This window comes from Clostridiaceae bacterium HFYG-1003, from assembly GCA_024579835.1.
Taxonomy (GTDB): Bacteria; Bacillota; Clostridia; order Clostridiales; family Clostridiaceae; genus JG1575.
The window spans coordinates 2,768,233-3,229,605 of the sequence record CP102060.1 but is presented as its reverse complement, the minus strand read 5'-3'; the positions used below and the strand labels follow the sequence as shown (position 1 = coordinate 3,229,605).

Genomic DNA, 461,373 nt, shown 5'->3' with positions numbered 1-461,373 from the left:
GTCGCCGTCCATCAGGTCCAGGCCGCCGCTGAACGCCTCCAGCGGTCCCCGACCGGAATAGGTCACGGCACTGTCATACCCAAAGATATGAAGATGCCCGACATCGGTGCCAACCGGCTTGCCTGGCGCGATGGGGTAGACATTGCCCGTCATGCCCATCGCGGCCAGCTGGTCCAGATTCGGTGTCAGAGCCGCTTCCAGCGGAGTTTTATGATTCAATCGCGCAATGGGACGGTCACCCAGCCCATCCGCAATGATCAGCAGTCCTTGTTTCTTTCTCATAGTTGATTCCTTTCTATGGTTAAGCCGCTTGCTTCTGAAGCAGATCGCGGTTCTTCCACATGAACGCAGCAGACAGCACCAGTCCCAGGACGACGATGACCGTTCCGTGGATCGGATTGCGACGGAAGAGGTTCATGGCAAACTTGACTTCTTTTCCGGATTTGACTTCGGCAAAGTCAAATCCGCCGAACACCTGACCATCCGTCGTTTCGATGGAGAAGGGTTTCTTATCGCTGAAATCAACGATATTCAGGAGTTCCCGTTCAGCAGGCACGCCCATCTTGAGCTGGTAGGCGGCAATGTCCACCGGAGTGGTATTGCGGAATTTATAGCCGACTTCAATCACATCGTTTGGCAGAGTTTCCCCTAAATCCGCCTCTTCGCCAACGTACTGGCCCTCCAGCCGGAAGGATGCAACAACTGAAACCTCGGTCTCTTTCTCCTGGAAGCTCATGGTATAGTAGCTTAAGTCACCCAGCTCCGTTTTTTCAGGCATGCTGAGGATGGTTCCGGTCGTCGCGGTCACCTGGATCAGCTCCGCTTTCTTGTTGAACGGGAAGACGATCTGTCCCAGTTCATTGGTCGTTGCCGTGACGCTCTGATTCAATACGGCGTGATCTCCCTGCGGTACAACCTGATCTTCAATCCGGGTAATCCCGGATAAGCCTTCGGCCAGCACCGGAGTCCAAAGCATGCTGAAGGTCAGCAGCAGGACGGCAAAAATTCTGAGTTTTTTCATGTTCCGTTTCCTCCTATGCGATCCCAAGAATCTTGAACCAGGTCAGCGCGGCAACCACCATGAGACCCCACTTCACCAGCAGCACCAGAACTCCGTAGGTGAGCTGCTCCAGCACTGTAAAGAATCCGGTTCCGTAGTAGATCAGGTTGACCTTGGAATGCGGCGGCAGAGTAATGGTATCGGCGATGCAGAAGGCAGCCGGCAGAGCCAGCGCAACCGGATCATAGCCAGTGGCCTTGGCGATTCCGATGATGGTCGGGATCAGGATAATGGTTCGTACCGTCTTGGAGGTAAACAGGAAGTGGCTGAAGCTGGCGATAAAGGTTACGACGGCAAACAGCACGATAAAGCTCATGTTTTCAATCCCGATGCGGGAGAAGATCTTATTCAGGCCCCAGGCCGCCAGACCGGTTTCATCCAGCGCGACGCCGCCGGCATAAGCGCCGCAGGCAAAGATCAGAAGATTCCAGGAAATCTTGGCTTCCTTCCACTTCAGGATGCCAATATAGGGCATGAAGAACATGGCGGCCGACAGGAGCGCGACCATGACCAGGCTGAGCCGGAAGCCAAAGAACTTCAGCTGCAGGCTGTCCAGCGCCCAGAGGGAAAGCGTTCCCAGGAAAATGACCAGGGCCTTTTTCTCGTCCAGCGACATCTTGCCCAGCTTGTCTTTTTCCTCACGCAGCCGGGAGATGTCAATCTTTTTGTTTTTTTCGGTCTTGGGCAAAGGAAACAGAACTTTTCCGATGAAGAACATGGCAACCAGGGTGGCAATGGTAACCGGTGCGGATGCCATGAACCACTCCAGCCACGAAACTTCATGACCGGTCAGATCCTTGATGAAGCTGATGGCCAGAATCTGAGATGAGGTTGCGGTCACGATCGCCGCCGTGGACAGATTGTTCGCCTGAATGCCATGCAGAGCCAGCGACTTGCCAAAATTATTCTTCGGGTCCTGGATACTCAGCTCAAAGGCTTCCACCACCAGCAATACGATGGGGAACATCATGGCCGCCCGCGCTGTGGTGGAGGGCACGATAAAAGCGATCAGGAAGTTCGTGGCAATCAGCAGCGCCATAATGCTGTTGGCTGTCTTGCCGAACTTAACCAGCAGCGAGAGTGCCATGCGCTTGGCCAGGCCGCTTTTTTCCATGCCGGACGCGATAATGAAGGCGGCAAAGGTCAGCCAGATCACTTCATATCCCAGAACGCTCATGGCCTGTTCTTCACTCCAGGCTCCTGACAGAGGCAGAGCAACGATCACGAGCAGCGATACTGCATAATTCGGCAGACTCTCTGTGATCCAGAGTGTCAGTGCGGAAAGAAAAATTCCCATCGCCATTTTACCGGCGTAGGACAATCCTTCGGGTGTCGGCATCAAATAAATCAGTGCAAAGATGATAAAGGCCAGCGGCAGACCGAAGAACTTCATTTTTTGCTCAAACGGACTTTTCTGCTTGGTCACTTTTACTGGTGATTCCATTTCCATATCCCCTTCCATTCCATTCCAACGATGTCCAGCTTTAATGCCCGGGTTGTCAAAGCTGGCTGTTCAGTCCTGTGATCCCAGGACAATCCTAATGATAATAAAAAAGCAGAACAATGAACAATCACGACATTTTATCATAATCATCAGCAAAAGTGATAGCAGACTGAAGAAGAACCGATTTCATAAATAAATCTTATTAAGTTAGCTCCTCGATTTTTTTTCTAATTGATGCCTTGGTTTTTATATGCATATGTTTTATACTACAATAAAAAATGTTTATGATAATCCGCCAGGTCAGCGCCGAATGAGGAGGTTTCCGATCGGACTGATTCCTTTCCACCACTGCCTTTCCCCACCGATGCAAGGAGCTGCTATGAATCTGGATTCCATTCAAACCTTTCTTCTTCTGGCACAGACCCAAAGTTTTACCCGAACCGCCGAACAGCTGTTCTGCACGCAGGCTGCCGTATCCATGCGGATCCAGCGCCTCGAGGAGTATTTCGAGTGCGCGCTGTTCACCCGCAACAAGAAACGGGCCGAGCTGACCAAAGAAGGCCAGCTCCTGCTGCCCTACGCTCAGCAGATTCAGAACAGCTTTGCCAACGCCCGAACGCATCTGCTTCAGTCGAAACTGATGGAGGAGTCGCATTTTGCCATCACCTCTTCCAGTACGCCCGGAACTTACATTCTGCCCAGCCTTCTGCTGAAGTTTCAGCAGAAATATCCCTTCATCACCATTGTGAACAACGTCCAGTACACTAAAAATGTGATTGACCAGGTGCTGGACGGAACCTACCCCATGGGCTTTATTTCAAAACCGGAATTCGAGGCTCCGCCGGAGCTGGTCTGTGAGTCCATCCTGGAGGATCCTCTCCTGATCGTTGTTCCGCCGGATCATCGCTTCACGCACCGGCCTTCCATCAACCTGAACGAGCTGGCGGAAGAAACATTTCTGATCTCCAATCCCCATACCTCCCTGATTCCGTATCTGGAACAAGCCGGAAAGTTCAGATTCGATTCCAAGCGCCTGTTCTCCGTCGGCTCCATTGAAGCCATCAAGCAAAGTCTGTACAATCGCATGGGGATATCCATCCTGTCCGAAAGCGCCGTCCGGCAGGAACTGGATCTTGGTCTACTGTGCAGGGTGAATCTGACTCAGTCGATTCCGCTGTGCCGCAACATTTACTATATTCACCGCCGGGACCGCAGACTTACTCTGGCTTCCGACTTGTTCCTGAAGTTCATCCGAGAGTCTCTGACCGAGAATTCGGCCACAGCGTTCCCCGATCCGAAATGATTCCTCGAACCTGCTTCGACCTCATGCAATAAACCAGCCCTGGCTTAACGCCAGGGCTGGTTCGCTGGATGGGGTCTTATTTATGATCCGGAGTAATTCTACACCCGGTTGGTTTAAATTTCTACAGCAGCGACTGGGCAACCGCCTTCGCCTGAGCGAGAACTTCCTCGGTGGGATTCCAGTTGCACTTGATTTCAACATCGGTTACGGGGAAACCGGCTTTTTCAAGCATTTCCCGGAGCACCTTATTGCCTTCACCGCTCCAGCCATAACAGCCAAACACCGCGGCTTTCTTGCCGGTCATCTTCAGTTCCTTCAGGAAGTGCAGCCAGCCGCCGACAGAGGAGAGGATATCCTGTCCCACGGTGGGAGATCCCACCGCGATGGCTTTGGATTTGAAGACTTCCGTCATGATGTCATTCTTGTCGGTGGTCGAGATGCTGTAGACCTTGATCTTGGTGGTCGGCGCCATCTCGCTCAGCTCCTGCGCGATGCGGTGAGCAATCTTCTTGGTGCCGTCCCACATCGTATCATAGATCACCGTGATCTGATCCTCCTGATAGTCATCACTCCACTTGGCATAAGCCTCAATGATCTGCAGCGGATTTTCCCGCCAGATTACGCCGTGGCTCGGAGCGATGATGTCGATGGGCAGGTTGAGTCCGACCACTTCTGTGATCTTTTTCTTGACCAGGGGCGAGAAGGGCGACAGGATGTTGGCATAGTACTTGATAGCCTCTTCCCAGAGCAAACACTGGTCCGCCTTGTCATTGAAGAGCTCGTCGCAGGCAAAGTGCTGGCCGAAGGCATCATTGGAGAACAGGATATTGTCGCCGGTCATATAGGTTGCCATGGAATCAGGCCAGTGCAGCATGCGCATTTCTACGAATACCAGCTGCTTGCCGTTGCCGATGTCCAGGCTGTCCCCGGTTTTCACCACATTGAAGTTCCACTCCGGATGGTGGTACTGTCCCACCAGAGATTTTACGGCATTGGCGGTGCAGTAAATGGGAGTATTGGGAATTTCTTTCATGAGCTGGGGCAGAACACCGGAGTGATCGACTTCCCCGTGATTGACGATGATGTAGTCAATCTTGGCCAGATCCACCTCTTTCTTGAGGTTGTCGAGGAATTCCGTCGAATGCGGGGTCCAGACCGTGTCGATCAAAACTGTTTTTTCTTCCTCAATCAGGTAGGCATTCTGGCTGGAACCATGGTTGACGCTATAGTCATCCCCGTGGAAGGTATCCAGTTCCCAGTCGATTTTTCCGATCCATGAGACGTTGTTCTTGACCGTTCTTTTCATTAATTCATACTCCTTTCCTTTGTGGCGATAAGTACTGTTTTTTTCTTCGCGGTGTGAGTGAAGACAAGTTCGAGGGTCACAATGGCCCTTGAAACGAGGAAATCAGTGCTGGCATGCAGGATCCGGTGAGATTGTTCACCCCTGTCTTGATTCAGTGGATAGCCCGCCTGGTCTGATCAATGGTTTGTTTCCTCCGTCTTATGCTTTCAGTATAGCGAGGCAATGACCTCAAGAATATGATTCAAATCAACTTTGAAGGAGTTCTTCCAGCCCTTCGATATTTTTCAGCTGAATCCAGCCATGGCCCTTCGTGATGAGGCCTGATTCAGCCAGTTCGCTCAATTTCCGATTCACCGTTTCCTTGGTCAGATGGATGGAGTTTCCGATATCGGACTGGGTCAGTTCCAGCTGATCCGAACCCGTGCGCTGCCGGCGCTCCAGCAGGAACATTACCAGCTTTTTCATGGTGTCCCGGGTCGAAATAATTTCCAGGAGCGCATGGCTCTGATCCAGTTTCAGCGACAGGTACTCCATGATCTTGATTCCGATCCGGGGCTGTTCCATTATGAGCTCCTTGATGCGCTCATAGGAGATTAAACAGATTCCAACCGGACTCATGGTCACTGCCGTTTCCTTCTGCCGCTGGGTGGAGAACAGCTCATCGCCGCCATGGATATCTCCCGGAGTCATTATATCCAGAACAATTTCCTCACCCTCCTGACCGTAGCGGATCAGTTTGACCTTGCCCCGGTGCAGGATAATAAGACGGTCCGTCGGATCGCCTTCTCGAAATATGATTTCCTGATTCGGATAGTCGCGATGCTCAACCAGACGGGCGATGGCATCGATCTCCGCCCGGGACAACTTCATAAATGCGGGCACATGGCTCACACAGACATCCTCGTGGTGGCAGGTCTGGCACTCCTGTGCTTCTGCCTGGGGTTTCATTTCGCTTCTCATGGCCTAATTATAGCATCAAACCAAATGGATGGGCCTACAGGCCCTGCCACCATCCGGTTAACAAATCATGAACCCTGATTCGAAAGCAGCGAGTCCGGTCCGAAGATCCGCTTCCATTTCCGGAGGATTAAGATCAGACCGAATGTGACTTAACCCGGCTGAACCTGTTCCTGGTACCGGCAGTATTCAATCCGCATAAAAAAAGAGACCGGAATGTCTAACCCACACTCCGGCGAAAAGGGAATCAACTAGCAATATACATCCCGTCTGGATTTCAATTGATTCTCCAGAGGAACGATATCCAAATAGAGGGCCTGATGCTCCCGGATGGTCTTTCGAACCGACTCAAGAGCTTCAGGAAAGACCAGGATGGACATGCCGCAGGGTTTGCTGCCCTTGACCTGCCGAGGCGTTGAAGCGATCCGATGATCGATCCCGCTCTGATCCAGCAGATCATGCAATGCCATGCCTTGATCATAGTTTTCAAATAATATATAGTACACCAGGTCTTTAGCCATGGAGCATTTCAACAAAGGCTCCGATCCGTGTGCGCAGCTGTTCCGCATCGGTGTCGGTATAGTCCGTTTCCAGATTGAGTATAGGAATTCCGGCTTCTTTCAGGGCTTTCGTCACATTGAATTTTTCAATGTCGTACAGTCCGCAGAATTTCAGATTGCAGTCAATGACGCCATCCGCTTTGTATTCCCGGGCCAGGCGCAGAATGTCTTCGATCCGGCCCTGATTGGGGGTAAAGCAGGCACAGTTGTTTTTCATGTAGCGCCGGGCCAGTGCGTCATACTGTCCGTCCAGGCTGTTCGGTTTTTCATCCACCAGGTGTTCAAAGTAGCGGGTTCCGGTGCACATTTCTTCACACACCACCACCGCTCCGCTGGTTTCGATAATGTTATGCAGTTTCCAGTTCGGGACTGCCAAAGGCGTTCCGGTGACCAGGATCCGCTTGGTCCCCTGAGGGACTACGGAAACACCATCCCGGATCCGCTCTTCCAGTTCGTCGGCCAGCCGGTTGCACATCTTGGCGCAGCGCTCCGGATCATCAAAGAACGAGATCTGGGTCATCAACAGGGCATCCCGGCCGGAGATCGGCACCACTTCGGATTTTCTGGCATCATAAACTCTGGCCAGAGCCCGTCTTTTCTGATTGAGCAGACGGATTGCCTCACTGAGCTTTTCGGGTGTAACTGGATTCCCTGTGACTTCTTCCACCGTGCCGGCAAAATGAGCAATCTCCTGCTTCCACTTCAGAATATCTTCTTCCCGCTTCATCTGAGGAACATCCATGACATGCATAGGAACTTCCTTCCCGAGAATTTCGTAGGCTTTTTTCTTGCCGTCACAGGTCGTTTCTCCAACGTACATATCGGCAATTTGGAAGAAGGGGCAGGTTTTTCCGAGACGCGCGCCGACGGAAGCTTTTATTAAGGAGCAGGTACTCTTGGGCAGAACCGCCTCCCCGTCCGGAACCCAGAACTGGGAACCGCCGCAAAGACCGGTGACAATGCCATTGGCTGCCACAATCACTTCATCCGGGACAAAGACACAGAAGGTGCCGAAGACTTTCTGACCGTTTTTCTGAGCTTCTACCAGTTCGGCTGGACGGATGCCATGGACCTGTGAGATCACCAAATCCCAGAAATCCATTGCTTTCGGCCGATTTTCCTGAGTCAGGAAAACATCTCCGACTGCCATCGGCAGCACCTGGCACAAAGTATCATGATTCTCCAGGTCCATTCCCAGTTCCCGCCACATCTGTACGTAATCTGACATACTGTTCCTCCATCGATCGAAGATCATCGATCCGCTTTTATTATTTTTTACCTGCCGCTGGCCCTGAATTCCCCTTCATTGCTCCAACCGGTATGCTTTGATCAAATTCTTGTTGATGAAATTCTCTTGTGTGGAATTTCTCTATTGTCGAAAATATCATTGCTGAAATTTTCCTGGTCCAGTTCACTTTTTTCAAGGCTTTCCTTATCACTGACCGGTCAATTGCGCATCGATTCCGAAATTTCTTTCAAGGCTTCCAGGGCCCTCCGGACCTCGGTTTCGGTATTGTACCAGGAAAAACTGAATCGAACCGCGCCGGTGCGATCGGTTCCCAGCGCGCGGTGCAGCCGGGGTGCGCAGTGAGCGCCTGGCCTGGTGGCGATCTCATAGCGCTGGGCCAGTTCATCGGACACTTCCCCAGAATCGAGATCTGCCAGATTTAAAGCGACTATGGCGGCCCGTTCCCGGTCTGAAAAATCGCCATAGATTCGAACGCCTGGAATATCCTTTAGTCCGGCGACAAACTGACGCATCAGCCTCTGTTCGTGTTCGCGAATCACACTCTGACCGGTGGTTTCTATAAAGTCCACCCCTGCGGCCAGTCCAGCAATTCCGTGAGTGTTCAGGGTACCGGCTTCAAGCCGGGCCGGCATGGAATCGGGCTGGCTTTCCTCATAGGAATTCACCCCGGTTCCTCCGACCAGGAGCGGTCGAAGCTTCAGTCCTTCCCTGAAACAGAGTCCGCCGGTGCCCTGTGGTCCCATCAGTCCCTTATGACCGGTAAAGCAAAGCGCGTCGATCCCCATCTCCTGCATATGGACAGGAAAAATTCCGGCGGTCTGTGAGGCATCGACAACAAATGGAATTCCGGCCTCTTGGGCAATCGCTCCGATCGTCACGAGATCCACGAGGTTCCCGGTCAAATTCGAAGCATGCGTTGATATAATGGCACTGGTCGAAGGACGAATCAGCCGACGGAAGTCATCCATGTACAGCCGGCCTTTGGTATCAGACCGCACAAAGCTTAATTTGACCGCCGCTTCGCGCTTCAGGCGATAGAGCGGACGGAGCACTGAATTATGCTCAAGGTCCGTGGTAATGACATGGTCACCGGGGCGTATCAGACCCGTGATTACAGTGTTGAGCGCCTGAGTAGAATTCGCAGTAAAGACCACATGATCGGCCCGGGCACAGCCAAACAACCGGGCCAGGCGAACCCTGGCCTGATAGACGATCCGACTGGCTTCCAGAGAGGATGCGTGAGTCCCCCGGGAAGCATTTCCCATAGAGGTCATTGCCTGAATCACGGCATCGATCACACCGGGCGGTTTCTGAAGGGTCGTCGCTGCATTATCCAGATAGATCACCGGGACACCTCCCGGGAACCCTCGGTGCAGGCGTAAAGGGCTGCTCCGATGGCACCGGCGTATCGACCCAGCGGCACAGACTGTACGGGCACCTTCAGCAGCGCTGAGAGTGACTGGCGGACATATTCCGCGTCACATAGACCGCCGGTGAGGCAGACAATCCCCGGTTGACTCATATACCGGGCTGCCTGCGACGCCACTTTTCGAACAATGGAATCGACAATTCCAAAGGCAATATTTTCCTTGGCCTCGCCCCGTCCGATCAGGCTGATCACTTCAGACTCGGCGAATACAGTGCACATGGAACTGATGGAGGTGCCTCCGCCGGACTGAGCCAATTGAAACAGCTCATCCAGGGTGACTCCGAGGGTATTGGCCATGACTTCCAGAAACCGGCCGGTGCCGGCCGAGCACTTGTCATTCATGTTGAAATCGCTGACCACTCCCTCGTCGACCCGGATAATCTTCGTATCCTGGCCGCCGATATCAATGACCGTAAGGTTCTGCGTGTCATGTATATGGCAGGCTCCCCTCCCGTGACAGCTGATTTCAGTGATGCGCCGGTCGGCATAGGGAACTGAAATCCGACCGTAGCCGGTTGCTACACAAAGATCTTCCCAGGGATCCACTCCCTGGGATTTCAAACTGTCCCCGATGGACCGGGCTGTATCAGCACTGCTCCAGCCGGTTGGCTGAAGCAGATGGTGTACTACCTTGCGATCCTGATCCATTACAATGGTCTTGGCACTGGTAGATCCGATGTCAATTCCGATAAAATAACTCATATGAATCCTCTTTTTACAGAAGCAATCTTCTGATTATCGTTTGTTTCCTACCATGATTATAGATTGCTGTTAAATTTGCTACAAATAGTTAGATTAAATCATAAGCGGTTTGTTATCGATATAACCGATAACAAACCGCTTATGGTTCCTATTATTATCTTATGAGTAGGATTGAAACGGCTCCGCTCGGACCAGCTCCAGAAACGACTGGCCAAGTTCACTCAATCCGCCTTTTTTACGATGGATCATATAGAACCGTCGCACCACCGGTATCTCTTCCAGTTCGAACTGGATCACCTGCCCAGTCTTGACGGCATCCTGAACCGTCCGGGCGGACATCAGGGCCACCCCGGTCCCCAGACGAACCAGTTCCTTAATACAGCCCGGGTCTGAGGTTCGCACCACCGGCGCCAGCGGTTTCTTTCGACCTTCCAGCCGGTTGAGGTAAAAATCAACCATCGCTTGAGTACCCGAACCGGTTTCCCGGAGAATCAGCGGCTGATCCAGCAGTTCCCTGCCATACACGCCTCTTTCCTTCATCTGGAAGAATTCCGGCAGATTGGGGGTCACAAGCACCAGATGATCCTCCCCCACGGCCTCATAGGTCAGAGACTGACGGTTGTAATGGGTTCCGACAAATCCAAGCTGGATTTCATGGTTCATCAGGAGATTCAAAATTTCCTCGCTGTCGCCGGTGTGAATTGAAACAGATGTACCAGGATGCTTCTTCAGAAATTCAGAGACATACCGGGGAACAAAACTTTGGGCCGGTACGGTGGAAGCCCCGATCACCAGCTCTTTTTCCACATAACCTGACAGGCTGTGCTCCAGAGCATCGCAGCGGCTGATAATCTCCCTGGCATAGGGAATCAGTCGATTGCCTTCTTTGGTCAGGCGGATCTGTTTCTTGGCTTCCCGCAGAAACAGGACCACGCAAAGGTCTTCTTCCAAGGCCTGGATATGACTGCTGACGGTAGACTGAGACAGAAACAGCTTCATGGCTGCGCCTGTGAAACTGCCCATTTCGGCTACCGTCAGAAAGACTCGGAGTTGTTTTAAATTAAGATTTTTCATGCAGCATCACCCAGTTCAGCATATCACACTCTCCCTGCCCAAGGAAAAGATTTCATCTGTCATTCTTACGCGCAAATCTTGGCATCCGGGACAGGCGGCTGTTTCCAGACTCAACTAAAGCAGTGCTTGAGAGGATGGATCCATCCGCCTGACTCAATTTTCAACTCATCAAGGAGCACTTGATAGACGAAGTGAACCCGCCTCGATAGAATAGAACCAGGAGCTCTGAATCAATCCAAACGAGGAAACCATATTATGAAACCATTCAACTGGTTCCGGGACAAACCGTCTCAGGATCTGAATAAGGAGAACGAATTAATGTTTGAAATGGAACAAATCGGAAAAAGAATCTCCAGTCATCGAAAACAACGGAATATGACCCAGCAGGATCTGGCGGATCAGATGGGTGTAACCTACCAGGCCGTATCCAACTGGGAGCGGGGCCTTTCCATTCCTGATGTGCTTCGCTTAAAGGACCTGTCTGCCCTGTTTGACATCTCTCTGGACGAACTGATGGGGAACGATAAGGATGCCCGGATTGTCAAAGTAGCCTCCGGAACGGAGACACCGCACAGCATCGCCGAACTGGTCGAATCGGCTCCCTATATGAAACCGAAGGATCTTGAAGAACGGCTGCTGGACCAAATAGGAAATCCTCCCGCTGAGCCCTGCCAGAGGCAGTCTGCTCCGATGGCACCACAACCGCCGGTGATTGAACCACCACAGGCGGTCGAGCCTCCTCAGGCGATCGAACCGATCCAAAAAATCGAACCGATCCAAAAAATCGAACCGATCATGTCAATCAAGCCGATCCAGTCAATCGAACCAGTCCAGGCAGTCGAAGCAGTGGCGGCATCGGATCGGTTGCCTGAAACGCTTCATTCCGCAATAGAAACTAAGGCCGCTGATCCGGAAGCCATCCTTCCTCTGGTCTCCAAAGCCCAGTTCGAAAATGACTCTGATCAAGAAGAACCGACTCATGAAGAGCAAAACCAGGATCAGTCCTTCCGGTTTGAGGATATCGCCGCCATGGCACCTTTCCTCAGTTCGGATGCCCTGGAGCGGGTGCTGCGTCAGATCATCAGCCAGGATCAGACCTTTGAGCCGCAGCTGCTCAGTACGATCGCGCCCTTCCTGGACGGCGAACATTTGGGTGGACTGATCCGCCTGGCCGTTGAGAAGGAACTCCCGGTAACGGGAGACCTGCTGCTCTCCACCTCCCCCTTTATCGAGTCAGACGCGTTGGAACTGCTGGCCATCGAACTGGTCCGAACCGGGAAAATCTCACCGGATCACCTGATCGCGCTGGCACCTTTCCTGGACGGGGATGGTCTGCATCGAATCATCAAGCAGTCTGATCAGGCCGGCCAGTCCCTCCCGGAGGATGTCATTCTTGGACTCGCTCCCTTCCTTGATTCTGAGACGATTCATCTGCTGCTGAAATCGCGCCCCGCAGCCAGCAGCTTCCTGATTCAGGGACTGCTCCCGTTTGCGGATGAAGGCGTACTGGAAGATCTTCTTCTGCGAACGTTCAATCGCCGATAATCCGCTCAGGGGAAACTCCGGGGACGTGAATCCCGGTCATTTGCCAATGCTTAGGTTTGGCTCACCCTTCGACTGGATATCGGAACCATTTGCCTGTAGGGCAATCACTGACATCAGCTCCCTTAAAAACGTTCACCCCTGGCATGGGATTTCCTCCTATGCCAGGGGTGCTGTTTTTCTATTCAGTTCGTCATATTCGTAATAATTCTACTGTCGGGTATGTTTTCTCTGACCGCAGCCTCTTCTAGCTGTTTGGTCCCTTGAACTGTTTGGTCCCTTGAACTGTTTGGTCCCTCAACTGGTTTGTCCCTCTAACTGGCTTGTACTTATGTTCCGGACATGATTCATTACGGAGTGCTCATTCGGTTTCCGGCCTCTTCCAGTGCCCGCGCCATCTGCAGATCCAACGGCTGAATCAGGTTGTTGGTATGAAGCGGACTGCCTGGAATATTCAGATCGGGGCGTATCCCGCGATCCTGAATCTCCTGTCCATCGGGCAGGATGTAGTAGCCGGTGACCAGTTTGATGCCCTCGCCTTGAGGCAGGTTGATGTATGAGTAAACTCGACCTTCGCCGGGAGTGGCTTCTCCGACGAGGAGAGCATTCGCCTGTTTTTGCAGAGCTCCCGCCACAAATTCGGCAGTACCTTCGCTTCGGCTGTTGATCAGGACGACCACCGGTTTTCCGGCCAGGAGCCCGCTGTCCGAGGTAAACTGGCGTGTGTTGCCTCTGGTATCCCTGATTGTCACAATGGCCTGTCCCTGCGGAATAAACTTTCCGGCCAGCCGCACAGCCTCCGTAATCTTGCCCGCCGGCAGGTCGCGCAGATCCAGAACAAACGCCTGAGCACCTGCCCGGGTCATCTCCTCAAACCGTTTATCCAGCTCCTGTTCCACTCGTTCATTGAATTCAGGAATTCGCAGGATCCCGATGCCATCCTTTACCAGGGATCGTACTTTCTGGGGAGTCAGAAGTCGAAGTCCGACCAGGACGTTGTACTGATGATCCTCCCGGAGCAGCTGCAGGGAAACCGTTCGACGATCATTATGAAGCATTAAATTGCGAGCAGCCTCAATTTCATTCCCGGTATAAACCCGCTCATTGATCTTGAGGAGAATATCACCGGGATAAATTCCCGCCTTCTCCGCCTGACTGTCTTCATCCACTCGGAGGACAATCAGCCGTCCGTCCTCCACCCCGAGGTGGATCCCGGTTCCCCGGATCAGGGAAGGCCTGGCCTGGATTTCCGCGAATTCCCGGGCATTGAAGTACTGGCCGCCGCCCTGAAGGGAATTGACCATGCCTTTCAAGGCTCCTTCCAGCAGGGTGTTCTCAACAATGGGGCCATTGTACATATTTATCACGTGGCTTTTGATATCCTCCAGTTTCGTCCAGTCCATGGCTGGTGTGGCTGGTTTCGGAGTCATAGTGACCGGCGGGGTGCCCTGGCCAAACCATCCGGGCAGCCTGGTTCTTGTTCCATATCCCAGCACCGCAGATATCACCAGCAGGATGGCCAGCAGCAAGACGGTCTGTCTGGACTGACTGTTATTCTTTTGATCCATCGTTTACCGCCTCCTGGTGATTGATTCCTGTTCAGATAATTTTTATTCAGTAAGATCTGCGCCCAGTGAATTCTTAAAATGATCCAGGGCAGCCTGATGTCCGGCCGGATTGAATGAGGCCACACAGGAAAGCGGGATCTCGATGCGGTAACTAAGGTTATAGGCATCAAATGCTGTGTGCAGGACACAAATGTCCGTGCAGACGCCGGTGATGACGACGGTATCGACGCCATGACTTCGCAAAAGGGCATCCAGCGGCGTTCCGTAGAAAGAGGAATACCGTACTTTGTCAAACCAGTGCACGCTTGGCTTTCCCTGGTATTGCTCATATACATCCTTTACCCGTCCATACAGCTCCCGGCCTTTCGTTCCCCGAATATTGTGGGGCGGAAACAACCGGCTCTCCGGATGGCAGGGGTCATCGGCTTCATGAACATCCATGGTGAAGATGACCAGGTCTCCCTGTTCCACAAACTGACGAATCCGCTCGACAAGAGCTGACTCAATCGCCTGTCCGGGCTCCCCGCAGGTCAGTTTTCCGTCCGTGGCGATAAAATCATAGGAATAGTCGACAACGATCAGTGCTTTCTTCATGTGCTGACCTCCATTCAAGTTCTGTCATTCCATGATATCCTATTTTCCGGCCTTTTGTACTACAAATCGGAGAAGAAATCCAGCCAGAAGAATTCCCAGTCCGGAAGCAATCACGGTCCAGTCCGTGGTCAGGGCCATAACCAGACAGGCAATCAACCCGGCCCAGGAAATCCAGTCGGGGAACAGTCCCTTGCCTTCCTTCATGCGCAGGGCTGCCAGGTTCGCCAGGGTATAGTACAGCAGGATTGCAAAAGTGGCCGTCCGGGCGATCACGGGAATGGAACCGATCATAACCAGGATCGCGATAATGGCCGCGGTGATACCGATGCTCAGGGCTGGCACTCCGGTGGGACTGACCCGGCTGAAGAACCGGGGCAGGTCACTGCGCTCAGACATGGCGTACATCATCCGGGAAATGCCCAGAATCTGGGAGAGCAGAACTCCCAGCATAGCGGTACAGGCCGCCAGTCCGATGATGGTCGTGATTCCGGGGGTGCCCAGCTGTCTGGCTGCGGCCTCCAGCGGGGCCGAAGAGCCCGCAAGTGCCGCGCTGCCAACGGATCCGACTGCAGCCAGACCTACCAGACTGTACAGAATAACGGAAGCAATCAAAGTGATTATCACGGCCCTTGGTATGGTTTTTTTGGGTTCCTGCACTTCACCGCCCAGTGTTGTAATCCGGGCATAGCCGGTAAAGGCAAAGAACAGAAGACCGGCCGACTGCAGGACACTGCGCCAGCCGCTTGGTGCAAAGGGAATCAGGTTTTCCGGCTTGAAAGCGCCCAATCCCGAGATGATAAAGTAGAGTAAACCCAGAATCGTCACACTGACGATGATCTGGTTCATTCGCCCCACCTTCTTGATACCTGCCAGATTGGCCAGCGTCAGGATCGCTATGGCAGTGAGTGCGGCCGCCTGAGGATTCACCCCGGGAATCAGCTGACTCAGATAACTGCCAAATCCGAGAGCGACAACACCTCCGGCCGACAGCTTGGATAACAGAAATGTCCAGCCGGCTGCAAAACCGGTTGCCGGATTCAAAACCTGATATCCATACTCATAGGTTCCGCCGGATGCCGGATAAACACTGGCCAGTTTTGCCGAGGACAGGCCATTGCATGTCGCCGCGAACCCCGCGATCAGCATGCCCAGTAAAAAAGCCGGTCCGGCCAGTCCGGCAGCCAGCCCGGTTACCACAAATATGCCGGCTCCGATCACAGCGCCCAGCCCCACAGCTACTGCGCCGGTCAGATCCAGATCACGTTTCAGTTTATTGGTTGAATTCTGCATAATCTATACCCATCCTTGTTGATATCTCATATTTTTTCTAATCATATCAAAAAGGTTTTTACGCTCTGTTAACTGGATGAAAACAATATAATATGATTTCATCTCCAATAATGCAAAACTCAAACCACAGGCTAAAAGTCATTCCCAAAGAAAAGACAGCAGATCGTCATCTGCTGCCTTTATCCTTAGAAAACAATATTTAGTTGTTCCCTTAACTCAAATGGATGCCTGATTTGTTATAACCTCTTCCAGGTTTGTACAGGTAATGTTCTAATCCCTTCCGGATTTGTACATACTATGCTTGTGCCTATCGCACTGTAGCATGAACCGTTGATCCCTTTCGGATCTGCGGCTGGCTCCATTTTCGTTGTAACTTCAGGAACTCCATCCACACCAGCATATTGTAGTTATACAAGATCATGAATCATTGGATTCGATGACTGCTGGTTATATAAGAGATGATCTTGCGATCATATTCTTATCCAGATATACAAGTCAAATTTTGATCTTTTATGCTGATGTTTTTGGTGGAGATGCCTTCAGTTCTTCCTGCATCGGCTACCACCTCGATTGCTTGATTTGCTACCTCAGGATTTAATTTGCGTGAATATCATAGAAGATATTATTGAAATCAATCACTGGTGCAACATCATCCGTTGGATCGGCTTCTTTTGGATTCAGATACTTTTCGATGGTTGTGAGAATGTTTCCGGATCATCATCTGAAACGATAGTTTTGGATCGGATCATTAACTTGGTCTTAATGTTGGATCTTACTTGGGTTTGGGTTTTCATCCCTAACTTTAGCTGGATCTTGGATCTTGACTTGGTTTTTGATTTGGTCCTTGACTTGGTTTACTGATTTGGTTCCGAGTATTGATTGTTTTGGTTTACCAGTTACACTTGTTTTGGATTGGATCGTGAACTTGTTCTTGATTTGGCCCTTTCATTGGTAAGGTTTGATCCGAACTAATGTTGAAGGATTGGGATCATTGACTAGTTTTTGATTTGTTCCTAACGAGTTTGGTTGGCTTCCGAAACTTTCGATCGGATCTTGATCTGGTGGATTCTCGTTTCCTTGACAATAAATATCAAGGAATAACTGAATTCGTTAAGTATTGATCTGTTATCCATCAGAGGCTTTTCTTTTGGATTAAGTACATCATAACGTATCCCAGCTACTAAATCAACTGTTTTTTTAACTTTTTTTCGTAAATAGTTTTTTAACGGTTTTTTCAGTTTTGAAATTATAAGCATCACATTGCTATTTCTTGTCAAACTCAGGCACAATGCACCTTATGCAATTCAATTGTGCTAAATCATTTTCGGGTTTATTCCCTGTGTTCATCATTTGGTCATATCCAGTTCCTAAGGAAGCGCAAAGCTCCATCCCTTGGCCCGGATCGTATCGATGTATTTCCCCAGGACTTCCAGGTCTGAACTGGAAACGACATGAAGCAGTACAATGGAACCCTGCTTCGTCTGATTCAGCAGCGACTCCAGCGTAACTTCCGGGGAAAGCTGATTCTCCGGATCCCAGTCCCGCAGAGCAACCTGGTAGAGTTCCGTGGTATAACCCATCCAGTGAACCAGTCCCAGTGTCCGTTCCGAAAAAATCCCGGAAGGCGGACGATAGTACCAGCGGGCCGGTGACTGTCCAATCGCTGCTTTATATTGGTTCTCCCACCGCATCAGATCATTGTAGACCAATGCTATGGAATCAGCCATCAGATCCACTGTATCCGGGTGGCTCCAGGAGTGATTTCCCACCTGATGCCCCTCGTTGAGCATTCGTTTCACCAGGGTTGGATGATCTCTCAGGTAGGTTCCGGTCAGATAAAACCTGGCTTTGACATTTTTGGCTTTCAGTACATCAAGAAAGCCTGCCGTTAATCCATTTTCAAATCCGGCATCAAAGGTCAGATGAACCTTCCCGTCACTGTAACGGTAGTGGGAATCCAGTTCCGGGTAGCCGTAATGATAATCCTGAGGGTACGTATGGGACCACTCCATCTTCGCATTGAAATAGTAAATGATCCAGTCTGGCGGCACGTCAGGCCGCAGGATTGGGAACTTGACGGAAGTCAGATACCTTTGACTCATCCAGCCCGTCATTCCGAAGATCCAGGTTTTTACCCAGCCATTGCTGGTTGTCAGCAACGGGATAGAGGTCCCTGAAGGAACCGTCTTCAGAATCGGGTAACTGGTAGACGGACCGCTTCTCAGACGCAGATTCGTAGTGGTTTTCATTCTGGGCAGGCCGTCAATGGGCTTGGTGTAATTCAGGCTGACCCATCCGATTGTTCCGGACCAGACCGTCTTCACCCACGTTCCGCTTTTTTCATAAAGCGGGATCGGTGTATAGCTCGGAATGGTCCTTAAAATGGTGGCTGTCAACGACGGGGCGGACCTTAAATTCAGAGTGGTTTTCACAACACCCATTCTGGACTGAGCCGTAGGTGCCAGGTATTTTAGACCCGCGTATCCGGAATTGCTGTTATAGCTGGTTTTCGCCCAGTTGCCGGTGGTGCTGAAAATATCAAGCGATGTCCCCTTCGGGATAATGTCCAGTGTCTCAGACGCTGTGGTGGGAGCTTCCCTCAGCCTTAAATCAATCGTCGTCTTCATGACCTGTCCCGCCAGGGCCTGCACCGGCATCAGGCTCAGACTGACCAGCAGCAGGCAGGCGCTGGCTGTTTTAAAGCGTTTCATCAATTCTACCTCCCCGAAGATCAATCTCCGGACGGCAATCGCCGTATCCTGCCAATCAGACTTTCGATTGAAAGACTATTATTTTTGCGGAGTGCAAGAAAGGAGTGAAATGCAGTCGTTATAAAGTATAATCTTTTCCGGTCGGCGCTGCGCAGAGACAGAAGTTCAGAATGCTCGTAATGAGCTCCAGATATGATCCCTGGTCTTATTCATCTTGTAGAATCGCCATCATATGGTTCTGTAATGTAAGCCTGTCAGGCACTGTTTGTCTAAAAAATTATTGTTTGTCCCAAACTGTTGGAATCACCGGTCAAGAGCCGGGATGTTGTTATCTGTTCATATTGAGTGTTATCAACGATGTGATTGTCAGAGTACAAAATGAGTCTCTTCTTAGCTTAATTATAATCTTTCTCTCTGATGATTTCATTTTAGTACTTTTCAGAGAGTATTAATTACAATCCTGTATCACACCTGACGATGCGCATAGACAGACACTCCTGACATTTCAAACACCCAAATCTGGGGTAGGATCTCCGTGACAGATGATGAATTCATGAATATTTCAGATTTTACTACTACAACTTTGACCCCATATTATTTCATTCAATGAAGTGTTTCGACTCGTCGTCAATCAATCAAACGTAGTGGCTTCCCACAAAAAAAGCTGAAGCAGAGATCGATCTCTGCTTCAGTATTTTTTAATAGGGTCAGGGAGTTGCGATGCTCCAGCCCTGAGCGTGGATCCAGTCGATGTAATCCTGCAGAATTTTGATGTTGGTAGATGAGACGCAATGCAGGAGAACGATGGAACCGGGTTTGGTATCGCGCCTTAGTACCTGCATTGTGGCTTCCGGTGTCATCTGTTTTTGCGGATTCCAGTCATCCATCGCTACTTCCCAGAATTCAGACTTATATCCCATCCACTGAGCCAGTGCAAGGGTACGTTCGGAATAAATCCCGGAGGGAGCCCGGTAAAACCAGGTGGAAGGATAAGAACCTGTTGCGTCATAATACAGCTCTTCCCAGCCGACCATGTCATCATAAACGAGCTGAGGTGATTGCTCCATCAGGTCGACGCTGTCCGGATGAATGTCGGAGTGGTTTCCCACTTCATGGCCTTCGGCCAGCATGCGGCGAACCAGTTCAGGTTCCGTCTTGATAAAGAAGCCCGTGAGGTAGAAGCGTGCCCGCAGGCCATTGGCTTTCAGAGCATAATCTCCGAAGGTTATCCAATAACACTCCAGATAGACAGAAAGCGCATTATAGAAGACATCTTATAGTAACCTCCCTACCATGAGACAATGGACTCATCAATTGTAGGGGTGCTTTTCCATCTATCCCCATGTAAAATGATCCAGGCAATTCATCATGAACCACCTGGATCATTTTTTAAACACCATTTTGCGCCGGCAGGTTGGGTTCATTAACAAAACATGCAAAGGGTACTTTTACCTCCTGGCAATGACCCAATCCAAAGAATCGGTTGCCAGCTCGGCTGTGGGTAATGCCCCGCCACCTGCTGCCGGAGGACTGTAGGTCACCGGGATCAGGCAGGCCGCGATCTCACTGGCCTCTCGGTCCGAACCGCCGGTGGCATCATCGCAAACCCAGGTACCATCACAAGTGATATCGGTTTTCGGATACGCCCAATACCGTTTGGTCCACCAATCGCGCCGATTTTGATATAGACTGCTGCTTGATAATCAGCGGGCAGGACATTGAGCGCCTGCCCTATCTGGTTATCGAAACTTCCCAGGGGCGTAACATGAGAAAACTTAGTGGTGACTGTTCAATTTTGTAGGACATCAAGAATTTGATTTCTTACTGCGCTGCTGACCGCAAGTTCTCCGCCGACAATTGAAATATTATTAATGATTGAACCGCCAAGGTAGCTGCTAATTTCAGTTGGCAGGGAGTTTTTCTCAACCAGCAGAATCGGTGCATCCTGTTTAACTGCCAGCACTACTGCTGCCAGTGCATCGGCAAACCCTCTTCCGGTTGATATGATCGCGTTCTTAGAATCAGCGAAATACTTTCCGGCTACGGCAGCTGATGTAGCAAATCTATTTGATCCGCTGATTCGACTAACGCTGATTCCCATACCAGCCAATTCATCTTCGACTGCCTTGCTGACTGCCTGTTCTCCGCCAATTATCTCGATTTCTTTGATACCAAACTCAACCATTGCCTGTTTTGTCTCGGGTGATAATGACTTAGGCGATGTCAATAATATCGGTATCCCTGCTTTGGCTGCGTCACTGCCTATGGATAGAGCATCCGCAAAATCATAACCATTTACCAGGATTGCTTTCTTCAATTGACCTGAGCTGGCCCTTACTTTTTTTGCAGTTTCAATTGCAGTAAGGAATCTGTTGTCTCCACTGATTCTTTCCACACTGATGCCCTTATTTTGGAGAGTGGTTTCAACTGATGAAGCAATAACCTTCAGCCCTCCGAGGATGATCACTTTACTGGCCCCTAATCTGTTTATTTCGGTCATGGTTTCTGTCGGTATTTTATTGACCTCACATAGTAGAATCGGAGCATTTACCTGCACAGCTAAAGGACCTGCTGAAAGTGCATCAGGAAAGTCTTTTCCCGTTGTAAGTATTACAGTATCCGCCGAATCATTCAGCTGCTTACTGATCAAGGCTGCGGTATCATATCGATTTGCACCGGCTATCACCTCATAGGTGATTGTCTGCTGGACTGCGTCCCACTGCGCATACAGCGTCAGTCCGCCGGTCGGCATCGTGATGGACGCCTTGTCGGCATAGCCTGTCCCGCTGCCGTCTGCCGCGGTGTTCCAGCCGGTGAAGGTGTAGCCCGCTTTGGTGAACGTGTTTTCTCTCAGCGTAACCGATGCACCGGTATCGCCTGTTGTATCGGCCATCGTCCCTGAACCGGTGTTGCTGTCATAGATGATTGTCTGCTGGTCTGCGTCCCACTGCGCATACAGCGTCAGTCCGCCGGTCGGCATCGTGATGGACGCCTTGTCGGCATAGCCTGTACCGCTGCCGTCAGCCGCGGTGTTCCAGCCGGTAAAGGTGTAACCCGCTTTGGTGAACGTGTTTTCTCTCAGCGTAACAGATGCACCGGTATCGCCTGTTGTATCGGCCATCGTCCCTGAACCGGTGTTGCTGTCATAGGTGATTGTCTGCTGGGCTGCGGTCCACTGCGCATACAGCGTCAGTCCGCCGGTCGGCATCGTGATGGACGCCTTGTCGGCATAGCCTGTCCCGCTGCCGTCTGCCGCGGTGTTCCAGCCGGTGAAGGTGTAGCCCGCTTTGGTGAACGTGTTTTCTCTCAGCGTAACCGATGCACCGGTATCGCCTGTTGTATCGGCCATCGTGCCTGAACCGGTGTTGCTGTCATAGATGATTGTCTGCTGGTCTGCGTCCCACTGCGCATACAGCGTCAGTCCGCCGGCCGGCATCGTGATGGACGCCTTGTCGGCATAGGCTGTCCCGCTGCCGTCTGCCGCGGTGTTCCAGCCGGTGAAGGTGTAGCCCGCCTTGGTGAACGTGTTCTCACTCAGCGTAACAGACGCACCGGTATCGCCTGTTGTATCGGCCATCGTCCCTGAACCGGTGTTGCTGTCATAGATGATTGTCTGCTGGTCTGCGTCCCACTGTGCATACAGTGTCAGTCCGCCGGCCGGCATCGTGATGGACGCCTTGTCGGCATAGGCTGTCCCGCTGCCGTCTGCCGCGGTGTTCCAGCCGGTGAAGGTGTAGCCCGCTTTGGTGAACGTGTTTTCTCTCAGCGTAACCGATGCACCGGTATCGCCTGTTGTATCGGCCATCGTCCCTGAACCGGCGTTGCTGTCATAGATGATTGTCTGCTGGTCGGCGTCCCACTGCGCATACAGCGTCAGTCCGCCGGCCGGCATCGTGATGGACGCCTTGTCGGCATAGCCTGTCCCGCTGCCGTCTGCCGCGGTGTTCCAGCCGGTGAAGGTGTAGTCCGCCTTGGTGAACGTGTTCTCACTCAGCGTAACAGACGCATCGGTATCGCCTGTTGTATCGGCCATCGTCCCTGAACCGGTGTTGCTGTCATAGATGATTGTCTGCTGGTCTGCGTCCCACTGTGCATACAGTGTCAGTCCGCCGGCCGGCATCGTGATGGACGCCTTGTCGGCATAGGCTGTCCCGCTGCCGTCTGCCGCGGTGTTCCAGCCGGTGAAGGTGTAGCCTGCCTTGGTGAACGTGTTCTCACTCAGCGTAACAGACGCACCGGTATCGCCTGGTGTGGCGGCCATCGTCCCTGAACCGGTGTTGCTGTCATAGATGATTGTCTGCTGGTCTGCGTCCCACTGTGCATACAGTGTCAGTCCGCCGGCCGGCATCGTGATGGACGCCTTGTCGGCATAGGCTGTCCCGCTGCCGTCTGCCGCGGTGTTCCAGCCGGTGAAGGTGTAGCCTGCCTTGGTGAACGTGTTCTCACTCAGCGTAACAGACGCACCGGTATCGCCTGTTGTATCGGCCATCGTCCCTGAACCGGTGTTGCTGTCATAGATGATTGTCTGCTGGGCTGATGTCTCTCCAGACACAGCGCCGCAACGATTGCAGATATACTGGCTTTGGGCATCATTCCATGCATAATCGTGGCCCAGGGCGGTGCCCTCATCCACCACTCGGGTTCCAGGAATGCTGACTCCGGTAATCGATCCGCGCCTCTCAGTGAATCCATCGGTGAGACAGAAGGGCGCAACGGTCACCTCCACGGCACTATCAGCGCCGGCTGCAAGATCCGCTTCGATATTGCTCATCAGCAGGTCTTCCACGAGATTGGCACACCACATAAACTCTACATTGCTGTTTTCGTCCTCATCGCTATAGCCTGTGATGTAATTCGGATTGTAGTTCACCGCTTCCACGCGATAGCTTTTTTCGTTGCTGTCTTTTGTGGACTCAGACAGGTTTGTGCCAATGCTGACCGTCAGGGTCGGATGGTGAATAATACCCTCCCCTGTAACCTCCCACCGATCTTCCAGAGAGATGGCTGCAATGGGCTTGCCGGTCATCGTGCCGATGGCCTTAGCCTGGTCTGAGGTCAGATGGAAAGTCTTTCCGGTAAATCTGCTGCCGTTTTCATTTCCAAAGTCCAACCCATCGGAGAAGTAGGAAACCGTGTTGTACTCCTTGAGCAGAGCGATGGTATAATCCCAATCAGCAATATCCGCTATACTAAGCGAATAAATCTGATTTGCAACATTAAAGTACAACTTCCCGTCGTACACACCGGAGGTGTGGGCAAGATCGGGGTAGATCTCCATAAATTCTGCATCATATGCGACAATGTCTGCATATTCCGCCAGCAACGGCACTTCGGTTTTGTCGTTGATATAGTTGCCATCCTCCCCAAGGATCGGGGTCGTCTTATCACTGTCCAGCCGAGGTTGTCCCAGAGTGCCAAACCCATAGTGGAAAATGGTCTCCGTATAAGGATCCACAAATACATCCCGCTCTGCCGTCATCGGTTCGCCGCCATTCATGGAGAACTCAATCTCCACTTGACGCGCCCAGTTGCTTTCGTTTGCGCTGTCCTGTGTGGCATTGACCGGAGCAGTCATTTTGCGCCGAACCAATCGGTCCGCAAATGAAGGGTCATCGTTGTTAAATATCTCTCCCAAATTAACATCAATGTCATAGTCGCCGCCCTGCCCGTTGTCGAAATCGTTGCCCGACATCGCAGCGTAGGAATTCAGCTCGCCTGCCACATAGTAATAATACGTGCCGTCGCAGTGAATCTCCCCCATTGCGGCAGTGAACCACGATTTCTCGTACTGCGTGTCATCATAAGCTGTTTCGCTACATTCAATTGATGAATCCAAATAGGCGTTAGTTGCATCGTCCGCATCCTGCGCCGCTTCGGGATAGTCCGAGTGATACCAGATCACATGCTCATTACCTGCCTCATCCGTATCAGTCTCGTAGACCGGGGACATGTTCTTGTACTGTACCTGGCCTTGATCGTCGAGATCGAGACGACGCTGGAAAGTCACGCCGTCATAGGCGGAGTCAACATAGTCGACGTTGCCGTCAAACATGTTCAGTGCGCTGGTGGGGGCAAACAGGAAATAGTTATGGGAGATGTTTCCGTCTGTCTCCACCCGGTACTGCGTCATTACTTCGCAGTAGATATCGTCATAACAGGCATCGATATAATACCACTCTTCCCCCAACTTGACCGCATTGAAGTAGTGGGTCTCGTTGAACCTTCCCTGGCCAAAGCCGGAGTCGGGGCCGGCAACGCTGGTTTCGGCAATATCGGCCCACCAGCGCACCATTACGATGTCGTTTACGTCTGTTTTAAGCCCCATTACCTGTTGCAGCAGCAGATAATAGGTGGCGGCATAACCAAGGCAAATGGCGCCCTCTATGCCAAGTGGTTCGTACAAAAGCGTGCCGAAAGCGGTCATCTGAGAAGGGTCGGAGCCCCCGGAGGTGCCGTCCTTCATGGCAGTGATGATGCCTATGTCAAACTCCGCATTGTTGGCCAGCCAGTCATGAATCGCCAGCATTTTCTGTTCCGTTGTCATGTTTTCATTGATCTGTTGTGCGCAGTCGTAAATTTTCGCGTCCAAAAGAGGCCCGAGCTGCTGCTCATAGGCCATGAATGCCTGCGTCAGCATCGAGATCAGAAAATCAAGGCCGATCTCGGTCTGCATGTCCAATTCGCCGTTTTGATCGGCGTCATAGGCACCGAAGGGAACAAAGGTGTCCGGCTGCATATTGCATAGAGTTTTGAGCGCACCCAGAATTGGTGTGCCGCCGGAGCTGGTATCCTTGGATGTCCAGAAATTGGCGGCCGATCCGAAATGCTGCGGAAACGCACCGTTAAAATCGCACAGCTCGGCATAGTACTGATAAACGGCCAGCTCCGTTGCATTGATGGTCTCCTTATAGACATCGGCAAGCGTTTCGTCATAAGAAGGATAGTTCGCCGGATCCGTAAAAGAAGCCGTCAGAACATGGCTGAAAATGCACGGTCCCAACGCATTAAGCTGATCTATCAATTGCAGGGCTTTTTCGTTGGGGACGCCTCCGTTGTTCTCGAGCTCCGTATTTAGTTCTGCCTGAAGGCCTCCTAAATAGGCGTTATCCACAAAAAGATCTTCCACCTTCAGGCCGTTTGGATAGGTAATGGTGGTTTTATTTCCCACTGTAGATACTGTCCCCTCAGAGGCAGGGAGTATGACCGGCTCCGTATCTGGAACCGGATTGCCGTCGGGCTGCAGGGGGGTGAGCGTAATGCTCTCTAAGTAGAACTCAATCTTGGTCAGGAAGTACCCGTTCTCGTCCGTACTCGCAGCCTGAATTTCGCCACCACGAAACACAAGGCCAACCTGATTCGTCGGATCACCCACATAGCGGTAACTCCAGTTGAATTCTGCCGTCCACCCAGACGCGGCATTTACCTCGGTTTCCGTCACGGTCACTGCGGCCGTTTCGGTTCCGCCCTTGCCGTCGCGGACGGTGTTGTCCACGGTCGGTGCGGTGTCGTCCACGGCTCCAGGCTCTCCCTTGCTGACTGAGGAAAACTCATCCAAACCAGACTTGAAAGAGCTGCGCATTTCGAATTCGATGCCGATGGCAATACCATTATCATCGGTTTTAATCTCCACTATGTCGACCGCGCTGTCCAGCGCAAATTCCTTTAGGGTCATGTTCAGAACTTTTTCGATCGTTACTGCATCCAACCCAAACCTGGCTGTGTCAATCCGCCCGTCCTCATAGTTTGAAAACAAATCAAACAGGATAGAGGTTTTGACCGCTCCAAGCGAAAGACCACTAATCTGCTTCACTTTTAGCCCCAAAGCCTTGTCTGTCTTTGGCTTATAAACCTTGCCTTTGGCAGACAGCTCCGAAATGGTCTTTTCAATCAACTCTTTGGTTGCGCTGTTATACTGGATGTATTGTGTACTTTTTTCTGGCGCCAGACCTGTCGCAAAGGCAGGAACCGTGAGACCAAAAATCAGGGAAAATAACAGCATTACCGATACAAAGCAACGAAACACTGATTTCTTAAAATTCATGTCAATTAACCTCCCTGTTTTTTTGTCCAAAATATTGCTGTGACTGTGTATCCGTTTTCCTACATCTATCTACTCTCCTTTTAACCAGGTATTGCTCTTTAAAATGTAGTTACACATTTGAGAAATCCGTCACGCCCTCGCTGATCATCTTTGATAAGGCAAGGCGGTTTGTCTTAAAGTGAAAGAATGGACGCTCCTTTATTTCAAAGATTTCCACAGGGCACGTCGTGTGGTCTAATTTGCTTTTAATCTCCTGCGCCACATGTTCCAGCGTATACCCCTTCTCAAGTTGGATAAAAAGATACGGTAAAAAACAACCCGGATGCTCGCCATCGGGAACAATAACATAAAACTCGTCCTTGATTCCATCAATTTCTAAATCCGCCACGGCATTTTCCATTGGCAACAATGCCAGATCGCCGCCGTCATAGCGTGGTGACTTTCCTCGGGTCATCACAAAGATAACACCGTCTTCATTCATATAACCAATGTCGCCGGTGTGCAGCCATGTAAGGCCGTCATCGTGCTTTTGAAGTGCCAACTCTGTTGCCTTTGGGTTGTCATAACCAAGCATGTTGGCTGGGCTGGAGAGGCAAATTTCGCCGGGCTGGTTATAGCCAAGTTCGTTTGTCGTGCCGGGCTCAAAAATACCCATCACAGACAGCGGCATAGGGATTCCCACGTTTCCGTTACCCATGGGGTGGGGCGTCATTGGCAGCGTCATATTTGATCCGGACTCGCTGGAACCGTATCCGCTGGTAAATCTGATGCCGCAGTTGTGCTTTTTTAAAAAAGCTTGCACAGTTTTAAACTGTTTGTTGTTAAGTGCCTCACAACCGGCCCCTGCGGAAAGCAGATGCGACAGGTCGTAGTCTTCCGGTACACGGCTGCTGCGCATGATAGTCTCAACGAACATCGGGATCAAAGGCCAACAATTTGGGCGATACCTCATCATCTCCAAGTCGACGTCACCATCGCTGCAAAATGGATCTAAAATCAACAATTTGTTGGATGCCAAAGGCATCAGCATCATTGCAACCACCACCGCAACCAATGCGGTCGGAAAATGTGTCACGAGCCATGAGGGGCGGAAGTTGTCGTTGGAACCGTAAAAATTCATTTGATGTATGTTTCCAATAATGCTGTGAGCAGAGTGAATCACCTGCTTTGAAGGGCCGGTAGCTCCACTGGTATAAGCCTTAAACAAGGGACGATTGATGTTTCTTGAAGCCTCCACCGTACCCTCAAACTGTTTACCTTGTTCCAAAAAGCAATCCCATGTGAGCGTCTGTGGGCCGTAGGCTGGATACTCTTGATACTGCAAGCCCACATATCTGCGTATATGCTCCGGTACACCTCGTTCACTTATATTTTTGATCGGTGGCAGCAGGATTGCCAAATCGACTCCCGCCACACTGCGAAATTGATTGAACTCCTGTTGGGAAAGAAAGTCATGGGCAAAAATCACAGTGGCTTTGGCCTTGCACACGGCGTCAACATTTTCTTCCACTGTGTTGTCTCTGCACAGTAACGACGCGCCGATTCTTTCGGCCGCCAGAAGCAGATATACGAACTCTGGAACGGCCTTCAAGAATACCGGAATGGTATCTCCTTCCCCAAATCCGATCGCACGAAGGGCGCGGGCTACTGACTCGGCTTGAAAAAACAGCTCTTTCCATGAAATATCGTTCCCGTAATAATGGATTGCTGTAACATCCTCTCCCGGACAATTTTGTCTGAGGTATTCATTTAGTGTACACTCCGGATCAGATAGCCCGTCGATTAAAGCGCTTGGATAGTATTTCATCCAAGGTCGTTCTTTGCTTGGTTTGATTGACATGACTTTTCACTCCCTTTCATAAGTATCCATCGATCTTGCTCCGTATCAATTCAATTATCGGCCCCACTTGTCCCAAGCCTCCTTTACCAGGATCTTTTAATTTTGTTCTAGGCCGTTTATTCAGGTTTTATTTAGAACTATGACTTCTTCTAATTGACTTGTTCCGTAATATATGGAAGCAGTTCTTCCGGCAAAGATGGATGTCCATTAGGGCTAATTGCTTTCCATTTCACGGGCACGCCCAGTCAGTTCTTTATTAGATTAATAATTACCACTTTTGTATATTTTTTGACGATCATACCAATAATCGTTAATCTCATTATGCACTTTATATTACTGTTTACAATAGAGTTCATAAAAAAATGCCACTTTATTAAGAGGCATTTGCATAGAGACTGCTGAATAAGGCTAACCCTGAGTATTCAAGCCTCTTTCGGTCGAAATATAGAACAATAAATTTGTAGATGTCGAGTAATCCCAATCATTTTTCGCTCATTTTCGGGGGTTTTTTTTGGATTTTAAGGTAAGCGGTTAATTGATACCAAATAGAAACATCTCTATACTCCTGAGACAATGGGATCATTAAGTGTGGAAGTGTTTTCTTGGTCCAACTACTGTGGATATAAACCCGATGCCAAAATCCACCTGATTCCTGAGTCGGTAGACTTTCGCAGATCGGTAACCGGGCTTACGATTATAATTCAGGAGGTTCTAGAAATGAATCTGATGGAGAGGGCCTGTTTCGTCTTTTTCTAACAAGCAGCACAATAAGATTACGATCATCGAGTGGGATTTCAAGGGGTTCCGCCTTTCTTATAATCGCTTGGAGTCAGGAAAATTCAAGTGGCCCAAGCCGACGATGTCAGTTGTGACCATCTCAAAACAAGCATCAAACAATTTGACTGGATTTCAGTCAAGCGGTTTGGTGCTTGTTCGTTAATTAATCCGACTATAATCACTGCTTTCAACATCAGATTTCTTGCGGTTCTATACGGTAGGAACTGTTCTCAGAATCGGGTAGCTGGTAGACGGACCGCTTCTCAGACGCAGATTCGTAGTGGTTTTCATTCTGGGCAAGCCGTCAATGGGCTTGGTGTAATTCAGGCTGACCCATCCGATTGTTCCGGACCAGACCGTCTTCACCCACGTTCCGCTTTTTTCATAAAGCGGGATCGGTGTATAGCTCGGAATGGTCCTTAAAATGGTGGCTGTCAACGACGGGGCGGACCTTAAATTCAGAGTGGTTTTCACAACACCCATTTTGGACTGAGCTGTTGGTGCCAGGTACTTTAGGCCCGCGTATCCCGAAGTGCTGTCATAGATGGTTTTCGCCCAGGTGCCGGTGGTACTGAAAATATTAAGCGATGTCCCCTTCGGGATAATGTCCAGTGTCTCAGACGCTGTGGTGGGAGCTTCCCTCAGCCTTAAATCAATCGTCGTCTTCATGACCTGACCCGCCAGTGCCTGCATCGGCATCAGGCTCAGGCTGACCAGCAGCAGGCAGGCGCTGGCTGTTTTAAAGCGTTTCATCAATTCTACCTCCCCGAAGATCAATCTTCGGACGGCAATCGCCGTATCCTGCCAGTCTTTCAATCGAAAGACTGATATTGTTGCGGAGTCCAAGAAAAGTGTGAAATGCAGTGATACTGAAATTGATCCCTTTTCGATCGCGCTGCGCAAATATTTTCAAGTTCAGGGTGCTTGTCGTGATATCCGGCTGTATTTTCAAATCTGATGTATCTGATATGAATCGTACCGATTGAGTTCAGTGATGCCAGTCTGTCTGCTTCTGTATATCTACATAATGGGTTGTTCAAAATTTGAAATGACGAAAAGGAACATGGGGCGTTGATTGACAGTTCGAATGATCATACTCCGTGATCCTGGTGTCCGGATAGCTGGATTCTCTTCTTAGCTTAATTATAAGCTTTCTTCCGGGTGATTTCATTTTAGCCTTTTTCCGAAAGATTGTATTACAATCCCGTATCACTCCTGATCAAGCGCACAGGAAGGCATTCCTGATAATTCAGACCCCGATTTTCCACGCCTGATTTCTACAGCTGACCTCCCTCCGGATTAAATTCATGAATATTTCAAATTCCTTCTGGTCACCTTATGGATCGACAGTGTGCTAAGTTGGAGGTTTTGTGGCTGTGACTTGTGGCTGTGACTTGTGACTTGTGCTGTGACTTATGACTTTGACTTGTGACTTTGACTTGTTGGCAATCAATCGACTGGGCACTATAAAAAAAGCTGAAGCAGAGATCGACCTCTGCTTCAGCTTTTTTTAGATGGTTCAGGGAGTTGCGATGGTCCAGCTCTGAGCGTGGATCCAGTCGATGTATTCCTGCAGAATTTTGATATTGGTGGATGAGACGCAATGCAAAAGAACAATGGAACCGGGTTTGGTATCGCGTTTCAATACATGCATGGTGGCTTCCGGTGTCATCTGCTTTTGCGGGTTCCAGTCATCCAGCGCTACCTCCCAGAATTCAGATTGATATCCCATCCACTGCACCAGTGCGAGGGTCCGTTCGGAATAAATCCCGGAGGGAGCCCGGTAGAACCAGGTGGAAGGATAAGAACCTGTCGCGTCATGATACAGCTCTTCCCACCCGACCATATCATCATAGACAAGCTGAGGTGACTGCTCCATCAAAGCGACACTGTCCGGATGGATGTCAGTATGGTTTCCCACTTCATGGCCTTCGGCCAGCATCCGGCGAACCAGTTCAGGTTCCGTCTTGATAAAGAAGCCCGTAACATAGAAACGAGCCCGCAGGCCATTGGCCTTCAGTACATCCAGATATTGGGCAGTATATCCATTTTCATAGCCGCAGTCAAAGGTCAGATGGACAGCACTGTCCTCGTAGCGGTACGCGCCGCCAAGTTCCGGGAAAGCAGACAGAGTAGCAGCTTTCGTGTAATCCCAGTTTAATTCCTGATTGGAAAAACCGGAAAGGTCCGGCAGGGCTTCTGTCCGGAAGCCTGATGTCATGGGCTGGGCCAGATATGACCGGCTGATCCAGCCGATTCGCCCGAAGTACCACGATTTTACCCAGTTGCCCGATGTGCCCAGAACCGGAATGATGGCGGAACGCGGCACATAACCGATTCGACTGTAGGACGATCCCGGGCCGGTTCGGAAACTGGTCTGAAGCGTTGTCTGCAGTTGTGGCATTTCAATCATGGTTTTCGTGTATTTGCCCCCCACCCAGCCGATCTTACCTGACCAGACCGTCTTGATCCAGTTGCCCTGCCGTTCAAATACCGGAATGGGCGTATGCTTTGGAATCTTCAGCAAAGATGCATAGGAAGTACCCGGGCCGGTGCGCAGCCTTAAATCTGTCGTAACTGCGCGCATCTCCGTATTGGCCGTCGGTGCAAGGTACTTGAGTCCGCTATATCCGGCTTTGCCGGCATAGGCAGTCAGCACCCAGTTGCCTGTGGTTCGGTCAATTCTGATTTCGGTCCCCTTGGGGATCACCCCCAGTTTCGTGGATGTGCTCGATGCTCTGGCTCTTAATGGCAGATCAATCGTGGTTTTCATAACCTGAGCCATGGACTGGACAGGCAGCAGGAGGACCAGGACAAAGACCAGGATCTTAACAGCTGATTTCAGTTTCTGATTCATAAAATTCTCCTTGTCGGGGTTTTCTGTGGATCCGTGGTCACTGTCAGATCCAGCTGTTTCAATTGTAACGGACAAAACCAAATAAATCATTATTTATCCGAACAATATGTACTTTCAAAAGACGAATTTCTGAAATTTTCCATGCGTACAGCCCAGAACGAATCCATTTCAAACGTTCCGGTTAACAAATGATGAATTGAGTTAATAAACACCTTACTTTTCTGGTTATTAGTGGTAGAATTTCATTGTGACAATAACCATTATCATGTGATTATCATTTTAAATCCAACTTATGTACTTCATTGAAAGGGGGAATAAGGTCAACTCAAAACTTTTGGTTGTATTTTTCTTTGAATCAGCCAGTCTCTTTCCCGCCATTCCTCCTCGATTTAGATTCTTTATACTTGCTCCTTCGATCCTCTATTATCTTACAGCAGCACGTGTGGCTGCAGGATCTGAAAACGAAACGGAAACAGAATCCGAATGGTAGTCGGATCCCCTCTGTTTCTTTTCGATCCCATCGTCCCCTATAGTGGATGCTTTTCGCCGATAAAGAAATTAAGCAGCGTGCCAGTGAGCATCCGATCCTTGAAAGATAAACAATATAAAATCAGTCGAAAATTCGAATCTCACGGGGTATTTCAATGAAGATTGTGAAAAAAATATTAAAGGAAGAGGATGGCCAGGCCTTAGTTCTGGTTGCTCTCATGATGGTAGTGCTCATAGGTTTTGCGGCGATTGCGGTGGACATCGGGATGGTAACCTGGCAAAAGTCCAATCTTCAGAATGCTGCCGATGCAGCTGCCCTGGCCGGAGCCATGGATCTGCCAAATAAAACTTCAGCAGAAGACAGCGCTCTTGATCTGGCAGGAAAAAATGGGATCAAGGCGACCAAGATCGGCATAAAAAAAGAGGGAGATACGATTCAGATTACGACGCCTTATAAAGGCAATTCAGAAGTCATAGAAGTGATCTGCACCAGAAATGTCCAATACTCCTTCGCCCGCATTCTGGGTCTTACAGACACCGATGTCACAGCCCGGGCCGTAGCGAAAAAGAATCCGGTATGGGCAGGCGAGGCCTTGCCCTTCATTAACCTGGACGATGATTATCTGAGCAATCCGAAGATTGAAGCCTGGGAAAAAACCGGTCCCGGCGACTTTGAAAGTTTATGGTCGGGTAACAATCCCCCCTCCGAATTTCATATGTTCAACCTGGGAAAAAATGATGATCACTCCCAAGGCTATTTTACCGTAGACTACGAAGATGGTATCACTATCAAGAAAGGAACCGTCGCTGATATTAAGCAGGAAGTTGGCTATGTATATGAGCAAAACAAGCCTGTCTATATTTTCAGCCTGTCCAGTGATGTCATCAAAAGCGGAAAATACGGGAAAAAAACTTTGGACAATAAAGATGTTATTCCACTGAGCGACCTTGTTCTTCTCCAGGTAACGTTCGACAGTTATGACTATTCGGGCAAGACCCTCTTCTTAACCAAAACGAAAGTCTTTGATATTAACAACGGTGAGTTTCCCACGGACTATCTGAACTCAGGCACCAAAGGCAAATCCAGCCTGATTGACTAGCCTGGATCCCGGCGTAAAACAAGGTTCCCTGATAACCTCCTTCCTCAAACGCAAGGAGAGTCATCAGGGAACATTTTTCTTATTCTTTATCTTTATCTTTTTCTTTTTCTTTACAAGTACTGATCATTTTTATACCAGAACTCAAAATGAATACAAAACGAAAAACAGAGGTCAGCTAGCGCTGACCTCTGAGTGTTTTATGTCTTATTCCTTGATCGTGGTTACGACGCCTGAACCTACGGTTCTGCCGCCTTCACGAATCGCGAAACGGAGTCCTTCGTCCATAGCTACCGGTGTGATCAGCTCAACGTTCATGTCGATATGATCCCCAGGCATAACCATTTCCATGCCGTCCGGCAATTTGATGGATCCTGTTACGTCCGTTGTACGGAAGTAGAACTGCGGCCGGTATCCGTCAAAGAACGGGGTGTGGCGTCCGCCTTCTTCCTTCTTCAGTACGTATACCTGTCCAACAAATTTTCTGTGCGGCTTCACGCTGTTCGGCTTCGCCAGAACCTGACCTCTTTCGATGTCAGCTCTCTGTACGCCTCTGAGCAGGGCTCCGATGTTGTCTCCGGCCTGAGCCTGATCCAGCAGCTTACGGAACATTTCTACGCCGGTGCAGACGGTCTTTGTCTTCTCTTCCTTAAGTCCAACGATTTCAAGTTCATCGCCAACTTTCAGGATTCCGCTTTCCACTCTTCCGGTGGCTACGGTTCCACGACCTGTGATCGTGAACACGTCTTCTACCGGCATCAGGAACGGCTTGTCGGTTGCTCTTTCCGGGGTCGGGATGTAGCTGTCAACAGCGTCCATCAGATCCAGGATCGGCTTGATCTTTTCCGGATCTTCCGGATTGTTCAGAGCTTCCAGAGCGGAGCCGGCGATGATCGGTGTGTCATCTCCCGGGAAATCGTAGTCGTTGAGGATATCGCGAACTTCCATTTCTACCAGTTCCAGCAGTTCCGGGTCATCTACCATGTCTGCCTTGTTCAGGAAAACAACGATGTAGTTAACGCCTACACGGGAAGCGAGCAGGATGTGCTCTCTGGTCTGGGGCATAACTCCGTCAGCGGCGGAAACAACCAGGATCGCTCCGTCCATCTGAGCCGCTCCGGTGATCATGTTCTTGACATAGTCAGCATGTCCGGGGCAGTCAACGTGTGCGTAGTGACGGTTGTCCGTCTCATACTCAACGTGGGCGGTGTTGATCGTGATTCCTCTTTCTTTTTCTTCCGGTGCCTTATCTATTTCGTCATACTTGGTAGCATTGGCGTATCCCTTCTTGGACAGAACGGTCGTGATGGCCGCGGTCAAAGTGGTCTTGCCATGGTCAACGTGACCAATGGTTCCAATGTTAACATGGGGTTTGGTTCTTTCAAATTTCGCTTTTCCCATTATTGATTCCTCCTGTAAGGTTTTCGCTAGTTTTATTGTAGCTGAATCTCAAAAAAATTCAATTAAGAGTCTTTTTTGGCCCGCTTGCCGATGATCTGCTCCTGAACATTCTTCGGAGCATCCTCATAATGGTCAAATTCCATGGTGTAGACACCACGGCCCTGGGTCCGTGAACGCAGCGCAGTAGCATATCCGAACATTTCTGACAGCGGTACAAAGCCCTTAACGACCTTAGCACCGGCACGGTCATCCATGCCTTCAATTCTTCCGCGGCGTGAGTTCATGTCGCCGATGACATCGCCCATATATTCTTCCGGAACGATGACTTCAACCTTCATCATGGGTTCCATGATGACAGGGTTGGCTTTGGCCATTGCGTTCTTGAACGCCATAGAACCGGCAATCTTAAACGCCATTTCAGAGGAGTCAACATCGTGGTAGGAACCGTCGACCAGACGAACACCGAAGTTGATCGTCGGGTAGCCAGCCAGGATACCAGTCGCTGAAGCTTCCTTGATACCTGCATCGATGGGGGAAACGAATTCCTTGGGAACGGATCCGCCCACGGTTGCATTTTCAAAGCTGTAGTCGCCTTCCTTGGGGAACAGTTCAATAACGGCATGACCGTACTGACCCTTACCACCGGACTGACGAACATACTTACCTTCTGCCGTGACGGCGTTGCGGATGGTTTCCTTGTAGGCAACCTGCGGCGCGCCGATATTGCATTCGACTTTGAATTCCCGCATCAGACGGTCGACCATGATGTCGAGGTGAAGTTCACCCATACCGGCGATGATTGTCTGACCGGTCTCATGATCGGTGTAGGTCCGGAAAGTCGGATCTTCTTCAGACAGCTTGGACAGGGCAATACCCATTTTTTCCTGGGATGCCTTGGTCTTGGGTTCAATGGCGATATTGATAACGGGTTCCGGGAAGTTCATGGATTCCAGGACAACCGGGTTGGATTCATCGCACAGCGTGTCTCCAGTGGTGGTGTCCTTGAGTCCTACGATCGCCCCGATATCACCGGCTCTGAGTTCTTCAACTTCCTGACGGTGGTTGGCGTGCATCTTAACCAGACGGCCGATGCGCTCCCGCTTGTTCTTGGTAGAGTTCTTGACATAGGATCCGCTGACCATAACGCCGGAGTAAATCCGGGTGAAGGCGAGGCGGCCTACGAAGGGGTCGGTTGCGATTTTGAACGCCAGAGCGGACATCGGAGCTTCGTCCGACGTATCACGTGTGGTCGGCTCACCGTCTTCATCGGTTCCGGAAACAGCCGGAATGTCGATGGGGGACGGCAGGTAGTCGACAACGGCGTCAACCATTTCCTGAACACCCTTGTTTTTGTAGGATGATCCGCAGATAACCGGGATCAGTCCATTGGCAACAACACCCTTACGGATGGCGCGCTTGATTTCCTCAATGGAAACTTCTTCGCCTTCCAGGTATTTTTCCATGATGGCTTCATCGAAATCAGCACAGGCTTCCAGCAGTTTGCCTCTGTATTCCTGAGCTTTTTCCATGTATTCAGCCGGCACGGGACCGACTTCGATCTCTTTGCCCAGGTCATCGAGATGGATCTTAGCTTCCATTTCAATGAGGTCGATGATCCCTCTGAACTTGTCTTCTGCTCCCACCGGCAGCTGGATCGCTACGGCATTGGCTTTCAGACGGTCGTAGATGGTATCGATGGACTTGTAGAAGTCAGCTCCGGTCGCATCCATCTTGTTGATGTATACGATCCGGGGAACGCCGTAGCGGTCAGCCTGGCGCCAGACAGTTTCTGTCTGGGGCTCAACGCCTGACTTGGCGTCCAGAACGGTTACGGTACCGTCCAGAACACGCAGGGAACGCTCAACTTCAATGGTGAAGTCCACGTGTCCCGGGGTGTCGATGATATTGATCTGATGGCCCTTCCAGTAGCAAGTGGTGGCAGCGGAGGTGATAGTGATCCCTCTTTCTTTTTCCTGTGCCATCCAGTCCATCTGGGACTCACCTGAATGTGTTTCACCTAATTTATGAGTTTTTCCTGTATAGAACAGGATTCGTTCCGTCGTAGTGGTCTTTCCGGCGTCAATATGAGCCATGATTCCGATATTACGGAACTTATCTAATGGGTATTCTCTAGCCACGCTGAACCCTCCTCCCGCATGTATTCCTCAAATGGTTTGCAGCAATCATCAAATTAGTATCTGAAGTGCGCAAAAGCCTTGTTGGCTTCAGCCATCTTGTGTGTGTCTTCTCTTTTCTTGACTGCTGCTCCGGTTCCGTTGGCGGCATCGAGGAGTTCGTTGGCAAGCCGTTCTCTGGCATACTTTTCGTTTCTCTTATCCACAGCTACGAGCAACCACCGAATTCCCAGCGTCTGACGTCTTTCCGGACGTACTTCAATGGGGACCTGGTAGTTGGAACCGCCAACTCGTCTGGCTTTGACTTCCAGCTGCGGCATGATGTTGCTCATGGCAGTCTCGAATACTTCCACAGGGTCCTTGCCGGACTTCTGCTGGATGAGCTCAAAGGCTCCGTAAACGATCTTCTGGGCTACGCCCTTCTTGCCTTTTTCCATCACGTTGTTGATCAGCTTGGAAACGACCACTGAGTTGTAAAGGGGATCCGGCAGGACCTCTCTTTTTGCTATAAATCCTTTTCTTGGCATCTTTCTTCCCTCCTTAAAAAATATTTTAGATCATCGGTACTCTACCGGCAGCGAAGGCCGGTCGTAAAATGCTGTGCTTTATTTCCTGAAGTGCCAAAATACACAATCATTACCTAAAACAGAGCAATTTCACATAAGTTGCAAGAACCTATTTTTTCTTAGGTCTCTTTGCTCCGTATTTTGATCTGGACTGTAATCTGTTGTTTACTCCTGCGCAGTCTAAGGTACCTCTGATGATGTGGTATCTTACACCCGGCAAGTCCCTAACTCTTCCGCCTCTGATAAGAACAACTGAGTGTTCCTGCAGATTGTGTCCTTCTCCACCGATATAAGCTGTGACTTCATATCCGTTCGTCAGACGTACTCTGGCTACTTTTCTCAAAGCGGAGTTCGGCTTCTTTGGTGTCTGTGTCTTAACGACGGTGCAAACACCTCTTCTCTGGGGATTTGACTGAAGAGCAGGTGACTTGGATTTGTAATTAACAGTCTCTCTTCCCTTCCTGACCAATTGGTTAATGGTTGGCATTTTTTCACCTCCTGTGATTAATTTGATGCCAGTGCGGCAGTAACGGCAGTGAGTGAACCGGCGAACCGGTACTGATTTTATGAAAAAAATCAACCTCACTTCGCGGACAAAAGCCGAAAGGAAATACTTCCCCTTCGGTTTTGTCGCACAAAGTTGATTTTATCACTGATGTATTGGCAGTGTCAATGCTTCTCGTGGGCTAAACTTTCATTTGCCCGCCGTGACATTTGAAACTTTGGATTACTCCTGGTCGTCCTCATTGAAGTCGAGCAGATCTTCCTCCGACAGTTCACGCGGTTTGGCATGGACATGTTCTTCCACCGGTACCACGTCATCGGTGTTCAGCTTGATGGCGCGGTAGCGGGTCATGCCCGTTCCGGCCGGAATCAGCTTACCAATGATGACATTTTCCTTCAGACCCAGCAGCGGATCGATCTTGCCCTTGATGGCGGCGTCGGTGAGGACGCGGGTCGTTTCCTGGAAGGAAGCGGCCGACAGGAAGGAATCCGTGGCCAGGGAGGCCTTGGTGATTCCGAGCAGGACCTGTTCGCCCTGAGCCGGAACCAGACCGTTTTCTTCGGCAACCCGGTTGGCTTCATCAAAATCGAAGAAGTCTACCAGAGTTCCGGGAAGCAGTTCGGTACCGCCGGCATCGGCGATCTTGATCTTGCGCGTCATCTGACGGACAACGACTTCCAGATGCTTGTCATTGATATCAACACCCTGTCCGCGGTAAACTTTCTGAACTTCGGAGAGGATGTAGCGGCGAACCCCGTCGACTCCCTTGATCCGCATGATGTCATGAGGATTGATGGAACCTTCGGTGAGTTCGTCACCGGCGTTGACCACATCGCCGTCAGCGACCGCAATGCGGGAGCCGAACGGAATGTCGTAGCTGGTTTCCACGCCGTCCTCGGAGGTGACATAGATGATCCGTTTCTTCTTGGTCTCTTCAATGCGCACCGTACCGCCATTCTCGGAAACCAGCGCCAGACCTTTCGGCTTGCGGGCTTCGAAGAGTTCTTCGATACGGGGGAGACCCTGAGTAATATCGGATCCGGCGACACCGCCGGTATGGAACGTACGCATCGTCAGCTGGGTACCCGGTTCACCGATGGACTGGGCGGCAATGATGCCGACCGCTTCTCCGATGTTGATCTCACGGGCAGTAGCCATGTTCATGCCGTAGCACTTGGCGCAGACACCGGTCCGGGTCTGGCAGGTAAAGACGGAGCGGATCTTGGCTTCGGTCACGCCGCTCTTGACGATTTCTTCGGCCAGATGGGGATTGATGTATTCATTCTTGGCAACCAGGACTTCGCCGGTCTTGGGATGCAGGATGTCCTGGGCCGGGAACCGGCCGGTGAGACGTTCCTGCAGTCCTTCGATGACTTCGTTGCCGTTCTTGACATCATGAATGATGATGCCTTCGTCGGTGCCGCAGTCATCCTCGCGGACGATAACATCCTGGGATACGTCAACCAGACGACGGGTCAGGTAACCGGAATCCGCCGTTTTCAGAGCGGTATCGGCATTACCCTTTCTGGCGCCGTGGGTTGAGATGAAGAACTCCAGCACGTCCAACCCTTCACGGAAGGAGGCCCGGATCGGAATTTCAACGGTCTTACCGGACGGGTTGGCCATCAGGCCGCGCATACCGGCGAGCTGCTTGATCTGGGATTCGCCGCCTCGGGCTCCGGAGTCCGCCATCATGAAGATGGGATTGAACTTATCCAGAGACTTCATCAGGGCTTTGGCCACGCCATCGGTGGTTTTGGTCCACTTGTCGATGACGGACTGATAGCGTTCCTCATCGGTGATGAGCCCGCGGTTGTACATGGACTCAATCTTCTTGATGGTCTGATCAGCTTCTTCCAGCAGGATGTGTTTGGCTTCGGGAACCACCATGTCGGAGATGGCAACGGTGACCGCGCCCTGCGTGGAGTAATGGAATCCCTTACTCTTGATCTCATCGAGGATCTTGGAGGTCTCGATGGGACCGTATTTGAGGTAGCATTTATCGATGATCTTGCCCAGGTTCTTCTTGGTGACCAGAAAGTCAATTTCCAGGTTGAACATGGTGGCGGGATCTTCCCGGTCCACAAAGCCCAGATCCTGGGGAATGGATTCATTGAAGATGATCTTGCCCACAGTGGTGTGGATCATGGCAGCCTTCTGCTCCCCATCCACTTCCCGGTACATCCGGACATTGATCGGCGCCTGCAGATGAATCTGCTGGGTGCCGTAAGCCATCAGGGCTTCTTCCTTATCCTTGAAGAAGCGACCGTCGCCGAGAGATCCCTCACGGACCATGGTCAGCCAGTAGGAACCGAGGATCATATCCTGGGTCGGTACGGAGACCGGTTTTCCATCGGAGGGCTTCAGGATGTTTCCGGCTGCCAGCATCAGGAAGCGGGCTTCCGCCTGAGCTTCCATGGTCAGCGGCACGTGAACGGCCATCTGATCCCCGTCAAAGTCGGCGTTGTATGCCGTACAGACCAGTGGATGCAGCTTGATGGCGCGTCCATCCACCAGAATCGGCTGGAAGGCCTGGATACCAAGGCGGTGCAGTGTCGGGGCGCGGTTCAGCAGGACCGGATGATCGGAGATGACATCCTCAAGGATGTCCCAGACCTGGGGGTGAACCCGCTCCACCATGCGCTTGGCACTCTTAATGTTATGGGAGGTGCCGTTTTCCACCAGTTTCTTCATGACGAAGGGCTTAAACAGCTCCAGTGCCATTTCCTTGGGGAGACCGCACTGGTACATTTTCAGTTCCGGTCCGACGACAATAACCGAACGGCCCGAGTAGTCAACCCGTTTTCCCAGCAGATTCTGCCGGAAACGGCCCTGTTTTCCCTTGAGCATATCGGACAGGGACTTGAGAGGACGGTTGCCGGGGCCGGTCACCGGACGGCCGCGGCGGCCGTTGTCGATGAGAGCGTCCACCGCTTCCTGGAGCATGCGCTTTTCATTGCGGACAATGATGTCCGGAGCACGCAGATCCATCAGCTTCTTCAGCCGGTTGTTGCGGTTGATGACGCGGCGGTAGAGATCATTCAGGTCGGAGGTGGCGAAACGGCCGCCGTCGATCTGAACCATGGGCCGGATATCCGGCGGGATCACGGGAATTACGGAAATGACCATCCACTCCGGCCGGTTGCCGGACTTGCGGAAGGATTCAATGACTTCCAGGCGGCGGATGATCCGGATCTTCTTCTGTCCGGTCGCCGTCTTGAGGTCATTGCTCAGTTCTTCCGACTGAGCTTCCAGGTCGATGGCTTCCAGGAGCTTGAGCACAGCCTCAGCGCCCATCTGGGCAACGAAGGAGTTGTAGCCGTACTTGTCTTCCGCTTCGCGGTATTCCTTCTCGGACAGGAGCTGCTTCTTGGCCAGGCCGGTGCCCTTGGGATCCAGTACGACGTAGTTGGCGAAGTACAGGATCTTTTCCAGAGAGCGTGGGCTCATGTCCAGGATCAGTCCCATCCGGGACGGGATTCCCTTGAAGTACCAGATATGGGATACGGGTGATGCCAGTTCGATGTGGCCCATCCGTTCCCGGCGAACCTTGGCTTTGGTGACTTCCACGCCGCAGCGGTCGCAGACGATGCCTTTGTAGCGGACTCGCTTGTACTTGCCGCAGTGGCATTCCCAGTCTTTCATGGGTCCGAAGATCCTCTCGCAGAACAGGCCATCCCGTTCCGGTTTGAGGGTTCTGTAGTTGATCGTTTCAGGTTTTTTTACTTCTCCGCGGGACCAGTCTCTGATCTTGTCAGGAGAAGCCAAACCGATTTGCAATGCATCAAAATTATTTAATTCTATCAAGGTCGGACCTCCTGCTAATCCATATCTTCTTCAATCGTCAGTTCAGCATCCTCGTCCGGGTCATCACCGAATAATACCTCGGTTTCTTCCGAATCCTCATCTTCGATGAGTTTGTCTTTCTGGGTGAATTCCAAATTTTCTTTGTGGAATTCCGGGGCGAAGTCAAACATAGGTTCATCTTCCACGGATTCTTTCAGTTCGATCTCTTCATGGTTCTCGTTGAGCACCTTGACATCCAGACACAAAGCCTGGAGTTCCTTGATCAGAACCTTAAAGGATTCCGGGATGCCCGGTTCCGGGATGTTCTCGCCCTTGACGATGGACTCATAGGTCTTGACCCGTCCCACCACATCATCGGATTTCACGGTCAGGATTTCCTGGAGGGTATGGGCTGAGCCGTAGGCTTCAAGAGCCCAGACTTCCATTTCTCCGAAGCGCTGTCCGCCGAACTGAGCTTTTCCGCCCAGGGGCTGCTGAGTAACCAGTGAGTAGGGGCCGGTGCTCCGGGCGTGGATCTTGTCATCGACCAGATGCGCCAGTTTCAGGATATACATGTAACCGACGGTAACAGGATTGTCGAAGGGTTCGCCGGTGCGGCCGTCAAACAGAACGGTTTTTCCGGAGCGGTCAAAGCCGCCCTCTTCCAGGAGCTCTTCAATGTTTTCATAGGTCGCGCCGTCGAAGACCGGAGTGGCAACATGCCAGCCGAGTTTCTTCGCAGCCCAGCCCAGATGAACTTCCAGAACCTGTCCGATGTTCATACGGGAAGGAACGCCCAGCGGGTTCAGACAAATCTGAAGCGGGCTTCCGTCCGGCAGGAACGGCATGTCTGCCTCAGGCAGAATCCGGGAGATAACACCCTTGTTGCCGTGGCGTCCGGCCATTTTATCACCGACAGAGATTTTCCGTTTCTGCGCGATGTAGCAGCGGACCAGCATATTGACACCGGCCGGCAGCTCTGCCGCGTTCTCACGGGTGAAGACCTTGACGTCAACGATGATGCCCTGTTCGCCGTGGGGTACCCGCAGCGAGGTATCGCGGACTTCCCGCGCCTTTTCGCCGAAGATGGCACGCAGGAGGCGTTCTTCCGCCGTCAGTTCCGTCTCTCCCTTGGGGGTGACTTTACCGACCAGGATGTCTCCGGTGCGGACTTCCGCTCCGATGCGGATGATGCCGCGTTCGTCGATGTCCTTGAGGGCGTCCTCGCCGACATTGGGGATGTCGCGGGTGATCTCTTCCGGTCCGAGCTTGGTGTCACGGGCCATGGCCTCGTATTCTTCGATATGGATGGAGGTAAAGATGTCATCGCGGACCAGCTCTTCGGAGATCAGCATGGCATCCTCATAGTTGTAGCCTTCCCAGGTCAGGAAGCCAATGCGGATATTCTTGCCCAGAGCGATTTCGCCCAGATCCGTTGATGGTCCGTCAGCCAGAATGTCTCCGACTTTAACAGCGTCACCCTTGGCAACCAGCGGTTTCTGGTTGATGCAGGTTCCCTGGTTGGACCGCTTGAATTTCTGCAGCCGGATGATGTCGAGGCCGCCGTCGTTGGAACGGCGCAGGCGAATCTCAGATGCGGATACATACTCGATGGTTCCGTCGTGTCTGGCCTTGGGCAGAACGCCGGAATCATAAGCTGCCCGGTACTCGATGCCGGTTCCGACAATCGGAGCCTGGGTCTTGAGCAGCGGAACCGCCTGACGCTGCATGTTGGCACCCATCAGGGCACGGGATGCATCATCATTTTCCAGGAAGGGGATCATGGCCGTAGCCACGGAAACCAGCTGTTTCGGGGACACATCGACCAGGTCAACTTCTTCCCGGGGTACCAGGATGACTTCATCGGTGCGGCGCACGGTAACACGGTCATCCAGGAAGTGACCTTCCTGGTCGAGGGGCTCGGTGGCAGGGGCGCACAGGTACAGATCTTCCTCATCGGCCGTGTAGTAGCGGATCTCATCCGTTACGACGCCTCTGGCCTTGTCGACAACGCGGTATGGTGTCTCGACGAAGCCGTATTCGTTGACCCGGGCATAGGAGGCCAGGGATACGATCAGACCGATGTTCGGACCTTCCGGGGTTTCAATCGGGCACATGCGTCCGTAATGGGAATGGTGAACGTCACGCACTTCCATGCCGGCGCGGTCACGGGAGAGACCGCCGGGTCCCAGGGCAGACAGTCTGCGCTTGTTGGTCAGCTCGGACAGCGGATTGGTCTGATCCATGAACTGAGACAGCTGGGAGGATCCGAAGAATTCCTTGATGGCGGCAGCCACCGGCCGGATGTTGATCAGTGCCGATGGGGTGATGTTGTCCTGATCCTGGATGGTCATCCGCTCACGGACCACACGTTCCATCCGGGACAGACCGATGCGGAACTGATTCTGCAGCAGCTCGCCGACGGAACGGATGCGGCGGTGACCGAGATGGTCGATGTCATCCACGACACCGATGTTCATGGGCAGCCCCAGCTCGTAGCTGATGGTCGCGAACATGTCGTCCCGGATGATGTGCTTGGGAGAGAGCTCATGGATATGCTCGCGGATGAGGCGGTGCATTTCCTTGGCTTCCACCTGGCCGACTTCGTCCAGGAATTTCATCAGAGTCGGGTAATGAACGGTTTCTTTATAAAATGAATCGGATTCTTCCAATTCGACGAAACGGTTCAGTGGGACAAAGTGATTGCCGATGACGCGGACGATGCGGTCTTCCACCAGGATATCCACGGAATTGATTCCGTTCTCCATGATGGCGAAGGCCAGATCGCGGTTGATCTTCTGGCCTTTTTCAGCCAGGATCTCTCCCGTCACGGGCGATACGACGTCAACGGCGGCCACCTGGTTGATGATGCGGTTGACGATGTTGAGCTTCTTGTTGAATTTATAGCGGCCAACCTTGGACAGGTCATACCGTTTGGGATCAAAGAACAGACCGTTCAGGAGAGCTTCCGCGGAATCTACCGTCGGGGGTTCGCCCGGACGGAGCCGTTTGTAGATCTCAATAAGTCCTTCTTCGCGGGTCTTGGTTGCATCCTTCTCCACCGTCGCCTTGAGGCGTTCATCGTCACCGAAGTAGTTAAAGATCTCCTGATCGGATCCAAAGCCCATGGCCCGGGCCATCACAGTGATGGGGAGCTTGCGGGTCTTGTCGATGCGGATGTAGATGATGTCGTTGGAATCCGTCTCGTATTCGAGCCAGGCACCGCGGTTGGGGATGACCGTGGCAGAGAACAGGCTCTTGCCGGATTTATCATAGCTCTGGTTGTAGTAGACACCGGGTGAGCGAACCAGCTGGGAGACGATAACACGTTCCGCACCATTGATGATAAAGGTGCCCTGCTCGGTCATCAGCGGGAATTCACCCATGTAGACTTCCTGTTCCTTGATTTCACCGGTTTCGGTGTTCTCAAGGCGTACGGTAACTTTCAGCGGAGCCGCATAGGTTGCGTCTCGTTCTTTGCATTCTTCGATGGAGTACTTGATGTTGTCCCGGTCCAGATGGAAACCGACGAACCGCAGGATCAGATTGCCGCCGTGATTTGTGATGGCAGAAATGTCCTCGAATACCTCGTCCAGGCCTTCCTTCAGGAACCAGTTGTAAGAATCAAGCTGAATCTCGATGAGATTCGGCATGTTGGCAACTTCTTTGATTCTTGCAAAACTCATTCTTGTTCTTTTTCCCGTTGGGTTAGGAACAGGATGTACCATAAATTCACCCCTTACTTTTTAACTTGTAAATGATTCAATTATCCATTACAATAAAGACAAATAAACCATTATACTACCTTATCGTACCTTGTCAATTCGATACGGGTACAATTTAATATTGTACTATACCAAATCCAGCCGGTCAACTTTTCGGCTTTATTTTTTTGCCATTTTTTGACCTTCAAAAAATCGGAACATTTACCCTCTTTTCGCCTCAACCCGCTCCCATCAAGCTTCTTCCAGAATAAACAGCACTGATCTCAATTTAATCTCCCAACATCTACTCATTCATTTACAAATAATTTACCAATTCTCCACCAAAATATTGACTTCCCAGATAAAATCCAGCCAGCTCGGATCTCCAGACTCCATTTCAACTCTCATCTTCCACTTCCAACTAAAAACTGACTATAAACAGACCAAAGAAGGGATTCAGCTGGTTCATTTCCACCACACATCCAAAAATGACCCAATCAGTCAAAAATCCTGCATCATCTCTTTCCCAAAGGAATCTTAATCCATACCAATCCGAACCATCCATAACAAGAAGAAGCAATCATGCTAATTTTCGTTTCTTTAGTTACGTTTTGTAATTATTAATACTTCCTTCATGCTTTGTTCTCAAACAATATTGATATCCATGGTATTATACTTACTAAAGGTTACTAAAGTTAACCACGAAATTAAACCAACAAACCAGAATAATAACTGCAGGAATATCAGAACATAAAAATCAAAAAACAGATGAAAAGGAGATCAGTCATGGAGAACAAAGTTAAATTAGCAATCGTGTACTATTCCTCTACGGGTACCAACCATCAGATGGCGCAATGGGCCAAAGAAGAGGCTGAAAAGAATGGTGCTGAGGTTCGCCTCGTTAAGGTTCAGGAACTCGTACCGGAAGCAGCCTACTCAAAAAATCCCGCATGGAAAGCCCATGCTGACGCAACGGTTGATGTACCGGTGGCAACCAGTGATGATCTGGTCTGGGCTGATGCCATACTCTTCTCCGCACCCTCCCGGTATGGAACGCTGCCGGCGCAGATGAAGTTCTTCATCGATGGTCAGGGAGCCATCTGGGCACAGGGCCTGCTGGTCAACAAAGTTGTTTCCGCCATGTCCTCGGCTCAGAATGTGCACGGCGGCCAGGAAGCCACCATCCTCTCCCTCTATACCAACATGTACCACTGGGGAGCCATCGTCGTATCCCCGGGCTACACCGATCCGGTCCTCTACACCACCGGCGGAAATCCTTACGGGGCTTCCACTCAGGTTGACATGAACGCCAACATCCTAGACAACGTCAAGCCGGCTGTTGAAGTTCAGGTCAGAAGAATGCTGGATATTGCGGGTAAGCTGAAATAGTTATTCGGTCTACATAATAGTGAAAGCCAGTCCCGGATCCAATGGATCCGGGACTGGCTTTTGCATTTTTTAGTTGTTTTTCACTAGTCGATGAGGCGAATCCGATACTTCAGCATGTTAAAGACTTCTTCGCTGATTGCGCCGCTGATCGAGGCGTTACCGCCGGCGAACTTAACCTCTTCTTTGGCAATGGCTCGTCCATACAGGGTGGCTCCCTCACCGGACAACAGGATTCCGCCGTTGGGGGCATAAAGATAACCAGTATATGTCTGCCCTGATCCAGTGAAATGGATCGCCTGATCCGAAGTATCGCCGCTGTAGAAAATGATAGAATCACTGGCTGAGGTTTGTCCGCCGCCATCCAAGTCCAGTGGACCGGCACTGTATATGATCCCTACTCCGGTGAATTTAACGCCCTGAAGATCCAGAACTTTATAAGTGTTCTTATTCTGTAGCTCTTCATAACGGACAATTTCATTGTTTAGTTTTGCCGTCTTTGAAATGGGGTCATAATCCACTGCCAGGTTGAAAGCAGCTCTGGTTGTGACAGGTGCTATTGGTTCAACCGAAGACCAGAGATCCGGAATCGTTTCTTTCACGGGTCCGATTTTTTCCGTTGCCTTCGCTACATCCAGGGTCTTATTGGTGATTTCAGTGTTAATAACCGCACTACCATTAATCTCTGCGCCGGAAGCATCAATTCCATCGTTGCCATAAACGTCTCCGTAAACGATCGTCAACTTGTTGCTGGTTACTGTTACCTCATCCTCTCCTGAGAAAAGAGTGTACTTCAAAGCTTTGACGTCAGCTTTAATCCGTTCGGCAACAGCTCGAGCTTTTACGGTGCTTTGATTAATTCCCAGAACTCGAGCAAAAGTGGATGGCACTAAGTCAGAAGTTATAACTTCGACTTTGTTGCTGTCTCCCAAATAGGGTGTTGTCACTAAGATGTTAGCCTGCGGGGCTCCGTTATCTGATCCCAGCAGCAATGCGGCAGCTTCAGCGTCTGCTTTGACCGGCAATGCCCTGGCTCCGGCGAGCGCAGCAGCATCTGCGGCTTTCTGCAAATCTGCACGTTTGGCATAAAGCATTCCGCCGTCAACCACCAGAGCGCCAAACCCCAGAAGTACCACCAGGAATAACGCGAAGAATGGTAATGCCTGTCCTGACTCTTCTCTAAATAACTTTTTGAACATATACTTCACCCCCTTGGGTGTTCAATTATATTTGCTTGATTCTCTAGGAGTTTGATCAAGAGAATATGGTACATTCCAGAAGTCCAGAAATGTATAACATTTCGAATCATTATGAACTCCACTTCTATACTGATTACATTTTAATACAAATTTTGAGTGTCAACTACCTCGTTTCCATAAAGTTATCAGAAACTTCCCATGAATTATCGCTCGTCTCAAATCGTTAATAAGTTATGAAGCAGAAGCTTTTTTAAAGGTGCACAAAGGCTGCGTCGAATTACCTTACGCAGCCTGTCCATGATGCAAGATATTTGATTGTGCGGGAATGGATCAGATTTCAGGAGCCAAAGACGCAACTTGAACCTTGTCTCCCACATTCAGCTCTTGAAATGTTCCGGCAGATGCTTCAATGACTGAGTTTGCACCTTTTACGATCGGACTGATGGTCCATGGTTTCATGGCATCGATTCGATGAATGATCTCCATATTTTTATTCAGGAACAAAACATCAATTGGAATTTTCATGAAAAAACAATGGATGCTGTTGCATGGGGTGATCCATAGTCCCTCACCGGGACTCAGCGTTTTTCCCATGAGTCCGCGAAAGCGTTCAAGAAAAGAGTCGGCTGTTTTCAGGTTCCGGAGTACTACGGAGCCGCTGGCAGGATTCATTAGTTGTCTCGTTTGCTTCATAGTCTTCCTTCCAATACATTCTGTCCGGTGGATTTTCCGTCAACAATTTCAAAATGGATCTGATAGCCTTCAATCTCGAAACTGTCGCCAGGTGAGAAAATTCCCGTTGTAGCCAGTTTCCCTTCCGCTTTCATCATTCCCGGGGGTGCGCATCGAACTTCAATGACCGCAGAGTCAGCATCTGTTCGAATCGGGTAAACCGTAAATGTAAAGGAAGTTCCCTTTGCCGGTATGTGTATTTCACTCAACGGATCCTGACCGATCGAGATGTCCATCTGATTTCCTGAAAGATGAATGGAGTTTTCGGTTCCATCCTTCTCGTAAACCAGAGTTCCTTTCAGCAGATCCGGCCTGACCTTCTTTGGTCTTTTCTTCCAGAATATCAATAAACCAACGAGTGCCAGCACACTCGCTCCGATCAAAATATAAAGCAGAGTGTTATCCTTCGGAGTTTCAGCCGTCTTGATGTCCAGTGTAAGGAAACGTTCCAGTTTTGTAACTTCATGGGCAGTAACCAGCTTGATGTCGGCTCTGGGATCCGAGGTTTTGGCTGCCCATTTCATGACCTGCCGCACAGTAGCTCCCGGTTCCACGGTAACCGCCGGGGTTGCTTCCTGATCCAAAATAAGGGCGGTAACAGTCTCCGGATAATCAGATTGGTTGATGATCTCGATTTCTGCACTCACGGTACCATCTTGAACAACCGCACCATTTGGGAAATTGACTTTCAAGGATCCCGGCTGCAAGACGTTGGTCTGTATGGGTTCACCTCCCGTGAAGAAGGTGTCGCCCAGATAGACTCCACGAGCACTGAGAGAATATGTAAGCGGTCCGGTCAGATTAGCCGACGCCCAACCAGAGTAGATTTTATCACCCTTTATGATGTCCCCGGAAGAGGATGACCCATCATCCTTCAGGAGAAGGATTTGCTGACTATTTTCCTGATTGAGCTGAATGGCAATTTCGACCTCATCCAGGTTGTTTCTGACCAGGTTCCCATTACGCAGCAGCGAAGCAGTTACTTTGACGTATTCTCCCTTGATCCAGACCGGCGGCTGTTCTGTCAAACTGGATCTTAATACCGGTATATTCTTAATTTCAAAAGAAACGGTTGATTTGGCAACCAGTTGATTTTGGCTGACTAAAGACACCTGAAGATCGTAAATTCCGGTTTGCGGGAACTTCCCGATGAGGAGTTCGTATTCCAATCCGTTCTTTTTGATCTCAATGGGAAGATTTAACGCTTTGCCATTCTGGATGATCTTTGCTTCCAGCTGACCTGTTTCACCTACTGCTCCCGTTTGAGTAATCTTAGCAGTTAACTGCTGCTCATAGGGTACCTGAGCATTGGATAGAGGCTCGGTGATCCAGAGCTTGGTTTTCGTATCACGGACTGCCTGGACCTTCCCTTTCCAGTTGCCTGTCAGGCGATAGGTCTTTGATTTGTTCTGAAGGTTTTCATTCAGGTTGAATAATTGAATATCATCCGTCCGCAAATCCGGTTCGACAATTTTATTATCTTCTCCAATAATGGAGAACTGACCAGCCTTGGTATTATCTTGAACAAGAATTGCTACCCTGCTGGTGTATTCATCAACGACGAAGGAATATTCTTTTTCTCCGTTTACCTCTTCATCAACAAGAACAAACCGGTTCTTGAAATTACGAAGAATCTCAAAGAAACTGGGAGCCAGGGAACTGCTGTTTCCTACTAAAGTGGCCCCTCGGCTGTTGGCAGAGATTTGCTTCAGGATCTGTTGATCCGATTCCCCAAAGCCAACGGTGTAGATTGGATAATTCTTATTCCCGATTTCCTGAACCTTACTAGTCAGCTGGTTAAAATACAGATTCATATCTGCTTTTTTATCCCGCAGCTCCGGCTTTCCGTCCGTCAAGAACAAAATGAACCGACGAACCGACGGATCAGTTATCTGATCCAGATTCTCTTCTGCCAGCTTTAAGGCCTTTTGATAATCCGTATAACCAGTCGGAGCTGGAATAAAGTTGAATGCTGCCTCCACCAGGTGATCCTGGTTTCCCTTTAATTCTGTCATTGGAATCAGATTAACGGCGTCATCACTAAACGTCGAGACGCTCAGAAAATCAGACTCAGTTAATAAATCCACGACCATTTTAGCCGCAGCAAACCGATTATTCAGCGGATCTGAATTTTTCATGCTCCCTGAATTATCAAGGACCAGCGCAACAGCGACTCGATCCGAGACCACCGTTTCAGCCGCAAATCCCTGATGTGGGATCAGGCAGCTTATAAATACCAGGATTGTGAGATAAAGTATCTTTTTCATAGGCATCACTCGTTTGTCTTCCGTTTTTTTATTTCTCTGGAAAGATTATGCCATACCTTACATGCCAAGGAAAGTATTAAAAATACTGATCAGGGCGGGGCCCAGAATAACGATAAATAAGGCTGGAAAGAGAAGAAAAATCATTGGAAACAACATTTTCAACGGCATTTTCGCCGCTGCTTCTTCAGCTCTTTGTCTCCGTTTTTCTCGCATTACTCGGGACTGAATTCGAAGCATATTCGCAATATTCGCTCCCAGCAGTTCCGACTGAATTACCGCAGTTATAAAACTCGACACATCTTCCACCTGAGTTCGGATTCCAATGGAACGAAGTGCTTCTTCACGCTCCCGCCCCTTTGTGATGTCATCCATCGCTCTGGTGATTTCCTGGCTCAAAGGCCCCTTCATTTTGCTGGCTGTTTTCTTCATGGCCGCATCAAAGCTTAGGCCAGCTTCCACACTGATATAAAGCATGTCGAGAATATCCGGTAAGGAGTTCTTGATCAACTTTTGTCTTGTTTGAGCCTTCCCTCTGAAATAGGAAAGGGGGAGAATAAGGGCAATGGCGGTCACTAATATGAGAATTAGCCAATTGATTGGCATTCCAGAAAACTGGAAAACCAAAACCATCAATAGTAATACTGTCAAACCAAACAAAATTTGATTTATCAGGATCCGAACTGGGGTGAACCGTTCTGCCAGTCCTGCCTGTAGCAGTACTTCCTGGTAATTCTCGGCGATATTCTTTGGTGTAAAGCGATCAAGAAAATTAGCAATTGAATTATAGATGGGAAGAAGGGCACGCTCTGAAAACGGCTTCTTCATCTCATCCTCTTCCTGGACTTCCATTGATCTGACATCATAGAGTCGTTGTCGGACCGCTCGGGAGGAAGATGTAACTGCTACTAAGATGAGAAAGGTCAGAACGAAAATCGTGAGTACAACAAGAAGGTATACAAAATAATTCACCTCTTACACCTCCAATGTTGTAATTTTTTTCAAGAAGATTACTCCCATGATCATCATAAAGCCTGCTCCAATTATCAAAACTTGACCTAATGGTTCCGTAAAGAGAGGTGTAATATATCCAGGATTCAAGATGGATAGGATTCCTCCTATAGCAATTGGAAGTACTCCAATAATGATGGCTGACATTTTATTCTGGGCAGACATGGTTCGAATTTCACCTTTCAATTTCACTCGTTCCCGAATGGTATTGGCAATCATATCCAGGACTTCCGACATATTGCCACCGACCTGCCGTTGAATAATGATCGCTGATACAAGCATATCGATATCTTCATCACCCGTTCGAACCGAAAGCTCTTGAAGTGCCTCTTCCATGGGACGGCCAAGACTGTTATCTCTCATCACCTTCTGGAACTCCCACCGGATCGGATCTGCCATCTCATCTCCTGCGGTAGCAATCGCCTGGTTAAAGCTTAATCCAGCACGAAGTGCGTTCGACAGTATGTTCAAAAATTCTGGCAGTTGATTATTCAGCTGTTTTTTTCGTTTCTCCTGGCTGCTTGAGATGTAAAGTTTTGGCAAATAGAACCCCAGCACGGCGGGCAGAATAGATACTGCCAGATTACCAGTTAATGCAAACGTAACAAGCAAGAAGACGAATGCAACCAGCAAGGAAATGAGCAAAAACTCTGATGCTTTTAGGAATAAGTGGGCCTGTGTCATTTGCTCATAGGACTTTTTCAAATAGGATCCGAGCAATGGGAAATAAAAAAGTGGAGACTCCTCTTTTGTTCTTCCTGTTAATTGAATTGACTCAGTCAGATTTTCCGAATCAGCTTCAATCACCTGAATATCTGTCAGTCTTTGATGAATGTGATATCGACGACGCATAATCAGGAATAAAACGCCAAAAAACAATAGGAACAGCGTGAGGCCCAATAGAGCATATGTCAGGTACTTCATTTGATGCCTCCTTAAAAACCTTCCCGTTGACTCACCGGTTTGAACAGAGAAGGAAGCAGATTCTCACCATAGGTTTTCAAACGCTCCAAATAAGTTGGAACCACTCCAGTCGGCACATGCCGCCCGACAACTCTCCCCTTTAGATCATAACCGTCTTGCTGATAAATGAATATATCCTGCATTGTGATCGTCTCGCCTTCCATACCCGTTATCTCAGATACTTTCGAGATCTTTCTGGAACCATCCGGAAAACGTGAAACCTGGATAATCAGATTGATAGCAGAGGCGATTTGCTCCCGTATAGCGCGTGATGGCAATTCCACTCCACTCATATGAATCATCGTTTCCATACGAGCCAGACTGTCTCTCGGTGTATTAGCGTGGATCGTAGTGATCGATCCATCATGGCCGGTGTTCATTGCCTGAAGCATATCTAATGTTTCAACACTACGAACCTCACCAACGATAATTCGATCAGGTCTCATACGAAGGGTATTGACCACCAGATCCCGAATTGTGATTTTACCCTTTCCCTCAATGTTAGCAGGTCTGGATTCCAAAGAGATGACATGGTCCTGTTGAAGCTGAAGCTCGGCTGCATCTTCTATCGTAACAATGCGCTCATCATGAGGAATAAAACTGGATAGGACGTTAAGCAATGTGGTTTTACCACTGCCGGTTCCTCCCGAAACGATAATATTCATCCGACCTCTGACACTGGAGCGGAAAAATGATGCCATCTCCAGGCTGACTGTACCAAACGTGATTAAGTCATCCAAAGTATACGGACTGGCCGCGAATTTTCGGATCGTGATCGTCGGACCCGTAATTGCCAAGGGAGGAATAATTACATTTACACGAGACCCATCCGGAAGACGACCATCGACCATGGGTGAGCTTTCATCGACTCTTCTTCCTAAAGGCGCAATGATTTTGTCAATCGTATGAAATACATGACGGTCATCCCGGAATTTAACGTCCACTGGATGAATCTTTCCGCTTTTTTCAACATAGACCTGATACGGTCCATTGACCATGACCTCGGTAATGGTTGGATCATCCAATAGCTTTGTGATTGGACCATACCCAAAGATTTCATCCATAATCTGATCATGAACCGCCTGCTTATCAGAAGAGGATAGGTTCTTCTTATTCTTCAAAAGACTGTTCTTAATCTCTTCATGGATCATTTTTGAGATCTGCTTCCGAGCTTCTTCGTCATCTTTTTCAGGCATAACTTGTAAATTATCGATCAGGGTATTTAACACTTCCACTGCGATGGAATCAAAGTCCTGACTTTTTTCAGGGCTAACTGCTGAATCTTCATTGGTCGAGCTTTTTGACATTCCAAAGTTGAATGGCTGAATGGCCATGAATTACCACCACCTATTTTTTGCTTTTTCCTGCGAATTCGTCAGGGCAGAAATTAGCTTAGTAAATCCCGCCGTTGTGGAACTTCTAGGAAATGCTGTCACGTATGGCACGCCCTGGTTCTGGGAATTACGTGCCCCCTTGATGTCTTCTGGTATTTCGCTGAAAATCTCACTTCCTAATGTGGCTTCAACATCTTTCCGGTTGATTCCCAAGTTTGAAGCTTTATTGAGTATGATCCGCAATTTACTGACTGGGTAATTCAACTCCTTGAATACCAGGAGTGAAGCTTTGATGTTTTTCAATGTCAATACTTCTGGAGTTGTAATCAGAAGAACTGCATCCGCCATAGAAAATGCTGGATTTACTGTTTCCATGAAGCGACCTGGCATATCCACAACAACGTAATCAAATGATGATTGGAGTGTCCGCAGGATTAATTCAATATGATCTGAGTTAACATATTCATTAAAGCTAGGTTCAGGGTTTGCAGCCAGGATTCTTACACCACTTTCATGAGTTAAAAGGAATCCGTCCATTAAATCTTCATCAATGTTTCGAATCTCATTGATCACGTTCGCCATTGAATATTTAACTGGAGTATTCAATGCGATGGAATCTCCACCGTAGTCCAAGTCAAGGTCAAACAGAACGACCTTCTTGCCAGTCTGTTTTGCCAATGCCACCGCTAAATTTGTAGATACAAAGGTTTTTCCTGTGCCACCCTTGGTAGAGAAAACCGTATAGATTTTACCTTCCAGGTTTGATTTTTGCTTCTTGCTAACTAATAGCATATCCTGTTTTTTCAGGTGCTGCATGTGAGCCTGATAGATAACCTCTGTCAGCTCTTCCGTTGTACTGTTGGGAGAAATGATATCGGAAGCGCCTGATGTAACTGCTTTTCGGACATTACTAGTGGATAGCTCGTCTTCCAGCAAAATAACCGTCTTATAAGGGAACTCCGTTGTGATAATCTCACTGGCGCGATATCCATCTCCAAGGTAGTGTTCTGAAATAAGCACTACATCAGAGGTATCTGTACTAAAGGATTCTTTTAAATCTCCCTGAAAGTGAACTGGCTTTTCAACTTTTAAATACTCTATTACTTTCAGTTTTTCAACCAGTTCTGCCCTTAAATCCGGCTGATCGGTAAGTATTTGTAGTTTAATGATATCCATTACCGATTCCTCCAGTCATCAAAATTATCTGTTCCAAAATGATCCAACGGAACTTTCAATCCATCAACTGGATTCCGTAACGTCATTTGGAATGATCCACTGTTAAGCATATATGACATAACCTCCGCCTGCTGTGGAGTCACAAGCAAGGTGACGGAAGTGGGTACACCTGTATTCTCAACCAGTTTCCCGTTTTCATCCAATGTTGGCTTGATCCCTATTGCCAGGACTTCAATATTCTGGAATTGGGTAATCGTTTCTACATAGCCCTCGATGGGCGCTGATGTAGCTGCAGGTCTTGTTGCAGGAGCTGTTGTAGTCACTGGAGTTGTGACAGCAGTTGTTGTTCCAGGCGTTGTGATCGGTGTCTGTGTCGCCGGAGCCGTCGTTAAAGCAGGTGGTGTTCCAGGCCCGGGCCGATCTGTATAGTTAACCAGTATATCAACCCGGTCTCCGGCTACCAGATATCCAGCCAGTCCACTCACTTCGCTGGTTGGAACAACAATTGCTCTCATATTCTCTGGGATTTGATAAGAAAGCCCTGTCTTTTCCTCCTTGGAAGCAACCTTCGACTTGAACACCTGCTCCCCAGAAAGAATATCCATTTTGGTAGTTAATCCAACAATATCAGCCACAGCCTTGACAGCATCCTTATGGATGGCTTCTTCTGGCACACTTTTTAATTCCAGCATTGCTTCGGTAATTTTGGTATGCTGAGGTATATCGGTCAACGCGACAACCACATTTCCATATTTCACTTGAACTTCAGGTTGTTTTCTCAATCCTTCTATATATTGGTATAAAAAGAAGGTTGAAATAATGGCTAATAATAACGCTAATAAAACTAAAACTCTTGATTTTTTCATACTGCTACCCCGCATAACCTGTTAATCGTATTCTACTCGCATGTAAGCTTCAGAGCTAATAGTAACATCGGTTGAAAAGAATAGTTTGGTCAAAGGCGCCACACTCGCTGTAACATTCACACTGACTTTTTGACCAGCCGGAAATGAAGCATCAACCGATAAATCAGCATTGTCAACAAAATCCAGACTATCTTTAGCTATGGTTTTTAGTTTGGTTTCAACCGCTGATTCAGTGCTTCCTGTATCTTTATGAACGGCATAATATCGCACAGCTTCCCGGGCAGCGTTCGTCACTCGAATTTTCGCCATGAAAAGCCACCCGAAATCTATTACTGCTACTATTAATAGCAGTAAAATCGGTAAAATCAGCGCAAATTCAACGAGTGCCTGGCCTGATTCTTTTTTTTTCAAAGTTATTAGACTTTTCATGGAGAACCTCCTATATCGACAATCCTTGGATCAATCCCAATCTTGAAAATACAATTGTAACAACACAGCCGCCTGCTATCGCAATTGCATATGGGATATAATCGACTTTTGAATCCGTCATTTTCAAGCGGTATTTTTCTTTACGATAATTCATTGTTGGTAGTGACGTAATTTTTTCCATAAAAGAAAAAAAATAGAATAAGATTAGTCTTCCAGTTCTTTTTAATGTTAAGCCTACTTGTCCAGCTCTAGCTCTACTGATCAGTGAAATAAATCCTCCCAGTACAGCTGTAAATAAGGCAACATATATAACTGAACGCCAATCAGTGATTGCACCAATTGCCGCCATCAGTTTAACATCCCCAGCTCCCATCCCCTTCATTATATATGGTAGCAGAAAGATTAAAAATCCAACAAAAAATCCGAAAACACCGGTTAATATCCCATTAGGAAAATCTATAAGTGCATTAAATCCCAAACCGATCAGCGCAAAAGGAACTGTTAATCGATTCGGGATTTTCCTGAATTTATAGTCACTTATAGCAGCAACGAAAATTAATGACAATACAACTATAACTTTTATTACATTGATCATGGTAACTTCCCATTAATTTGGTCTTGATAAAGAGTAACTAAGGAATCGCCAAACTGAGTGACAAAGAAGATTAATCCTATAATAACTAAAGATAGTATCAAAGCATACTCAGTCAATCCTTGTCCTGAGTCAGAATAAATGATTTCTCTCATAATAATTCCTCATTTGAAAAATAGCCCCCTTACTGGGGGCTAGCAACTTCTTAGGGAACTGTAACACTATTGAGCTTAGTGCTAACTCCGCCAAATACCTTCTGAAGACCTCCGCTCATAAATCCAAGTACAGCAATTAATGCTACTGCAATTAATGCAATGATTAGACCATACTCTACCAATCCTTGGCCTTCTTCCTCTGTCCAAATGTTTTTAATAAAATCCATTCTGTTCCCCTCCAATGTGATTACCTCAATTTGTTGACTTCATACTATCATCTTGGTTTTTGTAACCTGGATTCCCGGTTCACCTAACGAGGAATCCTTTGTATTTTCTCAAAAACTATTGATATTACTTACTTTACAGCTATAAAGCCTTGCGAATATCCTAGTTATGTGTTACACTATACATAACTAGGAGGGCGTATTATGGCCATTGTTAATCAGTTCGATAAGCGCAGCGGAATTACCTATGTTTATGAATCAGTTTCCCATTGGGATAAGGAAAAACAACAGCCTCGGTCCAAACGGTCGCTCATCGGCAAACGAGATCCGGTCACCGGCGAAATCATCCCAACGGATGGACGGGGTAAAAAACGTCGGAACCCAGAGGCGGGTACAACTGAAGTCAAGCCTGGCCCTGTGCCCTTTACCGTAGCTGATCGTAAGTTCTACGGTGCCACGTATCTGTTGGATCAAATCGGAGACTCTCTCGGGCTTACAGAGGACCTCAAGGCTTGCTTTCCCTCTCTCTACAAGCAGATTCAATCCATCGCCTATTATCTGATCCTGGAGAGCGATTCCCCCTTGTTTCGATTTGAAAAATGGAGTACGCTCCACCGGCATCCCTATGGAGCCAATATCCCATCTCAGCGCAGCAGCGAGCTGTTTGCGGGCATCTCGGAAGAGTCCAAACAACGTTTTTTCAGCTGTCTTGCCAAGCGCCATCAGCCCGATGAGTATTGGGCCTATGACACCACCTCGGTGTCGAGTTATTCCCAAACCCTTCGTCAGGTCCAGTACGGGAAAAACAAAGAAAATGACCCCCTGGCGCAGCTGAACCTGGCCTTGGTCTTTGGACAAGACTCAGGGTTGCCGTTTTATTACAGAAAGCTCTCTGGCAACATTCCAGATGTCAGCACGATCAAAAATTTGCTGGCTGATTTCAAAGTGCTGGGCTTCGATAAAGTCAAGTTGGTCATGGACCGGGGATTTTACAGTGAAGCCAATATCAATGCGCTTCTTGGGGAGCGACTGAAGTTCATCATTGCCGCTGGCACGCATCTGGCCTATATCCGAAGACATATCGACGGGATCTATGACAGCATCCGATCCTTTGAAAACCTGGATGAGCAATATGGCTTATACTCCTCAACCATTCTGACTGACTGGGAGTTTCAAAAAGAACGCCCCAACAAGAAAGATGTCATCCGAGAAAAACGCCGGGTCTACCTGCACGCTTACTTCAACATTGAAAAATACGCGGATGAAGAAGCTCATTTTGATCGACGACTGCTGTCGATGAAGGGGGAAATCCTAAGCGGAAAACGTAATCCCGATCATGAGACGTTCTACAAGAAATACTTTGAAGTGACAGATACCCCGGTAAGGGGCATTAAAGTTACCGTGAAAGAAGATGTGGTCAAACAGACGAAGCGCTATTTTGGATTCTTTGCGCTGATGACCAATGAAAAGATGGATGCCATCACGGCTTTGACGCTGTATCGGAATAAAGATCTGGTGGAAAAGGCCTTCGGCAATATCAAGGAACGGCTCAATCTGAGGCGACTCTTGGTTTCCTCAGAAAAAAGCCTGGATGGAAAACTCTTTGTGGCCTTCGTCGCGCTCATCTATTTGTCCTACCTCAAAAAGCAGATGCAGGATAAAGGAATGTTCAAAGATTACACAATGCAGTCTCTGCTGGACAAGCTGGACGTCATAGAGTGCTTTGAAAACCCAGGCCATGACTTGAGGGTTGGTGAGATTCTCAACAAACAGAAGTTGATCTATGAATTCATGGGTGTTGAGACCCCATCATAGTTATGTGTTCCGGGAATCCAGGTTGTAAGTCAATAGAAAAGAATAATTGCAAACTATTAACACATCGGAAACATTGTAAGGTTTTCATAATAGAGAATTATAATACTGGAAATAATCTAAGTTACAAATGATTGTTTTTTAGAACTTTATAGAATAATAGCTATAGTTTTTAATATTATTATAATTTCAGCAACTAGTTTGTCTGTTGTACCATGAGAAAATTGTGAATTGTTAGTTGGGCTAATTGATATGTTAAGAAAAATTAACGATTATAATTTTGGGGATAAACCTTGGATGTGCAAAAAAAGCAATGGCGAAGATCGTGAGATCTTCGCCATGTGTTGCTTGGAAATTACTTAACTTCGACAGTTGCGCCAACTTCAGCAAGCTTGGTCTTGATTTCTTCTGCTTCTTCTTTGGTGACAGCTTCCTTCAGGGGCTTGGGAGCTCCGTCAACGAGGTCCTTAGCTTCCTTCAGTCCGAGTCCGGTGAGTTCTCTGACAACCTTGATAACCTTGATCTTCTGGTCGCCGACAACTGCGAGGATTGCGTCGAATTCAGTCTTTTCTTCTTCAACAGCTGCTGCTGCTGCAGGTGCTGCTGCAACGGCTACGGGAGCTGCTGCGGAAACTCCGAATTCTTCTTCACAAGCCTTAACGAGGTCGTTCAGTTCGAGAACGCTCATACCTTTGATTGCTTCAATGATCTGTTCTTTAGTCATTTTTGATATCCTCCAAAATTTGAATATAGTTTTTTTGATTGGTGTTTGATGATGAAATCATCAGGCGATGTTATTCAGCTTTTTTGTCTGCGAGAGCCTTAACCATGTAAGTAAACCTGGTGGTTGGGGACAATGCATGCAGAACGTAGACAAGATTGGATACTGGGCTCTTGAGGGAACCGAGCAGCTTGGCGATAAGTTCTTCCTTTGACGGCATATCGGCAAGTTCGGTAACCTGAGCTGCATTGTAGACTTTTCCATCCACAAAGCCGCCTTTGATCTCCAGCTTCTTCTTATCAGCGATGAACTTCTTAAGGATTTTAGCTGCTGATGTTTCATCTGCGCCAAAAGCAAAAGCGTTCGGTCCATCCAGATATTGTACGAAGTCCGCGGCATCCTTGTCTTTCATAGCAAGTTCAACCATGGTGTTCTTCAATACTTTATACTGAACGTTATTCTCTCTCATGATCTTTCTCAGTTCAGTATCCGTTTCAACGTTGATACCCTGATAGTTGACCACGATGACAGACTTGGAACTATCAATGAGTTCTCTGATCTCACTGACTACCTGTTCTTTCTTCTCTCTGATCGTGTTTGACAACCTGTACACCTCCTCTTTAAAGTGCGTAACTAAAAAAGGTCTTTTCTGCAAAGACAGCAGAAAAAGACCTTTTCTAACTCGTATGAGTTATATGAAATGATCTCCTCGGCTGGATTTACCTGTTACCGGCTGTCTTTGGAAAATCGATTTAGTTTTGTTTTGAGTGCTTTACAAGGATACCATGAAAGATATTATTCGTCAAATACTTTCTATGGTATTCAGAAAAAGCGATTTAGAACTTGTTCTGGTTAACCTTGATGCCAGGTCCCATGGTGGAAGATACGGAGATGGACTTCACGTACTGTCCCTTTGCTGCTGCAGGCTTAGCCTTAACAATCGCATCCATGACAGCCTTGAAGTTCACGCCCAGCTTTTCCGGTCCGAAAGACTTCTTCCCGATCGGAACGTGGATGATAGCGGTTTTGTCGAGTCTGTACTCAACTTTACCAGCCTTGATTTCTTCCAGAGCCTTGGTTACATCAAAGGTAACGGTTCCGGACTTCGGGTTAGGCATGAGGCCCTTGGGTCCCAGTACACGTCCGAGGCGTCCGATGGCACCCATCATGTCAGGAGTAGCGACAACTACGTCGAAATCGAACCAGTTTTCTTTCTGGATCTTGTCAACGAGGTCCATTTCTCCAACATAATCAGCGCCGGCAGCCTGAGCTTCCGCAGCCTTTTCGCCTTTGGCGAATACCAGGACACGGACAGTCTTACCAGTTCCGTTCGGCAGAACGACAGCTCCTCTGACCTGCTGGTCAGCATGTCTTGGGTCAACACCCAGGCGTACATGGAGCTCGATGGTTTCATCGAACTTGGCCTTGGCAGTCTTAACCGCCAGATCAAGTGCTTCTTCCGGTGTATAGAGTGCAGCGCGGTCTACGAGCTTCGCGCTTTCAAGATAATTCTTTCCCATTTATTCATTTCCTCCTTGTGGTTATAACGGTTTTTTAGCCTCCCACTATATGTGAGTTACTTATTCTATTCCTCGACTGTGACGCCCATGCTTCTGGCAGTTCCGGCGATCATCGCCATAGCTGCTTCTACAGAAGCTGCATTCAAGTCAGGCATCTTAGTCTCTGCGATCTGTCTCAGCTGTTCCTGGGTCAGCTTGGCTACCTTGGTTTTGTTCGGTACGCCTGATCCGGACTCGATTCCTACAGCCTTCTTAATCAGAACGGCAGCAGGGGGAGTCTTCATGATGAAGCTGAAGGATCTGTCCTGGTAGACAGTGATTACTACCGGAATGATGTAACCCATCTGGTTCTTTGTCTTTTCATTGAATTCCTTACAGAATCCCATGATGTTGACGCCGTGCTGTGAAAGTGACGGTCCGACTGGCGGAGCCGGTGTGGCCTTTCCTGCAGGAAGCTGAAGCTTGATCATTCCTGTGACTTTCTTTGCCATACGTATTTCCTCCTATATTGTGGTAATTTCGGCCATCCATTTAGTTTTGATGACCTCCCACTATAAAAGCTGTAAAAAGCTTTATAGACTACCTGATGATTTCTACCTGGTCAAAGTCCATTTCGGCCATGGTTTCCCGGCCAAACATCATGACTTCAACCTTGATCTTACGTTTCTCCTCGTGGATTTCTTTGACGATTCCAGAGAAGTTTTTCATGGGACCGGAAACAATGGTGACCGCTTCCCCCACATTGATGTTCATTTTCGGGCGTACTTCGCGGATGCCCATTGCGCGTACTTCTTCTTCTGAAAGAGGTACGGGACTATTTGACTTAGCGCCAACGAAACCGGTGCAGCCTCTGATGTTACGAACGACGTACCAGGTCTCTTCCGTCATGACCATCTTGACCAGTACGTATCCCGGAAATTTCTTGCGGAGAACTTTCTTTTCGGTACCATCATCTTTGCGTTCTGTGACTTCTTCCAGTGGAACTTCAACCTCTTGGATCAGCGCTTCAAGTCCTCGATTTTCAATTGCTTTTTCAAGGTTAACTTTTACTTTATTCTCATAACCGGAATAAGTATGAACAACATACCATCCTGCTTTACCCATTTCCATTGGATATTCCGTCTCCTATACCTGCAGTACGTACTGCATGACTAAACCGATCAGGAAATCAAATACTCCAGTAAGTAATGCATAGATCAGGACAATGACAGCTACTGCTGCGATCGCCTTCTGAACTTTATCGGAAGTTGGCCATGTTGTCTTTTCGATCTCGCGCTTTACCGCTTTGAGAAAGTTAATGATTCCGCCTTCTTTAGAAGCCATCTCTTCACATCCTTACTTAATTACTTGGTTTCCTTATGCAATGTGTGCTTTTGACAGAACTTGCAGTACTTTTCCATCTCAAGTCTTTCCGGATCGTTCTTCTTGTTCTTCATTGTGTTGTAGTTTCTCTGCTTACATTCTGTGCAAGCCATTGTGATCTTAACTCTCACTCTTCTGCACCTCCAAATCCCATGACTATTTTTAAGGATAAAAATAATATGTCACTTGGACATATCACCAAGTAACTTTATCACACAGTACCTGGTGTGTCAATATTTTTTCCCCAATTTACGCATTTTCCATTATAACACGGATCCTACCCATTTCCTATTATTTTCGCCCAAATGTTTGGGCTAACATTTGGCTGGGGCTCTGCCCCAAGGAATTCCTGACACGAAAAAAATCAATCAGCCAATGCATGCGCAGGCTGCATTGGCTGATTGAACCAAACATAATGTTCAGGCTAATGCAGAAAATCGTCGTTGTCCTGATCATCGCCCGGACGAAGCAACCGGAACGGCAATTCATCAGACAAAAGATCATCATCGGCCAGATCGCCCTCATCAAATGACGAGAAGTCCTCCTCCTCATAGCCAAGTTCCAGGATGGTATGACCTTTCAAACCGTACAGCGGAGTGTTAACAAACAGTTCCTTGTAATACTGATCCCTCAGCTGAGGATTCTCCTCCTTGTACTCCAGTCCGTACTCCTCCTGGAGATAGGATTCGATTTCAAATCCTTTGTCTCCACGCAGAGCGACAATTAATTCATGCATAAGCTCTGTTTTTTTTAATATCTCCTCAAACTCGGGGGTCACCTGGAAGCAGTTCTCGATGTATTGAGCCAGCATCATGATATCCTTGTCACTTATGCCGTAATCCATTTCGATCAGATCCTTCAGCTCGGGAATTGCGTAGTCTTCCTCGAACCCTTCACGATCCTCCAGAATTTCATCCGCATCAATATTCATATATTCGGAACCGATATAGTCAACTCCCCCAAACTCTTCTCTGAAAATATCATGAGACAAATTCAAGGTAATGTAGCTGTACGCCGTTTGGAGCATGTCCTCATCTAGGGGAGACTGTTCGTCCCGCAGGGCAGCATGAATCCGCAGGAGTTCCTTGGGCTCAATCAAGCCGTAGAAATTGATGAGGTTCCAGATTTCACGGGCAATCATCTGCATCGAAAGCGTATTAATGACGTCATCATCCCACTTCAAAAGAACCTCCGGCAAAATCTCCTCTTCGATCAGCAGTTCCGCAAAGGCAAGGGAGGACATCACCGAATCATTCGGCACAGCAACCCGGTATCCATCTTCCTTCAGGTCAGAAATAATCTCACGAATTTCAGCGTTCAGCGCTTCTTTTTTCGACTTGCTTACTTTCTTACCCAGGTGGGGACCCAGGACATGAAGAAGCACCCCCTGGATGGCAGGATGCAGGATAAATAGCAGCAGCTCTGGGGTTGAATCCCTCAGTGAGAGAAGAAACTCGACTTTTTTCCCCTTCGCTCTGACCGATTCATCGACTCCCAGCAAATAGGAAGCCTGGTCCGCCCATCCTTTGTCGATTTGTCTGATCAATTGCTTTCTTTTCAGTTCGTCCATGGTTATATTATTCTCCCCGTCTCATATATACTCTATCTCCATTATCCTACACCATAGAGGGAAATACAAAATAATAAAACAGAGGTCAGCGCAGGCTGACCTCTGGGTGTTGTATGTCTTATTCCTTGATCGTGGTTACGACGCCTGAACCTACGGTTCTGCCGCCTTCACGAATTGCGAAACGGAGTCCTTCGTCCATAGCTACCGGTGTGATCAGCTCAACGTTCATGTCGATATGATCCCCAGGCATAACCATTTCCATGCCATCCGGCAGTTTGATGGATCCTGTTACGTCCGTTGTACGGAAGTAGAACTGCGGCCGGTATCCGTCAAAGAACGGGGTGTGGCGTCCGCCTTCTTCCTTCTTCAGTACGTATACCTGTCCAACAAATTTTCTGTGCGGCTTCACGCTGTTCGGCTTCGCCAGAACCTGACCTCTTTCGATGTCAGCTCTCTGTACGCCTCTGAGCAGGGCTCCGATGTTGTCTCCGGCCTGAGCCTGATCCAGCAGCTTACGGAACATTTCTACGCCGGTGCAGACGGTCTTTGTCTTCTCTTCCTTGAGTCCAACGATTTCAAGTTCATCGCCAACTTTCAGGATTCCGCTTTCCACTCTTCCGGTGGCTACGGTTCCTCGACCTGTGATCGTGAACACGTCTTCTACCGGCATCAGGAACGGCTTGTCGGTTGCTCTTTCCGGGGTCGGGATGTAGCTGTCAACAGCGTCCATCAGATCCAGGATCGGCTTGATCTTTTCCGGATCTTCCGGATTGTTCAGAGCTTCCAGAGCGGAGCCGGCGATGATCGGTGTGTCATCTCCCGGGAAATCGTAGTCGTTGAGGATGTCGCGGACTTCCATTTCTACCAGTTCCAGCAGTTCCGGGTCATCTACCATGTCTGCCTTGTTCAGGAAAACAACGATGTAGTTAACGCCTACACGGGAAGCGAGCAGGATGTGCTCTCTGGTCTGGGGCATAACTCCGTCAGCGGCGGAAACAACCAGGATCGCTCCGTCCATCTGAGCCGCTCCGGTGATCATGTTCTTGACATAGTCAGCATGTCCGGGGCAGTCTACGTGTGCGTAGTGACGGTTGTCCGTCTCGTACTCAACGTGGGCGGTGTTGATCGTGATTCCTCTTTCTTTTTCTTCCGGTGCCTTATCTATTTCGTCATACTTGGTAGCATTGGCGTATCCCTTCTTGGACAGAACGGTCGTGATGGCCGCGGTCAAAGTGGTCTTGCCATGGTCAACGTGACCAATGGTTCCAATGTTAACATGGGGTTTGGTTCTTTCAAATTTCGCTTTTCCCATTATTGTTCCTCCAGTGAATAAATAAAAATGGAGCCCACAAGCGGACTTGAACCGCCGACCTCTGCCTTACCAAGGCAGCACTCTACCGACTGAGCTATGTGGGCATTAAACTGATAGAATAAACTATACCAAAAGCAACCCATCCATGTCAATGAAAACCGGACAATTTCCTTGTTGGCATCTCCTGGTTTCCCAAGCGATCCTATCAATGATATTCAGTTATAAAGGACCCGAAGACTATTATAAGTGAAAGAACTCCGGGACACAATGGATATTTCGCCATTTTCCCGGAATTCTTCTTTTTTAATAAATTTCATCAAAATCCGTAGATTGTCGAATCAACTCAGCATCAATCCATAGGTTTACTTATCGCTTTTCAGGATTCGTCCCTTCATCACTTCATACATTAGAATTCCACCAGCCACTGAAGCGTTCAGTGAATTCAGTTTTCCGACCATAGGAATGGAGACTACCTGGTCACATTTCTCCCGCATGATCCTGGAAATTCCCTTTCCTTCATTACCGATGACCAGTGCGCAGGGACCAGAGAAGTCCGCTTCATGAGCCAGAACACTTCCTTCCATGTCCGCTCCATAGATAAATACACCCTTCTTTTTCAGTTCTTCGGTCTCCTGAGCCAGATTCGTTACGCGAGCGACAGCCATATTCTCCACTGCACCGGCACTCGTCTTGTATACCGTGGCAGTCACACCCACGCTGCGGCGCTTGGGAATGACAATGCCATGGGCACCGCACAGCTCCGCAGTACGGATAATGGAACCCAGATTATGCGGATCTTCGATTTCATCCAACAGGATAATAAACGGATCTTCCTTCCGTTCTTTGGCAATGCGCAGAATATCGGAAACCTCGGAATAAACGAAGTCCGTCACCCGCACAGCGATCCCCTGATGATTCGCCCGATCCGTGAGCTGATCCAGCTTTTTCCGGTCCACAAATTTCACCAGAGCGTTGCGATCCTTGGCCATGCCCAGAATTTTAAGGATGGAACCTTCTTTGTCACCATCGGCGGCGTAGATCACTTCAATGCTGCGATCACTCTTCAGGATCTCGATGACAGCGTTTCTTCCGTATACCAGGTTCTCATCGACCTTGCGCTCCGGTTCCTTGACAATGATCTGCTTTACAATTCTGACGTTCGGGTCCTTCTCTGCCTTCGGCTTGGAATATCTGGAACCTGACTGTTTCTTGGCATCAGTTCTTTTTCCTGTTCTCATTACTGTTTCCTCATTTCGATTATTTCTCGCTTGGTTTGCCGCTTCAATAGAACGACATTTCATTTATTTTTTCTGTGTACTTATCGGTCCTGATCACAAGTACCCCGGTCTGCCACCAAGGATATGCGGCTTGCTAATTCATTTTTCATCACTCAGTCGGACCGATCATCGCGTGGAAAGCCAAATCCATTACTTCCTGCAGCCGGTCAGATTGAGCTGTAAGGTAGAGATATCCCAAAAGAGCTTCAAACCCGGTGGCCCGTCGATAATCCGCCAAAACGGCATTTCTGGGGACATGGGCACTCTTCTGGTTGCGGCCCCGCTTGAACATGGTAACCTCTTCTTCTGTCAGCGAATCCAGAATTGCTTCCAGCGCATCACTCTGCGCGTCTGCCCGGACATAGCGAACGCAGGTCTGATGAAGCACCGATGCCGGATGATTTTTTAATTTCGGGAAGATCCGATCCCGGATGAATCCTTCCCAGACCGTATCGCCAATAAAGGCCAGGTTCAGTGGATTCAACTGTCTTGCTTCATCAGGGGTCATTTGTTCAATCATGATGTTCTCCATTCTTCAGGGTCTTTTTCAGAGGGATCGATGCCACCGGACGAACCGGAAATGACTTGTCTCCCTTAATAACGTATTCGTAGATAAGAAGCTCTGACATTCTACCATAAAACGGCTGAAAGTGGTTAGACATGACTTCCACCGCAAGAGGCAGCTGCTCATAGGTAAAAATGATCGAAACATGGGGCGTAAACAGGCCATGGCGGCGGGATGTCTCCTCATAATCGCCATGCAGATCATCATACTTTTCATGGAGTCGTTCATACAAATTTCTCAAAGGCCAGGAGAATGCCGGCTCCACGAACAATACCCTGGGAAATAATCCCAAATGATTGAACCGCAGGGTGATCGGCTCATACTCCGATGCCACCTGCCCCACCCAGGCTTTGAGTTCCTCCGGCTCCAGATCGAAATAAACCCCCAACGAGAAATGCCAGGGATCATCCTGAAAGAAGCCCAGGGTTCTCAGCTGAGCATCCTGGAGCCTTCCATCCAACTGGTTGAACAGCTCGTTGGTTTCCTCGTCAAACATCCCAAGTACGCACAAGTAATGTCCTTCTTTCAATGAGTTCACCCCCAGTCAGCAAGGCCTCATAACAGCAGTGTCAGATATTCCGAGATCGATGTGTTTTTCTAAATAGCTTCTCTGAAGAAATATATTAAGTGGACCATCCCTGGATGAGAATTCCTTGATGTTTGAATTCCTCGAGGTTGAATTCCTCGGTGTTGAATTCCTTGATGTTTGAATTCCTCGATGTTTGAATTCCTCGATGTTTGAATTCAGCAAGATTGAAGTAAGCAATGTAGAATTCAGCAGTTTACATTTATGGACCCGTCCTTCCTTAATACCGCAACGATCAGAGAATCATCTCCTGATGTATTTTTCTTATAAGGACACCTTACAGAATAAACAATACCGCGATCCCCAGCACGCTGAGGAGAGCTCCGGCGACTTCACGCCAGTCCATCTTCTGCTTCAGGAAAAGAAAGGAGATGGGCAGAACCATAACCGGCGTCACGGCCATCAGAGTGGAGGCGACGGCAGCCAGGGTATTGGCGATGGCAACCATGGACAGCGTAACGCCGACCACCGTGCCTAAGAATGAGTTGAACAGGGTGACGGCAGCCAGTTTTTGATCACGGAACACGTTCCAGTCAGGCTGACTGCGAGCCTTCAGATACATCACGAGCATAGCCGCCACGCCGCCGATGAGTCGAATCTGGGTGGTTGTCATGGCATCGATGGCTCCCATGCCCTGTTTTGACAGGATCACGCCCAGGGCCTGACCGACTGCAGCCGCGATGGCAACCAGAATGCCTTTTCCGGAGAAGCGCAGCCGGATTTTACCGCCGCCGCCTTCCATCACAACCAGGAAGAGTCCGAATAATACCAGAGCCATGCCTAAAAAGACATAGAGTGTAAGGGCTTCCCCGAAAATGATCCAGCCGAAAAATGCCGTAATAATGGGCGCGAGCGAAAAGATCATTAAAGTAACCTTCGCCCCAATCAGCTGATAAGCCTGGAACAGGAAACTGTCCCCCACAGCGAATCCAATGACTCCGGACAGGATCAGCCAGAACCAGGCCGCCGGGGTCACCCCAAGGGGAATCAGACTGCCCCCAGTAAATGGAATAATCAGGCTGATTAAGAGTAATCCGGCCAGTTTCACAAACAGATTCAAGTCATTGGCTTTGATCTGCTGGGTCGTACGCTCTGTGATCACCGCACAGATCGCCCAGGCCATCGCTGCGGCAAGAGCCGATAATTCTCCGATATATTGCATGATAAGTCCGCCTTTAGGTCAATTATTAAAACTGAAAAATACTGTAAATTAATTATTGCGATCCAGGATTCCTTCTTACCGCTCTTAACTCCGCCTGTTATCCCGGAATGTTGTCCAACCTCTTGGTTGATTCCATTATACTTGATAGAGCCTGGCTTGGACTATGTCAGTTTCACTGACAAGAAAAAAGGACACCCCGCATGATACGAGGTATCCTGATTCATTGGATCCTATCTTCTGGAGTAGAATTCAACGATAAGCTGTTCGTTAATTTCGATGGGGAGTTCTTCCCGCTGTGGCAGTCTGGTTACAGTAGCCTTGAAATTAGCAAGATCCTTCTCGATGTAAGGAATCGGTGTTCCCTGGATGCCGTTGAAGTTTTCAGTGAACATTTCGGTTTTGCGGGATTTCTCTCTCAATTCCACAACGTCACCGACCTTCAGGCCGTAGCTCGGGATGTCGATCTTGTTTCCATTGACCAGGAAGTGACCATGGTTGACCATCTGTCTGGCCTGTCTGATGGAATTAGCAAATCCCATACGGTATACCATGTTGTCAAGTCTCAGTTCAAGCATATTCAGAAGCTCAGGACCAGTCTGTCCTTTGGTTCTCATCGCTCTGTCCACATATTTTACGAACTGTTTTTCGAGGACATTGTAGTAAGCTCTCAGTCTCTGCTTTTCAAGAAGCTGAGTTCCGTACTCCGTCAGTTTTTTGTCCGCGCGGGATGAACCCCTGGATTTTTCTGCCCTCTTCATTGCTTTTGGATGACCTGATACGTTCAGACCGAGTCTTCTGGACTGCTTGAACTTAGGTCCCATCATTTTTGCCATTTTTTTCCCTCCGGTATTATAATACTTGCCGCGGTATTAAATAAGGGTAATGCCATCAACAAATATAGCAATTCCTTTTGATGTTGTAAATACCTTTGCCTGATTTCGCGGCCTTTCAATTTGTGAACTTTTTCCAGTTATTTAATCATACCAATTCGATACTGCCTGCAAAGGCAGCGGATGTCTCATCCTTATTCGAAGTTTCCTATTTGAGCATGCCCTTGGCTTTGTCATTCATCTTCATCGTCCCATCCTTAAAGATCCAGGTAACTGCGACATCCAGCTCTTCTGCCAGGGTCACGCCCTGCTCATAGGGCAGGAGGAAGAAGGTGGTGGACAGGAAGTCGGCCTTGCCGGAATCATCGGTGATAACGGTCACCTGGGAGAAGTATTCCCCGGGCTGCCAGGTTTTCGGATCAATCAGATGGTGGTAGCGTTTCCCCTGGTAGGTGAAGAACCGTTCGTAATCACCGGAACTTACTACCGACTGATCGGCATCCAGCCGGAAGACAATGTCCAGGTAGGAATTCGGATTGATCGGATCGGTAACGGCAACGCCCCAGTCCGGCTTCTCCTTCAGCTTGGGCGCTCCGATGGATTTTATGTTGCCTCCGGCAGACATCAATCCGTTTTCCATGCCCATGGCTTTCAGTTCATCCGCTACCAGTTCCGTGGCATATCCTTTGGCCAGGGCACCGACATCGAGCTTCATCTTAGGATCTTCCAGATAGACCGTAGAGGCGGCTTCATCAATGATCACCTTGTCAAAATCGGTATGCAGTCCGGCTTCATCCAGCTCCGCCTGGGTCGGAATAATCATCTCGGATTCAGGAACTTCTTCCCCTGCCGAGGGCATGTTGTGTTCGCGGACATTATGCCAGATCATCGTCACCGCGCCCATGGCGATGTTGGTTTCCCGACCGGTGACATCATAGAGTGAGCGAGCCTGTTTGATCATATCGATGATTGACGGGTCGACTTTGACTGGCTCAACCCCCGCTTTGTTATTGATGGTTTTAATGTTGTTGATGCCTTCGTATTCATTGTAGTAGTCAAACAGCTTGTGGTATTTCAGTACCAGCTCCTGAATTTTGGCATAATGCTTCTTCCAGTCAGCCTCAGATTTTTCCCAGGCCATCACGGTAAATACGGTGTTGAATACTTCGACACCCTCCACCGTGATGAAAGTATCCCGGTATTCTTTATATTGCGGCGAGCAGCCGGACAAGGTTCCCACAAAGAGTCCCACAGCCAGGCCCAGCGGAATGATCTTATTCAACCATTTTTTCAAATCAGTGCCTCCTTTGGCTTGAGTTTCCTCCCGAATATAGCAAAAAAAAAGAAAAAAAGAAAGGGGGCGGCTGCCCCCTGTTCATTCTATTATCTTGCGGTTGCGATGGCTTCGTCGAATACTGTGAGGTAATCAGCGACTCCTACGGAAACAGAAGTAGCCAGGTCGCCTTTAACGAGCTTCTTGCCGTCTTTTTCTTCGGATTCGATTCCCTTGATTTCAGCAGCTGTCTTGTTGACAGTCCAGTTCGTCAGAGCCTTCGCCTGCTCGAACCATTCCTTGCCGATCTTGGAAGCTTTCTTCATGCCGTAAGCTTCTCCCAGTTCAACCTTGGAAGGAACTTCAGCAACCTTGTCGGAAGTGATCTTGCCTGCTGCATCGTAAGCGACCTTGGCCTGAACCACGTCGAGAACGGAAGCGGCAACCTTGTCGCCCTTCAGAGCAACAGCGGTCATGGTGGTGTCAATCTGAGCAGCAGCACCCTTGTCTGCAGTCTTACCAGCGGACTTGGCAATGGAGATCTGGACTCCCAGACCAACCTTGTCAGCGCCTTCAGCAACTTCAACAGCGTTCTGCCATGCTTCTTCGACAACTGCGATGTAATCCTGAACCGTGATGGATACGGAAGTAGCCAGATCAGCTTCGTCCGGAACTGCCGGATGAGCGTCGTCTGCACCCTTCTTGGTCTTCATGGCTTTGATTTCTTCAACGGTTTTTCCCTGCATCCAGGCGCCAAGGGCTTCTGCCTGCTGGAACCATTCCTTGCCGATCTTGGAAGCCTTGATCATGCCGTATTCTTCTTTCTTTTCCTGCTTGGTCTTGAGAGCAGCAGCCGGATCGGTCTTCAGGGAACCGTCAGCATTGTATTCTACTTTGGTCTGTGCGTTGTCAATCTTGATGGAAGCAACTTTGCCGTCCTTGTCAAAACCAACTGCAGCGATTACAACGTCAGCCTGAGCTGCACCAGCTTTGTCAGCGGTGAAGTCAGAGGACTTGGCGACGGAAGTCTTTGATCCGAGACCTAACTTAACGATGGATCCGGCGGCAGCAGCCTTCGGTCCTTCAACAGCTCCGGTTGTGGAGGTTGCCTGGGTTCCTGCTGCGGTTGTACCTGCGGCAGTTGTAGTCGTGGTTCCACCGGCACAGGATGCCAGTAAGCTTAAGCTCAGTACAGAAGCTGCTAAAACAGAGATTTTCTTGTTCATTTTACCCTTCCTTTGTGGTTTTTTATGGTTACCTTATTGTTACGGATGTAATTCTACCACAAAGGTTTGTTAAATCAATAGCGCGCAATTAAATCTTACGATATCGTATTTTTTACGACCAATTATTAATCATCTCCAAATATTTGCTTTTCCCGATATAGAAATCGTCATCATTTTCGTATTCATTCGATGATAACCTTATCATCCGCAGAACTCTAAAACACGAATAGTCATTGAATCATAAGCATTTTCGTCGATAAATCACAGACTAATCTACGTCCATCATCAGGATCCGACCCAGCTCCAAATCTTCCGCTGTAGTAATTTTCAGGTTGTGATAATCCCCCGGGAATATTTTGACCGATTCCCCCGCCTCCACAAACAGAGCGGTATCATCAGTATAGAGCATTCCCTTGGAGAAGGCACGTTCCATCAGTTCCCGGAGCTTGGCCGTACGAAAAACCTGCGGTGTCTGCAAGGCTCTCAGCTGATCTCTGGGAAGCTCCGCATAAATCAGCCCCTCCTCATCCACTCGCTTGATGGTATCTTTGGGCACAACACCGGGACAGGCCGCTCCCCAGCGTCTGGCCTGCTCAATCCCCTCTGTGATCAGTTCGCTTCGCACAAAGGGCCGGGCGCCGTCATGAATCAGGACCAGCTCCGAATCCTCACCCAGGCAATTAAGCCCATTACGGACGGAATTCATCCGCTCAGCTCCCCCTGCTGCCAGCTGTCGTACCTTCTGAAAGCCGAAACCGGTGAAATACTGCTGATAGTAAGCCATTTCCTCTTCCTTTAATACCAGTATGATTTCATCTACCTCTGGGTGTTCTTCAAAGGCCCGGATGGTATGAAAAAGGACGGGATAACCGTTCAGGTCCAGAAAGACCTTATTGATCGATTTTCCCATCCTTTTACCAGATCCGGCCGCCACAATGATTGTGCTGACCATATCGTTTTCTCCTGTTTCACTGAAAAACTTTGTTCATGATTGATTTGACGCAGCTGCTACTTAGTTTTTACATGCTACTTACTACATAGTACATACCACTAAATGCTAACTGCTAAATGCTAACTGCTTGCTAAGTTCTTTATGCTCTGCTGAAACACTTCCGTGAATCAAGCGATCCGCCTGAACCAGAAGATCAATCTTTCGGCCGGGCGAATATCATGCGGCCGGCAGCGGTCTGCAGAACCGAGGTCACAATGACATCAATGGTTTCGTTGACATAGCGGCGTCCGTTCTCAATGACGATCATCGTGCCGTCATCCAGATAGCCGATGCCCTGATTCTGTTCCTTGCCGATCTTGGCAACCAGGATGGACAGCTCTTCGCCCGGCAGCAGCACTGGTTTGACTGCATTGGCCAGTTCATTGATGTTGAGCACCGGTACACCCTGGAATTCCGCGACTTTGTTCAAATTATAGTCGTTGGTTACTACTTTGCCGCCGATCTCTTTCGCCAGCTTCAGCAGTTTTACGTCGACCTCCCGGGCTTCCTTGACCTCCCGATCCCAGATCCGGACTTCAATGTCGAGTTCCTTCTGAATCTTGTTCAGGATATCCAGTCCCCGGCGGCCGCGATTGCGCTTCAGGGAATCCGATGAATCGGCGATGTGCCGGAGCTCTTCCAGAACAAAGTTCGGAATAACGAGGGTTCCTTCGACAAAACCAGTCTGGCAGATATCAAAGATCCGGCCATCGATGATGACTGAGGTATCGAGCACTTTGGGCTCCCCGTCAAAATCCGAGCGCTTGGTCGAAGCCCCTTTCCCCTGAGCCAGCTTTCCCGTGCGCAGATTGGAAAACATCTGCGTCAGTTCGTCTCTTTTCTTAATGGCGATGTTAGCGCCGATGAAGAACGCCAGCACATTGACCAACAGAGCCAGGGCTGATCCCACATACCGAATTTCATACAACGCTTTAGTTGCCAGAAGATAGGAAATCGAAAGAGCCAGCAGCCCTCCCACAGCTCCCAGGAAAACTTCCGCCAGTGCCATTTTCTGGAAATTCTTATCCACCGCTTCAACCATTCTTATGATGTATCTGATGAAGATCGGAGAAAGTATAAAAAAGATAAAAGCAAGTAAAAGTGCGAGAATTCCATTGACGGAATATTTAGCGATGACATTCTGCGTTATGCCGATTGGCTTGATAAACTCAAGGCTGAGCAAAAACACTCCCAGAAGCCATCCCGATGCTGCGCCGATCAGGACAAAAATTGCCTTCAGAATATTTTTTAACATAAAGCACCTCCTTTTATTATTTTTTCCAGCCCAATCCGCTTCCCCAAAACTTAATTCGGTAACGATTGAACAACATATACATTAATCATACCTTTTTCCAATGAAATTTAAATTAAAGCCATCGAAATATTTTTGTTTATTCATCAAATGTCAGCTCATCGGAGTCTGCTGCATTTGTCAGCAGACTTCCGATTTTTCATATTTTTCTTATTTCAGGTCTCAGCGCAATCTCTTTAGACCGATTCCGGATCCTCTGAATTCCGTTTGCCTCGTTTGGCTGCGCCAAACAGCTCTTCATAAGCTTCGCGAACCGTCGCAACCCGGATCAGGCGAATGCCTTCCGGGGCTTTGCGAATCTGCTGTCTGGAAGAAATGATGGCATGTTCGAATCCCAGTTTGGCGGCTTCGGCGATGACGCGTTCCGCCTTGGATACGGGCCGCACCTCCCCCGTCAGACCAATTTCACCGACTGCCACGGCCCGTGAAACCTTGATTTCCCTGGTTTTGGCAGAGGAAATAAGCGACAGGGCAAGGCCAAGGTCGGCACCGGTTCCTTCAATATGGAGTCCTCCCACCACATTGACATAGACATCGCTGGCGTAGAACGGCACCCGGACTTTTTTCTCCAGGACGGCCAGCAGCATGTTGAGTCGGGTGGTATCCAGCCCGACCGCAGTGCGCCGCGGCATCACAATTTTGGTTTCCGCCACCAGGGACTGAACCTGCACTAAGATCGGCCGGGTTCCTTCCATGATTCCAATCACCATGGTCCCCTCGCCCGGAGTTTCTTCCAGGAAGAGGCGGGAGGGATCATAAACTTCCATCAATCCTTCTTCCCGCATTTCAAATACCCCGATTTCAGAGGTGGTGCCAAAGCGGTTCTTGACGGTGCGCAGGATGCGCAGATCACCGGTCCGTTCGCCTTCAAAGGACAGAACGGTATCCACCATGTGTTCAAGCACACGCGGGCCAGCCAGATCTCCTGCTTTGGTGACATGGGCTACAATAAACAGGGGGAGCTGGTTGGTCTTGCCCAGGCGCATCAGCTCCGAAGAGCATTCCCGGACCTGCGACACGCTGCCCGGCGCTGAAGTCAGCTGATCCGAGAACAGGGTCTGGATGGAGTCAATGATACAGAACACTGGATTCAGGGTACGGATATGCTCCTCCACCACTGAAATCTGGGTTTCTGAGACGACGTACAGCTGATCCGTCCGGATATTCAGACGATCCGCGCGCATTTTAATCTGTTCCTCCGACTCCTCGCCTGAAACATACAGAACTTTGCCATACTGATTTGCGATGGAACCGGCACACTGCAGAAGCAGCGTGGATTTTCCGATGCCGGGGTCTCCTGAGATCAGGGTCAGGGATCCTTTGATCAGGCCACCGCCCAGTACCCGGTTCAGCTCCGGCAATCCCGTGTCCAGCCGGGCTTTTTCCGAGGACTCAATCTCCCCCACCAGCCGGGGCATATTCTGAGCGCTAATTCCTTTGGATTTCACCATTTTGGCAGCTTCTTTCGCAACCTTCACTTCTTCGGTGAAAGAATTCCAGCTGTTGCAGTCGGGACAGCGACCCAGCCACTTGGCGGACTCATAACCGCACTGGGCACAGACATAGACTGATTTCTGCTTTGCCATTATTCTGCCTGCCTGACTGTGCGTTCGTCCAGCAGTGCCGCCGCTGCCCGGTCGCACAGTACGATGACGTCCGGATGAACTTTCAGTATGGTGGATGGATTGGAGGGCAGAATGCGGCCGTCCTCCAGTGCCTTCACCGCCTGCTGCTTGCCCTCACCCGTCGCGATCAGCAGGATCCGCTGTGCCCGCAGTATGCCTCCGACGCCCATGGTAATGGCTTGTCTCGGGACATCCATGGGTGAATCAAAGAACCGGGCGTTGGATTCAATCGTATCCCGGGTCAGTGTCACAACATGAGTCGGCACCGTGAAATCTTCAGCCGGCTCGTTAAACCCGATATGGCCGTTGACCCCGATCCCCAGAACCTGAATCCTGGCCGGCTCCAGCCGGCGGATCAGTTCCTCGTAATGGCGGGCTTCCTCTTCCGGATTGAGGGCATCCCCTCGGGGTACATAGGTATTCTTCTTGTTGATATTGAGATGATCAAACAGGTTGTGGTTCATAAAATGGCGGTAGCTCTGCTCATGGAATTCATCCAGGCCAACATACTCATCCAGATTGATCGTGGTTATCCTGGAAAAATCGAGTCCTTCCTTGCGATGACGCCGGATCAGTTCCTTATACGTCCCCACGGGGCTGGATCCGGTGGCCAGACCCAGGATCCCGGTGGGATGCTGCCGAACGGCTTCTTCCACGAGGTCGGCTGCGGTGTAGGCAATCTGCTCTTTGTTATCTTGAATGATAAATTTCAAATTAATCTCCTTTTCCGACAGATTTTTGTTTTTTTATCATATAAGTGGTGGTTTTTCGTCGAATTCTCTCTCTTTATTATACTATAGTAATTGTCTTGAACTTCTCTTTTCAGGTTTTTTCTGCTCACCGGAATGAGCTTCTTTTTGCGCCGGCCCGCCAGCTCATCTGATATACTGAAGAAAAGACGGATCGGAGGATGCCCATGGACCGAAACAGCCAAAAACTCATTTGCTTTGATCTGGACGGCACGCTGCTGGACCGATCCAAACAGATTTCTTCGGAGAACCTTGAAATTCTGAGAAGAGTGACCCAGGCCGGGCATATTGTCTCCATCGCCACGGGTCGGCTCTACAAATCAGCCTGTAAAATCCGCCACCTGATCCCTACCCCCGTCGAGCTGATCTGTTCCAACGGGGCAGTGATTGAACGGGACGGGCGAATCATCCGGATGGACCAGATCCCCCCTGATCAGCTGGAAGATCTATATGACCTGACCCATTTCCATAATCTGACACTGTCCTTTGATTCCCTCTACAAGGTCTACCATACCTCACTGGGCTGGGCACTGCGCATGGCCTATTTCAGCAATATCGTCAACAAGGGCAGTCTGACCATCCAGAGTATCCACGTCCGAAGCCGCAATGAATACATGAAATACGCAGGCTTCTACATCAACGGCATCGTCATTTCCAATAATCACCCGGATCGGCTGCAGGCTCTGCGCCGGGATCTGGAAGCCATGGGCCGGTTCAATATCGAATCATCCGCCGCCAGCAATGTCGAAATCATACCGAAATTCTCCAACAAAGGATCCGCCGCTCAAATCCTGGCTCTGTCCCATGGCATTGCCCCAGAGAATATCATCGCCTTCGGCGATGGTGAAAATGATCTGAAACTGATCCAGACCGCCGGCATTGGCTTTGCCATGGGCAACGCCTGCGACCTGCTCAAAGACTCCGCCAACTATGTCATCGGCGACCACACCACCGATGCAATCGCCAAAACCCTGCGGGAACTGCTGGATTTGTAATATCCGTGTCCCTGCACTCCCTGTAACCAATAGATAATTCCAGGAGGGAATCCGATGAAACTGGACAAGTATACTGTGACCTCAGGCGAGAAATTTAAACTGAAAGAGCATGATCCGGGAGACACCGGGGATTACCGCAGCAAAGCGGAGGCAGTACGGGCGATGGCCGACAACATCGAACGAATGAAGGTGCTCCAGGATAAGCTGTATGCTCAGAACGAATATGCTCTGCTGATTATCATTCAGGCCATGGACGCTGCCGGCAAGGACGGTCTGATCGAGCATGTCATGTCCGGAGTCAACCCACAGGGCTGCCAGGTCGTCTCGTTCAAGCAGCCGACCAGTGAAGATCTGGATCATGACTATCTGTGGCGTATTGCCAAAAACCTGCCGGAACGCGGCCGGATCGGGATTTTCAATCGCTCGCATTACGAGGATGTGCTGGTTGTCCGGGTTCATAACCTGATCGAAGGATCCCAGATGCCGGATCGACTGCTCGATCCCTCCATCTGGAAGCAGCGCTTCCGTCAGATCCGAAATTTCGAGACCTACCTGTTTGAGAACGGAATTATCCCCATCAAACTGTTCCTGAATGTATCGAAGGAAGAGCAGCGCAAGCGCTTCCTGGCACGCATCGAAGACCCGGCCAAGAACTGGAAATTCTCCGCCGGTGATGTCGCGGAACGCGGTCACTGGAATGACTACATGGATGCCTTTGAAGATGCTATCCAGCACACCGCCACGAAGGAAGCGCCCTGGCATGTCATCCCGGCCGACAAGAAGTGGTACGCCCGTCTCCTGGCTTCGGAGATCATCGTTGATACGCTGGAGAATCTCCATCTGGAATATCCCCGCCTGAACGAAGCGGAACTGGCCAGTCTGGAAGAATGCCGAACCATGCTGCTCAATGAGAAAAGCTGACACCTGAGCATATTGTCTCAGCGTGGATATTGTACTCAGACCCTTTCGAATCCTAGGTTCGGTTAAAAACACACCGGATCAGAAACTATCCAACCATTCAGCTGCCGCGGCCAGATTGGCCGCGGCAGCTTTGACGTAATTGAGTTAATTATTTTTACCGATTCCCCGGAGCAGTGCTCCCAGGCTCTTTCTCTCTGAGAATGAACTGTTGAAGAACAGCCGATGTAAGAACAGCTTTTCTGTAGATCAATCCTCCTGAGGTACAGGCATCCTGGGTAAAGGCATCCTTGGGATCCCCCTCTGGGATCAGGCATCCTGATCGGAGCTGGCTTCCTCTACTTCAAAAGCAGGGATCCGCTCTTCCGGCTGGCGCAGGGAGCGTTCGCCGGTTTTATTGAACTTCAGCTTGCCGTCTTCGATGGCCACGTTGATCTCATCGCCTTTTTTGATCTGACCCATCAGAATCTCTTCAGACAGGGCATCTTCGACGCTCTTGGTGATTTCCCGGCGCAGCGGGCGGGCACCAAAGGCCATGTCGGTGCCTTTCTCCGACAGATGCAAAATGGCCTCATCGGAGAAGGTCAGATAGATTTCCGAGTCTTCGATGCGTTTGGCCACCTGTTGGGTCATCAGGCGGACAATGTGCTTGAGGTCTTCGGTCCGCAGTGAATGGAACACGATGATGTCGTCGATGCGGTTGAGGAATTCCGGTCTGAAATTGCGTTTGAGTTCACTCATGATGTTGTCTTTCATCCGATCATACTCATCCCGGGCGGAATCGCCGATGCCGAAGCCAATGGTCCGTTCCTTCTTCAACAGGTTGGCGCCGACATTGGATGTCATGATCAGTATGGTATTCTTGAAATCAACGGTCTTTCCTTTCCCGTCCGTGAGTCGGCCGTCTTCCAGGATCTGGAGGAGGATGTTGAACACATCGGGGTGAGCCTTCTCGATCTCGTCAAACAGCACGACGCTGTAGGGATTGCGGCGCACCGCTTCCGTAAGCTGACCGCCTTCGTCGTATCCGACGTACCCTGGGGGAGATCCGACCAGGCGCGACACGGTATGCTTCTCCATGTATTCGGACATGTCGATGCGGACCATGTTCTTCTCATCCCCGAACATGACTTCGGCCAGGGCTTTGGATACTTCGGTCTTGCCGACGCCGGTGGGTCCCAGGAAAATGAAGGACCCGATGGGCCGCTTGGGATCCTTGAGGCCGACCCTGGCGCGGCGTACCGCCCGGGCGATGGAGTTGATGGCTTCATTCTGTCCGACGACACGTTCGTGGAGCATGTCTTCCAGTTTCAGGAGTTTCTGGCTCTCCGATTCGGTCAGGCGCTTGACCGGAATCTTGGTCCAGCGGGCTACGACATGGGCAATGTCCTCGGCCGTTACCGTAAGCAGCGAAGAGGTGCCGCGGCCGGATTTCCAGCTGCCTTTCATTTCCTTCAGCTTCTGTTTCAGGTCCTTTTCCTTGTCCCGGAGCTCTATGGCTTTTTCAAACGCCTGAATGTTGACGGCTTCGTCCTTTTCCCGTGTGACCGCTTTGAGTTCTTCCTCCAGTTCCTTGATATCCGGCGGCGCGGTGAGATTCTGAATCCGGACCCGGGCTGCCGCCTCATCCATCAGATCCACTGCCTTGTCCGGCAAAAACCGGTCCTGAATGTAGCGGCTGGAGAGATTCACTGCCGCTTCCAGGGCTTCATCCAGGATCTTGACGCGGTGATGGGCTTCATATTTATCCCGAAGGCCGTGCAGGATCTGGAGTGCTTCCTCATTGGTCGGTTCGCCGACCGTTACCGGCTGAAAGCGCCGTTCCAGGGCGGCATCCTTTTCAAAATGCTTACGATATTCATCTATGGTCGTGGCGCCGATGGCCTGGATCTCTCCCCGGGCCAGCGCCGGCTTAAGGATGTTGGACGCATCAATGGCCCCTTCAGAGGCGCCGGCACCGATGATGGTATGAATCTCATCGATGAAGAGTATGACGTTGCCGGCATTCTTGACCTCTTCCATCACATTCTTGAGGCGTTCCTCAAACTCTCCGCGGTATTTGGCTCCGGCCAGCATGGAACTCATATCCAGAGTCACGACACGCTTGTTCTGGAGCAGCTCCGGGATGTTCCCCTGGATAATCCGCTGCGCCAGCCCTTCCACCACAGCCGTCTTGCCGACGCCGGGCTCGCCGATGAGAACCGGATTGTTCTTGATCCGGCGGGACAGGATTTCCAGAATCCGTTCCATTTCCTCGCTGCGGCCGATGACCGGATCCAGCTGGGAATCCCTGGCCATCTTCGTCAGATCTCTGCCGTACTGATCCAGAAGCCGGGTCGATCCGGAAACAGACGCGCTGCCCATGGAAGTATCCTCTTCGGGACTGCCGGACAGACCATTATAGAGGTCATTCTTCAGCTGCTCGATGTTGGCTCCGGCAGCGATCATAATCTGATAGGCAATTCCTTCCTGTTCCATCAGGAGCGAAATCAGAATATGCTCAGGACCCACGTAGCTGTGCTCCAGGCTGTTGGCGATTTCCAGCGAGCCATCAAGCAGCCGCTTGGTTCGCGGGGTCATGGCAATGGCGTTGGTGGGAAGATTCGAGACCGTAGTCCGCTTCCCCACCTGGGACAGGATAAACTGATATACCATATCCGCAGTAATTCCGTATCCTGCCAGGAGATCCCGGGTCAGCCCTTCCACGGCAGCCACACCGTAGAGCACATGCTCTGAGCCGATGTATCCGTGACCGAGCTTCCTGGACATCTCCTGGGCTTTCATCAGTGCACTTTTGGCACGTTCTGTCAGTCTGTCTAACATATCAGGACAGCCTCCTTTTCATTTCATTTCGCAATATCGTCGCTCGCAGCAGATCCCGGTCCTTTTCCGGCATCAGCTCCGTCAGCCCCAGCTGGCGGTGCAGGTTTCCGGTCTGGACCCGGATGATCATCTCATCCACTGCGGCAGTAGTCAGTTCGTGAATAATTCCAGCTTCAATCCCCAGGCGAACGGTGGATAACCGCTCCAGGGCTTCCTTCGAACTCATCAGTCGAGCCTGGGACAGCACTCCGATGGAGCGGTAGATGCCATCTCTGGTCTCATCTCCCCTGCTTTCGATCAGCTTGGTCTGCTCCGCGGCTTCCATCACGAGGATACTGTCAATGGTTTCCTCGATGTTCTTCAGGATGAATTCTTCCGATATGCCGAGTGTCACCTCATTGGAAATCTGATAGATGTTCCCCTCGGCCTGGGAGCCTTCGCCATAGATGCCCCGGATGGTCATGCCCATCTGGGCCAGTTTCTGAGCGATCAGCCCGATTCGGTCCTGCATGGTCAGAGCCGGCAGATGAACCATCACCGAGGCCCGCAGCGCTGTCCCCAGATTGGTGGGACAGGCCGTCAGGTAACCCAGCTGGTTGTCAAAGGCCCAGTTCAGCTTTTCTTCAAGTACCGTATCCAGCTGTTCGGCTTCTTCATAGAGTTCTTTGAGCCCTTTGCGGGAAGACATGGTCTGCAGCCGGATATGATCTTCTTCATTGATCATCAGCGATACATCCTCCGTCTGGTTGCAGATGAACGCGCCGATGTCGGCATGGTCAATGAGCTTGGATGAGACCAGATGCTTTTCAAACCAGAACAGAAGATCCAGTCCCCTCTCCTCCCACAGAAGCCTCGTCCGGAACCCTTCAGCCAGTGGCTTGGAGACATAGAATGCCTCCTCCACCAGGTGAACCAGCTCTCTGGCGTTTTTCTGATCCAGGCGGTGAGGAAACTGATACTGGCTCAGATTTCTGGCCAGCCGAATCCGGGAGGACAGTTTCAGCTTTAATTTATCCGTCATGGGACACCTCCTGATTCAGCAGTTCCGTCAGGGCGTTGATCTCATCGCGCAGCGTCGCTGCCCGTTCGAAATTCTCTGTCAGAACCGCCTCGGACAGATCCTGCCGCAGCAGGGTAATCCGGCGCCGGGACCTGGATTCCGGAGTGGTAGAAGCCGGAAACTTCCCCTCATGCTGGAGCGTAAACTGAACTTTGCGAATGGACGGAATCAGCTGATCCCGAAAAAAGCGATAGCAGACCGGACAGCCCAGCAGACCGGTTCGCCGATATTCTTCAAAGGTTGTGCCGCATCGCGGACACACCTTGCCGAGGGATTCCTGATCCCTTGAATGAAACAGATTATTTTCCAGTCTGACCCCCTCCTTCGCAGTTGGCACCACATACCCACATTATAGTCCCTGGCCTTACAGCCAACTCAGGACCGCCAGTTTATTCACACATTTGTCCCCAAAGATTAATAAACCACTTCAATCAGAACCAGCATGAAAACTGCACGTATGTTCTGAAGTTACTTTTAGTATACAATGACCAGTTTAAAATTTCAATTCTGTCTTAATCAGTGAATCCTTTCCGTAGAGATCGGTCAGGTGGAACTCGTTCACGTGGAGATCGTTCACGTGGAGCTGAGTCTGATGAGATTATGAGCGTCTTATTGGGACAGATCGAGTCTTGGGACATACAAAAAGCACTCCGGTCATCGACTGGAGTGCCTGTTTGTGCAAAGTGATTGCTATTCAGCTTGTGGTTCCGGTGACGGTTCCCCGGCTTTCGGGTCTTTCTTGCGGGAAGCAGCTGTTTCCTCCGCGTCCGGTTTTGGTTCCTTCTTACCGGTGGAATTGTCTTCATAGCTTCCCTTAATCATCTCACATTCAGAAATCGGGAAAAACTCAATGACATCTTCGCCTTCGCCAAAGATCTTGACCTTGACCTGTTCCTTGATGGTTTTGTTCATCAGGACTTCGCCCCGACCCATTGGCGTGTTCACGATGCTGCCCTGACGGGGCAGGCGCTTGCGGATTTCTTCGTAAGTGTCCTGTTCGTACTTGAGACAGCACATCAGGCGGCCGCAGATGCCGGAAATCTTCGTAGGATTGAGCGACAGATTCTGCTCCTTGGCCATCTTGATCGATACCGAGGTAAAGTCAGCCAGGAACGAAGAGCAGCACAGCGTGCGGCCGCAGGGTCCGATGCCGGATTTCATCTTGGCTTCATCCCGAACCCCGATCTGACGAAGTTCAATCCGGGTCCGGAATACAGACGCCAGATCTTTGACCAGGTCACGGAAGTCCACCCGGCCATCCGCCGTGAAATAGAAGATCACTTTATTCATATCGAAGGTGAATTCGACATCCACCAGTTTCATGTCCAACCCGTGGGCTTCGATTTTTGCCTTGCACACGATCATGGCTTCTTTTTCGCGAGCCTCGTTCCGGCGCGAACGCTCCAGATCCTCCGGGGTGGCCTTGCGCAGGATCGGTTTCAGTTCTCCCCGGACATCCTCCTGGGGAACCAGTTTTTTGGTCAGAGAGACAATGCCCAGTTCCACGCCCCGGGTTGTCTCCACGATTACGGCTTCATCCAGCTCCAGTTCCAGGTCCTTGGGATCAAAATAATAGATCTTCCCGGCCTTTTTGAAGCGGACACCGACTATATTTATCATTAAGTTTCCTCCACTAGTTGAAAAAGCGTATGATCCACCACGGTTTCCCGATTAATGTTGCGTCCAGGCTCCAACAGTCGTCCGGCACTTTCACACACTTCCACGATTCGGTTCAACCTGGCCATTGTATATCGTCCAGCCAGTGTTTTCATCCTCTCCATATTATACAGGAAGATCAGATTTTTGTAATCTTCACCTGTTTTCAGGCAGGCGAGATCCCGGACGGCAAGCAGCATTCCCTCCAGGAAACTTTCCGGTCCCTGTTCCAGGACTGCTTTATTCTGGCGGAGGATCGTCAGGGCGCTGCGGTCCTGCAGCGAGCGGACGGCAGCCAGGTTGGTCAGAAATTCCAGCACCTGGTCAAAGGCTGCCCGCCGGGCCGGATTTTTAATGAACTCATCGGCCTGCCCGGGAATTCCCCGGGCAATGGCGACCGCCTCATCCAGCGAAGGGCCGGACAGGCCGTACTGCTGAATGATGTAGCGTCTCATCTCTTCCCGGGACATTGGAAACAGCCGGTGGATGGCGCAGCGGGATCGAATCGTCGGCAGCAGATTATCCAGCGTTTTGGTCAGAAGAATAAAGAAAACACCGAAAGCCGGCTCTTCGATGGTCTTGAGCAGGGCGTTCTGAGCCTGAGTCGTCATCAGCTCGGCGTTATAGATCACGATGACCTTGCGGCTGCCTTCAAAGGGCATGACATTGGCTTCTCCGATGATGCGGCGCACTTCGTCCACGCCGATGGATTTCCCTTCCGGCCGCACCGGGATCATATCGACATAGTCCCGCACCGCGTCACTGTCCGGCCGCAGGATCAGTCCGGCCAGGCTTTTCGCCATCGGTGATTTGCCGATGCCGTCAGGTCCGACCAGAATATGGGAATGAGCGAGGGTGCCGCTTTTCGAGGCACCCCGCAAACTTTCTCTGATTTGTTCAAAACCAATCACTGGACTCCTCCTACACGCGGACGAAATTCTCCACGTCCACAACGAAGACGGTGGCACCACCTACCTCGATATCGACGGGATAGGGCACATAGACACCGGTGGTGGTAGATAAGGGTGAGGGATTGGAAACGATCTGATGTCTGGTTTTGCAGGTTTCTTCAATGATGGTCAGAACTTCCTGGACTTTTTCGTTCTCAACACCAATCATCATGGTGGTATTGCCGCTTCTCAGGAATCCGCCGGTGGAAGCCAGCTTGGTCACCCGAAATTCTTTGTCGGTCAGTTCATCCAGTAAATCCAATGCATCTTCGTCATTGACGATGGCGATGACAAGTTTCATGTGTTGCCCTCCTTATATGATGAAATCAATCGTTATGCTGTTAATTTGTTCTTTCATTCATTATAACGCATATTGCGCCCTTTTGGCACGGAGCGCTATAATCAAAAGGAACGAACCCATGGAAGGAGAGATGTTTTATGAGAGAACTTAATTTTGCAGCGAGGTACAGCCAGAACTGACCCTTCCGTCGCTTCACGGAAGGCTCGTGCGGGACTTTTAGTGAAGGAGATTCATGACGAACCATTTAAATGATCTGGGGTTTACGCCCCAATTACTGGAACAGTGGCACGGACAAGGGCAGCCCGGACGGATTTCCGGCGAGACCCACGGCCTGTTCCGAATTTTGACCGCCGACGGCGAAATCACAGGCCGGCTGCCGGGCCGCACCGCCCGGGCACTGGTCGGAACCCTGGACCATCCGGTCACCGGTGACTTTGTTTTGGTGGATGAGGATAACATGATCCGGGACATCGCACCGCGAACCAGTCTCATGACCCGGGGAGACAGCTTTTCAGCCAGTCTGACCGAAGGTCTGGTGGCCAACTGCGACTATGTATTTGTCGTGATCAGCCTGAACAAGGATTTCCATGAACGGAAAATCCGCCGGTTCCTGATTATGGCAGCCAGCTCGGATTCGACCCCTGTCCTGATCCTGACCAAAGCTGACTTGAACAGCTCCGCAGAGAATGAAGCCTATCTATCGACTGCCAGAGAGCTCTGGCCAGGGACTATTCTGGTCACCCGGCAGGACGAAACCGGCAGCTACCAACCGATCCTTGATCTGCTCCGGGGCGGCAAAACCGGCGCTCTGCTGGGCGCCTCCGGCGTCGGGAAATCCACGCTGATCAACCACCTCCTCGGAAACGAACGAATGAAGGTATCCGGCATCCGCAATTCAGATGATCAGGGCCGACATACTACGACCCATCGGGAGATTATCCTCATCCCAGGCTATGGCTGTCTGATTGACACCCCCGGCCTGAGACGGATTGATCTGATTGACGACGGACAAGCCGTCGAAGCGGTTTATGGCGACATTGCCGCCTGGATGAAGCAATGCCGCTTCACCGACTGCAGTCACACCACCGAACCCGGCTGCGCCGTCCAGGCGGCCATCCAGCGCGGTGACCTCACCGAGGCCGAGCTGGAAGACTTTCGGACCATGCAGAAGGAAGCCATGCTGTATGAACGGAAAATGCGCCAGCGGGAAAAAGAGCGGATTAAACGAACAACCCATCAGAAAACCGCAAAGCCCCGGCAGCGTTCCTGGAACGAGCAGGAATGGTAGACTAACGCAAAAAGCCATCGGTCCTTACAGACCTGATGATGTCCTGACATGCAAAAACGCCGAGATCCGTCAGCCCCTGGGCAGTCGACGGGTTCCGGCGTTTTTTTTATGTCAGGCGGCGACACCCATTCCTCCCTGTATCTTCCGGTATGGGAATTCGACTGTTTCCTTTGGACAATATCCGTTATTCTCTGGTTATTATCCAGATGATTTGGCTTAGTTCTTAGACTTGACCTTCGTCTTTGAACTTTATGTTTGAGCTTCTTCTTCGTCTTTGGTCTCTGAGCTTCATCCCTGATCTTGGTCTGTGAGCTTCATCTCTGAGCATTGTCTTTGAGCATGGTCTTATTGCTTGGTCTTATTGCTTGGTCTTATTGCTTGGTCTTTGCGATATCCCTTTGATTTCTCGTCTTGCTTCTGGTACCGGCAGCAGCGGATGACTGATCTGTTATCAAAGGATTCACAGAAAAATCATTGTCATACCGAACTGATTGAGTTAAGGTAGAAAAGATGTTTTATTTGTTATTTTTATCCCGTACAAACCCTGCCATGAAAGGATAGCTTCCCATGAAGATCATGACCAATTACCCTGTATATCCCAACTGTCTGGACTCCTTCGGTTCCATGGAAGGGCTTCGTGAGGCCTGCACCCGGATGGGACTGGACGGACTGGAAATCATCTGGGGAGATCCGACGATTCCACCACCGCCGTTTGACCAGCAGCTGACCGTGGGTTATCATCTTCCCTTCTGGCATGACTGGGTTGATTTCTGGCGGGGTGATCAGAAAAGGCTCCTGTCCAAATTTGGGACGAGGGAGGCCATCCGGTCATTTTACGGCAGCGAGGATCCGCAGGTTCTCATCCGGCACTATGAGCGCGAAATGGAACGAGCCGCCTCTCTCGGCGCAGAGTATGTGGTGTTCCACGTATCGGATGTATCCCTTGAGGAAGGCTATACCTACCAGTGGCAGCATAGCGACCGGGAAGTCATTGATGCTTCCCTGGAAGTGATCAACGCCCTGGCCGGCAGGCGGCCGTGGCCTTTTGCCATACTGGTGGAAAACCAATGGTGGCCGGGCTTTACTTTTACCAATCCGGATCTGACCGCCTATTTACTGGAAGGAATTCAACACCGGAACAAAGGCATCCTGCTTGACACCGGTCATCTATTGAATACCAACCCGGCACTGCGCGATGAACCGCAGGCGATCCGCTACCTCCATGACATGCTGAACCGCCACGAGCAGATTGTTCCGATGATCCGCGGCATCCACCTGCACCAGTCATTGTCCGGCGAATATGTCCGAACCAATACCGGCTTTCTCCCGCCTGACCTGGCGCAGGACTATTTCCAGCGCTTTGCACAGACCTATCCCCATGTCCTCCAAATCGACCGGCATGAACCCTGGACTCATCAGGGCATCGGCGAAGTCATCCGTCGGATTGACCCGGAGTGGCTCACGCATGAACTTTCGGCGTCCTTTCCCCAGGATCGCGAGGCTGCCGTCCTGATCCAGAATCGTGCCCTGGGACGGTATTTCCGGACGCTGGACTCTTAGTGCCTCAGAAAGCCCGTCAACGACTGCTCCGCCAATATGAGTCCGGGCATGTAACACCGAACTGTTTAGAAATTTCAGGATGACATGAAAAACCTCCTGTTGCCTGTTTGTGCAGACCACAAACCAGCGTCAGGAGGTTTTTATCCTATCATTCATTTCGGATGCTGCGACTGCTTCCGGCATTCCCTGTCATCGGATCCTGTCCGGATCCCCCCAGGAAGCCAGATGCATGCAGGATCCATTGAGCTTGCTACTGCCCCTCATCGGACGGATCTGTCCGGTCCTGAACCGCTGAACGTTGCAGCCGCTGAATTCGATTCAGTGCCTTTTCAAGAATTTCAGCGCCGATTTCTTCGATGGATCTCATGGTGCCCTCGTGAACGCAGTCGATTTTTTCCCAGTGATATTTCTTTGCCACATAATTGGCGGCATCATAGGATTCCAGGAGGTGTTCCCGGCTGGCTTCATGGATGTCCTGCACTTCGCCGCCGGTGATTTTGTTCTTGCGGGACTGGACGATCTGCTGCTGAAATTCAGGAGGAACATCGAGAAAGAACACCAGATCAGGCACCGGAATGCCATAGAGGCGGAACTCAAAATCATACAGCCATTCCAGGAAACGGTCCCGTTCCGTCAGATCCTGTATCTTCCCGGCCTGATGAACCATATTGGCTGTTGTGTATCGGTCAGCCAGCACAATGCCGCCTTTTTGGTAATGAGCCCGCCAGGCACCGGTCATCCAGGAGGCATAGCGGTCAGCCGCGAAAAAAGTGGACGCCTGATAGGCTGTGATGTCTTTCGGATCCTGGCTGAATTCACCCATCAAATACATCTTCACTAAAACCGATGATCTGGACTCATAATCCGGAAACCGGATCTCCATGACATCATAGCCGGCCTGTTTCAGATTTTTATTCAGAAGATCGGACTGTGTCTGTTTCCCAGAACCGTCAACCCCTTCTATGGCAATCAGTATTCCCATGAACTACTCCTCCACACATTTCAATTGATTCTCAATCAGTCCCAGGATTTCGATGTCGTTTGCCTTTAGCTGCTTCAGGTACCGGATCATGGCTTCGTCAATCACTTCCCCCGGAAGCAGAACCGGAACCCCCGGCGGGTAAGGAATCACCTGTTCCTGCGCGATTCGTCCGCAGGCTTCATCCAGCAGGACGTCCTGTCCCCTGTCCCCCGCCTGCCAGGGCAGGCAATGCTGCCTGGGCCGGGGAATGTGGTCGATGGCTGCTTTTGACCAGACCTGGGACTCCCGTTCTGGCTGGGCGCTGATTTTGCTCAGCAGTTCATCCAGCTTAATCAGACATTCCCTGATCCACTGAATTTCCTCCGGACTGTTGGATGGACTGAGCATCAGCAGAACGGAATGCTGATCGTGCATCTCCGGAAAAATCCCCTGCCCTTCCAAAAACTGTTCCATGAAGTTCCCCTGCTCCGCATGCACCAAAAGCAGCTTCCATGGATCCATTCGATAACCGGTCAGTTCCGGATTGACAGTCAGGGTTTGATAGTCCCGGGCCGAAAATACGGGGGGATCGAGATATCGTCCGGCCTCCACCTCCTCCACTGAACTTTCAACAGATTCCATGATGAGGTAGGAGGGGCTGGTTGTCTGAAACATATTGCTGTATTTTTGAATCGCCGGCCGCAAGTCAGGGCGGTTGGAAAGGATCAGCGCCCCCTGATTCAGGCAGGCCAAAGATTTGTGGGTACTGATCACCATGGCGTCACAGGACCGGTAAAAATCGTGAAACTGATCCATTCCGGCCAGGGCGGCTCCGTGAGCCGCATCGAGGATCAGAACCGCGTCGGCCTCATGGACGACCCGGTAAATCGCTTCGATGTCACTGACCAGTCCCTTATAGGAAGGCATGGTTAAAAGGACGCCTTTCGCCTGGGGGTGCTCTTCCAGAGCTTCCCTAATCGCTTTTGAATCCTGCGGCAGGCTGCTGCCCCGGGCGTCCTGTTTGGGCCACAGGTACACCGGCCGTAGTTTTCGGAGGACCAGGGCATTGTACACACTCTTATGGCAGTTGCGCTCCACCAGGATTTCATCCCCCTCTTCAAAAAAACTGAAGACCAGGGTCAGATTGCCTGAAGTCGATCCGTTGACCAGATACCTGGCGTCAGCTACTCCGTAAATCCGGGCGGCTTCCCGTTCAGCTTCCCGCAGGATTCCCTTGGGCTGCTGCAGATTATCCGCGCCTGGCAGCTCCGTCACATCATGTGCTCCGTCAACCGCCAGCCTGCCTTTATGGCCGGGCATGGTGCCTCGAACCTTGACCCTTGCGTTGAGCTCGTTCAGAGCCTGTTTTATACTTCCCATATCATCACCATGTCCATTATACCGTGAAATGACAAAGCACAGTTCGCCAACCGGGAACTTGTGCTTTGTCATTTTTGATTCTATTTCATTGATGCTTCGAATTTCGCCTCGCTGCATAGAGGCTGTTTCCCTGTGTTACGACTGCATCGGATCAGACTTAACCTGAAATTTGAACTGCTTGTGCCGGCTTTTTAATGCTGCGAAAGGCTAAGCTGCTTCAATTCTTTCTGAATGGCCTTGGCCAGTCGATCACTGGGCCGGATAATTACGGAGCGGTTCTTTTCATTCGCTTTGTAGTTGAGTTCATAGGAATGATGGATCAGGCAAGTTGTATCCTTGCCGATGCAGTTCAGTTTCCGAACGAAGGATACGGGTTGGAACGAGATGATCTGATTCAGATGAATCCGATCCTGCACTTTCTTTCGTCCGGCCCTCACTTCCTGAATGATCAGTTCGTCCTGAACCAGGGAGTATTTCATCTGTTTTTTCGAACTGTGGATGATTCGAACCGTCAATGCCAGAAACAGCACAAAAAGCATTCCATCTACCAGCGTTACCAGCCGGCCTACGGCATTCTGCCGGGTCCAGGAGGATACCATGATCAGCATAAGCGCCAGGGCCAACAGACCCGCGATAAACGGCAGCTTGCGCCGTTGAATTTTTTCCTGATAATAAAGTGACATGTCATTGCTCCTTCTGTCTACCCAATAAGTCGTGTATTGATGTTCAGACAACCAATTATACTTCTTATCCAACAAGTTTCCAACGAGATCTGACGGCAAAATCCGGTCGATTCCCTGTAAATAGCTTGCTGTTAGGCTTATAATAGGGAATAGAGACTCAAGGCTTCTATCTCCGCCCGTTTTGATTGATTATCAGCGTTGACTGATTCTTCGAAACGGTCGGATCGGAAAATGAATGAGAAACGAGGTGAAGATCATTGATCAGAATTTATAAAAGCACATCCATTGAAGACAATAAACTGATCGAGTTGACTGCCATTGAACCAGGCTGCTGGATTAATATTACCGCCCCAAAAGAACAGGAACTGATGCTGGTATCCAAGCGCACCGGAGTTCCCCTGGAATTTATGCGGGCCGCCATGGATGACAATGAGACATCCCGCATCGACTCCGAGGATCAGACCCTGATGTTCCTGGTGGATATTCCATTCACTGAAACGGAGGAAAACTCTCTGACCTATGATACCTACCCTCTGGCGATTATTCATACGGCGGATTATCTAATCACCGTATGCCTGAAAGATTCCAAGATTCTGCAGGATTTCTCCAATGAGAAGATCCGCACTTTCTATACCTTTAAGAAATCCCGCTTCATCCTGCAGATTCTGCAGCGGATTTCAGCCTACTATCTGATCTTTTTGCGCCAGATCGACAAAAAGAGCGTCATGGTGGAAAAACGGCTCTACAAGTCCCTGAAGAACCGGGAACTCATCCATATGCTGTCCCTGCAAAAATCCCTGGTCTATTTCACCACCTCCCTCAAGTCCAACGAGGTGACGCTTGACAAGATGCTGAAACTGGAGCTGATGAAGCGATACGAAGAAGACCACGAACTGCTGGAAGACGTCATCATCGAGAATCGCCAGGCTATCGAAATGGCTACCATCTACGGCGACGTTCTGGCCGGCACCATGGATGCCTTCGCTTCAGTCATCTCCAACAACCTGAATATCGTCATGAAGTTCCTGGCGGCCATCACCATCATGATGACCGTGCCTCAGATCATCTCCGGCTACTTCGGCATGAACACCGGAGGTCTGCCCTTCTCAGAAAGTCCCAACGGGACTCTGATCATCACCGTGATCATGCTGGCAGCCACCGTCTTTACCGGATTGTTCCTGAGCAAGCGGGATATGTTCTAGTACACCACTCCCCTACTTCAGACAATTTCATATGAAAATCAAAAAATCCTTTGAGTGAACCTCTCCTGGTATGCTCTCTACGAGATCTACATTTTAGAGAAAATCACTGTTGATCGCAAAGAGAGCTTTTGTTCTAATCAAATGGAGTTCTGAGGAGAAAGATCAAATCATTCTTAATTACTTATCTGGTCCTTTTCTCATGACTAATATAACCAATATCTCAAGAACAAATGAGAGTACATTTCAGGACTGGTAAGAAATAACCATCAGGAAGATTCCCTATAAGAACTGCATTTATTCTAAGTTTTGCAAACAATTATACTAGTAACGATCTGCAAACTCCTGAAACCATTGTAATGTCTGAGAAAATCAGTCCTTTCCATCTTGTTATCCCCTCCTATTTTTAGTATAATTATACTAAAAATAGGAGGGGATAACAATGGCTCGTCCCACGGATTCTAACAGCCCTTACCGGGTATCGATTCATCACAATAATGGATACCACTATGCCAGTACACAGCCGGCCAGAGTGAACCCAAAGACCGGAAAACGGGAATACCGTCACGTTTATTGGGGGACGGTAACAGATGATCTTAAGTTTATTCCGGGAAAGAATTATCTTCTGGAGTCTATTGAGGAACGAGGTAAACTCATCTTCCCGGAAGGATGGGATCTAAGTGAAATTGACAAACTGTCAGGACGACGGAAGGCGGGAAGGCCGGTTATTGAAAGTCAGGATGAGAACCGGCTCTATGGCGACATATGGCTGTTGGAGAAGATTGCGGAACAGACCGGCCTGAGATTCGACCTAATGAGCACATTTGATGGGGACAAGGAAAAAGTTGATACCCTCATGACATTGGCCCTCTATCTTCTTTGTGGACGAGAGACCTATAACCAGCTGGCTTCCTGGCAGCGCATAGCCAAGACCCCCTGGGCAAAGCCACTCTCTTCTCCGTATATTACCAGGTTTACCCAGTCCATTACAGAGCAGGATCGCATGGCGTTCTTGCGTCTGCGGGCACGCCGACTCCACGACAATGAGCTGTGTGCCGTCGATTCCACAAGCTGTTCCAGCTACGGACACTCGCTGGCGGATATCCATTACGGGCGGAACAAAGAACAACTGCCCCTTCCACAGACCCTGGAAGTAGTAGTCTACACCCTGGATGGCCACATGCCAGTCTATTATCGAAGCTTTGCCGGAAACACCCCTGACTCCCGAAGCCTGGCCGTGATCCTGAAGGATTTGAAACAGGCTGGCATGAAACGAATTATCCTGATCACTGACCGGGGGTATGAATCGATCCGCAATCTGGAACTATACATCGACCAGCAGCAACGCATGATCATGGGAACCAAAACCGGCCAGAAACACGTTCGTCAGTTGATCGATGAATTCGGAAACTTCGGCCACCACCCGGAGGGTATGCAAGTGGATCCGGAGGAACGGATCTACTATCTGCAGAAAGATATGGATTACCAGATCGAAGGGCAGCGTGACAACCTTAAGAAAGCAGATAATCTGAAACTGAACCTGTACTTTGATCCCATCCGCCGAGGCAATGAACTGACGGATCTGGACATTGCTCTGGCAGCTCAAAAAGAAGCCTTGGAAGCGTCCCTTGTTAACCAAATCCCCTTGGATGATGATGAAACGCTGAAACAGGTCTACCGGTTTTATCGGTTGAAGTATAATGCGAAAACTCGAATCCTGGAGGACTTCAGCCTGGATGAGACCAAGGTCATCCGGTGTCGGCGAGAAGCAGGTTTCTTTGCCAACACGACCCATGGTTTGGACATGGATGCGTTGAGTGCTAACCGGCATTACAGGCTGCGGGATGAACAGGAGAAGTATTTTGCCCTGATGAAAGGGGTCCTGGGAGCCGACCGCCAGCGTACATCAACGGAAACTGGAAAAATTGGTCGTTCCTTTATTCTCTTTGTTGCCCAGATCATGGGCTGTTACCTAAGCCATGTCCGCAAAACAAAGCTGGGCGAACAGTTTCATTCGGTAGCGGATGTGTTAAACGAGATGAGGCCGATTCGCTATATCGAGCACCCCAACACGAAGGCGTACATTACCCCATTTGTGGGGAAGCAGGTGGACATATGCGAGGCTCTTGGCTTTGAGATCCCTGAGGGATGCGCCCCGGACTACGTGGTGAAAAAGACGAACAAGGGTAAGCGCGGACGTCCACGTAAAAATCAATTGGTCGTTAAGGAATAGTTTCTAGTATAAAACTCTGTAAAACTCAGAATTTATGGTTTGTTCGAAACTAAAGTGCTGACTTGAATCTGAATGACGTCAAAGCCTATCATTTAGGCAAAGCAAATTCATGAAACAATTTAATTGCGCACAAAATAAATAATCGGTTTCTGAAGTATTCTCAATTATCTTATACATTGAACAATTAACGGGAAATAACATAAACGTAAGCATTTCATCTTTTTTTATTTCTGATGAGCGATGTTGTACTAATAGAAGGGGTGATTATTGTTGGAAGAGATTATTTGCAAATTTGTCCATTTAGGCAATATTAAAAAAAAATTACAAAAAAATTTCGAAATTACATTCATAACTGGAGCAATATTTAGCTGGATCATTGGAATCAAGATTTGGCAACTCCCGATAATACTACCTGATAAACAAAGCATAGGTTTATTATTTTATCATTATCTATTACCGCTCATATATGCATTAATGATACAAATCCTTATTATAGTATTAAGACATCTCCTGAAAAAACCAACTAAATATAAAAGGGGGGATCTCTTAATTATTTTAGGTTACATCCCTCTAATATTCGTTACAGTAATACTTCATTTTAATTTCAAGGCTTGGATGCCACTAGTAAATCCAGTCTTGTTTGACAATTTGTATGCAAAGATAGATAGTTTAGTACCTATAGCTAGCACTCTTGAATCATTAAGTGTACTGCTTCACCTAAATACAACTGGTCCAGCCTTATATCACGGATTATTTGTGTTAATGTTTTTCTTATCTTTTATAATCCATTTATCTTTCGATTCATTTATAAACTTCAGAAAGGTTGTAGTAGGTACTTGTCTTATTTTACTATTAGGCTCATTCTCATATTGGATTGCACCTGCTATTGGACCCTTTATCCTTAAGAAGCCTACATTATCTTCATTCTCAGTATACCAAGGACACATGTATTCGCTTTATCTTTCGCTAAAATCAACAGGTATACCTCCAGTAGGTTACTTTTCGAATGCACCGGCAGCAATGCCAAGTCTACATATAGCTAATAGTTTCTTTTTTCTATCAATGGCCAAGAAAAATTTCCCCATCCTGAATAAGATTTATTTTCTTTTTTTGGGATACATTGTAATTGTAGCAGTAGGATCTGGTTGGCATTATTTCATCGATTTAATTGGTGGTTTATTGCTTAGTCTAATTGTGATCAACATTATTGATAAAGTGATTGTTGAATAATCAAATATCATTCACCTTCACATTTAAGTCCAATCGGTTAACTAGGGTTATCCGAACCACACTATCCTTAATATCATGAACATTCTGAGCTGGAAGTTTCATAGAAATAGCCTGGGAAGATAAATCGCTTCGATTTGTCTTCCCAGGCTATTTTAACTGGTCGGTATCAGGGTTTATGGAGGCGCCATCCGGAATTGCACACGGAGTATGGAAGCCTTGCGGGCTTCTGCCTTACTACTTGGCTATGGCGCCATAATTTGCCTCACCAAGAAAGTATACCATGTTACTCTGATTTGTCAAGCGGATCGAAAATCACTATCTGTTGCTGTGAAGCTTCCGAAACGGTTCAAAAATTGACCAGTTAGTTCAGTTGCTCCCCTTCATGAAAAAGGCCCGGAAGCGATGCTTCCGGGTCCTTTAAGATGTTTAGTTAGTTCAGTAGCAGTTCGATTTCTGCTCTGACTGCTTCTGTGATGGCCAGATTGCCGCCCAGAACATACGCTTTGTTCGGATTGACCGATTCAATGTATGCCTTGGTTTCAGCGTTCAGTTCATCTGCAGGAGTGATCAGGAGCGGAGCGTTGTACTTGTTGCTGAGGCCGGCTGCTGACAGGGCATCGTAGGGCTTGAGGCCATTGGTCACGATGACGCTGGTCGGGTCAGCATAGAACTTATTGGCAATGGCAACAGCCGTTGCGTAGCGGGTAGCTCCTGCTACACGTTCAACCGTGATGCCCTTTGCCTTCAGATCATCTTCAGCCGCAGTTGTCTCGACTTTCGTTCCTCCCAGAAGGATGGCGGATTTGACGCCTTCCAGGGAAGCTTCGATCATGGCATTGGATTTTCCGTCATTCAGAAGGATACCAACGCCCATCTTGCCGGCGGCTGCACCCATGGTGAGTGCGTCGAAAACGGTGGATCCATTGGCGATGACGGCCTTGTCTGTCACTCTGGAGATATCGCGGACTTTCCGGTCAACCTTCACAGAAGTTTCATAACGGGTGGCTCCGCCGAGGCGTTCCACATCCAGACCGAGAGCCTTAACTGCTTCTTCCGTTGCCTGAGAAACCACGAGGTCTCCGCCGATGATCATGGCATTGGTTGCACCAAGGCGCTTGATTTCAGCTGTCAGGGCATTGGTCAGACCAGCTTTTCCAGTCAGCAGAACCGGAGCCTGCAGGCGAATGGACAGAGGTCCGGCCAGCAGAGAGTCGGTTGCGGATTCACCGCTGACCAGGATAACCCAGTCTGCGCGGTCAAAAGCTTTCTTGCTGACTTCGATGGAGGTCAGATAACGGGTATCGCCTTCGATGCGAACCGCGTTTTCAACTTTTTCCTCACGGACGACCTCGACCGTTTTCTCGGTCTTGTGTCCGAGAGCATCTTCCACTACGAAATTGAACGTATTGACGCCCACTTTCAGAGCAACTTCATGGGACATGGTCTTGGTAACTTTTTCAATCTTCTGGTTAAATCCGTCATAGGTGAAGATTTCTTCATTGTTGAGCTTCAAACGCAGGAAGGGGAGTTCGTCACTCATGGTGACATCAAGAACTGCCTTGTCGGAAGCAGCGTCGCGATCCTGTACCTGGACATCCAGTTCAGGCGCTCCGTTATCAACATAGATCCAGCGGATTAAGGAGTCTTCGGTGCCATCCTTAGCTCTGACAAGGAGCTTCAGGGAGCGGAAACCGGGATCCATCTGGATGGTGGTATCAATTTTCCAGTGCGGTCCAACGTAAATTGGAGGTGCTTCCGGATCATTGGGATTCGGAACCGGACCGTTTTCTACGAATTCACCGACCTGATCGTAAGTCTTGGACTCAGTGATCAGCTGGATCGTATCCATGTACTGAACATCCAGTACGTATGCGGTAACATGGACATCTGTTGTTTCAGAAATTTCAGCAGGTTCAAGCCAGAGCATGAACGGAGAATATTCTTCCTGGGGATAATCCTGAGTCTTAACGGTTGTGACTCCTTCATTCAGCAGATTGTCATAGGCATAAATGTAGAGTTCGAACACTTCATCGCCACGCAGTGCGGCAACATCTACGGAATATTTGTTGTCATCGGTTTTTTCGACTTCAATATCCTTGCTGTTGTCAGTCTGGGAATTGGAAACGATGAACTGAGCTACTCCGACACCGCGATCTTCTGGACCATCGGTGGCTTCAAAGGTCAGTGTGTCGCCTTCCAGTTTGACATTCTTGACAACCGGTGCGCTGTAATCAACCAGAATCGGAACCAGCTTCACCTGGTCAACAGCCTTTTCGTAGTTGATGGTACCTCTCATCTCGTAGAAGTATTTTCCTTCCGGGATGTAGCCATCCTGGAGTTTGCCGTTCCACTCGCCTTCAGCCAGGTTTGTGTAGGGGACAAATCCTGGACGATACAGCAGGGCAACCTTGTTGACGAAGGTGGTTGAACCGATCTTGAAGATCGGAGCCTTGTTCTCATCAAGGATCGAGAAGCTGAATTTCTCTGCGTTGCGCAGGAAGCTCAGCTGCGGGCTGACATCGCCGGTTCCCAGCAAAGTGGAGGCGAAAGTGCCGGGATTGAGTTCGATGCGGTTATTCTTATGCAGGAAGTAGTCATCCTGAACTTCGGAATATCCAAACAGTGCGGAGGATTCGAAGAAGGATGGTCCATCCGGATCTTCGGCCGGATAGGGATAGAAGTTATCCAGGATCTGCGGCTTGTTCCAGTCTCCGTAGAAGCCCATGAAGGGAACGGTGGTGGTTCTGCCGTTGTTGTCGGTCATGACAACAAACCCTTCGATAAACTGCTCGGTTTCGATGGCATCCTCGGAGAAATCAACATGCAGATTGACTGCTTTCTTCGCGCCGCCGGCCAGGGAGAATTCCTTGGTTCCAGTCACGGTTGCTTTGACTTCTCTGGACAGTTCGGTGTAGGAACCATCCTCGATATCATCGGTGATGACATATACTTTCGATGTGTAGGACAGTTCGTCCTGGCCAAAGTTCTCAACCGTCAGGTTCAGGTCAAACGCTTTGTTCGGAACTTCCTTGAGTTCGATTTTTGCTTCTTTGGTGGTCGGGTGGTATGCCAGTGTTCTGGTTTCCACCGCATTTTCCAGGTCCATCAGACCGGCTCCCTGTACTCTCGGGCTGCGGGCAGCACCGCCAAAGAACAGAACTTTTGCGGAGTTCATCATCAGGTTCTTGGTGAGTGAGGATTTATCCAGCTTGGAAAGATCCTTGAACGCTTCGCTGCTGTTGATGTAGCCTTTGACCACGGCAGATCCGCCGGCAACGTGCGGCGTAGCCATGGAGGTACCGGACATCAGACCATAGGTGCCATCATTCTGTGTGGAATTAATGGACTGACCCGGGGCGGAAATTTCCGGCTTCAGGCGCAGATCATTGGTGGGACCCCAGGTGGAGAAGGAAGCCATCTGAATGGTGGGCGTCTCTACCGGAGTAGCGGAGAACTTGATCTTTTTCGCTGCCAGAGCGACTAAGTCGGCACCCGTTGCCTTATCGGCAAACAGGTAGGGGATGGTGGCATTTTCGCCGCCGGCCATGCTGATCAAGTCTCCATCGGAATGGTTATAGATGATCAGAGCGACCGCACCGGCCGCCTGAGCGTTCGCCAGCTTGTCAATGAAGTTCGGTGTACCGCCGCCTCTGGAGACTACGGCAACCTTGCCTGCCACATTAGCTGATGCGTACTCTGCGGGCGAACCGTAGCCGGCAATGGCAAAGTCCATTTCCGTATCACCGAACACATCCACTGGATGTGGGCTAAGTTCAGCGGGCAGTATCGTCTTCTTCTGAGCACCGGCAGTGCTGGTGTACTCAGCAAAGGTTTCTTCCCACTTCTGGGGTGTTTTGTCGGTTGCGGCTACTACAAAGCTTTCCCGGGTAACAGCAGGAGTTGACATCAGACCCTGGTCAGGAATCCAGGAAGCCGCGGTGCGGCCGGTGCCCTCCGTCATGTTGCGGTCATTTCCCGCAGCGATGGCTACTACAACGCCTGAATTTCTGGCATTGACTACAGCCTTGTCCAGAGCGCTTTCAGTCCAGGTGGTGAAGCCGTTGGCTGCTCCCAGGGACAGGTTGAAGGCATCTGCTCCAAGCATGACGCCGTCTTCCATAGCCTTGATGTAGATATCATCAAAGGTGGTGGAGAGGAGCGGGTCATTGGAGAAAACTCTCAGGGCTAGCAGCTGAGCTTCAGGGGCAACGCCCTTGATCTCGCCGTTGGCACCGATGGTTCCTGCTACATGCTGACCGTGGCTTTCGCCATACTCGTAGATTGTATTGTTCTGGTCATAGTAGTTGTAGGCATAAGGGAACTTATCACTAACGTATCTGCCTTTCAGATTCATTAATACGGCGCTGTTCTCCTTGATTTTAGCCTTGTCAGGATTCGAGAGAACAAAATCCGGATGGGAGGTGTCAAATCCGGAGTCGATGACTCCGACAACAAGACCCTCACCTGTATAATCCAGGTCCCAGGCATACGGTGCGTTCACCGCGCCGACAGACTTGGTCATGAATGGCTCCGGTCTGGAGTATTCATGGGATACATAGACATCCACAACGCCCGGAAGGGACTTGAGGGTTTCCATGTCTTTACGCAATACTTTGGCACTGGCTCCGTTGAACACCTGACGGAACGTATCTAATTTCTTGAACTCAATTCCCTTGCTGGAAACTGCCTTGAAGAAGGTGGACTGTTCCGCAGCGATTTTGCTCAGTGAACTGGTGCCTGATTTGAATAATGAGACCTTGTTCGGCTGAGTAGCGAATTCTACGATGACACGCAGTTCTTCATTGGGATCAACTTTTTCTGGCTTCTCCCGATCAAGCTCATCCCTGCGATACTTCTCAGCCAGTTTGCTGATACGATCCGCTGCCTGAACTTTTTCAGGGCTTTTCGGAGTTGGATTGGTGGATTCTGCACGTGCAGTGATGGCACCCCCCGGTACCACGATACTGAGTGCAAGGACGGTCGACAAGATTCGTTTGAATAGATTTTTCTTCATCATGACTCCTTGTTTTCTGTAGTGAGTTGTATGAAACGACGGCAGAAAGCAAGCAACAATCGTATTCCGCACAGGCCTACGAAAAACTACCCCTATTCGTTTTGTTGCAGCTTGCCATAAGTTAAGGCGACGGTCTGGGCGGCCAAAGCTATGACCGCATCCGGAATGCGACGGCGGCTCCCACGAACTTGCGCTGTGATACGCGGTGCGACGGGAAAAGAAACAAACAGCTATACCAAAAGGACGTTCCATTTGATTATTGCCGCAACCTGAGCCATTGTCAGATTTCCGCAATAAACCGATTAAAGTCCCTCAGGAAACACAGGATGTTGCTGAAGTTCTGCCGAGACCAATTTATGGTTTTAAGGCATTAGAAACGTCATCAACAAATTCATATTTTTCATCGAAATTAAAATCCAATGCCTAAACCAACAACCAGATTCATTTCGCTGTGTAAAATGTTCGATCATTGTCACACCAACAAATCCCGAACTATTAAGTCGATATGAAATAATAATTGGTATGCCCATGAAGTTAGGTTGAGTCCAATGAAATTGTTTACTGGATAGTTTGATGCCCATCAATTGAATCATTCAATCTTGTTCATACTTCATCAGTATACCATGAAGAGCCGCCTTGGAGGTGATTGTTTACTGCAGAGCCAGTTCAGATTTTGTTTTTTTCATAATAGAGTCCTCCCGTTTCCGAGAGGGTCTGGTCGTATATGGTTCAGTAACGAAACTCCGATTTCAATCTTCAGATCGACAAGATCGTACTTGGATTGTTTTTAATAATCGTTTTAGAGGCCGATTGTTCAAACCATTCTATGCCCCGTCACTTTGATCCTCTGGTTCAAATAGGCCATATTAAAAAGAAATTCAAGTATTGTAATGTATTGATCTGATCACACCATCATTGGCAAAGGAAGGTAATAAAAACCGGATGAAATCATCCGGCTAAAGGGTCATTGAATCTTCTCTAAATAAAAAACCATTTTCACTGCGCTTCGAACAGTGGCCTGAATGAACTGCTCTTGCCCTGGAGAATGGGGGGGCTGAACTTTGACCGGGGGGCTCGAGGCCGTTAATGGTCGTCTCATCATTGAAAAGAAAGTCCACTATCATTATGCCAGCGCTGGCTTATGCAAAATGTCTCATTGCAAGGACCGCTTATTGGGCTGATCCGACCTTTACTTGAGGATTTCCTTCACCGGACCGGCAGTTGATCCGGATAGCTCTGACTCCTACCTAATACCCCCAGGCTCATCCGATGGCATTAAAATAAGCATGACTGCCAGTTCGGCAGTCATGCTTAAACAGTCATCTGACTGAAAAATATTTAAATGGAGGCGCCAACCAGATTTGAACTGGTGCGTAGAAGTTTTGCAGACTTCTGCCTTACCACTTGGCTATGGCGCCATCAGAAGATGGTGGCTTCACTCGGAATCGAACCAAGGACACGAGGATTTTCAATCCTCTGCTCTACCAACTGAGCTATGAAGCCATCTTCTGGATATTGTGGAAACTTTCTACCTTTGCAATGAAAAATAAAATTGTTCCCTCAAGACTGCATATAGTTCTTCAAACGTAATTCATCATTTTTAACTTGTTTAAGATCAAGCCCTCGATCGATTAGTATGAGTCAGCTGCATGCATTGCTGCACTTACACCCCTCACCTATCTACCTTGTGTTCTTCAAGGGATCTTACTGGATTACTCCATGGGAAATCTTGTCTCAGGGTGGGCTTCACGCTTAGATGCTTTCAGCGTTTATCCCGTCCCAATATAGCTACCCAGCCATGCCGCTGGCGCGACAACTGGTACACCAGTGATTGGTCCAACCCGGTCCTCTCGTACTAAGGTCAGCTCCCTTCAAATTTCCTACGCCCGCGACGGATAGGGACCGAACTGTCTCACGACGTTCTGAACCCAGCTCGCGTGCCACTTTAATGGGCGAACAGCCCAACCCTTGGGACCTACTTCAGCCCCAGGATGTGACGAGCCGACATCGAGGTGCCAAACCTCCCCGTCGATGTGAACTCTTGGGGGAGATCAGCCTGTTATCCCCGAGGTAGCTTTTATCCGTTGAGCGATGGCCCTCCCACGAGGTACCACCGGATCACTAAGCCCGACTTTCGTCCCTGCTCCACTTGTAGGTGTCGCAGTCAGGCTCCCTTCTGCCTTTACACTCTATGGACGATTTCCGACCGTCCTGAGGGAACCTTTGGGCGCCTCCGTTACTTTTTAGGAGGCGACCGCCCCAGTCAAACTGCCCACCTAGCAATGTCCCGTGACCCGTTTCCTGGTCTCCGGTTAGAATCCCAATATCTACAGGGTGGTATCCCAACGGTGACTCCCCATGACCTGACGACCATGGTTCTTCGTCTCCCACCTATCCTGTACAGTAAATATCGAAACTCAATGCTAAGCTACAGTAAAGCTCTACGGGGTCTTTCCGTCCAATCGCGGGTAGCCAGCATCTTCACTGGCACTACAATTTCGCCGGATTTGTTGTTGAGACAGTGCCCAAGTCATTACGCCATTCGTGCGGGTCAGAACTTACCTGACAAGGAATTTCGCTACCTTAGGACCGTTATAGTTACGGCCGCCGTTTACTGGGGCTTAAGTTCATACCTTCGCTTGCGCTAAGCATTCCCCTTAACCTTCCAGCACCGGGCAGGCGTCAGCCCCTATACTTCAGCTTGCGCTTTTGCAGAGACCTGTGTTTTTGTTAAACAGTTGCTTGGGCCATTTCACTGCGGCCATGTCGCCATGGCACCCCTTCTCGCGAACTTACGGGGTTAATTTGCCGAGTTCCTTAACAACAATTCTTCCGATGGTCTTAGGATTCTCTCCTCATCTACCTGTGTCGGTTTGCGGTACGGGCAGCATGTCGCTCCTTAGAGGCTTTTCTTGGCAGCGTGAACTCGGGTATTTTCGTATCTCAGAATATGCCAGAAGGGATTTGCCTCCTCTGACTCCCTCGAATACTTCGACAGGCTCTTCCAACCGCCTGTTACCCTATCCTCCTGCGTCACCCCATCGTGTTAACGCTTCATGCCGGTATCTGAATATCAACAGATTGTCCATCACCTACGCTTCTCAGCCTCGGCTTAGGCCCCGACTAACCCTGAGCGGACGAACCTTCCTCAGGAAACCTTAGATTTTCGACCTGCGGGATTCTCACCCGCATCTCGCTACTTATGCCAACATTCTCACTTCTTAACAGTCCACAGCTCCTTTCGGTACTGCTTCGCCCCGTTAAGAACGCTCCTCTACCGCGTATATTAAAATATACACCCGTAGCTTCGGTGATAGGTTTTAGCCCCGGACATCTTCGGCGCAGGATCTCTCGACTAGTGAGCTATTACGCACTCTTTTAATGAGTGGCTGCTTCTAAGCCAACATCCTAGTTGTCTTAGAAATCCCACATCCTTTTCCACTTAACCTATACTTGGGGACCTTAGCTGACGATCTGGGCTTTTTCCCTTTTGACAATGGCACTTATCTGTCACTGTCTGACTGCCGGATTAAAGTCTTTGGCATTCGGAGTTTGATAAGGTTCGGTAAGCGATATGCCCCCTAGCCCATTCAGTGCTCTACCTCCATGACTCATCATCCAACGCTAGCCCTAAAGCTATTTCGAGGAGAACCAGCTATCTCCGAGTTCGATTGGAATTTCTCCGCTATCCACAGCTCATCCCATGGTTTTTCAACACCAATGTGGTTCGGTCCTCCACGAGATTTTACTCTCGCTTCAACCTGTCCATGGATAGGTCACCCGGTTTCGGGTCTGCAACATGCAACTAGACGCCCTGTTAAGACTCGGTTTCCCTTCGGCTGCGCACCTGAAGTGCTTAACCTTGCTGCATATCACAACTCGTTGGCTCGTTCTACAAAAAGCACGTCATCACACGCTTATGGTGCTCTGACCGGTTGTAGGCACACGGTTTCAGATTCTATTTCACTCCCCTTCCGGGGTTCTTTTCACCTTTCCCTCACGGTACTGCTTCACTATCGGTCATCAGGTAGTATTTAGCCTTGGGAGGTGGTCCTCCCTGCTTCCCACCGGGTTTCACGTGTCCGGTGGTACTCTGGATCACTCTCGGTCCGTCTTCCCTTTTCGCCTACAGGTCTGTCACCTTCTATGGCGCTGTTTCCCAACAGCTTCGGCTAAGGGGCCTCTTCCCTTTCTTGAGTGTCCGCAACCCCAGAGAGCAAGCTCCCTGGTTTGGGCTCTTTCCTTTTCGCTCGCCGCTACTAAGAAAATCGATGTTTCTTTCTCTTCCTCCGGGTACTTAGATGTTTCAGTTCTCCGGGTGTGTCTTCCTATAGAGTATGGATTCCTCTATGGATGCCTTTCGGCGGGTTGCCCCATTCGGTGATCTCAGGATCACTGGCTATGTGCGCCTACCCTGAGCTTATCGCAGCTTATCGCGACCTTCTTCGACTCCTGATGCCAAGGCATTCACCATGCGCCCTTTATAGCTTGATCTTTTTTCAAGTTAATTTTTGGCTCAAGGTTGGAGCTTTCGCTCCCCTTGACGTTTTTGAATTGTTGTCAATAACTTTTCAGTTAATGACTAACTTCTCAACGAAATTGTTTTTTCTACAATTTTGCTTTACGTTTTAAGAATATATGCAGTTTTCAAAGAACAATTGAGAAGAAAAAAATGCCCCACCTTCAAGAAGTCATTCTCATTAGCTGGTGTTGCAGCTGTTCTCTCAAGATTAAACAGAATACTTGGATGTACAAATCAGTAATCCTTTTATGGGAGATATCCGTGAAATGGATATCCTTTTATCTCATCCATGTTGCCATGGCTGTGACTCCCTAGAAAGGAGGTGATCCAGCCGCAGGTTCTCCTACGGCTACCTTGTTACGACTTCACCCCAATCGCTGACCCTACCTTCGGCCGCTGGCTCTATAAATAGTTACCTCACGGACTTCGGGTATTGCCAACTCTCATGGTGTGACGGGCGGTGTGTACAAGGCCCGGGAACGTATTCACCGCGACATGCTGATTCGCGATTACTAGCAACTCCGACTTCATGCAGGCGAGTTGCAGCCTGCAATCTGAACTGGGGCAGGTTTTATGAGATTTGCTCCTCCTCGCGGGATCGCGTCTCTTTGTACCTGCCATTGTAGCACGTGTGTAGCCCTAGACGTAAGGGGCATGATGATTTGACATCATCCCCACCTTCCTCCCGGTTAACCCGGGCAGTCTTGCCAGAGTGCTCAACTGAATGGTAGCAACTGACAATAGGGGTTGCGCTCGTTGCGGGACTTAACCCAACATCTCACGACACGAGCTGACGACAACCATGCACCACCTGTCTTCCTGCCCCGAAGGGCTTCCCCGATTAAGGGTAATTCAGGAGATGTCAAGTCTAGGTAAGGTTCTTCGCGTTGCCTCGAATTAAACCACATGCTCCGCTGCTTGTGCGGGCCCCCGTCAATTCCTTTGAGTTTTAATCTTGCGACCGTACTCCCCAGGCGGGGTACTTACTGTGTTTACGACGGCACAGGGGGAGTTGATACCCCCTACACCTAGTACCCATCGTTTACGGCGTGGACTACCAGGGTATCTAATCCTGTTTGCTCCCCACGCTTTCATGCCTCAGTGTCAGTTACAGTCCAGAAAGCCGCCTTCGCCACTGGTGTTCTTCCTAATATCTACGCATTTCACCGCTACACTAGGAATTCCGCTTTCCTCTCCTGCACTCAAGTAACCCAGTTTGGAATGCAGTTCCCGGGTTGAGCCCGGGGATTTCACATCCCACTTAAGTTTCCACCTACGCATCCTTTACGCCCAGTAAATCCGGACAACGCTCGCCACCTACGTATTACCGCGGCTGCTGGCACGTAGTTAGCCGTGGCTTGTTTTTTGGGTACCGTCATTATCGTCCCCAATCAAAGAACTTTACGACCCGAAGGCCTTCATCATTCACGCGGCGTTGCTGCATCAGGGTTTCCCCCATTGTGCAATATTCCCCACTGCTGCCTCCCGTAGGAGTCTGGACCGTGTCTCAGTTCCAATGTGGCCGATCACCCTCTCAGGTCGGCTACGCATCGTCGCCTTGGTGAGCCGTTACCTCTCCAACTAGCTAATGCGCCGCGGGCCCATCTCAAAGCGGATTTCTCCTTTGATACGCTCATAATGCTAAATGCGTATATTATGCGGTATTAATCTTCCTTTCGGAAGGCTATTCCCCTCTCTGAGGCAGGTTACCCACGTGTTACTCACCCGTCCGCCGCTAGGTGTATACACCTCGCTCGACTTGCATGTGTTAGGCACGCCGCCAGCGTTCGTCCTGAGCCAGGATCAAACTCTCATGTTAAAAGTTTGAACTAGCTTTTAGTCGATTTTTTAGTCTTGTCTGACTACTCAAAATGAATTGCTGGTTTGTTTTACCTTGTATTCTGTTTAATTTTCAAAGAACAGTTCGTTTCGTTGCCGCTTTAGGCGACTTCTATATATTACCAACTGCACATCGCCTTGTCAACGACTTTTTTCAAAAGATTTCTCGGAGCTTGGCGCATCATCATTCGATATGATATTGAGCTGTTTTCTTGCCCAGCGGGTACTACCAAGTTTACCCTGTTTTTCTTTGGTTTTCAACAGCAAAGTTGGGCTAATATTAAGCTCTCCTCAGATGCTGCTGTTTCAATCAATCAGTTTCAACGTTTAAAGAATAAAGTGGTGAGATGCGGCATAAGACCTCCATATATAAGATGCACAACTTCCAAGAACCAAGTTCAGTCTACCTGTCAGAAGTCGTACGAAAGATGAAATAACATTCATTTTACCGTTCGATGTTATCTCCCTCCCTCTTATACTGCCAGCTACACAAAAAATCCAATCTGGCAGCGAGCAATCAACAAAGATATTTTCCGGTCAGCTTCATCATTCAATGCCTCGTTCCTGCTGAGATGGCACTTATTGAAGCAGAATCCATCCAGGATAACTTTTCTATTCAATTTTCTAAAATCCTATTGACAGATTATAACCAATATGGGAAACTAGGATATGTCGCGGGGGCGTAGCTCAATTGGGAGAGCGCTTGAATGGCATTCAAGAGGTAGTGAGTTCGAATCTCATCGTCTCCACCACAAAACTCTGTTCATCTGTTTATGCAGATCAACAGAGTTTTTATTTTTCTATAAATTCAGTTACCAGTCATTCCTCTGGCGCAATGACATCCGACAATTTTATGAGCAATAAAAAAAATGCAGTGTGAACTGCATTTTTTGAATGTCAATGATGAAGGTGTCTATTGATGGTTAGTCCCAATAGGGTCTAAGGTAACCCTTAATCCGTCCTACACTCTGGTACCAGTCCAAAGATTTAATTTCCACTGTTTTTCCCGGTCTGGGCGAGTGAATCATCTTGTTGTCTCCGATATAGATTCCAACATGTGAAATGCTGTAACCATCGGTCATCACGATGATGTCTCCAGGGCGCCGGTTGGAAGATGAAATCTTGGTGTCGATTCCGTACCATTGCTGGGTTGCAGTTCTCGGGATTCTATATCCCACCCGGCCATATACATACTGAGTCAGGCCGGAACAGTCAAATCCGCCTTCTGACCAGGATTCCCCTGCATAGACATAGGGTGCTCCGATCAGTTTCCTGGCCTCAGCAACCACGCGATCCCCAATCGTGTTGGATGTGGTGCTGGTCTGAATAACGCTGGATGTGGAGCTGGCGGTGGAACTAACGTAGGGCAGACTGTTGAACAGCGTGCTGGAAATGAACCAGTAGGACTTATACGAAAAGCCTTTCTTGCCATTATGCTCGATATAGACATAGTTTCCGTTCCGTCCCAGGACTTTGACATCAGTACCCTTGTACACATAGCCAATTTTGGTGGATGAGCTGCTGGCACTGGATCTGACATTTACATTCCCTGTAGCCGTAATGGTAGACCCTTTCCAGTATGAGTTATAGGTGTATCCAATTTTTCCATTATAAGAAATCTTGTAATATCCGTTCTGAATGCCGAGGTACTGAACATTGGTTCCTGCAGCAATATATCCCAGCTTTGAGGAATAATTGTTACTGGATGCTCTTAGATTAACCCCAGACTTTGCGGTGATTGTAGTAGCTTCAGCAATAACTCCGGTAAGCGGAGCCAGAAAAGTGGAAACCGCAAGTGCTGCAGAAACCATAATCTTTACTTTTAAATTTCTTGTCTTCATATGTTCTCCTGTCTCTTACCTAATAGTATTTTTTATCTACCCTTCAATGACAGTCACTATATTACAAAAGGATGACAAATATTGCAAGGAAATGAATCTTTACATCAGCTTTATAATCGATATTTGTTAATTTGAGACGGTTTATAATAACATTCTTGTACCATTATAGCCATTTCTATTAACGGTTAGATAGTAACAACTTGCAATTATTATAAGAATTGCTATTATCTAATCATGAATCAAATGCCGTACTTTCTTTATTTCATCTTCACAAATGGGTTCCATTTTGCATTTTTGTTATTGAAAGTTGTAAACGTCCTGTTGATTCCCTCCTTAGATTTAGGAGTTTGTCCTCATAAAAAGTAAATTCCGACTGCATTGGAGGACATTGCGCTCAAAATGGCCTGGGCGCACATTTTTCGGCTGTTTTCTTAAAAAATGAACGAAAAACTATAGCATTTCAAACCCGCATAGTGTATACTCTTTTTATGGAAACTTTGGGACGTTAACTCAGCTGGGAGAGTGTCACCTTGACGTGGTGAAAGTCATAGGTTCGAGTCCTATACGTCCCACCATCCAGAAAAGGAATTTTTAGAAATTCCTTTTTTTATACCCTTTTTTATCCAGGAGGTCTGTGATGTATAAATTCCTGTTATTCGATTTGGACGATACAATTCTCGATTTTAAGTCAGCCGAAACTCATGCCTTTTCTTCGCTGCTGGAACATCACGGAATTCAAGCAACGCCGCAAAGAATTGATCGTTATTCAGCCATCAACCAGGCATTGTGGCTGCAGCTGGAACGAAAAGAAGTCAAACTGACTGATGTGCTGCACGGACGTTTTGAGCACTTTTTCCGTGAGATCGGGATACAGGTAGACGGCGAAGAAGAAGAAACCCTTTTCCGTTTCCATCTGAATCAACATGCCCAGTTAATTCCTGATTCCAGGCAGCTTCTGGCCGGATGGCATTCCACCTACAAAGTATATGCCGTATCAAACGGCGTACTTCAAACCCAGATGCTTCGACTCAAACTCGCTCAAATTGACCATCTGTTTCATGGCCTGTTCATCTCAGAGACAGTAGGTGTCAATAAACCGGATCCAGCGTTCTTCCGGCATGTGGCGGACTCCATCCCAGACTTCCGTGCCGATCAGGCGATTATTATCGGAGACAGTCTAAGCTCTGACATCCGGGGCGGCAACCGTGCAGGAATTACCACCTGCTGGTTTAATCGATTTGACCTCCCCAATCCAACAGAACCGGATTTAGTTCCTGATCACGTAATCCATAATCTGTCCGAGCTGGATCACATTCTCAAGTCATAAATTCAAAACGGTGAAGTCAGCCTTTGACTTCACCGTCATTTCTTTTGTCGGAACTCTGCTTAATTGAAGGAAGATTGATTCCATCACCCTGTAGCTGAACTCATCTGAAACTCGGGACCGCTTCTTTACAATCTTTTCGCTTTTGCTGTGGGGTTTCTGAATTGTTTCCAATGATATAATGATTTCATCAAGCGATGTGGAGGAACGAAATTGAAAATATTCTCCTATTTAAACTTTTTGTTTTATGCGATCACTTTTGTGATTATGTTCTCCCTGGTTTTCTATAAACGGGAACGCCCGGAGAAAGTTCTGGGCTGGCTCCTTGTGCTGGTTTTCCTCCCACCTGTGGGGCTCCTGCTCTACTTATATATGGGCATAAATTGGCGGGATACTGTACTGAATGAGCGGTATTCGCCTGCTGTCACTGAACTCATCAACAAGTCACTCCGTGATTTTGAGGGTCCCAATGAGGGAGTGGCGCGAATGGTCTCCAACCTGACGGGAACGCCCATGTTCCATTACAACAAAATTAAGCTCTATAAGGATGGAATTGAGAAGTTTGAGGATCTGATCCACGACATCAGCCAGGCGAAGCATCATATTCACATGGAATACTATATTGTAAAATCCGATGAGATCGGACGCCGTGTTTTCCTGGCATTAAAAGAACGAGCGCTGGCTGGAGTAAAAGTCCGGGTCATCATGGATAAAATCGGCGGCCGGCCCTTTGATAAGCATCTGAAAAAAGAACTGATGGACGCTGGCGTTGAAATCGTCACTTACACTGCTGCCTTTGCCTTTGTCTCCCGGTTCATTGATATGTCCATCAACTATCGGAATCACCGCAAAATGGCGATCATTGACGGCAGCATCGGCTATATCGGTGGCAACAACATCGGGGATGAGTATGTCTCAAACAGTGACATGGGATACTGGCGAGACACACATATGAGAGTAGAAGGAGATTTTGTTCTGGGAATGCAGGGTTTATTCTTTGATGATTTCTCCGCAGTCCTTCACCGGAATCAGGTCAGTAAGAAATGGGAATACATGAAGCGCAGTGAGATCTACGCCGAAGAGTCCGATCTTTCCAGTTATTTCCAGCCCTCTTCCGTATCGGACGAAACGCCCATGCAAATTATCTATTCCGGTCCGGAATCCGCCCTTTATTCCATTGAACTCCTATTCCTGAAGATGATAACAACTGCCCGTGAAAGAATCTATATTTCCACACCCTACTTCATCCCCAGTGAAGGAACGATGTCAGCCCTGAAGGCAGCCATCCAATCCGGCGTGGATGTTCGAATCATGTTCCCGGCGCAGTTTGATCACCCCATAGTCGGGCACGCCTCCATGACGTATCTGGGAGATTTGATCGAAAATGGAGCTCGGGTATTTATGTATGACAAGAAGGCATTCAGCCATAACAAAGCCGTTGTCTGCGATGGCCGAAGCTTCACTTTGGGCACCGCCAATTTTGATGTCAGATCCTTCTTTTTCAACTACGAGGTGAATGCCGTCGTTTATGATGAGTACTTCGCCGCCAAAATGGAAGGGATGTTTCATGAAGACATGGACCATGCCGAAGAACTGACCCTGGAAAAATATTTAAACCGTCCCAAGCTGACCTTGATGAAAGAAAGCTTCTTCCGGGTCTTCTCACTCCTGTTTTAGTTTCCCGAACAGGGAATCAGGCTGCATCCCCCTCATCCATCAGCCAGATTTGACTGCCCGATAAATCAGCCGGATATTCCAGGCTGATCCAGCTGCCACTTAAACACACATGGATATGAAACTGCCACGGACAAATCCACCGCTACGAAAAAAGACAGGGTCATGAAGTATTTCTCTTCATGACCCTGTCTTTTATAACCTTCACGTTTTCTATTGATCAGAACCATTCATGATTTCACGGCCTAATCGATCTACCGTCAGGAAACGGTCCGAACCCAGCTTCTTCCGGATCACAGAAGCGGCCTCTCCCAAATTTGGCACTCGTGTTCTTACGTTGTGCGAGTCGGATCCCAACAGAAAATGATCTCCCCGTTTCAACTGATCCAGCGCCTGTCGGCGGGATTTTCCGGAAAGGATATACTCACCGTTGATTTGAAACAAAGCGCCCATATCAATCAGATCATTGAGTTTATCAATTGCCACCGGGAAATCCGGATAGCGCTCCACATGAGCCAGGATTGGAGTCAGTCCGTGATTATTGATAATGGAATTAACCTCACTGATGATCCCTGCAGTCCAGATTGAAAACGGCATTTCAATCAATATCGCTTCCGTTCCCTGGATCTTCAGACGATCAAAGTCGGATAGGCGGCTCATCCCGGAAAAGAATGAAACTTCAGCACCCAGCCGGATGTCAGGTACATCCATTCCTTCCACCGCTTCCCGCAGCAGGTCATAGGCTCGCTGACGTCGTGTCAGGAAGTCAGAAATGGATTCCTTTGTATGGTAATAATGTGAAGTAGCGACGACCGTCCCGACCCCCTGGTCTTTCAGCATTTTCATCAGCTGAATGGACTCGCCGACATCGCTGCTGCCATCATCCATATGTGGCAGGATATGAGTATGAAAATCTATCATGCGCCTTCCCCCAGGAGTTTGCCTGTTATTCTATCGAGCTGCAGTTTCCTTATATGAGCGGTAACTTGAATATCTGCGATTTCCCTTGGCATTGACTCCGTTCAGCACAAAGCCCAGGACATTCGCTCCGGCGAACTTCAACTGAGACAGCGCAGAATGAACTGCATCTTGCTGGGTTCTGCTTGCCCGGATGACGAAAATAATGCCCGTAAACAAGCTTGAAACAATGACCGCATCGGTCACGACACCAACCGGCGGAGTATCCACCAGGATGTAGTCATAGCGATTGGACAAGGATTCAATGAGTTCCTTCATTTTTCTCGAACCCAGCAGTTCCGAGGGATTGGGAGGAATGTCTCCCGACAGCAGCACATCGATGCTGGTGGTCTCCAGCTGGACAGTCTGGATCGCTTCCTGTACTGAATTCATGTTGACCAGCACATTGCTTAAGCCCGGCACTGCCTTTACTTTAAGCAGCCGGGAAACCTTAGGCTTGCGCAGATCACAGTCAATCAGAAGAACCCTGGATTGCGTTTCGGCAAAGGTGATTGCCAGGTTCAACGCTGTAATGCTTTTCCCTTCCCCAGCATCGGAACTTGTGACTCCGATGATTTTGCATCCTTCTGATGTGGTGGAGAACTGGATATTCGTACGAAGCGTCTTCAGCTCTTCCACAATAGAAAATGGTGTTTTCTTTCCCAGGATATGCTGACGCTCTGTCTTAATATTTTGAACGGCGTGGTCTGCTTTGCCACCGAATAATCTGAAAGACATCTTAGATCACCTCGCTGCTCATGGCATAGCCATAGTTGTTGCTGCTTGCATTCTCAAAATCAGAGATCGCCCCCAGAATCGGCAGATCCGTGATCCGCTGCAGGTCCTGTTCCGTTTTGATCCGAGTGTCCATCAGAGAGACCAGTAAAATCAGACCGGATGCCAGCATGAAACCGGCCACAAGTCCAATCATTGTGTTGGAGAGGATGTTAGGTGATGTAGGAACATCGGAAAACTTGGCCCGGTCAATGATCTTTACTGATGTACCGGTGACGATATCCGACAGATATTCAGGAGCCGTATCAGCAATTGAATTGGCCAATGCCTGAGCCTCATTCGGATCCTCCGAAGTGACGTTTACCTGAAAAACTTCTGTATTATTCAGGGATCTGGCCGAAATCATTTTATTTAGCTGTCCAGTAGTATAAAGCGAGTTGCTTCGTCCGATTACGTCGGTCAGCACCGTGTCGCTCTGGATAATCGTGATGTATGTATCAACAAGAGACTGAGCTGCCGCGATATCACTGGATGACATATTCGCTTTACTGGTGGTGGAATTGTTGACGTACATCTTTATGGATGATGTATACTTGGGCTTAACGAGAAAACGAGTGAATCCAAATACTACAGCGCCTGAAAGGATGGTAACCAGGATAATAATCCAGATACGATGCCACAGGATCAGAAATAGTTCCTTTAAATCAATTTCTTCCAAATTGGGTGCCTCCAAATGATGATTCGTGAGAAAAAAGAGAATACAGCTTCTGTCTTCTATCTATGAGAGTATGGAATGGATCAGGATCTATTGACCAATACCATCTGGGCACTGACAGACTGCCCTATCTTAAATGGATAAAGAAAAAGGGCAATTTTGAAAAATAAGCAAAATGCCCTTTGTAATTATACTTTGAACATTATTAAGAGTCAAGTCAGCTTAAGATTGGATCTAATATTAGGGATTAAATATAGGTATCGCCCTGAAAAAATCCCTGGTTAGTAAATGTACATTAACTATTGTTATCAGACCAATAATACAAAATGCACTTTAATAATAAGTATTTGCTACACTTCAGCGATAACTTCTCAATTCAACTCAGCGATAACTTCTCAATTCAACCAAAATAGAAAACTTCATTCATTCTCTGAGCGTTCGCTGAAGATTCAACTGCAGCGATCCGATTCAGGTTCTGATTCTGCCAATAAACAAAGAAGTCATGCAAGAGTGAATGCTCTCACATGACTTTTAGTGGTGGAGATAAAGAGACTCGAACTCTTGACCCCCTGCGTGCAAAACAGGTGCTCTCCCAACTGAGCTATACCCCCATATAATGGTGGACCATCAGGGACTCGAACCCCGGACCGACCGGTTATGAGCCGGCTGCTCTAACCAACTGAGCTAATGATCCATGCAAAATATCCTGATGAAACATCAGGATACTTTTAAACCGGCGTCAACCTACTTTTCCACACAGCTTCCCGTGCAGTATCATCAGCACCATAAGGCTTAACCATCGTGTTCGGGATGGGAACGGGTGTAGCCCTTACAGTCATAAACACCGGATTGGTTTGAGGTTTTATTGTTCCCTCAAGACTGCATATAGTTCTTCAAACGTAATTCATCATTTTTAACTTGTTTAAGATCAAGCCCTCGATCTATTAGTATGAGTCAGCTGCATGCATTGCTGCACTTACACCCCTCACCTATCTACCTTGTGTTCTTCAAGGGATCTTACTGGATTACTCCATGGGAAATCTTGTCTCAGGGTGGGCTTCACGCTTAGATGCTTTCAGCGTTTATCCCGTCCCAATATAGCTACCCAGCCATGCCGCTGGCGCGACAACTGGTACACCAGTGATTGGTCCAACCCGGTCCTCTCGTACTAAGGTCAGCTCCCTTCAAATTTCCTACGCCCGCGACGGATAGGGACCGAACTGTCTCACGACGTTCTGAACCCAGCTCGCGTGCCACTTTAATGGGCGAACAGCCCAACCCTTGGGACCTACTTCAGCCCCAGGATGTGACGAGCCGACATCGAGGTGCCAAACCTCCCCGTCGATGTGAACTCTTGGGGGAGATCAGCCTGTTATCCCCGAGGTAGCTTTTATCCGTTGAGCGATGGCCCTCCCACGAGGTACCACCGGATCACTAAGCCCGACTTTCGTCCCTGCTCCACTTGTAGGTGTCGCAGTCAGGCTCCCTTCTGCCTTTACACTCTATGGACGATTTCCGACCGTCCTGAGGGAACCTTTGGGCGCCTCCGTTACTTTTTAGGAGGCGACCGCCCCAGTCAAACTGCCCACCTAGCAATGTCCCGTGACCCGTTTCCTGGTCTCCGGTTAGAATCCCAATATCTACAGGGTGGTATCCCAACGGTGACTCCCCATGACCTGACGACCATGGTTCTTCGTCTCCCACCTATCCTGTACAGTAAATATCGAAACTCAATGCTAAGCTACAGTAAAGCTCTACGGGGTCTTTCCGTCCAATCGCGGGTAGCCAGCATCTTCACTGGCACTACAATTTCGCCGGATTTGTTGTTGAGACAGTGCCCAAGTCATTACGCCATTCGTGCGGGTCAGAACTTACCTGACAAGGAATTTCGCTACCTTAGGACCGTTATAGTTACGGCCGCCGTTTACTGGGGCTTAAGTTCATACCTTCGCTTGCGCTAAGCATTCCCCTTAACCTTCCAGCACCGGGCAGGCGTCAGCCCCTATACTTCAGCTTGCGCTTTTGCAGAGACCTGTGTTTTTGTTAAACAGTTGCTTGGGCCATTTCACTGCGGCCATGTCGCCATGGCACCCCTTCTCGCGAACTTACGGGGTTAATTTGCCGAGTTCCTTAACAACAATTCTTCCGATGGTCTTAGGATTCTCTCCTCATCTACCTGTGTCGGTTTGCGGTACGGGCAGCATGTCGCTCCTTAGAGGCTTTTCTTGGCAGCGTGAACTCGGGTATTTTCGTATCTCAGAATATGCCAGAAGGGATTTGCCTCCTCTGACTCCCTCGAATACTTCGACAGGCTCTTCCAACCGCCTGTTACCCTATCCTCCTGCGTCACCCCATCGTGTTAACGCTTCATGCCGGTATCTGAATATCAACAGATTGTCCATCACCTACGCTTCTCAGCCTCGGCTTAGGCCCCGACTAACCCTGAGCGGACGAACCTTCCTCAGGAAACCTTAGATTTTCGACCTGCGGGATTCTCACCCGCATCTCGCTACTTATGCCAACATTCTCACTTCTTAACAGTCCACAGCTCCTTTCGGTACTGCTTCGCCCCGTTAAGAACGCTCCTCTACCGCGTATATTAAAATATACACCCGTAGCTTCGGTGATAGGTTTTAGCCCCGGACATCTTCGGCGCAGGATCTCTCGACTAGTGAGCTATTACGCACTCTTTTAATGAGTGGCTGCTTCTAAGCCAACATCCTAGTTGTCTTAGAAATCCCACATCCTTTTCCACTTAACCTATACTTGGGGACCTTAGCTGACGATCTGGGCTTTTTCCCTTTTGACAATGGCACTTATCTGTCACTGTCTGACTGCCGGATTAAAGTCTTTGGCATTCGGAGTTTGATAAGGTTCGGTAAGCGATATGCCCCCTAGCCCATTCAGTGCTCTACCTCCATGACTCATCATCCAACGCTAGCCCTAAAGCTATTTCGAGGAGAACCAGCTATCTCCGAGTTCGATTGGAATTTCTCCGCTATCCACAGCTCATCCCATGGTTTTTCAACACCAATGTGGTTCGGTCCTCCACGAGATTTTACTCTCGCTTCAACCTGTCCATGGATAGGTCACCCGGTTTCGGGTCTGCAACATGCAACTAGACGCCCTGTTAAGACTCGGTTTCCCTTCGGCTGCGCACCTGAAGTGCTTAACCTTGCTGCATATCACAACTCGTTGGCTCGTTCTACAAAAAGCACGTCATCACACGCTTATGGTGCTCTGACCGGTTGTAGGCACACGGTTTCAGATTCTATTTCACTCCCCTTCCGGGGTTCTTTTCACCTTTCCCTCACGGTACTGCTTCACTATCGGTCATCAGGTAGTATTTAGCCTTGGGAGGTGGTCCTCCCTGCTTCCCACCGGGTTTCACGTGTCCGGTGGTACTCTGGATCACTCTCGGTCCGTCTTCCCTTTTCGCCTACAGGTCTGTCACCTTCTATGGCGCTGTTTCCCAACAGCTTCGGCTAAGGGGCCTCTTCCCTTTCTTGAGTGTCCGCAACCCCAGAGAGCAAGCTCCCTGGTTTGGGCTCTTTCCTTTTCGCTCGCCGCTACTAAGAAAATCGATGTTTCTTTCTCTTCCTCCGGGTACTTAGATGTTTCAGTTCTCCGGGTGTGTCTTCCTATAGAGTATGGATTCCTCTATGGATGCCTTTCGGCGGGTTGCCCCATTCGGTGATCTCAGGATCACTGGCTATGTGCGCCTACCCTGAGCTTATCGCAGCTTATCGCGACCTTCTTCGACTCCTGATGCCAAGGCATTCACCATGCGCCCTTTATAGCTTGATCTTTTTTCAAGTTAATTTTTGGCTCAAGGTTGGAGCTTTCGCCCCCCTTGACGTTTTTGAATTGTTGTCAATAACTTTTCAGTTAATGACTAACTTCTCAACGAAATTGTTTTTTCTACAATTTTGCTTTACGTTTTAAGAATATATGCAGTTTTCAAAGAACAATTGAGAAAAATAAATGGTGGGTCTAAGTGGACTCGAACCACCGACCTCGTGCTTATCAGGCACGCGCTCTAACCACCTGAGCTATAGACCCTTTTCTGTGGTGGAGATAAAGAGACTCGAACTCTTGACCCCCTGCGTGCAAAACAGGTGCTCTCCCAACTGAGCTATACCCCCACAAACGAGAAAATATTGTTATTCTCTCAAGATTAAACAGAATACTTGGATGTACAAATCAGTAATCCTTTTATGGGAGATATCCGTGAATGGATATCCTTTTATCTCATCCATGTTGCCATGGCTGTGACTCCCTAGAAAGGAGGTGATCCAGCCGCAGGTTCTCCTACGGCTACCTTGTTACGACTTCACCCCAATCGCTGACCCTACCTTCGGCCGCTGGCTCTATAAATAGTTACCTCACGGACTTCGGGTATTGCCAACTCTCATGGTGTGACGGGCGGTGTGTACAAGGCCCGGGAACGTATTCACCGCGACATGCTGATTCGCGATTACTAGCAACTCCGACTTCATGCAGGCGAGTTGCAGCCTGCAATCTGAACTGGGGCAGGTTTTATGAGATTTGCTCCTCCTCGCGGGATCGCGTCTCTTTGTACCTGCCATTGTAGCACGTGTGTAGCCCTAGACGTAAGGGGCATGATGATTTGACATCATCCCCACCTTCCTCCCGGTTAACCCGGGCAGTCTTGCCAGAGTGCTCAACTGAATGGTAGCAACTGACAATAGGGGTTGCGCTCGTTGCGGGACTTAACCCAACATCTCACGACACGAGCTGACGACAACCATGCACCACCTGTCTTCCTGCCCCGAAGGGCTTCCCCGATTAAGGGTAATTCAGGAGATGTCAAGTCTAGGTAAGGTTCTTCGCGTTGCCTCGAATTAAACCACATGCTCCGCTGCTTGTGCGGGCCCCCGTCAATTCCTTTGAGTTTTAATCTTGCGACCGTACTCCCCAGGCGGGGTACTTACTGTGTTTACGACGGCACAGGGGGAGTTGATACCCCCTACACCTAGTACCCATCGTTTACGGCGTGGACTACCAGGGTATCTAATCCTGTTTGCTCCCCACGCTTTCATGCCTCAGTGTCAGTTACAGTCCAGAAAGCCGCCTTCGCCACTGGTGTTCTTCCTAATATCTACGCATTTCACCGCTACACTAGGAATTCCGCTTTCCTCTCCTGCACTCAAGTAACCCAGTTTGGAATGCAGTTCCCGGGTTGAGCCCGGGGATTTCACATCCCACTTAAGTTTCCACCTACGCATCCTTTACGCCCAGTAAATCCGGACAACGCTCGCCACCTACGTATTACCGCGGCTGCTGGCACGTAGTTAGCCGTGGCTTGTTTTTTGGGTACCGTCATTATCGTCCCCAATCAAAGAACTTTACGACCCGAAGGCCTTCATCATTCACGCGGCGTTGCTGCATCAGGGTTTCCCCCATTGTGCAATATTCCCCACTGCTGCCTCCCGTAGGAGTCTGGACCGTGTCTCAGTTCCAATGTGGCCGATCACCCTCTCAGGTCGGCTACGCATCGTCGCCTTGGTGAGCCGTTACCTCTCCAACTAGCTAATGCGCCGCGGGCCCATCTCAAAGCGGATTTCTCCTTTGATACGCTCATAATGCTAAATGCGTATATTATGCGGTATTAATCTTCCTTTCGGAAGGCTATTCCCCTCTCTGAGGCAGGTTACCCACGTGTTACTCACCCGTCCGCCGCTAGGTGTATACACCTCGCTCGACTTGCATGTGTTAGGCACGCCGCCAGCGTTCGTCCTGAGCCAGGATCAAACTCTCATGTTAAAAAGTTTGAACTAGCTTTTAGTCGATTTTTTAGTCTTGTCTGACTACTCAAAATGAATTGCTGGTTTGTTTTACCTTGTATTCTGTTTAATTTTCAAAGAACAGTTTGTTTTGTTTCGTTTCGTTGCCGCTTTAGGCGACTTCTATATCTTACCAACTGCGCATCGCCTTGTCAACGACTTTTTTTAAAGTTTTTTAAAGTTTTTGTTGACCGTTTATTTCATTCACTACGGCATCGCAGCGGGTAAGAACTATATTACTACACCGTGGACCAAATTCCAATATTAAATTCGACAAAATCCTCGTTTTTTTTCGAAAATTGCGGCCAGTAAGAACCAGGCAGGCGGCAGCTCCAGTGCAGTCCCTTCCGGAGGATTCGAACTCTCATAGAATCGAGTCTGCGGGATGACCCTGGAACACCGCGAGTGATCACCTCGCACCGGCTTGTCAGGATTGACCAATTGTTCATGATTGTTCATGATTCGTTCTTTGAGTCCTACTGCTGAGTGACTTAGAATAGATTATATGATATTGATTATCAATGGAGGAAACATACATGGAAAGTATTGTAACAAAAACCGGTGATCAGGGCACTACAGGAACTCTGGATGGAGAACGGGTGTCCAAAGGATCTTCTCTTATAGAACTGAATGGCACATTGGATGAACTCAACGCTTATCTCGGAGTCTGCACCTCTTCGCTGAAAATGACCGATGACTTTGAGCAGAGGAACGACATTATCGAAACCATTGAATGGATCCAGAACGGACTCTATAATCTCGGCACTGAGGTATCCTCTAACTTTACAATTATACGATTCGAAGCCAAGCACCCCGATTCTCTGGAACGCAAACTGGATGAACTTACGGTTAAGATGCCGCCCCAGACAAAGTTCATCCTTTACTCCGGCACTCTGGAGGCGACCGAAATACATGTCGCCCGTTCTCTCGCAAGGCGGGCCGAACGAAGCTTCGTCCGATACCTTGATGAAATCGGCGAAAAGCAGTATCCCCATTCCTACCAGTTCATCAATCGCCTGTCCGATTATCTTTTCACGGTAGCCCGATATCTCAATCAGGAGCTTGGCGGAACAGAAGTCGTCACGATTATCTGGGAATAGCCTCTCTCCCTACCTTTCACAGCGCCGTCCATCCTTCAAAAATAAGGGACCGGAAACTCAAAGTTTCCGGTCCCTTATTTTTTTGATCTTCCCCGCTCAGACACAATGCCTTATTCCAACCGTTCCAGCCGGCAGGCGCAGATTGGTGACACGAATACCTCATCCTTGCGCAGGACCACCGAGATGATGTCCTTGGCTATTGCGTCGGAACGGTGATGGCCCGGAGAGCCCGATTCACGATCCAGACACCGGCGATGATGATCAGTGAGCCGATCAGACGGATCGGCGTCATGGTTTCTTTCAGCAGAAAGATGGAGGCGAAAATCGCCACGATCGGCTGCAGATTGATGTAGGAGTTCAGTCGAACGCCACCCAGACGCTTCAGTGCCCACATATACAGCACATAAGCCAGAATCGAACAGAACAATACAAGATAGATCAAGTGAAGAAGCGCATCACCTTTGGGAATTCGGATCCCGGTAAACCCCAAAGTCGGCAGCATGAAGACAGCTCCTGAAAAATTCGTGTACAGCGTAATCTCCATCGAATCATAGTCGCCTTTCAGATCGGCCACGAGAGAAGTATACACTGCCCAGGCCACACTCGAGAGCAGGACCATGGCATCCCCATACAGCGAAAAGGTAAACTGGCTGCTTTTGTCACCCAGCGTAATCAAAACAATGCCTGTCATACTGACAAGGATTCCGGCCATTTCCTTCCAGCCGGTTTTCCGCGCCAGCCGATAATTCTCAAACAGAAGGGTCATCGCCGGAATCGTCGCAACCAGAAGAGCGACATTGGCGGTGGATGTATATTTGACTCCGATATTTTCCAAGGTAAAGTTCAACGCGACTCCCGTCAGTCCCGCCAGAAGAATCTTGACAATGTCTTCCTTGAGTATCCTGATCTTTTTTCGGCGAAGGAGCAGCAGCAGCCACAGGAGGACCGACGCCAGTGTGAACCGATAAAACACCGCCAAGGTCGGCGGGATCTCCTGAATCAGGATTCTGGTTGATAAATAAGATAACCCCCAGAAAAACATGGTTACCAGTGCCGCCAGATGCGGCAGAAATTTTCTTATGGTCCTATTCATTCCCGAACATGCTTCCCGGCAGGTGACCAGCGCCATGTTTTTTCAGCCATTTTCAGGACCGTTTCCTCTCCGGAGTAATTCTGAAGCTGTTCCAGCGGGATCCAGGCGGCTCCATCTGTTTCATTGTTGGCATAGAGATCTGCTTTGACTGGAGCCTGCAATAAATACCTCAGATCATAATGAAAATGAGCCGGACCGTCTTTCCCTTCCGGAAACCAGTGCACACTGACATCAAACAACCGCTCATCCAGAATCACAAAATCCGTGATTCCTGTTTCTTCCGCCGCCTCACGAACCGCGCCTGACAAAGGGGATTCAAAAGGTTCGATATGGCCGCCGGGCTGTACCCATTTATTCAGACGACGATGTCTTACCAGTATCGCCGCAGAACGCTGCGGATCGACAACCCAGGCACTGCAGGTAATATGTCCTTCCCGTGAATCCCGTCCGAACAGGTTAAGTTGATTTCCGATAAATTCCAGAACCTGATCCGGCTCACGTTCCTCAGGAAAGCGTTCCTTGTAATTTAGAAGCTCATCTTGCAGCGTATTTTTCAATCGTTCATTATACTGAAGGATCCTCGGATCCACATTATCCTGATTCAAAGCTTAATTTCCTCCTTGAAGATGATACGTGACATACTTCTATTCTACTGTAATGGATGAAGAAATGAAAAAAAGACATTCAATTGCTTGAATGTCTTTTTTTCATCTGGTGGTCGACCAGGGGTTCGAACCCTGGACCCCACGATTAAGAGTCGCGTGCTCTGCCAGCTGAGCTAGTCGACCAGATTAACCGGCGTCAACCTACTTTTCCACACAGCTTCCCGTGCAGTATCATCAGCACCATAAGGCTTAACCATCGTGTTCGGGATGGAAACGGGTGTAGCCCTTACAGTCATAAACACCGGATATCAGTTTTACTGACAAAGACTATTATATGGCCGGGCCTGTCACATGTCAACAACATTTTGAAAAAACCTTTCAGTTTTTTTCAAACTCCATGCAAGCCCGCTAAATCAGTCTCTTCTTTGGACTCTGATCGGTTTCGCTACAGCGGATCTACCCAGAATACATCCGAAAAATACTGGCAAGATTCTGAAGTGAAGGTCCGCTACCGATGAGCGTCCTTGATGATTATGACAGTTTCCCGCTGAAAAATCAAACCCAATCGGACCATTCAGTAAAAAAATTTCCCTGCCTCCCTATTCCTGTTCTTCTTTATACCGCCATAAGGGCGAAGTTGTAAACCTTTAAATAATTCCATGATTCCGTTCGTCTTCTCCGAACTGCAAGACTTCTTATGTTAAAATTGATGTATATCAATAAGATGAGGAGGGCATCTGCTTGGAAAATGATTTTCAGTTCTATTTGCCAACCCGATTGATCCAGGGACCCAACTGCCTGATCAAGCACAGTCACTACTTAAAACGGCTTGGTAAAAAGGCTCTCATTGTCACTGGTGTCAATTCCAGCAAACTGAACGGGTCGTTGGATGATGTCATCACTGCACTGGAAAAAGAAAACATCCGCTATAAAATTTTCGACGGAATTGATGATAACCCCACGATTGAGCTGATTCAGCAGGCATTCAACGAAAATGAACGGGAAGGAATTTCCTTTATTGTCGGCCTGGGAAAAGGTTCACCCATTGATGCAGCCAAGGCAATCGGCGTACTGTTTCGTCATCGCGGGATCTCTGCCCGCGAAGCCTTCAACATGAAGAATCTCCGGTCCATTCCGATTGTTGCCGTTCCAACCACAGCCGGAACCGGCAGTGAAGTGACACCCTATTCCATTGTGACAGACCATCAGCTGAGAACTAAGAAGGACTTTGGTCAGGAAAGTTTCCCGAAACTGGCTTATCTGGATCCCCGCTACATCTATACCGCTGACTTCAACAGCATCCTGCATAATGCCTTTGACGCATTCAGCCACCTGGTGGAAGGATACCTGAATGTCAATGCCAATCTCATGACCGACATCATCGCAGAAAAGGGATTGGCTTTGTTCGGAGAATTGAAGGAAGCTTTCATCCGCAAGAGCCTGAGCCCGGATCAGATCGATCAGCTGCTGATGGCTTCGACCATGGGCGGCATGGTGATATCCCAGACCGGCACCAGTCTCCCGCATGCGCTGGGTTACGTGCTTACCTATGAGAAAAAGATCCCGCATGGATTTGCGACTGCAGCAATTTTCAAGGGCTATCTGGGGCTTTACAGTGATGAGGCGAAACTTTCGCGCATGCTCAGCATTCTGGGCTTTGCGTCAACTGCAGAACTAATGGCATATATTGACCGTATTGTGGACTACCGGCTCGACCTGACCGAAGATGAAATCAGAGTCTACACTCGCAATATGCTGAACAATCAGGGAAAGCTGACCAATCACCCGGATCGAGTGTCCAGAAACCAGATTGCCGATATGTACCAGAAGGCTGTAAAAAAATAACAAAGGAGACATTGCCATGTGTGGCCGATTCCGAATCGAAATCTCCCCCAAGGACATCATCGGATTCTACCGGCTGATTGAGGAAATCGACAAGCGCTACAAACGGTATGAACTGGATCTGAGTTCGCCCGGCCGTGACTATTACCCCGGCAGTGAAGCTCCGGTTCTGACGCCGGAAGGCATCCAGCTCCAGACCTGGGGATTCCCCCTGGAGAAGAAACTGGTCTTCAACGGCCGCGTCGAATCAATTGATGAAAAACCGATGTTTCGATCCCTGGTCCACGACCACCGCTGCGCGGTACCGGCCAGCGCTTTCTACGAGTGGAACAATAAGCGGAAATTTTCCATTTCTACTGAAGCCCCCTTCTTTTTCATGGCCGGTCTGTACCGGACCTGGCAGGAAGAAGGCCAGCCCAAAAGCCGCTTCGTGATCCTCACAACGGATGCCGATCAGCAAATGCAGTCGATTCATCCCCGGATGCCGGTCCTTCTGGAAGAATCCTCCCTCAAGGATTATCTGAATCCGGAACGTCCCTTCAAGGCCATCCAGTCACAGCTTCGCCCCTGGGGTCGAGGTCTCAGAATTGAGCTGGCTCCGGGTGAACAAACATCATTCTTCTAAGAAAACCACAAGAGCAGCCATCGGCTGCTCTTGCGGTTTTTTAGATGAACATTTTATAACACCGGCCATTCGGGTGATTGCCGCCGGGTGACGGCAGCCTGGTGATGGTAGCCGGCAGCTGAGTGATTCAAAGTTAATTATAAATTTCCTTGGATTCCAGGTACTCATCGTAGGTGCCATGGAAGTCCACGATGCCGGAAGGCGTCAGTTCAATGATTCGGTTCGCGATGGTGTGCACAAACTGATGGTCATAAGACGTGAACAGGATGACTCCCTTGAAGTTGATCAGTCCATCGTTGACTGCCGTAATGGATTCAAGGTCCAGATGATTGGTCGGCTGATCCAGCATCAGCAGGTTTGCCGAGGATAGCATCATCCGGGAAAGCATGCAGCGGACTTTTTCACCGCCGGAGAGAACCTTGGCCTCTTTCAACGCCTCATCGCCCGAGAACAGCATGCGGCCCAGGAAGCCCCGGATATAGGTTTCGGTCTGATCCTGGGAATACTGGCGCATCCAGTCAACCAGTGAAAGATCGCAATCCTTGAAATAATCCGTATTGTCCTTGGGGAAATAGGCTTGGGTGATGGTAACGCCGAAACGGAAATCCCCTTCATCCGGCTCCATTTCGCCAGCCAGGATCCGGAACAGCGTAGTGATCGAGACATCGGATCCGGTAAAAGCAACTTTCTCGCCCGGAAGTATGGTCAGATTCAGTTTATCCAGAACCTTTTCCCCTTCAATGGTCTTGGAAAGGTCGGTAACAAACAGGATATCATTGCCCGGTTCCCGTTCAGGCTTGAAACCAACGAAAGGATACCGGCGGGAGGTCGTGGGAATATCATTCAGGCTGATTTTATCCAGCAGTTTTTTACGGGATGTTGCCTGTCTTGACTTACTGGCATTGGCACTAAATCGGGCAATAAAGTTCTGCAGGTCACGGATTTTTTCTTCCTTCTTTTTATTCTGGTCCCGCAGCAGCTGCTGAATCAGCTGGCTGGATTCATACCAGAAATCATAGTTGCCCATGTAAATTTTGATTTTACCGAAATCTACATCACAGATATGGGTACAGACCATATTGAGGAAATGCCGGTCATGGGAAACGACAATCACCGTTCCTTCGAACTCAGCCAAAAAGTTTTCCAGCCAGGTAATCGCCCGGACATCCAGGTTATTGGTTGGCTCATCGAGGATCAGAATGCCGGGTTTCCCGAACAAAGCCTGGGCCAGAAGGACTTTGACCTTTTGATCATCCTCCAGCTCGCTGAGCAGCTTGTCATGCAGGCCTGTATCAACACCAAGTCCCTGGAGCAGCAGTGAAGCTTCTGCCTCCGCTTCCCAGCCGTTCATATCAGCGAACTCCCCCTCCAGGACAGCCGCTCTCATGCCGTCTTCATCGGTGAAATCAGGTTTTGCGTAAATTTCATCCTTCTCCACCATGATGGCATATAATTTTTCATTGCCGCGGATTACGGTTTCCAGCACCCGGTTCTGGTCGAACTCATGATGATCCTGCTTCAGCACGGACATCCGCATGCCGCTTCCCAGACTGACTTCACCGGTATTCGGCTCCAGCTCCCCGGACAGAATCTTCAGAAACGTCGATTTCCCCGCACCGTTGGCTCCAATGACACCATAGCAGTTTCCAGGGGTGAATTTTAAATTGACATCATCAAAGAGCTTTCGCCCTCCATAACGTAAAGAGACATTATTTACAGTAATCATTTCAATCTTCCTTTTCTCTTAGTCACACAATCCGAAATTATAACACAGATTTGCAAAAAAATGTTTAACCCGAGGTTTTTTCATTCAATTCTGTTTGTACTGATAACTCGACTTACCTCCGGAATCCGAATTCCTTCCCCCTATAATCCCCATACAATATAGAAATATTAGAATTATGGGCATAAAAACCCGGGAGTCTTTCGACTCCCGGGTCAAGCTTTTAAAAACTGTACCGATCGGTTTCAGGCATTCAGATCCTATCACCGCAAACGCCTTTTTTGCCCTATATGCCATATAGGGCATATAGGACTGTAATGCCTGAATGACTTACATGCCTGTAATGTCCTTAATGCTATATATGTCTTATGTGCTGGTAATGTCCTGTTAGCTGTGTATGCCTTATAGCACTTAATCGATTATGAGGTTCTTAGAACATACCATGATGCGGTCATGCGGTTAACTTGTTGTGAAGTTAACTGCTTTGTAACATCCGATTGCTCTGTTATTGCCGGTCGCTGGATTTCGCGGCCATGGTCATCAGGCTTTAAAAAAATACTGGGTGACGCGTTTCACTTCCCGGTCCAGATCTTCCAATGAACCATTATTGTCGACTTTCAATTCGCAGCGTTCAATAATTTCCCGGACATCCTTTTCTGTATTATGTGTGCTGTCCGATTTCTCCGCTACTTCCTGGCCATCACGCAGCACCAGACGCTCCATCCGCTTGTGAGCATCCACTTCGATGCCCACTGCCAGGAACCCGCGGCCAGTCCAGTAATCATAATCTTTCCAGGTTCTGCCGCCGACAATCATGGGGATTACATTATGGTCACGCAATATTTTTTCAAATAGTCGGTTGAGATCCTCCCGGTAGGCTTCTTTGGTCAACGTGAAGTCCCCAAGATTTTCTTCCAGCATTTTTGCCAAAGCAAAATGATTCAGGATATCCATGTCAATTTCTCTCAGCTTATCGGCAGCCAGCTGCATGAAGGTTCTCTCGTTGCCAAACCAGGCAGGATCCACGGTACTGACCTTTTTAATGAGTCGAATAATATCGCCCAGTCCGTATTTCTTAAAACGTCCGTCCGCCTCAATAATCCGGTCCGCCAGCGTATCTTTGCCTGATCCCATTTCACCGAATATAATCATGCCGTTGTAGGTCATTTGGTTCCTCCATCTTTCGATTGTATGTTTTCGTATTTTCGTATCGATTGGATCGTTTGGATTCTGATCCTGTTTCTCGATTCATTATATCACAGGAGCCCCTTCACCTTTTCAGAGTTCGCTGTCCTCCTGCAGCACCGGACAGGCACTGCACAAAACCATGGCTTAATCTCATCTGGTTCGGATTACCTCCTATCTCATCCTTTCCTATATGAGTTCTCTTTTGATGAGCTTCAGCGCTTTGGAATCCCGAGCAGGTCCGCCGGATCAGCGCTGCCTTGCGTTGAGTTCAGCATTCGCCGGGCAGAGCTTCTCCCAGTTTTCCCTGAGCAGATAGTATGTATAATGATCCTGCCACTTCCCGTTGATCTGAAGGTATTTCGGATTCAATCCCAACAGCTCAAAGCCATTATTAAGCAGAACATGCTGCGACCTGACATTATCCAGAAGCGTCGATGCTTCCAGCCGGTGCAGCCCCATTTCCGTAAAGGCATACTGGCAGATCAGGCCAACCGCTTCGCTCATGAACCCCTGGTTCTGCCGGTCATGGGACAGCGCATAGCCAATCGTCGCGCATTTGAAGGACCCCGGTATGATGTTGGACAGTCGGATTTTGCCGATGAGTTCCATTCGCTGAAAGATTCCGAAATTTATGGTGCTGCCATTCAGATACTGGAGATACCGTTCCGTGAGTTCCTGCTTCTGCCCTTCCAGAGTGAAAAAACTATCCTCCTTATAGGGTTCAAAATCCGCCAGAAACTCCTTGTTTTTGCGATAATAATCGAGGTAGAGCTGAGCATCCTCCGGTCCGACCAGTTTCAGGCAGATCCGTTCGCCCGGCACCTCCAGCAGCTTGGGCTGTCTGACCAGCCGAAACCTTAGGGCTGTCACGCCGAACACGTACTCATCCCGGATTTCCGCGTCGCGGTAAACGTGATCCTGCAGGACGCCTTCCAGCATGAATCCGAGCCGGGAAAAGGGGCGGACATTGATATCATCCGATGTGATGATGGAGATCTTGAAATAATCCCCCCGCTTGGTGAATGCCGAATAGATCTTGGTCAGCAGCTCCGTCATTTCCTCATCATCGGCCATGCGCTGAAAACGCAGCCGAAGCAGGACGTGCTTGCGTTTTTTATCTGCTTCCAAAATAAAGAAACGGGCAAACTGTATTCTGTTTTTGTCTGAAATCACATATTCCCGTCCCTGTGAATGCTGTTGTTCCTCAATATGTACCAGTGTCATGACTTCGCCTTCCTCAGAATCCATTGATTTCACGGTCTGATCCTGTTCTTAAAATGTTATCACGAACTTCACCCAATCTCCAATAGGTCTGACCGACTGATTCAGATATAATGGAAGTACCGAAGGATCCCTGACTCCTGCCCGCAATAGCCGGAGGCTCACTCTTGATCCCGCGGCCCCCGCCCTCCATTGGGCTGAAAGCCTGTTCCACGGACACTTATCCAGGGGCTCTTTTCAGGATCGCTGCATAATCAGAAAATCCTGCCTCTGCCGATCCGTTCTGAATCTATAAAAAAATAAGGAGAGATGAAAATGATCAGCCAGGCTGTTACTCCTGATCAGTACATTGCCGAATTGCCGCCGGAGCGCCAGATCGTCATGATGAAGCTGCGTCAGGTGATTGCGGAACATATTCCGGATGATTTTGAGGAAATGATGCAATATGGCATGATGGGCTGGGTTGTCCCGCTGTCGGTCTACCCGGGAGGATATCACTGCACTCCGGGAGTACCGCTTCCTTTTATGGGCATCGCCGCTCAAAAAAACTTTTACGCCGTTTACCATATGGGGATTTATGGTGAAGAGGACGAACTGATGGAATGGTTTCGGTCAGAGTATGAAACTCGTTACGGCCGAAAACTGGATGCAGGCAAAAGCTGCCTGCGCTTTAAAAAACCAGAGCACATCCCCTATGACCTGATAGCCGAACTGGCAGGAAAAATCACTGCCAGCGACTTCGCGGCCGGCTATGCTAAATTTGATCCGCGCAATCAGCCGGGAAAGAATAAAAAATGAATCAAAAAACCATCCAGAAACTGAACCTGTTTTTTTCCGGGCTCGTCACCCGCTATGCGGAAAACGAAGCCCTCTTTAAAGAGATCCGGTTTTCCTTTAAATCCGGACTGAAATCCTTCCCCGGCAGAGTCGAAGCCCGGGATGGTCTGCGCTACCATTTCAAGGGAGCCGCCGAAACCCTGGGGATGAAAGCCATCCTGGATCGCGTTCTGGCCGAGGCTCCGGCTTATGATTCCCTGAAGCTGATCTACGAGGAACGCGGATCGGTCATGGAGATAGAAGCCGACGACCGGGATGTACGGGTCAAGAACCGTGAAATCACTGCTGAGCCGGCGAAACTTCCGGAAACCTCCCCGTTGCTGAACCGAACCTATCTGATCAACCATCAGAAAGCCCGGGCTCTGCTGACAGAACTCGACATCCTGACCCAGGACGGGAAACTGCGCAATGACAAAATTCGCAAATACAGTCAGATCGACCACTATGTGGAGATTCTGCAGAAGGATCTGGAGAAATTCCGCAATGCCAAGCACACGGTCCATGTCGTCGACTGCGGCTGCGGCAAATCCTACCTGTCCTTTGTCCTGAATTACTACATGACCGAGGTCATGAAAATCAAAACCACCTTCACCGGCATCGACATTTCAGAAAAAGTGATTGAAACATCGCGCCAAATGGCTGATCGCCTTGGTTATCGCAACATGACCTTTATCCAGGGGGATATCCGAACGCTGACAACCAGACAGCGGCCCGACATCGTGATGAGCCTCCATGCCTGCGATACCGCCACGGATCTGGCACTGAACTTCGGAATCCGCAACAAGGCGGATCTGATCATCGCCGTTCCCTGCTGCCATGCTGAAATGAATCGCAAGTTCAGCTATGAGCCGTTTGAATCCATGCTGAAGCACGGAATCCTCAAGCGCCGCCTGGCCGATGTCCTCACCGACGGTGTTCGCTGTCTGCTTCTCGAACAGGAAGGCTACGACACCACCATTATGGAGTATATCTCACCTCTGGAAACTCCGAAGAACCTGATGATCCGGGCCAGTCGGACCGGCCGACGGAGTGATCGGGCGGAGGCTGAAATTCTGAATCTGATCCTTAAGCTGAACTATGCTCCGGCCCTGTACCGATATCTCAATGATCTGGATGATCCGTCGGATGAGACATTCGCAGAGCACGAATCCGAATAAAGCAAAAACCACCGCCCCAGACCGGTCGCCGCCAGATTCAGGCTCTGTACAAGCCCCTGACGACAACCCGGCCGATGGACGGTGGTTTATTCTTTCATATCAGACGGTTCGGCCTCAATCGAAGCGAACCTGAATTGACTGCTAAAAATCATCCCCCAGATCCTGAAGCAGAACCCTCCGGAATGGTCCCATGGAATGGACGGAGTGAAGAAATTCTGCGCAATCCGCTATGTGACGGGCATCGATATGGTACTCAACCAGATACTCGGCAGTTTCCTCTTCCAGCTTAATCTTGGTGTCGGTTCCCAGGATTCTTACATTGCTCTGCCGGAGCAGGTTCTCCACCTGTTTCATCAGCTCATCGGAGCCATCAAAGGCAATGGTGAGCTTTTTCATGTGGGGGAATGAAAAAATCCGTTTGACCACAACCAGGGTGAGCAGTATGACCAGAGCGCCGGCCCCAGCGATGACGTAGTACCCCATGCCGGAGGCAATGCCCAGGGCCGCGCAGACCCAGATGGAGGCAGCCGTGGTGAGGCCCTTGATGCTTCGCTTGGTCAGCATGATCGTCCCGGCCCCCAGAAAACCGATGCCGCTGACCACCTGGGCAGTCAGCCGGTGCACACTGAAGTTCAGGACCTGGGAGGCCCCCTCCTGCGTGCCGACGATTTTCAACACCGCAATAGCCGTTTCCAGTTCAATCAGAGCGAACAGACAAGCACCTACAGCCACAAGGATATGGGTGCGAAACCCAGCATCCCGTCCCTTCTTTTCCCGCTCGTATCCCACCATGCCGCCGGTCAGGATGGCCACACCCAGACGAATGGCAATATCCGCATATGTCAGACTGATCATTGGATGCTCCTTTCGCTTTTATTCCCTGTTTCGGGGTAAGGCATCTCATGGACGGGGTTCGTTGACCCCCGCTGGTCTTTCTCAAAATTCCCGATCATAGCCAGCCCAAGTCCATCGGCCTATTTTCGCTTGCGCAGGAAGGGAAATCCCCGCTGGATGGCATACGGGATCTCCACTTCGCCTTCTGCTTTATTCAAAAGGAAATAAGGATGCCGCAGCAGAACTCGTCCCAGGGAAACCAGATCGGCCCGGCCGCTGTTCAAAATCTCCTCAATCTGCTCCATTTTCGTGATCAGCCCCACCGCGATGGTGGGAACTCCGCACCGGGACCGGATGGCTTCGGAAAGCGGCACCTGGTAGCCGGGGTAGGAGCTGACCTTCGCCTGGGCAACCAGGGCTCCGGAAGACACATGAACCATATCGATCAATGGCTTGAACAGATTTACCAGCTCCACCATTTCTTCCAGATAAATGCCGCCTTCATAATAATCCGTGGCGGAGATCCGGACAATCAGAGGCATCTCCCGCGGAATGACTTCCCGGATATCCCCGATCACTTCCATCAGGAGCCTTGCCCGATTCTCCCGGGATCCGCCGTATTCATCGGTTCGATGATTGGACAATGGGGAGAGGAATTCATGAAGCAGGTAGCCGTGAGCCGCATGGATTTCGATGAGATCATAGCCTGCTTCCACCGCCCGAAGGGCTCCGTCGGTGAACGCTGCCCGGATTCGGCTGATCCCGGCCTGATCCAGGGCGGTCGGAAGCTCATACGTCTCATCAAAGGCGATGGCGGAAGGAGCCAGAATTTTCATGCCGGGAATGGCACATTTGCGGCCGGCATGCGCAAGTTGAATTCCGATCTTCGCACCAAATTCATGCGCAACTTCCACGATTTTCTGATGACCCGGCAGATGTGAATCATTCCAGATCCCCAGATCATGTCCCAGTATGCGGCCTTCCGGCGTTACCGCAGTCGCTTCCACCAGAATCAGCCCCAGTCCCCCAATGGCTGCGTTGCCATAATGGATGACATGGAAATTCCTGACATGACCCTCTTCATCGGCACTGTTCATACACATGGGGGCCATCACAATGCGGTTTCTCAGTTCCAGGGCACCGATGCGGGTTTTTTGAAAACTTAACATGAATTTTCCTCCATACTTTTGCTATCAATGAATATTATAATATACTGAAATTAAAAAACGGGATCGGAAGGTGAATAAATATGGATCTGAAAAACTTTCAAACCATGGATCCGAACATTCTGTACAGCATCGTCAATGCGCGGCTGCGGGTCACCAATTCCTCACTGACTGATTTCTGTGAGGATCAGGCCCTTGATCTGGATCAGTTTTCCAGGTATATGGAACAGCAAGGCTTCTTCTATCACCCGGAGACGAATCAGTTTCGCTGATCCAGCCGGTTTCTGAATCAGAAGGCATCTCCAGACCACAACATCCTTCTCTCCAGGCCAACGCCTGTTCGTCCTGTTCGTCCTGTTCCCCATGACACTCCCGCCGGGATATCCCGGCTTCTTCCGATCGCACATATGAAGACTGCGATGAATCGAAAATTGACCGGTCCTTAACGGCCGGTCAATTTTCTTATAACATAGCCGGCCAGCATCATTCCAGCGACCGGCGGCACAAATGCCACGGATCCCGGGGTTTTCCGCTTGGGCTTTAATTCACTCTGAATGGCATCCTGAACGGAGGAAATCATCTCATCCTCCGGCTCCAGCGCTGCTTCTTCCGAATACAGCACATCCAGGGTCGGTACTCCGCGTTTTTTCAGTTCCCGTCTCATGACTTTCGCCAGGGGACAGACGTTCGTTTTATAGATGTCGGTAAAAACTAGCTGGGTTGGATCCAGTTTGTTTCCTGCCCCCATGCTGGAGATCAGAGGAATTCCCTTCTCATGGCACCATTGCGCAACATCCAGCTTCGCAGTGACCGTGTCGATGCAGTCGATCACATAATCCGCATCCGGCGGAATGATGCCGGGCAGTGTATCCATCAGGATGAACTCATCTTTTTCGATGACCTGACACTCCGGGTGTATTGATAAAAGCCGGGCTTTGGCAGCCTGTGTCTTTCTCATCCCGATGGTTTCCATGGTAGCAATGATCTGCCGATTCAAGTTCGAAAGAGTCACCACATCATGATCCGCAATGATCAGCGTGCCAATCCCGCTGCGGACCAATGTCTCCGCGCAGGCTCCACCGACGCCGCCCAGACCAAGCACAACAACCTTGGCGGCTTTGAGCCGATCCATGCCCTGGCTCCCTACCAACATGCGCGTTCTTGAAAAAATTTCATTCATCGGCTTACTCCATCCGCTTGAAATAAAGCTCCAGCTGAGAATTCAGATCCGTTTCGGAAAGCAGCTCCGGTGCTTCCGTAAAATCAAGGACTGACTCCGTCTCACGGCAATATTTCACTTTGATGCACTGGCCCAGATTTCTGGGGCAGCGCAGGCACAGACAGTCCGTGGCATGGCCTTCGCAGGACTTGCCGTACAGCGGGCAGTGCCGGCAGTTTTTCAGAGCGCTGTCCAGCGCTTCGTTTCGTTCATTCATTTTATTCTCCTTCTATTCGAACCGGGATCGCCTGATCCAGGGTCAGTGACTCAGTGGTAGTCCGACAGGTATATGCCGCAACTTCTACCTGATGTTCCATTGCATAACGCAGCGATTCCGCAAAATATGGGTCCATGGCGGCATTCGGGGTAAAGTAACTGGCATTTTCCAGCTGGACCAGAAAGATCAATCCCGCCCCAAACCCGGCATTCCGGGCTTCCACCAGTTCTCTCAGATGACGCGCCCCCCGTTCCGTCACCGCATCGGGAAATGAGACAACGCCATCCCCTTCCAGCGTGACCCCTTTGACTTCCAGATAGTAATCCGGAGCATCCGGCCGGCTCAGCTTAAAGTCAAACCGGGACTTGCCGAAGGTCTTTTCCCGGGTGACCTGGGTATACTCCGCCAGGTGCGGGATTCTTCGCTCCAGCAGGGCTTCTTCCACCACCCGGTTAGGGATCTGCGAATCAAAATTAATCAGCTGGTTCCCTTTCCAGGCACCAATGAGAGAATGAGCGGTCTTTCGCTTTGCTCCGGATTCATACCGGATCAGAGCCCGGCAGCCCGGGATCAGGATCTCGCGCAGGCGACCGGTATTCGGCACATGAACCAGTACCTCTTCTCCTTCCAGCTCGATGTAAGCCTGAAAGCGATTGGGCCGGCGCAGGAACACCACTTCTTTGGTTGGCTTGTCAAAAATCATTTTATCCTCTTCTTTCCGTTGGATATTATATCATTTTTCGATTCATACCGGATATCTCATTCCCTTGTGATCGGAAGAAGGTCATGTCCGCCGACCATAAAGAAAAGACCGGCTGAATCCTGATGCCATATTCTCTTCATGAAAAATTCACCTCTGACAAGTTGACATTGATCCAATCGAATATTAAGATGTAAATGCAAATCATTCGCATTTGTCAGGAGGATCTTATGAAAAAAATATTACCAGGGCTGCTCGCCCTTTTACTCATCACGGGGTGCACCCCCGCTCAGAACCAAACCACGGCCGGGGCCGCCACATCCGGCTCCGCTGATAAGATTCAGGTCATGACCTCAATCCACCCCATTGATCAGCTGGTCAAAGCCATTGGCGGAGATCTGGTGGAGACTACGATGTTTGTTAAGCCGGGAGTGGATGCTCACGACTTTGAACCCACGGCGAAGGACATGGCAAAGTTAAAGGAAGCCAAGGTGCTCTTCATTAACGGCCTGGGCATGGAACCATGGGCCACGGACGGTGCCATTACGGGCGCTACCAAGCTCATGGTTTTGGGAGACGGGCTGGATTACATTCCCCTGGCCGAAGGCCATGAACATGAAGAGGGTGAAGATCACACCCATGAGGGGGAAGTGGATCCCCATGTCTGGCTGGGTCTGCCCGAGTTAAAACTGATGGCTGCCAATACAGCGACGGCACTGACTCTGATTGCTCCCGAGCATAAGTCCGATTTCGAGGAGAATCTGAAGAAGTTCAATACGGAAGCCGATGCCCTCGCCAATGAATTCCATCCCAAATTCGTCGCCTATCAGGGGAAAGCCTTTGTCACCGGTCATGAGGCCTTCGGTTACCTGACCCGCTCCATCGGTCTGGAGCAAATGGCGGTGGAAGGCCCCTTCGGCGAAGGAGAACCTACCCCTCAGAAAATCAAAGAGCTGGTGGATTTTGTCAAAGAACACCGGATTACCACCATCTTTGTGGAAGAAACCGCCTCTCCCAAAGTCTCCGAAACGCTGGCCCGGGAAACCGGCGCAGAGCTGGTTTCCATCCCCACCCTGGAAACCAGCGGCGAGATCTTTCCCAGCATCCGGGACATCTACCAGAAAGTCCTGACCGCTATGGAGAAGGACAGCAAGTAGCAGCCGGAATCAATTCCTGTGCCCTCACGGGGTAATGACCTAGCTCCTAAAAAAATGAAAGCAATGAAATAATGGAAGCAATCAATTGATTGCTTCCATTTCTTTATTATGGTGACCCCAAGGAGAATCGAACTCCTGATTCCAGCGTGAGAGGCTAGCGTCTTGACCGCTTGACCATGGGGCCGTGGTAACGGAATTTATCATACCACTGTTTGAGCGCATTCGTCAATAGGAAATCTGCAGGGCATGGAACTCCGTGCCCGAACCTTAATTGAAAAAGTAAATTCCATGGCTCACGATCGGCTGTGCAAGTTCCTTTTCTGGATAACTGCCGGAACATCAACATCAACATCAACTGAAAACTGAGACAGCTCAGGCCTTCGGCTGAGTGCAAAGAAATCCTTGGAGGAGTGCATAAAGCCAGCCAAGAACAGATTAAATCATATCCTGAATGAGTAAACCGGCCTGGGAAGTCTTCCCGGGCCGGCTGCTCCTTTATTCATTCAGAACGGTTGTCTCCGGCTTTGACTTTCCGGTGCGTTCTGAAGTGCTAGAGTGTTTCCTCGCGCAGAGCCTTGAACAGAGAGGCAATGGCGAAGAACATGATAAAGATAAAGGGGAAAGCTGCGATAACCGAAGCGGTCTGAAGCGGAACCAGGCCGCCTGCCAGAAGCAGTGAGGTCGCCAGCGCGGACTGAATCAGTCCCCAGGTAATCTTCTTGCTGTTGGAAGGATTGAGGTCTCCGCCCTGGGTGAACATTCCCAGCACAAAGGTGGCTGAGTTGGCCGAGGTAACAAAGAAGGTGATGAGCAGGAAGATGGCGATGAAGGACAGGACCTGTCCCAGCGGATACTGGGAGAAGACTTCGAACAGTGCCGTTTCCGGAACTTTGGCGATTTCCGCCATTTTCTCGAGCCCGATCTTGTTCTTCATATCGATGCCCATGGCACCAAAAATGGCAAACCAGACCATGGAGGTCACGGCGGGGGCCACCGTAACGCCCAGGATGAATTCCTTGAAGGTCCGGCCGCGGGAGATCCGGGCAATAAATGATCCGACAAACGGTGCCCAGGCAATCCACCAGGCCCAGTAGAAGACCGTCCAGCCATTGATCCAGCCATTGTCTCCCAACAGGTTCAGATGGAGTGAATCAGAAATGAAGTTCTGGATATAGGCACCCATCCCTTCCGTGAAGGTGTTCAGTGTAAGGAGCTTGGGTCCGACCAGGAAGCTGGCCACCAGCAGGGCGCCTGCCAGGTACAGGTTGATATCGCCCAGCAGCGCGATTCCCTTTTCAATGCCAGCCACCGCCGTCCAGATGAAAATGACGGTGATGACGGCGATGATGATGAGCTGTACCGTCGAATTGTTGGGAATGCCAAAGACCTTGTTCAGGCCTGAGTTGATCTGCATCGTACCCAGTCCCAGGGAGGTGGCAACACCGGCTACAGTGGCAAAGACCGCCAGGATATCGATGAGCTTGCCGATGGGGCCGCGCACGCCTTTTTCTCCGATCAGGGGGACAAAGATGGAGCTGATCAGCCCGGGATAGCCTTTGCGGAACTGGAAGTATCCCAGTGCCAGACCGATGATGGTGTAGTTCGCCCAAGGGTGGAAGCCCCAGTGCTTGAACGAGGCCTGAATGGCAAAGGTTGCCGCTTCATTGGAGCCTGGTTCCAGGCCCATGGGAGCTACCAGATGGGACAGAGGTTCCGCAATGCCCCAGAATACCAGCCCAATTCCCATTCCGGCGCCAAAGAGCATGGCAAACCAGGATTTGGTGGAATAGTCCGGCACTGAGTCATCCGGTCCGAGTTTCAGCTTGCCATACTTGGAGAAGGCGATGCCCAGCGCCACAACGACGAAGGCCAGCATGGCAAAGAGATAGAGCCAGCCGAAATGAACCTGCAGGAACTGGAGTATCGTATCCATGGACTTGCCGAAGGGACCGCTGAACAGCAGCCCTGCGGCAGAAATCGCCAGGACGATAACCAGGGAAACGAAGTATACCGTATTGTCTTGTTTGGGGGCCAGTGAGCCCTGGCGATCCTTTTCCATTTTACTTCACCGCATAGATCTTCTGTTCGGAAATGTCATCCGTCAGAGCTTCAAGGGCAGTCCGGACTCTGGAAAGGCGCAGCTTCCACTGAGCTTCCGCGGAGGTCGCAGGATCTCCGAGCGGATAGGGAATCGAAATGGTAGGAACAATCTTATTAGCGCCCACTGTGGAAGCAACCGGAATCAGGTTGCACATCTGAACAATGGGGAATCCGGCTTTTTCAAGTTCTTTGACCATCGTTGCACCGCAACGTGTGCAGGTGCCTCACGTGCTGGTCATGATGATGGCCGTGACGCCGTCTTCTTTCAGGAATGGAATCATTTCCTTCGCCATGCGGGCAGCTTCATTTTCGGTGGTGCCGGTTCCGACGGTGGAATAGAACCAGGGGTGAAGCCTGCCGATAAAGCCTTCTTTCTCAAAATGCTTCATGGCATCCACGGGCATGATGACATTGGGATCCGCATCAGCGGCAGCCGGGTCAAATCCGGCATGGATGGTTTTAAATTCTCCTCCCTTGAGACGATCCATCTGTGAGATGTCGTATCGTCCCCAGCGGGTTGCGGAAGCGGACTGAATCCGGTCCGGATTGTCCACCGGAACAATTCCGCCGGTGGTAATGAGGGCAACGTTTGCCTTGGTCAGATCCTGAACGGCCGGCGCCACGGGAACGCGTTCCTTCAGGCGGATGGGCAGTTCGGTCTCAAACGCTTCGCCATTGACTTTTTTCAGCAGCATGTCAATGACGCGATCCACAGCGGGACGTCCCTCCGGCAGCCATACCTGGTGACGGATGCCGCGAAGGAAGAAACCGCCTTCCTCCTGAAGAATCTGAGTTTCACCGGCCAGCAGGCGCTTGGCCAGACCGACAATGGCGGAAACGTCATCTTTCATGGAGGCTGCGCTTCTGCCGCCGGGCATGATGTAGAGATCCTGCTTGAACATCTCGACACCCGGATTTTCTTCATGCATGGAAGAAACAGCCATAACGCCATATTTATTCTGGATATGTCTGGCTACGGTTCCGCAGGCCACGCCATAGCGTCCTGCCTGGAATGCCGGCCCAGCCAGCAGGATATCGAAGGATTTGCCCTCCAGCAGAGCGTCGATCTCTGCCAGTGCCGCTTCGGTATTGGATCCCATGTAGTTGTCGCCGCAGATGATGGCGCCGATGATTTGTGCGTCGCTGCCCAGCATGGCTTTATAGGCCAGTGCAGGACCTTTGATGTCTTCACGGAACTGCGGAGCGACATCCGCCATATCTTCCCCGCCAATGCCGGCGAAAAACTGATTCAGGTATAACAGAACTTTTTTCATTTCCCGATCCTCCTAAAATTCTTTCATGGTCTTGGGAGACCATCCGATGATCCGGTCACCGCAGAAGGTACTGTTGTTTTCAATAATGATGCTGCCGTCTTCGCGGACTGTCGGTCCCAGAAGCTCATCGTAGGCCCATCCGCCGGATAATCCGTCGCGGCCGGCTGCTTCCAGCTCACCGATGACATGGTCCATGGCCGGGAGCTCAATCAGCTCCGAGACATTGCCGGTGGAGACAATGGCATCTGCCAGGACATCCAGGGCAACCAGCGGCTGGCTCTTGCCGTCCCGGCCGGTACATTCGTTGGTAAGTCCAACCGTTTTGACGCCGGCTTTTTCCAGCTCAACGAAGCAGGCAATGAAGTCCGCGTCCGGATTGCCGTAGCCTTCTTCCGTAAGGATCGCTCCATCTGCGCCGATAATATTCGCCAGCTTGGCTACTGCCTGTGCGGAACGCTGTTTCTGCTCCAGCGATACGTTCAGGTTGGACATGATCACGCCGAGGAAATTCAGCGTCTTGCCATGTTCTTCGTACAACCGCGTGATCACCGGATTATTCTGGTAATCGAAGGTAGACCACTTGGAGGAACAAGGCATGAAGGAACCGTCAATCATGGCTCCGTCCAGCACTTCGTTGGGGTGTACCAGGCTGGGAATGAAGTGGTTTAAATCCCATCCGTAGAGCAGTGCATTGTAGCCCATTTCTTCCATCTGGGACTGGGGCTGCATGACATAGACAATAGCCGGCAGGTTTTCCACTGCTGCTTCCCTCTGACGAACAGAACCCAGTTCATAGGTTACCAGCTCATCTTCCGTTTCCTGGCCCACAGAGAAAGCCAGATACTCGGCAAACCGGTGGGTCGCCCAGCGCAGAGCGTGGTTCTTTTTCTGCTGTTCTCTCTGTTCAAAGAGCTCATCGGTATCACACACCAGGCAGATGTTGATGAGCTGGGAGAAATGAGTCAGCTTGGCGCCTTCTCCGCTCATATCGATAATACCATCTCCGAAGGATCCCCAGTGCATGCCTACGCCTAGAACGGAAACCCCTTTCAGACAGTTCGTCCGGCCAGTGCCGACCTGAACCACATCTCCGGTTACTCCCGGGAAGGCGGGACGTCCGTCGGTCTTAGCGCGTGGCTCGACGGCTTCCTTGACCGGAACGATTCGAGTGGAATCCCCGGGTCTTGCGATTTCGATGTCACACTCGGTGATGTGCTCATCTTCTTTGACGTACTGGATGGCTTCCTCTTTGTTAATTGTGAGAATGCCCTTGCTGAAGAATGTCCGGTCGCCGAATACGACGTCCTGGACCTGGTAGTTGGCCAGCTGTAATTTCATACAATTTCCCTCCTGGAATACAGACGATGTTCGTTGCTAAGGACAGTATACTAAACGTTTTCCCGAAAGTAAACATGTTTATTTTATAAAATTGTTTATTTTTCATTCTCGTTTGCTTCCTGCCAAAAAACAAAAAAACAGCTGCGCCAGCAGCTGAAATTTGTATAACTAGGATGATTTGAATGATACCGATCGATCCAGGAGCCAGCCAAGAAAGGCCACCAGTTTCTTCCCTTCCCGGATCCGCTTATCCTTATCCCAGTTTGAGACAATGCATTCGGAAAGCTTGCCCCGGAACAGTGCGATCATCATTTCATTGAGCAGCAGCAGTTCCGACTGGGGCAAACGGATCTGATGGGCTTCGATGACCGGTGCCAGTACCGACATGTTCCGGGTTGGCAGGCTGCAGCCCTTCATCATTTCCTGAATATCCACCGTGTGCTCATTGAGCTCCTCCGGAAACATCTTGAAATAAAACTCAAAGAACTCGCACAGGGAATACCGCGGAGTCTTAAAGAACAACGCTTCGTAGATCTTCGGGCGCTCGAAGGAATAAAAGCAGAAGCACTCCCAGATGGCCAGGAATCGCACCCTTGGTTCCTTGATGGGCTCCACATCATGCTTCAGGCTTTGATGGTAATCCTGGAGATACTTGATCGAGGCAAACCCCACCAGGTAATCCAGATTCTCAAAATAATTGTACAGAGTCGCCGGATTATAGCCGGCCAGCTTGCTGACCTTCCGTACCGTGACAGCTTCAATGCCTTCAGATTCAATGATCTGATGCACGGCCTCCACAAAGTATGACATGGTGCGGATCCGCTGGATGTCCTTATTGCTCAGTTCCAAGGTACTTCTCCCCTTCCGGTCCGGGCAATGCATCACCCGGAGCTCAAATCATCGAGACAGACCCTCCCAACCGTTCGGTCCGCTCCCAGTGATCTGCTTCAATTCTCAACTATTTTAACATAAATCAGACCCTTTGGAATCCCGGACCATCCGACATCCCTCGAATCTCATGAACAGAGCATGATCGACTTCCACTGACCCGGGCTGGTCGCCTTTCTCTGGTTCTGCTCATGCCAAAGGGACTGGATCGCTCCAATCCCTTCGGTTCTTATTTACTTGGATCTTTTGTCCTCGAATCATTTGTACTTGGATTTGAACTTGGATCAGAAAGTATTCCCTGGGAGTAATCCTGACTTAGTCAATGAACTCTTTCTTCTGGGCACCGGTTGGTTCTTCGGATTTCCGGGTTGACTTCAGATACTTGGCAAGGAATGTCCTGGTTCTCTCGTTGTCCGGATTGGTGAAAATCTTCTCCGGAACGGCATCCTCGACGATCGCTCCTTTGTCCATGAAGATCACTCGGTCGGAAACGTCCCGCGCAAAGCTCATTTCATGGGTAACCACCACCATGGTCAGTCCGGAATAGGCCAGGTCCTTCATTACCTGAAGAACTTCGCCAACCAGCTCCGGGTCCAGGGCAGAGGTCGGTTCATCAAAGAGCATGATTTCAGGCTCCATGGCCAGGGCCCGCGCAATCGCGACCCGCTGCTTCTGCCCGCCGGAGAGTTTGGACGGATACTGATCCCGCTTCTCCCACAAACCGACTTTCTTGAGCAGGACTTCCGCCTTCTTCATGGCTTCTTCCTTCGGCGTCCCCTTGACGGTCATCGGGGCTTCAATGACATTCCCCATGACGGTCAGATTGGGAAAGAGATTGAACTGCTGGAACACCATGCCGACTTTTGAGATCGCCCGCTTGACTGATTCCTTGTCATAGGGGTCCATCTGTTCCCCGGCAATAAAAATCTGACCGGAGGTCGGGGTCTCCAGGTTATTGAGACAGCGCAGGAAGGTACTCTTTCCGGAACCGGAGGCGCCTATGACGCAAACTGCCTCATTCTTATGGATTTTCACATTGAGGTTCTCAAACACCGTCAGGTCGTCAAACCGTTTGGTCAGGTTGACCGTTTCAATCATGACTGGGTTGTTTCTGTATTCAGACATTGCTTCCTCCTAGTACACAGCCAGCTTCTTTTCCAACCGGCCAAACAGGAAAGTCAGAATCGAGGTGAAGAACAGGTAAAATGTGGCCGCGACGGCATAGGCCGGGATCGGATTGAAATCCCGGGAAGTAATCTCATGCGTCAGCTTCAGAACTTCGGTCAGAGCAATCGCCGCAACCAGCGAGGTATCCTTGAGAAGCGTGATGAATTCGTTGCCCAATGTCGGGAGAATGATCCGGACGGTCTGGGGAATCACAATGCGCTTCATGGTCTGCCAGTGGCTCATACCCAGTGCTTTGGCGGCCTCAAACTGTCCCTTGTCAATGGCCTGGATGCCGCCGCGAATGATCTCTGCCATATAGGCGCCGATATTCAGGGACAACCCGATGACCGCCGCCATGTACGAACTGAGAAAGATATTCATTTTGGGAAGTCCGTAATACAGGAAGTAGAGCTGCACCATCATGGGGGTGCCTCTTAAAAACCAGGTATAGAATGAACCGAGTTTTTTTAGAATCCAGACTTTGGACATTTTCATCTGAGAGACTACCATTCCAATGATGGTACCGAACAGAATGCCGAGGATCGTGAGAGTCAGCGCAACCGGAGCTCCCTTCCACACCTGGGGAAAGTAGTTCAGATAATCCTGAAAGAATTTCAGGATCTGATCTGGCAGAGATGCTGCCGCCGTGTGTAGTATGATCACTGTTTCCTCCTATTTTCTACTTGAAGATATCCATGCCGAACCATTTTTCTGAAAGCTGAGCCATGGTTCCATCCGTCACCATCTCAGCCAGAATTTTATCGATCTCGGCTTTCAGCTTGGGAGAGTCCAATGGGATGGCAATCCCGACCGGACCGGCTTCCATAAGCTCATCCAGCATGACATAGTTTGTAGCATCTGTTTTCATATAGTATGCGCCGACTACGTTATCGGTGACAACGGCATCCACTCGGCCTGCGGAAAGATCCAGGAGCGCTTCGGCCACCAGTTTGTATTTCTGTACGCCGCCCAGATCGGTCCGGGTTGTGGTCCAGTCCTCAGTGGTTGAACCCTGCTGAATTCCCAGCTTCTTGCCGGCCAGATCCGCAAAGCCCTTAATGTCCTGGTTGTCCGGCGAAACGATGATGGACAGTCCGACAGCAGGGATATATGGTTCACTGAACAGAACGCTCTTTTTCCGGGCTTCTGTAATATTCATGGTAGCAGCGATGGTATCAAACCGGTTAGCGGCCAGACCTTCGGTGATTCCGGCAAATTCTGTGGTCACAATTTCCAGCGTGACGCCCATTTTTTCGGCGATGTGCCGCATCATGTCCATGTCAAACCCGACGATTTCCTGTTTATCATTGGTAAATTCCATCGGGGGGTAGGTCGTCTCTGTACCAACCCGGAGTTTACCGGCCTTCTTTACCGCATCGAGCCGGTCTCCGGCTGCAGCGGGTGAGCAGGCAGAAAGACTTGCCAGGACCATAGTGGACGCGATGATCAGGGATGCTGTTTTTAATACTTTTTTCAATTCACTCACCTCTTGTATAATTATGCTAGTCTATAACCTATTATAAGGTTCAATGTCAGATTATAAAGTTAAAATTCCATAAATTCAACAAATTCCTGTATAATTATACATTCGATTTTAAAAATCCTTTACCGTCTGATAATCTTGCATTCCACAGGCTCTGCAGGAATAATATGATAAAATTTAACTACCAATTTCCCAGCTCCGCCAAGCAGAAATTGGCCTGTTTTAATTCGGCGGAATCATTGATCGCCTGCCATTTCCCACCGGTTTCCATGCCAACCCGATTTCTGATGCATACGAACTGCTCCACCAGGCAAAAATTCACACACACAGTTCTCCGGTACTTATGACCTTCGACCCCAGGATTCGGTGATGAAGTCTGTTCGACTTCTCCTTATGAAGGGTTAATAAAGGCACCTGACATTAGTCAGGTGCCATTTTCCGTTCATAAAGAACCATTCGGACCGAGAATTACTGGCCGATCAGCTTGGCCAAGACTCCGGTCTGCTGCAGGAAGACCATCGCCATCATCAGAGGAACACCGACCATCATGGACATTTTCCAGAATCCGCCGATGGCGAAATTATTCTTGGAACCAATTTTGATTTCCTTGAAGGCATTGTCATAGCCCCAGACAAAGGTGATGAACAGGGACATGAACACTCCACCCAGAGGGAGCAGGATGTTGCTGGTCAGGTAGTCCAGGACATCAAAGAAGTTCTGTCCGTCTTTGCTGAAGAAATAAAATTTCTGTTCCCAGGGTCCGTTGGACAGGGAAGCACCGATCCCGATCACGAAGCACAGTCCTGCAAAAATCCATACCGCTTTGGTTCTGGACCACTTCAGGGAATCCATTGCCCAGGATACCGGAACCTCCAGGAGTGAAATTGCCGAGGTTAAAGCGGCGAAGAATACCAGTACAAAGAACATCAGGCCAAAGAGATTGCCCAGAGGCATGCTGGCAAAAATATTGGGCAAAGTGCCAAACATCAGACCAGGGCCTGCGCCCGGCTCCTGATTGAAGGCGAAAACTGCGGGCATAATCGCGATACCGGCCAGCAGAGCTGCCATGGTATCAAGGGCTGGAATGGTCAGCGCATTGCTGGGCAGGTCTTCATGGCCTTCCAGGTAGGAGCCGTAGGTAACCAGTGTACCCATGCCAAGCGACAGGGAGAAGAAAACCTGGCCCATCGCCTTCACCAGAACATCCAGATTGAATTTGCTCCAGTTGGGGATCAGGAAGTATTTTAACCCTTCCATAGCGCCGGGCAACGTTAAGGACCGAATCGCGATGATGATAAGGAACAGGAATAACAGGGGCATCATGATTTTGGATGCTTTCTCAATACCGCCGGATACGCCGCCCAAAACGATGAACAGAGTAGCTGCCATGAACAGTCCGTGCCAGATCAGTGGTTCATAGGGGTTCGTGATGAATGATACGAAGTATCCCATCTTATCCGCCTGCTGAACTCCTCCCATGATGTACTGGAAGATGTACTTGATGACCCAGCCGCCTACGACGGAGTAGAAAGACAGAATAAGGAATCCAGTCAGTATGCCAATTCCTCCGATAAACCCAAATTTCGGATTGATCTTCTTATAAGCGCCATACTGATTGAGTTTGGTTGCCCGGCCGATGGAAAGTTCGCCCAGCATCATAGTAAAACCTAATAAGATTACGATTCCAAGATACACCAGAACAAATGCGCCGCCGCCGTTGGCTCCGGCCAGATAAGGGAATTTCCACAGATTGCCTAATCCAATGGCTGATCCTGCCGACGCCATAATGAAGCCGAATCTCGACCCCCACGCGCCTCTTGAATTGTTTTCCATACTGCACCTCACTTTTGAAAATAATTCCGTTGGTTACATTCATTATATTCACACTGATTCTTGTTTTAACATTTTTCGAGTAAATGCAAATGGAAATTGATGAAATTAAGTTATTCCGTCCACTTAGTGTTATTCCGTTCATTATTTATCCCATTTTAATGTCATTTATGTCAAATGAGAACATTGATAATCAACATCCAAAATCCAGGACTTTTCATCCTAAACTGATGCTTATCCTTCAAGAGGCTGAACGTAACTTATCACGAAACTTACGTAAACTATCCCTTCCGATTCGTTTCATTTTGCCTAATTCAAAATCAAAGTCCTCGTGCTCTGTCAAACCAACTAAAAAAGAACCGTGCGAAAATCGCACGGTTCTTTGTGAAATATTAGTTAAATATGGGCAATCGCTTCAATTTCGATGCGGGCGTCCTTCGGCAGACCGGCCACAGCGAAACAGGAGCGGGCTGGCTGATTCTCGGTAAAGAATTCCGCATAGACTTCGTTCATCGCAGCAAAATCGTTCATATCTCTTAAGAAGACGGTGACTTTGACACACTGTTCCATGGAGGAACCGGCCCCTTCCAGAATGTTCTTCACATTGGTCAGGCAGGCTCTGGTTCCGTCAGGAATGTTTTCCTGCATAACGCCGTCCTTCATGGGCAGCTGTCCGGAGACAAACACCAGGTCACCAATTACATTGGCATGGGAATACGGTCCTACGGCTGCCGGGGCATTGTCTACTAAAATTGCTTTCTTTTTCATTTCAGTACTCCTTTAAATCTCTTTTCGGCCTTCCATGGCCTTTGATAGCGTTACTTCATCGGCATAGTCCAGGTCTCCGCCAACCGGCATACCGGATGCGATGCGGGTTACCTTGATCTCCAGCGGGTGCAGCACCCGGGAAATATACATCGCGGTTGCCTCTCCCTCAATGGTGGGATTGGTGGCTACAATGACTTCCTCAACGGCTCGGTCCATCCGGGCAACCAGTTCCTTGATCCGGATGTCCTGAGGACCTCTGCCCTGCATCGGGGAAATGTTGCCATGCAATACATGGTACACGCCGTTGTAATCCCTGATCTTTTCGATGCTCATGATGTCTTTGGGCTGTTCCACGACGCAGATTGTGTGATGATCCCGGCTCGGGTTGGAACAGACGGCACAGGGATCCTTCTCCGTGAAATTACCGCAGACGGAACAGAATTTCAGGGTGCCTCGGGCTTTAATCAGCGCTTCGGCAAACTGAGTGACTTCCTCCTGCGGCAGATTCAGTACATGCAGAGTCAGGCGCTGCGCGGTTTTATAGCCGATTCCGGGGAGCTTGGCAAACTCATCGATGAGTTTCTCAATCGCTGCTGGGTAAAAATCCATGATTAAAACATTCCGGGAATGTTCATGCCTCCGGTCAATTCACTCATCAGATTGGCCGCTTCCTCTTCCGCCTGCTTGATCGCTCCGTTTACTGCCAGAACAATCAGATCCTGCAGCATCTCAATATCATCCGGATCAACCACTGACTGATTCAGGGTCACCGAAACCAGTTCTTTTTTTCCGGTCACAACCGCTTTCACCGCGTTGCCGCCGGCAGATCCTTCATAATTCTTGCTTTCCAGTTCTTTCTGCTTTTCTTCCATCTGCTTCTGTGCTTTTTGCACCTGCTTCAGCAGATTATTCATGTTTCCGCCACCCGGGAAACCACCGCCAAATTTGGCCATTTTTCCATTCCTCCGTTGAACTAATCTTTCTAAATTATAGCATAAGGCTACGGGATAATATCAATGTCCGTCAATTCCTGCTCCCGAATGATCTCCTCCAGGGGCCTTTGGCTGGCGAGGCCGCCTTCGGATTTCACTTTCAAATCCAGCTGGATCTTTTCGCCCAGAATCATGGAAATCGTATCTTCCAGTACAAGCCGAAACTCGTTCTTTTCCAGCCGTTTCTTGTTATGACTGTATTTCTCCGGGAATACCAACGTGATCACTCCATTTTTGACCGAAGCGATCTCCCCTTCGAACAGGGAAGCCCGGATCACCATCTGGCGTTTGGCTCGAAGAGCTTCATCGACTTCATTCCAGGCACTGCGCACAGTCTGCAGAGTCAGCTTGGATTCGGGATTTTCCATAATGGCGGTCCGTTCCGGTTCGCTCTTGGCCGGCTCCGGACGGGGAGTTCTCTGACGCTCGACGGCCGCTTCAGGCTTGGCCCGCGCTGCCGGCGAAGCCAGTCCGGCTTCCAGTCCCTCCTTGAGCTTTTCCTCCAGATGATTCAGGCGGGACAGCAGTGAATCCATGCCGTAGTCCATTTCGCCGTTGCAGATCTTAATCAGGGCGAGCTCCAGGTAGATTCGTCCCTGGGAGCTCCGCTTGCTCTGTTCTTCCGCGGTCTGCAGGATGCGGATGACCTTGATGATTTCCTGATCCCGTATCATCAGCGCCTGCTCCTTGTATCGCTCCAGGTCTTCCTGCGCGGCCTCCACCAGTTCGTCCGGATTATTCCGGATGACTTTGGTGATGAGCATATTGCGGAAGTGTTCCAGTAAGTCTCGGGTTATAAAATACGGGTCTTTGCCACTGTCGGTCATGGTATCCAAAACCATCAGAGCCTTCTCGATGTCTTTTTTCAGGATGACATCGGTCAGTTCAAAGATCCTGGCTTTCCCCATGAGTCCCAGCATACCGATGACGATTCCGTAATCCACTTTCCCATGCCCCATGGAAATGCTCTGATCCAAAATCGACAACGCGTCTCGCATTGCCCCTTCCGATACCCGGGCAATCAGCGCCAGACTTTTATTGTCTGCCAGGATCCCTTTTTCATCGACGATCTGGCGCAGACGCTCTTCGATGTCCGATGCTTTGATGCGCCGAAATTCAAACCGCTGACAGCGGGACAAAATCGTGATCGGAAGCTTCTGCGGATCCGTCGTGGCCAGAATAAATACCGTATTGTCCGGCGGTTCCTCCAGCGTCTTCAGGAACGCGTTGACGGCACCCATCGTCAGCATATGGGCCTCATCCAGGATATAGACTTTGTACTTCCCTTCCTGCGGCGGATACTGCACCTCATCGATGAGATCGCGGATATCATCCACCTTATTATTGGTTGCTGCATCCTGTTCCACAACGTCCAATGACAGGCCGGAATCAATCCGGAGACAGTTCTCACAATGGTTGCAGGGCTCTCCGCCTTCAAGGTTCAGACAGTTTAATGCTTTTGAAAGGATTTTTGCGCAGGTGGTTTTGCCCGTTCCCCGGGTTCCGGAAAACAAATAGGCATGGGCGACCCGCCCGGCGATGATTTCATTTTTCAGAGTCGTAGTGATATGTTCCTGACCGATGACATCTGAAAATACTTTCGGTCTCAGTTCACGATACAGTGCGGTATAGGCCAAATCCAATCCCTCCTTGCTCTTCTTCTATTATACAGGAACTGTTCCCGGCTTATGCTCTTCCTTCCGGAAAATAAAAAAAGCCACTGAAACAGTGACTTTTTTTATATAGGGAACACCGTGCACCCGGCTTCGACCAATACGATTCATTGTCGCCCAGGGTTAGCTCAACCCAGGTTTGCCACGGCACACATAACATTCCGATTTATCGCTGCTACCTTCCGGTCCTGACGAGGTTCACCGGCATATGTTGCGTGGGACCAAGATCTCAACACCACTTCCTGAGTGCAGCATAAATCATACGGCCTCTGCCGGGAATTCGACCCTGCTGTAGCGATCGCAGGTTACAGGGCATCGCTGGTTCCCCATCTAGCACGGTTATGGCGGAGAGGATGGGATTTGAACCCATGATAGAGTTTCCCCTATACACACTTTCCAGGCGTGCTCCTTCGGCCACTCGGACACCTCTCCGTATTTACGTTATCCCAAATGGACAACAAAGAAATTATACTTGAAATCCCGACCCGGTGTCAATGCTTTCTCAAAATTTCTTCCCAGATCCCTGGCATGGTATATCCTCTCCCCCGCCAGAAGTTATCAAGTCCCTACCAATCTCCCATCCTGTCTCTGATCCCCTCAATCCCCGAGAAGTTCATTCTCAGATGTGAGTCCGCTTGCCTGAATCAAAAACCTGTTCCCTGTTCCAGTCCCTATTCGTGTTCCTGTTCTCTGTTCCTGTTCTCTGTTCCTGTTCCCGTTCCCGTTCCCGTTCCCGTTCCCTGTGAGTCCATCATTTCTTTTACTTGAAGTCCTGTGAGATAAGAAAGGAACTTCAGACTGCAGACATCTCTTCTGTCGTCTGAAGTTCTATTGGCATTTCAACCCTGGAGGAAATGGAATCAATCCCCCAGATCGGAATGATCCGTCTCGTCCAGCGTTTCAAATTCCACGTTGATGTAAGATTGAGGAACCTCATATCCCGGCGCGGACAGTGGCTGGTCTGACTTTAAGAGTCGCCAGTTTCGATAATCTTCCAGATCCTGAGTCAGCTGCTTCCACACAAAATTAACGATGAACACATCGTCGATCATTCCAAACCAGGGAATAAAATCCGGAATGGCATCCAGCGGTGAGATCAGATACAGGAAAACACCAACAATGGACAATACGGTTCGAATCGGAAGCCTGCGGTATTCCCCCTTCCGATAGTCATTAAGCATCATCCAGAGAAGCTTCAGGCGATTGGCGATATCCTGCAAGGGACCGCTGCCTTTTCCTTCCATGACTTCTCTGGCATCTTTCAGCATGGACTTGAAACGATCCGGGTTCTTGATGATCTCCTCTGCTTTACCGATCATGTCATTGAATATCTTTATTGACCGGGCTTTACTCACTCGCATATGTTCACCTCACTCGACTGTGATTGCTTCAGTGCCTCAGGCTGATTGGAAATAACGGGCTTCGATCGGGATCTTTGATTTTGAATCCTTGGAGTCAGTTCCACCCTCAGGCGTTCTTATTTCTTATCGTAACGTTCTTTCAGCGCCTTGTACAGAAGTTCTCCTTCCTCATCGGTCAGCGTCACACCTTTTCCCATCTTGCCTTCACCATGGTTCCATTCCCGCAAATCGAGCTTAGGCTGTCTGCCATTCCACGCCACCAGATTTACTTCCTTGGTCCATCCTTTGGCATTTTTTGACAGTACCTGGATGGTTTCGCTGATCTCATAACTGAATTCTTTATCGTCTTTCATGTTTATCACCTCCAGGATAGTATCGTCTCATTCCTAAAAATTAAACAGTATGACCTGGCTTTGCAATCCTTGCAGGATCATAAGTCCGTGGTTTACGGCTAATCCGAAACAGATGTTCAACATCTAAATCAGGGAAGTCAAAGCTGCAACTGACCCAACTGCCGGCAAAAAATCCGTCAACTTCGGGAAGCTACTATCATCGTACTGAACAAAGGTGTCGAAAAGATGAAAGAAATTTGCAGTTTCTTTGAAATTTCCCTTTTTCTTCATTTCTGGCTAATCAAATTTAGCTAAAATGTAGTTACTTATCCAGGAAAGGAGGCGGCTCATGATTCAGTTTATCCGAGAAACCCTAAACTATTTATCCAGTCTTCCGTATCATCTGGATCAACTGTTTTCCCAGGCAGGAATCATCCCCTATCTGATTCTGTGGATTAATCTTTTTTTGGAAACCGGCGGTCTGATCTTCAATTTCCTGCCGGGCAATTCCATTGTACTGGCCAGCTCCGCATTTTCCGCCACCTCCAGGAACGTCCAGATTGAAGTTCTGATCCCGTTGTTTTTATCCGCTACTCTCCTGGGAGATATCACAAGCTTCTATCTGGGCCGGTTTTTCGGCAGGAAATATCAAAAACAGCACCGCTTCCATTTCATCAATCAGGATCACTTTGAGGCGGCCCATGATTACTTTGAGGAAAATGGCCGAAAAACTTTTATTTTCTCCCGTTTCATTCCCATCTTCCGTGGAATCATGCCGTTCGCTGCCGGGTTTACTCAAACCGAGCCATCCCACATCATGCCCTTTCTGACCGCAGGAGTCATATTCTGGAATACAGTATATATATCCGTCGGATACTTCTTTGGAAACCTGCCTGGAATGAAGGATAATTTCAGCCTGCTCATCGGCATGATCATGCTTGTGACCATGATCCCCACCGTGATTCTGGTATCACACGGGTATAAGAAACTAAAAGCTTCCGTTCAAGAAAAACGGCAGAAGCGCGAACCCATCCATGAAACTCCGCCGAATTCCACCGATACGGAAGAATAACAGCCGGAACAGCTGACTTCGAACCGACCGGTTCGCCCACTGCTATGTGCTATAATCAGAAATATGAAAATCACAGGAGGAACATTACTTTGGATCCAGTAGCCTTTCGCTTCTTCGGTATTGACATCATGTGGTATGCCGTACTGATCATGGCCGGTGTCCTTCTAGGACTCCTGGTCGCAAAATTCAATACCACTCGGGCCGACTTGCAGCTCAGCTTCGATGACTTTCTCGATGCGTTCCTGTATGCGTTCCCTTTGGCCATCATCGGCGCCCGACTGTATTACGTCGCCTTCGAATGGTCGAACTATAAAGATCATCTGATTGAAATTCTCAACATCCGCGGAGGCGGCCTGGCCATTCATGGCGGACTGATCGGAGCGGTGGCAGGGGTTATTCTCTACAAAGTGATCAAGAAAAAGCCCACTGCCTATATGCTGTCGCTGGCGGATGCTGCCGCTCCCGGATTGATCCTGGCACAGGCCGTTGGCCGCTGGGGCAACTTCATGAACCAGGAAGCTCACGGCGGACCGGTAACGAAGGAATTCATCCAGCAATTCCCAGCCTTCATTCAAGAGGGCATGTACATTAACGGACAATACTTCCACCCCACCTTCCTGTACGAGTCGACCTGGAACATTCTGATGGGCATTCTGCTGATTGTTTTATTCTGGAAACGGAAGAAACACCATGAAGGAACCATTCTGGCCTGGTACATGATCCTGTACTCCCTGGGACGCTTCTTCATTGAAAGCCTGAGGACAGATTCTCTCTGGGTCGGCGGACTTCGAACCGCTCAGCTCATTTCAGTCATCATGGGCTCCCTCGGAATTTTGTACCTGATCTATCAATACACCCGAAAGCCGAAGGAAATGCCCGCTCCGACAGAGGTCGAAACAGATCCACAGGATGTCAAATAATTTGACGCTCTGCTGGATTTAGTTTAAAATTACTGATGTGTCCGCTCTCATAGTTCAATGGATAGAACAGGCCCCTCCTAAGGGTCAGATACAGGTTCGATCCCTGTTGGGAGTACCAGATCAATCAAAATAAGCTGAAACCGGGTGATTACATCACTATCGCGGTTTCAGCTTATTTTTATCTTTATCTCGTCTGTGATATCAATCGACCATTTTGCTGTTCATCAACCTAAGGTATGAATCGGCAGGCGGAGGCGGTCCAAAGCTTTTCCCACAACTGCTGCCAGAATGGTATTGCTGATCATTGCCGGAACAACCACGCCAATCAAAAGAACCGAAAAAGGTGCTGGCAGTTGAAAAAAGACCTGCGCACTGAAAAGAAATATTGAACCACTGATCAACGTCCCGATGGGGGTAATCAGAACCAGCCGGCTGACCGGCCGAAGGTGCCTGACTTGTTGCAGCAGCAGATAGACCATGGGGGCCGTGATCATTTTATCCACCAGGTTTGGGATCTGTCCAAAGGGAAACGTTGTGGTCAGAGCGGTCAGAAGACCTGCGGCAAGGCCGATCAGGCAGGCGCTCTTCAAATCTTCCATTTGCATCAGCGCCAGAAACATCATTGCCAGAAAGGGATCAGGCTTCATATTGCCCAAGGGAAGCCCTGGCATCATCATATGCAGGAGATACCCCATAGCCAGGAGGAGAGCGGCGGTTACCAGTTTTTTTGTGTTCATCAGAAAATACTCCTTTGTTCGATTATTGGTCCAGTCTGATTCATCATCTTGAGTTTCTGCTGACTTTCAGGTCATCTCCGTTTCCCTCCCTTCGTAGAAAATGAGCATATAAAAAAGAGCTTCATCCCTGAATAGGACGAAGCTCTCTGCTCGCGGTGCCACCTAAATTGGACCCTATGGATCCCACTTTGTCAGATACGGTAAAATATCTTATCCCTTGTATCGGTGGGCATCCGTCAGTTACTACTCTCCTGCGATTTCGGACTGCTTCTATCTGGTCCATTCCTCCGGTCGTCCACTGTCCGTATCCCACCGCCACGGACTCTCTGAAAATAACCTTACTGAAGTACTCTTCCAGTTCAATGAATTGCTTGATTCAATTACCCCTATTATAGCCTCGTGAAATCAAATATTCAAGCAAAAATCCTTCGTAAAAAATAACTTATTTTCAGTCAAGGTGCGGAATCTGGTCATTCGTTCCTTCACCTGTCCCCTTCCCGAGTCCTCCAGAATCCGTTGAGTTGAGGCAAAATAGCGGAGTGAAGCACGTCAGATAAAATGACCTGCCAAATTTTCACGCCGACAACAGATGTTTTGATTATCAAACTAAATTGCTATATAATAGGCACTGAACCATGAAATTAAACATATCAGGAGAATGATCATCATCAAAAAATTAAATGAACTACGAATAGGCGATTTGGTTGCGAAAGTTCCGATTCTTCAGGGAGCCATGGGCATCGGGGTATCCCTGTCCGGTCTGGCTGCCGCGGTGGCCAACGCCGGAGGAATCGGCGTCATTTCCGGAGTCCAGACGGGCTTTCGGGAGCCAGATTTCGTTACCAATAATTTTGAGGCGAACCGACGGTCCATCATTGCCCAGATCCGTAAGGCCAGAGAACTGACGGATGGAATCATCGGCATTAATGTCCTGGCTGCCATGAATAACTACAAGGAACTCGTCATGACGGCAATCAACGAAGGGATCGACCTGGTGGTTACCGGTGCCGGACTCCCCCTGGATCTGCCGGAACTGGTCGCTGGCACCAAGACCAAAATCGCTCCCATTGTCTCATCCGGCAAAGCTGCCGGCCTGATTTCAAAAGTCTATGACAAGAAATTCCAGCGGACAGCCGACCTGTTCATTGTGGAGGGGCCGGAAGCCGGCGGTCATTTAGGCTTTAAGAAAGAAGAAATGGAAAGCGGCAGCTACAAGACGCTGGAGCAGTTAATTCCGGAAGTCATCGAAGCGATCCGCCCCTACGAAGAAAAATACGGCATAAAAATACCTGTCATTGCCGCTGGAGGCATCTTCACCGGTCATGACATCGCCAAATTCCTCAAGCTGGGGGCCAGCGGAGTTCAGATGGCAACCCGCTTTGTCGGCACGGAAGAATGCGACGCCCATCTCAACTTCAAAATGGCATACGTCAATGCCAAAAAAGAGGACATCCGACTGATCAGCAGCCCGGTGGGAATGCCCGGACGTGCCATTCAGAACGACTTTACCCGAACCCTTGACCAAGGCCGGATCCGAGTTCGGCGCTGCTATAAATGCCTGGCTCCCTGCGATCCAAAGACCACACCTTATTGCATTTCCGATGCCCTGATGAGTTCAGTTCAGGGAGAGAACGGCCTGGTGTTTGCCGGCAGCAATGCCTACCGTGTCAATGAAATCGTCAAGGTCCAGGATCTTATCAATGAACTTGTCAGTGAAGCGGAACAGGATCTGGCATCAGACCAGCCGTAATAATCCATCCTGACTCCCCCAATCCTTCCCAATCACCCCTATGATTCGGGAACGGAATGAAAGAGAAGTAATCACCTGATCTGCCCAGTTGGCAGGTCAGGTGATTTTTTATTTATCAATTTTCATGGATGACAGCCCGGTTTCATCCCAAATTCCCATCTGCCCCCTTGCTATGCCCATCATTATTGTAATATGATTTCTATAGGCAATGCTCATGGCTCCCACTGCGCAAGGTTGTGGACCGGTCAACAGGAGGTGATTTGACACTGAACATGCCATTGCCGAATTCCCATCAAAAATCTGGTATATCAAAAGGAGTGAGCAGGATGAATAACACTAAAAAAAGTTACAGTTCAACCGACGTTTTGCTATTCTTACTTTACTCAGCCATTGGTATTTTCATGTTCTTTGTTCCCGTGTTTTTTAACAACACCAGCAGCATTCCCCTGGACCACATAGTCACCGCCATCAAGAAGATTCCCAACTACAATCTGATCTTTGGTCTGATCATGGTCATCGCCGGCGTCGTTTATTCGACCATGAAAAAAAGCTGGGCCAAATCAACCTCCGCCATGATTTTTTATATTCTGAAACTGGTTGCCCTGGTTTTCGCCTTCCTGTTTGTCACAAAAATGGGACCGGCTGCCATTCATGAAAAAAGCATGCTGCCCCTCATCTGGAACAGCATACTGGTATCCGTCGCCACCATCGTTCCCATCGGATCAATTTTCCTGGGATTCATTACTGAGTTCGGTCTGATGGAATTTATCGGCGTCTATATGGAAAAAATCATGCGTCCGATCTGGCGCACTCCGGGCCGCTCGGCCGTTGACGCCGTCGCTTCCTTCGTGGGCAGCTACTCCCTGGCTCTGTTGATCACCAACCGGGTTTATCAGGAAAAACGCTACACAACGAAAGAAGCCGCTATCATCGCCACTGGTTTTTCCACCGTTTCCGCCACTTTTATGATCATCGTGGCCAAGACGCTGGGCATTATGGATCGATGGGTCTTTTACTTCATTTTGACCGCCGTCGTAACCTTTGTGGTCACAGCGATCACTACGCACATTTATCCCCTGTCAAAAAAGCCTGATACTTACATCGATGGCTCACCGGCAGTAAAAGAAGAACAGAAACCCATCACCTTCAGCCGCGCGATGGGCGAAGCTATGGATGTTTTCCATCAATCGCCCAGCGTCGGCAAAGTCATGCTGAACAACTTCATTGACGGCTTTAAAATGGCTCTGAATATTGCCCCGTCACTGCTTGGTGTTGGCATGCTCGGTCTTCTGATCGCCAGATATACTCCGATCTTCGACATCATCGGCTACATTTTCGTTCCCTTTACCTATCTGACCATGACGCCGGAACCCTTCCTGACCGCACAGGCTCTGGCAACCAGCATCGCTGAAATGCTTCTGCCTGCTGCCTTTGTGGTGGAAGCTCCGCTCATGACCCGGATGCTGGTCGCTGTTGTCAGCGTATCCGAAATCCTGTTCTTCTCAGCCTCCATCCCCTGCATGATGGCAACAGACATTCCCCTGACGATGAAGGATTACATCATTCTCTGGGTGGAACGAGTCATTCTCTCCATTCTGGTCACTGCCCCCATCCTGTTGATTCTCCTCTAAAAGGAAGAATGAGAACAGGTTACATGTCAGCAATGACAGACTGCCGCCCCCGGGCTGCAGTCTGTTTTTTTCTGGTCTCAATGAACCCTAAATAACGTTCCAGTCAATGACCGGTTTCCAGTTGCCCTGATGATTTATTCGACCTGATGACCTGACAACCCGTTGAGGAGCCCTCTGGTGCGATTTCAGACTCTGCGGCCTGGTTTATGGGCGAATCCCGACAAGATACCCCACTGCCCGCCAGAAGGCCTGGTATGTGATGACAAAGAGACACATCGCCATTATGATTCCTAATGTAAATTGAAGTTTGATTTTCATATTCATCGCAGGGGACATTGAATCTCGCCCTGCTGTCCCTCCTTTTCCTTTGTTTGTTGGTTTGATTCAAGTATAGGAACTTGTCGGGACAAAAATCGAACATATTTTCTCGTAAACACACGTTCGGAAAAATATTTAAAAAAATATTCTGAGGCTCTGCAAACTACAGAACCTCAGAATATGAGTCGAATCTGTTGGTGATGAATTTCTGCCTCTGACCCGTTTAGGGGACCAGGGAGAAATCATAGCCCCTCCCCCGCATGTCATCGATGAACTCCGGCAGAAGCTCTGAATTCGTCTTGAATGGGTGAAGCAGAACGACGTCGCCAGAGCTGATGAATTTATAGAGCTTTTCCTTTGCGGTCTCGATACTGGGCTGGTTGTTTTCATCGTAATCGGCATAGGCCGCTCCCCAGAAGATAATGTCATAGCCCATATCTTCCAGAATGGCCATTCCGCGCTTGCTGAATACGCCCTCCGGCGCGCGGTAGAGATGACTGGTGCGACCGGTGGCTTCCTGATAGGCAGCCTCCCACTTTTCCGTATTCTCGACCAGTGGGTCCTCACTGGTTTCCGCTAACTTCACCATGTTGATGTGCTTGGTGGAATGATTGCCGACTTTATGGCCTTCATCAAGCATCCGCCGGACTTTTCCGGGATTTTCTTTGATATACTCCGTCGTGACGAAGAAGGTTACTTTGACACCCTTATCCCGCAGGGTATCCAGTATGACATTGGTATAGCCCATCTCGTATCCCAGATCCATGGTCAGATAGAGTTTGCCGGAACTGTAATTCCAGTGTCCGGAAAAGTCTGTCACCCAGCTGGTGGGATAGCCGTAGCTCCACTCATATCGTTTATTGGAAATATCGGCATACGCTCCGGTGGATCCGGAAGTCGTGGTTTTCGTTGATGTCGTGGTGGCGGGTTTGGTCGCAGGCTTGGTGACCGGCTTGGTCGCCGGTTTGGTGGCCGGCTTGGTGACCGGCTTGGTGGCAGGCTTGGTCGCCGGGATTGTCGCAGGTATTGTGACAGGTACTGTCGTCGGCTGTGTTTCGATAGCCGTGGTCACCGGCGAAGTTTCCGGGAGGGTCTGGCTGGACTTTGTACCAGGCTTGGTGGCAGCTGTGGTGGAAGCGGATCCTCCGGTAGTAACTCCGGGCTGTGTTTCTGCCGGCCGGCTGGTTGGCAGATTTATATTGCATCCGGCCAGAATCATAGCACTCAGGCCAAGGGAAATCAGACCAGTCATTTGATAAGCTCGTTTTCTCATATAGTCACCCTACCTTTCGATGATTACTACTATATCAAAAAAAGGGCGATTTGTAGTTACAAAAAAAGAAAGTCAGCGAAGCGATGGTATGAACATCACATTCGCTGACTGCTTGTCTAAAAAGAATGCAGACCGCAGTCTGCATTCTTTTGGGATATTAACAGATGGAAGACTCGGCTGCCAGGAATCCGGCTTTCGCCAGAAGTCCGGTGGATTCAGCCACTTTATCTTCAGGAACCAGCAGAACAGGTCCGGTGCAGCCCATTCCGGATTCGGCATAGATGCCGCCGGCCCAGACAACCTTCACTGCGTCTTCAAGTTCCATAATGTCGATGCCGGAGATGCTTCCGGTTACCGGCACTTTATTGGGCGCCTTGATTTCAGCAGCTTCCTTCTTCTCCGCTTTCTTGTCATCCTTCTTAACCAGGCTCAGCCAGTTCATGGCGTTGAGCTTCTTGAATTCTGCCTCAGCGAGCTTGTTGATGCCGCCGTGAACCACATCATAGCCATACTTGATGGCATTGGCGATTACCGGGGTACCGGATGCTCTGGACAGAATCAGGACATTGCGGTCGTAGCCTTCGCCGATTCCCGGGCCATAGGCTGAACCGGTTGTCTCGTATTTTCCACCGGAGGTGAAGGAAGAGAACAACTTGATCAGCAGATTGCCGGTCAGGGTATCGGTTACGACAACATCAACCGCGCCCATCAGCAGGTCATTGCCCCGCAGAACGGCTCCGCCGTCGGCGCGCTCGGATTCACCGAACTCAATGTCATAGCCCTTGGCTTTGAGGTTTTTCAGAACGATTTCCACCGCTCTGGCACCATCCACGTTGAGAATACCAACTTTTGGCTTCTCTACGCCGGCAGCCTTGGCTGCGATGATGCCATAGATGGCGTTCTTGACCATGCCTTCTACCCGGTGGGCAGAGGAGGTTCCGGTCGTGGTTGCGATATAGACTTCACGTCCGTTGGCAGGTGCTACGACTTTTCCAACGGTGGAAACACCGATGGGGAAGTTGTAGTGCATGGTGACGCAGGCTTCGATGTTCTTGGAGTCCAGCGCCTCTTCCATGACTTTGTACTGCTCATCTTCGTTGTTGGCTTCCAGTGTTTCCAGCCCGGTATCATTCTTGGGTCCGATCAGAACCACATCGATCTGCGGGAACTGCTTCTTCGCCAGGAGAGCGCCCTGAAGCAGAGCCTTCTCGCCGTGCTCAGAACCTAAGGTGGTCAGACCGATCCGGTGACCTCCCAGACTCTTGCCTTTTTCCAGGGCGTCCGCTATTTCAAGGAACGTCTTGGAGATTAATTTTCTCTCATCCATATGTTTTAAACCTCTTCGGACAGGCTTTCTGCCAGCTTTCTCATGGCGTCTGCAATGAGGCTCTTGACCTTGGATTCATCCATGGAGGATCCGGTTTCGGCAGGAGCTGCCCCTTCATTCTTTTCCATGATGAAGGAAACACCATCAAACAGGTTGGTCATGCGGCCGAGGAACAGAGATCCCTTACCAATAACCATTACCTTGTTCAGGTTGCCTTCTTTCAGTTCGTCGATGGCGTATCCAATGATCGGCACACCGGACGGAATGTGTCCCTGAGTCGGTGCAAAACCGGGAACACCATGCTTCACGATAAAGTCATTGAGGAAGGATTTCTCCATCTCGCCGCGCTTTACGCCAAGGGCTCCGATCATTTTGTAGTTGGCGGTCGGAACATCTCCAGCGCCGGCCGGCTTGGTGATATCCGGATTCTGCATTTCTGCGGAATACTTGTCGATGTCGGTGATCTTCAGACCAGCCTTATCCAGAGCGTTGGTTACCAGGGAGGTAATAACAGCCTGGGGGGAGGATCCGGTGCCTACGGTGTGGCGTCCGGTAGCGGTCAGGTTGACAACGGGGGAAACTCCGTCATCCTGGCTGACCAGAACGGCGAATCCGCCGAGAACGTCTTCCAGAACCGGGAGACCCTTCTTGACATGATCCTTGGCATTCATTCCAAGCTTTGCGGTAGCTCCGCCGGCAACAACGAGAACGTTGGTGTAGGTTCCGGAAGCAACCAGGGCGGCAGCGTGGATCAGGGAATGAGTCGGAGCTGCACAGAATCCTCTGGTGTCGGATCCGGTGGCGTTGACCATTCCGGCTTTTTCAGCGATGGCTTTGGCGAAGTTGCCGCCGCCTCTCTGGTTCATGTCGCCGCAGGCTTCTTCGGAGCACTCGATGACATATTCTACGTCTTCAGGATTCAGGCCGCTCTTGAGGAACAGCTCGCGGGCAGCGATGATTCCGGAAGCCTTCACGACGAGGTTCTCAAAAATGATATGTGCAGTCAGGTTGCTGTCAATGTCGTGTGCACGCTTGATGACACCAATGACTTTGCCTTCATGGATCAGCGGTTCGCCGTGGTCGGCAACCATCTTGTCGATGTCGGCCTGATCTGCGCCGTCCTTCAGGTCAGCCAGGTCAGTTGCATTATATAATGGGCTTTGTTCCATTTTTTTCTTCACATCAGCCGTGAATTCCCTGTTGAGGAATACCAGGTCAAATGCATCGGATACTTTCATCATGGCGATGAATTCATCCTGAGGAACAATCGAACCGTATTTTCCTTCTCTTGTACCTTCCACCGGAGTGTTGCACCAGGGTTCTGCCAGGTCGCGCAGTGCCTCCGGCTTCATGTTCCCGATGTATACCTGGTTGGGGGCATAGTTGATTACATCTTCATAGGATCTGATTCTGGATTCCACGGTTTTGAGGAATTCGGAATCAGGGCTTGTAACTTTTTCGGTCAGAACCGTCGTGCCGTTGTGCACGATCATATCAGGTGTATGGACAAGGATATAGCTTGCGCTTTTCAATACAGGTCTCATTAAGTTACCTCCAAGTTAGTCGGTTGACTAAAAATTATAATATTTGATTATTTATACAATTCTTTTTGAAATCGTGGCTGCACGAAGAGATCGTGCAGCCATGGTTTCAATCACCAGCTGCTTAATGAGGCCGCCAGTATATGTGGAATTAGTCTTCGAATACAGTCTGCTCGGTAACTTCAGTCTCGAGAGCCTTGAGAGCCTTCTCGACCAGCTTGCGCCGCAGCGCCTTTTCAGCTTCCGGAGTCAGGGCCGGGTTTCCAAGCGGATGCGGGATCGCAACCGTCGGGATAATCCGGTTAGCACCAACCGTCAGGGAGATCGGAACGACCGTACACATGTGAACGACCGGGATGCCAGCTCTTTCAATTTCTTTAACCATTGTTGCACCGCAACGTGTACAGGTGCCTCACGTACTGGTCAGGATAACTGCGTCCACTCCGTCTGCTTTCAGTTTCTGGCTGAATTCAGCGGCAAAAGCCTTGGAGGAAGCAACGGCTGTTCCGTTTCCAACGGTGGTGTAGAAGTATTTGTAGAGCTCGCCGATCTTGCCTTCCTTTTCCAGGTCGCGCAGAACGTCAACCGGCAGTACGCGGTCTGGAACGTCATTGGCGTAGGTCGGGTCGTATCCGCCGTGAGCGGTTTCCCATTCACCCTTCTTCAGGCTGTCAAATCCGGTGATGTCATACTCGCCGTACTTGGAAGCGGAGGATGATTCGATGTGATCCGGGTTGCCAAAAGGAACGGTTCCGCCGGAGGTAACCAGAGCGATCTTCGCCTTGGTGATGTCCTTAACGGCCGGATTGGGATCAACGCGGTCGAATTCAGGCATCGGATATTCGGTAACGAACTCTTCGCCCTTCATCTTCTTAATCAGCATGTCAACGGCCCGCTTGGAACCTCTTTCAGAAACAAACTGATTGACACGGACTCCCTTGGAGAAGAATCCATCGGCTTCCGGGTGCAGTTCTGCGCCGGAAACATACTTCTTTGCGAACTCTACAACTGCGGGAAGAGCTTTTCTCATACCGGCAGCGGAGTCAGAAGTCTTAACGATGTATACCTTCTTGCGGAATACGTCAACACCCGGGTTTTCTTCGTACATGGCGGCAAAGGCTTTCACCTTGAGCTTCGCTTCGACATCGGATGCAACGGTGGCAGAAGCCATACCATAACGTCCGGCATTGAAGGAAGGTCCGCAGATCACGAGATCCGGATTGAATGAGTTGATCATGTTCAGCACTTCTTCTCTGGCTGTATCAAGATTTTCATTGAAGTAGGAGTCTCCGCAGACAACTGCGCCGGCTACTTCATAATCTTCGCCTAACAGCTTGGACAGCTGCTGGGTTACAGGGGGGAGATTTTCCAGAATCTGAGGTGCAACGTCTGCTTTATCTTCTCCACCGATGCCGGCAAAGAACTGGTTCAGATAGTGTACTACTTTGAGTTTACTCATGTTCGTACAATTCCTCCTTATTCGTATTTCGATTTAAATTAGTCTTGGAACTTGGTGTACTGTTCGCGGATGCCCTTCATTTCAGCAATGATCTCGTCTACTTCGAGAACCATTTCCATCATGCCGATCTGTTCTTCATAAACATCAGCATTGACTTCATCCTTGAATTCAGGTTCAACACAATGGTAAACTCTCAGCCCAAGGCTAACTCCAGCCAGGGGGCCTGCAAATGTGGGGTCACCAGCTGTAACTGTTTCCGCTGCCAGACCGGCAGCTTCGGCTTCTGATGCACCAATGAGAACCACGACATTCTCGGGACCGAATTTTTCGGTTGCTTCGAGAACTCTCTTCTGGTTTTCAAGGTCCATAGCGCCTGCAGCTGTTCAGACGAAACACTCAGTTGACGCAAAGACAACTTCGCAGTCAATATCTTTTAAACACTCGGTGATAGCTGGTGCCGGAACACCGTCTCTATCTCCGATTACGATGATTTTCTTACCATCATAACGGCTCATAAATATTTCTCCTTCGATTTGATTTATTTTGGTCGATGATTGGGACAAGTCCCGTTTGGTTTGAATAAGGGGAATTACTTGGTTCTTGCGGTCAGTTTGTTGTATCCGACTTCAGAAGTAGCACCGGTGATGAACTGAATCTCACCTTCAATGGTTCCGTCTCCTCTGAGGGATTCATTGTGTCCGCCGGCGATGGTATTGACGAAGTTGATGTGTCCGATGACACGGTCAAGTTTCGGCAGAACGATCGGCTGGTTGGCGTTTCCGCCGGTGACGCAGGCATTCGCGATCGGATCAGCATCGGCCAGAGACTGGGAAGCTCCGTCCTGCCCGGCATATTCGTCGGTGACGATGACGGTCTTGATGCCCTTCTTCTCGATTTTCTTGCAGTTCATGATGAGGTCAGCGTCCGGGTTGCCGAAGCCTTCTTCAGAAATGATGACTGCATCAACGCCGAGCCATTCAACGAGCTTGGCGACCATGTTGGAATGTCTTTCCTTGTCAGCCAGATAAACGTTCTCGTTGGTGATGACAACTCCCATGAAGTTGTAGTCTTTTCCATGTCTTTCATAAAGATCGTGGATGATGGGGTTGTTCATGTGAACATAGGTGGGGTTCTTGTCGCAGGCTGATACGCAGTTTCCGGACACGATGGCTCCATCCATGACTTCGGTCGGATAAATGAAGGTCGGGATGATCTTCTTGGCATCTACGCCGTAGACGTAGGTGTCATGCAGCAGGCCCTGGGTCTGAAGCATGTAGACATAAGCAACCTTCGGGAGTTCCGGATACTGAGCGGCCTGTTCGAAGATCGGCTTGGTCTCGTATACGTTGACTTCATCGGGCTCGATGTTGCGGCCGGCTTCAGCAAGATATCTTGCGGCACGGTAGCCGAGCAGACGAACTGCCTCTTCATGGTCATGCTGAAGGAGTCCTTCGATGGGTTCTGCGACAACAACCAGGTTCAGGGTCTTGGAGAACGGGGTGTAGTCCGCTCCGATTCCGGTCATATCGATGATTCCTTCCTGGAATCCGACGATCTTACCGGTGGTAACAACAGCTGCCCCTTTCAGGACATGAGTGCGGCCTTCTCCGACCTGATCAACCTTGGAAAGGAATCCCGGGAAAATGCCACCGTTTCCGGCAACTTTTACTCTGGGCTCGATCACGTCCTTGACAGGAGTGATGCGGATGCTTTCGCCTGGTTTGGCGATGTCGAGGTCAACGGAGGCAATTTTGTCGTCGGTGTTGATTTCCTTGATCATCTCATCCTTGTTGATGTAGAGAACGGAATTTTCCACCTTAGTCGTGTCTGCGAACTGGATATCCTTAATCAGGATGTTTCCGATTTCTAGACGCATAGTTTATCCCCTTTCTTTTCTTTATTTGCAGCTTTTATTAAGCTTGGGCTGCATACTTTTTGATCATATTTTCGATGTTTTCGATGGTTGCGTCATCTTTGGTCAGTTCTTCAATCTTCTCACCGTCGCGGTAGATCGCTAAAGTGGGCAGACCGAGTACTTTCTGACCGATGGCAACGCGTCTGGCTTTGGTGGTATCCATGTTGGTGAACTTCATGGTTCCTGCATACTTTTCAGCCAGTTTTTCAACATCCGGCATAAGAGCTTTGCAGGGTTCACAGGATTGGCTCCAAAAATCGACGAAAACTAATCCCTTTGCTTCGAGTACTTCCGGCTGGAAGGTATCTTTGTCCAGTGCTAGCATTTCTCATCCTCCTTTAATAATAGGTGTGTTAATGGTAACAAAGTGTTGTGAATAACACGCAAACTTCGGGGGAACCTTACGGTTCCGATGATGGGTGAAGCATTCGGCACAGTGCCGCTGCTCCTACTCCATGTGTTCGATGTATTTTTCGGCCTGTACGGCAGCGATGGCTCCGTCAGCGGTAGCCGTGACAACCTGACGAAGACTCTTCACTCTGGCATCACCGGCGGCGTAAACGCCAGGCACGTTGGTTTCCATGTTGTCGTTGGTCTTGAGGTATCCACCCTCCATGTCCAGCGTTCCTGCGAACATTTCAGCCTGGGGCAGGTATCCGGTGAATACAAAGCAGCCGAAGGTTCCGTCTTCTTCATCCGCTTCGACTTCAGAGATTTCTCCGGTCTTGACGTTCTTGAAGACGATCTTTTCAAGGATTCCGTCGCCCTTCAGCTCTTCCACCACGGTGTTCCAGAGGAAACCGATTTTGTCGTTGCTGAATGCCTTTTCCTGAATGGATTTAGCAGCTCTGAGCTCTTCCCTGCGATGAACGATGGTCACCTTGCGGGCAAACTTGGTCAGGTACATGGCTTCTTCTACCGCTGTATCGCCTCCGCCGATGACATAGACTTCCAAATCCTGGAAGAAGTCAGCGTCGCAGGTTGCGCAGTAGGAAACGCCCTTGCCGGTCAGTTCCTTTTCGCCCGGGCAGCCGATTTTTCTCGGGTTCGCTCCGGTGGCCACGATGACGGCCTTGCCTTCGTATGTATTATGTTTTCCTTTAAGGATCTTGGTGGTTCCGGAAAAATCAAAACCGGTGATATCGTCGAACACTTTTTCTGCTCCGAACTCATCGCACTGTTCCAGCATTCTGGCGATCAGGCTTGGTCCGGTGGCTTCGTGCACGGATCCGGGATAGTTGGCCACTTCGTCGGTGATGACGATCTGTCCGCCCATCTTCTGTTTTTCAATGATCAGGGTCTTCATTCTGGCTCTGGCGCCGTACAATCCAGCGGCCAGACCTGCAGGTCCCCCACCGATAATGATGAGGTCATAAACAACTGACATACTCTACCTACCTTCTTAATGCATTTTTTATCAGATCAAAGTCAACCACCATGAAATCTTCTCTTACCTGTTCCGTCCACTGTGGCATGGCTTTGTTCTTCTCAAATTTAATATAGGTCGCTATGGCCTGTTCAATGAGCCAGAGGGAGTCGATGTCGTGCAGCGAATCCTTTCCAATGGCGACCGACTTATACGGAGTCTCGTTGGGCTTGACGCTTCCGGAGAGCGGGTGCGTCAGCAATACCTGCCCCAGATGAATTTCATCTCTGGCCCGTTTCAGAACATCCATGTAGCCAAGGACATCCAGATACTCCAGTTCAATGTCATCCTGGCCCACAAAGAAATCACGGACCATCGGATTATTTGTAATAAGTTTCATTGGGTACTCCTGTCTTCTCCGGAAATAAGCCCGGATTCATTCAAAATGTGCGCAAAAATAGAATAAGGGGAAACACTGCCGTGTTTCCCCAGTTAAATCAAGGTTCTGTCCAGCAGGAATATTGGTACCTGAGAATTTCATCCATTGATCTTGGCAGATCACGACTTGTCCCTTCGGTGTCCCTGATCTTTCAAGGGATACTCTCTTCCAGCTTTCTTCCAGAAATATTTGGTTTTTTACCGCATGCCGGTGAAGCCACCGTACGGGGTTCATTTATGGGATGGAACGTCTAAAATCTCGCCCCCATAAATTACCATGCTTATAATACCACACTTTGACTTTTTTTTGATAATCTTTTTCGAAGAATTCCAACTCAAATTTGAAGTTTCACAAAGTATTGATTTTATCATCGCGAATCTGTTCTTTTGGCAAAAAATACTTGGATTGCTAAAAATCTATAAGATTGCGGCTGGAATTTTTACAAGAACCAAAAGATTCCTGTGTTTCAGGTAGATAATTTGTTCTGACCTGCAAAAAAATTCATCAAATCAAAGTCTGGCAATGCGCCTGCATGCAATTCATCTTCCGGAACTGGAGTCATTCGTTTGTTTGTTTCAAAGTATTGACTAACAGGAAATTCTGGTTTACAATCACAAAGCATGGGGGTGGATGAGTTCTGGTGTGCTCTCTGGTCTTCAAAACCTGTATGAGGGGTTAGGAGCCTCTCGGGTGGGTTCGATTCCCACACACTCCCGCCAGTTTAAATGAACAGCTGCAGCTGATCGGTCAAAAACCGTCAGACTGCGGCTTTTTTATTTGATTCTGACCGGATCTGTTTCAATTCCATCGCAAATAAATAGTACAAACTAATTATAGCACGTTTACACCGTTTTATCCTGATCATGTTGTGAATTTAGCAAGGATTTAGGCCATTGTTCCACACTCAAAATCCCGTTTTATTATCAAATCATATATTTCAAACAACCACCATCAGATGGCCAAATCACTTGCATGCAATTAAATTGCGACAGCCAGAATCAAGGAATGGCATAATTCAAGCTCTTCCACCGATTCAGTGTTTGGAATCAGCCAATACAGCCATTTCCTGAAGCCAGCACCCATTTTGTGAACCTGCCCTTGATCAATTCAGGTTCCATGATCAGTTTTACCTCGAAATCGATCCATCGGAACGTCAGGGAAAAAGCCCTCATGGATTCAACCCGATTCCAGCTGGGCAGGAGGAGCTGATTCGCTTTGCCCGGGATCCTAATATCAGAGTTAATTGGGACAGCACAGCTGCACGGCAGATGACACACTTGTCCCCTGCTGGGAGAGGAATATTGACAGAATAATATCGTGATTTTTGATAACGTTTAGATAATCGATCCGAGAAATATCCAAATAATTCGCCCGTTTTTTTGATGAAAGAAGACCTCCATTCAGCCTTAAGGCAAGCGCACGCTGGATGTTTTATCATATGACTAATCCGCAATCCTTTCATTGCACTGGACACTGGACTTCGGACACTGGACTTCGAACAATGGAGGCCTAAATCCAGACATTGGAAGCTGGACACTGGCTCCGGACACCGGACACTGATTTACTTTGAAAGAAATGCCGAATGGATGATCTGAACGGAATACTGAAGTACCCCTTTCACCTCAAGTTCGAATAAGATACGGTCTGACTGAGACATGGAAACACTCCTTTGCAATGTGGTATAGCAACTGATTGCACAGCGAGTCGTTTGTCTTATGCACACTACAGTGGAAATTAGAAGAAGATGACAGCTTATGAAAGTACCTTCCGACCTAGTAATTTCAATGCTTTTAGGACTTGAATTCTGAAAGACCTTGAAAAATCAGTAGTTCGAATCAATGCAGATTTTGACTGTTTTTTTGGAAAAAGGAGAGAATTAGGAGAGAACAAGAGAGATTTAGGAGAGAACAAAGGGCAAGCCCCTGGAAGGGGACAATCAATCTAACGCGCATGATTTTGCTATTCTTTCGAGCCAATTGGTCAAAGAATTCCCCCGGGTGTTAAATCATTCTTCCAAACTGACCACGGTTGTCCGACCGGGCACAGCTCTGGAAGACTCCTTCACCACGTTTAATTACTCCCTGCAAGGGGCTGCCTACGGTCTGGAGGGCCTGGATGGTCTGAAAACCCCAATTCCCGGAAATAGTATAGTCTACACCCTTGGTTTGATCTCCCAATTGGGTGACATAGATGTTGGATTTCCCTCGAATTAAGTCACAGAGCCGATTTCATACGAGATGACTCTGTGACTTAATTTATTTTTATCTTGCTTATTACCCCTCTGTAGACTACAATATAAGTAGTCTACAGAGGAGGGATATTATGGCAATGCTCAATATTTCAATCCCAATTCCCACCGAGCGCATCACCTACAAAAAAGATGGCCCGGATAAGCCCAGACGCGTCTATCATGTCGAAAAACGCTACAGAAACGCATTGGGTACCCCTACAGCCAAGGAAGTTGCCATTGGCAAAGAGGATCCTACTCGTCCCGGTTGGATGATCCCCAATGAACGATTCACTGAGTTCTATCCGCTGCCAGTCGATGCCATTTCCCTGACCCCGCCTCAAGAGGTTCTGGCGGCTGGTCATATCGCTCTGTTGTGGCAGCGAGCTGAGGCTATTGGATTGACCAAGGCTTTACAACAGGTATTTCCCTTGCAGGCACAAGAGCTTTTGGCGATGGCCATCTATATGGTCTGCGAAGGCAATGTCATGATGAATCTGGATCTGTTCATCCGGGAGAGCCTACTTTCTACAAGGCTCAGTCTGAATTCCCAGCGCAGCAGCGAACTGTTTGCACAGATCAGCGAAGAGCAGCGCTTTCGGTTTTTTAAGCTCTGGAGTGCTCTCCACAAAGACGAGGAACAGACCCTGGCTTATGATGTGACGAGCATATCGACCTATGCGGAGATCCAAATGGCAGAGTACGGCTATAATCGGGATCAGGAAACCCTACCGCAACTCAACATCGGCATGCTCTATGGCACCAAGACAGCCCTCCCGCTTTGCTATGAGATCTACAGCGGAAGTATCGTGGACAAGGCCTTTTTCCCCTATATGATGGAATTGGGCGAATTGGTCGGTCTCAATGATTTGTTCTACATCATGGATCGAGGCTTTCTCACCCTGGACAATCTGAGCTTCATGGCCCAGAACCAACTCAATTTCCTGATGGCTGCTCCCAAATCCCAGAAAATCTATCGTCAGGCATTAATCGAGGCAACCGCGGTGATCCGTCACTCTCGTTATCACATCCCCCAGACCAGCTGCTATGGACTGTCCAAAGTGATCCAGATCAATGAGTTGCCCTATACCCTCCACATCTACCTGAACACATCCAGTGCGGCGGATGAAGAAGCCCGGATCTACCAGCATGTTGATCGTCTCGAGGAAGAGCTGCAAAATCAGATGAAGCCCATCAGTATTACTCGGTATAACAAGTATTATGATGTGACACGCAATGCATCACCGATTGAGGAGTACGAACGCAATCACGAGAAGATCACCGAGATGATTGAGCTGGCCGGCATGTTCTGCCTGCTGAGCAATACCCAGGATAAGAGCGCAGAGGAGGCACTACGACTTTATGGGCGACGGGACATGGTGGAGAAGGCCTTCCAGAATTTAAAAAACAGCATCGACTATGACCGCTTTCTGACGCACACAGAAAAGACGACAGAAGGGAAAGCCTTTGTCGCCTTTTTGAGTCTTATTCTGTGGTCGGATTTGACCAATCATGGGAAAAACAGCGGGGAGAAATCCATCAACCGGTTGGTCAAACAGATGGGAACGATCAAGCGGACCGATTATGGATCAGGCTGCAGTTTGCTCCAGCCACTGACCAGGAAACAAAAGGACATTCTTAGCGCGTTCGCCATCGAACCGGAGGAATTTCTTCAAACCATTCTCCACTTTGAAGTGTAGACTATAGAATTCCCAGGAATTTGGGTGAAAACAGGTTCCAGCGGACCGGCAGCTTACAACTTCACCACAACAGCTCAACGAGGCGATACCCGCCTGGTCGAAGTGGTGTTAGGTGTGGGCGATTGGTTTATCAAAGAGAGTGAGACCGTTCGTAGCTTGATTGGCAACTCTCTATTGGAAAAAGCTTTCCGGGAATACGAATACCGCCTGGTTTTACCCAAAGGTAAACATACCATCAACGGGCAGACTATTGTTACCGAAGATGATTTTTATGATACCGTGCCCAAGAATCAAGATATTCCCTTTGATCTGCAGCCGTCGAACCCCGTGCCCGACACCGGTCGATTGATCGTCGACCTCGAGCGTGAATATCTGGCCGGCTATCAGGCGCCAAACGTCGCTTATCAGGTAGTTACTGAGCCCGAACCGGAACCGATCATCCCGGAACCGGAAATGCCTGAAACAAGCGAACAATCGATCGCTGATCCGTCTGATCCACCTGAGGACGCCGGTAATACCGGAGTGAAACGAAGCATTTTCACTCTCAGCCTCTATCTGGCTGCTTTACTGATCCCACTATTCCTGCTACGAACGCTGGTCCTGAGATTTCTGCGGCAACGTCTCAAGTCGGACAAACGAAAGAAGCGTCGCTGATGGAGTTGTGGGACGCACGATACGCCGATGGCAGCCTGGCCGGATTCGACCTGATCCGAGATCGCGAGATACCTGAGGGTTATTACCATTTGGTTGTGGAAGTGATCGTCCGTCATGTTGACGGTACCTTTTTACTGGTCCAACGGGATCATACCAAACAGATATTTCCCGGATGGTATGAAGTGTCTGCCTCAGGCAGTGCGTTAAAAGGAGAAACCGCTCGTGAAGCCGCCTGCAGGGAGTTAGCCGAAGAAACCGGCATCACCTCAGGTGAGTTGTCTGAGTTGGGCCGTCAGTTGACCGATGTCGGAGCAATTTTTGTCAGTTTTTTTTGTCTGACAGACTGGCCGAAAGATCAGATCGTCCTGCAGGCCGGCGAGACGATCGACTATTGTTGGATCGATCCGGCAGCTTTCGCTGATTTCTTTCACAGGCAGATGATCCCCTATCAACGTGAAAGGCTGAAGCCACACTATCAACGATTATTCGAATGATCCGGGGTTGCCCGGATTTTTCTGTTAAGGAAAAAACAGCCCTTCGGCTGCTTTTGTCGCTCAATCCAATTCGATCCGGTAGGTAATCGCGTCGTATCTTTCTCCCCTGACATAACGGGCCCGTCTTTTTCGTTCTACTTCTCGAAAACCCACCTTTTGAGCTAGTCGAACCATCGGCAGATTGCCTGACCAGGTCTGACAATAGACTTCCTTATATCCGATTTTTCGGAAATAAGTCAAAAAAGCTTGCAGTGCTTCCTGCCCTAAGCCGTGCCCCCGGTCGGATCGTGATGGAATGACTACGCCAATGGCTATTCCATGGACATTGATGCCCGGTGTCCACTCGAATTGATGATCGATTTCATAACTGTTGACCCAGCCGATATGACGATCGTTTTGTTTGTGAATGATCTCAAAGCCGGATCGAAATCCTTTCTCATCTGAATTGAGCCGCTGCATTCGCCGGATAAGCGACTGTATATACCCCTGACTTTCAAGTTCCAGTTCTGTCTGATCCAGATCAACATATTCCCAGGGGGCATCCCACTCTTTCCACTCGGTATCGACCAGCTCCCAGTGGCGCCGCATACTGATATCGTCCGGCACCATGTCGCGTAAATATACTTGTAAAGCTTCCATTCTCATTTTTCATTTTCCTATAGCTAACAAATCCATCACTGAAACGTCTGATACTCTCAGGCTTATTTTATCACTGGTTTGAGCAATATCCTCACGAAAAAACGGCCCTCAGGCCGTATTTCTATTGCTGTCGCTCGATCTGCTGGCGCAGCCAATCAAGCCAGGGTTCCATGCCTTCTCCCGTGCGGGCTGATATAGGAAGTATGATCGCCTCCGGATTTCTAAATCGAACATTGTCTTTAAATCGCTCCAAATCAAAGTCAAAATGCTCAGCTACATCCATCTTGTTGACTAAGACCACATCGGCAACAGCAAACATCAGAGGATACTTCAAGGGCTTGTCGTCTCCTTCCGGGACACTTAAAATCATGGCATTCTTGGTCGAACCGGTATCAAACTCCGCCGGACATACCAGGTTGCCGACATTTTCCAGCACGATCAGGTCGAGGTCTTCGCGGCCCAGAGCATCGATTCCCTGACGGGTCATTTCGGCATCCAGATGGCACATCCCTCCGGTGTGGAGTTGTACCACTCGAGCACCGGTTTGTTGAATGGTCCGGGCATCAACATCGGAATCGATATCCGCCTCCATGATCCCAATTTTCATTTCATCCTGCAGCCCTTTGATCGTTTGTACCAAGGTGGTGGTTTTACCCGACCCGGGTGCACTCATCAGGTTCAACAGAAATACTTTTTCCTGCTTCAGACTATCACGCAATTCCTGTGCCTTTTGATTGTTCTGTTCGAATACCCCTTCTTTTATTTCAATAATTCGGACTTGATCCATTTTTTCCTCCTTCAGCCACAACTATTTCTTTAATTGAGAATTCCCGACCACTCAGTTCATCAAAGTTCATCTGATGACAGTTGGGACAACGGCCCTCATCCTTCATCAGGTGATATACGATATCGCACTGACGACAGCAACCATTAGCCGGTATCATTTCGATCACCAATTCCGTATCAACAAAGTCGGTCCGGTCGACAGCCACTGGATAACACTCGCGTAAAAAATGAGGAATAACGGTGGCGATTTCGCCCACCTGAAGCACAATTTTTTCGACTCGATCGACTTGATGCTGTTTTGCTACCGCCTCGACCCGTTTAATCACCTCGAACATGATTCCCAGTTCATGCATTCCGCTCACCCATCAGTCGCTTCTTGGTCTGATGTATGAACCGCTTGCTTTTGGTTTTTAAGACATTTCGAATTACATACGACTTTAGCTTTGTCACATGGGTGCCTTCGACATCAGTCATTTTTTCCAAATGAATCGCATCGAATTTACATTTGGTAGTGCCTTGACCGCATCCAACACAAACATACGGGTCGACATACACCCGGCCACAACTTAAACAGCGATCACTTTCCTGCAGGATCTGCTCCGGTGTAAAGCTTTTGGAGAAATCACGGAAGCTTTTTCGGGTCGAATCATCATGGACTGCATAAGCTTGCTGACGTGGCTTCATATCAAATCCGCTCAGATCGACATTGGCTTGATCAAACGCCCGATAGTCGCGCTTGGTTCGTCCCAACAGCAAATCTTGCCCCGGATGGACAAAACGATGAATCGAGATCGCGCCTTCTTTTCCCTGAGCAACTGCATCAATAGCAAACTTGGGGCCGGTATAAGCATCACCACCCACAAATAGATCACTTTGAGCTGTTTGAAGGGTCGTGGCATCCGCCTGGATCGTCTGATTGGGATTACACTTGGCGTTTGAGCCGTCTAACAGATTTCCCCATTCGATCGATTGACCGACTGAAATGAGCACATTATCAGCTTCGATAAAATAGCTCGACTCCTCATCAAACATCGGACGGAAGCGATGGTCTTCATCAAAGACCCGGAGACATTTTTTGAATTCAACACCAACCACGTGCCCATCACGGGTCACGATCCGTTTTGGCCCCCAGCCGTTTTCGATCACGATGCCTTCTTGACTCGCTTCCCGGATCTCTTCAGGCAAGGCCGGCATCTCTTCCGGCTGCTCGAGACAAAGCATACGTACATCTTCGGAACCAGCCCGGATAGCCGTTCTTGCGACATCGATCGCGACATTTCCGCCACCGATGACAATGGTGTGACCCGTAAGCATTTGTTCCTCGCTCTGGTTGACTCGGCGTAAAAAATCGATCCCGGTCATGACTCCTTGAGCGTCCTCACCTTCAATGTTCAGTCGTCTTCCTCCCTGGGCACCGATCGCCAAATAAAAGGCTTTGAATCCTTGAGAACGCAGTTCATTCAGGGTTATGTCGTTACCGATTTCGACTCCGGTTTGAAACTTGACGCCAAGCTCACGTAATACATCGATCTCCGACTCAATGACTGACCGCTCCAAACGGAAGTTGGGAATACCCCAGGTCAACATACCGCCGAGTGCCTCTTCTTTTTCAAAGACTGTGACATCATAGTTATCGATCGCCAGATAGTAGGCACAAGACAGTCCCGCCGGACCGGCCCCGACGATTGCCACTTTTATATCACTATAGTCATGTTTCTTTTGCGGTACGAAGCGATGTTCTTCCTTCATGTCCTGTTCGGCAATAAAGCGCTTTATTTCATCGACTGCGACCGATTCATCGACCGAGTTTCTGGTACAGGCTTTTTCACAATAGCGTGGACAAATATGACCACAAACTGCCGGGAAGGGATTTTCCTGTTTGATCAATTCCAAGGCGTCACGATAGCGACCCTCTGAAGCCAGCTTGATATAACCCTGAATCCCGATATGAGCCGGACACTCCGATTTACACGGACTGGTGCCTGAACTCATAACGACCTGTCGATTGATCCGGTAATCCGGATCCCATTTCTCGACCCCCCAAGCCGTATTATCCGGCCGATCCTGGTGCGGGTCGACCTTTGGCAGTGGGGTCCTGGATTTAACCTTTTGTCCGAGTTTCAGGGCGTTGACGGGACAGTTTTCAACACATTCACCGCAGGCAACACACTTGTCCTCATCGATTACAGCCACATAATTCGAGCGGCTAAAGTCAGGATTTCCAAACATAGTTGCGTTGCGAAGCGCCAGACAACTGCATCCGCAGCAGTTACAGATGGCATGTGTCTCTCCTGAACCATCCATGTTGGGAATCTGATGCATCAATCCATTGGCTTCGGCTTTCAAAAGAATTTCTTTAGCTTCTTCCCGATCGATCGAACGACCGCGTCCGGTCCTTATGTAATACTCAGCCGCATAACCTAATTGGATGCACATTTCCTCTTTGAGATGTCCGCAACCTTCATGCATGACTTCACGTACGGTTCGACATGAACAGTCTGATACCGAAAAAACAGAATGAGCATCGAGGTAATGTGAGATTTCTTCAAAGCTGGCCCGTCTGGAATTGCTATCGATGGCTGATTCGATCGGAATAACTCGCATTGGAGTCATTCCCATCGGCATAACCCCGGGAGCGATCAAGCCTTTTTTCTTGCCATAAGCATCAAACGCATAGGCGATCTCTGGATACTTTGACGTGTTCTTTCGGTTATTGGCAATCATTTCCATGTGACCTGGCACCCAGACTTCCAGCCAGTATTCATCCACGCCATCCACGTTTTCCCAGAACATCGCTCCTGCATCCATTAAAGCTTCAAGATGATGCTTGGTTTCTTCCAGCGGAATGCCGGTCGCATCAGCTATTTCCTGTGCGTTCCGATGAGTTTTAAACATCGCACCCATGCCTACTTTGGCCATGTCATCATTGACGATGTTTTCCATGACATAGTATTCCGGGTCCTCAAAAGTCAGCGCACCTTTCGAGCCGGGCTTGGTTCGATTGATATGATTGGCAAAGTCCAACAGGATTTGCGAACGTCGGGTCGGAGAGTAATCCGTTGCAAAGGGGATCGTTCTTGACAATTGGTCCTCCTAGTCTGCCAGGCTCTTCTCGCCTGGAAAGCGTAAGTATACCTTGCTTTGAGCAGTATTGAGATAGTTTCGTCAGTTTGATCTTCCACTGAGTTTTTTTCAAAAAGAAAACATGGTAGTAACTTTCGTTATTACCATGTTAAATGATTCTCAACAGAATATCCTTAGACAATCACCATCAAATGTCTAACGTTTGCTAAAGCGACTCAACGCCGTACACATTGTCCCGTCAACCACTTTTTCGAGTTGAGCTAATAATTCCTCCGGTGAGTTGGACATACCTTCGGTCACCCACTCCGACATCACCCCGTTAAAGGCCAGTCGATAAAAACGAATGATAAAGTCTTTGTCTTGTTCACTCACCCGATAGGCATTTGTTTTCAGGCACTCTTCGATCACGCCGGTTAACAACTGATGAGATAGTTGACTAAAATGGCGGTTGATTTCCTCCCAGTAATTCGAATAATAAATATTCATGAATTCAGCGTGATGATCGCGAAAAAAAGTAGTTGCCGTCAAAAAGCCATGTTTCCATGTGTCATAGGCTCGACCCTTGGCAATTTCATCACTGATTTCCTCGAACAGGATCGCCTTGACCAAGTGAAGAATGTCCTGATAGTGATAATAAAAAGTCTGACGATTGACATTCGCTTCATCACAGATCTGGGTGATAGTGATCCGACTGAGTGGCAGTTGTTTGAGAAGTGCACGAAAAGCACGATGGATCGATTGTTTGGCTGTCATGACCTTTCTCCCAATATAATCTCGATCATCCTTGCACATTGTCTGCATGATGAGCTGTGAGTCGGTTGTAGTATCTTGTGAATGGTGACTGTGATATCGCATATGATCTCCTGATATTACTATAACACTGAATCTGTCAAAAAAAGACAAGACCCTTAGAAAGGGCCTTGCTCTTTGTCTAATATTCGATGTTTCAGCCAAGCGTACATACCGATAAACAGCTGAACCACGCCGAAGACTGAAATGATGACACAAACCATCAATATGGTCTCGGTAACACTTCCGCTGTAGCGATGCTGGCGGTAAAAATAATCTGTCAGCATCAGAATGGGAATAAAAACAGTCCCCTCAGCATCCATTTGATAGAGTTTTCTTTGGCGATCAGCGGTCGCTTCATTTCGAGTCCCATGTCTCATTTCATTATTGCTCTTCAAATTGAAACCGGTGATTTCACCATCGCCGTACTTTGTGATGTTCAGGAAATTCTGCGCCTCTTTTTTTCCACAAGCAATCCAACTGGACGGGGCGAAAAAAAAGAGGGCACGAATCGACTGTGATCGACTCGTGCCCTTTCGAAGGGGGATTAGCGATCAGCACCGGGGGGGGGTGGGCTGATCCGTGTTTTAGTTATTCAGTTTTGCCAGAACGTTTCTGAGGTATTCCCAGGTGCGTTCCACGGATGAAATGCTCATGCACTCCTGAGGGGTGTGAACATCGTAGAGATTGGGTCCGAAGGAGATGAGGTCGATGTTTCCATCATACTTCTCACTGAGCAGACCGCACTCCAGTCCGGCATGGATCGCAGTGATTTCGGGTTCAGCCTGGTACATGTCACGATAGACTGCCACAAAGGCATCGCGCAGTTCTGAAGACGGATCATACTGCCACTCCGGATAGACCGAGGCGTATTCAATGCTGGCTCCGGTGAGTTCTGCGATGATTTCCAGCTCTTCGGCCACTGCCATCTTATGGGAGCGAACGGAGCTGCGGACTGCGCTTTCAAAGGTAATCCGGTCTGCTTCCGTAATAACCACGCCCAGGTTGTTGGAGGTCTGAACCAGGCCGGCAATTGCCATGCTCATGTTGATCACGCCGGCTGGAATCAGCCGCAGGATCGCGATGGCGCGATGTGTGGTGCTCTTGGTGAACACACCGCTGACACCTTCCGCCGCGGTTTCCAGGGTGATTTTCAGGCCTTCGTCCACCCCCTGAAGCTCATTGGCCAGAACGGCCGTCCAGGTCTGGATCCGTTCCTTAACTGCTTCCACTTCAGCGGGGAGAAGCATCAGGATCGCGGAGGCACTGCGGGGGATCGCATTATGCTTGGATCCGCCGTTCAGGGCCGCCAGGCGGAGTTCGCCGTTTTTCTCAAGGTCGAACAGAATCCGGCCCATGAGCTTATTGGCGCTGCCGCGCTGCTTGTTAATTTCCATGCCGGAATGACCGCCCAGCAGGCCGTCGATCTTCAGCTCCATGGCGACAGCCTCAGCTGCTGGAGTTTCCCGTTCAACGGGCAGGCTGATCGTAGCTCCGATTCCGCCGGCACAGCTGACAAGAAGCTTGCCTTCTTCCTCGGCATCAATGTTGATCAGGCGTCGGCCCGCCAGATGTGAGGGATCCAGGGCAAAGGCTCCGTCCATTCCGGTTTCCTCGGAGGTGGTGACCAGAAGCTCGATGGGAGGATGCGCCATATCATTGGAATCCAGCAGCGCCAGGCCGTAGCTGACGGCGATTCCATTGTCCGCGCCAAGGGTCGTGCGATCTGCATGAATCTTGTCTCCCTCCACGATGAGAGTAATGGGATCCTTCAGGAAATCGTGCTCCTTGTCTGCTTCTTTTTCACAGACCATGTCCATGTGTCCCTGCAGGATGACCGGTCTGGCATTCTCATAGCCGGCCGTGCCGGGCTTTTTGATGATGACGTTCAGTGCTTTATCCTGGATGACTTCCAGTCCCCGCTCCTTGGCAAATTGGACGAGCCAGTCGCTGATGGCCTGCTCATTGCCTGATCCACGGGGGATCTGGTTCATTTCCTCAAAAAAACGAAACACAGCGGGACATTTGGTGTTGTTGAAATCCATAAGATTACCCCTTTCGATTGTTTGATGCATGAGTCGAGTCCGTTACGGGTTCGATCATGCCCAGATTTTTCTCAAGATGTGACAGATAGGCAGCAAGACGTTCCTGCAGCGGCTCAGCCGCTTCGCCGTAGCGCTCTTTCAGAGACAGGGCGATCTGCTCCAAGGTTGCGGCTCCATCGAGCCGGCTGATGATGAAACTTCCGTACTCGTCCAGCTCCAGATGCTTCTCCCTGGGTATTTTAAACCCCACGGCACGCGCCCAGCGCTGAATCATATGATCCTGAGGCGTGCTCAGGGTGACAATGCCTTCCTCATTTTGGGTGACCCGGATGGGGTCTACAATTTTGTAAACCACATCCGGGCCCATTGACTTATTTGACACGTTATTACTTACCAGACTTGCGGGCTCCGGCATTCATCAGAGTCACCACCGTCAGACCAATCAGCACCGCCAGAAGGATCCAGGCCATGTTGTTGGAAGCGGCGAAACCGGTGATATCGGGGAGTTTCAGCACTCCGGTAACCTGAAGGATGATACCGATCAGACCGATAATGGAGCTTCCTGCGACCAGACCGGCAGACAAGCTGATTCCGTTGGAAATCTTAGCTTCCTTGTCAGCAGTCGTCTTTGCTGTCATTTCGATGAACTGACGGATCAGTGCTCCAATCAGGATGATGGAGGTGGTGGCGATGGGGAGGTAGAATCCGATGGCGACGGTCATAACCGGAAGTTTCAGCAGGTAGAAGAAAATTCCCATGACGATACCGGTGATGATCATGCCCCAGGGCAGACGTCCGGAGATGATGCCTTCGGTCAGGGTTGCCATCAGGTTGGCCTGTGGCAGCGCAAACTGCATCTGATCTCCGGTAAGAACCAGCTGATCAGCCAGCAGCATGATGGTTCCAACTACGGTTACAACACCGACAATGGAAGCAATCGCGAGGTACTTGGACATTTCGTTGCGGCTTCCACCGAGAACCATGCTGACTTTCTGAGACTGGGTGTAGCCTCCGGCCATGGCGATGGCGGTAACGATGAAGGAACCGAACAGGAGCAGGGATTTGTTGTTTTCAGGTGAAGTCCAGCCAAAACCGAGGAACAGGAGGGTGACCAGAACCAGGGAGGCGATGGTCATTCCGGATACCGGCAGGTTGGAAGTTCCAACGGTTCCGGTCAGACGTCCGGAAACGATGGCGAACAGCATAGCCAGGACAACCGAGAGCACAGAAGCGAGCAGAGCCATCATGACGTTGCCGCCTGAAATCAGGAATCCGGCAATGAAGGAAATGATGAAACCAGCCAGCAGGATGATCCGGCCGACACCGGCGCCTTCTTCGCTGCCTGCGGCAGAAGTCTTGGCTCCCAGTGTCTTCTTGATGGAGGTAATGATGGTGGGGATGAGCTTGATCGCGCCGATCAGACCACCGGACAGCATCATACCGGCACCGATGTAACGGAGGTAGCTGCCTGCGATGTTTCCAACCTTCATGGCATTGATGGCAACGCCCGGGTTGTTCCAGACGGTGACTCCGTCAGCGGCAAAGGAGGAGAAGTAACCGATCAGCGGCAGTACAGCGAAGTTAGCCAGGATGGATCCGGCGAACATCATCAGGGATACTTCCATTCCAACGATGTATCCGATACCCAGGAGCATCGGGCTGACTTCAACTTCCATCCGCCATTTGTAGAATGTCTCATTGACGTAGGAAATGACATTATTTACCTTGTTGAGGAAGGAGCTGGTTACCAGAGTAATCAGACCGCCGATTCCAAAACCGATTCCCATATACTTGAGGGATTCGCCCATTCCTTCGGAAGCGACCAGCGTCTCGGAAATCGCCATGGATTCCGGATACATCAGCTTGCCGTGTTCTTCCACGAGCAGGTAGTCATGAACCAGAGTGGATACCCCGATTCCGAACAGGACACCGGCAGCGCCAACGGCAATGCCTTCAATGAAGCTGATCTTTCCGCCGATCAGAAGAACGGCCGGCAGAACGAAGATCAATCCGGAAGCGACTGATTCACCACCGGCAGACATACCCTGAAGAAGGTTCTTACCAAGAATTCCCTTCTGCTTGGCAAAAGCAGCGATGATGGCAGATCCAAGGATGGATCCCGGGATTCCGGCTGCGACGGTCAGACCCGACTTCATTCCGGAGTAAGCGGTGGATGCGGCAAACAGAACGGCAAGGATGATTCCGGCAATCATGACAATGAGATTGCCACCTTTTTTATCGCCTGATGTGATATACGGAACATAGTCTTTTCCGTTAATACCGCCATAGGCTTCTTTTGATAATTTGTTGTCCATACAAACCTCCTGTAAAAATAATGTCGATGAACAACTGGAGTATATCACCACTCCTTAATCAAGTTAATTGCATACAATCATGAAACTGGCAATTGTAATATACAGATCGAACATTTCGTACTCGAGTCGAAAACACTTTGATAATGAAATAACGATTTGAAGTTCCGTCATTTGTCGAACAATCGTCATATCCACTGCTGCAGGAAGCGAAATATCCTTGTGATGAGCCATATCCCCCAATCAGAAACGTGAAACCGGGTTACCTCAACCAGTTGGGCACGATTACATTGCTTCATTGTTTTTTATCAGATAAATAAATGAATTTCAAAAAATGCAGAAACTTTTTTACGTAACTTCACCTCTTCTATTTTTATATTCATTTTTAACCCTCGATTTTCTCAGGATTTAATTTAAATTTAATAAACCAAAGCAAATAATTTTAACGAACTTATAATTCAGTCAGGTTTTTTACCGGTTGTTAACGGTCTCACCGCGATCCGGTCAATTGCTGAACGATTCACTCGATTGGCCTGCAAAATGGCCGTTTCCTTCCGAACAATTCCCCGAAAATGCCGAAGAAGACCGGATTCTGTGACGAATCCGGTCTTCTTCGGCCGATATTGCCTTATTCGGCAGATGCTCTGCCATTGTCCTTCAGAGCCAGCTTGACGGCATCCACGATTTTCTCCATGTCGCCTTCCAGGAAGGTGCGGACATCCAGCTCATACCGCTCCTTGTGAATCTTGCCGATGACATGGTACTTTCCCAGCCGCATCCGACGTTCAAAGTCATTGAGACTCATGTTCATGGGCACGATGGTGACGGCCCGCGAGGGCAGCCGCTCCTGCGGCAGCGAGCCGCCGCCGACCTGGGACTGACAGTCCACAACATCCAGGTGACAGGTTTTCACCTTGCGCAGCAGGTTCCGGTAGAGTACTTCGGCCCGGTGAGCCAGTTCCTCCAGCGTCAGGGTCAGCATCCGCATGGTGGGAATGGCAGCCATGGCGCGGTCTTCATCCAGGTACAGCCGAAGCGTTGCCTCCAGAGCCGAAATAGTCATCTTATCCACCCGCAGGGCCCGGGTCAGCTGATTTTTCTTCATGGCCTGAATGTACTTCTTCCTGCCCACAATGATGCCAGCCTGAGGCCCGCCCAGCAGCTTGTCCCCGGAGAAGGTCACCACATCGACACCTTTGGCCAGGGTATCGCGCACCGTCGGTTCATACTCCAGGCCATACTTTGACAGATCCACAAACAGACCGGAGCCCAGATCCTCCACCACCGGAATGTCGTGCTTGCGCCCCAGCTCCGCCAGGTCGCGGCCGTCAACGGTTTCGGTAAAACCGATGATGTGGTAGTTCGATGTGTGGACTTTCAGCAGGATGCCCGTTTCTTCGCAGATGGCTTCCTCATAGTCATACAGGTGGGTTTTGTTGGTGGTACCGACTTCCCGCAGGAAACCGCCCGACATTTTCAGAACTTCCGGAACACGGAAGGAGCCTCCGATTTCCACCAGCTCCCCGCGGGAGATAATCGCTTCCCGTCCCTGAACCATGGTGTTGAGAGCCAGCATGACGGCAGCGGCATTGTTATTGACCACCAGGACATCCTCCGCGCCGGTCAGTTCCTTGATGGTGGACTCGAGATGGGTATAGCGCGAGCCGCGCTGTCCGCTCTTGAGGTCATACTCCAGATTGTTGTAGGAGAAAGCGGCGTCCAGCAGCGCATCCCGGACGACTTCGGGCAGCAGGGAGCGCCCAAGGTTGGTGTGAATGACGATTCCGGTTCCGTTGATGACTTTCTTCAGCGAGGTTTCATGGTCGGCGAGGATGCGAGACAACACCTTTTCGACAATCTCGTCTTCATCATAGGGAATGAAGTCCGGATCATCCTTGCGTGCGAGGTACTCCTCGCGCAGTGCAGTGAGGGCATCCCGAACGGAATTCTTGATTCGCACCGCCGGGATCGATTCATTAAGTGCCGCCAGTTTCTCGTGTTTGAACAGTTCATCAACGGACGGAAGCAGTCTCATGATATTTACTTTTGCCATTATGTAGTTCCTCCCGTCATGGTTGACAAGTCTTTGAGGGCCGCTACGGCCTCATGGATTTCTTCGATGGTATTGAATGGGGAAAAGGAAAAGCGCACGATCCCCTGTTCCCTGGTTCCCAGGGCTTCATGAAGGCGGGGGGCGCAGTGGGCGCCGGGGCGCACGGCAATGCCGTAGTCTTCATTGAGCAGCGCCGCCACTTCCGATGAGGGCAGATCGCCCAGATTCAGCCCGATGACCGGCGCCCGTCCGGGCATGTCCGGATCGCCGTAGAGGCGCAGATTCGGAATGTCCCGAACCCCCTCCAGGAATGCTCCGGTCAGGCGGTTCAGCCTGGCCCGAATGTCTGCCAGACCCGTTGTCCGCAGATATTCGATGCCGGCGGTCAGACCGGCCGCCCCCGGGGTATTGAGTGTGCCGGACTCCAGGACATCCGGCAGAGTGACCGGGTGTTCCCGGTCAAAGGAATGAGCCCCCGATCCGCCGGAAAATACCGGCCGGAAAGCCAGGTCCCGGCCCACCGCCACCAGGCCGGTACCCTGCGGTCCGTACAGTGATTTATGACCGGTGGCGACCAGGACGTCGATCCCCAGCTGTTTCATGTTCAGATCAAAAACCCCGGCTGCCTGCGAGGCATCCACGATGAAGAGCAGGCCGTGAGTCCGGCAGAATCGGGCCAGCCGGGGAAGATCCGTCGGGTTCCCGGTGACATTGGAGGCCGCCGTGGCCACGACTGCCTTGGTGTTCTTGCGCAGATACCGCTCGAAATCGTCATAGACAAGGTGTGCCCGCGCGTCAATGCCAACCAGATCCAGCTCCATCCCCTGGGCTTCCAGCTGATAGAGGGGACGCAGCACCGAATTATGTTCCGTCACCGTTGATATGACGTGGTCGCCGCTGCCCAGCAGTCCCTTCAGAACGCGGTTCAGACCGTCCGTGGCGTTCGCGGTCAGCGCGATTCGCAGCGGGTCATCCACCCCCAGCAGTTCAGCGGCGGCTTCCCGGCAGCGGTAAATGACCCGGAACGCCGCCAGAGCATAATCATGGGCACCGCGGGCCGGATTGCCCAGATGGCCGCTGGCAATGGCTTCATAAACCGCCCGGGCCACTTCTTCCGGCTTATGCGCCGTCGTCGCTGCGTTATCCAGATAGATCATGGGATCAGACTTCCTTTCCGGTGAGAATTCGGACTTCGCCCTGGCGCTGGGTCAGACCGATCTTATCAAAATAATCCAGCAGAGCCACGGCATATTTGCGGGAAGTGCCCAGCAGGTCGCGGAAGTCAGCCAGGGCGATGGAGCCATGGGCCTTGGCGTGTTCCTGCAGCAGGGCGAGAGCTGCCTCGTAGTGCCGGCGGTGAATGACGATGTCCTGATCCAGGCGCACCAGGCAATCCTCCATGGAGTCGATGACGGCCAGACATTTCTTGTCCGGGCACAGCTCCTTCAGGGACGGCGGGGTATAGGCACCGTCGAGCAGTGCCGTTTCCAGCTCATCCCGCAGTTTTTTCTGTTCCTTCGTATATACCACCTCAAAGTTCGGAGCCTTGGCCAGACTGCCGAATACCCGGATGGTCCCCTCTTCAACCAGGCGCTCCAGGATCAGATCGTAGGGCTTGCCCTTAGCAACGAATTTAATCCGGGACTTGAGTTCCTCCCGCGGCATGCCGGCCTTGAGGGGGGATTTCTGATGGTAGTCGTTCAGAATCCGCAGGAATTCCTTGCGCATTTCTTCGAGCCGGTCCGAACCGATATAGAGTCCGCCCAGCTGCAGCACGCTGCCGGTGGTTTTCATGGCGGACAGCTTGTCCTGAAGATCTGACTTGTCGGCCTGGATGTTGTCCAGAATCTCCTTTTCAGAAACCAGGGGCTGGTCCGAGTTCATCAGAAAATCCTGGATCACGGCATCCACATCATTGGTGCCGCGCAGCTCCAGTCCGCGCAGAATGGTTTCGTCAAACCGGCCATGCTTGACGGTGGCCGGATCCAGGATCTGGCCGCCACCCAGGGTCACCATGGGGGAATAGGCCCGCAGAATGATCCGGTCTCCTGGCTTGGCGGCGATTTCTTCTTCCAGACGCAGCTGGATGAAGCCCTCCCCGCCGGCCGGAATTTCCTCGGTTCCCAGGGGAACGGCCCGGGCCATGATTTCATCGGTTCCGATATAGACCCGAACCCGGTCCCAGAGCTTGAGCGGCCGCTTGTAATCGGGCAGCACCCGGATTCTGGCATCCACGATATAGGATTTGGATAAATTGCCTTCGGTGGTCAGGATGTCGCCGCGCTGCAGATCCGTCACTTTCACCCCGGACAGGTTCAGCGCCGTGCGCTGACCGGCCTGGGCCAGATCCACATTCTTTTCGTGAACCTGAATGTTGCGGATTTTCACCGGGATTCCGGCCGGGTACACCATCAGATCCTGATCGGTTCGAATAGTTCCCTCCAGCAGGGTACCGGTCACCACTGTGCCAAACCCCTTGACGGAGAAAATGCGGTCGATGTTGAGCCGCGGTTCCGCCGTCAGATTCATGGGCCGGATCCGGTCCGCCAGCCGGTCAATGTTGTTGACCAGTTCCGGCAGTCCCCGGCCTGACAGTGAATCCACCCGGACGATGGAGGCGGTTTCGATGGGGGTTCCCTCAAACTGCTCCCGGATATCATCCTCCATCAGGTCGAGCATTTCATCCTCCACCAGATCGGCTTTGGACAGGACGACGATGTAGTCTTCAATTCCCAGCAGGTTCAGGATATTGACATGTTCGCGGGTCTGCGGCATGACGCCCTCATTGGCGTCGATGACCAGGAGGATCATGTTGATGCCCTGGGCTCCCGCCAGCATGTTCTTGATAAAGCGCTCATGTCCCGGAACATCAATGATGCCTACCCGCCGGCCGGAAGGCAGGTCGAAATAGGCAAAGCCGAGGTTGATGGACATGCCGCGCTGGATTTCCTCTTCGGTGGTATCCGTGGCGATGCCGGTCAGCGCCTTGATCAGGGTAGATTTGCCGTGATCAATGTGTCCGGCGGTGCCAATGATGATATTTGCCATTATGGTTCCAACCTTTCGACGGTTCGCTTGCTGCCGTCACGCAGTAACTGATAAAAATCCACGGTTACCCCGGCTTCTGCCAGAACAGCCGCCACCTTTGCCTGGTCTTCGATCAGGGCGCGCAGCGCCAGGCCGCAGCCGGCTGAGACCTCCGGCGGCACAGGAATCAGGCGGGCCGGGATTTCGTGCCGGGTCATCAGGGTTTCCGCCTTCATCGCGTCATGGGTCGAGGCAAAGGCCGCAATCAGATAAACCTGAGCCATCAGGGGGTTACCGTATGGTGGGTGCGCATGATCTCAACAATGCGGTACATGTTGGTCACACTGCCCACCGCCAGAGTTTCTTTCAGCCCGTAAAAATCAAGGCAAAGACCGCAGCTGAGAATCTCCACGCCGGCACTCTGCAGCGCCCGGAGGTCTTCCAGACTGGCGGAGCCCTCTACCGTCAGGCGAACGCCGGCGTTATAGAACAGAATCATGCGGGGCATTTCATCCTGCTCCGCCAGGGCATAAAGGAAACTGCCGATCAGTTTCTTCCCGAGCACGGAGTCCCCAATGCCCATCTCATCGGATCCCACCGCTACCACATACCCGTTTCCGGGGGCAGTCTGAGATACGGTTTTGACCGGTTCCTCCCCGACTCCCCCGATCTGGACGCGGTATTCGGATGCCGAGATCTGCTCCACCGAGTGGCTCAGTTTCATCTGGTCGGCCATTTTCGACAGATTCTGGGTCGCGATCAGATTGTCCACCAGGACGCTGACACCGTCTTTTCCTTCTTCGCTTTTCAGCGCTTTCTTCGTTTCAATCACCGGCAGGGGACAAACCTTGCCCATTGCATTAATTTCTTTCATACGGTCTCCTTATTGCTGAAATTTTCTTTATAGGTAGTTACCGCTGCCCCTCCGCGTAAGAGGGGTCCTCGCAGTAAAGAGCTTCTCCCACCCGGGCCGGACACTATCGGACCACGATCTCCCGCTGGGGATCCTGCGACCGGGGGATGACCCGTCCGATCACTGCCGGTTCAAAGGGGAGTCCTGCCGTCTTTGTACGGATCGACTCCCAGGCTGCTTCGGTCATGGAGTAGAGCAGTCCGCCGGAGGTCTGAGGATCAAACAGGAGCTCCTCGGTTGCAAAGTCCGCCGGTTCAAAGGTCATGAATTCTGTCATGAAGTTCCGGTTTTTCTGGGCTCCGGCTGTGGTCAGAAACTCTGAGGCGCAGCGGGCCGCGTCCGGCAGAACCGGGAGGGCGGACCGATCCAGAAGCGCACTGAAGCGGCCTCCGAGCATCTCGTGGAGATGACCGGCCAGGCCAAAACCCGTCACATCGGTGCAGGCATGGGGACGAGCCGGGACGAAGACCTCGGACGCATAGCGGTTTAACGTCGTCATGGAACGAACTGCTTCCCGGAAGGCCTCCTCGCTGGTCTCACCGACGGAGGCGGCGGTTGAAATCAGACCGGTGCCCAGGGGTTTGGTCAGGACCAGTACATCCCCTTCCTGAACGCCATTGTTCGCCAGAACGGAATCGGGGTGGACGATGCCGGTTACGGACAGCCCGTATTTGGCCGGGGTATCATGAATCGAATGCCCGCCGCACAGGATGCCGCCGGCCTCCTGAACTTTTTCCGCACCGCCGCGGAGGATTTCCCCCAGGACTGCCAGATCCATCCGCTCGGGAAAGGCAACGATATTCATGGCGGTCAGAACCCGGCCGCCCATGGCCCAGACATCCGACAGCGCATTCGTCGCGGCAATCTTGCCAAACAGATAAGGATCGCTGACCATGGACGGAAAAAAATCCAGCGTCTGGATCAGCGCGGTTTCATCATTTAATTTATAGACTGCTGCATCATCACTGGAATCATACCCCACCAGAAGATTGGGATCATAATTCACCGGCAGTTGAGAAACCAGCTGTGACAGAGCACCTGCTCCGATCTTGGAATCTCAGCCGCCACAGAATGTCAGCTGGCCGATGCCTGTATCATTCATTGAATCAACTCATTTCAGAATTTTCTAACACTTGGAACAGTGTTTATCTCCATTCATTATAGCATCGAAGGAAACTCTTTAACACTTTGTCCCTGAATCAAGGGAAATCCTTGCCACTTATTCAGAACCATCCGTTTCAGTCTCAATACTGGCTGATCGAACAATCAGAAGGGCTTCAACGGCTCCCCAGTCTTCCAGGCAGGCTGCCATGAATCGGGGCAATCTTTAAAGAAGCACTCGTGCAAAACAGACAAGCTCCATTAGACAGCCGGACTCCCGATCACCGGACCGGCTCCAGATCACTGGACGAGCTCCGTTGCAATTACTTCCTTCTTATGGTAATTTATTCTTATAAGGTTATTTAAGGTAATTCTTGAAGCATCCGCCGAACATCACATCCCAAAGAAAGGTGATCCCAATGAACGAATTTCATATGTGTCCAAAATACGAAAAGCTGGCGACATTCCTTGGAAAACGCTGGACCGGACTGATCCTTCGGGTTCTCCTGGAGGGAGAATGCCGCTTCAGTGAGGTCCTCGAGAATGTCAATGGACTCTCATCCCGCCTCCTGACCGAACGTCTCAAGGAAATGGAACAATTAGGTCTGGTCATCCGGGAAGTCCGGAACGAATACCCCATAAAAGTCGAATACCGGCTCACGGAGAAAGGCAAGGCCCTGGAACCCGTGATCCACGAAATGCAAACCTATGCTGAAAAATGGATCTAGGAGAAACCATGGAACTGACATACCGGGAAGAGAGACACAAATTTCTTGAACAACATCTGAGCCTGCTGGACGAGCGAAACAAAACCTGTATTCTGATGAATCACGGAACCATCATTTATGAATCCGATGCCCTGGGCGTTAAGCCGCTGCGCGAACTGCGCCGGATGAGCTTCACCCGCAAGGAAGGCGATCAGCTTACCCTCATTGATCGGGTCATTGGCAAAGGTGCGCTGATGCTGGCCCAGCTGTTGGGCATCGACGCCATCTATACGCCCCTGACCAGCGAAAATGCCATCGCCTATAATCGCCTTAGCCGCATCCCCCTGTTCTATATGGAGCGGGTGCCCATGATTGAAAACCGAACCCGAACGGAAATGTGCCCCATTGAACGTTCTGTCCTTCATACCACCGACCCGGTGGAAGGCGAGCGCTGCATCGAGGATGCCATCGCGATCCTCATGAAGAATGCATAACCCGTGAAGGTCCATCCGTCGGAACAGCGAAACGAATTCCAGGGACTGGCGCTGCCTGCTCCCGATGAATAAAACAGCTCCGGGACATTCCCGGAGCTGTTTTATTCACAGAAAAATTTCAGGCCGGTATCTGCCCAGAGCGTAAACAGATCCAGTCGAATCATTATGATCCGACGGAATGGGATGGCTCGATCGATAAGCATTCGATGACTGATCCATACGGAAAAGATGACTGATCCATACGGAAAAGATGACTGATCCATACGGATGAGTTCACCGGATCCTGCGACCGGGACCCGGGAAGGAACCTTTACTCCGAGTAACTTTAACATCATCTGAGGGAGAAAAGTATGAGAATAGAACAAGGTGAGGTTGTAATCCGCAGTGCAACTGTCGATGATGCCGCTCAGTTAAATAGCTGGTGGAATGATGGAATAGTAATGGCACATGCAGGTTTTCCCAATGGATTGGGAGAATCCCTGGATGATACCATCTGCAATATTCGGCAATGGGAAGGCAAATTGAGCCAGCTCTGCCTGATTGAGATTCAGGGAAAACCGGCAGGGGAGCTGAGCTACCGCGTGAAGGATGACGGAACCGTCTGGCCCGGGTGGAAAATCTGTGTCTCTGACTATCAAAATCAAGGTTATGGAACAAAAATTATTTTAATGCTTTTCGATTTTCTATTCAGCGATAAAACGATCAATTCCAGGTTCCCGATCGAAAAAATAATATGGGATACGGATTTTGAGAATAAACGGGCTCAAACTGTCTATGAGAATAAAATTAAAGCCAGAAAGATTGGGATCCGGGAGAATGCATGGAAAGATCAGTCAGGAACCTGGCGAAGTGCGGTTGACTATGAAATTTCGAGGGACGATTTCATCGCCTTGCATCGGGAGAGAGTCTGATCCGGATCAGTTCGAAACAGACAGGTCGGGCTTGCACCATCGAACTTCCGGATATCTCCCATTGCTGCTGCGGTCAAAGACCGCCATCTAACGACCTGACAAGCTGTCACATATCCAACAAAGAGAGGACCTGATGCAGGTTCCTCTCTTTGTTTTCAGCATATTTCATTGGACGTCTGATCCATTGGTCTGAGTGCAGCTTGCTTCCGCAGCTACTTGCTCCGGTTATAACTTGCTCCGGTCATAACTTACTCCGGCTGCAACTTGCTATTGCGGGGTTCCCTCAAACAGAGCTGCCACTTTCTTCATGTCTTCAATAATCTCAATCCCCTGGGGACACTGTGGTTCACAGGCTCCGCAGGCCTGGCAGTGGGAGGCCCGCTCCTCTTCCGACAGTTCGAAATACCTGGCTTTGGCTCCTTCAAAATCTTCGTAGACCGCGCCGGTATTCCAGATGCGGAAATTGGCCGGGATCTTGAGCCCGAAAGGACACGGCATGCAGTAGCCGCAGGCAGTGCACTGGTTGTTGAGCCGGGCCTTGTATTCACGAGTCACATTCACGATCGCTGCTTTTTCGGCTTCATCCAGGGGCTGGAACGTCCGGAAGGTATTGAGGTTGTCCTCCAGCTGTTCCATGGTGGTCATGCCCGACAGGATGATCTTGACATTGGGATGGGAGCCGACAAAGCGGAACGCCCAGGATGCCACGGAATCTTTGGGCCGCAGCGTCCGGAAAAAAGCTTCCATGGCCGCTGGCAGCTTCGCCAGGGATCCGCCTTTGACGGGTTCCATGACGATCACAGGAATTCCTAAGGACTCCGCCAGCTCCAGACCGCGCAGTCCGGCCTGAATTTCAGTATCGACATAATTGAACTGGATCTGGCAGAAATCCCAGGCGTGGTGACGGATAATCTCTTCAAAGACATCGAATTCATCATGGAAGGAAAAGCCCAGAAACCGGATCTTGCCCTCCGCCTTCAGCGCTTCCAGCTCCTCAATCATCTGATGCTGCAGAACACTTTGCCAGCGTTCCTTACTCAGAGCGTGAAGCAGGTAGAAATCAATGTGATCGGTCCGAAGACGGCGCAGCTGTTCTTCCAGATAATAGCGCACGTCCTCTCTCTTTTCGACCTTCCAGACCGGCAGTTTGGTCGCCAGATAATAGGAATCCCGATCATGCTTTTGCAGGGCACGACCGACAAATTCTTCGCTGCGCTCCTCATGGTAGGGCCAGGCCGTATCAATATAGGTTACGCCACCGGCGATCGCGGTGTCGAGGAGCTTCTGTGCCTCTTCTTCATTGATGGAACGGTCCTCCAGGGTCGGAAACCGCATGCAGCCATACCCCAGCTTGGAAGGCTCCACGCCGAGTGATTCAATCTTGCTTGTGATCATTATTAATCCCCTTTCCACGATCTGCTCTGACGATGCAGGTTCTATTCTGACTATAATTGTAGCATTATTTCTGCATCCCAAAGAAAAACTGTCCCCTGAAACTGGTCGTTTCTGCGAATTTCTGTAATACATTGCCTCTTGTCTCAACAGTTTTTCTGAACCACACCAGCTCGATTCAGACTTCCTGGTTCTCCGGATTGATGCAGTCCTGCCGGTCGCAGCCGCACCTGGGCAGTATATCTTCCGGCATTATGCTTTGACCGATATGATAAAATGTAATTATCAGTCCATCAAACCAACGAAGAGGAGCCGACTATGAAATACATCAAGACAGACTATCGGATACCGGCCTACAACATGGCCATGGAAGACCTGATCATGAACTATCTGCCCATGGACGATTATCTGACTTTCTATATCCACGATCCTTCCATCATCATCGGACAGCATCAGAATACACTGGAGGAGATCAATGAGGAGTATGTGCGGGAAAAAGGCATTCATGTCCAGCGCCGTCTGTCCGGCGGCGGAGCCGTTTACCATGACCACGGCAATCTGAACTTTTCCTTCATCGTCCGGGGATCCCGGGAGAATGTCAATGACTTCAACGTCCTGACCCAGCCGGTTATCAAGACCCTGGCCAAACTCGGCATTCAGGCAGAACTGTCCGGCCGCAATGACATCCTCATCGATGGCCGCAAGTTCTCCGGCAACGCGCAGTACTTCCACAACGGCAAGCTGCTCCAGCACGGAACGATCCTGTTCAACTCCGAAATGCAGGAACTGGGCAAAGCGCTGAAAGTCAAGCCTTTGAAAATTCAGAGCAAGGGCGTCAAGTCCGTCCAGTCCAGAGTCACGAACATCATCGAATATCTGGAAGATAAATCCCTGACCATCGAGCAGTTCCAGGATCTCCTGCTCAAAACCATCGGAGAGATCTATCCCTTGGAAGAATACGAACTGACCGCTGAAGAGAAAGCCATCCATGAGCGGCTGGTCCGGGAAAAGTTCCTGACCTGGGAATGGAACTACGGCAAATCCCCTGCCTTCAACGTTTCCAAAACTGAAAAATTCCCCTTCGGCATCGTGGATGCCAGAATTGACGTTAAGGACGGCGTGATCTCCAACATCAAGCTGTATGGGGATTACTTTGTCCGGGAAGATATCGCTACCCTGGAAAACCACCTCAAGAATGTCAAATATACCAAGGAAGATCTCCTGGCAGCCCTGCAGATCGTCAACATCCAGGACTATTTCAACCAGATGACTCCCGAGGAATTTTCGGATTTCCTGACAAACTAATAAGCCATTCAATCACGATTCATCCCTGGCTCGATGTGAATCCCAGGCAGAATCAAATACAGAAACTATTGCAGATACTTTTCATGTAATCCCTCAAGGAGGCAAGCTATGCTGAATGAACTTCATGTCAATCAGATCTATCGAAACTTGCTGCATGGCCAGTGGATTGAATCGACTTCGGGCAAGACCATCGCGGTCCGATCCCCGGTAGATGACTCCGTTGTAGGACATATCCAGGCAATGACTCAGAGTGAAGTAGATCAGGCCATTGCTGATACGAAAGTCGCGCTGAAAACCTGGGCGCTGCGGCCCATGTCCGAACGGGCCGATATCCTGTACCGGGCAGCGGATCTGCTGGAAGAGAATGCCGATGAAATCGCCCGGATTATGGCGATGGAAATCGGAAAGACCCTGCCCTCCTCTCAGAATGAGGTGATCCGGTCAGCGGAATTTATCCGCTTTACCGCCGACGCCGGTCAGAACATTGAGGGTGAAACCATCTCCGGCGACAAATTCCCCGGCGGATCCATGAACAAACTGTCCATTGTCACGGCTTCGCCCATCGGTACGGTACTGGCCATCTCCCCGTTCAATTACCCGGTCAACCTGACGGTATCCAAGGTTGCTCCCGCTCTGATCGGAGGCAATGCCTGCATCATGAAGCCGCCGACGCAAGGGGCCATCAGCGCCCTGTGTCTGGCTGAAATGTTCCGTCAGGCCGGTCTGCCGGATGGAGTCCTGAATACCGTTACCGGCAAAAGCTCGGAGATCGGCGACTATCTGACGACTCACCCGGGGATCAATTTCATCAATTTCACCGGTTCCACCAAGACCGGTCGCCATATATCCGGCCTGGCCGGTATGGTCCCGCAGATTCTCGAACTGGGCGGCAAGGACCCCGCCATCGTGCTGGAGGACGCGGACCTGAAAAAAACCGCCCAGCTGATCACCGTCGGTGCCTACTCCTATTCTGGTCAGCGCTGTACCGCCGTCAAGCGGGTTCTGGCCGTGGGCTCCATCGGCGATGAACTGGCCCGATATCTGACCCTTGAAGTGGAGGCCTTGAAAAGCGGCCATCCCATGGAGGAAGGCGTCACCATCACGCCGCTGATCAGCAGCGAAGCCGCGGATTATGTCCAGGGCCTTATCGACGATGCCCTGGCCAAGGGAGCAGTCCTCTTAAGTGGAAACCGCCGGGAAGGCAACCTGCTCTACCCCACCCTCCTGGATCAGGTCACGCCAGACATGCGCATCGCCTGGGAAGAGCCCTTCGGTCCGGTTCTGCCCATCCTGCGGGTCTCCTCCGCCGAGGAGGCCATCCGTCTGGCCAATGAGAGCCAGTACGGCCTTCAGGCTTCCGTCTTCACCAATCATATCGACAAGGCCTTTACCATTGCCAACCGCCTGGAAGTCGGCACCGTTCAGATCAACAACAAACCGGAACGCGGACCGGACCACTTCCCCTTCCTGGGAGTCAAAGACTCCGGCATGGGAACTCAAGGCATCCGATATGCGATTGAAGCCATGACCCGACCCAAGGCCATCGTCGTGACGATCCGCCCCGAGCTGGTCAACCCCGTAGAAGATACGCCGGTTACCGAAGGACAGGGGGAATCCGAAATATCCTGACCCCGCCCCTCAGCAAGAAAACTGCAAACTGCCCCGGCCAGCTGGCCGGGGCAGTTTGCTCAGATTATCCAGAAAGTCGAACCCTTCTGACGGGGCTTTTGTCCGTCGTTTCTCAGTCAGTGCGGAGCCCTTCCCATCTAAGCGAAGAACTGATTGAATTCGTCTTGCATACGTATTGAATACGCATTGATTCCGCAAATTTATTGAAGATCCCGCAGGTATTTCCCATCCTTTGTAGTTATGTTGTAATCCATTTGGCGGACAGTAGCATATAATACAGCTATAATCATCGAATAATGATGCCGGGAGGTTATATCATGAAGCCAAAAACCACACGGGCCATTGCGGCCGTCCTCCTCTTTTTCAGCCTTTTGACCGGCTGCAGCGCCATCAATGACCGCCTGAACGTCTCCAGTGACACCAGCGGCGAAGGCGGTGTGACGGCACCGACCGATCAGGGCCTGAAACCGGATTTTGTTCCGCCAGACTACAATAATAACGACAAGACCGTCGAGCTGGGCAATGAACAGAAGCTCGTGAAAACAGCAACCATCGCCATGACCGCAAAGAACATCCAGACTGCCCAGACCGAGATCGACCTGATCGCCAAACGCTACAGCGGCTATGTCTACTACATGCAGCAGTCCCAGACCAGTGAAAAGCGTTACCTGACCATCACCATCAAAGTCGCCACCGCCAACTTTGACACCGCCATCGAAGAAATCAAGAAACTGGGAACCACCAGTAATGTAACCCTGGATGTGGCCGATGTTACCACTCAGTTTATCGATACGGAAGCCCGGATTAAAACACTGAAGATCAAGGAAGAAACCCTCATCGGGATTCTGGCCAAGGCTACCGAAATCCAGGATATCCTGGCCATTGAGAGTTCTCTGCAGCAGACTCGACAGGAAATTGAATCCTACGAAGGTCAGCTCAATGCTCTGAAAAACTCCACCCAGTTCTCCCGCATCACGGTCCAGGTCTCCGATGAAACCGGACTGGCCACCACCGAAGAGCCCGAGTCCGCCTGGGATCGATTCAGAAATAACTTCAGCAAGGGGCTGCGTTACTGGGCAGATACCGCCGTCGATGTTATCTCCGGCATCATCTTCCTTCTGCCGGTCCTGCTCCCTCTGGCCGTGATCCTCTTCATTGCCCGAAAAGTGGTTCGCCGCAATCCTAACCATTGGAGCAACCGCATCGGACCCGACGGAACCCCGCTCTATCACCGGACACCAAACCGGACAGCCGAACAATCCCCACCCGCCGACCCGGACCAGTCCCCGAAATCCAAATCCTGATGAGTCACCGGATCAGACAATCTCTGCCCCCTCGCGTTCGGCAGCGCTTGCTTTCAATAATAATGCTCTTCCTTAATAAGACGAATCTTCCTTTCCATCAATCAAGCTTCGAATCACGGAGCTCAGAACACACAGACCAGACAAGAACAGCCAGACAAGAACAGCCAGACAAGAACAGCCAGACCGCTCAGACACTGAACCCAGGTTCGGTGTCTTTTTTTATCTTCAATTGCTCAACTGCCATTTTCGCTTCTGGGATCCTGATCAAAGCTTTGGGGGGTTTGGACCCCCGGGCTGGTATGGTCTGTTGATTTCCTGATATGGAAAACCGGCCCTGATTGGTTCAGAGCCGGTTGGGGGAATAGGCTTGTTGTCATTTTTAAAGTCGGAACCGATTTCTGCGGACTACTGAATGGGGGTCCGTTCCTGGACCTCCATGGTCAGGGTCCCGTCTTTCACCGTGAAGAGAATATCCTTGTTCTGATCCACTTCTCCCGAGATAATGGCCCGGGCGAGGAGGGTTTCTACGCTTCCCTGCAGGTAGCGGCGCAGAGGCCGGGCTCCGTATACCGGATTATACCCCTCCTTCACGATGAGGTCTCTGGCCTGGGGCGAGAGCTTCAGCGTGATGTTCTTGTCCTCCAGGCGCCGGCCGATCTCGGCGAGCATCAGGTCCATGATCCGGCTGATCTCCGGCATGGTCAGCGGCTTGTACATGACGATTTCATCCAGCCGGTTGAGGAATTCCGGCCGGAAGGAAGCGCGCAGTTCTGCCATGACCTGCTGGGTAGCCTCCGGTCTCAGATTGCCGATGGCGTCCATTCCCTCAATAAGGTATTGGGACCCGATGTTGGAGGTCAGAATGATGATCGTGTTCTTGAAATCAACGGTTCGACCCTGGGAGTCGGTAATGCGCCCATCGTCCAGCACCTGCAGCAGAATATTGAAGACATCGCGGTGCGCTTTCTCGATTTCGTCAAACAGGATCACGGAATAGGGTTTGCGCCGGACGGCTTCCGTGAGCTGACCGCCTTCTTCGTAGCCGATGTATCCGGGAGGGGCCCCGATGAGCCGGGCCACGGTGTGCTTCTCCATATACTCGGACATGTCGATCCGAACCATATTGGTCTCGGAATCAAACAGCACTTCGGCCAGTGTTTTGGCCAGCTCCGTCTTTCCGACGCCCGTCGGACCCAGGAACAGGAATGAACCAATCGGTCGTTTGGGATCTTTGATCCCGGCCCGGGACCGCAGGATTGCTTCGGTAACCTTGGCCACCGCTTCATCCTGGCCGATGACCCGCTGATGCAGGATTTCCTCCAGCTGCAGAAGTTTTTGCCGTTCGCCTTCCAGCATCCGGGAAACCGGGATGCCGGTCCAGCGGGATACAATTTTCGCGATTTCCTCCGGGGTCACTTTCTCCCGAAGCAGCGTGGCGGCTTCCTTGGAACTAGTCTCCTGCTGAGCCTGCTCCAGCTTCTGTATGGCCTGGGGCAGCCGGCCGTACTTGAGCTCCGCTGCTTTGTTCAGATCGTAGGCGCGTTCCGCCTCTGCGATCTGGAAGTTTATCTGCTCAATCTCTTCCTTCAGGTCATTGACCCGGTCGATGGAGGACTTTTCTTCTTCCCACTTCGCCTTCAGCCGTTTGAACTCCTCCTTCTGGTCAGAGATCTCCTTCTGCAGTTCCTTCAGCCGGCGCTGGGAACCTTCATCGGTTTCCTTGCGCACGGAGGCTTCCTCAATTTCCAGGACCATGATATCGCGCCGGATGGCATCCAGTTCCGTCGGCATCGAGTTCAGCTCAGTCTTGATCAGCGCGCAGGCCTCGTCCACCAGATCGATGGCTTTGTCGGGCAGAAACCGGTCGCTGATGTAGCGGCTGGACAGGACCGCGGCCTCAATCAGAGCCGTGTCCATGATGGTCACTCCATGAAAGATCTCATACCGTTCCTTCAGTCCGCGCAGAATGGCAATCGTCTCCTCCACGGTGGGCTCATCGATCATGACCGGCTGGAAGCGCCGCTCCAGCGCGGAATCCTTCTCAATGTATTCCCGGTATTCATCCAGGGTCGTAGCGCCAATGCAGCGCAGCTCGCCCCGAGCCAGCATGGGCTTGAGCATATTGCCCGCATCCATGGAGCCCTCGGTCTTGCCGGCACCTACGATGTTGTGGATTTCATCGATAAACAGGATAATGGAGCCCTGAGCCTGCCGAATTTCATCCAGAATCGCCTTGAGCCGTTCTTCAAATTCACCCCGGTATTTGGAACCGGCGAGCAGACTGCCGATGTTCAGCGAAAAAATGCGGACTTCTTTCAGATTTTCCGGAACATCGCCTTTGATGATTCGTTGAGCCATGCCTTCCACCACTGCGGTTTTGCCGACGCCAGGCTCACCGATGAGGACCGGGTTATTCTTAGTCTTGCGGGATAGAATCCGGATGGCGTGCCGGATTTCCTCATCGCGGCCAATGACCGGATCCAGTTTGTTCTGCCGGGCCAGCTCCGTCAGATCGGTGGAAAAGCGCTGAAGCGCTTCATAGGTTGATTCCGGGTCGTCCGTCGTCACCCGCTGGCTGCCCCGGACTTCCTTGAGCTGCATCATGAACTTGTCCAGCGCCAGGTCATACTTGGCAAACACCGACTTGACGTCCTGTGCATACGTGGAGAACAGCGCCATCAGGATATGCTCCACGCTGACGTACTGATCCCCCATTTTTTTGGCGTGGTTTTCCGCTTCCAGCATGATCTTGTTCGATCCCTGGGAGATCCCTGGCTGACTTTGGCCTGACACTTTGGGCTTGCGGTCAATCATGGCTTTGACGTCCCGCTGGAAATTGGGCGTCGAAATTCCCATTTTCCGGAAAATGTTATTGATCAGGCTGTCCTCATCCTTGACCAGCCCCCAGAGCAGATGAATATCTTCAATCTGCGAATTGCCGTTTTCAACGCAGCTGTTCAGCGCGTTATTCAAAACACCGATGGTATTCTTGGTATATTTTTCGTAATCCATTGTTTCACCTCACGAAAAGTTCACATGAATTTCTCCATGTGTCAGACTGTATCATGTCTACCTTAATTTTGTCGCTAAATATATTATATCACTTCTTCGGAACGTGCGTTCTATTTAATCGATTTTTAATCCTTTTTGGGGCAACCAGTCACAACACATCCGCAACCGAACCACCACCCCTGCATCACACGATTTTTCAGCTCTGCGGTGGACCCTCCCCTTTCTCCATTCCACCGTGTTTTAATCCTGCTTTCAATCTTTGTTCATCATTGTGTGCTAAAATTTATTTCATAATATGCCGCAGCCCGGAGCTCTCCCTGAGAGACCATCCGAAGCAGCCGGCTGTCTCTTCTCAGTCAGATTCCCTATTGCATCAGCTGACCGCACAAATCATCGAAAAGGAAGGAACCCATGAACCGTCAAATGAAAACCCTGTTCGGGGTGCTCGTGCCCCCGCTGCTCGTTTTTGTCCTCACCTTGTTCATCCTGCGGATTGATCTCGCCAGTACGCTGCTTTTGACCTCTGTCACGCTCCTGGTTACTCTGATCTCAGCCCGCGCCCGCCGGAACCAGTACCCCACTCTGGACGCGATCGACGGAAAAATGGAAGCTGAGCTGAACGCCTTAATGAAACAGGGTCAGACCGATATGGACCAGGTCCTGTTTGTTGCAAAGCACGTCAAGTCCAAACCGGTGGCCGACAACGCCATGGAACTGTACCGACTTGGCGAGAAGATCATGGAATACCTGAAGCGAAACCCCCATAAGATCACAAAGGCACGCCGCTTCTTCGGATATTACCTTGATACGGCCAGAGACATTCTGTCCAAGTATCATGAATTTGAGATCACCGGAATCCAGTCCCAGGAAGTGGACAACATCGAGGTCAAGACCTCCGGTGCGCTCCTCACCCTGCAGGATGCCTTTAAAAAGCAGTATATTCAGTTAGCCAGCAATGAACTGATCGATATCGAAGCGGACATTGATCTGCTGCAAAAAACCAATCCGCCGGATCAGCCGTAAGCCTGATCCAGTCGAGATCCTGATCCACTCTGAATCCAGACTCAGCCTGACGCCTTACCGTCCCCGGACCGAGATATCAATTCATGCCATAAATCCACAATTCAGGAGGAAGAAACCATGCCAGACGAAATCACCTTGCAAAGCTTAGCCAAAAGCAGTGCCAAGGCCCAAACTGCCCAAGTCGAAAAAGAACAGGAAATTGCCAAGCTGACCCAGCAGGTCGAGCGCATTACCCCGGCTGAACGGGAAAAGATCGAAGAGATCAAGAACAACATTGACCTGATGGATTCTCAGATGACCGAGCAGTATGGTGTCAGCGCTCAGAAAAACATTGCTCAGTTCTCTGAAACCATCCTCGCTCAGATCAAGAGCAAGGATGCCGGCTATGTCGGCGATATCATGGTGGACCTGATGACGAAAGTCCGGGATGCCGATGTCGACGGCGAAGATGACAGCTTCCTGAAAAAAATCCCGTTCCTGAACAAACTGACCAATAATACCGAGAAGTACATGGCTCGCTTCCAGACACTGGAAACTCAGATCGACAAAATCGAATCCGAACTGGACAAAGCCCGCATGGGACTGCTCAAGGATATCGGCGTCCTGGACAACCTCTATCAGAAGAACGTCGAATATTTCAATGATCTCCAGCTGTACATTTTTGCCGGCGAGGAAAAATTGAAGGATCTGCGGGATGTCACGCTCCCCCGCCTGCGTCAGGAAGCGCTGGAATCCAACGATTCCATGGCCAGCCAGCTGATCAACGACTTTGAGAACACGGTCAACCGGTTTGAAAAGAAAGTCCACGACCTGAAACTGTCCAAAACTTTGGCAATTCAGACCGCCCCCCAGATCAAGCTGATCCAGAACAACGACAAGGCCCTGGTCGACAAGATCCAGACCGCCATCCTCAACACCATCCCCCTGTGGAAATCCCAGGTTGTCATCGCACTGTCCCTGTCCAAGCAAAAAGCCGGACTCGAAATGCAGCGCAGCGTCACAACAACGACCAATGAGCTGCTGCGGAAGAATTCAGAGATGCTGAAAACCAATACGATTGAAGTGGCCAAGGAATCCGAACGCGGCATCGTGGAACTGGAAACCTTGAAGAAAGTGAACGACGACCTCATTACCACCATTGATGAAACCCTGAAGATTCAGAAAGAAGGACAGGCCCGCCGTCTGGCTGCCGAACAGGAACTCCTCAAGATCGAAGATACCTTGAAGCAGAGCCTGCTGAAATCCGTCACGGGCGGCCCCACCACCCAGGCTGAACCCGCTGTGGAAAAACAGGGATCCTATCCAGGCTCCAAAACGGACAGCTACGATACCTCCCGGGTTGAGTCCCTGCTCAATAAGAAGGTAGTCGACGCCGAGATTACTGAAGAAGATAAGTAAGCCGAATAGTCCATATTCCGCCAGATCCTGACCAGGTTCCTGTCTGCTCCCGCCGGACAGACAAAGGATCCCTGAATCAGGTAGGGACGGCAAGATCTGTGGATCAATCAAACACAGGTCTTCGAAATAAAACGGATGATCTTCAAATAAAACGGATGACAGGCTGAAAGCGAAAGCTTTCAGCCTGTCTTATTGCTGCGTCCCTTGATCTGACAGCACCTGCTTCAGGGTTCGGGCTGAATTTTCCGGATGGACTGTTTCAGGGCATATTCCAGTTCTTCCCCATTTTCACGCGCTACATCAATGGTTGTTCCGCGATCATGGTTGGGGGAACCGTCTTTGTTGAATCCGTAAGCCATCTGAATCTGGAAGACGATCCCGGAATAAGGGAGAGGCATCCTGCAGAAACCGAACGTCTGGGCGATGCCATCCCCCCGATTCTGCTTCCCGACCAGCTCGGCCAGATCTAGCTGCTTCAAGTAGAAGCTGAACAAATCTGCGCTGCCATAGACCTGACTGTCTGTGAGCAGGTAAATCTTTCCCTTAAAATTGACCGGATCCCGGGGTGTGACAACATCCCGGATTCTGACATAGTCGCCCAGCTGCTGACGATCGTCATAAATCACCTGATTCATTGAAACGGGACTTTGCGGTGTTCCATCCAGTGCAAGATTCGCCGCCGAAGTTCGACTGCCCCGGCTGGCATCATAAAGCAGACGACCCGCTTCGAAAGAGAACTGGGTCAGCAGCTCCTGCCGCATGGCTTCACCCGGCGCTGTCCGACGAAAGGCGATATAGGTCTGGATTCTTGCCGGAACTTTCACCAGGCGGGCTACAATCTCATCCCGCCAGGGGGATATGTCCAGACTATGGTTTCCGCGAACATCGATGATCAGGGTATCGAACTTGTAGAGACTGGACAGAAAATCTTTTACTCCTAGAACCGTCCCATCCGGAGCCGTACCACGAATCTGGAAGGAGGCTATTTTCAGGTAGGCGGTTTTCCCGTCTTCCGCCACGCCCGTGGAAACGACTTCCTCGCGTTCAAACAGGTCGCTGTGGTATTCCAGCCCGGATTTATTTTCAAACCGCTGGAGCAGCTGCTGGTTGTTCAGCAGAACTTGCGGCTTATTCCGATACCCGTTGTAAGTTTCCCAGATGACTTCCTGAGGAAGAACTGACTTTGCCTGCTCCAGGCTTTCCAAAGCGGGCAGGCCCTCCAGGACTTTTCCGGGATGCAGCACCCTGGTGTAAAGGGGCTGATAGGCTTCACTTACTTTCTTTAAAAAGCGGAAATACTGATCCATGGACTGGATCTGATCCAGCTCGATCATCCACTGATCCAGGTCCTTCATCGGACTGGCATCATTCAGACGGGCATTGGAGATCTGGTCGGTTCCGGCCAGCTCCAGATGACGCAGGAGATAATACAGTTCAAATCTCATCTGATCATGGGTCAGGTCTGCCAGATTCGATACATAATGTTCCACCGGCTTTCCCGCTTCGAAGGCTTCATCCAGCTCTCGAATCCTGGCGGCGATGACCGGATCCAGAGACCAGCGTTCAAATTTCGTCATGACGTCCAATCCGCAGCCGGTCGTCAGAACGATGACGCATGCCAGCAGGATCACTATTCTCTTCCACTGATTCCATTGATTCATGCTTCTCTTCTCACTTCCCCTGATGGTGAACTGCGGCATCAGCACCGGGATTCGACCATTACGGCTGGCTGGTTCCGGCGCCGGGTTTGGTCTGGCCCGGAGTCTTTGGAACGGAAACGTCGACCGGCAGGTTCTGGTCACTGGTTGAAATCGACCCATTATCGGTGTAGCCGGCGATCCGGTGCTTGAAAGTGTAATTCAGAGTGTCCAGATAGCCTGTCCGCTCGTTGATCATGGCTTCCAGATACAGATTGCCCTCATAGGCATCTTCCTCGGTCTTGCGATACCCGAGATCTTCCATAATATTTCGGATCAGACCGGAATCCTGGGTTGCCAGCTTGACATAGTAAGTGCCGTCCTCCAGGCTGGCCGAATATGTCTCCAGCAGCCGGGTGAGCAAGGCGTCCAGATCGAAGATCGGTGATTCCTTAACCTGGGCCAGGGAGTATGTGGTCACGGTACCCTTGTGGTCGACCGTATACTCACTCTCTGTGCGATACCAGGTCGTTATTGAGGTATCCACCCCTTCTGATTCTTCCCGGCTGCCCATGGCGGTCTGTACTTTACCATTCAGATCATAATTTGCCGCAAAGGTGATCTTTCCGGTTTTCATCGGATAATTGCTCTCCACCGACCATAATTGGGTGATCCGTTCGCTGCGCAGTCCCTGTCGGGCTGCCTGGTATTTGGACAGTGCCTGAGCGGCAAGAGAAGGCGGAGCCGGAACCGAGGTGTTAGAAGATTGGGAACTTCCCTGCGAAGTATTGGAAGGACCCGCCTGGGAAGCGTTTGACGGCTGGGATCCGGCCGTCGTGGCCTGACCGGTACCGGGAACGATGCTTAATGGTCCGCCCTGACATCCGGTCAGGCTGACCATTGCCGTGATCAGGACAATGGTCCCAGTCATTCTGATTTGATTCTTAAAGAAGCCCGATTGGCGCATGTTCTTTCTCTCACTTTCGATGCAGTCTACCTTCAGTTTACCTGCCGTCACCCTCGAAATCAATCCAACATTGCATTCTGCCGGAAAAAGCCTGGCGGACAGATCGCTGTCTGCCGGTTTGAACCGCTGCCAAAAATCAGTCTTACGTGGCCCAAAAATGAATATTCAGACTTCTCGCCTTTTGGCGTCAATCCGCCGTTTCACGTGGTATAACATATATTATTTTAATACTGTTCACGAAACTTCTTTTGTTTTTCTCTTTTGAATTGAGTATGATATATATAACAAAACAATGATATGAATACTCATGAATCAAGAGGCTGCATCGGATGGTTCCAAACAGTCTCTTAACCGAGGAGTGTGAAAAATATGAGCAAGAACTATCCCCAAGTTACCTCCTACCTGTATGATCTGATGATCATCCTGCACAAGAAGATTTTCAATCCCTTGGTGATTTCCAAGGCGATCCACCTGACCCCTGCACAATTTTCGGTCCTGTTCTATCTGAGACGGCGAGACAATTCCTCAGTAACTGACGTTGCCAAATATCTGAAGATTTCCAAACCGAATATGACTCCGATCCTGGATGCCCTGATCAAGAAAGGCTATCTGAAACGGACCCGGGATGAGAAGGATCGGCGTGTGATTCGACTCCACCTGACCGCCTCCGGCAAACACTTCTATGAGAATTTGAAGGCGGCCAATACCCACATCGTCGAAGATCTGTTCAGCGAATACAGCGAAGAGGATCTGGAACAGATCATGTTCCATTCCTCCCACCTGCTTAATCTGATCAAGAACGTCTCCGAGCTGATGAGAGATGAGGACTTTAACTATGAGCCAGGCAAAGAGTTTGAATTGCCCGAGGAAACATTTGAAGATCTCCCCCTCACGGAGGAAGAAAATTCTGAATCAGACCCCAATGAAGAGGATGATTCAGAGCCGAATCCTTAATTCGAACCATGCTGATCTCCGCACCGACTGCAGCAAATGAACGAGAGCATCCCGCTCTCGTTCATTTCTTTGCCAGGAATTACCATGATTAATATGATCTTCCGTGATTGACCCTGACTAGGATTGATTGACCCTGGCTAGGATTGATTGACCCTGGCTAGGATTGATTGACCCTGGCTAATGTGATTCCTCTGACTGATTTGGGTTTCGCCTTAACTAACCAGGTTTGTGGTTTTTTTGCATAACACACCGTCGCATGAACTGCCTGACGGAAATCAAAACAAGTCCGATCCGTAACAGCGGATTGGACTTGTTTTGATGGTTCATTATAGTTTGAACCTTCTGTCGTGATATTGGACTATTGGTATTTCTGGGTTGATGCTTTTGGGTTGATGCTTCCGGGTTGATGATTCCGGGTTGATCTCTCTGTATCGCCGCTTCTGGGTTGATGCTTCAGGCTGCTGTTTATATAAGCCTATTTGAGGTAATGATCGGAATAGTTTGCCATGGCGTCACGCATAAACCTGGCTGTCCCTTCTCCCCAAAGATCCAGGTTTCGGGTAAAGCGTTCATCGTCAATATACATCTGACCAAGACCCTTGAATACTTCTTTATTATAGAAGCTGCCAATTTCCTTGTTAAGGAAGTGATAGAATCGCTCCGTCAATCGAACTGCCTCCTCTCCGGTCGGATCGCTGTGCCGAAGCTGCGCGAAGCCGGCGAACATTTCATTCATCTGATCCTGCATTGTTCCCAACTGGGCGTCCGTCTTTGCTCCGATTCTGGCATTGGCCTCATCTACTTTCTCATTGCCCCATTTCTCCCGGGCCTCTTCCTCATAGGGATTGTTTCTGAAATTCATTCCTTTGAATTTGTCTTCCTTTTTCATGGTTATTCCCTCCTCCAGTTCCTCAATGGATGAATCAATGGTCTTCAGCAGCTGAACCAGCTCATCCATTCGCCGGCTGGTCAGCTGTCGCTGCAATTTCAGGGCATCCAGACGCTGATAAGCCGATGCCCCGATCATGGTTCCGATTTCCTTCAGCTCGAAACCGAGGGAGCGGAACAGGAGGATTTCCTGCAGACGGTCGATGGTTTGCGCCGTATAGATCCGATACCCGTTACCTGGATGCTTTGCCGCAGGCAATAGTCCGATCCGGTCATAGTATTGGAGCGTCCGTACGCTGACACCTGCCAGACGAGACAGTTCGTTGATTTTCAATTCCAAGCCGCTCTTCCTTTCCCTTTGTTTCGGTTGACTTCATTTATCACATTAAACTATTACCTAACGTCATAGTCAATCCTTTCAACTCAGTTTTTTCATTTTTTTGAAGCCTGAGCCGGAAATCGTAATTTACAAAATCTAAAAAAGCAGACTCCGGTCATCACAACGGAGTCTGCTCTGGGTTTATTAATTTACCGGTCTAGTCCAGTTCGTGCAGGAACAGTCCGGAACGGAGCTTTGGTTCAAACCAGGTGGATTTTGGCGGCATGACCCGTCCGGAATCGGCGATCTTCATCAGGTCTTCGATATCGGTTGGATACAGCGCGATGGCAGCGGCGAAGCCGTCTTCGTTCACGCGTTTTTCCAGCTCGCCCAGTCCGCGGATTCCTCCGACGAAGTCGATGCGCTCTGAAGTCCGCTGATCCTTGATGTCAAAAATCGGAGCGAGTACATTCTCAGACAGAACGGAAACATCGAGGGATTTCAGAACATCAGTGTCCTGCAGAATCTCGGGTTTCGCGGTGAGCTTGTACCATTTGCCGGGAAGATACAGTCCGTAGGTGTGTTTCTTTTCGGGGCGGTACTGGCCTTCTCCCTTATATTCTTCCACTTCAAACTTTTCAGACAGCTTGGCCAGAAGTTCTTCTTCGGTCATTCCGTTCAGGTCCTTGAGAATCCGGTTGTAATCCATGATTTTCAGCTGGTTGGACGGGAATATGACGGAAAGGAAGTAGTTGAACTCTTCTTCGCCAGTGTAGCTTGGATTGGCATCCCGTCTCATCTTGCCGACTTTAACGGCAGAAGCTGCCCGGTGATGGCCGTCAGCAATATAGAGGGCAGGAATTTCATCAAAGGCCTTCTGGATGGTTTCGATGGCGCTGTCTTCGTCGACAACCCAAACGGTGTGCCGAACGCCGTCTTCCGCTGTGAAGTCATATTCCGGAGTTTTCGCGGTCCATTCATTCACCAGAGCGGAAATTTCTGCTTTCTCCGGGTAAGTCAGGAAGATGGGTCCGGTGTTGGCGTTGGTGGTATCCACGTGGCGGATCCGGTCTCTTTCCTTGGCTTCCCGGGTGAATTCATGCTTCTTGATCCGGTCTTCCATGTAGTCATCCACGGAAGCAGCTCCGACAATTCCCGTTTCCTCAATATCACCCATGATCAGGCGATAGATATAGAAATTCGGCTTGCCATCCCGGATGAAGGTTCCTTCTTCCAGGAACTTGTCGATGTTGGCTTTTGCCTTGGCGTAGACCTGATCATCATACTGATCCATCTCACGCGGCAGGTCAATTTCAGCTTTGTCCACATGCAGGAATGAGTAAGGATTGTCCTTTACCATCTCACGGGCTTCATCGGAATCCATGACATCATAAGGAAGTGCAGCCACTTTGTCAGCTCGCTCCTTGGAAGGACGAACCGCTTTAAAAGGTCTAACTTTCATTAATTACTCCTCCCTTATTCTTTTGAAAAGAAATCTTCTATAATCTGAACAATTTCTCCGCCGATTCTGGTCTGAGCTTCCTTGGTGGCCGCTCCGATGTGGGGAGTCATGGAGATTTTGGCATGCTTGGTAATTTTTTCGTTCTTGGTCGGTTCTTCCTTGAAAACATCCAAAGCGGCGGCAGATACTTTTCCGGAATCCAGCGCTTCAACCAAGGCATCCTCGTCAATGAGTCCGCCTCTGGCGGTGTTGATCAGGAATACGCCATCCTTCATCATTTCGATTTCTTCCTTGCCGATGAGATAATCCTTGTCTTTCTGCTTGGGGATATGCAGGGAAATGAAATCGGAATTCTTGATCAATGTCTCCAGATCAACAAAGCGAGCGGTTTCTTCTTCTGCCTCTGCTCCGGAACGCTTGTTGTAGACAACATTCATGCCCAGAACTTCAGCGCGCTTTGCGACTTCCTTGGCGATCCGGCCAAAACCGATCAGACCTAAAGTCTTGCCAGCCAGCTCGATGCCTTCGTATTTCTTCTTGTTCCACTCGCCGTTGCGCATGGTAGCGTTGGCAATTCCAATGAACCGGGCCATGGAGAACATATGGCCGATGGTCAGCTCCGCGACAGAAGCGGAGGAGGCAGCCGGAGTGTTGGTGACTTTGATCCCCTTTTCTTCTGCGTAGGGCTTGTCGATGTTGTCAATTCCAACACCGCCGCGGATTACCAGCTTGAGCCGTCCGGTTTCAGCCGCGGCGTCAATGATGTCCTTTTTCACTTTTGTGGCAGAACGAACGACCATGACATCGACATCTTTCACGGCAGTCTTTAACTCTTCCGGTTCGTAGAATTTTTCGATGACTTCGTAGCCAAGAGATTTCAGTTTATCAACGGCAGATGCTTCCATTCCGTCCGTTGCCAGGATTCTGATCATTTATAATTTCCTCCAGTTTTTACTGTATTATTTGGGGCAAGTCTTAGACAGGATTGTTTTCCTTGAATTTCTTCATGAAATCAACCAGGTATTCCACACCTTCCACCGGCATGGCATTGTAGATGGATGCGCGGATTCCGCCGGCAGACCGGTGACCCTTGAGGTTGCTCATACCGGCAGCAGCCGATTCCTTGACGAACTTGGCCTCCAGCTCTTCATTGGGAAGACGGAATACGACATTCATCTTGGATCTGGATGCCTCGTCATTGGGGTTCTTATAATAACCTTCAGACTGTTCGATGTAGTCGTAAATCATCTGGCTGCGCTTGACAGCGAGTTCATTCATGCCTGCGGTTCCGCCATTGGCTTCCACCCAGTCAAGAACCAGTCCCAGTACATAGATCGCCCAGGTGTTGGGGGTGTTGTACATGGAATCATTCTCTGCCATGGTCTTGTATTCAAGCATGACGGGAGTTCCTGGCTGAGGTTCGCCGATCAGATCTTCGCGGATAATGACAACAGCCAATCCGGCAGGTCCCATGTTTTTCTGAGCGCCCGCATAAATCAGGCCGAATTTGGATACATCGACCGGCTCGGACAGGATGCAGGATGACATGTCGCAAACCAGCGGTACATTGCCGGTTTCCGGAATATAATCCCACTTGGTTCCATAAATGGTGTTGTTGTCGCAGTAGTGAACATAATCCGCATCCGGGGACAGCTTGAGTTCTTCCTGGCGCGGAATCCGTGTGAAGCCCTCGGCTTTGCCGGAGAAGGCTACATTGATTTCCCCGTACTTTTCAGCTTCCTGCTTCGCTTTGCCTGAGAAAGAGCCGGTGACAATGTAGTCAGCCTTCTTGTTCTTGGTCAAAAGATTCATCGGAATCTGGGCAAACTGCATCGTAGCGCCGCCCTGCAGGAACAATACCTTATAATTGTCCGGAACAGCAAATACTTTTCTGAATTTGGCTTCGGTTTCCTTGAAAATCTGGTCGTAAACCTTGGAGCGGTGTGACATTTCCATGACACCCATTCCGGATGCGTTATAGTTGGTCATTTCCTTGGCAGCAGTTTCAAGTACCTCTAAAGGCAATTCAGAGGGGCCGGCTGAGAAATTAAAAATTCTCTTGTTTTCCATATTCATTCTCCTTCCATGTTCGGGTTTTGTTATATGAATAAAAAGTACTTTTACGTGAAAAGTACTGATACCGTTTTAATTATAGCCTAATTTCGCCGTTTTTTTTAGTCACTTTCCCGAAATGAAGGAACCTGTTTGTAATTATTTCATTTTATCGGGTCATCGGTCAGGAAATGCGGAATCCCTGCCTGAAAACGTTCTATTATTGTTATTAATTAAAAACTAATTGTTCTGCCAACTTGGAGCGAAACCCGAATTTTGCTAGTTGGAGTTTGCATTGAGATATCGTCGAAGCATAAAAATAAGCCTGCCGATCCGCGATCGCAGGCTTATTTTTATCTCTGACGAGACTGGTACCGCTGACGCAGCAGCACGATGGATGGGAAAAGCACCGCTCCGATGACAACGCCGGACGCCCCCTGCAGCAGATTCGCAGGCAGTTGGGGGATTGCTCCGTTGAACCCGTACATGAATGCTTCGGTCACAAAATAACCGGCAACCATGAGAAGTTCCACCAGGATAAAGATCCCGATCGCACCCTTGACCTGATGAACTTTCTGCAGAAACAAACCGGCCAGAAAACCCACCAGTCCCTTGATCAGAAACGTCGGCAGCGCATAGCTGGTATAAGCCAGCATGACATCCGCCATGGCAGAGCCGATGGCAGCCGGAAGCCAGGCGGCCGGACCCAGCAGGGTTGCACCCGCCAGGATCATACCATCCCCCAGATGGATGTAGCCAATGGGCATGGTAATCTTCAGCAGATAGGTCGCTACAAAAATCAGGGCAGCAAACAGCCCTAAATGAGTCAACTTTGAAACTGATTGGACTTTCATGTGAAAAAACCTCCTGTACAACAAATCTACAGTGATTGTATCAGTGCAAAGCCCGTTTTAAAATGGCTCCCGCAAGAAACTGTACTGGTCGGTCCCGGCAGCCCACCACCCGGAGACTGTCCTGTCTCCAGGCTTTGTCAATGTGTCCTCTGCCCGATCCCCTGGTTGAACTTCTGACACAAGGAAAGCCCGAACGGGAGGGGATCCGTTCGGGCATTGAGTCAATTTAAGAATTTTCGGATTTTCCAGGCTTGGGGGCCCAGGCATCAGTCTACGGTTGTACGCAGAGTATCGCTTCTGTTGCTAACTTAGTTGCCGTTGGAGTTGGAATTTCCATTTGAATTGGTATTTCCGTTATTGCTTCCGGGATTCACGGTTCCGTTCTGAAAACCGCGGCCCCGATTATTCATCCGTCCGCCCAATCCAGGCATTCTGCCACGGCCATTGCCCTGCGGTTTGTTATACATCATGCCGCCGCGACCCTGGCCGGTCTTCAGCTGATCGAGGATCACCTTGGCTGCCTCATCCGTCTGCGCATTCTTCAGGTCTTCCATCTGTTCCGCCATCCAGCTGTCTTCCCAGCGTCCTTCGAACAGGTTCCAGTCATCGGCTTCCGTTCCCAGAATGGCCTTGATCTTCTCCTGTGTCGGAGCCAGCTTGGTCTGGATCTCTTCATGCACGCCGGTGATGGAATCCCATGCAGCCAGAACATCAGTCTTGCTGCCGGCATCAATCGCGGTTCTGAGCGCTTCATGCAAAGTGTTCAGCTGAGCCTGATAGTCAACCTTAATGTTCTGCGCTTCTGCCCGGAGCAGATTCAATTCTTTTTGCTGTTCTGCCGTCAGATCGGAATTGAAGCCGAATCCTCCGCCGAAACAGCCTCCGCCCATGCGGCCAAAGCCTTTCATCATACCGAAGAAGCCTCTGCCGAATCGGGAGGACGGTGTCTGCTCGGTCTGAGTCGATGGCTGAGTGGATGGTTGGGTATTGGTGTCATCCGCCATGGCCCGGAGGCCAAAGCCAGCACCTGCAACCAATCCCGCGGCCAGTACGAAGCTAACAATTTGTCTTTTGTTCATTTGTCATTTCTCCTTGTTTATGTGTTGGATCAGAATGAGATCTGATTCCGTCGTTATTGGGGTAATGTTCCTTTGTTCTATGGTTTCATTATGAGGCATCCGAATCCTGAATACTATCGCCAAACCTGGGCTAAATTGTGGCAAAATAGTGGGATCCAGCAGAATGACCGCCGAGGAGGTCATTCTGCTGGATCCCATTGTGTCCGGTTCAGCCGCCGAACGAAGGATTCATTTTTTACTCTATTCAGCCTTTGATGAGACATCCTCGGTTTTATCCAGCATAATGTTCAGCACTTCAATATCCGTCTGCTTCATACCTTTGGCCGCAAAACGGCCAATGCTCCGGATGGTCTCTTCTATATCCTCTTTCAGGAGTCCCTCGCCGGCTTTGAAGCTGCGATTGGTTTTGGCCATCTCAAATCCGGTAATGCCGGCATCCACGGCCGAGGCGATCTTGGCGGCACAGGAAGGTTTGGCACCATCACAGACCATGCCGGAATCGATCATCAGGGCGTTGGCCACCGTCTGATAAATCAGATCCCGGTTGGACGAGTCGTGGAGATAAGCAATGCCGGCTCCTGCTGCGGCCCCCGCGCTGGTCACGCCGCAGAAGGCAGACAGTCGGCCGATGTAGCGCTTGATATGGAGGGCCGTTAAATTCGACACGAGCAGAGCCCGCATTGTTTTTTCCTGATCCGCTCCCATTTCCCGGGCATATTCCATGACGGGCAGCGAGCAAGTGATGCCCTGGTTGCCGGAACCGGCATTGATGACCACCGGCAGGGCACAGCCGCTCATTCTGGCATCGGATCCGGCAGCGGCTTTCGCCCGGGCCCGGGTGCGGATGTCATTGTTTCCGGACAGAAGAATCTTTCCGATGGATGATCCAAAATCCTGGGTCAGGCCAGCCTGGGCAATGGCTGCGTTAAGCTTCATCTGATTTTCCAGCTCGGTCCGGATTTCTTCCAGGTCCACGGTGTCGGCATAATCCAGGATCGCCTTCATGCTCAGGTCATCGTAAAGATTCTTCTCCGATTCCCGGCCCAACACCTGGGCTTCCATGAATTCCTCACCGTTTAAGGAGATCCGGACAATGTTGTTGTGCTGGTTCATAATCTCCACAATCACCTTATTGCCTCTGGCATCTTCCATATGGATCTCAATATTCAGGTTGGGAACGCCTTCCTTCAGATGCACCCGGATGACGTTGTCCGCGATGAGCTGTCTAGCCGTCTCCAGATCCGTCTCGGTTACACCTGAGAGAACCTCGAGCCCCAGATCCGCTTTGCCGCCGACGATTCCCAAAGCAACCGCGGAATCAATCCCCTTCATTCCCTGGGAATTCGGTACTGTGACGCCCATAACATTTTTAATAATATTTCCACTGCAATAGGCATCTACCGATGCCGGTATGGATCCAAGCACCGCCCTTGCCCTGGCACTGGCCAATGCCACAGCAATGGGCTCGGTACACCCCAGAGCGCAAATAAGTTCATCCTTGAGGATCTGAGAAAATTTATGCATGTACTGCCTCCGTTTTTCGTTTCATTCCGCACCATGTTGACATTCTTTTCACTCATATTATCCACGAACTACCCTGAAAAGACAACCATTCCACAAGAACCAATAAACTATAAAAACCGGGCCGTTACGAAACATCGCAACGGCTCGGCGGGCTTTCTGAGAAATCGCATATTGGATTGGAATGGGGCTTTGATTTGCTGTCATCCATATTTTCTTGGTTCGTGGCATCCATGCGCCAACGGTTTTCGCGAAATATTCCACGCGTGCCCATCGATGAGTCCCTGTATTCCCTAATTTTCCTGTCTTTTTTTGCGATCCTTGCGTTTGACAAAGGAATACAACAGTAATATGACCCCAATCGTCAGCACGGCGGATATAAAATAAATGACAATTTCCGGTTTCCGGAGCTTGTCCTCAATCTCAATCAACAGAATCGAAAGAAAGATCAGGAATAATCCAATTGTTATTCCGTATTGCTTTTCCATCAAATGGATCACTCCTTTTCTCAATTATTTAGCTTTAACTAAATTATACGGAGAAAAAGTGTGAATGTGGTGGATGGCCTGTGAAGGAACTATGGCTATTCATTGAAATTCCCACTGCCTAGTGACGAAACCTTTTTTGAAAACGTCTAAAGGATGCCTTCGCGCTTGAGCACTTCCAATCCCTGGTTTTTCAGATTCTTCAAACTGCCGTGGTTGTAGATAATATAGTCGGCAAACCGGTGGTTTAAATCCTCCCTGGTCTGCCGGTGGTGAGCCAGCCGCCGCCGGATGTTTTCCACCGAATCGCCCCGCCGGGCCATCCGCTTCTTGATCAGAGTACGCGATACCTTCAGATAAAGAACAATGGTGTCTTCCGGATACAGCTCCTTGAAACGCTTGACTCCGTTGATATCCAGCGAGGCATAGGCACTCTGCCCGTCGCCGACCTTCGCCTCTACCTCTGCCCGGGTTACGCCGTAATAATGACCGGAATATAAGGATTCCTCAATGCGGTCCGCAGCCAGAAATTCCTCTTCCGTCACAAAATAATAGCTGATCCCATCGATCTCGCCTTCCCGCGGGGGGCGAGTCGTGGTGGAGACAATTTCCTTCAGCCCCAGTTCGCCAAAGTAGTTGCCCAAGGTGGTTTTCCCTGAACCGGAAGGTCCATTGATGATGATGATCATGTTGTTCACTCCCGCTAAAATTATTATTCCATTGCAGCCCGCCCTGTCTGTTCTCTATGCAATGCAATGATCAAACTGAATGGACCATTCAGTCTTTGCTTCATTATATCATTGCGCCTGCCCAACCGGGTGGCTTGATTCATTATCGCCAGGCATTCCTTCATTCCCCTCGAAGATCAACAAAGAGCCTTCCTTGAATTATTTAAAGGCTGCATTATTTTAAAAAAATGATAATTACTTTGAAAGATCCCAAAGCTCTTCTGTCATTGTGCCTTCCAAACAAAGCAATATCGAAACGCTTCAGTGAAATTAACACTGATCGCACGCTGCGGTAACGTGAACGAACTGTTCCTATACATTGCCAACCCCCACATCGCCTTGTAAAGTGGACTTGATAGACTTAGTAAGCAATGATAGGAGAATACCAAGATGAGTCCCATGGAAGACCTGCGCGGTTTACTCGACGAATTGAACTACCTGGAGGATCCGGCCATTGGGAGCTCCCGCTGTTCAGCTATGGCTTTATATGCTCACGTTAAAAATTATGTGCAACATGTATGATGTCGAAATCAGACAGGAAGCCTTCAAGTGATTATTGAAGGGGCAAAAATACAGCTGTAGCACTACAGCATCAATAGCTTAATAAAAGCACAGACGCCTTGCAAACACTAAGTTTGCTGCTCTCTGTGCTTTTTAAACTGTAAAAGTCGGGTCGCGATGGCTCTGCCCTTCGATCGGATCGCCCTAATTTTCGATGGTTATGGCGGGAGTTATACCCACCATCGGGGAACAAGGCTCTGGCCATTGCAAATCCGTTGGATTTCATCAGCTGCTGTCAAAATATGGTATAATAATAACGTATTTATTTTATTTTTCACACGATTGAACAGGAGTTGATGATTTTTGGGTGATCCCAGCAGTTCGGGGCAAGCGATTCTGCTTGCTGTTGTACTTGCACTGATTCTTATTTCCGCCTTTATTTCACTGGCTGAAACCGCCTTTCTGAACATGTCCAAGGGAAAACTGCGTTATCTGGTGGACGAAGAAGTCCGCGGAGCAGATAAGCTCAGCATTCTGCTGGAGGACCAGGAAAGTGTTTACCGGACCATGATTGTAGGGAATTCCATCTTCAATGTTGCTGCCTCCGCACTGGGCACCGCATGGTTTATCCGTCAGAAACCGACTGGCCACACGACCTACGATCTGCTGATCGGCATTGCGGTCATGACAGTGGTGGTTCTCATCATCGGTGAAATCCTGCCTGAATCCATCGGCCGGCGGCATCCCGAGAAAGTCTCGTTATTCTCCATGGGGCTGACGAAGGTTTTCCTGTTTATACTGCGCCCCTTTGTGGTGATCTTCTATGGGATCTCAGGCTTAATCCTGCGTCTGTTTGGAATTAAGCGCCGGCCCGAGGAAACGGGAATGACAAAGGAAGAGTTCAGGAACATCGTGGATGGCTCGGTGGAAGAGGGTCTGCTGGATCTGGAAGAAAAAGAGATCATCGAAAATGTCACGGAATTTGGGATCCTTCGTGTCAGCGACATCATGACTCAGCGCTACGACATGGTGGCACTGGATCTGGATACGCCTTACGACGAAGTGGTGGATATCATCCGACGGGAGAAATATTCCCGCATCCCGGTGTATCGGGACAACACCGACGACATCGTAGGCATTCTCAACGTGAAAGACCTGATGTTCACTCAGAACAGTCCGGGGTTTTCCCTGCTGGACTATGTCCGCCCGGCATTCTTCACCTATGAATTCAAGCTGGTGCAGGAACTGTTCCGCGAAATGCGGCGGGAGCGCACCCACATCGCGGTGGTTCTGGATGAATACGGCGGAACCGTCGGCATCGTCACCATCGAGGACTTCCTGGAAGCCATTGTCGGGGAGATCGACGACGAGTATGACGATGAGCCGGAAAGCGCCATTGATAAAGTCAGTGATTCCGCCTATGAAATGGACGGCATGATGAAACTGACCGATATTAATGATGAACTGGGCTTTGAGATCGAATCGGAAGATGTCGATACGATTGGCGGCTTTATCATTGAACTGCTGGGGAACTTCCCCGAAGAAGGCCAGATCATCCCTTGGGAGAATCTGGAGTTCACCGTCACCGAAACGGAAAAGAATCGGGTCAACCGCGTACGGATCAAAGTCCTGTCGGAAATGACCCCGGAAAATAAAGCAAAGGATTAAGGGGACCGGCCGGTCCCTTTTTCAATCAGAGGATGAAGACTACACCAAACCAAACACCAGGATCAACTAAAGATCAAACACCAGGATCAACTAAAGATCAAACACTGACCGATGCTGACCACCAGCCATTCATGACTGAGGCTTTGGCCCATGCGCAACTGGCGCTGGAGCAGGGTGAAATCCCGGTGGGCTGTGTCATTGTCCGCGATGGGGCAGTTATCGGACGGGGTCATAACGAAAAGGAAGGGCGCAAGGACCCCAGCGCCCATGCTGAGGTGCTGGCCATCCAGGATGCTGCCCGCCGCATCGGCGACTGGCGCCTGAACGGCTGCGTGCTCTATGTAACCCTGGAACCCTGTCCCATGTGCGCCTCACTGATTACCCAGTCGCGCATCCGGGAAGTTCATGTGGCACTGCATGAAGTCCAGTCCGGGGCACTGGGTACTGTGCTGGATCTGACCCATGACCCCTTAAACCATATCCAGCTGCGGGTAAAGTGGGATTACCGCTCCGAAGCCGAAGCTCTGCTCGATGAATTCTTCCAGAGCAAAAAACGAAAACCGGGAGGAACTGGCGATGAGTCTGAGCGTCTTTGATCCGGACCGCGGAACCTGCTTTAGGGAAGCGGTCTCCGGGGAAGGGTTTCTCAAATACCTCTACACAACCGGCTCCGGCCGCCTCACCCTGGAAGCCCTGGTCAAGCGAAAACTGTTCCAAACCATCGCCGGAGCTTACTGCAGCAGCCGCTGGTCCAGATCTTCCATTGAAGGTTTTGCTGCTCAGTATGGCATCAACCTCCATGAAGCAGTGATCCCCCAGGACGGGTTTCGCCATTTCAACGATTTTTTTGCCCGGCGTCTCAAGCCGGGAACCCGGCCCTTTGATCCGGCGCCCCATGTCCTGATTTGTCCGGCTGATGGACGGGTCCGGGTGGAAACCGCCCTTGATCCGTCGTTGCTGCTGCAGATCAAGGGAATGACCTATCCCATGGATGAACTGATCGGTGAGGATGCCTCTCCCTGGCGAGGCGGCACCCTGTTTACGATCCGGCTCAATCCGACGGATTATCACCGGTATCATTACCCGACCACCGGGGTCGATCTGGGATCCCGAACCTTCCCGGGAGCGTACTATTCGGTCAATCCGATGGCGCTGGCGAGGATTCCCCATCTCTACCTGAAGAATCATCGTCAGGTGACCAAACTGGCAACAGACCGCTTCGGAACCGTCCTGTTCATTGAAGTGGGTGCCACCTCGGTCGGCTCCATCCACAACAGCCACGGTGAGGGTCCTTTTGCCAAAGGGGATGAAAAGGGCTGGTTTGAATTCGGCGGATCCACCATCCTGCTGATTATCCCGCCTCTGCCCCAGGGATCTCTGAAGATTCGCGAGGATCTGCTCCGGCAGTCTGAACTGGGCATTGAAACCCTGCTTCGAATGGGCTCTTCTCTGGCACAGATCGAATGACAAAACCTCCGGTCCACACATGGATCGGAGGTTTCACTTTGTTCGATCAATGAAAATAATGAAGAGAAGTACAAGTCCTGAAATCAACGAGTCCGATTATTTGCGATCCCCTTGAAAGCGGTTGCGGATCCGGTCAAACCATCTGGTTTTTTCCTGTGTTGCCGACGTTGAGTCAACCATATGTACCAGTTCATTGTAGATTTTCAGAGTCAGGCCGGCTTCCGGAATAATATAGTAGAGATTGTCGGCCTCTATGATACCGATGATTCCGTTAAGCCGCTTGATGTTTTCTTCCCGCACCAGAGATGCGTTCTTCAGTGTGAACCGAAGCTTGGTGCTGCAGCGCTTCAGACCGGTTACATTCTGTTTCCCGCCAATGCTGTCGAGCAAGGCCTGTGCGATCTCCCTGGCTGATAACGACATGTTACATCCGCTCCTTTGTAGAAATCTTTAAAAATTCCAGCAGATCCACCATCGTTTCCTGCCGGGTGATCTCCCAGAACAGGTCATGGCGGGCGCCTTCGTAAAAGCGCAGATAGATTAAAGGCAGACCGGCACCGCTCAGGGACCTGGCCAGTTTGGCCGCTCCCTTGCCAAAGTTACCGATCCGGTCCTGTGTACCTGAAATAATAAGGATCGGCAGATTCTTTGACAGTCTGGCCAGCTCATCCTTGCGATACCAGACCGAAAGTCCTTTGGCGAGGCTTTTCATGAACTCGTGATCCACCGGAAAACCGCACCGCGGATCTTCCTCATACCGGGCCGCCTCGATGGGATCACTGGTCCGCCAGTCGGTTCGGGCCAGATGAATGCCCGAAGCAAACCCTTTGAGAATCATCTGGTACAGAGCCCGTTCGGCTCCTTTTCGTTTCTTCAGGTGGCTCAGCAGCGTATTGGAAGCCAGGTGCGCCCGCTCCAGAAGAATGGGATTGCGGTCGTTGGTTCCGGACAGAATCAGTCCGTCCCAGCGCGTCTTATCCAGTTCTGCCGCCCGCAGCGCAAGAAAAGATCCCATGGAATGTCCCAGTAAAATCACCGGAACATCCGGCAGTTCCTTCGCAATTGCCTCCCGGACTGCATGAATTCCGCCCAGCAGCAAACTCATGGCATCGCCGGACACGCTTCCCAAACTGGGTCCGGTGCTGCCGTGACCAGGATGGTCATGACCCCAGACTTCATAGCCGTAATCATTTAAAAATGAGGCCAGTTCCTCGTATCGTCCCATATGTTCTGAAATGCTGTGGATAATCTGGACCACTGCCTTGGGCTGACCCGCTTCGTATTGCCAACGGTATGTTGCAAGGGGCAATTCCCCTAAATTTACTTCCACTTTCATCATTTGATCACTCCTGTCCTCTATTATACTGGACAGTTATGAATTAGTTTTATGTTATTTATCGTCATCAAAACTTAATGTTTTGCGAAAAACATTTCTATATTGCTTCGGAGCCCTCAGTGCGCCATTTCCCGAGAAATTCTCCTTAAGACCGCAACAGATCCTGTAATTGTATCGTTCAATTCAATTGCATTCAATCTCATTTATTGTTAAAATCATGCTATCCTTAACAAATGTTCGGAGGTTAATAATGAAGAAAATCATAAGTGCAGTTTTACTCGGCGCAATGCTCACCGCTTGCAGCCCGGCCGCTCCTGCCGGACCCCAGACCAAAGAAGTTACCGTAAAGGGAATGTACGACGGACTGAAAGTCAAAGTCACCGCTACGGCAGATAAGATCGAAAAGGTTGAGGTTGTTGCCAACAACGAGACTCCAGAAGTTGCTGGCGAGGCTCTGAAGAGCATTCCCGCCAAGATCATGGAAACCAATAAGATAACTGTTGACGCAGTTTCAGGTGCAACCATGACTTCCACCGGAATCAAGACTGCGGTCGAGCAGGCTCTGACCGAAATGAAGCTGGATGTTACCAAGTTCAAATAAGTCAAAAAAAATCAGCCGCAGGGCTGATTTTTTTTCTTCTCCGCTCTCTTTCCTGTTTTCTTCCCTGTAATCTTCGTTTCCTTCCTCCCTGCTTCCTTTCTTGTTATCTTCTTTTCCTTCTTCCTTGTAATCTTCCTTGCTTTCTTCCCTGAGCCGTGGAGTCATGCACTGGTATACCGCGGGGTTCAAATCAGTGCGAGGGTAAGGAATTTGGACTTTGTTTTTGTGCAGAGTTGAATTAAATCCGATTCACAGGATTGAGGAACCAGAATCCGTACGGCGATCAAAAAATTTTTCTGGAACAGACTCGATCTGCAGTCCAGTGGTTTCTGCCGTTGGCCCAACATTAGTTTGCTTTGGGGCAGAGTGATTCGACAAGGAATTATACGAAAGTTGGGTTATAATGCCGGGTTGAATTTTCGTTATTGAACCGGTTTCGCTTTACAAATCAAAAAAAGTGCGATTTAATGGTAAGTGTGAGTGAGTAACACTCTGGAGGTAATAACATGATTTCAATGATGGAGACCAGAATTAATCTGTAAACGACAAAACCCGGGCACGATATGCCTTTTTTGTCATGCAGAAAATTCGGGAGACATCGCTGTGATCCTTGTTATGCACCTCGCTTTATTTTTTGTGCAATAAAGCTATCGTTTGCATCTGACATGGTCATGGGAACTCCCATGGCCTTTTTTGCATGCCTGGAGATCCGTGCCAGCCCTTTTTATCCAAAATTTGACAGTCAAGGAGGACAGTATTCGTGAAAATTAACCTGAAAGACTACATCGCACTATTAAAAAAATACCTGGTTAAGGAAAAGAAAGGCTTGCTCGCGCTCTTTCTGATCCTGATCCTCAATGTTCTGGTTGAAACCGCCAAGCCGCGTTTGCTGGGCGAATTCATCGACCAGGTCGTAACGGATGTTCCGCTGGCCAGTATCTATGGCCTGGCCGTCCTGTTCCTGGTTCTGACGGCTACCAAGCAGGGGATCGGCATTGCCATCGCCTGGCTGACCCAGAACATCGGGTGGCGGGCCACCAACGGCCTGCGCATTGATCTGACAAGCCACACCATGGACCTGGATATGGCCTTCCACAAGCGCTTTACTCCCGGTCAGCTGGTGGAACGGGTGGACGGGGACATCAACTCCCTGTTCGGCTTCTTCACCACCTTCATCACCGGAATCGTCATGAACCTGTTCATGATGGCCGGCGTCTTTGTCTACTTCTTCTTCATCGACTGGCGCTTTGCCCTGCTGTACATGGGTGCGACCATCCTGGTCTATCTGTACATGATCGTCATGGGCAAGAAGATCGATGAGACCTCCGAACACCTGAGAGAGGAAGAATCGAACCTCTACGGCATCATCGGAGAAGCAATCACCTCCGTTGAAGACATCCGCACCCTGGATGCCCGACCTCATCTGATGAACCGGATGAACGCAGTGCTCCGACGCCTGTTCAAATGGTTCAAGCGTGATTTCATGTTCGGCTTCGGTGCCTGGGGCTATGACGAGGCCGTCCTGTGGGGCGTTGAATTCATCGTCGTCCTCTTGATGGCAAAGATGGTATTTGCCGGGGAACTCTCCATCGGTACCGCCTACCTGATCAACCGGCTGGGCGAACTGATCATCATGCCGATCCTGAACCTTCGGGAAGAACTGATGTACATGCAAAAAACCGATGCCTCCATCCGCCGGATCCGGGAAATCCTGTCCGAAAAGCGGGATTTATCCTCCGGCACCGAAACGGTGACGGCCAATACAGGCGGCATCGAACTGGACCATGTTCATTTCTCCTATGAGGACAATGAAAAGGTCATCGACGATGTGACACTGCGCCTGGAGAAAAACAAAATTCTTGGGCTCCTGGGACGGACCGGCTCCGGCAAAACGACCCTGGCCCGCCTGATCGTGAAGCTGTACGATCCCAGCGAAGGTACCGTTTATCTGGACGGCACCGACGCCCGCCGCCTGTCGGACGAGACGCTGCGTCGCAAGATCTCCTACGTTACCCAGGAAGTTCAGCTGTTTAATACTTCGGTGCGCGACAACCTGACCCTGTACGATCCTTCGGTCACGGATGAAAAGATCATGGCCACCATTGACCGCATCGGCATTCGCGACTGGTTCAACAAGCTCCCCGAGGGACTTGATACCAAAATTTCGACGGAAGCCCCCTTCCTGTCCACCGGCGAACTCCAGCTCCTGACCTTCATCCGCGTCTTTTTAAAGGAACCGGAAATCGTCATTCTGGATGAGGCCACCTCACGGCTGGATCCCATCACTGAAAAATATCTGGAGAAGGCCTTGAACACCCTGCTGGAAAACCGGACCGCCATCATCATCGCCCACCGTCTGAAAACTGTTCTGCGGGCCGATGAAATCATGATCCTGGAAGATGGCCGCATCCTGGAGCAGGGCGCTACAGCTCAGCTGACCCAGGATCCTGACTCTCACTTTGCCAGACTGCTTCAGCGCGGCCTGGAGGAGGTACTTATATGATAAAATCAAACACCCGATCCAATACCGGAAATATGATCCGGGGAATCCGCATCTTCATCAAGCAACTGCCCCAGGTCAAGGGCATTTATCTGATCAACCTGTTTGGCTGGACGCTGCTCTATGTCACGATGCTGGTTCCCGGCCTCATGTACCGCAATTTCTTTACCTATCTGGAAACCGGCGAAGCCTATGACCGCGGCCGGGTCCTTGGCATCATGCTGCCCCAGATGCTCAACGCCCTGCTTCGCATCAGTCTGATCATCGGAGTCGGCTATTTTCTGGCGCTGCTTCTGTTCAAGGCCAATTACGGCATGAAGCAGAACCTGCTGGACATGATCCTGACGGAACGCCCGGAAAAGAACAAATTCTCCATGGGTGAGGCCATCAACTCCATCAAGGAGGATCCGATGCATGTCACCTTCGCCCTGGACAATTCACTGGATTTCTTCGGCAAGCTCATGTACAACATCGTGGTCTTCTTCATTCTGCTGGCGGTGGACGCCCAGCTGACCATCCTGCTCTTCCTGCCCCTCATCGGCATTGCCTGGGTGGCCAACGTCATGAGCAACCGCATCATCAACAACCGGAAAAAGTCCCGCAAAGGCTCCGCTCTGGTTTCATCCCTGCTGGGTGACCTGTTCAACAATATCCAGGCCATCAAAGTGAACGGCGCGGAGCGAAGCGTCATCGCCCGCCTGCTGGAATATGGCGAGATCCGCCGGAAAGCCATGGTGAAGGACAGCCTGATTCAGGAACTGCTGTGGAACATCTCCAACAATATTTCCGGAGTAGGCACGGCCCTGATCCTCATCGCCGCAGCCGGAAAAATCCGGGCCGGCACCTTTTCCACCGCCGACTTTGTCATCTTCAACTACTACATCTGGAATGTAATCTCCTTCTTTGAATGGGTCGGACGCCAGGCCGCCCGCTTCCAGCAGAGCACGGTCTCCCTGGACCGCATGCTGGAAATGACCGGACAAAGCGATGACCGCTTCCTGTTCGATGTCAACCGGTTCAACCTGAAAAATCCTCCCTCTGCCATTACCGAACAGCCCCTGGCAGAACCTTTGAAGGTCCTGAGTGTGAAAAACCTGACTTCCACCTATGGGGGGGAGAATGGCGTAAGTGATATTTCCTTCGACCTCCCGGCCGGAGAGTTTCTGGTCATTACCGGGCGCATCGGTTCCGGCAAATCCACTCTCCTGAAAACTCTGCTCGGAGTCAAATCAAAAGATTCCGGCGAGGTGCTGTGGAACGGACAAGCTCTGCCCATCGAACAGGGCGTCATTCCCCCGCAGTTCAGCTACACCTCCCAGACCCCGTCGCTCTTCTCGGAATCCATTAAGGACAATATTCTGCTTGGCCATGAGCGTCGGCCGGAGGTTCTGGAACGAGCGTTCTCAGATTCCGTTCTCAATGAGGACCTGCAGCAGTTTGAGCAGAATGCTGACACCCTCATCGGCACCAAGGGCGTCAAACTGTCCGGCGGACAGAAACAGCGCGTCGCCATTGCCCGCATGCTGGCCCATGAAGCGGAAGTCTTCGTCCTGGATGATGTTTCCTCGGCACTGGATGTCGACACGGAGCTGAAACTCTGGGAGCGCATCGGTCAGCGCCATAAAACCCGCATCGCCGTATCCAATCGGCATGTCTGCCTGAAGAACGCGGATAAAGTACTGGTTCTCAAGGACGGTAAAATGGAAGCCTACGGCCCGCCTGGACAACTCTTATCCACATCACCTGAACTGAAAGCGATCTGGGGCGAGGAGGTGGTACCCCATGATGGAACTCCGACACCTGAACGTCCATAAACCGGACGGCACAGAGCTGATCAGCGACATCAGCTTCACCATCAATCCCGGAGACCGCATCGCCATCATCGGCGAGGAGGGCAACGGAAAATCAACCCTGCTCCGAATTCTGCTGGATCCCACCGGCGGCAGTGATTATTTTACCGTCACCGGGGAGATCCTGCATGATGATGTGATTACGGGCTATTTGCCGCAGCATCTTCCGGCCGAATGGTTCGATGCCATTCCCGCTGACTTTCTGCTGAAAAGCACACCGGACCAGATCCTGCAGCCGGAAGACTACAACCGGCTGACCCTGTTCCATGAACTGGCAGATTCCCTGCATCTACCCACCGCCTTCCTGACCCAGGACCTGCCCATGGCAAAACTGTCCGGCGGGGAGCGGGTCAAGCTGCAGCTGCTGAAACTCATGGGCACCCCGGCCGGGCTCCTGCTGCTGGATGAGCCCACCAACGACCTGGACCTGGCAACCCTCATATTTCTGGAGGAGTTCATTCTGCGCCAGAAAATGCCGGTGGTCTTTGTCAGTCATGACGAAACTCTGCTGGAACGCTGTGCCAACCGGATTCTCCATCTGGAGCAGGTCAACCTGAAAACCAAACGCCGATTCACCGATTACCGCGGCACTTACCGGACCTATGTGGAAGAGCGCCTGCAGGGATACGAAAAAACCCTGCAGCTGGCCCGGAAGGAAAAAGCCGAGTACCTGGAAAAGAAACGACGGCTCAATGACATCATGAATGCTGTTCACCACGCTCAAAACGCCATTTCCCGGCAGGATCCCGCCGGCGGCCGGCTCCTCAAAAAGAAAATGCATGCGGTGAAGTCCATGGAACGACGATTTGAAAAAGAAAGCTACACCAAAGTGGATCACCCGGAGGAAGCCATCGATGTCTTCTTCCCGCCAACCGACCTGCCCCCGGCCAAGCGAATCCTGGAATGGAATCAGGCCACCCTGGAACTGCCCCAGCGGACGCTCCTGGTGCCCTTTGACCTGACCATCCTGGCCCGCGATAAAGTAGTCTTCACCGGAAACAACGGGACCGGCAAGTCCCTGCTCCTGGCAAAAATCTATGAAGACCTGACCCGGCGCGGCGATCTCAACATCGGCTACATGCCCCAGGATTATATGAAAGGCCTGGAAGGCTTCCCCACCGGCCTTGATTTTCTGGCACCTTCCGGCCACAAGCTGGACAAGGAACGCGCCCGCGAACTCATGGGTGCCATGAAATTTACCCGGGAGGAAATGCTCCGGCCGCCGGCCGAACTGTCCGACGGACAAAAAGCCAAACTGTTCATCCTCCATTTCATCAAAGAAGGCAAACAACTCCTCATCCTGGATGAACCAACCCGCAACTTCTCCCCTCTGTCAGCCCCCGTGATCCGGGAGATCCTCTCCGACTTTACCGGCTGCATCATCAGCGTCTCCCATGACCGACTCTATATTGCCAACGTCTGCGACCGCCAGCTGAACCTCGCGGACCAGTTTCTCACTGAGCTTCCCTGAACAGCAACCAGCCAGAAAGTCTCCCGTGGAATGATTATCCATCTCAAGATGAACCTGTGGATCATCGTTTCATTAGTCGATTGGAAATTAATCTGCTTATCGTAAACCAGCCATGTGCTGCTGTATAAATAGCACTATTTACTAATGGTCTATCCAAAATCCCAACGTAGTTTTTAGAGCACTGCATTTTTTTTGTTGGTGAGTAATTGGACTGCCCCCCCAAACTTGGATTGAGTAATCTATGTTGGGGGGGTTATTCTTTCAGCTTAATAATATCTTGAATCTAAGTGAAGGGTTATTGAATACCTGTCTGGTACTGCAAGCTCAATTTCATTGGCAAAAACCATGGTTTACCTGGATGTAAGGAGTCGGGCAAAATCACATGAATCGTTTGAGATCGACGGACTGAAGCTGTCTCGTTGAAATCACTCCTGCGTAGAGAATCAAAAAGTATATGCTTTAAAAATGAATGAGGCAAGCGAAAACTATTACCCAGAAATCGCTGAAGAACTTAGAAAAAACAGGGTCAATCACAAAACCTGTGGGATTGATCGAATAGATCAATACCTCACGCCGACATAACATTTGATAATAGGACGAGCCCCGCGCTATGATGGAATTGCATCTTGGCGGATGTACAAATCCAAACACAGCGGAGGCTCTGAATGAATTATACACAGGATGAACAAGCTAATACAATCACTGATTACCAAAATTATCTGCACATCCCTTCGTCTCTTATTGGGTTTACTAATACGCATAGTTCACAGCATACTGCCGTTTCCGGTAAAAGTGTGATCCAGTTTCATGGAGTCCTCAAGCTAGATGACACCGATCGCGCCTGCCCCAACTGCGGGGGCTTCATGCACATTAACAATACGTCCTCATGTAGTCTTTGGCACCTGAACTTCGGGCACACTTATACTTCCCTGGAATTCGACAAGAATCAATTACTGTGCCCAACCTGCGGGATCACCAGAGTCCAACAGGTGCCCTTTCAGGCACAAGGTCATCGGATCTCGCAACCACTTTTGCAATACACTAGGGATCTTCTCGCCATCGGAACCTACAACCTCAAGCAAGTCGCTGAGATTACTGGTCTTGGCAAGAACACAGTCAAAGCGATCGACTTGAAACGCCTGGAGGAAATGTACACCCTGGACGGAAAGCTCACCAAGCCCCAGAGGCAGGCAAAGTACCTCAGTATCGACGAATTCAAGCTTCACCGAGGCCACCAGTACGCCACCCACATCATCGACATAGAGACGGGCCATATTCTCTGGATTGCCCACGGCAAGCGCAAGCAGGTCGTCTATGACTTCATTGAGCACGTCGGTCTTGAGTGGATGGACGGGGTTGAGGCAGTCGCCTCTGACATGAACTCAGATTTCCAAGAAGCCTTTGAGGAAAAGTGCCCTCATATCCAGCCGGTCTTCGACCACTTCCACATCGTCAAAAACTTCAATGACAAAGTAGTCGCTGAAGTGCGCAAAGACGAGCAGAGACGTCTCCAGGCCGAGGGCGACTACAAAGCCGCTGAGTCCCTCAAGCGGACCCGGTATATCCTGATGTCATCCCGGGAGACGCTGCAGCGCAAAGACCTGGAGGCTGTGCAGGGCAAGCCCTTGTCCAAAGGCGGCACTCTCTTCCCAAAGGCGATGATTACGCGCTGTCCAGGCAGTGAGGAGAAGTACGACCAGCTTATCCAGGACAATCAGCTTCTGCTCACGTTGGATCTCATCAAAGTGATGCTATCGGAGGCTTACAAGGCCGCCAGTGAGCCGGAGATGGCCGTTCTGATAACTGAGATCATGGAAGTATGCTATGCTTCGAGAAATGACCACCTACGCTGGTTTGGGCGCCTGATGGACCGACACTTTGAAGGGATCATTGCATTTGCGACCTACCGGATCTCTAACGGTCAGATCGAGGGGATCAATAACAAGATCAAGACACTACGACGCCAAGGTTATGGCTATCCAGACGATGAATACTTCTTCCTCAAGTTATTCGATATGAGTCGTAAAACTTACGTAAGGAATCCACCATCCCACAGAATTTATGATTGAGCCAAAAAACAGCTAAAGTCTGATCCCCCGCAGGCGTAATAAGTACAGTGAAGATAACTATTCCTGGTCTTTGTGGTTCCTTAAGGCGGCCAGCAAAAAACCAGTGATCTCCAAAGAGAGAAAATCCATTCAGCAAATAAGCTCAAACATCAAACGAAACCGAGCTGAATGCGATCAGAGGAGTTGAGGCAAAAATATACCAAGTATCAACATGAAAATATCATGTTGATCATCCAGACTGAATGCCTGAAACAGTTGAGAGTTATAAGGACCTAAGAGTAAAGAAGTCCAAGCAGGAGTCACCACAAACTCCGAGAATAATTCTCACTTAAAATTGATCCTCGCTGCAGTTAAGTTGGAAATCGACATATATACTGGCAGACCCAATGGAACATGCCGGCTCCAGAAAAAAGTGACCTGGAAAAGATCCTGGTGATCCGCAAAACACATCCAAACTAGGGCTTGTCTCCGCAGCTATGCCGCACTGAGGCATCAGTTGATCGACATTCTGATGGATTATTCAGCGACCGGAATAATCCATCAGAGTCCCTGATCGTCTCATTTTCAATGCAGCCGATTATTATAAGTTTATTTAATTCTCTATTAATTTACGTTAGTGTAAAGTTACTGTAGGTCGAAAATGAAAGAGAATAAGCCCAAGTGCTAGAAAGTTAGTAACAACCAAAAACAAACTACACGAAAGGACTTATTCTCATGCCTATCTTAACAGATTTCAACTCAATGTTCACCACTCTCAGACAAGGTTTTGATTCAAGAATGGCAAGCGGTACTCTCACCATGGATCAAGTGGTACAGGAGACTCACGAGCTGACGGATCGGATTGCCCGTGAGCAGATCCAGGATTATGTTCAGGTACTCGATGAGCGCCTGAGGAACTCACAGTTACGGAAAAAAGACTACACCATCGAACGGCGCTATCAAACAAAAACCATCGCTACTACAGCCGGACCTGTGGTCTTTGGCCGGACGTACTTTCGGGATAAAAAGACCAATCACCATGTGTGTCTGGTGGATCGTCTTCTGGGCCTTGAGCCCCATCAGAGAATCAGCCGGGAACTAGCCTCGTGTCTTCTCTCCAGTGCTAAAGATATTTCTTACCAGGGGACGGTGGAGCGCTATGCAAGCAGCGGAATTACCAGCCGCACTACGGTAATGAATCTGGTCCATCGACTGGGGAACATTGAGTCTTCTGAGGGACCCCTGCCTCAGAAAAAAGTGGTATCTCGGATCTATATTGAGGCCGATGAGGATCATGTAGCTATGCAGGACGGTTCCAATCAGCAGATGCGGCTGATCTACGTCCATGAGGGGCAGCAGAGTGTCGGGAAGAGACGCAAGGCCTTAATGGGTGTACGTCGATTTGCAGGCTTCTACAAGGGCAACTCGGATGAACTGTGGTACGAAGTGTTCGATTACCTGAACTCGGCTTATGAAGTGGATAAGATCGAGGAAATCTCCTTATCAGGGGATGGGGCGTCCTGGATCAAGATGGGTGCCCAGATTCTGCCTCGATGCAAGCTCTATCTGGATAAGTTCCACCTGGAAAAGGCCCTGCGCCAGGCGGCAACGCCGATTGATTCCTACAAAGGGACAAAGGATGAATATTACTGGTACCTCAAAGACGCCATCAGCATGGACTCCCTTGAGGACATCAACACATTCTTCGAATCAGCAGCGGGATTGCCGCTTAAAAAGACCCAGGAAAAGAAGTTAGGCGAGATGAAAACCTATCTTTTGTCCAACTGGGAATCGATCCAGAACGCGGCCAAGTCGGGCTATCAGGGCTGCAGTGCGGAAGGGCATGTCAGTCATGTGCTTTCCTCACGGTTATCTTCACGCCCGATGGGGTGGAGCACAGTAGGTGCTGAGAATATAGCGCGCATGCGAGTTTTCGTCCTCAATGGCGGGGATCTCATGGGCTACTTCGCTGCCAAAGAGAAAGAAAAGAAGAAGGAAGCCCGACTTTTGAGGCTGGAAAAACGGATCGTGAAGAAGAGCCGGGTCTACCCGGTAAAACAAGGTTCAATCAGCTATGCAACGCCTCATTTTGGGTGGTATAAATCGTAAAACCCGGGCTACTTGGAATCCGCACGGCAGGCTTATTCAGTTTTTGAACCGAAAGTAAGTTGACACTATCTTAATTTACAGTGTTTCTTGAAATACAAAGGTGATTCAGTTATTATTATAAAGGAGTAAATGATTTCACACTGTCAGGTAACAAAATGGTAATGAAACACAAACTGGATGAAACCATCTATATCATCGGAGAATCGAGAACACATATGGATAATGCCATAACGGTGATTTATAATTCTTTCTACGTTGGCTTCATCGTTGATGTCAGAACAGATATGATTGTCGATGCAGGATGCACTCATACGATTCAAATCACTGAGGAATTCTTGAAAGAAATATTCATTGGAAGAAATATCCTTGATTTTGAATCCCTGGAACGTGAAATCAAGCGGCGTTACCATGGGACTTCACAAAAGGCTGTCATTGTTTCGTTCAAAGATGCCATCAAGAAGTATCAGGATGTAAAAATTAAATTCTATCAGTAATCAGGTTCATTGAACAACTTCGCTGCTTTATTTATAGGATGCAGTCCAACCACTGTATTAGAGTAAATAAAACCCGGCATTAAAAACAATGTTTTGTTTTTTTGCCGGGTTTTTTGTCGTTTTAACCTGCCTGCCGGTTTTTTCTACCGCTTGTGATACTCGATCATTTACATCAATTAATAGGAGGAAATCATGAAAATCACAGCCATTCGAATCGGGGAAATTTCTGTACCCTTGAAAACCCCGTTTAAGACCGCATTAAGGACCGTCCACAGTGTGGAGGATATGATCGTCGAGATTCATACAGATACCGGCCACATTGGCTACGGAGAAGCCCCGCCCACCGGTGTGATCACCGGAGACACGAAAGGGGCCATTGTAGGTGCATTGAAAGATCACATCATCAAGAGCATTATCGGAATGGATCTGGAGAATTTTGAGGATATCATGAAAAAACTCGATAAATCAGTGATCCACAATAATAGTGCGAAAGCGGCTGTGGATATCGCCCTGTACGATCTTTACGGACAGCTCCACCATGCACCTGTCTACAAGTTACTGGGCGGGCACCGCAAGGAGATCATCACTGACATTACCATCAGTGTTAACGAGCCTGAAGAAATGGCCCAGGACAGCCGGGATGCAGTCAAACGGGGGTTTGATACTCTCAAGATAAAAGTCGGCAAAGATCCTGCCAAGGATATTCTTCGGATGAAAGCGATCCGGGAGGCAGTGGGTTATGATGTCAAGCTGCGAATCGATGCCAATCAGGGCTGGAAAGCCAAGGAAGCGGTCAAAGTCCTCCGCAAAATGGAAGACGAGGGTCTGGACATTGAATTTGTCGAACAGCCCGTCATTGCTCATGACATCGACGGCCTGAAGTATGTCACAGACAACATCTCCATTCCCGTCCTGGCCGATGAATCAGTATTCTCACCCCGGGATGTACTGACCATTCTTCAGAATCGGGCGGCTGATTTTGTCAACATCAAACTGATGAAGACAGGTGGCATCCACAATGCTCTGAGGATCTGCTCCATTGCGGAGGCATATGATGTCGAATGCATGATTGGCTGTATGTTGGAAGCGAAAGTCAGCGTCAATGCTGCGGTGCATTTGGCAGCCGCCAAATCCATCATCACAAAGATCGATCTGGATGGTCCGGTGCTCTGTAGTGAAGACCCCATTGACGGCGGATCCATTTTCAATGAATCCAGGATTACGGTCAGTGAAGAACCAGGTTTTGGAATCCGGAGAATCAATGGTTTGAAATATCTCGATTGAACCAAAACGCGGGCAATAGAACTCCCGACGTATGGAAAGCGGATCTGTACAAGTCAGTGCGGAAATAAAAATGAATGAGATGTCGGCATTTATTGCTATATGGCAGGGTGCCGGATGTTTAACACCATTTCAATAAGAGGTGATGAACAAAAGTCCTCAACAAGCTTAGAGTACGAACATAAAAGCAAATGATACTGTGCAATACATCAACAAGAGGAGAACGTATATGGAATTAACACTGGGTAGTTGGTCAATCATCAAGGAAACATCACTGTTGGCTCTGATCCCGCTTCTGGCTTATCTTATCATGGTATTCAGAAACAAATCGAACTTGTCGGGATTGGTGGTGGGGGTCATCGTGGCCGCGGTACTCACCGGGCAAAATCTTCAGAATCTGGCAGGGATCTTCAATGCAGCTCTGGGCTCTTTCCTGGGGACCATCGGAATTATCATAATGTTCGGAAGCGGTCTGGGATATCTGATGAACAAGGCCAAAGTAAGTCACACCCTTGTTTACTGGATCGTCAAGCAGATCGGTGTCGACTCAGAGAAGAAGGGAATGTTGGCGATCATCGTATCCTCCATTGTCATCTGCGGCCTGCTGGGCACCCTTGCCGGCGGCAATGCCGTCATTGCGCCGGTGATCATCCCCTTAGTCGCAGCCGTCGGACTGACTCCCACTGCAGTTTCAGCGCTCCTTCGCGTGGCTGGTGAAGTTGGTCTCATCATGGGACCTCTGACCGGGGTTACCATTGCCACCATGGGCGTCACCGGATTATCCTATGGGAAACTCATGCTCTGGGCTGTGATCCCGTTCAGTCTGGTCTGGCTTGCAGCCACCTGGTTTGCTGTTTTGAGGATACAGAAGAAGTACAGAGGCATCGAAGTGTATGAAATCACCGAAGATATGGTGGATTTGAGTAACATGGAGATCACAGCAAAACAACAACGCACTTCCGTATTATTCATTGTTTCCTTTATCCTGTTAGTGGCATATGGCATTTTAGCGAAACTTGGAACGAGCTATGCGATCATCGTCATGTTGGTATTGTCAGTGGTCATCGCAATCAGCAGCCAAATGGCTATGGATGAAGCGGTGGAAGAATTTGTCAGTGGTGCAGCCAAGATGACAGGAATGTTTCTGGTCTTCATCTTTTTTGAAGCGATGTTCAGCATGATCAATCTGGGCGGAGGCTTTGAGGCGCTGGGCAGTTTGCTGACCAATCTGGTATCCGGAGGCGGCAAAGCAGTAGTTATTATCATTGCCTCACTTGTTGGTGGATTCGGCATCGAAGCAGCAGCAGTCGCAGAGATCAACATCGTCCATGAGATGTTCATCAACTTGGTCACCAGTGTGAATCTCCCAATGGAAATCTGGGCCACCGCGATCCTCGCAGCCACCAGAATCACGGGATCCCTGTATCCCACAGCCAATCTGGCCGGACAACTGGGGATCGCCCGGGCTACAAATATGAAAGAAGTCCTGAAAGCCAGCTGGATCGGTGCTGCTGCTTTATGGGCATGGGTTATCATCTGGGCGTTTGTCGGTCCAATGCTGATCGGTTAGCTATTGATTGGATCTTGTCGAAAATCGCAGTTTATTGAGCTGCGATTTTTTACCTCCATTTCAAATACCACCGACAGACTGGAAATTGATCCTGCCACTTGGATTCTCCGAAATGGCATACAGATAATTTCAGGATTTTTAATTGTGATGGCTTAAAGCATTAGAATAGTAAGGAAGGTTTTTTTAGTAATTCTAATATTCAATCCATGTATTTTAATATTAAAATCAGTCTAATTCAGAGTTATATCCAATTTCAAGCCCACCCCCCTTTTGAGGGACGGAAAATTGAGAAATAACTCGAAGGATAAAATGAAGATAAAAAAATTTAAATCTCTTAATGATAGGAAACCTACCACTTCATAACCTCTCATCAATAATTCACCGTTTCTGCCCGATGAAATTAGATCAGAGATCAGACAGCCTGTTCTCACTGTTTTCTTATGAGCTAATAAGAAAATGGCTACTGTACTGACGGAAATTACAGGCCAGTTAATGGCGCAGATTTTCCCTCCTTAACGGAACCGTATTTCAATAATGGCATTTACGAAGTATGGCCGGGAGAAATTCACAGCAGGCAAATAGCAAGTAACTGGATCTCCCATACTATTACTTACCCAAAGAAGCTAATTTTTCTTCTCAACCTATTCTAAATTTCCATCCCCCAAAAAACACTCCCCATAAAGTAGTCAGTTTATATCTGTAAACTGTACTTTATGGGGAGCATACCATTTTGCATTAACCGCTATTCGGCTCAGTCGAGCTGATGCCAACTGTTCGCCGAAAGGATTCGCTTCGAATTCTTAGTAAACTTTCTTTCGTTTGAAGGGATGGGGTTTGTCGGACTGGGGACGGCTGGATCTGGATTTCCGTTTTCCGCTGCCTTCCGCAATGTCCATGGCTGCCTTGCGGCCCAGAAGCTTCTTGCCGGAGCAGGCTTCGATGACCGGAGCGGCCAGATCTTCCTTGATTTCAAAGAAGCTGAACTTCTCCAGGATCTCGATGTCGCCGATGTCCCGTGAATCGACCTTCGTGTTACTCTGCAGGAACTTCAGGAGCTTGAGCGGATTCAGACCGTCCATTTTGCCAACGGTGATGAACACTCTGGCGTTGCGCTGAGCCTGTTCCAGCTTATTCTGGGTGTAGTCGAAGGATACTTCATCGCGGTAGCGCATCATCATGAGTGCGGCGGCCACTTCTGCCAGGTTGTAATCCTCGTCCAGTGCGGTGACATGGGGAAGGAAGCGCTTATAGTCTTCTTTCTCCAGCTCTTCCCGAACATCGGTCAGGATATCAGCATACTTGGTTTCGAAAATATCTTCGACGGTCGGGATTTCCTTGCGGCGAATCTTGGAATGGGTCATCTTCTCGATCTGCTTGATGTCCATGTACTCCCGGGGAGTTACCAGGGAGAACGCGGTACCGGTACGTCCGGCCCGGCCAGTCCGGCCGATGCGGTGAACATAGGCTTCCAGATCCTGGGGCAGGTCGTAGTTGATGACATGGGAGATATTCTCCACATCGATGCCGCGGGCTGCTACATCAGTGGCTACCAGGAATTCGATGGTGCCTTCCTTGAACTTGGCCAGGGTACGCATCCGCTGAGCCTGGTTGATGTCGCCGTGCATGCCTTCCACATCGTAGCCCCGGCTCTTCAGGTGATCCGTCAGAGTATCGACGTTGCGCTTGGTGTTGCAGAAGATCAGAACCGTGGAATGGCTCGTGGCATCCAGAATCCGGCAAAGTGACTCAAACCGATCCTTGTGCTTGATTTCAAAGTAGTACTGTTCCACCGTATCAACGGTCAGACTTACTTTCTTGATGGTGATGTGCTCCGCGTCCGGCTTCAGGAACCGCTTGGTCAGATTCTTGATGGCGGGCGGCATGGTGGCGGAGAACAACATGGTCTGACGATTGTCGGAGGCATGGCTGAGAATCTCCTCAACATCTTCGATAAAGCCCATATTCAGCATTTCATCCGCTTCATCCAGTACGAAGAACTCAATGTCTTCGACCATCAGTTTTTTGCGGTTGATCAGATCGATGACCCGTCCCGGAGTTCCGACTACGATATCGACCCCTTCCTTGAGGGCTCTCATCTGACGGTCAATGGGCGCGCCGCCGAAGACAGGCAGGATGCGCAGGTTTGTCTTGCTGGACAGGCGCGTCAGCTCATCACTGACCTGAACCGCCAGTTCACGGGTCGGAGCCAGCACCAGTCCGGATACCTTGCGCTTGGATTTCCTCAGAATGGAAATCATGGGTGCCCCAAAGGCCAGGGTTTTTCCGGTTCCCGTCTGTGCCTGCCCAATGGCATCGCTGCCTGACATCAGGGTAGGGATGATGGCAGCCTGAATCTGCGAGGGTTCTTCAAACCCCATGTCCTGGATGGCTTTCAGCACTTCCGGCGCCAGCCCCAGTCCGTCAAAGCTGTTCTGCTCCACGGTTTCAATCTGCTCTTCCACGTGTTCACTCGGATTTAAAATGGTTTCTTTCAATCAATTGCCTCACTTTATCTTGGATTTATTTACTAATTCGTATAATAAGACTCTGTATAAAAAATACAGAGTCCGGAATTTCTTCATGTATTAATCATATGCTAGTCCACACATCATTATAACGTGCCATTTTTCAAATAACAACCCTCTCCGGAAAATAATTTTCCGCGGAGCCGGACCTGGCTGATCCCTGAGATCCCCACTGATCCTGGCATTCTTGGTACCATTCGACTTCCTTCCTATACTACAGCCCCATGAACTGGTCCTGCACGCCGATGGATTAGTTTTCTTGATCTGTGTTTCAATGAACGGTGCTTTATGGATCGCGTTTCAATGATTCGTGATTCAATGATTCAGGGTTCAATGGTCCGAGTTCCATGAACAGCATTCGAACATCAATTGTCAGCATTGATCAGCATACGATGAGCATTCGATCAGCCGAAACCCACCGCGAACCATACGAATGTTCCGGGATGCTCGTTATCTTCCCAGGCAAAGATCCCGGGTGATGCTGGAGAAAAGAAGGGCCGGAATCCTTGGATTCCGGCCGTAGTCATGTGTACCCTTTATCTATCTCATTTTTTCTGTAGGGTTTCTGTGTGGATCTGAAGGATTCACTGAGCTTACTTGAGCAGATCCTGGATTGCGGTTTCGGTTTCGGGTGAGATTGTCAGCTCTCCACCCAGGAGGAAGGCTTTCTCAATCCCCTGGTCGGTAATAAACTTCGCAGTGGCCGGATTCAGGGCTTTCGCCGGGGTCAGCAGGAGAGGCGCTCCATAGCGGTGGCAAAGGGGCGCGGCCGCTGACGCGTCATAGGGACGCTCGCCGTTGGCAATGAGAACCCGATCTGCTTTGCTGTAGAAGCGATTGGCAATGGCTGCGGCGGTTTCGTATCTGGTCTTTCCGGCCAGGCGTTCCACCTTGATGCCTCTGGTGGTCAGATTCGTCTCGACCGCCTTGGCTTCGACGAGGGTTCCTCCCATCAGTGTGGCTGAGGTCAGGCCTTTCATGGCCGGCTCGATCATTGACAGGGTTTTCCCGTCATTGAAGAGGATTCCCACGCCCATTTCGCCGGCGGCAGAGCCCATGGTCAGGGCATCAAACAAGCTGGAGCCGTTGGCGATGACCGCATGAGTCTGATTGCCGGAGAGGGAGCGCACCTTCTGATCTACCAGGAGGCTGGTTTGGAAGCGGTTTGATCCGCCCAGCCGTTCCACCGAATATCCGGCCGCGCTCAGAATCCGTGCTACAGAAGCCGGAATAACGCTTTCGCCGCCGACCAGAATTACCTTGGAAGTACCCAGGCGCTTCAGTTCATAGGCGATTTTGTCTGACAGACTCTTATCCCGCAGGAGCAGAATCGGAGCATTCAGCTGAACCGCCAGCGGTCCGGCCAGCAGAGAGTCGGCTGAGGCTTCGCCATTGACCAGGATGATGGTATCCGTTTCCCGGACGGTGCGCTGACCGATGGCAATGGCTGTGTCGTAACGGGTAGAACCCGCAATCCGTTCCAGGTTTCCGATCTCAATGACAACCTCGAGGGTCAGTTCCTTCGGATTAAGGATCGAGCCATCCTCCGGCAGTTTGATCTGTCCGGTGATGGTCTGTTCTCCAATTCTGGAGGCATCGTAATCGGATTTGATCCATTCTGCCGGGAGAGCTGCCTTTGATCCATCATTCAGGGTTACCTGAACGGTCTGGGGCAAGGGAAGTTCGGACCAGACCGTATCTTCCAGCACCGAAATCCGTTCAAAGGTCTGAGTTTCGGTAATTTCAGCAGGCTTTACCACGATGGTGATGACAGCTTTTAATTGATCCGGATTGAGATATTCTTTTCCGGTCAGATCCAGGGTACCGCTGAGTTTTACAGTACCGGTCTTTCCGGTATAGGGTTTGAGGTCCCAGACCACCGGATTCTCCACGGTCGATCCGTCGCTGAGCTTGAGCCCCACCGTTGCCGGCAGTCCCAGAGCGTCTTTCGGGGTTCCGTAGGCCGCGGTAAGCGGTTCCACGGCTTCTACCGAGGATATGATGAGTTCTCGGGCTTCCACTTCCACTTCCTGTACGGCTTTGATCTGGTCGGGGTTGGTAAAGATCTGTCCAGTCAGATCCAGTTCGCCGCTCAGTTTCACCAGTCCGGTCTGTTCCGGATCGTAAGGCTTAACATCCCATGATACCGGGAGTTCTATGGTTTTACCGGTGTTCAGGGTCACATTGACTGTTTGCGGAAGTTTCAATTCGCCGGCTGCCGTGCCATAGGGCACCGTCAGACGTGGCAGTTCTTCCACTGACTGGATCACCTGCGGTCTGGTTCCCTGCTTCAGATCGAAATCCAGGTAGCTGTAGAGAGAATCCAGGCGCCACAGAGCCGTCTCCGGTTCCAGGTACCAGCCATCCTTAACATCCAGCGCCCTCACTTTATAGATGCCATACGGCAGCTTCACCCGATTGCTGGAGAAGGACAGGCGGTCATAGACCAGCGTCGTGACCGCTCCGGCCTCATCGGTGATTTCAAACGTGATATTATCGCGATAGGAGTAGGTCGGATCGTTCACCGTCAAAGACAAGGTGCCGCTCTTTCCGGTATCGGAAAGTTTGGTAAAGGTGAAGTCTACGGTGTGATCCGGCTGTTCCGGCGTGATGATAATTTCCGCGTCATAGGGTTCATAGCTGTATTCCATGGGCGCGTTTTTCACCACAACATAGTAGGTGCCAAGGGGCAGGGCCTCCCAGTCGGTCATCTGATTGCCGTAGTAGTCCTCCACCGCGTATTCCGGCTTGATCTCCGGATACTCAGCCTTAGCCTTCAACGTGTTGATTTTGACCGATCCGGTCTGACCATTGGTCTTGCGGAATGTGAAGGCCGGTTTGACTTCCTTAACTTCTGCGGTCAGCTCCGCTTCCTGAGACTGCGGCGTGACATACACTCTGGCCGGGACAGTTGTCGGGTAGACGGTGTAGCTGCCATTGGGCAATGCCTTGGTCAGATCTACCGCCGTACCGTATTCATCAATTGCCGTAAACTCGATGTCCGAGACATCCAGTCCGTCTTCGCCGATGGCCTGCGGCTTGATGAATCCGCCGACGCCCTGAGCCAGGGTCATATAGGTAATGGGCGGATAACTGGAACGAACTTCCACCGCTGCCGTTTCCGGCGTCAGAGTCCATCCAGTCAGGAGGTTCTTGAGAGAAATGGTGTAAGACTCGTACGGCAGATCCACCACATACCAGCTGGACATGTAGGCATCCCTGGCCAGTGGATATTCCACGCCCTTGGAGTCGGTTGCCACAAACTGGAGGACTTCCGGATAGGGGCCGTCCTGAATGGTCAGGGCAATGACCAGTTCACCGGTGGGAATGTTCGGCTTTGCGAACATAAACTCCACAACGGCTGCCGGCTGGGCTTCCGTCAGGGTCACCGTGTACTTGGACTGATCCGTGATATAACCCTTCTGGATTTCCGTCGCTTCCACCGTGTAGGTACCGTAAGGCAGCGAGGTCAGACTGGCCTGAATTTCGCCTTTTTCATTGCGCACCACTGGTTTGAAGGAAGGGGTCAGAGAACCGTCTTTGGTGGTTGCCCGGACGGTAATCACTCCCTGGTTAACGGGAATCATGGCATTGGCGGCGTTGGTTTTGAATTCATTGTATCCCAGGTCTGTCACGGTAATCATGACATCCGCCAGGTTGATGCCCGCAGGGATCACATAACCGCCGTCGATTAATTCGAGTTTTGTACCGTCGGCCAGGGCAACTTCCAGAGAAAGGATGCCGGAGGTAACGTCATAGGCTTCAAAGGTGAGCTTTCTGACTGTCTCGTCAAAGGCCGCTTTGCGCAGGGCCGGCATCTTGGTGTCCACCAGGACCGGGAAGCGTGTCAGCTGAGCTTTTGCGCCGGCGATGTTTGGCGTAACCGATACATCGAGCTGATACAGCCCGTCCGGGATCGTTTTGTAATTCGCCCGTCCGTTCCAGCTCCAGGAAGAGTTGGTGGTGGACTTCTCCCAGCGTTCATCGCCGGAGAAATGATTTTTCGTTCCCAGCAGCGAGGACACAAAGCTGGTGTGGATCGGCGTGGTGCCGTTGGCTTCATACACCAGGAGCTGAACATTGCGGTAATTGCGCAGGAAAGTCCCGCGGAATTTCATATCATCCAGCTTGCCGTCTCCATTGGGCGAAATAACCAAACGGTTTTTGTCATAAGCCGGGGTCTGACCTCTTTGGTAGCCGAGCACGACGGATTTTCCCGCAATGCTGGAGAAGAAGTGGGTAAAGTTAGTTGTAGTGTCGGTATAGTAGAACGGTTTTTCCGATCCGGAATAATCATAGATTGATTTTTCCAGTACCGGGATGTCATTCCAGGTTCCCTTGAATCCGACATAGGGCAGACTGACGGCTGGTACATCCGCGCTGGTGAAGCGGATAAAGCCTTCCAGGTAATAGCCGTTGGGCATGGATTGTGAGAGTTCCTGCTCGTAGGCTGAGGCATCCAGCTCAATCGTCACCGTCTGCTCGGAGTGCGGCGCAACGGTAACGCTGCCGCCCTTTACCACTTCCAGAAGCCGCGGAGCCAGTTCAAACCGTCCGTTCTTCACCGCGTCGGTCTGAAGGGTCGCGTCATAGTCAAAGGCAACGGACTGGTCCCCGCGGTTGATCAGCCTGGCTGACACGGTAAAGCGGCTTCCGACATTTTTCAGATTCAGTTTTGACAATCCGGTGGCCGAATCCACCACGATCACGTTGGACCGGGCTGCCGCGTCGAGGTTCATCACGCCCGCGCCCTGCTTGCGGGGGGAGGTGGGAACCTGACTGTCTCCGTGCAGATGCGGGGTTGCGGTGCTCATCAAAAGATTTTTGATGAAGACATACCGGTCGGTTCCGGTCAGTTCCGGGAAATCCTGCTTCACGCGCTCGTTGATGAGGGAAGTCCCGCCCGCGACATGGGGCGTTGCCATGGAAGTTCCGGACATGCCGCCATAGCTGTCATCGTTGAGGGTGGAATAAATATCTCCGCCCGGCGCGGTGATTTCTGGCTTCATTTCCTGCTCATTGGACAGACCCCAGTTCGAGAAGTCGGACATCTCTCCGCCCACGACGGACGTTTCACTGACTACCTCTTCGCTGAAGGTGACGGGCTGAGGGCTGGCCTGAAGTTTCAGTCCGTTGCTGCGGGTGACGGAAACGGCCGGGATGGCGGAACCGTCTGTTGCCATGGACACATAGGTGTCGCCGCCGGCTGCGTTATTAAAGATAATGACGGCAACGGCTCCCGCCTTGTGGGCGTTGGCGATTTTTTCAGTAAAGTTGATCTCGCCGCGTTCAATCAACGCTACCTTTCCGGTGAGATCCTTTCCTTCAAAGTCAGCCGGTTTTCCCAGTCCGACCGGCACGATGTCAAAGGACACCCCATACACCAGAGGAATGGTTCCTGACAGGCGGTACGCCATGGAAGACCCATCCGCCAGCTTCAGGGCAGTCATCTGGATGAACCGGTTGTTGATGGAGGCCACGGACAGTGCCAGCGGCGCGATGGACGGAGTGGCTACAATGCCATAGTCAGGCGCGTCTGCTTTGGGCAAAGCCACGCTCTGTCCGAAAAACCCTTCATTGCCGGCGGCAATGTTGACAACCGCGCCAATCTCTCCGGCCTTCTGGATCGCGGTGAGGAACGCGCTGCCCATCCGGCCGATTACTCCCGCCGGCGAGCCCAGGCTCATGTTGATGGAATCCGCGCCCAGGGCGACCGCGTCCTCAATCGCCTTCAGGTAGATGGCCTCATTGGTGCCGCCGCCAGCTTCGCCAAAGACGCGCATAACCAAGAGCTGCGCCTCCGGGGCAACGCCGCGGACACCGCCTTTGGCGGGATCACCGTTGGCGGCCGTCGTTCCGGCCACATGCATGCCATGCATGCCCGAAGCCTGACGGATCTCCTTGATGCCGGTGTTGAGATCCTTGTAGTTATAACCGTAGATTACCTTGCTGTTGAACGTCTTTCCAGACAGTCCCAGCTGGGTAATTACCGACTGCATGGAATCCAGTGTCGGATATTTGGCTTTGCTGGCATCACTCAGCACAAAGTCCTTGTGTTCGGGATCCGCGCCGGAATCCAGGACGGCGATGAGCTGGCCCTGGCCTTTGTAGCCCAGATCCCAGGCTGACTGGGCTTGGACCATGTCCACCGAGTGCTTCATTTTGACTTCGTCCGGTGGGGCCGGCGCGTCAAATTCTGCCGCAACCTCCACACTGGCTACTTCAGGCAGAGCCGCAATCTCCATGGCTTCGCCATAGCTGGTGGTCAGACTGAAGCCATTGATCAGAAGCGAGTAGGAATAGCCCATTTCAAAGTCAATCCCTTTGGCTTTGATTTTGGCCTTCACCTCTTTCTGCTTCGATCGGGCAGTTTCCATTCTTGACTGCTTGGCTGAAAGACTCGTCAGCCGTCTGTGCACGACGCCTTCCTCTTTCAGTCGAACGATGACCTGAACTGATTCCTGATCTTCGAACAGGCCGGCTGCCTGTTCCTGCAGCCGGCTCTGAGCCGGAGTCAGTGTGTCTGCCAGAGCGATTCCGTTCATCGGAATCAACCCAAGACACAGAACCAGCGTCATGAACCAGGCGGTCCAGCGCTTCTTGTTCCAGTTACCCATAATTTCCCCCCATTAACATTCGATTCCCGCTTCAGTCTCCGACTGGAGTGGGTCAAATAAAATTTTACTATAGGGAATTGTATAAAAGTGACAGCTTCATTTTGAAATGATAATAATTTTAAGAACATAGTGAATATTTTGCTTTTGAATGAATTAAACGTTTACCAATATTCAAGGCGACTTGAAATTTATGCAAAAATATCTCTCGAATTATTTCAGTTATTTATGTGAATTTTTTGTTAATAAAAACACTTCGAGAAAAATGCACGCCAAAGACGAACAACTTCAATTATCTCTAAGAGTTGGCACGACAGTTACGCTCCTCCAGCTTTTTCTCTTGATCTGCCTGGGAATAGAGTATAATAGAAGTCAGAACCCTTTGATTAAGATACTGGAGGCACCTGATATGGAAGAAAAAATGAATTTCCTCGATTTTCGCAGCGACACAGTAACAAAGCCCACCAAGGCGATGTACGATGCCATGCTCGAAGCCGAACTGGGCGATGATGTCTATGGCGATGACCCCACGATCAACCGTCTGGAGGCCCTGGCCGCCGAAATCACCGGCATGGAAGCCGCCCTGTTTGTGCCCAGCGGAACATTCAGCAATCAGCTGGCCATCATGACCCATATCTCCCCGTCGGACGAAATCATCGTGGGCTCCGGCGCTCACATTATCCAGCATGAGTGCGGCGCCTGCGCCAGACTATCCGGCGCCATGGTCCGTGAAGTCGATGATGAAATGGGCTATATGAAGCCGGAAGATATCAAAGCCAAGCTTCGCACCGTCGAAGACATCCATTATCCCAAAACCGGCCTGATCTGCATGGAAACCGCTCATTCCAACGGACTGGTCGCGCCGCCTGAGATCATGCGCGAAACCTGGGAACTGGCCCGGGAGCATGGCATTCCGGTCCATACGGACGGAGCCCGTATTTTCAATGCGGCGGCCTATCTAAAAGTGGACGTGCGGGAACTGACGAGGTATACGGATACTCTGTCCTTCTGCCTTTCCAAGGGACTTTGCGCACCGGTCGGGTCGGTGCTGTGCGGGCCGAAAGCCTTCATCGACAAGGCCCGTCGCAACCGGAAGCTGATGGGCGGCGGACTTCGCCAGGCCGGTATTCTCGCGGCCTGCGGCATTGTGGCTCTGAACGAAATGCGCCACCGATTGAGCGAAGACCACGAAAATGCCCTGTATCTGGGGGAACAGCTCAAAACCATCGAAGCCTTCCAGGTGTTCGAGTCCAATATCAAGATCAATATGGTCTTTGCCAGCCATAATGGACCCGATGACAGCCGGATGGACGGACTGCAGGACTTTCTGCGCGAGCGCGGCATCCTGACCAACGGACATGAACATGGCATCGTCCGCTTCGTCACGCACCACGGCATCAGCCGTGAGGACTGCGATACCCTGGTCAACGCGCTGAAAGCCTATTTCTACGGAACCGACGAAGCCCTCCATTTTTAAGCGGAGTTCGTCGGATCCTTCCATCCAGCATCGCAAAAACAGGGACTGCCTGACCAACGTCAGACAGTCCCTGTTCAATGTGGAAATAAAAAACACTTCAGCCCCATAGCGTTTGATTCGCCCGATGTCATCCGGTTACAGATTTTCTTCGTTGAACGCCTCTTCCGGCGTCACCTGATCCCGAACCCAGACGGACACCTGCCCCGCATTGCAGCGGAAGAGGCCATTGCCATCCGGATCGATGGTGACTTTGTCGGTCCGGCTGCCGGTATAATCGGCGTAGACTGCCCCCTGATTGATGGAACCGACATTCATCAGCTTCTCCCCCTCTTCCCCATTGCTGAGGAGGACCGCGCAGCCGTACGGGTGTACTTCATCCCCCAGGCGAACCCAGCCGATGACATTGGGATGATCCAGATAATCGACCTGTTCGCCGTAGGCGTGCTGATTGCGCAGGTAGATCAGTTGATCGAGGATCGCCTGATGGCCCTCAATGGATTCCGGAGCCTTGATGCCGAAGTAATCCCCATAGAATATTTTCGGATAACCATCCTGGCGCAAAAGAATCATGGAATAGGCCAGGGGCTTGAACCAGGGTTCCACCCAGGACTGCAGCGCCTGAGTCGGCTGGGAATCGTGATTGTCGACAAAGGTGACGGCCATGGCCGGATGATTCTGAACCAGCGTACCGTCAAAAATGGTCGTCAGGTCATAGTCCGCCCCGGCCAGACTGGCATGATGGAAATTGAAATGCAGGCGCACATCGAACAGATCCATCTCATAATCCGTCTGGTCGAGGTAATTGTTGACCTCCTCCTCATCCTGATGCCAGTACTCGCCCACAGCATAAAAATCCTGGCGGTATTCACCCCGGATTTTCCGAACCAGATCGCGCAGGAAAAAGTCGTTGATGTGCTTGACCGCGTCGAAGCGGAAGCCGTCCACCTTCGTTTCATTCAGGAACCAGATGGCCCAGCTGCGAATTTCCTTCACCACGTCGGGATGCTTATAGTCAATGTCGTTGAACATCAGGTAGTCGAAATTTCCGTTTTCATAAGTAACGCCCTGGCACCAGCCCTTGTTGATCCCTTCAATCATGTAGACGGAGCGGCGGTTGTCCCTGGCATTGAAGTCTGTTCCGGTAAAATGACTCCAGTTCCATTGGAACGCGGAATACCGGTCACCACGGCCGGGAAAGGTAAATTTAGTCCAGGCTTCAATTTCGTAGGGTTCGGAGATGGGACTGGTGCGATCCGATGGATCAACCTCCCGGACCAGGAAGGTCTCTGTTTCATCGCCGTTGGCCTTATGGTTAAGCACCACGTCGGCATAGACCTGGATTCCATGTTCATGGAGCGCCGCGATGGCTGCCAGCAGCTCTTCTTTCGTGCCGTACTTGGTCTTCACGGATCCTTTCTGGTCAAATTCTCCCAGGTCATACAGATCATAGGTGCCGTAGCCGGTATCCAGGGGGGAAGTCGCCTTGAAGGCCGGCGGGATCCAGACGCTGGAAATGCCCAGACCGGCCAGGCGCGGGGCATCCTCCTTCAGCCGGATCCACAGATCATTCTGCAAATCCTGCATATACCACTCAAAATATTGGAACATGATGCCATTCTGACTCATTTGATTGCCCTGCCTTTCCCGATCCCTTCGGATCATTGCTTGTCTCTCGTTGAAAACCGCGACATCCTAAAACTGGGAAGCCGCGGTATTTTTCATTAGTATAGCCCGAGATTATGTTCTGACTCGAACCAGACTGCGAATATTCTATTAATTTTGAGGATGACACCTGCCAAAAGACCGGCCGGGAAGGAAAATCTGCCGAATTCGACTTTATTTGTACATGTCTGCCAGCTTATTGGCCCGGTCAAGCATCATCTTGGCCAGGGACTGGGGCGCAATCAGGCGCACGCCATCGCCCTGCCCCATGAGCCACATCAGAATGCCTTCCCCGAAGAGCTCCGCTTCCACCAGATATTCATAACCGTCTTTGTTCCAGGGACTGACTTTCGCCCCAGCCAATTTATCGCTGACTGCTTCCAGAGCGAAATCCCGAACCAGCAGGCGGACATGATGCAGCTTCCCACCGTACATAAACTGGATGCGCTTGCGGTATTCACCTTCCTTAAACCGCTTGGCCTCGGACACCTGATACCGCTCATCCATCAGCTCCAGCTCCTGGATCCGGTCCAGCCGGTACATGGTTGGATTCTCATCGCCTTTGATCTGGAAGTGCTTGTCCTTGTCGATATTTTTAATATTTCCGGCCAGGTAGAAATAGAATTCACTGTAAATGATTCCCAGGGGCTCAATGATCCGTTCCACGGACCCGCCGCTGGATTTGCTGTAGGTCAGGCGCAGGATCCGCTGTTCCTTGATGGCTTTGGCCAATTCCAGAAGCTTTTCCAGGATCGGCTGCCCATGGCTGGGCTCCACGTAGTTATACCATTCATTGATCAAAAGATCCCGGATAAAGCGCTGATCCGCCTTGGAGACGGAAGATGCAATCAGTTTCTTCACGATGGGGTTCATCTCGGATTCAGACAGGCCGCGGGAGTCCATCAGAATCTTCACCACTGCCAGAATCTCAGCCCGGGACATGTAGTTGTTCTCCGCGTTCTTCAGCTGGAACTGACCCTTGTCCCGCTTGGAGGTATTAGTATTGATAATGTTGAAGTTGTCGCTGCTGGCCAGGTTGTAGTCTGCCAGAAACAATTCAATCCGCTGAAAATCACGCTTGATGGATTTCTCGCTGACCTCGTACTTTTGGGCATACTCCGTCAGACTGACAGCCTCGCCGTTAAGCAGTGCAGTATAAATGTCCAGAATCCGATCCTCTTTTGTGCCAATTTTTCCCGTCAATTATCTCATACCCCTTTCCTGCCAATTCGTCTGACTTCAGTATAATTCTAAATTCAGTGAGATATCAACTACCTGACCGCCTTTCCTGGTAATCGATTGCATAAAATTGATTCCGTCATCTATTCACCTCCGTACTCCTCCACTCCGCCCAGGAAATAAATCACCCCGGAGCCAGCCGGCTCCGGGGTGGTTGGGATATTCGCTGCCAGTCAGGCGACACGGACAATCCGGTAAGATCACCCCTTCGTTTAGGGTCTTACTTCCAGAATGTCGAACTGTTCGCCTCTGGGATTGCCGAAGACTTTCAGGGTTTCGCCCGGCTTGACAAAGACCAGGGCTGAACCCAGCTGCTTGGCGGTGCCTACATAGATGGTGGTGTCATCCTTGGCCCGGATGAAGAAGATGGTGTTGCCGTCAATGACCACGTTCTGGACTTCGTCCACTACAATGGTCTTTTCGTTGGCATCAGCTCCGGGCTGGTTGGAAGTATCAGTCCGCAGATTATACTGGGCGATGACTTCCTGAACAGTATTGCCGACGATGACCTGCTGGTAGTTTTCCGCGTCGACCAGGGCAAACATCTTGGCCAGGCCGGAAGCGTCCTTCAGACCGATCAGGTACGTCGGCCGGTTCTTGATGTTCAGCAGCACCGGGAAGGCCGGTGTGTAGTTCTTCTCCTGAATCTGACCGGCGGCCGAATTCATGGCGGACACTTCATCGGCTGACGGTACCGAGAAGAACTTGGCTTCCTTGGTCCGCAGATTGACAAAGTAGAAGCCCAGGTTGGAGGAGTCACTGCGGATTGAGGTGACGCCGGTGAACAGATAGATGTCATCATTGAGCGGCACGTAGTTGTAACCCTGAGTTGTCCGGGTGACATTGCGCTGACCAATGATGGAGTTGAAGAAGCCATTGGTGTACATTCCCCGGAAATCCAGCTGCTGGACAATCAAATCCGCCGGATAGACCCGGTCAACCCAGTTTGGCACGTTGGCGATGTCGTAGTACTGGGATTCTCCGTTGGCGCCGTTGGTAACAATGGCCCCCTTGACGTCCGTACCGCCAAAGAAGCCGATACGGCGGGTCAGAACGGAAGTGATGTAGTAGCCATTGCCATTGTCGTCCACTTCGAAATTGGTTTCCCCAAACATCTTGGTGGGATGATTGAACCGATTGTGGCGGGTGATGTCCCGCATCAGGATATCGCTCTTGGAATACTTGAGCGGATTGGCCAGCTTAATCAGATCCGCTTCCTGGGTGGCCATGTCGACTTTGACATAGTAAGGGATACCGTTTCCGGAATTAATGAAGTACTTGACGATGTCAGAGTACGCCAGCGGGGAAACCCGCACCGGGACGTTCTTGATGTTGATCTGGGTATAGTTTTCGTTGATCTCAAACTGCGAGACCACTTCCTGAACCGAACCCATCTGGCGCGCGCCGATAATGGCAGCCGCTTCGCGGTCCACCACCGGGACCTTGTCATAACTCATTTCCTTGACGGAATCGGCGAAGTTCGCATCCTCGACCGGGATCAGTGTGGCATAGCTTTTCGCCCGGAACAGCGGCTGGGAGAAGAAACCCAGTACAGCCGGAATGGCGATTAAAAGCGCAATGGCCACCGTGGAGATCCAGCCCGTACGAAACACCGGCAGCTTTCCGAACAGCAGATTCAGACCATTGAAGATCAGAACCGCGGTAATCAGGAAGGCATAAAATTCCGGAGCCATGAAGTTTAAAGCCGGCAGGGTCAGGAAAAAGTAGATGAACATGGCGATCAATGTGAACAGAAGGATCAGAAGAGGGTTTAGACCCTTACGCTGATTATCCCACTTGCCGACCTTTCCCTTCAGCTCCTCGAGCCAGGCTTTGAATCCGCTTCGGGACCCCTGAGTCTTGTTTTTTTTGCCAAAATGGATGGTGTTGTTGAACCCTTGGTTATTTTGGTTAAAATTCATATTGAATCACCCCTTGTCTAGGTTATATCAAAACATTATTAACCAATGATTAAAGAAGATATCCCGCCGAATCTGACCTGGTGTCTTTCAACGGCTTTTCTTCTTGCTTTCACAATTACTCCCCTACCGGCAGACACCTGAACCGCTCGATCTTCCATCGAATTTCCGACGAATTTCCGACGGATTTTCTAAACAAATCTTTTAACGTCATCGTTGTCATTAAGGTGACACTTATCTAAAAAATCACGATGATATGCTTTATCTATCAAATAGGAGGGTACGTGGAAATTGAAAAAGGATTCCGGTGAAAAACTTCTCAAGGTGATACTCTGCACGAACTTCGATGATCGAGTGGAACGTGTTGGTGCTGTTAGAGCATACCAATCCTCGGGCTATTAACGATGGAATTGATAGGGATTGCTCTTGTTGTGATTGCTTACTTCACTGAGTTTCGGATTACCAATGGAGTAACTCCAGCAGGTTTATCAGATGTCATATTTTATGTTTTTGTACTTCTGAGTATTCGATCGATCAGGGCAAAACATTAAATGATCGTATGGCCAAGGGAGCAGCTCAAATTGAGCTGCTCCCTTGGATTGCGAGTAACGAAGAAAGAAATTCTTCATGCTGTGATGGTGCCCCGGCATCCCGCAAGGAATACATTACGCGTTTTGCGTGATCCTGTATGGCAACAACCGCCGTCAACAGAACAGGAGCCGCCGGGCTCCTGTTCTGTTTCGGAATTGGTGAGGCTCCTTATTGTCCCAAGGAGGTACTAGAACACCCTGAAAAAATTTTGCCAGTTATTATGGTTTCAGCTCAGCAGTGTAGAACCTGTCGTCAAAACTTACATTTTGCAGGAACCTGCCTGGTGCCGAGGGTGAGTCCAGCAGTCCCGGTACATAGGTGTCCCCGGAAACGCCAAAAAAGAACTGCCTTCCGGTTTCGAGCTTGTAAAAGACTCTGCCCTGAAAAGCGCAGGGATTCCCTTTTTCAGTGGACACATAGGCGCCGTTGAGGGAAACGATCTGATCCGGTGTCCCCGCCGGATCAGAAAAGGATAAGCCGACATAGAATACCGGCGTCAGAGTATACCTTCTGAACCAGTTCGCAACGTGATAATCCTCCATTGCCAGCTTGTAGTACCTCACCTGGGCAGGAAAGGTGCCGGTTTCGCCTTGTGGCTCTTCGGGCTGATCATCCAGGGGCAGGCCAATCTTTTGCTTGTCCCAGATCATTTCGTCATAGCTTAACCCCTCGCCATAAGATGCATGCGGCAGCTGTTCGATGGTCACTGTCTGGTCAGGCACCGTTTCCTTCGGATCCGAAGAAGTCCACCAGGCAAACGAAACCAGCCCCAGAACCAGCACTGCAAATCCAACCGTCAATCGTCTGTTCATATCCCCCGCTCCCCTCTCTGCTTTGCGCTCCCTCTGTTTCGATGGAGCGTTTTTCACTTTCATTGCCTTCTTTCTGACGGATCAGAATTTTAGCTCTCGTTTCCATCATTTTTCCATTGGAAGCGAAAATTGTCAACGATCGCCTTCATCACCACCGCCTGGACCTGTGGCCGGCGTCATCCCCCCCCCCGCTGGTGTGCCGATTCAGGATCCGGTACGGCGGAAAGCGGGAGTCTGCATTGCTGCCGGACTCCCGCTTTCTTATTTCTTGTTCTGTTCAAGCCCTGGCACGATCCGGATCGGTTGCGGTCCGAATGGCTGAACGGCCTGACTTTGTCTTAAATTCCCTCGCTTTGCAAGTGAGCCAAAGGATCAGTGAGCCGTTGTTCCCAGGTAGGCCTGCTTGACTTTTTCATCGCTGAGCAGCTCCTTTCCGGTGCCATGCATGGTCACGAGTCCTGTTTCCAGAACGTAGGCTTCGTGAGCGATCTTCAGGGCGGCATTGGCATTTTGTTCCACCAGGAGAATGGTCACGCCGGTCTGGTTGATCTCCTCGATAATCCGGAACATATCCCGGACAATAAGAGGAGCTAGTCCGAGGGAGGGTTCATCCATCATCAGAACCTTGGGCTTGGCCATGAGGCCGCGGGCGATGGCCAGCATCTGCTGCTCACCGCCGGACAGCGTTCCGGCTTCCTGCCAGGCTCGTTCCTTCAGACGGGGGAAGAGCTCGTAGCATTTGTCGATGTCTTCCTGAATGCCTTTGGCATCAGTCCGCAGGAAAGCGCCCATTTTCAGGTTTTCCAGTACGGACAGATTGGCAAATACCCGCCGGCCTTCCGGAACCAGGGAAATGCCCTTCTGGACGATTAGACCGGTTTTCGTTTTGACCAGATCCGCCCCGTCAAACTCAATGGAGCCGGACTTGGGCTTTACCAGATTCATGATGGCCTTGAGCGTGGTGGACTTGCCGGCGCCGTTGGCACCGATCAGGGTGACGATCTTGTGATCCGGGACTTCGAAGCTGACCCCGCGCAGGGCCTGGATGCCGCCGTAGGCGACCACCAGATCTTTCACTTTAAGCATCTTCATCCACCCCCAGATACGCAACGATGACTCGCTGATTGTTTTGAATTTCTTTGGCGTTGCCCTCGGCAATGGTGGTGCCATAGTCGAAGACATAGATTTTGTCGGAAATGCCCATGACCACCTGCATGTGGTGTTCAATCATGAAGATCGTCAGATTGAATTCATCCCGGATTTCCCGGATAAACTCCGTCAGATCGTCTGTTTCCTTTGGATTCATGCCGGCTGCCGGTTCGTCCAGCAGCAGGATCTGAGGCTCTGTGGCCAGGGCCCGGGCAATTTCCAGCCGGCGCTGCTTGCCGTAGGGCAGGGATCCGGCTTTTTCAGCCCGCAGTTCCCACAGTCCGACCCGTTTTAACAGCCGTTCGGTTTTCTCGCGGAAGTGAGCTTCTTCCTTGCGGTAGCCGGGAAGTCCGGCGGTGGCGGAAAGAAAACTGCTGCGAATGCGCAGGTGATTTCCGATCAGGACATTTTCATAAACGGTCAGGTCGCGGAACAGCCGGATATTCTGGAAGGTTCGGGCGATGCCCAGCCGGGTAATGGCATCGGGCTTCAGGTCGGTGATATCCTTGCCGTTGAACCAGACCCGGCCTTTCGTCGGCTTGTAGACGCCGGTAATCATGTTAAAGGCGGTAGTTTTGCCGGCTCCGTTGGGGCCGATCAGGGCAACAATCTGGCCTTTTTCCAGAACCAGGTTGAATTCATTGACGGCGGTCAGACCACCGAACTGCATGGTAATGGCCTCCGTTTTCAGAACGACTTCTCCCTGCGGCGGCTTCGGAGCGACCGGCGTCAGGCCAGTTGCTTCGTCCTCCGATCCGACTGGCTTGGCATAGCCTTCCAGGTCCGTCCGCAGAATGGCCGATTTGATATGGGAGTCGGTGATGTTGACCATGGCTCCCTCATCCGGTTTGATTCCTGGATCCAGGAATACATCCGGGTGCAGGTTTTTATCAGGATGAGGCGTATTCGGCTCTTTTCCCATCTAGCTCACCTCCCCTTTCTTGCGGTTAAACAGTTTGGCCAGGGACTCCCAGGTAATCTCTCTGGTTCCCATGATGCCGCGCCGGAAGAACAGCACGACCAGAATCAGCAGGATGGAGAATACCACCATGCGCAGGCCGGCAATTCCGGAAATATCATCCAGGATCCGCATCCGCTCCATGCCGAAGGCATACAGGAAGGACGCCAGGATCGAGCCGGTCAGCGAACCCATGCCGCCGATGACGACGATGAGCAGGATCTGATAGGTAAAGACAAACTTGAACTGGACAGGATTGATCGAGGTGCCCCAGGCGGCCAGCAGACCTCCGGCAATGGAGGCAAAGAAGGCGCCAACGGCAAAGGACAGCGTTTTGTGAAGCTGCAGGTTGATGCCCATAGCCTCGGCCGCGATTTCATCCTCCCGGATGGCTTTCAGCGCCCGGCCGTAGGAGGAATCGATGAGTTTACGCAGCAGCAGCAGCGTCAGAAGGAAGAACAGCATCGGCCAGAACGGGCTCATCGAGGCGGTCATGCCGGTCAGGTTTTTCAGTCCCGGAATTCGGGAGAGGCCGGTGGCCCCATTGGTAATGGTCGTCAGATTGGTAAAGATGATGACCAGGATCTCGGAGAATCCGAGGGACGCGACGGCCAGGTAGTCACCTTTGAGTTTCAGCACCGGCAGTCCGATGAGCAGAGCAAACAGGGCGGCGATGAGTCCGCCGATAATCAGGGCGACCCACAGGGGCGTGTTCAGGTTCAGCAAGGGACCGGCAATGGGCTCGATGATGAAGAGCTGCTGCTTATTGGCCGGGCTCAGGGTCAGGATAGCCGTAGTGTAGGCTCCGATGGCCATAAAGCCGGCGTGACCCAGCGAGAAGAGACCGGTAAACCCGTTGATCAGGTTCATGCTCATGGCGCCGATGGCGTAAATCAGGGACAGCGTCAGGAGGCGGATGGTGTCATTGGAGAACATATCCTGTGAGAAGTTCGCAAAGGTCAGAAGTCCTAAAGCAAGCATCAGATTCAGTGCGATTTTAACTTTCTTATCCATAGCTACACCTTCTCCGTGATCTTTTGGTTCGTGATGCCGCCCGGCCGGAACATCAGGATGACAATGAGGAGAATGAATGCGAAGGCATCCTTGTATCCGGATATATCAACCTTAGTAATAAAGCTCGAGGCAACAATGAAGATCTCGCCGAAACCGATGATGAGACCACCCAGAACAGCACCCTTGATGCTGCCGATTCCGCCGACAACGGCGGCGATGAAGCATTTGAGTCCGGGCAGAACGCCCATCAGCGGGATAATGGCAGGGTACTTAAGGCCCCACAGCATGGCACCGATGGCCGCCAGCGAGGAACCCACCGCAAATGTAAAGGAAATGGTCCGGTTCACGTTCACGCCCATCAGGGATGCCGTTTCCTGATCCTTGGACAGAGCACGCATGGCCATTCCCATTTTTGTCTTATCAATGAGATACACCAGAATAACCAGGAAAATTACAGTCACAACCGGGATGATGAAAGTCAGACGCTGGGTCCGCACCGGACCAAGCACCATGACGGTGTTGAATAGCGGAAGCTGCGGAATGCTTTTGGTGATGCCGCCGAATACGACGGTTCCCAATGTCTCCAAAAGGAACGAGGCTCCGATGGAGGAAATCAGCAGGGTAACTTTTGGCGCTTCGCGGATGGTTGAGTAAGCGACTTTCTCGACCGCCATACCCAGGATAGCCGTCAGGATGATGACGCCGAAGAAGGCGACATACCAGGGCAGCTGGAAACGGGTCAGGGCATAAAAGAAGAAGTAGGTTGCCACCATGAAAATATCACCGTGGGCGAAGTTAATCAGCTTCAGAACGCCGTATACCATGGTGTAGCCGATGGCCAGAAGAGCATACAGACTGCCCAGGGCCAAAGCGTTGAGCAGGTTTTGCGACAGCCATTCGAACAGGGCTTGGGTACTCATGAAATCACCTCTCTAAAAAATATACTTCCCTCCTCATCAGGGGGTCCCCCCGATGAGGAAGGAAGTGATCGCCTGATGGTCAGGTGATTATTCCGGCTTAACGATATCCAAGAATGTGAACTTGCCGTCCTTGACGGTTTTCAGGACTGCGTCCTTGATCGCATTGCGGTTCGCGTCGAAATTGACGACTCCGGCTGCTCCCTGGAAGTCCTTGACTTTGCCCAGGGCTTCATGGATCTTGGCTGGATCAGCTGATCCGGCAGCTTCAATGGCTTTGTAAGCCATCAGGTAAGCATCGTAGCCCAGAGCGGATACTGCGGCGGGTTCTTTGCCGGGGTATTCTTTCTTCCACTCTTCGATAAACTTGGTGGTTTCTGCGGTCAGCGGGTGATCCTGATCAAAGAAGGTGGAGAATACGACGCCGTCCACTGCCGGTCCGCCGATTTCAACCATCTGAGGAGTCTCCCAGGTGTCGCCGCCGAGGAACGGAACGGTGATGCCCATTTCCTTGGCCTGTTTGATAATGAGTCCAGCTTCCGTGTAGTTGCTGGGAGCAAATACAACTTCTGCGCCGGAGCTCTTCAGGTTCGTCAGGATTGCGTTGAAGTCCTGGTCGCCTGTCTGGAAATTGAAGGTATTGACGATGGTTCCGCCCAGTTTCTTGTACTGCTCTTCGAAGAACTTGGCAAGACCAACGGAGTAGTCACTGTTGACTTCGCGCAGAATGACTGCTTTCTTCAGGCCCAGCTTGGTAAACGCATAGTTTGCCATAACAGTTCCCTGGAAGGGATCGATGAAGCAGACGCGGAAGTAGTAAGGATTGCCTTCTGTAACCTGCGGGTTGGTCGCCGAGGTACCGATGGCCGGGATCTTGGCATTCTGGAAGGCGACGCCGCCAGCGATGGAGAGTGAGGATCCCCAGCTGCCCAGAACGACATTGACTTTGGCGTTGACCAGTGAAGAGGCGGCATTGGCAGCTTCCACACGGTCCGATTTGTTGTCAGCCTGGACCAGTTCGATCTGCTGTCCCAGAACGGATGGATACAGTTTGTGTGCCAGCTTGATGCCATCGAGTTCGAGCAGTCCGCCTGCTGCATTGGCGCCGGTCAGGGGTTCGAAGACACCGATCTTGATGGTGCCCCCGGCTGGAGCGGTTCCGCCGCTGGACGGGGTCGTTGTCGATCCGCCATTCGAGCATCCTGCTGCAAGTAGAACTGATGTCAACAATAGAGCGGTTAGTTTACTGACTGATTTTTTCATTGCTTCCCTCCTGTAGTTCCCTTCTGTTCATAGATATTCACAAAGATTGAATATTATAGAATGAGTTTAGAACCTGATTATGGGATTGTCAATGCAGTTTTTACAAAATTGGCAATCTAATGAAAAAGCCAATTTTGATTAACAAACCCATTCGCCCCATTCATGGGATTGAGTGTAAAATTATGGAATAGAAACGTTGATTTTACTGGACTTTCACGTTCTTTACATCTACGATTCCGCTTTCTGTAAAGGATTCCACCAGGTCGGCCATCTGTCCACCTGTAAAAGACACATTATTTATAAATTTATATTTGATTCAGATAATTGACGGTTTCAGGAAACACCTTGCATTTCCCGCACAGAAAATGGCTGCATCGACCGGAATTGTCCGGATGTGCTATTCTATAGGTATCAAGAATCAGAGGTTCTGCTTATGGAAATTTATCAGTTAGGCCTGAAGGACAGTACGACGCCATTGAATCTTTCGGCTCAGGATCTGGACAGCGCGTTTTTCGATAATCCCGCCGCTCAGCACCTGGTACTGCTCTCCCCGCGTGAATTTGCCGAGTTCAAGAGCGTTTTCCGCTTTCCCGAACGGGCTTTTGCCGAAACCCTGGATGCCAACCAGTCACCCAATGCCGAGTTCTACGATAATCTCCTGTTCCTGATTATCAACAATATCCTGAATGACCCATCCACTCAGGAAAACCTGATTGCCCGGGAAATTAACGTCTTCCTGGGGCAGTATAACGTCATGATCGTGTATCACGGCGACTTCGAGGAACTGAGCTATGCGTTGAACCGAATTGATAAAAGCTCAATTTACCGGGCCCTCTACACCTTCATCGACGCAGTCCTGGACAACGACAAACGATTGATCCTGCAATTGGAACAGCGTGCCCTGGAGCTCGAAAACCAGATCCTGGAAATCGTCCAGGTGGATGACGCGCAGAAGTACAGGCCGCGCCAGCTGCGGGATCCGGATCAGCATATGGACCTGCTGGTCCGGATGCGCAAGGAGCTGCAGTTCCTCAAAGGCTACATCGAGCCCACCCAGGACATTATCGAAATCCTGGAAATTGACGAGTCTGACCTGATTCCCGAACGGTACGACCGGTACTTCATGAAGCTGTCCCTCAAAGCCGACCGTCTCAGCTCGCAGCTCACCAACCTCCAGGATACCATTGCCCAGGTCCGGGAATCGTGGCAGGCACAGGTTGATCTGAGCTTCAACAAAACAGCCAAGCTGTTCACGGTGATCGCCTCCATCTTCCTGCCCCTGACGCTCATCGCCGGCTGGTACGGGATGAACTTTGAGTTTATGCCCGAGCTGAATCACCCGCAGGGTTATCTGGGCGTCATCTTCCTGTCCCTGATGGTTGTCTTTGGCAGCCTGTGGTGGTTCCGCCGCAAGCGCTACATTTAGAAGAATCCGTCTTCCGCCCGATCAGGGTCTGTGCAGCAAAGCCTCCCAGGAACCGGTCTTTCAAAAAATCCGGATTCGGGCTGACAGACCCTTCGTTTGAAAACATAGAGGAAGCAAAAAAAGTTCAGGGTCAGCGGACCCTGAACTTTTCTGCTTCCTGAACAAATCGCTGGAATATCGTCATGACATGGGGCTGGGATTTATGCATCATCTCCGGATGAAACTGGACGCCGAGAATAAACTGATCCGGATCCTGTAATTCAATGGCTTCCGCCGCTCCGTCCACTGCCCGGGCCGTTACCCGAAAATTCGGCGCGATCCGGTCCAGTGCCTGGTGGTGGTGGGAATTCACCTGGTTGTGATCTCCCAGAAGCTCCCGGATGAGGCTGTTTTCCTCCAGGATCACGGAATGAGCCGGAACACCGGGCAGACCTCTAAAGTTATGTTGAATGTAGAAATCGGCAGACTCGGATAAATCCTGAAACAGACTGCCTCCGTAAAAACAGTTCAGGAGCTGAAAACCGCGGCAGATGCCAAGAATCGGCAGCTTTCTCTGCTTCGCCTCAGTCAGGATCATCCATTCGCTCCGGTCCCGCTCCATAATGGTCATCCCAAGTCGTTCCCGAGGCTCTTCCCCCAGCAGGATGGGAGAAATGTCGGAACCACCGGACAGCAGCAGACCATCCAGCCGGCTCACCATTTCGCGGATCACCTCCGGTTCCTGGGTCACCGGCAGAATAACCGGAATTCCGCCTCCGGCAGCTACTGCGTCCACATAGTCAAAACTCAGATAATTTCTCTTGTAGCCAGAAAATGTCTCTTTGTCGGTTTCCCAGGTCACACTGGCAGTGATTCCAATCAATGGCTTCATTCATATTCTCCTCATGTTCCAGTTGATGCAGCAGCCGATGAGCTTCATTCCCATTGGATCGAATACTCTCATGCGCCACCCTCATTATAGCATTCCATGGAGCTGCATCCCGGACTGCCGGCGCAAAATCCGAACCTTTCATCGGATCGGCAGTTCCGTGATCAGAACAGATCATTATCAGAAATGAGATTTATCGGCGAGGTATAGAGTTTCTTTGCCAGCCAGGACCCTGATCCATTGACAAATTCAGTGAATGGCCCTAATATTAAACAAGGGTTTAATTTATATTCAAAGATTAAAAAGGTTTACATTAAGCCTGTGCCCCATTCCATCCCGACCCTTCCGCAGGAGGAAAGAAACATGAAATTCCAATTCTATTTGGGATCCAGTAGAGTCGTGGAATTTGTATTTTTCCCCGCATTGGCTCTGTACGAGAAAAGTGAAAAGGCATTCGGCGCCTTGAATTATGAAATCATGGACCCGGCATCCACCGAACGGTGGACGCTGATCGCGGAAGAAATGTCCGGATTGAAAGATGAATTCGAACGCTTCAAGTTTTCCGGCTATTCCTATTACTTTGATCTGATGTATCAGTTTGACCTGCGCCAGCTCAAGGATGAGAATGATTTTTTAGCCAGCGTCAAAGCGCTGAGCAAGGACACCTTAACCGCGCATCTGAGTTCCTTCCTTGACCGTAAGCTCGATCTGGTCATCCCGACGGCGGAAAAATCCCCCAATTACCTGATGGAAGCCTTCCAGATCCTGTCATCCAGCTCCCTGGAAACCAGTGATAAATGGAAGCTCCTGGAAATTCTGGAGGATCCCGAGCACGTCCGCGATGAATTTGTCGCCTTCATGGAACGGGTAAAGCCCATTTTTCACAAGTTTTACCAGGATGTGGAATATTCCATTTCTGGTTATGCCAAACAGCTGGAGCGGACTCTGGCCAGCGGCGATCACGCCCTGCTGGAGGCGATGATGGAACAGTATGTTTTTACTGAAACCATCGAAGCCCTTCGAAAAAGTGAAACCATCAATTTCTATCTGCTGGGACTGAGCGACTACAGTTTCAATCTGATCACCCATGCAGATTATACGGATATCTTCCTCGGAATCAATGTCCTGGATTATTACTTCCGTCTGACCGAGTTCAGACAACGCAGCAAAGAGGAACGAATCACGGTCTTCAAGAACCTGGCGGATAAAACCCGCTATGAAGTCCTGAAACTCATTGCCCAGGGTGATTCCTCCACGAAGGTCCTGGCTGAAAAGCTTGGAGTGACCAGCGCCGCGATTTCTTATCATTTGAAGCAGCTGACCAATGATCGGCTCATCCAGTTTGATGCCAACCGCCGCAAAAACGGCTACCGGATCAACGAGACTCGAATGAAAGACGCCATCGCAGGCCTCCTGGAGGACCTGAACATTAAATAGCCCCTTCGTTGCCGGCTGCTTGCAGACGGCTTTTTTTATTTGATAAACCTATGGAAAATCCAGTTCCAGTCGCAAAAATAAAGTTGCAGATGACACGGACCGGATGGCTTATGATGTCTTATAATAGAAGAATCACTGTTTTTAGAGAAACGCACAAAGGAGGACAACTATCGTGAAACGAAAGATCCCGGGGGAGATCATTCTGCTTTTGACCGCCATCATCTGGGGCTACGGTTTCGTCGCCGTGGCAAATTCCCTGGACAGCCTGACGCCCCTGCAGCTCCTGTTCCTGCGATTTTCCATCGCATCGCTGATTCTGGCGGGCGTTTTTCACAAGCGAGTGCCTCAGTTAAAAAAACGAACCATCCACCGGGGAATCATCCTGGGTACATTGTTCTTTATCGGATTCGTGCTGCAGACCTTCGGCATGAAATACACCACGCCATCCAAAAACGCCTTCCTGACCGGCGTCAACGTCATCATTGTTCCCATCATCGCATACTTTCTGTACAAGCGGAAACTGGCCAGACAGGAAGTATTCGGAGCAGTGCTGTCCATCATCGGCATCGGGCTTCTGACTCTGCGGACCGATGGCCAGGTAAACATCGGTGACCTTCTGACCCTTGGGTGTGCCGTGGCTTTTGCCTTCCACATTTTCTACACCACTCTCTATATGGAAAAAGAACATCCGGCGGATATCGCCATTATCCAGACCGTCACCTGCATGGTCCTGTCCGGGCTGGCTGCCGCCGCAGAAGGAACCCCCTTCGCCCCGTTCAACCAATCCGGACTGGTCTCCGTCCTCTACCTGGCCGTTTTTTCCACCAGCCTGACCACTCTGCTGCAGGCCTACGGACAGAAATACACCAGTGAAACGCGCTCTGCGATCCTGCTTTCCACCGAATCCCTTTGGGGAACCCTGTTCTCCTTCCTGTTCCTTAATGAAACCATGACCGTACGGCTCATCGCCGGCGGACTCATTATCTTTTCCGCGATCCTGCTGGCAGAAATCAAGCCGGCGAAAAAGCCCGAACCCGTCCAGGGAAACCATGCCTGATGCCGGCAAACCGTTCATAACCACTGACAGAAATGAGCGAAATCGACACATCCTTCCGGGACGTGTCGATTTCGCTCGTTGTTGATTCAACCTTCATTGGATGACTTGCGCGGCACCGGAATCACCGCGGCACCCGAATCATCGCCGTACCTGGCTTCTGTCGATTCCTTGAATCTGCCGAAGGATCTCGGCTGTGCCGGTCATTCGCGGTACGGTTCAATCCGCAGCATCTTCCAGAACAGGACTTTACTGACGCTGATCCGGAACCTGAGGTCCTCGCCGAAGGTATTCTGCTTGTACATGGTCAGCCCGTCCAGATTCACCGGCGTGAACAGAATGGGCTTGCTGCGGGGTTTTCCCAATGAAACCATTGGTTGCTCAATCGCACCGCATCAGCCCTGGGCACGCATCAGATCCAGCGTGAATTCGCAGTTCCCTTTGGTTTCAATCAGTTCTCTTGCATCCGGGTCAATGATGATGTTCATCATGACACCTCCTCATCATTTGTTAACTATTAATTGTATTGTATCAAATTAATTGGGGAATACAACTCCCCTGCCATCGATTCAGTCCCAGTACAGAATCAGCGCTTGGACTTGGTAAAGGAATGAAGGATCGATTGGATGACTGAAATGACGATGGCGACCAGCAGGGCGGACAGGAAGCCGGAAACTTCCATTCCGGACATGAGCCGGGCCAGCAGGCTGATAATGATGCCATTAATCACAAAGGAAAACAGGCCGAGGGTTAGGAGCGTAATGGGAAATGACAGGATGTGCAGAATCGGCTTGATGGTCACATTCAGGATTCCCAGGACCAGGGCGGCAACAGCCGCGGTGGCTGCCGAATCGACATGGAAGCTTTGGGGCATCAGTTGGGAAGCTCCCAGGATCGCGAGCGTGGTCAAAAGCCAGGATTGTAACAGTTTCATATGGATTCCTCCCAGAATATTGATCTTTTTTTACTATAAAGAATTGGGATTAAGCGAATATTAAAGACCGGACTGACAACATACTCCAAGAGATGCGCCCAAATTCCCAATGATCCAATGAAATAGTTAACAATAGTTAAGCCATTCCATGGAATCATTCCCACATTGTTAAATCGTTGACGAATAAGCCTTGCTATACTATCATTAATCTATACATAAATATACAAATGTAGGAGGTCTTATCATGGAACAACTAGTAAACTTTATCACCCAAGCCAGTGATATGATGTGGTCCAGCGTACTGCTCATCATCCTGGTCTCCGTCGGAATCATTTATTCGGTTTATTTGGGATTCCCCCAGGTCCGTCATTTCGGAGAAGCGTTCAAGAACACCTTCGGCGGTCTTTTCAAAAAGAAAGAATCCGCTGAAGAAGGATCCATGTCATCCTTCCAGGCGCTGGCCACTGCGGTAGCGGCTCAGGTCGGCACCGGAAATGTCGCCGGTGTGGCAACCGCCATCATGTCCGGCGGTCCGGGAGCAATCTTCTGGATGTGGGTTTCCGGATTCCTCGGTATGGCCACCATCTTCGGGGAAGCCGTCCTGGCTCAGAAGTACCGCGAAGTGCGTGATGGCAACTATGTCGGAGGTCCTGCCTTCTACATCAGCAAGGGACTCAAGTCAAAGCCCCTGGCAGCCTTCTTCTCCGTTGCCCTGATCATTGCCCTGGGCTTTGTCGGCAACCTGGTTCAGTCCAACTCTATCTCCGCCTCGGTTACCGCCGCCACCGGTCTGAATCCCCTGATCATTGGACTCATCCTTGGCGTTGCCGCTGCTCTGGTCTTCATGGGCGGCATGAAGCGGATCGCCACCTTTGCTGAAATGGTCGTGCCCTTTATGGCCGTCCTTTACATTCTGGGAACCGTCGCTGTCATGATCCTGTTTGCGGATCAGGTCATTCCGGCCTTCCAGTCCATTTTCGTCGGTGCCTTCAATCCGCAGTCGGTCATGGGCGGAGCGCTCGGTGTAACCGTGCGTGAAGCTGTCCGGTTCGGTGTTGCCCGCGGCCTCTTCTCCAATGAAGCCGGTATGGGTTCCACCCCGCACGCTCATGCGGTTGCTGATGTCAAACATCCGGCCCAGCAGGGACTCGTTGCCATCGTCGGTGTCGTTATCGATACCATCGTCGTCTGCACCAGCACCGCCATGGTGATCCTGGTCACCGGCGCCCATAAGATGGGTCTGGCCGGCCCCCTGGTTACTCAGCAGGCCTTTACTACCGCCTTTGGCGGCTTCGGCACCAGTTTCCTCGCCATCTGCCTCACCTTCTTCGCCTTCACCACCATCATTGGCTGGTATTACTTCGGTGAGTCCAACATTCGCTATCTGTTCGGCAAGAAGGGGCTCCTGCCTTACCGCATTCTGGTCGTTGTCTTTATCATTCTGGGATCCGCTTTGACCCAGAAAGTCGACTTCGTCTGGACCCTGGCCGACTTCTTCAACGACATCATGGTATTCCCGAACCTTGTCGCTCTTCTGTTCCTGGCCCCCCAGGTCAAGAAGATCCTCACGCACTACCGCTCCGGTCAGGAGTACCATGCCGAGGACTTCAAGTAATCGAACGGAATATGTTCAAGCCTCCCGTGCCTGGCACGGGAGGCTTTCTTTTTCCGGCACGGAAGACTCTCAAAATCAGAGACGGAAGAACTATTGATGGTCTGACTGGAAAGAATGGCTGAACCCCGACGCGGAACAACTTCCCGATGCCCTGAACGGGAAGTTGCTTTGATGCCAGACAAAGAAAAAAGTAATACGGATGCACTGATTTTAAGCATAGATCCGTACCTGCCGTTGTATGTTCAAGCTCTTAGCATAAGCAGAATCCTCTGCGTCCCCGATCCATGAGGTTCGGGGACGCAGAGGATTCATTTGTTGATTCAGAAGATATCAAGGCCTTCGGCCTGAGTCTTTGATTGTTCCTCCATTAGGTTCGCCTGCGGCAGCATCGGTTCAGTTGACAGCTCCGGAATCCGCTTCCTGTTTTTCTCCCCATTTCTTCAGGAAGAAGGCCAGGAGCACGCCGCCGATCATCAGAATGATCCCGAAGCCGAGAAGAACCTTGCTCATGATGGTGACCGGATTGTTGCTGGCAAAGTCTGAGAACATGCCGCCGGCCGGTTCCAGGGAAACGCCGGGGAAGTTATCGTCAAATGACCCGAAGGGATTGCTCAGCATTTTACCGGTTATGTAGAGTGCCAGGGCGCTGAGTCCAGTGATGGAAGCCCCGCTCACCGCCAGATGGACACCTGCCAGCCAGCCATAGGATCGGATCATTCCCTTGATCATGCCAGGGAGCGCATCGACCCATTGCGGTTGGGATGCGGTCAGGGTCGGAATTTGGACCGGATCAGGGTCACTCGGTTCAGTCGGCTCATCCGAAAGCAGCCAGTCGGCCGAGACGTCGAAGGCATCCGCCAGACTTTTCAATTTGGTCAGTTCCGGCATGGCTTCGCCGGTTTCCCACTTGCTGACCGCCTGGCGCGATACCCCAATCTGTTCCGCCAGTGCCTCCTGAGACAGTCCCGCTTTTTTCCTGCAATATAGCAGCTTTTCATTCAAATTCATGATAGCCTCCCCAAAAGTTTCTGTTGTTTCACCTGTAATATACCATTTTCCCTGGTTGCGAAACCATGCTTTCAAGCTGGAAATTGTGCAACCTGCCGTTGCAGCCCCGGCTGATGGCTGGTTTTCGTGCTGTCTGGGTTCCGGTTTCTGCTGCGGCTGCCTTCGTCGGTCGCAGAAAATGAACCGGGAGTCTCCTTCTGCGGAAGACTCCCGGAATGATCTTTAGAACAGGGATCTCGCTTTCTGCCTAACGCTCCTCGCGGAAGTACGGCAGACCCAGACTGGCCGGAGGTTGATTCTCCCGGCGCTTGCGCAGCGAGGTGAAAATCAGGACGGCGATGGTGACCAGGTAGGGCAGCATTTTATAGAGTTCAATGTCGCGGCGGCCCAGATTCGGGATGACCAGATAAACCCAGAAGAGCAGGCCGAAGAGGTAGGATCCCCAGATGCTGTTGAGGGAGCGCCAGGTCGCGAAGATAACCAGCGCAACGGCCAGCCAGCCCAGGGACTCGATGGTTCCGTCATTGGCCCAGGTGCCCTTGATGTAATCCATGGTGTAGTAGAGACCGCCCAGACCGGAGATTCCAGCGCCCATGCAGGTAGCCAGGTATTTGTAGCGGGTGACATTGATGCCGGCCGCGTCTGCCGTAGCCGGGTTCTCACCAACGGACCGCAGATTGAGGCCTTTTCTGGTCCGGTTCAGGAACAGACTCATCAGAATGGCCAGGATGATGGCCAGATAGACCATAAAGCCATGACTCAGGAACAGGGAACCGATCACCCCAAGATTGGTGGCATCGGCGATATTGGCCCGGTAGATACCGCTGGTGACCGGTACGGAGATCTGTCCGACTCCGCCGGCCATCCGGCTCAGGTCGCCGCCGAAGAAGTTGGCGACTCCGCCGCCAAAGATGGTCAGGGTCAGACCGGTGACGTTCTGATTGGCCCTCAGGCTGATGGTGAGGAAACTGTAGATGAGTCCCCCCAGGGCAGCGGTCAGGAAGGCCGCCGCAAAACTGATGATGAGACAGATCAGGGCATTGGGCGCGGGATTGTTCAGTTCGTAGAAGAAAGATGCGGCCAGTCCGCCGATGCCGCCCAGGTACATGATGCCGGGGACACCCAGGTTCAGATTGCCCGATTTTTCCGTCAGGATTTCTCCGATGGCGCCATACATGATGACGGTTCCGAACGAAATGGCTGACAGCAGCAGCTGGATCAGTTGTGCGCTTGACATGATGCTAGGCCTCCTTCCCTGTTCTCAGGATCAGTCGGTAGTTGATAAAGAACTCGCTGCCCAGGATGAAGAACAGGATGATCCCGGTAATGATGCTGGACGCGTAGTCATTCAGATTGAACTGAGAAGCGATCTGGACGGAGCCCTTCTCCAGGAACACCAGGAGGAAGGAGATCAGTACCATCACGAAGCTGTTGAATTTGGACAGCCAGGCGACAATGATGGCGGTGAAGCCGCGGCCGCCGGCGGTGGCGGCGGAGATGGAGTGGCTGGCGCCGGCAACGGCGATGAAGCCGGCCAGGCCGCAGATTGCTCCGGAAATTGCCATGGTCCGGATCGTGACTTTTTTGACATTGATGCCGGCATAGCGCGCTGTATTCACGGAATCTCCGACGACGGAGATCTCATAGCCTTGCTTGGAGTACTTCAGATACAGATACATGCCAATCGCCAGGGCTGCGACAATCAGGACATTCAGGCCGTAGACCTGCCCGAAGACTGCCGGGAACCAGCCGTCCTTGGTCTGCTGATTGATGACGCCGACGGTATTGGAGCCAACCGGGTTCTCCCAGAGGGCGACCGCGTAGCTTGTCAGCTGGATCGCGACGTAGTTCATCATCAGGGTGAACAGGGTCTCATTGGTGTTCCAAAGCGCCTTGAACGTGGCGGGGATGACGCCCCAGAGTGCTCCCACCAGAAGGCTCAGGCAGGCCATGACGACCAGGAGAAGCGGGGTGGACAGGTCTCCGCCCAGAGCTCGCATCAGACCGGCTGTCACAATGGCTCCTACCAGGATCTGACCCTCGGCGCCGATGTTCCAGAATCTCATTTTGAAGGCGGGGGCCAGTCCGACGCCGATGCAAAGAAGCATCATGGCGTCACGGATGGTGACCCAGCTGCGCCGGTTGGTGCCAAAGGCGCCATTGAACATGGCCTCGAACACCTTGACCGGATCCAGTCTGGTAACAGCGAAGATGAACAGTCCGCTGACGGCCAGTGCCAGCAGCACGGCGGCAATCCGGATCGTGTAGGCTTTCGGAGCGGCGATGCTGTCCCGCTTCGCGATACGAAGGAGAGGTTCTTTTCTTGTTGTCATCATTCCTGTACAGCCTCCTTCTCAAAGCGTGTCATTAACAATCCCACTTCTTCCTTGGTGGTGGTCCGTCCGTCCACGATTCCGCTGACCTGGCCGCCGCACAGAACCATAATCCGGTCGGAAAGTTCCAGCAGAACATCCAGGTCTTCTCCGACATAGATGACGGCGACGCCTTTCATTTTCTGCTCGGTCAGCAGGTTGTAGATCGTATAGGAGGTGTTGATATCCAGGCCGCGAACGGCATAGGCCGTCATCAGAACCGACGGCATCTGGGCGATTTCCCGCCCGACCAGAACCTTCTGGACATTGCCGCCGGACAGGCGCCGCACCGGCGTATTGATGCCGGGGGTTACGACTTCCAGCTGCTGCATGACGTCTTCCGCCAGTTTCTTGGGTGCTTTGCGGTCAGTGAATCCGATGTGTCCCTTGCGGTACGTGCGCAAAAGCATATTGCCGGTCATGCCCATGGATCCGACCAGACCCATGCCCAGACGATCCTCCGGCACAAAGGCCAGGGAAATTCCGGCTTTCTTGATCTGAAGCGGTGTCTTCCCCACCAGATTGACGGGGGTTCCGTCAATGGGCGTATACCGGATGTGGGCGCCCGGGCTGATGGGCTGAAGGCCCGCAATGGCCTCCAGCAGTTCCCGCTGGCCCGAACCGGCAATGCCGGCAATGCCAAGAATCTCTCCGCCCATGGCGGTGAAGCTGACATTGTCCAGGCGCTTGACGCCCATGGCGTCATAAATGGTCAGATTCTGGACCTTGAGCCGCGGAACGGGATCCACCGGCAGCGGCCGGTCGATATTCAGGGCAACCGCATGACCCACCATCATTTCGGTGAGCTGCTGCGGATTGGTCTGGCTGGTGGCGACGTCTCCAATAAATTTGCCTTTGCGCAGAACGGCTACCCGGTCTGACACATCCATTACTTCGTTCAGCTTATGGGTAATGATGACCATGGCCTTGCCGTCGGCTTTCATGTTGCGCATGACATCGAACAGCCGGTCCGTTTCCTGCGGGGTCAGAACGGCGGATGGTTCATCCAGGATCAGGATCTGCGCCCCGCGGTAGAGAACCTTGACGATTTCCACCGTCTGTTTTTCCGAAACGGACATATCATAGATTTTTTTATTGGGATCGATGTTGAACCCATATTTATCACAGATCGCCGTAATTTTGGCGGCTGCTTTCTTCAGGTCCAGCTTCCCTTCATCTTCCAACCCCAGCACGATGTTCTCAGCGGCGGTAAATACATCCACCAGCTTGAAATGCTGGTGAATCATGCCGATGCCGCAGGTGAAGGCATCCTTGGGCGAAGAAATGGTCACGGGTTTGCCGTCTACTTCGATATGGCCCTCATCCGGGAAATAGATTCCCGCCAGCATATTCATGAGGGTGGTCTTGCCGCTGCCATTTTCGCCCAGCAGTGACAGGATCTCCCCTTTCTTGATTTCCAGGGTTATGCCGTCGTTGGCGTTCACCGGCCCAAACCGCTTGGTAATATTTTTCATCAGGACTGCACTGGTTTGTTCCAAACTTATCATCCTTTCATGGGTGGATTTTTTCGCCAGCTGTTCACTGCGAACGGATTTCCCGTTTTCTGATCGAATACGGCCGGCAAAATTTTATGACGGTAAGGGCAAATCGATATTCATCTTTGCTCCTACCGTCATAAAATTTGCATTGTCTACTCCTGTTTCGGCATGCTGACAATTCATAGGGGTCTCATGGATCAAGAAATTGATCTGAAGAAATGACAAAGGGGCTGAAGCTGAGCGCCAGCCCCTTGATATCAATGTTGGTCTGAAACTAGTTGTTGTTGAGCTCCGTGATGGAATCAATGCGAAGCGAGAAGTAAGGTGCCGACCGCAGGGTCGATTCGATAAACGCTCCGTCCACGATGGCTTCTCCCGTGTCATTCACGAAATCACCGTTGCTGTCCAGGGCAAAACACTTGGTAACGTGTCCGTCGGCATCAATTTCATAGGTCGGGGTCTTGCCGGCTGCCTTGGTCTTGTCGAAATCTTTCTTCACGGTGTACTTCGAGGTGTCGAAGATCTTGAGGGAACCATCCTTAAGTCCGGCCCAGGCTGCGTCAACCGCTTCCTTGGTGCCTGCAGCGACTTTGTTTCCGAGTTCGGAAATCATGACGGCGCCGTCTTTGGATCCAGTGGCAAAGTCAACCGGGACTTCTTCGCCCTTGATGAACTTGTCCAGGGTGGCTTTGTACAATACGGCCCAGTTGTTCTGAGCGGAAGTCAGAGCCGCGTCCGGTGCGACTGAACGCATGTCGATGTTGTAACCAACGGAATAAGCGACTTTTCCGGAAGCCAGGGCTGCCTGAATCGCCGAGGGAGCTCCGGTGGAGTCCGCGTGCTGACCGATGATGACGGCGCCTCTGGCCATCAGAGCATTGGCGGCTTCGCCTTCAGCGACTGGATCATACCAGGAATTGGTGTACTGAACATCCATATGAGCTTCGGGAACGATGGACTGGATTCCCAGAAGGAACGCGGTGTAGCCGCTGACCACTTCCGCATAGGGGAATGCCCCGACATAACCGACATACGGATCTTTGACTTTTCCTTCGTCCATGAGTTCCTTCAGCTTCTTGCCGGCAACAACGCCGGAAACATAGCGGGATTCATACGTATATGGGAAAATATTCTTCAGGTTGGTCAGTTTGGATGGAGCAGCCAGATCGCCTGTCGCTGCGACAAAGGTGATTTCCGGATACTCAGTGGCAGCACGCTGCATGTGCATCTGATGACCGTAAGAGTTGGAGAATATGATGGTACAGCCCTGTTCAGCCAGGTCCACTGCCGTGTCATAAGCTTTTTCATCTTCCGGAATATTGTATTTGAAAATAATCTGAGTGGCCGGATCAACGCCCAATTCCTTGGCGGCGTTGGTTACGCCTTCCAGATGAGCTGCGTCATAACCGGAGTTCGTGTCATGCAGTGCAATAAAGCCGATCTTGATGTTTGGCTTTTCTGCCGTTGTGGTGGTTGGGGTCGTTGCCGGAGTAGTTCCGGGCGTGGTAGCAGGAGTGGTAACGCTCGGGGTTGTAGTACCCGCGGGAGTCGTTGTCGGAGTGGCCGGTCCGCAGGCAGCCAGACTCGAGACCATAGCCAGTGTGAGAAGTGATGCAAAAACCTTCTTCATTTCTTATTTCCTCCTTCTTGCTTATGATCAGACAACTCCCCCTGGAAAAGCTCAAAAAATCCCACGCAAGGTGTTATCGTTATCATATGTATAATGATACAGGCTTTTTGTTAAAGACTCAACATTAATTTTAAAGAACTGTTTACACATCCTCTGATTTGGGTACAATTGCCAATTCAAACTATAAAATTATCCACAAGTTGGACAAAAAAATTTTAAACTCGATTCCAGGAATCAGAATTATTGATAAAGTACCAGTCTGACTCCCTCTGAAATCAGAACTATCCAAAAGCCTCACAATTCGTCCGGCCTCCCTAAGAAGATAAAACAGCCGGTTTCAAGGCAGAGTGGCCCTCAGGCAGTAACTGCTCTCCTGACAGAGAAATGCCCTGACAAAATCATACCCCGACAGCTACTTCCCCACTTCGGAAATCGACTTGTTCAAAGTTCTCACTTCACTGCACTGTCATGAGCCTCATGATGCTGGTGACCTTCTTGACCTTCCTGGCCTTCGTTACCTTCGTTACCTTCCTGACCTTCGTTACCTTCGTTACCTTCATGGACTCTTGGACTTCATGGACTCTTGGACTTCATGGACTCTTGGATTTCATGGATTTCATGGATTTCATGGGCTTTTGAACTTCATGAGCTTTATCGCATTTATGTTTTTAGGATGGATCCAGTCTTAAGGTACTTGTATGAGGGTGAAATAATTCCATGAATTTCAAATAGAATGTATAGGGTAGTTTCCATAAATCATCCGGCGCATATTATTCTGTTATATCTCAACCGTTTTTTTGATTTTCACTTGATAATTCCAATTCAATTGTTTAAAATTCATATTTTATACACCCAAATTTTCCCGTATACTGACAATAATTAATAGAAAAAATCTGAGCATCTCCCATTTACATTCTTTTTTCCCTGGAAAATTCCCCTTCCAGTGAAGGAATCCGGCAATCCGCGGAGTTCAGCGATTCTCCGGTCTGATGGTTCGGATCAGACATCCCTTTACCCGGAAGCCGGCTGTGCTTTCAGCTGCCGGCTTGAACAGAGAACGGCCGGCGCTGATTCATCTGCTGCCAAATAATGGTTTGAACCGATTCTGAAGTATGCGAGGAGTGAAGAACATGAATAAACAACCTGCCCGATTCACAGCAGCCTTGGTGTTAAGCCTTATGCTAACTTCCTGTACGCCTGATACCCCCGGTATGACCACGCCCAACGCAACAGTATCCGACACCACGGCATCCGGCACCATGGCGTCCGAAACCACGTCTCCTGCCGCCGGCCCCGCTCAGACCCATGTGACCAGTTCCGGCTCAACTGCTGACCCTGTTGTCCCTGCCGCAGATGTGACCGGCATCACCGAGGTAACCAACCAATACTATGACTCCCTGAATCGAAAGGACATCGCGACGTATAACGCCTCCGTTGCAAAGAAGCAGCAAATGGAAGAAACGAGTGAATCCTGGCAATACATGAAGAAGACTCTGATCAGTGAGGAGGACATTTCACTGGATTTTTCGAAAGCTAAATGGCAAGGCAGCCGGATCATGGTTCCGGTGACTCACACGATCACCATGAGTGAAGATTATATCCCCTTCAATATTGAGCCGGGAGAGAACCTCATTGTGACAGAAATCTACTACGAGAAGAATTCCCAGGGTCACTTCATGATTTCGGACTGGGGCCACAGCATCATCCTGAAGAACCGGTCCAATCCCTGATTCACAGAAGCAAAAACTCAAAAATTCCGGGGGCATTTCCTCCGGTCAGTTCGCCTTCGGTGATTATGTCATCCGGCGATCAATCCGTCATATACGACATGAACGCCAAGGATGTCATTATTAAAAGGGCAATGCCAGTTCTCATGGAACTGCCATCGCCCTTTTTGTGTGCGGATCAAGAAAACCTCATTCAACCCATTCGACCGCCTGTTATGGTCTGGGAGGGGCGCAGTCCAGCAAGTGCAGCTCCATCAGGATGGACTGCTCCCCGTCCGGCTTTGCTCCGATAACTTTACTTGCTCAGATCAAACAGTTCCCGACATTCCAGACACCAGTAGATCTCGCCCCGGATCCTGCCCATGAGGGAGGTCTGTCACTCCGGACAGATCGCCGTCCCCTCAAATTCACCATATGTGACTGGGCCTGCCAGCTGCTTATATCTGGTGATGGTATTCAGGTTCACCAGGACAATCCGGCCTTCCGCCTGATACATCGGGTTTCCTGTCCGAAAATATTCATCGATTGCCGCTTTTAAAAAATCTTTTTCATTCATCTGTCTCACCTCGTCAGTTCGTACATACATTCTACAATGAAGTCCGGACAGAAAAAAAGTCCAGCCCGGAACTGGCGCTGGCTGTGAGTCCGAGGTTCGTTCTGCCGGATGGTATTGACTGACCCCTGGCGGAATGTCAGACGATGTCCGGTTAGCCATCGAATGGTTAATCAATGCCGGTTCTATGGATCTCACGACAAAATCGGTCATATCTTGAAAAAATATGAGCCAAAAGGGGTTGTCATCGATCAGAATCGCAGATATAATCACAACTAATGAACAAAATGCAAACATGAAGAGAAAAGTGCCAGGAAGTGTTTTCAGAGAGCTGATGGATGGTGAGAATCAGCAGGACTTCGGCATGCAATACTGGCTTCATGGCAGCCTGGCGGAAAATCGTGAGATGAGTAGGCCGGGACGGCGCCACCGTTATCAGGATACCGGATGCCTGTCCGGGAATGAGGCAGTTTTTTCTGTAAATTAGGGTGGTAACACGAAGATCCCTTCGTCCCTATGGTTCTGACCATAGGACGGGGGCATTTATTTTTTTTGAGGGGGAAACAAAAGACAATGGCAAAACGAATCTACTTTTTTGACACGACACTTCGTGATGGGGAGCAGTCACCTGGCTGCAGCATGAACAAACGGGAAAAACTCCTGCTGGCCCGCCAGCTGGAGAAAATGGGGGTAGACGTCATTGAGGCCGGTTTTGCCGCTGCCTCGCCCGGAGACTTCGAATCGGTGAAACTGATTGCGGATGAGATCAGGACCTCCACGGTCTGCGTTCTGGCCCGGACGGTGAAGGATGACATCGACAAAGCCTGGGCAGCCGTCCAGGGTGCGGCCCGGCCGAGGATCCATACCTTCATCGCCACATCGCCGATCCATATGGAGTACAAGCTTAAGATGTCCCCGGAGCAGGTGCTGGAACGGGCTGAGGCCATGGTTGGTTATGCCGCTTCGCTTTGCCCGGAGGTGGAGTTCTCTGCCGAGGATGCCACCCGGAGCGATGTGGATTTTCTGGCTCTGGTCTTTGACCGGGTCATTGCTGCCGGCGCTAAAATCATCAACATTCCCGACACCGTCGGCTATACGACACCGGACGAGTTCTATCACTTCATCCAAGCCCTTCGGGAGAAGTCCCGTCTCCTTGACACCGTCCGGATCTCCGTGCACTGCCACGATGACCTGGGACTGGGCGTCGCCAACAGCATCGCTGCCATCAGCGCCGGCGCTGCCCAGGTGGAATGCACAGTGAGCGGCATTGGCGAGCGGGCAGGCAACGCCGCCCTGGAAGAGATTGCCATGATCCTCAAGCTGCGCAGTGATCTCCTTGACACCGAGATCGGCATCGTCACCGAGGAGATCACCCGTACCAGCAGCCTGCTCTCCAGCATCACCGGCGTTCATGTCCAGCCCAACAAAGCCATCGTCGGCGCCAACGCCTTCGCCCATGAGTCCGGCATCCATCAGCACGGCGTCCTGGCCAACCGGGCGACCTATGAGATCATGACCCCGGAGTCTGTGGGTCTGGCGAAAAACAACATGGTGCTGGGCAAGCATTCCGGCCGGCACGCCTTCCGCAACAAAGCCCGGGAACTGGGTTACGATCTGTCTCCGGATGAACTCAATGCCGTCTTTGAGGAATTCAAGGAACTGGCCGACCGCAAGAAAGAAATCTTCGACCGGGACATCGAGACCCTGCTCACCCAGGGAATGCAGGACCACCACGATTACTATAAGCTCAAGCGTTTCGTTGTCAACAGCGGCAACACCATCACCACCACTGCCTCGGTCGTCGTCGCCGCTGGGGGAGTCGAGCGGGAAGGCATCTCTTTCGCCCAGGGACCCATTGACGCGACCTTTCGTGCCATCGAGCAGGTCATCGATGTGGACGTTGCCCTGGAGGATTTTTCCCTTCAGTCCGTCACGGAAGGAACGGATGCCCTGGGTTACGCCACGGTGACCCTGCGCCACGGCGACCGTCATTTTATCGGCCGGGACGCCAGCATCAATGTGGTCCAGGCTTCCATCGGCGCCTGGCTCAATGCCATGAACAAAGTAATGCACGCGATCGAAACAGACAAGGGAGAATAAGCAATGGGAATGACAATGACACAGAAGATTCTGGCGGCTCATGCCGGGAAAGATCAGGTTCAGCCTGGGGATTTCATCATGGCGGATCTGGATCTGGTCCTGGGCAACGACATCACGACCCCGCCCGCCATCCGCGAGTTTAACAAGATGGGAGGGGGCAGGGTCTTTGATCGGGCAAAGATCGCCCTGGTTCCCGACCACTTTGCCCCCAACAAGGACATCCTGTCCGCCGGCCAGGCCCGGATCATGCGCGAATTCGCCCGGGACCAGCAGATCATCCACTATTTTGAAGTCGGAGAAATGGGCATCGAGCATGCCCTTCTGCCCGAGAAAGGCCTGGTCACCGCCGGGGACGTCGTCATCGGCGCCGACTCCCACACCTGCACCTACGGTGCCCTGGGGGCTTTTTCCACCGGCGTGGGTTCCACCGACATGGCAGCAGGAATGGCCATGGGCCAGGCCTGGTTCCGGGTGCCCTCGGCCCTGTCCTTCCGCCTCAGCGGCAAGCTTTCTCGCTGGGTCAGCGGCAAGGACGCAATCCTCCACATCATCGGCCGGATCGGCGTGGATGGCGCCCGCTACCGCTCCATGGAGTTCTCCGGCGAAGGGGTAGCCAGCCTGTCCATGGATGACCGCTTCACCATGGCCAACATGGCCATCGAAGCCGGCGCCAAGAACGGCATCTTCCCGGTGGATGAGCGGACCCGGGAGTACCTGACATCCCATGGCGCTCAGCCGGCCAGAGTCTATGCCCCGGATCCGGATGCCGTCTATGACGAGGTTTACGACATCGATCTGTCACAGATCCAGTCGACAGTTTCCTTTCCGCACAGCCCGGATCATACCTTCGAAGTTCAGGCCATCGACCGCATCGCCATCGACCAGGTGGTCATCGGCTCCTGCACCAACGGCCGGCTGAATGATCTGCGCGCAGCCGCTGACATCATGGCCGGTAAAAAAGTCGCCCATGGACTGCGCGTCATTATCATTCCCGCCACCCAGCAGATTTACCTCGACGCCATGGAAGCCGGCTACCTGCGGACCTTTATCGAGGCCGGCGCCGTTGTCAGCACGCCTACCTGCGGACCCTGCCTGGGCGGACACATGGGCATCCTGGCGGAGGGCGAGCGGGCCGTGTCCACTACCAACCGGAACTTTGTCGGCCGCATGGGCCACGCCACGTCGGAAGTCTATCTGGCCAGTCCCGCTGTAGCAGCAGCCTCAGCCATCAAGGGCTATATCGCGCATCCCAGTGAATTGGAGGAAAGATAAATGAACGCAACAGGAACTGTCATCAAATTCGGCGATAACGTCGATACGGATATGATCATCCCGGCCCGGCATCTGTCAACGGCCGATCCAAAGGTCCTCCGTCACCATTTCATGGAGGATGTCGATCCGACCCTTGCCGGCAGAATCCAGCCTGGCGACATCCTGGTGGCCGGCCGCAACTACGGCTGCGGCTCCTCCCGGGAGCATGCCCCCATCACCATCAAAGGCGCCGGGGCCGCCTGTGTCATCGCCGAGAGCTTCGCCCGAATCTTCTACCGCAACGCCTTCAACATCGGCCTGCCCATCATCGAATGTCCTGAAGCCGCCCGCGCTATCGCCGACGGCGACCGCGTCGAGATCAATTTCGAAACCGGCACAATCCATAATTATACCACCGGAGAGACTTTCACCACTCCACCTTTCCCGGAATTCATCCAGGGCATTATCAAATTCGGCGGCCTTGTCCGATACGTCCAAGCGGGAGGATCCCATCATGACGTATAAGATCATCACCGCCCCCGGCGATGGCATCGGACCGGAGGTCACCGCAGCAGCCGTCCGGGTCCTGGATCGAGTCGGGGAAGTATTCGGTCATCAGTTCCAGTACGAGGAAATCCTGGTGGGCGGCGCTTCCATCGATGGAACAGGGGTGCCTCTGACCGAAAGTGCCATCACAGCCGCCCGCAGCGGCGATGCCGTTCTGTTTGGCGCGGTCGGCGGCAGCGCCTGGGATCAGCTGACTCCGCCGCTGCGGCCGGAAAAAGCCATTCTCGGCCTGCGCCAGGCCCTGGGCGCCTATATCAACCTCCGTCCCGGCATCCTCTTCCCGGCATTGCGGGAAGCCTCACCCATTAAGGACGAACTCCTGGGCAGGGGCTTCGATCTCATGGTGGTGCGCGAGCTCACCGGCGGCATCTATTTCGGAGAAAAAGGGACACGAGACGGCAAATACGGACCGGAAGCCTACGATGTTGAAGTCTATTCCGAGTTTGAGGTCCGCCGCATCGCGCAGAAAGCCTTCCAGCTGGCACAAACGCGCCGAAAAAAAGTAGTGTCCGTTGATAAGGCCAACGTCCTGGAGAGCTCCCGCCTGTGGCGTCGCATCGTGGAAGAAGTGGCAGCAGACTTCCCGGATGTGGAGCTGTCCCATATGTATGTCGACAATGCCGCCATGCAGGTCGTCCGGGACCCTGGCCAGTTCGATGTGCTCCTGACTTCGAACCTGTTTGGAGACATTCTCTCCGATGAGATCAGCATGCTCACCGGCTCCATCGGCCTGTTGCCATCGGCCAGCCTGGGCAGCGGGACCACCGGCATCTACGAGCCCATCCACGGCTCGGCTCCGGACATTGCCGGTCTGGACAAAGCCAATCCCATCGGTGCCATTCTCTCCGCCGCCATGCTCCTGGAGCATTCCCTGGGCCTGACCCGGGAAGCCCAGGCCATCCGGCAGGCAGTGGATGCCACGTTGGAAGCGGGCCATCAGACCGGTGACATTCACCGCAGCGGCGCGACGGTTCATGGCACCAGCGACCTTGCCTCCATCATCTGCCGCCGCATCACGAACTGACCGGAAGCACGAAAATTTTTTCTGGATATTTTGCAATCCTGTAAAGATTGGATACAGAATGAATAGGTTTTGTAAATAGACTCCTACAGTACCTGCTCACCCCTGGATTTCCTTTACAATTGATATAGGCACTGTGCCCCTGCGGAATGTCCATCCCATTCCCGAATCATTTGGCATTCGATCTGAGCCCCGAACCCCTAAATTATGTGGAGGAAGTTACCATGAGTGATGAAACAATGAAAAAAAATCTTGAAGTCGAAGAGATCAAGCCCCTTGGCATGGTCGACGGCATCATGAAGGACGAGACCCATCATGACGTCACCAATCAACGGGTGTCCCTGGACCCCACGACAAAAAATGACATCCTCCAGGAGGAACACGAAAAAAAGCCTGAACTGGAAACCGATTCAAAACAACCTGAAGTGTCCGACACGATGGTTGAACCTGAGATGAAACGCCCTGAAAAAACGCCCGAAGTTGAAGAGATCAAACCAGGCGGAATGGTTGACGGCATCATGAAGGATGAGACCCATTATGGAGTCACCAATCAGCGGGTGTCCCAGGACCCTGCGACAGAAAATGACATCCTGCAGGAGGAACACGAAAAAAAGATTTAACCGCCGCTTTGCCTGCCTGATCAAACGTTCCCACAGAATCCGGCAGATCTGCCGGATCAGTCCCAAAAGACCAAAGCTTGAAACTAGCTTTGGTCTTTTTGATTAGAGATATTGTTAAACCGCATTTTGAAAGATCAGGCCGGACACCTGAAATCGCTGTTTTCTAGTATGGAGGTAGTTGTAAAAAAGGCAGAAGATCAGTCGGATTGAATCAGCACTTTCGATAATGGAGCTGGATCGAGGCTTGAGTGGACTGGTTAAGAGAAGATTCTGGGACAGCTTTTGACAGGTGTCGGTAAAGGGTATCGATGAGATGACAGTTCAGGCGTTCATTGGCTATTCAACGAGATCCAAAAACACCCGTGAGATTAACACCCATCTGAGAAAAGATGATATCAAAGAAAAGATGCTGGAGGCTATCAAATAGCCTCCAGTTTTTATATCCTCTTATTTCTTTGCCTTAGCAGACATTTATTAGACATTTATTTCAACTAAAACAGGTTCCCGGAACATTCCGGGAACCTGTATGTTTGGTGCAGCCGACAAGATTCGAACTCGTGGCCCCTTGGTTCGTAGCCAAGTACTCTATCCAGCTGAGCTACGGCTGCATGTAACTTAATCATAATAGCATGGTTCTTAGTCGATTTCAAGACTGTTCCCGGATTTTTTCAGAGGAGGGGCAGGATTTTTTGCGGTTCTGACTGACACTCCGGATCTTAGGCGGTTTCTCCGGAAAAAAATGACCTGAATTGCCATTTCTTTAAAACCCGTTAATATAATTGAGGTATTATATTAGTATTGATTTGATAGGAGCGTACTGCATCATGAATGAAATAACCAAAACGAAATTTGATTATCTCAACCGGGCGAACGGATCCACTTCGCTGCTGGCCTTGTTTGCCATTATTTCCGCGATTCCCGGAGGGATCCGGCTTTACCGGTTCATCCTGGATGCCCAGGATCTGAAAATCGAGCAGGCCAATCTGCTGGGGTTCAGCGACTTTTCCATCCCCTTTCTCAATGTCCAAGTCCGTGAACCCTATGTCAGCCTGTCCATCCTGATTCTGGCGGTAGTGATCCCCGTCCTGGTTCTCCTGCTTCTCCTGTTCAAGAAGAACAGTCTGAATCATGGGCGCACCGGAAGCGGACTCTACTGGCTGATCGCCCTGCTGGCAATCCTTGGAATTCTGATCGGAACCGGTCTGATGAAGAAGCTCTACTACAACGACCTGACCAACCTGACGGCGCTGAATACCGATCCGGAAAATCTGTTCCTCACCGGTGTTTCCGCCCTGTCTCTGATCCTGACCCTGGTTGCCATGACTCAGACACGAAAGGCGGCCAATGCTCCGGATACCCTGAGCGACGACCTCAGTGACGAGGATGCTGACCTGGAAATTGCGGATCGCGATCAGGAACCCGCCATGCCGGCTGAAGCCGCGGTGGCGTTCAACGAGGCCGAGACCTCGCGTCAGTTCGCGCCGGAAGCTGTTTTGACCGAGGACGAGGACCTGCCGTCGGATTCTCCGGACACCTTCCGAGTCAGAACAGCGAAGGAAAATCCGGCACTGCAGGAAGATTTCGCAGCCGTTCCGGTGCAGAAGGCCGATCTGCCCGCAGCCGCTCCGAAAGTGACCGAACCCGTTTCAGCCAAAGTTTATGAAACACCGGTGAAAACCGAAAGCCGGCCGTCTGCCGCTGCAGCGTCTGCCGCCAAACCCGAGCGCACGATTCAGCGCAAGCTCCTGGCTTACCCCGGTGACGACACCAAGGTCATTGTGATCCTCCGGGAGTCGGTCAACGGCAAGTTCGTCCGGGAATGGTCCGAGATCCGGCTGAAATCCGATTTCACCCGCAAGCCTGCTCCGTCGGAGCGGGAATAGGTTCCATGGCAAGTCTGGGAACCATTCAGGTTCAACCCTCTCTGTGCGTCCTGTGCCGGCTGTGCGACATCAGTTGTCCCACCGGTGCGATTGCGGTGAATGTGGAACAGCGTACCTGGTCCATCCGTCCGGAAGTCTGCACCCACTGCGGCATCTGCCTGCGGGTATGTCCCCGCAGCGCCCTCGTTCTGGGTGAGGACCCGGAACCTGCCCTTTGCGCCCACATCCCGGAGCCGCGCCCAACCAAGCGCAAAGCCCGACTCAGCAGAAAATCGAATCCCGTCTAAAATCAGAACCCTCCGAACCTGGATAATCGTCCAGTTCCGGAGGGTTTTATTGTATGCCCGGTTTTATTCAGTCCAGGGTCAGGGTTCGATCTGCTCCAGCAGTACGATCCCCGACGGATCAGTGTCCACCTGAACCTGTCCCCCGCTCACACGGTAGCCCTTCATGGCATAGGCATCCCGGACCAGACTGCCGTCAGGGAACACCCCGCTGACATCCAAGATGGCAGCTACAGGCTGATCCAGGGCAACCAGTACGGTATTTTTGATTCCGTCCGCTGCATAATCCCGCTGAAAAATCAGCGGCGACTTGGACCGTTCCGTGTGCGTGCCGGCTCCCACCGCCACATTTCTGGCCCGGAAGCTGCCCAGTTTTTGGAAATGCTCCAGTACTGACGCATCCACGCTGTCCCAGTTCATGGAACCCCTGGTTCCCATCATCAGGTCCGATCCGGTATTAATATAGGGGCGGCCGGATTCATCGCCGTAGAATACTTCCACAGCGCCCGGCAGCAGCAGCAGGTAGGTCAGCCCGTCCTTCAGCTTTTTTCTAGGATACAGCCGGGTATCGTGGCTGGACAGGTAGGAGACGGCATTGGTGCCCTGTTCCTTCAGCGTGGCAGCATACCGCTGGAAGATCGATGACATCGTCTTGAGCTGATAGGCCGGTCCGTCCACCCGGTCACCCTGAAAGGAGAAATTCAGCAGAGCGTCAAAGCCGTGGTCATAGTACTCATTGCGCTCAATCCCCTTGCCCCAGACTTCCCCCATCATAAAGAAGGAATCCGAAAACTCGCTGCCCGGCTTGTCCGGATGATCCCGGCGCCAGTCCCGCAGGGCCTGGTCAGCCGAGGCCTTCAGGTTCTGCCAGATCGCGGGCTCGACATGCTTGGCGGTATCGATGCGAAAGCCATCGATGCCGAATTCCCGGACCCAGGCGTTGAGCCAGGCACTGATATAGCCGGCAGGCGGCAGATTCAGGTCCTGCCTCAGATTTGCCGCTGCTGTGATCCGGAAGGGCGCGAATTCCTCACCGGCTTCCTGGGTCCATTTGGTTTTCAAAAGCGGCGGCAGGCTCACCGGATCCTTCGCTTCGGTGAGAACATCAGGCAGTCCGGCCAGGGTCATGGTGTAATCATCGGAGCCGCCCCTGGAATAGCCGGGCAGACCGGCGCGAACCCAGTCGCTTCCCCACCAGCGCTGCCAGGCTGCTTCCTCCTCATAGTCGATGAATTGCTGAAAGGCGTCGTAGCGCTCACTCTCACCCGGCTGCCAGTCCCCGTTGATGCCCTTCAGTTTGCCAAAGCCGTATTCGCTCATGTCCCTCAGCGTATGGTAGCCGGCATGATTGAGCACCACGTCCAGAATGATCCGGATGCCTTGGGCATGGGCAGCATCGATCAGCGCTTCAAACTCGGCCGCTGTACCAAAGTTGCGGTCCGTCATGGTCCAGTCCAGCGGATAGTAGCCATGAAAGGCATAGTGGGCAAACTCGCCCTGGCCACCGGCGACAAAGCCATGAATCTGCTCGTAGGGTGCGGTGATCCACAGGGCATTGACCCCCAGATCGGTGAAATACCCTGCTTCAATCTTCTGGGTGAGTCCCTGAAAATCACCGCCGTGGAAGGTGGCGTAGTCGAGTCCCTTGGCGTCCACTTTCTGCCGGCCGTAACTTTCGTCATTGGCCGGATTGCCATTGGCAAAGCGGTCGGTCATGGCATAGTAGATGGTCGCGTTCTTCCAGTCAAACTGCCCCTGAGCGGCAGGTCCGGCCCCTGCCGGAATTGGCTCCGTAAGCGGTCCGCTCTGTGTCGTGGTGCTGATGGCAGTACTCGCTGTGACAGGGACTGGTCCCAATGTCGCGGGATTGGCTGTCGGGGTGCACGAACTCAGCAGCAGAACCGTCAGAAGGGAGGCTGTCAATCGCTTCATTGGCTGACCTCCCCCCGGAATACCCGGAAAGCCATGGGCTCGAGCTCCAGACGATCTATCTGCCGGGCCGGCTGCTCCCGGTCCGGCGTCACTTCCGTCAGAACGCCGGGTGTCACACTCAGTGTGACCGGATGATCGGAATTGTTGAAGGCGCACAGAAAGATGTCATCCCCGGCCTGACGCTGAAAAACCAGGGCATGGTCCTGGCGCAGAACTTCGCGGAAGGTTCCCTGGGAAAATGCCGGACTTGATTTGCGCAGCCGGATCAGGGCACGGTAGTGCTCCAGCATTTCCTGATCCTGCTCTTTCTCGTCCCAGATCATGCAGCGCCGGCAGTACGGATCATAGCCTCCGTCCAGTCCGATCTCGTCCCCGTAATAGATGTAGGGGGTGCCGATGTAGAGGAACTGGAATGCCGATGCCAGCCGGAGTCGGTTGCGCTGCCCCTTGGCGGCCGTCAGGAAGCGGGCTGTATCATGACTGCCCAGAAGGTTCCACAGCTGCTGATTGATGGGATCCATATAGAGCATCCGGTTATGGGCCAGCACATCGAGGAACTGATGCGTATCGCTGACACGCCGGGCAAAGAAGTCCGTCATGGCGTACAGGAAGGGATAGTTCATGATGGAATCCAGCTCCCCGCCCCGCAGGAACGAGCTGGCTTCATGCATGATTTCCCCCACCAGGGCAGATCCCGGCTTTTCCTCATCGCAGGCCTGACGGAATCCGCGCCAGAACTCATGGTCCACTTCGTCACACACATCCAGGCGCCAGCCGTCGATGCCGACCTCCCGGATCCAGAAACGGCCGACCTCATAGAAATACCGGCGCACCTCGGGATGCTCCGTTCTCAGTTTGGGCATGTTGGAAATTCCATTGGCAAAGGTATAGTAATTGCCCGGCTCCAGGCTGACCGGAAGACTGTCCAGGTGGTACCAGCCCAGGTAATCGCTTTGTTCCTGGTTCTCCAGGATATCCCGAAAGGCAAAGAAGTCCGATCCAGTGTGGTTGAACACTGCGTCAAAGAAGACCCGGATCCCCAATGCGTGCGCTTTTCTGACCAGTTCTTTCGCCTCTTCCAGCGTTCCGAACTGAGGATCAATGGCATAATAATCCGAAATATTGTACTTATGGTTGGAAGCGGATTGGAATACCGGCGTCAGATAGAGCAGATTGATGCCCAGCTCCGCCAGGAAATCCAGGCGCCGGATGATCCCGGCCAGATCTCCGCCGAAGCTTCCCCGTCGGTGGGGAATGCCGCCCCAGGGACGGGTGCCCGGCGGATCATTGGCGGAATCTCCGTTGCAGAACCGCTCCGGAAAAATCTGATAGACAATGGCGTCACGCAGCTGGTCTCTGCTGTGGTAGACATCCGCCGGTCCGAGAAAGGCGTACTGGAACGCGCTGCGCTCCCGGTCCCGGGTGCCGGAAATCTGGATTCCCCGCTCATCATAGGAAACGGCATGGCCGGTATGATCGGTCAGCTCGAAGAAGTAGCGGTAGCGGTCGCGGGGCAGCGCCAGATCCGCGGTCCAGAAAGCGAACAGGTCGGTCTGGGCCAGGAGGGTCATGTCTTTTCGGCACCAGGGCCCCGTCCAGTCGTAGCGATCCTTGAAGCAGACCGATACCTGATCCATCTCGCCCTGGGCGGTTCGCAGCCGCAGGGTCAGGGTATGCTCATCCCCGGGGTAGGCCCAGGGGAGATCGGGGATATGATATATTGCGTGTAAATTCATCATTCATCATCCTCTGCAGGAAGTAAGTAGGAGGAGGCATCCGTCCAGGCGTCTGATGTTCTCAGTCTCAGTCGGCCGAGGCTGAGAAGGGGCGGCGGCTGATGGCAAAACTGAGACCGGGGATGGAAAAAGCCCCGAAGGGCTTTTTGTCTCTCTGGTTTCGCACCAGTGGAGGCGACTCGACGCAGTTTCCGAGGGGGACCTATCCCAGGGTTGACTTGCGCTTGATCAGCTGATGTTCGATGATTTCGCTGCCGTCGCGCAGACCGTCCTCGATGGCTTTCATCAGCTGCTCCACGCTTTTCTGACCCAGGTCATAGGCTTTGATGTCCACCGTGGTGAGCTGACTGTCAGAGTAGCGGGAAAGAACGCTGTTATTGAAGGAACCGATGGCGATGTCCTGTGGGATGCGGTAGCCCAGATTGGTCATGGCCCGGGACAGGCCGAAGGAGATGACATCGTCGGTAGCGACAACGGCATCCGGCTTCTGCGGACAGCGGAAGATCTCCTCAGCGATCCGCATGCCGGTTTCCTCATCAAAGGCACCGGTAAAAATCTGGCTGTCCGTCAGGGGCAGGCCAGCTTCCGTCAGGGCCTGGCGGAACCCCGCCAGGCGGTCCTTGGTCACCTGAAGCTTCATGGAGCCGGAAGCGAAGCAGAGGCTGCGCTTGCCCGTATCCAGGATGTGGCGCGTCAGTTCGTACGCTGCCCGGACATTGTCGTTGTCCACGTGATTGACCGGGAAGCCGGCGCTGGATCCGATGACGGAAAAGGGAAAGTCCGTCTTCATCAGATATTTGATATTGGGATCATGCTCCCTGGAGCGCATCAGGACCAGACCATCGACTTTGCCGCCGCCGATGAAATTCTTGATGACGTCCAGTTCATCCTTGTTGATGGAATTGGTGGATAACAGCACATCATAATTGTGGTGCGACGCTTCCGTCACGATTCCGCGAAGCGCTTCCGGAAAGAACGGGTTGAGCAGAATGTCGGTTTCCTTGGACGGCATGATGACGCCGATGATCCGGGTGCGGGACCGGGCCAGGGAGCGGGCAATGGCATTGGGCTGGTACTGCAGGGCTTCCATTTCCTCGAGTACCCTCTCCCGGGTAGCCTGGGAAATCCGGGGATTGTTGGAAATGACCCGGGAGACGGTGGAGGCGGACACCCCCGCCCGCCTGGCCACGTCTTTCACCGTGGGCTTGGCTTTTTTCATCATGCGGTCTCCTCCTGTGCTGTCAGCTGCATGGTCTAGTCCACCGGATGGATGGTTACATCCTCCGGCGTGCGCTCTTCGATCTGAGCGGCTTTGCGGATCAGGGTCTCGTCGACCTGTCCCAGAATCTTGTCGGCCTCAGGATCGGACTTCAACAGTTCCCGCTTCATATTCAGCAGATCCTCATTCAGATTGATCCGCTCACCGGTTTGTGTATCAAAGAAGTGCAGAGCGTCCAGGTCATAGCCGAAGGAATACGTTTTGTCCTCTTCGTAATTGAGATGGCCGGGCACTCCGATGATGATGTCCTGCCCGCCCTCGAGCTTGGCATACAGCAGCTTTTCCTTGCCCAGAATTTCGATGACATCCACGAAGGCCTTGAACGTATCGCCGATTTCTCCGCCGTACATGATGCGCTCGGGCCGGATTCCCATGGATACCGCCTTGCCCTCATAGGCTTTGAGGAATTCCAGGTCCGATGCCTTCGGCGTGACTTTCACCTTGCCGTTGAGACCGGTGAAGACCCCCTGCTCCATGGTACCCTTGATGATATTCATGGTCGGGGAACCGATGAATTTGGCGACAAAGACATTGGCCGGCATGTTGTAGAGTTCCATGGGGGTGCCGAACTGCTGGATCTTGCCGTCATTCATCAGAACAATCTTGGTGGCCATGGTCATGGCTTCGGTCTGGTCATGGGTGACGTAGATGGTGGTGGTGCCCAGGTTCTTATGGATCCGGACCAGTTCCACCCGCATGTGTTCGCGCAGCTTGGCGTCGAGATTGGACAGCGGTTCGTCCATCAGGAAGACCTTCGGCTTGCGCACGATGGCCCGGCCCAGGGCAACGCGCTGGCGCTGGCCGCCGGAAATGTCGGAGGGCTTGGAATGCAGGTATTTCGTGATATCGAGAATCGACGCAGCTTCCTTGACCCGCTCGTCAATAACGGACTTGCGCTCATGGCGCATGTTCAGGGAGAACGCCATGTTGTCGTAAACCGTCATATGCGGATACAGGGCGTAGCTCTGGAATACCATGGCAATGTCGCGGTCCTTGGATGGCACCTCATTCACCCGGCGGCCTTCAAACAAAAGGTCTCCTTCGGTGATGGAGTTGAGTCCGGCGATCATGCGCAGCAGGGTGGTTTTTCCGCAGCCGGAGGGACCCAGGATGACACAGAAGTCGCGGCTGTCAATATCCAGGTTGATATGACGGATGGTAAATTCCTCGCGCCCTTCATATTTCTTTCCAATGTTGTTCAGTTGAACTTTCATAGTGGTTCCTCCCGATTATTTCACTGCGCCGGACGCCAGTCCGGACACCAGTTGTTTTTGCAGAGCCGTAAAGAGAATGACGATGGGGATGGCAGTCAGAAGACCGCCGGCGGCAAAGGCCGGTTCGTTGATATTGCGCAGGTCGGAGATCAGGAAGAACAGACCCGGCGCCAGTGTGTAGTCGGCCGGCGAGTTGAGCAATACCAGGGGCAGAAGGTAGTCCATGAACGGTCCGATGAAGGACCACAGGGCAATGATTGCCAGCATCGGCCGGGCGATGGGCATGATGACCAGCCGGTAGATCTGCATGTAGGACAGTCCGTCGATCTTGGCCGCATCATCCAGCTCCGTGGAGATGGAATCCAGGTAGCCCTTCAGGATGAAGGTATTGCCCGCGATGCCGCCCCCGGCGTAGATCAGGATGAGCATCATCTGGCGCGAGAAGAACGGCAGCTTGTCGCTGAGCAGCGTATACAGCGTGAAGTACGCCGTGATTCCGGCAAAGGCCGGGATGGTTTGCAGCAGCATGATCGTCATCAGGGAGGCTTTGCGGCCGGAGAACCGGAAGCGCGAATAAGCATAGCCGGTGAAGGAAACGAAGATCAGCGTCAGGATGGCCGTGGCCACGGCGATGAAGATCGTATTCTTGACCCAGGTCAGAAACAGCGTCTTCTGAAACAGGTGATCAAAGTGCACCGTGGAGAAAGTGAAGGGAGCGGACATGTTGAGGCGGGTGGACTGATTGCCGTTGAAGGCCGACTTCACCATCAGGAACAGAGGAATCACGATGGCCAGAACCCAGAGGATCAGGATCAGATAGTTCACGCCCAGCAGGATCTTGCCGCCAAAGGTCAGGGGCATCTTGTCGGACAAATTGAGTTTTTTATCTTTCTTTGCCATTACAGTCTCTCCTCCCGGAACGCCTTGGAGTTCCTGAATCCGATGAAAGTGAAGAACATCAGGGCAAGAGATACGATCATGGTGACCGCGGCACCCATGGCCTGGTAGTTCCTGGTCATGACCAGATTATAGATGTAGGTAATCAGCAGGTCGGAGGATCCGCCCAGGTTGCCGTAGGTCGCCGGGTCAAAGGGTCCGCCGTTGTTGAACAGCCGGATGACGGAGAAGTTGTTGAAGTTGAAGGTGTACTGGCCGACTAAAAGCGGCGCCGTCTGGAACAGCACCAGGGGAATCGTGATCTTGGAGATTCGCTGCCAGCCGGAAGCGCCGTCGATCTGAGCCGCTTCGTACAGGTCCTCGGGGATTGCCTGCAGAACGCCGGTGCTGAGCAGGAAGACATAAGCCGAACCCAGCCAGGTCTGCAGCAGAATCAGGGCTATCCGGGTATACAGCGCCGAGTTTTTGATCCGGATATCCCCGTCGCCGCCGAAGAACGTGGAAACGGAGTTCAGGACATTGGTGATGGCGCCGTTGGGGGCTACCATCAGGGAGAAGAACATGATGGTGATAAAAGCCGGAACCGCCCAGGGGAGCAGATATATGGTGCGGAAGAACGCCTTGCCCTTGATCCGGGGATTGTTGGTCAGAAGCGCCAGGGCAAATCCGGTCAGAATGGCCGATGTGGTGGCCACGAAGGTCCAGATCAGCGTCCAGCCCAGGATGGTGCCGAAGGCCTTTCCGACGGAGCCTTTTCCCTGGGCAATGGCGACATAGTTGTCAAAGCCGACCCAGGAGAATTTGGCCTGATGATTGGGATCCTGGTTGGTAAAGGACAGCAGGATGGTCGTGGACAGCGGCACGATGACGATGAAGAGCAGCGCCAGCAGCGCCGGCAGACTGACCATGTAAGGGAATCCTTCCGTCTGAATGCCGGTCCGGGTCTCGAACCAGTTTCGCTCGCGGATGCCTTTGATCCGTCCGGTTTCGGTCCGGCGCGCGTCCAGGAAGCTGCCGATGAAGATCGCCAGGGCGATGGCCAACAGCACCAGCGCGATAATCCCTTCAATCATGAAGATGATGGAGCGCTGCTGGCGGGTGCCGCCTTCTGCCAGGCTGAACAGCCCGAAGAGGCCCTTGCCCATGTAGTTGCCGAAGCCCAGGGCATAAGGCACTGCCGCTCCGTAGGTGAACAGCGTACCGAGAAAGAACAGGAGTGCCTTAACCGGCTGGTTCATCAGAAGCTGAGCCAGTCCCGGAATCGGAAGCGTCACCAGCGACAGCCAGGGAACCTGCTTTTCGGTTTCCACCGGGGTTCTGCGCCGCAGATCGGCAATGTCCTTCTTCATGACATTTTCCATGACCCCGGTCTGAGCTTTCAGCTCATAGGTTCTGGTCTTGATGAACTCGGCATTGGCCTTTTCCGGATTCAGAAACTCTGCCACTTTCAGGCGGGCGTTCCGTTCCTTTTTCAGCATCTGCCGGCCGTTGGCCAGGGCCTTCTTCGAGATATTGCCCTCCTGGCGGTTTTTCTGAAGCTGAGCCACACCGTCCTGGAAGGCCTGGCGGGCAGCCGCCGTCTCCGTCTCGAGCCGGCTCTGGCCCTCCCGGATGGCCTCCGGGGTCAGCTTTTTGGCTTCGGCCTGGGCAGTCAGGATCTGCTCCTGCGTGTTCTGACGAAACTCAATGATGCGCGGCAGGTGATACAGCTCCAGCTTTGCCTGGTCAAAGGCCAGCTGTGCCTCATAGTCCAGTTCGGCATAGGTTTCATAGAAATCTGCCCGGGCCTGGGCAACGGCCAGTGCCTTGAGCAGGGCTTTGTTTTTCTCATCAAAGCCCCGGGCCGGATCCGGATCCGGCTGGATCGTACCGAGGGTTCGCTTGAATTCAGCTTCCTTGCTTTGAAACTGACTCAGCGCCTTCAGATACGGATGATCGTTGCGGGTTCTGGTCAGTTCAGTCAGCCGGCGGTTTAATTCCGCCTTGTCTCCCTCGCCTCTGGCAATGGCCCCCTGCAACTGTGCCAGTTCTGCCAGATACTGGTTTTTCCGGGGATATTCCCGACCGATATGGTCATACAGGACCGCATTGAATGACTTCATGCGCCTTCCTCCTTTTGGTTTTGTCGCGGCAGTCGGATCAGTAAAAATAATAAAATCAGATAAAAGAGCACCGTCAGATAATAGAAGATGCTGGTCAGTTCCAGAGTCAGCAGGTGGTAGGCCAGGGCGGCCAGCAGAAACACCGACCAGCTGAACACAAACAGGCGGTTGTAGCCGGTTTTGACAAAGGCAATCCAGGTGTTGAACGCCAGACCGGCCGGAATGATGATCTTGCCCAGGTAGGCAGCGATCAGGCTGGTGACGAATGTTTCGTAGCTGAGAGGGCTGCTGCCCTGCATGCTCAGCGACTGGTTGACGAACTCAAAGTAGTCCAGGTCCTTGGCTTTGGCCAGAACCTCCACGGAGGCCAACAGGATCAGCGCTCCGCACAAAATGATGATCCGGTAGAAATTCTTTTTCGACAGTCTGCCCAGTTGTTCCACACTGCTCTCCTTCCGGTAGATTGATGCCTTTTCCGATGACTGATTGATTCGATGAATCCCTTTTAACTTATCTTTTTCTGGATGAATCTTTTTTGTCTGTTTTTTCTGGATGAATCCCTTTTGTTTGATTTTATTATAAATATAGGAAAAGGCAAAATGCCTTTTCCTATATCCTTTAGTCCATTATGTTGTACGTTATGCTGCGAAAGGATACTTACTGACCGATATTGCCCATCATGGCCTTGAAGGAATCCTGCAGTGCCTTGTAGGCAGCTTCCGCGTTGGCGGGCTTGGAGCTGTTCCAGGAAATCATGGCATCCTGCCAGGTATTCCAGACCTGTCCCCATTCAGCGAACAGCGGACGATTTTCAGCCGTCTTGAAGGATTCAATCGTAGCGGAGATGGTTTTCTTTTCGATGTCAGCCAGTCCGGTAGCTTCGTAGGTTGCGGCCGGAACGTTGGGCATGATCTTGCCGGTTGCCTTGAAGAATGCTTCGGCGTTGGCGGGGTTGAGCAGTTCCTGGATGAATTCCTGAGCCAGGGTCATCTTGGCGGCATCGCCTTCATTTCTGGAGTTGATTCCGAGTCCCCAAAGTCCCTGCCAGTGCTTCAGCGGTGCGCCGTTAACGGTGATATGGGACAGCGGCAGAACATCAAGTCCAGGTACATCCTTGACCAGGTTCGGGGTAGCCCAGGGGCCGTCAATTCTCATGGCGACCTTTCCGCCATCCTTGAACATTTCGTTGATCTTTCCGCCGGCGGTCTGGGTATCCCAAAGTTCCGGGCTGTTGTCATAGACTCTCTTCCAGTAATTGTATAATTCTGTGATGACGCCCTGCTTTTCAGCTCCGAGGTCAGCCCAGTCCTTGATCATGTCAGAAGTAAAGGTGGTGCCGTCCTTGCCCAGAAGATCCAGGCCGACTGCGTTGGCAAATGCTACGCCAAACCAGGCGTTGTATGCTTCGACGGCCAGTTCGTTGCCTTTCTGGTCTTTGACTTCGAAGGGCTTGGTCAGATCGATTCCGAGGTCCTGTGCGTTCTTCGGGTTCACGAAGGTGATGAGGGTTTCAATGTTCATCGGGAACGCGAGGTAGTCATCGCCATCCTTGAGGATGCTGCCGTAGGTTTCGAAATTGTCGTATCCGCCGATGGCTGCGGCCATGTCGGCTGCCGGGATCGGCGTGAAGGCCTGCTTGTTGATCATGCTGGGGAGACGGTCAGCCGGTACTGCAAAGACGTCCGGAACCGCTTCGTTCATCGCGTCGGTGGTGTCAATAATGGTGAGGTTGTCCATCGCGCCGACTTCTACCAGAGTAACGGTGGAATCCGGGAATTTGGTCTTCATATTGGCAACGGCCTGTTCGTAGTACGGCTTCCAGCCGGCTTCTGCCTGAACGGTAATCGTAGCCTTGGGATCCGTGACCGATCCGGTGGTGGTCGTCGGGGTTGTAGCCGGAGTGGTTGTGCCGGCTGCCGTAGTCGACGGCGTCGTGGCGGGGGTTGTGCCGCCGGCGGTGGTGGTCGGCGTGGCCGGGGTACAGGATGCAACTGTCATTGCCAGCATTGAAGTGAGCAGCAGTGTCGCGATTTTCTTCATACAAAATCCTCCAAAAATAAAATAGTGTAGGTTATACGTTTACTTTCCTGTGCTGTGATATTCCGGCATCATCAGATGCCGGAACCAGCACTTGCCTCTTGGATATTTATTTATGCATCCGTTTGCACGAATGTATAAAACTACTTATATTATATTCAACCTGACGTTGCATTCTACCGAATCGTGCTTGATTTAAAACAAAGTTCAACTCTGGTTAACAACTACATCTGCTCCACATTCCAGATTTCCTGCGCATATTCATGTATTGTCCGGTCCGAGGAGAATTTTCCGGCATGTGCCATGTTGAGGAAGCACATCCGGGCAAACCGCATGGGCTCCTGCCATACATCGCAGACGTGGTTATGGGCTTTGCGGTAGGCATCAAAGTCCGCCAGCACAAAGTAGCTGTCCGGCTTTTCCCAGGTATGCCCTTCCAGCAGCGATTCGTACAAATCCTGGAAGGCTCCGGTGCCGTCATCGGAGAAGGTTCCGTCGATGAGGCTGTCTACCACCCGCTTGAGTCCGGGGACCTTGTTGTAGTAATCCTTCGGCTTGTAGGTTTTGCGCAGGGCTTCCACCTGATCGATTTCCAGACCGAAGATGAAGTTGTTCTCGGCGCCGGCTTCCTCGACAATCTCGACGTTGGCTCCGTCCAGAGTTCCGATGGTGGCCGCCCCGTTAAGCATGAATTTCATGTTGCCGGTGCCGGAGGCTTCCTTGCCGGTGGTGGAAATCTGCTCAGAGATGTCGGCGGCCGGGAACAGCAGCTCGGCATAGGATACATTGTAGTTCTCCACGAAGACGACTTCGAGGTACTTTTTCACCGTTTCGTCGTTGTCGATGAGGTGCTTGATTTCATTGATGAACTTGATGATGCCCTTGGCCCGGAAATAACCCGGAGCCGCCTTGGCACCAAAGATGAAAGTGCGTTTGCAGCTTGTGGTTTCCCCCTTTTCCTTGATCCGGTAATACAGATCCAGGATATGGAAGGCATTCATCAGCTGACGCTTGTATTCATGGAGCCGCTTGATCTGGATGTCGAAGATGGAGTCCAGATCCAGGGTGGTTCCTTCGTTGAATTTCACAAAATCGGCCAGCTGCCGCTTCTTTTCCTGCTTGATGGCCATGAACCGGGCGATCACTTCATCGTCGCCGGCAAAGGCCGTGAGACCCTCCAGCTGAGTCAGATCCGTAATCCAGGCATCGGAGCCCAGAAGTTCGGTGACAAAGGCGGCCATTTCCGGATTGGCTTTCAAAAACCAGCGGCGCTGGGTAATCCCGTTGGTTTTATTGTTGAACCGTTCCGGGTAGACCCTGTACCAGTTGTTGAGCTCTGTCTCCTTCAGGATATCCGTGTGCAGCTGCGCCACTCCGTTGGTGGAGTGGGTGCCGTAAATGGCCAGGTAGGCCATCCGGAGCACCTTCTGCTTTTTGTCGATGATCGCCAGGTTTTCGATCTCGTCCACGGTCAGCCGCTTCTGAGTCAACTCCAGGGTCAGCTTGTTCTGAATCTTTTCGATGATGGCATACACTTCGGGCAGTATTTCCTGGAAGAGAGCGATATCCCATTTTTCCAGCGCTTCCTGCAGGATGGTGTGATTGGTGTAGGCCAGGGTCTGCTGGGTAATGTCAAAGGCTTTGGAGAAGTCCAGGCCTTCCTTCATCAGAAGGCGGATCAGCTCCGGTACGGCCACGGAAGGGTGGGTGTCATTGAGCTGAACAGCGTGATACTTGAAGAAATCCTCGAAGTCGCGCCCCGCTGCCTTGTACTTTTTCACCAGATCCTGCAGCGCGGCACTGGTAAAGAAGTACTGCTGCTTCAGGCGAAGAATCTTGCCTTCCCGGGTGCTGTCATTGGGATAAAGAACCCGCGTGATGTTCTTGGCCTCGTTCTTCTCCTTCACAGCTTCTTGATATCGGCCGTTGTTGAAATCGTCGAAGTTAAAGTTTTTCAGGGGCTCGGCCACAAACAGGCGCAGGGTATTGATGGTCTTGCCGCCGTAGCCGATGACCGGAGTGTCATAGGGCACGGCATAAACGGTCTGGTCGCCGAACTGAATCAGGGACCGTTCGCTTTCCCGGCGCAGGGCCCAGGGATCGGTCATGGCATTCCAGTCATCGCCTTCCTCCACCTGCTCGCCGTTGATGATCTGCTGCCGGAAAATGCCGTATTCATAGCGAATGCCGTAGCCGATCAGCGGATAGCCTAATGTCGCCGCTGAGTCCAGAAAACAGGCGGCCAGGCGGCCCAGTCCTCCATTGCCCAGGCCGGCATCGGCCTCGGCGGATTCTACACGGGCCAGGGAGGCTCCCATGTCCTGCAGAATTTGCCGGACATCGTCCTCAATCCGGAGATTGATCAGATTGTTGCCCAGCGCGCGTCCCATCAGGAACTCGGCAGACAGGTAATAAGCTTTCTTCTTCTCCTGGAAGAACGTTTCGGTTTCGAGCCATTGCGGAATGATGTGCTGCATCACCGCTTTGCTCACCACATGGTACTTCTCTTTATCGGTCAGCTGTTTGAATTCTTTTCCGTAATTCTGATAAGCTGTTTCGATGAGGCTGGCCGCATCGAATCTCTTGTCAGGCATAGTCTACCTCCTGTAGGTCTCGTTTAACCGGGCCAGGTCTGACCGCACTTTTGGGGTCAGCGCCCCTTTCTTCATTCGCCATTTCCAGTTGTCGCCAAGGGTCGACGGGGTATTGAACCGGGCTGAATCGTCCAGACCGAGCAGGTCCTGCATCGGCGCTACGGCCAGATAGGACACGGAGGCCCAGGCCCCTCGGACAAAGCCCAGCGCGGCGCCTTCCTTGTCATCCAGTTTGAGGTAGCGTCTGGCATATTCAACCTCGGATTCCGGCGCAGTCCGAAGATAGCCGGCCACCGTCTGGGTATCGTGATTCCCTGTATACACCACGGAGTTCCGGATGTAGTTATGGGGGAGATAATCCGAATCCTCCCGGGCATCAAAGGCAAAGACCAGGACATTCATGCCGGGGAAGCCGGTGTCCTCGATGAGGTCCACGACGTCCTGGGTGAGAAAACCGAGGTTTTCCGCCATGATGTCCAGTTCGCCCAGTTCCTCGCGGATAGCGCGGAACAGGGTCATGCCAGGTCCCTTGACCCAGCGGCCGGTACCGGCGGTGGCGGATCCGGCCGGGACTTCCCAGTAGGACTCAAAGCCGCGGAAATGGTCGATGCGCACGATGTCGTAAATGCGGAAACTTTCCCGGATTCGCTTGATCCACCAGGCATAGCCATCCTTCTTCATTTTCTTCCAGTCGTAGATGGGATTGCCCCAGAGCTGGCCGTCGGCGGAAAATGCATCAGGCGGAACTCCGGCAACGCATACCGGCGCCAGATCCTTATCCAGGCGGAACATCTCCGGATTCGCCCAGATATCGGATCCGTCCTCGGCCACATAGATCGGAATGTCCCCGATCAGCTGAATCCCGTGGCGGTTGGCGTACTGTTTCAGTCTGGTCCACTGCTTGAAAAAATAGAACTGGGTGAACACCCAAAAGTAAATATCATCCTCATGGTCCCGGGTAAACCGGGCCAGCGCCAGTTCATCGCGCCGTTTGAGCTCCTGCGGCCACATCTGCCAGGAAACCCCTTCGTGATGGTCTTTGATGGCCATGAACAGCGCAAAGTCCTTGAGCCAGTCCTCCCGCTTCAAAAATGCCTTGAGTTTCTGCTCCAGCTCCGGTCTGGCCTTGGCGTAGGCTGCTTTGAGCAGCGGCATTTTATGGTCATAGAGCTTGCCGTAATCCACCCGCTCCGGGTCCCTGCCCAGGTCAGCCCGGGCAATCTGGGCACGGCTTAGATAACCGGCTTCCACAAATTCATCCAGGTCAATGAAGTAGGGATTGCCGGCGAACGCAGAAAAACTCTGGTAGGGCGAGTCGCCGTAACCAGTGATGCCCAGCGGCAGGATCTGCCAGGTCCGGGTTCCCGTTTCATTCAAAAAATCAGCAAATTCATAGGCCCCTTTGCCCAGATCTCCGATCCCGTAGGGCCCCGGCAGGGAGGAGATATGCATCAATATTCCACTGGCTCTCTCTCTCATGTCACATTCCTTTTCTGCGCAATCGCTTGCACAACTTATTTTCAATATACCACTCTTTTTCAAAAAGTGAAACCGTTCCAATTGTCAGATCTTTGACAGACGACTTCAGACATTAACACATTCTCTCTTTTTTTCGTCATTTCTTAGATATTTCGCTCTCAATTTACGAAACCTCTCAATTAATTGTTTCCAACTAATCAAAAAGAAGTAAAACTCTAAAATTAAACTTTTCGTTAACCCACGCCTGCCTTTCCACTGATCCCAGTACATATCTCCACTCCAGCACCGCATGTCAGCACCCCTGCTCACGGGTTCCCGTCTCCTTCCCTGGCGCCTCGCGCTTTATCCATCAAAAGAAAGCAGAAGGTCAGTTCATCCTGTGTGATCTGACCTTCTGCTTTCTTTCATGCTTTCTTTCATGCTTTCTTGCCTGTTTCTTGCCTGCTTACTTTCCTGCTTACTTTCCTGCTTACTTCTGTTTTGTATCCTGCTTTCTTTTTCATCAGATTTCGAATGGTCCGTACAGGGGAAGAGACCGGGCCCTGATTCTAAACTTTGTACAGCATCCATTTGTGGGATTCCTTCTCGTAGCGGAATTCCGCCAGCGTCTGGCGTCCCTCCAGATCCACCAGACAGGTGAAGACATCCATCCGGTTGCCGCCAAATCGTTCCTCAAAGCGGTTCTGGACTTTGAGAACTTTCCCTTTAAAGGACTCATCTCCCAGCTGAAACCGAAAACTGACGGGATTCAGTTCACCGCGCAGGTCGAACCAGCCGATCATGTCAATGGGCAGGGCTCTGAGCTTCATGTCAGCGCCTCCTTTCAAACATACGTTCTATTTCCGTGATCTAATTATAGAACATTTGTTCGATGATATCAACTGGTCGGCTGGGCTAAAAACCGACAGCCCGGGACCCAAAGAAAACCGGTTCCGGAACTGGTAAGGTTTACAGCATATGCGGTAGAATGGAAGCATGTATAAGGAGGGTTCTGACATGCCAAAACAAGAACTGCTGCTGGACCTGGTGGACCTGTCCGTCCACAGTGCCGGGGGAAGGATCCGGGAACTGAATCTGTCTGCCGGCCGGAACAGTCTGCTGCTGATCAGTGCGGAGGACCACCGCCGCATCGCGTCTTTATTCCGTGTGATCAAGGGGCTGGACCAGCCGCTGGACGGCGGCGTCAGCTACCGGGGCGAGCGGATCGGCCTGGTTCTGGCGGACGACGAGCTGCCGGACTATTCGACGCCCCGGCAGGAGCTGGCTCTGTACGGCTCCCTCAACGGCCTGGCTTTGCCAGAGCTGCAGGCTCAGCTGTCCCGCTGGGATCTGGAAGGGATCCATCATCTGGCCTGCCGGTTCCTTTCGCCCTATGAAAAGGTAGCGCTGCTCATCGCCATGGAGACCGCCGCGCAGCCCGAGCTTCTGCTGTGCGAGGAACCCCTGGCCGGACTGACCCCAAAACAAAGTGCCCGCATGCTGGAGGAACTCAGGCATTACGCGGCGGAGCATCTGGTGATCATCGGAACCGTCCAGCCCGATCATTATCCGAAGGATCTTCCCCGGATCAGTCTGGAACACCAGACCCCCGGCCGGGAATTCAGTCAGGCCTGGGTCAGGCAGACATCACCGGCACAATCGGGCAGTCTTGCGGCCAAGGAGCCGCCTGATTCAGCGGCCCTCATTCAGGAAAGTGTCCCAGCGGAATCCCTGCCGCCTGAGACAATGCCGCCGGAATCAGGATCTGTCCGACCGGTTCGGACCCGGAATCCCGCGAAAACCAAGCACCGCCCGATTCCTCAGCCCGGATTGGACGCCGGAATCGGACCCGGTCAGCCCGTCACCGTTCGAATCCGCCTGCCGGTCGACCCGGACACGGACTATCAGCTGCGCCGGATCAGTGAAATCAAGTTTTTTCAGCCTTCACCGGATCACTCGGGTTATGAAGTCGATATCCTGGAAGCGGATCGGGAACGGCTGCCGCAACTGCTCAAAGGCCGCGGCCTGGTCATGGAACCGGCTGAGGAGGAACAAGCGTGATTGCCCTGTTTGTTTATGAACTGAAACAGCTTCTGAAAAGCAGTCTCATCTGGGCCGGCGGCGGAGCGTTCCTTCTGGGCGTACTGCTTGTTCTGAGGGTAGCTCCGGTTCAGCCGCCGGCTCCCATCGAAGAACCGCTTCTCACCGCGGTTACGATTCTGGATGAGCGGTTTGAAGCCGCGCCGGAGGAGCGCAGGGCCCTGCGGGAAGTTCGGGAACTGCTGGAGGAACCGCTGACCTCCAATGAACGGCGCGGTTATGATGCGGACCCGGGCGTTGATCCCGGCCCGGCCGGTCAGATCTGGCGTCTGCTGGAACTGTCTCAGAGCGGTGTCCTGATTCTTCTGACCCTGGCTCTGGGTATGAGTCACGCCCGGTTCCCGGCCAGCCCGTCCTTTCGCCGGGCAGGGACGACGGCGTCTTTGACCGCCCGCTTTGCCGCGCTTCTGGTTGTCCTGCTCCTCCTCTTTGAGGTGCCCCGACTCACCGCCGGCCTCTGGCTGCAGCTGACAACGGGAGCTGAAAGCCTGTATCGCCTCATTCCCTGGAATCCCAGGGCCGGAATTTCCCTGCTGGAAGTCAGCGATAACCAGCTCGCCGGCTGGTCGGCCTACCGGGCCGTTGATGCTGCCGGCGTCGTCTCGCTGGGCGCAGCCTTCCGTCTGGCCGTGCTGTATGAGGCCGCCCAGATCTTTTGCTGGCTCAGTCTGGGTCTGTTGCTGGGACAGTATGGGCGCAAGGCCCTTACGCTGACCGGAGCAGCCCTTGGCCTGCTCCTGCTGAAACATCCGCTTCTGGCCCCGCTGACGCTGCCGTTTCGCAGCTTTGCCTTTGTCAGCTACCACGACGCCCTGCGCGATACCGCCGGCAGTCCCCTGATGATGCGGGGCCTGGTTCTTCAGGAAAATCCGCTGGACTTCACCCTGGGCATCGCGATCCTTCTGGTCTCGGGAATCCTCCTGCTGTATCTGACGGATCTCCGGCTCAACGGGCGACTGACGATGAAACGGAAAGGAGGGACAGGCCTTGAAGAGTATTAAGTACTTCTGTCGACGGCTGCACCAGAGCGGTCTCACCTGGCTGATGGCAGTCATGCTGCTGCTGGCTGCGCTTCCGGCTCTGTTTGACCCGCTCCCCCTGTCCCTCCCCTTTGATCAGCCGGTATACGGGAACCCGCTTACCCGTGAGTATCCGCTGCAGCCGGGATTCCCCCAGGAGCTGCGGCCGCCCTACCGGCAGATGGATTACCTGCGGGAACTGACGGGCTACCTGGCTCACCTGAGGCAGGAGCGTTCCTTATGGACGCCCGAGGATCCGGATCCGATCCAGCGGTTCTACTATCATTTTCTGGCGGAGCAGGAATCCCTGCATCTGGCCCGGCTCAATGTGACCTATGGCAGCCCGGGGCAGGAAGCCTATTACTACGGCCGGTATGCCTTTGTCTGGGCGGCCGATCTGTTCCCCTGGAGCCAGGGCGAAGCAAAACAGGTGGATCTGCGTGATCTCACCTACTGGGAGCCGGCTCTGGAACTGGCCCGCCAGTCCTCTGACCCGGTGGTCCACGCCCTGGGCCGCAATCTGGAAAACCAGCTGCCCTTGACCTTGACCGCTGATTCCGCTTCGCCGATTTTTCTCGGGCTCTTGGGACTGACCCGGCTGTGGCTGATCGTGCTTCCGCTGGCTGCATTCTTTATCCTGGCCGCTCATCGGGACCGCAATCTCCGGGAACCGGACAGCCGTATCCCCCTCCGGCGGAGCCTGGCGGTGTTCACAGCCAGCGCGCTTCTGCTGCTGGGCCAGCGCGGTCTGACATTCCTGCTCCTGATCCTGCGTCATGGCGATGACCAGGGAGCCATGTACGTTGCCACCCCCTGGGGTCAGTCCATTCCGGGCATCTTTTCCGTGATGACCCTGCGGCAGAGCCTGCTCTGGATCAGCGCGGCGGATCTGGCCTTCCTGTTTCTGGTCTCGGCCCTGGCCGCCCTGTTCTTTGAACTGACCCGCCGGGCCGGCCACGCCGTTCTGGTTACTGCCGGCTGCCTGATTCTCCCGACCCTGATTCGGCCTGAGCTCCAGATCGGACGCCTGCTGGGGTACACCGCCTGGAATCTTTTTCCCACCAACCTATCCCCCGGCTATCCCTTCCTGCCGGAGGAGGCCATGCTGTGGTTCGCGGCGGGGGGACTGCTTTGTCTGGCCCTGATACCAGGGCTGAGCCGGCTTCGGAACAGAGCCGTAAACTGGTACAGAATGAAAAGCCAATCCGGATAAATATGAAACAGGATTGTAAACTATATGGTGAAACTGTAAATAAAGCGACAACATTGCCCACGTATTAATTAGTACACCGGTTCCTGGGTTACAATGGGGAAAGCATTTGAAAATGAAAGGAGAACCCCATTATGACATCAGAAAAAACCTTCTATAAAATCGAAAAAAGGCAGGATCAAAAGCCCAGTGCTCTGCGCCGCTCCGGATTCATTCCGGGCGTAATCTATGGGGGCCGCCTCGAAAGCGGACAGCCCATTCAGATTTCGCGTCAGGTGGCGGCTGATCTGCTCAAGAACAATACCAAGTCCTCCGTCATTGAGGTGGATCTGGATGGAGACAAGGGTTCCGTCATTGTCCGTGAAGTTCAGCGCCATGGATCGACGGGCGACATCCTGCACATTGACCTGCAGGCCATCCGCAAGGACGAGGTCCTGACCCTGGAAGTACCGCTGGTGATTCTGGGCGAAGAGGAGCTGGCCCACCGCCGCCTGATCGTCAATCAGAATCTCTCGCAGATTCAGATCAAGGGTCCGGCGGACCGGATCCCCGAGGCCATTACCCTGGATCTGACCGGTCGAATGCCGGATGAGAAGCCCCTGGCCGGTGACATCGAACTGGCTGAAGGCGTCGAACTGGTAACGCCCGCAGACGAGCTTCTCGTCACCATTTCAGAATCCCGGATGTCCCAGGATCTGGAACAGCTGGAGGAAGCCGCTCCGGAAACGGAGACCGCCCCGACGGAAGCTCAGTCCGGCGAGATTGCGCCCGAGGCTTAGTCTCGCACCTCCCCAAGCCGGCATACGACCAATCGTCTGATTCATGCGTAATTGCCGGAAGGCTTCGATGCAGAGCACCCCAGCCCCTGAAACCAGGGACTGGGGTGCTCTGTTATTAAAATCAGCCTGTGCTCTGTTGTCAAAATCAGCCTGCTCTCTGGCATGGATCGGGTGCTCCAATACCTCCTGGTCAGCGAAACGATTCGTTGCATGCTCAGGAGCCCACGCTTCCGCTGGTTCGGTCCTGCCTTCCGGGCGAAGGGTTCGGGTTCAATATTCAGGGTCTGTGGCTTGATTTGCCAGGACGATGCTGTGTGTTCCTCGTGTTGTCATTTGGATCTGCGTCCTCGTCGCTGGATCCGGCGATGACTGCCTGGCTGCACCAAAGTTCAGCGCAGGCTCAGGCCGTAGTGAAGCTGGACTTTCAGAAGCGACAGAAATTCCCGCAGCATATATTTATAGAACAGTCCATCGGGACTGGGGGCCGGGATGCTGCGGGGCGACAGCCCGATGGTGCGGGCTATGGCCGAGGAACGGAAGGCGTGAAATTCGTTGGTGACGATGAGAATCTGGGCAGAGAGTCCATTGCTGGCCATCACGGCCTTCGAGTACTCGAAATTACGAATGGTGTCCTGTCCCTGCGGTTCTTCGAAAATCCGGGCCGGTGCAATACCCTGCCCCATCAGATAGCGCCGCATGACGGCGGCCTCGCTGTACTCATCGCCGGGCGCCCGCCGGCCGGACACCACAACCTGAATCCCGGGATACTGCTTCAGAACGGGCAGGGCCGCATCCAGACGGCTCTTCAGATAATAACCGGGCTGATCTCCGATGATTGCACTGCCCGGGATGATCATGGTTTCGGTGCCGGACACCCGGACCGGCTGGATCCGGTCCCGCACCATAAAGAGCAGGATGGCCGATTCCATGACCACCAGGTAGATCAGGCCCAGCAGCAGCACTCGTTGCAGCCAGCCCCAGGACACGTTTTGATTGATTCCCCACCAGAGCAGTCCCACCGGCAGCACCATCAGAAGGCTGGGAGAGGCCAGCACCGCCAGGAGAAAGAGCAGCAGAAACGCTGCGATGCGTCTCCCCTTTGACCGGCCCGGCCAGTCCGGGATTCGACGATGTTTTTCTTGAAGTGCCATTCCAGTCCCTCCTCCTGCTTTCGATCCGGCCTGAGCCAAAGAAAAAAGAGCAATCCCGAATCAGATCACTCTTACAATGCCATCCTTGATGTAGTCCAGAATGAGCAGCTCTCCCTCGATCTCCTTGGAGTCGGGCTTCATCCGGAACAAGCCCCGGAACAGATCATGCTCTCCTTCACCGAATCGGATGAGGATGGATTCTCTTTTCTTGAGATTTGTATAATCAACATGCTGGAGTTCCGAGGAAATCAGTTTGATCACTTCAAAGGGATCCGCATTGATTTTCTTCTCTTCCAAAGCATCCTTCACGGAATTATATACTTCGCGTTCAGTCATCTTCCACACCCCTTCTTTTATAAAGCCATTTTAACATAGAACGGGCAAGAATTGAATGCAGTATGAATTCAGCTGTGTGATGGTATAATAGAAATAACTGTACTGTAAACAATCACAAAGCGTTCAAAGCAAAACATTTAGATTCATTCTAATTTTCACACCTGCTTAACAATTCATTCACGTTTTGTTTACATCGGTTGGATACAATTAATAACGTTGAGGAGTACACAAATGAGTTACTTTATTGTTGCGGATTCCGCCTGCGATCTGCCGGAGGAACGGCTGGCCCAGCTGAATGTCGGGCGCTGCCCCTTAACAGCCAATTTTCAGGATGGAACAGTACTGGAAGACAGCTTCCGGGAAATGGACGCCACCGCCTTCTTTGACGGCATGCGCAGCGGCGTTGTTTCCACCACCTCACAGGTCAATACTGCCGTATTTTACGACATGTTTCATAAAGCGCTGCAAACTCACGACCACGTTCTCTACATCGGATTCTCCAGCGGGCTGTCCGGTACCTATCAGGGTGCCATTCTGGCAAGAAACACCCTGGAGGAAGATGATCCGGGTCTGGCGGGCCGAGTGATCGCCATTGATACGAAATCCGCTTCCCTGGGCGTGGGCCTGCTTGTACTGGAAGCCTGCCGTATGCGGGACCAGGGGGCCTCGATCACGGAAGTGGCCGAACACATTGAGAATCAGAAAAATCACATCAATCAGTTCTTCACGGTGGAAGACCTGGTCTACCTCAAACGGGGCGGACGCATCTCCGCCATGAAGGCAGCTGTTGGCCAGCTGCTCAACATCAAACCCATCCTGTGCGTCAATCCGGAGGGTAAGCTGATCCCCATCGGGAAAGCCAAAGGCCGTAAAAAATCAATCCAGGCACTGATGGATCATTTCCGTGAAAATTATGATCCGGCGTATGGTAAAGATTTTGCCATCAGTCACGGGGACTGCCTGGAAGAGGCCAGACAGCTGGCGAATCTGATCAAGTCCGAATACGACATGAACGAACCGGTGATTCATCCGGTGGGCATGGTCATCGGCAGTCATTCGGGGCCGGGAACTCTGGCACTGTTCTTCCCCGGAAAACCGCGGGAAGACTTCAATCCAGCTCTTTAACCTCCGGGTTTTAGAAATACAGAGATAAAAAGTGTAAAAGGAGAAACAGATTATGGACTTTAAAGACACCAGAACAGCGGGTAATCTTGCCAAAGCGTTTGCCGGAGAATCTCAGGCCAGAAACAGATATACTTACTATGCCGAGACGGCAAGAAAAGAGGGTCTTGAGCATGTAGCCAACATTTTTGAGGAAACCGCCGGGAACGAAAGAGCCCACGCTGAAATCTTCTTCAATCATCTGCTGGACAACATGGGCGAAGGCATGGGATTTGTTGAAGCAACCTATCCGGTGGGCAAGGCCGATACCGCTGCCAACCTGATGTATGCTGCCACGGGCGAACGCGAAGAATGGGAAGTTCTCTACAAGAACTTTGCGGACATTGCTGACGAAGAAGGCTTCAAGGCCATCGCCGTATCCTTCCGCCAGATCGCCAAAGTCGAAATGGAACACGAAAAGAGATACCTGGAACTCCACGAACTGGTCAAGAACAACAAGTTCTTCGCCAGAGACGAAGAAAAGGAATGGAAATGCATCAACTGCGGCTATGTTTATGTCGGCAAAGAACCGCTGAACATCTGCCCCACCTGCAAATATCCCAAGTCCTTCTGGGAAGTCAACGTCTGCGAACACTAAAATCAGCTGATTTAAGAGGCAGGTCCCTTCGACCTGGCCTCTTTTTTCGCGCAAAAAAGCACCAGTCGCCTGGTGCTTTGGTTTGACGCAGTGGCATGATTGCCCGGTGCTCAGTTCTGCGGATGGACTGCTACGGCCTGAGCTTGAAGGAACACAGCTCCTGCCAGGTGGGTTCCAGTTCGACCAGAGCCACCCGGTCGAATTCGCCGGCCAGCGGTTCAAATTCACTCAGAATCCGGCGGAAGGCTTCCAGCAGCTGCTCACCGTCGCTATAACGGGCCAGGGTCAGGTGCGGCTGCCAGTTTCCAAAGGCATACTGGTCAATATCGTCCTGGGCAAAATGGAAGGTTTCGTGCAGTTCCAGGTGGAAGCTGTACAGGAGCTCATTCAGAACCGGACACAGACAGATGGTACCCGGAGGAACAACACCGACGGACGGAAACCGGGCGGGGATCCGCTTGTGGCGGCGAACCAGCCGGGTCAGTTTTTCCTCGGCTTTGGCCTCATCGATCTGGTTGAACTTGCCCAGCGTCAGATGGAGGCGCCGCTTGCGCCCCAGCACTTCAACGGGCAGCTGTTCCGTCATGTTCTGAATCAGCTTTTCCAGGGTTTTGTCAGGATAGAGCTCAACGGCAACGATCATATCTTCTCCCTCCCTTCGCTGCGATGCGGCTGCGCCAGCTGATATCATTCCCGAAAAAACCGGGGGCTGAATCAGGCTTCGGTATTTTGAAAGTCATGCTCGCCATAAACGGCAATGAGATTCAGGATGACTTCCACTGCTTTCTCCATGCTCTGGACGGAGATGAACTCATACTCGCCGTGATAGTTTTCACCGCCGGTAAAGACGTTCGGGCAGGGCAGGCCCTTGTAGGACAGCTGCGCGCCATCGGTTCCGCCGCGGACGGGGGAAATTTCCGGCGTGATGCCGGCCATTTCAAAGGCCCGTTTGGCATTCTCGACGATATACATATGCGGCGCAATCTTTTCTTTCATGTTGAAGTAGGAATCTTTCAGTTCGACGGTCACGGTGCCGGCGCCGTATTTTTCATTCAGCCGGGCGGCGGTGGATTCCATCAGGGCTTTGCGGGCCAGGAACTTGTCCATGTCATGGTCCCGGATGATGTAGTCGAGTCGGGCGGAATCGACATTTCCTTCGATCTCATCCAGATGAAAGAAGCCTTCATAATTCTCGGTATATTCGGGCCGCTCCGCTTTGGGCAGACCGTCGTTGAATTCCCAGGCAATGTGAATCGCGTTCTTCATTTTGTCCTTGGCGGAACCGGGATGAACGCTTCTGCCCCTGACCGTCACGCTGGCGGAGGCGGCGTTGAAGTTCTCATACTGCAGCTCGCCTAGCGGGCCGCCATCCAGGGTGTAGCCAAGATCGGCGCCGAACTTCTCCACATCGAACAAAGCCGGTCCCCGTCCGATTTCTTCATCGGGGGTGAACGCCACTTTGATCTCGCCATGGGGAATGGACGGCGTGTCCTTCAGGATGCGCAGCGCGGCCATGATTTCGGCGATGCCGGCCTTGTCATCGGCGCCCAGCAGCGTGGTGCCGTCGGTGACCACCAGGGTCTGACCGATGTAGTCGGCCAGTGCCGGAAAATCGTGGACGGTCATCACTTTGCCGTTGTCATTGAGGACGATGTCGCCGCCCTTGTACTCGACCAGGCGGGGGCTGATGTTCTCGGCGTTGAAATCAGCGGTGTCCAAATGGGCGAGAAAGGCTACGGTCGGGGCTTCATGAGTAAGGTTGGAAGGCAGGGTGCCAAACAGATAGGCATGCTCATCCAGCTCCGTCCGGAGACCCAGCTCCTCCAGTTCCTTCTGCAGCAGTCTGGCCAGATCCATCTGGCCGGGAGTGGATGGGGTGGTCTCGCTGCGGTGATCGCTGCGGGTGTTGATTCTGACATAGCGTAACAGATTGTCTAAGACGTTGCTCAAAGTGACGTTCCTCCTAAATGGTTTCTTCCTGATCAAATTCAGGGCGGTATACTCGTCTGCGGTCCAGGGACAGAATGAAGTCCGAGAGGGTGCCCGGTTCCAGTTCTTCCTGAATTTTCTTCATGTCATACATGCGGGCATCAATCATATCGATGTGATGCAGCATCTCGGCTTCCGGGAACATGGGCCGTACCGGTGAACCGTATTCCGGCTCATAATGATGGGACAAGACCATGTGCTGAAGCAGCATGACCACTTCTTCGGAGGCTCCGACCTCCCGGCCGACCCGGCCGATCTGCTCCAGACCAATGCTGATGTGCCCCAGCAGCGTACCCGGAATGGTGTACTCCCGGACGATGCCGATGTCCGAGGCATCCATCTCCACCAGTTTGGCCATGTCATGCAGAATGATGCCCGACACCAGCAGATCATGATTGAGGAACGGATACACCTGGGTTATGACATCAGCCAGCTGCAGCATGGTCAGCACGTGATACAGCAGACCGCTGCGGATGGCGTGATGATTCCGCTTGGCCGCGGGATAATACATCAGTTTTTCTTCATTTTCGCGGAACAGGCGCTCCACGATCAGTTTCATATCGATATTTTCCAGTCCCTCGATGTATTTGGTCAGGATCTGGCCATACATATACTCGGGCTCCAGCGGAGCGGAGGGAACCAGATCCGCCGGATCCACGGGATCCTCATCGTTGCGCAGCCGGATCCGTTCAATCTTGAACTGCAGCTGATTCTGGTACAGATTGATCATGCCCCGGACCCGAACTACCATGTTGGCTTCAAAAAAGCCTTCCAGTTCCGGCGGAACTTCCCATAGCTTGGCGGTGATTTCGCCGGTGGCATCGCCCAGGATAAAATCCAGGTATTTCTTACCGTTGGAATTCGTGGTTTTCAGGTCGACCCGCTTGATGATCAGAAAACTGTCCACCCGCTCGCCCACCTGGTAATCGTTGATTTTCTTATATAAAAGTTCCATTTTGACCTCCATTGTCTCTGTTTTTATTATACACGAGTTTTCCGACCAGCCAGCCGCACCCGGGATTCGTTCAAGGAAAATTATCAGTGAGACCGCCTCAAAAAGACTGAAATCCGCTTCAGCGTCTGCTGCCTGAATTCCGGAAACCGGCAGTCCCTTCTTTTCCGGATTTCCTTTGATCCCATCCAATGGAGTATAATCAAGGAAGAATCATTTGAGCAGCGGGGCAATGACGCCCTGGCTGGATGTCGAATGCAACGACCTCAACGGAAAGGAGGGAACGGCAGATCCTCCCGCGACATCGCCCCGAAGCCTGACGCGGAGATATTCCTGCCTTGAAATAAGATGGAAATCAAACTGGATCAGGGCTCCCTGAAAATTATCGAAACCCTGCAGGCCAACGGCCATGAAGCCTACCTGGTGGGCGGCTCGGTCCGCAACGCCCTGCTTAATGGCCAGACAACGGATTATGACATCACGACCTCGGCAGAACCCGAAGTTCTGATGTCCCTGTTTTCCCATACCATTCCCACGGGTCTGGCTCACGGCACCGTCACGGTCGTCTTAAACCGGATCCCCTACGAAGTGACGACCTACCGGACCGAAGGAGAGTATCTAGACCGGCGTCACCCCGCTTCGGTTCAGTTCGTGCGGGAGCTGGCCCAGGATCTCAAGCGACGGGATTTCACCATCAACGCCATGGCCTTCGATCCCACCTCGAGCCACCTGGTGGATCACTTCGGCGGCCAGGAGGATCTGAAGGCGCGGCTGATCCGGGCCGTCGGCAACCCGTCAGAACGCTTCCACGAGGATGCCCTGCGCATCATCCGCGGCATCCGCTTCGCCGCCCAGCTCAACTTCAACATTGAGGCGGAAACCTTCCGGGCCATGACAGAACTGTCCCGCCTGCTCGAGCATATCTCCCAGGAACGCATCTACGCGGAACTGTCACGGATCCTGTTAACCGAACGGCCGTCCGTGGGCATCGGTCTGCTCCTGTATTCGGGCGCCCTGAGCGTCATTCTGCCGGAACTTGTGCCAATGGCCGGATTTCAGCAGTTCTCCCCCTACCATGACAAGGACGTGTTCTTTCATACGATGCAGGTGCTGGACAACACCCGGCCCTACCTGCCGCTGCGCCTGGCCGCTCTGCTGCATGACGTGGGCAAGCCGCCGACGTTCTCCATGGATGAGTCGGGCAAGGGACATTTTTACGGGCATGAGCAGCTCTCGGAAGACCTGGCCCGTCAGATCATGCTCCGACTGAAGGTGGACAACAAAACGAGGGAGCAGACGCTGCTCCTGATCCGCCGGCACATGACGTCCATGGACATGAAAAAGCCGCTGAAACTCAAGCGGCTGATCCGGGATTTCGGGCCCGAGGATATTGATCTGTTCTTCGAATTCAAGCTGGCTGACCACTCTGGCAAAGCCGGCGGCGGCGGAATCGATCCCCGCTTCCATGCCATGCGCACCAAGGTGCGCCAGATTCTGGAGGACCATGAACCCCTGAATCTGTCCGACCTGGCCATCAAAGGCAGCGATCTGCTGAATCTGGGCATTCCCCGGGGTCCTCAGATCGGCCGCATCCTGGAGGAACTCCTGGACGAAGTCCTGGCTAATCCAGATCTGAACACCCCCCCATACTTGCTTGACCGAGCCCTGCAACTGAAGGAGAAGACAGATGAACCAAAACGGAATTGACGCCATCACCACCCTGTTTCTGATCATGGGACTCGGCTTTGTGCTGAAGAAGCGGCATCTCATGCAAAAAAGCAGCGAGGACTTCATCGTCATCCTGCTGCAAAAGGCAGCGATTCCCGGGCTCATGCTGTACAATGCTTCCACGCAGTTTACCACCCAGTTCCTGAAGGACTATTATCCCGCCATTCTGGCTTCCTTCCTCGCCATCCTGGGCGCGGTCCTGGTCGGTCTTGTGACCGCCCGCCTCTTCTCCATCAGCGACAAAAACCAGGGCGTATTCACCGGAATGTTTGCCTTCTCCAACACCATCTTCATCGGCGTGCCCGTCATCACCGGAATCTTCGGGGAAAAGGGCATCCCCTATCTGATGCTGTATTACCTGATGAATACCCTGCTGTTCTGGACCGTCGGTTCCTGGCTGGTCGGCGGAGAACAGGGCAGCGGTCTGCTTTCCCTGTCTTCCCTGAGCAAGATTTTCAACCCCGCCCTCCTGGCTTTCCTGCTGGGCCTTGGCCTGATGATGTATCACATCAGCCTGCCTGCTCCGGCCATGCGCAGCCTGAAATATCTGAGCGATCTGGTGACCCCGCTGTCGACCCTCTATATGGGATCCATCATCGCGGACCTGTCACTGAAAAAATTCCCCGGACTCAAGCCCACTCTGCTCATTCTGACCGGTCGTTTCCTCATCTCCCCGCTCCTGGCCTACAGCATTCTGACCCTGTTCGGCTTCTCCGGCCTGCTGGTGGAAGTCCTGGTCATCGCCTCGGCTCTGCCGGTCATGACCCAGATGTCCGTTCTGGCCGGCTACTATGGCAAGGACAAGCAGTACACTGCCTTCATGACTGCACTGTCCACCATCCTCTGCATCTTTGTCCTCCCCTTTTATCTGGGCTTTTTGCAGCGCTAGCCTAGTCCAGGAACAGGCAGAACGGGTGCCCGGCCGGATCAAACATGACCACAACCCTCTCCAGTTCCTGAACACCTGCTCTGACAGCCCCTGCCGCCTCGGCACGGGCTGCTGCCTTTTCCAGGTCATCCACCAGAAAATCCAGGTGAATGGATTTGCCGGGCTGCCCTGCCAAATCCGGCCATACCGGCGAAACATAGCACGGTTCTGTCTGAAAAGACAGCCGGACGCCCCCCGCCGGATTCCGGATAATCACAAAGTCGTCATCCGCCCAGTGCGGCACCCAGTCCAGCAGATTAAGATAAAACTCACTGAGCGCGTGGGCATCCGGACAGTCAATATTGATGGTTGCCAGTTCAATCTGTGCCATGGTCAGTTCCTCCTTGCCACAATCAAAGCGTTGCGCCATTCGTCTTTACTCATCGGGTCGGTTAATCATCGAAAGAGATTCGATTGCATCATTCAGCCTCCGGACAAATTTTTCCGGTTGAAAAATCTGGGGTTCAGGCTAATTGATTAGGACCTAAGGTCTATGGTTTCACGTTTCACGTTTCACGTTTCACGTTATTTTAGCTCCGGAGGTTCCTTTGCGGAGCATTGGACCGGAATCAAAAGCAATTCATGCAAAGGATCCGGGAAGGCGTGCTTCCCGGATCCTTTTTCTGTTGGTTCAGCTTATGTAATGGAAGCCTCGTAGATGGCGTCGGTTGCTTCCTGGAGCATTGCGTTGAATTCATCATCCGTCTGATCCGCGGACAGTCCTTCGGAAAGGGCTCTGGAGAAGGATGCGATGAGGCCGTGGTTTTCAGCCAGCATCTTGTTGGAGTCTTCTCTGGAATAGCCGCCGGAAAGAGCGACTACACGCATGACTTTCGGATGGTTGATCAGTTCGGCATAGGCATTGGCATGGGTCGGGATGGTGAGCTTGAGCATGATCTGCTGGCCTTCCGGCAGCTTGTCGAGCTCTGCGAGGATCTCTTTTTTCAGGAGTTCTTCGATTTCAGGTTTCTTTTCGGAATGGATATCAACCTCAGGTTCGATGATGGGCATGAGTCCGGCAGCCAGAATCTGCTTGCCGACTTCGAACTGCTGAGCCACAACGGCCTTGACGCCTTCTTCGTTGAGTTCCTTGATGACCGATCTCATCTTGGTTCCAAAGATGTGTCTTTCATTGGCTCTGGCGAGCAGTGCATCCAGTTCCGGCATGGGTTTCATGAGCTGAACGCCGTTTTCCTGGTCGGCCAGTCCCTTGTCAACCTTAAGGAAAGGAACTACGCCCTTATTCTCCCAGAGGTAGTCTGCGGTTTTCTTGCCGTCAATGTCACGATCCATGGTCTGTTCAAACAGGATGGCTCCGAGGATGCGTTCCTGGCTGAATGCCGGGGACTTGATGATGCGGGTCCGCATCTGGTGGACCAGGTCAAACATTTCCTCTTCGGTGGAGTATCTGTCTTTGGAAATTCCATAAAGCGCAAGGGCTTTCGGGGTTGATCCGCCGGACTGATCCAGGGCGGCGATGAAACCTTTACCTTCTCTCATGCGTTTTGCTTGGTTTTCGTTCATTCTTATACCTCTCCTTTATCACTTGTTTTCATGTCAAATCGATATTTAGATTATATCATGCTTTCCAAACGTCCCTGCAGTCCAATTTCACCGGCAGGAAAAATCTTAGTAGCTGAACCGGAATTTATCCTGGACGCCCAGATAGGCTTCGGTATTATGCGCCACCTTGGCAATTTCCTTTTCATTCAGGCGAATGCCTTCCCGATCCATCAGATAGTTAAGGATTTTGAGCTTTTCAAAGACTTCCATATTGGCCTGGGCGTCATTGGCGGCCCGGTGCCGGCCTTCCCAGGGAATCTGCAGGATCTCGGTCAGATGGGACAGTCCGCAGGTGCCCGGCATGAAGCGCCGCGCGAAATGGAGCGTATCAAACACCTGGTTGTCGAAGGAAATGCCCATGGCCTGACCAACCTGGAGCAGGTTCTTCATATCATTGTTGATGAGATCATGACCGACGATGATCCGCTCGCCCACAAACTGCTTGAGTTCGGGCAGCACCTGCCAGATGCTGCGCCGGCCCGACACCATCTTGTCGGAGATGCCGGTCAGCTGGACGATCTCCCGGGGGATTCGGATGCCCGGATTCACCAGCCGGGTGTAAACCCGCTCCTTACGGCCCTTTACCACCAGAACCGCTCCGATTTCAATGATGCGGTTCATGGGGCGGGACGTGGTCTCAATATCCAGACAGACATACGTGTCAAAAAACGGGTGCGAGACGATATTTTCTTTCCGAACGGTTTTTCTGATTGTGTCTTCCAATATAGCACCACCTTTCACAGGCGAAAAAACTTCCTCATGAGCCGGCCGTTCAACTACAGTATATCCTGTTTGGGCTGTAAATTCCAAAAGCCGGCCCCTGGGAGCCGACTTTTAACAAAGTGATAATAAATCGAGGGATTCGATTCAACGCTGCGTGACTCAGGCATCGACGCGCCGGGCGTGTCCGGTCAGATCCCGGGGCAGCACCAGGCAGCCGGTGAGGGCAAAGGCCGCGATGAGGCTGAGCAGAAATAAGCCGGTGAGGGCCAGGCCGTTCAGGAACGCGGGATCCGCCCCCTGAAACGGAGTGGTTTCCAGCGGGCGCAGGCGGAAGCGGTAAAGCAGGGTCAGGGTCACCGTTTCGAGGCCCAGCAGAATATTCTTGCGGCGGATGCGGCCGGCCAGTTCATCGGAAACCCGATAGAGGTCGGATCCGACCTTGAGGAGATGGGGTTCGCCTTTCACCATGACGCCTTTCAGCATCAGCTGTCCGCGGGTCAGCTGTTTCATATCAGTCATTCCTCCTGTTGTTCAGAATGTCGGGCTCCTAGTTTATCCAAGGCGGCGATCAGCTGCCCGGCGGTTCCCGCCTTGACGGCAATGCGCGCATAGCCCGGTCCCAGACCCGGCATATTCGACAGATCCCGGATCAGAATGCCTTCCTGGCGGAGCGCCTGGATCAGACGGGGCATGGCGGGATCAACCGCCAGCAGGAAATTGGCGCCGGAGGGATAAATCCGCCGGAAATATCCGCCGGACTGGAGAAGATCAGCGAGTTCCTGCCGGGCCGCCCCATTTTCTTCCCGGGAGCGCCTGCTGAAGTCTTCGTCCTCCAGCAGGATGTGGGCAATGCCCTGGGCAAAGGCTCCCACATTCCAGGTGGTGAGCTGGTGCTGGATGCGCCGGCGCCGGGCATCATCCGCGGCAATCAGATAGCCCAGGCGAACGCCGGGCAGGCCGAAGAACTTGGTCAGCGCCTTGACGACCATCAGGTTGTCGTATTCCAGGGTCAGAGGCAGCAGCATGGTGTCCTCTGCCAGATACTCTCCGAAGGTCTCATCCAGCAGGATGGCCACGCCCAGCTCCCGGCAGCTGCCGGCCAGCTCCCGGAAGGCCGATGGATCCCAGCGGGCGCCATCGGGATTGTTGGGATTGCACAGCACCAGGCCGTCCAGCGACCGTTCGGATTCCAGCCGGTCGAGAATGGCACGGGTCAGTTCCCGGCCAAGGATGCCGGTTTCCGACAGGGTCCGGTCCAGGGTCTGGCAGGGAATGCCGTGACGGAGAAAGGACAGCTCATACTCGGAAAAAGCCGGCCGCACCACCAGTCCGTGACGGAAGGCGGCAATGGCTTTATCCAGCAGCTCCACGGCCCCGTTGCCCGGAATGATCCAGTCCGGCGGGATGCTGACCCTGGCCAGGCGCGAAGCGTAGGCAGCCAGATCCCGGCGCAGAGCGCGGTACTCGATGTCCGGATAGGCCCGGGCCTGTTCCAGCAGGCGCGGCAGTTCCTCATACACTCGCGGCGGCAGCGGATGGGGATTGATGTTGGCGGACAAATCCAGGTAAGTGCGGCTGGGATCCGAATAGATGTCGCCGCCATGACCGGAGCGGGTCTTGTTTAATGAATCCATGGCAATCCTCCCATCCAGGCCGCCAGCACCAGGATCGCTGCAAAGGCCAGGACCAGCGCCTGCATCAGGCGGACGGACCGGCGGATGTCGGCGGCCTGAGCCGGCCGGCCTCCCCGGTTGATATAGGGCTTTGGTTCGGTCTTGCCCTCATAGGCGGCCGGACCGGCCAGCTCAATGCCGAGGGCGCCGGCAAAGGCCGCCTCGGGGTGGCCAGAATTGGGGCTGGCATGCTTTGAATGATCGCGAAAGTAGACGCCCAGGGCAGACGCAATGGTTCCGCCGGCAACGGGAGCCAAAAGAGCCCCCAGCAGTCCGGTGATCCGGGACGGCAGGAAGTTGAGGACGTCATCCGCCCGGGCGGAGGCCCGGCCAAAGTAGAGATACCGGTCATTGCGGTATCCGACCATGGAATCCAGGGTGTTGACGGCTTTGTAGACCATGGCTCCGGCGGGACCGAAGATTGCGCCGTAGAACATAGGCGCGATGATGCCATCCGAGGTACTCTCAGCCACGGATTCGATGCACGCCCGAATGATGCCCGGCCGGTCCAGGGATTCCGGATCCCGGCCCACGATGCGCCCGACCTGGCGCCTGGCCTGTGCCAGGGTGCCGTGCTCCACCTGATCCAGTACGCTCAGGGCTTCGCGTTTCATGGTTTCCATGGACAGGCACAGCCAGAAGATCACCACCGAGACCGCAAACCGGAGACTGCCGCGGGTGAGCTGCACCAGGAGCAGAGTCGGCAGGAGCGCCGCGGCGCACAGGCAGAGCAGCAGGCAGACCCCGCCGATCAGCTGCCGGCGGGGTTCGGTCTGAGGCTGGCGCAGTTTCTTTTCAAGAATCCGGATGAGCCGGCCGAACCCCACCACCGGATGAGGCAGCCACAGGGGATCTCCCAGGATCCGGTCAAGCAGCAGAGCGGCCAGCAGGGCCAGACTGTTTTCAAGCAAGTTGGTCTCCTCCTTCCGTTAGCGGCACAGCCGCAGGTACAGGGGCAGGGCAATGGGATCCTGCCAGCCCTCGGACCACAGACAGACGGTCTTATCCGGACGGGTCAGGCAGCCCCGGACCAGGAGTCCGGGCTGATCCGGCTTTTGTCCCAGCGCCCTGGCCGCTTTCTTCCGGAACCGTTCTGCCCGGACTTCCAGGGACAGCAGTTCGATGGGTCCGGTGCGCGCCAGCAAATCCACCAGGGATCCGCGTGCGTCTTCCGCAGTCAGCGCCTCGGCCTGGGCCACCGGAATCCAGACCCGCTCAAACAGAGCGGGCCGGTCTTCCACATAACGCAGCCGGTCAATCCGCCAGCAGGTCACCGCCTCCTCCAGCTGATCGTTGAACCGGTCGGTCTCCACCGTCGTCTTGAAGGCAAGGACCTCGGTATAAACCCGCCGGCCCTGCCCCAGCAGGCGGGCGGACAGGGACAGCTCTTCCCGCAGGGATTCCCGGCGGCCCGTGGGGAAAGTGCCCCGACCCTTGTGGCGGAACAGGAATCCTTCGGCAACGAGCAGGTCCACTGCCTTGCGCGCCGTCATCCGGGATACGCCAAATTTTTCAGCCAGCTCATTTTCGGAAGGAATGGCCGCCCCTTCCGGATAGCGGCCCCCTTCGAGCTGTTTGAGAATCGATTCGTAGATCAGCCGGTAAGCAGGCTGTTCAGTCATTTATGCCATCTCCCTCAGGAATACTTTGTAAGCACGGTAGGTCTCATACAGATCGCCCTTGGAAATGACTTCCCACGGCGCATGCATGTTCTGAACCGCAACGCCGGCGTCAATGACGGTCATGCCCATGTTGCCCATGATGTAGGCAATGGTTCCGCCGCCGCCCTGGTCGACTTTGCCCAGTTCGGCTGTCTGCCAGGCGATCTCGTTCTTGTTCATGATGCCGCGGATCTGGGCGATGAATTCCGGATCGGCATCATTGCAGCCGCCCTTTCCGCCGGAACCGGTGTACTTGTTGAACACGATGCCGCGGTTGAAGTAGGCGGTGTTCTTCGGCTCATTGACGGACGGGTAGTTCGGGTCAAAGGCTGCCGAAACATCGGAGGACAGCATTTTGGAGTTCAGGATGACCTGGCGCAGTTCGCGGGCCGAGCCTTCTCCCTTGAGTTCCATCAGATCAGCCACCAGGTGACGGAAGAAGTCGGAATGCATGCCGGTCGCGCCCTGGCTGCCCACTTCCTCTTTGTCCACCAGAATGCAGCCGGTGGTGCGCTCCGGGTTCTCCACATCGAACAGAGCCAGCATGGAGGTGTAGGCGCAGACGCGGTCATCGTGGCCGTAGCCCATGACCATGGAGCGGTCCAGGCCGTAGTCGCGGGCCCGTCCGGCCGGTACGATCTGGAGTTCGGCGGAGACGAAGTCTTCCTCAACAATGCCGTATTTCTCGTGGAGCAGCTCCAGGATGTACTTCTTGGCGCGGTCCTTGTCATCTTTCTTGCCGGCCGGTCTGGAACCGATCAGAACATTGAGGTCCTCGCCCTTGACACCCTTGGCCAGGGTCTGTTCCATCTGTTCTCTGGACAGGTGGATCAGCAGGTCGGAGATTCCGATGACCGGATCCGACGGATCTTCGCCAATGGCTACATCCACCCGGGTGCCGTCCTCCTTGAAGATCACTCCGTGCAGTGCCATCGGCAGAGCGACCCACTGGTATTTCTTGACGCCGCCGTAGTAATGGGTCTCCATCAGGCACAGGTTGTTGTCCTCGTACAGCGGATTCTGTTTGATATCCAGCCGCGGGGAGTCGATGTGCGCTCCCAGCAGGTTCATTCCTTCCGCCATGGGTTTCTGACCGATGACAAACAGGAAGATGTTGCGGTCGCGGTTGATCGCGTAAACCTTGTCCCCCGCTTTGAGGCTCTCGAAGGTGGCCACGTTCCGGAAGCCCTTGGCTTCGGCGGCCGCGACGGAATCACGGACGAATTCCCGCTCCGTTTTGGCATCGCTTAAAAAGTCGATGTAGCCCTTGGCAAAGCTGTCGCATTCCTTGAGCTGTCCCTCAGTGTAGCGATCCCAGACCAGTGTAAATTCTCTTTCCAACATATTGCATCTCCTTGTATGGATAGATTTCTTGTGCCGCTTCGGCGATCATCTTATGTTGCAGCGGCGAAGTTCAAACTGCCGCGTCATGATTGGTATGGTTTTCCCAAACTTCATTATACATAAAAAAAACGGCTCTGTGCATAGTCACAGAATACCGTTTTGTACTGGACGGGCCCGGACGAGTCGATCCTGGTCGCCCGGGGCTTTGAGAAAATCCCGGATCGAATATTGGAAATCGGCTCCAGGCCTTATTTCTGCTTCAGTTTATTGCGAAAGTAGATATGCTGAACCTTGCTGTCCTTGCCCGGCGTGATGACATCCATATCGAAATCCCCCAGCGACTCAATAAACTGATTGAGCTTGCTGTAGCCGTAGTTTCTGACATCAAAATCCGGGAACCGCTTGGCCAGCTGATTTCCGATCTTGGACAGGGAAATCCAGCCCTCCTCGTTGGAGCCCTCGCTGATGATTGAACGCAGCGACCGGCGGATCGTGCTGAGTTTGGTCTGAGGTTCGGGGCGGGTCTGCTCAGCTCTGACTGGTTCCGCCTTAACCGATACGGATTTGGAGGCTTCCGGTTTGAGCGGTTCTGGCTTCACCGGTTCCAGCAGAACGGGCAGGATCTTTTCCGCATCCGGGAATTTCGATCCATTATTTACCGGGGGTTTGACTGCCTTGACCGGAGGTTTGCGCCGGACAGATTTTACCGGGGTTTCTTTGACCAGTTCCCGGGGTTCCTTCTCTTTCTCCTCATAGGATGAAGCGTACAGGATATCCAGATACTTGAACTGGTTGCAGGCAGAAATAAAGGCAGAGGGTGTCTTGGATTCGCCCATGCCGATGACCCGCTTGCCCGATTCCCTCAGCCGGGAGGCCAGCCGGGTGAAATCCGAATCGCTGGACACCAGGCAGAAGCCCTCGACATTCCCGGAATACAGGATGTCCATGGCGTCAATGATCATGGCCGAGTCCGAGGCATTTTTCCCCTGGGTATAGCTATACTGCTGAACCGGGTTGACCGAGTAATTCAGTAGAACATCCTTCCAGGCGGAATTGGCCGGATTGGTCCAGTCCCCGTAGATCCTCCGGTAGGTCGCCACGCCGTCATTGGACAGCTCATCCAGGATAATCTTGATGTACTTGCTGGAAATATTCTCGGCATCGATTAATAAGGCATAGGTCAGTTCTTCACTCATGTTGTTTTCCTTTCAGGCGGGCAGCCGATGGTTCTTCCTTCGTTCGCCTGATGACCGTCACACGGTTCAGGGCAGACGACGAAAGTTTCAGTTCCCTTTGATCCTTCTCTGGTTTCATTATACCATCCGCCGCCCTCCAACGAAAAAAACAGCCGGAGAATCCGTGCTGTTTCTTTCTTCCTATATATAATAGCCATTTAGGCCATGCCCCGGTGAGGCTCCGGACTGGTGAAGCTCCGGACCAACGAGGATCAGATCTGGGTGATGACCGGCACCGGGGATGCCCCGGATCGGTGAGGATCGGATCAGGCCACAGGTCTGGCGCGATGAGCCGGTTCTGAGCTATTTCTTCTGGTAGCCTTCCCAAACCGGGAACTGGGCTCCCTTGTATACTTCGAGCATGAGGTCGCCGATGGCCTGGGACTGGTATTCCTGAACGATCCGCTTGAAGACCGGGTTGTCCTTGTCTTCGGCCTGAGCCGCGATCAGGTTGAAGTACGGCTGGGAAGCATCGGTTACCGGTTCAAGGAAAATTGCGTCTTCTGCCGGGGAATAGCCTGCATCCACTGCCAGGTCGGTGTTGATGATGGCGGCGGCTACGTCCTTCAGGGAGCGGGCAGTCTGAGCGGCATTGAGTTCGGTAATGGTCAGGTTGAGTTTGTTTTCAGCAATGTCTGCCTGGGTCGGGGTGAGATTGGAAGCATCCTTGAGCTTGATCAGACCGGCGGATTCCAGAACCTTCAGCGCCCGTCCCAGATTGGTCGGATCGTCCGGAATGGCGATGGTGTCTCCGCTCTTGATCTCCGAGGGGGATTTATACTTCTCGGAGTACAGGCCGATGGGGGACAGGAAGGTGTCGCCGATGGATACCAGCTTGTTGCCGTTGGCATTGTTGAAGGAATCGAAGTAGATGTGGTGCTGGAAGGAGTTCAGATCCAGGTCTCCGTCATAGAGCGCCTGATTGACCGGTGTGTATTCGGTGAATTCCACAATCTCAATCTCAATGTTTTCCTTGGCCAGATTGGTTTTGATTTGATCCCACAGTTCGTGCTTGGAGCCGATGACCCCCAGCCTGACCTTGGTAACGGCTGCTGTCTGAGCAGTCGTTGTGGCCGGAGCAGTCCCGGAAGTGGAAGGCTGGGTAGCGGGAGCGGCCGGCGCGCAGGCGCTCAGGAAGAGCTGTCCGGTCAGAAGCAGGGCGGTTGCGAATAAATTAGTTCTTTTCATGATAATTCCTCACTTTTATTTTATTATTTTTTATTTTTAGTTCTCTTATGGTTTTGGTTGATTGATTGCTGAGGCATGATCCGGTTCGATTCTGCCTTCATACCTGTTGTTTCGATTCTGCCTTCATCCGATCTGAGCTCCGATCGGATGGAGGCAGTCAATGGCTCATTGTTCTGTTTATTGTCTTTACTCTCTGATTGCGTACATTCCCCCTGTCGGACTTGCCGTCGGCCGGATTGCTGTTTATTCCATAGGATCTAAGTTCGAACATTCCATTTGCTGATGGCTGTTTTGCTTATACTGATGAGGTTTGAATTTTTGATGTTAATGGGTTGTCCGGCGCTCCAGGAAATTGCCGATGATCTGAATGATGAAGACAATGACCAGGATCAGGACGGTGGAGACAAGAATGACATCGTTCTGAAAGCGGTTATAGCCGATGGAGATGGCCATTTTCCCGAGTCCCCCTCCGCCAATGGCTCCGGCCATGGCGGTCAGGCCTAGAACGGAGATCAGGGTCAGGGTGGAGACACGGATCAGGGCCGGGGTGGATTCCGGCAGCCAGACTTTCCGGACGATTTCCAGCGGTCCCAGGCCCATGGCTCGGGCGGCTTCGATGACTCCCGGATTGACGGTTGCCATGGCCGCTTCGACCTGACGGGCGAAAAAGGGAGCGGATCCCACGACCAGGGGGACGATGGAGGCTTTGGTGCCGATGGTGGTGCCCACAATGACCCGGGTCATCGGAGAGATGATGGCCAGCATGATGATGAAGGGGACGGACCGGCCGATGTTGACGATTTTATCCAGGATGCCGTACACCCGCCGGTTGGCCAGCAAACTGTTCTCCCGGGTCAGTACCAGGACAATTCCCAGGATGAGCCCGAGGATCCCGGCGATCAGGCCGGTCCAGAACAGCATGTAGAGCGTGGCTCCGGTTTCGGTGATGAACTGCTCCTTCTGCCGGATGACATTTGTAAAATCCATTTTGTTTAATCCTCCTTCAAGCGGATGCGCTGTACTCTGACTCCGTCGGCTTCCATGATGGAAATGGCTTCGTTGATCTTTAAGCGGTCGCCTTCAAAAGCAACCAGCAGATTTCCAAAGGGCGTCTTATTGAGAAACTCGACGTTGCCGGACAGGATGTTGGTGGTAATGCCGTGGTCTCGCTGCAGTGTGGCGATGAATGGTTCCCGGAAGCGGTCCCCGACAAAGGTCAGGATATAGATCTCATTGCCGCCCAGCCGGAAGGCTGCCTGGTTTTCCAGGACTTTACTGACATCCTCGTCCATATTCGTTGCGGTGCGCACGAATTTTTCCGTCAGCGGATTCTTCGGGTTGGAAAAGATTTCCACCACCGACCCTTCTTCGACGATGAGGCCGGAGTCCATGACGAACACCCGGGTGCACAGCTCTTTGACAACCTGCATTTCATGGGTGATAACAACCAGGGTCAGATTCAGCTTGCGGTTCAGATCCGCCAGGAGTTTGAGAATCGATTTGGTTGTCTCCGGATCCAGGGCACTGGTGGCTTCGTCGCACAGCAGAATTTCCGGATTGTTTGCCAGAGCCCGAGCGATGGCCACACGCTGTTTCTGGCCGCCGGACAGTTCGGAAGGATAGGCCAGCTTTTTGCCGGATATTCCTACCAGCGCCAGAAGCTCGTCCACCCGCTGATCCACCTGATTCTTGTCCAGCGCCCCCAGTGCCAGGGCGATGTTGTCCCGCACCGTTCTGGAATTCATCAGGTTGAAGTGCTGAAAGATCATGCCGATCTTGCGCCGGCGGTCTCTCAGTTCCCGTTCACTCATGGTCGTCAGGTCTTCCCCGTTGACCAGCACCTGGCCGGAAGTCGGCCGGGTCAGGAGATTAATGGTTCGCACCAGGGTGCTCTTGCCGGCGCCCGAGTAGCCGACAATCCCCACGATCTCTCCTTTTTCAATCGTCAGTGACGCATCGCTGACCGCGTGGAGCTGACCCGAGCCCTGACCAAAGGTCACTGCGACATTCCTTAATTCAATCATTTGCTTCCTCCCAATAAAAAAATCCCTCCGGGTTCCCTAGAACCGGAAGGACGAATCATCGTGTTACCACCTTGCCATCGGAAGACAGGTCACCCTGCATTCCCTCATGGAGTACGATCATACTCCGATGCTGTATCGGGCATTCCCGTTCCCGGTTCGAGAAACTCTCACCGGAATAAGCTCCGCGGCCATCTTCGTGCACCCCCTCATCCGCTGCTCTCACCCTAATGCAGCTTCTCTGTAGAATTACCTGATGCCTACTCACCGTTTCATCGCCTGAGTATTTGATTGTTCTGATGAAAACAAAAAAGCTTCCATCCTTGCCTGAAGGACGAAAACTTCAATTTCCGTGTTACCACCTTGATTTATCCAGACCTCACAGTCCGAACCTTGCGAAGTACGATCATACTTCCATGCTGTAACGTGCATCCACGTAAGAGCCTACTGATTCGTTCAGCTCTTCCCTTCACAGGCCATCTTCACCGTTCTTCTCATCGTCCCTTTTCACCAGGCGGGACTCTCTGTCAGATTCAAAGGTTTCGGTTACTCTTCTGCTCAACAGGTTTGTCATTGGTATTACTATACTCAACCAAAAAAAGAAAGTCAAGGCACCGAAAACTTTTACATAAAAAATTCTTCATGTTTTTTTCGGTTTTCTCATCAGATTGCTATGCATCCCTCGATATCCTTGCGTAAACTCAAATGATCGTTGCCCTGGAATAGAATTTACTGCTGAATTGAATCAATGAAATGATCAATCACTCCGTTCTCAATCTCGATCAGACGATCACAAACCTCAAGGTCTTCTTGTATGTGGCTTGCGATAACAACAGTACACCCCCGTTTTTTTTCTGACCGAATCAGCTCATAAAAATCAGACCGACTCGCCCTGCTTGATTGTCTGTCCATTAACAGCAACTGTGCCTGAAGTAGGTAAAATAAGTCCTGCCATAGCACGGAGCAACATCGTTTTACCTGAAGCGTTTCGTCCGAGAATACCGATACACTCACCTTTTGAAACACATCAATCAATGTTATTTAAAACAGTCTTTCCCCGGAAAATCTTTGTATATTGGTTTAATCTGACCATCTTATCTTCACATCTTCCGAACACCCATGCCATCATGCAGGTTCATTCCTATCCAAGCAGGCTGATCATTTCATGCAGCATAAAGAGAACGAGGTTCTTAAGGCAAAAAGCAGAAAGACTGAGGCTTCCCTCAGTCTTTCTGCCGGTTATTTGGTTGGATCCACGCCTCGTTCCAGGATTTCGATCCAGTAGCCATCGGGGTCACCGATGAAGTAGAGATCCATATCACGGTTCTCATAGATAATCACGCCCATTTCCGAGTGGAGCTGATAGGCTTCCTTCTTGTCTTCGACCGCGAAGGCCATGTGGATTTCATTGTCTCCCAGATTATAGGGCTCTGTCCGGTCATTGAGCCAGGTCAGCTCCAGCTCATAATCCGACGATCCGTCCCACAGGTAGACCAAGATAAAGTTGCCTTCGTTGACATAGCGCCGCTTCTCGGTCAGTCCCAGAGCCTTCTCGTAGAAAGCCATTGATTTGTCCAGGTCCAGGACGTTGATGTTGTTGTGGAGAAATCTTCCTTTAACCATGAGGTTCCCTCCGTTTTCTTTTGATTTGGTTTTGATATGATTTTGATTTGATTTTGATCTGATATTTGATTTGATATTTGATTTGATTTGATTTTGATTTCTAATCTTTGGCTGATTGTTAGTTCTGTTCCAATTCGTCCGTCAGTTTTTCCAGCTCGTCAATGAGTGAGCCGATGTAGCTGACTGTATCGCGCAGGGGTTTGTCGGTGGTGATGTCAACCCCGGCGGCCTTGGCGAATTCGACCGGGGTCAGGGTGCCGCCGGCGCTCAGGACGTTGCGCCAGTCATCTACGGCTGGCTGGCCTTCCTTGAGGATGCGCTGGGAAACCGCGGTGGAAATGGTCAGTCCGGCAGAATAGGTATAGGGGTATAATCCCATGTAGTAATGGGGCTGGCGCATCCAGGTCAGTTCGGCGCCTTCGGTGAGTTCCACGGTGTCCCCCCAGAATTTCTCCAGCGTTTCCCGGAAGATGCGGTGGAAGTCTTCGGTCTGAACGGCCGTTCCGGCATCGATAAGGCGGTAGACCTCTCTCTGGTAGTATCCTTCCAGGAAGTGGGTGACAAAGTTATGGTAATAGGTCCGGGCGATGATGCTGGCGATGACCCAGCGGCGGAACCGGGGTTCGTCACTGCTCTTCATCAGGTAATTGGCCATGAGCATTTCATTCATAGTGGACGGGGCTTCGATGGCGTACAGGGACAGATTGTCATTGAGCGGGGTCTGGCTGCGGTGGGTCAGGAAGCTGTGGCCGGCATGGCCGAGTTCATGAGCCAGCACGAACACTTCGCGCATTTTATAGGTCCAGCTGATCAGGATGTAGGGATGAACGCCGAAGGGCGAAGCGCAGAAGGCGCCGGTGGACTTTCCTTTGTTCTGGACAAAGTCAACCCAGCGGTTGTCCAGGGCTTCGCGCAGCATGCCAACATAGTCGTCACCCAGGATGGACAGGGCGTTGTAGATGTAATCCTTGGACTCCTCAATGGAGATGGATGGTTCGAAGGCCGGATCCAGATCCAGCTTGAGATCGGCGTAAGTCATTTTGTCTAGGCCGTGAACCCGCTGAATCAGCTTGGCATAGCGGCGCATATGGGGAGCCAGCTCCGCCATCAGGACATCCAGCTGACGATCATACAGCGGGCGGTCGACCTTCTGGCGCATTAAGAGATAATCAAAAACGGAATCATAGTGCTTCAGCTCTGACAGGATCTTTTCCTGCCGGACATTGGAGGCATAGGCCGTTCCGATGGTGTACTGGTATTCCCTGAGTTTTTCGGAGAATGCCCGGAATGCATTGCGGCGCACATCCATATCCTTGTCATATTCCAGCTCCCCTTCAAAGTTGATGAAGGTCAGCAGATGCTTTTCTCCGTTGGCTTCAAACTCCGGGAAGTTCAAATCCGCCAGCTTGGCTGCTTCGTACACGGAATAGGGGGCGTCAAAGACTTCGCCCAGCCGGGCCAGAACCATTTCGGATTCCGGGGACAGCGTGTGGGGCTTGTAGCGCAGAACATCCTTGAGGTAAAAACTGTAGTTGGGGTCTGCCGCCATGGCTTCGCTCAGGATGGCTTCCGGCACCTGGAGCAGCTCCGATTCAAAGAACGAGAGCTCGCCGACCAGGCCGCCCATCTTCGCCTGGAACTCCATCATGTTCTTCTGATAGAGTGGGTTGGTGCGATCCTCGCTAACATGCAGATGGGCGTAATTACCGCACTGTTCGGCCGTGATCAGGATCTGCTCATAGTCCCTGACCGCTGCGACAATGGCTGCGGCATCGCTGAGGTGACCCCGGTAGCGTCCGGTGAAGGCTGTAATGGCCTGTGCCAGTCGATCCTGGGCCTGATAGAATGCTTCGTCGGATGGGAAGATATCCTTCAGGTTCCAGGTATAGGCCGGATCGACTTCATCCCGCCGCAGTACTTTCTTTTCTTCGTTTGCTTGACTCATGATAACCCTCCGTTGAGTTTCGATTAAGCTGATTCTATCATTGAACGGTGCCTGTCCGATGGAACAGGCACTCGCTTTTTTTGAAAACCACAACAGAATCGCTAAATCAGCCGGATGGTTTCCTGTTTGGAGACCGAGTAAAGATACGCCTCCCGCACCGTCTGACCGGTGATGGCTTCCAGGGCGCGGGCATACAGATCAATCTGCGCCTGATACTTGCGGGCCAGGAAGTCCGGAACATCCGGGGGGATCGAGTCCGTCTTGTAATCGAGAAGAATCAGGCCGTCGCCTTCCCGGAAGAAGGCGTCGATGATTCCGATCAGCGTCATGGGATCGTCGGTGGCCCACTCCGGCCGCAGTGTGCGGGCCGGAACAATGCGGGTAAAGACTTCCTCCTTGTAGAGATCGCCCCGTTGAAAGGCCTCGCGGAAACGCTGGCCCAGGCTGCTTTGGAAAAAGCCCAGGACTCGTCTGGGATCCACCGCGGCTGCTTCCTGCGGCAGCAGGAGCTCCCGTTCCACCACCGACTGAATCTGGACGCGGACCTCCTCTTCAGTCTGAACCAGGGGACTGATGTGGAGCATGACATTGTGGAACGCGGTGCCCCGTTCCGCTCCGGTCAGTTCGCGCTGTCCCATCAGGAAGGCCGGCTTGGGCAGACGCTCCACCCGTTCATAGGTCTCTTCCATGATCGACGGGGCGGCCAGATCGGGCGTTTCCTCAATGACCTGCTTTTTGATGACGGAGACCGAAACCTTGGACGGCAGCCGGGTAGACAGTTCATGCGGGTACTCGTAGTCCAGCACCCGGATCAGCGCTTCGTCGGTGAGGGCTTCCCCCTTCCAGAACGGCTCGGTCCGTTCCCTGGCCTGCTCTGCCTGGGCCTGAGCCAGGGCGTTGCGGGTGATCAGGGTAATGTCGAAGGATGCGCCGTCCCCCAGGTGATCGACCGTGTCATCGAAGGTCTCCATGGCTCCCTGAATGCCGGCGGAGTTCAGCACCACCGGCATGATCCAGTCCAGATAGCTGGAATCCGCCAGCACCTTGCGCGGCCGGCAGGGCAGGTCGCTGCCGCCGCGGAACCATTTGCCCATGGTCGAGTTCAGGTTGCGCAGGTTGCCGGTCAGAATCAGCTGTTCCTTCGCCCGGGTCATGGCCACATAGAGCACGCGCATTTCCTCGGAGATCGCCTCCGCGTTGATGCGGGCTTTCATGACCAGCCGGGGCAGGGTTTCCTCCACGGTCCCCCGGCGGAAGTCCCGGTGCTTCACCGCCATGCCCAGGGTTTCATGGAGAATCAGATCTCCCCCCTGATCGCGGCGGTTGAAGCGCTTGCCGCAGTTGGACACAAAGACCACGGGAAATTCCAGCCCCTTGGACTTGTGGATGCTCATGATGCGCACCACGTCCTCGCTCTCGCCCATGATCCGGGCATCGCCATAATCGCCGGATTTCTCGCGCATGGCGTCGATGTAGCGGATGAAGCGGTACAGCCCCTTGAAGGCCGTCTTCTCATACTCCCCGGCCCGCTGGAACAGGATGCGCAGGTTGGCCTGACGCTGTATGCCGTTGGGCATGGCCCCGGCATACTCCAGGTAGGCGGTGTCGGTGTAGATTTTCCAGATGAACTCATCCAGCGGCCGGTGGACGGAGTCTTCCCGCCACTGGGCCAGCTGCTGCCAGAAGGCTTCGACCTTGCGGCACAGCTCCGGCGCCTGCCGCGCCAGCAGCACATCGGTTCGGGCCAGCTTCAGGCAATCCAGGAAGAGGGCTTCGCGGTCCAGTCCGCGCAGGCGCAGCAGCTCGTCCTCAGTAAAGGAGAACAGGGGGCTGCGCAGCGTCGCCAGGAGCGGGATATCCTGGCGCGGGTTGTCAACGGTTCGCAGCAGGCTCATCATGGTCCGGATTTCCAGGGACTCGAAATAGCCCGCGCCAGTATCAGTAAAGACCGGGATGGCCACCTCTTCCAGCGCCTGCTGGAAAATTCCGGCGGCGCTGGAGGTGGCCCGCAGCAGGATCACGATGTCGCGGTAGCGCAGCGGGCGCATCGTCTCGCCGTCGGTGACCCGGGTCTCCCCGCTAGTCACCATGTCCCGAATCCGGTTGGCCACGTAGCGGGCTTCCAGTTCGATGCCCGCCAGATCCTCCAGCTCCTCGGCTTCCTGAGCCGGTCCGTCCAGGGGCGTGTTGGATTCCACCAGGTGGATCTGGATGGGCTGCTTTTGCTCCGGGTCATAAGCGGCGCCGAAAATCAGGGCTTCCTCTTCGGTGTAGTCCAGCTCGCCGGCCCGCTCGCTCATGATGGCGGAAAACACGGCATTGACGGAATCAAGCACTTCCGGGCGAGAGCGGAAATTGCGGTAGAGCAGAATTTTGCGCCCGGCGCAGTCCCGTTCTTCCCCCACGGCGAGAAAACGGCGGTACTTGCCGAGGAATATGTCCGGCTTGGCCTGACGGAAGCGGTAGATGCTCTGCTTGACGTCCCCCACCATGAAGATGTTCTGCTCTTGTCGCGATACGGCAGTCAGGATGGCTTCCTGCACTTCATTGGAGTCCTGATATTCGTCGATCAGAACTTCCTCGAAGCGCTGCTGATAGATCCGGGCGGTTTCCGTCGGACCGTCGCCGCTGCGCAGGATGCCCAGGGCGAAGTGCTCCAGATCGGCGAAATCAACCCGGTTGAGTTCCCGTTTTTTGCTCTGGAGGCGTTCATGGAAGGCCAGGGTGACCTCGGCCAGAGCGTTCATCACCGGAGCCATGGTCCGGATCAGGGTCAGGTGACTGGCCTCGTCCTGGCTCAGCAGCTCGCCGATGAGGCTGGTGTAGAGCTTCTTGTATTCGTCGCGCAGGCTGCCCACCCAGTCCTTGTAGGGGGTTTCACCCCGGATGGCGGGCTTGCGGGCGAAGGTCATGGACTTCATCAGGGATTGGAGCTGGGCATAGTCATCGCTTTGCTCCACCTCCCGGGCGATGCGGACCAGTTCTTCCAGCTCGCCGCGCAGGAAAGGTTCCAGCTTGGAGGCTGCCAGCTTATCGTCCAGGGCAGTCAGGCCGACAGCCTTCTGAGCCAGCTCCACCGCTTCCCCGGCTACTTCCCGGACTTCCCGTACAAGATACCGGAACCACTCTGTCTGCTTCCAGTCCTCCTTCGGGAAATCATAGGAAGCTCCCGCAGCCCGGATCCAGGCGCGGGGGTCAGTGCCGGAGCGGGAGAAGCGCCAGAGGCGCTGGATCAGGTCCTCCAGATTGTCATCGGAGCGGTCGCCGCCGAAGCGTTCCGCCAGTTCCAGGAAGGCCGGATCCCGTTTCTCATATGCTTCTTCCAGCACTTCAGCCAAGGCTTCGCTGATCAGCATGTTCAGTTCGTTCTCGTCCAGCAGCTGATAATCGGGATCCAGGTCTACCAGGTGGAAGTTTTCTTCAATGACTTTTTTGCAGAAGGCGTCGATGGTCATGATGCTGGCCTGATTGAGCAGGGCCAGCTGCCGGAGCAGGTTCTCATTTTCCGGTTGGGATTCCAGGGCCAGAGCAATCCGGTTGGCGATGCGCTCGCGCATTTCCGTGGCCGCCGCCCGGGTAAAGGTCACCACCAGCAGGCGGTCAATGTCCACCGGGGGATCCTGAGTCAGCATGGTGCAGATGCGTTCAACCAGAACGGCCGTTTTGCCGGAGCCGGCTGCCGCGGCCACCAGCAGGGACTGATCCCGGTAGATGATAGCCTGTTGCTGTTCATTCGTCCAATTGGGCATGGACCTCACCTCCTTGTTCGATGTGGAGCCAGGCTTGCTCCGGCTTGAGTTTGCGGACTCTGCGGTATTCGTTGCCCGGCTGACCCGGATCAAACTGGCAGATGCTGCGGTATTCACAGTAATCACAGGCGGTGCTCTTGTCGGTTTTCACCGGGGTAATGGAAATGTCCCCGTTGATCAGGGCCAGACTGATGCGCTTGATGGTGCTGGCGACGTAGTCGCGCAAAAGGTCAAACTGAGCCTGGTCGACCAGAAGCTCCTTCTGGTTGGTTCCCTCCGCCGTGACCTCCCCGTCCTTGAGTTTGGCCTGGATGACCAGGGAAATATCGGTCATCCCCTGATCCATGGACCGGACCAGGTGGACATCCTTCAGGATCAGGCCGCGCAGGCGCAGCTCCTTGAGAATGACGGTCTTTAGGTCCTCGTCTGACATGGCCGCGCCGTTTTCCACGGTGGGCCGGTAAATCCGGTAATAGAGCACTGCGCCGGGCAGGGTCTCCCCGGCCAGAAAGCGGTGGGCGTTGCGCAGGACAACGTCCAGATAGACCAGGAGCTGAAGCTGCAGGCCATAGACGATGTCGGACAGGGTGAGTTCCTTCATCCCGGATTTGTAGTCGATGATGCGGATGTAGTTGCGGTCTTCCTGGCGCAGCACATCGACGCGGTCGATCCGCCCCACGATGCTGATTTCCCGTCCGCCCTCCAGATCCAGGACAATGGGCGGGATCATTTCGTTGGGCCCGAAGCCGACTTCGGAATACAGCGGTTCAAATTCCCCCCGGATGATCTGATTCTGAATGACATCCACCGAAGAAGCGATGATGTGCTTGAGCTTGCCGGTCATGTGCTGATAGCGCCGGCTGGAAGCGAGCACCGGATTTTTCTGCTGGGACAGGGCTTCTTCCATCAGGTGATCCACCGCCTGACGGGTAAAGTCCGGGGTCAGGTCTTTCCAGTCCAGGGCTTCTTCCCGAATTTTCTTGGTAAAGCGATCCAGGACATCATGCATCAGGGATCCCACATCGGGAGTGGACAGGATAAACTCCTTCCGTTCCTTGGCGCGCAGGCCGTACTTGACGAAATAGGCAAAGGGACAGCGGGAGAAGGTTTCCAGCCGCGAAACGGTCAGATAGAGCTTTTTGCCGTAGAGGGCTTCCATGTGCTCGGCGCGCAGTTCAGCCGGGTAGTTCGTATAGCGCAGCCCTTCCTCAACGTGGCGGAGCCGGTCGCTGTAGTCGGGGTGTTCCCGCAGGCGGGCATAGACCTCACGCCACACCGGGTCCACCGGCGCACCGTCATGATGGCGGCGCAGCTGGGCAATGAGCTCACGGAACGCTTCGCGTTCACAGCTAATGCTCTCGCGGCCGGGGCTGCCTTTTTCCAGGTAGGACTGACTGATCTCTTCCCGGAGGCCGGGAAACAGTTTTTTCAGCCGGCCGATGATCATGGAGGGGCGCAGGGCCTTGCCCTCGGCATCGGAGGTGGGGTAGGTCACCGTCAGGAAGTCGGTGCCGATGGTCAGGGCATTGTAGACGTAGAACTGCTCATAGAACGCCCGGGTGCGGGAGTCCTTGGACAGGTAGAGCTGGATCTCCTGGAGAGCTTCGCGGTCACTGTCGGTGAAAATGCCGACACTGGCCGGCGTCCGGGGCAGCACGCCGTCGTTGGTGCCGACGATGTAGATGCCGCGCACGGCGCCGGACCGGACCCGGGCGATGTCGCCCACAATGACCTGATCCAGGGTGGCGGGAATCAGGGAAATCCGGATGGAGGAGAGTCCCACCAGCAGCGTATTGCCAAAATCTTCCAGACCCATGGGTTCATCGCCCATGGCCTCGACCATCTGGTCCAGGACCTGGAGCAGTGAATCCAGAATCTGGCTGTATTCCCGGTGCTGTTCGGAATCTGTCGTCTCCCGCTCGTCAATCCAGGCGGTAAAGGTGAGCAGGGCATGGGAGTGAACCAGGAACTCATAGAACAGGGTGGCTTTCTCCCGGACGGTCGGGGCCTGCTCCATGGCCGCAAAGCATTCCTGCAGCGGATCGACGATGGCGTCGCGCAGCTCGTTGAGGTGATTCTTCAGGCGCTGTTCCTCCAGGCCTTCCTCGACCTGGGGGACGGGCCACTGCCAGATTTCCTCCAGCCATTTCCAGCCGGTGATGCCGTTGGCCAGACAGTAGTTTTCCAGAAGATCGATGTCTTCCCGGGGAATGGGAAGCAGGCTGGTCTTCAGATACTTGAAAACCGCCTCGAACTGGAAATTGCGCCGGTGAATTTCAAAGAAACCGCTGATAAAGGCTGCCAGGGGATTGGTGTCGATCTCCTTGCGGGCATCGATGAAGACGGGAATCTCGTACTGGGCCATGACGCTCTGCAAAATGGCGCCGTAGGTATCCAGATCCCGCAGCAGAATGGCCAGGTCCTGGAAGCGCAGCCCGTTGTCACGGACCTGCCGGACGATGTCCCGGGCCACCAGCTCCATTTCCTCATAGGGATTCTGCGCCCGCAGGATCCGGACGGAGGATACTTCGCCAGAGTACACTTCATTGGGATAGTGGTAGAATTCACGTTCCAGGTGAGCCAGCTCGGGATGACCCTGAAAGCGGCCGGTTCCCCGGAGGAAGACGGGTGCTTCCAGGCGGATGCCCTGTCGGGCAGCCATGTCCATGAGCGCCAGGTCCGTATCCACCGTCAGAGCGAACAGGCCCTTATGCTGCTTGTCGAGTCCTTCCTCAAAAGTCAGGGTGATATATACATTGCCCTTGCCCAGCAGCACTTCGATCATTTCCAGCTGACGGGGGGTGAAATCAGAGAACTCATCCACATAGAATTCACTGCCATTGAGATAATCGGAGGCTTTGAGCATCTGAATCGCGGTGTCCAGCTGGTCTTCCGGGTCCACAAAGTTTTGGTGGAGCTGGTCCTCGTAGCTTTGGTAGAGCAGCGCCACGTCCTCCAGCTTGTACCGGAGTTCGCCGTCCGGTAGATTCCCGGCCGCCGCCTGGAGTTCCTGAGGCGTGATCGCGTAGTTTTTCAGTTCCTTGATCGTCTGGCTGACCATCTGGGCAAAGCCGGCGTAGGCAGCGGATTTGCGGAACAGCTTGAGGTCGTTTTTCTGCTTCAGAGCCAGGGAACTGACCAGCATGGACTGTCCCACCGGACTGAGAACCGGCCGGCGGATGCCGCCCACCCGTTCCAGAACGCGCTGGCTCAGGGTCCGAAAGCCCACGACCTGGATCTTGAAGCCGTTCTCCTCGCCGAACTCTTCCAGGATTTTCTTTTCCATCATATACGTAAACTGATCCGGGACGATGACGTACCGCTTGCTGCGGATATCAGCTCCCGCCAGACCAGCTCTCAGCCTGCGAAACAGCTCCGTGGTTTTTCCGGAGCCCGAGCGGCCGTAGATCATTGCCAATGCCATGGCACTACCCTCCCTGTCGTTTAAGTCATTTCAATCGTGCTATCCCGATTATACCATTCTATTCCCCCACCCTGCCGAAGCCCGGCGGCCAAGCTCCCGCCTTTCCCCTCTCCCTCGGGCTGACCGGATCACTCCGTTTAAAAAAACGAAGTTGCATCAGCGCCTCGAAACCGGGAGTTCCCTCCGGCAAGTCTGACCGATGGGGTATCTCATCAGAGCCTGGGCTATGTGTTTATCCCTCAACTCAAATGATGTTTTTTCCCCTCAGTCTGCTAAATAGGTTTGATCCCTCAACCGGTTTTTTCATGTTTGATTCCTCACCCATCTTTCTGCATTTGATCACAGAACTCGAAACGACAGCATTTTGACTGAGCCTGGAGTATGTCGACTATTGATGGGATCTGGACGATCCGTTGAGTCTGAAACGCAAAAACAACGGAATTGAAATCCGTTGTTTTGCACAGTTATATTTATTGTTCAACGCTTCGTCTCAGTTTCAGACGGTATCTGGTGCCGGGCCGCCGCTCAGGTTTGAAGGGACGGACCGGACTTTCAGGAAGAAGGCCAGACCCAGGACAAACAGGATTCCCAGGGAGAGAATGCCATACTGGATATTGCCGGTGACCTGGGTGACAACCCCCATCAGCAGGGGGCCGAATATGGATGAGATCTTGCCAAAGATGTTGAATACGCCGAAGTACTCCGCACTTTTGGTTTTGGGAATGAGTTTTCCGAAGAAGGAACGGCTGAGGGCCTGAATTCCGCCCTGGGCTGTGGCAACGAGGAAGGCCAGGATCATGAAGTCGAGGCGCGTGTCCAGGAACAGACCGAAGATGGCAATACCTACATAAGTCAGAATACCGACCATGATCATGATCCGGGATCCTACCCGCTTGGACAACCAGCCGTAAAGGATGGCGAAGGGGAAGGCCACCAGCTGGATGACCAGCAGGATCATGAGCAGTTCCGTCTCGGTGAGGCCCAGTTTCAGGTCAATGGCAATGGGTGTCGCCATGGAGATGATGGTATGGACACCGTCGATGTAGAAGAAATAGGCAAGAAAGAACAACAGCAGATTTCGGTCCTGAAAGATCTCCCGGAAGGTTCCGGCCAGTTTTTGGAAAACTTTGGCAGCTTTGGGCGGCTTGCCTTCCAGCCAGTATTTCTGTTCGATGTTTTTAAAGAAGGGAATCGTGAATACCAGCCACCAGACAGCGGTAATAACGAAGGCGATTTTAGTGGCCAGGGAAGCCGGCATGCCGATGGAAGGCGCCAACAGGATCAGTCCCATGGACAATCCGAAGCCGACGGTTCCTCCCAGGTATCCAAAGCCAAAGCCCTGACTGGAGATCATATCCATTTTCTCATCCGTGGTCACATCCGTCAGGAAAGCATCATAGAAGATGGAGGCGCCGGTGGAACCGAGCACCGTAATAATATAAATGAATAAGGCCAGCCGCCACTGGTTCTCGCCGATGAAGGACAGGGCAGCGGTGGAAAGGATGGCGAGGATCACAAAGAAATTGAAGAATTTCTTCTTGTATCCTTTATAGTCCGCCAGGTTTCCCAGAATAGGTGCCAGGATGACGATGAGAGCCGTTGCGAAGGAGTTGGCATAACCCCAAAAGGCTGTGGCATCGGTGGGATTTAATCCCTTGGCAGCGTACGTCTTGTAGAAGACGGGCAGCAAAGCCGTTGTAATCGCGATGGAATATGCGGAGTTTCCAAAATCCTGCAGGATCCAGCTTCGTTCTTCTCTTGTCATGGCAGTTTCTCCATTCACAAAATATTTGAAATAAGACCTTTGATTCATTATATCGTAAAAACAATCTGAGGCAGGCTGATTCCCGGCTGAACAAGAAAAAATAACATTCTTCGGCCTCGCTGTTCATTCGAACGCACGTTTGTTATAATGGAAGCAAATCTCAGATCTAGGTCGATTCTACAAGGAGGGTTTCCGATGCACGAAGTAGAGGTCAAGGGCATATTGTCTGCCCGAAACGGAATGAACCTGTACCGGGGCTGCAGTCACGGCTGCATTTATTGTGATTCCCGCAGCACGTGCTATCAGATGAATCATGTCTTTGAGGACATTAAGGTCAAGCGCAACTGCCTGGAAGTTCTCGAGTCAGAACTTCGGCGCAAGCGAACGAAATGCATGATCTCCACGGGGGCTATGTCGGATCCGTATCTGCCGCTGGAGAGGACATTGCAGTATACCCGAAAAAGTCTGGAGCTGATCCGGGATCTGGGCTTTGGAGCTACGGTCCTGACGAAATCGGATCTGGTTCTGCGGGATCTGGACGTCATTGAAGCCCTCCACCGCTCCACCCGGTTTGTCCTGCAGATGACTCTGACGACCTATGATGAGGCACTGTGCGCCATTCTGGAACCTCATGTGGCGAGTACCCGGCGCCGGTTTGAAGTGCTGCAGCGCTTCCGGGAAATTGGAATCCCGACGGTGGTCTGGCTCTCTCCCATCCTGCCTTTTATTAACGATACGAAAGAAAATCTGGAAGGAATTCTAACTTATTGCAATGATGCCGGTGTCAAAGGCATTATCTGCTTTGATATGGGGGTGACGCTGCGCAGCGGGGACCGCGAATATTTTTACGCCGCCCTGGATCGTCATTTCCCCGGACTGAAGGAGCGCTATATCCAAACTTATGGGAACGCCTACTCTCTGCTTAGTCCGAATCACCCCCAACTGATGGCGCAATTAAAATCCTTCTGCCGGGAAAACAATATGCTGTGCCGTCCGGATCAGGTGTTTGCCTATCTGTCTGAATTTGAAGAAAAAAACCGACCGGTTCAACTCAGTTTTTTCACTGAGTGAACCGGTCTTTCCCTGTAAGGTTCGTGGTCTTATTTCAGAGCAGCGAATGTTTCTTCACTGTAAGGCTGACTGCCAACGAGCTCTCCCTGAACTATAATACGTGATTCTGGCTCTTTCAGGTTAAAGCAGGTGGAAAGAGTCAATACGGGTTTCCCGCGATCTTTGGCCACGGAGTCATAAATCACTTCGATTTCCGTCTCATGGACTTTCTTGCGGGTGTATACCCGATAGGTATAAATAGTTTCCTTATCCGTAATATACAGCATCTGCCCGGCCTTCAGCTCCGGAACCCGGTTGAAGAGAACGCCATAAGACTGGGTGTGGTGAGCTGCCAGGGGATAATTTCGTTCGCCCATGACCTGATCCGAGCGCATCGTACCGGCTCCCATGTACAGATTCCGGTTGAGCACCCCTTTCAAGATCCCCAGTTCCAATCGGATTGCCGGGATTTTAATGATGCCGATGATATATTTCTGAGAGTATTTCTTGAGTTCCGCCTTGGCCTGTTCTTCCGACATGGTAGCGGTCGGTCCCTTGTTTCCTCCGGTTGTCCCGGGGTTCGTCACTGCGGTTCCCGTGCCAGGGACAGGCTTCTCCGGTTCCTGTGCCAGTACCTGATCCAGAAGGGACTGCCAGGATTCATTGATGTTAATTGCTTTCACCTGATCAAAATCAAAGCGCTCCTCCTCCAGAGGACCCGGAAGGGTTTGCTCTGTATTCTCCTTGATCTGAACCGGCGTAATCTCCATTGCTTCCTTTATGGTGTTCTTCGCCTGATAATTAATATATTGATCATTGATCCGATCAGAGAAAATCAGAACAATGCCGACCAGGATCAAAACAACGGCTGCTATTTTTTTCCACATCATCATCGCCTCATCTCATATTAGTGGCCTAATTGTACCATGAACGCCTGAAACCATCGTTTCAAAACAGTTAAGGTTTTGAAACAAATCCCAGTCATAATCATCAGAACCGTTCAAACTTAACTTAACACCCAAGATGATCCAAAAAAAATCCAGACAAATTGCCAATAACAGCAAATGGAATACCGAATAAAAGGCCTCTTCCCTGGCTGACATGAAATACTGCCTGAAATCCAGCCGGCTGCTTCTCTTTTTATTGACTTGGGCGGGTCGGGTTGTTATAATAAAGTTCGTATCAAATTCATACTTTTTTAATTCGGAGATTTACTCAAGAGGCCGAAGAGGCGCCCCTGCTAAGGGCGTAGGTCGGGTAACCGGCGCGAGGGTTCAAATCCCTCAATCTCCGCCATACCAATTTTTTAAAAGTGCTGAAACCAAGTAATTTCAAGGGTTACGAGGTTCCAGCCTTTTTCTTTTTTGTCTTTGACGTTACGATTGACGTTATTCATGTTTTTAACAAAAGTTACAGGCTCATACACTGGGCAAACTTCATTGCTATTTCCCCTTTCTTTCTCAGTAACATGAGTGTAGATGTTCATAGTCGTTTTAATGTCTGAGTGCCTTAATCGATCCTGGACTTCCTTCACTTTAGCCCCTGCCTCAAAGAGCAGGCTGCAATGGGTATGCCGGAAGCCATGAGGTGTGATCTCCTTGACCCTTGCTCTCTTACAGAATACAGAAAGCTTCTGCCCCACCTTCTGAGAAAATTGATTTTTTCTTTTCTTTCAGTAACAACTATGTTTGCTGTGAATTCTCCAACTTTGTTTTTTTCTATAAAGCTGGATAAAGCTGATGAAACTGTTTATCTGGAGAGTAAATCAAAGTAATCACCTAAATTGAGCCTGTACATAGCCCCCGGATGGAACCAGGGGAGGATATGGCTCCCTCCCCTACCAAATGCACCCTGGAGGATGAAACGTACTCTTAAGCGCTCCTGGGGGCTTCTGTGAGATCTGGAGGAGCCTGCGCAATTTTGCGCACCTCTGACAGCTAAATAGGCCTCCACAATATTGAGGAGGCCCTGCTTTATTTTCAGCAAACTGTCCAAAATTGGACACACTGGGTGATGTCAGTACTACTGACCCCACTCGCAGCCGAAAACTCAGCAGCGAAATCATTTGTCCGAAACTGGGCAAATCTACCCAAAATTGGGGACATATGGCAGCGGAAAATTCCGCTATCAAATCATTACAAATGCAAATCTCAAATAAGCATTTTTTCAATCGAACAACTGACGAACAGAGAGAAAATAAAAAACCAGGGGAAAATTGATGATCGGAAAGGTAGGAAATACAAACAAAAATCGAGGATTTGGATTTGTATCCTAAATTCCCGAAAAATTATAACGTGGATGGCGGGTCTACTCCCAAGTTCGTATACAAGCCTTCCTGCTTCTTGGTCACTTCGCCTACTTGGAGAGCCTTCCCTGGATTTTCAAATGCTTCTATGACATCAAGTTCGTCTAGTAGCTCCTGCATGGTGTAGTTTTGGAATAGACCCTTATCGGCCATCGTCTTTTTCAAATGGGACATAAAAATCAGGGCAATGAATTGGACAAACAGCTTTCCGTCCAGCGAGCTTTCAGATGAGACTGCAGTTCGCCTCAGATTGAGCCTTTCTTTAAGATTCCCAAACGCCTTCTCGACCAGATCTTTGTTACGGTAAATCTCCAAGGCTATGATGGGATCCTTGATGTCGTTACTTAACAGCGCGAAAAAGCCATAGTCCTTTTCAGCTCGAGTGATGGCATCCTGTTTGGGAATGATCTTGATTCCACGTACCGGGGTATCTGACAGTTCAAAGTATTTGGCGTACTGCTTCTCGTTCTCTGGTTTTCGATTTCCGCTCGTAAGCTCAGCCTCCAACTGATCCAGCATCAGATTGAAGCGGCTCTCATGTTCCAACGCCTTCTCGCTACTGTAATAGATGTGCAGATACATGCGGCGAGTATCCTTGATGACATCGCCTTTGCGGGGTCTTGTTTGAGAGTAGTTCCATTCAATGGCGGTGGAATGGCTGTATAACTGATAGATTGAGTTGTAGTTGGTCCTTGTTTTTATGCTGTCTCTGACTTTGTCTAATTCTTTTCGCACAAACTTCAGGGATACTTTGGTGGCAATCAGGAATTTCAGGTTGTTCTGATAAAGGGCATTGATGTTGGCTTCACTGTAAAAGCCACGATCCATGACCAGTTTAACTTTGCCAAAATCAAGTTGCTTTAAGTCGGCCAGCAATTTCTTCAGGGTCGAGATATCGCTGATGTTGCCGGCCAGCTTTCTGTAGTAGAACGGCAAGCCTGAGTCTTCTCCAAAGAGCAGCGCCAGGTTAATCTGGGGAAGCGGATCATGATCCTTGTTCATCCCATATTTGACTTGTTTGAGAGACTCTGAATAGGACGAAATGCTGGTGGTATCATAGGCCCAATATTCATTTTCCATCCGGCGCTTGCCCTGCAAGCGAAAGAAACGTTCTTTTGCTTCTTCCGTAATCATCGAGAACAGATCACTGCTTCGTTGGGAAGAGATGCAGGCCCCATGTGGATGAAAATGGGTCCTATCCCATTTCGGGAAACGAAGAAGGGAGTTGCGGTCCTCCAAAATCAAATAGTAGGCCACGGAAAGGATCTTCTTATAAATCTGCGGAAAGCATACCTTCAAGTCTTGTGTGATGCCCAGCTGCTCCCCGATCGCATCAAACAGATACGTAGCGCCAAAATAACCATGCCGAGTGGAAGTAGATGGAGTCGGCCCTGGTTTAATCACAGTGGAGACCGGAGGTTGAGTGAGTCGTTTGGAAGGGATCAGATTGCCCTGTTCATCACGTTTGCCAATACAAACACGCTTACTTCGAGACTGTTTCTTCTCTTTGTCCCAGTAGTCGATGGATTCGTAGACGTAGATAACTCCGTTTTTCTTGTTTTTGACATCGATGATATTCATGCGCCACCTCACGTTATAATTATAACGTGTTCATGAGGCAAAATCAAGAGAAATTATGCTGCTAATCCAGTGATATCAACGATTTCCAGCATTCCCCGTTATAATTGTTAACTTCTCACGTTTTACCTACTCAAAGTCCTAATCAGCACCTGGTTTTGCATTTCTTATCAATCGATACTCCCAAGAAATGCCATGATTTCAGCATAAGTTTTGCCGCTTTTCTCAACAGCTTTGATCAGTTCGTTTCTTTGAATTGACCTCTGCTTTTCCTGGAGGTCTTCGAGTTCCTTCGCGGCATTATCATACTTGGCCTTAGCCTTTTCAAAATTCTCCTTTGCCTGGGCTATCTTCTCGTCAATAGAGATTGTCTTCCTCGTACGCGCCATCTTCCTCATCCCTTTCTGGCATCGCGGCCACTTTTAACAGCTCACTTAATCTCGTTGCGCTGGTTTTGATATAGTTTTCATCGATACCGAAGGCTTTCAGTATCGTCTTTTGTGTTGCGGTTATGGCGTGATCAAGCCGGTATACGTTATCCATCTGCCGCACCATTTCGATTTTTTCCAGCTCTTTCAGCGCAGCTGGAACGGTCATGTAATTCGGCTTCTTTGCCATTTCTTTCATCATTGCTTTTAGTTGCGTATAAATCTTGCACCGCACAATCAACGCCACAAATTCAATGAATATCTTCGCGGCGGCAGACTCATTCCCCGCGACTCGCAGGCTTTTATTGCCCAGGTAGGATTTGTCTCCACGGAATAGCTTCTCTGATGCATCTCGGCTCTTATACAACGAGAGCGCTTCTGCTGCTGTCATTTTTTTGGACGTGACGATCACAAAGTATCCGCAAAGATCAATTTCCTTCTCAATCACTTCGCTCTTTTCTTTTGCATAAAGAAACTTTTTTGTGCCATCATTCTTTTCATGGGTAAAGATTTCAAAATACTCGTGATAGGCATCTCCGAATGTCAGCGACTTTCCCTCCTGTTTTTTTAGAAATTCCGCCATTTTTTGAATTTTATCTTCCAGGCATCCACGCTCTGCACTTTCTTTTTTCACTTTATGATAGAGATGGAAATATCGATCCATTTCATCATCCGCATAGAGCTTCTTCTGAATCGTTTTCCCGTAGGCCTGATATTCAGGAATCACGCAAGACCTCTTTTTCTCAAAGCTGCCTTTATGTTTCAAGATGATCTTTTCGACAAAAGAAGCCATCCCCTTGACCATGATCACGAAATCATACTGGCACGCGTCCATGTACTGAATATTTTTCTTGCTGAAATATCCTCGATCAAGAATAAAACCAATCTTGCGATAGCCATATCCTTTTGCCTTCTCCAACATAAATTGCAACTGGGACACGTCGACGATACTGCCGGGGTAGGTTTCATAAAATAGCGGCTCTTTATTATCCACATCATAGGCAATCGAATAATTGAATATGGGGACGCCCTGATCATCCTTGGGATGCCCGAATTCAGCCATCTCGATGTCGCCGGCCTGACAGTTTTTGTTGGTTGAATCGTAGGAAATATAAATCTGCTCCCGGTGATTCCGGGATGCATTCCATTGATTGAGGAATCCGACTTTGTCATCGCTTGTTATCGATGAGAGAAACCGAGATACCGTGGAGTCACTGTAGATCGTCATGTCCTCTGTTAGGAGCGGATGATTGTAGGCGTAATCCGGATAGTATTGCCCGGCATTATTTTCACAGATAATAGAATAAGCAGCCAGATCAAGAAACAGTCCGACACCTCGGTTGTCCCAGTAATCGGAAAGAATTTCAGGTAGTTTGTATTCTTCCATGATCTTGCGAATGACAAGAAATGCCCCGACACGAAGGCAACTGCTGCGATCGGAATGATTCCGTTCATCGGGCAGGGCGACCTCTGGGAAAAACTTGATAAAATTTTGGTTTGGCTGCATCATCGCTGGATCCACCCTGGACTGTTTTCCAATCGTAGTTCGCTGGGGAACGTTATACTTCTTTTCGGCGTTGTAATGACGGGCATAGGTGTATTCAATATAAGTGGTTTCACCGCGCCGGTTCACCGTAATTTTGCCTGTATTTTCCGGAATCTTTACGAGAAAATCGTAGTACATTTTTACTCCTTTTTAAGAATGATATCCTACTCAATTAAGCATAGCAAAAACCCCGCATTTCCGCAACCGAAAACGTGGGGAACAGGCTCTATTCCTTGCTTTAAATAGGTTCATTATGGAATTAATTAGTGTTGAGTAGGAGAAATCATGGGAAGTTCACAATAATTCGCCGGGAATCCAGGTTGTATACTCCAATGGAAAAAAATACTTTATGGATGTCAATGACTTCATGTTCAAAGAAGATTTTTATGTTCTTGAAGCTGGTGATCTGATATGGTTCCAGGTTGAAATTGTAAAGGGGCACGGTGCCGGAGTTTGCATTGATGAAATAAGCATTGGCATAGACTGGATCATCCGGTCGTTCGATGTCGCCATCGCGCAGGGGTGTCCGTTTAAAAGTTGAGTTGAGAGGTGAAAGCCCAATTTGCACGTTTTGACTACTCAATGTATAATGATTATTAATTAAATAACATTATTGTTAGTTAATTAATAATCATGGTTAGGGGGAAATGTAGTTATGAGAAGAAAGAGTCCTACGCAACTATGCACAATCGTTGTGTTGCTAATCACTTTTCTATTGCCGTTTCTTTCTGCAAAACCTACCAACGCAAGTATAAATACTGGCATTATACCTTACGACATTAATTACGCGCTTCAGAATGATTATCCTGCGTTACTAGCGGGAATTCGTGATGATCCTGAAGCTTTTGGCTTTTCTTCTGAAGAATTAGGAGAAATTTCTTTATTATCTCCCTTAAGAGTAGTTACCGATGGATACACTTATGAAGACTTGTTGAATGGGGAGGATATTAATATATTACATATCCCATTGGTTAATCAGGATGGTACTATTATAGCTATTTTCAGTGTTATTAAAATAGATGGAAAAATAAGTTGTAACCTTGGAAAAGACTTTGCTCCATCTTTGGAACAAGCCAAGATCAGTGGAAATAGTGAAATGGCCATGTATCAGTCTGGCTATGATATTTACCCAGTAAATGTTGAGAAAATTGCAAGGAATTTTAGCGAAACTGAAGGATATAATGGTTCATTACAAGTGATTAACACCTCAAATATGAAAGAACAGTTAATTAATGCTCCTTTTGTTAGTATTTCTTTAACCGAAGTTAATGATAGTCTTACTTGGCAGGGCCGAAAAACAGAATTACAATCCGCCTCTGTTTCCACACAATCTATTAATTCTTTAAGCTATCTGCCTCCTAGAGCTTATTTAAACTCCTATCCTATTGTAGGTCAGATTATCAATGGTCAGCAGAGAGGGGTTTGTTGGGCAGCTACTATAGCTTCTATGGCTCGGTTCGAAAGTAGCAAACATTCAGGGTTAACAGCCAAAATGGTGGCCGACAGGATGGGGATAGGATATGATGAAGGTGCTACAGTTTACCAGGCCAGAGCAGCACTAAGCACAATATTAGGCAACCCTTACGTTCCAACAGTGACTGGCGTTCTGACAGAAGATCAAATTAAAACTGTTATTTATAACATTGATCCAGCCTATATGTCATGTGTACGAAAAACTGGATTTTGGCCTTGGGAAAAATTGGGTCATGCAGTTGCTTTAACAGGATATAATTTTTCTACAGCAACAACCATTAGAGTAATGGATCCGGCATATGAAGTCTTCAAATTGGCTAGCAAAAATAGCTCAGGACAATGGGCCTTCGCATTTGGAGATACCTCATTTGCATGGAGTAATACTGTTAGACTTTTATATTAAATGATAAGGAGTTTATCATGAAGCGAAGAGGTTTGATAGTATTATCTGTTTTAGTTGTGGCAGCATTGGGGTTTATTTTTTATTGGTTTGCCTATAAATATGACCTTTACAATTCAAATATTGAAAATGTCAAATTAATTAGATATACTTACTCAGACTATATGGGCAAGATTTCCTCTGACAGCATCGTTGATATTGATGAAGTGAATGAAATCAAGAATGCAATAAAAGAAGTGGATCTATCGAAGCCTAAAAGAAAATTCAGAGCAGAACAAAAGACCACCGGGTTGATTATTACTTTCACTATGCTTGATGAAGACAACAACGAGATAACAAGCTATTCCATCAATGGTGAATACCTTGCAGTTGGAAAGAAGGATAATAAACTGGTGACGATATACTCTGTTGCCCATGAAGAGATGGATCACTTGCGGGATATCTTCCGGAACTCATTTGAAAACTAAGGTTCTATGTATTCAGTTATCGATTGTTCAGCCAATCAACTTCATCCTACAATTGACTTTCCAAGTTGACCATGATTTGGTGCCGGGGAGCGGGGACAGGGCCAGGCCATCGCCGACAATCTCTACCAGGTGAGCAATTTAAGACCCCCATTATTTCCATTCTCGTGGGGGGATCCAGCGGTGCCCTTGCCTTAGATGTTTCCGACGCCCTCTGGATTATGGGAAATACCTATTACTCAGTCATCAGCCCCGAGGGCTGTGCCAGTATCCTTTGGAAAGATTCATCCAAAATCGGCGAAGCCGCTGAAAGCCTTAAGATCACACACACTCAGCTTCTGGCATCCAGCAGATCATCGGTCTTCCTGGCTAATTTAGGATAGAGCTCCTGAAAGGTTGTCAGGATCCTGGGCGACCGGGGCTCAACAACTGTCAGCAGTTCCAACCGGACGAGGGCCCCCGCAGAGGTCTGCTTGTTTTCAGCTATCGGCATCCCTTTATTCAGAAGGGAAAAACAGTACTCGGGATGGCTCTCCCAAAGACGATCTTTCCATTCAGGGTTCATCTCCAAAAACCGGTCCACCTCCTGGATCTTCGGCATGATGTTGAAGGTTTGGCGTGATAGCCCTTTCCCCAGGTATTTTCGATTCACTGCGCTGGCTGTCGAATGATCCGACTCATTCAGTGCCTGGCGGCAAGGTGCGTTGAAGACGGAGGATGCCTTGCCTTTGAGGTATCGCCGAAGCTAGGGCTCAGGCCGTCTGTCCGCTGGACTTTCCGCCAGTCCGATCGGCATATCAAGCAGAATGCGGTCTGTCTCCCTGAAAAAGGCGCAGATTTCACTGATGTGATCAAAGAGGTGAATGTGATAGGTCTGTTCGGATAACTCGATTCCGAGCCATTTGCCCTTGCAGCCGTCGATCCCGGCTGCAAGGAACTGCTGTACCTGACTCCCCGGAGTGCCGGACTGACTGCCGGGTCCGGATTCATTCCTAGCACTGAACTGCAGTTGAGTGTTTTTTTTCGGGGATCGTTGTTTTACCGGCTCGTGGGGGTTGCTGGAGCAAGGCACACCTGTTTCAGGAGTACCTTGATTCGGATCTCCGTAGATTGTGTTAATCATAAGTGAAGGATGCCCAGTCCAGTACCGCTTTCATGCTCGTACGCAGACTCTGGGTGGTCTTTTTGCCGCCTGGTTCCGTGACAGTGATAAAATGGAAGGGGATGGTTTCCGGATCGTTGTAAGTGATCTTGATGACCTCGTAATTCGAAGTGGTTTTCCAGTCGCGAATGACTTCTCCGGGGATCACGATGCGGTCATCGCCGGTCAGTTTGGCTTTGGCAACTTCCACTGTGGAGCCTTTGACTTTCGTTACCACCAGCAGTTTGGAGGGATAGGGATCCGTCGCGATATTCCAGGAAACAGTTGGGTTGAAGGCCGAAAACTTACCCAGATTAAAGGCAAAAACCAGACCGATGGAAGGTTTGTCCAGTTCCGCTTTCAAAGCGGCGGTCTCATCCACTGCAACGTAATTTTTGTAGATGTATCCGGTTTTTGTTCTCCAGGTGACTTTGTACCACCCCTTCACCGGACCGGCCAATACCCGGACAGTTTCCCCTCTGGGGATCTTGCTGATGATGGCACCTGAGAGGCTGCCCGAGGAGCGCAGGTTGACCCGACCGGTGATCCGGCCGGTGGAGGTAAACTTGATGTAAGCAGTGGAGATATAGCCGATTTCTCCGGAATCATTGATCTTGGACCATTTGGTGCCATGGCTGATGACATCCACGGGAGTCGTCCCAGGAAGTTTGCGGATGACGGAATAACTGGTGGAAGGTCCCGTGCGGAAATTAACTCTGGCATTGGTGAGAGCCATGGCAGCCTCGGCAGGCAAAGCACTTACAAGGACGGAAGTGAAAAACAGCCCGGTGAAAAGAGTAAGTGCGGCCAATCTTCTGACCGTATGTGACGACATTTTTCTTCTCATGACAGATCCTTCCTTTCCTGATTGCAAATCAGTGGTGTGAGTGATGGGCAACGTATTACGGCAAGTAGAGTGTTGCAACATTTACCAGGGCAGAGCTCAATTAATCCTGACGAGGATCAGTTCAATGTTTTCCAAAGCCATGGTGTACGCGACATAGTAGATCCTGCTTGCTATTTCACTGTCACAGGTACGATTAGTGATCAGCTGTTCATAGAGCTCATCGATCCCTTCAATATCATTGCTGTGTCTCCTGCGGATCTCCAGGAGGATGTCTTTGTCAGGCTTTTCCTTAAATAGAATCTTATAGTTCATCGGATCGCTCCCTTCTTTTTATTTTATCGATTGAAACTTTTGATCTCTTGGCTGCATTGAGAGACGGGCAGATTTCTGAGAGCAGTCAATGTACTTTGCTTACGCCTCAATTATAGCAAAATGTCAGCATGCTTATTCCTGGAGCAGACGTCTTGCTGCAGCGCCATCAACTGCAAATGAAATAACCGCTCAGAATATTCCGGTGGAACTTTCTGAACGGTATTTTCTTATTCGGCAGATATTGAAGCGGTATCACTGGCGAACGCCGTTCGGATCTTCTCAACTGCCTCATCCAGTTCGTCATAGGTGGTATTGAGGGGCGGAAGGATCCGCAGAACATTGGTTCCGGCGGAGAGGACCAGGAGTTTTTGAGCATGGACTTTTTTGACCATATCAGCGATGGGGGTGTTGATCTCAATTCCGATGAGAAGTCCCTTGCCGCGGATGTCAACGACTTGCTCGCTGTCTTTCAGTGCTTCTTTGAGTCTGGCTCTGAAGTATTCGCCTTTTTCGGTGACCTCCCGCAGGAAATCCTCCTGGAAGATCGTATGGAGAACTTCATTGGCCGCAGCCATGGCGATGTAGTTGCCGCCGAAGGTGCTTCCGTGGCTTCCCGAGCCGAACGCATCGATGAAACGCTCATCGCCCAGCAGGGCTCCCACGGGCAGACCGTTGCCCAGGCCTTTGGCCAGGGTCAGGAGATCCGGCTTGATATCATAATGCTGAAAACTGAAGGCTTTTCCGGTGCGGCCGATTCCGGCCTGCACATCATCCACAATGAAGACCGCGCCGCTTTGGCGACAAAGGTTCTCGATCTCCTTGAGGAATTCCTCACTGGCAGGGATGATTCCGCCTTCGCCCTGAACGGTCTCCACGATGACACCGGCGGTATCCTCGTCAATGTAGTCCTTGAGAATCTCCGGCTGATTGTAGGGGATGTGGAGAAATGTCCCCAGCATCTCACCGAAGCCTTTCTTGATTTTATCCTGCCCGGTGGCGGACATGGTGGCAAAGGTCCGGCCATGGAAGCTGTCCTGGAACGTAATGAATTTGCTCCGGCCGGTGAATTTTCGTGCCAGCTTGATGGCTGCTTCATTGGCCTCAGCGCCGCTGTTGCAGAAAAATACCCGGGTAAAATGAGCTGCACCAGTGAGCTGACTGGCGACGGAATCCTGAACGTCGCTGGGGAGCAGATTGGACATATGCCAGAGCGTTTTCACCTGATCGATGACGGCTGCTTCGACATTGGCGGGACAATGTCCCAGGTTCAAAACCGCGATCCCGGCAATATAATCCAGGTACTTATCCCCCTTGTCATCCGTGATGTAGGATCCTTTGCCCTCTACCGGCTTGATATCGTATCTGCTGTAAGTCGGGAATAAATTGCTCATTTACAAATCCTCCGCTGTGATGGCAGTTCCGGAGAAGCTGCCGTTTTTCCAGATGGGTGCCAGGCCGGAACCAATCCGGACTGATTCGATGCCTGACTTCAGTGCATTGAGTGCTCCCTTGACTTTGGGGATCATCCCCCCGTAAATTGTCCCGTCTGCCAGCATCTGGTCAATCTCTTCTTTCGTGACAGAATCCAGGAGATCGCCGTTTTTCATGACCCCTGGCACATTGGTGACAAAGATCAGTTCCTCTGCCTGTAAGCCGATGGCTGCATGAGCGGCGGCAATGTCCGCGTTGATGTTGAGGTGCTCTCCGTTGGGTCCCTGAGCCAGTGGTGTTACCACCGGGATCAGCCCCAACTGCAGCAGTGCTTCCACAACCTTGGTTTCCACTCCGGTCATGATGCCCACCAGTCCGTACTTATCATAGTCCAGCAGGTCGGCCTGGAAAAAATGGTCCGGTCCCTGCATTCCGATGGCCGGAATTCCCTGAGACTTGAGCTTCTGGACGATGTGCCGGTTGGTTTTACCCGACAGCATGACCTCAACAGCAGAGAGGACCGCTTCATCGGTGTGGCGCAGACCATCAACGAATTTCGTCTCGATTCCTTTGTCCTTGAGATAGCGGGTGATGTCGGGTCCGCCGCCGTGAATGATGAGGATGTGGTAGCCCGATCTCATCAGGTCTTTTATGCTGTCAAAAAAACCTGCCCCCAGTTCATCGGTGATACTCCCGCCGCATTTCAGCACGATTGTTTTATTCATTTGCTGTTCCTCCTATGAACGGTAGCTGGCATTGATCTCAACATATTTGTAAGTCAGATCGCAGCCCCAGGCTGTGGCGCTTCCGTCCCCCATATGGAAATCAACCTCGATGCGGACCACTTCACCCTGGAGATATGCCTTGGCGATTTCTTCATCAAAAGGGACGACTTCACTGTTCTTAAGCATCACGGTATCGCCGATCATGACATCCACTTTGGTGGTGTCCAGAGGCACATTGGCATGGCCGGCGGCGGAAACGATCCGTCCCCAGTTGGCATCATTGCCGTACACTGCGGTCTTGACCAGACTGGATCCCACGATCTGTTTGCTGAGGATCCTGGCTGCCTGATCCGTTGCGGCTCCTTTGACATGGACTTCGATGAGCTTCGTGGCGCCTTCCCCATCTCTTGCTATGGCTTTTGCCAGATCCTGTGCCGTCTGAGTCAGCATACTGGCAAATACAGGCCACTGCGGATGGTCTTCGCTGAGGATCTCATTGCCCGCCATGCCATTGGCCAGCAGCAGCACCATATCATTGGTGGAGGTCTCGCCGTCCACTGTGATCTGATTGAAGGAAAGATCCGTGATAAGTGAAAAAACTTTTTTCAGGGCGTCCGAGTCAACCAGCGCATCGGTCGTGATGTATCCCAGCATCGTTGCCATATTGGGATGGATCATGCCCGAACCTTTGCAGCACCCTCCCATCGTCACTTTGACACCGTCGATCTCGGCTTCATAACCGGTGTACTTCTCAATGAGATCAGTGGTCATGATGGCCTTCTCATACCCTTTGGCCCCTTCCTGAGTCGCTTCCACCACGACGGCGGCAATGCCTTGTCTGATCTTTTCCATGTCAAGAAACTCCCCGATGACACCCGTGGAGGCCACGGCAACGTAGTGTTCCGGGATGCCGAACTTCTCAGCGGCCAGCCTGCGCATGGTCAGGGCATCTTCCATGCCGCGGCTTCCGGTGCAGGCATTGGCGCAGGCACTGTTGGTGACCACAGCCTGGATCTTCTGCTCGACGGCGATGCTCTGCTTGGTGACCTGATTGGGTGCGGCGATGAACTGATTTAACGTGTGGACGGCCACGGCTGTGGCCGGCACCTGGGAGTAGATCATCCCGAGATCTTTTTTTGCATAGCGCAGTCCCGCGTGGACTCCTCCGGCCAGAAAACCCTTGGGGCTGGTGATGGATCCATTATCTAATTTGCTGATACTAAAATACATGATGCATTCCTCCTATCTTATGGGTACATGGGCACAAGTTCCAGCCCGGTGGCCGGATCCTGTCCTGTCCAGATATTGGCATTTTGGACCGCCTGTCCGGCTGCGCCCTTGACCAGATTGTCCAATACCGCCACGATGAGCGCTTTTCCGGTCCGCGGATTGACTGTTACGCCGATGTCGCAGTAATTCGAACCCTGAACCTCCTTGGTGGATGGGAACTCGCCCAGCGGGCGGACCCGGACAAAGGGAGCATTCTGATAGGTTTCGCTGTAAAGATCATGGAGCTCCCGGGCTGTCATGGGAGACACCAGTTCGACATATTCTGTGACCATGATCCCCCGGTTCATGGGGATCAGATGGGTCTCAAATGTGATCAGGCCGATGGCGGGATCCCACTTGTTGAGCTGCTGTTCGATCTCCGGGGTATGCTGGTGCTGACTGACTTTATATATTTTCAGATTGTCCGCCACCTCACAGAACAGCGAGCCAACGGAAGCACCCCGCCCTGCACCGGAAACACCGGACTTGGCATCGATGATGATGCTGCCGGGAAGGATGAGACCGTTGATGGCCAGGGGATATAGGCCCAGCAGCGATGCGGTCGGATAACAGCCGGGATTGGAAATGAATTCCGCCGTTTTGATGGCTTCAGCCGCCACATCGGCCAGGCCGAAGACCACGCCCTCCAGTTCTTCCGGGGCTATTGCGTCCTTCTTGTACCACGTTTCATATTCATCCGGATCTTCCAGTCGAAAATCCCCCGACAGATCCACAACTTTCAAACCCGCTTCTCTCAGTTTTTTTGACCAATCTCGGGAAATGCCAGCCGGAACAGCCAGAAAGACCAGATCGGATTTCGCTTTTACCGCGGCCGGATCAATATCATCCATGATCAGTTCACACAGCCCAAGCAGATGAGGAAAATAACTTTGAATGCTTTCCCCGCCCTTTGAATGCGAATAAATGGCATTGAGTTTAAATACGGGATGCTGGTGCAACAGGCGGATCAGTTCCACGCCGCCGTAGCCCGTTGCCCCGACCAGGGATACATTCATTGTCTTCACTCCTGTCAAATAAAAAATTACTTAGTTGCAATTATAGGTTGTATATTTATAAAGTCAATTGTATTTTTATAAAAAATTTCAATCGCCGTTTTTTTATTTGGGGCACTTACGGAATCCTTGATAATTCAGTAAAATCAATCGTTTACTTGATCGAAGCTCATATTTTTCAACAAACCGGATCAAATTACTCCATGTACCGATTTATTCCATCTAACCATTGGAATTCAATGCTTTATAATGATACTTCTAAAAATTTATCGTCCTGGATGATTATATTTATTACTTGCATAATTATGCATACCGACATTCACTGATCAGACCCTAACTGTAGTCTAAAAGAAAGCTGAGCCTTAAGCCCTGATCCAAGGGGCTGGATCCATTGCGATTTCTTGACCCCTCTTCTGCGTCAAGCAAACATCAAAAAAGCTGAAGCCTTGATCGTATGTACGACAAGACTTCAGCTTTTTTCACTTTGGGAATTACTTTCTGTTGGCCGCTCTGGTTCAATGAACGAGTTATGATGGCAGTACGAAATTTGACAATTTATGTAGGTTTCATTGTTATATTGCACCGTGCCAAAAATAGTTTCAAATTAGATTGCTTGCTATTACTCTTTCAACCAGCCACTGGGACGATGAAGAACCATGAGAATCGCCGCGAATATCAAAAGCAAAACACCTCGGCCCACAAAGCGGGATTCAGACAAAATGAAATACAGCCCTCGGAATAGGAAGAATCCGCCAAGTAAAAAATTGAAAGTTTCATTGGCAATTCTTCTTGTTTTTTGTTTCTTCTTATATGCCTCTTCTTCTGTCATTATTCAGATCCCCTCTTTCTATGTCCTGAGAAGAATGCGGAGCTTTGTGTTAATGCTTTCCATTAAGGACAGCTTATCATAGATAGAAGTTATCCTGAGAATAGATCCATAATGTTTACAAAATTATGGATCTTATTCCTCATGCTGTGAATCTGTATAACTAACCACCATGAGGCTGAAATGGGTATGGTTCATCCGTCAAAGATCTATTGTTGCAAGGTTTTTTTCCGTGTTATGATCAAACCAGCGTAATCCTTTTGTGGAGTGATGCCAGTTTAAAAGGTTTCTTCACGAATTCAAATCAAACCAGGTGGTGATCGACAGTGAATCAAACAAAAGCAACACCCAGGATAATCCTCAAGAGCCTCATTGATGAGACGGATTTCCGGCGAATCCAGGAACTGGAGCGAATCTGTACAGACTTTGAACCCATCGCGCTGAAGCTCGAACTGGAGTATAAGCTGGCGGATGCACAGATGAAGTCAGATCCGATTGACATGGGTCCGATCCGTGAGCTGATGTATGAGATTGGCGATGAAATCATCGGATACCTAGGGATTTCAACTTTTGGAGGACAGGACTGGGAGGTCACGGGCATGGTTCATCCGGCGTGGCGCCGCAAGGGTATATTCAAGACGCTCTACCGCTTGATGTGTTCCGAGTCAGCCTGCCAGAAACCCGGAGGAGTCCTGCTGCTGTGTGACCGGCATTCGCCGGGCGGAAGAGCGTTCCTGGCAACCACGGGAGCAGTTCGTGATCACTGTGAGCATGAGATGTTTCTGCGGCCGGACTTTCCGGATTCTGCTTTTCAAACACCCATCCGTTTGAGACAGGCAGACCGCTTCGATATCCCGGAAATTCAACGGCAGAACAAAATCTATTTTGACTTTGGGTCTGACCCGATCGACTCGGACAGCGATGTGACGGATCATGGAGACATCGTCCTGATTCCTGAGGAAGAAGAACTGCGCGGAATGACCATCTACATTGCTGAACTGGATCAAATTCCGGTGGGAAAAGTCCACATTCAGAGGGGGAGTGACTTTTGGGGGATCTACGGTCTTGGGGTGCTGCCTGAGTATCGCAGCCTCGGATATGGCCGGGCGATCCTGAGTCTGGCGGTGTCCCGGATGCGATCCCTGGGTGCGCCGGCAATCATGCTGCAGGTGGATGCCGATAACGATCGTGCGCTTTCTCTGTATCAGTCCTGCGGCTTTGAATCAACTTCCACAATGGACTATTACCGGCTGTGAAGCTGCTTTGTGTGTCAAAACAAGAATTAACTCCGTGAAGAATATATTATTGAACAGGTTCTTAACTGACATTGAATCAAATGATCCTTGTCTCCGGATTTGAGGAAACTGCTTTCCCCTGGGGGCACTGATCCAACATCATACGGATGAAGAGGTGACCGAATGAAACGAGAAAAGTGGCTGGAAAAGCACAGTGAACTATTTGATGAGCGAAGGGCAACAGTGTTCGCAGACGCAAAATACCTTCCCGATGGATCCCATGGACTTTGTGTTCTGAGTGTAAAGGGCAACAATCTGACTGTACACGATGCGGATTTTAAATCACGTGTCGGTGACTTGATTCTGACGATCCCGCTGAGAGAGGTCAGTGATCTGAAAACAAGCTCGTTCCTCTTTAACTCATGCCTCAAATTTAAGTACAAGGACTTTTCCTTTGTTTTTGCTGACTTTAAGAGCAAAGACTTCGTGGAGACGGTGAAAGTCGAAGCTGGCAAATAGCCAAAACACCTAAGCAATATTACTCAGACAGGATAGCTGAATTCATGTGGTTCACATGCCACGAGTTCAGCTATTCTTTTTGGGGTGATGCGGTATGCGCAGAGAGGCCGGAAAAATATTTTTTGATACTAACAGCGGCGGTCTGATTGCTCAATCCGAAAACATGCTGGTGCGTATCAAGATTAAATTTTAGATTTTAAACAATTATATCTTAACCAATTGTTGGTTTACTTATTAGTAACTAGATGTATATTGACTTAATATTATCAAGGTGTAATCTGTAACTAGCAGCTGCAAATATAATTATGAGGTGTAAAATTTGAAATTAAAATGTAAGCTCGCGGCAACTATTGTCGCATTCAGCCTGTCTGTTCCAGTACTAGCTTCAGTCGGAGATCGATTGACACTGACAATTTACCCTGACAGCTGGGGAAAAACTTCCGGCTCAATTCAGCATGCCGATAAGGGTGATTTACGAATCAGCGGTCAAAATTACGGAACGAGCGATAACGATCTTTATTACGAGTTGCGGGAAGATTCTCTGTTAAAACCGGTTATTTTCGAGCGAAGAATGTACATCGGCAAATCCTTCGATTTCAATATTGGTCCTATTAGTACTTCAGCAGGTCATTATTTTGTTCTAAATCCTGCCGGTCCATTGGGAGGAGCATATGGATGGGGATCCATGAGTGACCCTGATTAGCATATTAAAATAAACTTAAATCGACGAATCAGGCAAAATTCTGATTCGTCGATATATTTCATTTACTATGGAGATTCTTATGACATTTATTCATTTAAAAGAGTTAAACCGGACAAGGTGGATCTACGTATTTCTAGGGCTTGAATTGCTGTTTTATACTTATATTATGTACACAGAGCCGCTTTCGGCTCATGGAATCACATTGTTTCTTCAGGTCAGTTTCCTGTTAAACATGGTGTATGGCGCAAATTTTGCCTTCCGCATGACCAGTGAGGATTATCGTGATGCAATGGCAAGTCTGGGCACCCGGATGTATCGCTATATTTTCGCTTCCTTTCTCACGATTGTCCTGGTCAATCTCATTCATTTTTTTCTTTTAACCGGAATCAGTCTTGTGATGAGGCTTTCCGGGCATATCCCGCCCTGGCTCTTCAACGAAATATTCAGCCTGCATCTGATCTATATCTTCATCAACAATATTACCTGTGCTGTGATCGGATACCTGATTGGTTATTTAATTCAACACCGGATCAAATATCTTGCTCTCCTGTTCCTGTCCTTTACGGTTTCTCCGGTGAGCAAGATTGTATTACCCTATGTCAGCTTGTTCTCATGGCTCAATCTGGGACCCTACAGTGTAAACATTGCTCAAAATCCCCTGTATGGGTTCGATACCGAAGTTACTCGGCTCTTTAAATTCTTAACGATTCTGTTATCACTGCTCCTGTTGCTCACGCTTATCATTACTGCAAGAATCAAAAGCAAGAAATTTCTGCCAGTCACTCTGCTCCTTCTGGCTTCCGTGATCTTTTCCGCATGGCAATGGTCCCAGCCGGCCTGGCTGAGACGCCCCATGGGTTCAAACGGGGATCCGTTGGCAGAGAACATTTATGATTTCAAGTATTACAGTATGGCTCCGCTGCCAAACCCTGAGCTCTACCCCATTACCTACGAAATCAATCATATGAATATAAACGTCGAGTTATCCCGTCAGGCCGCCTTTGTAGTGGATATGACATTGACTGCTGTATCCGACACCACTGCGATCAATGGTTCGCTGTATCACGGCTTCCGCATTCGCGAAGTCCTGGCCGATTCTATGTCGATTCCATTTCACCAGGATGGAGAGGTGTTCAGCATTCCGCTTTCTCTGAAAGAGAGGGAGGTTAAAAAAATTACCCTGAAATATGATGGGCTTAATTCTCCTTATTTCCCGGGAAATTACAAGGCCGCTGCGTTTCCGGCATTCTTCAACTGGCTTCCCCTGGCCAGAATTCAGCCAGCTGCTTTTATTTATGATGGCTATTCGATCAATTTCAGCGCGGCCTATAATACGAATCCCATCGATTATGAGCTGACACTGCAGACCAAATCCGGGAAAGAGATTTTTTCCAGCCTGGATCGTTCTTCCGATGGCGTATTCCGAGGGAAATCAAATATGGGGGTCAGTCTCTATTATGGCAATCTTCATCAGCTCGATGCCACTACTGCCTATGTCGCCTCGATTACTCCCACTGAGATCGACTTACTGACCTCTCAGGTTCAACAAGCAAATGAAAAATTTCAGGCGGTGGCAGCTAAATATGGATTGTCTCAGTCTGGAACAGACTATAAATTTCTACACGGTTTATGGCTCAGCACTTCTTACAATCATCTAATCGGATTCGAAGACTTTGGAACCGTCAAGGTTTCCGCACTTGTCAAAGATCAGAGCGAAGAAATGATCCTATACAGCTTGATTAATGGAAGTTTCGCGCTCAGGCGCCAGCCCATTGATGTTCAGGATGTGGTGTTTTATATGATTAGAGGATTGAATGTAACAATTGAGGATCAGGAATATGTGATGGAAACAGAAAAAGAATTAATGCCCTATTTCAAAAAATCGGTGTCTGAGCGAGAGCGCATCGTTCGCGAACTGATCAGCAGCATCCACCAAGGTATGATCAGTCTTGAGACCGTTCACCGGATCATAGGAGAAAGCTAACATGCTAAAAATTGATTCACTGACTAAGAAATATAAAGATAAAGCAGCCGTCCGGAATCTGTCCTTTCAATTCGAGAAAGGTTTGCTGGGTCTGCTGGGACCAAATGGTGCAGGAAAGACTACCTTAATGAAGTGCATCACCTCCCTGGTGGAATATGAAGGTACCATTACTTTTCAGGATCAGCCGATCTCAACGTTGAGAATCGGGTACCTACCCCAGAAATTCAATTTTTTCGGGAATCTGACCGTGAAGGAAGGGGTCCAGTATGCGGCGATCATGAAGGATGAGCATCGAAATCTGAATTGGTCCCATCTGCTGGAGCAGGTGAATTTAGAAGAAGAAAAGGATCGACTGATCAAAACCCTTTCCGGAGGGATGCTGCGTCGCCTGGGCATTGCCTTTGCACTTATTGGGAAACCGGAACTAATTATTGTCGATGAACCCACAGCGGGGCTTGACCCCCTGGAGCGAGTATCCTTTACCGGATTGATCAAGTCCATTTCAGAAAACACCCCTGTTATTGTCTCAACTCATATCGTGGAAGATATTGAGGACACCGCTGATGTCATTGCAGTGATGAACCGCGGACAAATCGCCCATAGTGGATCTGCTCTTGCCTTGAAAGAGTCCATTGTCCCTCGATTATTCCACATCCCCCGGGGCATGTCCATCGAAGCCCCCCACTGGGTCATCACTCAGGATACCGATCCCATCAGCGGATCAACCAGTCAACGCGTCCTGTTCCAAAACCGACCGAAGGAACTGAAGAACGAGTGGCGTCGAATTCATCCCACCATTCAGGATGTCTATTTTGACGCAGTCCGGAATGAGGCCGTGAATGAATCGGTTTATTAAGCAGGTACGGTTTGAGTTCAAAGAACTGCGGGGACTTTGGCTTCTTCCCATCCTGCTGTTCGCCATCATGGCTGCTCTGTCGCCCAATCAGGCGTCCCGCGAATCCAAACGATATGTTATTATGGTCTACCAGCTGATTGCCCCCCTGATCGTTTCACTGTCCGTTCTTTATGTCGCAAACAAGTTTTATGATGCTCAGACCGGAGAGCTGATCCAGACCTTTCATCCCCAGCATCATCGAACAAAGGTGGAGGTCCTGATTTTCTTTTCAGGCTTTTATCTGATCTGTTCCCTGACGGCACTGCTTGTGATTACCCGGCGGCAGTCTCTGGTTTCGTATCCGGTGTTTCTTCAAGCGCTGTTGCAGCAAATCGTATTTATCGTCATCGGAATTACCGGACTCAAATACACCAAAGATCTTGTCGCTGGTATTTTCCTGGTGATGGGGATCCTTTCGATTCACATCATTGGCAACGTTCCTTTCCTTCTCTATACCCGTCCCGTCATGCTGTATCCCAGCGGATACCTGGAATGGAACCCGCTGCTGCTGCTCATCCTCAGTATGTATCTGCTCGCCCTGACGCTCGTAAATCGATTTCTTCCCAAACGCTGGTAAGTGACGAACTTCCTGGATCGAAATACCGCTGCACCCTGCTTGAAAATCAGCCTTCGAGCGAAGTCGACGTCTCGCATGCCATCCAACACCACCTGACTTCTCCATTCGTTGAGTAATCAGGTGGTGTTTTATTCTATAAAGAAACCATGTATGGTCTGACCTGTGTATTTCGCAGTTCCTGTTCCTGTCTGATCACCTTCAGATACCCCTAGAATTTGATGGTTTTCTTTGATCCAAAAGAACTGCTTAAAATATTATCCATCCATTTTAATTCTTTATTTATTATAATTTTCGAAGAGTGAGTCAACCGGATGAATTATGATGATGAATCCCGCGTCGAACCGATAATAACGGAAATAACAGGGCGGCACCATTTTTATAATAAAACAGATTTAAAGAACTTTATGTGCCGCTTTCGTATCGAAACCTTACTTTCATTATCATTCATCCAGAAAAACAGTTATACTTCTTTCTAATTACCCATCGTAAAATGGAACGTTTTTATCAAAATGATAATTTTAAACTTATTATTAATTTCACAAATTAATTCAGTTTCTGAAATGGTTGATCAAAAGGTTTACAAAAAATCCCCGCCTTAATCCTCAAAGTTATAAACTTGAAAATTAAATCGTTTGAGTTTATTGATTTTATACAATGTATGCTCTAAAGTTCTTATTATGATAAATAACGGTATGTAGAACCGACAGAAAAAGTGAGGTAGTCTTCATGAGTCAACGATCTCTCAACAATGAACTCTTCCGTCTCAATGGGAACCCAACCCTGGGTCAGGCGTTCCCGCAGGCTCTTCAGCATGTGCTGGCCATGCTGATCGGAAATATTACTCCTCCTATTATTATTGCCAATGCCATCGGATTGCCGGAAGCAGATAAAATCCTCCTGACTCAGGCAGCCATGATCATCGGTGGCCTCACCACATTTCTTCAACTGTATCCAGTCTTTGGATTCGGAATGGGTCTGCCCAATGTCATGGGTGTTGCCTTCGCTTATGTTCCGGTGCTTCTGACCATTGGCAAGACCTGGGGAATCGAAGCGATCTTCGGAGCCCAGATCTTTGGAGGACTGGCATCGATCCTGATCGGTTTGTTTATTGGAAAAATCCGTAAGTTCTTCCCGCCCATCGTCAGCGGTACCGTCGTTCTCGCCATTGGGCTGTCACTTTACGGAACCGCCATCAACTATATTGCCGGCGGGTCAGTCCAGGCGGAAGACTTCGGACTCCCCAAATACTGGCTGGTTGCAGTCATCACCTTGATTGTGACTTTGACCTGCAACCTACGGGGCAAAGGCTATATCCGGATCTCCGGTATGCTGATCGGTATTCTCAGCGGCTATGTCGTATCTGTATTCCTTCTTGGCATTAACTTTGGCAAGATCGGTTCTGCTTCCTGGTTTGCTGTTCCCTCCATCATGAAATGGGGTCTTGAGTTCAATCCCGGGGCCATCGTCCTGATGATCCTGATGTACATCGTCCAGGCCGTTCAGACCATCGGAGACGTCTCCTCAACCACCATCGGCGGCTTCGGCCGCCAGGCGAAGGATTCTGAGCTGGGCGGAGGAATCAAGGGCCAGGGTCTCATGGGCATCATCGGTGCCATCATGGGCGGCCTGCCGACCGACCCCTACAGCCAGAATGTCGGTCTGATTGTGACAACGAAAGTCGTTGCCAAGAAAGTCTTCACCGTCGTGGCTGCCGTCATCCTGATCGCCGGCTTTATTCCCAAATTCGGAGCCGTCATGACGACCATTCCTTACCCGGTTCTTGGCGGAGCAACCATTACCGTCTTTGCTGCCATTACCATGTCCGGTATTCAGCTGATCACCGAACAGCCCATGACCTACCGCAACAAAATGATTGTCGGCATCGCGCTGGCCGTCGGCATGGGACTGTACATGCAGCCAAAATCCCTTCAGTTCTTCCCCCAGCTGGTCCGTGACATCATGGGCGGCTCACCCATCGTGGTCTGCTTCCTGGTGGCCTTTACTCTGAATATCCTGTTCCCGGCAGGAGCAGAAGACCGCGAACCGGAAGAAGATCTGGTTCCCATTCCGGAGGCCTTTGCCATTGATGATGAGGCTATGGAGACCAGAGAAGAAACGGTTTAACGCCGGAAATCTGATGAAAACGAAAAGTGCACCCGCTCAGGGTGCACTTTTCGTTTTATATGTCAGATTCTGTAAAATGAATCCGGTTCTGCAACAAACAAAAATTGGCGGCCATCCAGCCGCCAATTCGATTCACTGGAGCTGGTGAAGGGAATCGAACCCCCAACCTGCGGTTTACGATACCGCTGCTCTACCATTGAGCCACACCAGCCTGTTCGCTTTTTATCGCGTTACAAATTATAGTCTATCATTTTTAAGGCAGATTGCAAAGAGGTAATTCATTTTTTTTGATTTTCTCCGGTTCCAGCGAAATCATTCACGGACTCTCTGGACAATTTGCCCGAAGAGATTCGAAAGCCCTCCTTCGCATCGCTGAAGGAGGGCTTTCGATTACTCTGCTTCTGATGTACCGACCGCTTCGGAGGGTTTCGAGTCGAGGGCAACGTGGTAGGTATTTCCCTGGGTCGATTCCATGGTCTGGATCAGGCGCAGTTTCAGGAGTTCGGGATTCTTTTCCATCATGCGGGCCGTGTTCGCCAGGTTTCTCAGGGTTGCCGCTTCCCCGCGGGCCCGTTCCAGGGCTGCCTGCCCTTCCTTGCGGGCCTTCACGACATCGGCATAGACTTTCTTCAAATCGGCCGGGAGCATCAGATCCTTGATTTCAACAGTCAGTACCTTAAGCCCCGGCATGAAGTCGGGCTTCAAGGCCAGGCTGATGGCCTGGGCAATTGAATTGCGGTTGTCCAGCGCTTCGTCCAGCTCCATCGTGGCCATAGTATCCCGAAGAGCAATTTGAAGATGGTGGTAGAGATGGTCATAGTAATCTTCATAGCCCGCCATCAGGATCCTGGGATCCACGATCTGATACGTGGCCGATAAACTCACCTTGATCCCGACCTTGTCCCGGCACAGCACATCCTGTCCGCTGATCTGGATCAGAATCGATCTCATATCGAAAGACTCGATACGGGTGTTATAGGAAAAATACGAGTATCTGCCCGGTTCAAGCAGTTCCGGCGGTTGGCCGTTCACGTATTTAAGTCCGCGCTGGTAATCGAAAATGATTGTGGTCCGGCGATATCTGAGCCAGAGCAGTCCGATCACAAGGGCGGCGAGCAGAAGAAACACAATTGCAACGATCTGCCAGAAAATTTCGCTCATAACCTGGTACTCCTTTTTTAACTGTAATTATAAACCCACCCTCAGCAGAGCCGGGCAATGGAGGTTCTCCCTGCAGGATTGCCGGGGTCTGAATGCTGAAGGCGGGTTTACGCTGGGTTTCGAACCCATGGCCTATAAAAGGACCCTTGCCCTATGCAGACAGCGCAAACACGCGACATCGCCAGCTGACAGCAGGCGACGGCTGCACTCTGTCTGCCATTATTGTATCAGAATCATCGGACGGATTCACGCCAGGATTTGAAGTGGATGAATGACACCGATTCTTTTAGCATTGACCTTTTTCGGTGATACTTTTTTCGGTGATACCCTTTTCGGCGGTATCCTTTTCGGCGACGATGTTAAAAAAACCTTATCTTCCTCTTCATTTCTGTGTGATATCATCAGATAAACCGATTCCTCAAAAACGCTGGCCTGCTGAAAGCAGCAGGCTGCGGCACTTGAATCGACAGAAAGAAGGTGAAGTCATTGAATGAATGGAGGGATCAACTTAAGCGCTGGGTCGTACTGCCCCTGGTCGGCTTTCTGGTCTTTTTTATGCTGATCGCAATCAATCAGAGCCTGCAGCTGATCAACTGGGGCTGGGCGATCCACCCCTGGCTGGGGGGTGGACTGACGATCCTGATCATTGCCCTGTTCCTGGGTCTTCTGGTATACCCCCTGCTCTCGATACTGCGCTTCAGGGTCCAGCCTGAGCTGCCAAAGGATCGAACCTCCCCGGAGTACCTCCGGTACGTGGAAGATCTTCATAAGCTGATGCAGAACAATAAGCGGATCATCGCCTCTGGTCTGGCGCTGCCCGGGGACAATAAGGAAAGGGAGCTCCTGAATGCCTATGAACTGCTGGATCAGGAATCAGACCGCCTCATTAAGAAGGAAGCCACCGATGTTTTTCTCACGACTGCCATTTCTCAGAATGGTTCGCTGGACGGATTGTTTGTGCTCGTATCCCTGGTGAAGCTGCTCTGGAAAATCGTGCACATGTATGAAGCCAGGCCTTCGCTGAAACGGATCCTGACTCTGTACGGCAATGTTGCGGCCACTGTTCTGATTTCCCGCAGCCTGGAGGACGCCGATCTGATTGAGGATCAGATTGAACCCATCGTCTCCTCCCTGATCGGAGGCAGTGTAATGACCCTGATTCCCGGAGCAGTGCCCCTCACCACTCTGGTGGTCTCCTCCGTCACGGAGGGATCCATCAACGCCCTCCTGACCTTGCGCTGCGGCTGCATCGCTCAGCGCTATCTGTCAGCCCTCACTGAGCCCGACCGGGGAAGCCTGCGGCGCAGTGCCAGCCTGGAGGCCACAGCCAAGCTGGGTGAGATCATGAAAGAGAACACGCTGTTCATCGTCCGGTCCTTTGCGGCCGCCACAAAAAATGCCGCCGCCAATGTCACGGTGAACCGGTTCCGCCGCAAACCGGCCGCTCCGGACATCACCGCTCCCTGAGAAGATTCTCGCCATGCTCCAAAGCGATAATCCAAACAGCTCGGCAGGCCCTGCGATTTGCAGGGCCTGCCGAGCTGTTGAGTGAATGGGCTGATCCAAATTCTGTTCAAATTGAAATCTGGAATTTCGATCTGCCTACTTGGTGATGGCTTCCTTGATCCGGCCGCTGCGGTAAGCATCGAGCAGCTGACACAGATCATTGATCTGACCTTTGAGCTCAGCTCCGATATCGGTATCGGCAATGAGCTGGCGCAGTCTTGTTTTTTCGACAATCGTTATGGTGGACAGAATGTCCTTTTCTTCGGAAATGGCCACCTGGGTGCTCTCAAAGGGTTCGTGCATGGCCAGATGCATCCCCTGGGAATTGTAGATCAGGGTGTAGCCGGCGATGCCGGTTTCCTTCTGATAGGCTTTGGCAAACCCGCCGTCAATGACAAACACTTTACCGTTGGCCTTGACCGGACTCTCACCCTTCTTCACCTTGACCGGCACATGGCCGTTGATGATATGGGCTGTTTCATACTTTAGGCCAAAGTCTTCAAAAATGTGACGCAGAACATCTTCCTGTTCTCTCAGGTCGAAGTAGGGATTCTTTTCTTCCACATGAGTCGTTTTGTCATCGACAAAGTACCGCTCGAAGGTCGTCATCCGTTTCTTGCCGAAGAGCGGGGATTTTTCGCCGCACCACAGGTACCACATGATGTTGCGGCCCAGTTCGCGGTCCTCTTCCTTGCGCGAGAAATACGCCATGCGGGCCATCTGCTCAAATTTCTCAAAGGCAGCCTGACCGCGGTAGGATGTTCCCTCAATGTTCAGCGCCATGAACGTGCCGTCTTCATTGAGCGGCATGCAGCCATGGAACAGCAGATTGCCGTTGAAGGTCAGGAACATGGATCCCTTGGAAAACAGGAACCGAACATGCTCATCCAGCCGGTTGGAGTTGACGAAAGACTGGGTGATCTTCTTCATCGCCCACTCTTCCTCTTCCGTCAGCCGGTAGGGATCCGATGGATCCACCGTGGGGAAATCCGTATCATTCAAGGGATACTCTCCACCGGCCAGACGGACGGTGCCCTGTTCAAAGTCAATCTTGTCCAGCAGCAGCCGTTCCTCCATATGGAAGTCCGGATTGGCCAGAATCAGCTGCCCCTCCACCTTGAATTGGATGATGGAAATGGCTTTATGCATCTTCGCAATGAGCTCAATCTCCTTGGGACTCTTTTCCGCAATGGAATCTCCCCGGGGCATGAACTTTGCCAGATTCTGACCGTCATACACATCCATGGCCAGCTGAGCCAGCGGCATCAGATTGATGCCGTAGGAATCTTCCAGGACATCGAGATTGTCGTATCTGGCCTGAATGCGCACCACATTGGCGACGCAGCTCTCGGAGCCTGCCGCCGCGCCCATCCAGAGGATGTCGTGATTGCCCCAGGTGATATCCAGGGTATGGTAATCCATCATGGAATCCATGACCAGATCGGCACCGGATCCGCGGTCATAGATATCGCCCATGATATGGAGGCGGTCTACCGACAGCCGCTGAATCAGTTCAGAGATGGCCACAATAAAGGCCTTGGCACGATCCAGATCGATGATGGAATCGATGATGCCGTTATAGTACTCCGCCTTGTTCAGCCGGTTTTCATTTTCATGGATCAGCTCTTCCAGGATATAGGCAAAATCCTTGGGGAGAGCTTTACGTACCTTGGACCGGGTATATTTGGTCGATACCAGCTTGCAGACCTGAAGCAGGCGGAACAGAGTGATCCGGTACCAGTCCTTGGACATGGGGCCGTCTTTCTCAATTTCCTCGAGCTTTTCATCCGGATAGTAGATCAGCGTGGCCAGTGTTTTCTTCTCATGCGCCATCAGCGTATTCCCGAAGATATCGTCAATCTTGGTGCGGATAACGCCGGAGGCATTGCGCATGACGTGATTGAAGGATTCCCACTCGCCATGGATATCCGAAATAAAATGCTCGGTGCCCTTGGGCAGGTTCAGAATCGCCGACAGGTTGATGACTTCCGTGGACGCCGTGGCGATATTGGGGAACTGGCGGGACAGCAGCTTCAGATAATCTAAATCCCTGGTTTTCGTAATTTCATAAAGGTTCATTTGCTCTGACATCGGGAGCCTCCTCTGTATCCAACTTGGATTCTTACTCCTATTGTACTCTGTAAACCATTTTACGGGTATCATTTGGCCAAAACAAAACCGCCGGAATCGGCGGTTAAAACAGCTCTTTTATTTCCATTTCCAAGGCAGCAGCAATTTTTTCGAGAGTTTTCAACGAAGGATTCGTCCGTCCCACCTCGATATCCGACAAGTACGTATTGGAAATTCCGGCCCGTTCGGCCAGCTTGCGCTGCGAGATGTTTTTGTGTTGACGGATCGATTTGATATTGGCTCCGATTTCAAACAAGCAATCACCTTCTATTTCGCTTATAGCGTAATTTTCTGTATTAATTTCAATTATATCGAAATTCATCGTGAGAAAAAAGTCAAAATTACGCTCATTACGGAATTCTGCTATAATATATCCAATACGTTTTTTACGGAATATCAGGAAAGGAGAACGGCAGTACCCCGGGAAGCAAAAAACCGTCGGTGGAATGATTCCTGCCCGAAATGGATGAAAGTCGGACGAAAACTGAAAGAACTGAAACAACTGAAGAAGATGAAGCTGAAGGACATCGCCCAGTCCACTGGACTGTCCGTCTCCTATATCTCCGATATTCTGAACGAGAAGACCAATCCCTCCGTGGATACTCTGATGAAGCTGACGGAATCGTTTGGGGTTTCCCCGGCACTGGTAATGGAACCGGAGTCTCCGGACTACCTCACCGGCGTGGAAGCCGAACTGCACGATCTGCTTCTGGATGTTGCCTTGTGGCCACCGGCAGACCAGGAAGACCTTCTGGAATTCATCCGGGCGAAAAAGCAGCTTCTTCGCCTTCACGCCAAACAGCACATCAAGTAAATCAGACATCGGCAAATTAGATCACGACCCTTTTTTAATCGCCCATGAATCAAGGGAAAAGCTGCCTTCGGACCAGAGCCGAAAGCAGCTTTTCCCATTTCCACCGGTTGGCCCCGCCGGCTTCCACCTTTTCCTGAACCCGCTGATACGGTATAGTAGAATCATATGAACCAGACCGCTGCGTCTACAGGAGGAGCCATGTCCATGAAAGTTCGAGAGATCCATGAGGAAGAAGTCCCCGTCATTCGGGTAGACCGTACCTTTTCCATTCCCCCCGCCGCCCTGTGGGATTGGCTGACACAGTCTGACCTGACTTCCCAATGGATCGGTCCCTGGCAATATGTTGATGAAAACGAAATTGAAATCATCTGGAACCGGGAAAAGGGTTCCCCGGCGGAACCGGCCCGAATCCTGGAGGTCAACGAAGGCTGCGGCTACACCCTGCAGCTGAATGGAATGCCCGAGCCCTGGCTCATTCTGGTCAGCATATCCGAACCGAGCGCTGGTTCCTCCCAGCTGACCATGATTCAGCCCATGGAATCAGAGGAAAAGTACACGCTGATTCAAGCCGGCTGGGAATACTATGCCGACTGTCTGAAAGCAGCGGTGGAAGGTCAGCCCTATCCCGACTTTTCCACCTATTGGAACACCAGTGACCCCGAGATTCAATAAGCCGAAAACCGGAGGATCCGAGCCATTGCTCGATCCTCCGGTTTTCCTAGGAGAAGAATTATTGTCATGTTCAGTTCAAGGGAGACTTGCCGTTCGAATGCGCAGCGACGGTTGAACGGTTATGGCCGGTTCTGACCGACTGCTGGCGGCCTTCGCCGCTTTTAGTCTTTCAGGCTTTCCATGTAGAGCTGGTTAGTCAGATGATTCATCTTGCAGGGACCTGTCTCATAGGCTTTGAGTTTGCTTTCGTCCCCTTCGATCAGATCCTGAATGTACTGGATGTTGGTGAGGAGATCCGTTCGAGTCATCATCTCGCCATGACCCGGAATGATCGCCTCAAAGTCATAGGTGAGGTATTGCTTTAAAGAAGCCAGGTGCTCCTCCAGAAGGAACGGGTTGACGTAGCTTGGAATTGGTTTTTCGCAGTTATCGCCGGCGATCAGAATCCGATCCTTCTCATCATAGATGGTGATCGAATCAACGGAATGACCGGGCGAGTGGAACAGTTCCAGCCCCTCGCCCGACAGGTGAAGTCGGGAGTCAAATGTGATGTCGGGGAGTTTGATGTCCACTTCACCCATGGCGTATTTTTCCAGCTCCTGAAAGCCCGGACTGTCCGGGAATTCCACCTGATCCGAGAAATTGTCGTGGGCGATGACATGAGCGTTTCGGAACAGGGAATTGCCCCAGATATGATCCCAGTCACTGTGGGTGTTAATGACTGCCCAGACCGAATTGGGGTCCCGCTCCAGCGTGACCATGGTCTCTGCCATGATCTGCTCTCCCAGGAAGGTATCGATGACGATGCTGCCTTCCCGGCCTTTGATTACATATATATTGGTTGTACAGCCAAATTCGGTATCCACCAGATCCTGATAAGTTACCATTGTACCTCGCGAACCGACATTTTTTACATCCATCGTTACACCTTCTGCTTGTCTTTGGTTTTTTAGATTCAGCTTATTATATCAGTTTTCCCAATAGTTTTCTCATTTCAGTGGCTTCGATGGTTTGGTGGTCTTAGCGGCATGCTGGACGTTCGAAGGATCGGCTCATCTCTGGACGATCCTTCCGAAATATCTGATATCAACGAAAAATCAGCCGGGAGGCTCTATCTGCGAGGGCTTCCCGGCTTTTGTCTTTTGTATTTGGTTTCTTCCACTCGCCCCAGGGACCAACCGGCAGACGTGGGGGTGGAAATCCTGCGGGGCTGACCCTGATTGGCTGAGGGGCAGGAAATCAGGAATCAGGTCCTCTGGAAACCGGCAGCGAGGAACTCCCGGTGTACTTCTTCAAAAAAGGCATCCTCAGCGATGAGTGCCTGGGCGGTCTGACTCAGCCCCCGAATGATCCGTTCCATGGACTGATTGGCATAGGGGGTTAAAGTCGCATCGCGAAATTCCGGAGTATGGGTATTGCAGGTGCCTGATTCATCAATGGCGAAGAAGGGATTGATCGTGGGCACCGCGTGGGACACATCGCCCATGTCCATGGATCCCGGATTGGACGGATCCGATACCATGACAATGCCCTGATCAGCCATGATTTGGTTGAAGCGGGCGGACATCGTCTGGTTGGTCACCAGATCCTGATAGGGTTCCTCAAACTGTTCCATGGACAGGACGGCTCCGGTGGCCAGGGCTGCCCCCTGGGCCGCCTGGCGGACTCTGGCCGAGACTCCCTCCAGCTCATTCTGAGTTCTGGCTCTGACGTAGAACTCCGCCTCACAATGATCCGGAATGATGTTGGCCGCTTCCCCGCCCTTGGTGATGATCCCGTGAATTCGAACGGTTTCATGGAGCTGCTGGCGCAGCAGGGCAATGGAATTGAACAGAAGGATGATGCTGTCCAGGGCATTGATCCCTTCTTCGGGATGAGAGGCCGCATGGGCCGGCTTTCCCCGGTAAACAAACCGGATGGATTCCATGGCCATGGTCGTTCCGCTCTGGTACCAGGCCCGGTCGGGATGAGTACACAGCGCTGCGTCGACCTGCTGAAATGCTCCGGCCCGGGTCAGAGTGACTTTTGAACCGACGGTCTCCTCGGCCGGCGTGCCGAATACCTGGATCCGTCCCTGCTCGATGAGCCGGGAGGCGGCAATGCCTGAACCGGTGGTTGCTGCTCCCAGGATATTGTGGCCGCAGCCATGGCCAAGTCCCGGCAGGGCATCGTACTCGGAAAGGAAGGCTACGGTTCGCCCCGGCCGGCCTGTGTCGAAGGTGGCACAAAATGCCGTAGCCAGGCCCTTAAACGGCTGTTCCACCGTAAAGGCATATTTTTCAAGAAGCTCGATGTGAGCCCGGGAGGATTCCACTTCTTCCAGCCCCAGCTCCGGATGGTCATACACAAAGCGGGAGAGCCGGATCAGATCCGGCATCAGATCCGGCAGCACTTGCCGGGTCAGATGGTCATCCAGAGTCCGGCTCATCAGATCCGCTCCTCCAGATATTTTTTCAGGAACAGCTGCATTTCCTCGGAATCCGGGGAAGTAAAGATCTTCTCCGGGGGACCTTCCTCGCGCAGCATGCCATCCTTGAGGAATATGATGCGGTCTGAGATGTCTTTGGCAAACCGCATTTCGTGGGTCACGATGATTAAGGTAATGCCGGTCTGGGCCAGATCGCGGATGACCGCCAGCACTTCGTCCACCATCTGCGGATCCAGAGCACTGGTGGGCTCATCCAGCAGGATGACTTCCGGATCCATGGCCAGAGCCCGGGCAATGGCTACCCGCTGCATCTGTCCGCCGGAGAGCCGTTTCACCGACTGGTGCTCAAATTCGGCCATGCCGACTTTTTTGAGCATTTCCCGGGATTTGGCCGTCGCTTCCTCGCGGGTACGCCCGAGGACCTTGATCTGTCCGATGTTGAGATTTTCCAGGACATTCAGGTTGCCGAAGAGATTAAACCGCTGAAAGATCATGCCGACCTTCTGCCGGTAATGCTCCAGGGAAAAGGACCGGTCCTTGATGTTGGTTCCGTTGAACAGGATTTCTCCTTCCTCGTAGTCCTCCAGCAGATTGATGCAGCGCAGCAGGGTGCTCTTGCCGCCGCCGGATGGACCGATGAAGGTGAGGATCTCACCCTTTTGCACCGTCAGATCGACGCCTTTGATAATCTCCCGGCCGTCAAAATATTTATGGATGTTTTTCAGTTCAATCTGGTTCATTATTTCACTTCTCCTATGGGCACCGTCTGGCTTTGCAATGCCTGAACCGGCATATCGAGCCTCTTCTCAATCAGCATCAGAACCCGGGTGACCAGGAAGGTCAGGGCAAAGTAGATGATGGCGATGATCATCATGGATTCCGTAAACTTATAGGTTGTGCCGGCGACGGACATCCCCTGGAAGAACAGCTCCGTCAGTCCGATGACGTTCAGAACAGAGGTATCCTTGATATTGACGACAAACTCATTGCCGATGGAGGGGAACGCATTCTTGATGGCCTGGGGCAGTATGATCAGGCGGAAGGCCTGGCTCTCCGACATACCGATGGTCAGAGCGGCTTCCCGCTGCCCCGAATCCACCGACTGGATGCCGGACCGGATGATCTCCGCCATGTAGGCAGCGGTGTTGAATGAAACGATGATAACGGCCGCAACGGTTGGAGTCCACTGCAGGATCCTGTAAAAATAGTTGTAGAGGAACACACCCTGAACCATCATGGGCGTTCCCCGGACGAATTCAATGTAGGCAGCGCTGAAAAAGCGCAGCAGCCGCTTGATCAGTCTGATCACCAGCGGGTCCTTGTCTGTGATGCGGATCAGCCGCATCCCAGACAGGACAAATCCCAATACCAGTCCAAAAATGGTGCCGGTGAGGGCAACCAGGAGGGTCGTCTGGATGCCCTGCAGATACAGGCTCTGGTATTGGGTAAACAACTTTTGGATTGTTTGTCCCATTTATATTCTCCTTATGGCTGATTCTTGACGGCAGTTTCCATCAGGGCGTCGCGCTTGTCATTGGTAAAGGAAGCCAGGTACTCATTGATCTGAGTCTTGAGTTCTTCATTGCCCTTGGCCAGAGCGATGGAACAGGCAGTCGGGATTCCCGGGAGCGGCTGGAAGCCGTTTTCGGGTGTAAACTCCACCATGGCCAGATCCGGATTGGCTAATGTGACAGAGATACCGACCGGCTTGTCCAGAACTGTGCCGTCGGCAACGCCGCTGGCAATGGCGTGGATGATAAGCGGAACGGTTCCCAGGGGAGTCTCATGCTTAACTTCTGGAATCTGCGGGATCACCCGGTCATAATTGGTGCCCTTCTGTCCGACAATCTTGGCGCCGGAGAAATCAGCCAGAGCCGTGGCGCTTTCATAGGGGCTGCCTTTCTTGACCAGCATGACGAACCGGGAATCATAGTAGGGATCGGTGAAATCAACGGATTCCAGACGCTCCGGGGTTTCGCTCATGCCGGCGATGATGAGATCAATCGCTCCGTTCTGAAGCGCCGGGATTAATCCTTCCCAGGCAATCTGCTTGATGACGAGATCCCGTCCCAGTACTGCGGCCAGTTCCTTGGCCACTTCCACATCAAAGCCTCCGGCATAGCCGGCCGTTCCGTCAATCTTGACGGCGCCATTGGCATCCGTCGGCTGATTCCAGTTATACGGGGCATAATTGGCTTCCATGCCGACAACCAGGGGGGCTTTCTGGGCCGTGGTCGTTGCCGGGGCGGAAGTTGTCTGGCCCTGAGTACCGGAAGCGGTGGTGGTCTGTGCCTGAGTCGTGGAAGGTGCGGCGGTGGTGGAAGGTGCCGGTGTGGCACAGCCGGTGATCAGCATCAGGCCGGTCATCAAAAGTGCTGAGATTTTCTTTGTCATGTTCATCGTCTCCTTGGACTGTATTTATTAAAAAAAAATAAGAGACCGTGCCAGACGATCTCGTTGTTACGTAAATCAAATCTAGCGCCCTTTCATTCGAAAGGAGTGTTGCAGGTCTTTCCTGCAACCCCACATAAGACCAGTGCCCTGTCTCTTATGTTCGGCGATGGTTACCTTTCCCTGGATTCATTGCCTGCCGGCTCCCCCAGATACTAATTTGCACCGCTACCTCTAAACTTCATCTTATTTTTTTTTCAAGTTTAACACAGCCAGTCGGAATGTCAACTGTTAATTCATCAATACTGCATATTTATTCATCCATTTTCTTTGCCTGAGTGCCTCAGACAGGGACTTTTTTTCTTCATTTCTAAATCTGTTTCGTTTTCAAAAAGCAATTGTAAAATATTATCTGGCATTTTCCTTAAAAAACCGAAAAATCGGTCTTTTTCTATTTTTTGCATTTTCCCTGCGGGCACAATACATTTTCCGACCGGCAGTCCCGCTTCGCACCGCGGTGGCGCCGCGCATTTTCAACTCCTGCTATCTTTGTATTTTATTCCAGATCTTCCATCATCTGATTCTGCAGCAGACATTGCCGAATGCGTTCCACATAATAATCCAGTGTTTCTCCGGATAAATCCGGCATGGTGGGGTAAACGCCAAACCGTTTGAGATACTCTTCTTCCAGCTGATACAGTTCCTCGTGGAAATCCGACAGGACCGCCTGCACCTGGGACATGGCAAAATGATTCGAATCCATTGGGGGTTCCTCCAGTCATCTAAAAAATCATCGTGTGCAGCAATGACCCTGTGGCATCTTACCGGAAGGGTCCTCTGCACATTTCATTTCTTCCGATTATAATATAAGAGAAGAAAAACCAAAATAGGGAGAACCTGCCCGTGATTAAAATCTACCTCTATGAGACCAATTCAAAAAAAAGTGAGCTGACCCGCTCCGCTCAGGCTGAATATATGAAACGACTGTCCCGAATTGCCGCGGTTCGGTTCCGGAAACCGGAAGCAGCCCCACCGGAAGCCATCTATTTCCACCCCGCAGGCAAGTCCATTGACAGCCCCGGTCTGGCAGAGCTGTTTGCCCGTCAGCTTCAGAGCGCCAGTGAACTCCATCTGGTTCTGGGCGCTCCGCCGGCAGGAAGCCCGCCCGACGTACAGCTGGTATCCCTGCCCCTGTCCCCGGACATCGAGTCGATCCTGATCCTGGAACAGATCTACCGGGCATTCAAGATCAGCAGCGGGGAACCCTACCATAAATAGATCCTCCCTGCGTCATAAATGGCTTTGACCGCAGGCTAGATCCGGGATGATGCAGGGCCATGCCTCTGGGGATGCAGATTATCCGCCTCTCCCGAACTACCTGTGACCTGTAATCTCCCCGGTCGGTAAGAAGGCAGGACGAACAGCAGGCAAAGGAACGGACCGTCATCCGACGATCCGTTCCCCTTTTGTTTTATGATGTGATCCTGGCTGAATGGGTTTTGGGGCTACGGGTTTCAGGGTTTCACTGCATAACCGGCGTGTTGCGAGCCTGGGTTCCTGGTATTTGGACTAATTGCTCAATCGCTTGATTGCCATAGGTTCCGCTCATTCCATCAAAGGAAGCGATGGAGAGCATCCAGCAGGGCGATTCGGAACAGCTGATGGGGATAGGTCAGGCGGGAAAAGGAGATCCGGTGACGGGATTCGGCTTTGAGTGAGGGATCGATGCCGTGGGAACCGCCGATTAAGAGAACCAGATGGGTCTGGCCGGAGGCTTCCAGATCCTGCTTCAGTCCGGAAAAAAACTGGGAACTGGCCGGTTTTCCATCGATATCCAGGCAAATCAGCCGGGCCCGGGGCGGTATTTTCTCGCGGATCCGCTGTGCTTCCGCCTGCAGGGCCTGAGCAATCTGCAGCGGGGAGGCCGTTTCGGGCAGGGCTTCTTCCTTCAGTTCGATGAGGCGGCAGGAGGCAATGCCCGGTTTCTTCGAAAGAAAGCCCAGGAATTGCTCCTGGGCTTTCTTCAGATAATCTTCCTTCAGCGTACCAAGGCAGATCAGATGGAGTTCCATCGGTCAACTAGGCCTCTTCGCCGTTGGCTTTGGCCCCGTGACATTTTTTGTATTTTTTGCCTGAGCCGCACGGACAGGGATCGTTGCGTCCGATTTTGCTGTCATTACGCACGATTTTCGTCTCGTTGTAGGCTCTGCGGATTTCTTTTCTCTTTTCATCGGAGAAAATGCCGTCCCACTGGGGCAGCTTGAAGAGGTACTCCGCTTTGGCATCGAGCATGTTGAAATACAGCTTTTCCAGATCGATGTCGAGCTGAACCTGGCTGTTTTCATCCAGTTCCTCCACCGGAAGGGCCTGTTTCAGGGATTCATTGATTCCATCAAGGAAGCCCATGACAAAGTGGGGCGTGGTATTCATTTCCTTGGCGAATTCACTGATATTGAAGGCAATGGCCTGGTCGTGACGGCCCAGGATGTTGCGGTAGATCCGCTCTTCCACGGAGGAATAATCCTCCCAGAAGGCCTGTTCCCCCTTCGTTTTCACATATTCAACGACCAGATCGGTCCACTCTTTATATAAGCTCATATCCTTGATTCCTTTCATTTGAAGTCATTGGGTCTGCGGGCAATCAGATTCCGGCAGAGCCAACTCAATTTTTACTTTATCAGATTACTGTTTTTTGAAGTCAGCGTCAAGCCGCTACTTGATTTCCGTATATGCGGAAGGCCGGATGCGCGAAGCCAGCTTCAGCTCCATCTCGCCGGTCTCACCAATTTCGATCCCGGCATCCTTCAGGATATTTTCAACGGTTTTAAAGGCCAGTTCCGGCACATTGTTTGTCCCCGAGAGGTGTCCCAGAATGATGCTCCGGCGGCGTCCGTCCAGAAAACTCAGGATGGCGGCAGCCGCGTCTTCATTGGACAGATGTCCCAGCTCCGACAGCACCCGCCGTTTCAGATCGTAGGGATACGGTCCGTACTTGAGCATCTCCACATCGTGGTTGGATTCCAGGAGGATCAGATCCGAATCCTTGATACCTTCCCGGATTTCATTGGTAAATACCCCCATGTCGGTGACGGTGGACAGGATTCGTCCGGCCCGGTCCTCAATGGTAAAGCCGATGCAGGAAGCCGCGTCATGCGGTACGCGAAATGTCCTTACATTAAGATCATCAATGGAGGCTTCTCCATTGATGATCCGTTTATTATGCACGGCGATCTTGCCCAGGGAACGCTCCATGGCGGCCCAGGTCTTTTCGTTGGCGTAAATCGGAATGTTGAACTTTCTGGACATAACTCCGGCGCCGCAGATGTGGTCTGAATGCTCGTGACTGATCAGGATCGCCTTCACCTGAGCCGGGTCTTCCCCAATGGAATCCATGGCGCTCAGGAGGGCTTTCCCCGTCAGGCCCGCATCCACCAGAATGCTGGTATCCTGGCTGGAGACGAACAGAGAGTTTCCGGAAGAACCGGAAAACAGGGAACAAAATTTCATTATTCTTCAACCCTTATAATGTCGGCTCCCAGGGCTTTGAACTTCTCCTCAATGTGAGGGTAGCCCCGATCTATGTGCTCAATGTCGTAGACTTCCGTCGTCCCCTGAGCCATCAGGCCGGCAATGACCAGAGCCGCTCCGGCTCTGAGATCGGTAGCCCGGACTTTGGCGCCTTGCAGGGAGGGCACGCCGATGATGGTGGCGATCCGGTCTGAGAACACTGCCAGCGCCCCCATTTTGTTCAGTTCATCCAAATGCATGAAGCGATTCTCGTAAATGCTCTCATTGACAGTGGATTTCCCCTGGGCGATGGTCATGACTGCTGTCATGGGCTGCTGCACATCCGTCGGAAAGCCGGGATACGGCAGCGTTTTTACGTTGCAGGCTTTCAGGCGCTTATCCGAACGCACGACGATGCTGTCATCAAACTCCTCGATCTGCGCCCCCATTTCGATGAGCTTGGCGCTGATGGATTCCAGATGTTTGGGGATCACGTTGGCGATTTCCACTTCTCCGCCGCAGCCGGCCGCTGCCAGCATATAGGTGGACGCTTCAATCTGATCGGGAATGACCGAATAGGTGCAGCCCTTGAGCTCGCGGACCCCGTTGATGCGGATGACGTCCGTTCCGGCCCCTTTGATGTCGGCTCCCATGGTATTGAGGAAGTTGGCCAGATCGACCACATGGGGTTCCCGGGCGGCATTTTCCAGAATGGTCTGTCCATCCGCCATGGCCGCTGCCAGCATCACATTGATGGTGGCGCCGACGGTGACCACGTCAAAGAAAACGTGAGCCCCTTTGAGATGTTCCGCGGAGGAAATGGTGGCGCCGTCTTCGATGGCGACGGTGGCGCCCAGGGATTCAAATCCCTTGATATGCTGATCAATGGGCCGCTCGCCGATGGGACAGCCGCCCTGAAGATCAACGGTAGCCTGGCCGAATCGGCCGAGGAGAGCGCCGATGAGGTAATAGGAACCGCGCATGGAACGGACTTCTTCCGTTCGGGCATCGGTTCGGTGAACCTGCGTCGGATCGATGGTGAGGGTCTTGCCATCCCTCTGCACCTGACATCCGAGGTGTTCCAGTATTTTAATATAGGAATTGACGTCTGCAATATCCGGCACATTCTCCAGAACACAGACACCGGAGGACATCAGGACACCCGGCAGGATGGCTACCGCGGCATTCTTTGCGCCGTTGATCTCCACTCTGCCCTGCAGTCTTTTTCCGCCGTTTATCACAAATTTTTTCATTTCATCACCTGTATCCAATCCTGATCCATGCTCTTCGCTTTGAATCGATTATTTATTATATCAAATTTAAAGAAACTATGTGTAACGAAGGGGTTTCACATCTGGAATATCCGTTCATAATTCGCCCGAAATAAGCGGCTTCCCGAAAATATTCTTAATAATTACGTTGCCTTTGATTGCTCTTGTCCATCCTGGATAGAACTTGAAGCAGGCTGTGCTCCCTGTGATATACTATGATATATAGAAACTTTGATACCGCGGGCAACTTCCCTCGGGAAAGGAAACGGCAATGCGCTATTATCTGGTGGCTGTCCTGGACAAAAATTCCAATAAAGAACTGGAATCGATCCAGCGGCCCTTACATAAAAAAGGCAAAAACTTCAAAAAATCACCCTACATTTCCATTCCCATCGACTCCATTGAGGATCCGGATCTCCGTCTGCTGGAGAATACGCTCAAGGACCTGTTGAAGCCCTACCGGTATTTCCACGTCAATATTACCGGAAAGTACATCAACCTGGCGGATGAAAAGATCACCGGCCTGCCAGTCAGCAATTTCGGTTACCTGAAAAAGATACAACGCCACCTCAATGAGTACATGCGGCTGCATGGCTTTAAGGTCGCCAAAGAGCGGGAAGACGAACAGGATTTCATTCTGTCCATGTCTCAGGAACGGATTCCCAAGGAACTCGAAAACTCCGCCAACTTATTCAGCGATCCGGACAATACCCGCAAGTTCCTGGTCGATCGCCTGGAACTGTGGAAGTCCCTGAATGCCAAGAAAGAATCCATCGTTTTCTCGATCCCCCTGAAAAACCCCAATATTATCAGCTGAATTTCCCATTAAGATTAATTTTTCACTCCCGGAAAATTTTTCTTTTTTGAAATCATTTACTGAACTTTTCAAAAAAACTTTTTGATACTATGATTAAATATAGTGGATAAAAACAACTTGAAAGGCGGCATTGAAATTGCAACTCAGGGAACTCTTTGCTGTTCAGAAGCAACTAAATGAACGGATCGTGCAGGAACACGGGCTGGACCCGGCCTCACTGAAAAACAAAAAATATCTGGCTCTGCTGACGGAACTGGGTGAACTCGCCAACGAGACCCGTTGTTTCAAATACTGGAGCACAAAACCCCCATCCCATCGCGACAAGATTCTGGAAGAATATGTGGACTGCCTCCACTTCATTCTGACCATCGGGCTGGATCATGGCTTTGAGGAAGTAGAACCGGACGATTCGGTGGAAACCACCGATCTGACCTCCCACTTCATTGACCTGTTCCTGGCAGTCAACGAACTGGTCTCCTTTTCTTCCATGAATTCCTTCGAGGTCCTGCTGGAGGACTTCTTTGCCCTGGGACGCACCCTGGGCTTTACCCTCGAGGACATCCGCGAAGCCTACCTGGCCAAGAATCAAATCAATCATCAGCGGCAGGACAATCACTACTAAGAAACGGCTCCGGCCGTTTTTTTGTTTCCCCTTCAATGCTATAATAAAAGTAAGAAGCACACTCAAGGAGTAATTAATCAATGGGCAATATCACCATCGGGGGTATCCAGCAAATGACCTGGATCCCATCTTACATCATAAAGGAATTACTGCGGGAAACTCCGGGGGATGACTTCAAAGTCCTGACTGCGCTGTTCCACATTGCGCAGGAGGGCGGTTCGCTGGACACGGAGCAGCTGGCCGGACTGTGCGGACTGACGGTGATCGATGTCATTTCAGCCTGTGAGTACTGGAATCAGCGCGGCGTACTGACGATTCGGCAGATGGACTCCTCCGGCAGCCTGGACCTGGTCATCAACAGCCAGAGCCATCGGACGGATGAGACGGGACAGATCGAGGCGGCGGCAGTCGATACCCAGGAACACCTGGGCGACCCGGCCTTCCGCGAACTGGTCAGCGCGCTGGAAATGGTCATGGGCAAGCCCATGTCGCCGTCCCTGCTGCGCTTTGTCATGGAACTCAAGGACTCCTATCATTTCGATGATGAAGTCATCATGCTGCTGTTCAGCTCCTGCCGCGGAAAAGAAAACCTCAATTACCTGGAAAAGGTAGCGCTGTCCTGGCGCAGGCAGTTCGTTCAGACCGGAGAGGAAGCACACCAGGTCATTCGCCGCTACGAAGACCGCTGGCAGAATTACCGCGAACTGTTCAAGTACATGGGCATGGACCCCTCGGTCATTTCCGAGCCGCAGCAGGAACAGATGGACCGCTGGTTTGAAGATTACGGATTCGACCTGGTACTGATCAAGCATGCCGCCCAGCGCTGCATCAATCAGCTCGGGCGAGCCGACCTCAATTATATAGAAGGGATCCTCAAGCGCTGGAAAGCCGACGGGATCCAGACCGTGGCCGATGCCATCAAGAAGGACAAACCGCCCAAGGGCGGACGCAAAGGACCTCACCCCAAGGATGTCACTTCGTTCAACAACTACGAACAGCGCAACGTGGATTATGATTCTCTGGAAAAGAAGCTGTTAGGCTGGGAGGGTGATGATGAATAATCTCCATTCGAAAGTGATGGCCCGTTACGAGGCCATTCGAAAAGAAGAAGAGACCAGACAGAAGGAACGCAAGGCGGAAATCTATCAGCGGATTCCCCTCATTGCCGAGCTGGAAACGCAGATGTCGCTCAATTCCCTGAATGTTGCCAGGGTTCACCTGCGGGATCAGGACAATGCCGACCGCGAGATTGCCCGGCTGAAAGAGGAAAACCTGAACCTGCGGCAGAACAAGATGGAACTGCTGGTCAGCAACGGCTACCCCATGGACTATATGGATCTGAAGCATCATTGCCGCAAATGCAATGACTCGGGGTTCTTCCAGGGCAGGAAATGCACCTGCTACAACAATCTGCTGGCGGAAATTGTCTATGAGGAATCGGACTTTCATGAGATGCTCAATGACAATTCCTTCGAAACCTTCGACGAATCGCTTTTTGATGCCACAACGGTACATGCCGGCTCAAACAAGACGGCGCGGCAGCAGATGCGGGAAAACCTCGAGATCGCCAGAACCTATGTCCGGGATTTCCCGATCCATCTGGACAACCTGTATTTTTACGGTCCATCCGGCACGGGCAAAACGTTTCTGGCCACCAGCATCGCCAAGGCCCTGCTGCAGGAAGGACAGGTCGTCGTTTATCGGACGGCATCTCAGCTGATGGAAGACATCAAGGACATTAAGTTCCGGGACAACAAGGAACTCGAACAGCTCCTGACCGATTCGGACCTGCTCATCCTGGATGATCTGGGCACCGAAATGGTGACGGACCTGGCCAAAACCGAAGTGTTCAACCTGATCAACCTGAGGCTGCTCCATAAAAAGAAAATGCTCATTTCTTCGAATCTTTCCCTGGGAAGCATTCGGGACAAGTACTCGGAACGGCTGTCCTCACGGATCGCCGGCGAATTTATTCTGGTCGCCTTCTTTGGGGACGATTTGCGCAACGCCAAAGGCCAGCGCAAGATTCTGCGCTTTCGGCGCCGGATGAAATAATGCGGGAGGTATGGCGAATGGATCAGACAACCCTTTTTACCAGACAGCATGAAAATGCCCTGCGCATCCTGGATCAGGAAGGCGTATTCCGGATGAAGCCGGAGTGGATTCGCCAGAAATACGGCGATATCTCGGCTTATTTCATGAAAAACTATGACTGGCTGTCCCAGGCTTCCGCCCGGCGCATCCCCCGTCCGCCTGGGGTTACCTACCCCATCTGGTGTTCCGTGGATGAAGGGTATATGCTGCGCGAGACACCCGGAGAAATCGTTCTGAAGCTGAGCATTCCCACTTCACAGATCATCTATTTTGACTCCGCCCGCTGGGATCTCATCTTGAACCATATGTATGTCCCGGCCGATCCGGAAGATGAAGCCGCCTTCTACCGGGAGCTGAAACTGCGGGGAATCAGAAATCCCTTCACCCTGCTGGATGATCCGGTGTCGCGCTTCCACCCGGACCTGGTACGCCGCATTCACGATTCCTGGGAGCGCGTCTTTGAAATCAAGGAATGGAACAAGTTCCTGGTCCAGGCCAATATCTGGGAATTCAATACCTCACACATCGTGGAGGTCCGAACGTAATCCGGTCTGATCCCTGACTGGGGTTAAAAGGTGCCCGCTCGTCGATCCTCGTCATCAGAGAAGACTGCTGTATGATTCAGCAGTCTTTTTTTCTGTGGCGGCAACTTCTCCAGAGTCTGAAGTTTTTCCAAGGTCTGCCAGGCAGACTCTGGAGTCTGCCTGCTTGCTCCGGATGACCGAAGGACTATAGTCGCGTCAGTATATTGACCGATGAAACCCGGCGCTCCTGGCAGGCATAAACGACACCGGTGATCTTTACTCACCCACGCCAAAAACTGCAGAGCCAAATTGTAGAGCCAAAAAAATACTGCACCTGTTGAAAGACAAAGTAAAAAGCTGTCCTTTACAGAACAGCTTTCGTTAATGGCGACCCAGAAGGGACTCGAACCCTCGACCTCCGGCGTGACAGGCCGGCACTCTAACCAACTGAGCCACTGGGCCGTATTATGGTGGGAACAATAGGGATCGAACCTATGACCCTCTGCTTGTAAGGCAGATGCTCTCCCAGCTGAGCTATGCTCCCAAAATACGAATAAGATATTGAATTAAGAAAAATGGTGACCCCTAGGAGAATCGAACTCCTGTTACCACCGTGAAAGGGTGGTGTCTTAACCGCTTGACCAAGGGGCCATATGTGGCGACCCAGAAGGGACTCGAACCCTCGACCTCCGGCGTGACAGGCCGGCACTCTAACCAACTGAGCCACTGGGCCGTATTATGGTGGGAACAATAGGGATCGAACCTATGACCCTCTGCTTGTAAGGCAGATGCTCTCCCAGCTGAGCTATGCTCCCAAAATACGAATAACGTATTCAATTAAGATAGTGGTGACCCCTAGGAGAATCGAACTCCTGTTACCACCGTGAAAGGGTGGTGTCTTAACCGCTTGACCAAGGGGCCATATTTGATCTTCATCGAGCAATTCCGGGAATTATGAACACCCCCAAAACGCTGACATAGACTATAATAACCTAACCCGCCGGAAGGTGTCAACAGTTTTTTTTCGGAAAAGCGGATTTTTTATCCGGCTGCTGGTTCCGCTTCCATCCGTGGACTCATTATATCAGTCAGGGACGCCGGGTGCAAACCGGAATCGGGGAAAGCTCCTGTGAAATTTTTCAACTTATCCCAGCTTCGATTATCCCCGCAATCCAATCAGGAGATCCGGGATGGATTTCCCGGCTGGTGCGTGCGGCAATCAGCGTCTGGCGCCCGGAAACAATCCAGGCGCCAGACCTGAAGTCAGACTTACCCGTCTGCCCTGGCGGCTTTCTGCAGCTCCACCAGGACACAGCTTTCCAGATACTCCATGTCATGGGCGGCGCAGTAAGCGCGGATTTCTTCGCTTCGGGCACCTGGCTGCGCCAGGACGCGGGGGATGCCGATCTTTTGGGCTTCCTGAACAATTTCGAGGCCTGCCGCTGGATTGACGACCAGATCCAGGACATCAATGGTGAAGGGGATTTCCGTCAGATGACGATACACCCCCGAGCCTTCCTCGGCCTTGGGGTGATAACCCACTGCCAGGTAATCATTCTGCTGCAGCGCCTGCAAAATTTTGTAGGCGTACTTTTCTTCATTGGTGACATTGCCACAGACCACCCAGTTTTTGTGGTTCATAAACTCATGAGCTGCCATTGAATTCTCCTTTTCTTGCTATAATAACTTTATCGGGCAGGCCGGTTCTTTCCGGTCAGTGGACCCGATGGGCACCGATTGCCCATTGAACTATAAAAGCATGGTATCACACAGAAACCAACCAATCATCACCAAATAAACAATAAATTGTTAAGGAATTGCGCCATGAAACACTACGAGGTTCTCATCGTCGGCGGCGGAGCCGCCGGCTGTATCGCTGCCCTGAGCCTGAAAGAGGCCGGGGTGGATGCTGCCATTGCGGAAGGGTCCGACCGCCTGTTGAAGAAACTGCTGGTCACAGGCAACGGCCGCTGCAACATTACCAATCAGAAACTGATTGAGCCCGAGAATGCGTCCGCAGTCTCGCCCTATTTCACCTGCCATGATCCCTCGTTCGGCTTTGATCCGCTGCTGGTCTACGACGCCGGGCGGATCATCGGGTTGTTCAGGGAGCTGGGGCTGCCCCTGACGACGCTGGAGGAAGGCAAGATGTACCCCAAATCCCTCCAGGCCTCTTCGGTATCGGACTTGATCCGGCTTCGTCTGGAAGAACTGGGCGTCCCGGTCTGGCTGAACTTTCGGGTGAAAAGCATCTCCCGGTCGAACCATGGATTCTCGGTGGTGACACCGACCGAGTCATTCACCGCCAGGTCTGTGCTGATTGCCACCGGCGGCCAGGCCATGCCAGCCACCGGGTCGGACGGCTCGGGCTATAAGCTGGCCCGCAGTCTGGGTCATACGGTGATTCCCCCCCTGCCGGCTCTGGTTCAGCTTAAGACCGACTTCCCACAGGCCCGGGCTCTGGCCGGGGTCAAAACAGAATGCCGTCTGGACCTGTGGACCGAGGGTCGGCTGGCGGCGGCCGAATCCGGTGAGCTCCTGTTCACGGAATACGGAGTATCCGGTCCCCCCATCCTTCAGCTCTCCCGGTTTGCCTCGGATGCCCTGGCAAAGGGACAGGAAGTCATTCTGGCCATCAACCTCTTTCCGGAACTGTCGGCCGAAAAAGTCCGAGAACTGATTGAGCATCAGCGCCAGCTGTTCCCGCACCGGGAAGCCCAAACGCTGTTCAACGGCATTTTGCACAAGAAGCTCATTCCGGTGCTGCTGCGTCTGGCCGGGCTCGACAAAATGAACCGGTCGGCCCGGGAGGTTGACCAGGCGGTATACGACGCCCTGACCGGCCTCCTGACGGACTGGCGGATGAGAGTATCCGATACCAACGGATTTGCCAACAGCCAGAGCACCCTGGGCGGAGTGGATCTGCGTGAGGTCCATCCCGCTTCTCTCTCCTCCAAAAAGGTTTCCGGCCTCTATTTCGCCGGTGAAATCCTGGATGTCTGCGGAGCCTGCGGCGGCTATAACCTGCAGTGGGCCTGGTCCTCCGCCCTGGCCGCCGCCAGCGCCATCCGCCGGGACCTGGGCAAATAAGGAGCCCCCTGACAGGAGACTCCTTAGCGAGGGATGAACCGCCCAATCGTCCCTCCAGCAGATTGTTCCGATGAAACCCTGGATTGAACCGCTGGATGGGCCTGCTGGAATGATGATCTGCCGCTTTGGCATCTTAGGTTCTCAGAACAGCGGCAAAGTCATAGTCGGTATAATCACCCAGAGATACATCCTTGTCACTCCAGCCCAGCTCAATCAGGGTGAGCAGGTTGTCCTCACTGTCCCAGATTTCATGATAGGAAATGGTTCCCTCCAGGCGGACTTTCGAACGAACGATGCCGCCGGGGGCCTTTTCTTTCTTGTAGACCACATTGATGGTACTGGGGTATTTCCCTTCCAGCCAGGCTGGATCCATCGCATGGATGGTTTCTGTGGCCCAGCGGGCATAGATGGCATTATTGACATGCTGGTTGGAATCAACGTCGGAGTATAAAACGGGAATCTCCAGTTCAAATGGAAACTCCACGCTTCTTTTGCGAAGGGGCGCCACATCAACCCCCAGGATCCGGTCGCGGATGGATTCGGATACCTCCCCCTGCTGGATGATCTCACTGACCGGTTCAGGAATCCGGCCGATCCGGCGCTTGTTCATGTCAACCGCCACCCACTGGGATACCGCCCGGGCCACTTCATTGCCCTGAAGATCCTTCACCAGGAAATAGCGGTAGCAGTACATATCTTTTTTCAATACGGCCACCGTGTGAACCGTTAATTTCCGGGCATACTGCTTGGGTCGAAGAACTTCAATCTTCCACTGATAAAGAATCCAGGCCATATCCCATTCCATCATGTACCCGGGACGAAGCTTCATCCCCAGGACCTCATGATGGGTGGAGACAGTACCGAACATCTGCATCAGCGCTTCCGCCTTCAGGTCGTGGAAGCGGTCCACATCGCGAAAGTCGACAATATAATCCATGGTATAGTATTGCAAATTGATCACCTCTTGTTCCTCTCATTATACACCCTCCGGTTTTCCCTGACCTCCGGTAACTTTACACCAACCGTCCCGGTCCGATGATTGGGGACTGGCCTTTCCTGAAAAATGGTAAATAAAAAGCTGAGCCGCTCCCCGTCAACGGACGGGTAAGCAGCTCAGCTTTTATTCCGGGTCTAGCGTTCGATAGTCTCATCCCGGCCGGGACCGACCGAGATGGTTTTCACCGGAACACCGGTCACTTCTTCGATGCAGGTGAGGTAGTCGATTATTTCAGCGGGCAGATCCCTGGCATCCCGGATCTGCGCGACGGATTCATCCCAGCCCTTGAAGTCGCGGTAAACCGGTTGGCATTGAGCCAGATCCTTCAGGGAAGCCGGAACATAGTCGATGATCGTGCCGTTGAACTCATATCCGGTGCAGACCCGGATGGGGTCAATGCCGGCCATGGTATCCAGCTTGGTGACGACAAAGGAGGTAAGTCCCGAGACTCTGGCCGAGGTTTTGAGGATGACCAGGTCCAGCCAGCCGCAGCGGCGGGAGCGTCCGGTCACTGTTCCGAACTCATGGCCCACCTGGCGGATGTGCTCACCGATCTCATTATCCAGTTCGGTGGGGAACGGTCCTTTTCCGACCCGGGTGGTATAGGCTTTGGCTACACCGACCACTTCCCGGATGCGATTAGGTCCGATGCCCGCGCCGGCAGCGACGCCGCCGGCTGTCGTATTGCTGGACGTAACATAGGGATAGGTGCCGTAATCGATGTCCAGCAGCATTCCCTGGGCGCCTTCAAACAGGACGTTCTTTCCCGCGTGGATCGCCTGATCGATGAGGACAGAAGTATCCTTGACAAAGGGTCTGAGCCGTTCGGCATATTCCAGATACTGCTGCTCCATAGCTGCCGCGTCCATGGCCTCGCCGTTGAGGACCAGGGTGATGTAGCGGTTTTTTTCCTCGAGATTTCGGTTCAGCTTTTCGGAGAACGTATCCCGGTCCATCAGATCGCACATCCGAATGCCGGAGCGTTCGTACTTATCGGTGTAGCAGGGGCCGATTCCTTTTTTGGTGGTGCCGATGTCCTGGCTGCCGCGGGCCAGTTCCTTCAGCCGGTCCAGTTCGATGTGGTAAGGCAGGATCAGATTGACCCGGTCAGAGATTGCCAGTACCTCGGGAGTAACCAGGATTCCGGCCTGAGCCAGGGTATCAGCTTCCCGGAAGAAGGCTGCCGGATCAAACGCAACTCCGTTGCCGATGACGTTCATGCGGCCTCCGTAAATGATTCCGGAAGGAATCAGCTGAAGCTTGTACTGTTTTCCGTCCACCTCGATGGTGTGGCCGGCGTTGTTCCCGCCCTGGAAACGAACAATCAGGTCCGAGCCTTCGGCCAGATAATCCGTCACTTTGCCCTTGCCTTCATCGCCCCATTGGGCTCCTACGACTACTTTTGTATTCATACGAACATCTCCTTGTTCTTGTCATCGAATCGTACGCCTTATTGCGAACACTTGTTTTTTTACACGCATTATTATACGCCCGACACATCGATCCGTATAGCTGTTTCCAAAAAATTTTCAGGGATTGGCTCACTTTTGTGAAACATTACCAAATCCGAATCATCGAAGCGGGGAAAAGATCAGAAATCCGATAAGCAAACGTTCTCACAAATGATATAATCAGAGAAAGAGGAGGTTGTACCGATGAGCATCCCGAATATCATTTCCATTTTCCGGATCCTTCTGATCCCCCTGTTCATATATACATTCGTGACGGGAACCGGAGACGGGCGGATTATCTACCCGATCATCATCTTTATCATATCAGGAATCTCCGATGTTCTGGACGGATACATCGCAAGGACCTACCATATGGAAACCAAGCTGGGCGCAGTCCTGGATCCCCTGGCGGATAAACTCATGCTGATCACGGCCCTGATCTGTTTTGCGGTCTATGACTACATTCCCTACTGGATTGTCATACTGGTCGCGCTGAAGGAACTGTTCATGATCGGCGGAGGAATTATTGCCTATCAGCGAGGCATCGTCAACCGGGCCAATGCCTGGGGAAAAATGGCGACCTTCCTGTTCCATATCTCCATTGTGATGTTCCTGGTCTCCAAAACCCTGGCGTTCTTGCTGCTGATTGTCTCCATCGTCATCTCGTTTTCTGCCCTGTTCACCTATGTGCGGCTCACCCTGGAAAAGAAGAAAAAAATGGATGGACCCGCCTGATTCCAGGCAGAATCCTCAAAGACCGGCGAAACAACTGAAGTTTGTTTCGCCGGTCTCTTGTTTTTGTCAGGCTTCCCGATCGGTCCTGTCCGATGATGCATTTTCCTGCGCTTCCACAAAAGCCTGGGCTTTATCCAGCAGCCGGCGATTCGAGTCAAAGGTCAGACGCTGCCTGGCCGCCTCATAGGGCAAAAAGACATAATCACTGACTTCCTCGGCCTGAAGTTCCACCCGCCCGCTGCCCGGGGCTCCGAGGAAGTAGACCACTTCCTTGGGGATCCGGCCGCGAATCAGGTAGTTTACTGTTTCCCGGAATCCCGGCCAGATGGCAGCCGTGAGGCCGGTTTCTTCCAGTACTTCCCGCAGAGCGGTTTCTTCTTCCGTCTCTCCTGCCTCCACGTGGCCCTTGGGAAAATCCCAATGCCCGGCCAGATGACGGATGATCAGATATTCCTTGTTGTCATTGCGCAGGATGATCCCGCATGATTTTTCCGGTTTTTTCATAGCTAAGCTCCGTGGATGGTATCGGCGATGCCGAATTTACTGAATTTACCGATCCAGGCCAGATCAACGGTTCCGACAGGACCGTTACGCTGCTTGGCGATAATGCATTCCGCCGTTCCCGGCTTTTCCGTATCCTTATTATAATACTCGTCCCGATACAGGAACATGACAAGATCGGCGTCCTGCTCGATGGATCCGGACTCACGCAAGTCAGACAGCATGGGGCGGTGATCCTGACGCTGTTCCGGAGCCCGGGACAGCTGAGACAGGGTGAGCACGGGCACCTCCAGTTCCTTGGCCAGAACCTTGATCGAACGGGAAATCTCGGAGACTTCCTGCTGGCGATTCTCGCCCTTGCCCGTCATCAGCTGCAGGTAGTCAATGACGATGAGGTCCAGGCCATGTTCCAGCTTGAGCCGTCTGGCCTTGCTCTTCATCTCCATGACCGAGATGCCGGCCGTGTCATCGATGAAGATTTTAGCCTTGGACAGCGGTCCGGTGGCCCGGGCAATATTGTCCCAGTCGGTCTCATCCAGGTCGCCCAGACGCATCTTGTTCATGTCAACGCCGGCCTCTGAGCACAGCAGCTTATAGGACAGCTGATCCGTACTCATTTCCAGACTGAAAATCGCCACGGATTTTCCTTCCCGCAGAGCGGCATGTTCGGCCAGATTCAGGGCGAACGTGGTTTTTCCCATGGAGGGGCGGGCAGCGATCAGAACCATGTCCCCCTTCTGGAAACCGGCCGTCATTTCATCCAGCCGGGGGAAGGGGCTGCGGATTCCGGTAAACTGACCCTTGTTGATGTACATGTTCTCAATGTTGATCAGGCCGCGTTCCACGGCCTGATTCATCGGCACAAAGTCCTTTGCCTGACGCTTTTCCGAAATCTGGAAAATCCGGCGCTCCGCATCTTCCAGCACCATTTCGGGCTCATCCTGCTTGTCGTAGGAATCCCGCTGAATCTCATCGGCGGCCTTGATCAGGCGGCGCAGCAGCGACTTCTCCGCCACCGAATCCATGTACGAGTCCAGCAGCGCTGAACTGTATTCCAATGCAGCCAGGCGCGACAGATAGGCCAGACCTCCGACTTTTTCCAGCTGACCCTTGGAATGAAGATAATCCTGGAGCAGGACGATATCAAAGGGGGTATCCCTGCCGAACAGCTCCACGGCGGCGTCAAAGATCAGACGGTGGGAATCCTGATAGAAGTCCTCCGAGGTCAGGCGCTCAAATACTTTGGGTATATTCTTTTCATCGTAGAACATGATGGCCAATATGCTCTGTTCTGCCTGAACATTGGCCGGCATGGTCCGTATGATGTTGTTTTCCATTGTTTACTCCTTGTTGTACATCAGATCCCGGACTTCCTCGATGGAGGCGCAGGGACACACCGTAATTCCAGTCAGGCCGGACGGGACTTCTTTTGCATTGTCGGATGGGATGATGACGCGTTGAATTCCTTTGCGGATTGCGCCGTAGATCTTTTCATGAATTCCGCCGACGGGCTTGAGCCGTCCGCCCAATGAAATTTCGCCGGTGATGGCCGTATCCTGCCGGACCGGCCGGTTTTCGATGGCACTGAGCAGCGCCAGAGTGATGGCCGCTCCGGCGGAGGGTCCGTCGATGTTCGCCCCGCCGACCACATTGACATGGATATCATAGTCCATCATAGCCCGGCCGGTCACTTTGCGAATGACCGAGGCGGCATTGAAGACGGAGTCCTTTGCCATGGAACCGGCCGTTTCATTGAACCGGATGGTGCCCTTGCCCTTTTCTCTGGCTTCATAAGCCATGGCCTCAATCTCCACGGTGGAACCGATGAAGCCGGATACCGCCAGGCCGTAGGCATGGCCGATCTCCCAGCCGGATACATTGTCCAGCATCTCATAGGCTGTTATCCGGGAGGTTCCGATGGCCTCCTTGACCTGTTCCAGGGAAATGGTGATTCCCTTCAGGCTGGTCTTGCGGTACACAGCCAGGCTGTAGGCGTCAGACAGGATGTTGATGGCTTTGCGCCCTTCGATGGTATGGCGGGCGATCAGCTCGGCAACCCCCGGTTCCAGGCTGGCTTTCAGCTTCCGCGCGGCATCGGTCACGATCTGATGGATATGGTCCGGGGTCAGCGGCTCGAAGAACACCGCGGTGCAGCGGGATTTCAGAGCCGGGCTGATGTCCTGGGGCTCCCGGGTGGTTGCTCCGATCAAGGTGAAATCCGCCGGCGCGCCTTTATCAAAGAGATAGCGGATGTACTGGGGTACATTCTCATCATCGGGGTCATAATAGGACGAGGAAAATTCCACCCGCTTGTCCTCCAGCACTTTCAGCAGCTTGTTCTGCAGGATGGTGTCGAGCTCCCCGATTTCATCAATAAACAGAATGCCGCCATGCGCGTCGGTGACCAGGCCGGTCTTCGGTTCCGGAATGCCGGTGTCCGCCAGGTCTCGCTTGGAACCTTGGTAGATCGGATCGTGGACCGACCCCAGCAGGGGGTTCGCGATTTCGCGGGGGTCCCAGCGCAGGGTGGTTCCGTCGACTTCGACAAAACGTGCTTTCTCCCCGTAGGGCGTGAATTTCAGCTTTTTGGCCTCTTCCAGGGCAATCCGGGCCGCTGTGGTTTTGCCGACGCCGGGAGGTCCGTACAGGATGATGTGCTGGGGATAGGGCGAGGCGATCTTGGAGATCAGTGATCGGATGGCCCGTTCCTGGCCGATGATTTCGTTGAACTCCTGAGGACGGAGCTGGTTGAGAATATTGCGGGACAGATGAATCTGATCCAGATCCACCAGATCCTGATACTTCTTTCTGGTTTTTGAGTTTTCCGGTCCCTTCTCCTTGCGGATGACATTCATCCGCATTTCCTCGATGTATTCGTCCTGGCGGTCGATCAGCGCTTCCTGCACCTTTTCCTCGATCCGGTTCTGGACGAAATTCCGGGCAATCTGTTCTGAAATCAGACGGAAAGTCGACTCCATCACCTGATTCAGATCCTGCGCGGCCGGAATCTGTGCGAGATTTCCTTGGGCGATCACCCGGTTGAGTGCCCGGGCTTTCTTCAGGGCATCCGGTGAATTGATGTCCTTGCTCAGCTTCAGCCGCTTGATGCGCTGGGTTACTTCTTTCGTCCCCAGGATGTTATGTATGATTTCTTCCTGGATTTTTAATTGTGTTGTCAGATCATCCGGTCGATCCATTATAAAATCAGAATCATTCAATCGATCCATAGTTTCCTCCTGTGGGGGCTAAAAAAGATTCGGTAATCTTTATTATAGCATCTCCCTCTGATATTACACGGTCCAAATCAGCCCTTGCGTCGGGATTCCACCAGCGAGATCCGGGGGCAAACTCCGCCATGATTTTCTTATCTTAATGATCTCAAACAGAACAGGACAGGCGCTGCCAGTTCGGTGGCGTTGCCTGTCCTGTTTCAATCTGGGTCTTGGCCTGCGGCCGGATCCGATCTGGTTCGCCGGAATGATTACTCCGCTTCAACCAGAACTTTGAGCTTGCCCGTCACTTCAGGGTAAAGCTTGATCTCGGCCTCGTACAGACCGGTCCCCTTGATGGTGTCCAGCATGATTTTTTTCTTGTCAATGTCATAGCCGAGCTGATTTTTGATCTCGCCGGCCAGGTCCTTGGAGGTGATGGCTCCGAAGAGACGTCCGCCTTCGCCGGTCTTGACCTTGATCCGGATCTGCTTTTCCTTGAGCTCGGCCGCCAGGGCATGAGCTTTTTCCAGGTCCTTCTGCTTTTGCTTGCGTTCGGCATCCTGCTTGGCCTGCGCTGTATTGAGATTTCCCGTGGTGGCTTCCTGAGCCAGCTTCTTCGGGAACAGGAAATTTCTGGCATAGCCGTCGCTGGCGTTGACTATTTCACCTTTCTTACCGACGTTCTTGACGTCCTGTAGCAGTATCACTTTCATCGTCTTCTTCCTCCCTGATGGTGGTATTCAAAATTTTCTTGATGTTATCCTTGACTTCCTCGGCGGTGGCATCCTTGACCCGGGCACCTGACATCGTCATGTGTCCGCCGCCGCCGAATTTCTCCATGATGACCTGAACATTGACTGTGCCGTTGCTGCGGGCTGAAATCACCACATCCGGGCCATCCTGAGCCAGAACAAAGGAGGTGGTGATCCCCTTCAGATTCAGGAACTCATCGGCTGCCTGAGCGGCAATCAGGGGATCCTTGATCCCGGCCGGACAGACCGCGATGGCAACACCCTTTTCTACCTCGCCGGTCTTGACGATGGCAGCCTTGAGCAAATACAGTTCCTTATCATAGGACAACAGGTTGCGGATGTCAAGGGTGTTGGCTCCGGCCTTGCGCAGGAACGAAGCCGCTTCAAAGGTCCGGGAGCCGGTTTTGTAAATGAAGTACTTGGTATCGACCATGATGCCCGACAGCAGGGCATCGGCTTCCACTTTGAGCAGATGGGGCTTCTCCACGATGTACTGGATCAGTTCCGTCACCAGTTCGGAGGTGGAGGAGGCATAGGTCTCGATGTAACTCAGAGTGGCTCCGGTAATGGCATCGGGTGCCCGCCGGTGATGGTCAATGACCACCTTGTTGATGCCGGCCGTGGCCACCTGACGGTTCAGGACATACCCCAGGGAATGAACGTCCACTACGATCAGCAGATCGTTGGGTTTCAGTTCGCTCAGGACGGCGTCCGAAGGCAGGAACACATCGGCATAGGACTCTTCCGCCTTGATCAGCTGAAGAATGTCAGCGACATTGCGGTAAGGCTCGTCCATCAGAATGAAGGCCGGCTTGCCCAGCGACCGGGCAATGGCCGTGATGCCCACCGCGGCTCCCAGGCAGTCCAGATCGGGATTGGCATGGCCCATGATGAAGATGCTGCCGCTCTCATTGATCAGATCACGCAGCGCGTGGGCGATGACACGGGAACGAACCCGGGATTTCTTTTCCACTTCACGGGAGTTTCCGCCGAAGAAGGTCAGCTTTTCTCCCCGCTTGATGACCGCCTGATCGCCGCCCCGGCCCAGTGCCAGTTCCTTGGCCTGTTCTGCCGCCAGTCCGTCCGTCATCAGATAGTCGTTGTCATAGGAGACGCCGATGGACAGAGTCGGTTCAATGGTATTGCCCAGGTTGATGGACTTGATCTGATCCAGGATGGGGAATTTCTTTTTCACTTCATCCCGGAATATTTCATAGGGAGCCATCAGGATGCTTTTGCTGTTGGAGTAGCGCTTCATGAATCCCTTCAGCTGAGTGGCATAATCCAGAAGCTGCTTTTCGATGGCGGCGGAGATCAGCGGCCGGCGCGATTCCGGCGCGGAGTTGAGAACCTCGCTGAGATTGTCGACCTCCACCAGCATGGTGATGATCTTGCGATCCTCCGCCCGTTTCACTTCGGTGACGTCGATGAGAAACAGAAAGAGCAGATCCTCCTCAAATTCGCCGTGGGCGGCGGTATACTTCACCGGCGTGATTTTATAGACCCTGTTCTGGAAATTCAGGAATTCCGGTACTTCCCCTTTCCAGAGCTTTTCCGGATCCAGATCAAGTACTTCATCAATATCACGGATGGTGTCCTTGGCAGCGATTTCTCTGAATTTTCGGTTATACCAGCTGATCTGGCCATCCCGGGTAAAGGAGACCAGGGGAAATTCCATCTTCTCCACGGCTTCCACCATGGAAGGTTTCAGCTTCCGGATGGAATCATTGGTGAACTTGTCCCACTCCTTGCGCTTGAACAGATGAAGCTGGTTCAACAGGGCAAAGATCAGGAGCAGCAGCAGGGCGATGACTCCCGCTGCCAGAAACTGGCGCAGATACACCAGCCACAGGATGGCTGCCGCGTTCACAACGATGTAGAGAACCTGTTCCCGCTTGAAACGAGAGTATTTGTCCATGTGCTATTCCCCTTTCCCAGCCCTTGCCGTCAACTGATAGGTCATCCAGCGCCACAGGCTGTGGCCCGAGGCATTCCGGAAGTCCAGCACCGAATCGATAATCGCTGCCAGGATCATCCATTCCCCTGGCAAATAGAACAGAGCCAGAAGCGTCAATAACATTTTAGGAAAGCGCCGGCGCATCCGAAAGTTCACGGACAGACTCCACCAGATGAAGGTCAGTGAGCCGGTCATCCCAAGAAAGAGGGTGACGCCATAGCCGGTATTGAAGAGGAGACTGCCCCAGCGCGGGCTGGAGGCAGCCATCAGGTATCCGCCCATCGCCAGAGAGATGAACCCCATCAGGAGGACGGGGTGGATCCGCAGCATGGCAAACCACGGGACGGACTGCCTGACCGGGAGTGCGGACGGGAGATAGCGGCGGGCAAAGCGCAGCGTCAGATAGCCCCCGATCAGAGACCAGCAGATCAGCAGGGTTGGAATCAGGTCCTGGACCAGTTCCGGAGTCACCGACGCTTTCAGCTGTTCAATCAGCTGCTGCTGGGCCAATGGGATTTCGTAGCCCGAGGCCGCCAGAGCGTTGGTCAGTTCGTTCCGGACATTCTCTGCCACGGATGAGGTTACCCGGAGGATATCCGATCCGCTGATCAGGTAGATGCTGACAAAGGCATTCAGCAACAGTCCGATCAATAACGCCAGGGAAGCTGCCAGGATGGACCACCGCCAGCTCAGCTGGCGCTGCCAGATCAGGTAGACTGCCCCCAGCATGATCAGAACCGGAACCATCAGGGCAAAGCCACTGCTGATTCCCCCCAGCACCAGATACGGCAGGGCGGACGCCAGGGCAGCTGCCAGAAAGCCGCTGCGGCCGGTCTGATGGAGCACATGCAGCAGCAGCACCGGCAGGATGACCGGGGCGATGCTGAACGCCAGCGGACTCATTACCGTCACACTATTCAGGATTAGGAAGAACAGGAAGGTACTCAGGGGATCCCTCAGCCATACCGGTCTTCTGTTTTGATTATTCATGCTATTCCTTCTTTACCTATCACCAGAGGTGATTCATTTGGATCAGAGTGATTCTATTTGATCAGAATGATTTTCGATCAGAATGATTCATTTTTGATCAGAGTGACCCATTATGCTTTATTTTATCGGGTCAGGCCCGCTTATGCAAACAGGGCGCCCAAAGAGAACAGAAACGGACTGTTTCCGGCGAATCACCGGCAACAGTCCGCTGGATTTCTAGATCTGCCATTCTCCATCGGCCAGAAGCACGACACGGGTTCCGTCGGCCTTGACGCCGGTAACCGTAACATCCTTGCCTCCCACCATGAAATCATAGTGGATCAGAGAGTCGTTCATGCCTTCCTTCTGCTTTTCCTCATCGGTCAGGTTTTCCCCGTTTTCGATATTTTCGGAATAGGCAGCTCCCACGGCAAAGTGGCAGGAAGCATTTTCGTCAAACAGGGTGTTCTGGAACAGAATTCCGGTATTGGATATCGGAGAGTTATGAGCCACCAGGGCAACTTCCCCCAGGCGCCGCGATCCCTCATCCGAATCGAGGATCTTTTCAAAGACAGCCTGCTCTTTGTCCGCCCGGAATTCTGTAATCACTCCGTCCTTGAAAACAAATGTCAGTCCTTCCACCAGTTTTCCCATGACGGCCAGAGGCATCGTCGCGCGCAGCGTTCCGTTGACTCTTGCCCGGTCAGGCATGGTAAAGACTTCCTCGGTCGGAATATTGGCGAAGAAGCGATCGCCCTTTTGGGAGTAGCCGGATCCGCCTTTCCAGATATGCTTTCCTGCCAGGTAAACTTCCAGATCGGTTCCGGGTCCCTGATAGAGCAGCTTTTCGAAATGGGCTTCATTCAGGTAATCCTCATGCAGCTTCAGCTGCCGGTCATGTTCTTCCCAGGCGGCTACCGGATCATCCAGGTCCACTCGGGTTGCCATGAAGATATTCTTCCACAGCTTTTCCATGGCCGCATCCGGTTCAAGTCCCGGGAATACGGAAGAAGCCCAGGTCGGATTGGGCACCGCAACGATGCACCACTTGATGAAATTGCTCATGCTGTATTCCATGACTTTCTTCGTCTTCAGATCTTTGGCTTTCTGAGCCGCGGTAATCCGGTCGGAATCAATGCTCTTGAGCAGAGCCGGATTGGCGGCGTGAATCACCAGGCGATGGTAGTTGTGTTCGGCCTGTTCTTCCAGGTAACGCGCCTTGAAGTCCGGGAAATAGGTCACATCTTTGGCTTTTCTGTAATAGGACAGCTGATGTTCCTCATCCGTGAAGTTCAGGATGACATCCCCCACTCCCAGCTCATAGGCCTTGTCAGCCACCAGCCGGGCCAGTTCCAGGCCCCAGATGTTGAAGCTGATCTGCAGGTTGTCCCCTTCCTTCAGGTTCAGACCGATCCTGGTGATCAGGTCTGCGTACTTGGTCAGGTTATGTTTTAAATCCATAATAATCCTCCCCATTTGGATCTTGGCGGGCATACCCGCACTCTTCTATTATATATCACCGGAGCAGGTCTCCGGAAACCGACTTGCAGTTGGGTTTTGATATTTCCGGGTCCGGTTCGATCTTGCTCTGCTTCATCTGGCCTTCTCCCGGTCAGTCCGGTAATGCGCCAGGATGATTCCGGTGATCCGCTGGCCTTCCTGCGGCAGTGAAAAGGCTCCGTCATTCATGGCCCAGTCAAAGGTATGTCCCCGAATCGAACGGATCAGCAGGTTGGTGATTTCTAGAGGATCCCCTGACAGAAAGCCTTGTTCCACAGCCTGTTCGACACATTCAGCCAATATGCTGCGCATGATGTTTCGCAGGGGTGAAGAATCCTTGATTTCCAGCTGATTGCGCAAAAACACGCTGCGATAGGCGGGGCCATTGGCAATAATCGCTTCCAGGTATTTTTCAATCACGCGTTCAATGGTGATCAGGGGCGTGGTATCCAATGATTTCAGATATTGCCGCAGCTCTTTTTCGAAATGCAGGTAGCTTTCATTGAACAAATGCCCCTTGCTGGGAAAGTAATGATAAAACACACCCACACTGACGCCGGCTTGCTCACAGATATCGGCGATTTTGACTTCGTCATACGGACGCCGCTTGAATAGCTCAACGGCGCTTCGATAAATTTTTTGCCGGGTGTCCCATGCCTGTTTCTGGCGGCTGGTCCGCTGTTCTTCCATCAGGTACTCCATTTCAACCTGGGCCTTGCCCGATTGGTCCTCCGACATCCGGCCAGGTTCTGACACGGCCTAAGACAAATTCAGGCCGCAGTTACAGTTTCTATTAATAATCTACCAAACTTTCCGGCAGATTCATATCTTGATCAGGGTCCATCCGTTCCGAATCCTCCTGATGTTCTCTCAGCCGAAGTCGTCACGGCCGACCTGAATTTGCTGAAATGATGAAAAATCATGACTTCAACATAAATATTCATAATGAAATCCCCCCCGATCTTAAAACAATTGACTGAATGTTCTCTCTTACTATAAAATCGATTCAACGAGTCAATTCACTGAATTGATTCAATTAATCTGTGCCGCCACCTGAGTCAGTGGGGCGAGGAGGAACTATGAGCATTTATGAACAGGCAACCGCCCTGGCAGAGGATATCATCCGCGACAGGCGCAAAATTCACAGCCAGCCGGAATTAGGCTTTGAGACCGTTCAGACGGCAGCCTATGTCATGGAGCGATTGAAAGAAATGGGCTATGAGCCAACTCAGATCTCGCGGAATTCCGTTGTTGCGACCGTTGGTCAGGGCGGCAAAACCATCCTGTTGCGGGCAGATATGGACGCGCTGCCAATGACCGAACTGACCGGGCTGGACTTTGCTTCGACCAACGGAAACAGTCATTCCTGCGGACACGATGCTCATACCGCCATGCTGCTGGGAGCGGCCAGGCTCCTGAAGGATCAGGAAAGCTCGCTGAAGGGAACAGTCAAGCTGATGTTCCAGCCGGCGGAGGAGCTTCTGACTGGGGCTAAGGAAATGATCGATGCCGGCGTATTGAAGAATCCTGATGTGGACTGCGCCATGATGTGCCATGTCAACAGCACCGCTCCCAGGGGAGTTTACATTGGCAGCGGCCCGGGTACAACCGCCAGCTACAACTTCCGCATCACGGTCAAAGGCAAAGGCTGCCACGGCGCCATGCCGGAAACCGGAGTGGATCCGGTATTGACCGGAGCACACATTCTGATCGGTCTGCAGGAAATCCTCTCCCGGGAAGTATCCTTCCCCAAAGGAGCGGTTCTGACCATGGGGCATTTCAAGGCCGGCAGCGCACCCAACATTATTCCCGGGGAAGCCATCCTGGAAGGCACCATGCGGACCTTCGACTCTGAAACTCATGCCTACGTCATGACCCGGATCAGTGAGATCGCAGCCCAGATTGCCCGCACCTACCGCTGCGAAGCAACGGTGGAAGGCCTGTCGGCAGTCCCTGTTTCGCTGAACGATCCTCAGTTCACCTCGGATGTCATCCGCTATATTGAAGAGATTCGCGGCAATGAGTTTGAAGTTTATCCGGCAGTGCCGGCCACTGGTTCAGAAGATTTCGCCTGGATCAGTCAGGAAGTACCGTCGTGCATGTTCTCCTTGTCGGCTCCGGTTGAAGGCTCGGAGATCCTGTATCCCCTGCATCACCCCAAAATGGTGCTGGACGAGTCGGCATTTCCCATCGGCAGCGCCATTTTTGCAAAATGCGCCATTCAATGGCTGGAGGAACACAGCCAGGAGGCCTAAGGCCGGATCTCAGGATCGGTTTTCAGGCTCTGCTGCCTGAAGAAGCATACCTGAAAAAATCAATAAGCCACTCCCTCCCCCTTCTGCTTTACTGCATCGGGCGTACTCAGGGAATTCATTCAGCCAGACGGCCACCGCATACAGCAGACGGCTTTCTGGCTGATTTAACAGGAAAGGGCAATGTATGAACAATCCAAAGAGAAATAAGCTGCATCCGGCCTGGAGGATGGTAGGGGCATCGTTCATGATTATGGCGGTGGCCTGGGGCAGCGTCTACAACTGTGCCGGCATTTTCGTTCAGCCGGTCTCCGCTGACCTTGGATTTACCCGTTCTGAAATCAACGCCACGATGACCATCCGGGCCATCTGCCAACTGGTGATTTCCCTGCTGACCGGAAAAATCTTCAAGTCCTCCAACATCATGAAGATCATGAAGGTCGCCACCGTCATTTTAATTCTTTCCTTCTTTTCTTACTCCAAAGCCAATTCTCTGATGACCGTTTATGTTCTCACCGTCATCAGCAGCATCTGCATCAGCCTGATGGCCATCCTGCCCCTGTCGATTATTCTGAGCAACTGGTTTGAAACCAGCCGGGCCAGCGCAATCGGAATGGCTTTCATGGGCAGCGGCGTCGGCGGAATGATTCTCAGCGCGCTCACCGGTGTCTGGCTCGAGTCCTTCGGCTGGCGTACCTCCTATCAGATCCTGTCCCTGCTGATGCTGGTCCTGGTCACGCCCTGCGTGTTCTTCATTCTTAAGGTCCATCCCCGGGAGTTTGGGCTTCAAGCCTACGGAGCAGCTGAGCCGACACCGGATCCATCCGTTGTACCGGCGAATGAAGGTATGATGCTTTCGCAGGCGATGCGCTCAGGAACCTTCTGGGTGATTACCACCTCTTCGGTATTTCTCGTCATCGCCATCAATGGCTTAATGATGAACGTGGCGCCCCACCTGGCCAATATCGGCTACTCCATTTCCTTCAGTGCGAACGTCGTGGCGCTGACCATGGGATCCCTGGCCTTCGGGAAAGTTGCATTGGGCAAGCTCTTTGACCGGATTGGCGTGAAAAAGGCAGTACTGATTGCCTGTCTTGCCACCACGATTGCGACATTCGGCATGCTGTTCGCCACCTCGCTGTTCGGTCTGATCCTGACCATTGTCTTTGTCGGCATCGGCTGCGCCTATGCCACTGTCGCCAATACGGTCCTGACCATTGAGTTTTTTGGCAAAAAAGACTATAACTCGATTTTCGGTGTCCTGACAGCCATCGGTGCCCTGGGCAGCATGATCAGTCCGATCATTACCGGAATTCTCTTTGACCAGACGGGCAGCTATACCAACAGCTACCAGATATCGCTGGTTCTGAGCTTTCTTGCCACACTGATGTTCATCGGCCTGTTCATGCAGCAAAGAAAGAGTATCGCTGTCTCGCGGAGCCTTGTATAACGAACGGATCTTTTGATCTAAGAATTAATTGCAATCCTTTCCTGCCATGAACCGAAGCTTGCTTGCAACATTAAATCAAAAAAATCAAAAAATTGAAGCAACCTGCATCAGTTGATGCAGGCTGCTGAATTTCAATTAATCCGTTGTGAACGGAAGCAATGCGATGTTTCTTGATCTCTTGATCGCCTCAGTGAGAACTCTCTGATGTTTGGCACAGGTTCCGGAAATTCTTCTGGGAAGAATCTTGCCTCTCTCTGTGATGAATTTTCTCAGCTTTGGTACATCCTTGTAATCAATGGAATCAACCTTGTCGACACAGAACTGGCAAACTTTCCGTCTGGAACGTCTGACTCTGGGGTTGGATCTTCTGAAATCGCCTCTGCCTTCTCTCTGGCCGGGTCTTGATTCTCTGTTTTCGCTTGATGCGTGATTTTCTCTAGCCATTGTTATCCTCCTTTCATGGGTTCCCTGTTGGGATTATCGGATGAATAACCGTTGGCAGGGTCTCTGCCGGGTTGCGGTTTGGTTTAGAATGGGATATCTCCCTCATCCACAGGAGTCATATCCTCGAATCCTGAGCCAAAGTCGCTTCCAGTGTCAAATCCATTACCGGCGGAACGGGCAGAACCGCTATTGCCTCTTGGTCCGTCTCCCCATTCGAGGAACTGGACTTCTTCTGCAATGACTTCGGTGACATAACGCTTGGAACCATCCTTGGCATCATAGGATCTGACCTGAATTCTTCCGGCTATCCCGATCAATTTCCCTTTGGTGACATACTGGGCAGTCGTTTCCGCCTGCTTGCCCCAGATGACCACGGGAATGAAATCAGCCTCGCGCTGTCCTTCTTTGGAGAATCTCCGGTCGACGGCCAGGGTAAGGGTTGTGACGGCAGTGCCGGCACCGGGTGTGTAGCGCAGTTCAGGATCTTTTGTCAGTCTTCCTATTAATGTTACTTTGTTCATTTTACACCATCCTTATTTTTCTAATACGACGATGATGTGGCGCAAAACTCCATCCGTAATTCTGTAGATACGGTCGAGTTCTTTCGGCAATGCTGATTCACTTTCAAAGTTCATCAGTACATAAGTACCTTCGTTCACTTTGCTGATTTCGTAAGCAAGTCTTCTCTTACCCCATAAATCAACATTAGCGACGGTACCTCCGCCATTTTCGATTACACCCTTGAACCGTTCGATCAGGCCGTTAACGCCTTCCTCGTCGAATGACGGATGTGCAATGAATATGGTTTCATACTTTCTCATAATGTCACCTCCTCCCCCCGGACAAATGGTCATACATTTCGCATGACAGGGATTGCAATTACTAATGCTATCACATTTTCTCCGACATTACAAATTTTTTTTTTCGCCTGTACTGATTACTTTCTTCGCGTCCTTTTCAAACTTGCTTCTTGGCAGCATTACCATACGGCCACATCCGGTACATTTGATCTTGATATCCGCACCCAGTCGGATGACTTCCCATTGCCAGGAACCGCACGGGTGCTGTTTTTTCATTTGGACAATCGTTCCCAGTTCATACTCGCTGATCATTTTGCCATGCCTCCTTCGGAAAACATCCGGACACCTGTTTTTATCCCTGCCTGTGCGAAGCGTTGAAGAATATCCCGTCTCAGGTCATTTTCATAAATCCAGTGATAGACATACTCCGCCCGGCCCTGAACACGCAGGGTTGCTCCCACATCCCGGATGTTGACAACACCCACATAAGCGGGTCCGTCCAGCAGCTGGTCATGGGTTTTCTTGAACTCCTCACTCACTTCCTGCAAAAGGACAGCCGCCTGCTCGACGGCGCCGGTATCGGGGATGAGCACTTCCACCATGAACCGCCGGTCCCCCCGGGATACATTGGTGACTTCCTGAATGTTGCCATTCGGAATGATGTGCATATCGCCGTTAAAATCACGCAGCACCGTTGTGCGCAGACCGATATCCTCTACGATTCCCTGGCGTCCGCCAATGGTGACATACTCCCCGATTTTAAACTTGTTCTCCATCAGAATGAAAATGCCGGCAATGATGTCTTTGACGAAGCTCTGAGCCCCAAAGCCGAGGGCTACGCCGCCGATGGATGTCAGAGTCAGGCCCAGCGGGCCGACAAACAACGTGATGATATAGAGGATTGCGAAAATATAAAGACCGTACGTGGTCAGGCTCTTCAGAATCGAGCGGAGTGTTTTTGTTCGGATATTCTGGGTTACCAGATCCAGTTTCATGAACTTGACGTCCAGGGTTCGATCGATCAGATAATGCAGCAGCTTGATGATCAAGGTTACGGTCAGCAGTACTGCCAGAGAGGCAACCAGTTTCCCGGGAATGGCTGCCAAACCAGGTTTCATGCTGATCCATATTTCTTCCAGATTCATAGGATCCTCCGTCGGAAACAAACTTATTATTCATGCTTCCCTGTTTGTTATACATCTCTTATTATATCTTAATTTGTCCCCGCCCCGGGACAGTTTTCACTCTTGTTCGGGTAATTCATCCTAATTTCAGCAATCCGCTGGTCACTTGATACGCACATCAAAAAACCGAAACCGGCTATCCGGAAATAAAACTTCGCCACTCCCCCCAAAGGGAGCCGCATCATGAGAAACCGCAGCCAGCAAAGGATCTCCGTGTACTGTGATGCAATCCTGTTGATCTGCGGACAAGCAAAAAACGGGATTTCATCCCGTTTTCTGTTTGAATTATTAGTTTTTGGGTGCCAGGATATTGTTTGCCACCACAGCGGCGATCATCCCCGGAAGGGTTGGTTTTTTAGCCGGCTCCGGAATCTTGCTGGGCTTGTCCGACATCGCGATTTCCAGCGCCTCCTTTTCTTCCAGCGACAGGAGGAAGTCTGACTTGCCATCCTTGATCGGTTTGGAATAAACGGAGCAGTTGGATCCGCCGAAGATATTGGTAATGATTACGCCGTCTTTATGAGCATCGAGCAGTGCCAGGGAGAAGGACAGTTCCGGTCCCATATCCTTGAAGGCTCTGTATCGAACCATGCCGACATTCTGAATTGCACGGGCCATATCTGATTCGAGCTTTTCCATTTTAGCTGCAACTTCTTTGGAAACCGTAGAAGCCTCTTCCATTATCTGGAGATTCTCCGCAATCAGATCTTCCAGGATTTTTCCCCGTCCCACCCGGAACGTTCTGCGGTAAGCCGTCTCAATCTTGTTCAGTTTATTATACATTTTATATGATAGAACGCTCAGTCCAATAACAGCAGCCAACAAGAAAACCAATGCCACCGCCACGACCGGTCCCATTTGATTTAATAAATTCATTTTCTCCCCTTATTCCTCTGCCTTCAGTAAGTCGAGAATTCGCTCCAGGTCTTCCTGGTTGTAGTACTCGATTTCGATCTTGCCCCTGTTTTTGGTTTTCTGCCGAAATGTCACTTTCGTGCCGAAATAACCGCCGATTTGCTTCTCCAGATCCGCCAGGAAAATATCCTTTTTCCGTTCTCTGGATCGAAGGTCTTTCATTTTGTCATAATTCTTTATGTAATTTTCGGCATCCCGGACTGACATGCCTTCGTCAATGATCTTCTGACAGATCTTATACTGCAGATCCGGATCATCGACCCCGAGCAACGCCCGGCCATGTCCTTCAAAAATAACGCCATCGGCCAGATAATCCAGCACTCTGGAATCCAGCTGAAGAAGTCGGATGGTGTTGGAAATCGCTGCTCGCGACTTTCCCACCCGCTGACTGATCGCTTCCTGCGTCATTTTGAAATCATCCATTAGTTTCTTAAACGCGCCGGCTTCTTCAATCGGATTGAGATCCTGACGCTGAATGTTTTCAATGAGAGATACTTCCATCAGTTCCTGATTGGTCAGATCCATTTCTACGACCGGAACTTCCTTGAGGCCAGCCTTTTTCGCCGCTCTCCATCTGCGTTCTCCCGCTACAATGATATAATCGCTTCCGGCCTTATCCCTGGTAACCAGGATCGGCTGAATGACTCCATGTTCTTTGATGGACTCGGTCAGTTCAAGCAGCCTTGTCTCATCAAAATGTTTTCTTGGCTGTTCCTTATTGGGTTTCAGTTGATTGATGCTTACTTTATCCGAAGGCTTAACGGCGGATTCTGTCTTCTTCGCCGGGTCTTCCGTTGGCAATAAGGAATCCAGTCCTTTTCCCAGACCGAATTTTTTGCTCATTATTTCTCCTTATTCTTTTTCAGGAACTCTTTTACCAGATCCTCAAAGGCTTCTGCCCCTTTGCAGCGGGCATCGAACTGATAGATGGGCAACCCAAAACTGGGTGCCTCTGCCAGACGGACATTCTGAGGAATCGTACAGCGGTATACGAGCGCACCGAAATGTTTTTTCAATTCTTTAGCTACTTCCAGATGAAGATTTTTGCGTGGGTCGTACATCGTAAGGAGAACTCCTTCGATTGCCAGATCTTTATTCAAGCCTTTATTGACCCTTAGAATGGTATCAAGCAGATGACTGATTCCCTCCAAAGCATAAAATTCACTTTGCATGGGAATAATCACAGAGTCGGATGCCGTCAGCGCATTGATGCTGAGCAGTCCCAGTGAGGGTGGGCAATCCAAAAAAATATAATCAAACTGACGAGTCTCAATTTCTTTTAAACGTTCAGCCAGAACTTTTTCCCGGTCTTTGATTTGCGAAAGCTCAATATCCGCTCCAGCCAGGTGCATGCTGGCAGGAATTATATAGAGCCCCGGGACAGTTTCAACAGGCTGAATCAGGTCACTGACCGGGATATCTCCCAGCAGCAGATCATAAGTAGAGAGGGTTTGTTCCCGCTTATCGATGCCTAGTCCGGATGTTGTGTTTCCCTGCGGATCCATGTCGATGGTCAGTACCTTTTTCTTCTTCAACGCCAGACCCGCGGCCAGATTGATGTTGGTAGTGGTTTTGCCAACGCCGCCCTTCTGGTTGAATATACTGATTACTTTCAAATGGCATTCTCCCTTACTTTAATTTATTATAACCAAAAGCCGTCCGTCTGAGTGGCTGTGAAAAGCATTTCATCGAACTTTACAAATGTCGTACAAGTCCATTTTTTTATTTCCAAATCAAGTAAATTTTGAATCTTATTTTTAGGCATATCCTATTTATCCACTGAATCAGTTGATTATTTTGTCAATATTCCTTCGAAGCAGTTGATAAATCATTATCCCACTCTCGAACATTGATTCGATCTTCATAATCAGTTTGATCAATTCGGAAATTTGGGCTAAAATTTTGTGCTCATAACATGTTTCACGTGAAACATTTGGACCTTTGCTCTACTAATTTTACCATAAAAACCAAGTTATTTATGCATCTATCCCAATAAATAGAAAAGAATTTCCAACAGTGCCATTCATACTTTGGGCTAAATTAGCCCAGTTATGAAATTTTCTGTTCTTCCACTCTTTAGATCCTATTCACAGTATGGCCGAGAGAATGTTTCACGTGAAACATTCTCTCCCCCCGGTTTCTTAATCTACCAATCGACCTGGATTTACTGGATTAGTATTCAATTAAATTCAAGCTTTTTTTATCAGTTTTAAGGTATTGTATCAAGCTTTAAGAAAAAATGTTTCACGTGAAACATTTTCTTCCATTTTAGCAGGTGTCATAGCTAAAGCCTGGACTTTTGCTGATGACCAGGAATCTTATCAGTATGATTAAGTTCGTTCTAATGATCAATAGTCGTGCTTCTTCACAAAAATTATGCGCCCAAATGTTTCACGTGAAACATTTGGGCGCTTTCACAGAACCAATGCAGGTATACTATGATTTATTATTTCATTCCTGGATCCGTACAATGGCTCCTGCATCGGATCATATTTTGCTGCCTGCAAGTACAATAATAAAAATCTGCTTGTTAATTTTGGTTTTTACCTCTGAGTTTAGCACCTCATACAGCTTTCATTTCCAGTTCATCTCCAAGTACGATGGAAGATCGTTCATGTGGAGTAGATATTCACATTCATTGCGTGATTTTGTGGATATCTTTACCCATCAATTGGTTTTGCTTTGTGCTTCAATCAAATGAATGCTCTTTTTTATCATGTTATCCACACCAGTTGGTTTCACGTTGAACTTATATTCTTCCTCATTGCATTATTAAGCAGAAATGAAGATGTTTTATCCACAATGAGAACCTAAAATTGTGGATAAAACATAATAGTAACCAAAACAAAAGGTTATAATCATTTTTTTCTTCAGAAACCATGCATGTATCCTGTTGATAAGTACGTTTCCAACGAAGTATTTTAGGGCATTTTTATGAATATTAACAATTTTTCTGAGTAATCCACCGACTTATCCACATTATATGGACCATTTGGGGATAAATCAGTGGATTATTTTGTGAATAGTTTCTAATTGACTCAGATGCTCATAAACCAACGAAAATCATGGACTTATGCACAGATCAAGAATTTGATTCTTGATTACTTCAATTATTCAATGGATAACCTGAAACTATTGTCCAGACATTCTACAAGACTCCTATTATAAAGCGATCAGACTCGGGTTGTCTTCAACTCATATATGATCCGATCTTAGAAAGACGGATCACAAAAAATGGATTAAAAAGATGAATTATAAAACGGCAGCAATGTTTCACGTGAAACATTGCTGCCGTGGAGAATGTTTTTCTGAGTACTGTCTACAGAGAATTAGTTGGATTTTAACTTTTGCCCAGAAGTGTCTTGTATCGTTCCGTGTCTTTTTTAATTTGAGCGAATTTCCTTGGAAAATTCGAGCTGGTTGCGTTGGTTTTTTTGATCAATACCAGGTTGTGCTCGTATTCATCTAAATCAGGCACCTGTTCAATTTTGACAAGACTTGAAGACAATTCATGAAACAGCTTGGGATTCAGTTTAACCTCAGCTTCAATACCCGGACCCTTCATAGCGACGAAATAATGATTCGGTGCGACGAAGGGCAAGCAGAATTCCATCAGTGTGGGAAGTACTGCCACCGCTCTGGATACCGCCAAATCATAGTGATCGCGATGAGATGTTTCACGTGAAACATCTTCAGCTCGACCATGAATGAAATGAACACCCGCTAAACCAAGCTGATTCGTTACTTCCTTTAGAAAGGTCAGTCGTTTATTCAGTGGATCCAGGCAAGTCAGTTCAATCGAATTATCCAGGATTTTCATCGGAAGGCCGGGGAATCCGGCCCCCGTACCAACGTCAATGACAGATTTCGATTGTTTGACCTCATTCAAGCGGAAAATAGTGATCGAATCTGCGAAATGTTTCAGGAAAATTCCGTCATCATCGATAATTGCTGTCAGGTTCAGGTGTTGGTTCCATTCCTGCAGCAGATTTTTATAAAGAACAAATCGCTCAAATGTTTCACGTGAAACATCCATTTCCATTGGTTCAGCGATCCGTCGGAGCATATCATAGTGCTGGTTCATATTACCTCCTGGATTCCAGATAAATTAAAAGGACATTGATATCAGCAGGGGAGACTCCCGAGATTCGAGATGCCTGGCCCAGGTTCAGCGGTCGTAATTGATCCAGCTTCAGCTGTGCTTCCTTGCGCAGTCCTTTGATTGTTAAATAGTTAACCTCATCCGGAATCAACCGATTTTCCATCTTGCGGAACTGATTGATTTTCTCCTGTTCCTTTTGAATGTATCCTTCGTATTTGATTTGAATATTAATTTCGTCCCGGATATCCTTCCTCAATGGCATGCGGTTCGGATCCAAGGGAGACAGTTTGTCATAATCCAGTTCTGGGCGCTTGATCAGGTCATACAGGCTCGTGGCTTTCTTAATCTCAGTGCTGCCCAGTGTAATCATGACTTCGTTTTGGTCCGCCTTGCCGGTAAGGACCTCTTCCTTCAGCCGGTGTTTCTCCCGACCGATGGCTTCCTTGCGCTCCATATACCGGGCCCAGCGCTCATCATTGACCAAACCAACTTGTCGGCCAAGTTCCGTCAGCCGAAGATCCGCATTGTCCTGTCTTAACTCCAGACGATATTCCGATCGGGCCGTCATCATTCGATAGGGTTCATTGGTCCCCTTGGTGACCAGATCGTCCACCAGTACGCCGATATACCCCTGAGAACGGTCGATCATCACGGGCTCCCGATGCTGTATGGCCAATGCGGCATTGATGCCAGCCAGAATTCCCTGACCGGCAGCTTCCTCATAGCCAGAGGTTCCATTGATCTGGCCGGCACTGAACAAGTTTCGGATTGTTTTGAATTCAAGGGTCGGTTTCAACTGCAGGGGATCAATGCAGTCATATTCAATGGCGTATCCCGAACGGGTGATTTCCGCCTGCTCCAAACCAGGTACAGAACGGAGGAATTCAATTTGGACATCCTCCGGCAGCGATGATGACATACCTTGTATATACATCTCTTGGCTGGATTCACTTTCCGGTTCAATAAAGATCTGATGACGTTCTTTATCCGGAAATTTCATCAGCTTGTCCTCGATCGAAGGGCAGTAGCGCGGCCCGACCCCCTCGATGGATCCATTGTAGAGAGGGGAGCGATGGATATTCCGGCGGATTATTTCATGGGTCAGGGGAGCGGTATAGGTCAGGTGGCAGCTGACCTGGTCCACCCGGTCCAGCGTTTCGGTCAGGAAAGAGAACGGGTAAATCTCGGAATCACCGGTCTGCTCCTCCATGACGGAAAAGTCGATGCTTCGCTTATGGACCCGGGCAGGGGTACCGGTTTTAAACCGTCTCAGGGCAATGCCCAGGTCGAGCAGATTCTGGGAGAGGTCCCGAGCCGGCTGAAGTCCGCTGGGGCCAGACTCATAACTGGTTTCTCCAATAATGATTTTTCCTTTCAGATACGTTCCGGTGCACAGGATGACGGCTTTTGCCGGAAGGTATGCCCCGTTCTTTGTGGTGACGCCCTGAATGACTCCGTCTGTCACGTTCAAAGCGGTTGCCTCTACCTGATAGATAGTCAAACCGTCCTGAGCTTCCAGCGTCTTGATCATTTCTTCCTGGTAGCGTTTCTTGTCAGCCTGGGCCCGCAGCGAATGAACCGCGGGACCCCGCGATGTATTGAGCATCCGGGACTGGATAAAAGTCTTATCAATATTCAGGCCCATCTGTCCGCCCAGGGCATCCACTTCCCGGACCAGATGACCCTTGGCTGTTCCTCCGATGTTTGGATTGCAGGGGAGGAAGGCAATGGAATCGATGTTCATGGTCAGCAGGATGGTTTTCATCCCCAGGCGGGCACTGGCCAGAGCAGCTTCCGCTCCCGCATGGCCGCCGCCGATTACGATGACATCGTATGATTGTCCTTGATATGGCATTATTTCACCTACTTTCCGATACAGAAGCCGGAGAAGATCTTGTCAACCAGATCCTCCTGCAGCGTATCACCTGTTATTTCGCCCAGACTGGACCAGGCTGCATGAACATCGATGGTTACAAGATCCATCGGCACAGCCAGCTCGATGGCAGCAACCGCATCCATAAGGGCCTGCTGGGCCTGCATCAGTGCTTCCTTATGTCTGGCTGAGGTAACCAGTGTTTCATCAAAGCCGGAGGCATCCTCCAGGCTCATGGCATGAATGCGCTCCCGCAGCCGGTCCAGCCCAAAATTGTTCAGCGCCGAGATCACGGTGGCATCTTGAAGGATGTCCTCCGGAATTTCAGCCACCTTGGGCAGGTCTTCCTTATTGAGCAGCAGGATTCGCTTGCGGCCGGCCGTCTGCTCCAGCAGTTCATGATCTTCCTCACTTAAGTGTCTGGACAGGTCCAGCACCAGGATAATGAGATCCGCGTCCTCCAGGCTGCGGCGGGATCGCTCCACACCAATGGATTCCACCAGATCCTGAGTCTCGCGGATCCCTGCCGTGTCGGTCAGACGGATCGGGATTCCCTCCAGATTAATGTATTCTTCAATGACATCGCGCGTCGTTCCCGGAATTTCGGTGACGATGGCCCGCTGTTCCTCCAGCAGCGCGTTGAGCAGAGAGGACTTACCGACATTCGGTTTGCCGGCAATGACCACCTTGATGCCCTCGCGCAGCAGCTTGCCCTTTTCCGCAGTGGCTAAAAGCTGTTCAATTTCGGTGCGGATTGCCTCCAGTTCCTGCGCCAGCTTCAGATCAGAGGACCGATCCAGGTCATCATCCGGAAAGTCCAGCGTAACTTCTATTTTGGCCATAACATTCATCAATTCATCCCTTAGTTCCAGGATGCGCCGGGACAGCTTGCCCCGGCTCTGATCGTTGGCTGAACGCAGGGCGGCATCGGTCCGGGACTGAATGATGTCCATGACTGCTTCCGCCTGGGAGAGGTCAATCCGCCCATTTAAAAATGCCCGTTTAGTAAATTCTCCGGGCTGAGCCAGCCGAACGCCCTGCTCCAGAATTCGTTCCAGAATGCGACGGACGGGGAGGGGACCACCATGGCAGGAAATCTCGATGACATCCTCTCCGGTGTAGCTTCTGGGTCCTTTGAAGTAGCTGACCAGAACCTCGTCAATCACACTGCCGTCTTGTTGAAGAATGTGGCCGTAGCGAATGGAAAACGGCCTGATGTCCGTCAGCTGCCGTCCCCGAATGCCCCGGAAAATCCGGCTCGCAACGGGCAGGGCCGCCTCCCCGGATAACCGGATCACGCTGATGGAACTTAAACTGGCCGAAGTGGCTACTCCCACTATGGTCTTATTATCTATCATTACTGTTCACCATATCTTTCTGCCGGTCCCTCGACTCGATGAAGCACGTTCCGGCCGGCTGTTGCTGAGGCTGCCGCGGTGATCCCTGATCGGACCGGCGGTTGACCATGTATTTTCCACTGTTGGGATTGCTTCATGAAATGCAGCGATCCCCCAGAGGAAACTGTTCTTTATCATTATATCTGATCTGTCAAAAAAACGAATGACACCGGCCGTCATTTCTTCCAGGCATAGAACAAAGACATCATCCGGCAGGATAATGTCTTTGTTTTATGCTTCCATTCAGTTGGTTATTTCTGGTCAAGTTCCACAACAACCTTCCGGTAAGGCTCTTCCCCTTCGGAATGGGTTTTAACATTCGGATAATCCTGCAGTCTGGAGTGGATGATTCGACGCTCGTAGGGATTCATTGGATCGAGTTTGATGCTCTTGCCGTACTTGGTGACTTTCCAGGCGGTTTTCTCAGCCAGATGCTTGAGGGTTTCTTCCCGCTTTTCACGATAACCTTCGGTATCAATGATGACTCGGGTGTATTCCTCACGGCTCCGTTCCTTGTTGATTGCCAGGTTCGTCAGATACTGGAGCGCATCCAGCGTTTCCCCGCGGTAGCCGATGATCAGGCCCATCTTGGGTCCGGCCAGGTTGACACGGATATTGCCTTCTTCTTCGCGTACTCTGATCTCCGCCATCAGTCCCATCTTATCAAGGATGGAGCGGATGAAGTGTTTTGCCTTGTCGGTCAGGGGTTCCGCTTTGCGGGTCGCCTGAACGATGAATGGTTTGGCGCCGAATCCGAGGATCCCTTTGGAGCCTTCTTCAAGCACCTGATATTCCATCTGGTCCAATGTGCAGCCTAAGCTGGCTCTGGCAGCTTCTACAGCTTCTTCCAGTGTTTTTCCTGTTGCTTTCAATGCTTCCATTATTTTCTGATCACCTTATTTCTTTTCCTTTTCTTTTCCGGTTCCGGAAGGTCAGGGACGATCACAGGGTTTGGTTCATTCCCCTGAACTTTGTTCATGATGAGCTGCTGGAAAATCCGGAAAATGTTTCCGGTGATCCAGTACAGTCCCAGAGCAGCGGGGGAGGACCAGGTGAACCAGCCGATCATGAGTGCCATGACGTAGTTCATGGTATTCATCTGCTTGGCCTGAGCCTTTGCTTCGGCTGACATGTTCTTCTCATTGGCTTTCTGAGTAATCCAGGTTGAGAGGAGCATGGTAAGAACGGTCAGAATGGTCAGTGGCAGATTCTTGTTGGCTGCCAGATCATTAATCAAGGGTCTGAGGAATCCCATCCCACCGATGGTTCCATCCTTCGCCAGCTGATTAAAGACGTTGAACAGCGCAATGAACAGGGGCCACTGAATCAACATGGGCAGGCATCCACCCCACATGCTGACGTTGTTTTCCTTCATCAGCTTGGACTGTGCTTCCTGAAGCTTGGCAGGATCATTCTTGAAACGCTCCTGGATCTTCTTCAGCTCCGGCTGGATCATGCTCATTTTCTTCGAACTCACCATGGCTTTCCAGTTCAGCGGAAAGACGATGATGTTGAAAAGAACTGTGAAAAGCACAATGGACAATCCCCATCGTGTTCCGGGATCAGCGATATAGCTGCCCAAAAATTGATTCAGGATGTCAAAAACTGTCCTGAACACATTGTTAATACTCTGTTGCAACGGAATTCCTCCTAGTCTTTATCAACCGGATCATAAATGGCTCCCCGATAAAAGGGATGACATCGCAATATCCGTTTCACGGCCATCCAGGAACCCTTGAGAGCTCCATACTTTTCGATCGCTTCCAGCGAATACTGGGAGCAAGTGGGGATGAACCGGCAGCTGGGTCGTGTATTCGGAGAAATATTTCTCTGATAAAACTTAACCAGGCTGATTAGTACTTTTTTCATGTTTAATTCCCGCTTTCTTATACAAATAGCGGACCGATGACAGCACTTCATGATAAGTTTTGCCAACGATGGGGTTTCTGGCGACGAATACCAGGTCAAATCCTTGGACTGTATCTTCCCTGGAAAGTCGTGCGGCCTCCTGGATCAGCCGTTTTACACGGCTTCGGGTAACGCTGTTTCCAACTTTCTTGCTGACGGAGATCCCAATTCGGTTGAACGGTTCTCCATTCAGAACATTTCGTGGATTCTTCAGTTTGTAGAGCACCAGCATATCACTGGCACAAGACCTGCCTCTTCTGTATACGTTCCGGAACTCCTGGTTTTTCCTGAGTCTTTCATGTTTCACAGAAGTGTTCCTCTTTCCTTACAGAAAAAGGCCACATAATGCGGCCCTTAAGCTGTTAATCTTTTTCTGCCCTTAAGTTTTCTTCTCTTAAGTACATTTCTTCCATTCTTGGTTGCCATTCTCTTTCTGAAGCCGTGTTCTTTCTTTCTCTGCTTCTTCTTTGGCTGATACGTCATGAACATATATCTACACCTCCTCCGGGTCTATTCGCAATTAATGCATTTTAAGTGATACTAGATTATTATACTCATGTGTTTTTAGTGTGTCAAGAAAGTTATGCCCAAGTGGTCCAGGGTATTTTAGCCCAGATTTCTGTGGATAACTTATTGTTTTAGTAAACCCAACTATGTTATCATTAAAACACGAAAACTGCGGAACCCATTGGAATCACTAGATTCTCAGCGGGTCCTCATTTTATTTTATCCCCATTATATCACAAGATCCTGTGGATAACTTCGGGCCTGTGATTAACTTGTGGATAACATGTGAAATTACTTTGGAGAAAATTTAAGCCACACGACATAAAATCAAGCATCGCAAAGATGCAGCGGTCATCCGGCCAGTGGAAAAGCATCATGGGTTCCCTGTGCATAGATTCCGAAGAACGAACGCGACCGTAACATTATACACAGCTGTGGATTGAACTTATCAACATAAGATCAAAGGAGACTATCGAACATGAGGGACAATCTGGAAGGCATCTGGCAGGATGTGCTAAAGATTATTGAAGATGAAATAATGGCCCCGGTCAGTTTCAAAACCTGGTTTTTACCGATTCGGCCGGAGAAAATCGCAGACCGAAAACTCACATTAAGTGTACCAAACAAGATGATCCGCGAGATCATTGAGCAAAAATATATGGATCTGCTGAAAAACTCCGTGGCCCATATAACCAGGCAGGATTTAGCCATCGATATCATCATCGGTGATCTTCCCGATTCTGAGTTGTCCGTCGAGGAGAAAAAAAGCAAGGAAGAAGCCAGACCCCAAAAACCGACAGCCGCCAATGCCAACGGCAATGGAAACGGCAGCGATGCAGGCAATCTCAATCCGAAATACACGTTTGAGACCTTCGTCATCGGTAATTCCAACCGGTTCGCCCATGCGGCCTGCCTGGCTGTTGCCGATTCACCCAATGAAACCTATAATCCACTGTTCATATACGGCGGAGTCGGGCTGGGTAAGACCCATCTGATGCATGCCATTGGCCACCGCATCAAGGAAAAGAATCGAAATGCCCGCGTTGTGTATGTCTCCTCGGAAAAATTCATGAATGAAATGATCCATTCCATCCAGAATAACTCCAACGAGGCCTTCCGGGAAAAATACCGCAAAAATGTTGATGTGATCCTGATCGATGACATCCAATTTATTGCGGGCAAGGAAAGCACGCAGCAGGAACTGTTCCATACCTTCAACGAACTGAAGGATTCCAACAAGCAGATCATCCTGTCCTCGGACCGCCCGCCCAATGAAATCCCCACGTTGGAAGACCGGCTTCGCACCCGGTTTGCTTCAGGGCTCATCGCCGATATCGAAGCACCGGATTTTGAAACACGAGTCGCTATATTAAAGAAGAAAGCCGAAGCAGACAAGATTAGTGTACCGGATGATATCCTTATATACATCGCCACCAAAATCAAATCCAACATCCGTGAACTGGAAGGCGCCCTGATCCGGGTCATGGCCTACGCGCGTCTGACGGATGAAGCGATCACGGTGGATCTGGCGACAGAAGCGCTGAAGGATCTGGTCTCCGAGTCACGAAACAGAGAACTTTCTGTTGAACTGATTCAGGAAGTAGTTGCCAATTATTATAATTTATCCGTTGATGACCTGAAGGGGCAGCGCCGTACCAGAAATGTGGCCATGCCGCGCCAGATCGCAATGTATCTTTCCCGTACCCTGACATCCACCTCCCTGCCAAAAATCGGCGAGGAATTCAATAAGGACCACACCACGGTCATGCATGCCTACACGAAGATCCACGAAGCACTGGCAAGTGATTCAGCCTTAAAAACCACAGTGGACAACATCACCAAAAAGCTCAGCAATTAATCCACAAAACTACGCATAGCCCGCTGTGCATTCCCTGTGGATGGTCTGACAGTCTTTCCAGCCTGTTGATAACCCCCTGTTTTATCCTTCGGTTATCCGAAGCGTCATCCACGGGCCAAAGCCTTGCGCCAGGCCGATAATAACCACATATCAACAAATTCACAGCCCCTACTACAAACTACTGTTTTAGAACAATAAATAATCAATAAAAAAGGGTCAACCCGACACCTGTTGATAACCAAGCGATGGAGGAAAAACAATGATTCTCAAGGTGAATAAAAAAGATCTGGTCGATGCCGTCAATGTTGTCCAAAAAGCTGTTGCAGCCAAATCTCCCATTCCGATCCTGGAAGGCATCCTGGTGGAAGCCAAGGGAGGCACATTGACTCTGCGGGGAACCGATGTCGATGTCTCCATGGAGACATCCTTTCCCACGGAAATTCATGAGGAAGGCCGCATCGTCGTGGACTCACGCATGTTCGGAGACATCATCCGCAAGCTACCCAACAACATCATCACCCTGGAAACAGCTGACAACAACACGGTCACCATTTCAGCCGAAAAATCAGTCCTGAATCTGCTCTACATGGATCCCACTGATTTCCCGGTTTTCCCGGAGGTCGAGGAAACCACTTCACTGTCCCTGACTCAGAGCGGACTCAAGAACATGGTTCGTAAAGTCCTGTCCTCCGTAGCCACAGAAGACACCCGGCCGATTCTTATGGGCATGCTGTTTGAAGCAGCCGATGGCAAACTGAACATGGTTGGGCTGGATGGTTATCGCATGGCTATGGTCACGGAAGAACTCGAGACTCCGGTGGAGATCAAGCGGGTTATATCCGGCAAGACCTTACGGGACCTGTTATCCGTGATTCAGGATTCCGACGAGGAAGTCCGGCTTTCCTTCACGGACAATCACGTCCTGTTTGAGCTGGGTAAAACCCGGATTATATCCCGTCTGCTCCAGGGCGACTACCTGAAGTACCAGAACATGATCCCCGATTACTCCAAACTCAGCGTCGTCATAGACAAGAATGAGTTCCGCGATGCGACGGAGCGGGCTTCGGTTATGGCCAATGAAGGCACCTCAAACCTGATTAAATTCCTGTTTGAAGACAATACCCTGGTCATCACCTCCAACTCAAAACTGGGAAAACTCCGGGAAGAAGTCTACGGCGAAATGACCGGGGAATCACTGGAAATTGCCTTTAACGCCAAATACATTATCGACATCCTGAAAACCATGGATGAGGACAAGATCGTGATGGAGATGACCTCCAACATCTCGCCCTGTATTGTTCGGCCGGAAGACAACGACAAGAGCCTGTATCTTGTGCTCCCGGTTCGGATCGCCCGGTAATGGCCATGATCGAAATCAAAATCGATACGGAGTTTATCCGGCTGGATTCTCTGCTGAAACTGGCGGGTCTGGCATCCATGGGCGGTGAAGCCAAGCATTTTATCCAGGATGGGCTGGTCCGGCTCAACGGTACGGTCTGTACTGAGCGCTCCAAAAAGATTCGTCCTGGTGATGTCGTGGAATTCAGCGGACAGAAAGTCACGGTGAAATAGCCCCGGGGTTTTTAGCCCAAAAAACACAATTTATTTTTTAGCGCCTTATTTCCTGGACAAAACGCTGACATTCCCTGGTATTCCCAGACATTTCTCTGTGGGTGAGCAGGGGACTGTCTCGCTTTGACATCAGAAAAAAACTGAATTTGACTTAGCCCAGGTTCACAGCTTTTCCAGAGGCCAGGGAATTCGAATGACCATCGAATGATCTGCTCGGCTTGATGTGAACTCCTAATCAGGCAGGTCAGATCACCGTAAGATAACTAGCCTGGTTTATCGAGGATTGCAGGTCAGTGATCTGACCCGGCCTCGGCCGCCGACCTTCTCTTGATCTGCCCCTGATTTCGAAGATCGGCTTTTGGAGATTCTTGCGGGAAATCCGTACGACCCCGCAGACCGATCGACCTCGCGGATCACAACCGAATGATTCCTGGGCTACATCATTGGGTGAGGCTTTCGCCATCCATCCCGGTCACCCTGACAAGGTTCACGGCCGGGTCCGACGACGCTCCTGGCTGATGAAGGTGACACTGGTTTACTGAATCCACCCAGGATAATGTTTTTTTGGCTGTGGCCAGACTCCGTCTGTGCGACCGCAGGATCCGCAAAGGATTCGATGCATCGGTGTCATGGGCTGGCAGCTCCCGAACTGCTCCAGCCCTGACAGGACAATCCGGGGAATCATTCGAACCTCGCCGAGCTTCTCGCCTCTCAGCCAAGCGAGGCAAGAAGCCGAGCACTCCTGTCGGTGCCATGTGTCCGGATAAAGAACAGCTCACGGAAGACTCTTCTTCCGTGAGCTGTCTATAGCCCTATTTAATTTCTATCTCGCGGACATTGGTTTCCGGTTCCTTTTCTTTCTTGGGGAGGGTGATCCGAAGGATGCCGTTGTCCAGGGCTGCAGTAATTTCATCGGCTTTGACATTTTCCAGGATGATCTGACGCTTGCTGGAAGAGGAGTAGCGCTCTCTCATCATGTACCGCTTTTCCTCGTTTTCCTCTTTTTTCTCTTCCGTCTTTTCGGTCTGAATGGTCAGGACATTGTCTTTGTAGTGGATTTTGATATTTTCCTTGGCAATGCCAGGCATGTCAGCTTCCAGAAGGAAATGGTCGCCTTCGTCCTTCAGGTCGATGGCCAGTGAGTTTTTATGATCGGTCAGACTGTCAAAGAATTTTCGGAAGAAGCGGTCTTCCGGCATCAGCGACGGACCGGTCAGCATAGGGAATAAATCAGCCATTTTCTTTACCTCCGTTCCATAAAATTCAAAGCAGGTTCGGCCTGTTCCTAACTTCAATATAGGACGGACTGCCCATGAATGAAATGAGAATCAGGGGATTTTGAAGGCATCTGAACCAGCTGACAGCAGATCTGGGTATAATAGCTGACAAAAGCTTATATTCTCTAAGCAAGGCTTTGATTCTCTAAGTACTTTGACTGGAGACCTGATACAGGGTTGGAAAAAGCAGAAGTCCGGCGACTCTCCAAAAAATGGCAATAAAAATTCGCTTTTGATAGAAAACAACTGGAATTTGCAGCTGTATACTAAGTGGAATGATAAATTTTAAGTCTTTTACAGGATGATTTATCAATGATTTTCAGAGGTCTGAATATGGGCTGACTGCAAGGCTTGCGGGGGTTGATGAAACTGTCCCAAGGAAGACCAAACCACCTCAAACCCTTGCCAAATCTGAACTTTCTGCCATTTTATGGTATAATTTTAAGGTAGAGGTTCGTATGTATATTGAAAATTTGGAATTAAAAAACTTTCGAAATTATGAAAAGCTGAATATTGAGCCGGTCCAAGGAGTAAACATCCTTACCGGAGACAATGCCCAGGGAAAGACCAATATACTTGAGGCAGTATTTTTTTGTGCCTACGGACGGAGTCACCGTACCACCCGGGATAAAGAAATGCAGCGGTTTGACGCGCCATTTACCCAGGTGTCGGTGAAAGTTAAGCGGGAACCGGTGGACAAGCAGATTGTCCTTCGCTTCAACAGCGAGGGCCGCAAGTTTATTGAGGTCAACGGCCGCAAGATCACGCGGATTCCAGATCTTTTGGGAAACCTGTACGTCATTATGTTCTCGCCGGAGGATCTGAAGATTGTCAAGGAGACTCCTGGAACCAGGCGCCGCTTTCTCGACATGGAGATCAGCGCCCTGGATAAATTCTATTATCACGACCTGGTGAGCTACAACAAAGTGATCCAGGAGCGAAATAATCTGCTTAAGATGCGATCGGTCGACCGGACGGTGCTGGATGTCTATGACACCAACGCCGCCCAGTACGGAGCGCGCATTATCCAGCGCCGGCTGGAATATATCGAACAACTCAATACCAAGGCCCGCCCGATCCATCACGAGATTACCGGGGGTAAAGAGGAGATTGAGATTGTATACCGGACCAGCCTGGATCCGGCGAAGCCTCTGGAAGCTTCGCTGAAACAGCTGCTGGCTGAGCACCGGCGCCACGATATGGATCGCGCCGCGACATCCGTCGGACCGCATCGCGACGATTTCGCCATACTCATCAACGGCGCCGACGCCAGAACCTTCGGTTCCCAGGGTCAGCAGCGCACCGTCATCCTGACTCTGAAATTTGCCTCGCTCTGGATCATCCGCGAGCTGACCGGTGAATTTCCGGTCCTGCTGCTGGATGACGTGCTCAGCGAACTGGATCTGTCCCGGCAGAATTTCATTCTGTCATCCATCGAGGGCATACAGACCATCATTACGATGACAGGTTATGAAAACATAGAAAAACGTCTGATCGAAGGGGCCAGGGTGTTCCAGATCAAGGAAGGCACAGCAGCCATGGAGGTAATCGGATGATCCTGCATTTGGGAGAAAATATATCGGTCCAGTTTCGGGAGATCATCGGGATCTTTAATCTGGAAAACAACGGCAATTCCTCAGACAATCTGTCTTTTTTAAAGACAGCCGGTGATGAGGGCTTTATCCACCAGATTTCGGATGATCCGCCCAAGTCCTTTGTGGTGGCCGAGAAGGATCATAAATCCATCGTATACCTGTCACCCATTTCGACACAGACTTTAATCCGGCGGGCTCAGTCCGCCTTCGATCAGGAGGAGACCAATCATGGAAGATAAAACGTTAATGGAACGGGCCGGTCAGTATGACGACAGCCAGATCCAGGTCCTGGAGGGACTGGAGGCTGTCCGTAAGCGCCCCGGTATGTATATTGGTTCCACCTCGCTGGTGGGGCTGCACCATCTGGTTACGGAAATCGTCGATAATTCCATCGATGAAGCCCTGGCCGGATTTGCTACGCACATTGAAGTCTATATCCACCCCGACAATTCGGTTACCGTTCAGGACGACGGCCGCGGCATGCCCGTAGGCATGAACCAGAAACTGGGGAAATCCACCGTTGAAGTCATTCACACCGTGCTCCATGCCGGCGGCAAGTTCGGCGGCGGGGGATACAAGGTATCCGGCGGCCTTCACGGCGTCGGCGCTTCGGTCGTCAATGCCCTGTCTCAGTACATGCGGGTGGAAGTATCCCGCGACGGCCATGTCCACATGCAGGAATTCCGGCGAGGATTCCCGGTGGAACCTCTCCAGGTGATTGGAACCACGACGGGTCATGGCACGAAAACCACCTTCAAGGCGGATGACCAGATTTTTGAGGAACGGGTCTACGATTATGATATTCTGGTTGCCCGGCTGCGCGAACTGGCCTTCCTGAACAAGGGTCTGCGCATTACAGTCACGGACGAACGGGAAGACAGCCCGGTCAGCGAGTCCTTCCACTACGAAGGCGGAATCCGGGAATACGTGGAATACATGAACCGGAACAAGGTTCCGCTGCATCAGGAAATTATTTATGTTGATGAGAAATTTGACACCATGGAAGTGGAACTGGCCCTCCAGTACACGGACAGCTATGTGGAAAACATCTCATCCTATGCCAATAACATCGTCACCAAAGAGGGCGGCATGCACCTGGAAGGCTTCCGGCGCGCCCTGACCAAGGTTATCAATGACTACGGCAAGCGCTTCGGCTATGTCAAGGATGGCGAGAAACTGACCGGCGAGGACGTCCGGGAAGGACTCACCGCCATCATTTCCGTCAAGCTGGAAGAGCCTCAGTTCGAGGGACAGACCAAGCAGAAGCTGGGTAACTCCGAAGCCAGAACCGCGGTGGACCAGATTACCACAGCCCAGCTGGCAGAGTACCTGGAGGAAAATCCCCAAATCGGCCGGCTGATTCTGGACAAGAGCTTAATGGCGGCCCGCGCCCGCGAAGCGGCGCGCAAAGCCCGGGAGATTTCCCGAAAAAGCGTTCTGGAATCCACCACGCTGCCGGGAAAACTGGCAGACTGCCGCTCCAAGGATCCCAAGGAATGTGAGATCTACATCGTCGAAGGAGATTCCGCCGGCGGTACTGCCAAGACCGGACGGGATTCCCGCTTCCAGGCCATCCTGCCGCTGCGGGGCAAGATTCTCAATGTCGAGAAGCAGCGCCTGGACCGCATCCTCAGCTCGGAAACCATCCAGAACATGGTTGCTGCCTTTGGCGCCGGCATCGGCAATGATTTTGACCGCAGCAAGCTCCGCTATGACCGGATTATCATCATGACTGATGCCGATGTCGACGGGGCCCATATCCGGACACTGCTCCTGACCTTCTTCTACCGCTATATGCGTCCTCTGGTTGACGAAGGACACGTCTTCATGGCCATGCCGCCGCTGTATAAGGTATCCAAGGGCAAGACGTATCGCTATGCCTATGACGATGCTGAAAAGGATCAGATCCTGGAAGAAATGGGTGGCAAGGAAACCCAGTTTGAAATCCAGCGTTACAAAGGTCTTGGAGAAATGTCCGAGCACCAGCTCTGGGAGACGACCATGGATCCCGAGCGCAGAACACTGAAGCGCGCCAATGTCGACGATGCCAAGGTGGCCGATGAGATCCTGACCATCCTGATGGGTGAGAAGGTCGAACCGCGCAAGGAATTTATCGAAAAAAACGCGAACAAAGCCGACATCGACTTATAGGAGGTAGGGAATGAGCGAATTTGAAAATAACCAGGGTCATATCGAGGATATTGAGCTATCCCAGGAAATGAAAAAAAGCTTCATCGACTACTCCATGAGTGTCATCGTCGACCGGGCACTGCCCGATGTCCGCGACGGACTGAAGCCCGTCCATAAACGCATCCTGTTCGGAATGCACGAAGCCGGCATGTATCCGGACAAGTCCTACAAGAAATGCGCCCGTATCGTCGGTGACGTCATGGGTAAATACCATCCCCACGGCGACTCCTCCATCTACGACGCACTGGTACGTATGGCCCAGCCGTTCTCGTTCCGCTATCCTCTGGTCGACGGCCAGGGCAACTTCGGTTCCATTGACGGCGACGGCGCGGCGGCTCAGCGTTATACCGAGTGCCGCATGGACAAGCTGGCGGTGGAAATGGTCCGCGACATTGAAAAGCAGACGGTTGATTTTCGGCCCAATTACGACGGCAATGAGAAAGAGCCCGTCGTGCTTCCGTCCCGCTACCCCAACCTTCTGGTCAACGGCGCCGTCGGCATTGCCGTCGGCATGGCGACAAATATTCCATCGCACAACCTGGGTGAGACCATCGACGGCGTCATCGCCATGATCGATCAGCCCGACATCAGCGTGCTGGAACTGCTGCATTACATCAAGGGACCGGATTTCCCCACCGGTGGTATCATTCACGGTACTACCGGCATCCGGGAAGCCTATGAAACCGGCCGCGGCAAACTGGTGGTCCGGGCAAGAGCTGAGATTGTCGAGGAAAAGAACGGCAGAAGCCGAATTGAAGTAACGGAACTGCCCTATCAGGTCAACAAGGCCAAACTGGTGCAGAGCATTGCCGAGATGGTAAAGGAAAAACGGATCGTCGGCATTTCGAACATCGAAGATCTGTCCGACCGGAATGGTCTGCTGATTTCTGTTGAAATCAAGCGGGATGCCAATCCCCATATTGTCCTGAATCAGCTGTACAAGCATACCAAGCTGCAGGATACCTTCGGCGTCAACATGCTGGCTCTGGTTGACATGCGGCCCAAGCTGCTGAACCTGAAGCAGATGCTCTATCATTATCTTGAATTCCAGAAAGAGGTCGTCACCCGCCGCACCCAGTATGATCTGGCCAAAGCCAGGGAACGGGCTCATATCCTGGAAGGCTTGCTGATCGCCCTGAATCATATCGATGAAGTGATCCGGATCATCCGGGCTTCCACCAGCACCGAAGCTGCCAAGTCAGAGCTGATCGAACGGTTTGAACTCAGTGATATTCAGGCCGTGGCGATCCTGGACATGCGGCTGCGCCGGCTTTCTCAGCTGGAAGGCGGCAAAATCCAGCAGGAATTTGACGAACTGCAACGGGAAATGACCCGCCTCATGGGAATCCTGGAAGACAAGGCGATCCTGCTGAATGTCATCCGCACCGAACTGCTCGAGATCAAGGAAAAATACGGCGATCCCCGCCGGACCTCCATCGAAATGCAGGAAAATGAGATTGACTATGAAGACCTCATCAACGAGGAAGACGTCGTCATTACCCTGACCGCTTCGGGCTACATCAAGCGGATCACCACGGACGCCTACTCGGCGCAGCGCCGCGGCGGCAAGGGCATTCAGGCCATGAACATGAAAGAGGATGACCTTATCACCAATGTGTTCATCACCTCGACCCACCGCCATCTGCTCTTCTTCACCAACCGGGGCAAGGTCTACCGGCTGAAGGCCTATGAGATTCCGGATGCCGGACGCAGTGCCAAGGGCATGAACATCATCAATCTGCTGCCCCTGGAAGCGGACGAACGCATTCAGTGCGTGCTCTCCATCGGTTCCATCAATGACGGCAGCTTCCTGGTCATGGGAACGAAGCTGGGCATCATCAAGAAAACGCCGCTGAAGGATTTCGCCAACCTCAGAAAGAACGGCCTGATTGCCATTCGCCTGCGGGATGAGGATGAACTGCTCCACGTCAAGGCAACCAAGGGATCAGCCGAGCTGATTTTCGTCACGAAAAACGGCATGGCCATCCGCTTCAATGAAAAGAATGTCCGGCCCATGGGACGGAATTCCTCCGGTGTTCGCGCCATTCGCCTGCGCAAGGGCGATGAAGCCGTAACGATGGATATTGCGGTGGAAGGTGAAAAGCTGCTGCTGGTATCCGAAAAAGGTCTGGGAAAACGTACGCCCATCAGCTTGTTCCGCCAGCAGACCCGCGGCGGACTCGGCACCAAAGCCTACAAAGTCACCAGCCGCTCTGGAAAGGTCGCCGCGGCCCGCATCATCAACGATGAGGATGAAGTAATGCTGGTCAACTCCGATGGCGTGGCCATCCGGATCAAAGCCAGCGACATCGCGGTCACCTCACGCGATGCCACCGGCGTCATCCTGATGAAGAACATCAATGAAACTACCGTCGTCTCCATGGCTAAAATCAAGAAGGCCCAGGAGAGCGAGGAAGAAGTGGATGTCGAGGAAATTGACTCCGAAGAACTGCTGGATCGCGATGAGCGGCACTTTGACAACGAGGAACTGACGGATATGGATGAATTTGAAGACCAGGATCCGCAGGACGATTTCCTCTCCCTCGAAGAAGATGAGCTGGAAGAGGATGCCGACAGCCTGATTGACGACCTGTTCGACGAAGAAGATTCCGACGAAGAATCCGACGAAGAAGACTCAGAACCAGAGAATCCGGAAGAATAATCTATCAGGAATCCTTTCCATAACAAGGCACAACGTGCTTCAACCATAAGAAAAATCAAAACCCTGGCTTCGCAAGATTTGCGAAGCCAGGGTTTTGCAGTCTGATCAACATGATCATTTTTCAGCAATGACCGATCATAGAAACTGTTCATGGCTAAAGCAACCAGAACAAAAAATCTAAAACCGATTAATCTTTTCAGCAGCCACTTTATAGTTAATTAATATAATTGTCACAGTCTGAAAAAAACACCCAAAAATAGCATATTCATGGAAAACTGATACTATGGAGATATGTGCAACATCAATAATGTCATTCAACATGGGATCCGGGAGTGGGAACTTGAGATGCGATATTACCATAATGATATGCTGCAGCCAATTCAGTTGATGGCAAGGCATACAGCTCAGGAAGTGGATTAATGAAGCAGCTGATATTTTAGTATGTGAGGCGGTAATTAGATGGATCGAACAAAAAGACGATTGAAAATAGGTAAAATTACCCTTCTTGTTTTGCTGGCTCTTTTAATAGCTGGCGATGTGTGGAATCATATGAAACCAGCGGCTACATTACTGGATCTGACAGGAATGAATGCTTCCGAGATTGTTAAAATAGAGCTATATAATGGCCATAAATTGGTTAATGCAATTGAGGATGAAGCTTCTAAAAGTGAAGTCATAAATTATCTTCAGCAATCAAAGTTCAAGTATTCATCCGCTCGACCAAAAGGTTACTTTGGTTTCCCATATGAAATGATATTTTATTCAAGTAAATCGAAAAGTGGATTCTTCTTGGAGCAGATCGATTCGATTGTAACGGAAGACAGTATTTACCTAAAATCTTCTGGAGTATACGATCTTAATACATTGATTTCCTTTTTTAAGTAAGTAAATTGCTCCAGCATAAATAGTACAGCCCTGACTTGGCGGTATTGTTCAAGTTGTTTTGGACACACTATTTTCAAAGTAGATCTCTCTATTTCATGAGTCTGGGAATAAAAAATGGCAAAGCCCTTGAATTCACTTATTTTGAGTGAATCAAGGATTATTTTGTCCTGCTATTTCAAGTTTTTCTATCAAAAAAACTCTTGTTATACTATGGAATTTGGACAAGGCTATATTTTATCCAAGGTTATTGTTCCAGGATCCGTTGCAGGTTCAGGTAAGTATTGATCCTCTTGATGGGAGTCAAGATGGTTTTATACAGGGGTGTTTGATCAAGTTACTTTGGACGCGTTGTTCTCGAAGTAGTTTTGTAACCTGGATTCCCGGAACACATAACTATGATGGGGTCTCAACACCCATGAATTCATAGATCAACTTCTGTTTGTTGAGAATCTCACCAACCCTCAAGTCATGGCCTGGATTTTCAAAGCACTCTATGACGTCCAGCTTGTCCAGCAGAGACTGCATTGTGTAATCTTTGAACATTCCTTTATCCTGCATCTGCTTTTTGAGGTAGGACAAATAGATGAGCGCGACGAAGGCCACAAAGAGTTTTCCATCCAGGCTTTTTTCTGAGGAAACCAAGAGTCGCCTCAGATTGAGCCGTTCCTTGATATTGCCGAAGGCCTTTTCCACCAGATCTTTATTCCGATACAGCGTCAAAGCCGTGATGGCATCCATCTTTTCATTGGTCATCAGCGCAAAGAATCCAAAATAGCGCTTCGTCTGTTTGACCACATCTTCTTTCACGGTAACTTTAATGCCCCTTACCGGGGTATCTGTCACTTCAAAGTATTTCTTGTAGAACGTCTCATGATCGGGATTACGTTTTCCGCTTAGGATTTCCCCCTTCATCGACAGCAGTCGTCGATCAAAATGAGCTTCTTCATCCGCGTATTTTTCAATGTTGAAGTAAGCGTGCAGGTAGACCCGGCGTTTTTCTCGGATGACATCTTTCTTGTTGGGGCGTTCTTTTTGAAACTCCCAGTCAGTCAGAATGGTTGAGGAGTATAAGCCATATTGCTCATCCAGGTTTTCAAAGGATCGGATGCTGTCATAGATCCCGTCGATATGTCTTCGGATATAGGCCAGATGCGTGCCAGCGGCAATGATGAACTTCAGTCGCTCCCCAAGAAGCGCATTGATATTGGCTTCACTGTAAAATCCCCGGTCCATGACCAACTTGACTTTATCGAAGCCCAGCACTTTGAAATCAGCCAGCAAATTTTTGATCGTGCTGACATCTGGAATGTTGCCAGAGAGCTTTCTGTAATAAAACGGCAACCCTGAGTCTTGTCCAAAGACCAAGGCCAGGTTCAGCTGCGCCAGGGGGTCATTTTCTTTGTTTTTCCCGTACTGGACCTGACGAAGGGTTTGGGAATAACTCGACACCGAGGTGGTGTCATAGGCCCAATACTCATCGGGCTGATGGCGCTTGGCAAGACAGCTGAAAAAACGTTGTTTGGACTCTTCCGAGATGCCCGCAAACAGCTCGCTGCTGCGCTGAGATGGGATATTGGCTCCATAGGGATGCCGGTGGAGCGTACTCCATTTTTCAAATCGAAACAAGGGGGAATCGCTCTCCAGGATCAGATAATAGGCGATGGATTGAATCTGCTTGTAGAGAGAGGGAAAGCAAGCCTTGAGGTCCTCTGTAAGCCCGAGAGAGTCTCCGATTTGATCCAACAGATACGTGGCACCGTAGAACTTACGATCAGCTACGGTAAAGGGCACAGGGCCAGGCTTGACTTCAGTTGTACCCGCCTCTGGGTTCCGACGTTTTTTACCCCGTCCATCCGTTGGGATGATTTCGCCGGTGACCGGATCTCGTTTGCCGATGAGCGACCGTTTGGACCGAGGCTGTTGTTTTTCCTTATCCCAATGGGAAACTGATTCATAAACGTAAGTAATTCCGCTGCGCTTATCGAACTGATTAACCATGGCCATAATACGCCCTCCTAGTTATGTATAGTGTAACACATAACTAGGATAACCGCAAGGTTTAATAGATAGAAAGTAAGTGATATCAATAGTTTTTGAGAAAATACAAAGGATTCCTCGTTAGGTGAACCGGGAATCCAGGTTGTAAGGGAAAGCCATCTAAAATATATAAGTTCAACAAAAACATAAGTCTCACTCGACTTCGAGTGAGACTTATGTTTTTGTTGATTATTTGAAATCCAGGTCTGGAAATTGACCAGTATCTAAGTCAATGGATCTGCTTTACTTGTAGAAGAAGTTATAGACTTGATTGGCCAGTTTTTTTGACAGTTCCTGCTGGAAAGCGGGGTTAATGATTTTTTTGACATCACCTGCATGGGAGATGAAGCCGATTTCCGTCAGGATGGATCTGCTGTTGGTATTGCGGAGCATGTAGAGCGAACCGCCGGACATGTCCTTGTCCCGATAAGCGCCGCGGTAGTTCATGCCAGAGCTGGAATAAGCAGAGCTCATCATTTCGGATAATTTCCTGCTTTCGCTGAAGGCGGCCTGAGTCGAAGGATTGGCTTTCGTCGAGGGGTAAAGGGTCATCCCGCCGGATACCGTGCTGGAACCGGCGTTGTGATGAACAGAGAACAGCAGGTCGGCATCGGAGCGGTTGGACAGTGAGGCCCGGTCGGCCCGAGGCACATCATAGTCGGTGGTGCGGGTCATCACAACCCGGAAACCGAGCTTGATCAGTTCATCGCGCAAATTGCTGGCGAACTTGATGTCATAGTCTTTTTCATAGATTGCCTTGCCATTGAGACTGCCGACTGCTCCGGAATCGCGTCCGCCGTGGCCGGCATCCACCACGATGGTGGGAACCTTGGTCACGGTGAAGGTGCTGGTCTGATAGAGGAGGCCGCCGGGGGTCGCGACCTGGATTCTCAGGTCGTTCCTGCCGGGACGGGTCACATTGGACGGAATGGTGTAGCTGAAGGACTGACCGCTGAGGCGTCCAGGATTCAGGTACGTGCCATTCAGGAATACGCTGACTTTGGTCGCGCTGGTATTCTTCACGGAACCGCTGATTTTGATGTCAGTATCCTTGTAGTTTTTGTTGTGGCTGATTTTCACCTGGTCGGACCGGGTGCCGCCCAGGGTCTGGACATTGGGGGTGACGGAGCCGGAGCCGCCGGAACCTGAACCGGAACCGCTGCTGCCGGGAGAAGTATACCCTGGGGCTTTTTTGAGGTGCTTCATGTGGATATAGCCGTCCTTGCCCTGGTAGCTTACCTTGACGAAGTAGCCCCAGTCGTTCAGGACCGTGACTTCCGTTCCTTTGGGCAGGGTCGCCTTCGACTTGAAGTCCGTGTTGGGACCTGCCAGCAGCTTCACCGACTGTTTGGTGGACATGATATGGACGCCGCGGTAGCTGTCCTGCGAAGAGCCGGATCCTTGGGAGGAACCGCTGCCGGAGGTTGAGGAACTGCTTTTGGTATAATCGGTCAGATCTGATTTTTTCACCCAGCTGTAGGATTTGTTGTAGCGGACTTTATACCAGCCGTCCTTCAGATCGATGATCAGAAAATCGGTTCCCTCGGACACGGTGGTCCGGGTCTTGTATGAGGAACCGGCTCCCTGCTTCAGTACTGTCTGGCGTTTGGCGTACATATGGTAGCCATCGGACTGGATGGACTGGCCTTTGCCCGAATCAGACTGGCCTGCACCGGTTGAGGGTTTCTTCTCCGATGAGGAGTCCTTCTGATCGGATCGGTTTGCTGCCAGCGCCTTGTCAGCGGCTGACGTTCCGTAATCCGCCAGGTTTTTTTTATGGACATAGCCATAGCGTTTGTTGACATATACTTTCAGCCAGTCGCCCTTCCGGGAAATGATGAGAACATCGCTCCCGCCGGGGAGACTACCCAGCCTCCGGCTGTCAGCGGAAGCCTCTGACCGGAAATTGACTGTTCCTGGCGTGACCATATGGTAGCCGTCACTCTTCACAGACTGGGCGGAACTAGAAGTTTTTTTCGAAGTGGATTCCTTCGCGGACTGACTGGTTTCGGATTTGTTTCCAGTCTTGCTGTAGTCCCGGGCTGAACTGACTGGGATCCAGCCATAGCGTTTGTTGACGTAGATCTTATAGTAGGAGCCTTTTCGGTCGATAAGAAGGAAATCGGTTCCCGGTTTCAGCACCGTCAGTTTTTCCGAGGAAGAGGAAGCTGATGTTCGAAGGGTCACGGACTCCGCCGTAAACATGTGGTATCCGTCCGAGCGGACAGAAGAACCGGATTTCGGTGAGGCAGCGGCGGAAGATCCTGAACTTTGGGCCTTGGTCAGATACATCGTGCGGATATAGCCGGTCCGGTTGTTCCAACGCACTTTTGCCCAGGCGCCATTCTGATAGACGCCCAGGATATCGACGGCCTGACGGGAGGGTATTTTGACAATCAGCGTCTCATCATTGCGCATACCGCGGCGCATGCTCGTGGTCACGGTGGTTTTATAGACCGTCTGCGCGTAAACGATGCTCTTTTGCGGTTCGATCTGTGCGCCGACCAGGTACCCTGCACCGGAGACGGAACAAACAAGAGCCGTTTTCAATATGATTTCCTGTGCTCTTTTGTTAAACATCATATACTCCTCCTCATTATCGCTTCAATACTATACTAAAAGCAGTATTATGTTAATGTCAATTAATAAAATGACTGTTTCATAATTGATAACAATTCATCTTAATATTTTTAGCCCATTTTGGATGATAGAACGTAAATTCGAAAATCAAAAAATAGAGTAAAAAACGTCGTTTTAAGGATTTCTAGTTTTATAATGATTTTCTTCAAAGAATAACGTATTGCAAGGGTTTTAACCGTTTTGTTACTATTTGCATGACCATTCCCAGTATGTGGATAAAAGATCGCTAAGCTGGGATACAGGCCTGTTATAGCCGTTTTCCTTTCTGTATCAGGGTTAATTTTCATTATTTTAGCCCAAATTCAAAGCGTGAATCCAGTGTTTTCAACGGTTCATGGGAGTGGTTGACATAGTACCGGACAATTGTCTGAAATTTCTATCTAACAAGTTTATCCACAGTTTTTGTGGATAAGAGGAGATAATTGTTCATAACCTTTTATGAAATCGTTAGAGGCCACTTTTTTGAACAAAGTTATCCACAGGCCAGGGGTCAGAATTGTGGAACGTTTGTCCGGCTGCGGCTGTGGTAAAATGAAAGAAACGGGAAAAGGAGATATTATGTCCAGAGTCAGGCAGTTTTTCATGGATCTGGCAGCGCCGGTTCGACCGCTGAACGAAGTTTATTTGAAGCAATACCTGATAGAACCGGAACGGCAGGCCGTTGGACAACTGCGTCGAGCCGAGCTGTTGCACACCATTGCAACGGCACAGACGCTGGAACAGCTGCTCCCCGTCGATGTCATCGGAGAGCGGAAACGACAGCTGCTCCGCGCCGCCCTCCTGCATGATGTCGGCAAAATCCGCTACGGCGCCGGGCCGATCCAGAAAACACTGGTGGTTCTCCTGGCAGGCATTATTCGCCGCGTTCCGGCGGTGGCCGGTCATTGGAAAGCTTGGGACATCTATCAGCATCACCCCGAATACGGCTATGCCATGGTGACTGCCTGGGACAGCTTTGCGTCCGATCCGTTTCTGTACGACCTGATCCGCTTTCATCATGATCCCGAATTGTTTGAGCGGCGGTACGAAGCGAGGGAACGCGACCTTTTCCGATTATTCTGTCAGGCCGATGAAATGAACTAACCAGCACGATGAACCAAGAGAGGGACGAAAGATGGATTATGATGTAGTCATTCTGGGCGGCGGTCTCGCCGGCTGCAGTGTTGCCGCGGCACTTGCCCGCTATAATCTGAATATTGCTGTCATCGAGCGCAATTTCGACATTGCGGAAGATGTAGCCCAGTTCATTACAACCTTTGTAACCGATGGGACGGATGTCATGGATGATTCGGTCTATGAACTGCTCCGGGATTCCCATATTCCACTGCTGGAGTACAGCCGGAAAGGCAATTTCTACTACGAGAAAGAGCCATCCCTGTCGATTTATGACGAGAAGAAGGACTTTGAGGCCGCCCTGGAGAGGATCCACCGCCGGGGCATCCAGGGAGCCCGCCCGGTCAGCCGGGAAGAGGCCGCTGCCTGGACACCGCAAATCAAAGACAGCTATCAATGGATCATCCGCCATGAGAACACCGGTATTATTTCTCCCTATGACATGGCCACCGCTCTGGGAGAGATCGCCTCAGAAAATGGAGTCCGCATTCGCCTCGAAGAAGAAGTAACCGCCATCGAACGAATCGCCCATGACGAGGTTCGGGTTACCACGAATAAATCCAAATATACCTGCCGGGTAGTGGTCATCACGGCGTTCAACGATCTGTACCTGGGCGGCGGGGAATACCGCCGGGCCACGCGGGATGTCCCGCTGCAGACGATGCTGCTGGAGAAAAATTACCAACAGGATATCGGGCTCATGCTGAACGTATTTCATGCTGACGGCCATGCTTCCTCCATCATGCCGACTTTTTCAGGAAAGGCAGTGGCTGCCATTGAAGCCTCCCAACGCATGGATTACAAGGGCGTCAAGCACCGGGTGGAAGAGCTCATCGGACCGTTTCCCTCCGAGCGTGTGGACCTGTTAACCGTCAATAATTACTATGATGTGCCCATCGTTATCAGTGATCTGCTGGAAGAAAAAGGCTACATTAACCTGGAGGTTAAGAACCATCAACTGCCTGCTCTGCTGCCCCGGGTCACACAGATTGTGTCGGACCTGGTGGTCAGCAATTTCAAGACAGCTGAGAATCCGGACTATGTATTCAAACGGCGGGATTATTTCCGGTTCCGCGATCTGTCGGACAAGGAACGCAATGAAGCCATTGCCTTTGATCCCCGCTTTGGCCATATGATCTGCACCTGTTCCCAGGTGACGGAAGGGGAAATCGTCAACTCCATCCGGCGACCGCTGGGAGCCCGAACTGTGGAAGGGGTCAAGCGCCGCACCGGCATTTCCTTCGGCAGTTGCCAGGGATCTTACTGCATGAACCGGATCCTGAAAATTCTGGCCAAAGAACTGGACAAAAAGCCCGAGGAAATTCTCAATGACTCCAAGGAATCGCGCATTCTGACTGCCCGAATCAAAGAATTCGAAAGCATATAGGAGGTCTGGTCATGAAAGCCTATTTTACATCCCTCATTCGCTGCAAGGACTCCGGACGAATTGAAGTGGTGCCGGTGAAAAGCACCCAACCAGTGGAGATGGAAATGTTCCTGCCGATTTCCCGGGTCCTCTCCCGCATTTATGTTGGAAAGCCCGTCCGCCGGGGCGACGTGATCTGCCTCAATGTACTCAACCAGGGCATTAACATTGTCGCCACCAAGACCGTTGAGTAGTCCTGTTCCGTAGAATCAGAATCTGATCCAGGCTGAATCCGGTCAAACACCAGTTACCACAAACCAGCTCAGAAGAGCGCTCCTCCGATAATAAGATCGGACCAGACAGAACCAAAGAGCATAACAGACCTCTGCCCAGAAGTGACAAAACAGACAGATCAACAGACTGGCAGACTGCATTGGGTTGATACAGACCGAAACAGCCAGAGACAGACCGAGTGCACTAAACGGACCGGACCAGCCCGAAACAAACCGAGAAAGCTGATAATACACAGAGGATCAGAACCATTCATGGATGAAGCATCTGTCATGGATGAAGCATCTGTCAAAGAAGTAAAAAGAATTTATCATAACAACGCTGTGAGGAGATGGTCATATGCCACAGGACAAGCTGAAGCTGAACGTTCGCCAGACCCTGCTGATCGGATTGGGATTTTTTGCCAGCTCATTGTTATGGAGCCTGTACAACAGTTTCGTACCCTTGATTCTTCAGGACTTCATTGCCTCCACCGCCACCGTCGGTCTGATCATGACCATCGACAACGTCTTCGGGGTGATTTTTCAGCCGTATTTCGGTGCCAGAAGCGACAAAACCCGCACCCGGTTCGGCCGGCGCATGCCCTATATCCTGATTGGCGCACCGATCTGCGCCGTGCTGTTCGCCTTCATTCCTCAGATGAAAGTGCTATGGCTTCTGATGCTGGTTATTATTATCTTTAATTTCATCATGTCCATCTGGCGGGCTCCCATGATTGCATTGATGCCGGATTTGACACCGGACCCCCTGCGCAGCAAGGCCAACGGACTGATTAATCTGATGGGCGGCGCTGCCTCCATCATCGCCTTTCTGGTGGGGGGACGCATCGCCCACAGCTACGGCCGCGGCGCCACTTTCCTTATGGGGTCCGTCATCATGCTGCTGGCCGTTGGCCTGCTCTTTGTCCTGATCAAGGAAAACCGGCTCAATCCCAGACTGATGACTCCGCCGGATACCCAGGAGGAATCTGGTGATCAGTCATTCTTTGGACTGGGGGGCTTCCGCAAGCTGTCGTCCGATTCCCGGCGCAGCCTGTTCTTTCTGCTTCTGGCGATTTTTTTCTGGTTTTGTGCCTACAACGCGGTGGAAACCTTCTTCACCAGCTATGCCACGACGGTCCTGGGACAGAGTGAGGGACAGGCAGCCATGCTGCTGGCATTTTTCTCCGTTTCCTTTGTCATTTTCGCCGTACCCTCGGGGATCATTGCCGACCGGATCGGCCGGCGCCGAACCATCCTCCTGGGCCTGGTCGGCCTAGTGGCGGTGTTCATTCCGCTTCTGTTTGTGGAATCATTATGGGGCATCCGGGCGCTGCTGCTTCTGGGCGGTATGTTCTGGGCCGGCATTAACATCAATTCCCTGCCCATGGTGCTGGAGATGGCGGGAGAGAATGAACTGGGAACATTCACCGGTTACTACTATTTCTTTTCCTTCTCTGCATCCATTGCCAGCCCCATCCTGTTCGGACTGGTCCGGGACCTGTCCGGCAGCTTCCGCTCCCTGTTTGTTTACGCGCCCATTGCCTTCGCGCTGGCGCTTCTGGCGATTCTGCAGGTGACGCACGCCTGGGAGAAAAAAACGCAGCCCGGAGATTCAGGAAACCAGTAAGTCACCCGGCACTCATTCCAGGAAGAACAGCCTCTGACCGATCACTGGACTGGATGAATCAGGCAGCGAAAAGACCGCTTCGGCGGTCTTTTGCTTTGATCCAATTGGTTTCGTCAAATCGAACGGCAATTTTTGAGCATTTCATCGCCGAGCACCGATGAATGGTGATAAAACGTGAAATAAACCCCGGGTTTGATTTCCTTCTTTCTATTTGAAGCAGAAAGTGATATCATCGTAATGATAAATCTTTAAAAAGGTTCTCGAGAAACCGTAAGATAACAAATGGGATAACTGTGCGATCTTGCGGCGAGCAGGATTTTTTTATTGCAAAAAATTGGAGGTATTATTCATGACCAACAAGGTACACGGCTATCTGCCGGATGAGACGCCAAGGCCCCTGGAATTATTATTCTTTGCACTCCAACAAATCATCGTCATGTTCCCCGCGACGGTTCTGGTCGCTCTGCTGACCGGATTCAACGTATCCACCACCATCTTCGCCTCAGGGCTGGCAACGCTTTGCTTTATCCTGGTGACCGGACGCAAGATTCCGCTCTACTACGGTTCCAGCTTCTCCTACATCGCGGCCATTACCTCCATTACCATGGGATCAACCTATGCCCATCTGCCCATGAATGAAAGAATCTCCATTGCTCAGTTCGGTATCATGATGTCCGGATTCGTGTCGATCATTGCCGGTTTCATCATCCGCCGGTACGGCCGTAAGCTCATTGATCGCCTGCTGCCCGCCAGCGTCACCGGACCCATTGCCATCATCATCGGTCTGTCCCTGGCTGGTTCGGCTATGTCCAACGCCACCGCTGTGCCGGCCTCCGTGGATCCCGCCTGGGGAATGAACTGGGCCTGGGTGATCGCCATCGCGACCCTGCTCTCCACCATCCTTTACTCAGTTTATCTGAAGGGACGATTCAGCCAGCTGCCGATCCTGTTCGGACTCCTGACCGGCTATGGCGTTGCCATCATCGTTCAGATGGTTACGAAAATTCCGTTCATCAGCTTTGATACCATTCAGGGAGCCATGCTTCAGCTGCCGGTCATCACGCTGCCCAAGCCGACCTTTGTTGCAGTGGCTGCTATTATGCCCATCGCGCTGGCCACCATCCCGGAATCGACGGCCCACATCTTCCAGCTGCACATCTATGTCAACAATCTGGCAAAGAAGAAGGGTTCCACCAAGGTCTACGACCTGGAGAACCGCCTGGGCGACAACCTCATCGGTGACGGAATCGGCGACATCGTTTCCGCAGCCATCGGCGGACCGGCCGGCACCAACTATGGCGAAAACATTTCCGCCATGGCCATTTCCAAGAACTTCTCAGTCAACGTGCTGATTACGGCGGCAATCCTGACCATGGTGATCTCCAGCTTCACCCCCCTGGTCAACGCGGTCTATTCCATTCCGGCAGCCGTCATCGGCGGACTGTCCATCTACCTGTTCGGTGTCATTGCCGCTCAGGGAATCGCCATCATCATTGAGAAGCAGGTGGATATGTTCAGCTCCAAGAATCTTGCGATCATCTCCGTGATCCTCATCATTGGCCTGGGCGGCAGCTTCTACTTCCCGGAATCCATGATTCCATTCTTCGGCGTGCGTTTCCCGGCCATTGCCACCGCCGCCATCGTCGGAATTCTCCTCAACCTCCTGCTGAGCCTCGGCAATCAGGAAGAACCCGTTATCGTCGATGAGGATGTCGATCTGGCATAGTCCGATCAAGCAACAGACTTTAACCACCAAAGATTCACTGAATGAAACATCCGTCAGATGCGAGTCTGACTGGTCAATAACAACAGAGATCAGAAACTCCCTGCCAGGCAGAGCGAACAGCTCGGATTGCCCGACAGGGAGTTTTGTCATGAACGGATTCAGGCGGAGGGCAGGATATGAACCGGAAAGGAAGCGCACCGGTTGGTGATCAAAAATAGTACTTCCCCCGGGATACAGCATCACGCAGGCTGAAAATTTGGTACAATTTCAGAGAACAAACCAGGCGATACTTCGGTTCAGAGCGATGGTTGAAGCAGATGTCAGTGAATGCCGAGATTTCAGGATGTCCTGATGACAATATTTCAGGTCATCAGGGGGAAGCATCCCGCTGACGCTGGCTTCGCTCCCCGAAGGAAAGGAACCATTATGAATCAAATCAGACCACGCCTCCTCATTGCCGGAACCGGCAGCGGGAGCGGAAAAACGACGATGACCTCAGCCATTCTGTCTGCCCTGAAGCTGCTGGGCAAATCACCCATTGCCTTCAAGTGCGGTCCCGATTTCATCGATCCCATGTTTCACCGGGAGGTCACGGGGATTCCCTGCCGCAATCTGGATCTGTTTCTGATGAAGGAAGCCACGGTCCGATCCACCTTGCATAATCACGGTCAGTCCTTTGATCTGTCATTGATTGAGGGGGTGATGGGGCTCTATGACGGCATTGATGATGAGGGAACAGCTTCTGCCAATGCCGTGTCCCTGGTCACGGGCACGCCGGTGCTCCTGGTGGTCAATGTCCATGGAAAAGGTTTGTCCGTCTGTGCCGAAATCTTTGGCTTTCTGAAGTTCATGCCCAACCGGGTGCAGGGCATTCTGCTCAACCACTGCCCGGATGGCCTGGTGGCGTATTACCGGTCGATGATCCAGGAGCGTCTGGAGCTGCCGGTGGTGGGCGCGCTGCCCGCCATTCCGGAAGCGGAGATCGGATCCCGTCACTTGGGCCTGATCACAGCGGCGGAGATCAGCGATCTCCGCCAGAAGCTGGACCGCCTGGGGCAGGCGGCCTTACAGGGAGTCAACTGGGATCTTTTCTTTGCGATTGCCGCCGGAGCGGACCGCTTAGACCCCCTGGACTCACCGCCTGAAACGGAGCCGATCCTGCCGGAGGGAAGGGATCGAAGCGGAGTCGGATCCGGCACCACGAATGCGGCCGGAGACGATCCAGTATCCGCTGAGGGGGACCGACCGCTGCGGATCGGCATTTCCAGGGATGAAGCCTTCTGCTTCTACTATCAGGACAACCTGGACCTCCTTGAAACCATGGGAGCCCAGCTGGTGTTTTTCTCCCCGCTGCACGAACCGGCTCTGCCGGACCATCTGGATGGCCTGATCCTGTGGGGCGGCTATCCGGAACTGCATGCCCGGACTCTGTCCGAAAATCAGGGGATGCTCCAAGCCCTCCGGACAGGCTCACAGTCGGGGCTGCCAATCTATGCCGAGTGCGGCGGCTTTATGGTGCTGCACAAAGCCATCCGGACACCATCGGGAGAGGAGTACCCGATGGCGGGCGTTTTCCCCGGAATCACCCGGATGACCGATTCGCTCCAGGATTTCGGATATGCCAGGCTGACCGCCAACGCAGACAATCTGCTCCTGCCCCGGGGAGCCGTCATCCCGGCGCACAGCTTCCATCACTCCGTCAGTGACGATCCCGGCGACTGCTTCACCGCCGTTAAAGCCGGCAGCGGCAGATCCTATCCGGCCTTCCGCCAGACCAGGCAAACCCTGGCGGGTTACCCGCACCTGCTTTGGTCCGATAATCCGGAAGCGGTGAGCCGGTTTCTGGCGGCCTGCCGGGTCTATCAGACCGAGCAGGCGCCATTCAGGGCTTCGGCCGCAGCGACAGCCGCAGCTCATTCTCATTCTTGAGCGGAGCAATCAGGAAGGAATTGAGATAATGCCAGAACCGCAGGTGACGCCCTTTTTCTTCCCACAGGCGATAGCCCTGGTGACGCTGCGGATCCTGCAGCAGCAGATGCAGGGTTCCGGAGAAATAGGCCCGGGTCACTTCCGCCGCGAATTCAGCCATTCGAATCACCTCCGGTTCGCTGAGGGAAGGATCCTGGAGCAGATCAGCACCGGTCTTCAGCGCTGAAATCCCGTAAAAGTACTGACTGGAGAAAGCCTCAAAATCCATCAGATTAGGGTCATTCACTCTCTGGCCGGCGGCCCAGCCGGACACGTTCAGCGATTCGGTCCGGTACTGCAGGACCAGTTCCTCATCAATGGTCACATGAGCCATCAAATGAGGAAACGCCGACAACGCCCCGGTGGCAGTTTCGTTGAGACCCTCCGGAGTCAGAGCCAGGTGCTGCAGATGGATATGACCGGACAGATTCAGCCGGATCCGATACTTATCGAGAACCTGCATCAGCTCCAGATGGTTGTCGATGATGAATCCCCTGGTGAACTTTTCATTATGGACCAGAATATTTTGATGGGTCGCCGTCAGAATGGTTTCGCCCTGAGCGGAAGCTTCCCCCAGGGACCGGTCCAGCCATTCCAGCGTTGCCGGAGAAATCCTGCCCGGTGCCAGGCGGGTGTTGGTATCAATCAAAGCCAGCCGCAGCCCGTCATTCAGTTCCAGGATACAGCTGAAGGAAGCCGGATCCCGCCAGCGGGCACGGTCATAGCCGAAGGCCCGGTACAGTTCCAGGAATTCTGGCTCACTGATGGACGGCGCCGACCGGATGCTTCCCTTCAGGAATGCGGCCGCCGAAGCGATGGCGATATCGTGATTCCCGGGAATCAGCGCTACCGGAATTCCCCCGGACTGAATCCGGTGCAGCTGTTCCACCACATCCAGATGGCTCTCCAATTCCCCGTTGAAAGTCAGATCGCCGCTGATGACCAATAGATCCGGTTTCTGGCGAAGCACATACCAGGTGAACGCCTCCACGATTTCCGCTGAATAGGGCAGAACTTTGCCGTCACCCTGCAGACTGACGCGATGCAGGGCATCGCCTTTGTCATGGAGACGGGCGGACAGCAGATGCAGATCGGCAACGTGAAGAATGTTGAGAGGCAATTTATAATTCATGAAAGTCTTCCTTTTTTGAGCAAACTGGAACAGCAGTCCGGCCCGTTACTTCCGGGCGAACGCCGGAGCTGTTGAACCAAGCGGTCCGGCCAACGCCGCTATCTGAGGGAAGGGTGCGAAATTAAGCGGGATGTTCCTGCTTCAAGAATACCATATGCGCCGGATTCGATGTATAGTAGGGGTATAGAAGACAAGACTTTGAGCCGGAAGACCAGCACCCGAACCACACTGCACAAGGGAGGATGTCCCATGTCAAAATCCGAGCGCAGAACCTCTCTCCTGATCGGAGCCGCCATGACTCTGATCGCGGGAATCTACCTCAAAACCCTGAATGAGATCCGAAAAGAAATCACCCAGACCCACCCGGCAGCCGAAACCAACGACCAGGGCAAGCCACTGGAAACTCAGACCCCGCCGCAGTCTGACGGGCAGGAGGACCTGTGGTAAACACTCCGTCCGGTTCCCTCTCACCCTGATGTGTTCCATGATTTCAGATCTTAAGCCAGAACTTACGCCAGAACTTGAGTCATAACATAGTTCAGACAAAAAAACGACCTGTTCCGGTCCATGTCAGTCCGGAACAGGTCGTTTTCATTGCAGGTTCTCTTCGTCAGTACGTCCTGGGTGAAGGGTACCGTGGATACTGAGTGGTGAAGTGATGGGCTACTTTTCTGACGGATCCTGGATTCGGGATATGAACAGGGGGAGTCCCTGGTACTCGATGACCAGGAGGTAGGGGCGATCCAGGGTGAACTCAATCTTATTGTCCCCGGGGAGGGAGGTTTTGCCGACGCCGATTTCAGTGACGGCAGCGGCCTTGAAGCCTTTTTCATCCAGCTGCAGTTTGGTTTTCTGCTTGATTTCGGTGACGGAAGCCGTCACGCCGCTGAGCATGTTCGACAGGTCCGCGGACAGGAACATGTTGGTGTAGCCTTTGTCGATCAGGAGTTTCTTCAGGGACAGGTTCTCGCCATTGATATCCAGGGCGGGAGCCTTGAAATCCACCAGGGCCGGGGACCCTTCGGACAGAATCGAGGCCAGCTCTGGAATCAGATCCAGCGGTTCGGCTTCTCCCCTGGGCAGGAGGAACCAGACCCGGATGCCCTGTTCGCCGGGGAAGGCGACCGCCTGGGCTTTGGCATGATCCACATAGTCCGTCCCATCGGCCAGTCGGCCCACAAAGGGAACCTGGACGTCACCGGAGGGAGCGTGGAAGGTCTGATTTTGAAGCTTCTGGAAAGGAACCAGCCACAGATCGGTCAGGTAGAGCACGTTATAGATATTGAGAATGGCAGAGCCATCGGTCTCAAAGGTCGCTTCATAATCCTCCATGAACCGGTCCGTCTTGTCACTGACCCATTGCCGGATGATTTCCTTGGTTTCTTCTTCTTTGGTGAAGTCGACCTGAGCGGTTTCCGCGCTCCAGACGGAGGCGGCGGTTTCGAAATACTGGGATTTGATGTTGGCAGCATAGCGTGAATCGAAAAAGATTCCGTTGGTCAGGCGTATGCCGTACTTGGAATCATCCGGCTTGTCCCGGAGCAATTTCGATGCCGTCATGAAATTGAGACTTCTGCTCAGGTCCGGAATGACCTTCGAGGAATCAAAACCAGCCGGCAGCTTCATCAGGCGGTTCAGTTCCGCCAGCGTTTCCCCGGCCGCGCCTTCCCGCAGAACACCCAAGGCCGTCCACAGGGACAGCGGGGAAAAGATCTGATTTTTCTTCTCCGAGACCGCGAAATAGGCCGGGGTAATTTCCTCCGCCAGCTCATACAGACTGGAGCGGATCTCGGAAGGGACCTCAACCGCAGTTCGGGCTGAATTCACCGGAACCTGCTTTAAGAACACCGAAGCCGGCGTGACCGGCGCACAGCCGGCCAGCAGGGACAGCCCCAGAATCAATGGAATGGTGGATCGTTTCATCTGGATTCCTCCGTTTTCAAACGTGGTGAGTGAGGCTATGGTTCTGACGGCTGTTTGATCTGAGCGACAAACAGAGGCAGGCCCTGGTATTCAATGACGATGAGATAGGGCCGGTCGACGGTGATTTCCAGGGGCGGATCCGGCGGTGCCGAGGTATCAATGCTGATCTGGGTGACCGCAGCGGCCTTGAAGCCTTTTTCATCCATCTGCAGCCGGGTCTTCTGCTTGATATCCGATACTTCGCCATAGATACCGTCCAGCATGCGGGACAGATCCGCTTCTTGGAACATTTTGGTATAGCCTTTGGCCTGGAGCAGGTCTTTCAGGGACAGGTTCTCCCCGTCCAGATCCAGGAGCGGAGCCTTGAAGTGGAGGTAAGTCTGCTCTCCGCCCGCCAGAATTTCATCCAGGTCGGCCACCAGATCCACCGGTGGCAGCCCGTTCTTCGGCAGCAGGAACCAGACCCGGATGCCCTGCTCGCCGCGGAAGGCGACAGCCTGAGCTCTGGCGTGATCGACGTAGTGGGCATCCTCGGCCAGGCGTCCCATGAACGGCACCGACACATCGCCGGAAGGCGCATGGAAGGTCTGATTCTGGAGCTTCTGGAAGGGCATCAGCCATAAGTCCTTGAGAAACAGCACATTGTAGATATTGAGGATGGCGGATCCGTCGGTGGCAAAGCTCGCTTCGTAGTTCGGGATGAACTCCTGGGTCTTGTCACTGACCCACTGCCGGATGATTTCCTTGGTTTCGGCCGCTTTGGTAAAGTCAACTCGGGCCGTTTCCGTGCCCCAGACCGAGGCAGCCGTTTCCAGGTAGGCGGAGCGGATCTTGGCGGCATAGCGCTGGTCGAAGAAAATGCCGTTGGTCAGAAGGATGCCGTACCGGGAATCATCCGGCTTGTCTTTGGGCAATTTCGAAGCTGTCATGAAATTTAAGCTTTTGGACAAATCCGGGATCACTTTCGAGGAGTCAAAGGCCGCCGACAGCTTCATCAGACGGTCGAGCTCCGCCAGGGTTTCTCCGGCTGCGCCTTCCCGCAGAACCCCCAGGGCGGTCCACAGGGACAACGGGGAAAAGATCTGATTCTGCTTCGCGGATTCCCTGAAATAGGCTGGGGTAATTTCCCTGGTCAGGGCAAAGATGCTGGCGTGAATCTCCGCTGGGACCTGAACGGTCGGGGCGGAATCATTGACCGGGACTTTTTTCAAAAAGGCCGAAGCCGGGCTCTGCGGCGCGCAGCCCGCCAGCAGCGACAGTCCGAGAATCAGTGGGATGATCGGTCGCTTCATAAGAATTCCTCCGTTTCAGGCGAGGCGGTTGCCGTTATTTTTCTGACGGCTGTTTGATCTGAGCAATGAACAGAGGCAGGCCCTGGTACTCAATGACGATAAGATAGGGCCGGTCAGCGATGAATTCAACCGGGGGATCGGCCGGTCCGGAGGTCTCCAGAATGCCAATTTCGGTGACGGCCGCAGCCTTGAAGCCCTTTTCGTCCATCTGCAGTTTCGTCTTCTGCTTGATCTCGGAGACCTCCGCGTTGACTCCGTCCAGCATGCGGGACAGATCCGCCGAATGGAACATTTTGGTATAGCCCTTGGCTTCCAGCAGGTCCTTCAGCGACAGATTCTCTCCGTCCAGATCCAGGACCGGTGCCTTGAAGTTGACATAGGTCGGCGCTCCGCCGGCCAGAATGCCATCCAGGTCAGCCACCAGGTCCACCGGCTGCAATTCGTTCTTCGGCAGCATGAACCAGACGCGAATGCCCTGTTCTCCGGGGAAAGCGACAGCCTGGGCTTTGGAATGATCGACATAGTGAGCGCCTTCGGCAAGACGGCCCATGAACGGCACCGAAACATCGCCGGTCGGAGCGTGGAAGGTCTGATTCTCCAGTTTCTGGAAAGGCTCCAGCCACAGGTCCTTCAGGAACAGGACATTGTAGATATTGAGGATGGCGGAACCATCCGTGGCGAAGGTGGCGTCATAATCCGCGATGAACTGCTCGGTCTTGTCACTGACCCACTGGCGGATAAGCGATTTGGTTTCGGTTTCTTTGGTAAAGTCAACATGGGCCGTTTCCGTACCCCAGACCGAGGCTGCCGTCTCAAAAAAACTGGAGCGGATGTTTTTGGCAAAGCGTTGGTCAAAGAAAATCCCATTCGTTAAAAGGACGCCGTACTTGGAATCATCCGGTTTGGCCTTGGGCAGTTTCGAAGCCGTCATGAAATTGAGGCTTTTGGACAAGTCCGGGATCACCTTGGAAGAGTCAAAGTCCGCGGACAGCTTCATCAGTTGGTCCAGCTCCGTCCGCGTTTCACCGGCTGCGCCTTCCCGCAGAACACCCAGCGCCGTCCACAGGGACAGTGGGGAAAAGATCTGGTTCTGCTTCTTGGATTCGCTGAAGTACGCCGGGGTAATCTCCTTGGCCAGCGCAAAGATGCTGGCGTGGATGTCCGACGGGACCTGGACAGTGGTGGCCGTTGGACTGACCGCAACTTTCTTCAAAAAGGCCGAAGCCGGGGCAGCCGGAGCACAGCCGGCCAGAATTGACAGACTCAGGACGAAAGGGGCGGCTTTTTTTATCATGTCAGGTTCCTCCCTGTACGGTTTTTCTATTGGATCCCTTGGGATCCCGTACTTTATTCTTACGCTTTTTCCGGGAGAAAAGGGTTACAATGTAGTTAATCAAAGGGAACAGGGAGGAGACCAGGCATGGCAGTCATTGAGGTAAGCCGGGTGTATGAGGAGATTGCAGCGGGCAGGCGGATTCTGGTAGACCGGCTCTGGCCCAGAGGGAAACGCAAGGAGGATCTTGAGCTGACCGACTGGGCCAAAGCAGTGGCGCCATCCACGGAACTGCGCCGGACCTTTGCCCATGATCCCGAGACCTTTCCCCGGTTCCGGGAAGCCTACCTGGAGGAGTTGAACGCAAACCCTGCGGCGGCGGACTTTCTGGAGCAGATGGCAATTTATCTGGCGGATGGGCCCGTGGTGTTTCTCTATGCCGCCAAGTCCCGGGAATATAACCATGCCCTGGTGTTGCGGGACTGGGTGCTCTCCCGCCAGGAGGAAGCAGCCGGAGCGGAACCCGCCGGGACGAAACCAGCCGGACCGAAACCAGCCGGACCGAAACCACCGGCCAGTCAAAAAAATAACAGGTAATTTCAAAAAAACAAAACGAAGGCGGACTCAAACCAAAAATGTATTAAAGCCCGCCGGTTTTTGTTGTAAATATGATGTTTCACGAACCGCGGGGGTGAGCTCACGGTTTGTCTTTTTGAATGCCCCTCGGTAAGATAGAAGGGATTGTATTCAGGACGGAGGAAATGCTATGGAAGAACTCAAAAAAACATTCGATCTGACCCAAGCGATGGATCAGGGACTGACCGACGCGCTTGCCTATGGATCCGGTTATCTGGGACAGGGCAAAGTGGCTGATTATATCCCGGCCCTGGCTGGAGCCCCCGCTGACCATTTGGGCATCTGCGTTCTCACCCGGGATGGGGAGTTCCACTGCCGCGGCCACTGGGATCAGATGTTCACCATGCAGAGCATTTCCAAGGCCCTGCTCCTGATCTACGCCCTGCTTGAATTGGGTCATGAGAAAGTCTTCTCCCGGGTTGGCGTGGAACCGACCGGCGATTCCTTCAACTCCATCGTCAAGCTGGAAACCAAGGGGCACCATCCTCTGAATCCCTTCATCAATGCCGGCGCCATCGCGACGATGGGGCTGATCCTGGAGGAGGGCAGAACCTTCGTCCAGTTCATGGAATTCCTCGAAGGCCTGGCCCGCCGCCCCCTGACCATTGATGAGACGGTGTACCGGTCGGAAAAGGAAACCGGTGACCTGAACCGGTCTCTGGCCTATTTCATGAAATCCGACCAGGTCATTCAGGGCGATGTGGAAGCGACCCTGGATGCCTACTTCCGGATGTGCTCCATCCTGGTCAATACCAGGGATCTGGCCCGGTTTGGCATGATCCTGGCCAATGACGGGCAGGATCCGCTCACCGGAGAGCCGATTCTCAGCGCTTATTATGCCACTCTGGTCAAAACACTCATGGTCACCTGTGGCATGTATGACAGTTCCGGGGAATTTGCCATTAAAGTCGGCATGCCGGCCAAAAGCGGCGTGGGCGGAGGCATTCTCGCCCTGGTACAGGGCAAGGCCGGCCTGGGGGTCTACAGTCCCGCCCTGGATGAGAAGGGCAACAGTCTGTGCGGCATCAAGACCCTGGAATACCTGTCCCAGGCCCTGGATCTGCATTATTTCAAAGGAAATCAGTAGTTACCCCACCGAGCGACACGCCAGGAGACCCTGCAGGGCAGAGTCTCCTGGCTTTTTTAAGTTCCGCTGTCAGTACGGACTGCCGCCAATTCGGTCCGATTCCTGCACGGCAAGGCCGGGCGGTACAGGATTGAAGGGGTGGTGCTGGCGAAGGGGAGCCAGGGGACCTGGGATTCAGTTCATTCGGCGGTAACATCTGCTCCTTACAATGGTACTATCATTTCGACTGATAAGGAGGAAGCCATGACTCAACAGCATACCAACCGACTGATCGGCGAAGCCTCGCCGTATCTATTGCAGCATGCCCACAATCACGTGGACTGGTACCCCTGGGGCGAGGAAGCGCTCGGGCGGGCCCGGCGGGAGAATAAGCCAATTTTTCTGTCGGTAGGTTATTCCACCTGCCACTGGTGTCACGTCATGGAGCGGGAATCCTTTGAAAACGAGGAAATTGCCCGACTGTTGAACGAGCACTTCATTGCCGTCAAAGTGGACCGGGAGGAGCGCCCGGATCTGGATCACCTGTACATGAGCTTTACCCAGGCCTTGACCGGGCAGGGCGGCTGGCCGATGAACGTCTTTCTGACGCCCGGGCTGGCGCCGTTTTATGCCGCTACCTACATCCCGCCGCAGGCCACGGTCTGGTCCCCCGGATTCCCTCAGATACTGACCGGGATTCAGGAGGTCTATCACGGGAATCCTGCCGCTGTGGAACAGATTACGGAGCAGGTGCTCACCCAGGTTCAAACCATCCGGAGCCGGCAGCGGGAGGACCGCCGCAGCCTGGACCCCGACCTGGCCGAACAGCTGGTGGAGACCCTGCGCCTGCGCTATGATCCGGTTCATCCTGGCTTTGGCACCAAACCCAAGTTTCCTGCCCCACACAACCTGCTGTTCCTTTTGAATCAGCCGGATGTCCAGACCGGGGCAGATCAGGCGGATCCCTCTGACGAACCAGGACCCCTGGAAATGGCGTTTGCCACCCTGGAAAGCATGTACCGCGGCGGAATCTATGATCATGTCGGAGGCGGCATCAGCCGCTACAGTGTGGATGAGGCCTGGCTGGTGCCACATTTTGAGAAGATGCTCTATGACAATGCCTTTCTGATGGAAGTGGCGGCCAGAGCCTGGCAGAGGCAGCCGTTGCCCCTGTTTCGAACGATCTATGACCGGACCCTGGAGTATATAATGAGTGATCTCCAGTCGGAAGACGGACTCTTTTGCGCCGCCGAGGATGCCGATTCAGAAGGGGTGGAAGGCAAATTCTATGTCTTTTGCGAAGCTGAGATCGATCAGATCGCGGGCGATGCGGCAGAGCCTTTCAAAGCTGTCTTCGGGGTGACGGCAAAGGGAAACTTTGAAGGCGGGAACATCCTGAATCTGATTGCTGCCGAGTTGTCGGTGCGGGATTCCGAAGAACAGGTCTGGCGGCCGCTGCTCAATCAGCTGAAAGCCTGGCGGGATCAGCGGATCCGGCCCCTGCGGGATGATAAAATCCTGTTTTCCTGGAACGCCATGGTCGTCCGGGCCCTGGCCGTCGGCTCCCAGGCTTTTGCCGATCCGTCCCTGCTGACCCTGGCCGAAGCGACGATGGACCGGCTGCTGGGATCAATGACCGTGGACGGCAGGCTTCATACCTCCCGCCGGGGCAGCCGGATGGGACCCGAAGGCATCCTGGACGATTATGCCTTTGGGATTCACGCGCTGCTGGCACTGGCTCAGGCCAGTCAGCGGCCAAAGTGGCTTCTTCAGGCCATCCGACTCACGGAGCAGACCCTGCAGGAATTTTACTCCGAGGCGGAACAAGCCTTTCAGCTGGCGGGAGTCGGTCGGTCCGACCTGATTCTGAACCCGGTGGATGCCTACGATTCCGCGATTCCATCGGGAAACGGAATCATGGCGCTGGTCCTGGCCGAGCTTAGCCTGATCGCCCACGAGCCCAGGTACCGGCGGATTCTGGATCAGATGTTTCAGCGCTTTTCCGGCCAGATGACGGACAACCCGGATGCCGTGGTCACCCTGGTGGATGCCTGGCAGCGAATATCCGGAGATCAGGAACTGCATATCCTGACCGGACCGGATTTCGAGGCCCTGACCCGACTGGCTCGTTCGTTGAATCTGCCTGGACGGATCCAGCTGGTCACACCGGACAGTCCGCTCCGCGCCGCGGTTGACTTTTTGGGCAGCCTGGACAGTTCGGACCGAGTCTTCCTGTATCATTGCACTGCTGGAGTCTGCGATCTGCCCCGGGAAATCGAGCAATCCTGACTGTTGCCGGAAACTGGGCCAGTTGATGGGTTCCGAACCAGTTGATGGGTTTCGAACCAGTTCAAAGTTACCAGATCAGGTGATGGGTGCAAAAGAATTCGACTTCAGCCAAAGAAGACAGACCATCGCGGTCTGTCTTCTTTGGGGGGATTTCCTGCTGAGAGATACATCAGTCGGTTTTCAGTCAGTCGGTTTGATCAGATGGATAAATTAGTGATTTGCATTTTTCGTCAGTCGTTCCATTCACGGACCCTTCTAGCTGTCTGGCAACAACCAAATGAGGAGAGCAATCAGCAGGAACAGGCTGAGGACAAGGAACAGCGGCATCATCCGGCGTATCGGTGACGGGATGGGTCTTGCGTCAATTGGCGGTGGAATATCCAGTGGATTTTTCAGGTTGATGGAATCATCTCCTGAGTCCAGGATCAGCTCCACCTGTTTTCCGCCGCTTAGAAACAAAGTGCCCCGGATGGTCAGGAACTCGTTCTGCCAGGCGCCAAATTCAATGCCTTCCAGGGATACCGGCAGGGGGAGATCGGTCAGATCGCTTAAGCCGGATTCAATCCGGCAGATGGAATAATCGTCAGCGATCAGAAAATCCCCGGCCGGAGTAGCGGTGACCTGAGACCAGTTGATTCCTTCCATCCATTCGAGCAGTTGTCCGGTTTTCCCGTCCAGCCGGTAGAGAAACAGGTCCGTCAGGATCAGGGCTTCGCTCCGTACCGGTGAGAGCGCGGCTCCCAGGAATTTTCCCTGAAACTGACCGCACCACAGCTCCCTGTCGCTGGCGGTAAAGCGTACCCAGCTCCACTGGGCAGCACCGCAGCCACCGACCGTTCGATAGATCACTTCCGGATAGTCACCTGAGATGGGAGGGGCGATGGATTCCAGCTGACAGATCCGACAGCCGGCTGATTCAGACCGGTCCATCATAAGTCACTCAGCTGACTGAGGAAATAAGCGAGGTCCCCCTCCTCCGCGATGTCCTGGGCCGCCTTGCGGGCGGACTGCAGGTACTCCTCGGATTCTTCGGTCCGTCCTCCCAGTTTCAGGGCCCGGGCTACTGCCTCATAGCCAAACGCCAGATCAAAATCGCCGATGTTGTTATTGAGACAGATTTCAAGGGACCGCTTTCCGTGGTACAGGGCGCTTTCCGGCATGCCGGCCAGGGTGTAGACCCGGGACACCTGCCACTCACCCCGGGCCATGTGGATGGCTTCCCCGACATAGCTCCAATGGACCACCGAGGCATGCGCCGTATGGATCATGCGCAGCGTTTCATAATCGCTCCGGTCCGGTTTTTCCATGAGATCCCAGACGCTGTTGAAGGTCTCAGCCGCCAGTCTCTTATGCCAGTTCAGTTCGTTCGGATCCAGTTCCATGCTGCTGCCTCACTTCTTTTTTTTATTCCCGGGTTTGCAACCGGGTGTGTTCTTTAAGTATAGCAAATTCCAAAACGGGCTGAGCGGGCGGCTGCGGATTGGATCCGATTCTGGATCAGGCCTTTGCCCGCAAAAATCAGATGCTGGTCTGGAAGCCGATCGGTAATGAGAAGAAAAATAGATACAGTTTCTGCGGGAAGGAAAACAGGAACACAAAATTAGAACAGGGAAGGGCAAAAGTTATGCTAAAATGAAAGCGTTGATCTGACAGGCAGAATTTTTTGTTCGCCTGCGGGCGACAGAATATTAGTTTTTTCTTTAACAAATCGTTCGAATGAGATAGAATGTATGTAGCAAAATAAACCACAGGCAGCGAATTTTCGGCGTCAACGAAACTTCGTTTTTTATTGTGTCTCAAGATATCGTTTTCATTTTTGAAAAACTCGCAACAATAATTGGTAGAGCGTTGCGAATTGACAGGGATCACCCGGATTATTTTATTATTTTAACAGCGGTCCCGTTTAACAAAGGAGCCAACATGACACACCAACTGAAGATTGCTCTGAAGCAGGGTATTGGGGTGCCGCCCCAGGCTGTGGTCAGAGCCGGAGAACACGTACGGCGCGGCCAGGTCATTGCCCGCTGCGATGAAACCACCCTGGGAGTGGATTTGCACAGTCCCGCCAATGGAATCGTGACATCAGCCGCCGACGGCTATATCGTGATTGAGGCACCGCCGGATCAGACCGAATTTGATTATGTCCGCCTGGAGCCGGGCTTGTCAGTCGCCGACACGGTTCGGCGGGCAGGCATCATCGGCCTGGGCGGTGCCGGTTTCCCCAGCTACGTCAAACTGGGCACCCGCCTGGATCCGTCCGGCTATGTCCTGTGCAACGCGGCCGAATGCGAACCGGTGCTGGAGCACAACATGCATCAGATCCGGCAGGATCCCGAGGGACTGCTGCGCGCTGTTGCCATTGCCATGGAAGCCACCGGCGCCGGCAAGGGCATCATCGGCATGAAACTGAAGCACCGCACGGAAATCAAGCTGCTGACTTCGGCCATCAAAGCCCAGGGGATTCAGAACATCCGCGTGCTCCCGCTGCGCAATGTCTATCCGGTGGGCGAGGAGCGGGCGCTGATCCGCGATACCCTGAACCAGCTCCTGGAAACGACTCAGCTGCCGTCAGCGGCCAATGCGGTGGTTTTCAACGTCGAGACCCTTTACGCCATCCGCGATGCGGTGGATGAGGGCAAGCCCCTCATGGATAAATACCTGACAGTGGCCGGCCGGCTGAAGGATCTGGATCCGGGCGAGACCATAGTGCTGCGGGTTCCCCTGGGGCAATCCGTTGCCGAACTGCTGGAAGCCTTCGGCGGATTCGTCGGCGAGACCGGCGAAATCCTGCTGGGCGGTCCCTACACCGGACGGCGAGGCAGCAGCGAAGATACTGTTGGAAAAACCCTGGGCGGCATCCTCGTGACCCAGCCCTTTGAACAGCTGGAAGCCTCCCGCGTCGGCATTATCCAGTGCGCCTGCGGTCCGCTTTATCCGAGGCTGGAACAGGTTGCCCGCTCCATGGGCGGCGAGATTGTCGGCCACGAGGTCTGCAAGAACGCCGTCGAAAGCCGCGGCACTTATAAGTGCATGAACCCGGGAAACTGCCCTGGACAGGCTGAGAAAGTTCTGGCTCTGAAAAAACTGGGAGCACAGACGATCCTCATCGGACACTGTTCCGACTGCACCAACACCGTCATGGGGTCGGCCCCCAAACTGGGCCTGGAAGTGCGACATATCACCGACCATGTGCTGCTCACCATGGGCCAGCCGGTGCTGCGCACCTTCGACGAAACCCAGCTTTAATCCATTCCGCATGAAACCAGGCACGAAGGGGAAACCCTGGACTGCCGGTTCCCGAACCATACTGCAAAATAGATGATTTCACGAAAGGTCCCCGGCGGACCTTCGATCAGAGGAGGAACATACATGTCGATTACGAAGGAAACAGCCCTGGCCCATGCCGGGGACAAGGCAGTCACCTGCTGCCGGTTTGAAGCCGGCTCGGTCATTGAAGCGTCAATCCTGGAGGATCCGGCCATTTTCCCGGACCTTCTGGAAACCGGACTGCTGGAGTTCCCGACGGATGCCCTGAGCATCGGGGAAGTCCTCGGCGGGAAGCTGAAGGCCACATTGGACGCGCTGACCCCGCTGACCCCGGCGGTGGTGGAGCTGCCTGCGGTCAGCGCCCTGACTTCTCAGGCACCGGTCCCGGTTCAGCCCGCGGCGTCAGTCGCCCCTCAGGTGGAGGGATCCGCCCAGGGAACCCAGTACATTCATATTCATATCGGGGAAGGCCGCGACATCGACCTGAAAATTCCCGTAGGGATGGGACTGTCTCAAGGGATGGCAGCACCGGCAGCTCCCAGTGAGCCGGAATACTCCGAACAGGTGCTGCGCAGCCTGAAGCGCAGCTATATCCGAATTGAGGAGATCCGGCGCGGCCCCGAGACAAAGATTCAGGGGACAACCCTCTTTATTCGGGAAGGAATTGAGCACGATGCCGTGGCTTCCCAGGAACTGGTGACGGACCTGAAACTGGAAATCATCACGCCGGCTGACTACAGCAAGTATTCCGAGACCATCATGGATGTTCAGCCCGTGGCGGTGAAAGTCGAAGGCGAGCTCGGCGTTGGCGTGACCCGGGTCATTGACGGCGCGGTGCTGGTGGTGACCGGAACCGATGAAAACGGCGTTCAGATCGGTGAATTCGGTTCCTCCGAGGGACCGATGGACCGCAACATTATGTGGGGCCGGCCCGGTTCACCGGACCATGGCGATCTCTTCATCAAGACGCAGGTCACGATCAAGGCCGGAACCAACATGGAACGGCCCGGCCCGCTGGCGGCCCACAAGGCCTCCGACTTCATCACCGAAGAAATCAGGAGTGCGCTGAAGGAAGCGCAGGACTGCGTGATGGTGCGGGATGAGGACTTCCGCCAGGTCAGACGGCGGGGCCGCAAAAAGCTCCTCATCGTTAAGGAGATCATGGGACAGGGCGCAATGCATGACAATCTGATCCTGCCGCTGGAACCGGTGGGAACCTTTGGCGCCAAGGCCAATGTCGACCTGGGCAATCTGCCGGTCATGCTCTCGCCGCTGGAGGTTCTGGACGGGGGAATTCACGCCCTGACCTGCATCGGACCCGCTTCCAAGGAAACCTCCCGCCATTATTTCCGGGAGCCTCTGGTGCTGGAAGCCATGGCCGATCCGGAAATTGACCTGTGCGGCGTTCTGTTCGTCGGCTCCCCCCAGATCAACTCAGAAAAATTCTACGTCTCCCGCCGTCTGGGCATGACGGTGGAAGCCATTGATCCCGACGGCGTCATCATTACCACCGAAGGTTTCGGCAACAACCACATTGACTTTGCCGCGCATCACGAAGAAGTAGGCCGCCGGGGCTACCCGGTGGTGGGCATGACCTTCAGCGCCGTTCAGGGCGCTCTGGTCGTGGGCAATGACTACATGAAGCACATGGTGGACAACAACAAGTCGAAACAGGGAATCGAGAACGAAATCCTGGAAAACAACTGTCTGGCCCCGGAAGATGCCGTCCGCGCCATTGCCATGATCAAAGCCGTCATGGCCGGGGAACCGGTGAAGGAAGCGGAGCGCAAATGGACCAGCCAGGTGAAGCTGAACAACATCAAGGTGATCGAGGAAGCCACCGGCCGGACCATCCGGCTCGAGGACAACGAGCAGGTTCTGGAAAAATCCAGAAAGAGGGCCGAGATCTACGAGAAGGAAGAATAATGGAAAAGCTGAAATATCTTTCGACGGAACACTATCAGGAAGGCATCATTGTCGAAGTGACCGACGGCGGCGTTGCCCTGGATCTGAAGGGCCGCCTGGGTCATGTCCGGCTGCCCCGGCGCATGATCATCACGGACTGGCCGCTCCAGGTCGGAATGGAAGTCGGCTTCGTCATGAGCTATCCGGAAGTGCTCTCCGGAGAGATCGATGAAACCTATCAGCAGAACAGCATCAGAAAACATCAGGAGGAAACCAATGGATTTGACGATAATCAAGGGTCTGCAGTCTGAGATCTATGTTCCCGTAACGCCTACGCCGGTCTGGACCGAGGTGACCGGGGAACTCAAGAATATGCGCATCGCCATCGCTTCAGCAGCGGGGGTGCATCTGAAAACTGACGAGCGGTTCAATCTGGCCGGTGACTTTTCATTCCGGGAGATCCCGGGCGATGTCCGGGCCCAGGACCTCATGGTCTCGCACGGCGGCTATGACAACGGCGATGTCAACAAGGACATCAACGCGATGTTTCCCATTATCCGGCTGCAGGAGCTGGCCCGGGAGGGCTTCATCAAGGAAGTTGCCCCGGTGCATTACGGCTTTATGGGCGGCGGCGGCGACCAGGACAAGTTTCAGCATGAAACCGGTCCGGCCATCGCGAAAAAACTGAAGGAAGAAGCGGTGGATGCCGTTGTCCTGACAGCTGGCTGAGGCACCTGTCATCGTTCCGCTGTCATTGTACAGCGGGCGATCGAGGAATCGGGGATTCCTACCATCATCATCGCAGCACTTCCGCCGGTTGTCCGGCAGAGCGGCACGCCCAGAGCGGTTGCCCCCCGGGTACCCATGGGGGCGAATGCCGGTGAACCGAACAACATTGAAATGCAGACTGCCATTTTAAAGGCCACCCTGGAGCAGCTGTTCCAGATTTCTTCGGCCGGCATGATTGTCCCGCTGCCCTTTGAATATATGGCTCGGGTCTAGCCCCAGGCAGCTTCCGGCAGGATCAAACCAAAGACAACCCGCTGAGCGAACGAGAAAAAACATAGACAGGTTTATAAACCATCAGGAGGGGAAATCGTGGTTATCACCAGGATGTTACAAGCAATCGATTCTCATACCGCCGGGGAGCCAACCCGGATTATCACGGGAGGCGTCCCGAATATCCCGGGCCAGACCATGGCCGAAAAACGGGAATATCTGGAACAGAATCTGGACTGGCTGCGCCGGGCCGTCATGCTGGAGCCCAGGGGTCATGCCAACATGTTCGGCTCAGTCCTGACCTCACCCGTCAGTGAGGAAGCGGACTTCGGAATTATATTTATGGATGGCAAGGGCTATCTCAACATGTGCGGACACGGCACCATCGGCGCGGCGACGGCCGCGGTCGAGACCGGCATTGTCCCCATGGTGGAGCCGGTAACCCATGTGACGCTGGACGCGCCGGCCGGTTTGGTCCGGGCTCAGGTCCGGGTCGAGGGCAGCAAGGCCCGATCCGTAACAGTAACCAATGTCCCGTCCTTCCTGTATCGCCGGGATGTCCGTCTGGTCACTCCGCTGCTGGGGGAAGTGACCTTTGACATCGCGTTTGGCGGATCGTTCTTTGCCCTGATCCGCGATGAGTACTTCGGCTGCACCATCGAACCGGAAAACAGCGAACGGCTTCTGAAAATGGCCACGGAGCTGCGCGATGTCATCAACCGCGAAATCCGGGTGCAGCACCCGACGCTGCCGCACATCAATACGGTGGACCTGGTGGAAATCTATGGCGCACCGACTCATCCGGAAGCCAATTACAAAAATGTGGTTATTTTCGGGGAACGCCAGATTGACCGCTCACCCTGCGGCACCGGAACCAGTGCGAAAATGGCCGCCCTGGGCGCCAAGGGCGAACTGAAACTGGGCGAAGAGTTTGTCTATGAGTCCATCACCGGAACCATCTTCCGTGGCAAGCTCGTGGAAACGACAACCGTGGGCGAGTTTGACGCATTCATTCCACAGATCACCGGTTCGGCCTGGATTACCGGGTTCAATCAGTTCGTCATCGACGAAACCGACCCCGTCAAGTACGGCTTCGTTCTGAATTAGTTCCGAACCATCAACAGGAATAAACCACAGAGAAATGGCAGGTTGAAGCGCATTCAACCTGCCATCTCATTTGCATATTTTTTTCATTTCCTGCTATTCATCTGCTGCCGATGCGGCGAATGCTTCTAGAATGCACCGGAGAGGCGCATGACCACTTCCGCGATCAGCGCGGATCCCACAAAGGTTCCCATGAACGTCAGCAGGGAGACCAGGATGATCTTGAAGCCCTGCTGCTTGAAGGCAGCCATGTCCTTGCCGGTGGCAATACCGGCGTAGGCCAGGATCGGAGTGCACAGCGGCAGCAGACCAACGGTCATGATCTTTGCCACGATGAATTTTGATGTTTCCCCGAAGAGCTGGGGAACACAAAGAACCGAAGTGATGAGGGATACATAGATGATGGCCGGGAGATTGATGCGGGTGTGTTTGGCCAGCACTTCCTGAACCCAGTAGCTGAACAGAATAATGACGGCCATGATGGCCAGTCCGGGGAGTGCCTGGTCGGGTGTGACGGGCTTGCCGGCTTTCGAGGTCATGATGTAGTTTGCCACCGCGGCCATGATGCCTGAAATAATGAGCACCTTGACACGGGTGAACCAGACGTTCTCAACCACTTCCGGTTCTTCCAGCAGGATACCATCCTTTTCTTCTTCGGAGAGTTCTTTGAGGATGACTTTCTTAGTTTTTTCCGCTTCCAGTCCCTGTCTGCCTTTCAGCTTCTTATAAAGCCAGTTGGTGAACGGAATGGCGACGAAAATTCCGATATAGGGTCCGTCAATGGAGGTCAGAAGCTGGCTGGAAGAGGCATAGGCCGAGAGCACCTGCGCTTTGTCCGGGAAGGCTTCAACGATGGGAGCCAGAGCCGCAGTCATCATGGAGGCAGAGCCGGTACCTGCTGCCATGGCCAATGATTCGGGGTGGAAGAATGCAATATTCAGGGCGATTGACGCCAGAATGCTGTTGAACACGGTTCCCAGCAGGGTACCGGTGATATAGGAGCCCATGACCCCACGGCCTTCCGGGGAATCCAGTCCGTATAAATCGCCGATAATTGCCAGGGAACCTTCCCGGGAAATGGAGAAGGAAGAACCGACGGCGGTCCGGTCCATCTTTAACAAAAGAACGGCGACGGGCAGAGCGAACAAAACCGTGAACAGGTTGCCAATCTCCTGAAGAATCAGAGCCGGGCCGGCTTCAAACAGCTTCTGCAGGTTTGGTCCGACGGAGGCGCCCATCCAGGCGATGAGTGCCATGACGGTGATGCCGATATAAGGGGAAGCCGTCTCCATGTCCTTCTTGGAGATGAGTCCCTTGAACTGAGAGAGAATGACACCCATTACGAGCGCAAAGAGCATTGGCAGAAGTGAGAAGCTGATGATTCCGAATTTGAATTTCTGAATTCCGATCAATTCAGCCACAATGACGAGGGCAGCCATAATGACATGTACTCGCCAGTCCGAGAAGAGTCCCCTTTTTTTTGATTCCATGAATGATTCCTCCTATAAAATACCCCCGGTCCTCCGGGTGAGCGGCGGGACCGGGTGCTTTGCAGCCTTCGCTTTGACCTCCAGGGACTGATCGTCGCTCGGCCCGAGCGAATCAAATCATGGATTGATTCAACCGGGAGGTGAGCCGCACACATTTATCAGGTTCTGGATTGTATTTTTATTCAAAACGTACATTATTTATTAACAAATCAAGTATATTGGTTCAGGTGGATTCAAGTCAATATTATATTGATAAAGGTATAATAAATTTATTGTTCGCTAAATTTCCCCGGTTTCATGATGTAAAATGGTAAATAGACCACCTGAATAATCGATTGCATAAATTAATAATTTTACACTGTTTCCAATAACCCGGATGATTCCTGGCTGCGCATGCTCTCCCGGATCTGGAAGAACCCCAGGCTGGAAAGTGGCAAGAAGGCAAAGCAGCGAAGAATGCAAAGAATGCAAAGAATGCACAGAAGAGAAAGAAGACAAAGCGGCAAAGAAGAGAACGAAGGCAAAGACAAGCCAGTAAACCAAATAACCAAATAACCAACAAAAATACTTTTATTAGGTGAGGTAATCAAATGACCAGGAAAATATCCCAGGATGTATTGCAGATCGAGCCGGAGCTGATCGAATGGAGGCGGCATTTTCACCAATACCCGGAGCTGTCCTTTCAGGAAGAGGAAACCAGCGCGTATATTGAGGAAAAGTTAAGGGGGTTTGGCGGCATTGTGGTATCACGGCCTACCCCGACGAGTGTGATGGGCGTGATCACCGGGAAAAAGCCGGGCCGGACCATCGCTCTCCGGGCCGATATTGATGCCCTGCCTATTGAGGAGGTCAACGAGCTGCCGTACGCTTCGATCAGGAAAGGGGTCATGCATGCCTGCGGCCATGACGGTCATGCGGCGATTCTGCTGGGCACGGCCCGGCTGTTGAGTGCGCTGTCAGACCAGCTGAACGGGGAAGTCCGGCTTTTGTTCCAGCATGCCGAGGAAGTGCCGCCCGGCGGAGCCGTCGAAATGGTGAAGGCCGGGGTCATGGATGGCGTGGATGAAGTCTATGGACTGCATTTATCCTCGGCTTATGACACCTGTACCTTCGGCCTCAGGACCGGACCCCTCACTGCGGCGACCGACCGGTTTGACATCACGATCCGGGGCAAAGGGGGACATTCGGCCTTCCCGGAAGGGACCGTCGATCCCGTGGTCATCGGCTCCCATGTCATTGTCGCGCTGCAAAGCATCGTATCCCGACAGACCGCCGCCATTGACATGGTGGTGCTGTCAGCCTGCCAGTTATCGGCTGGCCAGGCCTACAATATCATTCCCGAAACTATGGAGATCACTGGTTCCACCAGATCCTTCAGACCGCAGATCCGGCAGGCGCTGCCTGAAAAAATCGAGCAGATCGTCAAAGGCATCACCCAAAGCTTTGGGGCAGGCTATGACTTTACTTATTCCCTGGGCTATGCCCCGGTCATCAACGATGCCGGTCTCATGGAGCAGGTGGAACAGATCATTGCCGACACCTTCGGACCGGAGAGCTTTACCTACATCGATCCGGTCATGCCGGGAGAGGATTTTTCTGCGTTCCAGGCCGAATGTCCCGGCGCGTTCCTGGAATTAGGCACCCGAAATTCGGAACAAGGTGCGGACCGACCGCACCACAACCCGAACTATAAAATGGACGAGGCGGCGTTGGCTTACGGGGTTGAGCTGTTTGTGGCACTGGTTAAAAACCGACTGGCATCCGAACGGCAGGCAGACTGATGAATACAGCAAAGAGCAAGGGATCTGTGATCTCCATTGAGGGCTTCTCCAACGGAACCACGGAAACGATAATTCAGGCCGGGGAGTTCCGGTTTGTCATCGACGAACCGGAAAGCTTCGGCGGCTGCAACAAAGCCCCCAGCCCGGTGGCCTATCTATTGGGAGCCGTCTCCGGATGTATTGTGGCGATCGGAATGCAGGTGGCCAAAGAGCTGGGAATGACCATCACGAAACTGAATACCAAAGTGGACGGATCCATTAATTCGGAGGCTTTTTTCGGGATCTCCCAGGATGAACGGGCGGGATTCTCGGAAATTCGGATCGTCGTCGATGTGGAGAGTGACGCGGCTCCGGAACAGCTCAGCCGCTGGACCTCGGAAGTTGAGAAACGCTGTCCCGTCATTGACAATCTGGTATATACAACCAGGGTCACAATCCACCAGCACCTGCGGTAGAATCGACCCGGTTATCCGGAGCCTGATGTGCGGGACATCGGAAGCAGTTGCGAAGGAAATTAACTGGTGTGGGGGACTCCATTGAGCTGATCGATGTGGAAATAACCGTTTGATGATGCTAGAATTCATCCAGATACCTGCTTAATAAAATACAGCGCCGATCGCAGTCAGCGCACCAACAAATGCTTTCAAAGGCTTAGTTGCCTCAAAAGCTTAGTCGCCTCGAAGGCCTCCGCTGAGCTGGTCAGAGCTTTCGGAGAAAACAGCAGGACGAAATGATTTTTCCAGGAGGAATGTTATGATCCAGGATATAGAGCCCCGCGTGTTTCAAAATCAGTTTCACAATGTCAGACCCAACCCGGACGACCGGTTTCTTTCCTTTTCCGGGGACCAGGTGCTGGTCCGGGAAGAAAAGGATAAGCTATGGTACCCGTCGTTTGCGGATTTTTTCGAATCCTGCCCCCATCTGATGGACGAGGCCCAGTTTCTCTTTGTGATTGATGAGATCAGATTCTTCCTGGTGAAGGAACAGGAACTTGATGTCGTTCCGGGATGGATCTATGCCTCCACCAGCCGGTTTCGGACGGAAACCAAGTACTGGCGCTCCTTTGCCGGCGCCATTGGCTGGCAGCTGAACCGCTGGTATCAGGACCATGCGTTCTGCAGCCGCTGCGGCAAGCCGACGGTTCATTCGAACACTGAGCGGATGCTGTATTGTCCGGCCTGCGGGTTTCAGGCTTATCCCAAGATTTCGCCCTGCGTCATCGTTGCGGTGCACCATGACAGCCGCCTGCTTCTGACCAAATACAGGGGGCGGCCCTACGCCAATTTTGCCCTCATTGCCGGCTTTGTCGAAGTGGGGGAAACCCTGGAGGAGGCAGTCCACCGCGAAGTCCTGGAAGAAGTGGGGCTCCGGGTGAAAAACCTGTCCTTCTACAAAAGCCAGCCCTGGCCGTTTTCTGATTCGATTCTGGCGGGATTTTTCGCCGAACTCGACGGCGATGACACGATCACCCTGCAGGAAGAGGAGCTGGCGCTGGGGGTCTGGCTGGATCGAAGCGAGATTCCGGTGCCGGAACTAAAGATCAGCCTGACCGGCGAAATGATTGAGCGGTTTCGCAGCGGTCCATTAAATTTATAACAGTTCTGTGATATAAATGGAACAGATGGAACCTTATCGTTAGATCTTTGTACATATCACTTGAAAAGGTCGCTTTTTCATTGAAAATAATCAATTTATCAGCCAGGCAAAGCCAGCTGCGCTTCGATCAAATGGGATCGGATGCGTGAGCTGGCTTTATTGGCTGTTTTTCAGTGATATACAATTTGATGCCATCAAAGCATTTCAGGGGATAAAAAGAAATATGGCAAGAATTATGAAAATATAAGCATACGATTTCAGTGACAGAATCATGAATCCGGTTCCGATTTCGAAGCAAAACTCAGAATGTTTCATTAAATATATATAAGCGGATAAATAGAATTGACCCAGTTTAATTCTGTAGTATATTATAGTATCGACAAATCGTTAACAAAAATACATCGGTCTGTTGAGAATCTATCAATAATTAATGAACGTGCACAGGGGAGGATTAAGATGCAAACTCAGGAAATCAGGGAAACCGTGGACCAGATTCTGCTGGAACACAATTTTAACCCGTCATCGATCATCAGCATTCTTCAGGGGATCCAGAAGAAATACCGGTATCTGCCGGAAGAAGCGATTAACTATGTGTCGGAACGACTCGATGTCAGCTCAGCCAAGATTTATGGCGTAGCCACTTTCTACGAAAACTTTTCACTCGAGCCCAAGGGAAAGCACATTATCAAAGTATGTGACGGAACTGCCTGCCACATTCGCAAATCGCAGCTGGTGCTCGATGGTCTGCGCAAAGAGCTTAATCTGACCGGGAAAAGTAAGACAACGGAAGATATGCTGGTGACGCTTGAGCAGGTTTCCTGCCTGGGAGCGTGCAGTCTTGCACCGGTTCTGAATGTGGATGATGATGTCCATGCCAGAATGACCCCTGCTAAAGTACAGGATTTAGTCAAATCCATCCGTGAGGGCGAAGCGAATGAAAATCAGAACTAGTGAAGAATTAAGAGCCTGCCACGAGCAGTATCGCCGGACGCTGGAAGCTCCGGTCAAGCAGATCGTTGTCTGTACCGGAACGGGCTGTGTCGCCAGCGGCGCGCTGAAGGTCTGTGCCGAGTTTGAGCGGGTGATCCGGGAAAAGAACGTGGAGGCCAAAGTTGAAGTCATTCGCGAAGCCGAGGAAAAGCAGGACGGAATCTTGTTGAAGAAAAGCGGCTGTTCCGGTCTTTGCGAAGCCGGTCCGCTGGTTCGGATCGAACCGGGCAACCTGCTCTATACCAAGGTCCGGCCAGAGGACTGTGAAGAGATTATCGACGGAATGATGAAAGAGGAAGAGCCCATCACCCGGCTGCTGTTCCAGCGGGACGACGAAGTGTTCTCCACCAGAGAAGACATTCCGTTCTATGCGATGCAGACCCGGCTGGTGCTGGAGGACTGCGGTCTGATCGACCCGGAATCCATTGAAGAATATATTGCCCGGGGCGGCTATATGGCCCTGGCCAAAGCGCTGGAGGAAATGACCCCCCGGCAGGTCTGCGACGAAGTTCTGGGATCCAAGCTGCGGGGCAGAGGGGGCGGCGGATTCAGTGCCGGTACCAAATGGTCCCAGGTTCTGTCCTTTGAGTCCGGTGAGAAGTACGTCATCTGCAATGCCGACGAAGGAGACCCAGGTGCCTTCATGGACAAGTGCATCATGGAAGGAATCCCGCACAGCATCCTCGAAGGCATGATCATTGCCGCCTTCGCCACCAAGGCGACCGAGGGTTATATCTACGTCCGGGCGGAATATCCCCAGGCGGTCAAGCGCATGACCAAAGCCATCGAACACGCCAGAGAGTATGGCTTGCTGGGTGAAAACATCCTGGGAAGCGGCCTGAATTTTGATATCCACATCAACCAGGGAGCCGGAGCATTCGTCTGCGGTGAAGGCAGTGCCCTCATTGCCTCCATTGAAGGAGAGCGCGGCATGCCCCGGGTCAAGGCCAAGCGGACCGTCGAGGAAGGTCTGTACAAGAAGCCGACCGTCCTCAACAACGTCGAAACCTATGCCAATTTACGATATATCATCACCAACGGCGCGGAATGGTTCCGTTCCTACGGGACGGAGTCCAGCCCGGGAACCAAGGCGTTCTCTGTCACCGGAAATGTCAACAATACCGGAATTGTTGAAGTGCCGATGGGTACCCCGCTGCGCGAGATCATTTTCGGCGCCTGCGGCGGTATCAAGGACGGCAAGGAATTCAAGGCGGTTCAGATCGGCGGACCCTCCGGCGGCTGTCTCACCGATGAGCACATGGATCTTCCCCTGGACTTTGATTCTCTGTCCAGTGTCGGCGCCATGATCGGCTCCGGCGGTATGGTTGTCATGGATGAAAGCACCTGCATCGTTGAAGTTGCCCGCTTCTTCATGAACTTCACCCAGAATGAGTCCTGCGGCAAGTGCGTTCCCTGTCGGGAAGGCACCAAGCGGATGCTGAGCATCATGGAAAAGATCGTTGCCGGCAAAGCCACCCTGGATGATCTGGACCTGCTGGAAGAACTGGCTCACACCGTCACCGACACGTCCCTGTGCGGACTGGGCAAAACCGCCGCCAATCCGATTCTCTCCACCCTGAAGTACTTCCGGGATGAGTATGTGGAG

General features: G+C 51.4%; 374 protein-coding genes, 23 tRNA genes, 6 rRNA genes, 1 other RNA gene, 8 pseudogenes, 2 riboswitches and 2 other annotated features (2 of these 416 cut by a window edge). Of the genes and pseudogenes, 131 read left to right on the top strand and 281 right to left on the bottom strand.

Going from position 1 to position 461,373, the window contains the following annotated elements; genetic code table 11:
- The 3 genes in view from apgM to NQU17_14415 are tightly spaced (at most 19 nt apart) and all read right to left on the bottom strand, a layout consistent with a single transcriptional unit that may run on beyond the window.
- Nucleotides 1–282 carry the start of a 2,3-bisphosphoglycerate-independent phosphoglycerate mutase gene (gene apgM / locus NQU17_14425; GenBank protein UUM11790.1) on the bottom strand. The gene continues 969 nt to the left of window position 1, outside the view, so only the first 282 of its 1,251 coding nucleotides appear in the window; it begins with the start codon at nucleotides 280–282; its stop codon lies off the left edge, out of view.
- A 19-nt stretch (nucleotides 283–301) separates the two neighbouring features.
- Nucleotides 302–1,021, bottom strand: coding sequence for a hypothetical protein (locus NQU17_14420; protein ID UUM11789.1), 720 nt, complete (start codon nucleotides 1,019–1,021; stop codon nucleotides 302–304).
- Nucleotides 1,022–1,034: 13 nt separating this feature from the next.
- The gene (locus NQU17_14415; protein UUM11788.1) at nucleotides 1,035–2,504 is read right to left on the bottom strand and encodes an anion permease; all 1,470 of its coding nucleotides are present in this window, start codon (nucleotides 2,502–2,504) and stop codon (nucleotides 1,035–1,037) included.
- A gap of 379 nt (nucleotides 2,505–2,883) precedes the next feature.
- Here NQU17_14415 and NQU17_14410 point away from each other — a divergent pair, with 379 nt between their 5' ends.
- Nucleotides 2,884–3,807: a LysR family transcriptional regulator gene (locus tag NQU17_14410; protein UUM11787.1), complete on the top strand. Its 924-nt coding sequence runs from the start codon at nucleotides 2,884–2,886 to the stop codon at nucleotides 3,805–3,807.
- Between the two features lie 121 nt (nucleotides 3,808–3,928).
- Here the strand turns inward: NQU17_14410 and NQU17_14405 are convergent, their stop codons facing one another.
- From NQU17_14405 to NQU17_14375, 7 genes are all read right to left on the bottom strand, one after another.
- Nucleotides 3,929–5,113 carry an MBL fold metallo-hydrolase gene (locus NQU17_14405; GenBank protein UUM11786.1) on the bottom strand — a complete coding sequence of 395 codons (1,185 nt, stop codon included), beginning with the start codon at nucleotides 5,111–5,113 and terminating at the stop codon, nucleotides 3,929–3,931.
- 246 nt (nucleotides 5,114–5,359) lie between these two features.
- Nucleotides 5,360–6,061: a Crp/Fnr family transcriptional regulator gene (locus tag NQU17_14400; protein UUM11785.1), complete on the bottom strand. Its 702-nt coding sequence runs from the start codon at nucleotides 6,059–6,061 to the stop codon at nucleotides 5,360–5,362.
- Nucleotides 6,062–6,321: 260 nt separating this feature from the next.
- Nucleotides 6,322–6,591: a DUF3343 domain-containing protein gene (locus NQU17_14395; protein UUM11784.1), complete on the bottom strand. Its 270-nt coding sequence runs from the start codon at nucleotides 6,589–6,591 to the stop codon at nucleotides 6,322–6,324.
- Complete coding sequence (locus NQU17_14390; GenBank protein ID UUM11783.1) at nucleotides 6,584–7,858, bottom strand: double-cubane-cluster-containing anaerobic reductase; 1,275 nt, start codon at nucleotides 7,856–7,858, stop codon at nucleotides 6,584–6,586. The genes NQU17_14395 and NQU17_14390 overlap by 8 nt, the downstream gene beginning before the upstream one ends.
- Before the next feature lie 218 nt (nucleotides 7,859–8,076).
- The gene (locus NQU17_14385) at nucleotides 8,077–9,225 is read right to left on the bottom strand and encodes an aminotransferase class V-fold PLP-dependent enzyme (GenBank protein UUM11782.1); all 1,149 of its coding nucleotides are present in this window, start codon (nucleotides 9,223–9,225) and stop codon (nucleotides 8,077–8,079) included.
- Complete coding sequence (locus NQU17_14380; GenBank protein ID UUM11781.1) at nucleotides 9,222–10,010, bottom strand: acyl-CoA dehydratase activase; 789 nt, start codon at nucleotides 10,008–10,010, stop codon at nucleotides 9,222–9,224. Before NQU17_14380 ends, NQU17_14385 begins: the two co-directional genes overlap by 4 nt.
- A 159-nt stretch (nucleotides 10,011–10,169) precedes the next feature.
- Nucleotides 10,170–11,084 (bottom strand): selenium metabolism-associated LysR family transcriptional regulator, encoded by a 915-nt coding sequence (locus NQU17_14375; GenBank protein ID UUM11780.1) that lies wholly within the window; start codon nucleotides 11,082–11,084, stop codon nucleotides 10,170–10,172.
- Between the two features lie 255 nt (nucleotides 11,085–11,339).
- Here NQU17_14375 and NQU17_14370 point away from each other — a divergent pair, with 255 nt between their 5' ends.
- A complete protein-coding gene (locus NQU17_14370; protein UUM11779.1) occupies nucleotides 11,340–12,629 on the top strand; it encodes a helix-turn-helix domain-containing protein in 1,290 nt (429 codons plus the stop codon).
- A gap of 347 nt (nucleotides 12,630–12,976) precedes the next feature.
- Here NQU17_14370 and NQU17_14365 read toward each other — a convergent pair whose 3' ends face one another.
- The 9 genes from NQU17_14365 to NQU17_14325 all read right to left on the bottom strand — a co-directional run bounded on the left by NQU17_14365 (nucleotide 12,977) and on the right by NQU17_14325 (nucleotide 32,304).
- Nucleotides 12,977–14,194: a S41 family peptidase gene (locus NQU17_14365; GenBank protein UUM11778.1), complete on the bottom strand. Its 1,218-nt coding sequence runs from the start codon at nucleotides 14,192–14,194 to the stop codon at nucleotides 12,977–12,979.
- Nucleotides 14,195–14,236: 42 nt separating this feature from the next.
- The gene (locus NQU17_14360; protein ID UUM11777.1) at nucleotides 14,237–14,788 is read right to left on the bottom strand and encodes a cysteine hydrolase family protein; all 552 of its coding nucleotides are present in this window, start codon (nucleotides 14,786–14,788) and stop codon (nucleotides 14,237–14,239) included.
- Nucleotides 14,789–14,827: 39 nt separating this feature from the next.
- Entirely contained in the window at nucleotides 14,828–16,078 is a 1,251-nt protein-coding gene (locus tag NQU17_14355; GenBank protein ID UUM11776.1) for an APC family permease, read from the bottom strand.
- Between the two features lie 1,367 nt (nucleotides 16,079–17,445).
- Nucleotides 17,446–18,789, bottom strand: a complete 1,344-nt coding sequence (locus NQU17_14350; GenBank protein ID UUM11775.1) for an SH3 domain-containing protein — start codon at nucleotides 18,787–18,789, stop codon at nucleotides 17,446–17,448.
- A 707-nt stretch (nucleotides 18,790–19,496) separates the two neighbouring features.
- On the bottom strand, nucleotides 19,497–19,997 hold the full coding sequence (locus NQU17_14345) for a polysaccharide deacetylase family protein (protein ID UUM13529.1): 501 nt from the start codon (nucleotides 19,995–19,997) through the stop codon (nucleotides 19,497–19,499).
- A 581-nt stretch (nucleotides 19,998–20,578) separates the two neighbouring features.
- On the bottom strand, nucleotides 20,579–26,830 hold the full coding sequence (locus NQU17_14340) for an InlB B-repeat-containing protein (protein UUM11774.1): 6,252 nt from the start codon (nucleotides 26,828–26,830) through the stop codon (nucleotides 20,579–20,581).
- A 109-nt stretch (nucleotides 26,831–26,939) separates the two neighbouring features.
- Complete coding sequence (locus tag NQU17_14335) at nucleotides 26,940–28,670, bottom strand: acyl--CoA ligase (protein UUM11773.1); 1,731 nt, start codon at nucleotides 28,668–28,670, stop codon at nucleotides 26,940–26,942.
- A 987-nt stretch (nucleotides 28,671–29,657) separates the two neighbouring features.
- On the bottom strand, nucleotides 29,658–30,200 hold the full coding sequence (locus tag NQU17_14330; protein UUM11772.1) for an SH3 domain-containing protein: 543 nt from the start codon (nucleotides 30,198–30,200) through the stop codon (nucleotides 29,658–29,660).
- A gap of 766 nt (nucleotides 30,201–30,966) precedes the next feature.
- A complete protein-coding gene (locus NQU17_14325; GenBank protein ID UUM11771.1) occupies nucleotides 30,967–32,304 on the bottom strand; it encodes a polysaccharide deacetylase family protein in 1,338 nt (445 codons plus the stop codon).
- A gap of 644 nt (nucleotides 32,305–32,948) precedes the next feature.
- Here NQU17_14325 and NQU17_14320 point away from each other — a divergent pair.
- The gene (locus NQU17_14320) at nucleotides 32,949–33,893 is read left to right on the top strand and encodes a Tad domain-containing protein (protein ID UUM11770.1); all 945 of its coding nucleotides are present in this window, start codon (nucleotides 32,949–32,951) and stop codon (nucleotides 33,891–33,893) included.
- A 204-nt stretch (nucleotides 33,894–34,097) separates the two neighbouring features.
- Here NQU17_14320 and tuf (NQU17_14315) read toward each other — a convergent pair whose 3' ends face one another.
- The 6 genes from tuf (NQU17_14315) to rpoB all read right to left on the bottom strand — a co-directional run bounded on the left by tuf (NQU17_14315) (nucleotide 34,098) and on the right by rpoB (nucleotide 46,011).
- On the bottom strand, nucleotides 34,098–35,291 hold the full coding sequence (gene tuf / locus NQU17_14315) for an elongation factor Tu (protein ID UUM11769.1): 1,194 nt from the start codon (nucleotides 35,289–35,291) through the stop codon (nucleotides 34,098–34,100).
- 62 nt (nucleotides 35,292–35,353) lie between these two features.
- Nucleotides 35,354–37,429, bottom strand: coding sequence for an elongation factor G (fusA, locus tag NQU17_14310; GenBank protein ID UUM11768.1), 2,076 nt, complete (start codon nucleotides 37,427–37,429; stop codon nucleotides 35,354–35,356).
- A gap of 53 nt (nucleotides 37,430–37,482) precedes the next feature.
- Nucleotides 37,483–37,953 carry a 30S ribosomal protein S7 gene (gene rpsG, locus NQU17_14305; GenBank protein ID UUM11767.1) on the bottom strand — a complete coding sequence of 157 codons (471 nt, stop codon included), beginning with the start codon at nucleotides 37,951–37,953 and terminating at the stop codon, nucleotides 37,483–37,485.
- Between the two features lie 148 nt (nucleotides 37,954–38,101).
- Complete coding sequence (gene rpsL / locus NQU17_14300; GenBank protein ID UUM11766.1) at nucleotides 38,102–38,479, bottom strand: 30S ribosomal protein S12; 378 nt, start codon at nucleotides 38,477–38,479, stop codon at nucleotides 38,102–38,104.
- Nucleotides 38,480–38,719: 240 nt separating this feature from the next.
- Nucleotides 38,720–42,304, bottom strand: coding sequence for a DNA-directed RNA polymerase subunit beta' (gene rpoC / locus NQU17_14295; GenBank protein ID UUM11765.1), 3,585 nt, complete (start codon nucleotides 42,302–42,304; stop codon nucleotides 38,720–38,722).
- A 14-nt stretch (nucleotides 42,305–42,318) separates the two neighbouring features.
- The gene (gene rpoB, locus NQU17_14290; GenBank protein UUM11764.1) at nucleotides 42,319–46,011 is read right to left on the bottom strand and encodes a DNA-directed RNA polymerase subunit beta; all 3,693 of its coding nucleotides are present in this window, start codon (nucleotides 46,009–46,011) and stop codon (nucleotides 42,319–42,321) included.
- A 762-nt stretch (nucleotides 46,012–46,773) separates the two neighbouring features.
- Between rpoB and wrbA the strand changes: the two genes are divergently transcribed.
- Complete coding sequence (gene wrbA / locus NQU17_14285; protein ID UUM11763.1) at nucleotides 46,774–47,376, top strand: NAD(P)H:quinone oxidoreductase; 603 nt, start codon at nucleotides 46,774–46,776, stop codon at nucleotides 47,374–47,376.
- Nucleotides 47,377–47,459: 83 nt separating this feature from the next.
- Here the strand turns inward: wrbA and NQU17_14280 are convergent, their stop codons facing one another.
- From NQU17_14280 to NQU17_14225, 12 genes are all read right to left on the bottom strand, one after another.
- Nucleotides 47,460–48,572, bottom strand: a complete 1,113-nt coding sequence (locus tag NQU17_14280; protein ID UUM11762.1) for a pilus assembly protein TadG-related protein — start codon at nucleotides 48,570–48,572, stop codon at nucleotides 47,460–47,462.
- A 330-nt stretch (nucleotides 48,573–48,902) separates the two neighbouring features.
- Nucleotides 48,903–49,244, bottom strand: a complete 342-nt coding sequence (locus NQU17_14275) for a DUF192 domain-containing protein (protein ID UUM13528.1) — start codon at nucleotides 49,242–49,244, stop codon at nucleotides 48,903–48,905.
- Between the two features lie 17 nt (nucleotides 49,245–49,261).
- On the bottom strand, nucleotides 49,262–51,571 hold the full coding sequence (locus NQU17_14270) for a VWA domain-containing protein (GenBank protein ID UUM11761.1): 2,310 nt from the start codon (nucleotides 51,569–51,571) through the stop codon (nucleotides 49,262–49,264).
- A 57-nt stretch (nucleotides 51,572–51,628) separates the two neighbouring features.
- Nucleotides 51,629–52,396: a type II secretion system F family protein gene (locus NQU17_14265; protein ID UUM11760.1), complete on the bottom strand. Its 768-nt coding sequence runs from the start codon at nucleotides 52,394–52,396 to the stop codon at nucleotides 51,629–51,631.
- Nucleotides 52,397–52,543: 147 nt separating this feature from the next.
- Nucleotides 52,544–53,503 carry a type II secretion system F family protein gene (locus NQU17_14260; GenBank protein ID UUM11759.1) on the bottom strand — a complete coding sequence of 320 codons (960 nt, stop codon included), beginning with the start codon at nucleotides 53,501–53,503 and terminating at the stop codon, nucleotides 52,544–52,546.
- Nucleotides 53,504–53,514: 11 nt separating this feature from the next.
- Complete coding sequence (locus NQU17_14255; GenBank protein UUM11758.1) at nucleotides 53,515–54,876, bottom strand: CpaF family protein; 1,362 nt, start codon at nucleotides 54,874–54,876, stop codon at nucleotides 53,515–53,517.
- A gap of 3 nt (nucleotides 54,877–54,879) precedes the next feature.
- A complete protein-coding gene (locus NQU17_14250; GenBank protein ID UUM11757.1) occupies nucleotides 54,880–56,052 on the bottom strand; it encodes an AAA family ATPase in 1,173 nt (390 codons plus the stop codon).
- The gene (cpaB, locus tag NQU17_14245; GenBank protein UUM11756.1) at nucleotides 56,052–56,918 is read right to left on the bottom strand and encodes a Flp pilus assembly protein CpaB; all 867 of its coding nucleotides are present in this window, start codon (nucleotides 56,916–56,918) and stop codon (nucleotides 56,052–56,054) included. The genes NQU17_14250 and cpaB overlap by 1 nt, the downstream gene beginning before the upstream one ends.
- A 21-nt stretch (nucleotides 56,919–56,939) precedes the next feature.
- Nucleotides 56,940–57,347: a pilus assembly protein gene (locus NQU17_14240; protein ID UUM11755.1), complete on the bottom strand. Its 408-nt coding sequence runs from the start codon at nucleotides 57,345–57,347 to the stop codon at nucleotides 56,940–56,942.
- Between the two features lie 10 nt (nucleotides 57,348–57,357).
- Nucleotides 57,358–57,942: an A24 family peptidase gene (locus NQU17_14235; GenBank protein ID UUM11754.1), complete on the bottom strand. Its 585-nt coding sequence runs from the start codon at nucleotides 57,940–57,942 to the stop codon at nucleotides 57,358–57,360.
- Nucleotides 57,939–58,094 carry a Flp family type IVb pilin gene (locus NQU17_14230; GenBank protein ID UUM11753.1) on the bottom strand — a complete coding sequence of 52 codons (156 nt, stop codon included), beginning with the start codon at nucleotides 58,092–58,094 and terminating at the stop codon, nucleotides 57,939–57,941. Before NQU17_14230 ends, NQU17_14235 begins: the two co-directional genes overlap by 4 nt.
- Nucleotides 58,095–58,144: 50 nt before the next feature.
- Nucleotides 58,145–58,321 carry a Flp family type IVb pilin gene (locus NQU17_14225; protein UUM11752.1) on the bottom strand — a complete coding sequence of 59 codons (177 nt, stop codon included), beginning with the start codon at nucleotides 58,319–58,321 and terminating at the stop codon, nucleotides 58,145–58,147.
- 201 nt (nucleotides 58,322–58,522) lie between these two features.
- Here NQU17_14225 and NQU17_14220 point away from each other — a divergent pair, with 201 nt between their 5' ends.
- A complete protein-coding gene (locus NQU17_14220; GenBank protein ID UUM11751.1) occupies nucleotides 58,523–60,133 on the top strand; it encodes an IS1634 family transposase in 1,611 nt (536 codons plus the stop codon).
- A gap of 352 nt (nucleotides 60,134–60,485) precedes the next feature.
- On the opposite strand, the gene rplL is transcribed toward NQU17_14220, so the two are convergent.
- The 21 genes from rplL to nagB form a co-directional block, all read right to left on the bottom strand.
- On the bottom strand, nucleotides 60,486–60,854 hold the full coding sequence (rplL, locus tag NQU17_14215) for a 50S ribosomal protein L7/L12 (GenBank protein ID UUM11750.1): 369 nt from the start codon (nucleotides 60,852–60,854) through the stop codon (nucleotides 60,486–60,488).
- A 70-nt stretch (nucleotides 60,855–60,924) separates the two neighbouring features.
- Nucleotides 60,925–61,455, bottom strand: coding sequence for a 50S ribosomal protein L10 (gene rplJ, locus NQU17_14210; GenBank protein UUM11749.1), 531 nt, complete (start codon nucleotides 61,453–61,455; stop codon nucleotides 60,925–60,927).
- 232 nt (nucleotides 61,456–61,687) lie between these two features.
- The gene (gene rplA, locus NQU17_14205) at nucleotides 61,688–62,371 is read right to left on the bottom strand and encodes a 50S ribosomal protein L1 (protein ID UUM11748.1); all 684 of its coding nucleotides are present in this window, start codon (nucleotides 62,369–62,371) and stop codon (nucleotides 61,688–61,690) included.
- A gap of 65 nt (nucleotides 62,372–62,436) precedes the next feature.
- Nucleotides 62,437–62,862, bottom strand: a complete 426-nt coding sequence (gene rplK / locus NQU17_14200) for a 50S ribosomal protein L11 (protein UUM11747.1) — start codon at nucleotides 62,860–62,862, stop codon at nucleotides 62,437–62,439.
- 88 nt (nucleotides 62,863–62,950) lie between these two features.
- Complete coding sequence (gene nusG / locus NQU17_14195; protein ID UUM13527.1) at nucleotides 62,951–63,475, bottom strand: transcription termination/antitermination protein NusG; 525 nt, start codon at nucleotides 63,473–63,475, stop codon at nucleotides 62,951–62,953.
- Between the two features lie 21 nt (nucleotides 63,476–63,496).
- Nucleotides 63,497–63,694 (bottom strand): preprotein translocase subunit SecE, encoded by a 198-nt coding sequence (secE, locus tag NQU17_14190; protein UUM11746.1) that lies wholly within the window; start codon nucleotides 63,692–63,694, stop codon nucleotides 63,497–63,499.
- Nucleotides 63,695–63,714: 20 nt separating this feature from the next.
- Nucleotides 63,715–63,864, bottom strand: coding sequence for a 50S ribosomal protein L33 (rpmG, locus tag NQU17_14185; protein UUM11745.1), 150 nt, complete (start codon nucleotides 63,862–63,864; stop codon nucleotides 63,715–63,717).
- A gap of 293 nt (nucleotides 63,865–64,157) precedes the next feature.
- Nucleotides 64,158–65,303, bottom strand: a complete 1,146-nt coding sequence (locus NQU17_14180; GenBank protein UUM11744.1) for a hypothetical protein — start codon at nucleotides 65,301–65,303, stop codon at nucleotides 64,158–64,160.
- 118 nt (nucleotides 65,304–65,421) lie between these two features.
- A complete protein-coding gene (tuf, locus tag NQU17_14175) occupies nucleotides 65,422–66,615 on the bottom strand; it encodes an elongation factor Tu (protein UUM11743.1) in 1,194 nt (397 codons plus the stop codon).
- A 28-nt stretch (nucleotides 66,616–66,643) separates the two neighbouring features.
- Nucleotides 66,644–66,719 (bottom strand) — tRNA-Thr (locus NQU17_14170).
- Between the two features lie 258 nt (nucleotides 66,720–66,977).
- Entirely contained in the window at nucleotides 66,978–67,853 is an 876-nt protein-coding gene (gene rlmB / locus NQU17_14165; protein ID UUM11742.1) for a 23S rRNA (guanosine(2251)-2'-O)-methyltransferase RlmB, read from the bottom strand.
- Nucleotides 67,854–68,001: 148 nt separating this feature from the next.
- Nucleotides 68,002–68,424: a Mini-ribonuclease 3 gene (locus NQU17_14160; GenBank protein UUM11741.1), complete on the bottom strand. Its 423-nt coding sequence runs from the start codon at nucleotides 68,422–68,424 to the stop codon at nucleotides 68,002–68,004.
- Nucleotides 68,405–68,986 carry a 2'-5' RNA ligase family protein gene (locus tag NQU17_14155; GenBank protein ID UUM11740.1) on the bottom strand — a complete coding sequence of 194 codons (582 nt, stop codon included), beginning with the start codon at nucleotides 68,984–68,986 and terminating at the stop codon, nucleotides 68,405–68,407. Before NQU17_14155 ends, NQU17_14160 begins: the two co-directional genes overlap by 20 nt.
- Before the next feature lie 334 nt (nucleotides 68,987–69,320).
- Nucleotides 69,321–70,205, bottom strand: a complete 885-nt coding sequence (locus NQU17_14150; protein ID UUM11739.1) for a DMT family transporter — start codon at nucleotides 70,203–70,205, stop codon at nucleotides 69,321–69,323.
- A 230-nt stretch (nucleotides 70,206–70,435) separates the two neighbouring features.
- Nucleotides 70,436–71,038 (bottom strand): 30S ribosomal protein S4, encoded by a 603-nt coding sequence (gene rpsD / locus NQU17_14145; protein UUM11738.1) that lies wholly within the window; start codon nucleotides 71,036–71,038, stop codon nucleotides 70,436–70,438.
- 205 nt (nucleotides 71,039–71,243) lie between these two features.
- Nucleotides 71,244–72,329, bottom strand: coding sequence for an FAD:protein FMN transferase (locus NQU17_14140; protein UUM11737.1), 1,086 nt, complete (start codon nucleotides 72,327–72,329; stop codon nucleotides 71,244–71,246).
- Nucleotides 72,330–72,418: 89 nt separating this feature from the next.
- The gene (locus NQU17_14135; protein ID UUM11736.1) at nucleotides 72,419–73,534 is read right to left on the bottom strand and encodes a hypothetical protein; all 1,116 of its coding nucleotides are present in this window, start codon (nucleotides 73,532–73,534) and stop codon (nucleotides 72,419–72,421) included.
- A 268-nt stretch (nucleotides 73,535–73,802) separates the two neighbouring features.
- Nucleotides 73,803–74,486: a 2-C-methyl-D-erythritol 4-phosphate cytidylyltransferase gene (ispD, locus tag NQU17_14130; GenBank protein UUM11735.1), complete on the bottom strand. Its 684-nt coding sequence runs from the start codon at nucleotides 74,484–74,486 to the stop codon at nucleotides 73,803–73,805.
- A gap of 193 nt (nucleotides 74,487–74,679) precedes the next feature.
- Complete coding sequence (locus tag NQU17_14125; protein ID UUM11734.1) at nucleotides 74,680–75,780, bottom strand: PIN/TRAM domain-containing protein; 1,101 nt, start codon at nucleotides 75,778–75,780, stop codon at nucleotides 74,680–74,682.
- Nucleotides 75,781–76,013: 233 nt separating this feature from the next.
- Nucleotides 76,014–77,423 carry a DNA repair protein RadA gene (radA, locus tag NQU17_14120; protein ID UUM11733.1) on the bottom strand — a complete coding sequence of 470 codons (1,410 nt, stop codon included), beginning with the start codon at nucleotides 77,421–77,423 and terminating at the stop codon, nucleotides 76,014–76,016.
- Complete coding sequence (gene nagB, locus NQU17_14115) at nucleotides 77,423–78,175, bottom strand: glucosamine-6-phosphate deaminase (protein ID UUM11732.1); 753 nt, start codon at nucleotides 78,173–78,175, stop codon at nucleotides 77,423–77,425. The genes radA and nagB overlap by 1 nt, the downstream gene beginning before the upstream one ends.
- A gap of 203 nt (nucleotides 78,176–78,378) precedes the next feature.
- Here nagB and NQU17_14110 point away from each other — a divergent pair, with 203 nt between their 5' ends.
- Both NQU17_14110 and NQU17_14105 read left to right on the top strand, forming a co-directional pair.
- Entirely contained in the window at nucleotides 78,379–79,206 is an 828-nt protein-coding gene (locus tag NQU17_14110) for a Cof-type HAD-IIB family hydrolase (GenBank protein ID UUM11731.1), read from the top strand.
- 54 nt (nucleotides 79,207–79,260) lie between these two features.
- Complete coding sequence (locus NQU17_14105) at nucleotides 79,261–80,127, top strand: polyphosphate kinase 2 family protein (GenBank protein UUM11730.1); 867 nt, start codon at nucleotides 79,261–79,263, stop codon at nucleotides 80,125–80,127.
- A gap of 405 nt (nucleotides 80,128–80,532) precedes the next feature.
- On the opposite strand, the pseudogene NQU17_14100 reads toward NQU17_14105, so the two are convergent.
- The 6 genes and pseudogenes from NQU17_14100 to NQU17_14075 all read right to left on the bottom strand — a co-directional run bounded on the left by NQU17_14100 (nucleotide 80,533) and on the right by NQU17_14075 (nucleotide 86,914).
- Nucleotides 80,533–82,947 (bottom strand): annotated as a pseudogene (locus NQU17_14100) (ATP-dependent Clp protease ATP-binding subunit).
- Nucleotide 82,948: 1 nt separating this feature from the next.
- Entirely contained in the window at nucleotides 82,949–83,968 is a 1,020-nt protein-coding gene (locus tag NQU17_14095) for an ATP--guanido phosphotransferase (GenBank protein UUM11729.1), read from the bottom strand.
- Nucleotides 83,958–84,344 carry a UvrB/UvrC motif-containing protein gene (locus NQU17_14090; GenBank protein UUM11728.1) on the bottom strand — a complete coding sequence of 129 codons (387 nt, stop codon included), beginning with the start codon at nucleotides 84,342–84,344 and terminating at the stop codon, nucleotides 83,958–83,960. Before NQU17_14090 ends, NQU17_14095 begins: the two co-directional genes overlap by 11 nt.
- 353 nt (nucleotides 84,345–84,697) lie before the next feature.
- The gene (locus NQU17_14085) at nucleotides 84,698–85,627 is read right to left on the bottom strand and encodes a stage 0 sporulation family protein (protein UUM11727.1); all 930 of its coding nucleotides are present in this window, start codon (nucleotides 85,625–85,627) and stop codon (nucleotides 84,698–84,700) included.
- Nucleotides 85,627–86,574: an AAA family ATPase gene (locus NQU17_14080; protein ID UUM11726.1), complete on the bottom strand. Its 948-nt coding sequence runs from the start codon at nucleotides 86,572–86,574 to the stop codon at nucleotides 85,627–85,629. Before NQU17_14080 ends, NQU17_14085 begins: the two co-directional genes overlap by 1 nt.
- A 10-nt stretch (nucleotides 86,575–86,584) precedes the next feature.
- Nucleotides 86,585–86,914 (bottom strand): cyclic-di-AMP receptor, encoded by a 330-nt coding sequence (locus NQU17_14075; GenBank protein ID UUM11725.1) that lies wholly within the window; start codon nucleotides 86,912–86,914, stop codon nucleotides 86,585–86,587.
- Between the two features lie 232 nt (nucleotides 86,915–87,146).
- Here NQU17_14075 and rsgA point away from each other — a divergent pair, with 232 nt between their 5' ends.
- Entirely contained in the window at nucleotides 87,147–88,202 is a 1,056-nt protein-coding gene (gene rsgA / locus NQU17_14070; GenBank protein ID UUM11724.1) for a ribosome small subunit-dependent GTPase A, read from the top strand.
- Nucleotides 88,203–88,769: 567 nt separating this feature from the next.
- On the top strand, nucleotides 88,770–89,762 hold the full coding sequence (locus tag NQU17_14065; protein UUM11723.1) for a sugar phosphate isomerase/epimerase: 993 nt from the start codon (nucleotides 88,770–88,772) through the stop codon (nucleotides 89,760–89,762).
- A gap of 250 nt (nucleotides 89,763–90,012) precedes the next feature.
- Here NQU17_14065 and NQU17_14060 read toward each other — a convergent pair whose 3' ends face one another.
- The 3 genes from NQU17_14060 to NQU17_14050 all read right to left on the bottom strand — a co-directional run bounded on the left by NQU17_14060 (nucleotide 90,013) and on the right by NQU17_14050 (nucleotide 92,786).
- Entirely contained in the window at nucleotides 90,013–90,744 is a 732-nt protein-coding gene (locus NQU17_14060; protein ID UUM11722.1) for a thymidylate kinase, read from the bottom strand.
- A gap of 3 nt (nucleotides 90,745–90,747) precedes the next feature.
- Nucleotides 90,748–92,220, bottom strand: coding sequence for an aminotransferase class V-fold PLP-dependent enzyme (locus NQU17_14055; GenBank protein UUM11721.1), 1,473 nt, complete (start codon nucleotides 92,218–92,220; stop codon nucleotides 90,748–90,750).
- Between the two features lie 74 nt (nucleotides 92,221–92,294).
- Nucleotides 92,295–92,786, bottom strand: a complete 492-nt coding sequence (locus tag NQU17_14050; GenBank protein UUM11720.1) for a hypothetical protein — start codon at nucleotides 92,784–92,786, stop codon at nucleotides 92,295–92,297.
- A 257-nt stretch (nucleotides 92,787–93,043) separates the two neighbouring features.
- On the opposite strand from NQU17_14050, the gene NQU17_14045 reads away from it, so the two are divergent.
- The 3 genes from NQU17_14045 (at nucleotide 93,044) to NQU17_14035 (ending at nucleotide 97,448) form a co-directional block, all read left to right on the top strand.
- Entirely contained in the window at nucleotides 93,044–93,988 is a 945-nt protein-coding gene (locus tag NQU17_14045; GenBank protein UUM11719.1) for a magnesium transporter CorA family protein, read from the top strand.
- Between the two features lie 439 nt (nucleotides 93,989–94,427).
- The gene (locus tag NQU17_14040; GenBank protein ID UUM11718.1) at nucleotides 94,428–96,218 is read left to right on the top strand and encodes a transposase; all 1,791 of its coding nucleotides are present in this window, start codon (nucleotides 94,428–94,430) and stop codon (nucleotides 96,216–96,218) included.
- A 270-nt stretch (nucleotides 96,219–96,488) separates the two neighbouring features.
- The gene (locus tag NQU17_14035; protein ID UUM11717.1) at nucleotides 96,489–97,448 is read left to right on the top strand and encodes a phosphatase PAP2 family protein; all 960 of its coding nucleotides are present in this window, start codon (nucleotides 96,489–96,491) and stop codon (nucleotides 97,446–97,448) included.
- Nucleotides 97,449–97,878: 430 nt separating this feature from the next.
- On the opposite strand, the gene NQU17_14030 is transcribed toward NQU17_14035, so the two are convergent.
- The 6 genes and pseudogenes from NQU17_14030 to NQU17_14005 all read right to left on the bottom strand — a co-directional run bounded on the left by NQU17_14030 (nucleotide 97,879) and on the right by NQU17_14005 (nucleotide 108,803).
- Entirely contained in the window at nucleotides 97,879–100,554 is a 2,676-nt protein-coding gene (locus NQU17_14030) for a cell wall-binding repeat-containing protein (protein UUM13526.1), read from the bottom strand.
- A 15-nt stretch (nucleotides 100,555–100,569) separates the two neighbouring features.
- Nucleotides 100,570–101,970 (bottom strand): annotated as a pseudogene (locus NQU17_14025) (S8 family serine peptidase).
- 1,835 nt (nucleotides 101,971–103,805) lie between these two features.
- Nucleotides 103,806–103,880 (bottom strand) — tRNA-Cys (locus NQU17_14020).
- A gap of 9 nt (nucleotides 103,881–103,889) precedes the next feature.
- Nucleotides 103,890–103,965 (bottom strand) — tRNA-Phe (locus NQU17_14015).
- 108 nt (nucleotides 103,966–104,073) lie between these two features.
- A 23S ribosomal RNA gene (locus NQU17_14010) occupies nucleotides 104,074–106,956 on the bottom strand.
- A 343-nt stretch (nucleotides 106,957–107,299) separates the two neighbouring features.
- Nucleotides 107,300–108,803 (bottom strand): 16S ribosomal RNA (locus NQU17_14005).
- Together the 16S and 23S rRNA genes with 2 tRNA genes alongside form the textbook arrangement of a ribosomal RNA operon.
- 696 nt (nucleotides 108,804–109,499) lie before the next feature.
- Here NQU17_14005 and NQU17_14000 point away from each other — a divergent pair.
- Nucleotides 109,500–109,575: transfer RNA gene (locus NQU17_14000), tRNA-Ala, on the top strand.
- Nucleotides 109,576–109,746: 171 nt separating this feature from the next.
- Here the strand turns inward: NQU17_14000 and NQU17_13995 are convergent.
- A complete protein-coding gene (locus NQU17_13995) occupies nucleotides 109,747–110,664 on the bottom strand; it encodes a C40 family peptidase (protein ID UUM11716.1) in 918 nt (305 codons plus the stop codon).
- 499 nt (nucleotides 110,665–111,163) lie between these two features.
- Between NQU17_13995 and NQU17_13990 the strand changes: the two genes are divergently transcribed.
- From NQU17_13990 to cls, 3 genes are all read left to right on the top strand, one after another.
- Nucleotides 111,164–111,239 (top strand) — tRNA-Val (locus NQU17_13990).
- Between the two features lie 62 nt (nucleotides 111,240–111,301).
- Nucleotides 111,302–111,991 (top strand): YjjG family noncanonical pyrimidine nucleotidase, encoded by a 690-nt coding sequence (locus NQU17_13985; GenBank protein ID UUM11715.1) that lies wholly within the window; start codon nucleotides 111,302–111,304, stop codon nucleotides 111,989–111,991.
- A 210-nt stretch (nucleotides 111,992–112,201) separates the two neighbouring features.
- Nucleotides 112,202–113,665, top strand: a complete 1,464-nt coding sequence (cls, locus tag NQU17_13980) for a cardiolipin synthase (GenBank protein ID UUM11714.1) — start codon at nucleotides 112,202–112,204, stop codon at nucleotides 113,663–113,665.
- Between the two features lie 210 nt (nucleotides 113,666–113,875).
- Here the strand turns inward: cls and NQU17_13975 are convergent, their stop codons facing one another.
- The 10 genes from NQU17_13975 to NQU17_13930 form a co-directional block, all read right to left on the bottom strand.
- Nucleotides 113,876–114,583, bottom strand: coding sequence for a hypothetical protein (locus NQU17_13975; GenBank protein ID UUM11713.1), 708 nt, complete (start codon nucleotides 114,581–114,583; stop codon nucleotides 113,876–113,878).
- A gap of 30 nt (nucleotides 114,584–114,613) precedes the next feature.
- The gene (locus NQU17_13970; GenBank protein UUM11712.1) at nucleotides 114,614–115,357 is read right to left on the bottom strand and encodes a CpsD/CapB family tyrosine-protein kinase; all 744 of its coding nucleotides are present in this window, start codon (nucleotides 115,355–115,357) and stop codon (nucleotides 114,614–114,616) included.
- Between the two features lies 1 nt (nucleotide 115,358).
- Nucleotides 115,359–116,072: a Wzz/FepE/Etk N-terminal domain-containing protein gene (locus NQU17_13965; GenBank protein UUM11711.1), complete on the bottom strand. Its 714-nt coding sequence runs from the start codon at nucleotides 116,070–116,072 to the stop codon at nucleotides 115,359–115,361.
- Nucleotides 116,073–116,604: 532 nt separating this feature from the next.
- Nucleotides 116,605–116,680 (bottom strand) — tRNA-Ala (locus NQU17_13960).
- A 6-nt stretch (nucleotides 116,681–116,686) separates the two neighbouring features.
- Nucleotides 116,687–116,763, bottom strand: a tRNA-Ile gene (locus NQU17_13955).
- Nucleotides 116,764–116,800: 37 nt separating this feature from the next.
- Nucleotides 116,801–116,918 (bottom strand): 5S ribosomal RNA (rrf, locus tag NQU17_13950).
- A gap of 75 nt (nucleotides 116,919–116,993) precedes the next feature.
- Nucleotides 116,994–119,876: ribosomal RNA gene (locus NQU17_13945) — 23S ribosomal RNA — on the bottom strand.
- A gap of 178 nt (nucleotides 119,877–120,054) precedes the next feature.
- A tRNA-Ile gene (locus tag NQU17_13940) sits at nucleotides 120,055–120,131 on the bottom strand.
- Between the two features lie 7 nt (nucleotides 120,132–120,138).
- A tRNA-Ala gene (locus NQU17_13935) sits at nucleotides 120,139–120,214 on the bottom strand.
- A gap of 138 nt (nucleotides 120,215–120,352) precedes the next feature.
- Nucleotides 120,353–121,856, bottom strand: a 16S ribosomal RNA gene (locus NQU17_13930).
- Between the two features lie 556 nt (nucleotides 121,857–122,412).
- Here NQU17_13930 and NQU17_13925 point away from each other — a divergent pair.
- On the top strand, nucleotides 122,413–122,976 hold the full coding sequence (locus tag NQU17_13925; protein ID UUM11710.1) for a cob(I)yrinic acid a,c-diamide adenosyltransferase: 564 nt from the start codon (nucleotides 122,413–122,415) through the stop codon (nucleotides 122,974–122,976).
- Nucleotides 122,977–123,172: 196 nt separating this feature from the next.
- Here NQU17_13925 and NQU17_13920 read toward each other — a convergent pair whose 3' ends face one another.
- The 4 genes from NQU17_13920 to rrf (NQU17_13905) all read right to left on the bottom strand — a co-directional run bounded on the left by NQU17_13920 (nucleotide 123,173) and on the right by rrf (NQU17_13905) (nucleotide 124,980).
- Nucleotides 123,173–124,069: a DMT family transporter gene (locus tag NQU17_13920; protein ID UUM11709.1), complete on the bottom strand. Its 897-nt coding sequence runs from the start codon at nucleotides 124,067–124,069 to the stop codon at nucleotides 123,173–123,175.
- Complete coding sequence (locus NQU17_13915) at nucleotides 124,066–124,674, bottom strand: NUDIX hydrolase (GenBank protein ID UUM11708.1); 609 nt, start codon at nucleotides 124,672–124,674, stop codon at nucleotides 124,066–124,068. Before NQU17_13915 ends, NQU17_13920 begins: the two co-directional genes overlap by 4 nt.
- A 107-nt stretch (nucleotides 124,675–124,781) precedes the next feature.
- A tRNA-Lys gene (locus tag NQU17_13910) sits at nucleotides 124,782–124,857 on the bottom strand.
- Between the two features lie 5 nt (nucleotides 124,858–124,862).
- Nucleotides 124,863–124,980: ribosomal RNA gene (gene rrf, locus NQU17_13905) — 5S ribosomal RNA — on the bottom strand.
- Nucleotides 124,981–125,415: 435 nt separating this feature from the next.
- On the opposite strand from rrf (NQU17_13905), the gene NQU17_13900 reads away from it, so the two are divergent.
- Complete coding sequence (locus NQU17_13900; GenBank protein ID UUM11707.1) at nucleotides 125,416–126,519, top strand: iron-containing alcohol dehydrogenase family protein; 1,104 nt, start codon at nucleotides 125,416–125,418, stop codon at nucleotides 126,517–126,519.
- Between the two features lie 16 nt (nucleotides 126,520–126,535).
- On the top strand, nucleotides 126,536–127,141 hold the full coding sequence (locus NQU17_13895) for an SOS response-associated peptidase (GenBank protein ID UUM11706.1): 606 nt from the start codon (nucleotides 126,536–126,538) through the stop codon (nucleotides 127,139–127,141).
- Between the two features lie 133 nt (nucleotides 127,142–127,274).
- Here NQU17_13895 and NQU17_13890 read toward each other — a convergent pair whose 3' ends face one another.
- The 3 genes from NQU17_13890 to NQU17_13880 all read right to left on the bottom strand — a co-directional run bounded on the left by NQU17_13890 (nucleotide 127,275) and on the right by NQU17_13880 (nucleotide 131,276).
- Entirely contained in the window at nucleotides 127,275–128,867 is a 1,593-nt protein-coding gene (locus tag NQU17_13890; GenBank protein UUM11705.1) for an ATP-binding cassette domain-containing protein, read from the bottom strand.
- 537 nt (nucleotides 128,868–129,404) lie between these two features.
- Nucleotides 129,405–130,031 (bottom strand): hypothetical protein, encoded by a 627-nt coding sequence (locus NQU17_13885; GenBank protein ID UUM11704.1) that lies wholly within the window; start codon nucleotides 130,029–130,031, stop codon nucleotides 129,405–129,407.
- A gap of 267 nt (nucleotides 130,032–130,298) precedes the next feature.
- Nucleotides 130,299–131,276 (bottom strand): GNAT family N-acetyltransferase, encoded by a 978-nt coding sequence (locus NQU17_13880; protein ID UUM11703.1) that lies wholly within the window; start codon nucleotides 131,274–131,276, stop codon nucleotides 130,299–130,301.
- Nucleotides 131,277–131,588: 312 nt separating this feature from the next.
- On the opposite strand from NQU17_13880, the gene NQU17_13875 reads away from it, so the two are divergent.
- Both NQU17_13875 and NQU17_13870 read left to right on the top strand, forming a co-directional pair.
- Nucleotides 131,589–132,071 (top strand): DUF1801 domain-containing protein, encoded by a 483-nt coding sequence (locus NQU17_13875; protein UUM11702.1) that lies wholly within the window; start codon nucleotides 131,589–131,591, stop codon nucleotides 132,069–132,071.
- Nucleotides 132,068–133,267, top strand: a complete 1,200-nt coding sequence (locus NQU17_13870) for an SAM-dependent methyltransferase (GenBank protein ID UUM11701.1) — start codon at nucleotides 132,068–132,070, stop codon at nucleotides 133,265–133,267. The genes NQU17_13875 and NQU17_13870 overlap by 4 nt, the downstream gene beginning before the upstream one ends.
- Nucleotides 133,268–133,408: 141 nt before the next feature.
- Here NQU17_13870 and NQU17_13865 read toward each other — a convergent pair whose 3' ends face one another.
- Both NQU17_13865 and NQU17_13860 read right to left on the bottom strand, forming a co-directional pair.
- Nucleotides 133,409–134,122 carry an MgtC/SapB family protein gene (locus NQU17_13865; GenBank protein UUM11700.1) on the bottom strand — a complete coding sequence of 238 codons (714 nt, stop codon included), beginning with the start codon at nucleotides 134,120–134,122 and terminating at the stop codon, nucleotides 133,409–133,411.
- A 119-nt stretch (nucleotides 134,123–134,241) separates the two neighbouring features.
- Nucleotides 134,242–135,270 carry an NADH:flavin oxidoreductase/NADH oxidase gene (locus NQU17_13860; protein ID UUM11699.1) on the bottom strand — a complete coding sequence of 343 codons (1,029 nt, stop codon included), beginning with the start codon at nucleotides 135,268–135,270 and terminating at the stop codon, nucleotides 134,242–134,244.
- Between the two features lie 80 nt (nucleotides 135,271–135,350).
- On the opposite strand from NQU17_13860, the gene NQU17_13855 reads away from it, so the two are divergent.
- Nucleotides 135,351–135,539, top strand: a complete 189-nt coding sequence (locus NQU17_13855; GenBank protein UUM11698.1) for a DUF4250 domain-containing protein — start codon at nucleotides 135,351–135,353, stop codon at nucleotides 135,537–135,539.
- Between the two features lie 170 nt (nucleotides 135,540–135,709).
- Here NQU17_13855 and NQU17_13850 read toward each other — a convergent pair whose 3' ends face one another.
- Genes NQU17_13850 through sfsA form a run of 3 tightly spaced genes read right to left on the bottom strand, consistent with a single transcriptional unit; the run spans nucleotide 135,710 to nucleotide 137,406 of the window.
- Nucleotides 135,710–136,447, bottom strand: a complete 738-nt coding sequence (locus NQU17_13850; GenBank protein ID UUM11697.1) for a tRNA threonylcarbamoyladenosine dehydratase — start codon at nucleotides 136,445–136,447, stop codon at nucleotides 135,710–135,712.
- A gap of 4 nt (nucleotides 136,448–136,451) precedes the next feature.
- Nucleotides 136,452–136,703: a hypothetical protein gene (locus NQU17_13845; protein UUM13540.1), complete on the bottom strand. Its 252-nt coding sequence runs from the start codon at nucleotides 136,701–136,703 to the stop codon at nucleotides 136,452–136,454.
- Between the two features lies 1 nt (nucleotide 136,704).
- Complete coding sequence (sfsA, locus tag NQU17_13840) at nucleotides 136,705–137,406, bottom strand: DNA/RNA nuclease SfsA (GenBank protein ID UUM11696.1); 702 nt, start codon at nucleotides 137,404–137,406, stop codon at nucleotides 136,705–136,707.
- Between the two features lie 227 nt (nucleotides 137,407–137,633).
- Here sfsA and NQU17_13835 point away from each other — a divergent pair, with 227 nt between their 5' ends.
- Nucleotides 137,634–138,560, top strand: coding sequence for a zinc ABC transporter substrate-binding protein (locus NQU17_13835; GenBank protein ID UUM11695.1), 927 nt, complete (start codon nucleotides 137,634–137,636; stop codon nucleotides 138,558–138,560).
- Nucleotides 138,561–138,669: 109 nt separating this feature from the next.
- On the opposite strand, the gene NQU17_13830 is transcribed toward NQU17_13835, so the two are convergent.
- From NQU17_13830 to NQU17_13750, 17 genes are all read right to left on the bottom strand, one after another.
- Nucleotides 138,670–138,744: transfer RNA gene (locus tag NQU17_13830), tRNA-Glu, on the bottom strand.
- Nucleotides 138,745–139,110: 366 nt separating this feature from the next.
- Nucleotides 139,111–140,619 (bottom strand): BCCT family transporter, encoded by a 1,509-nt coding sequence (locus NQU17_13825; protein UUM11694.1) that lies wholly within the window; start codon nucleotides 140,617–140,619, stop codon nucleotides 139,111–139,113.
- Between the two features lies 1 nt (nucleotide 140,620).
- Complete coding sequence (locus NQU17_13820) at nucleotides 140,621–141,934, bottom strand: glycine/betaine/sarcosine/D-proline family reductase selenoprotein B (protein ID UUM11693.1); 1,314 nt, start codon at nucleotides 141,932–141,934, stop codon at nucleotides 140,621–140,623.
- A 12-nt stretch (nucleotides 141,935–141,946) separates the two neighbouring features.
- Entirely contained in the window at nucleotides 141,947–143,272 is a 1,326-nt protein-coding gene (locus NQU17_13815; protein ID UUM11692.1) for a glycine/sarcosine/betaine reductase component B subunit, read from the bottom strand.
- Between the two features lie 168 nt (nucleotides 143,273–143,440).
- Complete coding sequence (locus NQU17_13810) at nucleotides 143,441–144,121, bottom strand: TetR/AcrR family transcriptional regulator (GenBank protein UUM11691.1); 681 nt, start codon at nucleotides 144,119–144,121, stop codon at nucleotides 143,441–143,443.
- 354 nt (nucleotides 144,122–144,475) lie between these two features.
- Entirely contained in the window at nucleotides 144,476–145,258 is a 783-nt protein-coding gene (locus tag NQU17_13805; GenBank protein ID UUM13525.1) for an amino acid ABC transporter ATP-binding protein, read from the bottom strand.
- Nucleotides 145,259–145,294: 36 nt separating this feature from the next.
- The gene (locus NQU17_13800; protein UUM13524.1) at nucleotides 145,295–145,924 is read right to left on the bottom strand and encodes an amino acid ABC transporter permease; all 630 of its coding nucleotides are present in this window, start codon (nucleotides 145,922–145,924) and stop codon (nucleotides 145,295–145,297) included.
- Nucleotides 145,925–146,006: 82 nt separating this feature from the next.
- Complete coding sequence (locus tag NQU17_13795) at nucleotides 146,007–146,804, bottom strand: ABC transporter substrate-binding protein (protein UUM11690.1); 798 nt, start codon at nucleotides 146,802–146,804, stop codon at nucleotides 146,007–146,009.
- A 474-nt stretch (nucleotides 146,805–147,278) separates the two neighbouring features.
- Nucleotides 147,279–148,643 carry a sodium-dependent transporter gene (locus NQU17_13790; GenBank protein ID UUM11689.1) on the bottom strand — a complete coding sequence of 455 codons (1,365 nt, stop codon included), beginning with the start codon at nucleotides 148,641–148,643 and terminating at the stop codon, nucleotides 147,279–147,281.
- 393 nt (nucleotides 148,644–149,036) lie between these two features.
- Complete coding sequence (locus NQU17_13785) at nucleotides 149,037–149,408, bottom strand: Rid family detoxifying hydrolase (GenBank protein ID UUM11688.1); 372 nt, start codon at nucleotides 149,406–149,408, stop codon at nucleotides 149,037–149,039.
- Between the two features lie 12 nt (nucleotides 149,409–149,420).
- On the bottom strand, nucleotides 149,421–150,017 hold the full coding sequence (gene recR / locus NQU17_13780; protein UUM11687.1) for a recombination mediator RecR: 597 nt from the start codon (nucleotides 150,015–150,017) through the stop codon (nucleotides 149,421–149,423).
- Nucleotides 150,018–150,019: 2 nt separating this feature from the next.
- Nucleotides 150,020–150,361, bottom strand: a complete 342-nt coding sequence (locus tag NQU17_13775) for a YbaB/EbfC family nucleoid-associated protein (protein ID UUM11686.1) — start codon at nucleotides 150,359–150,361, stop codon at nucleotides 150,020–150,022.
- Nucleotides 150,362–150,408: 47 nt separating this feature from the next.
- On the bottom strand, nucleotides 150,409–152,037 hold the full coding sequence (gene dnaX / locus NQU17_13770) for a DNA polymerase III subunit gamma/tau (protein UUM11685.1): 1,629 nt from the start codon (nucleotides 152,035–152,037) through the stop codon (nucleotides 150,409–150,411).
- A 115-nt stretch (nucleotides 152,038–152,152) separates the two neighbouring features.
- Nucleotides 152,153–152,412, bottom strand: an RNA gene (gene ffs / locus NQU17_13765) — signal recognition particle sRNA large type.
- Between the two features lie 3 nt (nucleotides 152,413–152,415).
- Nucleotides 152,416–152,505: transfer RNA gene (locus NQU17_13760), tRNA-Ser, on the bottom strand.
- Between the two features lie 428 nt (nucleotides 152,506–152,933).
- A complete protein-coding gene (locus NQU17_13755) occupies nucleotides 152,934–153,434 on the bottom strand; it encodes a YkvA family protein (protein ID UUM11684.1) in 501 nt (166 codons plus the stop codon).
- A 116-nt stretch (nucleotides 153,435–153,550) separates the two neighbouring features.
- On the bottom strand, nucleotides 153,551–153,787 hold the full coding sequence (locus tag NQU17_13750) for a PC4/YdbC family ssDNA-binding protein (protein UUM11683.1): 237 nt from the start codon (nucleotides 153,785–153,787) through the stop codon (nucleotides 153,551–153,553).
- A gap of 328 nt (nucleotides 153,788–154,115) precedes the next feature.
- Here NQU17_13750 and NQU17_13745 point away from each other — a divergent pair, with 328 nt between their 5' ends.
- The 3 genes from NQU17_13745 to NQU17_13735 all read left to right on the top strand — a co-directional run bounded on the left by NQU17_13745 (nucleotide 154,116) and on the right by NQU17_13735 (nucleotide 155,876).
- A complete protein-coding gene (locus NQU17_13745; protein UUM11682.1) occupies nucleotides 154,116–154,838 on the top strand; it encodes a VTT domain-containing protein in 723 nt (240 codons plus the stop codon).
- Nucleotides 154,839–154,927: 89 nt separating this feature from the next.
- Nucleotides 154,928–155,758 carry a prolipoprotein diacylglyceryl transferase gene (gene lgt / locus NQU17_13740; GenBank protein UUM11681.1) on the top strand — a complete coding sequence of 277 codons (831 nt, stop codon included), beginning with the start codon at nucleotides 154,928–154,930 and terminating at the stop codon, nucleotides 155,756–155,758.
- Between the two features lie 43 nt (nucleotides 155,759–155,801).
- A tRNA-Arg gene (locus NQU17_13735) sits at nucleotides 155,802–155,876 on the top strand.
- Between the two features lie 106 nt (nucleotides 155,877–155,982).
- On the opposite strand, the gene NQU17_13730 is transcribed toward NQU17_13735, so the two are convergent.
- The gene (locus NQU17_13730) at nucleotides 155,983–156,495 is read right to left on the bottom strand and encodes a tryptophan transporter (GenBank protein ID UUM11680.1); all 513 of its coding nucleotides are present in this window, start codon (nucleotides 156,493–156,495) and stop codon (nucleotides 155,983–155,985) included.
- Between the two features lie 129 nt (nucleotides 156,496–156,624).
- Nucleotides 156,625–156,867, bottom strand: a binding site (T-box leader).
- 286 nt (nucleotides 156,868–157,153) lie between these two features.
- Here NQU17_13730 and NQU17_13725 point away from each other — a divergent pair.
- Nucleotides 157,154–158,245 (top strand): nitronate monooxygenase, encoded by a 1,092-nt coding sequence (locus NQU17_13725; protein UUM11679.1) that lies wholly within the window; start codon nucleotides 157,154–157,156, stop codon nucleotides 158,243–158,245.
- A 416-nt stretch (nucleotides 158,246–158,661) separates the two neighbouring features.
- The gene (locus tag NQU17_13720; protein UUM11678.1) at nucleotides 158,662–159,876 is read left to right on the top strand and encodes a YjiH family protein; all 1,215 of its coding nucleotides are present in this window, start codon (nucleotides 158,662–158,664) and stop codon (nucleotides 159,874–159,876) included.
- A 541-nt stretch (nucleotides 159,877–160,417) separates the two neighbouring features.
- Here the strand turns inward: NQU17_13720 and NQU17_13715 are convergent.
- The 9 genes from NQU17_13715 to NQU17_13675 all read right to left on the bottom strand — a co-directional run bounded on the left by NQU17_13715 (nucleotide 160,418) and on the right by NQU17_13675 (nucleotide 169,475).
- On the bottom strand, nucleotides 160,418–161,467 hold the full coding sequence (locus NQU17_13715; GenBank protein ID UUM11677.1) for a polysaccharide deacetylase family protein: 1,050 nt from the start codon (nucleotides 161,465–161,467) through the stop codon (nucleotides 160,418–160,420).
- 157 nt (nucleotides 161,468–161,624) lie between these two features.
- A complete protein-coding gene (gene grdD / locus NQU17_13710) occupies nucleotides 161,625–162,794 on the bottom strand; it encodes a glycine/sarcosine/betaine reductase complex component C subunit alpha (GenBank protein ID UUM11676.1) in 1,170 nt (389 codons plus the stop codon).
- A gap of 5 nt (nucleotides 162,795–162,799) precedes the next feature.
- On the bottom strand, nucleotides 162,800–164,338 hold the full coding sequence (grdC, locus tag NQU17_13705) for a glycine/sarcosine/betaine reductase complex component C subunit beta (GenBank protein UUM11675.1): 1,539 nt from the start codon (nucleotides 164,336–164,338) through the stop codon (nucleotides 162,800–162,802).
- A 148-nt stretch (nucleotides 164,339–164,486) separates the two neighbouring features.
- Complete coding sequence (gene grdB / locus NQU17_13700) at nucleotides 164,487–165,794, bottom strand: glycine reductase complex selenoprotein B (GenBank protein ID UUM11674.1); 1,308 nt, start codon at nucleotides 165,792–165,794, stop codon at nucleotides 164,487–164,489.
- 38 nt (nucleotides 165,795–165,832) lie between these two features.
- Complete coding sequence (grdA, locus tag NQU17_13695) at nucleotides 165,833–166,309, bottom strand: glycine/sarcosine/betaine reductase complex selenoprotein A (GenBank protein UUM11673.1); 477 nt, start codon at nucleotides 166,307–166,309, stop codon at nucleotides 165,833–165,835.
- A 74-nt stretch (nucleotides 166,310–166,383) separates the two neighbouring features.
- On the bottom strand, nucleotides 166,384–167,670 hold the full coding sequence (locus tag NQU17_13690) for a glycine/sarcosine/betaine reductase component B subunit (GenBank protein UUM11672.1): 1,287 nt from the start codon (nucleotides 167,668–167,670) through the stop codon (nucleotides 166,384–166,386).
- A gap of 37 nt (nucleotides 167,671–167,707) precedes the next feature.
- Nucleotides 167,708–168,034: a thioredoxin family protein gene (locus tag NQU17_13685; GenBank protein ID UUM11671.1), complete on the bottom strand. Its 327-nt coding sequence runs from the start codon at nucleotides 168,032–168,034 to the stop codon at nucleotides 167,708–167,710.
- A 123-nt stretch (nucleotides 168,035–168,157) separates the two neighbouring features.
- The gene (gene trxB, locus NQU17_13680) at nucleotides 168,158–169,096 is read right to left on the bottom strand and encodes a thioredoxin-disulfide reductase (protein UUM11670.1); all 939 of its coding nucleotides are present in this window, start codon (nucleotides 169,094–169,096) and stop codon (nucleotides 168,158–168,160) included.
- A gap of 7 nt (nucleotides 169,097–169,103) precedes the next feature.
- Entirely contained in the window at nucleotides 169,104–169,475 is a 372-nt protein-coding gene (locus tag NQU17_13675; GenBank protein UUM11669.1) for a GrdX family protein, read from the bottom strand.
- Nucleotides 169,476–169,581: 106 nt separating this feature from the next.
- Nucleotides 169,582–169,693: riboswitch (glycine riboswitch) on the bottom strand.
- 443 nt (nucleotides 169,694–170,136) lie between these two features.
- Here NQU17_13675 and NQU17_13670 point away from each other — a divergent pair.
- The 5 genes from NQU17_13670 (at nucleotide 170,137) to NQU17_13650 (ending at nucleotide 174,589) form a co-directional block, all read left to right on the top strand.
- Nucleotides 170,137–170,233 (top strand) — tRNA-Sec (locus tag NQU17_13670).
- 1,257 nt (nucleotides 170,234–171,490) lie between these two features.
- Nucleotides 171,491–171,727 carry a hypothetical protein gene (locus NQU17_13665; protein ID UUM11668.1) on the top strand — a complete coding sequence of 79 codons (237 nt, stop codon included), beginning with the start codon at nucleotides 171,491–171,493 and terminating at the stop codon, nucleotides 171,725–171,727.
- Between the two features lie 109 nt (nucleotides 171,728–171,836).
- A complete protein-coding gene (locus NQU17_13660) occupies nucleotides 171,837–173,441 on the top strand; it encodes a transposase (GenBank protein UUM11667.1) in 1,605 nt (534 codons plus the stop codon).
- 24 nt (nucleotides 173,442–173,465) lie between these two features.
- Nucleotides 173,466–174,095, top strand: coding sequence for a DUF1958 domain-containing protein (locus tag NQU17_13655; protein UUM11666.1), 630 nt, complete (start codon nucleotides 173,466–173,468; stop codon nucleotides 174,093–174,095).
- Entirely contained in the window at nucleotides 174,095–174,589 is a 495-nt protein-coding gene (locus NQU17_13650; protein UUM11665.1) for an NUDIX hydrolase, read from the top strand. The genes NQU17_13655 and NQU17_13650 overlap by 1 nt, the downstream gene beginning before the upstream one ends.
- Before the next feature lie 60 nt (nucleotides 174,590–174,649).
- On the opposite strand, the gene NQU17_13645 is transcribed toward NQU17_13650, so the two are convergent.
- The 15 genes from NQU17_13645 to selD form a co-directional block, all read right to left on the bottom strand.
- Entirely contained in the window at nucleotides 174,650–175,234 is a 585-nt protein-coding gene (locus tag NQU17_13645) for a GNAT family N-acetyltransferase (protein ID UUM11664.1), read from the bottom strand.
- A 115-nt stretch (nucleotides 175,235–175,349) separates the two neighbouring features.
- Nucleotides 175,350–176,015: a hydrogenase nickel incorporation protein HypB gene (hypB, locus tag NQU17_13640; protein ID UUM11663.1), complete on the bottom strand. Its 666-nt coding sequence runs from the start codon at nucleotides 176,013–176,015 to the stop codon at nucleotides 175,350–175,352.
- Nucleotides 175,993–176,367: a hydrogenase maturation nickel metallochaperone HypA gene (locus NQU17_13635; protein ID UUM11662.1), complete on the bottom strand. Its 375-nt coding sequence runs from the start codon at nucleotides 176,365–176,367 to the stop codon at nucleotides 175,993–175,995. The genes hypB and NQU17_13635 overlap by 23 nt, the downstream gene beginning before the upstream one ends.
- Complete coding sequence (locus tag NQU17_13630; protein ID UUM11661.1) at nucleotides 176,360–179,098, bottom strand: FAD-dependent oxidoreductase; 2,739 nt, start codon at nucleotides 179,096–179,098, stop codon at nucleotides 176,360–176,362. The genes NQU17_13635 and NQU17_13630 overlap by 8 nt, the downstream gene beginning before the upstream one ends.
- A 195-nt stretch (nucleotides 179,099–179,293) precedes the next feature.
- Nucleotides 179,294–179,851, bottom strand: coding sequence for a TetR family transcriptional regulator C-terminal domain-containing protein (locus NQU17_13625; GenBank protein ID UUM11660.1), 558 nt, complete (start codon nucleotides 179,849–179,851; stop codon nucleotides 179,294–179,296).
- A gap of 155 nt (nucleotides 179,852–180,006) precedes the next feature.
- Complete coding sequence (locus NQU17_13620) at nucleotides 180,007–180,285, bottom strand: hypothetical protein (protein ID UUM11659.1); 279 nt, start codon at nucleotides 180,283–180,285, stop codon at nucleotides 180,007–180,009.
- Nucleotides 180,286–180,474: 189 nt separating this feature from the next.
- The gene (locus NQU17_13615; protein ID UUM11658.1) at nucleotides 180,475–181,962 is read right to left on the bottom strand and encodes an aminoacyl-histidine dipeptidase; all 1,488 of its coding nucleotides are present in this window, start codon (nucleotides 181,960–181,962) and stop codon (nucleotides 180,475–180,477) included.
- Nucleotides 181,937–182,287, bottom strand: a complete 351-nt coding sequence (locus tag NQU17_13610; protein ID UUM11657.1) for a PqqD family protein — start codon at nucleotides 182,285–182,287, stop codon at nucleotides 181,937–181,939. Before NQU17_13610 ends, NQU17_13615 begins: the two co-directional genes overlap by 26 nt.
- 31 nt (nucleotides 182,288–182,318) lie before the next feature.
- On the bottom strand, nucleotides 182,319–184,247 hold the full coding sequence (locus NQU17_13605; protein ID UUM11656.1) for an OPT/YSL family transporter: 1,929 nt from the start codon (nucleotides 184,245–184,247) through the stop codon (nucleotides 182,319–182,321).
- Nucleotides 184,248–184,872: 625 nt separating this feature from the next.
- On the bottom strand, nucleotides 184,873–186,297 hold the full coding sequence (gene selA / locus NQU17_13600) for an L-seryl-tRNA(Sec) selenium transferase (protein UUM11655.1): 1,425 nt from the start codon (nucleotides 186,295–186,297) through the stop codon (nucleotides 184,873–184,875).
- Complete coding sequence (locus NQU17_13595) at nucleotides 186,297–187,454, bottom strand: aminotransferase class V-fold PLP-dependent enzyme (GenBank protein ID UUM11654.1); 1,158 nt, start codon at nucleotides 187,452–187,454, stop codon at nucleotides 186,297–186,299. Before NQU17_13595 ends, selA begins: the two co-directional genes overlap by 1 nt.
- A 4-nt stretch (nucleotides 187,455–187,458) precedes the next feature.
- Entirely contained in the window at nucleotides 187,459–189,345 is a 1,887-nt protein-coding gene (gene selB / locus NQU17_13590; protein ID UUM11653.1) for a selenocysteine-specific translation elongation factor, read from the bottom strand.
- A complete protein-coding gene (locus NQU17_13585; GenBank protein ID UUM11652.1) occupies nucleotides 189,345–189,608 on the bottom strand; it encodes a DUF3343 domain-containing protein in 264 nt (87 codons plus the stop codon). Before NQU17_13585 ends, selB begins: the two co-directional genes overlap by 1 nt.
- Nucleotides 189,608–190,198, bottom strand: coding sequence for a sulfurtransferase-like selenium metabolism protein YedF (gene yedF, locus NQU17_13580; GenBank protein UUM11651.1), 591 nt, complete (start codon nucleotides 190,196–190,198; stop codon nucleotides 189,608–189,610). The genes NQU17_13585 and yedF overlap by 1 nt, the downstream gene beginning before the upstream one ends.
- Nucleotides 190,199–190,301: 103 nt before the next feature.
- A complete protein-coding gene (gene selD / locus NQU17_13575; GenBank protein UUM11650.1) occupies nucleotides 190,302–191,339 on the bottom strand; it encodes a selenide, water dikinase SelD in 1,038 nt (345 codons plus the stop codon).
- 418 nt (nucleotides 191,340–191,757) lie between these two features.
- Here selD and NQU17_13570 point away from each other — a divergent pair, with 418 nt between their 5' ends.
- The 3 genes from NQU17_13570 (at nucleotide 191,758) to NQU17_13560 (ending at nucleotide 193,450) form a co-directional block, all read left to right on the top strand.
- Nucleotides 191,758–192,066: a helix-turn-helix transcriptional regulator gene (locus NQU17_13570; GenBank protein UUM11649.1), complete on the top strand. Its 309-nt coding sequence runs from the start codon at nucleotides 191,758–191,760 to the stop codon at nucleotides 192,064–192,066.
- Between the two features lie 8 nt (nucleotides 192,067–192,074).
- Nucleotides 192,075–192,539: a DUF1893 domain-containing protein gene (locus NQU17_13565; protein ID UUM11648.1), complete on the top strand. Its 465-nt coding sequence runs from the start codon at nucleotides 192,075–192,077 to the stop codon at nucleotides 192,537–192,539.
- Nucleotides 192,540–192,889: 350 nt separating this feature from the next.
- A complete protein-coding gene (locus tag NQU17_13560) occupies nucleotides 192,890–193,450 on the top strand; it encodes a GNAT family N-acetyltransferase (protein ID UUM11647.1) in 561 nt (186 codons plus the stop codon).
- A 267-nt stretch (nucleotides 193,451–193,717) separates the two neighbouring features.
- On the opposite strand, the gene NQU17_13555 is transcribed toward NQU17_13560, so the two are convergent.
- On the bottom strand, nucleotides 193,718–194,845 hold the full coding sequence (locus NQU17_13555) for an aldo/keto reductase (GenBank protein UUM11646.1): 1,128 nt from the start codon (nucleotides 194,843–194,845) through the stop codon (nucleotides 193,718–193,720).
- 315 nt (nucleotides 194,846–195,160) lie between these two features.
- Here NQU17_13555 and NQU17_13550 point away from each other — a divergent pair, with 315 nt between their 5' ends.
- From NQU17_13550 to NQU17_13540, 3 genes and pseudogenes are all read left to right on the top strand, one after another.
- Nucleotides 195,161–196,147, top strand: coding sequence for a lipoate--protein ligase (locus NQU17_13550; GenBank protein ID UUM11645.1), 987 nt, complete (start codon nucleotides 195,161–195,163; stop codon nucleotides 196,145–196,147).
- 108 nt (nucleotides 196,148–196,255) lie between these two features.
- Nucleotides 196,256–197,704 (top strand): annotated as a pseudogene (locus NQU17_13545) (NADP-dependent glyceraldehyde-3-phosphate dehydrogenase).
- A 389-nt stretch (nucleotides 197,705–198,093) separates the two neighbouring features.
- Nucleotides 198,094–199,080, top strand: a complete 987-nt coding sequence (locus NQU17_13540; GenBank protein UUM11644.1) for a DUF4349 domain-containing protein — start codon at nucleotides 198,094–198,096, stop codon at nucleotides 199,078–199,080.
- A 405-nt stretch (nucleotides 199,081–199,485) separates the two neighbouring features.
- Here NQU17_13540 and clpB read toward each other — a convergent pair whose 3' ends face one another.
- Nucleotides 199,486–202,092 carry an ATP-dependent chaperone ClpB gene (gene clpB / locus NQU17_13535; GenBank protein ID UUM11643.1) on the bottom strand — a complete coding sequence of 869 codons (2,607 nt, stop codon included), beginning with the start codon at nucleotides 202,090–202,092 and terminating at the stop codon, nucleotides 199,486–199,488.
- 411 nt (nucleotides 202,093–202,503) lie between these two features.
- On the opposite strand from clpB, the gene NQU17_13530 reads away from it, so the two are divergent.
- On the top strand, nucleotides 202,504–203,115 hold the full coding sequence (locus NQU17_13530) for a 5-bromo-4-chloroindolyl phosphate hydrolysis family protein (GenBank protein ID UUM11642.1): 612 nt from the start codon (nucleotides 202,504–202,506) through the stop codon (nucleotides 203,113–203,115).
- Nucleotides 203,116–203,232: 117 nt separating this feature from the next.
- Complete coding sequence (locus NQU17_13525; GenBank protein ID UUM11641.1) at nucleotides 203,233–204,513, top strand: toxic anion resistance protein; 1,281 nt, start codon at nucleotides 203,233–203,235, stop codon at nucleotides 204,511–204,513.
- A 224-nt stretch (nucleotides 204,514–204,737) separates the two neighbouring features.
- On the opposite strand, the gene NQU17_13520 is transcribed toward NQU17_13525, so the two are convergent.
- Together NQU17_13520 and NQU17_13515 are read right to left on the bottom strand one after the other, a co-directional pair.
- Nucleotides 204,738–206,174 carry a S41 family peptidase gene (locus NQU17_13520; GenBank protein ID UUM11640.1) on the bottom strand — a complete coding sequence of 479 codons (1,437 nt, stop codon included), beginning with the start codon at nucleotides 206,172–206,174 and terminating at the stop codon, nucleotides 204,738–204,740.
- Nucleotides 206,175–206,232: 58 nt separating this feature from the next.
- Nucleotides 206,233–207,081, bottom strand: a complete 849-nt coding sequence (locus tag NQU17_13515) for a hypothetical protein (protein ID UUM11639.1) — start codon at nucleotides 207,079–207,081, stop codon at nucleotides 206,233–206,235.
- A gap of 405 nt (nucleotides 207,082–207,486) precedes the next feature.
- Here NQU17_13515 and NQU17_13510 point away from each other — a divergent pair, with 405 nt between their 5' ends.
- Nucleotides 207,487–208,071 (top strand): MarR family transcriptional regulator, encoded by a 585-nt coding sequence (locus NQU17_13510; protein ID UUM11638.1) that lies wholly within the window; start codon nucleotides 207,487–207,489, stop codon nucleotides 208,069–208,071.
- A 475-nt stretch (nucleotides 208,072–208,546) separates the two neighbouring features.
- Here NQU17_13510 and NQU17_13505 read toward each other — a convergent pair whose 3' ends face one another.
- The 9 genes from NQU17_13505 to NQU17_13465 form a co-directional block, all read right to left on the bottom strand.
- Nucleotides 208,547–209,299: a MerR family transcriptional regulator gene (locus NQU17_13505; protein UUM11637.1), complete on the bottom strand. Its 753-nt coding sequence runs from the start codon at nucleotides 209,297–209,299 to the stop codon at nucleotides 208,547–208,549.
- A 196-nt stretch (nucleotides 209,300–209,495) separates the two neighbouring features.
- Entirely contained in the window at nucleotides 209,496–210,740 is a 1,245-nt protein-coding gene (locus NQU17_13500; GenBank protein UUM11636.1) for a DUF1015 family protein, read from the bottom strand.
- Between the two features lie 14 nt (nucleotides 210,741–210,754).
- Nucleotides 210,755–211,672, bottom strand: coding sequence for a D-2-hydroxyacid dehydrogenase (locus NQU17_13495; protein UUM11635.1), 918 nt, complete (start codon nucleotides 211,670–211,672; stop codon nucleotides 210,755–210,757).
- Between the two features lie 43 nt (nucleotides 211,673–211,715).
- A complete protein-coding gene (serC, locus tag NQU17_13490; GenBank protein ID UUM11634.1) occupies nucleotides 211,716–212,810 on the bottom strand; it encodes a 3-phosphoserine/phosphohydroxythreonine transaminase in 1,095 nt (364 codons plus the stop codon).
- Between the two features lie 335 nt (nucleotides 212,811–213,145).
- Entirely contained in the window at nucleotides 213,146–213,646 is a 501-nt protein-coding gene (locus NQU17_13485) for an ECF transporter S component (protein ID UUM11633.1), read from the bottom strand.
- 308 nt (nucleotides 213,647–213,954) lie between these two features.
- Nucleotides 213,955–214,725 carry a hypothetical protein gene (locus tag NQU17_13480; protein UUM11632.1) on the bottom strand — a complete coding sequence of 257 codons (771 nt, stop codon included), beginning with the start codon at nucleotides 214,723–214,725 and terminating at the stop codon, nucleotides 213,955–213,957.
- Nucleotides 214,726–214,965: 240 nt separating this feature from the next.
- The gene (locus tag NQU17_13475) at nucleotides 214,966–216,249 is read right to left on the bottom strand and encodes an L-serine ammonia-lyase, iron-sulfur-dependent, subunit alpha (protein UUM11631.1); all 1,284 of its coding nucleotides are present in this window, start codon (nucleotides 216,247–216,249) and stop codon (nucleotides 214,966–214,968) included.
- Between the two features lie 290 nt (nucleotides 216,250–216,539).
- Nucleotides 216,540–216,734 carry a hypothetical protein gene (locus tag NQU17_13470; protein ID UUM11630.1) on the bottom strand — a complete coding sequence of 65 codons (195 nt, stop codon included), beginning with the start codon at nucleotides 216,732–216,734 and terminating at the stop codon, nucleotides 216,540–216,542.
- Nucleotides 216,735–216,880: 146 nt separating this feature from the next.
- Entirely contained in the window at nucleotides 216,881–217,420 is a 540-nt protein-coding gene (locus NQU17_13465) for a hypothetical protein (protein UUM11629.1), read from the bottom strand.
- Nucleotides 217,421–218,323: 903 nt separating this feature from the next.
- On the opposite strand from NQU17_13465, the gene NQU17_13460 reads away from it, so the two are divergent.
- The 3 genes from NQU17_13460 to asd are packed head-to-tail and all read left to right on the top strand — an operon-like array spanning nucleotide 218,324 to nucleotide 221,095.
- The gene (locus tag NQU17_13460) at nucleotides 218,324–219,628 is read left to right on the top strand and encodes a hemolysin family protein (protein ID UUM11628.1); all 1,305 of its coding nucleotides are present in this window, start codon (nucleotides 218,324–218,326) and stop codon (nucleotides 219,626–219,628) included.
- A 32-nt stretch (nucleotides 219,629–219,660) separates the two neighbouring features.
- Entirely contained in the window at nucleotides 219,661–220,224 is a 564-nt protein-coding gene (locus NQU17_13455; protein UUM11627.1) for a nucleoside deaminase, read from the top strand.
- Nucleotides 220,205–221,095, top strand: a complete 891-nt coding sequence (gene asd / locus NQU17_13450; protein ID UUM11626.1) for an archaetidylserine decarboxylase — start codon at nucleotides 220,205–220,207, stop codon at nucleotides 221,093–221,095. The genes NQU17_13455 and asd overlap by 20 nt, the downstream gene beginning before the upstream one ends.
- Before the next feature lie 96 nt (nucleotides 221,096–221,191).
- Here the strand turns inward: asd and NQU17_13445 are convergent, their stop codons facing one another.
- Both NQU17_13445 and NQU17_13440 read right to left on the bottom strand, forming a co-directional pair.
- Nucleotides 221,192–221,518 (bottom strand): PTS transporter subunit EIIB, encoded by a 327-nt coding sequence (locus NQU17_13445; protein UUM11625.1) that lies wholly within the window; start codon nucleotides 221,516–221,518, stop codon nucleotides 221,192–221,194.
- Between the two features lies 1 nt (nucleotide 221,519).
- On the bottom strand, nucleotides 221,520–222,434 hold the full coding sequence (locus NQU17_13440; protein UUM11624.1) for an alpha/beta hydrolase: 915 nt from the start codon (nucleotides 222,432–222,434) through the stop codon (nucleotides 221,520–221,522).
- Nucleotides 222,435–222,681: 247 nt separating this feature from the next.
- On the opposite strand from NQU17_13440, the gene NQU17_13435 reads away from it, so the two are divergent.
- The 9 genes from NQU17_13435 to NQU17_13395 all read left to right on the top strand — a co-directional run bounded on the left by NQU17_13435 (nucleotide 222,682) and on the right by NQU17_13395 (nucleotide 236,355).
- Nucleotides 222,682–223,032, top strand: a complete 351-nt coding sequence (locus NQU17_13435) for an FMN-binding protein (GenBank protein ID UUM11623.1) — start codon at nucleotides 222,682–222,684, stop codon at nucleotides 223,030–223,032.
- Nucleotides 223,033–223,792: 760 nt separating this feature from the next.
- On the top strand, nucleotides 223,793–225,535 hold the full coding sequence (locus NQU17_13430; protein ID UUM11622.1) for an ABC transporter ATP-binding protein/permease: 1,743 nt from the start codon (nucleotides 223,793–223,795) through the stop codon (nucleotides 225,533–225,535).
- Entirely contained in the window at nucleotides 225,532–227,346 is a 1,815-nt protein-coding gene (locus NQU17_13425) for an ABC transporter ATP-binding protein/permease (GenBank protein UUM11621.1), read from the top strand. Before NQU17_13430 ends, NQU17_13425 begins: the two co-directional genes overlap by 4 nt.
- Nucleotides 227,315–228,853: an ATP-binding cassette domain-containing protein gene (locus NQU17_13420; protein UUM11620.1), complete on the top strand. Its 1,539-nt coding sequence runs from the start codon at nucleotides 227,315–227,317 to the stop codon at nucleotides 228,851–228,853. The genes NQU17_13425 and NQU17_13420 overlap by 32 nt, the downstream gene beginning before the upstream one ends.
- A 665-nt stretch (nucleotides 228,854–229,518) precedes the next feature.
- Nucleotides 229,519–230,922: an ISL3 family transposase gene (locus tag NQU17_13415; protein ID UUM11619.1), complete on the top strand. Its 1,404-nt coding sequence runs from the start codon at nucleotides 229,519–229,521 to the stop codon at nucleotides 230,920–230,922.
- Nucleotides 230,923–231,636: 714 nt separating this feature from the next.
- Nucleotides 231,637–233,010, top strand: coding sequence for an ISLre2 family transposase (locus NQU17_13410; protein UUM11618.1), 1,374 nt, complete (start codon nucleotides 231,637–231,639; stop codon nucleotides 233,008–233,010).
- A 161-nt stretch (nucleotides 233,011–233,171) separates the two neighbouring features.
- Entirely contained in the window at nucleotides 233,172–233,504 is a 333-nt protein-coding gene (locus tag NQU17_13405) for a DUF3870 domain-containing protein (GenBank protein ID UUM11617.1), read from the top strand.
- Between the two features lie 192 nt (nucleotides 233,505–233,696).
- A complete protein-coding gene (locus NQU17_13400; protein ID UUM11616.1) occupies nucleotides 233,697–234,788 on the top strand; it encodes a dipeptide epimerase in 1,092 nt (363 codons plus the stop codon).
- Nucleotides 234,789–235,014: 226 nt separating this feature from the next.
- On the top strand, nucleotides 235,015–236,355 hold the full coding sequence (locus NQU17_13395; protein UUM11615.1) for a TRAP transporter large permease subunit: 1,341 nt from the start codon (nucleotides 235,015–235,017) through the stop codon (nucleotides 236,353–236,355).
- A gap of 800 nt (nucleotides 236,356–237,155) precedes the next feature.
- On the opposite strand, the gene NQU17_13390 is transcribed toward NQU17_13395, so the two are convergent.
- The 3 genes and pseudogenes from NQU17_13390 to NQU17_13380 all read right to left on the bottom strand — a co-directional run bounded on the left by NQU17_13390 (nucleotide 237,156) and on the right by NQU17_13380 (nucleotide 245,023).
- Entirely contained in the window at nucleotides 237,156–238,796 is a 1,641-nt protein-coding gene (locus NQU17_13390; GenBank protein ID UUM13523.1) for a DEAD/DEAH box helicase, read from the bottom strand.
- A gap of 677 nt (nucleotides 238,797–239,473) precedes the next feature.
- Entirely contained in the window at nucleotides 239,474–243,619 is a 4,146-nt protein-coding gene (locus tag NQU17_13385) for a cell wall-binding repeat-containing protein (protein UUM13522.1), read from the bottom strand.
- A 15-nt stretch (nucleotides 243,620–243,634) separates the two neighbouring features.
- Nucleotides 243,635–245,023: pseudogene (locus NQU17_13380) on the bottom strand (S8 family serine peptidase).
- Between the two features lie 880 nt (nucleotides 245,024–245,903).
- Here NQU17_13380 and ltaE point away from each other — a divergent pair.
- Entirely contained in the window at nucleotides 245,904–246,971 is a 1,068-nt protein-coding gene (ltaE, locus tag NQU17_13375) for a low-specificity L-threonine aldolase (GenBank protein ID UUM11614.1), read from the top strand.
- A 135-nt stretch (nucleotides 246,972–247,106) separates the two neighbouring features.
- Here the strand turns inward: ltaE and NQU17_13370 are convergent, their stop codons facing one another.
- From NQU17_13370 to NQU17_13330, 9 genes are all read right to left on the bottom strand, one after another.
- Nucleotides 247,107–248,633, bottom strand: a complete 1,527-nt coding sequence (locus NQU17_13370; GenBank protein ID UUM11613.1) for an alpha-amylase — start codon at nucleotides 248,631–248,633, stop codon at nucleotides 247,107–247,109.
- 174 nt (nucleotides 248,634–248,807) lie between these two features.
- On the bottom strand, nucleotides 248,808–249,836 hold the full coding sequence (locus NQU17_13365; GenBank protein UUM11612.1) for a WYL domain-containing protein: 1,029 nt from the start codon (nucleotides 249,834–249,836) through the stop codon (nucleotides 248,808–248,810).
- A 248-nt stretch (nucleotides 249,837–250,084) separates the two neighbouring features.
- Complete coding sequence (locus tag NQU17_13360; protein ID UUM11611.1) at nucleotides 250,085–251,794, bottom strand: hypothetical protein; 1,710 nt, start codon at nucleotides 251,792–251,794, stop codon at nucleotides 250,085–250,087.
- An 806-nt stretch (nucleotides 251,795–252,600) separates the two neighbouring features.
- Nucleotides 252,601–253,194 (bottom strand): hypothetical protein, encoded by a 594-nt coding sequence (locus NQU17_13355; GenBank protein UUM11610.1) that lies wholly within the window; start codon nucleotides 253,192–253,194, stop codon nucleotides 252,601–252,603.
- A gap of 372 nt (nucleotides 253,195–253,566) precedes the next feature.
- Complete coding sequence (locus NQU17_13350) at nucleotides 253,567–254,280, bottom strand: ABC transporter ATP-binding protein (GenBank protein ID UUM11609.1); 714 nt, start codon at nucleotides 254,278–254,280, stop codon at nucleotides 253,567–253,569.
- Nucleotides 254,273–255,013: an ABC transporter ATP-binding protein gene (locus NQU17_13345; protein ID UUM13521.1), complete on the bottom strand. Its 741-nt coding sequence runs from the start codon at nucleotides 255,011–255,013 to the stop codon at nucleotides 254,273–254,275. Before NQU17_13345 ends, NQU17_13350 begins: the two co-directional genes overlap by 8 nt.
- Before the next feature lie 252 nt (nucleotides 255,014–255,265).
- Nucleotides 255,266–256,315: a branched-chain amino acid ABC transporter permease gene (locus tag NQU17_13340; GenBank protein UUM11608.1), complete on the bottom strand. Its 1,050-nt coding sequence runs from the start codon at nucleotides 256,313–256,315 to the stop codon at nucleotides 255,266–255,268.
- Between the two features lie 2 nt (nucleotides 256,316–256,317).
- Nucleotides 256,318–257,235, bottom strand: coding sequence for a branched-chain amino acid ABC transporter permease (locus NQU17_13335; GenBank protein UUM11607.1), 918 nt, complete (start codon nucleotides 257,233–257,235; stop codon nucleotides 256,318–256,320).
- Nucleotides 257,236–257,322: 87 nt separating this feature from the next.
- Nucleotides 257,323–258,495 (bottom strand): ABC transporter substrate-binding protein, encoded by a 1,173-nt coding sequence (locus NQU17_13330; GenBank protein ID UUM11606.1) that lies wholly within the window; start codon nucleotides 258,493–258,495, stop codon nucleotides 257,323–257,325.
- A gap of 433 nt (nucleotides 258,496–258,928) precedes the next feature.
- Between NQU17_13330 and NQU17_13325 the strand changes: the two genes are divergently transcribed.
- Nucleotides 258,929–259,921, top strand: coding sequence for a hypothetical protein (locus tag NQU17_13325; GenBank protein ID UUM11605.1), 993 nt, complete (start codon nucleotides 258,929–258,931; stop codon nucleotides 259,919–259,921).
- Nucleotides 259,922–260,051: 130 nt separating this feature from the next.
- Here NQU17_13325 and NQU17_13320 read toward each other — a convergent pair whose 3' ends face one another.
- On the bottom strand, nucleotides 260,052–260,792 hold the full coding sequence (locus tag NQU17_13320; GenBank protein UUM11604.1) for a gamma-glutamyl-gamma-aminobutyrate hydrolase family protein: 741 nt from the start codon (nucleotides 260,790–260,792) through the stop codon (nucleotides 260,052–260,054).
- Nucleotides 260,793–261,152: 360 nt separating this feature from the next.
- Here NQU17_13320 and NQU17_13315 point away from each other — a divergent pair, with 360 nt between their 5' ends.
- Both NQU17_13315 and NQU17_13310 read left to right on the top strand, forming a co-directional pair.
- Complete coding sequence (locus NQU17_13315; protein ID UUM11603.1) at nucleotides 261,153–262,226, top strand: ArsR family transcriptional regulator; 1,074 nt, start codon at nucleotides 261,153–261,155, stop codon at nucleotides 262,224–262,226.
- A gap of 172 nt (nucleotides 262,227–262,398) precedes the next feature.
- Nucleotides 262,399–263,283 carry a DMT family transporter gene (locus NQU17_13310; protein ID UUM11602.1) on the top strand — a complete coding sequence of 295 codons (885 nt, stop codon included), beginning with the start codon at nucleotides 262,399–262,401 and terminating at the stop codon, nucleotides 263,281–263,283.
- 200 nt (nucleotides 263,284–263,483) lie between these two features.
- Here NQU17_13310 and NQU17_13305 read toward each other — a convergent pair whose 3' ends face one another.
- Nucleotides 263,484–263,654 (bottom strand): hypothetical protein, encoded by a 171-nt coding sequence (locus tag NQU17_13305; GenBank protein ID UUM11601.1) that lies wholly within the window; start codon nucleotides 263,652–263,654, stop codon nucleotides 263,484–263,486.
- 212 nt (nucleotides 263,655–263,866) lie between these two features.
- The gene (locus NQU17_13300) at nucleotides 263,867–264,214 is read right to left on the bottom strand and encodes a phage holin family protein (protein ID UUM11600.1); all 348 of its coding nucleotides are present in this window, start codon (nucleotides 264,212–264,214) and stop codon (nucleotides 263,867–263,869) included.
- Between the two features lie 244 nt (nucleotides 264,215–264,458).
- On the opposite strand from NQU17_13300, the gene NQU17_13295 reads away from it, so the two are divergent.
- Nucleotides 264,459–265,829, top strand: a complete 1,371-nt coding sequence (locus NQU17_13295; GenBank protein UUM11599.1) for a sodium:alanine symporter family protein — start codon at nucleotides 264,459–264,461, stop codon at nucleotides 265,827–265,829.
- A 393-nt stretch (nucleotides 265,830–266,222) separates the two neighbouring features.
- Here the strand turns inward: NQU17_13295 and NQU17_13290 are convergent, their stop codons facing one another.
- The 5 genes from NQU17_13290 to NQU17_13270 form a co-directional block, all read right to left on the bottom strand.
- Entirely contained in the window at nucleotides 266,223–266,837 is a 615-nt protein-coding gene (locus tag NQU17_13290) for a helix-turn-helix domain-containing protein (GenBank protein ID UUM11598.1), read from the bottom strand.
- 247 nt (nucleotides 266,838–267,084) lie between these two features.
- On the bottom strand, nucleotides 267,085–268,074 hold the full coding sequence (locus tag NQU17_13285; protein ID UUM11597.1) for an ABC transporter permease: 990 nt from the start codon (nucleotides 268,072–268,074) through the stop codon (nucleotides 267,085–267,087).
- Between the two features lie 4 nt (nucleotides 268,075–268,078).
- Nucleotides 268,079–269,170: an ABC transporter permease gene (locus NQU17_13280; GenBank protein ID UUM13520.1), complete on the bottom strand. Its 1,092-nt coding sequence runs from the start codon at nucleotides 269,168–269,170 to the stop codon at nucleotides 268,079–268,081.
- Entirely contained in the window at nucleotides 269,170–270,708 is a 1,539-nt protein-coding gene (locus NQU17_13275; GenBank protein UUM11596.1) for an ABC transporter ATP-binding protein, read from the bottom strand. Before NQU17_13275 ends, NQU17_13280 begins: the two co-directional genes overlap by 1 nt.
- 274 nt (nucleotides 270,709–270,982) lie before the next feature.
- The gene (locus tag NQU17_13270) at nucleotides 270,983–272,338 is read right to left on the bottom strand and encodes a BMP family ABC transporter substrate-binding protein (protein ID UUM11595.1); all 1,356 of its coding nucleotides are present in this window, start codon (nucleotides 272,336–272,338) and stop codon (nucleotides 270,983–270,985) included.
- A 468-nt stretch (nucleotides 272,339–272,806) separates the two neighbouring features.
- On the opposite strand from NQU17_13270, the gene NQU17_13265 reads away from it, so the two are divergent.
- On the top strand, nucleotides 272,807–272,977 hold the full coding sequence (locus NQU17_13265; GenBank protein ID UUM11594.1) for a hypothetical protein: 171 nt from the start codon (nucleotides 272,807–272,809) through the stop codon (nucleotides 272,975–272,977).
- Between the two features lie 491 nt (nucleotides 272,978–273,468).
- The gene (locus NQU17_13260; GenBank protein ID UUM11593.1) at nucleotides 273,469–274,068 is read left to right on the top strand and encodes a hypothetical protein; all 600 of its coding nucleotides are present in this window, start codon (nucleotides 273,469–273,471) and stop codon (nucleotides 274,066–274,068) included.
- A gap of 373 nt (nucleotides 274,069–274,441) precedes the next feature.
- Here the strand turns inward: NQU17_13260 and NQU17_13255 are convergent, their stop codons facing one another.
- Nucleotides 274,442–274,621, bottom strand: coding sequence for a hypothetical protein (locus tag NQU17_13255; GenBank protein UUM11592.1), 180 nt, complete (start codon nucleotides 274,619–274,621; stop codon nucleotides 274,442–274,444).
- Nucleotides 274,622–274,913: 292 nt separating this feature from the next.
- Here NQU17_13255 and NQU17_13250 point away from each other — a divergent pair, with 292 nt between their 5' ends.
- The 6 genes from NQU17_13250 (at nucleotide 274,914) to NQU17_13225 (ending at nucleotide 280,177) form a co-directional block, all read left to right on the top strand.
- Nucleotides 274,914–275,105, top strand: a complete 192-nt coding sequence (locus NQU17_13250; protein UUM11591.1) for a hypothetical protein — start codon at nucleotides 274,914–274,916, stop codon at nucleotides 275,103–275,105.
- An 86-nt stretch (nucleotides 275,106–275,191) separates the two neighbouring features.
- The gene (locus NQU17_13245) at nucleotides 275,192–276,718 is read left to right on the top strand and encodes a 2-isopropylmalate synthase (protein UUM11590.1); all 1,527 of its coding nucleotides are present in this window, start codon (nucleotides 275,192–275,194) and stop codon (nucleotides 276,716–276,718) included.
- Nucleotides 276,719–276,721: 3 nt separating this feature from the next.
- The gene (gene leuC, locus NQU17_13240) at nucleotides 276,722–277,990 is read left to right on the top strand and encodes a 3-isopropylmalate dehydratase large subunit (GenBank protein ID UUM11589.1); all 1,269 of its coding nucleotides are present in this window, start codon (nucleotides 276,722–276,724) and stop codon (nucleotides 277,988–277,990) included.
- Nucleotides 277,991–278,494, top strand: coding sequence for a 3-isopropylmalate dehydratase small subunit (locus tag NQU17_13235; GenBank protein ID UUM11588.1), 504 nt, complete (start codon nucleotides 277,991–277,993; stop codon nucleotides 278,492–278,494).
- The gene (gene leuB, locus NQU17_13230) at nucleotides 278,484–279,560 is read left to right on the top strand and encodes a 3-isopropylmalate dehydrogenase (protein UUM11587.1); all 1,077 of its coding nucleotides are present in this window, start codon (nucleotides 278,484–278,486) and stop codon (nucleotides 279,558–279,560) included. Before NQU17_13235 ends, leuB begins: the two co-directional genes overlap by 11 nt.
- Before the next feature lie 221 nt (nucleotides 279,561–279,781).
- A complete protein-coding gene (locus NQU17_13225; GenBank protein UUM11586.1) occupies nucleotides 279,782–280,177 on the top strand; it encodes a hypothetical protein in 396 nt (131 codons plus the stop codon).
- A 531-nt stretch (nucleotides 280,178–280,708) separates the two neighbouring features.
- On the opposite strand, the gene NQU17_13220 is transcribed toward NQU17_13225, so the two are convergent.
- Nucleotides 280,709–280,785, bottom strand: a tRNA-Arg gene (locus NQU17_13220).
- A gap of 216 nt (nucleotides 280,786–281,001) precedes the next feature.
- On the opposite strand from NQU17_13220, the gene NQU17_13215 reads away from it, so the two are divergent.
- The gene (locus tag NQU17_13215) at nucleotides 281,002–282,060 is read left to right on the top strand and encodes a hypothetical protein (protein ID UUM11585.1); all 1,059 of its coding nucleotides are present in this window, start codon (nucleotides 281,002–281,004) and stop codon (nucleotides 282,058–282,060) included.
- Nucleotides 282,061–282,065: 5 nt separating this feature from the next.
- Nucleotides 282,066–282,347, top strand: coding sequence for a 4Fe-4S binding protein (locus NQU17_13210; GenBank protein ID UUM11584.1), 282 nt, complete (start codon nucleotides 282,066–282,068; stop codon nucleotides 282,345–282,347).
- A gap of 78 nt (nucleotides 282,348–282,425) precedes the next feature.
- On the opposite strand, the gene NQU17_13205 is transcribed toward NQU17_13210, so the two are convergent.
- The 11 genes from NQU17_13205 to NQU17_13155 all read right to left on the bottom strand — a co-directional run bounded on the left by NQU17_13205 (nucleotide 282,426) and on the right by NQU17_13155 (nucleotide 298,423).
- Entirely contained in the window at nucleotides 282,426–284,276 is a 1,851-nt protein-coding gene (locus NQU17_13205; protein UUM11583.1) for an alpha-amylase family glycosyl hydrolase, read from the bottom strand.
- A complete protein-coding gene (locus tag NQU17_13200; protein UUM11582.1) occupies nucleotides 284,273–286,012 on the bottom strand; it encodes an alpha-glycosidase in 1,740 nt (579 codons plus the stop codon). The genes NQU17_13205 and NQU17_13200 overlap by 4 nt, the downstream gene beginning before the upstream one ends.
- 202 nt (nucleotides 286,013–286,214) lie before the next feature.
- Nucleotides 286,215–287,234, bottom strand: coding sequence for a LacI family transcriptional regulator (locus NQU17_13195; protein UUM11581.1), 1,020 nt, complete (start codon nucleotides 287,232–287,234; stop codon nucleotides 286,215–286,217).
- A 32-nt stretch (nucleotides 287,235–287,266) separates the two neighbouring features.
- A complete protein-coding gene (gene ugpC, locus NQU17_13190; protein UUM11580.1) occupies nucleotides 287,267–288,505 on the bottom strand; it encodes a sn-glycerol-3-phosphate ABC transporter ATP-binding protein UgpC in 1,239 nt (412 codons plus the stop codon).
- A gap of 15 nt (nucleotides 288,506–288,520) precedes the next feature.
- A complete protein-coding gene (locus NQU17_13185; GenBank protein UUM11579.1) occupies nucleotides 288,521–289,405 on the bottom strand; it encodes an ABC transporter permease subunit in 885 nt (294 codons plus the stop codon).
- Nucleotides 289,405–291,504 (bottom strand): ABC transporter permease subunit, encoded by a 2,100-nt coding sequence (locus tag NQU17_13180; GenBank protein ID UUM11578.1) that lies wholly within the window; start codon nucleotides 291,502–291,504, stop codon nucleotides 289,405–289,407. The genes NQU17_13185 and NQU17_13180 overlap by 1 nt, the downstream gene beginning before the upstream one ends.
- Nucleotides 291,501–291,947, bottom strand: a complete 447-nt coding sequence (locus tag NQU17_13175) for a hypothetical protein (protein ID UUM11577.1) — start codon at nucleotides 291,945–291,947, stop codon at nucleotides 291,501–291,503. Before NQU17_13175 ends, NQU17_13180 begins: the two co-directional genes overlap by 4 nt.
- A 214-nt stretch (nucleotides 291,948–292,161) precedes the next feature.
- Nucleotides 292,162–293,544, bottom strand: coding sequence for a hypothetical protein (locus tag NQU17_13170; protein UUM11576.1), 1,383 nt, complete (start codon nucleotides 293,542–293,544; stop codon nucleotides 292,162–292,164).
- Between the two features lie 221 nt (nucleotides 293,545–293,765).
- Nucleotides 293,766–296,135 (bottom strand): glycogen/starch/alpha-glucan phosphorylase, encoded by a 2,370-nt coding sequence (locus NQU17_13165; protein UUM11575.1) that lies wholly within the window; start codon nucleotides 296,133–296,135, stop codon nucleotides 293,766–293,768.
- A 3-nt stretch (nucleotides 296,136–296,138) separates the two neighbouring features.
- Nucleotides 296,139–297,653 (bottom strand): 4-alpha-glucanotransferase, encoded by a 1,515-nt coding sequence (gene malQ / locus NQU17_13160; GenBank protein ID UUM13519.1) that lies wholly within the window; start codon nucleotides 297,651–297,653, stop codon nucleotides 296,139–296,141.
- Nucleotides 297,654–298,162: 509 nt separating this feature from the next.
- Complete coding sequence (locus tag NQU17_13155; protein UUM11574.1) at nucleotides 298,163–298,423, bottom strand: hypothetical protein; 261 nt, start codon at nucleotides 298,421–298,423, stop codon at nucleotides 298,163–298,165.
- A gap of 187 nt (nucleotides 298,424–298,610) precedes the next feature.
- On the opposite strand from NQU17_13155, the gene NQU17_13150 reads away from it, so the two are divergent.
- The 4 genes from NQU17_13150 to NQU17_13135 all read left to right on the top strand — a co-directional run bounded on the left by NQU17_13150 (nucleotide 298,611) and on the right by NQU17_13135 (nucleotide 302,701).
- Entirely contained in the window at nucleotides 298,611–299,654 is a 1,044-nt protein-coding gene (locus NQU17_13150; GenBank protein ID UUM11573.1) for a hypothetical protein, read from the top strand.
- Entirely contained in the window at nucleotides 299,651–300,694 is a 1,044-nt protein-coding gene (locus tag NQU17_13145) for a hypothetical protein (GenBank protein ID UUM11572.1), read from the top strand. Before NQU17_13150 ends, NQU17_13145 begins: the two co-directional genes overlap by 4 nt.
- The gene (locus NQU17_13140) at nucleotides 300,681–301,925 is read left to right on the top strand and encodes a hypothetical protein (GenBank protein UUM11571.1); all 1,245 of its coding nucleotides are present in this window, start codon (nucleotides 300,681–300,683) and stop codon (nucleotides 301,923–301,925) included. The genes NQU17_13145 and NQU17_13140 overlap by 14 nt, the downstream gene beginning before the upstream one ends.
- A gap of 131 nt (nucleotides 301,926–302,056) precedes the next feature.
- Entirely contained in the window at nucleotides 302,057–302,701 is a 645-nt protein-coding gene (locus NQU17_13135; protein ID UUM11570.1) for a 50S ribosomal protein L25, read from the top strand.
- Nucleotides 302,702–303,090: 389 nt separating this feature from the next.
- Here NQU17_13135 and NQU17_13130 read toward each other — a convergent pair whose 3' ends face one another.
- Together NQU17_13130 and NQU17_13125 are read right to left on the bottom strand one after the other, a co-directional pair.
- A complete protein-coding gene (locus NQU17_13130) occupies nucleotides 303,091–303,852 on the bottom strand; it encodes a YdcF family protein (protein ID UUM11569.1) in 762 nt (253 codons plus the stop codon).
- A gap of 60 nt (nucleotides 303,853–303,912) precedes the next feature.
- Nucleotides 303,913–304,188: a hypothetical protein gene (locus NQU17_13125; protein ID UUM11568.1), complete on the bottom strand. Its 276-nt coding sequence runs from the start codon at nucleotides 304,186–304,188 to the stop codon at nucleotides 303,913–303,915.
- Between the two features lie 231 nt (nucleotides 304,189–304,419).
- Between NQU17_13125 and NQU17_13120 the strand changes: the two genes are divergently transcribed.
- The gene (locus NQU17_13120) at nucleotides 304,420–305,313 is read left to right on the top strand and encodes a DegV family protein (protein UUM11567.1); all 894 of its coding nucleotides are present in this window, start codon (nucleotides 304,420–304,422) and stop codon (nucleotides 305,311–305,313) included.
- A 49-nt stretch (nucleotides 305,314–305,362) separates the two neighbouring features.
- On the top strand, nucleotides 305,363–305,947 hold the full coding sequence (locus NQU17_13115; protein ID UUM13518.1) for a rubrerythrin family protein: 585 nt from the start codon (nucleotides 305,363–305,365) through the stop codon (nucleotides 305,945–305,947).
- A 130-nt stretch (nucleotides 305,948–306,077) separates the two neighbouring features.
- Here the strand turns inward: NQU17_13115 and NQU17_13110 are convergent, their stop codons facing one another.
- The 3 genes from NQU17_13110 to NQU17_13100 form a co-directional block, all read right to left on the bottom strand.
- Nucleotides 306,078–306,590 carry a 2'-5' RNA ligase family protein gene (locus NQU17_13110; protein UUM11566.1) on the bottom strand — a complete coding sequence of 171 codons (513 nt, stop codon included), beginning with the start codon at nucleotides 306,588–306,590 and terminating at the stop codon, nucleotides 306,078–306,080.
- A gap of 71 nt (nucleotides 306,591–306,661) precedes the next feature.
- On the bottom strand, nucleotides 306,662–307,897 hold the full coding sequence (gene pepT, locus NQU17_13105) for a peptidase T (protein ID UUM11565.1): 1,236 nt from the start codon (nucleotides 307,895–307,897) through the stop codon (nucleotides 306,662–306,664).
- Between the two features lie 13 nt (nucleotides 307,898–307,910).
- Complete coding sequence (locus NQU17_13100; GenBank protein UUM11564.1) at nucleotides 307,911–308,891, bottom strand: OB-fold nucleic acid binding domain-containing protein; 981 nt, start codon at nucleotides 308,889–308,891, stop codon at nucleotides 307,911–307,913.
- A 345-nt stretch (nucleotides 308,892–309,236) separates the two neighbouring features.
- Between NQU17_13100 and NQU17_13095 the strand changes: the two genes are divergently transcribed.
- Nucleotides 309,237–310,595, top strand: a complete 1,359-nt coding sequence (locus NQU17_13095; GenBank protein ID UUM11563.1) for a CCA tRNA nucleotidyltransferase — start codon at nucleotides 309,237–309,239, stop codon at nucleotides 310,593–310,595.
- A complete protein-coding gene (locus NQU17_13090) occupies nucleotides 310,576–311,505 on the top strand; it encodes an AEC family transporter (protein ID UUM11562.1) in 930 nt (309 codons plus the stop codon). Before NQU17_13095 ends, NQU17_13090 begins: the two co-directional genes overlap by 20 nt.
- Nucleotide 311,506: 1 nt before the next feature.
- Here the strand turns inward: NQU17_13090 and NQU17_13085 are convergent, their stop codons facing one another.
- The 18 genes from NQU17_13085 to NQU17_13000 form a co-directional block, all read right to left on the bottom strand.
- Entirely contained in the window at nucleotides 311,507–311,875 is a 369-nt protein-coding gene (locus NQU17_13085; GenBank protein ID UUM11561.1) for a VOC family protein, read from the bottom strand.
- Nucleotides 311,876–312,180: 305 nt separating this feature from the next.
- The gene (locus NQU17_13080; GenBank protein UUM11560.1) at nucleotides 312,181–313,068 is read right to left on the bottom strand and encodes a fructose bisphosphate aldolase; all 888 of its coding nucleotides are present in this window, start codon (nucleotides 313,066–313,068) and stop codon (nucleotides 312,181–312,183) included.
- 105 nt (nucleotides 313,069–313,173) lie between these two features.
- Nucleotides 313,174–313,830 carry a 3'-5' exonuclease gene (locus NQU17_13075; protein ID UUM11559.1) on the bottom strand — a complete coding sequence of 219 codons (657 nt, stop codon included), beginning with the start codon at nucleotides 313,828–313,830 and terminating at the stop codon, nucleotides 313,174–313,176.
- A gap of 159 nt (nucleotides 313,831–313,989) precedes the next feature.
- The gene (locus NQU17_13070) at nucleotides 313,990–314,340 is read right to left on the bottom strand and encodes a hypothetical protein (GenBank protein UUM11558.1); all 351 of its coding nucleotides are present in this window, start codon (nucleotides 314,338–314,340) and stop codon (nucleotides 313,990–313,992) included.
- 5 nt (nucleotides 314,341–314,345) lie between these two features.
- Nucleotides 314,346–315,464, bottom strand: coding sequence for an aminotransferase class I/II-fold pyridoxal phosphate-dependent enzyme (locus NQU17_13065; protein UUM11557.1), 1,119 nt, complete (start codon nucleotides 315,462–315,464; stop codon nucleotides 314,346–314,348).
- Nucleotides 315,452–316,414: an adenosylcobinamide-phosphate synthase CbiB gene (gene cbiB / locus NQU17_13060; GenBank protein UUM11556.1), complete on the bottom strand. Its 963-nt coding sequence runs from the start codon at nucleotides 316,412–316,414 to the stop codon at nucleotides 315,452–315,454. Before cbiB ends, NQU17_13065 begins: the two co-directional genes overlap by 13 nt.
- An 18-nt stretch (nucleotides 316,415–316,432) precedes the next feature.
- Entirely contained in the window at nucleotides 316,433–317,125 is a 693-nt protein-coding gene (locus NQU17_13055; GenBank protein ID UUM11555.1) for a GntR family transcriptional regulator, read from the bottom strand.
- On the bottom strand, nucleotides 317,126–318,508 hold the full coding sequence (locus NQU17_13050; protein ID UUM11554.1) for an aminopeptidase: 1,383 nt from the start codon (nucleotides 318,506–318,508) through the stop codon (nucleotides 317,126–317,128).
- A gap of 248 nt (nucleotides 318,509–318,756) precedes the next feature.
- Nucleotides 318,757–319,704 carry an NYN domain-containing protein gene (locus tag NQU17_13045; GenBank protein ID UUM11553.1) on the bottom strand — a complete coding sequence of 316 codons (948 nt, stop codon included), beginning with the start codon at nucleotides 319,702–319,704 and terminating at the stop codon, nucleotides 318,757–318,759.
- Entirely contained in the window at nucleotides 319,697–319,822 is a 126-nt protein-coding gene (locus tag NQU17_13040) for a hypothetical protein (GenBank protein UUM11552.1), read from the bottom strand. Before NQU17_13040 ends, NQU17_13045 begins: the two co-directional genes overlap by 8 nt.
- 224 nt (nucleotides 319,823–320,046) lie before the next feature.
- The gene (locus NQU17_13035) at nucleotides 320,047–320,931 is read right to left on the bottom strand and encodes a MetQ/NlpA family ABC transporter substrate-binding protein (protein UUM11551.1); all 885 of its coding nucleotides are present in this window, start codon (nucleotides 320,929–320,931) and stop codon (nucleotides 320,047–320,049) included.
- A gap of 324 nt (nucleotides 320,932–321,255) precedes the next feature.
- Nucleotides 321,256–321,918, bottom strand: a complete 663-nt coding sequence (locus NQU17_13030; protein UUM11550.1) for an ABC transporter permease — start codon at nucleotides 321,916–321,918, stop codon at nucleotides 321,256–321,258.
- A 5-nt stretch (nucleotides 321,919–321,923) separates the two neighbouring features.
- Nucleotides 321,924–322,955, bottom strand: coding sequence for an ATP-binding cassette domain-containing protein (locus NQU17_13025; protein UUM11549.1), 1,032 nt, complete (start codon nucleotides 322,953–322,955; stop codon nucleotides 321,924–321,926).
- A gap of 324 nt (nucleotides 322,956–323,279) precedes the next feature.
- Nucleotides 323,280–323,523 (bottom strand) — a binding site (T-box leader).
- Nucleotides 323,524–324,191: 668 nt separating this feature from the next.
- The gene (locus NQU17_13020; GenBank protein ID UUM11548.1) at nucleotides 324,192–324,575 is read right to left on the bottom strand and encodes a VOC family protein; all 384 of its coding nucleotides are present in this window, start codon (nucleotides 324,573–324,575) and stop codon (nucleotides 324,192–324,194) included.
- A 118-nt stretch (nucleotides 324,576–324,693) separates the two neighbouring features.
- Nucleotides 324,694–326,520 carry an oligoendopeptidase F gene (pepF, locus tag NQU17_13015; protein UUM11547.1) on the bottom strand — a complete coding sequence of 609 codons (1,827 nt, stop codon included), beginning with the start codon at nucleotides 326,518–326,520 and terminating at the stop codon, nucleotides 324,694–324,696.
- Between the two features lie 101 nt (nucleotides 326,521–326,621).
- Nucleotides 326,622–330,269: a helicase-exonuclease AddAB subunit AddA gene (gene addA / locus NQU17_13010; protein UUM11546.1), complete on the bottom strand. Its 3,648-nt coding sequence runs from the start codon at nucleotides 330,267–330,269 to the stop codon at nucleotides 326,622–326,624.
- Nucleotides 330,250–333,693, bottom strand: coding sequence for a helicase-exonuclease AddAB subunit AddB (gene addB, locus NQU17_13005; protein UUM11545.1), 3,444 nt, complete (start codon nucleotides 333,691–333,693; stop codon nucleotides 330,250–330,252). Before addB ends, addA begins: the two co-directional genes overlap by 20 nt.
- A 496-nt stretch (nucleotides 333,694–334,189) precedes the next feature.
- Nucleotides 334,190–335,458 (bottom strand): MFS transporter, encoded by a 1,269-nt coding sequence (locus NQU17_13000; protein UUM11544.1) that lies wholly within the window; start codon nucleotides 335,456–335,458, stop codon nucleotides 334,190–334,192.
- Between the two features lie 195 nt (nucleotides 335,459–335,653).
- Between NQU17_13000 and NQU17_12995 the strand changes: the two genes are divergently transcribed.
- Nucleotides 335,654–336,529, top strand: coding sequence for a radical SAM protein (locus NQU17_12995; GenBank protein ID UUM11543.1), 876 nt, complete (start codon nucleotides 335,654–335,656; stop codon nucleotides 336,527–336,529).
- Between the two features lie 29 nt (nucleotides 336,530–336,558).
- Here NQU17_12995 and NQU17_12990 read toward each other — a convergent pair whose 3' ends face one another.
- Nucleotides 336,559–337,401, bottom strand: coding sequence for a class A sortase (locus NQU17_12990; protein UUM11542.1), 843 nt, complete (start codon nucleotides 337,399–337,401; stop codon nucleotides 336,559–336,561).
- A gap of 312 nt (nucleotides 337,402–337,713) precedes the next feature.
- Between NQU17_12990 and NQU17_12985 the strand changes: the two genes are divergently transcribed.
- Nucleotides 337,714–337,804 (top strand) — tRNA-Ser (locus NQU17_12985).
- 160 nt (nucleotides 337,805–337,964) lie between these two features.
- Here NQU17_12985 and NQU17_12980 read toward each other — a convergent pair.
- Nucleotides 337,965–338,150 (bottom strand): annotated as a pseudogene (locus NQU17_12980) (tyrosine-type recombinase/integrase).
- A 355-nt stretch (nucleotides 338,151–338,505) separates the two neighbouring features.
- On the opposite strand from NQU17_12980, the gene NQU17_12975 reads away from it, so the two are divergent.
- The gene (locus NQU17_12975; GenBank protein UUM11541.1) at nucleotides 338,506–338,727 is read left to right on the top strand and encodes a hypothetical protein; all 222 of its coding nucleotides are present in this window, start codon (nucleotides 338,506–338,508) and stop codon (nucleotides 338,725–338,727) included.
- Between the two features lie 68 nt (nucleotides 338,728–338,795).
- Here the strand turns inward: NQU17_12975 and NQU17_12970 are convergent, their stop codons facing one another.
- From NQU17_12970 to NQU17_12955, 4 genes and pseudogenes are all read right to left on the bottom strand, one after another.
- Entirely contained in the window at nucleotides 338,796–340,394 is a 1,599-nt protein-coding gene (locus NQU17_12970; protein ID UUM11540.1) for an IS1634 family transposase, read from the bottom strand.
- Between the two features lie 167 nt (nucleotides 340,395–340,561).
- Nucleotides 340,562–340,789, bottom strand: a complete 228-nt coding sequence (locus NQU17_12965; GenBank protein ID UUM11539.1) for an ErpK protein — start codon at nucleotides 340,787–340,789, stop codon at nucleotides 340,562–340,564.
- On the bottom strand, nucleotides 340,749–342,503 hold the full coding sequence (locus NQU17_12960; protein ID UUM11538.1) for a transposase: 1,755 nt from the start codon (nucleotides 342,501–342,503) through the stop codon (nucleotides 340,749–340,751). The genes NQU17_12965 and NQU17_12960 overlap by 41 nt, the downstream gene beginning before the upstream one ends.
- A 298-nt stretch (nucleotides 342,504–342,801) precedes the next feature.
- A pseudogene (locus tag NQU17_12955) lies at nucleotides 342,802–342,921 on the bottom strand (DUF2815 family protein).
- 99 nt (nucleotides 342,922–343,020) lie between these two features.
- Here NQU17_12955 and NQU17_12950 point away from each other — a divergent pair.
- The 3 genes and pseudogenes from NQU17_12950 (at nucleotide 343,021) to NQU17_12940 (ending at nucleotide 345,028) form a co-directional block, all read left to right on the top strand.
- On the top strand, nucleotides 343,021–344,241 hold the full coding sequence (locus NQU17_12950) for a hypothetical protein (protein UUM11537.1): 1,221 nt from the start codon (nucleotides 343,021–343,023) through the stop codon (nucleotides 344,239–344,241).
- A 17-nt stretch (nucleotides 344,242–344,258) separates the two neighbouring features.
- On the top strand, nucleotides 344,259–344,705 hold the full coding sequence (locus NQU17_12945) for a hypothetical protein (GenBank protein ID UUM11536.1): 447 nt from the start codon (nucleotides 344,259–344,261) through the stop codon (nucleotides 344,703–344,705).
- A 78-nt stretch (nucleotides 344,706–344,783) separates the two neighbouring features.
- Nucleotides 344,784–345,028: pseudogene (locus tag NQU17_12940) on the top strand (acetyl-CoA carboxylase carboxyl transferase subunit alpha).
- A 5-nt stretch (nucleotides 345,029–345,033) separates the two neighbouring features.
- On the opposite strand, the pseudogene NQU17_12935 reads toward NQU17_12940, so the two are convergent.
- From NQU17_12935 to NQU17_12900, 8 genes and pseudogenes are all read right to left on the bottom strand, one after another.
- A pseudogene (locus NQU17_12935) lies at nucleotides 345,034–345,825 on the bottom strand (DUF429 domain-containing protein).
- Nucleotides 345,818–346,690 (bottom strand): SH3 domain-containing protein, encoded by an 873-nt coding sequence (locus NQU17_12930; GenBank protein UUM11535.1) that lies wholly within the window; start codon nucleotides 346,688–346,690, stop codon nucleotides 345,818–345,820. Before NQU17_12930 ends, NQU17_12935 begins: the two are co-directional and overlap by 8 nt.
- 96 nt (nucleotides 346,691–346,786) lie before the next feature.
- Entirely contained in the window at nucleotides 346,787–347,002 is a 216-nt protein-coding gene (locus NQU17_12925; protein ID UUM11534.1) for a hypothetical protein, read from the bottom strand.
- A 227-nt stretch (nucleotides 347,003–347,229) separates the two neighbouring features.
- On the bottom strand, nucleotides 347,230–348,393 hold the full coding sequence (locus NQU17_12920; GenBank protein ID UUM11533.1) for an acetylornithine transaminase: 1,164 nt from the start codon (nucleotides 348,391–348,393) through the stop codon (nucleotides 347,230–347,232).
- Nucleotides 348,394–349,158: an acetylglutamate kinase gene (gene argB, locus NQU17_12915; GenBank protein UUM11532.1), complete on the bottom strand. Its 765-nt coding sequence runs from the start codon at nucleotides 349,156–349,158 to the stop codon at nucleotides 348,394–348,396.
- A 12-nt stretch (nucleotides 349,159–349,170) separates the two neighbouring features.
- Nucleotides 349,171–350,388: a bifunctional ornithine acetyltransferase/N-acetylglutamate synthase gene (argJ, locus tag NQU17_12910; protein ID UUM11531.1), complete on the bottom strand. Its 1,218-nt coding sequence runs from the start codon at nucleotides 350,386–350,388 to the stop codon at nucleotides 349,171–349,173.
- A gap of 17 nt (nucleotides 350,389–350,405) precedes the next feature.
- Nucleotides 350,406–351,443, bottom strand: coding sequence for an N-acetyl-gamma-glutamyl-phosphate reductase (gene argC, locus NQU17_12905; GenBank protein ID UUM11530.1), 1,038 nt, complete (start codon nucleotides 351,441–351,443; stop codon nucleotides 350,406–350,408).
- 616 nt (nucleotides 351,444–352,059) lie between these two features.
- A complete protein-coding gene (locus NQU17_12900; protein UUM11529.1) occupies nucleotides 352,060–352,269 on the bottom strand; it encodes a hypothetical protein in 210 nt (69 codons plus the stop codon).
- A 323-nt stretch (nucleotides 352,270–352,592) separates the two neighbouring features.
- Between NQU17_12900 and NQU17_12895 the strand changes: the two genes are divergently transcribed.
- The 7 genes from NQU17_12895 to NQU17_12865 all read left to right on the top strand — a co-directional run bounded on the left by NQU17_12895 (nucleotide 352,593) and on the right by NQU17_12865 (nucleotide 360,303).
- Complete coding sequence (locus NQU17_12895; protein ID UUM11528.1) at nucleotides 352,593–353,522, top strand: GNAT family N-acetyltransferase; 930 nt, start codon at nucleotides 352,593–352,595, stop codon at nucleotides 353,520–353,522.
- Between the two features lie 162 nt (nucleotides 353,523–353,684).
- On the top strand, nucleotides 353,685–354,020 hold the full coding sequence (locus tag NQU17_12890) for a hypothetical protein (protein UUM11527.1): 336 nt from the start codon (nucleotides 353,685–353,687) through the stop codon (nucleotides 354,018–354,020).
- A gap of 400 nt (nucleotides 354,021–354,420) precedes the next feature.
- Nucleotides 354,421–354,723, top strand: coding sequence for a hypothetical protein (locus tag NQU17_12885; GenBank protein UUM11526.1), 303 nt, complete (start codon nucleotides 354,421–354,423; stop codon nucleotides 354,721–354,723).
- Between the two features lie 874 nt (nucleotides 354,724–355,597).
- On the top strand, nucleotides 355,598–356,707 hold the full coding sequence (locus tag NQU17_12880; GenBank protein UUM11525.1) for a hypothetical protein: 1,110 nt from the start codon (nucleotides 355,598–355,600) through the stop codon (nucleotides 356,705–356,707).
- Between the two features lies 1 nt (nucleotide 356,708).
- Entirely contained in the window at nucleotides 356,709–357,563 is an 855-nt protein-coding gene (locus tag NQU17_12875; protein ID UUM11524.1) for an ATP-binding cassette domain-containing protein, read from the top strand.
- Nucleotides 357,547–358,179, top strand: a complete 633-nt coding sequence (locus NQU17_12870) for a hypothetical protein (protein ID UUM11523.1) — start codon at nucleotides 357,547–357,549, stop codon at nucleotides 358,177–358,179. Before NQU17_12875 ends, NQU17_12870 begins: the two co-directional genes overlap by 17 nt.
- Before the next feature lie 726 nt (nucleotides 358,180–358,905).
- Complete coding sequence (locus NQU17_12865; GenBank protein ID UUM11522.1) at nucleotides 358,906–360,303, top strand: purine/pyrimidine permease; 1,398 nt, start codon at nucleotides 358,906–358,908, stop codon at nucleotides 360,301–360,303.
- Nucleotides 360,304–360,439: 136 nt separating this feature from the next.
- On the opposite strand, the gene NQU17_12860 is transcribed toward NQU17_12865, so the two are convergent.
- Nucleotides 360,440–360,514, bottom strand: a tRNA-Thr gene (locus tag NQU17_12860).
- 179 nt (nucleotides 360,515–360,693) lie between these two features.
- A complete protein-coding gene (locus NQU17_12855; GenBank protein UUM11521.1) occupies nucleotides 360,694–361,464 on the bottom strand; it encodes a slipin family protein in 771 nt (256 codons plus the stop codon).
- Nucleotides 361,465–361,950: 486 nt separating this feature from the next.
- Here NQU17_12855 and NQU17_12850 point away from each other — a divergent pair, with 486 nt between their 5' ends.
- Nucleotides 361,951–362,931 carry a DUF697 domain-containing protein gene (locus NQU17_12850; GenBank protein UUM11520.1) on the top strand — a complete coding sequence of 327 codons (981 nt, stop codon included), beginning with the start codon at nucleotides 361,951–361,953 and terminating at the stop codon, nucleotides 362,929–362,931.
- A 135-nt stretch (nucleotides 362,932–363,066) separates the two neighbouring features.
- On the opposite strand, the gene NQU17_12845 is transcribed toward NQU17_12850, so the two are convergent.
- On the bottom strand, nucleotides 363,067–365,061 hold the full coding sequence (locus NQU17_12845) for a fructose-1,6-bisphosphatase (GenBank protein ID UUM11519.1): 1,995 nt from the start codon (nucleotides 365,059–365,061) through the stop codon (nucleotides 363,067–363,069).
- A gap of 103 nt (nucleotides 365,062–365,164) precedes the next feature.
- A complete protein-coding gene (locus tag NQU17_12840; protein UUM11518.1) occupies nucleotides 365,165–365,422 on the bottom strand; it encodes a helix-turn-helix domain-containing protein in 258 nt (85 codons plus the stop codon).
- A gap of 144 nt (nucleotides 365,423–365,566) precedes the next feature.
- Between NQU17_12840 and NQU17_12835 the strand changes: the two genes are divergently transcribed.
- Nucleotides 365,567–365,914 (top strand): helix-turn-helix transcriptional regulator, encoded by a 348-nt coding sequence (locus NQU17_12835; protein ID UUM11517.1) that lies wholly within the window; start codon nucleotides 365,567–365,569, stop codon nucleotides 365,912–365,914.
- Between the two features lie 204 nt (nucleotides 365,915–366,118).
- Nucleotides 366,119–366,586 (top strand): hypothetical protein, encoded by a 468-nt coding sequence (locus NQU17_12830; protein UUM11516.1) that lies wholly within the window; start codon nucleotides 366,119–366,121, stop codon nucleotides 366,584–366,586.
- 161 nt (nucleotides 366,587–366,747) lie between these two features.
- Here NQU17_12830 and NQU17_12825 read toward each other — a convergent pair whose 3' ends face one another.
- The 7 genes from NQU17_12825 to NQU17_12795 form a co-directional block, all read right to left on the bottom strand.
- On the bottom strand, nucleotides 366,748–367,506 hold the full coding sequence (locus tag NQU17_12825; GenBank protein ID UUM11515.1) for an MBL fold metallo-hydrolase: 759 nt from the start codon (nucleotides 367,504–367,506) through the stop codon (nucleotides 366,748–366,750).
- A gap of 326 nt (nucleotides 367,507–367,832) precedes the next feature.
- A complete protein-coding gene (locus NQU17_12820) occupies nucleotides 367,833–369,014 on the bottom strand; it encodes a M20 family metallopeptidase (GenBank protein UUM11514.1) in 1,182 nt (393 codons plus the stop codon).
- Complete coding sequence (locus tag NQU17_12815) at nucleotides 369,014–369,757, bottom strand: amino acid ABC transporter ATP-binding protein (protein ID UUM13517.1); 744 nt, start codon at nucleotides 369,755–369,757, stop codon at nucleotides 369,014–369,016. Before NQU17_12815 ends, NQU17_12820 begins: the two co-directional genes overlap by 1 nt.
- Nucleotides 369,754–370,488, bottom strand: coding sequence for an amino acid ABC transporter permease (locus NQU17_12810; GenBank protein ID UUM11513.1), 735 nt, complete (start codon nucleotides 370,486–370,488; stop codon nucleotides 369,754–369,756). Before NQU17_12810 ends, NQU17_12815 begins: the two co-directional genes overlap by 4 nt.
- A gap of 11 nt (nucleotides 370,489–370,499) precedes the next feature.
- Entirely contained in the window at nucleotides 370,500–371,408 is a 909-nt protein-coding gene (locus NQU17_12805; GenBank protein ID UUM11512.1) for a transporter substrate-binding domain-containing protein, read from the bottom strand.
- Nucleotides 371,409–371,482: 74 nt separating this feature from the next.
- Nucleotides 371,483–371,650, bottom strand: a riboswitch (Lysine riboswitch).
- A gap of 72 nt (nucleotides 371,651–371,722) precedes the next feature.
- On the bottom strand, nucleotides 371,723–371,869 hold the full coding sequence (locus NQU17_12800; GenBank protein ID UUM11511.1) for a hypothetical protein: 147 nt from the start codon (nucleotides 371,867–371,869) through the stop codon (nucleotides 371,723–371,725).
- Between the two features lie 92 nt (nucleotides 371,870–371,961).
- Nucleotides 371,962–372,168 carry a hypothetical protein gene (locus tag NQU17_12795; GenBank protein UUM11510.1) on the bottom strand — a complete coding sequence of 69 codons (207 nt, stop codon included), beginning with the start codon at nucleotides 372,166–372,168 and terminating at the stop codon, nucleotides 371,962–371,964.
- Between the two features lie 140 nt (nucleotides 372,169–372,308).
- On the opposite strand from NQU17_12795, the gene NQU17_12790 reads away from it, so the two are divergent.
- Entirely contained in the window at nucleotides 372,309–372,683 is a 375-nt protein-coding gene (locus NQU17_12790; protein ID UUM11509.1) for a 23S rRNA (pseudouridine(1915)-N(3))-methyltransferase RlmH, read from the top strand.
- A gap of 335 nt (nucleotides 372,684–373,018) precedes the next feature.
- Here NQU17_12790 and NQU17_12785 read toward each other — a convergent pair whose 3' ends face one another.
- The 4 genes from NQU17_12785 to NQU17_12770 all read right to left on the bottom strand — a co-directional run bounded on the left by NQU17_12785 (nucleotide 373,019) and on the right by NQU17_12770 (nucleotide 376,165).
- Entirely contained in the window at nucleotides 373,019–373,477 is a 459-nt protein-coding gene (locus NQU17_12785) for a 23S rRNA (pseudouridine(1915)-N(3))-methyltransferase RlmH (GenBank protein UUM11508.1), read from the bottom strand.
- A 7-nt stretch (nucleotides 373,478–373,484) separates the two neighbouring features.
- A complete protein-coding gene (locus NQU17_12780) occupies nucleotides 373,485–374,003 on the bottom strand; it encodes an SEC-C metal-binding domain-containing protein (GenBank protein ID UUM13516.1) in 519 nt (172 codons plus the stop codon).
- A gap of 114 nt (nucleotides 374,004–374,117) precedes the next feature.
- Entirely contained in the window at nucleotides 374,118–374,912 is a 795-nt protein-coding gene (locus tag NQU17_12775) for an MBL fold metallo-hydrolase (protein ID UUM11507.1), read from the bottom strand.
- Nucleotides 374,912–376,165, bottom strand: coding sequence for a UDP-N-acetylglucosamine 1-carboxyvinyltransferase (locus NQU17_12770; GenBank protein ID UUM11506.1), 1,254 nt, complete (start codon nucleotides 376,163–376,165; stop codon nucleotides 374,912–374,914). Before NQU17_12770 ends, NQU17_12775 begins: the two co-directional genes overlap by 1 nt.
- Before the next feature lie 289 nt (nucleotides 376,166–376,454).
- Between NQU17_12770 and NQU17_12765 the strand changes: the two genes are divergently transcribed.
- The 5 genes from NQU17_12765 to NQU17_12745 all read left to right on the top strand — a co-directional run bounded on the left by NQU17_12765 (nucleotide 376,455) and on the right by NQU17_12745 (nucleotide 380,261).
- Nucleotides 376,455–377,000, top strand: a complete 546-nt coding sequence (locus NQU17_12765) for a hypothetical protein (GenBank protein ID UUM11505.1) — start codon at nucleotides 376,455–376,457, stop codon at nucleotides 376,998–377,000.
- Nucleotides 377,001–377,136: 136 nt separating this feature from the next.
- Entirely contained in the window at nucleotides 377,137–377,622 is a 486-nt protein-coding gene (locus NQU17_12760; GenBank protein ID UUM11504.1) for a dUTP diphosphatase, read from the top strand.
- A gap of 80 nt (nucleotides 377,623–377,702) precedes the next feature.
- Complete coding sequence (locus NQU17_12755; protein UUM11503.1) at nucleotides 377,703–378,683, top strand: DnaD domain protein; 981 nt, start codon at nucleotides 377,703–377,705, stop codon at nucleotides 378,681–378,683.
- On the top strand, nucleotides 378,676–379,677 hold the full coding sequence (locus NQU17_12750) for an ATP-binding protein (protein UUM11502.1): 1,002 nt from the start codon (nucleotides 378,676–378,678) through the stop codon (nucleotides 379,675–379,677). The genes NQU17_12755 and NQU17_12750 overlap by 8 nt, the downstream gene beginning before the upstream one ends.
- A gap of 17 nt (nucleotides 379,678–379,694) precedes the next feature.
- Nucleotides 379,695–380,261 carry a DUF3841 domain-containing protein gene (locus tag NQU17_12745; protein UUM11501.1) on the top strand — a complete coding sequence of 189 codons (567 nt, stop codon included), beginning with the start codon at nucleotides 379,695–379,697 and terminating at the stop codon, nucleotides 380,259–380,261.
- Nucleotides 380,262–380,625: 364 nt separating this feature from the next.
- On the opposite strand, the gene NQU17_12740 is transcribed toward NQU17_12745, so the two are convergent.
- From NQU17_12740 to NQU17_12710, 7 genes are all read right to left on the bottom strand, one after another.
- Nucleotides 380,626–380,702 (bottom strand) — tRNA-Asp (locus NQU17_12740).
- A gap of 6 nt (nucleotides 380,703–380,708) precedes the next feature.
- Nucleotides 380,709–380,784 (bottom strand) — tRNA-Val (locus tag NQU17_12735).
- A 32-nt stretch (nucleotides 380,785–380,816) separates the two neighbouring features.
- Nucleotides 380,817–380,891: transfer RNA gene (locus tag NQU17_12730), tRNA-Glu, on the bottom strand.
- A 5-nt stretch (nucleotides 380,892–380,896) separates the two neighbouring features.
- Nucleotides 380,897–380,973 (bottom strand) — tRNA-Asp (locus NQU17_12725).
- 6 nt (nucleotides 380,974–380,979) lie between these two features.
- A tRNA-Val gene (locus NQU17_12720) sits at nucleotides 380,980–381,055 on the bottom strand.
- A 31-nt stretch (nucleotides 381,056–381,086) separates the two neighbouring features.
- Nucleotides 381,087–381,161 (bottom strand) — tRNA-Glu (locus tag NQU17_12715).
- A 348-nt stretch (nucleotides 381,162–381,509) separates the two neighbouring features.
- Complete coding sequence (locus NQU17_12710) at nucleotides 381,510–381,881, bottom strand: CoA-binding protein (GenBank protein ID UUM11500.1); 372 nt, start codon at nucleotides 381,879–381,881, stop codon at nucleotides 381,510–381,512.
- Between the two features lie 183 nt (nucleotides 381,882–382,064).
- On the opposite strand from NQU17_12710, the gene NQU17_12705 reads away from it, so the two are divergent.
- Nucleotides 382,065–383,330 (top strand): aminoacetone oxidase family FAD-binding enzyme, encoded by a 1,266-nt coding sequence (locus tag NQU17_12705; protein ID UUM11499.1) that lies wholly within the window; start codon nucleotides 382,065–382,067, stop codon nucleotides 383,328–383,330.
- 133 nt (nucleotides 383,331–383,463) lie between these two features.
- On the opposite strand, the gene NQU17_12700 is transcribed toward NQU17_12705, so the two are convergent.
- The gene (locus tag NQU17_12700; protein UUM11498.1) at nucleotides 383,464–384,291 is read right to left on the bottom strand and encodes a thioesterase; all 828 of its coding nucleotides are present in this window, start codon (nucleotides 384,289–384,291) and stop codon (nucleotides 383,464–383,466) included.
- A gap of 170 nt (nucleotides 384,292–384,461) precedes the next feature.
- A complete protein-coding gene (locus tag NQU17_12695) occupies nucleotides 384,462–385,739 on the bottom strand; it encodes an adenylosuccinate synthase (GenBank protein UUM11497.1) in 1,278 nt (425 codons plus the stop codon).
- Nucleotides 385,740–385,982: 243 nt separating this feature from the next.
- Between NQU17_12695 and pgsA the strand changes: the two genes are divergently transcribed.
- Nucleotides 385,983–386,513 carry a CDP-diacylglycerol--glycerol-3-phosphate 3-phosphatidyltransferase gene (gene pgsA, locus NQU17_12690; GenBank protein ID UUM11496.1) on the top strand — a complete coding sequence of 177 codons (531 nt, stop codon included), beginning with the start codon at nucleotides 385,983–385,985 and terminating at the stop codon, nucleotides 386,511–386,513.
- Between the two features lie 66 nt (nucleotides 386,514–386,579).
- Here pgsA and NQU17_12685 read toward each other — a convergent pair whose 3' ends face one another.
- The 8 genes from NQU17_12685 to NQU17_12650 all read right to left on the bottom strand — a co-directional run bounded on the left by NQU17_12685 (nucleotide 386,580) and on the right by NQU17_12650 (nucleotide 396,142).
- Nucleotides 386,580–387,017 (bottom strand): NUDIX domain-containing protein, encoded by a 438-nt coding sequence (locus NQU17_12685; GenBank protein UUM11495.1) that lies wholly within the window; start codon nucleotides 387,015–387,017, stop codon nucleotides 386,580–386,582.
- Nucleotides 387,018–387,019: 2 nt separating this feature from the next.
- On the bottom strand, nucleotides 387,020–388,351 hold the full coding sequence (dnaB, locus tag NQU17_12680; GenBank protein UUM11494.1) for a replicative DNA helicase: 1,332 nt from the start codon (nucleotides 388,349–388,351) through the stop codon (nucleotides 387,020–387,022).
- Nucleotides 388,352–388,354: 3 nt separating this feature from the next.
- On the bottom strand, nucleotides 388,355–390,241 hold the full coding sequence (gene lonC / locus NQU17_12675) for a Lon family ATP-dependent protease (GenBank protein UUM11493.1): 1,887 nt from the start codon (nucleotides 390,239–390,241) through the stop codon (nucleotides 388,355–388,357).
- 254 nt (nucleotides 390,242–390,495) lie between these two features.
- Nucleotides 390,496–390,939, bottom strand: coding sequence for a 50S ribosomal protein L9 (rplI, locus tag NQU17_12670; protein UUM11492.1), 444 nt, complete (start codon nucleotides 390,937–390,939; stop codon nucleotides 390,496–390,498).
- Nucleotides 390,899–392,896 (bottom strand): DHH family phosphoesterase, encoded by a 1,998-nt coding sequence (locus NQU17_12665; protein ID UUM11491.1) that lies wholly within the window; start codon nucleotides 392,894–392,896, stop codon nucleotides 390,899–390,901. Before NQU17_12665 ends, rplI begins: the two co-directional genes overlap by 41 nt.
- Before the next feature lie 3 nt (nucleotides 392,897–392,899).
- A complete protein-coding gene (locus NQU17_12660; GenBank protein ID UUM11490.1) occupies nucleotides 392,900–393,925 on the bottom strand; it encodes a DUF2232 domain-containing protein in 1,026 nt (341 codons plus the stop codon).
- A 216-nt stretch (nucleotides 393,926–394,141) separates the two neighbouring features.
- Nucleotides 394,142–395,365 (bottom strand): aminopeptidase, encoded by a 1,224-nt coding sequence (locus tag NQU17_12655; protein ID UUM11489.1) that lies wholly within the window; start codon nucleotides 395,363–395,365, stop codon nucleotides 394,142–394,144.
- A gap of 132 nt (nucleotides 395,366–395,497) precedes the next feature.
- Nucleotides 395,498–396,142 carry a TetR/AcrR family transcriptional regulator gene (locus NQU17_12650; GenBank protein UUM11488.1) on the bottom strand — a complete coding sequence of 215 codons (645 nt, stop codon included), beginning with the start codon at nucleotides 396,140–396,142 and terminating at the stop codon, nucleotides 395,498–395,500.
- Between the two features lie 341 nt (nucleotides 396,143–396,483).
- Between NQU17_12650 and NQU17_12645 the strand changes: the two genes are divergently transcribed.
- Together NQU17_12645 and NQU17_12640 are read left to right on the top strand one after the other, a co-directional pair.
- Nucleotides 396,484–397,659, top strand: a complete 1,176-nt coding sequence (locus tag NQU17_12645; protein UUM11487.1) for a M20 family metallopeptidase — start codon at nucleotides 396,484–396,486, stop codon at nucleotides 397,657–397,659.
- 184 nt (nucleotides 397,660–397,843) lie between these two features.
- Entirely contained in the window at nucleotides 397,844–399,106 is a 1,263-nt protein-coding gene (locus NQU17_12640; protein UUM11486.1) for an MFS transporter, read from the top strand.
- 135 nt (nucleotides 399,107–399,241) lie between these two features.
- On the opposite strand, the gene rpsR is transcribed toward NQU17_12640, so the two are convergent.
- The 16 genes from rpsR to rpmH all read right to left on the bottom strand — a co-directional run bounded on the left by rpsR (nucleotide 399,242) and on the right by rpmH (nucleotide 412,218).
- Nucleotides 399,242–399,550: a 30S ribosomal protein S18 gene (rpsR, locus tag NQU17_12635; protein UUM11485.1), complete on the bottom strand. Its 309-nt coding sequence runs from the start codon at nucleotides 399,548–399,550 to the stop codon at nucleotides 399,242–399,244.
- Between the two features lie 83 nt (nucleotides 399,551–399,633).
- Nucleotides 399,634–400,071, bottom strand: coding sequence for a single-stranded DNA-binding protein (locus NQU17_12630; GenBank protein UUM11484.1), 438 nt, complete (start codon nucleotides 400,069–400,071; stop codon nucleotides 399,634–399,636).
- Nucleotides 400,072–400,083: 12 nt separating this feature from the next.
- Nucleotides 400,084–400,371, bottom strand: coding sequence for a 30S ribosomal protein S6 (gene rpsF, locus NQU17_12625; protein UUM11483.1), 288 nt, complete (start codon nucleotides 400,369–400,371; stop codon nucleotides 400,084–400,086).
- An 87-nt stretch (nucleotides 400,372–400,458) separates the two neighbouring features.
- Nucleotides 400,459–400,662 carry a DUF951 domain-containing protein gene (locus tag NQU17_12620; GenBank protein UUM11482.1) on the bottom strand — a complete coding sequence of 68 codons (204 nt, stop codon included), beginning with the start codon at nucleotides 400,660–400,662 and terminating at the stop codon, nucleotides 400,459–400,461.
- Nucleotides 400,659–401,495, bottom strand: coding sequence for a mechanosensitive ion channel family protein (locus tag NQU17_12615; protein UUM11481.1), 837 nt, complete (start codon nucleotides 401,493–401,495; stop codon nucleotides 400,659–400,661). Before NQU17_12615 ends, NQU17_12620 begins: the two co-directional genes overlap by 4 nt.
- Nucleotides 401,496–401,822: 327 nt before the next feature.
- Nucleotides 401,823–402,392, bottom strand: coding sequence for a DUF4446 family protein (locus tag NQU17_12610; protein ID UUM13515.1), 570 nt, complete (start codon nucleotides 402,390–402,392; stop codon nucleotides 401,823–401,825).
- 27 nt (nucleotides 402,393–402,419) lie between these two features.
- Nucleotides 402,420–403,292: a ParB/RepB/Spo0J family partition protein gene (locus tag NQU17_12605; GenBank protein UUM11480.1), complete on the bottom strand. Its 873-nt coding sequence runs from the start codon at nucleotides 403,290–403,292 to the stop codon at nucleotides 402,420–402,422.
- Nucleotides 403,292–404,065, bottom strand: a complete 774-nt coding sequence (locus NQU17_12600) for a ParA family protein (protein ID UUM11479.1) — start codon at nucleotides 404,063–404,065, stop codon at nucleotides 403,292–403,294. Before NQU17_12600 ends, NQU17_12605 begins: the two co-directional genes overlap by 1 nt.
- A 1,724-nt stretch (nucleotides 404,066–405,789) precedes the next feature.
- Entirely contained in the window at nucleotides 405,790–406,533 is a 744-nt protein-coding gene (gene rsmG, locus NQU17_12595; protein UUM11478.1) for a 16S rRNA (guanine(527)-N(7))-methyltransferase RsmG, read from the bottom strand.
- A 1-nt stretch (nucleotide 406,534) separates the two neighbouring features.
- A complete protein-coding gene (gene mnmG, locus NQU17_12590; GenBank protein UUM11477.1) occupies nucleotides 406,535–408,406 on the bottom strand; it encodes a tRNA uridine-5-carboxymethylaminomethyl(34) synthesis enzyme MnmG in 1,872 nt (623 codons plus the stop codon).
- Between the two features lie 8 nt (nucleotides 408,407–408,414).
- Entirely contained in the window at nucleotides 408,415–409,782 is a 1,368-nt protein-coding gene (mnmE, locus tag NQU17_12585; GenBank protein ID UUM11476.1) for a tRNA uridine-5-carboxymethylaminomethyl(34) synthesis GTPase MnmE, read from the bottom strand.
- Between the two features lie 290 nt (nucleotides 409,783–410,072).
- Nucleotides 410,073–410,702, bottom strand: a complete 630-nt coding sequence (locus NQU17_12580; protein ID UUM11475.1) for a protein jag — start codon at nucleotides 410,700–410,702, stop codon at nucleotides 410,073–410,075.
- The gene (locus NQU17_12575) at nucleotides 410,702–411,460 is read right to left on the bottom strand and encodes a YidC/Oxa1 family membrane protein insertase (protein UUM11474.1); all 759 of its coding nucleotides are present in this window, start codon (nucleotides 411,458–411,460) and stop codon (nucleotides 410,702–410,704) included. The genes NQU17_12580 and NQU17_12575 overlap by 1 nt, the downstream gene beginning before the upstream one ends.
- Before the next feature lie 11 nt (nucleotides 411,461–411,471).
- Nucleotides 411,472–411,690 (bottom strand): membrane protein insertion efficiency factor YidD, encoded by a 219-nt coding sequence (gene yidD, locus NQU17_12570; GenBank protein UUM11473.1) that lies wholly within the window; start codon nucleotides 411,688–411,690, stop codon nucleotides 411,472–411,474.
- Nucleotides 411,662–412,036 (bottom strand): ribonuclease P protein component, encoded by a 375-nt coding sequence (rnpA, locus tag NQU17_12565; protein UUM11472.1) that lies wholly within the window; start codon nucleotides 412,034–412,036, stop codon nucleotides 411,662–411,664. Before rnpA ends, yidD begins: the two co-directional genes overlap by 29 nt.
- A 47-nt stretch (nucleotides 412,037–412,083) precedes the next feature.
- Entirely contained in the window at nucleotides 412,084–412,218 is a 135-nt protein-coding gene (rpmH, locus tag NQU17_12560) for a 50S ribosomal protein L34 (protein UUM11471.1), read from the bottom strand.
- Between the two features lie 496 nt (nucleotides 412,219–412,714).
- Between rpmH and dnaA the strand changes: the two genes are divergently transcribed.
- The 3 genes from dnaA (at nucleotide 412,715) to NQU17_12545 (ending at nucleotide 415,666) form a co-directional block, all read left to right on the top strand.
- On the top strand, nucleotides 412,715–414,094 hold the full coding sequence (gene dnaA, locus NQU17_12555) for a chromosomal replication initiator protein DnaA (protein ID UUM11470.1): 1,380 nt from the start codon (nucleotides 412,715–412,717) through the stop codon (nucleotides 414,092–414,094).
- A 259-nt stretch (nucleotides 414,095–414,353) separates the two neighbouring features.
- Nucleotides 414,354–415,454: a DNA polymerase III subunit beta gene (gene dnaN / locus NQU17_12550; GenBank protein ID UUM11469.1), complete on the top strand. Its 1,101-nt coding sequence runs from the start codon at nucleotides 414,354–414,356 to the stop codon at nucleotides 415,452–415,454.
- Nucleotides 415,455–415,459: 5 nt separating this feature from the next.
- Nucleotides 415,460–415,666, top strand: coding sequence for an RNA-binding S4 domain-containing protein (locus NQU17_12545; protein UUM11468.1), 207 nt, complete (start codon nucleotides 415,460–415,462; stop codon nucleotides 415,664–415,666).
- An 812-nt stretch (nucleotides 415,667–416,478) separates the two neighbouring features.
- Here NQU17_12545 and NQU17_12540 read toward each other — a convergent pair.
- Complete coding sequence (locus NQU17_12540) at nucleotides 416,479–416,904, bottom strand: Hsp20/alpha crystallin family protein (protein ID UUM11467.1); 426 nt, start codon at nucleotides 416,902–416,904, stop codon at nucleotides 416,479–416,481.
- 497 nt (nucleotides 416,905–417,401) lie between these two features.
- On the opposite strand from NQU17_12540, the gene recF reads away from it, so the two are divergent.
- The 5 genes from recF to NQU17_12515 all read left to right on the top strand — a co-directional run bounded on the left by recF (nucleotide 417,402) and on the right by NQU17_12515 (nucleotide 424,275).
- Nucleotides 417,402–418,499: a DNA replication/repair protein RecF gene (gene recF / locus NQU17_12535; GenBank protein UUM11466.1), complete on the top strand. Its 1,098-nt coding sequence runs from the start codon at nucleotides 417,402–417,404 to the stop codon at nucleotides 418,497–418,499.
- Entirely contained in the window at nucleotides 418,496–418,777 is a 282-nt protein-coding gene (locus tag NQU17_12530; GenBank protein UUM11465.1) for a DUF370 domain-containing protein, read from the top strand. The genes recF and NQU17_12530 overlap by 4 nt, the downstream gene beginning before the upstream one ends.
- A gap of 7 nt (nucleotides 418,778–418,784) precedes the next feature.
- On the top strand, nucleotides 418,785–420,689 hold the full coding sequence (gyrB, locus tag NQU17_12525) for a DNA topoisomerase (ATP-hydrolyzing) subunit B (GenBank protein ID UUM13514.1): 1,905 nt from the start codon (nucleotides 418,785–418,787) through the stop codon (nucleotides 420,687–420,689).
- A gap of 10 nt (nucleotides 420,690–420,699) precedes the next feature.
- Entirely contained in the window at nucleotides 420,700–423,390 is a 2,691-nt protein-coding gene (gyrA, locus tag NQU17_12520; protein UUM11464.1) for a DNA gyrase subunit A, read from the top strand.
- Nucleotides 423,391–423,849: 459 nt separating this feature from the next.
- A complete protein-coding gene (locus NQU17_12515) occupies nucleotides 423,850–424,275 on the top strand; it encodes a hypothetical protein (GenBank protein UUM11463.1) in 426 nt (141 codons plus the stop codon).
- Nucleotides 424,276–424,668: 393 nt separating this feature from the next.
- On the opposite strand, the gene NQU17_12510 is transcribed toward NQU17_12515, so the two are convergent.
- Both NQU17_12510 and NQU17_12505 read right to left on the bottom strand, forming a co-directional pair.
- Nucleotides 424,669–426,279, bottom strand: a complete 1,611-nt coding sequence (locus NQU17_12510) for an IS1634 family transposase (GenBank protein UUM11462.1) — start codon at nucleotides 426,277–426,279, stop codon at nucleotides 424,669–424,671.
- A 276-nt stretch (nucleotides 426,280–426,555) separates the two neighbouring features.
- Nucleotides 426,556–428,895 carry an N-acetylmuramoyl-L-alanine amidase gene (locus NQU17_12505; GenBank protein UUM11461.1) on the bottom strand — a complete coding sequence of 780 codons (2,340 nt, stop codon included), beginning with the start codon at nucleotides 428,893–428,895 and terminating at the stop codon, nucleotides 426,556–426,558.
- 615 nt (nucleotides 428,896–429,510) lie between these two features.
- On the opposite strand from NQU17_12505, the gene NQU17_12500 reads away from it, so the two are divergent.
- From NQU17_12500 to NQU17_12475, 6 genes are all read left to right on the top strand, one after another.
- Entirely contained in the window at nucleotides 429,511–430,035 is a 525-nt protein-coding gene (locus NQU17_12500; GenBank protein ID UUM11460.1) for an HD domain-containing protein, read from the top strand.
- Nucleotides 430,036–430,066: 31 nt separating this feature from the next.
- Complete coding sequence (locus NQU17_12495) at nucleotides 430,067–431,452, top strand: FAD-dependent oxidoreductase (GenBank protein UUM11459.1); 1,386 nt, start codon at nucleotides 430,067–430,069, stop codon at nucleotides 431,450–431,452.
- Nucleotides 431,453–431,463: 11 nt separating this feature from the next.
- Nucleotides 431,464–431,685, top strand: coding sequence for a DUF1667 domain-containing protein (locus NQU17_12490; protein UUM11458.1), 222 nt, complete (start codon nucleotides 431,464–431,466; stop codon nucleotides 431,683–431,685).
- Nucleotides 431,686–432,061: 376 nt separating this feature from the next.
- A complete protein-coding gene (locus NQU17_12485; GenBank protein UUM11457.1) occupies nucleotides 432,062–433,330 on the top strand; it encodes an MFS transporter in 1,269 nt (422 codons plus the stop codon).
- A gap of 349 nt (nucleotides 433,331–433,679) precedes the next feature.
- Complete coding sequence (locus tag NQU17_12480) at nucleotides 433,680–435,056, top strand: xanthine permease (GenBank protein UUM11456.1); 1,377 nt, start codon at nucleotides 433,680–433,682, stop codon at nucleotides 435,054–435,056.
- A gap of 426 nt (nucleotides 435,057–435,482) precedes the next feature.
- Entirely contained in the window at nucleotides 435,483–436,985 is a 1,503-nt protein-coding gene (locus tag NQU17_12475; GenBank protein UUM11455.1) for a cobyrinate a,c-diamide synthase, read from the top strand.
- Here NQU17_12475 and NQU17_12470 read toward each other — a convergent pair.
- The gene (locus NQU17_12470; GenBank protein UUM11454.1) at nucleotides 436,939–438,156 is read right to left on the bottom strand and encodes a metallophosphoesterase; all 1,218 of its coding nucleotides are present in this window, start codon (nucleotides 438,154–438,156) and stop codon (nucleotides 436,939–436,941) included. The two genes, NQU17_12475 and NQU17_12470, sit on opposite strands and share 47 nt — an antisense overlap.
- Nucleotides 438,157–438,405: 249 nt before the next feature.
- Between NQU17_12470 and NQU17_12465 the strand changes: the two genes are divergently transcribed.
- A complete protein-coding gene (locus tag NQU17_12465) occupies nucleotides 438,406–438,603 on the top strand; it encodes a hypothetical protein (GenBank protein UUM11453.1) in 198 nt (65 codons plus the stop codon).
- A gap of 216 nt (nucleotides 438,604–438,819) precedes the next feature.
- Here NQU17_12465 and NQU17_12460 read toward each other — a convergent pair whose 3' ends face one another.
- Genes NQU17_12460 through NQU17_12450 form a run of 3 tightly spaced genes read right to left on the bottom strand, consistent with a single transcriptional unit; the run spans nucleotide 438,820 to nucleotide 442,665 of the window.
- Nucleotides 438,820–440,079 (bottom strand): hypothetical protein, encoded by a 1,260-nt coding sequence (locus NQU17_12460; protein UUM11452.1) that lies wholly within the window; start codon nucleotides 440,077–440,079, stop codon nucleotides 438,820–438,822.
- A 35-nt stretch (nucleotides 440,080–440,114) separates the two neighbouring features.
- Entirely contained in the window at nucleotides 440,115–441,371 is a 1,257-nt protein-coding gene (locus tag NQU17_12455) for a hypothetical protein (GenBank protein UUM11451.1), read from the bottom strand.
- 34 nt (nucleotides 441,372–441,405) lie between these two features.
- Nucleotides 441,406–442,665: a serpin family protein gene (locus tag NQU17_12450; protein UUM11450.1), complete on the bottom strand. Its 1,260-nt coding sequence runs from the start codon at nucleotides 442,663–442,665 to the stop codon at nucleotides 441,406–441,408.
- A gap of 126 nt (nucleotides 442,666–442,791) precedes the next feature.
- Here NQU17_12450 and NQU17_12445 point away from each other — a divergent pair, with 126 nt between their 5' ends.
- The 3 genes from NQU17_12445 (at nucleotide 442,792) to NQU17_12435 (ending at nucleotide 446,635) form a co-directional block, all read left to right on the top strand.
- Nucleotides 442,792–443,241 carry a DUF488 family protein gene (locus tag NQU17_12445; protein ID UUM11449.1) on the top strand — a complete coding sequence of 150 codons (450 nt, stop codon included), beginning with the start codon at nucleotides 442,792–442,794 and terminating at the stop codon, nucleotides 443,239–443,241.
- Between the two features lie 208 nt (nucleotides 443,242–443,449).
- Nucleotides 443,450–444,367: a glutaminase A gene (gene glsA, locus NQU17_12440; protein ID UUM13513.1), complete on the top strand. Its 918-nt coding sequence runs from the start codon at nucleotides 443,450–443,452 to the stop codon at nucleotides 444,365–444,367.
- Between the two features lie 243 nt (nucleotides 444,368–444,610).
- On the top strand, nucleotides 444,611–446,635 hold the full coding sequence (locus NQU17_12435; GenBank protein ID UUM11448.1) for a thioredoxin domain-containing protein: 2,025 nt from the start codon (nucleotides 444,611–444,613) through the stop codon (nucleotides 446,633–446,635).
- A gap of 255 nt (nucleotides 446,636–446,890) precedes the next feature.
- Here NQU17_12435 and NQU17_12430 read toward each other — a convergent pair whose 3' ends face one another.
- Together NQU17_12430 and NQU17_12425 are read right to left on the bottom strand one after the other, a co-directional pair.
- Nucleotides 446,891–447,568 (bottom strand): hypothetical protein, encoded by a 678-nt coding sequence (locus tag NQU17_12430; protein ID UUM11447.1) that lies wholly within the window; start codon nucleotides 447,566–447,568, stop codon nucleotides 446,891–446,893.
- Complete coding sequence (locus tag NQU17_12425; GenBank protein UUM11446.1) at nucleotides 447,565–448,017, bottom strand: hypothetical protein; 453 nt, start codon at nucleotides 448,015–448,017, stop codon at nucleotides 447,565–447,567. Before NQU17_12425 ends, NQU17_12430 begins: the two co-directional genes overlap by 4 nt.
- 538 nt (nucleotides 448,018–448,555) lie before the next feature.
- On the opposite strand from NQU17_12425, the gene prdC reads away from it, so the two are divergent.
- From prdC to NQU17_12400, 5 genes are all read left to right on the top strand, one after another.
- Nucleotides 448,556–449,881 (top strand): proline reductase-associated electron transfer protein PrdC, encoded by a 1,326-nt coding sequence (gene prdC, locus NQU17_12420; protein UUM11445.1) that lies wholly within the window; start codon nucleotides 448,556–448,558, stop codon nucleotides 449,879–449,881.
- A 123-nt stretch (nucleotides 449,882–450,004) separates the two neighbouring features.
- Nucleotides 450,005–451,828, top strand: coding sequence for a D-proline reductase (dithiol) proprotein PrdA (gene prdA, locus NQU17_12415; protein UUM11444.1), 1,824 nt, complete (start codon nucleotides 450,005–450,007; stop codon nucleotides 451,826–451,828).
- Nucleotides 451,828–452,118 carry a hypothetical protein gene (locus NQU17_12410; protein ID UUM11443.1) on the top strand — a complete coding sequence of 97 codons (291 nt, stop codon included), beginning with the start codon at nucleotides 451,828–451,830 and terminating at the stop codon, nucleotides 452,116–452,118. Before prdA ends, NQU17_12410 begins: the two co-directional genes overlap by 1 nt.
- Nucleotides 452,084–452,809 carry a D-proline reductase (dithiol) protein PrdB gene (gene prdB / locus NQU17_12405; protein ID UUM11442.1) on the top strand — a complete coding sequence of 242 codons (726 nt, stop codon included), beginning with the start codon at nucleotides 452,084–452,086 and terminating at the stop codon, nucleotides 452,807–452,809. Before NQU17_12410 ends, prdB begins: the two co-directional genes overlap by 35 nt.
- A gap of 96 nt (nucleotides 452,810–452,905) precedes the next feature.
- On the top strand, nucleotides 452,906–453,913 hold the full coding sequence (locus NQU17_12400) for a proline racemase family protein (protein ID UUM11441.1): 1,008 nt from the start codon (nucleotides 452,906–452,908) through the stop codon (nucleotides 453,911–453,913).
- A gap of 125 nt (nucleotides 453,914–454,038) precedes the next feature.
- Here NQU17_12400 and NQU17_12395 read toward each other — a convergent pair whose 3' ends face one another.
- Nucleotides 454,039–455,400: a DUF3100 domain-containing protein gene (locus NQU17_12395; GenBank protein ID UUM11440.1), complete on the bottom strand. Its 1,362-nt coding sequence runs from the start codon at nucleotides 455,398–455,400 to the stop codon at nucleotides 454,039–454,041.
- Nucleotides 455,401–455,990: 590 nt separating this feature from the next.
- Here NQU17_12395 and NQU17_12390 point away from each other — a divergent pair.
- The 5 genes from NQU17_12390 to NQU17_12370 form a co-directional block, all read left to right on the top strand.
- Nucleotides 455,991–457,181: an amidohydrolase gene (locus NQU17_12390; GenBank protein ID UUM11439.1), complete on the top strand. Its 1,191-nt coding sequence runs from the start codon at nucleotides 455,991–455,993 to the stop codon at nucleotides 457,179–457,181.
- Nucleotides 457,181–457,636, top strand: coding sequence for an OsmC family protein (locus NQU17_12385; protein ID UUM11438.1), 456 nt, complete (start codon nucleotides 457,181–457,183; stop codon nucleotides 457,634–457,636). Before NQU17_12390 ends, NQU17_12385 begins: the two co-directional genes overlap by 1 nt.
- A gap of 298 nt (nucleotides 457,637–457,934) precedes the next feature.
- Nucleotides 457,935–458,777, top strand: a complete 843-nt coding sequence (gene nudC, locus NQU17_12380; GenBank protein ID UUM11437.1) for an NAD(+) diphosphatase — start codon at nucleotides 457,935–457,937, stop codon at nucleotides 458,775–458,777.
- Between the two features lie 456 nt (nucleotides 458,778–459,233).
- Nucleotides 459,234–459,728, top strand: coding sequence for an NAD(P)H-dependent oxidoreductase subunit E (locus tag NQU17_12375; protein UUM11436.1), 495 nt, complete (start codon nucleotides 459,234–459,236; stop codon nucleotides 459,726–459,728).
- Nucleotides 459,712–461,373: the 5' portion of an NADH-quinone oxidoreductase subunit NuoF gene (locus NQU17_12370; protein UUM11435.1), read on the top strand. It continues 222 nt past the right edge of the window; only the first 1,662 of its 1,884 coding nucleotides appear in the window; the start codon lies at nucleotides 459,712–459,714; its stop codon lies beyond the right edge, outside the window. The genes NQU17_12375 and NQU17_12370 overlap by 17 nt, the downstream gene beginning before the upstream one ends.

Bases quoted from the DNA above. Each gene is read 5' to 3' on its own strand.
- rplL (UUM11750.1), bottom strand. From the start codon at position 60,854: ATGACTAAAGAACAGATCATTGAAGCAATCAAAGGTATGAGCGTTCTC.
- NQU17_13660 (UUM11667.1), top strand. From the start codon at position 171,837: ATGGCAATGCTCAATATTTCAATCCCAATTCCCACCGAGCGCATCACC.
- NQU17_13875 (UUM11702.1), top strand. From the start codon at position 131,589: ATGATCAGCCAGGCTGTTACTCCTGATCAGTACATTGCCGAATTGCCG.
- NQU17_13200 (UUM11582.1), bottom strand. From the start codon at position 286,012: ATGAATTTACACGCAATATATCATATCCCCGATCTCCCCTGGGCCTAC.
- NQU17_12800 (UUM11511.1), bottom strand. From the start codon at position 371,869: ATGCAAAAAATAGAAAAAGACCGATTTTTCGGTTTTTTAAGGAAAATG.
- yedF (UUM11651.1), bottom strand. From the start codon at position 190,198: ATGAAAGAAATTAATGCAATGGGCAAGGTTTGTCCCCTGCCGGTGATT.
- NQU17_13850 (UUM11697.1), bottom strand. From the start codon at position 136,447: ATGAATGAAATTTTTTCAAGAACGCGCATGTTGGTAGGGAGCCAGGGC.
- NQU17_12530 (UUM11465.1), top strand. From the start codon at position 418,496: ATGATCCTGCATTTGGGAGAAAATATATCGGTCCAGTTTCGGGAGATC.
- NQU17_13130 (UUM11569.1), bottom strand. From the start codon at position 303,852: ATGGCACTTCAAGAAAAACATCGTCGAATCCCGGACTGGCCGGGCCGG.
- NQU17_13605 (UUM11656.1), bottom strand. From the start codon at position 184,247: ATGGACAACAAATTATCAAAAGAAGCCTATGGCGGTATTAACGGAAAA.
- NQU17_13180 (UUM11578.1), bottom strand. From the start codon at position 291,504: ATGAAGTCATTCAATGCGGTCCTGTATGACCATATCGGTCGGGAATAT.
- NQU17_13895 (UUM11706.1), top strand. From the start codon at position 126,536: ATGTGTGGCCGATTCCGAATCGAAATCTCCCCCAAGGACATCATCGGA.
- NQU17_13625 (UUM11660.1), bottom strand. From the start codon at position 179,851: ATGACAGCCAAACAATCGATCCATCGTGCTTTTCGTGCACTTCTCAAA.
- NQU17_12990 (UUM11542.1), bottom strand. From the start codon at position 337,401: ATGATGATGTGGAAAAAAATAGCAGCCGTTGTTTTGATCCTGGTCGGC.
- NQU17_12470 (UUM11454.1), bottom strand. From the start codon at position 438,156: ATGAATTATAAATTGCCTCTCAACATTCTTCACGTTGCCGATCTGCAT.
- NQU17_13045 (UUM11553.1), bottom strand. From the start codon at position 319,704: ATGAGTGAAGAACTGACCTATGCCTTATTAATCGATGCCGAGAATATT.
- NQU17_13035 (UUM11551.1), bottom strand. From the start codon at position 320,931: ATGAAAAGAACTAATTTATTCGCAACCGCCCTGCTTCTGACCGGACAG.
- NQU17_13730 (UUM11680.1), bottom strand. From the start codon at position 156,495: ATGAACACAAAAAAACTGGTAACCGCCGCTCTCCTCCTGGCTATGGGG.
- NQU17_12870 (UUM11523.1), top strand. From the start codon at position 357,547: ATGAATCGGTTTATTAAGCAGGTACGGTTTGAGTTCAAAGAACTGCGG.
- NQU17_12455 (UUM11451.1), bottom strand. From the start codon at position 441,371: ATGAAGCGACCGATCATCCCACTGATTCTCGGACTGTCGCTGCTGGCG.
- NQU17_14160 (UUM11741.1), bottom strand. From the start codon at position 68,424: ATGGAGAACATCATGATTGAACAAATGACCCCTGATGAAGCAAGACAG.
- NQU17_13495 (UUM11635.1), bottom strand. From the start codon at position 211,672: ATGATCAGAATCCTGGCAACGGACGGAATGGAAGCATCTGCCGTTGAT.
- NQU17_13000 (UUM11544.1), bottom strand. From the start codon at position 335,458: ATGACAAGAGAAGAACGAAGCTGGATCCTGCAGGATTTTGGAAACTCC.
- NQU17_12875 (UUM11524.1), top strand. From the start codon at position 356,709: ATGCTAAAAATTGATTCACTGACTAAGAAATATAAAGATAAAGCAGCC.
- NQU17_13775 (UUM11686.1), bottom strand. From the start codon at position 150,361: ATGGCCAAATTTGGCGGTGGTTTCCCGGGTGGCGGAAACATGAATAAT.
- NQU17_13565 (UUM11648.1), top strand. From the start codon at position 192,075: ATGGAACTGACATACCGGGAAGAGAGACACAAATTTCTTGAACAACAT.
- NQU17_13485 (UUM11633.1), bottom strand. From the start codon at position 213,646: ATGAAAGTCCAATCAGTTTCAAAGTTGACTCATTTAGGGCTGTTTGCT.
- NQU17_12495 (UUM11459.1), top strand. From the start codon at position 430,067: ATGGATTATGATGTAGTCATTCTGGGCGGCGGTCTCGCCGGCTGCAGT.
- NQU17_14400 (UUM11785.1), bottom strand. From the start codon at position 6,061: ATGAAACCCCAGGCAGAAGCACAGGAGTGCCAGACCTGCCACCACGAG.
- NQU17_13255 (UUM11592.1), bottom strand. From the start codon at position 274,621: ATGAATGAAAAAGATTTTTTAAAAGCGGCAATCGATGAATATTTTCGG.
- NQU17_13870 (UUM11701.1), top strand. From the start codon at position 132,068: ATGAATCAAAAAACCATCCAGAAACTGAACCTGTTTTTTTCCGGGCTC.
- NQU17_14375 (UUM11780.1), bottom strand. From the start codon at position 11,084: ATGAAAAATCTTAATTTAAAACAACTCCGAGTCTTTCTGACGGTAGCC.
- NQU17_13400 (UUM11616.1), top strand. From the start codon at position 233,697: ATGAAAATCACAGCCATTCGAATCGGGGAAATTTCTGTACCCTTGAAA.
- NQU17_13040 (UUM11552.1), bottom strand. From the start codon at position 319,822: ATGAAACCAGAGAAGGATCAAAGGGAACTGAAACTTTCGTCGTCTGCC.
- rsgA (UUM11724.1), top strand. From the start codon at position 87,147: ATGACGAACCATTTAAATGATCTGGGGTTTACGCCCCAATTACTGGAA.
- NQU17_13975 (UUM11713.1), bottom strand. From the start codon at position 114,583: ATGATAGATTTTCATACTCATATCCTGCCACATATGGATGATGGCAGC.
- NQU17_12505 (UUM11461.1), bottom strand. From the start codon at position 428,895: ATGATGTTTAACAAAAGAGCACAGGAAATCATATTGAAAACGGCTCTT.
- hypB (UUM11663.1), bottom strand. From the start codon at position 176,015: ATGGATCAAGTCCGAATTATTGAAATAAAAGAAGGGGTATTCGAACAG.
- NQU17_13920 (UUM11709.1), bottom strand. From the start codon at position 124,069: ATGAATAGGACCATAAGAAAATTTCTGCCGCATCTGGCGGCACTGGTA.
- NQU17_12755 (UUM11503.1), top strand. From the start codon at position 377,703: ATGGGCAATATCACCATCGGGGGTATCCAGCAAATGACCTGGATCCCA.
- NQU17_12510 (UUM11462.1), bottom strand. From the start codon at position 426,279: ATGGCCATGGTTAATCAGTTCGATAAGCGCAGCGGAATTACTTACGTT.
- NQU17_14280 (UUM11762.1), bottom strand. From the start codon at position 48,572: ATGTTCAAAAAGTTATTTAGAGAAGAGTCAGGACAGGCATTACCATTC.
- ugpC (UUM11580.1), bottom strand. From the start codon at position 288,505: ATGAAAGTTCAACTGAACAACATTGGAAAGAAATATGAAGGGCGCGAG.
- prdA (UUM11444.1), top strand. From the start codon at position 450,005: ATGTCGATTACGAAGGAAACAGCCCTGGCCCATGCCGGGGACAAGGCA.
- NQU17_13335 (UUM11607.1), bottom strand. From the start codon at position 257,235: ATGAGTACCCAAGCCCTGTTCGAATGGCTGTCGCAAAACCTGCTCAAC.
- NQU17_13095 (UUM11563.1), top strand. From the start codon at position 309,237: ATGGAAATCAAACTGGATCAGGGCTCCCTGAAAATTATCGAAACCCTG.
- NQU17_13520 (UUM11640.1), bottom strand. From the start codon at position 206,174: ATGAATCAATGGAATCAGTGGAAGAGAATAGTGATCCTGCTGGCATGC.
- NQU17_13750 (UUM11683.1), bottom strand. From the start codon at position 153,787: ATGAAAGACGATAAAGAATTCAGTTATGAGATCAGCGAAACCATCCAG.
- NQU17_14030 (UUM13526.1), bottom strand. From the start codon at position 100,554: ATGGACCTGGAAAATGCGGTGGAAACCAGAACACTGGCATACCACCCG.
- NQU17_13395 (UUM11615.1), top strand. From the start codon at position 235,015: ATGGAATTAACACTGGGTAGTTGGTCAATCATCAAGGAAACATCACTG.
- leuC (UUM11589.1), top strand. From the start codon at position 276,722: ATGGGAATGACAATGACACAGAAGATTCTGGCGGCTCATGCCGGGAAA.
- NQU17_13845 (UUM13540.1), bottom strand. From the start codon at position 136,703: ATGAATGAACGAAACGAAGCGCTGGACAGCGCTCTGAAAAACTGCCGG.
- NQU17_13135 (UUM11570.1), top strand. From the start codon at position 302,057: ATGACATCAGAAAAAACCTTCTATAAAATCGAAAAAAGGCAGGATCAA.
- NQU17_12580 (UUM11475.1), bottom strand. From the start codon at position 410,702: ATGGAAGCATTGAAAGCAACAGGAAAAACACTGGAAGAAGCTGTAGAA.
- NQU17_13435 (UUM11623.1), top strand. From the start codon at position 222,682: ATGAAGAAAATCATAAGTGCAGTTTTACTCGGCGCAATGCTCACCGCT.
- NQU17_13195 (UUM11581.1), bottom strand. From the start codon at position 287,234: ATGATGAAAAAAGCCAAGCCCACGGTGAAAGACGTGGCCAGGCGGGCG.
- NQU17_12375 (UUM11436.1), top strand. From the start codon at position 459,234: ATGCAAACTCAGGAAATCAGGGAAACCGTGGACCAGATTCTGCTGGAA.
- NQU17_13295 (UUM11599.1), top strand. From the start codon at position 264,459: ATGGAACAACTAGTAAACTTTATCACCCAAGCCAGTGATATGATGTGG.
- NQU17_13100 (UUM11564.1), bottom strand. From the start codon at position 308,891: ATGGAACTTTTATATAAGAAAATCAACGATTACCAGGTGGGCGAGCGG.
- NQU17_14335 (UUM11773.1), bottom strand. From the start codon at position 28,670: ATGTCAATCAAACCAAGCAAAGAACGACCTTGGATGAAATACTATCCA.
- NQU17_12465 (UUM11453.1), top strand. From the start codon at position 438,406: ATGTCAAAATCCGAGCGCAGAACCTCTCTCCTGATCGGAGCCGCCATG.
- NQU17_13080 (UUM11560.1), bottom strand. From the start codon at position 313,068: ATGAACGAAAACCAAGCAAAACGCATGAGAGAAGGTAAAGGTTTCATC.
- rpmH (UUM11471.1), bottom strand. From the start codon at position 412,218: ATGTTCATGACGTATCAGCCAAAGAAGAAGCAGAGAAAGAAAGAACAC.
- NQU17_13205 (UUM11583.1), bottom strand. From the start codon at position 284,276: ATGAAGCGATTGACAGCCTCCCTTCTGACGGTTCTGCTGCTGAGTTCG.
- NQU17_14420 (UUM11789.1), bottom strand. From the start codon at position 1,021: ATGAAAAAACTCAGAATTTTTGCCGTCCTGCTGCTGACCTTCAGCATG.
- NQU17_12995 (UUM11543.1), top strand. From the start codon at position 335,654: ATGCACGAAGTAGAGGTCAAGGGCATATTGTCTGCCCGAAACGGAATG.
- NQU17_14085 (UUM11727.1), bottom strand. From the start codon at position 85,627: ATGATAAATATAGTCGGTGTCCGCTTCAAAAAGGCCGGGAAGATCTAT.
- NQU17_14180 (UUM11744.1), bottom strand. From the start codon at position 65,303: ATGGACGAACTGAAAAGAAAGCAATTGATCAGACAAATCGACAAAGGA.
- NQU17_13855 (UUM11698.1), top strand. From the start codon at position 135,351: ATGGATCTGAAAAACTTTCAAACCATGGATCCGAACATTCTGTACAGC.
- NQU17_14110 (UUM11731.1), top strand. From the start codon at position 78,379: ATGGACCGAAACAGCCAAAAACTCATTTGCTTTGATCTGGACGGCACG.
- NQU17_13570 (UUM11649.1), top strand. From the start codon at position 191,758: ATGAACGAATTTCATATGTGTCCAAAATACGAAAAGCTGGCGACATTC.
- NQU17_13815 (UUM11692.1), bottom strand. From the start codon at position 143,272: ATGAAATTACAGCTGGCCAACTACCAGGTCCAGGACGTCGTATTCGGC.
- NQU17_14410 (UUM11787.1), top strand. From the start codon at position 2,884: ATGAATCTGGATTCCATTCAAACCTTTCTTCTTCTGGCACAGACCCAA.
- NQU17_14060 (UUM11722.1), bottom strand. From the start codon at position 90,744: ATGGGAATACTGATTGCCATAGAAGGGGTTGACGGTTCTGGGAAACAG.
- NQU17_13440 (UUM11624.1), bottom strand. From the start codon at position 222,434: ATGATGAAAGTGGAAGTAAATTTAGGGGAATTGCCCCTTGCAACATAC.
- NQU17_13150 (UUM11573.1), top strand. From the start codon at position 298,611: ATGCCAAAACAAGAACTGCTGCTGGACCTGGTGGACCTGTCCGTCCAC.
- NQU17_12900 (UUM11529.1), bottom strand. From the start codon at position 352,269: ATGACAGAAGAAGAGGCATATAAGAAGAAACAAAAAACAAGAAGAATT.
- NQU17_14040 (UUM11718.1), top strand. From the start codon at position 94,428: ATGGCTCGTCCCACGGATTCTAACAGCCCTTACCGGGTATCGATTCAT.
- NQU17_12705 (UUM11499.1), top strand. From the start codon at position 382,065: ATGAAACACTACGAGGTTCTCATCGTCGGCGGCGGAGCCGCCGGCTGT.
- NQU17_13970 (UUM11712.1), bottom strand. From the start codon at position 115,357: ATGTCTTTCAGATTATTCGGTGGCAAAGCAGACCACGCCGTTCAAAAT.
- NQU17_13510 (UUM11638.1), top strand. From the start codon at position 207,487: ATGAGCAAGAACTATCCCCAAGTTACCTCCTACCTGTATGATCTGATG.
- NQU17_12830 (UUM11516.1), top strand. From the start codon at position 366,119: ATGAAAGTTCGAGAGATCCATGAGGAAGAAGTCCCCGTCATTCGGGTA.
- NQU17_12865 (UUM11522.1), top strand. From the start codon at position 358,906: ATGAGTCAACGATCTCTCAACAATGAACTCTTCCGTCTCAATGGGAAC.
- NQU17_13615 (UUM11658.1), bottom strand. From the start codon at position 181,962: ATGCATCAAACAATCGAAAGGGGTAATCTTATGGATTTCAACAACACC.
- NQU17_12950 (UUM11537.1), top strand. From the start codon at position 343,021: ATGAGAAGAAAGAGTCCTACGCAACTATGCACAATCGTTGTGTTGCTA.
- NQU17_12620 (UUM11482.1), bottom strand. From the start codon at position 400,662: ATGATCAGCGAGTATGAACTGGGAACGATTGTCCAAATGAAAAAACAG.
- NQU17_14065 (UUM11723.1), top strand. From the start codon at position 88,770: ATGAAGATCATGACCAATTACCCTGTATATCCCAACTGTCTGGACTCC.
- NQU17_13385 (UUM13522.1), bottom strand. From the start codon at position 243,619: ATGAACCTCGACGCGGCAGCCCGGTCCAACGTGATCGTGGTGGATTCG.
- NQU17_13330 (UUM11606.1), bottom strand. From the start codon at position 258,495: ATGAAAAAATCAGTCAGTAAACTAACCGCTCTATTGTTGACATCAGTT.
- NQU17_13350 (UUM11609.1), bottom strand. From the start codon at position 254,280: ATGCTTAAAGTGAAAGATCTGGTGGTCGCCTACGGCGGCATCCAGGCC.
- pepF (UUM11547.1), bottom strand. From the start codon at position 326,520: ATGAGTCAAGCAAACGAAGAAAAGAAAGTACTGCGGCGGGATGAAGTC.
- NQU17_13925 (UUM11710.1), top strand. From the start codon at position 122,413: ATGGAAAGTATTGTAACAAAAACCGGTGATCAGGGCACTACAGGAACT.
- NQU17_14265 (UUM11760.1), bottom strand. From the start codon at position 52,396: ATGAAGAAGCCGTTTTCAGAGCGTGCCCTTCTTCCCATCTATAATTCA.
- NQU17_13425 (UUM11621.1), top strand. From the start codon at position 225,532: ATGATAAAATCAAACACCCGATCCAATACCGGAAATATGATCCGGGGA.
- NQU17_14355 (UUM11776.1), bottom strand. From the start codon at position 16,078: ATGCAGAATTCAACCAATAAACTGAAACGTGATCTGGATCTGACCGGC.
- NQU17_13290 (UUM11598.1), bottom strand. From the start codon at position 266,837: ATGAATTTGAATGAAAAGCTGCTATATTGCAGGAAAAAAGCGGGACTG.
- NQU17_14390 (UUM11783.1), bottom strand. From the start codon at position 7,858: ATGTCAGATTACGTACAGATGTGGCGGGAACTGGGAATGGACCTGGAG.
- NQU17_12710 (UUM11500.1), bottom strand. From the start codon at position 381,881: ATGAACCACAAAAACTGGGTGGTCTGTGGCAATGTCACCAATGAAGAA.
- NQU17_12840 (UUM11518.1), bottom strand. From the start codon at position 365,422: ATGAATTTCGATATAATTGAAATTAATACAGAAAATTACGCTATAAGC.
- NQU17_12610 (UUM13515.1), bottom strand. From the start codon at position 402,392: ATGGGACCGGTCGTGGCGGTGGCATTGGTTTTCTTGTTGGCTGCTGTT.
- NQU17_12845 (UUM11519.1), bottom strand. From the start codon at position 365,061: ATGTCAGAGCAAATGAACCTTTATGAAATTACGAAAACCAGGGATTTA.
- NQU17_12890 (UUM11527.1), top strand. From the start codon at position 353,685: ATGAAACGAGAAAAGTGGCTGGAAAAGCACAGTGAACTATTTGATGAG.
- rpsL (UUM11766.1), bottom strand. From the start codon at position 38,479: ATGCCAACCATTAACCAATTGGTCAGGAAGGGAAGAGAGACTGTTAAT.
- NQU17_13595 (UUM11654.1), bottom strand. From the start codon at position 187,454: ATGATCTATCTGGATAACGCAGCGACGACGGCGCATAAGCCGGAAGAA.
- NQU17_13985 (UUM11715.1), top strand. From the start codon at position 111,302: ATGTATAAATTCCTGTTATTCGATTTGGACGATACAATTCTCGATTTT.
- NQU17_12630 (UUM11484.1), bottom strand. From the start codon at position 400,071: ATGAACAAAGTAACATTAATAGGAAGACTGACAAAAGATCCTGAACTG.
- NQU17_13320 (UUM11604.1), bottom strand. From the start codon at position 260,792: ATGAAGCCATTGATTGGAATCACTGCCAGTGTGACCTGGGAAACCGAC.
- NQU17_13560 (UUM11647.1), top strand. From the start codon at position 192,890: ATGAGAATAGAACAAGGTGAGGTTGTAATCCGCAGTGCAACTGTCGAT.
- NQU17_13445 (UUM11625.1), bottom strand. From the start codon at position 221,518: ATGTCGTTATCAGCCAGGGAGATCGCACAGGCCTTGCTCGACAGCATT.
- NQU17_13070 (UUM11558.1), bottom strand. From the start codon at position 314,340: ATGAAACAGCTGACCCGCGGACAGCTGATGCTGAAAGGCGTCATGGTG.
- yidD (UUM11473.1), bottom strand. From the start codon at position 411,690: ATGAAAAAAGTACTAATCAGCCTGGTTAAGTTTTATCAGAGAAATATT.
- NQU17_12475 (UUM11455.1), top strand. From the start codon at position 435,483: ATGAATCAAATCAGACCACGCCTCCTCATTGCCGGAACCGGCAGCGGG.
- NQU17_13050 (UUM11554.1), bottom strand. From the start codon at position 318,508: ATGTTGGAAAGAGAATTTACACTGGTCTGGGATCGCTACACTGAGGGA.
- dnaB (UUM11494.1), bottom strand. From the start codon at position 388,351: ATGGAAAACAACATCATACGGACCATGCCGGCCAATGTTCAGGCAGAA.
- NQU17_12515 (UUM11463.1), top strand. From the start codon at position 423,850: ATGGATCGAACAAAAAGACGATTGAAAATAGGTAAAATTACCCTTCTT.
- NQU17_14230 (UUM11753.1), bottom strand. From the start codon at position 58,094: ATGAGAGAAATCATTTATTCTGACTCAGGACAAGGATTGACTGAGTAT.
- argC (UUM11530.1), bottom strand. From the start codon at position 351,443: ATGAATGTATCCCTGGTCGGGGCAACGGGCTACGGCGGCGTGGAACTG.
- NQU17_12785 (UUM11508.1), bottom strand. From the start codon at position 373,477: ATGGAACTCCATCTGATCTGCCTTGGTACGCTGAAGGAAGATTATCTG.
- NQU17_12835 (UUM11517.1), top strand. From the start codon at position 365,567: ATGAAAGTCGGACGAAAACTGAAAGAACTGAAACAACTGAAGAAGATG.
- NQU17_14135 (UUM11736.1), bottom strand. From the start codon at position 73,534: ATGAACAAGAAAATCTCTGTTTTAGCAGCTTCTGTACTGAGCTTAAGC.
- NQU17_14240 (UUM11755.1), bottom strand. From the start codon at position 57,347: ATGAAAAGTCTAATAACTTTGAAAAAAAAAGAATCAGGCCAGGCACTC.
- NQU17_14105 (UUM11730.1), top strand. From the start codon at position 79,261: ATGAAACTGGACAAGTATACTGTGACCTCAGGCGAGAAATTTAAACTG.
- recF (UUM11466.1), top strand. From the start codon at position 417,402: ATGTATATTGAAAATTTGGAATTAAAAAACTTTCGAAATTATGAAAAG.
- NQU17_13185 (UUM11579.1), bottom strand. From the start codon at position 289,405: ATGGCAAAGAAAGATAAAAAACTCAATTTGTCCGACAAGATGCCCCTG.
- NQU17_14150 (UUM11739.1), bottom strand. From the start codon at position 70,205: ATGCAATATATCGGAGAATTATCGGCTCTTGCCGCAGCGATGGCCTGG.
- NQU17_13835 (UUM11695.1), top strand. From the start codon at position 137,634: ATGAAAAAAATATTACCAGGGCTGCTCGCCCTTTTACTCATCACGGGG.
- rpsD (UUM11738.1), bottom strand. From the start codon at position 71,038: ATGGCAAAAATGATGGGACCTAAGTTCAAGCAGTCCAGAAGACTCGGT.
- gyrB (UUM13514.1), top strand. From the start codon at position 418,785: ATGGAACGGGCCGGTCAGTATGACGACAGCCAGATCCAGGTCCTGGAG.
- NQU17_12825 (UUM11515.1), bottom strand. From the start codon at position 367,506: ATGGATGTAAAAAATGTCGGTTCGCGAGGTACAATGGTAACTTATCAG.
- NQU17_13065 (UUM11557.1), bottom strand. From the start codon at position 315,464: ATGGATTCATTAAACAAGACCCGCTCCGGTCATGGCGGCGACATCTAT.
- gyrA (UUM11464.1), top strand. From the start codon at position 420,700: ATGAGCGAATTTGAAAATAACCAGGGTCATATCGAGGATATTGAGCTA.
- NQU17_13215 (UUM11585.1), top strand. From the start codon at position 281,002: ATGAATGAAATAACCAAAACGAAATTTGATTATCTCAACCGGGCGAAC.
- pgsA (UUM11496.1), top strand. From the start codon at position 385,983: ATGAGCATCCCGAATATCATTTCCATTTTCCGGATCCTTCTGATCCCC.
- NQU17_13865 (UUM11700.1), bottom strand. From the start codon at position 134,122: ATGATCAGTCTGACATATGCGGATATTGCCATTCGTCTGGGTGTGGCC.
- NQU17_14250 (UUM11757.1), bottom strand. From the start codon at position 56,052: ATGGATATCATTAAACTACAAATACTTACCGATCAGCCGGATTTAAGG.
- rpsR (UUM11485.1), bottom strand. From the start codon at position 399,550: ATGGCTAGAGAAAATCACGCATCAAGCGAAAACAGAGAATCAAGACCC.
- NQU17_14340 (UUM11774.1), bottom strand. From the start codon at position 26,830: ATGAATTTTAAGAAATCAGTGTTTCGTTGCTTTGTATCGGTAATGCTG.
- NQU17_12650 (UUM11488.1), bottom strand. From the start codon at position 396,142: ATGTCGGAGGACCAATCGGGCAAGGCCCAGGTTGAAATGGAGTACCTG.
- glsA (UUM13513.1), top strand. From the start codon at position 443,450: ATGGATCAGGGACTGACCGACGCGCTTGCCTATGGATCCGGTTATCTG.
- tuf (UUM11743.1), bottom strand. From the start codon at position 66,615: ATGGGAAAAGCGAAATTTGAAAGAACCAAACCCCATGTTAACATTGGA.
- NQU17_12645 (UUM11487.1), top strand. From the start codon at position 396,484: ATGAGCATTTATGAACAGGCAACCGCCCTGGCAGAGGATATCATCCGC.
- NQU17_12930 (UUM11535.1), bottom strand. From the start codon at position 346,690: ATGAGAAGAAAAATGTCGTCACATACGGTCAGAAGATTGGCCGCACTT.
- dnaA (UUM11470.1), top strand. From the start codon at position 412,715: ATGAGGGACAATCTGGAAGGCATCTGGCAGGATGTGCTAAAGATTATT.
- dnaN (UUM11469.1), top strand. From the start codon at position 414,354: ATGATTCTCAAGGTGAATAAAAAAGATCTGGTCGATGCCGTCAATGTT.
- NQU17_12795 (UUM11510.1), bottom strand. From the start codon at position 372,168: ATGGATTCGAATCATTTTGCCATGTCCCAGGTGCAGGCGGTCCTGTCG.
- addA (UUM11546.1), bottom strand. From the start codon at position 330,269: ATGCCCAATTGGACGAATGAACAGCAACAGGCTATCATCTACCGGGAT.
- ltaE (UUM11614.1), top strand. From the start codon at position 245,904: ATGGAAGAAAAAATGAATTTCCTCGATTTTCGCAGCGACACAGTAACA.
- NQU17_12435 (UUM11448.1), top strand. From the start codon at position 444,611: ATGACTCAACAGCATACCAACCGACTGATCGGCGAAGCCTCGCCGTAT.
- sfsA (UUM11696.1), bottom strand. From the start codon at position 137,406: ATGATTTTTGACAAGCCAACCAAAGAAGTGGTGTTCCTGCGCCGGCCC.
- NQU17_12780 (UUM13516.1), bottom strand. From the start codon at position 374,003: ATGAGCTTATATAAAGAGTGGACCGATCTGGTCGTTGAATATGTGAAA.
- NQU17_14350 (UUM11775.1), bottom strand. From the start codon at position 18,789: ATGAAACGCTTTAAAACAGCCAGCGCCTGCCTGCTGCTGGTCAGTCTG.
- NQU17_12480 (UUM11456.1), top strand. From the start codon at position 433,680: ATGACCAACAAGGTACACGGCTATCTGCCGGATGAGACGCCAAGGCCC.
- NQU17_13550 (UUM11645.1), top strand. From the start codon at position 195,161: ATGAAATACATCAAGACAGACTATCGGATACCGGCCTACAACATGGCC.
- NQU17_14255 (UUM11758.1), bottom strand. From the start codon at position 54,876: ATGGCCATTCAGCCATTCAACTTTGGAATGTCAAAAAGCTCGACCAAT.
- NQU17_14325 (UUM11771.1), bottom strand. From the start codon at position 32,304: ATGAATCAGAAACTGAAATCAGCTGTTAAGATCCTGGTCTTTGTCCTG.
- NQU17_14220 (UUM11751.1), top strand. From the start codon at position 58,523: ATGGCCATTGTTAATCAGTTCGATAAGCGCAGCGGAATTACCTATGTT.
- NQU17_13645 (UUM11664.1), bottom strand. From the start codon at position 175,234: ATGAGAATGGAAGCTTTACAAGTATATTTACGCGACATGGTGCCGGAC.
- NQU17_14225 (UUM11752.1), bottom strand. From the start codon at position 58,321: ATGGATTTTATTAAAAACATTTGGACAGAGGAAGAAGGCCAAGGATTG.
- NQU17_14370 (UUM11779.1), top strand. From the start codon at position 11,340: ATGAAACCATTCAACTGGTTCCGGGACAAACCGTCTCAGGATCTGAAT.
- NQU17_12640 (UUM11486.1), top strand. From the start codon at position 397,844: ATGAACAATCCAAAGAGAAATAAGCTGCATCCGGCCTGGAGGATGGTA.
- NQU17_13635 (UUM11662.1), bottom strand. From the start codon at position 176,367: ATGCATGAACTGGGAATCATGTTCGAGGTGATTAAACGGGTCGAGGCG.
- NQU17_13055 (UUM11555.1), bottom strand. From the start codon at position 317,125: ATGACTGAACAGCCTGCTTACCGGCTGATCTACGAATCGATTCTCAAA.
- NQU17_13020 (UUM11548.1), bottom strand. From the start codon at position 324,575: ATGGTTAAAGGAAGATTTCTCCACAACAACATCAACGTCCTGGACCTG.
- NQU17_13470 (UUM11630.1), bottom strand. From the start codon at position 216,734: ATGGAAAAGCAATACGGAATAACAATTGGATTATTCCTGATCTTTCTT.
- leuB (UUM11587.1), top strand. From the start codon at position 278,484: ATGACGTATAAGATCATCACCGCCCCCGGCGATGGCATCGGACCGGAG.
- NQU17_14235 (UUM11754.1), bottom strand. From the start codon at position 57,942: ATGATCAATGTAATAAAAGTTATAGTTGTATTGTCATTAATTTTCGTT.
- mnmG (UUM11477.1), bottom strand. From the start codon at position 408,406: ATGCCATATCAAGGACAATCATACGATGTCATCGTAATCGGCGGCGGC.
- NQU17_13995 (UUM11716.1), bottom strand. From the start codon at position 110,664: ATGAAGACAAGAAATTTAAAAGTAAAGATTATGGTTTCTGCAGCACTT.
- rplA (UUM11748.1), bottom strand. From the start codon at position 62,371: ATGGGAAAGAATTATCTTGAAAGCGCGAAGCTCGTAGACCGCGCTGCA.
- NQU17_13890 (UUM11705.1), bottom strand. From the start codon at position 128,867: ATGATTACTGTAAATAATGTCTCTTTACGTTATGGAGGGCGAAAGCTC.
- NQU17_13270 (UUM11595.1), bottom strand. From the start codon at position 272,338: ATGAAGAAGGTTTTTGCATCACTTCTCACACTGGCTATGGTCTCGAGT.
- NQU17_13405 (UUM11617.1), top strand. From the start codon at position 233,172: ATGAAACACAAACTGGATGAAACCATCTATATCATCGGAGAATCGAGA.
- NQU17_14395 (UUM11784.1), bottom strand. From the start codon at position 6,591: ATGGCTAAAGACCTGGTGTACTATATATTATTTGAAAACTATGATCAA.
- NQU17_12390 (UUM11439.1), top strand. From the start codon at position 455,991: ATGACCAGGAAAATATCCCAGGATGTATTGCAGATCGAGCCGGAGCTG.
- NQU17_13165 (UUM11575.1), bottom strand. From the start codon at position 296,135: ATGCCTGACAAGAGATTCGATGCGGCCAGCCTCATCGAAACAGCTTAT.
- NQU17_12460 (UUM11452.1), bottom strand. From the start codon at position 440,079: ATGAAACGATCCACCATTCCATTGATTCTGGGGCTGTCCCTGCTGGCC.
- NQU17_13455 (UUM11627.1), top strand. From the start codon at position 219,661: ATGAAGACTACACCAAACCAAACACCAGGATCAACTAAAGATCAAACA.
- selA (UUM11655.1), bottom strand. From the start codon at position 186,297: ATGGCAAAAGTAAATATCATGAGACTGCTTCCGTCCGTTGATGAACTG.
- NQU17_13685 (UUM11671.1), bottom strand. From the start codon at position 168,034: ATGCTAGCACTGGACAAAGATACCTTCCAGCCGGAAGTACTCGAAGCA.
- NQU17_13790 (UUM11689.1), bottom strand. From the start codon at position 148,643: ATGGAAAACAATTCAAGAGGCGCGTGGGGGTCGAGATTCGGCTTCATT.
- NQU17_13675 (UUM11669.1), bottom strand. From the start codon at position 169,475: ATGAAACTTATTACAAATAATCCGATGGTCCGTGATTTCTTTGTGGGC.
- NQU17_13155 (UUM11574.1), bottom strand. From the start codon at position 298,423: ATGAAGCTCAGAGCCCTGCCCATTGACATGATCGGCTGGTTCGACCTG.
- tuf (UUM11769.1), bottom strand. From the start codon at position 35,291: ATGGGAAAAGCGAAATTTGAAAGAACCAAACCCCATGTTAACATTGGA.
- NQU17_13515 (UUM11639.1), bottom strand. From the start codon at position 207,081: ATGACTGGGACCATTGTCCTGATCACGGCAATGGTCAGCCTGACCGGA.
- NQU17_13245 (UUM11590.1), top strand. From the start codon at position 275,192: ATGGCAAAACGAATCTACTTTTTTGACACGACACTTCGTGATGGGGAG.
- NQU17_12660 (UUM11490.1), bottom strand. From the start codon at position 393,925: ATGAATAATCAAAACAGAAGACCGGTATGGCTGAGGGATCCCCTGAGT.
- NQU17_13745 (UUM11682.1), top strand. From the start codon at position 154,116: ATGATTCAGTTTATCCGAGAAACCCTAAACTATTTATCCAGTCTTCCG.
- NQU17_13120 (UUM11567.1), top strand. From the start codon at position 304,420: ATGAGTTACTTTATTGTTGCGGATTCCGCCTGCGATCTGCCGGAGGAA.
- NQU17_14365 (UUM11778.1), bottom strand. From the start codon at position 14,194: ATGGATCAAAAGAATAACAGTCAGTCCAGACAGACCGTCTTGCTGCTG.
- NQU17_12805 (UUM11512.1), bottom strand. From the start codon at position 371,408: ATGACAAAGAAAATCTCAGCACTTTTGATGACCGGCCTGATGCTGATC.
- rplI (UUM11492.1), bottom strand. From the start codon at position 390,939: ATGAAAGTGATACTGCTACAGGACGTCAAGAACGTCGGTAAGAAAGGT.
- wrbA (UUM11763.1), top strand. From the start codon at position 46,774: ATGGAGAACAAAGTTAAATTAGCAATCGTGTACTATTCCTCTACGGGT.
- NQU17_12770 (UUM11506.1), bottom strand. From the start codon at position 376,165: ATGAAAAAATTTGTGATAAACGGCGGAAAAAGACTGCAGGGCAGAGTG.
- NQU17_12655 (UUM11489.1), bottom strand. From the start codon at position 395,365: ATGGATTTAAAACATAACCTGACCAAGTACGCAGACCTGATCACCAGG.
- NQU17_14275 (UUM13528.1), bottom strand. From the start codon at position 49,244: ATGAATCCTGCCAGCGGCTCCGTAGTACTCCGGAACCTGAAAACAGCC.
- NQU17_13280 (UUM13520.1), bottom strand. From the start codon at position 269,170: ATGACAACAAGAAAAGAACCTCTCCTTCGTATCGCGAAGCGGGACAGC.
- NQU17_13030 (UUM11550.1), bottom strand. From the start codon at position 321,918: ATGGATTTTACAAATGTCATCCGGCAGAAGGAGCAGTTCATCACCGAA.
- NQU17_13555 (UUM11646.1), bottom strand. From the start codon at position 194,845: ATGATCACAAGCAAGATTGAATCACTCGGCGTGGAGCCTTCCAAGCTG.
- grdD (UUM11676.1), bottom strand. From the start codon at position 162,794: ATGGATGAGAGAAAATTAATCTCCAAGACGTTCCTTGAAATAGCGGAC.
- NQU17_12490 (UUM11458.1), top strand. From the start codon at position 431,464: ATGAAAGCCTATTTTACATCCCTCATTCGCTGCAAGGACTCCGGACGA.
- rlmB (UUM11742.1), bottom strand. From the start codon at position 67,853: ATGAGAACAGGAAAAAGAACTGATGCCAAGAAACAGTCAGGTTCCAGA.
- NQU17_12665 (UUM11491.1), bottom strand. From the start codon at position 392,896: ATGGACAAATACTCTCGTTTCAAGCGGGAACAGGTTCTCTACATCGTT.
- NQU17_13540 (UUM11644.1), top strand. From the start codon at position 198,094: ATGAAGCCAAAAACCACACGGGCCATTGCGGCCGTCCTCCTCTTTTTC.
- NQU17_14405 (UUM11786.1), bottom strand. From the start codon at position 5,113: ATGAAAAGAACGGTCAAGAACAACGTCTCATGGATCGGAAAAATCGAC.
- NQU17_13085 (UUM11561.1), bottom strand. From the start codon at position 311,875: ATGGCACAGATTGAACTGGCAACCATCAATATTGACTGTCCGGATGCC.
- rpsF (UUM11483.1), bottom strand. From the start codon at position 400,371: ATGAGAAAGTATGAAACCATATTCATTGCACATCCGTCATTCGACGAG.
- NQU17_12820 (UUM11514.1), bottom strand. From the start codon at position 369,014: ATGAGCCGGACTCTGGATGACCATCTGACCCGGCAAGTGCTGCCGGAT.
- NQU17_13880 (UUM11703.1), bottom strand. From the start codon at position 131,276: ATGACACTGGTACATATTGAGGAACAACAGCATTCACAGGGACGGGAA.
- NQU17_14125 (UUM11734.1), bottom strand. From the start codon at position 75,780: ATGTTAAAAAATATTCTGAAGGCAATTTTTGTCCTGATCGGCGCAGCA.
- NQU17_14270 (UUM11761.1), bottom strand. From the start codon at position 51,571: ATGAAAAAGATACTTTATCTCACAATCCTGGTATTTATAAGCTGCCTG.
- NQU17_13110 (UUM11566.1), bottom strand. From the start codon at position 306,590: ATGATCGTTGCCGTTGAGCTCTATCCTGACAAAACCCTGGAAAAGCTG.
- NQU17_13725 (UUM11679.1), top strand. From the start codon at position 157,154: ATGATCATCATCAAAAAATTAAATGAACTACGAATAGGCGATTTGGTT.
- NQU17_13885 (UUM11704.1), bottom strand. From the start codon at position 130,031: ATGACCTACAACGGCATGATTATATTCGGTGAAATGGGATCAGGCAAA.
- NQU17_12385 (UUM11438.1), top strand. From the start codon at position 457,181: ATGAATACAGCAAAGAGCAAGGGATCTGTGATCTCCATTGAGGGCTTC.
- NQU17_12425 (UUM11446.1), bottom strand. From the start codon at position 448,017: ATGGAACTGGATCCGAACGAACTGAACTGGCATAAGAGACTGGCGGCT.
- NQU17_13260 (UUM11593.1), top strand. From the start codon at position 273,469: ATGAATAAACAACCTGCCCGATTCACAGCAGCCTTGGTGTTAAGCCTT.
- NQU17_13650 (UUM11665.1), top strand. From the start codon at position 174,095: ATGGAGTTGTGGGACGCACGATACGCCGATGGCAGCCTGGCCGGATTC.
- NQU17_13785 (UUM11688.1), bottom strand. From the start codon at position 149,408: ATGAAAAAGAAAGCAATTTTAGTAGACAATGCCCCGGCAGCCGTAGGA.
- trxB (UUM11670.1), bottom strand. From the start codon at position 169,096: ATGTCAGTTGTTTATGACCTCATCATTATCGGTGGGGGACCTGCAGGT.
- NQU17_13420 (UUM11620.1), top strand. From the start codon at position 227,315: ATGATGGAACTCCGACACCTGAACGTCCATAAACCGGACGGCACAGAG.
- NQU17_13415 (UUM11619.1), top strand. From the start codon at position 229,519: ATGAATTATACACAGGATGAACAAGCTAATACAATCACTGATTACCAA.
- recR (UUM11687.1), bottom strand. From the start codon at position 150,017: ATGGATTTTTACCCAGCAGCGATTGAGAAACTCATCGATGAGTTTGCC.
- NQU17_13285 (UUM11597.1), bottom strand. From the start codon at position 268,074: ATGTCAAGCGCACAACTGATCCAGCTGCTGCTGTCAGCCATTTCGTTC.
- NQU17_13480 (UUM11632.1), bottom strand. From the start codon at position 214,725: ATGAACAAAAGACAAATTGTTAGCTTCGTACTGGCCGCGGGATTGGTT.
- NQU17_14055 (UUM11721.1), bottom strand. From the start codon at position 92,220: ATGCAGCGAGGCGAAATTCGAAGCATCAATGAAATAGAATCAAAAATG.
- NQU17_12395 (UUM11440.1), bottom strand. From the start codon at position 455,400: ATGGAATCAAAAAAAAGGGGACTCTTCTCGGACTGGCGAGTACATGTC.
- NQU17_12855 (UUM11521.1), bottom strand. From the start codon at position 361,464: ATGAGCGAAATTTTCTGGCAGATCGTTGCAATTGTGTTTCTTCTGCTC.
- NQU17_13300 (UUM11600.1), bottom strand. From the start codon at position 264,214: ATGAAACTGTTACAATCCTGGCTTTTGACCACGCTCGCGATCCTGGGA.
- NQU17_13690 (UUM11672.1), bottom strand. From the start codon at position 167,670: ATGCGTCTAGAAATCGGAAACATCCTGATTAAGGATATCCAGTTCGCA.
- NQU17_12540 (UUM11467.1), bottom strand. From the start codon at position 416,904: ATGGCTGATTTATTCCCTATGCTGACCGGTCCGTCGCTGATGCCGGAA.
- NQU17_13340 (UUM11608.1), bottom strand. From the start codon at position 256,315: ATGGATAAGAAAGTTAAAATCGCACTGAATCTGATGCTTGCTTTAGGA.
- mnmE (UUM11476.1), bottom strand. From the start codon at position 409,782: ATGATAGATAATAAGACCATAGTGGGAGTAGCCACTTCGGCCAGTTTA.
- NQU17_14095 (UUM11729.1), bottom strand. From the start codon at position 83,968: ATGACGGATAAATTAAAGCTGAAACTGTCCTCCCGGATTCGGCTGGCC.
- NQU17_12450 (UUM11450.1), bottom strand. From the start codon at position 442,665: ATGATAAAAAAAGCCGCCCCTTTCGTCCTGAGTCTGTCAATTCTGGCC.
- NQU17_12925 (UUM11534.1), bottom strand. From the start codon at position 347,002: ATGAACTATAAGATTCTATTTAAGGAAAAGCCTGACAAAGACATCCTC.
- NQU17_13715 (UUM11677.1), bottom strand. From the start codon at position 161,467: ATGAGAAAACGAGCTTATCAAATGACTGGTCTGATTTCCCTTGGCCTG.
- asd (UUM11626.1), top strand. From the start codon at position 220,205: ATGAGTCTGAGCGTCTTTGATCCGGACCGCGGAACCTGCTTTAGGGAA.
- NQU17_12765 (UUM11505.1), top strand. From the start codon at position 376,455: ATGCGCTATTATCTGGTGGCTGTCCTGGACAAAAATTCCAATAAAGAA.
- NQU17_12745 (UUM11501.1), top strand. From the start codon at position 379,695: ATGGATCAGACAACCCTTTTTACCAGACAGCATGAAAATGCCCTGCGC.
- NQU17_12945 (UUM11536.1), top strand. From the start codon at position 344,259: ATGAAGCGAAGAGGTTTGATAGTATTATCTGTTTTAGTTGTGGCAGCA.
- nusG (UUM13527.1), bottom strand. From the start codon at position 63,475: ATGGGTAAAGCAGGATGGTATGTTGTTCATACTTATTCCGGTTATGAG.
- lonC (UUM11493.1), bottom strand. From the start codon at position 390,241: ATGGATCGATTGAATGATTCTGATTTTATAATGGATCGACCGGATGAT.
- addB (UUM11545.1), bottom strand. From the start codon at position 333,693: ATGGCATTGGCAATGATCTACGGCCGCTCGGGCTCCGGAAAAACCACG.
- cpaB (UUM11756.1), bottom strand. From the start codon at position 56,918: ATGAAAAAATCAAGAGTTTTAGTTTTATTAGCGTTATTATTAGCCATT.
- NQU17_14260 (UUM11759.1), bottom strand. From the start codon at position 53,503: ATGAAGTACCTGACATATGCTCTATTGGGCCTCACGCTGTTCCTATTG.
- NQU17_12500 (UUM11460.1), top strand. From the start codon at position 429,511: ATGTCCAGAGTCAGGCAGTTTTTCATGGATCTGGCAGCGCCGGTTCGA.
- NQU17_13465 (UUM11629.1), bottom strand. From the start codon at position 217,420: ATGATCATCATCATCAATGGACCTTCCGGTTCAGGGAAAACCACCTTG.
- NQU17_14380 (UUM11781.1), bottom strand. From the start codon at position 10,010: ATGAGTTATTTTATCGGAATTGACATCGGATCTACCAGTGCCAAGACC.
- NQU17_13025 (UUM11549.1), bottom strand. From the start codon at position 322,955: ATGATTGAATTAAGGAATGTCGCAGTGACCTTTGGTCAGGGCTCGGGT.
- NQU17_13525 (UUM11641.1), top strand. From the start codon at position 203,233: ATGCCAGACGAAATCACCTTGCAAAGCTTAGCCAAAAGCAGTGCCAAG.
- rsmG (UUM11478.1), bottom strand. From the start codon at position 406,533: ATGAACCAGCACTATGATATGCTCCGACGGATCGCTGAACCAATGGAA.
- NQU17_14320 (UUM11770.1), top strand. From the start codon at position 32,949: ATGAAGATTGTGAAAAAAATATTAAAGGAAGAGGATGGCCAGGCCTTA.
- NQU17_13210 (UUM11584.1), top strand. From the start codon at position 282,066: ATGGCAAGTCTGGGAACCATTCAGGTTCAACCCTCTCTGTGCGTCCTG.
- NQU17_13265 (UUM11594.1), top strand. From the start codon at position 272,807: ATGAGCCTCATGATGCTGGTGACCTTCTTGACCTTCCTGGCCTTCGTT.
- NQU17_13530 (UUM11642.1), top strand. From the start codon at position 202,504: ATGAACCGTCAAATGAAAACCCTGTTCGGGGTGCTCGTGCCCCCGCTG.
- NQU17_13370 (UUM11613.1), bottom strand. From the start codon at position 248,633: ATGATCCGAAGGGATCGGGAAAGGCAGGGCAATCAAATGAGTCAGAAT.
- rpsG (UUM11767.1), bottom strand. From the start codon at position 37,953: ATGCCAAGAAAAGGATTTATAGCAAAAAGAGAGGTCCTGCCGGATCCC.
- clpB (UUM11643.1), bottom strand. From the start codon at position 202,092: ATGGATTACGAAAAATATACCAAGAATACCATCGGTGTTTTGAATAAC.
- NQU17_13860 (UUM11699.1), bottom strand. From the start codon at position 135,270: ATGTTAAGTTTTCAAAAAACCCGCATCGGTGCCCTGGAACTGAGAAAC.
- NQU17_13500 (UUM11636.1), bottom strand. From the start codon at position 210,740: ATGAAAGTTAGACCTTTTAAAGCGGTTCGTCCTTCCAAGGAGCGAGCT.
- NQU17_13170 (UUM11576.1), bottom strand. From the start codon at position 293,544: ATGAAGAAAATCGCGACACTGCTGCTCACTTCAATGCTGGCAATGACA.
- NQU17_13410 (UUM11618.1), top strand. From the start codon at position 231,637: ATGCCTATCTTAACAGATTTCAACTCAATGTTCACCACTCTCAGACAA.
- NQU17_12695 (UUM11497.1), bottom strand. From the start codon at position 385,739: ATGAATACAAAAGTAGTCGTAGGAGCCCAATGGGGCGATGAAGGCAAG.
- selB (UUM11653.1), bottom strand. From the start codon at position 189,345: ATGGCAAATATCATCATTGGCACCGCCGGACACATTGATCACGGCAAA.
- NQU17_13090 (UUM11562.1), top strand. From the start codon at position 310,576: ATGAACCAAAACGGAATTGACGCCATCACCACCCTGTTTCTGATCATG.
- prdC (UUM11445.1), top strand. From the start codon at position 448,556: ATGACACACCAACTGAAGATTGCTCTGAAGCAGGGTATTGGGGTGCCG.
- rplK (UUM11747.1), bottom strand. From the start codon at position 62,862: ATGGCAAAGAAAGTCACAGGAATGATCAAGCTTCAGCTTCCTGCAGGA.
- NQU17_14415 (UUM11788.1), bottom strand. From the start codon at position 2,504: ATGGAATCACCAGTAAAAGTGACCAAGCAGAAAAGTCCGTTTGAGCAA.
- radA (UUM11733.1), bottom strand. From the start codon at position 77,423: ATGGCAAAGCAGAAATCAGTCTATGTCTGTGCCCAGTGCGGTTATGAG.
- NQU17_13360 (UUM11611.1), bottom strand. From the start codon at position 251,794: ATGAATTTTAACCAAAATAACCAAGGGTTCAACAACACCATCCATTTT.
- NQU17_12685 (UUM11495.1), bottom strand. From the start codon at position 387,017: ATGAAAAAACCGGAAAAATCATGCGGGATCATCCTGCGCAATGACAAC.
- NQU17_12430 (UUM11447.1), bottom strand. From the start codon at position 447,568: ATGATGGACCGGTCTGAATCAGCCGGCTGTCGGATCTGTCAGCTGGAA.
- nudC (UUM11437.1), top strand. From the start codon at position 457,935: ATGATCCAGGATATAGAGCCCCGCGTGTTTCAAAATCAGTTTCACAAT.
- NQU17_13345 (UUM13521.1), bottom strand. From the start codon at position 255,013: ATGCAGTTCGGTGGTCTGACCGCCGTCAATGAATTCAACCTGGTTCTG.
- NQU17_13805 (UUM13525.1), bottom strand. From the start codon at position 145,258: ATGATTGAAACGGTCAACCTGACCAAACGGTTTGACGACCTGACGGTG.
- NQU17_12970 (UUM11540.1), bottom strand. From the start codon at position 340,394: ATGAATATCATCGATGTCAAAAACAAGAAAAACGGAGTTATCTACGTC.
- secE (UUM11746.1), bottom strand. From the start codon at position 63,694: ATGGCTTCTAAAGAAGGCGGAATCATTAACTTTCTCAAAGCGGTAAAG.
- NQU17_13475 (UUM11631.1), bottom strand. From the start codon at position 216,249: ATGCATAAATTTTCTCAGATCCTCAAGGATGAACTTATTTGCGCTCTG.
- NQU17_12445 (UUM11449.1), top strand. From the start codon at position 442,792: ATGGCAGTCATTGAGGTAAGCCGGGTGTATGAGGAGATTGCAGCGGGC.
- NQU17_14075 (UUM11725.1), bottom strand. From the start codon at position 86,914: ATGAAACTTGTCATCGCCATCGTCAATGACGAAGATGCATTGGATTTA.
- NQU17_13315 (UUM11603.1), top strand. From the start codon at position 261,153: ATGAAATTCCAATTCTATTTGGGATCCAGTAGAGTCGTGGAATTTGTA.
- NQU17_14360 (UUM11777.1), bottom strand. From the start codon at position 14,788: ATGAAGAAAGCACTGATCGTTGTCGACTATTCCTATGATTTTATCGCC.
- NQU17_12410 (UUM11443.1), top strand. From the start codon at position 451,828: ATGGAAAAGCTGAAATATCTTTCGACGGAACACTATCAGGAAGGCATC.
- NQU17_12775 (UUM11507.1), bottom strand. From the start codon at position 374,912: ATGAAATTTTGTTCCCTGTTTTCCGGTTCTTCCGGAAACTCTCTGTTC.
- NQU17_12810 (UUM11513.1), bottom strand. From the start codon at position 370,488: ATGGGACAAACAATCCAAAAGTTGTTTACCCAATACCAGAGCCTGTAT.
- NQU17_13825 (UUM11694.1), bottom strand. From the start codon at position 140,619: ATGGAAAAGGATCGCCAGGGCTCACTGGCCCCCAAACAAGACAATACG.
- argB (UUM11532.1), bottom strand. From the start codon at position 349,158: ATGAATAAAACAATCGTGCTGAAATGCGGCGGGAGTATCACCGATGAA.
- NQU17_14330 (UUM11772.1), bottom strand. From the start codon at position 30,200: ATGAAACGCTTTAAAACAGCCAGCGCCTGCCTGCTGCTGGTCAGCCTG.
- ispD (UUM11735.1), bottom strand. From the start codon at position 74,486: ATGGTCAGCACAATCATTGTGGCGGCCGGATCTGGTAAAAGGATGGGA.
- NQU17_12960 (UUM11538.1), bottom strand. From the start codon at position 342,503: ATGTACTACGATTTTCTCGTAAAGATTCCGGAAAATACAGGCAAAATT.
- NQU17_12485 (UUM11457.1), top strand. From the start codon at position 432,062: ATGCCACAGGACAAGCTGAAGCTGAACGTTCGCCAGACCCTGCTGATC.
- NQU17_12545 (UUM11468.1), top strand. From the start codon at position 415,460: ATGATCGAAATCAAAATCGATACGGAGTTTATCCGGCTGGATTCTCTG.
- NQU17_13225 (UUM11586.1), top strand. From the start codon at position 279,782: ATGAGTGATGAAACAATGAAAAAAAATCTTGAAGTCGAAGAGATCAAG.
- NQU17_12965 (UUM11539.1), bottom strand. From the start codon at position 340,789: ATGAGGAAGATGGCGCGTACGAGGAAGACAATCTCTATTGACGAGAAG.
- rpoB (UUM11764.1), bottom strand. From the start codon at position 46,011: ATGGTACATCCTGTTCCTAACCCAACGGGAAAAAGAACAAGAATGAGT.
- NQU17_14050 (UUM11720.1), bottom strand. From the start codon at position 92,786: ATGTCACTTTATTATCAGGAAAAAATTCAACGGCGCAAGCTGCCGTTT.
- NQU17_12615 (UUM11481.1), bottom strand. From the start codon at position 401,495: ATGAATCTGGAAGAAATATGGATCAGCATGAAACCTGGTTTGGCAGCC.
- NQU17_13125 (UUM11568.1), bottom strand. From the start codon at position 304,188: ATGACTGAACGCGAAGTATATAATTCCGTGAAGGATGCTTTGGAAGAG.
- NQU17_13250 (UUM11591.1), top strand. From the start codon at position 274,914: ATGAAGAGAAAAGTGCCAGGAAGTGTTTTCAGAGAGCTGATGGATGGT.
- NQU17_12605 (UUM11480.1), bottom strand. From the start codon at position 403,292: ATGAGCAAAAAATTCGGTCTGGGAAAAGGACTGGATTCCTTATTGCCA.
- grdC (UUM11675.1), bottom strand. From the start codon at position 164,338: ATGAGACCTGTATTGAAAAGCGCAAGCTATATCCTTGTCCATACACCT.
- NQU17_12750 (UUM11502.1), top strand. From the start codon at position 378,676: ATGAATAATCTCCATTCGAAAGTGATGGCCCGTTACGAGGCCATTCGA.
- NQU17_13355 (UUM11610.1), bottom strand. From the start codon at position 253,194: ATGAACAGACGATTGACGGTTGGATTTGCAGTGCTGGTTCTGGGGCTG.
- NQU17_13305 (UUM11601.1), bottom strand. From the start codon at position 263,654: ATGGTTTCATTGGGAAAACCCCGCAGCAAGCCCATTCTGTTCACGCCG.
- NQU17_13585 (UUM11652.1), bottom strand. From the start codon at position 189,608: ATGGCTCAGGTTTATCTGATTGCGGCCTTTGCCTCGACCCATGACGCG.
- NQU17_12920 (UUM11533.1), bottom strand. From the start codon at position 348,393: ATGAGCAATTTATTCCCGACTTACAGCAGATACGATATCAAGCCGGTA.
- NQU17_13235 (UUM11588.1), top strand. From the start codon at position 277,991: ATGAACGCAACAGGAACTGTCATCAAATTCGGCGATAACGTCGATACG.
- NQU17_13325 (UUM11605.1), top strand. From the start codon at position 258,929: ATGGAAATTTATCAGTTAGGCCTGAAGGACAGTACGACGCCATTGAAT.
- serC (UUM11634.1), bottom strand. From the start codon at position 212,810: ATGGAAAACAAGAGAATTTTTAATTTCTCAGCCGGCCCCTCTGAATTG.
- argJ (UUM11531.1), bottom strand. From the start codon at position 350,388: ATGTATTTTAGTATCAGCAAATTAGATAATGGATCCATCACCAGCCCC.
- NQU17_13755 (UUM11684.1), bottom strand. From the start codon at position 153,434: ATGCGAGTGAGTAAAGCCCGGTCAATAAAGATATTCAATGACATGATC.